Below are 432,957 nucleotides of genomic sequence, written 5' to 3'. Positions count from 1 at the left end.
ACTCACATCCTCCATTTATATATTTTATCATTCCATTCCAATATCCATTTATAATATAATTATCCACTAGCAACTAAGTTGATGAACAGCACGACCAGTTCGTTGAGATACTTCACGATTCACCCGAAGAAACTCTATTCACTCCTATCTCCGTGAGGCCTGTGAGATTGCGCTTGACGAGGGACTCCTCCCGCACGCCAATCCTGGCGATCAGACTCGCGAGCAGATGGCTCAGGTCGCTGACGTCAACGCCAGCATGGGCGTGATGCTGGAGACGATCGCCGATTCGGCGGGCGTCCCCCTATGTGAGCGACTGCCGGTCTACGTTCGATACGTCGACGAGCAGTGGCTCGGAGATCCGGTGCTGGAGGCGACTCGGGCCGAGGACGACGCTGGAGAGAGGTTTCGGTCGGTAATCGGGGACAACGACGTCTGATACGGATTCGTGTCGAGTATTTCCGTATGAGACGGCTTGACCGGGACATACGTTGATACGCATCGGCGCCATTAGCACACGTATGCGCGAGTCACTCCGGAAGCAATTGATCTGGCAGGGGGCTGCGCTCCTGAGTTACTTCGCTGGCATGCTCCTGTTTCTGGTCGTCGTACTGAGAGTCGTCGGTTCGCCTGATCTGTCGTTGGCAGCGTTGACGACTGGCGACATGGTCGCCCTCGTGGTGAGTGTCATCCTCTTCGGTCTCGGTGGCTTGCTCAGCAGGAAAAGCGGCGGGTCTGTTGGGAGCGGCATGGGACCGATTCAGATGGCCCAAAATCAGGGGCCCGAACAGTCGAAACTCGAAGAACTGGGCTATCAGATCCCGCCCGAACAGCCGGACGAGAGCGAGTCGACTGGTGACGGACCCAGTGGCCACGACGAAGTCCGTTGCCCCGTGTGTGGGGCGAGGAACGATCGCTCGTTCACGTACTGTAAGCAGTGTTCGAGCGACCTTCCCGGGTAAGCGAGGCACTCGACGTGTCCTGTCTCCCGTCGATCACTCGATCAGCGGGGTTCCGTCGGCTTGCGGGCCGAGTCGGGGTCCCGGCGGCTCGCCGTGGATCGGTTCGCGCTGTCGGTAGTCCGTCGAGCGCTCGACGGGAACGCGTCCGATCGAGCTGATCAACTCCTCGTAGTCTCCAAACGAGCGGTATTGCCCGAAGTCTCCACCTGCCCGAGCGGTGATTTCCTCAGAGAGGATCGTCCCCATGAAGTCATCGGCCCCACAGGAGAGTAGTTTCAGGCCGAACTCGTCGCCGTATTTGACCCAGGAGGACTGGATGTGCTCGATATTGTCCAGAAACAACCGCGAGACAGCGATCATGAGTTCGTCTTCGGCCCGGGTGGCACCACTCTCGACCATCCCGTTCTCGGCCAGTGGCGTGTTCGGGTGGACGAAAGAGAGCGGGACGAACTCGGCGATCGCACCCGTCCGGTCCTGCAGGTCGCGGATCCGCTTCAGGTGGATCGCCCGGTGGGCCTCGTTCTCGACGTGGCCGTACATGATCGTCGACGTGACGTCAAGCCCGACGGTGGCGGCGGCTTCCATCGCCGCGAGCCAGTCGTCAGTGTCAATCTTCGCGGGACAGATCACATCCCGAACCTCGTCGACGAGGATTTCGGCGGCGGTCCCGGGCACGCTGTCCAGCCCCGCGTCCTGCAGGCGACGGTAGATATTCTGATACGTCCGGTCGGTCCCGCGGCGAGCGTGGGCGGCCTCCTCGGGCGTCATCGAGTGGACGTGGACGCCGCCGACGGACATGGCATCGATCTGGTCGACGTACGTGCCCGGATCGGTCCTGTAGGCTTCGGGTGACCGGTAGTTCAGCTCCTCGGCAGCACTCGATTCGAGGAGTTCGCGATGTGCGTCGTCCAGCGCGAAGGCGGGGTGCAATCCCGAGACGGATGTTACCTCGTAGATCCCGCGTTCAAGGGCGTCTTCGACGATCTGCCGGGACTCAGCTGGGGTCTTCGTGAAGCCGCCGTGATCGTCCGGTCGGTCGGCACGGAACTGCTCGGCGCTATCCTTGAAGTTACAGAACAGACACCCGGTGTCACAGGCGGTCGTGACGTTGTTGTTGAGGTTCGCAACGACCGTGACCTCCTCGCCGACGACTTCGGCACGGCGGCGATCGGCCGCTTCCAGGACGGCTTCCTTGCGCTCGCGGTCGATTCCGTCGCGCCCGGAGCCGGTCGTCAGTAATTCGATCGCGTCCGCGACGGTCAACTGGTCGCCGTCGCGTGCTTTCCGGAGGGCGTTCTCGAAGTGCTGATCGCTCGTGGGGTGACAATCGAAGTCGAACTCCCCGCGTGGAACATTCGTGCCGACCTGCTCAGCAGCCATCGATCAATGACGGGTCGTCAGGCACTTTAACATCGGGGGTCGCGTCGTCAAACGCCGGTGTCGAAGACACCACTGTCGAGGCACTAACACAACGTTAATCCCGCAAACTCTCCTCGATTCAGGCGTGACTGACCCTCCAGCCGACGGTGGCCCATCGAGTTCCGGAAACGGCGCTGGGGACCCACCACCATCGGACGGTCCGCCACCCGAACAACCGGCGGCAGAGTCGCCTGCTGACTCGATCGACGATGCGGACGACGATGCGAGTTCCGCCGATTCGATTACCGAGGGTGGTCTCGTCCGCCCGCTGATCTCTCTCGCCTGGCCGATCGTCGTCATCCAGCTCCTGCAGGTCACCTATAACATCGCTGACACGCTCTGGCTCGGGCGGCTCTCGGCTGACGCCGTCGGTGCGATCAGTCTCGCTTTTCCGCTGATCTTCCTGTTGATTGCCGTCGCCGGCGGTTTCACGACTGCCGGCGCTATTCTCGTCGCTCAGTACACCGGTGCGAAAGGTGACCGCTCAGCCGGTCTTGTGACCGGCCAGACCGTCAGCTTCGTCAGCCTGCTATCGGTCGTCATCGGGGTTGTCGGCTTCTTCTACACCCGTCCAGCACTCGAAATACTCCCCAGTGACGCCCAGACGGCTGCCTCGGTCATCCCGCTTGCGGCCGACTACATGGAAGTCATCTTTATGGGTATCCCGTTGATGTTCGGCTTTTTCGTCTTCTCGGCGCTCATGCGGGGCTACGGCGATACGCGCACCCCGATGTTCGTCATGGTCGTCTCCGTCGGTCTCAACGTCATTCTGGATCCGTTCTTCATCTTCGGATTTGCCAACAACCCGCTGTTCACGTGGCTGGGCCTTGGCGGCCTGGAAGCCTCTTTACAGGCCACAACCGGCTTTACAGGCCTCGGCATCGAGGGGGCGGCGCTGGCGACGATCCTCTCGCGTGGGGTCGGGACCGCGATCGGTCTCTGGCTGCTGTTCGGCACAGGTATCGGGCCAGCGGTCACGTTCGAGCATCTTCGGCCCGATCTGAGCGTCATCGAGGATATCATCCGGCTGGGGACGCCGAGTATGGTGGAACAATCGACCAGTGCGCTGGCGATGATTACGCTGACGGCGATGATCGTCACGTTCACACCGCCCGTGGTTGCCGCCTACGGGCTGGGGAATCGTCTCATCTCGCTGGTCTTCCTGCCGGCGATGGGGCTGGGACGGGCCATCGACACGATGGTCGGACAAAATCTCGGGGCCGATCGCGCCGATCGCGCCTCACGGGCGACCTGGCTGGCCGCTGGGACGGGCGCGGCAGTGATGACAGTTGTCGCCGTGATCGCCGTCCTGTTCACCGAACCCATCGTCGCCGTGTTCATGGGTGACGTGCCCGACGCGGCGGCGACGATCGCCAACGGCGTCGAGTACGTCCGCATCAGATCGGTCGAGTTCGCCTTCATCGGCGTCACGCAAGTAATCCTCGGGGCGTTCCGCGGCGCGGGCAACACCCGGACGGCGATGGTTATCTCGATCCTGACGCTGTGGATCGGGCGCGTCGGGAGCGTCTACGCCCTCGTGTTCGTTCTCGAGTGGGGCGCCACTGGCGTCTGGGTCGGGATGGCGCTTGGGAACATCGTCGGTGCGGTCGTCGGCGTCGCGTGGTTCCTCCGGGGCACCTGGAAAGAACGGTACATCGACGAACCGGCCGTCGAGGCAGACGAATCGGCCGTTTGACGTGGGATCCGGGCGACAGCTCAGGCGTTCGGTAACAGATCGACGACCACGTCGAGTGTCTCGAGGATCACCCAGCCGACGAACAGTGCGTAGATCCCAAGTAGGCCGACGGCCTCGCCGTCGGTCAGCGAGAGTTCGGTTCGCATGACGGTAAACAAGGCGATGGTTGCCGCCGTGAGCACGCCGAACATCGGGACGGCCATCGCAAAGTCGATCGTCGCCTCGCCGACCAGCAGGACGCCGACGGGGATCGCCACCAGGAGATCGAAGGTGTTCGACCCCAGAACGTTCGCTAGTGAGGCGACCGGCCGCTCGGCGCGGGCCGCGCGAACGCTGACCAGCGAGTCCGGCAGACTCGTCGCGGCGGCGACGATCGTCACGCCCAGCAGAAACTCGGGGATGCCGAAGGTCACGCCGAGTGACGAGACGCCTTCGACGAGGAAGTGAACCGCGACGAGGATAGCGAGCAGGCCGGCCCCGAGGCGAAGCCACTGCCGTCGTGGGGCCACGGCCGCCCGATCGGTTTCCTCGGGCACGTGATCAGCCGTGTCCTGGTACTGGATGAAGACGTACAGGCCGTACAGTGCCAGGGGAAGCAACGCGAGCGGTCGAGTGATCGTGCCCTCCAGGCCATCGCCGGCGGGATAGTAGATCACGCCCAGCGCGAAGGTGATCAACAACGCCGAGACGGCGAGCATGTAGAACTGGGCTTCCTTGTAGACGAGCGTTCGGTTAGACTCGATGGGGTCGTCGGTCAACAGGCCCGCGAGTCCGGGGATGACGAGCACGTTGAAGATCGCTGAGCCGACGATCCCGCCGACCCCGATCGCGAGTGAGTTCGCGAGGCTGGCGATCACGACGGTCGCGAGTTCGGGCATGCTCGAGCCGACGGCCGCGATGATGGCTCCCTGGACGACTTCCGGGAGGCCGTAATGGGTGGCTAGCCGGTCGCTTGCGCGTTCGAACCAGCCGCTGCCGAGCCAGATTGTGGCCGACGCGAAGACGATGATCGCCACATCCGCCAGAAGTGTCCCAGCACTCATTCGATTGGACCGTCGACTAGTGGGCTGTTAAATGCTGGCAACCCGGGACTTACGATCCCTGGCAGAACGCCATCCCATTTCGGACCGCTTCGTTCTCACCCAGTAGCGTCACTTTGTCTCCTTTCTCGACGGTGTAATCGGCGCTCGGGACGAACGATTCGCTGTCCTTGCTAACCAAGGCGATCAGACACGTATCGGGCAGCTCCGGGCCGATCTCTCGGATCGTCCGGCCGACCAGGTTGTCACTGGTCACTTCGACCTCCTGGACGTCGCCGACGGGGCCCACGTCAGTCATCCACTCGGCGATGGCCGGCCGCTCGATCTGGTTGTCGATCGCCCACGCGACGGCTAGCGAGGACGATATTGTTCGGACGCCCAAGTCCTCGAACGCTTCGACGTTGTCAGGATTGTTCGCCCGCGCGATGACGTCCTCGATCTCAAAGTTCGTGCTCGCCAACTGTGCGACCAGCAGGTTCGTGTCGTCGTCGCCAGTCGCGGCGACGATCGTCTTGGCGTTGCCCGCACCGGCCTCACGCAACACGTCGGTGTCAGTCCCGTCGCCGATGACGGCAGTGAATCCGTCGTTGCGGATGGCTTCGACCTGTGTTTCGTCGTCTTCGATGATGACGATGTTCTCTCCACGCGCTTCGAGACGGTCGGCGAGCGCGCGGCCGACGCGGCCGCCGCCCACGATGATGACTCGCATTGGTATCACGTCTAAGTATTGTGCGACGTAGCGTGCCAGGCCGCCTTCGACGACGGCCGTGGCGAGGATGACCAGGAAGACGGTCCCGATGAGGACGTTTGCCTCCGCGACCATGCCCTGTGACTGCAGTTCGATCGCGAACAGCGTTGCGACGGAGGCGGGAATGATCCCGCGCGGCCCGACGAAACTCATGAACGCCCGCTCGCCGACGGTGAACCGACCCCCGACAGTCGAGACGTACATCAGCAGGGGGCGGATCACCGCCGCGACCGCCACTGCAACAATCAGCCCAGGCAGCCAGACGTCGAGGAGCACGTCCAACTCGAGGATCGCCGCCAGCGTGATGAATACAAAGGAGAGGACGAGCAGCGTCACGTCGCCCTTGAACGCGGTGATCTCCTCCTCGTAGGGGATGTCCATGTTGCCCAGGACGATCCCCGCCGTCGCGGCGGCGGCGACCCCGGCTTCACCTGAGAGGTAGTTCGCACCGGCATAGGAGACGATCGCCCCCGCAAGCACAAGTAGGCGTGCGTTCCGTGGGGCGTCCCCCGGCGAGAGGTCGACGTACCGCAGCAAGTAGTAGACGACTGCCGCGACGATCAGGCCGACCAGGACGCCCTGGCCGAGTCGTTCGGCGAACGCACTGAGCAACTCGACCGGCGGCGCGCCACTGAGGACGATCACCTCGAAGACGACGACCGCCGTGATCGCCGCCGTCACGTCGTTGACGATCCCTTCGGTCTCCAAAGCGGCCGCGACCCGGTCTCGGACCGGCACGACGTTCAAGATCGGGGCGATCACCGTCGGTCCGGTCGCCACGAGCAGCGCGCCGATAAGGAAGGATAGTCCCCAGGTGGTCTCAGCGAAGGCGAGTTTGACGGCGACGCCCGTCCCGACTAGCGCGATCGCCGCCCCGAGGGTGACTAACCGGAAGGTTGCGGCCGGTGCTTCCCGCAATCGGTCGATATGAAGGTGAAAGGCCCCTTCGAAGACGATAATTGCCACCGAGAGGCCGACGATCGCCGAGAGGGGTGCCGCGCCGAACGTTTCCAGGGAGAACAGCCGCTCCGGGAGCACAAGTCCAGACAGGGGACCGATCGCCAGCCCGGCGGCGATGTAGAAGATGATGCTGGGGAGGCGCCAGCGTGCGGCAAGTAACTGTGCACCGACGCCCAACGCGAAGATCATGGCGACCAGTAACACAATCACGTCCGCACCGCCGGCGCTCACGGAGATCCCTCCATGTTACTGGCCATTCGCCCGACGGCAATAAATCGGCCGATCCCGGTGGGACGCGGCGATTTTACCGGCTGTCGAGGCGAATGCCACGGGGCGTGACCCCGAGGCGACTCACGCCATTCGATCCAGATAGGTAAGCACGCCGCGGACGTTCATCGCCGTCTCGCCCCGCCCCTTCTGCTCGCCCCAGATCTCGGTTGCATCGGTCTCGCCTGCGAAGTGCTCGATCACGCTCTCGTCGTCGCCGAGTTCCGCCCGAGCCGTTGTGACGGTCTGAACCCAGTCGCCCAACCGGCGCGCGTATCCATCGAGCTGGTGTGTGCGCCGTGCCGGACCGAAGTGGGAGTACAAGAGCGTTTCCGGCGCTATCCCCTGGATGGTCTGGATGTCTTTAAGTGCCTGCTCAAGATCGAAATCCGGCGGCGGCGAGGACGGCTCTGCCCGATCGCGCTCGGGGACGTACAATCCAGCCCCATCGCCGGTAAAGACGGCGTCGTTGTCGGGATCCTCGAAAACGACTTGATGGGGGGCGTGACCCGGTGCGTGGTGAGCGATCAGGGTGTGATCGCCGAGATCTATTTCGTCGCCGTCTGTAATCTTGCGGATGCGTTCTCCGGGCACGGGGTCGGGTTCGACGTAATGCGTGATCTGATCGCCGACCGCGCGTTTGGTTCCCGCCCACAGCTGACCCGGATCGACCAGGTGGGGTGCGCCGATCTCGTGGGCACCGATCGTGGCATTTGGACACGCTTCGGCCAGAAAGCCGGCCCCGCCCGCGTGATCCAGATGGACGTGCGTGACGGCGATCATCTCGACGTCTTCTGGGGCGAGACCCACGGTGTCGATCGCCTTCAGGATCCGATCGTGGTGGGTTCCGATCCCAGTCTCGACGATTGTTGGACGTTCGGCGTCCAAGATGTACACCGAGCCGTAGCTGGCCACCTCGTACATGCCGGTGTCGACGTAATAGAGATCACTACAGGACCCAGTTGTTACTTCGGTTACGTCGCCGATAGCCATGCCCGAATCGCGGCGAGCCCAAGAGAAAAGCCTTCCCAAACCCAGCGTGTTCGGAACCCGTGTCGATCGCGTAGTTAGGCGCTACGGGGCTCTTTGGCCTTGGGTCGGAGATTCGCGTAGCCACATTTGCGACACTTCTCGGCGCGCTTGGGGTTGCGGGCGTTACAGCGCATGCAGATCTGTTTCTCGAGGGTGCGTCCCTCTGCTTTCTCGAATCGTGCCATCGTGACGCTGGCTAACCGGCGGGCGCGTTTAAGCGTTTCCGAGTCGCCTCGTCCCGGCCGGACCATTGATGGCTCTCCCGCCCACACACCGTCGCATGGACTACGAGCGCGTCGCGGATCTCTCGGTGACCATCGACGGCTACGAGTTGTCTCAACTCGAACGAAATACGTCGAGCGGATTCGAGCGAGTTACGACGACCGTCACACTCCGCGGTAAGGGGCTTGTCGGTCGTGGCGAAGACGTCACTTACGATGCCGAGGATCATCACGCGTTGGCGGCGAGTGCCCCACCGACGCTCGCCGGCGAGTACACGATCGACTCCTTCTCAGAGACGTTGGCTGAGATGAACCTCTTCCCCAGTGGTCCCCAGCGGCCGCCGTCACGGCGATACCGTCGGTGGGCGTTCGAAAGCGCCGCGCTTGACCTTGCCTTACGACAGGCTGATCGCTCGATCGCCGAGGTCTTCGAGCGCGACCCCGACCCTGTCCAGTTCGTCGTGAGCACGCGACTGGACGAACCACCGTCGATCGATCGCGTCGACCGCCTTCAGGAGGCCTACCCCGACGTCGTACTCAAACTCGATCCGACAGCCGACTGGACGGCTGACCTGATCGACGACCTCGCTAAGACCGATGCGGTGGAAATCCTCGACCTGAAAGGCCAGTATGCACACGCTGATGTCCACCAACCGGCCAACCCCCGGTTGTACGAACAGCTCCTCACAGCGTTTCCCGAGGCCATTATCGAAGATCCCGCACTCAGCGATGGCACCGAGTCCCTGCTCGACGCAAACACTGGTCGCCTCTCCTGGGATGTGCCGATCAAAGACGTCTCGTCCCTCTCGACGCTCCCCTTCGATCCGGCCTGGATCAACGTTAAACCGTCACGGATCGGGACGATCGAAGCCCTCTGTGGCGTTGTCTCTTACTGTATGAATAACGATATTTCGATGTACGGCGGCGGACAGTTCGAACTCGGCGTCGGCCGGCCCCAGATTCAAACGTTGGCCGCGCTGTTCTATCCCGATGGCCCGAACGACGTCGCTCCGGCGGTCTACAACGAACCTGAGGTTCCTGAATCTCCTCCACAGAGTCCGCTCCAGGTCGAGTTGCCCGAGAGCGGCTTCACGCCACCCTGAGAACCATTCTGACGTATCGACGAACGGTCTCCGGAAGTCTCTCGGGATCGTCGACGGCGTTTTCCAGACGACGCGTGATGACGAACGCGGTGATTGCCCCGTGGCCGCTTTTTAAGCAGCAACCAGTTTTCTGAGGTTTCGTTGCCTGAATCGCTCATCGATTGGACAGTGCCGTCCGAATCGACCGCAAGCCCCTCGATGTCGGTGGCCAGCGAGACAGTCTGCTCGCGACCGATGACTCCCCCTCGCGACCGATGACTCCCCCTCGCGATCGATGGCGAATTCGATGAGACGACGATAGTCCAGTGGGGTAGCCATGGCGGATTCGCGTGGTTCGTTCGTCAGGACCATACGACGACCGTCTGATCGTAGCGGCCGTTCAACGCCTCGGACGTCGCGATTTCGTCGGCCGTGTACCAGCCCGAGATCGGGATATTCTCCCCGACGCGATCCCGGATCGCTTCGAGTTCACTCGTGGCGTCTGAGACACCGATGGGACACGTCAGTCTTTGTCAGCCAGATAGTCGTCCTGGACTTCGAGGACCTCGGTCGAGTCCGTACAGTCGGCGTACCGGGCCAGTGGCTCTTCGTTGAGTTCGAGGAACGTGTGCCCCCAGGTAAACTTCGAGAGCAACTCCTCGGCCTGTTCGCGTTCGCCCAGGATCGCCAGCGCGCCCGCGAAGGCCTCAGCCGTGTTCAACTGGAAGGGCGTCCCGTAGTTGACGGGATTGGCCGCCACCAGAAACGGAAGCGATCGCTGGATGCCGGCCAGATCGAAGGCCTCGCGTTCGGCTGTCTCCCAGGAGCAATCCAGTGCGATCAGTCGGTCCTGATCGGCGTCCGCTGGCGACAGTGCTTGCTCGGCGAAGGGGTTTAGCACGATCCCGGGTGGCGTCGCTCGAACGGAGTTGTGTAGCGTCGCCAGGTCGAACTTGGCAAGTTTTCGGGCTGTGCACTTCTCGGGATCGTCGTCGCCTTCGTAGCGGACGTGACACTCCACGCGAGGGCTTTTTCACGCTCAGATAAAAGTCGACCGGAGAGGCACGCTTTTGAGGGCTGACGAACAACCACTTTTGCATGCTTCAGGACGGGGCCAACGCCCTGACCTTCGAGTTGCCGGCGATCGAGGACGACGCTATCCGGCACCTCTCGCTTGCGGACTACGTCGGCGAACAGATCGTCGTGCTCGCGTTCTATCCTGGCGACTTCAACCCAGCCTGTGATGGCGACAGTGACCTCTCTGCACTGGATCTCTTCGCGATGCAACCCGACGTTGCCGTCGTCGCCGTCGGTCCCGACACCGTCTACAGCCATCGGGCGTTCGCCGCCGAATACGACCTCGATATGCCGCTGTGTGCCGATACGCGCGGCGAGGTTGCCGAGGCGTACGAGGTCGGTTTCGAGGATGAACACGGCCAGCGGCGCCCCGAACGAGCCGTCTTCGTCGTCGACCTGGACGGCGTGATCAGGTACGCCTGGTCGACTCGTGATCCGCACGAACGGCCAAACGGTGAGGCGATCCAGCGCGCCGTCGCGGAGATCGGTGGCGACGCAGCGGCCATCTCGCGGTATCGCGTGGGCCACGCCCACTACGTCGAAGGGCGGCGCGCGTTCACGAGTGCGATGAGCGGCTTCGAAGACCACGACTGGATGGTCGCCCGGGGTGACTTCGAGCGTGCCCGCGAGGAGTTCACGACTGCCGCCGAGCAGTTCGCCACGTCTGGGCGGTTCGTCGATGCGGCACAACTGGACGAGCACTTCGAGCGCGCCCGGCTGAAAGCGACTGGCCTCTGGCAGGCAGCCGACTGGCTCGCGGAGGCGGCCGACGCCTTTGCCAGTGGCGACGGCAAAGAGGGCCAGGCCTACCGGCAAGATGCCGAATCACCCCTCGAAACGGCCCGGGACCTCGCCGAACCGCTGGATCCGGACGACATCACCGTCACTGACGAGGGCGTCGAGATCCCTGACGAGGCGATCGAACAGGCCGACGAGTCGGTGATGGATGCCATCCGCGATGACGAGCGTGCGGCTGGCGGTGTCGATCTCGATCTGGGTGAGACGGCCGTCGATCTCGGCGAGGAAGCCGACGACCAGCCGATCGACGAGGGGCCGGACACGGACGCGGCACAGCGACTCCGTGAATACGCGGGCGTCGGCATGGACATCGACGATCCTGACGGTGCCGAAGACGACCAGATCGCGGATGCACTCGAAGAGGCTGACGTCCCGGCCGAGGAGCAACGCGACGAATCCACTGCCAGTGCCGACGACGAACGATCCACCGGATCGCCACTCGACGAACCCCCAGCGACGCCCGAAGACGGTTCGACCGGGGACGACGAGGAACCGATCGTCCGGGGCGAGGACTCGACCCCCACCGACGACGGACAACCAGATACTGCCAGCGAGGACGACGAATCGACCGCTACGTCTACCGAGGACACTGAAGACGACGCGGACATCACGGACGAGGAAATCGAGGAAATCGCCCAGGAGTTGCAGGCTGCCGACGACGAGGCTGATCCGGACGGGGCGTCGTCTGAGGCCGACGCAGGCGATTCCGGGGGCCCGTCACCGACTGATCCGCGCCACGACGCCGAGGATTCGTCGTGAGCCACACCTTCCTTCCGTCGGGACGGCCTGGAGGACAGTATGACTGAGGCCGCCATCGAAGACGTGCGAGCGTACTACCGGGCACTTGACGACCACGACTACGACCGGCTGAGGTCGCTACTCGCCCCGGGGTTCGTTCACTATCGGCCGGACCGAACCCTCGAGGGCCGCGAGCGGTTCGTCCAGTTCATGCGCGAGGAGCGTCCCGACGACCGCACCAGCCACCCGATCGACGCGGTCTATCAGGACGGTGCGGGCGAACTCGCGGCCCGTGGTCGCTTGCTTGATGCGAGCGGCGAGGAGATCACTGGGTTCGTGGACGTCTTCGTCGTCGGCCCCGAAGGGATCGAATCGGTACGGACGTATACGCGGTGATCGGTTTCTGGCAGTGAATCGGTGACGCCTATCGGATGCCGATAGCGAGGCGTCACCGACGAGACTCGCTGGGTTCGTGATCCACTCGCGGGGGCGTCGATACGACTGTGTCGAGGGTATCTCTGATGTGTCGTCCCGTTCCGCGTAGCCCCCACCGGAACGCGATCATCCCACTCATCGCCAGTCCGGCGATCCGGGCCGGCACGAACACCCACTCCATACCCGGGACGAGCAACCACACCATCGTTACCGGCAGGAAGAACAGCGACGCACCCGTAAAGACAAGTGCCGACCAGATGGACGGTCGACGGTCGAGTAGTTCCAGCACGAAGAGTGCAGTCCCCGCCAGGACCATTCCCGGCACTCTGCCAGCGATCCCGAAGTTCAGACAGAACCAGGTCGCCAGCAGCGAGACGTAATCGACGGTTTCCGCCAGAACAGTGCGAACGACTTCAGTCGGATTTGGGACGGGAACGGAGTCCGGGGACACGACTGTCTATATTTTCTATTGACACAAAAGAATTCGGGAGTATCACCTTCTCCGGTACTACACGGTCACGCTCGCCTCCCGTGCGGGAAGTGTGTCTCTGACAGTGTCTCTCGCTGAGAGGATTCAGCGCCGTCCGGTAGCTCGCCGTGCACGGCTGTCTCCTCGAAGAGGCGGACAGCCAAACTGATCGATCAACCATCGATCGCGCCGAATCAAACATTCACAAAGTGTCACGTTCGCAGCACGGGTTGGCGCGAGTCGAGACATTTATGGTGGTATTGCTGTCTCATCTGATCATTCAAATGAGGGGGGCACAGTCACGAGCAATCCGAGTGGTGCCAGTCAATCGAGATTGGGGGCCAGCCTGTGAAGCCGCCCAAAACGCGATCGAGACGACCTTAGACGTATCGGCACCGAAGGGCGCTCCCGTCGACTTTCCGGTCGGAAACGGAGCTGAGATGCTCTCAGCCGCCGACTATCTCGAACAGTTCACAGACTCAGTCGAAACTGTGGATACACTCTGTATCGGCGTCACCGACGATCCGCTGTTCGAAGATCCGAAAACCTCTACGACGAAGTATTTCGGCATCGGGTTCGTCGGGGGAGAGACTGGCTTGGTTTCGACCAAGCAACTGCAGCGATGGACCGACGACGACACGAAAATTCGTACGCGATACCGCAAAGAAACCCTCATCATCGCCGGTAGATTGCACGGCCTGGAGAACCATCGTGAGCCCGACGGGTCGTGGGTCGATTCCGATTCGACGGTGTCCTGTGTAATGACCGGCGGTCGAGGACTACGCTGGATCGACGACGCTCCTGAGGAGTATTGTGAGGAGTGCTGGGAAGACATCCGGGCGGCTCGTCGTTCGGACGACATTCCTGTCCCGGGCGCTGGCCGAATATTCATCGAGTTGTTACGATCGGTGATACCGGCCATCCGTCGACCGGCTCGGGAGTATCCAGCCTGGGTGCACGGACTCGTCCGGACGGTTCGATTCTGGACGAAATTGGCGGGATACGCTCTCAGTATCGGAGTATGGCTCGTCGTTCTCCAGTCGGGTTACGAGAGCAGTTTCGGTTCACAGCCACCCACCGAAGTTCTATGGGTGCTGATTGTCGGCGCCATCCCGCTGGGGATTGTCTCCGTCTGGTTCGCAGTGGCGGTCCTCTCGGGCCTGTCTTTCGGTCTGACTGGTTCGGAAACAGACTGGGACTGATCAGACCCCGAGAAAGAGCTGGGCGATGCCGGACAACCAGAGGAACACCGCAAGCCCGACTCCCCCCTCTAGGACACCGACGGTGACGTCAGTTATGACGGCCCGCCGCCGCTCGTCGAGCAGCGTCTCGACGGACTTGTTCGAAATCAAACTCTTGTCTCGTTCGGCCGTCACGAGAACCCCTTTCTCCCGTGGGTCAGTCGAATCGGTCCGGGGGATTGCGTGTCCGACGACGTGGATTGTCTCACCCGGGGGGAGATATTCGTACTGGAACTGCCGATCCCGATCGAATCCCTGTTCGGGGAGGTCGTGTTCTGCGACGTACGCCTCGAGGTCGGGCGGAATCGGATCGCTGCTCTCGATCGTCTTCGACCAAGTGTGCTCCTGATCGATCTCGAAGGTAAACTCGCTGGGGTCCACGCGGATCTCGTCCTCACCCGACGAAATGATGAATCTCGGGGTGTGTCTGTCCGCCAATAGCTCTGCTTCTAGCTTGTTCGTATCGTCGACAGTGATCCGATAGACGATTGCGTCAGGTTGTTCCCCGATCGGCACGGTTTCACGCGCTCCCTCCGGGAGCGCCGTTCCCTGTAGCGCAACGTCACCCATGGCCACCGAGTCTAACTCCGAGACAGGCCTGTCCGTGATCGCTTTTCGCTCACGGTACTTCCGGAAACCATCGCGGACACTGATGACTCCAGCAACGACGAACAGCCCGGATCCGCCCAGGAGACCGAGATAGATCACCACCGCAAGAAGGGTACCAGCCACCATCGGCTTTTCAGTCCCGCGTCGTTACGTCGAGACGGTCACGGAGTTCGACCTCTTCCTGTGCACGTTCAGAGGCTTCGAAGGGTTCTCTGCGGCTATATCCGAGTTGGTCTGCGAAGTACGATTCGGGAAACGACTGCAACCGTGCGTTGTACGCCGCGACCGCTGCATTGTACTGTTCCCGTCTGTTTTCGAGGCGCTGTTCCAGATCGACAATCGATTCCGAGAGTTCCTCGAACCGGTCTGCCGATGCGAGTTCGGGATATTCCTCAGCCAGGGAATGTATCTCATCACTCGCTTCTCGAAGTGAATTGATGAACTCAGCCGCTGCTTCAGGAGTTTTCGTTTTGATACGCTTTCCGTTCTTTTCGAGAATTGTTTCGAGCAACGCTGTCTCGTGTGAGACGTGCTCGTTGGTGAGATCGCCCAATTGCTGTAACTCCGAATGTTGTCGCTCGATGAGGACTTCGATATCGCTCCAGTTCTTATGACAACGCTCTCGGGCCTCGATCAATCGGAGCCGCGCCTCCCTCACGTATCGGAGCAAGCTATACAGCAGGAGGATCGCAACGAATCCGAGGACGACGAGGAGATACAGATTCATGTCGATTTGGTTAGACTGATTCTGTAATTAACATTGGGGGTTGACGATCTGGTCGATATACCACCCCGGATTTGAACACTCGACTCGTCAATGCCCCTCGTCGTGGGGATTCAGCGTCGTCTCGTAGTGTTCGACGTGCCCGGTGTACTCGATAAACCGCGGGGTACCGGGATCGAATGGCCGCGCTAGCACGTAAGGCCTGTGACGTATGCACACTCGTCACAGCCCTTCAGCTCGGCGTCGTGGACGTGATCGATTCCTCGTCGACGAGCAACTCGCTGTCGTGGTCGTAGACCAGCAGCTTCCCGCCAAGGATGTCTATCGTGCCACCCGTATCGAGGCTGATCCCGCGCTGTTCGACGAGTAGCTCGCCCATCAGGCGCTCGTAGTTGAGGACTTTAGAAAGTGGTCACTCGCCGAGCGTCAACTGGTCGACGACGTTCTCGGGGTCGAACGGGTCGAGGTGCTCATAGCCCTGCCCGATGCCCAGAAAGAGGATGGGTTTGCCCGTCACGTGGGCGATCGAGATCGCTGCACCGCCCTGCGGATCGGCGTCGGCCTTCGTGAGGATCGTCCCGTCGATCTCGGCGGCGTCGTCGAACTCGCTCGCGCGCGTGACGGCGTCCTGGCCGGCGACGGCTTCGTCGACGAACAGCGTCATGTCCGGATCGATCACGCGGTCGATCTTCGAGAGTTGGTCCATCAACCCCTCGCTGGTGTGGAGTCGGCCTGCTGTATCGCCCAGGACGACGTCAACGTCGTTGGCTTCGGCGTACTCGACGGCGTCGTAGATGACCGCGGCCGGATCGCCGCCCTGTTCGTGAGAGATGTAGGGCACGTCCAGATTCTCGGCGTGTTCGCCGAGTTGCTCGTTGGCCCCGGCGCGGTAGGTGTCACCGTTAGCCAGCACCGACGAGTAGCCGTGCTGTTCGAGGTAGCGTGCCAGCTTGGCGATCGTGGTCGTCTTTCCGACGCCGTTGACGCCCGTGAAGACGATTACGACCGGCTTCTCGGCCTCGGCGATCCGCTGCTCGAAATCGAACTGGCCGACGCTGATGACGTCGTACAGCGCCTCCCGGAGTGCGTCCTGGGCCAGATTGCCCGTACTCTGGAGGCGTCGGCGCGTTTCGCCGACCAGATTTGTCTCGACCCCATCGAGGATTTCGCCGGCGACGCTCATCTCGACGTCGCTACTCAACAGCGCGATTTCGAGTTCGTCGAGATGAGCCTGCAGGTCGTCTTCGTCGATGACAGTCTTGCCGGTGGCAAAAAGTTTTGCTCGCTCGCCGATCCCGCGGTCCGACTCGTCCGCTGGTGTGCCATTGTCGGCTTGCCCGTCAGCCGTGTCGGTGGCTGATTCGCTATCAGTGCCGGTCGTTGATTCTGTTTCGGTCTCGGCTTCTGACCCGTTTTCGGGTGCCGTCACGGCGGATTCCGCAGGATCTGTCTCCGATGTAGTGTCGCGTCCCTCCTCGGTGTCTTCGTCGACGTCTTCTTCGACGTCGTCACTGAATCGACCGAGTTTTTCGCGAAGTCCGTCGAACATTGGGCCCTACTCGTCGCCTTCTTCCTGCTGTTGCATCGTCTGCATCTGCTGTTGCATCTGCTGTTGTTGCATCTGTTGGGCGCGCTCTTCGAGTTCGTCACTTTCTGCGTCGAGTTCCGCAACTTCCTCGTTGACTTCCTCGATCCGCTCGTCGATAGTGTCTTTCTTGTTCTCGAGGACATCGACGGCGTCGTTTTGGCCCTGTTCGGCTGCGTAGTCTGCGCCGAAGCCGACGATAATCTCGTCGATATCTTGAATCTCGGCGCGGACGTATGCGTCGCCACCCAGTGGAACCTGGACAGTCGAGCCGGTTTCGAGAGTATCGATTGCTTCGATTGCCTCGTCGATTTCGGTCTGCTCGGTTCGAAGGTTCTCGATTTCGGTCTGCAGGGCTTGTTTCTCGTCTTCGATGGCCTCGATCGCCTGGGCTAGTTCCTGGAGTTGCTGCTGACCGCCGCCGCCGCCACCACCGAGGCTCATGCGTCGACCCCCTCGATCTCGATCTGGGTGCGCTTTAGCCCGTGTTGGGAGCCGAACTCGGCGAAGATCCGCTCTTCAGCGACGTTTTTGTTCTCCGCTTCGATCTCTTTCTCGAATGTCTGCCAGCCGTCGCGGGCCTCAAACTGCCCGTTGACTGTAAACTCACTCATGTGCAAGATTGCGGTGACCGACGGGGAAGTATCTTCCCATCCACCTTTTTTGCTCGGAGCTGCGAGCCGGCGGCGCGCACTCTCGAAAACGGTCGATCAAAATATCCAACCCTCTTTCGGTCAGGTCCGGCGAACCCCGCTCGTGCCTCCGGCGCTCCGCAGCCGCTCCACTCGCCGTCCGCCTTCTATCGGTTCATCTGCCCGAAAACTGACGCCAACTCAGTCGATATAGTCCAATGCACTTTCGATTCGGCCAAGTTCCGGCCCGGTGGTGTCCTGACCGACGACGTATCCGTTCGCGTTGGCAACCAGACCGGACCCGACCAGCGGCCCGCCGTAGTTGATCGTTCCGACATCGGCCGGAACGCTAAGTATCTCTTCGAGCCGGTCGAGTTCTTCGTCTGTCGCCTGGGGGTGAGCGAGCACGCCGCGGTTCGTCGCGACCGCAGCCGTCCCGATCGTTTGGACGCCCGCGATATCGTTGCGTTCGACTGGCACGTCCAGGGCGTCTTTGACGGCCTGGACGGCGTCTCTCGGCAGATCCGGATGGACGATTGCGCCGTTGTCGTTGGCCAGGACGACGTTGCCGGCAGCATTGATCCGACCCGGGAGCTCGACGACCGGCGCGTCGATCGCCTCCGTGATACGGTCGCGTTCGCGGTCAGTGAGCCGACTCGTGACCAGCAGACCGTTTTCGTTCCCGGTTGCCAGCGCGCCGACTGTGCCTGCACCACCGATCGTCGTCTCGACGACCGGGACGGATAGTTCCTCGCCGAAGGCAGTTGTCAGTTCGTCGTCGGCGTCAGGGCGGATCAAGAGACACTTGTCGGTGACCGAAGCGTAGACGCCGACGTACGTCGAACCGGCGAAGGCCGCGCGGAGCAAAGTTACTCTGCGGGTTCGGCTTCGACGATGTTCTCGCCCGCTTCCTCGAAGCGCGCGGCGCGAATCCGAATCTTGCTCGGGGGGTTTGCCCGCCCCTGGTCCCAGACGGCCTCGTTGACCGACGGGTCAAGCCGGATTGTGTCCTCCTCGACCGAGAAGTGCTGGGCGAGGTGCTCACGGACGAGCGACATCGCCTTCCCGGCGCGGTCGCCTTCCGGAACAGCTTGCACGTCGCGAAGCGGGACCGTGACGACCCGCTCCTCGAAGTCTTCGGCACTCATTCGTCTGTATCATTACGTCGCCAGTGACGTCGCTTCGGATTGCGCTGTACGTCCTGGTCGGTTTTCATGATGACCCACGCCGGGACACGGCTATTCTGCCGTTCGAGCTTCGCCAGGCGCTGCTTTTTGCCCTTGGATTTCTTGCCCATGGTATCCGTTCGTTCGCCGTCGCCGTTTAAATGATTGTTCTTTTGGCCGGAGTCATACTAATGCCAGCGGCACCATCAACGCCACACCGGCGACTAGTCCCCCGAGGAGTTCCCGATGACCATCGCCGGGTAGCGGCGCGCCCGTCTCTAATGCCTCCGGGATGAACTCCGTCGCGACGAGGTAGATCATCGCGCCGGCGGCAAAGCCAAAGCCGTAGGGCAGGAAGTCCCGTGCGAGGCGGACGAACGCGAACGCCAGCACAGCCCCGATGGGTTGGGGGAGACTCGAGAAGACGGCCCACCAGGCCATGCGCCACTCGGAGACGCCCATCGAGCGAAGCGGGATCGAAATTGCGACCCCTTCTGGGATATTGTGGATCGAAATCGCGATTGTCATAAAGATCGCCAGAATGGGGACTGTCGTCCCGAACAATAGCACTCCATCGGCACCCTCGAAGCCTAGTTCGGCAAAGGAGACTCCGACGGCGATACCCTCGGGGAAACTGTGGACTGTCAGAATACCCAGGATGAGTACGAGCTTCTTGAAATCGGCTTCAGCGTACTCTTTTGGGTCGACGTCCACATCGTCGAGCACCCAGTGGGCGACGATCACCAGAAGGACGCCCGCGCCCATCCCGACGGCGATCTCGAAGGCTGTCCCCTCGGCCAGCCCCTCGAAGATCAGGCCGAACAGCGACGCCGCGAGCATGATTCCCGAGGCCAGCCCCCACAACCCGACGTACCACCGATCGCTGATATCATCGACCAGGAAAAACGGGATCGCACCCAGTCCTGTTGCTAACGCGGTGATGAATCCCGCGACGAAGACCAGCGTGAGATTAGCCAGCAGTGCCATCGAGAATCCATAGTATCGTGGGCCACTTAACAATTATCACTTTTCGGACTAATTTTGGTGCGACTAAGTCGTTTAGCTCGCCTAAATCGACGTTACGTGATACTTAGCGCCCTGCTATCCTCTCAGATCTCGAATGATTCGACGGTCGAATACTCGGGCCCGTCGTCGGTGAGGACGCTCTCGGTCAGTCGGACTGCCTCGACCTTGAGGGTGCCGACCGTCGGGTCCTCCTCTCGCAGGACGTCTTGGACGAGTTCCTTCCCGCCCGCGTGGTTCATGCGGGCCAGCGTGACGTGCGGGGTGAAGTCGTGGTCCTCGGGGTCGAACCCCATCGCGACCGTGCGCTCCTCGATGGCCTCGTGCAATCGGGTCAGTTGCTCGCTCCCCTCCCGGACGCCGAACCAGACGACGCTGATGTAGTCCGTACTGGGGAACGCACCCAGGCCGCCGAATTCCCCCTCGAAGGGCTCGACGCCGCTCTCGTCGACCGCGGCCGCGAGTTCGTCGGTGATTTCGGGCATCCGGTCCGGATCGGTGTCGCCGAGGAATTTCAGCGTGAGGTGGGCCTGCTCGGGATCGACGAAGTTCAGACCCGATGCACCGTCGAATCGCTCTTGGACAGCGGCGACGTTCTCCCCGAGGCCGTCGAGGTCGACGCTGACGAACAGTCGCTTGCTCATATGCCCCCATCCGGTGACGCAGGCCTTAACCTTCCGCGTTGCCAATCGATAGTAATGACTGACGACTCCGAGGACCATCGCTTTTCAGAGGGTCAGGGCTTCGACGAGCCCTACGAGGGCTTCGATCTCGAACCGCCGGAACTCGCCGTTGATCCGGACGAGGTCGACCCCATCGACTCGCGGGTAGTGGGGGATCTGCTGGACGAACACGCGATTCCTGACGAGGCAGTCGACGCTGAAAGCCTGCTCGACGTCGGCCTGGAGTACATGCGCATCCAGCGCTTCGAGGAAGCTACTGAAGCGCTCCAACGGACTGCCCAATTCGCTGATGACGACGCGATCGAACAGGAGGCCCGGGTGAACAAAGGCGTCGCTCATGCCGAACTCGAGGAGTACGACGCGGCGATCGGGGCCTACCGCGAGGCACTAAACCTCGATGCTGACTCCGAACACGCCGCGACCGCTGAGACAAATCTCGCCTACGCACTCTGGGAGTCCGGGCAATCCGAGCAGGCCTTAGAACACGCCGAGCGGGCCGTCGAGATCGATCCCCGCTTCGCCCAGGCCTGGTACAATCGTGGCTTCTTCCTGCTCGAACGCGGACTGGCCGAGGACGCGATCGATGCCTTCGACAATGCTGTCCGACTCGGGTTCCGGAATGCGGACTTGCTGGAGCAGAAAGCCCGCGCCCACGAACAGGTCGGCGAGGACGAACGCGCCGAGGAACTCGTCGACGAGGCCGACGAGCTGCGCCAGGAAACCGAAGCGGAGATGATCGAGGAGCGCGGGCAGGGGCTTCGCGAATAACATGACTGGGGACGGCGCCGACGAGCTATTGGTCACCGAACGCGAGACTGACGAAGGCCTTCTCGTCGCGGTGTGTGATGCCGACCTCATCGGGGACACCGTCGCCGACGGCGAGATCTCGCTGTCCGTCACCGAGGAGTTCTACGGTGGCGAGCCTGCCGACGCCGAGCGCGTCGCCGAGAGCCTCGCGAAGTGTGACACCGCCAACCTCGTCGGCGAGCGGGCCGTCTCGATCGCCCTCGAACACGGATTCGTCCAAGAGCCCAACGTCTTGGATATCGACGGGACACCCCACGCACAACTCGTCTGGATGTGAGTCAGGGCGAGACGATCATCGCGTCCGTTGTGGACGCTACGGACACTCATCCTCGCCGAATCCTGCCGGCTCGCGTCCCTGATCGACGTTTCTGGTCGCCCCTGTGTCGAGATTGACGGCCATTGCGCGTCCTCCATACCCGTGGGTCTGGTCGTGACCCTTGAGGACCACGCAGGTGACGTCCTCGGGAATGTCGACCGTCGCCGAGCGGGTGAACGGCTGCTGTGCGTGGGCGTGCAGTAGTTCGCGCCGCCCGAGTTGCGTCCCGTCGAGGGCCTCGACCTGCCACCAGTTCGCGTAGCCGTCTTCGCCCTCGTCGTCGTGATTGAGCGCGACACTGAACCGGATCCCGCCGTCGACTGATTCGAACTCGACGCCCACGACGTTGGCTTCCCGCCGATCGAGTGCGTCGGCGGTGTCGGTAGTTGGCTCTCCTGTGGTCGTGGTCGCCGTCGCTCCGGCGTCAGTACCAGTCGGCGAGGATTGTGTTTCGTCGTGTGTCTCCGTCGTGTCTGTGCGTGTGGTTCCTGGAGTGTTTGAAGGGGGTGCGTCCGTTTCAGTTGTCGTCGATTCCCCACAGCCTGCGAGCCCGACGACCCCGATCCCCACCGCAGTGAGAAGTCGCCGTCGAGAGAGTGAAGGGGTTGGTACCATTTGTCAGGGATTGTCGACTTGAACGTATAACGCTTGCTCGGCCCTGTACTGGGATTGTACTGGCGAACGCATGGTTTACCGAGTCGCACGTGCGCTCAGGAATGGGCCGGCGCGTCACCGATCTACCGATCGACCAACGGGTTGTCTCGATGGGTCTGTTGGGGTAATGGTACCCCGGCCACCTACCCCACACTGGCCGGGTCTTGGGCGAGTCCCGGCTACTCTCCTGGCGGGCAAACTCTTAGGTACTACGCCCCGTAGTACTACGTATGAGTACCGAGACCAACGCCGAGGGCGAGACGACCCGCATCACCCGGAAGGGACAGGTCACCATCCCGAAGGAACTTCGTGAGGAGTTTGGCCTCGAGGAGGGCGATGAGCTGCTCTGGCAAAAGACCGAGGACGGTATTCGGATCAGGAAGGCGACCCGATCGACGGGCCGTGGGATGCTCGTCGACGACGACGTCCCCGAGGAAAAGCGCGAGGAGATGGCCGAGGAGATGGAAGCCGAGATTCGGGAGAAACACCGGACAGAGTGGCAGCCGTGACCCGATACACCGTCGACGGCGTGGCGATGGCCCGGTATCTCGTCGATACACTCCCGCCAGCTGCAGACGATGTCTTCGAGCGAGCCGAGCAGGGCGTCGATGTGATCGAGGCACCGACAGTCACGGTGAGCGAGGCTATCTGGACGGCGGTCAACAAGGGGAAGATCGCCGGCGTCAAGGTCGACACGACACCGAACGCAGTGTTGCGCGGGTTGGTGAACGACGGCCCCGTGCAAGTTGCCCCCGCCGACCAGCAAGACCTCGCGGTGTACGGGAGCCTCATCGACCACCACACGCTCCACGATGCTTTGCTCATTGGGAACCACCGAGTGCGTGGTACTGATGCCATCGTCACGAAAGACGAAGCGTTCACCGCTGCAAATACCGTTTGGCAGTAACCACCGATTCGGACACCGCTTCGCTCGATCAGTGAGATTTGTTCGCAGGCAGAAGTGGGCCGGTGCGAATGTCGAACTAAGCAAGACGGTCGCGCTCACTTCGTTCGCGCTGGGACTTGCTGGCTCGAATTCGCTCAGCTGCACGGACTTCCCGCTCACGAGTTTGTTCGCGGGAACGGTAGTGGGCCGGCGCGAATGTCGAACACGGGAAGACTCGCTTCGCTCGACTTCCCTGCTCGAATTCGCTTGGTGTCCATTTCACACCCACGACAGACCGTTCGCTATCGCTCACGATTGCGACGTGGGGTGAAAATGGGCCGGCGCGAATTCGAATCGAGCGAGACTCGCTACGCTCGTCTCGCGTACTCTCGTTCGCTTCGCTCACGAGAACGCGGTTACGGATCGAGCGTTCCAAACGATTTCGCGGGTCCTGCCGGGCATGCGGCCCTCCGGGCCGTTCCGGGCGGGCTTCCACCGTCCAAGGCCGACGGACCTCACCCCGGACTTCACCGGCAGGGTGCGCTCAATCCAATCCCGGCCCGCAAACTCGCCCGTGCCCCAGAACAATGGCACGAAACTCTCCCGACAACAGGCTTGAACCCCTCACACCACGCGACGCAGTGGATCTGTACAAACAAGACCGTGAACGCGAACTCTCAGACGCGACCCTGCAGTCACACGGATACAGACTACAACGCTTCGTGGAATGGTGCGACCAAGAAGAGATTGACAACTTGAACGACATCACCGGCCGCGATGTTCAACGCTTCAAAATATTCCGGAAACAGAAGGTGAGCGATGTCACGCTTAAATCTAACCTGGACACACTCCGTGTCTTCCTCAGATTCGCTGTCAGCATCAACGCGTGTATCGACGGCCTCGATGAAACGGTCAACTCCCCCAGTTTAGCTGACCCGGGCGCGCAAGGCACCGACACGGTCCCCCGACAGAAGGCCGAGCAGATCCTGAAGTACCTCGATAAGTACCAGTACGCGTCCCTACAACACGTCATCTTCCGGATCCTCTGGGAGACCGGGATGCGGATGGGCGCAGCACGAGCAATCGACCTGCAACACTACCACCCGCGAGACGAATACATCGAACTCCGACACAACCCAGACACCGACACCCCACTGAAGAACAAGCGAAAAGGGGAGCGGGCAGTCGCAATCAGCACGCGGACCTGCAGGATCATCGATGACCACATCGAACACCACCGTCACGACGTACAGGACGACCACCGCAGAGACCCGCTTTTAACAACGAAACACGGTAGAATCACGAAGAACACGATCCGACTCAACGTGTACCGAGTCACCCGGCCGTGTACGTTTAACGGCGGTGACTGTCCGCATGACCGCGACACGGACGAGTGCGAAGCAATGGATAACATGGCTGCGAGCAAATGCCCGTCTAGCACTGCTCCGCACTCGATTCGACACGGAGCGATTACTGACTACTTATCGTCAGATGTCGCTGCAGACGTCGTCAGCGACCGGATGAACGTCGGTACGGACATTATTGAGGAGAGATACGATCACCGTGATTCGCGGTCGAAAATGCGGCAGCGGAGAGAACGCATCGACTGGCTGTAACCCGCGGGTGAGAGGGCAGGCACCCCAAACCGCGCTCACTTCCCAGTGTCCTCTTCGAGCACGTACCGATCCAGATTATCCAACGCCCGACCAACAGTCCGCGGAGCGACACCCAATCGCTCCGCACCTTTTCGCTTCGATAACGAATCCGGGTGGTCATCATGAACCATCGATAGTACAGCTCGCACCTCATCGTAGTCATCCCCAGGAACGACTTTCCCCGAGTCGTCGTAGGTGAAGCCGAGCGGAGCCCGCCCGCGGTCACGATCGAGCCCATCACACCACCTTCGAACGTCACGAATCGCAGCCTCACGCTGCAACTCCGGACCACTCTTATCGAGCGATTCCAGCACCCCCAGCACCGCGTCCGCGGAATCACTATCGATCTCTGCAGCGACATCGTTCAGGTGGAGTGTCACACCAGAGTTGATCAGCGTTTCAACGCGGTCACGAATCTCTTCATGACCCTTACCGAGCGTTTCGATACTGTCAACGACGACGTGACGAATGTCGTCAGTCTTCTCGCTCACGCTCACACCATTCACGACGTGCCGCCGTTCGGGATCGATCCCCATCGCAATTCCACCAACGTCGATGGGGAACGCGCGGTCGGGGAGTTCGATCTTCCCGCTCGCAATTTGGTGTCCGTAGTCAGCGCGCGTTGCAGAGTCGATGTCTCCCGTGTCCACAATCTGGTTGGCGTGCGCTAAGCACGACCGTACCGACTGTGCGAGTTCCTTCCGGGTTGGTTGGTGAACGATTACGCAGCACTTGTCAACCTCGCTGTCACCGTCAGTGTCACTGTCACCGAGCGAGTCGATGTCAGTCAACTGTAACTGATCCTCGTCGTCTAACTCTGCCTCTGTCATTACATGTCAAGGTAGTCCCGTCACGACCATAAGTTTTCGCAGGGGGTTTCCGCACCTGTGCGAAAACCATACGCGGAATAGGCGAACCCGTGGCGGAAACCCTACGCGAAAACGAAACAATGGGGTGCGAAAACCATGCGCGAAACCCATTCAGAGCAGCCATCTCAAACTATTGAGGTTTGAAAACACCGCGCGGTAGCTAAGGTGTTTATAGATGCTACAAAGAAATCTGAGGCTGCGGATGGGGTTTGGCCAGGGTGTAATATCGCCTCTCACACCCGGATATGTGTGTTGATGTAGAGGGTGTGGAGGATTTACCCCCCAAGAGTTTGAGACGTTCGCCCACTGGGGTGGCGGGCGCTCATGCGCCACTGGGCTTCGAGACAGTGACCGCGGTCAGGGTGAGTGTAACCCCCTCTGAAAACCACACGAAGAACCCCACGGCAAGGAGACATTATACCAGAACCAGAAAATAACATATGCGCGAGCACCCTCCAGATCCACGTGACCCGCACGACCCGAGACGACAATCCAGTAACAACGCGCCTGCCCCGCTCACCCGAGTTGATACTGGCGGGTTCACCGATCGGCACTTAGAGACATACGGGATCACGAGCGATGAAGCCGCATTCCTGAAGGCTGTCGTGAAAGCGATGAACGGCGAGTTGGCCGGATACAACCTCACAGAGTCGATGTCATCCACAATCAAAACACTGTACGACATTGACGACGACAAACTCCAAGAGCTGGGGTATCTGAAACTCCATACAGGAGTCGCACGAAGACGCTATTACACCGTCACATCGGAAGGACAGAGAGCATGTAGGATGACGAAGAAACACGGGTTCGACATCGGCGATCCCGGTGATGACACCCCGCATCGAGTCGGTGTTGCGCTCACACGGCAGTACTACGCAGCGCGCGAGGACGTCAGACGGGTTGAAGTCTCTCCGAGCGAGGGCGGGAGTAGAACTGACTTAGTCGTGGTTGACACTGAACCGGAGCGCATCGCTACGGTTGAAGTGGAAGGTGGGCGTATCAGCGCTGACCCCGGGGTGCCTGACAATGCGAGCCCCGGGATTAACGACTATTCGAGCCTCCGGCACGATTACCGCGTTCTGGCAGAGGCTGATGGGGAGTCCGTGTGGGTCATGCGGAATCACGAAGTGGCTGCGAATATGCTCAGGGCGTTGACTGCGGGCGAGACGATTCCCGTGAACCTCGATCGGGAGACTATCAGAGGGATTGAGAGCGGGAGGGTGAAGATTGGGGAGTTCAACGACGAACTCGATGCGTTCGATGCACCAGGGATTGATAGGGTACTGACGTTCCAGCAGATCCGTAACCGGCTCTGATTTTCGCGGGAGTAGTTGTTTCCGACGCTTGGCGCTCACGCGCCACTGGGCTTCGAGGACAGTTACCGCAGTGTCACGGTCAGTGTCACGCAACCCGCCCGGGGTGCAGGGGGCGACGACAGTCACAATCGACACGACACCAGCGACACTGTCAACGACAACTCAGCTCACACGCCGCCACTGCTCACCCCCACAGAAACACGAACGACGACGCGCCTCAGAAACCGCTCACACGCCGCGTAACACTACCGCCAGCACACGCCCACAACGCGAACGCACGCGACAGCAAGAGCACCGTGACCATCGATCCAGACGCTGACGCTCACCCGTCCACAACGAGCGCGGCACCCGCCGCGCCCTCCCAGCACAGCAAGAGGATTGTCTCCATCGACACAACCCCCCTTGGACACAAACAGTGGGACCCCGGACACCCCTGGACGAGAAAACCGCAAGACGGCAGTAGGGTTCTATTTTGTGTCCAGGTTGTCCAGGGTGTTTCGAGGGTAATGTGAGAAAAACAGTAAACGGAATGGTGGTAGTGTGGTAGTTTTCTTACTCTATCTGCAGAAAGACCCTAGACGCCTGGACTCCCTGGACAGGGGTCGGGGGTGATTGGTGTGATTCTGTTGCCGTGTGGGGTTTTTCGGCGCTGAGATCTCGTCCAGGGGTGTCCGGGGGTGTCCGAACAGTGATATTCAAAACACCTTGTTATAGATACCGGTGACTACATTCCCGGTCGGGGTAGTCATAGGGTAGAAGGTCTGTGTCGCCTGATTCGTTTACCCACTTGAACCTTAGCGCCAGCGTTTATCCCTTACCCTGTTTTATGACATGACAAGCACGGCGGCGACCCACGATCACTGTGTCGCCACTCACCACAAACTCGCATCTACCAAGTTGACGATGCAAAGGACAACCGCGCGGGCAGTGCCCGCGGGGAACCGCCGTGTGAACACCTCACCACAGGGGTTCACAGAATGACATACGAGAGCCAACCTAATAAGAGTGGGCGCACCGAATCGGAAAAACCAGCGCTAATCCTGTTGAGAGACGGGAAAACCATCGAAGCAGCCCACCAATTCGTCAACACGGACAGGCAACTCTGCGTTGATGATGCCAGCTCCCTGGAGGTGCTCGCCTAATGCCAGGGAAACTCATCGAGTACGACGGCGCGGTGTGGAAGATCGACACGATGAACGCAGAATTCGCGCTTCTGCACTCAGCGGCCGGGAATCCTGGTGCGCCGGTTGTGGTTGCGCGTGACGCGATTGTTCCTGTTACAGGGGGTGAAGAAGAGTGGTAGACGACGAGAACCTGAACCCCCGTCTCGGTGAAGACAACGACCAGGATAGCGACGTGTTGCACGTTAATTTCTCTGTGAAGCAGTCACCCCGCTTCACGCCCGGTGATGCCGCATGACGTTCCACGTCACCGCGTGCAGCACCTGTCAAGCCCACTGGGTCGTCGAGAATTTCCGCCGGAACGACACGGTCACATGCCCGGCGTGCGGCAGCACACGCGACACAGACAAGCACCGGTCGCTCGCCCAAGCAGACGATCGAGACACCGCGTGCGAACTTCGAGCCAAGATTCTCGCCGACCGAGCCGGCGAACGCGAAGCGTACGCGAACACAGGCACATACGCTGAAACTCGGGACGAGATCGATATCACCGAACCCGAAGACCAAGACGCGTTCCCCGACGCGCTCACCGACACGATCACCGAGCATCGAGAAAAATACGGAGACCTCGTCTCCCTCACCCCGGTCCACGCCGACGCATTCGAAGACCAAGTAGACATCGCGCTCACCGAGCACCGCGACAAGTACAGTACCCGGGCCGAGGAAACCGCCGGGACAATCGGACGGAACGAACACACGCCCGACACGCCAACCAGCGCTCGCACTGGGCTCGCCGGAACCGGGCACCACCCCGCCGACCACGCAACCATCGAGAACACCGAGCGAGTGAACACGCTCACCCCGCCACCAGCCGACACGCCCGACAACACCGGCCTCACCGCAACACGGCAACACACCACGGGAACCATCACCGTCACAGGAAGCCAACCCGTCACCGAACTCTGGAACGAAATCACCGCGCACCCAGACACGCAGCACTACTTCCTCAACGCCATCGGAACCGTCACCGGACGAAGCTACAACGAACTCGAAACGCTACTCAACACCGTCGGAATCACCGAAACACCACTCAACGGGCACGGAACACGATCACTCCTCCACGAACACCGTCGCCGTCACACGCAAACCACCGCGTGGAAACTCCTCACCGTTCTCCGCGAGCTCGGCACCGGGCACAGCACCACCGACGACATTCACGCCGCTGCACAGTTATTCCGATTCGCCACCACCACACACGACGACACGCACACTACCGCACCAACGATCGCCGTCGAAATCACGCCCGGTGAATTCGAAGCGCTCGACCGGCAGCAACGCACCAACATTTGCGAGCTCATCGGGATACTCAGCAAAGCATTCGACATCAAACTCGTCACCACGAGAGTCACGGAAGCGTTCATCCGTCACCACCACCGCGATCACCTGCCCGGCGTTAGCGAATGGGCGAACGCACACCGCCCAGAAAGCCGCATCGACGACGCGCTCACCGACCTCAACGCAGACGACACTGAAACGCAAATCCTTCGCGCGCTCGACGACACTCCCGGGCACACACTCTCCTACCACGAAACACACGCAACCCTAGAAACCAGCCGTTCACGCGTCAGGCAATGCATTTCCACGCTCAAAGACTACGGACTCATCGAAACGTACAACCCGGACTCCGCGAAGAAAATCACGCTGCTCAACGCCGGCGAAGAAGTCCTCACGTACTTCAACGAACACGACGGCCGGCAAACCACCCTGCAAAACAGCGTTAGCGGAACCCCAAATTCCTCACGACAGAGACGTGTACCGCGACAGCGCCCCGGCGACCACCCGGCAGGGGACCGCACTGGCACCGACGACCGCACTAACGACAGCCCCGGTTCAACGACCGCACCGTACCGGACTGTGTACCTCAACCGGGCGGATCACGCTGCGATAGCCGCTTGCGGCAGTGATTCGAGTGGTGTGACGGTCGTGGACACCGGTGTTTCCGATGTTGATTCGCGGTCACGGTTCGTGTCGATGGATGACCGGCGTGGTGAGGCGGTCGTGTCCGTTCACGCGACGAACCCGTTAGACTACACGGTGTCTATTGCTGTGGCGTTAGCGTCGCCGCGTCTGGTGGATGCTGCGCTTGGTGAACGGACGCTTGACCGGGTTCTCGATGAGGTGCCGGGTGAAGTGTTGCGTCGAGTCCGTCAAATCGGGTATTTGACTGATGGTGTGTTAGCGGACAGTGAGTCGTTCAGGGATATGCTGGTGCAGTGGGGTGAGGATATCGAGACGATGACGAAGAAACTTCACCACGGTGAGTACGATGATCGGGCGGAGTTCGTTGGTGAGATCGTTAGTGAATCGCACGGGCTGGCCGGGTCTATCGTGCATTTACTCGATGCAGCTGGCGTGGATTTGATTCGAGATGTTCGCGTACCGGCCGGAGTGAATGCCGGGAAGCTCGCTGATCTCGGTAAATCGATCGCGCATTCCGTGTTAGTGCAGTCACGCTACCAGTCGCATGCGGCATTCCGGCAATTGTTCGAGGAGCGTGAGGAGAAGCGAGCATCGGCATTCAGTGTGGAAGTTGATGCGGCTGATCCGCACGGGAGTTTCATCGGGTCGATGGTTGTTCGTGGCGGGTCGGCGTCACGGTTACAGGAAGTGTTAGAGAGTGAGTTGGAGGGCGTGTCTCCGCACGAGGATGCTCCGGAGTTCGTTGTGCCGGTGAACGTGACGAGTGATGTGTCGAGAGAGATGGTTGCGGTGACGGTTGCTCGTGTCCTCGGACCGAAGAACTTGCGTGCGCCTCGACGGATCGTGTCGGTGCTTGATGCGGTTGTTGAGTCGCCGTTCGCGGTCGCTGCGGCGTTACAACAGTTAGGATCGGAGTCATCGGTTCGAGAGATGGATGCGGCGGAACTCCGGTTTGTGTTACGTCAGATCCCGTCACGAGACGTGTTGCCCGGGTTACCACGGAGTGCTGGGGAGATCGTGTCGGTGTTAGTTCACGCGGATCGTGTGTTGTCGCAGACGGAGTTGTGTGACCGGGCTGGTGTGTCGGCGCAGACGGTTCGGAATCACGCGTCGGTGTTGGAGGCGACCGGGCTGGTGAGTCGTGACGGTGCTGGGTGGCGAGTCCAGTTGTCGTTCCGTGTTGAGCGTGGTGAGATGGTGTTGCCAATGACGGACGTCGCGTGTGAAGACGTTGAGGGTGGGGTTCGACGTGTTGTTGCTGCGATTCCCGGGTCATGTGATGAGGATGTTGGGCGTGGGTCGAGCGTGTCGGTTGTTCGCGCGGAGGTTGTGGTTGGCGGGGTGGTGGAGCAAATGTCGGTTCTGGCGGGTGTGGATGAACCGGATGATGATATCGAGCGCAGTCCCGGTGACGGTGTTGGTGCTGGTGCCTGTGACGGTGTCGGTGGTTCGGGTGGTGGTGCGGAGATTGATTTGGATTTCAGTGACGTGTCGATCCCGGGGGCGGTGGCTGGTGATTGATGACGCGTACCACGCAGTCGTAGACGCCCACGCGCCGGACGATCGGAATCCGCACATCGACCCGGGAGCGGTGCTGTTAGCGTGTCTGTATACCGAAGAGGCGGGCGACGTGCCGGAGAATGCACGGCTGCCGGAGATGGCGCTGGCACCGGTCGCGGACGAATTGTTCGACGTTGGGGTTGCAGACCTCACGGAGAGTCAGCGTAGTGTCGTTGAGGATGCGTATGAGTCGCTCACGCCGCAGAGAGCGCGTGAGAGTGTCCTGCAGGAACGAGGTGATTGAAGTTGTCAACACAGAATTCGGCGACAGTGACGTGGCAGTCGAACCGCGCGAGAGACTTCAAGAAGAGAACGGAAGGGAAGCTCGCGGCTCACTGGGAAGAGATCACCCAGCACCTCGCACCCCCTGTTGTCGCGTGGAGCTGGGGTGAATCGGGGTTGTCGCAGGAGATGAAGTGTTACCTGCGAGATAAGGGCCTCATCGAACGGTCGCCGGACGGGTCGAAGTGGCGGACGTCGATGGACCTCTGGTGTTACGCGATCGAGAAGGCCGCGGACGACGAACACGTTGGCGCGGACGCCCAGGGCCAGCAGTTGCTGTTAGAAGACACTGTGACGGCAGAGAGAGCGACGCGATACTTGGGCGAAACAACAACGCGCGGGCGCGCGAATCGGGCGCGTCAGGCGACGCTCACAGGCGACATAGCCGACCGTCAGGTAGTGCGCGCTCAACACGAACCGGATTGGACGGTTGTCAATGCTCGAAAGGGCATGCACGGTGAAGACAACGGTCGTGAGGATGCCGCTCGGCACCCGGGTCAGTCGCGCTTGTCAACCTTCGAGGACTACGACCGATCGAACTGGGATGTGACGACGCCGTGGTTCCGTTCGAGTGCAGTGACGGTTCCGGCCGGTCAGGTGTACTGACCCGAGGCACTGTTTTTCGCGCCGGGTTCATTTACATTGATTGCTGATTCGGGTGTTACGGGGGTTTTACCGCGTGTTTTCCGCAGATACACACTTTCTGCATAACACTACTGCAGAGGGTGTTATGTTATTGCAAGGGCGTTCAGGGACGTGTTTGACCCCCGTGACACTCCGAATCAATGCAATTCCAGTCGTTGCAAGAGACTTCACAGTCCAGATCCCCCTGACCTCGTTTGCATGGATAGGCGATTTACGTGTTACGGGGGCTAATGCACCTGGAATCCGTAAATGCACACTTTCTTCAGACTGTTTCACAGTGTCTTCACTACCGTGTTTGACCCCCGTGACACCGTGAACCACTGCAAATGCAGTCCTGCAAGGAGTTCCACAGTCCAGATCCGCCCCGTCCTGTTACATTGATCCAGGATTTAGGTGTTACGCGGCTTGATGTCGGTTTTTCGGGATAATCACACTTTCTTCAGTGCTGTTTCACAGTGTTCTGGGGGTAACACTGATCCTGACCGCGACCCGCCCGGTGTTGTCAATCGAAGAACTCTCTGACGGTCTCGATGCGACACTCCCGCGTGGCGCGCTAAAGGAGAGTGTTGGTGTATAGTGTGCGCGCGACCGATCGAGCGACCGGGCAGCGGGTGAGATTCCGATCGATGAAGTGGGTATAACACGTAGACTGAATGCCGCCCGGGCGTTTCCGGGTGGCGTGTTCCCGGCAAGAGAGAGTGAGATTCCCGGTCGTGGTGGGCCGGGGCTCATTCGGACCGCCGGAGGTACGGCGGTCCATACATTCGGACGGGCAAACAGACGCACACCCGCCCGTACACGAAGACGGACGTAAGTACGTACACTGCAGTGTACACGACAACGAACACAGACACTCAATGACGGACGTGTCTACGTACCGGCGGGACGATGGGTGTGCTACCACCCGCACACGTTTTCACCGCCACGTATGCCGGTTTTTCATTTGGTATCCGCGCGGAACGGTGTTACCTCTCTTATCCGTGTCCTAGTCCTATTGTGAGACATGATACTACTCACCGTTATCGAACGTGTAGTCTCAGCAATAACAGAGGCTCAGGACACAGACAGGGATCACACCATCATTGAGTACAACGGGAGAGCGATGCTTGAGTCGGACGAGGGACCGCAGATGTACCGCGAAACCCAACGACCATTCCTCCGCGACCTCACCCCTGAGGAGAGCCGTGCGATCATGCAGCAACTCGAAAAGTTCGACGTCCCCGCGGAAATGGAAGAGGCGATCGAACGTCACCGCGAATCGATCCGGGATCAATAGTTCCGGACACCCCCCGTCCCAGTTTCAGTGTTACCTCTCCTAAATGGGTGAATCACCTACGTTCGAGGGTTTGATTACACCCCACTCCGTCACCCGTGCCATGTCGGACGACTCGAATTCTTCTGAATACAACTTCTCATTCCGCCGGTTCATCGTCCTCGTAGCCATACTCTTAGCCCTCACATTGCTCACTGGAGGTGCTGTCGCGGTCAAAACTGAACTGACGGTCTATGAATCAATGTCGGTGATTGGAGTGCTCGCGTCAATCGCCCTCTCAGCGATCTTAGCATACCTGTATTACCGGATGAGCCGGATTCAAGACCTGCAGCACACGGAATCAGTCCGGCAAGCCAATCTCCAAGAAGACCTCGCTGACCACCAAGAGAAACAGAACGAGTTGATGCAGCTACAGCAGGAAATGCGTGAATTGGAGTATCAGCCGAAAATCTTGATTGACGACTACGAACTGAAACCATCCGGTATAGAACTGACACTCCGGAACCTTGGTCGTGGATTAGCGGAGCACATCGCAGTACGCGCGCAACTCCGTGTGAAAGGCATCCGAGTAGAACCGGCGAATAACCCGGACTCAGACAGTGAAGGGAGTCTGTATATCCCCGATGAAGTGTTCTACCGGGATCCGGAAACCAACACTGAGTACGTCCCGTGGATCACCGAAACCATTCGGACAGAAGGGGAAGAAATGTTATCGAAACAACGACGCGGTGGGATGTTGAGCCCGGATGAAGGCGCGGTGGAGTTCGCAGCGAGAGTCCGGTTTGGCCGTGTCGATCCCGTGAGAGACGGTGTTGGCGGGGTGCCACCGGCACGGGTTTTCAGCGAGTTGTATGAAGCCGGTATGGGTGATGTGACGTTCCAATTAGACCTGTTGTATTGTAACGAGTTAGGGGGGGGGTGTCGGTTATCCCGATTATGGGTGCGAGCGGTGAGTTGAGTGCTGATACTGGATTAGATACTATTGAGCAGTTGGGGCATGGTATCTCGGGTACTCGGACGGAAGTCCGTGAGGCGGTTGAGACTCTGGATAATTATCCCCCTCCGACCGGCCAGTAATCGCTGGTGGTTGGTTGAGGAGACCCCGAGGTGTGGTTGATTGTCAACGTGTTACCTCTGTCATCCGGGTGTCACCCCTACCAGAGAGTATGCAAGACCCAGCAGACGGGTTAATCACCCGTCGTCAAATCGTTCGACGGGTGACCGCGGAGGCACGATCTAAGGAAAACTAATACTCTCACCCAACGGTGATTTTGTATCACCACACTGTGACCTCCGCATAATGAGCAGAGGACAAGCATCACCAGTGAACCTCACAATCGGGCTTGTCGTCGGAAACCTCGCATACCTACTCTTCACCGTAATTCCTTCAATGATACTCGGAGTCGCCCCGACAGACATCTTTACGGGGCCGTTCTCGGAAGCCGCGAACAGTCTCGTTTCAACGCGGGTGGCGATCGGTGCGTTACTCGGAGTGACTGATGTGTTGGCGGTTCTTGGATTCGTTTCGTCAGTGTTCGGTGACAGGTAGACCCGGGGCAGGGTTCCTTGTCAACGGGACATGGTGAGGGCGTGGAGTCCCCTGCATCGATACACGCCGGTGACCGTCACGAACTGTTGGGGCTAATGCGAGTTCTGGGTACGCTTTTCAATCAGTAGTCAGACGTGATTATATGGGCGACGACGAAAACGACATCTCGGAGCAAGATCAGAACCAACAGGACGAAGGCGAAGAAGAAGCGCTTGGTCGGTCATTTATTGCGGACACCCCGGACGAAGACCCGCGATTGGAGGCAACCGGGACAAACACATCGGACGGCGATGGGAACGAAGGTGAGGAAGCGACCAGTGAGAGTGACGAGTAACGGATTCACGAGCAGAATTTACGTGATTTACTTCCGGTCCGCGCCGACTCTTTATACCAACGTGCCAACTATCGGTTAATACATGCCCGACGATAACGGAGATTCAGAATCCGATTCAGAATCTAACGACATCGTTTCTGCTGTTGACCGGAAAGCAAGAGTCGCAGACACACCGGATGAAGACCCTCGTGGGTCATCGAACGGTAGTGAATCCTCGGGAGACGAGTAACTATGTCGGACGATAACGGCGGTTCGAGTTCCAGCGGCGACGGAAAGAATCCACGAGCGAACAGGAAAGCGCAAGTCGCAGATACGCCAGATTCCGACCCGAGAGGCGGCAGTAGCGGAAGTGACGGTGGCGGCGACGGAGGGTCAAGTTCCGGAGATGGAGGTGACGAGTGATATGAGCGACGACAACAACACCGACGAATCGAACGATCGTCGAGAGCTGGAGAAGGCGAGACTGGCGGATACGCCGGACGAGGATCCGCGAGGGCAGACTACAGAGGTAGCGGAGGCTGAAGCGGCCGAGAACGATACCGACGAGTAGTTCCGCTGAGGACGTTCAGGCATGGTATTCAGTCTCCCTGTACTCGATCTGCTATTCGCGTTCCTGTTCCTTGTCCCTGGATTCCTCACGTACCGTCTCGCGCGGCACTTCGGGAAAATCACGGTTCAGACAGATTCGTTCAACAAGACTGCGTATGCGTTGATTGCGAGTGGTGCGGCGATATCGATTACGTGGATTGTAGCGACGTTACTGTTCGATACTCCGTTCTCGGCGCTTATACAGGTCGAATTGAGTGTGTTCCAGTTAGCGTGGTTTTACCTCGGAGTGCTCGGGGTTTCGGGTTTCCAGGGTGTTGTCGTCGGCTTAGCGGTGGATCGAGGATTGCGGCGAAATCATCGGGACATGCGAGAGCGTGTGTGGACGTTGGCATTCAATGGAGCCGATCAGCCGATTGAAGCGCGCGTGGTGACGGTGGGAGGTGACGAGATTCACGGGTTTGTGCAGTCGTGGGACAGTGTCGGCCACGGGAAGGATATCCTACTGAAGTATCCGAGACGGCTCGATGAAGAGTATGAGGAGATTGGAGATGACGACGGGCTGTTCATCGGGGAGTACGTGTTGCTGAACGAGGCTGATGTCTCGCAGATCTACTTTGAGGAAGACATCGACATTGACTGAGGAATGATCCGAAGTGGTATTGTCCGAGGCGACAGTACTCATCGGCCTCGGAATCACCGCACTCGGTTCGTTCCATCATTAATGTTGTCACCCTATGTTATTATGATACGTTAGTGTGTATGCGGGCGGTAGACGCATGGATTTGGACGCATTGGAGGCCTTCGAGGGACCAACGACGCTGCGGATTTTCATGTTCCTGTTGATGCTGACTGTGATGCTGGTTTTCGTCGGAGCGGTGCTCTCGGTGACCCACGGCATCGAATTCGTCGAGATAATCGGTCTCAGTCTGGCAGATAACACGATGGTGCTACTGCGGTTTGCCGGCATCATCGCGCTCTTCATTCTACTCGGAAAGGTAGCTCTGTTCGCGTTGCAATTCGCGGAGTAATCGGGATCACTGTGCCGAACCACTACCCCTCACCAATCAAGGGAAACTAATGTTTCCCGTACCGTCAAGGGAACTAACCTCTTTTACAAGGGTGTGCCGGCTAAGGTAGGTATGCAGCAAACAACCCGAAACGTCGCTGGATATGTCCGTGTCAGCACGGACGACCAAGACGACGATCGACAACGCGAATCGATTCTTCGCCACTACGACACTGACGACGTCGCGTGGCACGTAGACATCGAGAGTGGTGCGTCACTCTCACGTGAACAGTACAACCAACTCCGCGAGACCATCGACCAGTACGACGTCGTCGTCACCACAGAAATCGACCGGTTAGGACGATCGTTCAGCGAACTCGCCAGTTTCGTTGAGGAACTCCGCGAGAAGGACATCGACCTGCACTGCACAGAGCAGCCCATCAGCACAGTCGATAACGACGACTGGATGGGAGACCTCCTACTCAACCTCATGATTGTATTCGCGGACGCGGAGCGACGCATGATCGCCGACCGTGTCCAACAGGGCATCGACAAAGCGCGTAGGGACGGAAAGCGCGTTGGACGACCGCCTGCAGGATACGACGTGGATGAAGACGGGTTCCTGTACCAAGATCCAGCTGAGTACGCGAAGGTGCAGAACTTCATCCGCGAGCTCAAGAAAGGCCGTCCGAAGACGACGACAGCAGAGTACTTCGGAATCCCGCAGTCCTCGATCCAGTCGATCCTGAAGCGCGCGGAGAAGAACTACGAGATTGAGTTCGACAACGACTTGTGGACGATCGAACGGGCGAAGGTCGAAGCCGGGGAGAAACTGTTAGAACCCCTCAACTAGGACGACGACTGACGACGACGCGAGCGACGAAGAAGATAACGCTGACGAAGACTGACCGGATCGTCTCCCCGCAAGCCGTGTTACCTCTCTTATCCGTGTCATCAACCTACCCACAAGTATACCAACAGCGTTTATCGCCGGTATCCGGGCAGATCCGAATACTCGTAGCGCCACGGACAGAATCCTGGAATTCGCACGGTCAACGTGTAGGGCGATCGGGGTGTTCTGACAGGCTAGCGACTCAGATCCCGATACCGACGACTCAGGCCTGGATCCACTTCTACGTGGAGACGAAGGGCCCGTGACCGTAGTAACATAACACGAGGCCGTTCCGTCAACAAGCTTACTCTGGCCCATTTCTCTCTAATATGGTCGATGACGTGCCCGTCCGCCCGTCAGTCCGACATCCGTGACTGACACACGCACGTACGTAAGGACGCGCGTACGTGATGATGTACGTGATCGCGTACGTACCCGAGTACGTACGTCGATCCGCCCGGTCGAACCTACCTGTCTCGGTATTTACGAACACAACAGAACAATCGAGTCTGTCCGTAACAGACACTGTACCGCAGCTACCCTACTGAGTACGACGGAGAAAGCATTCCAGCCTGGTGTGCTGAGACACGCCAGTCTCCCAAATCCAAGACTGGCCGTCGTGGTATGTAGTGTGCGCTGCGCCTATCGACCCACCAAGCAACTGAATATGCCACCTTTGAAGGCAGTAGGTGCGCGTCGACAAACTGCCGCCCGTAGGGGCGGCGTTCCCGGAAAGAGAGAGTGAACGGGTCCCGGTCCGTGGTGGGGCCGTGACCCACTCCCGGCCGTAATGGCGTGCGGCCAGTCACTCGTCACTACTCTCGAAGCAATCCGTATGGTTGTGACTGGATCGACCTACCGTGAGGTGGAGGACAAACTGGACATCGCCCCATCAACGATATCCGGTATAATGGACAGGAGAGAGCAATATCTCAGCGTCAGTAAGAACGGTTAGATGAATATTGGTACCTGCGGGCCAATAGGAATCTGCTTGGCTCTTGAACGGGATTTTATATACTCAGGACTACCTGTATCTGGTAATGAGCGATTCGTCGGACGACTATACGCTTGAGGATGCGCAAGACGAAGTCGGAATTCTTCGTCGGGTAACCGACGACGTCGTCGAAGCAATCCAGAATGCAGAGAACGAAGACGTACTGGAGTTTCTGATCGAGGACGAGAAACTCGACGTAATCCACGATGGGGAGCGTGGGTTGGGACAGGTCCGACGTGCTGTGCTTGAGTCCCCGCTGGCCTCAGACCGCCTCAAGCGCGTCGTGAGTCTCCGGGGTGACGAAACACCTGCAGAGATACTCGTTCCAAACGACGTTGAACGGAACGCGAAGGTCGCACTCGAAGCGGGCAAACCAGTCGTCCTGTATGGCCCGACCGGGACGGGGAAGACGACATTTGCGAAGCAGCTCGCTCGTGAAACCGGAATCGGATACACCCTCAACACTGCCACTCCCTCGTGGACACCGTCGGACATCATCGGTGGCATCAGTCCGGACTACACCGGCGACTCACTAAGCTACCGGACGAAACTCGGCTGCGTGTCCGAAGCCGTTCAGCGTGCTCGCCGGTTCGACGTCGAATACGGCGTCATCCTTGATGAGATTACGCGAGCTGACATCTCGAAAATCTTTGGTCCGCTGTATACGGCCATCGAAAATCCCCACCAAACAATCTTTGAGACCGACGAAGGGGAGACTATTGAGCTGGACGAGCGGGTGAACATCATCTGTACGATGAACATGTCTGACCGGACGGTGAACGAACTCGATAACGCCATCACCCGCCGGTTCGCCATGATCGAGTTGGACGAGTACGAGGAGGATAAACGCCGTCAGCTGTTCAAAGACTGGATTACCACGCACGTCACCGATCACACGGACCTCGGAGAAAGCGAGATTCTACGGCTGTTCGAGCGGGACTACCAGGGGATCAATCACGGCCACGAATCGACGTCGCAGGGGTCGATCATGCGGTTCGGTCCGATGCACTACCGTGACGTCGCTGTCTTCCTCGGCGTCGGCTGTCGGGAAGGCGGAGAGTACGAGTACGACCAAACAGATGCGGTCGGACAGGCATTCCGGACGTACATTGTTCCACGACTCCTGAACGCCGCCGCGTTCCCACAGATCGAGCGGATCGCGGAACACTACCGCGCGATGAATGGCGAGTTCGAAGAGTTCGATCTCGCCCCTGCTGCCGAGCTCGCCGAACGGGAACTCGAACAGGAACGACGTCAGATGGGCTCCTACGAGTAATGAGCACCGTTGACGAAGTCTACGAGTACGGGCAGGACACCTTCAACGTCCCCGAACGCGGGGAGATCCGCATAGAAGGCTGTCCGTCGTCCATCGGGGACCAACTTCGTCGCGCGTCCTTCACACAGGAAAGTCCCGGCGTCTTCACGAAGAGCCAAGCAGCACTCGATGGCGAGCAAGAGTACGAGGTCGTAACGGTCACCGTAGACGGCGACCAAAACGAAGTACTCCACGTTGAAGCGACAGACATCATCGGCGTCGTGAGTCTCACGCCGTCGTCGAAGGTACAGGTCGATCCAAAAATCGACTGGGAGCACATCTTCGACATGCTGCTGGCCGTCTACGACCAGAACCGTTCCATCGAGTATCACGGGATTCCGCTTCAGGACTTCCTCTCCGACGACATCCATCTCGACGACGTCTTCGTGGTGCTGGCGATCAACTACCTCGACGGGTTAGAAACGATTCACCGGCAGGGGTACATCCGCGACCTGGTGATCCGTCGGCTCGACAGTCTCGATGGGCGTGGGGAGATCGACGTCGAACAAACGCTGTTGAACCACGGGCGTGGGATGTTGGAGCCACACTGGATCCGAAACGAGACCGAGTACGACAACGCCGCGAACTCGCTGCTCCACTTCGCTGGAAAGACACTCCTTCGACTCTTCCGACAGAACTCCCACGAGAACGACCACCCTGCATACGATCGAATCTTCTCCGAAGTACACCGCGAAGTGGAGCGTCTGGAGAGTATGGGTGTCAGCAGCGGGTTGGATCGGATGGACGAGTATCGACGCCTCTCGCTCAGCGACCTTCCGAAGCAGCGACGGTACTACCAGAAGGCGTTCGATGTCGCCAAGGCGGTGATGTCATCGTCGCTCGGCCAGCAACTCCGTGACGGCCCACGAGAGCTGGTCGTGGACTACGTCCTGAATATGGAGTCGCTGTTCGAGCAATACTCCCAGGTCGTCATCGAGCGCGAACTCTCGTACATCAAGTCCTACGACCACCTCGGCGACCTCGACGACGTGACACCCGTCCGGTCACCATCGGTGAACCCGTTCGAGGGTGAAGGGCAAATATACCACGAACCGGACCACGCGCTACAGGAAGGTGACGAGACACTGGCTGTACTGGATTCGAAATACTACGCAGAGGGTCACGATCCCGTGAAGGAATCTCCGTCCAGATCACGGCTCTTCAGTTACGCGTATCTCCTTCACTCCGATCGACTCGCGTTCCTGTGTCCGCTTCTCGAACCGAAGCGTCGGCGAGTCACACAGACAGATGCCGAGCTGCAGATCGTTTCGCCCGAGCAGGAGTTTACGTTGAGTGGGTACGGCGACGTCGTCCACGACTATCTGCACGACGTACTCGTTCGCAAGTCTGCTGAACTCGAAGCCTTCCGGGCTGTCGCGGAAAACCGACTGTGTCTCGATGGCGTCGAAGAGACGGACCTGAGCGACGCGAAGTCGATGAGCGGCCCGTTCACGTTCAAGGATGCTCGGGATTTCTCCTTGCGTGTTCTCAAGGCTGCCGCCGACGAGCACTCGTGGGAGGTTCGTAATCGGTACGATCTGGAACAGGACGGCGACTGGACACGGGAACAGATCGAGACGCGCTGTGAGCAGCGTTACGAACACACGACGACGTGCCTGCCGGTGTTCTGCCGTGAGCAGGGACAAGAGTGGATCGACCTCTACTTCCTAGGCGGTGGCGGTGAAGTGGAAAAAGAAGGGCCGCTGAAACTACTGTAGTGCCTTAGAACGGTGCGACGAGCCATTTCCCGTCCTCTTTGCGTTCGAGTTGCGGACCGAAGACCTGCTGGAGTGAGTAGAGCTCGTCGTCGTACCGGAGGTCGTAGGTCTTCCCGCTTCGGTGGAACGACCCCTCAACCACAAACTGTACCGTGGGACTCTGGTACTCCAAGTCGTTCGCACGTCGGTCCATCTCACGAGCAAGTTCGTTCGCCAAGTCATCGTCGGCCAGAGCATCTGCGAGTCCGACTACACTCACCGTCTCAGGAACGTCGTCTTCCATGAGCCGCTGGAGGAAATCTTTCACGGGAATCTGGTGCTCGAAGGTCTCGTAGGCACCATCGATAACGAGGTTGTACTGTCCAGGTATCTGTCCGGGGCCTGCCATTACGCAGACAACGTCTCCGAAGGGACAAAAATGGATACGGTACCGCATGCGTGGGAGGCTGAGCTTTATCCGTAACAGCAGGCTAGAACTGTATGTAATGGTAACAGAAAGTACATTCGACCGCATCGACCAGCAAACCCGAGACGACATTGACTCATTCTATACAGAACACCTTCAGGAGATCAGTGAGAAGTACGATGTCGCGTACGAAACTGATGACATCGTCGTGATTACTGGTGCAAACGAGGAAATCAACGCTATCGCTGATTACTACGATGTCACGTACTCGGCAGTATGCAGTTTGATGCGCGAGAGATACCCCGAACACCTCGGGCGCGGTTGGGGCACCCCGACAGAATACGGTACGCCACTCGTCATCCTCAAAATCGCGTAACAGGTGATTTCCTCCCAAGTAGCTTTGATGAGATTCTAGTGAGACGATATCTTCCTGCGGAAACAGTTGCTAGGTAGTTGTGCGTACTTACCGATTCTCTCAGAATCTGGTAGCTAGTGGGGATTTCAACAGAGCCAGATGGACATATAACTCTAAGGAATCGTCCTGTGTTCAGTCATCGCGCAGTAACTCTTCCGGAGGAGCCTACATCCCAAAGTCAGGTACTTCAGCACGTTCCTCAGCGTTGGCTTTTAGCTCCTCGCGCGGTTCCTCCATACTCTGTCCTCGGTTGGGGCGGAATAAATCTTCGACACACGTGATCACCACTCAGCAAATAGGCACCAACGAAAACTCGGAGACAAGGTTTAGCGAGATTACAAAAACCGGATATTAGGCCAGCAACTCCACGTTAAGCGCCTCGTCGGTGGGGGACCAGGTATGTTTGTTTTGCTCAGCGAGACCGACGTTCTGGAGGCGACTTAGGATCGAACCCACCTCATTTCGTTCTGTACCGTTCGAATTTGGTTCTTTGAATGGTGAGTCGGGGAGTTCGCACACGTCTCCGTGGATGACGCGGCGAACCGCGCCGCCGGTGTTCTGGCGGAGTGCCCGGAGGACGAACTGTTCCTCCGTCGTAAGCCGGTTAATGGCGTCTGCGGGTTCTTCAACGCCGCCAAGACGTGTCTCAGGCGTCGCCCATTCTTCGAGAACGAACTCGGTGATTGTCTTCTCCCGGTCCTCGATATTTTCGACGGACCACTCGTCGTAGTTGTCTTGGATGTCCCACTGCACCCAGAGCTTCGACTCTACATACCCGTCGTCGCGCTTTGTCTCGAACGTAGCGTTCCCCCACTTCGAGTTCCAGGATCTGCTCGCCAACGTGAGGTTCCCGAGACGGTGAATATATGCGTCGTACCGAGCTTCGGGACTCGGATAGTCGCCAGCATTCTCGATGGGGAGTCCGTCAGGGCTCTGTGGCCAGATGTGTTCGACTGTGTATTCGTTGCTCATTGCTTCCGAGAGCGTCGGCCCCCCACGCTCACCCTTCTCGTCAGCCCGGTGCTCGTTGTAGAAGTAGAAGAGGTACCGGAGATCCTGTGAGCTTGCTTTCGAGAAGAGGTCAGCAGCGGACAATGACCGTCGGAACTGCGAGTCGTCCTCGTATCGAGTCATCAGGGAGACGACTTTGCTTACCCAGACATCGGCAGGGCTGTCCTTGCTGAGGTTCCGGGTGCGGACGTAGAGGCTGGATTCTCCAGTGTGACTCCGATGATTCCCGATCGAGTAGACGCGGAAGATGTACGTCTCAATCGCGTTCAGAAGTTCCTCTCTCCCGTCCTCATCGAGGTTCGGCCAAGCTTTGAGGAGCAGCGGATAGAACTTCGTCGCATGACGCAGGCGATGTATCCGCTGGATAAGCGTGGAAATGTCGTCGTCGCCAGTACGGTCAAGCACTTTCGCTAATGCGTTGAATCCGCGCTCCAAGCTGTTAGTGTAGTCGCGGATGTATTCCAAGCACGCTTGAGGGTCTTCTCTTCGGAGCGTGCGGACATGTTCTTTCAGTTCGGTGAGGAAGGCCGGATCGCTGTACTCGTCGGAGTTCGACCAATCGAAGTACGAAATGAAGTGGTATCGCTGGACTGCATCGTCGCTGATGTCGGTGACGTACGGTGACTCCAGCATCGTCTGGTGGTCATTGTACATCTCCCCGAAGGACTGCCGGATGCGACGAATAGTCGCTTGGGCCTCACCTTCGTCGGCCGCAGCGAGGTAGGCCATCCGCATCAGGAAAGACTTCGTTTTGTCGAACGTTGAGAGTGACCGGCCGCGGTCGTTGACGCTGTCGAAGATGAGCGTCGCCTTCTCGGGGTTGGCTGCGTCAACGACGTACACCATCAGTTCGAGTTCGAGGATGGTCTCCCAGAGTTGCTTGAGTTTGGTGGCGACGTCTACGGGATTAACATCAGGGGACGCAGTGAGATCATCGAGTTGGTCGTCGAAGTATTCCTTCGCCTCGATCATCTTCCGCTGGGATGGGCGCTCCGGTTCGTGAAGGTCGTGCCCAGTAAGCAGCCATTCGAGATACTTGTTGTCCTCCTCGTCAAGTAATTGGAGCTGGTAGATGTTGTCCTCAATGAGAAGCGTCTCGCGCATCTCTTCGACGTCGCCGAGTATCTCGGCCTCGTGATCCGTCTCCGGTGCGATATCTTCCAGGCACTCCGTCATCGAGCGCACCAACAGCGCAAGCGAGGTGAGACGCTGTTGGCCATCGATGAGGAGGTTGATCGGTTTCTCTCTGGACGAGCCGTATCCACCAGTACTCCCGCCGCTTTCCGTTTCGTCCGTCTTCTGGATGATGATCGTCCCGAAGTAGTGCTGTTTGTCCGGAGGTAGCGTGTAGAGGTCAGTCCACAGGTCGTCCCACTCCGGCTCGGTCCACGAGTAGTACCGCTGATATTCCGGAACGTGGAACACCCCTGCTGTCGTCAGTTCTTCTAACGATTTCTTTCCCGATTCCATACACCGGATTGCTCAGAGAAGGCAGAAAGTTCCTGTGGGAATCACGCTACTGGAGTTGAAACATCCTCAACAGAGTTTTCGGCAGTGCATATGACGGATACATATGGCTCAGGTCGAATGGACGTTCTCGGACGAGGAGATCGGCAACGTTCTTGAGATAATCGCCAACCAAGAAGACGACCCATTTGTGCAGAAACGACGGGAACAGAACGTGTCCAAAGCCGATATCGAAATCACTCCGGATCAGTTCTGGAATGCGCATCTCGCAGCACTACTCACCTCCCAGCAGCGCTCAGGGCCGGACAGTCACGTCTCCAAATTTCTGAAGAACAAAATTCAGACGGTGAGTCTCGATCAGTGTCGAGATGTCGATGACGTCAGCGGATTCGTTTCTGAGACGCTCGAAGAACACGGAGGGATTCGGTACTACAACAACATCGGTGACGCCTGTGAGACGAATCTCGAACGACTGGACTCTGGAGGGTGGGACGAACTGTGGAGTGAACTAGAGCTGTTACGGGAGGTACGAACGCGAGAGCCGAAAGCCGGCGATCCGGGGACGGAGCGTGAAGCAGCGACTTACCTGTCCGAGCGACTCGCTGGTGATGGACTCCACAGAGTGGGCTCGAAGCAAGCGCGGAACGTCCTCCAGATTCTCGGTCTAACGAGGTTCGAGATTCCACTCGACTCTCGTATCACGAAGTGGCTGAACAAGAACTTCGATCTTCCCTACCACGTTTCCGGGTCAGGACTCAGCACCCCGGAGTATTATCACTTCATCATGGACATCGTGCAGGATGGCTGCTCAACAGCCGGAGTGTTACCCTGTGTCTTCGACGCCGCGGTGTTCTCAAGCTACGATACGAACTGGACTAAGAGTGATGCCGACGCGATCTTCTAGGGAGAGTCAGTCAAAGAGCAGGTAATTCACGTCGGTTGGTCGTGAGTTCATTCCTCGTCAGCGGTTAGTCCGAGGAGGTGAATTGTAATAGGGTGGACTGTTGTTCGCTTGTTCCTTGGTGGGTGGATCCATCCTGACAGTCGATTGTCGTCGCAGGAGTGATCGTGGGATCGAGATCCTCTAGAAGATGGTGGCCACCCGGCGAATCAATCGTTGCGAGGCACTCGCTACAGACCAATACGAGATAGTAGTCATGGAAATCGAGCTGCCGGTCGGCAGAATCGCCACACCAGTGACACTCAGGAGTCGCCGCCCGGAATCGATCCAAGAGATCGTCTGAGTCCATCACCTGGGTAAGGAGGGTGGACAGATTCGAGTGGTCCGACATATCAAGCTGAAGTATCGAAACGGGCTTCTCAATCACGGGCCGCAGGTTTTGCAACCACGTCGCTACACTGTCCCTGGTCGGATCTGAACGTTGCTTGTCCATCTCTCTGGTCACATTCCGAAGGAGGGTATCTCGTTCATTCTGAGAGATCGGGAACGTGCAGTACGGTTGGATGGGCTCCACAAATATGACGCGATGATCAGTGTCACTCATCACAACCACCACTCCTTACGCGAGAGAAAACGACTGATCGAGCTCTTCGATTCAGAAGGCGGGCAGAGTCAATTCTTGACCACATTCGCGGACGGCCCGCCGTTGCGAGGTGTTGTTTTGCTACCATTCTGGGAATGGGTCAAATAACCAGGTGCGTAAAAACCTCTGCCCAGAGAACACCGTGGTATCGCCCCAATAGCGCCTATATGGCCAGTATTCGGATTGAGAGACCGGAGAGTAGACTCACAGCACGACCATATCGCCGACTCGCCATAGACAGACCGTAGGGGGATGGGCTACCGCAAGCAACGGAGGCACTCTCAGCGAGAGTCTCGAAATGGATTGTCGAAAATCGCCACCGGGTGTTATCTTCGCTTCCAGCTTCGAGGTTCCTATTCGCCGTAGCTCGTGACGTCCCGATCCCCGAGAACTCGCGTATATCTTTGGTCGCCGGTCACGTCGGCGAGCCGACCGGCGAGTTCGCGCAGGTCGTCATCGACACCCCACTTATCCACGTAGTTCTGAACTGCTTGCCCCTTCTCGTAGCGGTAGCGGAGGAACTGAAGTTTGTCGAGGTCCGAGAGGTGGTCGCCACCGTCGCCGTTGACGTGTTCCTCAATGTACGCCCGACGCTTCTCGTTGTCCCAAGTACCGAGTTCGAAGCCGTCATCTTGGTTGTACAGGTTCGTCTCCTTGAGGTCCTCTGGGCTGGCATTCGTCCCGCGGCAGAGCTTGTTAACGTCGTCGAAGGAGGGGTTCGATGTGTCGAGCAGGTCGATGAACACGTCTTCGACGCCAATGTCGCTGGCTTCCTGGATGATGCCGTATATCTCCTGAACGACTTCCTTCGCGGACATGATCTCGCCGTCGCGCTGCACCTTCCCGTGGTGTTTGGAGTACTCGTGGAAGCACGCGCCCATCTCCATCACGCCGATGTCGCCGCGGGAGAGATCACGGTTTTCTTCGAGTTGCTTGCGGGTGCGACGGGCTGTTCGGTAGATGTCCCGGCGGAGGGAGTTCCACGAGGCAGGTTCGGTGTCGTCAATGGGGCGAGCGACGACGACAATGTCGAAGGAGACGGCTTCACCAGAGATGAATTTGTTAATATCCGCACTGATGGGATACGTTGCTGTCACCTCAAAGCCAACGTCGCAGAGTGACTCTAACAACTCACCCCAGGATTCTGAATCAGAGTGATGATACGTGAATGTGAGTGAACCGTCGTCTTTCAGGGCCCTCTTAATGACCGAGAAGGATTGTTCAAGTTCAGATTCGAAATCCTCGGCAGTTTTGCCCAAGTATGGGTTTGTAACGATTGATTCGGTTCGTGGAGTTTTTTCTTCATCAAACCCAGGGTATTCATCTTCAAGCAGAATTTTCTGCCAGACATAAAAGTAGTCTGCCACCTCGGAATACATGATATTGTCGTAATACGGAGGGTCAGTAATGACCGCATCAAACTCGTCTTCGTAGTCAAGAGTTCGCATGTCTCCTTGATGAAGGGATGATTGTTCCCCGACTGACTTTGAGAATTCAGCTGATTCTACCATTTCACCGCTATCATCGATGTATCGATCTGTCGGAGAATTAGCCCACTTTACGCCATCTCTGACCATATCCCACGAAGCTTTGAATGTCCCACGTCCGAATTCACCACCCCAGACATTGTTCTCTGCAGGGTACATTGGAGGATCGAAAGAATTTGTTCTGAAGATATGATCCATTCCATTCCTTGTCGCATCGTATGATGCCATCGCGGAATTGGTCCGAAGCGCATCAGAGAACGCAAGTAACAGAAATTCCCGTTCGTTCTGGTCAATTTTCTCAAAGGAACGGAGGAGCTTGGCGAGATTTAGAAGCTGCCTCTTATTGAACATATCCGACCACGTCTCGTAGCCGTGATCAAACACAGGGTTGCGCTCAGAGGTCATATGTCCCGGTGGGATTTCCTCTTTAGGGACATACTCGTGGAGGTCGTCGCTTTCTTCCCATTCGCGTACTGCATCTTGGTACAATTCTTCGTCAGCCTCCTCAACACGCTTGTATCCCTTATGTACGGACTTCGGCTCGCCAGCGTCGTCACAATGTTCGCAGTAGTACTCAATAGCGTAAAGCCGCAAATCGTATCCGCCCTGCTCTTGGATCGCGTCCGTAATTCCGTACTTTTGCCCACAGTCGGGACAGTTATACTTCCCACCGCGCGAGACGTTGCCCTCCTTTGGAACGAACCCATGACCGCAGTCGTTACAGACGCTCTCTGACTGCCAATCGTCAACGGTCGTAACCGCACCACAATCTGGGCAGAGAACGTTGTAGCCTGGATCCTCATCCTTCTCCACGTATCGTTCCTTCGCTACCCGGTAGTCCTTAAACAGCGGAACTGTGTGCCCGCAGGAGACACAGTCCAACTCCTTCACCCAGAAATTGTACATCACGTCCGCGTCGTGATCGCCGTTCGGGCATGGTGTCTTGTAGTACTGCGTAATCTCATCGGCGACGTCGTCTTTTACCTGCTCGAAGGCCTCTTCGAGGTCTTTGACGTCGGTCTGCCCGGCTTCGAGTTCCTTCTTCGTGACGAACCAAGCGACAGGATTCAGGTCGTTGCCGACTACCTCTGCGCCAAAGCGAGAGGCCTCTACGAGCGATGTGCCTCCGCCCATGAACGGGTCGAGGATCTTCTTATCTTCAACGCGAACGTCCTTGGGGTACAGTTCCCAGAGACTCTCCGGGTCGGTCATGTCCACGCGTTCGAGGAGCGAGGCAACGTCGAGGTCGGACTCTCCGTCGGCGTCGTCGCCGTAAGACGCGAGCGTGCTTCCCTCGTGACCGGGTTCGAACACCGAGACTTTCTCAGGGTCGTCCAGCAGCGTGTAGAGAGAAATAGCGCGGAAGACACAGCCGAGGCGTCGCGCCCACCACTTGTGCATCGTGTAGATCGGCCGGTAGTACATTTTCGCCCGGCCCTCCTTCTCGGCGATCTCGTTCACGCGCTCGATGGGGAATCCCCGTTCGATGGGGAGTTCGGTCCGTTCCTGCCGATCCTGTGAAGACCCAGATTGTTCAGACATTATTCAGTATGTAGAAGCGATACGCCACGAGCCACATAAGTGTGCGTTCTTCGCAGTAACATCTCAGTGAAGCGAGCTTCGTTGGGTATTTCGAAAGGAGACGGAACGTCGAAGAAGTTGCCTACTCGCCGTCAGAGACGAGCGTTTCGAGGTCAGTCACGTTCTGGATGGCGTCGGATGCCAAGTCATCGTGACCCGTTTCGATGGCGAAGCCGGCTGCCTCAGTCATTGCCTGGACCATCTGTTCTACGAACATTGAGTCACTCATGACGTACTCTCCAGCCACCTGTAGTGCTCGCCGACTCTCTGTCAGCGGTACTCCGACCACTTCTTCGATCTTAGCGATGATCTCTAGCGATTCGTCGATCTTCTTCGCGCGGTTGATCGTTTTTTCTGTCTGCATGGTGGGTTGGACCCGAACAACTACAACCGCCAGTCTGCTTTAAAGGTAAGCCCCAGAGGGGATGGGATTAGTTTGGTACTCGTTTCCCGAATCGCTACGCTCCGAGTGTTTCTCCGGGAATACGTTGTTCTGAGGGGTTAGAGCGACTATGCGTGTCAGAAGAGGTGGGCGAGAGTAGCTAATGAGTCCCGAAATGGCACAGATATCTAACACCGGCGCGAAGTGGTTCGACGCCAGAAACTGATGAGCTCTCAATGAATTGTTTGTGAATACACGACGGAGCGGAGGTTCGGCCCAAAGCCGCACCAACACAGGGGATACCCCAGATTCGCTGGGAAATCTATAGACTCGCTCGCGCGATGGTAACATCTTCCCGCCCTCACCTTTGGATTCGGGTGATGGGTTAGTCTTGGAACCATTTATACAACTCTCCACGGAACATTCGGTCATCGATGAAAGCAGACACCCTCGATCTAAAGGACATCTTTCGGAAGGACACTCGGTACGTCGTTCCACGGTTTCAGCGGCCGTACGTGTGGAAGGAGGAAGAACACTGGAAGCCGCTCTGGGAGGATCTCCAACTCGTCGTGGATGAACTGATGGATCGACAAGCAGGGGCGAGTAACCAAATCGAACGACAGGAAGCGCAACAGGACACCTCCCCGCACTTCCTAGGAGCCATCGTCCTCGATCAGCAATCGACGCCGACGCAGAAGTTGGAGACGCGTGAGATCATTGACGGCCAGCAGCGCTTGATCACACTTCAAGTTCTGCTGTCTGCTGTGCATTCCGTGGCGACTGATCTCGCTCACGAAGAGTCGGCGTCGTTGGTGGAGAAGCTGATGTACAACGACACGGATCTGACCACCACCGATACGGACCGGCTGAAGGTCTGGCCGATCGAAGCCGATCAGGACGCGTTCATCGACGTGCTGACCTTCTCGGACCCGGAGTCAGAGCACTCCAAACTCGATGGCGACGACAACTTGGAGGAGTGCTTCCGGTACTTCAGAGACGAAATTCGGGAGTGGGCAGAATCTGGAGACGAACCCACCGAAGAACATCTCGATGCGCTTGTCACGACGATGTGGCACCTGCTCCGTGTCGTCGTCATCGACCTCGAATCCAACGACGACGCACAGGTGATATTCGAGACGCTGAACGCCCGTGGAACACCGCTACTCGCCGCCGACCTGATCAAGAACTACCTCTTCCGAGAGGCGACGATCCAGCAGGACGACCCCGGCGACCTCCACGACAAGTACTGGAAGCAGTTCGACGAAGACGAATGGCGCGTCGATGTCTCGCAGGGACGGCTCGACCGTCCGAAGATAGACGTATTCATCATGCACTGGCTCACGATGGAGATGAGCCAGCAGGTCCGCGCGAAGAAGCTTTTCCCGGCGTTCCGGAAGTACCTTGATAGGACCGACAACTCGGTCGAAGAGATCGTGAAGGACATCGACTACTACGCGTCAATCTACGAGACCATCTCTGAACCCGACCGTGAGTCTCGGGAAGGGATCTTCTTCCACCGACTGGATATCCTCGATACGACGACGCCGTACCCGGTTCTCCTCTGGATCTTCGGCCATGAGGACATCCCGAAGGAACAGCGGGTGAAAGCCGTCGAAGCAATCGAGAGCTGGCTGATGCGTCGGATGCTCTCCCGCCTGACGTCGAAGAACTACAACAAGATATTCATCGAGTTGCTGGACGAACTCAAGGAGCGAGACAACGAGCACGTCGGCGATGTCGTCGTCGAATTCTTTCGAAGCAAAGAGGGTGAGAGCGACTACTGGCCCGGTGACGACAAGCTGACGGACTCGATGGTGAACATGGAGTACTGGGCCGTCATCAACCAGCGACGTCTCAAAATGGTGTTCGCGGCCATCGAACGCGAGTTGCGTAACACCGGGTACAGCGAGACGGTAGAGTTCACTCAGGATCTGGAGATTGAGCATATTCTCCCGCAGAAGTGGTCCACCCACTGGTCGCTCCCAGGAGACCGGCCCGCTGAGGTAGAACGGATGGAACGTGACGATGCAAAGGACCGAATCGGGAATCTGACCATCCTCACTGATAAGCTAAACCCCTCTATTTCGAATGCAGCGTGGGACGATAAACGAGAGGCGGTTCAGGAGCACACAGTCCTGCGGCTGAACAAGCACCTGGTTACGAATTGGCCTGACGAATGGAACGAAGACACGATTGCTGAGCGTGGCGAGTGGCTCGCAAAGCAAGCGAGTGAGGTCTGGCCCGAACCGGGTTCAGAGTACTGGGACAGATAGAAGCACACTAACACCGTTCCCATCGATTGTTGAGTAAGGCGGCAATCGAACAGGCTATCCAGCGTGCTGAGGATGGTTCGATATGGCCGATTTGCTGGAAGTACGAGAAGGCGGAGACTCCGTGATTTCTGGAACAGTAAGCAGAGATGAGCTTGAAGCGGAACTAACACCGCTGAACCCACGCAGTTTGTTCGATAGACGACTGAAGACCGTTCTGAGGGATATGCTGGATGAGGCGGACGGTGACGAAATCGTCGTCGAAGCCTTAGTCAGAAACGCCGACGCCGACCAGTAAAAGAAGCGGAACTACTTCTGGAAGGTAATCTCGATCTTCAGGCTTGACGCCTCCTCGGGCATCCGCTCGAAGAGGTCCTGGACCTTCGTGTAGTCCTGTCCGGATCGCAGCGTCAGGCTGACTTGCGTCCGCTCGACGTCGGCGGTCCCCTGAAGAGCGCTGGGAACACCCTCGCGGTCGGGCAACATGAACGTGACGTCGCCGTAATCGACACTTCCCGTCTGGTGGTTGTTCCGCCATTTGCTCCGCATCGCGGCGACGTCGTCGCCGTTGTACTCGAAGCGCCACGTGGGAATCTCCGTGTCTGCCTTCCGGAACGGGTACCCAGGGACCCAGTCGGAGGCTTTCTCCGAACCGGTCGTGTTGACGACGTACTCGGGCTCTTCGTCCTTCCCGATGTTCTCCAGCAGGTACGTCCGCACCATGTACTCGGTAACACTGCTGTCGAACCGATCCGTGACCTTGTTCACCGTGAACTGGTCTCCCGGTTCTAAGTCCTCGATGTACTCCAGGATCTGGTCGCCGATCCGTTCGGGTACCGTCGGAACGATCTTTACCGTCGTCGGGTCGCGGTCGCCGAGCGATCCAAGATACCGACCGCCGGCTTCCAGAACGTAGTCGTCTACGAGGAATTCATTGACTGCTTCGCGGGCGACAGACTCGGTCTCGTCCGGCGGGAGGAACACCGACTCCTCGGCACGGACCTCGCCGATAATTGTGTCGAGGTTCGCGTAGCCGTCGTCGTCGATGTGCGTCTCGATGCGGTCTACGAGGGACGATGCACCGACAACCTCCGCGCCGCCGACGTCTCGGACCGTTGCGTCGGATTGTGGTTTATCGAGGATCTCGTTCCCTTTGACAATGACGTACTGCTCCTCACGAGCGAGCCGACCGATGGCCCGCATCACGACGTCGTGGCTGTCGCCGTCGATCCAGATCTCGCCGTCTTCGACGAGTTCCAGTTCGAAGTCACCGATATCGAGCGCGGTCGTTCCGCTCCCGAACCGCTGACGCAGTTCCTGTTCGACGTCATCGACGCCCCATACGTCCACATCGTCTTGCTGGACGAGGACGGTGTCCAGCGAACTGCCGGAGAGGTCGTCGCGGAACCCACCAGTGTCACGGGCGAGCACCGGTTTGTCCGAGAGCGCTTTCACCGTCGCATTTAGCACGTCGTTCGCACTGCCGGGGATCGGAAGCTCCGGGTCGCGGAGGAATTGCTCGTAGATGTCCTCAACCGAGATCTCCCCGCGTCGCTCCAGAAGGTCCTCAGCGATAGCCCAGACGTCCGACTGGAGGTCAAACGGATCGGCAGATGCTGAGTCCGCGATGTTCGACGCACTCAGCTCTGCCTCATCGTGAACGTAGACGTCGAGTTCCATCGGCGTCATCTGTCCCCAGTCGTTGAGCAGGTCGTTCCCGTCAAGCACCTCTCCGTACAGGAGCTGGAGTTCTTCGCGGAGTTCGTTTTCCTCCTGCTCCCGCATACCCTTGATCGACGTCCGGATTTCGTCATCGAGAGATTCGTCGGCGAGGACCTGCCGTGCGCCCTCGATGTACCGCGCCTTATCGATGTACCGTGTCCCAGACTCGATGGCCTTGTCGCCCGAGGGTTGGACGAACACGAGGGTGTTACGCCACTCCCGGCCACGCCCATCGTTCGTGATGACTTTCTCGACCTCCTCGTTCGTCCACTGGTCGTCTTTCACGACGACCTTGACCTCGCGGTCGTCTGGGATGTCCCGCATATCGTTCGTCCGGAATCCGACCGGGTGTGCGTTCGACCCGAAGATATCGGTGATGAAATCCGCGACTTCAGCCTTCGCCGATGTCTCGGAGACGTCTACGGCCGCGTTTCGGATGAGCGCGTTCGGGTTCTGCCGGTCGCGGATCGCGTACTTTCCGTTCAGCTTGTGGAGATGCCACGCGACACCGTGGAGACGTTCGAGGTTGAGGACAACGTCTGAGACGAGATCGCCTGTCTGGTAGGCACCCATGACGATCTCCGAGACCTCCGCGCCCTCGCCCTCGCTCGGCTTCAGCGAGTACAGGAGGATCGTGTTCAGAATACGTCGGCCGTGGGGAACATCGTCTTCATCGATGCGGCTTTTGATGTCGCCCGTCGCCGCGTTCAACCGCTCGTAGTTAATCTTCGCCAGTTCGTCCTCGAACTCGATAGCGTCGATATCACCGTGCGTGATCAGATCCGTCTGATCCTGCATCTCCAAGAGAACCTTCGAGAAGAGGTAGATCATCCCCCGCGTGTTCTGGTTATCCTCGTCAGCGTAGTACCGCGTCTCAAGCGCGTCCAAAAGCACGGGATGGAACGGATACAAATCATGCATCTCCGACAGCAGATCATCGGGAATGGTGACATGATCGGATTGGTCGTACGCGTCGTAGTACCCGTTGACGATTTCGCGGGCAGCATTCTCGTTCACTGAATCGATCAGGCGGTGACGAAGGACCTCGCGTTTGTCCACCTGGTTGTTCATGTTGACCTCGACCGCCTGTTCCCGGTTCAGGATGTCGTGGACCTCGGAGCCCTCGCGCAGAACAGAGACGATAGTGTAGAGTTCGAGATCGGAGAGCGCCGTTGATTCGAGCAGCGACTGGAGGAAGGCTTTGTTCGCACTTTTCCGGTCGCCCTGGAGTGTATCGAACCAGTCCTCCAGTTCGTCTACGAAGAACGCGACCGTGTCGTCGCCGACGGCGTCCTGAATCGTCTGCATATCGGGATACCCGCCCGAACTGAACGTTCCAGGATCGTAATCGAGCGCCTCGAAGAACGGTTCCCAGAGATACTCGTACTGCTCGTTCTGCATAGCGACTGTGACCGGCGTCGCCGAGTCGGGAAGTGCCGTGTCGAAGCCTTCGACCGAGTCGCTTGCCCACGTACCTGCTGCGTCGGGATCGTCGAAGCAGTGGTACAGCGCCACCATCTGGTGGGACTTCCCACTGCCGTACGGACCGTAGAGGATGTGCGTCCCACGCGGGTCATCGCCCGTGAGCGAATCACGGAGAATCGAAAGCGCCTCACGGAGCCCCTGTGTCATCAGGGTTCGTTCGAAGAAGAGTTCCGCATCTGACTCGAACTCGTCATCGTCATCCACGTTGTAGAGCTTCACCTGGCCATCGATCTGCCCCTCTTCCCGAAGCTCACGGCTGAGAGTTACCGTGTCATCGAGGGTGTTCGACAAGGATCCTGTCTGTGCCATCTTAATACTTAAACACACCTCTTGGACACCCAATAAACACTATGGTCCTGCGAACATCCTCGCTTCTCAGGACCAATCAGACGTGCTCGCCTGCTTCGGTCGGTCACAAAACGTATTTCACGCGAACCTGTCTCTACGAGACTATGGGAAGTTACGACCTCGTTGATGTTGAGGTCACACACGAGTCTGCGGACGATCTTCTCGATTCATTGTCTGAGGATGGTGCAGAGGAGGATCATTTACAGAGCATCCAAGCTGTTCGTCTCCAAGCGGGCCAGCCGGACTCCGAACTTCGGTCGCTGAAAGAGTTGGACGAAAACTCCGTCAAGCTACTGGAACATCAGGTGGATGCAGCCTATCGGGCGCTCTTCGAAATGGACGGGAAGGCCCTTCTCGCTGACGAGGTCGGGCTCGGGAAGACCATCGAAGTTGGGATGATTCTCAAGGAGATGCACTTTCGAGAGACGGACGAGTCGGTCCTCATCCTCACGCCTGCGCAGCTGGCGAAACAGTGGCAGGCTGAACTCCAGGAGAAGTTCGGCCTCGAATTCGTCTGCAACTACGACGATGAATTCGAGGACTTCGACACACATGACTACATCATTGCAAGCATCGACACCGCGAAGAGTGAGAGACACCGCCAGACGGTTCTCGACCGTGACTGGGATGTTTTGGTTCTTGACGAGGCGCACTACGTCAAGAACGAAGAGACGGATCGATACGACCTGATCGACCGACTTTCGTATAATTACGCGTTCTTCCTCACGGCGACGCCGATTCAGAACGAACTGACGGACCTGTATAACGTCGTCTCGCTTCTCCGTCCCGGACTGTTCGGCACACGCGACGTCTTCCACCAGTACTTCGTGAACAGCAATCAGGAGACGTTGGTGAACCGGGACGAGCTACAGGACCGGTTGAACAAGGTGATGATTCGGAACCGGCGGGAGGACACGGATATTGACTTCACGGACCGAACCATCGATACACGGACGTTCGATCCGACTCAAAAAGAACGTGAACTCTACCAGGCAGTCTCTGACTACGTCAAGGGTGCCTACAGCCAGGATCAGGGTCAGAAGCTCGTGTTGATGCTCCTCCAGAAGGAAGTCGTTAGCAGTCCCGTAGCGCTCAAGGAAACAATCGAGAAACGACTCCATGAGCAGTCTGAACTCACCCACGCGGACGAACTGGAGTCAATTCTGGATCTGATCGAAGAGATTGATACAGTAACGAAACAGGAGCGGCTTCTGGATATCGTCGAAGAAGCTCGTGACACCGTCGAAATGGGGCGTGTGATCGTCTTCACCCAGTTTCGCGCGACTCAACGCCAAGTGCTTGATCGCCTGGCCTCGGAAGGGTATACCGTCCACGCGTTCCACGGTGGACACTCCAGTAGTGAGAAAGAACAGATCGTGGAGGACTTTGAGGAAGAAGGTGGAATCCTTGTTTCAACTGATGCAATGAGCGAAGGCCGAAACCTTCAGTTTTGTAACCTGTTAGTAAATTTAGACTTGTCATGGAATCCGATGCGTGTTGAACAACGTATTGGACGTGTTCACCGGATCGGACAGAAACGTGACGTCTTCGTCTTCAACATGGCACTAAAGGATACTGTTGAAGAATACGTACTGGAACGCCTCTACCACAAAATCGACCTGTTCCAACAAAGTGTGGGCGAGCTAAGTTCAATCTTGAGTCGGTTAGAAGAGTCAGGGACAAGCTTCGAGGACCAGATTTTCGAGCGACTGGTTAATGCTGGTTCAGAAGTCGATCTGGAGAACGACTTCGATGCCATGGCCGTCGATCTGCAAGAACAACGCGAGCTTGCTGACAAACTGGAGGAGTTCAACAACGGCGTCTTTGAGGGATTCGACTTGGGAGAAAGCGATGACTGACGAAGCACTCGCGGTCACGCAGTCCGTCGTTGAGGACTTCTCCGAACGCTACTTAGAGTCACTCGGCGGCACCATTGAGACACGAGGAGACACCTGGGAAGTTACGATCCAAGACAATGGGGATACAGAATTGCCGGCAGGCAGCCTATCGCTGCTTTGTGGTGCGGGCAGAGACGACGATAGTACTGGAGAGCCCCTCCATCCAGAAAGTGAGGTTTTCCAGCGAATCCTCAGAGAGGCAGCTGAGCGTCGCCCTACCGGGAAAATATCGATAGAAGCCGATCAGGACGACGTAGTGATTCCACAGTGGATTAAACAAGGCGACGTCGAAGTGAGGGAAATACAGTTCACGCCGTACTACGACCGTACCGCGATTGTGGTCCTTTTCGAGGTGAGTATCGAGACAGTCAGTGAATACCAACAAGAACTCCTTCGCGCCATCGCTATCGATCACCGCTCGGAACAGAGACTTCCGGCGTTAGAGGAGACGTTTCTTCAAATGACGTCGATACCTACGAACAGTTCTCCCACTACCACGGAATTCTCATTATCGAGATCAGACGCACGATCGCTTCTCGGCACAGCCCAAGATCAGCTGATGCAGAGCATCCAGAACGAAATTGATGAGGTTCATAATGAGGCATCCAGAGCAGCGGACGCAGAGGTCGAAGAGTACCGGCAGCTGCAACAACAACGGATCCAAGAGTTGGAGGAGGAACGTTCCAAGCTGTCCTCGAAGATTGATGAGCTGAGTGAAGCGATCAATAGCAGTGATCAGAACGATCGCGTGGAGGCACTGAAGAAACGGAAAGAGGCAAAAGCTGAGTATGAAGAGGTTGATTCCGAATTGAGAACTCTGCACGAACGGCGAGACCAGGGGTTTCCCCAAAAGCAGGAAGAAATCCGAAAGCGGCATGCGTTGGATATTCGAGTGACTCCTCTCACGGTAACACAGGTAGAGTACGAACGGGGAGAACTCGATATCGAACTGGTCGAACAAGGAGTTTCCCGAACGGTGACTCTCGGATACGGGAGCGGGATCGGAACTACGGACACCGTCCAGTGTTCTTCATGTGATAGTGTGTTGAGCGTAGATAACCCTCTGAAGAGGGTCAAAGGCTCTCTTCAATGCAGAGCCTGCAGTTCTTCCAACGAATAGAGTACGACACGAATTGCAACTCAGACATCGGGAACCGGGTTTTCGAGGCCGACCCCACGGACTGGGCATTCAGAATTCGGAAAGACGTTCCACCCTGGGTAATGAAACTCATTTTGATCGTCGCCATCCTACTGATTGCCGGTCTTCAGTACTTCAACATCCTCTAATCACCATTATGCGGCCGTTTTGACGGTGATGAATTCGGTGGCTTCTCATCTGTTCCTCCAGGGAAGGTGTCTAACAAAGAGGGTTTCAACAGAGCCCTTGAATCGCAAAAGTTCACAAGTATCAATCTCCAAGAACCAACAGATGAAGGATCGACCCGGAATTGAAGACACCATCGAATGGTTGCGGGGTCGAGGTTATTACGAGGGACAGATCGCTCATCAGCAGATCGTAAAGGGCCAATCTGCGGAGACTGACGATCTCGCTGTTTCTGCCCCGCTCTCGTCTGCACTACAACAGGAAGGGATCACAAGTCTGTACTCACATCAGGTGAACGCTATTGAGGCAGTCCAGTCCGGGTCGAACGTTGTGGTGGCCACACCGACAGCATCTGGCAAAACCCTCACGTACGTCGTACCCGGTATTGAGAGAGCGATCGAAAACGCCGGGAAAACACTCTATATCGCACCGTATCGTGCGCTCATCAACGATCAGGCAGATACATTTGAGGTGTTTGATGATGAGTTGGGGTTCGATACTTCGATTGATATCGGCGTTCAAACAGGGGAAACATCCAAACCAGATCGAAAGGAAATCAGACAGACACAGCCCGATATTCTTCTCACAACGATCGACCAACTCCATCTTAGTCTCCTCCCGTACGCTCATGGGAAGAATCACTGGCGGTGGTTGTTCCAGCAATTGGATACCGTAGTTATTGATGAGGTCCACATGTACCGTGGAGTCTTTGGAAGCCATGCATCGCTGATCTTCCGACGGCTCAACCGGTTGTGTGACTACTACGATTCGTCGCCACAGTACATCTGTTGTTCAGCGACGATCGGAAACCCTGTTGAGCATGCGTCAACCGTTACGGGACAGAAGGAACCTACGTTCGAACTTGTGGATGATGACGGTAGTGCGTCGGGAGATCGACACTGGCTATTCTGGAACCCGCCACTCAAGCAGGACGCTGACCAGGATCAGTCGATTCCGGATCCAGCTGTCAGCCCGGACGGCACTGTCCGTGCTGGCCATGACGAACATCCGCCCGAGAAGAATGCAGCGGCTATCGATACCGAATCGAGTTCGACGACTGATACACAATCTGAAACAAGTGAGTCCTCGGATTCCCCTGACGAGGTTGCGCTCCCCTCTCATCAGGAAGTAGTCGGCGGAGAACGACGCTCACACCACGTTGAATCGGTGCGTTTGTTCTGTGATCTCGTAACCAGAGGATATCAGACGCTGGTCTTCACTGCTGCCAGACAGGGAACAGAGCAGTATGTGGATTGGGCGGACAGAATGCTGCGTAACCGGGGACAAGATGATCTCGCAGACAGCACCCACGCGTATCATGCCGCGCTGAATACCGGTCGTCGCCTCAAACTTGAAGAGGAACTTCGCAGCGGGGATGCTCGTGGTGTCTGGAGTACGAACGCGCTTGAACTTGGAATCGATATCGGGACACTCGATGTTGTTTTGCTTGATGGGTATCCCGGAACGTCAATGAGTACGTTCCAACGGGCAGGCCGAGCTGGGCGTGGCGAAGACACCTGTCTCGTTGTTCTTGTCGGAGCTGATGATCCACTTGACCAGTATACGATCCGGGATCCAGACGAACTGTTTGAGGGAGGTGCTGAACAGGCTGCCGTCAACCCTTCAAATAACTCAATTCGTCCGGACCACGTCGTCTGTGCAGCAAGTGATCACTTCTTATCGCCTCGTGATGAGGACTATTTCGGTGCCGACCTACCGGATATCGTCACAGAAGCAGAAGTGAATGATCGTCTTCGCCGTGTAGAGAGTGGCGACCGGATTCAGTGGCGCGCCACGGACTCTGACGTGCAATGGAATACAAATATTCGAGCGATCGATGACCGCGAGATCGATCTTATCGATCGAAACCGGGACGAGAAGCTCGCATCGCTTGAATTCGGTGCTGCAGTACGGGATGCACATCCGGATGCAATCTATCGCCACCAGAAACAAACATACCAAGTAGTCGAATTAGACCTCGAATCGGACCGAGCACTGCTGGAATCGACACCGACAGCAGCGTACACACGAGCACTCCGAGAAAAGTCCATTACTATCGAAGACACGTATGAGAGTTCGTCCGCTGAAACGCATGAGATGACCGTACAAGCTACACTAGGAGAATTTACAGTGGAGGATACGGTTACAGGGTACTTGCGGTACAGCGACCCCAGCGATGACACCCCTCAGGAGTGTGAGTTTGAGGAGCCGCTGGAGTCACAATCGATCAAGACAACAGGCCTGTTCATCACCGTCCCAGATGATGTTGAAGCTATGATTGTTGATCAGGCGGAGTCACAAGAGGAATATCTGAGTGCTCTCCACGCTATCGAACATGCATTGATATCGCTGTTCCCTATGGAGGTTTTGTGCGACCGAGGCGACATTGGTGGTCTTTCGACGCCAAGCCATGGCCAGACGTCTGGCGGGACGGTTTTCATTCACGATGGTCATCCTGGAGGTGCTGGACTTACACGTCAGGCTTTCGAGCAACTCGATGATCTTCTTGTGAAGACGCTCACGTTGCTTCAGGACTGTGGCTGTCAAGATGGGTGCCCGTCCTGTATTCACTCGCCCCACTGTGGGAATGCGAACCGAAGCCTCAACAAGCAGTTAGCAATACAGCTATTGGAAGAGCTACAATAGAAATTCGATTCTGGTCTGCTTGTATCGCAGATCTGTCTGATGATGTCTCTGGTTTTCAGTCAGCTAGCCATTCGTATTGCCAACAACATTCAAATAGCCAAAATTGGGAATTAAATAGAGATGGATGGCAACTATTGGCTTAGTAAGTTAGTTGGTGTTTGGACTGGATTCGGTGGTTGTATCCGTATTTCTATTCGTCTCCATGCGACTGTCTTCTTTCTCAGCAGCATCTGCGTTTGCTTGAATCACGCCTTGATTCCATAGAACAGCTAACGCCCCACCAAGGTACGTCGTGTTGAGAAACACGAGGGATCCAGCAATCACAGCTAATTCCGATCCCAGCAACTCTGGAAGGGGCAAGACAATGTTCAGAGAGACATTGAAGGCACTGGTGATGAGACCAGCTGACATCGGTGAAAGAAGTGCGATGACATAGAATGGACCACGTGGCGAATGTAGTAATAACTTGAAACTTCGATATGGGAAGTGAAACAGTTCATAGGCACCGTACAGCAACAGAAGTGCTACAACTAGCCCAATTACCATCTCGATCAGACCATTCGGTTCTGGGAAGGCATCATAAGCACCAGTTAGGAACATGATATTAACTGAAGACACAGCCCAGAACGCGTATGGGCCAAATGAGAGGTTGTCTTCAGTTCCGTTAAGGAAGGCGTCTGTCTTCTCAGTAGAATATGGGCTGAGCCAGGTAAACGGCCATCCTAAAAGTGCAACTGCCAGTGGGATGGTAACTGGGGGAAACACCATCAGGATCGGTCGAACGATACCGTAGATAAGGTTCCACACAAAGGAGAAGACTGAGAAAATAGCCCAGATAACACCGATAATTCCGACTATAACAGCGAATATAAGTACGAAGCCAGAGCCGCCACTACCTCCGCCACCACCGCGACCACCGGTCACCCATCGAAACGCTGCGTATTTGCCAAGAAATCCCATGTGTCTATTGTGTTTTTAAATTAGTTTGAAAACACTACGTGAGCTGGATTAGTCTTGTAACCGGTTTTTGAGTGAGTAGAGGCCTCCAGCAGCACTTGTCACAGCCACACCGACTCCAACGCCGGGTAACGTAATTCGTAGATCAGTGATGGTTTGTTGGTCAGCTTGTTTTCCCACAGTAAGTGTTGTCTCTGTTGTAGCTGTCCGTCCGTTATTATCGACTACACTGAGATTGACGCTGTGTTGACCTGGTTCTTCAAACCGGTGTGTTACCGTTTTACCCGCCGAAGTTTCGCCATTTGGGAACTCCCACGTGTACGCGAGGATTTGTCCACGACTGACTTCTGTAGAACTCGCATCAAACTCAATTGGCTCTCCAACCTCAGGTTGCTCAGTCGTATATCCAATTGTTGGTTCAATGCCAAGATCTTGGTTGAAGCTACTCACGTCCTCTCCATTGAGACTCCGCTGATGAAACTCCACGATATCCTCTACTGCTGGGCGAGGACTATGGGCAACCCCTTCGTATATTTTGAACTGTGCGTCAACACCGGCTTGCTCGTATGCAGACTGACAGTATGGGAATCGCTCCGCAACCATCTTTTCTCCATAGACCTCAAGAGCGATTTCCCGCATCTCTTCACTCCATGCATCATCGTACGGGATCGTATCGTTTGAATCCTCACCGCCCATAAAGAGGAACTGATTGACTTCACTGAGCGCATCTAAGTCAACCGGCTCTCCAGTAAGTTCCTCAACGTCTGCGATTCCGATATGGAAATTCAGCGTATGGCCCTTTACTTCCTCAAGCGGAAGCATCGCCATCCCGTTCAATCCGCCAGCAGTGACAGATCGAACACGATCTGGATGAAGAACAGCAAAGCGATCAACAAAGTTTCCTGCAGCAGAAAATCCGTTCAGTAGAATCTGATCGTCAACGGTGTAGGACTGATCGGATAGCATCTCCTGTGCGTGATCCACCATCCGTAAGAGTTGAAGATCAACTCGTTCGAGAGGGCCATCCGAAATTTGCATCGTCTGGCGATCTAACGCATGGACGTAGTGTCGCCAGTCCACCGGATCTGTTTGCGGTCGGGGGAACACAGGAATAAGTAACGGCACAGATAGCCGTTCACTGACCGTTCGTGAGATTCCGTTTTCAATCCGGTTTCGTGCAGACTGCTTATGAGTATCGAAGTTATCAGTTGTTTGACCGCTGTTATTGGGTTGAACGAGGATTGAACCGGGACTGCTATCGGTTGGTCGTGATGGTGCGTAGAGGAAGTATGGATAATTGAAACCCGCAGCAGGGTCTGCTTCAACAAGCGTGGGGCCGATCCCAGAAGCGAACTCTCCCGGATCTCCAACAGTGATTCTCGCGGTATCACGCGCAATATTTGAGCCGCTTGAGTCATAGAGATTCGCCGAAAGCGTTTCTGCTTCTGTGAGTTCCGTTGAGAGGTCTACTTCATATTCTTCAACGGCAGTTCCTGCGTCAAATGTAACCTGGCCGCCAATTCCATTCGAGTCTTGATCACGGATTATAAAACGTGCCTCGACCTCGGTTTCGATTTTCCCGACTGTGACTGAACTACCGTCTGATATCTGGTCATTGAATGTTATGGAAGCCTCCGGGTCCTCTTGCCCAGCAGATGTGCCAGCGGTACCGAGCATTGCCATCCCTACGATTCCTGTGCCAGTACGACGTAGTAGTCCACGTCGGCTCCAAAACGTGTTCATCTTAGCACTCACTCCCCTTCGAGCAGTAACGTAGGGTCCAAACTTCGTCCATTTCGTATGGCGATTGTGATATCTACAGTGTAAATGCATTCACTGGGAAAGTGACCATGTTCTGGATGTTCTCTCAGGTACTGGAAGAGAATAATCAGCCCTAAAAAGGCCAATTTGGTTTAGTACGGTATGACAGGTACGGAGGGAGAACAGTTGCGTGATGTATTTTCGAAGAGATACTGGCTCGTTGAAGCACTTTCTGGGGAGCCCAAAACGAAACCCGAGCTAGTGGAGGAACTGGAGTATTCCAGATCAACGATCAACCGGGCAATGGATGAGCTTCTCGATGTCAGGTGTGTCGAACCAACTCAACCAGCAGGACAGCAGTTCCAATTGACAGTGGCAGGACAGGCAGCTCTTCAATTTCACCGAGATTACCGGACGGACACTAAGCAGGTTCAAAGCAATACTGCATTGTTAAACACCCTGCCCTTAGATTCGCTCGATAAAGCGTTCCTCGCTGATGCAGACGTCTATTCATCAGTCCGTACGCCAGATATAGCTCATCAGCCTGGCACAGAATTACTGGAAGAGGCAAGCAGCATGATTGGAACTGCACCCGTTGTCCAACGCGAATATTTCGACTACCTTCTGGAACGTCTACGAGATGATGACTTCGAATTGGAGCTAATTCTCGAAAGTGACCTTCTGGAAGCGATAGAGCAGAATTATGAAAACGAATTCGAATCCCTCATAGAATCAGACACAATCCAGATATATGTTATCGATGAGCCGTTTCCCTATGCGCTCTGGCTGATTGAACACGGGACATGTGAATACGCAGGGATCACACTGTACGAAAATGGGGGAGTGAACGGTACAATTGTCAACGACACGGCTTCTGCGATTACGTGGGCGAAGGCCCAGTACTCTGAGTACCGCGAATCAGCCTCGGAACTATAACGGTCTATCTGACGGCAGCGGTACTCATTCTCAAATTCCCCGGAATCTTTCTATGACACCTTCTTCCTGCTTACCCTTCCAATCATGAAGGATATATTATACTCGGGGCTCGCGCGCTGAAACGCTGTTTTATGTTGGGTTATCGTTTGGGAAACGCGCACTGTAACGGGGGGTGTCCGGAACTTTTTCGCGGGCATGAGGGTGAGCCTGGTACTCTATCCTTGAGGTATCCATTGGGTGTCCCGTTTTTCTGATGTCGCGCCAGATGTCCAGACCGTGAATCGCGGGCACGCGCCGGCAACCCCAGCGAGGTGAAGCTCCCGGTACAGACTGTTAGCGACACGAGAAGCCGAGTGGTTGAATACTGACGACGCACGCTTTCTTGTCACCGAGAGACGTACGGTTCTACATGGACGACGACAGGCGCGAACCGACCGACGAGGACCTCCGACGACGACACGCCGCCAGTCTCGCCCAGCTCAAACGGATGTTCGACCACGCAGAGGGTGAGTGTCACGCGGAGGGCGAGTGTCACGCTGACCCGATAGATGAGGAAGCCCTTGACGCCGAACTCGATGAACTGGAAGAGGAGCAGTAACACCCAGTAACGATACTATCGATCCTGTCAACGGCAGCGGACAGGAACAGTGTCACCCCAGTAACCTTGATCACCCACTGTTGCCTCTCACAGCGGTCAAGAAGTGTGATTGCTCACAGTGGCCGCGCAGTGTTACCGTACGGTGTTATCGCCCAGAGCCAACACGATAAGTGACCACGAACACAGGGAACCACTGTCCACACGACCATACTACCCGGTAACGCAAAGCAGCAACCCTGTACCCCCAACCACTGCGGTCAGGATCTGTGTTCTCCCCAGCCACCCACGGTGAGCAACCACGGTGACCGGAAAGTGTTATTGCCCACAGTGGCCGCGCAGTGTTACCGCGCAATGTTATCGCCCCGAGTTAACACGATGAATGAGCGCGAACACAGGACACTAACAGAACGAATCACGGACTGCCAGCACGACCATACCGCCATTAACGCAGAGTAGCAGCCCTGCACCCCATGCCCGCGGTCAGGTTCAGTGTTACCCACTTCTCAACAACCACCGAACCCCCACTTTCACTACGCCGACTCTCTGAAAACCGCCAGCAAGCGCCACCCGCAACATGAGTCATGTTCGACTCTCCCAGCCCAAACCGGTGATCGAACACCTGAACCCCAAGCTATACGGGGATTATCCTCGACTCTCAGAAAACACGGGCAGAAGTGGGCCGGCGCGAATTCGAATCGCGGTTACGGCCACCCGAAGGCCGAAGGATACCAAGCTACCCCACCGGCCCGCATCTGAGTGCTTGCCGACGTTCGCCTTTAACTCTTGCGAGACGCGTCCAGTCCGGCGAATTCGTCGCTACTCAGCTTGTCGCCGCTGCAACACTTATCACTGTCCCGCCTCTCTGTCCATCCATGCCAGAAGAAGTGCTCTTCGAGACGGAACGTTCCTTGTCCCGCAGCGAGATCGCATCCTACCTCCGGACCGTTGCCGACAACCTGGACGGCGGCGACCCGATCTCGCTGTCGGCCGGCGACCAGTCAGTCACGATGGACCCGCCCCAACGCCCGACCTTCGAAGTCAAGGCCGAACGCGAAGGACCGACCGACGGCCACGGCGAACTCAGTGTCGAGTTCGAACTGGAATGGGACGAAAACGCCGGTGACGGCGGTGGCGACCTCCAAATCGAGTAACGGATTCCGTGTGTTCAGTAGGTTCTGAATCCGTCCGTGTCGAGATAATTCTGGGCGACGGTGATCGCGTGGTCGGCGTGGATCGCCGTTGGTCCCAGCCGAATTCGCCTCGCATCCAATTCCTCAAGCAGGGTCTGTTCGGCGTCGGTGAAGTCCCGGTGATCCGAGAGCACGAACACCGGATCGGCCGGGAGCGCTCCGTCGACGATCGGATCCCCGTCCTCGTGCAGGGTCAGGAGCTCCCCCTCCGCGGCAGCGTCACGGAGAGCGGCCTCGACGTCGCGGCGCGAGAGATAGATGCCCGGCGACGTCTCGACTGCCTGGTGGCCGATCGCCTCGTCACGACGCTCTAGGGCACTCCGGATCCGGGCCGCAGTGCTTCGCTCGTCCGGATTGAGGCCCTGTAACTCGCTGCCTTCGAACCGGAGCGTGAACGTATCCCCGAGAACCAGGCGAACACGAACGTCCTCCCGGATGCCGTGCGAGCGGAAGAACGCGGCGTTCAGACACCGACAGAGCACGTCGAGGCGGCCAGCCGAGCCCGGCAGGTCCGCCAGGGAAAACTCGGGCGTCGTCGGGGCCTCGTGGCCGAGTACGACGAACTGGCGCATGAACGGTTCTCACACGCGAGTGCGTTTTAGCACGTCGACTCGACTCGAACGGAAAGCGTCGACTCGGGTCGCGCCGAGAACGGTCACTCACGCACTTCGAGGGTCCCGCGAATGAATGGTTTCACCGGGGGAACCCCCATCTCCAGGGTCGTCAGTTCCTGGACTGCGAAGCGATCGTGAGCGCGCAGCGTTGCCTCGGTATCCCGATCGAGGTGACAGCCGGCCGCCGCTCGCTTCCAGACTGGGTTGACGGCCGTCTGAAGGTGTCCGGACCAGCCTTCGGCGGCGACGTGTTCGAGGACGCGAAACTCACCGCCCGGTTCGAGCACGCGGGCGACCTCCCCAAGTGCCGCCTCGACGTCCGGGATCGTACAGAGCACGAGGGACGCAATGACGACCGACATCGAATCGTCCTCGTAGGGGAGCGATTCCGCTGGGTCGGGCCGAATGTCGATCGGTAGATCGAGGTCGTTCGCCCGCGACTGGGCCCGGCGTCGCATGTACGGATCGGGTTCGATCGCGTGGAACGTCGGCGACGGGCTTTCGGACGGCTCGGCCGTCGCGAAGTGTGGGAACATCGCGCCCGTCCCGGATCCGAGATCCAGGACCGACCCCGACAGGTCCGCAGCGAGGTACTCACGGTGCTCACCCAGCAATCGGTCGTCGAAGGGTGCGGTCAGCGGGTCGTAGATGGCCGCGACGATCGGGTGGCCCGTCGACTCCTCGCCGGTCATCGTCGAATCTTCCGCCAGGGCGAGATCATTGTGTTCGGAATACGGTCCGACGCCGGATGTGGGTGACTGTTGCGGGGGATGTTTCCCGTCCGTTCGATTCTCGCTGCTCCTGCCCGCTCATCTCGATCGCTCGAGTTCCATCCGGCGGGCCTCGAACTCCTCGCTGGAGATATCTCCGCGGGCGTAGCGCTCTCTGAGTGTTTCGAGTGCGCGATCCGTCGAGTGTGCGTCCGGCTTGGATCGATCTCCATCGCGTGCGTATGCGACGAGCAGGACGATGCCGAGGCCGAGAAGGAGCCAGAACACGAGGCCGAATCCGGGGCCGCCGAATCCGCTGAATCCACCACCCCCCATCCCGCCGCCCGCGTGCTGGGCGCTCGCGACCCCGGTGGCGGCGACGAGCGCGAGCGCGCTGAGGGCGAATCGTACGGTCGCCGTCCCTGCGTGTCGTCCCAGGCGTTCACTTTCGGACTGGGCTCGGGATCTGGCACGGAGCCGACTCGCGTCACTTACGTCGTCCCTCAGCATCCGTGCCCACCTATGCCGTGACCGCGGTCGTCATCGTGAGTGTGATCGTCGTGGTGGGGATCACGGTCGTGATCGTCGTCGTGCGGTGCGTGATCCCAGTCGTCCGCATGGGATGCCCCGCCGACGGTGTCGTTGTCTCCGTGAAGCCAGTCGCTCGCGTTCGCGTGAACGCCCGGCCAGTCGCTGGCGTTCGTCGACATCCACTCGCTCGCGTTCCCGGCCGCGTGATGCCCATGGCCGTGGCCAGACATCATCGTCCGGTCGTCGGTGGCGTTCGCCATCGTCTGGTTCACTGTCTCTCCATCAGTCCCGTGGGCGCTGATCGCCGGTGTCGCGATCAGGACACCCACAATTGCGATCACCGCGACCACCAGTGCTGTGGTTCTCTCTGTCATCGTGACTTTCCTCACGTGGACAAAAGCGGGTCGGGCGGTTACTGTCGTGGGTGTGAACAGAGTGAGGAGATCGTTCGAGAACGTTTCTGCGTCGATGTAACCGTGTCTCGCTGGCGAGATCGTTCGTGACGACCGAAAACGGGCGATCGCCGAGCTGGCAGGGTCGCCCCGCAGCGATCACTCGTCGAGGTCGAGGTCTTCGCTCGGATAGATCCGGTAGGTCCGACCCTGGCGTTCCCGATAGAGCAGGCCCCGCTCTTCGAGGTCGCTGACTGTCTGGCTGACTTTGCTCTTCGAGAATGCCGACCGATCCCTGAGTTCGATCTGGGTGATGCCCGGCGATTCGATGACCGGTTCGAGAACGCGACGCTCATCGTCGGGCAACAGATCCAGGACGCGCTCGGTCGGGTTCGCCTCCGGGTTCGTCGAGCCGGCTGTCTCGCGTGACTCGGTGTTTCCGTCCGTCGAGGGGGTGGTATTGACGGCCTCGTTATCGCCCTGATCTCGGTCGTCGCCGCGTGACGCCCAAGGGGTGGACTCGGTATCGGTTGTCAGCTCCGGTCGGACGAGCAGGTAGACGCCGACGAGGACGGCGACCAGCAGTAGCGTACTGACCCCGACCCACAGCGGATCGGGTCCGTGCATCGAATCCATCATCCCTCCCATCTGGCCGTCGGCACTGGACCGCTGTCCGAATGCCTGCCGGACGAGGCCGGCGCCGCCGAGAAGTATCGCGCCGATGATCAGTCCCGCGGCGGCGTCTGCTCGTCGTCGATTCACGCGACCACCTCGGATCGGACGGGCCGGTCGTTTCGATCGGACATACTGTTGTTTGGGGCGGCGGGATCAAACCAATTGTGAGATGGCGAGGCGAGCGTGGTTCCTGACGCCATACGCGTAGACATCTGTATCGTCGGCAGTACGGCCCCGTAGCATCCGGCCCCATACTGGAACAGAATACCTTTAGTGGTCTTTGGCTCAGTACAAGGTAATGAATCCGACCGTCGTCGTCGGCCTCGATGGGGCCAACTGGCCACTGATCGAGCCCTGGATCGAGGCGGGCCACTTGCCGACTATCGAGCGCCTCCGCGAGGAGGGGGCCTCGGGCGTCTCCCGCAGCCACCTCCCGCCGGTCACCTGTCCGAACTGGAAGTGCTACGCATCGGGGAAGAACCCGGGCAAACTCGGCGTCTACTGGTGGGAACGCATCGACACCGACGACCGCTCGATGCACCTGCCCGATTCGACGGACTTCCGGAGTCCGGAACTGTGGGACTATCTCAACGACGCCGACCTCCGGACGGGCGTCGTCAATCTCCCGATGTCCTACCCGCCGCGCGCGATCGACGGCCCGATGGTCGCCGGCGGCCCTCGCTCGGGCGAGGACGACTACACCGAACCGCCCGAACTGCAGGCCGACCTGGAAGAACAGTTCGACTATCGTGTCCATCCCGCGAACGTCCTCACCTCGAACGAGGACGCCGACCGCGAGGTCGAGATGGTCCATGATCTCCTGCGGACGCGCCTTCAAACGGCCCGAACGCTACTGGAAGAGGACGAGCTGGACTTCCTCCACGTCACGCTCTTTCACCTGAACGTCCTCCAGCACTATTTCTGGGACGGGCCCGAGACCCGCGAGGCCTGGGAAATCGTTGACGAGGAACTGAGCCACTTCCTCGAGGGTGAGTACAACCTGGTGCTCATGTCCGATCACGGCTGTACGGAGATCGACACGGTGTTTTACGTCAATCGGTGGCTCGAAGAACAGGGCTACCTCACGACGACCTCGAGTCTGGCTTCGCGGCTCCACGACGTGGGGATAACCCAGGAGCGAATCGCCGGGCTCGTCCGCTCGCTGGGGCTGGAACAGTACATTCGCCCGCTGATTCCCCGCCGAATCGTTGAGCGCTTCCCCAGCGACGAGGGCGTCCAGCGCGAGGCGAAACTCGACATGGTCGACTGGGCGGAGACGACCGCGATCGGCAGCGGACAGGGACTCCTTTATGTCACTGCCGACGACGAGGCCGAACGCGAGTCGATCCTGGCCGAGCTAGCGGCAGATCTCGCCGACGTGACGGGCACGACCGGCGAGTCGATCGCCCGCGAGATCTACCGGCCCGAGGAGATCTATTCCGGGCCCTACGTCGATCGGGCACCCGATCTGATCTTCGATCAGCGGCCCGGCGTCCACACCAGCGGGGCGATGGGTGCCGGCGATGCCGTCACCGAACCGGATGGCTGGCGAGCCGAGAACGTCCCCGCCGGGATGGCGCTGTTCCACGGCGAGGACGTAGCGTCGACGGACTTCGGGACGATCCGTATCTCGGACATCGCGCCGACCGTGTTGCACTGGCTGGACCAGGCAGTTCCTGCAGACATGGACGGTCGACCGATTTTGGGGGCGTTCGAGGACGACAGTGACACGGCGACTCGGGAGGTGCGGACGCGTGAGCCACTGCCAGAGCGCGGCCAAGCCAGCGACGCCGAGGAACAGCTAGACGCGGATGTCGAGCAGCGCCTGGAAGATATCGGGTATCTGGAGTGAGTGGAGGGTATCTCTCTACACCGGAGAAATTGGTCGGATACTCTCGCTTTTTGCCTTTCTCTCACTGAACGCACTCGCCTGTTCCACCCGCGAGTATCAGTCGTCGTCAGGCTCTATTCGCTGCTCGCTCAGCCCTTCCCAGATCTCCGCACAGCCACAGCCGTCCTCGATGTCCGTGAGATGGTCGTCGTCGACGTCGGCTCGATCAGTCACGTTACTCAAATCCGTAGTAACTAAGCCAGCTGCCTGCGATAAATAGCTTCTGGATGCGCCGATCGCGAGGCCCGTGACTTAAAGACATTCCGTGTGAACAGATCGACAATGACCGACGATAGCGCTACGGAGCTTTTCGAGCACCTCGAACTGCGCGAGTACGAGGCGACAGCGCTCAGACAACTCCTCGAGATCGGGCGGACGACGGCCCCGAACCTCGCGGAGGCGACCGGCATCCCGCGGGCGCGGATCTATGACGTCCTGGAGACGCTCTCGAACGCGGGGTACGTCAAGGAGATTCCGGGCCGGCCAAAGGAGTACGAGGCCCACCATCCTGAGACGATCCTCGAGCGGGCCATCGAGAATCGCCGCCAGTCCTTCGAGACCTTTCGTGGGGACGTCGAGTCGGTCCGTGACTCGTTCCTCGCGGAGTTCGGCCCGGTCTACGAACGGGCAAGCGAGGACGTCACACCGACGGAAGACCTCTTTCACGTCGTCGACGTCGGCCAGCCCAGCGAAACCGAGACTCGGCGACTCTACCACGAGGCCACGACGGAGATCCGCGTCCTGACCAAGAGTTTCGAGTACTTCGCGGCGGTCGAACCCTCTTTCGCCGACGCCTGCGAACGGGGCCTCTCGATCCGGGTCCTCCTGCTCGAGCCCGCACACCTCACGCCGGACAACCGCGCTATCCAGGCCGAGCGGATCGAACATCTCCAGTCTACGTATCCGGATGTCGCGTTGCGGTTCAGCGACGAGCGCCTCCCCTGGCGTGGGACGATCGCCGATCCGAGCATGGACTACGAGTCAGGGACTGCGGTCGTTCTCGTCGAGGAAGAAGATGTCCCGCTGTCGATGCGTCAGGCCGCGATCACCGAAAACGAATCATTTGTCGCCGGGCTGGGTCGGTACTTCGAGTTGATCTGGGAGCACGAGTCTACTGCCGTGGCGTGATCAGTCAGCATCTAGATCGTGCCCAATCGCCTCACGGACCGTCTCCTCGATCGAGTGTCGGACCTCCCAGCCCAGCGTCTCCTGGGCGGCCGACGTGTCGACGCCGAACTCCTCTACGAGGGTCTCCTCGCCGGCCCGCGGATTCTCGACGAGTTCGACGTCGGGATCGAACCCGTGCTCCCGGGCAATCGCCTGCACTCGCTTTGCGACCGTCCGGACACTCGGATCCTCGTCGCTGGCGAGTTCGTATTTCTCGACGCCGGTCTCGCCCGCCGCCAACTGGTCGGCTAGTCGTTCAGCACCGCGAACGTAGGCCCGGGCAATGTCCTTGACGTGGATGTAATTGCGCGCCTGTGTTCCCGGTTCGTAGACGGTCAGCGCCTCGTCGGCAAGCGCCCGGTCGAGGAAGAAATTGATCACGGTCCCCTTCGAGACGACTTGCTCGCCGACCTCGTGGCTACCATAGAGGTTCGACTTCAAGAATAGGTGGGCCGGAAAGGCCCCTTCAGCGTAAGTCTCGATCGCGCGCTCGTTGAGGAGCTTCGAGCGGCCGTACCAGTTCATGGGGTCGCGGGGGTGCTCGGCCGTGATCGGGAACGACTCGGGGGTGCCCAGCACAGCCATGCTGAACGGGAAGATCAGCGCCGCCCCGTGCTTCCGGCAGAACCAGGCGACGTTCTCGGTTCCGTAGACGTTGGTTTCGTAGGCCAGGTCGGCTTGCTCCCCGCAATCGTCGACGCCGCTGATCGCCGCCAGGTGCATCACGATGTCGCTACCCGAGAGTGTGTCCTCCAGTCGTCGTCGATCGCGGACATCGACGTGTTCGACGGTCACCTCGCCGATCTCCCGGACATCGCCCAGATAGAAGTTGTCGATCGCCGTGAGTTCCCAGTCCGGATGGGCGGCCTGTAACCGATCGACGACCCGCGAGCCGATGAAGCCGGCCGCGCCCGTCACGGCGATCGAAAGCGGTTCCCCAGGGTCGAAATCGGTAGCTTCAGTCATGCGTTGATCTCCTGTCGGTCCCGAAGCACGGCAGCGAGGTTCCGGACGCCGTCCCGGAGCGTCCATTCGGGCTCGAAGCCAGTCTCGGCCAGACGGTCGAAGTTCACGTGATAGGAGGGGCCGGGGTGTTCGTCTTCGAGGTAGGTGACCTCGACGGGAGCCACCTCGTCGCTGACGATCTCGGCAATCTCGCTGATCCGGTAGTTGCCATCGTCACTGCCGACGTTGTAGACCGCTTGCGGCCAGTCGGTGGGGTAGCGGGCGGCGTGACCGAACGCGCGGGCGGCGTCGCTGACGTGGATGAACGGTCGCCAGTTGCTGCCGTCGCCATAGACCGTCAGCGGTCGACCAGTCAGCGCCCGGAAGACGAAGTGGTTGACCACGAGGTTGAAGCGCACGCCCGGTGCGTAGCCGTAGTTGGTACTCATCCGGAGCGCCGTCGCGGTCGCGCTGTTTTCGTGGGCGAACTCGGCGACGACCTCTTCGGCCGCCACCTTCGCCTCGGCGTAGGGATTCAGCGGATCCGGTTCGGTCGTCTCGTCGATATCCGTACTCGCGGCCCGGCCGTAGTTGTTACACGAGGAGGCAAAGACCAGGTTCTCGACGTCGAGTTTCCGGGCAGCGTTGCAGACGTTTTCCGTCCCCTCCAAGTTGACCGCCATCGTCTCTGCCCGGCGGTCGTGGGTGCTCGCCGCGCCGGTGATCGCCGCGAGGTGGATCACGGTATCGACGCCACGCATGGCGCTCTCGACGTCGCCGTACTCCCGGACGTCGCCGCGACGGAAGTCAAAGTTGCCGTCGACCCGCGCTTCCAGCAGGTGGCGCGGCGACCCGCTGGCAAGGGAGTCCAGCACCACAATCCGGCCGACGTCGTCGGCGTCGGCGAGCTGCGGGACCAGCGCACTCCCGATGTATCCCAGCCCGCCGGTCACGAGGACGTCCCGGGGCTCACTCATCGTCGGTCAACACGCCCGGGAGGAACCGGTCCTCGTGGGCTGCGATCCGGTCGTCGTACTCGAGGAGTGTGCCCAGGAGCGACCGGACGCCCTCTTCGAAGGTTTCACTCTGTCCGTCGATCAGGTCGGCGTAACGGTCGTTTTCGATCTCCATCTTGTGGGTCTCGTCCTCGTCGCGCGGATTCTCGAAGTGCTCGACGGCGACGTCTAGATCGTACTCGCCGGCCACGTCGGCGATCGTCTCGGCCACTTCGACGATCGAGATCGCCCGCGTCACCTGGTTGTAGACGACATGCTCGTCGGGCCGATCGTCGGGGTCGGCAAGTGCGAGTTGAGCCAGCCCTTCGACGGCATCTTCCAGGGCGATGAACGGCTTTCGTTGCTCGCCTTTGCCGTAGACGGTCATCGGATAGCCCGAAATGGCCTGGGCGGCGAAGCGATGCGCGACCACGCCGAAGTAGTAATCGAAGTCAAAGCGCGTGGCGAGTCGCGGGTCGGCGGCGGTCTCCTCAGTCTCGGTGCCGTAGGTGATCGCCGTCCGCACGTCCGAGATAGGGATGTCGAACTGCGAGTGGGCCAGGCGCATGTTCGCCGCGTCGTGGGATTTCGTGAGATGATACCAGCTCCCCGCCATCGCCGGGAACGGGACCTCGTCTTCCGCGCTCTGGTTTGTCATCGTCGCACCGCCCTCGGGGATCGGGAACTCGGGTGCCCCATAAACCCCGGTGGTCGTCGTCTCGATGAAGTGGGTATCCGTCAGATCGGCTTCTTCCAGGCCCCACAGCAGGTTCCGGGTGGCCTGCATGTTATTGTGCTGGGTGTAGTTGGCGCGCTCGCCATTGATCTGGCTGTAGGGCGCGGAGGGCTGGGCCGCCGTGTGGACAATCACGGCTGGTTCGTGGACGGCCAGCAACTCCTCGACGAACGATTTCTCGACGAGGTCGCCCTCGACAAAGGAGAGATTCCGGACGCCGTGTACGTCCTCGGCGGCCTCGATGCGTTCGTCGATCGAGGCGATCGGCACGCCACTGACGGAGCCGACCTCCTCGACCCACTCCCGCCGGGCGAAGTTGTCCACCAGAATTACGCGGTCGTCGGTGCGAGTCGCGATGCGCAGGGCGGTCGGCCATCCCAGATAGCCGTCGCCGCCGGTGACGAGGATCGTCATGTGTTACTCATAGCGTGAGTAACTATCTGCATAAGTCTTCCCGTTCGGGGAGGTTTGCTTGAGGTCGTACCACCACGTGACGAACGGACGGAAAATCGACCCGTGTACTTATTGGGTACAAGCACCCATACACAAACAATGAGCAAGAACATCTCCATATCCGACGACGTCTACCGGAAGCTGAAACGAGAGAAGGGAGATCGGAGCTTTAGCGAACTCATCGAAGAGCGTCTCGAACGAGGCGGAAAGCTGGCTGATGTCAGCGGGGAAGGGGTTCTCGATCAGGAAACGTACGCCGCCGTGAAAGACGACGTTCGTGCGCTGAGCGACGGAACGCTGACCCGCCTCGACGATGAAACTCATTGATACGTCCGTTGTGGTCGATATCGACCGTGGTGACGTCGGCCAGCGGGTCGAAAAACTCGATGTGGAAGGCTATCACGCGATCAGCGTCGTGACGGTAACGGAACTTCGGCTTGGGGTCAACAAACGCTACGAGCAGGGAACCGACGCCCACAGGGAAGCGATGAATGCACTCGAGCGACTCTGTGATCGTTTCGAAATCATCGACGTCACGCGATCGGTCGGAACGGCGGCGGCCGATATCATTGCTGACTTTCGGGCACGCGGTGAACCGCTTCACGACCTCCACGATGTCTACATCGCAGCGACGGCGCTTTCCGAACAATTGCCCGTGCTTACGTCGAACGTCGATCACTTCGAACGGATCGACGGCATTGACGTAGTTGACTGGGAGATGTATTGACCACCACCGTTCTCTCTTCACTACTCCACAGTAACGCTCTTGGCTAGATTCCGCGGCTTGTCAATCGGCCGACCCAGTTTCGCGGCGGTGTGGTAGGCTGCAAGCTGGAGCTGGACGTTCGCCAACACGGCGGCGGTCTGGGGTGAACTCTCGGGTATCGAGAGGACGTGATCGGCATAGCGCGAGACGTCGCTCGCTCCGTCAGTCACCGCGACGACTGGAGCGTCCCGCGCCTCAACCTCTTTGACGTTCCCGATGGTCTTTTGGGCCCGCTCGCCGTCGCCAGTCACGATCGCGAAGACGGGTGTCTCACTCGTCACAAGCGCCAGCGGGCCGTGTTTCAACTCGCCGGCGGCGAATCCCTCGGCGTGTTTGTACGTGATTTCTTTCATCTTCAACGCACCCTCCAGAGCGACTGGATACTGGAGGCCGCGCCCGATGAAGAAATAGGCTTCGCTGTCGAGATACTGTTCGGCGACGGCCGCTGCGTTGGATTCATCAAGAACCTGCTGGACGTCTGCCGGAAGGTCACGCAGTGCCGCGATGGCCTCGCGATCGTCCTTGCTCGGGACCATCCCGATCGTCAGGGTGTTCAGTGCCGCCAGCTGGCTGGCGAAGGTCTTGGTCGCGGCGACGCCGATCTCCGGGCCCGCCTTGATGTAGAAGGCGTCGTCACATTCGCGGGCCGCCGTCGACCCGACGACGTTCGTCACCGCGAGCGTGCGCGCCCCGCGGGCACTGGCCTCACGCAACGCCGAAAGCGTGTCGGCCGTTTCGCCGCTCTGAGTAACACCGATCACCAGTTCGTCGCCGATCGGCGGCGTCCCGGTGGCGTATTCGTGGGCCAGATACGCCGTTGCGGGGACGCCTGCCGCCCGGAAGAGCTGGGCACCGTACAGCGCCGCGTGATAGCTCGTCCCCGCTGCGACCAACTGGACACCCCGTGGATTCAGGTAGGCCAAGTCGCCGATGGAAACCTCGCCGTCGAGTTCGTCGACCCGCTCTGAGAGACACTGCCGAAGTGCCCGGGGTTGCTCGTTGATCTCCTTTGCCATGAAGTGGTCGTAACCCGCCTTGCCCGTCTCTTCGGGGTCCCACTCGACGGTGTCGACGGGTTTCTCGACTCGATCGCCGGCCAGAGTCGTGACGGTCCAGTCCTCCGGCGTGAGGCGAGCGAACTCGCCGTCGTCCAGATAGACCACCCGGTCGGTGTATTCTCGGAACGCCGGGACATCGCTCGCCAGGTAATACCGTCGTCTATCGCCGCCGTCATCGATCCCTAACACGAGCGGCGAGTCCCGCCTGGCAGCGAAGATCGCGTCACTGTCGGCCAGTACTGCGGCGACGGCAAAGCTCCCTTCCAATCGCTCGACTGCGCGCCTGACGGCCGTTTCTGGATCGGCCCCATCGTCGCGCTCGGACTCGATCAAGTGAGGGATGACTTCGGTGTCCGTGTCGCTCTCGAATGTGTGGCCGGCTGCCCGGAGACGCTCGCGCAGTGCCTCGTAGTTCTCGATGATTCCGTTGTGCACGACGGCGACCTCGCCGGGACAGTCGACGTGGGGATGGGCGTTCTCGTCGGTCGGCGGGCCGTGAGTGCTCCAGCGTGTGTGGCCGATTCCGACTGGTCCCGTCGGTGGACTCGCCTCGACAGCCGAGACGAGGTCCTCGATCGCCCCCGATCGTTTGACAACGTCGACGGTGCCGTTGGAAAGCGCGACGCCGGCCGAATCGTAGCCCCGATAGTCCAGCGTCGACAGTCCGTCGAGGAGGACGTCGGTCGTTTCGGTGCCATGGCCCACACAGCCGATGATCCCACACATCAGCGACGCACCTCCACGTCGGCGGGGACGTTCTCGCTCACGGTGACGCCCGTCCGGAGGGTGGCGTTCGGTCCGACGAGCGTCCCCGGGTCGACGGTGACGCCACCCTCGGCGTGGACCCGATCGGCCAGCAACGCCCCGAGGGGTCGGTCCTGGAAGATCTCCTCGCCGACTTCGACTGGCCCTGGACCGCCCGGAACGACGCTTCCGGCCCCCACACGCACGTCCTGCCCGGTCACGACGTCGAGCAACGTCGCCCCGGGGCCGACGCGTGTATCGTCGTCGAGGACGGAGCGACCGACTGTGGCGTTCGCGCCGACGGTAACATTGCGGCCCAGCGCGACTGTCGGGCCGATCACTGCACCCGGACCGATCTCGCTGTCCGGGCCGATCACTGCCGGTCCCTGGACGGTCGCTGTGTCGTGCACGCTGGCACTGTCGGCGATCCACACACTCTGTGTTCGCTCTGGGAGGGCAGTCACGCCACTCTGTAGCACTTCCCGGCTCAACTCGAGGAGGTCCCAGGGATAGGTCGCGTCGACCCAGACGCCGTCGGTCTCGGCGGCGGTGACCGGTTGCTCTGCGAGGAGTCGACCAAGCGACTCCGTCAAGGCCAGCTCGCCGCGCGACCGAGGTGTCGAGTCGATCACGTCGAAGATCTCCTGCTCGAAGGCGTAGACGCCGGCGTTGATCAGTCGATAGTCGCCGGCGTCGGGTTTCTCGACGAGGTCGGTGACCGTGGTGCCATCGACGGCCACGGCGCCGTACTCGTGTGGATCGGGCCCGTCCAGCACTGCCAGCGTTGCGGCCGCGTCGCCGTCCTCGAAGGTCTCGCTCACGTCGGCCACGATGGTCGGATCGATCAGCGTGTCGCCGTTGACGACGAGCATCGATCCCGAAACGGTGTCTTCGGCCTTGTGGAGGGCGTGCCCACTCCCGAGTTGTTTGTCCTGTCGGACGTACGTAATCGGTCGGTTCCGGTATGTCGGTCCGAAATGGTTCTGGACGCGATCACGTTTGTACCCGACGACGAGGACGATCTCGTCGACCCCCGTCTCGACGAGCGCGTCCAAAACGTGTTCGAGGATCGGCCGGTTCGCAGCGGGGAGCATCGGCTTGGGCCGATTGTGCGTCAGTGGCCGGAGCCGCGTTCCTTCGCCGGCCGCCAGCACGACTGCCGTCTGCCTGCTCATGCCGGTCGGAGGCCTGGTAGACGCTTGAACGTTCTGGGTCCCGCGAGCACTGCCCCACTCTATTGGTTGCCCATCTCGTCGCTTGCAACCTGTCGCCCTCGGGAGGTCATCTCGACTTCCGTCCGTTCGCGAAGCGTCTCGATCACGTCGAGTTCGATCAAGCGATCGAAAATTGCCTCGATCTCTTCGACGTCCGTTTCGACGAAATCCGGGAGATCGAACGGTGAGACGCCCGAGTGTAGCGCCATAATCACTTGCTGTTCGACTGGTGATAGATCGAGATTCGCCTGGTTGCGTTCCGCACCTTCCTGGAGTACTTCTTCGAGAATTGTGACTTGCTTGGCTTCGCCCGTGAGATGGGTCTCGACACTCGTGCCCTTGTCGTCGGTGTGCTCGACTTCGAACACGCGACGTGTTGTCTCATCGACCTGCTGGTCGTCGATCTCGACGTCGCCGATGTCGTCCCGGTCGATGGTGACGTACTGGCCGTCTTCCATCGCTAACTGGAGCGCATTGTCGGTGAGTTTCACTTTCGCCCGCTGCCACTCAGCCCCCTGGACGACGCCGCCCTTGACCGCCGGATGTTGGACGTACAGGATTGTGTTGTCGATAAAGGCCCGATAGAGGTCGGTCTCGAACTCGTCTTGTTCGGGAGCGCGAAGCAAGAGTACATCGTCGTCCCCGATCTGAAGAGTGACGTAGCTAGCGACCCCCGCCGCGTTTTGGTTGACGTCATAGCGGCCACCGATATCGGTAATCGAATCGAGTGGAATCGTCCGTTTCTCGTCGGCGACGATGGCGATTCGGGCTGTCGTGAGGACGATCCGACACTGGGCCCAGTCGGCGTCTTGAACGTCACGCCCACTCTGGACTGCCTCCAGAAATTGCCCCCGGTCGTCCATCAATTTCTGTTCGCCTTCACTCATGCCCAGATTCGTACCCGACGCTACGCTGGCCAGTGGATTAGGACTTACGGCCACTCTGTGTGGCTGTTCCAACACATCGTCGAGACGCGTCGCTCACGTGGGTCAAAAAATGAAAACCGCACGGCGAATGAGGACCGCTTCCGGCGGTCAGTCGAAGTTATTGCTGATCAGGTGCGTTACTGGTCGCGGCGGACCGCGAGCAGTGCAGCGCCGATCAGTGCCAGCACAGCGAGCACAGCCGTGAAGCCAGGCCCGCTCGTGGTGGTCGTTTCAGTTGCGGTTTCCGTTTCAGTTTCCGTCGCGGTTTCCGTTTCCGTGGCGGTTTCCGTGGCGGTTTCAGTTGCGGTTTCCGTCGCGGTTTCCGTGGCGGTCTCCGTTGCGGTTTCGGTTTCCGTGGCGGTCTCCGTTGCGGTTACCGTCGGGATGGTGACGCTTGCTGCGTCCGTCACTTCAGTCCCGTCGGCCATGTACGCGCCGTCAACACTGGCGTTGAACTGTGCGTTGTTGTCCTCGTCCAGGTGCGGCATGGCGACGAGTTCGGTACTCTCCGAGATCGGTTCGTCGAGGAGGACACGCTTGTTGGTGTACTCCTCACCGGCCTCGAGGTACCCCGTCACGCCGATGATGCCATCAGCGTCGTGGATGGCGACGAAGCCACCACGGGTCATGTTGACCGACGACAGGACGACGACTTCACCGCTGGTCTCCTGATCGTCGAAGACAACTTCGGCGTTCGGTTCGGCAACGACCATACCTTCGCCCGAACCCAGGACGGTGTTGCCCTGGCGGACGCTGATCGTGAATTCAGTATCGACTTCGTTGGCACTGAAGTTGAAGTTGTAACTCCAGGTGTTCGTGTCACCGGATCCGGCCTCGACGGTCACCGTTGCCGGTTTGAGGAACGGATCGGTGCTGGTCTGGCTGTTGACACGGACAGTGAGTTCCGAGCCGACAGCGACCGTGGTGGTGCCGGAGATGGTCTGGGCATCTTCGTTGCGGACGAGGCGCTCGTCCTGACCCATGTAGTCGACCGACGCGGTCGCGCTGTCGATCGAGAATCCGGTGGTGATGACTTCGTCGCTCTGGTAGGCAAGGCCGCCCTCTGTGCCGTTGACGATGAAGCCTGTGTCGAACTTGTCATCGGCTGCGGGGTCGGCTTGGTTCCCAATGTCGTCAGTGACCTCGCCGTCACGATCAGCGTCGCGGTAGGTGTTCAGCGCGTCGCTGTCGACGACGACGTAGTAGGTGTCTGCCTGGCCCTCAGTCTCGTCAGCGACGACGCTAACTTCGTCGTAGTTCATGTTAGCGAGCGTCTGGAGCTTGGGCGCAGCGTTCTGGCCGGGGTTCGTCTGCGTCATGTTCAGACTGAACCAGCCAGCCGAAGCTGCATCCTGGAATTTGACGGTCGTGTTGTCGCCGCCGGCTGCTTCCAGTGCGCCTTCGAGGCCGTTGGCGTCGATCGCAAGGACCATCTGATCGCCGAGGGCGATCGTCCCGTCCTGCGTGATGTTGGTGCCGATCTGGGATTCGATTTCTTCGACGCTGCTCGTGTCGACACTGTCCGGTGCCGTCCACGTCGAGACACCGTTGGTCTCACGGCCGTCCAGCGAGATCGTTGCGACTGCATCGGAGGCGTCGCTTGCGTCCTCACCTGAACGGACGTTGATGTCGTAGTTACCGGCGTCGTAGATGTCCACGTTGTCGTCGCCGTTGATCTCGTGGACCGGGTTCTCGACGACCGAGACATCGTCTTCGTCCTCGCCGTCAGGCGTACTGGCGGTCGAGAGACTGTCCGTGGCCTGTTCCTTGACCGTGTTCCACAGCAGCGTGACTTCGCCGTCGTTGTTGCCGTCGGTGACCTTCACCGTGGCGTTGAATCCGGCGGAGTCGCTGCCGATTTTGACCGTCGCTTTGTCAACGCCGCCCGAGATCGAGACTGGGACCTCGACGACGTCACCGCGGTCCTCTTCGAACACGGAGACGCCACCGAAGTCAGCCGAGCCTGTCGGGACTTTCGTGACGCTCACGTCGTCGGCCGAAGCCGTGGTGCCCGTCTGGACATCGACGGCTTCGACAGTGTAGGTGTCGTCTTCGTCAGGGACATCGAAGCTGAACGTGCCGTCACCGCTGCCGTCCAGCGAGACGGTCGAAGTCTGGGTGTTGTCGTCGCTGTCCGTGATCGTAACCTCGACGTCGCGGTTGCCCGCACGTGCCGAGACCGATCCGGCCAGGTCCTCACCTTGGATGTCCGTGCTGTCGACCGTGGCGGTCAGCTGAAGACTACGGAGCGTGAGCTTCACGTCGTTAGCGGACGTGTTGAAATAGTAGCTGACGCTCGTGTCTTTACCGGAACTGTCCCAGGCGAGCACCTGGCTACCGGAACCGGTGCTACCGTCCAGGAGCAGTTCGTCGCCGGCGAAGATCTCCAGATCCTGATCAAGGTCTGCGGGGATACCCCCACTACTATTCGCCACGTAGGCGATGGTCGTACCAGCGTATTCCGTCTGGTCGTTGGGTGTACCTTGACCGAACGTGGCACCGGTGACGGTCACGGATTCGTTCGTGATCGTGACATTGTTACCGGCCGCGTCCTGGATCGGCGTGGTGAAGTTGACTTCGACGGTGTCGGTCGGATCGAGCGCGGTGCCCGAACTCAGCAAGACCTGACCGTCTGCACCGTTAGTGTCAAAGTCGTAACCTGCCGCTTCACCGTTCACGAAGACTTCGACATCGCCCGATTCCAGGTTGTTGCCCTCGTCGTCGTAGACGGCCTCTGCGAAGCTAACCTCGATATTGCTGGAGTCTGCTTGGTTGACGCCAGTGCCAGTGCCCTCGAACTCGACGGCACCGGTCATCGACGGACCAGCATCGTCAACGTTGAGCGTGCCGAGGACTGCTTCGGAGGCTTGGTAGCTATCGTCATCGCCTTCGTCAACTGATGCGGTGAAGTCGTAGTCCCCTTCGCTGGAGACGGTGACGTTCTGGACAACCTGGAAGTCCAGAGCGGTTCCACTCAGGTCCCCTTTAGCAACTGAGACATTGATGTATTCAGGAGCGGAGTCTCCGCTTGTATTCACCTTGTGAAGGGTTGCAACGTCACTCCCACTAGCGGCCGTTGAGCCATCGGCCACAAGGCCACTAGCATCGTTCAGCGTGACCCCGGAGGGGACTTCAAGTGTCACGTTGTAGTCAGAAGTATCGTCTAAACTACTGATGTTGACTTCTGTTGTTATTTCGTGCGTTCCAGTCTGGACGTCACTGGGGATGAGATCTCCAGAAACGTCTCCAGTTCCGCTAACTGCTCCCGCTGCTGCACCACTCAACGCGACAGTCCCAGCGAAGACGCTGAAGACCATCAGCGCTGTGAGGAACAGCGCACGGATTTTCTCGTTATAGTCTGTCATAGTTTGTGTTGTGTCAGTCCCCGCCAGCCTCTCCCACCGCGATCCGCAGTGCACCGCACGGTGGTCTCCGAGACTGGCGGTTCACGTTGGTATCCAACTCCCAGATGTGGTAAATGCTTTCTGGTTCCTGACGGGTGTGCGAACACACGTCAACCCCATTGCGACGCCCCCTCCGGCCCGGTTTCGGGAGGTTTCACCCGTCTGTGTTTGCCCGCTCCCACAAAGGTTTTAAGGGGAAATTGCGATCGATCGGTTTGACCCCCTCTGCTGGCCGTTCCCGCCGGCGATTAGTGACACCCTTCGACTGTGGACTTGCCCTCGGCCGGCGGCGGGCTCGCACCCAGCCCGTCGGGGCAGTTGCCGTCCGTTCACCTACGCAGGCGACAGCCACGCGTCCATGCGCGCCCCCAATCGATTGATTCGTGCGATCGAGTCCCGGCACAGGATACAGACGAACGCAAAATGGGTAGTCGGCGGCAATTCGGCCCTCACCGGATCGTGTGGCTCGCGTTCGGCGAGCAGTCGTGGTCAGTAATCCTGCCCAGGCGCGTTACTGGTCGCGGCGGACCGCGAGCAGTGCAGCGCCGATCAGCGCCAGCACAGCGAGCACAGCCGTGAAGCCAGGCCCGCTCGTGGTGGTCGTTTCAGTTGCGGTTTCCGTTTCGGTTTCCGTTGCAGTTTCCGTCGCGGTTTCCGTCGCGGTTTCCGTTGCGGTCGCCGTTGCGGTTTCCGTCGCGGTTTCCGTTGCGGTCGCCGTTGCGGTTTCCGTCGCGGTCTCCGTCGCAGTCACCGCCGGGATAGTGATCTGTGCGGAGTCGGTCACTTCAGTGCCGTCGGCCATGTACGCGCCGTCAACACTGGCGTTGAACTGGCCGTTGTTGTCCTCGTCCATGTGGGGCATGGCGACGAGTTCGGCACTCTCCGAGATCGGCTCGTCGAGGAGGACACGCTTGTCGGTGTACTCCTCACCGGCATCGAGGTACTCGGAGACGCCGATGATGCCATCAGCGTCGTGGATGGCGACGAAGCCACCACGGGTCATGTTGACCGACGACAGGATGACGACGTCACCGCTGGTCTCCTGGTCGTCGAAGACAACTTCGGCGGTCGGTTCGGCAACGATCATGCCTTCGCCCGAACCCAGGACGTTGCCGTTGGCGTCCCGGACGCTGATCGTGAATTCAGTGCCGATGTCGTTGGCACTGAAGTCGAAGTCGGACTCCCAGGTGTTCGTGTCACCGGATCCGGCCTCGACGGTCACCGTTGCCGGTTTGAGGAACGGATCGGTGCTGGTCTGACTGTTGACACGGACAGTGAGTTCCGAGCCGACAGCGACCGTGGTGGTGCCGGAGATAGTCTGGTTGGCCTCGTTACGGACGAGGCGCTCGTCCTGACCCATGTAGTCGACCGACGCGGTCGCGCTGTCGATCGAGAAGTCGTCCGTGACTTCTTGGGCGTCGTCGTACGCGAGGCCACCCTGTGTGCCGAGGACGGTGACCGTCGTGTCGAATTCGTCACCGGCCGCGGGGTCGACTTCGTTTTCAGTGTTGTCAACAACGCCGTCACGATCCGCGTCGCGGTAGGTGTCAAGCGCAGCGCTATCGATGACGACGTAGTAGGTGTCGGCCTGGCCCTCGGTCTCGTCAGCGACGACCGAGAACTCGTCGTAGTTCATGTTGTCCAGCGTCTGGAGTTTGGGCGGCGCGTTCTGGCTCGGGTTGCTCTGAGTTACGTTCAGGTTGAACCAGCCGTTGGTGGCCGCCTTCTGGAACTTGGCGCTCGTGTTGTCGTCACTGGCACCGGCCGCTTCCAGTGCGCCTTCGAGGCCGTTGGCGTCGAGCGCGAGGACCATCTGATCGCCAGCGGAGATCGTACCGTCCTGCGTGATGTTGACGCCGATGCCGGCTTCAATGTTCTCGACGCTGCTCGCGTCGACACTAGCGGGTGCCGTCCACGTACTCACGCCGTTGGTGTCACGGCCGTCCAGCGAGACTGTCGCGACGCCTTCAGACGCTTTCGTCTCGTCGTCGCCGGACCGGACGTTGAGGTCGTAGTTCCCGGCGTCGTAGACGTCGGCTCGGATGTTCGGCGTCGTACTGACGTCGGTCGTGTTGTACGTGGCCGAAACGTCGTCGGGGTCCTCACCGTCGGGCGTCGCGGCAGCACTCAGACCCTTTTGTTCGACCGTGTTCCACAGCAGCGTGACTTCGCCGTCGTTGTTGCCGTCGGTGAGCGTCACCGTGGCGTTGAATCCGGCGGAGTCGCTGCCGAAGTTCACCGTCGCGGTGTCGGTCCCACTGATCTGGATCGGGATCTCGACGACGTCACCACGATCCTCCTCGAACACGGAGACGCCACCGAAGTCAGCCTCGCCTTCCGGTTGTTCCTCGATGTCGGTGTCCTGTGGCGAGACGGTCTCGCCGGTCTGGACATCGGTGGCCTCGATCGAGTACGATCCGGCCTCCAGGCCGCTGAAGCTGAACGTGCCGTCACCGCTGCCGTCCAGCGTGGCGGTCGTGGTATCGTAGACATCCTCGTTCTCGTCGTACAGCGTCACCTCGACGTCGCGGTTGCCCGCGTTCGACGAGACCGAGCCGGACAGTTCTTCATCAGTCTGGATTGACGCGTCGTCGACCGTGATTTTGAGATCAAGCGGCCGAAGGTCGACTGTCCCCTCGTAGGTACTCGAATCCTTGTCCGTGTCGAACTGATGTGTAGCTGATGTGTTTTCCCCTTCTGTGTCGAACACGACGACTTGACTGAACAGACCTGACGATCCGGAGAATTGGAATTCGCCGTCGGCATCCCGTTCGTAGTCAGTATCGACCTGGTGATCGGCCGAGAAGTCGACCGCGACGGCCGTTCCCTGATATGTCGAGAGAGTGCTGTCAGCGGTGTCACCGGCTGCGGTCCCATCGGGTTCCGGTTCGATGGTGGCACCAGTCACGGTGGCCGTGAGGTTCCCCGGCGCGTCGTTTGTATTCCCAGCAGCGTCGGTGAGCGACGTGAAGTTCACAACCAGATCTTCATTTGGTTTTATATCTTGGCTGAGTGCGACGGTAACCTTTCCATCGGTACCGTCGATATCGACCGGGGTGTAGCTGAGTTCGTTTCCGTCGGCGTACAGGGTCAGATCGCCACTGACGTCGGTCGCGTCGATCGGTTCTGTAAACGTGATTTCGACTCTGGTTTCGTCGTCGTCCAAGTCGGTGTACTCGATCGCCGATCGGACGTCCGGCGCGGTTGATTCAGCCATTCGCTCGCCCGTCCAAGGGGCGTAATCGATGTCACCGGAGACACCACCGCCGGAACCCGGTCCGTCGATGCTCGGGCCACTGACGTCTCCCCACCAATTGTGTGTCGCATCAACTGTGCTGGTGATCGATCCGCCGTTTTCTCTTGCTGCAACGGTGTAGTAGGGGCCACCCAACTGGCCCGCGTTCTCGAAGTTGTTGTAGTTGATCGAGACTCCGGAGATGTCGTTGGTATTGGCGTTAATATCGACCGCATTACCGACGTTCGAGATGTCGTTGTGTCTGATGTCGTACGCCGTCACCTCTGCCTGTCGGCTCGTGATGAACGCTGCCGAAGCTGGGATACTCGAAAAGGTGTTGTTGGCGACGACGACGCCGCTTGCCCCCCGCGTCTGGAGACCAGTGACGACGTCTTCGACGACGTTGTTCTTGAACTCACTGTCGTCGGAAGCACTCCCCCCTCGCGTCGTGAGACCGTAGGCGAGGGTGTTGTCGTCACCCCGAACGACGCTATTCTCGACAGTTAGGGAGAAGTCCGTGTCTATCGCGTATGGGCTGTTGCCATCATCCGGACTCGTTCCGGTGTTCGTATTGATGGAAAGTGTAGAATACGCCACAGTCAGTGACCCGCCGCTGGTCTTTGAACTGATGACGTCGTAATCGGTATCACCCCTGATTTCGAAGCCAGCGATGGTCACAGAACTCGATTGGACGTCGAACGCTTTGCCGTAACCGTACGTCTCAGCGTCAACGACCGCGTCCCCATCGTCGGAGACGATCGTCACGTCCTTGTCGACGGTTATCGTCCCGCCTTCGTTGCTCGAATCGTACTCCTCCGAGACGACAAGGATTTCGTCACCGGTTCCAACGTTGTTGATCGCAGTGTTGATACTCGTATAATCCTGCTCAGAACCGCCCACAGTTGCCTCGGCAGTTCCGTCTCCGAAGGTTTCAAGCGGATCAGATGGATACACATCTGGAAGAGTCGTGTCGGAACCCGGTTGAACATCGCTTCCATTGCTTGCCGCAACGGCTGTCCCACTCAACGCGACGGTCCCAGCGAAGACGCTGAAGACCATCAGCGCTGTGAGGAACAGTGCACGGAAGTTCTCGGTATAGTCTGACATGGGTTGTATTATGCTATTTACGGCCAGCCCCTTCCACCGCGATCTGCATGACGCCACACGGTGGTACGGGAGTCTGGCGGCTCTCATCCCTGAATAAACAGGGGTTTGGGTATATACTTTCTCACCAACTGTCTCCTCTCTTATATAAAACTATTCTTGGCGTTTTATAGTGGCCTGGAGTGTACTGCTCGATCGTCTACTTGTCGGGTTGTCCCACTCTGTCAGGATCGTTTCTCCGAACAACTCGATACTGAATTGATGCCTGTTATCTCCAGAGGGATCGGGAAGCGTTGGGATGGCTCGACAGGCCGATCTTCAGTGAAGGGGATCCCTCACTGTTCGTTCATCGCCTCGCTGGCCATGTTCCGCCCCTGGGCGTTCAACGACACTTCCGTTCGTGTCCGGACCTCGTCGACAGCCCCGACGTCCAGCAACTTCTGATAGATCTCCTCGACCTCGTCGACGCTGATGCCGACAAAATCTGCCATTTCGAACGGCGAGACGCCCGAATACAGGGCCATCAAGACTTGATTTTCCATCTCCGTCAGTTCGTACTCGCCGTCTCGGGCCTCGACAAGTTGCTCGAACAGCGTCCGGAGGACGGAGGTGTGCCGGTCAGTGCCCGAGAGGTGGGTTTCGAGGCTTGTGCCCTCGCTGTCGGTGTGTTCGACCTCGACGACCCGGCGTTGCTCGCCCATGACCGTCCGCGATCCCGTCTCGACCGTCCCGATGTCGTCCAGGGCACAGGCGATCGATTCGCCGTCGGGAAACTGCAAGCTGAACTCCTCGTCGTCGATCGCAAATCGGGCTTTCGACCACTCGGCATCGTCCTGAATGACGCCGCCCACAACTGCTGGGTGCCTGACGAGCAGTACTTCCCCACCGACGTTCGCCCGGCAGTACGTCTGGACGAATGCCGGATCGTCCGTCGCGGCGGCGACGATCACGTTCGATCCCATCCCCAACGGGAGGGTTTCGCTCACGTCGCTAACGAACTCCTCGGGATCGTCAGGAATCGTTACGCGCCCGTGCGGGAGCGTCTGGTTGGACCCGTTTCCGGCCAGTACCAGTCGCTTGTTGGTCAGCACTAACCGACAGGACTGCCAGTCGGCCCCAGAGACTTGCTGCCCGTCCCGGACCGCGTACCGGTAGTCCCCGGCCGTATCCAGCAGTTTCCGTTCGTCGTCGCTCATCCGCCTATGTGGCCGGACGTTGGCGGGTGACCGGCATATATGTTCTCACCGACGGGACCTGTCTTGTGAGCGCGCTCGTCACCACGACGAGACCGAATCTGACACTCCTCGCCCGAGGGTTTCCTTCCGAGAGGGCGTCGCGTTGTTCTTCGGAGATGTCCTCGCCGTCACTCACAAAGTTGCGTCTCGGGACGGCAGTCCATTCGGGGCCAAAAGCGATTCGATCCGTCCAGTACGGACCGGCGATGACAGCGTTCGCCCGCCACCGGACTCGAAAGGAAATTACGCCCCCCTCGCCACTGATGGCGTATGGACGTACTTTCGTATGCCCGCGAGGCGACGGCGACGGGGCCGCTGTGTGATGCCTGTCTGGGGCGGCCAGTGGCCGACCGGAGCTTCGGCCTCACCAACGCCGAACGAGGGCGATCGTTGCGAACAGTACTCGCACTCGCCGAGGACGAGCCCTTCGAGTCACCCGAGGACTGTTGGGTCTGTGACGGAGTCTGTGAGACGTTCGATGACTGGGCCGACCGGATCGTCGATGCACTCGAACCGTACGAGTTTGACACCTACCAGGTCGGCACCCGCGTCCCGCCACTACTCGAGGAGAACGCCTCGCTGCTTCGCGAGGATGTCGGCCTCGATGATGACGCCGGCGAACCGTTCAAGCGGGAAGTCAACCGCGAGGTCGGCAAGCGCGTCGGCGCTCGCGTCGACGCGGAGGTGGGTTTCGAACGCCCGGACGTCCAGATCCTCGTCGATCTCGAGGCCGACAGCGTCGACGTGCAGGTCAACTCCGCGTTCGTCTACGGTCGCTACCGGAAACTGGAACGCGACATTCCCCAGACGGAGTGGCCCTGCAACGACTGCAACGCCACTGGTACCGTCGACGGCGAGCCCTGTGCGGGCTGTGACGGCACGGGCTATCGCTACGATGAGAGCGTCGAAGAGTTGAGCGCACCCGTGGTCCGCGAGGCGATGGACGGTGCCGAAGGGGTGTTTCACGGGGCCGGCCGCGAGGACGTCGACGCCCTCATGCTTGGGACGGGGCGCCCGTTCGTGATCGAAGTCAAGGAGCCACGAACCCGGGCGGTCGATGTCGAGGCGCTTCAGACCGACATCAACGACTTTGCCGACGGAAAGGTCGAGGTCGAGGGGCTGGAAGCGGTCACCCACGAGATGGTCGAACGCGTCAAAGAACTGGACGCGTCCAAAACCTACCGGATGGACGTCGAATTCGCCGAATCCGTCGATTCGGACGCGCTCGAAGACGCTTTCGACGCGCTCGACGGCGCGACGATCGAGCAACGCACTCCCAACCGCGTCGCCCACCGTCGCGGGGATATCGTACGTACGCGTGAAGTATACACTATCGGCGGTGAACGCGACGACGACACCCACGCCACGATCGAGATCCACGGCGAGGGTGGGCTCTACGTCAAGGAACTCGTCTCCGGCGACGAGGGACGAACCGAGCCAAGCCTCGCCGGCCTGCTGGGCGTCGAGGCGGTCGTCACGGCGTTGGACGTTGTCACCGTCGAGGGTGAAGCCGAACCGTTCATCGAAGATCGATTCCTGCGGGACGCCGAAACGGAATGACGGGAGCCGAGACACCCGACAGCGCTGACCGTAATCTTCGAGCGGGCGTCGACGAGGCCGGGAAGGGGCCAGTCCTGGGGTCGATGTTTTCGGCCTGTGTCGTCGCCGATCCAGCCGACCTTCCCGAAGACGTCGACGATTCGAAGGCACTCTCGGCGGCGCGACGTGAGGAACTTGCGGCGACGATCCACGACCGGGCCCACGCTGTTGCAGTCAGCGAGATCACCGTCGAGCGGATCGACGACCCTGAGACGGACATGAACACCCTCACCGTCGCCGCTCACGCTGAGGCCCTCTCGCCGGTCGCCAGCGACGACCTCGACACGTATCTCGACGCCGGTGATACGAACGCTGTCCGGTTCGAGCGCCGTGTGGCCGACCGAATCGAGGCTGACCTCGATCTCCGGGCCGAACATGGGGCCGACGAGAACCATCCGATCGTCGGCGCAGCGAGCATCATCGCCAAAGTCGAACGCGACGCCCACGTCGCGGACCTGGCCGACGAATACGGCGCTGTCGGGAGCGGCTATCCGGGCGACGAAACGACGCGGGCGTTTCTGGAATCGTACGTCGACACGAACGGACACCTGCCTGATTGTGCCCGCGAGTGCTGGCAGACCTGCCGGGACGTTCTGATCCAGGCCGATCAGGCCGCCCTCGACGATTTCGAGCGCGGGAACGATCAGCCCGCTGCCGGCGAGAGTGACGATCAGGCGGCCCTGGACGACTTTTGAGGCGTCGCGGCCCCAATCTGCCTACTCCTCGCCAACGAAGACTGTTTGTAAGCGATTGCCACACTCGGGACAGCAAAACGTCTGCCATTTGTCTGGGTCCAGGCTCCCCATCGTTTTGGTGCGAATCACCTCGGATTCAGCGACCTCGCGATCACAGGTCTCACAGTAGAATTGATCGCTGTCCTCGACCATCGATGAGCAGTTCACAAGCCGCGCGGAAAAGCATACGGACGCGACTGCCCCGGAAGCGCGAGATCTATTCCTCTAAGATGAGGTTCCGGAGGACGTCGCCGTAGGCCGGCCGCGTGATCAGGACACCGATCAGCACGCCGACGATCGTCACGATGGCGAACCCACTCAGATCACCGAGCGAGAGGACCGTCAACGGACTCATTGCGATGATCGTCGTCGCGGCCGCTGCCCCGATCACCCAGAAGGCCTTCCGGAATCGGTTCTGGAAGACACGGTCGGTCGTGATATCCTCCCGCTGGAGGATCTCGTCGGCGATGATGATCAGGTCGTCGGCCCCAGTCCCGACGACGGCGATGAACCCGGCGATGTGTGAGAGGTTCAGCGGATACTGGACGAGGGCGACGAACCCAAGCAAGATGAACACTTCCGAGAGTGCCGTGACGATCATCGGCAAGGCGACCCGCGGATCACGATAGCGGAGGTAAATCATCCCGCTCACCGACAGCACGGCCATGATCCCGATGATCAGCGAGTCCATGCGGAACTCCTGGCCCATCGATGGTTCGAGACTCTGAACTCTGGCGTTATCGAAGTCAAGTGGGGCGGGCAGTCGGCCGGCCCGGAGGCTGATCTCGAGGTCTTTCGCCTGGGTCATATTTTGGCCGGTCGTCATCCGGAAGTTCGGACCGTTGGCAAACTCACCGTTGGCAAAGGAGGTGGCGAGATTTTGCTGGACCCCGCCTGAGAACACGACCTCGCCGTTCAACGTCGTCACCAGGCAGTAGTCGTCCACGTCCGAGACGTTCGACGCCGAATCCCGATTGACGCCACACCGGCGGGCCTGTCCGAACCCGTACTCGACCATCTCCTGTTGGAACCGTTCGGCGACCGAATTCCTGATCGTCACGGGCACGACTGCTTCGCCCTGATCCTTCCGTGCAAACCCAATGCTCTTGAAGTCGTCCTGTCTGAGCACCTGATCTTGGACGAACGATCCGTTGTCGTTCTGATGTACCGCATAGATACGCACGACACCACGTTCGTCGAGGAGGCTTTGCAGTTCCTCTTGGTCCCGATCCGGTGCCGTAATGGAGATGAACGTCCCCTCGATGCCGTTGATCGTCGAGACGCTCCCGCCACTGAGTGCGGACTCCTGTACCTTGTCCTGGATGACCTGCACCATATCCTCGCGTGTCTGCTGTGTGACGCCGTCTCGGACGCTATCGGGTTGATACCCCTCGGCGATGAGGGCGTCCCGTAGCTGATCCTGGGTGGCGTTGCGCGAGAACACTTCGACAGTCTGTGACCTCGCTGAGACACGCACGTCGATCGGATCGACCGACACCGCAGCCGAAACGTTCTGTGCAAGCGCGGTTTCGTCATCCACACTTACATTCACCCCTTCCGCTGTGATCCCGACTGCCGGTGCCTGCAGGCTGGTCCCACCGTCGAGTTGAATCCCGTACTGGAGGTTGGTCAGTCCCCCGTCGTCAGTGGCTCCACCGGCAACCGGAGCGAATAGGGCAACGCCACTCCCGACTACGAAGACGGCCAGGAGGACGATCCGCCAGTTGTCACGAATATTCATCGCTTCACCCCGCGGAACTTGTACCAGCGAAGCAGACTCAGATTGAGCATGTAGGTATTCATTAGGTCGGCGGCCAGCCCGATGACGAGGACGAATCCGATCTGTGCCATGACCTGGATGTTGAAGAACGTCGCCAGGATCGCCATGACGGCCATTGCCACCAGCGACGTCAACGTCATCGTGACACCTGTTTCCATCGCCTGGTAGGTACTCTCATAGAATTCGCCCCGTCGCCGGAGAATGTGGTTGTTCAACAGGATGTCCGAGTCGACGGAGTACCCGATCAGCATGAGGAGCCCGGCGATCGTGCCCAGAGAAAGCTTCACGCCGAGGAGACTGAGCACGGCAAGCGGGATCATCAGATCCGAGAACGCCGAGACGATGATTGCGACGCTCGGCACGAACGTTCTGAAAAGTGCGAACGCCAGGATACTCATCCCGAGGAAGGCAATTCCGACGCCGATCATCCCGATTCGCATACTGTCAGCACCGAAGGAAGCTGGCGTCGAACCGCTCCCGAGGACAGACAGGCCAGCTGACTCGGCCTGTTCGCGCAGATTACCGATATTCGATTCACTGAACGTCAGCACGTACCTGTCCGTGTATCGCTGGACACCCTGGACGGACACCGGATCAGGCGAAAAGGCAGCTTGCAGTTCCGCCGGCGACATATCGGACTGGACCGTCATCTGGGATCCACCCGTAAAGTCGATACCAAGAGCGACCGGCGACCCGGTGATTGCCCAGGCACTGGCCAGGACGACCAGCGCCACCGTCAGGACGGCAAGCGGGACGGCCGCCAGCTGCCGGTTGGAGTACCGGGTATAATCGATTTCCGGAACCTCGAACTCGATCATGACCGTGGGTGTGGCACGGCCCTGAATAAGCCTTCCTAAAGCGTCCCGGCGACGCCTCTACTCCCGTAACGACGACGTTATTTGTTGCCGTCCCAATAATCGGTCGGAATGAACGACCTCACGACCGGACGTTCCTACGGGGATGTCCTGCTCGTGCCACAGCGTTCCCCCGTCGACAGCCGGGACGATGTGGACCTCTCGACGCAATTGACGCCTGGTATCGAACTCGACCGACCACTGCTCTCGGCGCCGATGGACTCCGTCACGGAACGGGAAGCGGCGATCGCACTCTCTCGTGCGGGCGGATTTGGGACGATCCATCGGTTCCTCGCGATCGACGAACAGGCCGCCGAGATCGAGGCCGTCGTCGATGCGGGTGAACGCGTCGGTGCGGCCGTCGGCATCGCCGAGGGTTATCTCGAACGCACCGAACGGGCACTCGAGGCCGGCGCCGACGCCATCGTCGTCGACGTGGCCCATGCTCACCTGGAGCGATGTCTCGACGCCGTCGAAACCCTCGTCGCCGAGTACGACCCCGACAATCTCGTGGTCGGGAACGTGGCGACCCCCGAGGCAGTCGAGGACCTCTACGCTATCGGTGCCGATACCGTCAAAGTCGGCGTCGGGCCGGGCAGCCACTGTACGACGCGGAAAGTCGCTGGGGCTGGCGTCCCGCAACTCACGGCCGTCGATCGCTGTGCCGATGTCGCCGACTCGCTGGACGTGCCCGTTATCGCCGATGGCGGCATTCGCTCGTCAGGCGATGCCGTCAAGGCGCTGATGGCCGGGGCCGATACCGTGATGATGGGGAGTCTGTTCGCCGGGACCGACGAATCGCCGGGTGAGGTGATCGAGGTCGACGGCGAGCAGTACAAGCGATCCCGCGGGATGGCGACGACCGCCGCCGCCGAGGACCGTACCGACAAAGACGCCGACGGGCCGGACGCTGACGAAGGTGTCGAAGGGCTGACGACCTACAGCGGCTCGATCGCCGGCGTTGCGGATCGCTTCGCCGCCGGCATCCGATCGGGACTCAGCTACTGTGGCGGCCACACGATCCCGGCGGCCCGCGAGAATGCCGCGTTCATGGCCGTCGAGGCCAGCGCCCGTGAACGCGAAGGGGCACACTTCGATCACGACTGGGAGAGCGTCGTCAGCGACAGCAGCGACTAAGGCCGCTTGGTGTCCGGGCTGTTTCAGTCTGGCAGATATCGTACACTGACGACGCCCTCATCGGCACGGATCTCGACGCGATCGACGCCCAGTCGGGCGGCCTGTCGGCGGGTCGCATCGTCTTCGCGAACGTCGGCGACTGCCTGGTCGGTTTGTTCCGGTGGGACAGTCAACACGTGCAGTTCGCCTTCCCCGGCCCGCTCACGTTGGGTCACCGCACCGACGGACTGCTCTGTGGCGAGCTTTCGGGCCTGTTTTGTCGGCGTTTCCGGGTTATGTTCGACGGGAATGGTCCGGCGATCGTGGATTGTGACTAGTTCCCAGGTCACCTCCATCGGTGGCTCGGGTCGGATCGTCGCGTCGAGGATTTCGTTTCGTTCTAGGTCCGGATGCTCGGCGAGGGTGTGCACCTGGGCGTCTTCGACATCAGTTACTACTGCCGAGGCTTCATCGACGTTCGTGACCACAAATGTGCCCGTCTTCTCGCTCATATCTCCCGAAAGGGGCCCAACGCCCTTTTCCTCGTCGGTCCAAGCGGAAATCGCCGGCCTGAATCGCGAGGAACCTCACCGATACAGGCGATGGACGACGACCATGATAGCCGCCGCGGTGGTCGGGACAATCGGCCAGGCTGGCTCGGGGAGGGCGTAGCATGACTCGACGACCGGACCGAGTAGGCCGTCCGCTGGGGGGCGAGAAATTGTCTCGCCGTTCAACTGGAAGGTTGACGGCATCGACGCAACCAGGCCGAAGTAAATCGAGAGGACGAACAGAAATCCTGTCCCGGAAAGTGCCCGATCGTAGCGAGCGTCACCCTCACCGCGACGGTGGGTGCGGGCCACCAGCAGGATCGGTGCCAGTAGCGGGCCGACGAGGAACAGGGCGACGACGACGTAAAACGCCCGTGAACTTGTGAGCATCCCGCCGGCTGTCCTGACAGTCCCACTGACCAGTGAGACGACGGCAAGGGCAAAGACGAAGGCGATAAGGGCTGCAACGAGGCTACCGAGGACGATGTACCAGCGACAGAGCCGCGAGTCCGTCGCGCGGAAGGCATAAGAGACGGCCCCAAACAGGCCGTCGTAGGCGTCATCGTTCGTCACGGCTGTTCGTACCGAGCGTCGCCGAATAAACGCCGTGGTTCTGGACGCCGCTTGATTCCCGGTCGCTTCCGCGGGAAACGTAGCCTCTTTGGCGCTGCCGGCCGTCAACGTGTGCATGGTCGCGATTGACGAGACCGATCGGCAGCGTCTGTTGTTTGTCCTTCGTGCAGGATTCTGGGCCTTGATTGGACTATTTGGCAGTCAGCTGTTGGCAATCGTGCTTGCCTCCCCGCTGTTGCTCGTGATCGATCCAGTGACGCCTACACACGAGTACGCCGCGGTAACGATCGGTAGCGGTATCGGATTTGTCGCGCTGGCCGGGACATACCTGTGGCGCCACGACCTCGATCTGTCATTTATTGACGTTTCTCTCCCGAGCCTGCGCGATCTCGGCTATAGCCTGCTTGGGTTTTTCGTTCTTCTGGGTGGGTTGATGGCTATTAGCCTCGTCATTCAATCGCTCAATATCTCGACGGCCGAACACAGCGTCATTGAGACTGTCAATCAGAACGATACCCCAGAAATATACCTGGCGCTCATCCCACTGTCGTTTCTGGTGATCGCCCCAGGTGAGGAGATATTTTACCGAAATATCGTCCAGAAGTCACTGTACCCCCGTTTCTCCCGGTTGCACGCTGTCCTCATCGCCAGCGTCATCTTCGCGTTGGTCCACGTCCCGGCGTACCTCACCAGCGGGCTTGCTGCGCTGGTGACGACGCTACCGATCCTGTTCGTCCTGGCCCTCGTGTTGGGGGAAAGTTACCGACGGACACGAAACCTCACCGTCCCGATCCTCATCCACGGTGCGTTCAACGCATTCCAGTTTCTGGGCCAATACATCGTCTACACCAACGATATTGCGACGACTGGAATCGTGTCTCTCCCGTAGCCCTGGTGGGTTGGTCCCGTACAACTCACTCGGGCTTTCGTCCAGTTTCCGACCACTGGATTGCCTGGCCGTGTTCTGGACAATCGCTGTCAGACAGAAGTCTGACGAGGATTTATACTATGTGAATAGCTACCACGATGTATGCCGACCCGGTTCTCGGTTGTGTTGGATGAGTCGCGGGCGCGTGAAGTCGAAGCGTTGGCCCGAGAAAACGATCTGACTGAGGAGGCGGTCCTCCGGCAGTTGCTCGACCTCGGGATCGACACCCTCGAGGGTGAGCGGGGGACGGACAGTCCGCGGGCAGCCGAGAGCGACGACACCAGCGTTTAAGCGCTTGAAGGGTTCTTCCGGGAGAGGGGGCTGCCACAGATCGGACAGCGCTCGTGTTGCTCGTCGAACTCCCGGCCACAGCCCTGACACTGGAAGTGCCACTCGCGTTGTTCCTCGATTCCCTCCCGGGCGATCACCTCGACGGCAATCTCTAGCTTTTCGGCGACGTTTTGCATCGCGTAGTCGTCGGTGACCAGGCGACCGTCGAGTTCGAAAGCGGCCGCGACGAGTCTGATGTCTGTTCTGGACAGCTCCTCGAGGTCGCCGGTTTCGCCGGCAGCTCGTTGGATCTGCTCGACAGTCTCCTCGTCGGGGATGTGGAGGTGCATCCCCGATCCTTCGAGGGCATCGAAGCGATAGGCACTCTCGTCTTCGAGTTCCTCGCGGACGAGCGGGATCGTCGCAACTCGCTCGTCGGTGTGATACTCGTTGATAAAGGCAGACGCGTCGAGAACGTTCATTTAACGCTGGATGATCATGTGGTCTTTGACGGCCTGTACACGACCGACGGGGACGTGTAACCGTCCCGCGTCGTCGACGTCGAAGCGTGTGTCGCCGAGACTTTCGTCGGGCTCGATCAGCAGATCGACGAGCCGTCCTGACTCGATGTCCATCGTGATGTTGTACAGCATGCCGAGTTCCGCTCCGTCGGACCCCATGACGGCTTTCCCGGAGAGGTTCTCGGCGAGTATTTCTGCCATACCGCCGTGTACCCGGTCCTGTTACATAAACGCCACGGGGACGTCTGACGCCCGCGATAGGACGATGCACTTAACTGCTGGGCACGGCTCTCAGGAACTAACGAACCGTTTCTGGTGGTACTCATGTCCGATTCAGATCCTGACGCCGAGACGACCCCCGTTGATGATGCTCAATCGCTTCGAACGCCCATCGTCGCCGTACTGGGTCACGTCGACCATGGTAAGACGACGCTCCTTGACACGATTCGCGGTTCGGCCGTCACTGAAGGTGAGGCCGGCGCGATCACCCAGCACATCGGTTCGACTGCCGTCCCGCTCGACGTGATCGGGAAGATGGCCGGCGATCTCGTCGATCCCGACGACTTCGACCTGCCGGGACTGCTCTTTATCGACACGCCGGGCCATCACTCCTTTTCGACGCTCCGGTCCCGTGGCGGCGCGCTGGCCGACATCGCGATCGTCGTCGTCGACGTCACCGACGGCTTCCAGCCACAGACCGAGGAAGCCCTAGACATCCTCAAACGGACCCAGACGCCCTTCGTCGTCGCGGCAAACAAGGTCGACACGATCCCGGGCTGGAACCCCAACGACGAGCAACCGATTCAGGTAAGCAAGGAGCGCCAACCCGACCGCGTCCAGTCTGATTTGGACGAGCGCCTCTATGAACTCATCGGCCAGTTGAGCGACGAAGGCTTCTCGGCGGACTTCTACTGGCGGGTTCAGAACTTCCAGAACAACATCGGCGTCGTCCCGCTGTCGGCCCTGACCGGCGAGGGCGTCCCGGACTTGTTGACCGTGTTGATGGGCCTCTCCCAGCGCTATCTCAAAGAGGAGATGGCGATCGATGTCGGCGGTGCCGGTGCGGGAACTGTCCTCGAAGTCAGCGACGAGCGCGGGTTCGGTGCGACGATCGATGCCGTCGTCTACGACGGGACGATTCGCGCCAACGATCAAATCGTCGTCGGTGGCCTGGAAGGACCGATCGTCACGGAGGTCCGGGCGCTCCTCCAGCCGCGCCCACTCGCCGAGATCCGCACCGAAAAGGAGTTCGAGAAAGTCGACTCTGTGGCTGCTGCAGCGGGCGTGAAGATCGCCGCGCCCGACCTCGACGACGCGATGGCGGGCGCACCTATTCGCGTGGTGCGCGATCGCCCTCTCGAAGAGGTCCTCGCCGAGGTCGAAGCCGAACTCGCCGAGATCGAGGTCGCCACTGAGGAGGAGGGCGTCGTCGTCAAGGCCGACACGCTCGGCAGCCTGGAGGCCATCTCCGGGACGCTGGCCGACGAGGAGATCCCGATCATGCGCGCGGAGGTCGGCGACGTGGCACCCCGGGACATTCGCGTCGCCGAGACCGCAGGCGAGCCCATCAACCGGGCCATTCTGGCGTTCGGCGTCGAGATACTGGACGACGCCCGTGCACTGGCCGAACAGGAAGACGTTCAGATCTTCCAGCACGACGTCATCTACCAGCTGATCGAGGACTACCAGGATCACGTCGAGGCCATCGAGGAGTCCCAGCAGGAGCAGATCTTGGAGAACATTACCCGCCCCGCCCGGTTCCACATCCTCGACGATCACACCTTCCGTCAATCCGATCCCGCGGTCGTCGGCGTCGAGGTCCTCTCGGGAACCATCGTGCGCAACAGCAACGTGGTTCGGTTCGAGGGGAGCGAACCCGAGCGCGTCGGGCAGTTGAAAGGCATCCAGGACGAGGGCGAAGACGTCGACCAGTCACGAGCGGGCGAGCGCGTCGCCGTCTCGATCGACGGGCCCACGGTCGGGCGAGGCATCGAGGAGGGTGACGAACTCTGGATCGAACTGCCCGAAAAACACGCCAAGATCTTAGAACAGGAGTTGACCGAGGAGATCACTGCCGACGAGCGCGAAGCGCTGTCGATGTATCTGGACAAGCGGCGGAACAAGGACCCCTTCTGGGGCAAGTGACGTCAAGATTTCATCGAAGATAGCGCTGTTACTGTTTCCGTATTATACCAAGTTGTGCCGTGCAAGATGGAACGCGCGAGTCTTGCACGTGACTGGTTCTCCAAGTCGGCAGGCACCGATACCACTAAGAGTATGAAAAAAGTATGAACTCGTATGGCAGAACATACCCGGAAAGTCGGTGATCGGGGCCAAGTCACCATCCCGAAAGAGCTCCGCGACCGCCGCGGGATCGAAGGTGGCGACGAGATCAGGTTCATCGAGGTTAACGACGAGATCATCATCAAACCGCCGACGGACGAAGAGCGCTTAGCGGAAGGATACAGGAAACGAGCAGACCGGTCCCGGCAGCTGGCCGCAGAGATGGACGGAACGTCAGCAGAAGCAACCGAGCAACTCGGGGATGCTCCGGAGTGGGGCGAGTGACCTGTGAAGGTGCGCCGTGGAGACATCGTCATTGTCGAATTGAATCCAACGAAAGGAAGTGAACAACAGGGTTCGAAGAGGCCCTGTATCGTTATTCAAAACGACGTTGGCAACCAGTACTCCCCAACGACGATCGTCGCCCCCTTCACGAAGCAGTACGACCCCACTGACATCTACCCGTTTGAAGTGGAAGTCCGTGCCTCGAACACGCCGCTCAATCACGATTCCGTGGCTGATCTCAGTCAGATCCGTGTTGTCGATATTAGCAACCGAGTGACGAAGAATATCGGGTCGGTGCCGGCGACGCGACTGGCAAAGATCGATGCTGCGATAAAAAACAGCCTCGGGCTGTGAATTCCTACTTGTCACGCTACACGATCCGCTGAGCGGACAAGACCCCAGGTGTCGAGTGAAAATTCCTGCAATTATCCCTCGTCTGCTTTTCCCCAACAATGACGATGGAACTACTGCTGACTTCACCCTCTATATCTTGCACGCCAACTGGTGGAATATAAGAAAAACTGCTCATTATTTCATCTGGTTAGCCAAGAGTCGTTAGTCAATCGTCCGAACGACGCGCGTCGAGACGACAGCGGTGTTGGTTACTCCGTCGAACTGTCGTACATCGCGTCGAACGCGCCCTCGCCACGGATCAACGCCTCGACGCCGTCAGTGAGCGTCACCTCGCCGAAGACAGTCGCCCGATAATACGTGTACAGGCCGTCCTGGTCCCGCTCGGTACGCTTTCGTTTCTCGACGAGACCGACGTCGACGAGTTCGTTAAGGTGATAGTGGAGTGTGCTGTCGTCGATGTCCAGCGCGTCTTCGTGTTCGGTGGGACTCATCTCGCCGCCGTAGACGAGTCGGTAAAGGATCTCGAAGCGCGTGCGGTGGCCAACGGCGGCGTGCATGTCGAGATACTCCTCGAGGGTGAGCACACTGTCTTCGGGCAGCAGATCCGACGGATCGTCCGGAGCTTCACTGTCGGCCCGTCTTTGATCTGCCGCCATCGTACCGAATCCCTTGTGTCGAATGCCTCTGTCAGCCTGGCGAGTGATCACCGCAGACGCAGCTGGTAGTTCAGGCAGGTGTCTCGGACGCTTCGCCGCGATCAGTTGATCGCGGGAAACGAATCGAGAAATCGATGCTTTCGGCCCCGCCCCGGAGAATCGGTCGCTTGCGTGAGCCGTCGTCCTCGAACTCGATCACGCCGAGTGATTCGAGGTCCTGCAGGTTCCGGTGGACATCGCGGTAGTCGCGCTCGACGAGGTCGGCGAGGTGACGGATACTTGCTGGCTCGTCGGAGACGATTGTTTCGATGAGCTCGAGATGGGTGCTGCGCATGAGACGGGCAATGTCGTCGAACTCCTCGAAGTTCAGAACGAAGCGTACGTCCTGTTCGATCGCTTCGCCGGTCGCCTCCGATTCAGCCCGTTGCAACCGCTCGCGAGCCGCGTCGCGGTGATCGTCTCCCTGCTGAAACGTGATTTTGAGTGTGTTTTCGGTCATAGTCGATGGTCGATTTCTTCGAGGTACCGATCGCGGAGTTCCATCATCCCTGGGAACTCGATCTCGGTGACCTCGCCGCCTGTGTGGCATTCGTGTCGTCCGGGCGTTTTGTTCTCGTTATCGTAGCGAAGGACGGTGCCTCCTCCGTCCGTAAAGCCGTAGTGGAGTGCGTAGCGATAGCCGCTGGGGTACTGTGGGTCATCAGTCCGGATGATCTTCCGTCGAACGACGCGATCGCCAACCCGGTCCTCCACGTTCTCGATAACCGCATGGCCCATCGATATCATATGGTATGAACCCCATCACCAAAACTCTATGGGGGGACCCCCATACAACTGCATCCGACTTATCGAATCCAGTGGAGTACCCCGATCCCGACGATATGGGGGACTGTTGTCGAGTCCACGAGAATAGTGAGTTCGGAACGACTACTGGGCGGGTGCTGCACTCGCGTCGCCCATCGCTTGCTTGACCTGGAGGGCAGCACTGGCCGCAAGGCCGCGAGCGAGTTCCGAGCACTCCTCGTCGTCGATCCGCAGATCCGTCTCGGACTCAGGCCGATAGCCCGCGCTGACGGGCTGGCCGACGGGCGGCTGGACAGCGATCATCGCTTCCGGGCCCTCGGAACTGGTCGTCAGCTCCGCGCCGACGGCATACTCGCCGGGCAGGAGGTCGCGGGTTTTGGCGGCGACGCGCGTGAGGTCACTCCGGATCGCCCGCCGGTCTTCCGGCGACAACTCGATCACAGTCCCGGACGCACCCGAGAACGACGTATTTCCGTACATGAACTGTTCGAAGGAGTAGGCTACAGGAACGTATAAACCCGCCGGCTGCGGCCAATCCTGTCTTTCGTCTGTCAGGCAGTGTTCGGGCCCGGACAATCAGACGAGGGCATGACTGTCGCCGTAGACCGCGAGGACGATCGCACTCGCATACTCCCCGTCGGTCGCCGCTGTCGTCTCGATGACGAGGTTGTCCTCGACAAACGACCACTCCCGGAGGTCCCGGCCAGCTTCGAGGCCTGCACGGACATCGTTTTGGACTGCCTGCTCGTCGGTCCCCGAGACTTCATAGAAGATCCCCGGCCCCTCGGGCTCGCGTGCCCAGCCGATCGCCGCCGCAGCCTCGCCGCTGTCGGTCGTCGCCTCGGCCTCGACGACGTATAGCCCTTGGCCGGCCGGGCCGAGATCTGGCACGTCGACTCCGACCTCGATCGTCGCGTTCGCCGGAATCACCGACGAGAGCGTGATTAGATTGTAGTTGTGGACGCCGGCCGCGGCCAGGGCGGCGTCGTAAGCGGCCGTCGGCGTCGGGCCGGTGCCTGTACCGCTGACGATCCGAATCGTTCCCATCTGCCCTCAATCCGCCGAGCGAACGCTAAAGTCCTTCGTTCGGGCGTCAGCGACTGGCCAGGAACATACTCCATCGACCATTATAATGATTGATTCTCATTAACTGGGAATACACTGGTACTCTTAGGCTTCCGGTCGGTGCCTGTTCGCTCGAGAGACCGGAAAGACCGGTCGAGCGGAGACGAGGCCATGAAAATAATCGATCGATCGGACTTCACGGCGTTGATTTCGGAGTTGATCGCTGAGGATCCACGTGAGGTGGTCGGGGTACAGGCAGACGGCGACGGGTACGTGTTCGACAGCCTAGAATCGGCGTCGGATCTCGCCTTCGAGTACGATCTGACGCGACTGTCGCCCAAAAAGTACGTGATGCCCCAGCGGGAGACATTACTGACGTATCGACGAGACGCCGGAGCGGCGGACTACGAGATGCGCGCCGAAGCCGATCCGACCGGGCGGATCATTGTCGGCGTCCATCCCTATGATCTGGCGGCGATCAGGCAACTCGACAAGATCTTCATCGACACGTTACACGATGAACCGTATCGACGCAAGCGCGAGAACTCCGTGTTGATCGGCCTGACGATGCAGGACGTGGCCGACACCTGCTTCGCTGCGAGCATGGACACGGCCTCCATCGAGTCGGGGTACGATCTCATGGTGACCGAGCTCGATGATGAATTCGCCGTCGACATCGGCACCTTCGAGGGCGATCAGTTGCTCGAATCGGTCCCGACGCGCAACGCCACCAGTGAGGAGATCGACCGCGTCGAGACGATCGAGACCGACCTCGAGGCGGAGTTCGAGCGCGGTCTCGACTTCCCACCCGCGGAACTGCCCTCGCTGCTCGAAGCCAGCTACGACGATATGGACTTCTGGGAGGCCTACGCCGAGCAGTGTCTCTCCTGTGGCACCTGCAACGTGGTCTGTCCGACGTGTTTCTGTTTCAGCGTGGACATGGTCAGAGAGCTTGACGGCGACAGCGGCCGACAGGAACGCCGCTGGGACGGCTGTCTGCTCGAAGACTTCGCGACGGTCGCCCAGGGCGAGAACTTCCGGGAGGAAGTCGCTCAGCGCCATCGCCACCGGTTCATGCGCAAGGGATGGTACATCTACGAGCGCTACGGCGACATCGCTTGCGTCGGCTGTGGCCGGTGTACTGCCCACTGCGTCGCTGGGGTGGCCGATCCCTGCGAAGTGTACAACGAGCTCCGGGAGGCCCAGCATGCGTAGTCACGCCGACCCGCAGTTCGCCCGGGGGGAACGCGAGTATCAGCCCGTCGAGGGACAGATCGTCTGGGTCGAAACCTACACTGACGACGACAAGCTGTTCGTCATCGATCTCCCGGACGGTATCGACCTGGACCACGAACCGGGGCAGTTCGTCCAGTTGTTCGTCCCCGGTGTCGGGGAAGCCCCGTTCTCGATCGCCTCCTCGCCGACCAAGGACGGCCCCTTCGAACTGTGCATCCGCGCGGTCGGCAACGTGACCAATGCCATCCACGATCTCGAATCCGGTGACACTGTCGGGATTCGGGGCCCCTACGGCACGGGATTCGACGTCGATGCGCTGGCGGGCGAAGATCTGTTGTTCGTCGCCGGCGGGATCGGCCTCGCACCACTCCGATCGATCATCAACTATGCGCTGGATCGACCCGGCGAATTCGGCGAGTTGACGACGCTATATGGCTGTACGGAGCCAGCCGAACAGCTGTTCCCCGACGAACTAGCGGCGTGGGCTGACTCACCCATCATGGACTACCACGAGACCGTCGACGGGGTCCCGGCCGGCCAGGAGTGGGACGGCAATACGGGCGTCATCACGTCGCTGATTCCACCTCTCGACTTCGATCCGGCGACGACGGTCGCACTCGTCTGTGGCCCGCCGGTCATGTACCGGTTCGTCATCAAGAGTCTCCGAGAGAATGGGCTTCCCGACGAGCGCATCTACCTCTCGCTCGAACGGAACATGCACTGCGGGCGCGGCCTCTGTGGGCACTGCCAGCTCAACGAGTTGTACGTCTGTCTGGACGGTCCCGTGTTCAATTACACGACTGTCCGTGACAAGGAGGAGGCTGAAGTATGAGTGACGGAGATTCCGGAAACGGTCGACAGCCAGGCGATGCGGATGAGCGACCCCGCGTTGCCTTCTTTGATTTCACGGGCTGTGAGGGCGATCAGTTGCAGGTACTCAATCTCGAAGACCGCCTGCTCGATCTCGTCGAGGTCGTCGAGATCGTCAGCTTCCGGGAAGCCATGACCGAGCACAGCGAGGACTACGAGATCGCCTTTATCGAGGGCGGCGTCGCGACGGCCCACGACGAGCGCCGGCTGACTCGTATCCGGACGCATGCCGACACCGTCATCGCGCTTGGCTCGTGTGCATCCTTTGCGGGCATCAACGCCCTACGTAACGATCAGGACTTCGAACGGGTCAAAGAGCGCGTCTACGGCGAGGACGCCCATCGGATCTCGTCCTACCCAGTCGCCCGGCCGATCGACGATGTGATCGATGTCGATTACGAGATCCCGGGCTGTCCGATCGATCGCGAGGAGTTCGTCCAGGCTGTGACGGCGCTGGTCAACGGTGCCGAGCCGACGATCCCCAACTATCCTGTCTGTCTGCAGTGCAAGTTCGAGGAAAACCTCTGTGCGTTCGAGCGCGGGGAGACCTGCCTCGGGCCGATCACCCGTGGCGGCTGCGGGGCTACTTGCGTTTCGGAAGGGACGCACTGTTGGGGCTGTCGCGGGATGGTCGAAGACCCCAACGAAGACGCCTACACGGCCGTCCTCGAAGCGCACGGCCTGACGACCGAGGAAATTCTCGACGAATACCAGCTTTACTGGGGCTTCGAACGGGAGCAGCGGGCCGTCGCCGACGGGGGTGAGTCATGAGCAACTCCGTCGACGTTGGGGACGACCTCGTCACGCGCGTCGAGGGTCACGGATCGATCGTCCTCGATATCGCAAATGGCGAACTGCAGCGGTGTGAGTGGCAGGTCGTCGAATCGCCGCGGTACTTCGAGTCGATGCTGGTCGGCCGGGACTACGACGAGGCCCACCACGTCACCTCGCGGATCTGTGCCATCTGCTCGGTCAGCCACACCATCGCATCGCTGAAAGCTACCGAGAGGGCGATGGGGATCGACGTCTCCGTCCAGGACGAGCGACTTCGCAAACTGGCCCTCTACGGCGAAACGATCCAGAGTCACGTCCTCCACCTGGGCTATCTCGCGCTCCCGGATCTGGTCGGCGAGAAGTCGGTCCTCCCGCTGGCCGACACCCACGGTCCCGAACTCGATGCGGTCGTCGATCTTCATCGCCTGGGCAACGAGCTGACCGAGGTCGTCACCGGCCGGTCGGTCCACGCCCAGCGACTCCTCCCGGGCGGGTTCTCGAAGCTCCCGGACGAGTCCGCCCTCCGGGACCTGCTCGATCGACTCCGCAACTGCTGGGACGACGTGGAAACGGTCGTCGATCTTCTCGCGAGCCTCGCCGACGAGCTCCCCGACTTCGAACGCGAAACCGAATACATCTCGCTGACCCACCCCGAGGAGTACGCCTTCTATGAGGGGACGATTCACTCTTCAGACGTGGGCGAGCTCCCGGTCGGCGAGTACCGGGATGTCGCCAACGAGTACGTCGTCGATCACTCGACGGCGAAGTTCGCTCGTCACGAACGCGACGCCTACATGGTCGGTGCGCTTGCCCGGTTCAACAACAACGCAGACCAACTCGCCCCGCGGGCCAGCGATCTGGCCGATCGCTTCGCCCTCGAACCCCCGGTCACCAACCCGTATCTGAACAACGTCGCTCAGCTGGTCGAACTCGCCCACCTGCTGGAAGAAGCTGTCTCCCTGATCGAGCAGCTTCTTGAGGACGGACTGGCCGACCAGCCGGACTACCACGTCCCGACGGTCGAGCCGACCACTGGCCAGGGGATCGGTGCGATCGAAGTGCCCCGTGGCGTGCTCTTCCACGAGTACGCCTACGACGACGCTGGCGAAGTGACCGAGGCAAACTGCGTCATCCCGACCAACCAGAACCACGGGAACATCCAGCGGGACATGGAGGCGTTCGTGCCGTCGATCGTCGACCGGCCCGACGCCGAAATCGAGCACACCCTGGAGATGCTCGTGCGGGCCTATGACCCCTGCATCTCCTGTTCGACCCACTATCTGGACGTCGAATTCGTCGGGAATGATGGCGAGTGACCCGGATGGGCGAAGACGGCGACGCGACGCCAACGCGTGCCGTCGTCGGACTCGGTAACCCCTACCGCCGTGACGACGGTGTCGGTCCCGCGATCGTCGACCGACTGTCCGAGCGGGATCTCCCATCGACGGACCTGCTCGATCTGGGCGACGCGGGGTTCGAACTGGTACACGTCCTCGCGGAGTACGAGGCCGTCGTGATCGTCGATGCGGTCGACTTCGACGGGGATCCCGGCGAGATCGTAATTTTCGCTCCGGACGGTACTGCGGAGCTGCGTCCCGATCGTGGGACCCATCGGACGGCCCCGTTCGAACTCCTCGAACTCGCCGGACGGATCGAAGACGCTCCGGCGACGGTTCGGCTCGTCGGCGTGCAGCCGGACGACGTCAGCTATGGCGAGGGGCTGGGTCAGCCGATCGCGAACGCACTCTCGGATGCAGCGAACACTGTTGTCGACGTCACACGTGATCTCTGAGCGGGCAGATCCGGTTGGGAGTTCCGGAGGTACGCACACCTCGATCGGGTGAGTCCCACCGAGTCCGAACAAGTTTGATAACCCTTGCCATCCAAGTGCAAACGTGACGATGGATATTGCTGATATCGCTACCCGCGATTACATCGAGGTTGACGCGGACGAACGACTGGGCAAGGTTCGATCCATCTTCGAACGCAAGAACCCCAAGGGGGTAATTGTCCTCGATGACGAGGGGTACGCCGGCGTCATCACGCAGAAACAGCTGGTCCAATCACATGTCGAGGACCGTGCGAAGGCCACGGCGCTGATGCAACACGCACCGAAAGTCGATCGAACGGGAGACGTCAGGGAGACTGCCCGCGTCCTCGTCGAGAGCGGGACGAAGATCGCGCCCGTCTTCGAGGCCAACAAGCTCTGGGGTGTCATCACGGACGATGATATTCTCCGGGCCGTCATCGACAATCTGGACGCCCTTACCGTTGAAGACATCTACACGGCCGACGTCGTGACGTCGACCGAGGACACGCAGGTCGGGCAGGCGATCAATCACCTACGGGAACATGGCATCTCCAGACTTCCGGTCCTCGACGACGAGGATGGTAGCCTGTCGGGGATGGTGACCCGTCACGACATCGTCGACGTGGTCGTCCGGGACATGGACAAGGCGACGACCGGCGAGCGCGCGGGTGACGTCGACCGGATTCTCGATCTGCCGATCTACGACGTCATGTCCAGCCCCGTCGCGACGACGACGGTCGATGAGAGCGTCGAATCGGCCGTCCGACGGATGCTCGAAAACGACTACGCTGGCCTCGTCGTTACGCCCGAGCGTGATGAGTCCCTGGTCACCGGGATTGTCACCAAGACGGACGTCTTGCGCGCGCTGACCTTCACCGAGGAAGAACACATGGACGTCCAGATCACCAACATCAAGCTCCTAGATACGATCTCCCGGCAGGACATCCGTGTCGGTATCGAGGAGGTCGCCGATAAATACCAGGCGATGCAGGTCCAGCACGCCCACGTCCGCTTCCAGGAGCACAAAGAGAAACTCCGGGGGACGCCCCTGATCAGTTGCAAGATCCGTCTGCGGACCAACAAGGGACAGGTCGCCGGCACTGGCGAAGGCTACGGCGCGAAGACGGGCTTCAACGTCGCCCTCGATAAACTCCAGCGCAACGTCCTCGAACTCAAAAGCGTCGAGAGTGACGAGGAGTACCGCGGCCAGCTACTCCGGAAACTCGGCGAGCTGTAAGGCTCTCGTCTTGGACTCGACCGAACGGAGTGAGGTCGAAACTTTTTCACCACCGGGGAGAGCAAGCTCTCCCGAGCCCACACTCACTGCGTTCGCGTGGACCATGTTTTTGCGCAAGTGGTGAGCGCACGGCGCTCACCCGAAGCGGAAAAAGATGGAGGTGTACCGCGGTCAGCTCCTTCGGAAACTCGGCGAGCTGTAAGTCCCTCCCGTTTCGTCTCGAGATCGCGTCAGCGACCCACCGAGAAACACACGCAGATATAAACGTCGGCATCGACAGAGCTAGGTATGGTTCGGGGAGAGCGAAACGATATCTCCGTCCTCCACGTTGACGACGAGCCGGCTCTGACTGAGTTAGTCGGTGAGTACCTCGAACGCGAGGACGAGCGGCTCTCCGTGCGGTCCGCGAGGAGTGCAAGCGAGGCGCTGGAGGCACTCGATGACACCGACGTCGACTGTATCGTCTCCGACTACGCGATGCCCGGAGCGGACGGCATCGCGTTTCTCGAGGCGGTCCGAGCGGAGTATCCCGATCTCCCGTTCGTTCTATTCACGGGGAAAGGATCCGAGGAGGTGGCCAGTGAGGCGATCGAAGCAGGCGTGACCACCTACCTCAGGAAGGAGACCGGGACCGAGCAGTACGCTGTACTGGCCACCCACATTACGAACGCCGTCGAGTCGCATCGATCACGGAAGACGCTCGGGAAACGTACCGAGGCGTTGCAACGCTACGAGCACGTCATCGACTCGATGCTGGAGGGTGCGTGTATCTACGACGAGGACGGCCACTTCGACGTCGTCAACGATCGCGTGGCCGAATGGTATGGGACGACGACGGACGAACTCGAAGGGGAGCCGAGCACGCTGGTATCACTTGTCCGTGAGCAACACGACAACGATCCGTATCAGGCGTTGCTCGACGGCGATCGAGAATCGGTACACGGCGAGATCGAGGCCGAGTTTCCGGACCACGGACACGCAGTCTTGGAGTATCGTCTCACTCCCGTGGCGATCGACGAATCCGTCCACGGAATCGTCGGTGTCACACGGGATATCACCGAACGCAGAGAGAACGAACGGCGGATGCAACGCCTCTCGGAACGCCTCGAACTGGCGGTCGAGGGGGCGAACCTGGGGGTGTGGGACTGGAACCTGCGGACGGACGAGGTGGAGTTCAACGAACAGTGGGCTGGGATGCTCGGTCATTCGTTCGACGAGATCGATCAGCACTACGGTGCGTGGAAGCGACGTATCCATCCCGACGACCGCCAGGAAGTCACGGCGGAGTTCGAAACCAAGATCGGAGACGACGCCGGATATCAGGACGTCGAATATCGGTTGCGGACCGCCGACGGGGACTACAAGTGGATGCGAAGTATCGGGCGGGTCGTCGAACGTGACGAGAACGGGACTGCGCTCCGTGCCACCGGTATTCACATCGACATCGACGAGCGCAAACGACGTGAGCGAGCACTCCAAGAGAGTGAACAACGATATCGTTCACTCTTCGAATCGAACCCGGCAGTCATCTGGGTCGAGGACTTCTCCGCCGTCACGGCGCATATCGAATCGCTCCCGGAGGAGGCGACTGACGTCGAGCGGTACCTCAAAGAACACCCGGAGGAGATGCAGACGATCCTGGAGAAGATCGACGTGATCGACGTCTCGAAGGAAGGTCTCGAGCGGTACGGGGCGGCGTCGAAGGCGGAACTGATAGACAACCTCGACGGGATCTTCACAGCGGAAGCCTACGAGGCAAACGCGGAAATCTGGGCCCGGCTCGCCAGCGGTGAGTCTCACTTCCGAGTCCAGACCGTCGCTGAGACGCTCGATGGCGATCGGATCGACGAGATTCTCGACGTAAAAGTGCCCGAGATATACGCGGAGAATCATTCGAGAGTCTATCTGACGGCGATAGACATCACCGCACGCAAGGAGTCCGAGCGACGACTCGAGTCCCAGCGGGACAACCTGAAAGTGCTCAATGAGATCGTCCGCCACGACATCCGCAACGAATTGCAGGTCGTGACCGGCTATGCGGAGTCGTTGCAGGCGAGCGACGAACACGGGCGGGATGCCGACCGGATCCTCGACGCTGCCCGAGACGCCGTCGAGATAACCGACACGGCCAGAGAAGTGACCGAAATCATGCTCCAGTCCGGCACTGATCTCCACCCGGTAGCACTCCGGAGCGTACTCGAAACCGAGATCGCGGATGTCGGATCCAAACACGAACACGCACGGATTAGGTCGGGCGGATCGATACCGGCCGTCGAGGTCTGCGCCGACGACATGCTGGAAGCGGTGTTTCGGAACCTCCTGAGCAACGCGGTCCGCCACAACGACAACGACCGTCCCGAAGTGGTCGTCTCGGCGACCATAGAAGACGGCGACGCCGTGATTCGCGTCGCCGATGACGGCCCCGGTATTCCCGACGAACACAAGTCCAGGATCTTCGAACAGGGAGAGACCAGACTCGACAACGAGGGGACGGGTCTCGGGCTGTACCTCGTCGAAACGCTCCTCGATCGGTATGACGGCCAGATTCACGTCGACGATAACGAGCCCAGGGGCGCGGTCTTTGTCGTCAAGATTCCCGTCACGGAGTGAAACGGCTCGGTGACGGATCGATAGCGTCTGGCGCGTGGAGCGAGTCGCCTCGCGATTTCGATATGGTGAGCGGTGGAACCACGAATCGGTCCGCGACTCTCCGCCGGAGCGGGACTGTGTCCCGCGACGGCGGCTTTTTTGGTCGAGCTTTTTGGAGTGAGTGGTGGACGAACGAAGTGGGTCCACCCGAACTCGAAAAAGGTCGTCTCTATTGGAAGCCGATCCGACCGGAGCCACGGCGCTGCTCAGGTTCCGGACCGCCGCCTTTGAACTCGTCTGCCATCTGCTCGAAGTACTCTCGGATGTCGTCGGTGACCGTCGGGCGGACCTCCTCGAGTGCGGCCCGGAAGTGACTCATGCCGATCTCTTCGGCGTCCTCGTTTTCCCGGAGGGCGCGAATCGCGGCCTCGCGACCGATCGATTCGAGGTCGCTGCCGACGTAGCCCTCGGTGATCTCGGCGAGTTCGCGCAGGGAGACGTCCGGTGAGAGTGGCGAGTCGTCAGTGTGGATCCGCAGGATCTCCTCGCGCCCCTCGACGTCGGGTTCGCCGATGTAGACGAGTCGGTCGAACCGACCCGAGCGGATGAGGGCGGGGTCGATCATGTCTGGGCGGTTGGTCGCGCCGATGATCATCACCTCTTCCATGTCTTCGAGGCCGTCCATCTCGGTCAGCAACTGGTTGACGACGCGTTCGGAAACGTTCGACCCCGACCCCTGGCCGCCACGACCGGGGGCCAGTGAGTCGAGTTCGTCGAAGAACACGACCGTTGGGGCGACCTGTTTGGCCTTCCGGAACGTCTGGCGGATGGCTTTCTCACTCTCGCCGACCCACTTGCTGAGCAACTGCGGGCCGCGCACGGAGATGAAGTTGGCGTCGGTCTCGTTGGCGACGGCCTTGGCCATCAGGGTCTTGCCAGTCCCCGGTGGCCCGTAGAGGAGGACGCCGCTCGGTGGAGAGACGCCCATGCGCGTGAACTTCTCCGGACTGGACATGGGCCACTCGACGGACTCTTGCACCTCGTTTTTGGCCGTTTCGAGGCCGCCAACGTGGTCCCAGGAGACTTTCGGTAATTCGACGAGCACCTCCCGCATCGCCGAGGGCGAGACCTCGTTCAAGGCCCCCTTGAAATCGTCACGCTTGATGATCATCCGATCGATCAGACTCGGTGGGACATCCTCCTCGTCTAAGTCGATCTCGGGAAGGTACCGCCGCAGGGCCTTCATCGCCGCTTCCTTCGTCAGGGATTCGATGTCTGCCCCCACGAATCCGTGCGTGTCCTCGGCCATCCGGCCCAGGTTCACGTCGTCGCTGAGGGGCATCCCGCGGGTGTGAATCTGGAGAATCTCCTCCCGGCCGGTCTCGTCGGGGACGCCGATCTCGATCTCCCGATCGAAACGACCCGGCCGCCGGAGTGCGGGATCGACCGAATCGACGCGATTGGTTGCGGCGATGACGACGACCTGTCCGCGCGATTCCAGACCGTCCATCATCGTCAGCAACTGGGCGACGACCCGGCGCTCGACCTCGCCGGTGACGTCCTCACGTTTGGGTGCGATCGAGTCGAGTTCGTCGATGAAGATGATCGAGGGGGCGTCCTCGGTCGCGTCCTCGAAGATTTCCCGCAACTGCTGTTCGCTTTCCCCGTAGTACTTCGAGATGATTTCCGGGCCGGCAATAGAGAAGAAGTTCGCGGAGGTCTCGTTGGCGACGGCTTTGGCCAGCAGCGTCTTGCCCGTTCCGGGCGGGCCATGCAGGAGGACGCCGCTTGGCGGTTCGATCCCCAGTTTCTTGAAGATCTGTGGGTGTTTCATCGGCAGTTCGACCATCTCGCGGACGCGCTGGATCTCCTTTTCCAGGCCGCCGATGTCCTCGTAGGTAATTCCGCCGCCGGTCTTCTCGTAGCCCGAAATGGGTTCCTCGCGCAACTCGACGTCGGTGTCCTCGGTGATCAGCACGACGCCCTCTGGCTCGGTTTCGACGGCGATCAGCGGGATCGCCTGGCCTGGCGAGCGCATGAACGGGTGGTTCGTCGAGGACATGACGGGCACGATGTCGCGTTCGACGACCGGCCGTTTCAAAATCTGGCGTTTGACCATGCCAGCGGCGTCCGAGCCGAACTGGACGCTGGCTTCTTCGGGCGGGGCCAACACCAGCGAGTCGGCCTTCTCGGCTTCGGCCTTGCGGATTTCGACGCGTTCGCCGATCCCCACGTCGGCGTTCTGGCGCGTGAACCCGTCGATGCGGACCGTGTCGGTGTTCCAGTCCTGGCGGTCGGCACGCCAGACCTTTGCGGCGGTCGTCTCGGCACCTTCGATCTCGATGATGTCGCCGGGGGAGAGCTTCAGGTGGAGCAGGGTATCGGGATCGAGGCGCGCGATTCCTCTTCCCGAGTCATTCGGGTAGGCTTTCGCGACCTCTAGTTGGACTTCGTTCATAGGCGTGGAGTGTGTCACACTCGGGCATCCCGAGAGATATGCTTTTTGCTACCCCCAGGGGGGATTGCCTTTGGGAGGTGCGACACCCGCGGACTTTTCTTCGCCGACAGTCGTTTTCGGGGTATGCACACGCTCGCGTTCGACGGTTCGATGGGGGCCAGCGGCGACATGCTCTTGGCGACACTGATAGATGTCGGCGCAGATCCGTTGACCCTCGCACCTGTCGAGAACGCGCTGGATGTCGAGTACGTCAGCGAACGGGCTTTGACTGGTGGGATCGAGGGAACAGCGGTCGAGGTCCGCTATCGCGGCGGGCACGCAAACGGGTCTCACCCGGACGAAGACCACGAGCACGACACCACCACTGACGCCCAGAGGGGGACTCACGAACACGGAACAGATGCCGACGATCGCCGCGCTGGTCACGAACACGGCCCGCGGACGGAAGGACATGGGCCGACCCGGTCCTACGCTGAGGTTGTCGAGATCGTCGAATCGATGGACCTCCCGGACGCGGTCACGGAAGGCGCACTCGCGATCTTCGAGCGCCTGGGTCGGGCGGAAGCCAGCGTCCATGGCACCGACCTCGCGACGACGCACTTCCACGAGGTCGGTGCCGACGACGCCATCGCGGACGTGGTCGGCGTGACGCTCCTCCTGGACGATCTCGATCCCGACCGCGTGCTCACGACGCCGCTGTCGACTGGGGGCGGCGAGGTGGCGATGAGCCACGGCACGACGGGCGTGCCCGCGCCGGCCGTGGTCGAGATCGCGGCCGACGCCGACTGGGCGATCCAGGGTGGGCCCGTCGAGCGCGAACTTTTGACGCCGACCGGTGCGGCCATCCTCGCCGAGGTTGCCGAAGGTGTCGACACCTTGCCGTCGATGGATGTGACGGCGGTCGGCTATGGAGCTGGCGGATACGCTCTGGACGAACGCGCGAATGCGCTGCGCGTTTTGCGCGGCGAAACCGCCGGCCGGCTCCGGCGGGATGAGATCACCGTCCTGGAGACGAACGTCGATGACGCGAGTCCGGAGGTGCTGGGCGGCCTCCAGGAGACGCTGACCGAGGTGGGTGCCCGCGACGTGTCTATCCTTCCAGCGACCATGAAGAAAGCCCGGCCTGGCCACCTCGTGAAAGTGATCGTCAAGCCGGCGGACGCCGATCGTGTGGCCCGGAAACTCGCTGCGGAGACGGGGACGCTCGGTGTCCGCGAACACGGTGCCGGCCATCGCTGGGTGGCCGAACGGGAGACCCGAGTCGTCGAGATCGAGATCGACAGCGAAGCCTTCGCTATCGACGTCAAGGTCGCCACCGACAGCGAGGGCGACTGGCTGGATGCAAGCGCTGAATACGACGACGCCCTATCGATCGCTCGCGAAACCGGTCGGCCAGTTAGAGAGATTCTCAGACGGGCCGAGCGGGCGGTCGGCGAGTGAGGCTTACAGCAGGTCGGGGTCGGGAACGTACCCATCGAAGCGGGAAAGGGTGTACTTGAAGCCCAACCGGCCCAAGACCCAGGACAGAACGCAACTCGCCAGGGCACCGCCGAGGATGACGCCCTCGCCGGATGCTGTCACCACGGCGAGTAGGACGGGGAGCATCGCGACGCCGATCACGATGGCGAACCCGGCGAACGCGAACGTACTCGGTTCGACCGTCTGTTTGCCGCCGGGGATGGATTGGGTCTCGATGGACGGGAAGACGATCCCGGCGGCCAGCGCGATCCCCGGCGCGCCGAGGGCCAGTCCGCACCCCACGATGACGAGGCCAAAGATCGTCATGACTGGGGTGCCAAGGAGGATGCCGACGACGACGGTGCCGAGCAGGGTCGCCGGAATGCCGACGAGCCAGCCGGCGACGATGAGCCCCGACAGGAACTCACGGGGGTCAACGCCGGCCGTGAGTGTGATCGGGAGCACCCCCTCTTCGTCGCCGATCGGGTTCAGGGTGAACATCGACCCGGTCGCGATGACGCCCGCCGCTGTCATGCCGTGAGTCAGCCACGACGGAATCGCTCCGCCCTGGATGGCGAACTGCACGCCAAACATCGCGAGCACGAAGTACGGGAACAGGCCGTACTGCACGATGAACGGCGATCGCCGGGCACGCAGGACTAACTTGCGGACCACCGCGCGTGTCGTGATTGTCAGGTGCCCATTGGGCAGCCAACCCAGCAAGTCGACGCCGCCGACGGTGGCGTCGGATCGCTCCGGGCGGACCCGCTCGCCGAACCAGACGCGTCGCGCCATCGTGGACCCGGCCACTGTGCCGACCGGAATGCCAACGAGCACGACGCTAATAGCCCCGATGAGGGGGCCGAATCCGGGGCTGACGTTCGGCGTCCCGGCGAGCGCGAGGTCACCCAGCCAGGCCGGGGGGAGCGCAAGGAGGGGGTCGATAATCGCACGCGACAGTGCGTGCCCCTCCAGAAAGAACATGTAGCCACCGAAGGCGACGAACGTCCCCACGACGCCGAGCTTCCCGCGGTGACGCGTGACGAACGCCGATCGCATCGTGATCCGTCTGAACGCCATGCCGAGGGCGAACCCCACGGTCAGAACGACCGCGAGTACACAGAGAGCAGTCACTGCCAGCATCGCTGCCGCGAGCGGACTCCCCGTTCCGAGGCCCCACGCGAGGACGATCACCGCGGCGGGCAGCCCCAGGAAGAGGAGCGCGCGGGCGAACTCCGCGCCGAGCAATCCCACGGCGACGGCAGCGGGTGTCGTCGCCGTCAGCACGGCCCCGGGCGCGTCGAGGTCGCCGGTTTTCTTGACAGCCCGCTGGGCGGCCAGGAACGTGCCGAGCACCAGCACCCCCAGTGCGCCAAGGCGGGGCTGCGTCATCGATCCCAGTCCGTCTTCGACCACGACCGACCCCAGGAAGAACGCCCCGAGGCTGCCGAACAGGCCGTAGACGATCCCGACTGCCACGCCGGCGATCAGGTTGTTCTGGCCCGACGTGCCCAGCCGTCGCCACGTCCGTCTGGTCTCGGTGCGGGCAACCAGGCGGGCGGCCCTCAGCCAGTGTGCTCGATCGCGGGTCATGATTCCGTCGTCGCGACGTTCGCGCGCGACCGGGTCACGTTCAGGAACACGTCCTCAAGATCGGCATCCTCGCCGATCCGATCGCCCAGCTCGTCAGGCGGCCCCTCGGCGACAAGCCGACCGTCCTGCAGCACGCCGACCCGGTCACCCAACTCTTCGACGACGGGGAGGATGTGCGTCGAGAGGAAGACTGTCATGCCCCCGTCGGCCGCCTCGGCGATCGTATCCTTGACCGTCCGGGCCGCCCGGGGATCGAGCCCGGCTGTCGGCTCGTCCAGGAACAGGACCGCAGGTTCGTGGACCAGTGCCCCGATCAGGCCGAGTTTCTGTTTCATCCCCTTGGAGTACCCGGCGACGGCGCGATTGGCATCGTCCGCTAGCCCGAACCGGTCCAGCAGCGTCTCGATTCGCTCGCCAGCGTCGATATCGCGTAGGCCGGCAATATACGTGAGGTTCTCCCGGCCGGTCAACTCGGGATAGACGGGCGGTTCCTCGGGCAGATAACCGATGTGTGGTGTCACGCGCTCACGGCGCTGGATCGACTCCCCGGCGATAGTTGCCGTCCCGGCTGTCGGCTCCTGGAGCGTCGTCAGTATGCGGATCGTCGAGGTCTTGCCGGCACCGTTCGGACCGAGGAAGCCGAACACCTCGCCGCCCGGGACCGTCAGATCGAGATCGCGGACGGCAACTTCCGTGCCGTATTCCTTCCGGAGGGAGTCGGTTTCGATTGCGGGGGCATCACTCATGGTCGTCTGTCTACCCACCGGTCACTAACTGATTTCGGTATCGGCAGGCTCACTCCCGGTCGCGATGCTCGGCCAGTGCTTCCTCGATCGTCAACTCGCCGGCGGCGACCTCTCGGGCAAGCGTCTCGTCGATCGCCCAGTTGTCATCGCCAGCCTCTCGTGAGCGTTCTTTGATCCGTTCGAGTTCGCCGGCCGTCGGTTCGATGTCGATCGAGTCGACGCGCTCGCCCTCGATCCGGGCGATGTTGACCGCCGCGAGCACGTCACCCATTCCGCGCCCACCTGTGCCGAGATACGGCGTCGTGCCAGTTTCGTCGACCACTTCGACGGGGACATTTTCGAGATCATCGACGATCTGTGACCCGACCAGGCGCGCGCCGTCGCCGATCCGAACGAGCGGGTCCGTCGCATCCTCGATTTCCCGGCGAATCACGTCAGCGACCTGCTCGGCGGGCACCTGGAACGCCGCGATCACCACGTCGCCGGTGAGGACGGCGATGCCGGGCTTTTCGCCTGGATCGACGCCGACGATCACCCGACCGCTCGTTCCCCGCGTGATTGCCAGCAGATCCTCGACGGCCCGACGCGGGTCCGCTGGATCGGCTTCGACGAGTGTCACCTCAGCCGGCACGTCGATCGTGTCGTCGGGACCCACGACGACGGCCTCGGTCCGCTCAGGCAGCGCCTCGTCGGGCTCGATCGTCGTGAATGTCACGCCGCGGTCGCGCAGCTCGGTGACCACGCCGTGGTACAGTTCGAAGTCTTCGGTGGCGACGACGATCACAGTCTCTCGTTGTCGGTGGGGCCGCTTAGTAGCTCCGTCAGTCGCCGGGCCACCACCACTACGAGATATCATATCAATTGACGAAATTGATAAAACTGCTCCCGAGAAGTGTCTGTCATGGGACTGTTCGGTCGCTCTGAATCCCCGCGGTCAGGCCCGGGGGCTGCGTCCGGTGGTGAACTCGTGGGGCGCGTCGACGTGACGTACGCCCTCGTCGGGGGACTCTACGTAGCTGCGCTGATAACCCCGGCGGCTCTCGCCTTCGTCGTCCAGTCTGGGATCGAGAGCGCGGCGGCAATGTACGTCGCGTTTCTCGCTATTGTCACCGCGACTACGATCGGGACTGCAATTGTCGTTCGTCGGGTAACGGGACTGCCCGAGCGACTGGGGCGGACCTCTCGCCGGTGGGCGTTCGCCGCGGTGGCTTGTGTCACAGCGGGCGGATATCTCGTCGGTGGCGAGTTGGGCGCATTCCCCTTCGAGACGGCAGTGCTGGCCGCCTACATTGCCGTGCTGTTCGGGGGCTTGCTCGGCCTCCTGCTGGCGGAGATGTCCCGGACGCGGTACGTCAACGCGATTGTCGCTGACGAACCGGTCGACTGCGAGTGGGAGGCTGGGTGGCCCCGACGGTGGCGGATCAGTACCGTGGCGATCGGACTGGCGATGATCGTCTTCGGATCCGGTACCGTCTTTGTCCACTTGATTCCCGGCGGAACCATTGTCACAGTCTCCGGTGGCATTGCGTACGTCCTCGGTCCGGCCGTGGCGGTCCTGGGACAACCCTGGACCTACCGGATCAGGCCGTCGGGACTTGAGCGGACCAGATCCGTGATCCGGCGACTGGACTGCTGGGATCGAATTGTGGCTGTCGAAGAAACCGAGACGATACTCGTTGTCCGGCGACGTGGCTGGTGGCGGCCGCCGATCCACTGTGCCCGGACGGATCTCGATGATTCCGAACACATTCGGGAGCGTTTCGAACGGTACGTTTCCGGTACAAACGGCACTCGTGATGTCGACGAACAGTAACTGGTTGTGTCAGTCCCAGTCCCTGGCTAGTGACCGTCGATCCGCGGGGTTTTTGCACCGACCGCCAGTACGTCCGATCAGTGAGCGACCCGATTTCGACCGGCTGTGACGCTGTCGACGACCTGCTTGGCGGCGGCCTCGAACGCGGTGCCGTCACGCAGATTTACGGCCAGCCGGCAGCCGGGAAGACGAACCTTGCGCTGGGGGCAGCCGTCGAGACGGCGGCGGCAGGGGAGTCGGCGCTGTATCTCGACACCGAGGGCGTCTCGATCGATCGCATGCAGCAATTGGCCGACGCTCGCGGCGACATCGAGGATCTCGCCTCGCGGATCATCCTCACCGACGCCCACACATTCGAAGAACAGCAGGAAGCGGTCCGTGACGCCGAGGAGTTCGGCGAGCAAGTGGATCTGATCGTCCTCGATAGCGCGACGGGCTTTTATCGTTTAGAGCGGACCGAACAGGCCGAAGGCGAAGCGTTGCGTGCCGTTGCCCGCCAGATCACGCACTTGCTCAGCCTGGCCCGAAAACACGATCTCGCTGTCGCGTTTACCAACCAGGTGTTTTCCGATCCCGAGAGTGACCAGATTCGCGCGCTGGGTGGCCACACGCTCAACCACTGGTCGTCCGTAATCCTCAGTCTGGACCGCTTTCGCGGCGGCAAGCGCCGTGCGACACTGGAGAAACACCACGCGAAGGCGACTGGCGATACCGCACGCTTCCAGATCACGGACGGCGGGATGGCGGGCGTCGAAGACGTCTGAGACAGCCAGCCACTACGAGTCCGACGGCAACGACTCGTCCTCGCCCAGCGCAGCCTCCTCGGCCGCGTCGATCTCACGCACGATCCAGTCTCGCTCGAAGTACCCCACCTCGACGACCAGGACGCCGAGTGCGACGGCGACTACGGTCCCGAACGTCCCGGGTTCGCTACGGGCCAGGTGCCACAGCATCAGCGGGAAGAACGCGACCGTGCCGATCAGACCCACCAGCGGCGGGATCGGATGGACTCCTTCGCGGTCGCGTTCGCCCAGTGCGAGATAACACATCGCTCCGAAGACCACGATAAAGGATAGCGACGCGAAGGCGGTGATGGCGTCGAGGCTCCCGACCACGGCGAACGTCGCCGTGATCGCGCCGAGGACGAGTACCGTTCGCGTCGGGACGCCGTCCGCGTCAGCGCGACCGATCGCGTCCGGCAACAGGTCCTCCCGGAGCATCCCCTTCGCGAAGTGGGCCGTCGAGAACAGCGTCGCGTTGATCGCGCTCCCCGTCGAGAACAGCGCCGATAGCGCGAGGACGGTCCCGCCCAGGCCGGCGAGTCCGTAGGGACTTATCGCCCGCTCGGCGGCGTCCTTCAGCGCCACGTGTGGGTGACTATTGATCGCCTCCGGGACGAGGGCGACGGTCACGACGCCCACGAGGACGTAGATCGCCACGGCGACCGGGATCGAGATGTAGACGGCCCTTCGGACGGTCCCGACGGGATCGGCGATGGTATCCTGGTCGTAGAACAGCAGTTGCCACCCCTGGAAGGCGACGAAGGAGATCGCCGCGGCCATGATCGGGCCGAACCCGTCGATCGAGGCCAGCCCCGTCGACAGGGTCGTCCCGGGGGCGGCGCCGAAGACGTAGCCCACGCCGAGTGCGCCAAACGCGAGCAGTATCGCCACCTTCGCCGCGACCAGGACGTTCTCCGCTGTCCCCGTCGTCTTCGCACCCAGGACGTTCAGACCGACGAACCCCGCCACGGCGAGCACGGAGATAGCCGGCCGCGCGCTGATCCCGGCCATGGACTCGGGGACGACGCCGAAGGCCGCGGCGAACTCCCCGAAGGCGAAGGCGTACATCGCCATGGAGCCGACGTAGCCGACCAGCAGCGTCCACCCGATCATCCCCGCGAGCGTACTCGACCCGACGAACGACTGCACGAACGTGACCGAGCCACCCGTTCCGTCGGCGATCCGGTTGAGTGCGTTGTACGCGTAGCCCGCCGACAGCGCGACGACTCCGGCGACGAGGAAGGCCAGCCAGATCGCGGGGCCGGTGATCCCCGCGACGACGCCCAGCACGGCGTAGATCCCGCCGCCGATCATGCCGCCCAGTGCCATCGCGACGCTCTCGGCCAGGCCGAGTCGCTCCCCCGACACGGTTCACTCCGGATTGGCGATTGAGACTGTTGAAAGTGTTGTCGACGGTCGGCTATCCGATCCGCGGCCCTCCCGCCGTCCTTTTGACGTTGCCACCCTGCGCTGGCGTATGGAGCCAGCAGACGACGCCTATGGCCAGGCGATTCGTGACTACCACGAGTCCGGCGACGGCTTCGAGATCGTCGAGCGCGACGACGGGCACGTCGCGCCGTCTGGAGGACCTGCGATCTACTTTGACGAATACGAGGACTGGGGCGAAGACGAGCAGACTGCCGTCGAGTACCTGCGCGGTGCGGTCCTGGACGTTGGCTGTGGTGCCGGCCGACACGCACTGTACGCTCAGGAACAGGGCCACGACGTGACCGGGATCGACGTCTCGCCGGGTGCCGTCGCCGTCAGTCGCGATCGCGGTGTCGAGAACGTCGAACAGTGCGACGTCGCCGCGGTCGCTGAGACGTTCGCCGCCGACGCGTTCGAGACGGTGCTCATGCTCGGCATCAACTTCGGCCTGGTTGGGACCGCCGAGACCGCACCCGACGTTCTCGACGCCCTCGCGACAGTCACGACCGACGACGGACAGATTCTGGCCCAGAGTCGGGACGTGCACGAGACTGACGACCCCGACCACCTGAAGTATCATGCCAAAAACCGCGACCGCGGTCGCTTCCCCGGCGCGATCAGGATGCGCACGCGTTACAAGACCCACGCGACGCCGTGGTTCGACTATTTGCTCGTTTCGCCGACCGAGATGGATACAGTCCTCGAAGAGACGATCTGGACGCGGACCGAAACCTGGGAGGGTGACGCCGGGCGGTACACCGCGATGCTGCAGAAAGAACCGTAACAAGAGAGCATACGCGGCGTACCGCGCCGCGTTTCGCCGCGAGCGCGCTCGAAGAGCGCGACTCGCGGATGTTTTTGGTCCAGCTTTTTGCGAGGCGGGTTCGCTCGCGAACCCGCCGAAGTAAAAAGGTGGTTTAGTAGATAAGGGCGTCGTCGTTGTCAACCATATACAGCGTGCGGGCGGCGATGTTGACGGCGTGGTCGCCGACGCGTTCGAGGTCCCTGACCGTCAGGAGAAGGCGGGAGACGTCACGCATGAGGGATTCGACTTCCGCCTCGCTGGTGTCGGCGTCGATCTCCCGTTCGATGAGGTTCCGCATCACCGTATCGGAGGCGTCCTGACACATCATGTCGACCTCGTCGTCGCGGTCGCCGATCGCGTAGCAGAGGTCGGTGTCTTCCTCGGCGTAGGCGTCCATTGCTTGTTCGTTCATCTCGACGACTTCTTCGCCGATCGTCTGGACGTCGACGTCGGGGTACATGTCCTGTTCGGCTTCGAGGGCGTATTCGCCGAGGTTGACGGCGAGATCGGCGACCCGTTCGAGGTCGGTGATGATCTTGAAGGAGGCAGCGATAAAGCGCAGATCGCCGGCGACCGGTTGCTGGAGCGCGAGCAGGTTGACACACTCCCGCTCGAGATCGAGATAGAGCTGGTTGATTTCCTCATCGCCGTCGATGACCTCGCGGGCGAGATCCTCGTCTTTCGTTTCAAGTGCATCCAGTCCGAGCTGGAGGCGGTCGTGGACGACCTCACTCATGTAGAGGACGTCCTCGCGCAAATCCTCGAGTTGTTCTTGATATCCTTCGCGTGGCATGGTAGGTGGTGGGTGGGTATTCGGTAAGTGTGTTGTCCTTTGGCCAATGCTATCGAGCGTTATCCGAACTTGCCAGTGATGTAATCTTCGACGCGTTGACTCTCGGGATTCTCGAAGATGGTCTCAGTGTCGTCGTACTCGACGAGTTCCCCACCGGTGAGGAAGACGGCCGTCCGATCAGAGATCCGGGCTGCCTGTTGCATGTTGTGGGTAACGATGACGACGGTGTACTCCTCGGCGAGTTCCTCGATGAGATCCTCGATCTTCGAGGTGGCGATGGGGTCAAGGGCTGATGCCGGTTCGTCCATCAGGATCACTTCGGGATCGACCGCGATCGCCCGGGCGATGCACAGGCGCTGTTGTTGCCCGCCCGAGAGGTCCAGTGCGGATTCGTCGAGTTGGTCTTTCACCTCGTCCCACAGTGCGGCGCGCTTCAGTGCTGTTTCGACACGTTCGTCGAGGTTCTCGGTGTCGTCCTGGATACGCAGCCCGTAGGCGACGTTGTCGTAGATCGACTTGGGAAAGGGATTGGGATGCTGAAACACCATGCCGACCTTCCGGCGGAGCGCGACGGGATCGACGTCGTCGTCGTAGACGTTTTTTCCGCGGAACAGCAACTCGCCTTCGATCCGGGCAGCGTCGATCAGGTCGTTCATGCGGTTGATCGACCGAAGGAAGGTCGACTTCCCACAACCCGACGGACCGATCAGTGCCGTGACGCGGTTCTCGGGGATTGCAAGCGAGACGTCGTCGATCGCCTGGACGTCGTCGTAGTAGACGTTGAGGTCCCGCGCTTCGAGGACCGTCTGGGCGGTTCCGACGCGTTCGCCGTCTCGGCCCTCGGCCGCGATCGACCGACTGAGTGAGCTTTCGCCGGACGGATCGGGCGTCTCCGATTCGTTGCCCGCGTCCTCGGGGCTGACGATCGTCGAGCGGTCGGTTCGGTCGTCGGTCACGTTGTCCTGTGTCATGTATTCGTCCGTTCGAATTTGTTTCGCAACACGATCGCGGTCGCGTTCATCACGAGCAAGACCACCAGCAGCGTCACGACGCCGGCGGCGAGCACGCCGTAGCGGAACTCGGCTTGCGGCTCGAACGCCCAGGTGAATATCTGGCGTGGCATCGCACTCCCCAGATCGAAGAAGCTGTTGGGGGCCAGGCGTACCGAAGCGGCGATCCCGACGAGAAGGAGCGGGGCAGTCTCGCCGATTGCCCGGCCCAGCGCCAGGATCGTCCCCGTCAGGATGCCAGGCATCGCCTCCGGCAGGACGATGTTGCGGACCGTTTGCCAGCGGGTCGATCCCATGCCGTATGAAGCCTGCCGAAGCGAGTCGGGGACGGCCTCGATGGCCTCCTGGGCGGCGATGATGACGATCGGCAGGATGAGCAATCCGACCGTCAGGCCGCCGACGATGATCGAGCCGTTGGGTATCTGGGCCCACCGGATGAACACCGCCAGGCCCAGCAGCCCGTAGACGACAGATGGGACGCCCGCCAGGTTCGAGATGTTGATCTCGATCAGCGTGACGAACTTCCCGACCAGGCCGCTTGAGGGCGCGTACTCCTCTAAGTAGATGGCCGCGCCGACGCCGATCGGGAACGTCATCATCACGACGACGATCAACAGCATGATGGAGCCGACTAAGGCCGGGTAGATGCCGGCCAGGGCGGGATCACTGTTGGGTGCGCTCGTCAGGTACCCCCAGTCGAGCCAGACGTCGGGGCCGGCCAGACCGAGTGCTCGCGTGAGAACCGCCCCGGCCAACCCGCCGGCGACGAGGACGACCGGGAACGCCAACCCGGCGAGCTGTCCGCGCCGGTAGACGCCCTCGACGTACACCGCGAGGGGAACGACCGTCGTCGTGTAGACGACGAGCCAGGTCGTCGCCGCAACCCCCGTCGCGGGTTCAAGGGCGAGCGTGGCCGCGCCACCGACGAGAATCAGCCCCGTCGCGAGCAAGCCGTCCTGGCGGCTCTCGTGGCGACGACCGACGAACCAGCCGGCCAGGCCGGCGATCGGGAGCGTCAGGGCCGCCAGGAGCTGGAGCGACGGCAGCGGAAGTACCGGGGATTTGAGCACCAGTTCCGGGAGGCTTACGATCCGATACGGCAGTCCCGGGACGGTGAGTGCAAAGCCACCGAGGTCAAGGTGCCAGCCCAGACCGGGAACGGTCACCGCCGGATCGACGACGAGTTGCCAGTCGTCGGGGCCTATAAACTGGGCGATCGCGGCCGGCGGCGTCCCGAACACGACGACGATCGAAAGGAGCGGTGCGAGTACCACACGTTCGAGGGGTGCCGTCGGTCGAAGTCTGGTATGGGCGAAAAGCAATGCGACGACCGCGGCGACGCCGATAACGAGGGCGAAGTATTCGTCGATCGCGAGCAGTTCGGCGAAGACGACGCCGAGTCCACCCGCGAGCAAAAAGCCCACGATGGGGAGACCCGTGACAGTGTAGGCGACTTCGCCCGCCGGCTCGTCGATGCGGTAGTAGTAGAGCGCCAGCCCCACTGCCGGGAGGACCAGCGTCACGAGGATGACCAGGTGCCAGCCCGGATCAGCCGACAGCGGTTTGAACGCGTCGTTGGCGACGTACAGCAACAGGACGAGTACCGACACCAGCGCGATCGAGGTGGCACTCAGACACAGCGCCTCGAAGACCCGACCGCGGGTCTGGCTGACCTCGCTCTCGGCCCCGTGCCACTCGGCCTCGCCGGTTGGCATCAGGCGCTCACCTCCCGGCTCGTATTTCGACAGTCCATCATTCGTATTCCTCCCGGTAGCGTGCGGCGATCCAGTTGCTCACGAGATTCATCGCGAACGTGACGACGAACAGCGTCAGGCCGATGGCGAACATGCTCTGGTAGATGACGCCGGCGGCGTTCTCGGCCTGGACGAGTGTGATCATCGCGGACGTCATCGGCTGGTTCGATTCGAAGAGGTTCGCGAGCGGTTCGGCGAACTGTAGCAGTTGTGGACTCTGACCCATCGCGACCGCGACGATCATGGTTTCGCCGATGGCACGCGACAGGGCCAGGATGAACGACGAGAAGATGCCCGAGATCGCCGCGGGAATGACGACGCCCGTCGAGACCTCGTATTTCGTCGCGCCCATACCGTACCCCGCCTGCCGCAACGAGTCCGGGACGGCGCTCATCGCGTCCTCGCTCAGGCTCGAGACCATCGGGATGATCATGATCCCGACCATGATCGAGGCGCTGAGGACGTTGAACGTGCCGACCGGCAGGCCGAAGGCCGCCAGGAACGGCGTGACGTACACCAGCGCGAAGTAGCCGTAGACGACCGTCGGGATCCCGGCCAGGATTTCCAGGGCGGGCTTGAGAATCGACCGGGCTCGTGGACTGGCGTACTCCGAGAGGTACGTTGCCGCGGCGAGTCCGATCGGGATGGCCACCATCGCCGACAGCACCGTCACGAGGATCGTCCCGCTGAGTGCCGGCAACACGCCGAGTTTGTGCTGATCGATGTTCCACTCGGTCCCGAGGAAGAAATCGAGCGGGTTGTACTGTCCGAAAAACTCCAGGGCACCGGTCACGAGCACGAACACGATGCCAAGGGTGACGAGGATCGACACCGACGCGCTGGCGAACAGGAGATAGCGGTAGAGTCGCTCGCGCTTGGCCCCGCCGGGCGAGTCGGTGATCGCCGTCGCGGCGTCGGTTCCGGTCGTGTCCGTGCTCATCGGGTCATTCCTCCCTTTCGGCGGCCGATCAGGTCCACATCACGCTCGGCCATCATGGTCGTTCGAGCATGAGTTTCGCGAGGTTGTCGTCCCTGGTCGCCTCGTCGACTGGCACGTAGCCGACTTCACTCACGAGGCCGGTCGCCGCTTCTTCGAGATAAAAGGAGATGAACTCAAAGACCGGATCGCGAGCCAGTGACTGCCGGTTGACGTAGATGAAAAGCGGCCGTGTCATCGGGTAGGAACCGGCCTGAGCGTTCTCCAGGGTCGGTTCGACACAGCCTTTCCCCGAGCCATCGTCGACCGGGACGGCCTTTACACGGTCGCGGTTCTCGCTGTAATAGGCGTAGCCGAAATAGCCCATCGCGTAGGGATCGTTCTCGATGCCCTGGATGATGATGTTGTCCTTCTCGGTCTGTTCGTGCTCGGACGTGTGGTCGTAGTCCTCGCCGATGACGTTGTTGTTGAACCAGTCGTACGTCCCCGAGGTTGGTGCGGGCCCGAACAGCTTGATCGGTTCGTCGGGCCACTCCTCACGGACGTCCGACCATCGCTCGACTCTCTCGTCACGCCAGATCCGGGAGAGTTCCTCGTAGGTCAGGCAGTCGACCCACTCGGCCTCGTTGTTGACGGCGACGGTCAGGGCGTCCCGGCCGACCTGGAACTCGACTGGCTCGACGTTACTTTCGCCACAGGACGTCCGTTCCTCGTCGGTAATCGGCCGCGAGGCACCGTTGACGTCCGAATCGTCCTTACAGAAGAAGTTCTTGAACCCGCCGCCGGTCCCTGTGGAGTCGACGGTCACGTTGATGTTGACGTCGTCTGGAGCCATGAACTCCTGGGCCATCAGGTCCGAGATCAGGTAGACCGTACTCGACCCTTTGACGATGACCTGGCCGCCACCGCTGTCCGGATCTGAGCGGACGTTCTCCACACAGCCCGAGAGTGCAACGGCCCCCCCGGCACCTGCTCCGAGGAGGAATTCCCGTCGAGAAACCGTACACGTGGTTTCACGTGCCATTGTTGAAAGGAGACCATGAGACGGATAAGTATGCTACTATGATCGCTATTACTTCTATATAGTGATATATAGCACGGAGTCACTGACGGGCTAGAGCGCCGAGGAAACCCATCACGAGTGCAGAACTACCATCCGGCGCCTGCAGGCACGGAACCATCTTGAACGGGCCATCAGTTGCTTTCGACTGGCCGTTCGGCTCGATTGACGGGACCAGGACTCGGTCAGCCGGCGAACGGTTTCGATACCCGACCAGGCCATACGATCAGTTTGACGCCGCAACCAGTGCCCGACCACCGCTCTGACACAGGTGTCCGGTCAGTGGTCGGTGACGACGAACATACTGATATATAGTGGTCTGTAGTGGGAAATATATAGGTACAGCATAGTTTATGTACCTCCTTTCCCACCTAGTAGTATATGGAGACCCGCAAGGTCCAGGTTACAGGCGGCTCCACGTATACGGTGTCATTACCGAAGCATTGGGCGACAGACAACGACGTGAGTGCGGGCAGTATCGTCGAGTTTCATCCCGAGGAAGACTTCCTGTTGCTCTCGCCGCGTGACGACGAGGAACGGACGCGTGGCACGCTGGACGTTGGCGGGTTGACGGACGAGGCTGAACTGACTCGGGCAGTGATGACGATGTACGTCAGCGGGTTCGACATCATCGAACTGGACGCCCCGCGGATCACGGCCGCCCAGCGGCGACTTATCCGGGACGCTACGCAGGGGCTCGTCGGGCTGGAAGTCATCGAGGAAACGGGTGAACGGGTCGTCCTCCAGGATCTCCTCGATTCCTCGGAGCTGTCGGTCCACAATGCCATCACCCGGATGCGGCTGGTGTCCCTGACGATGTCCGAGGACGCCATCACAGCCCTCGTCGAAAACGACGCCGACCTCGCCGACGACGTCAGGGAACGCGACGATGATGTCGACCGCCTCTGGTACATGGTCTCCCGGGTGTTTCGGACGGTCCTCCGGGACCCGACGACGGCAAGCGAGATCGGCTTCCCGCGAGAGACTGTTTTCGATTACCAGTCGGCCGCCCGGCAACTGGAACGCATTGCCGACCACGCGACCAAGATCGCCACCATTGCCAGCGAGGTCGGTGATATCCCGGATGAAGAGGCCCAGGCGCTGAGGGAACTGCAGGAGATCGCGGCCTCGGTCCCGGAAACGGCAATGGACGCGCTGCTGGCTAGGGATTCGGATACGGCGACCGAACTCGCTACCGAGGCCCGGGCTCGTATCACCGAGGTCGATCGGAAGGCCCGCGAGGTCGACAACCTCATTCGCGAGTTCGACGATCCCCAGCGCGCCCAGCGCCTCGGTCTGGTCGTCGACTCGCTGTCTCGGACGGCCGACTACGGCAGCAACCTCGCCGAGAGCGCCTTACAGAAGGCCGCGCCACGGCCGTCGTGAGACAGATTGGGTTCACGGCATCTTGCGACGGCCGCCAGTATGCAGGCGGTCGATGCGGAATTGATTGAGAGCGATCAGTCGCATTCGACGGAATTGATTGAGAGCGATCCGCATAGGTCGGTCCAGCCGGCGGCCAGTCACGGCTTCTGTCGTCTCGGAGCCGTTGCAACACGTATTTGCATCACCGATTCCTGGCTGACCCATGGCCGTTCGTGCGGTCTATGAGCTCACCTGTGAGCATCTGCCGTTTGTTACCGTCGCCGATCGGGTGCCAACAGCGACCCTGTCTGTCCGATTGGTCCCCAGCCAGGACGAGTACACGCCCTTCGTTGTCACGGTGGCTGACGGGCCAGTCGTAGCCGTCGAAGCGGCCTTCGATGCAGTTTCGTTCGTCGCCGGGTACACGTCCGTAGACCAGTCCGGCGAAACGCCGCGATACAAGGTTCTGCCGGCCAGGAGCATGGACGACCAGTATCCCGCGGACTTTGACGTCGCTGGACTCAAGGCGCTCGCTGACACGGATTCGATCATCGAACACAACCGCGTGACACCGACCGGCTGGGTTCAGTCAGGCCGGTTTGCCGACCGGGCGACGGTTGCGGAGTTTCGAGCCTTCTGGCGGCATAATGGCGCGTTCGACCTCCGAAAGCTGGAGCCGACACCCGACGAACCCCGCGACGATCCGGTAACCGACTGTCAGCGCGAGGCGTTGCTCACAGCCGCAGAGATGGGTCACTTCGACGTGCCCCGGAATACATCACTGGCAGAGGTAGCCACGGCACTCGATATTAGCGCTTCGTCACTTTCAGAGCGTCTCCGCCGGGGACACTCGGCACTGATCGAAGCGTCCCTTGCCGATCGAAGTCTCCAATCGGGTCGTGATACCCGTCCCCATTTGAAGGGCCGGACGACTGAGGGTCAGCGATAGCCGTCCGGCCCCCCGATGTCGGCATCCACTATGCAGACAGTTACGTCAGCAGACGGGACGCCAATCGCGTACGAACGACACGGAGACGGCCCGCCGATCATCTGCCTGCACGGGTCCAGTGCCGACCGTCACAGCTTCGGCCCGCTGGCGGAGCACCTGGCCGGTGAGTACACACTTGTCGTTCCCGACCGCCGTGGCCGTGGCGATAGCGGCGACGGGCCGAGCTACAGTCTCGCCCGCGAGGTCGAGGACTTGCAGGCCATTCTCACGCAGATCGAGGGGACGCCCACCGTCTTCGGTCACTCCTTTGGCGGACTCCTCGCGCTGGCCGCGATGCCGGATATCGAGGTCCGTGAGCTCGTTCTCTACGAACCAGCTGTCTTGGTCGGTGATCACCGGGACGACAACTTGGCCGACCGGCTGGAAGACCGCCTTGGGGCGGGCGAACACAGGGAGGCGCTCCGGCTGTTCATCGAGGAGGCCGGCGGCGTTCCCGACGCGACCGCGCTTCCGTGGTGGCCCGAGGAGGCACCGGTCGACCGCGTCGACACCGTCGTTCGGGAGAGTCGAGCCGTCGAGGAGTATCGCCTGCCCGCCAAGCCTGCCATCGACGTACCGACAGTGCTCCTGACAGGAGAATATGGCCCGGAACACCTTCGGGACGCACTGTTCACTCTGGAGGATCGACTCTCTGCTGGGCGGGTCAGGGCGTTCGACGGCGTCGGGCACATGGGAATCGAATCGGCCGCAGAACGGGTCGGCAACGCCGTCGATACGTTCCTCAAGTGAGTGACCCTGTCGAACGTGCCTCGTGTGGGTAATGTTGCTCCGACCGATTCTAAAAACGATCTTCGGCACGGACGGCCACCCCGACAGCTGGACTGCAAAAACGAGCGCCGTTATTCGAGCAGTTCGGCGTTGACCTGACCGTCCTGGCCGGGTCGGGAGGTCACGCGGGCTTCGCCCTCACTGGTCTCGATGACCGCGCCCTTCGTGATGATGTTCCGCCGGACGTAGTTGGGGTTAGCAGGATTCTCGACGACGGTCTCGATCTCGGCGCTGATAGTGCCGTCGTCGGTTGCCACGCTGGCGACGTCAGTCGCGACTGTTCGGACCTTCTCGGTGCCGCCGCGGGCCTCGACGATTTTGACTTTCCGGTCGCCGACCTCGGTTTCCGTCGGTTCGTCGCCGAGTTCGTGCTTGCGTTTGTTGCGTGCGTGTCGGCGTCGACCGCCGGTGCGCTTGCGTGTCGAGCGTCCCTGGAATTTCATACCGAAAGCAAGTGCGAGGGCGTACTTCAACCCCTCGAATCGGGGCCGCGATCGTCAGGTTTAGAAGCGTGAGCGGCCCACCTCCGCGTAATGAGCCTTCGGACAGCCGTCGCTGCCCCGTTCGTTCAGGCGGGGACGGACCGTCTCCCCCGTAGTGATTTTGTCGTCGATCTCTCCTTAGACCGGGACTGGTTTTCGCCCGAGCAGGCAAAGCGACTCATCGACGTCGCCGCCAGCGAAGGCCTGCTCACGGTCGAAGAAGAGACCCTCGACCTCGCGTTCGACCACGCTTCGGTGGCGGTTCCGGCGGATTTCGTCCCCGACGAGTCCATTCTCCGGGAGCGCTCGACCTTCGAGCGTGTCCTAGACGCACTCGTCGCCGAGGGTATCGACAAACAGGAAGCGGTCGCGGCCATCAACGGCCTCCAGTCGGACCTCGCGATCACGCTGGAAGCCGCGGCTGTACTCTACGCCCGCCGTCAGGGTATCGATGTCGGTGAGGTTGCCAGGCAAGCGATCGAGGGGCTCTGAGATGGTTAAGGACCACATCACCGACGGCGAGCGGATCGCTGCCGTCCTCCGTGCGGAGATCGACGGTCGCGGAGCGGCCGGTCTCGAACGCCTGTCAATCGGGACCGTGGGGGATGACGCGACGACGATCACCCTCGACGGGGAGTCACTGGCCGAGATAGTCCCCCGTGAAATGGGTGTTGAGATTCGGTTTCGACAGGACGTGGCCGCTGTTCGATCCGCCGCCGAAACTACCGCTCTCGAAGCCCGGAAGACGGACGACGCAGCCGTGGTCGTCGTCGACTCGGCGGCGGCGACGAAGTCAGCAGTCGATCTCCTGGTGGCAGTTGCTGATCGGTTGACGTGAGAATCGCAGGAATTCTCTACAGTGATTCGACAACCTCAAGCAAGTCCTCGCCGAGATTCTCCCGCTCGATATGGGCGTCCGCACGCGGATGTGGGTCAGGGCCGCCCGGATAGAGCACTTGGATAGCTCCCATACCGGCGTCGAGTGCTCCTTCGACGTCGGCGTCCGGCTTGTCACCGACATAGACGGCTTCCTCAGGGTCGACGGACAGGGCCGCAAGCACCGCCTCGAAGGCGACCGGGTCGGGTTTGCGCGTCTCCATGCGCCCGGTCACGACGGTCGCGTCCAGGAGGTCATGCCAGCCAAGTTTGTCGATTTTCGAGCGCTGGGCGCGTTCGGGGCCGTCGGTCAGGACGCCAACGCGGTAACCGGCTCCGTTGGTGAGGCGACCGAGCAACTCTTCGGCTCCCTCGACCGGTTCTAAGTGCTCGTTGACGACGCCCCGGTAGGTTTCGGCGACGGTGTGGGGATCGATCGATTCGTCGTCGATGAGTGTCTCGAAGATTCGTGCGCGAGTGTCGCCCGTCACGGATTCCCGGTGGGCGCGTTCGTACGTGCCGTACTCGATTGGGTCAAGTCCGGCCGCAGTCGCCGTGTCCGCGAGCAACCGCTGGCGGTCGCGGGTCGTCACAGCGAGCGTTTCGTCAAGATCGAACACCACCGCCGCGAGTGTCATCAGGTGGGTCTAATCCGACCTGCGTAATTGAGTCTTCCCGTTCGCTCCGCCCGCGTGGGCGATAGAAATACTTGTGTCGACTGGGCCGGTTTCCCTCCGCATGGACTTCTTCGAGCGACTGGCCGCCCGGATCGACGCGGTCGACAGCGTCGTTTCGGTCGGTCTCGATCCCGATCTCGATCGCCTCCCCGACCATCTCGCCGATCGTGAACTCCCGCGGTGGGCTTTCAACCGCCGGCTCATCGACGCGACGCACGAGCACGCCGCCGCCTACAAGCCCAACGCCGCGTTCTACGAGGATCCCGACGGCTTTCGCGCACTCGAAGAGACGATCGCTTACGCCCACGGGAAAGACGTCCCCGTCCTGCTGGACGCCAAACGCGCCGACATCGGCAACACGGCACGTCAGTACGCCACGGCTCTGGACCCTGACAGACTGGACGCCGACGCGATAACTGTCAACCCCTACCTCGGCCGGGATTCCCTGGAGCCGTTCCTCTCTCGCGAGGATCGGGGCGTGTTCGTCCTCTGTCGAACCTCAAACCAGGGCGGGGCGGATCTCCAGGATCTCGAACTCGACGGCGGCGACGCCCTGTACGAACGGGTCGCCGCACTCGCGGACCTCTGGAATCGAAACGGCAACGTCGGCCTCGTCGTCGGCGCGACGGCCCCCGAGGAACTCGAAGCGATCCGCGAGCAGGTGCCCAACCTGCCGTTTCTCGTGCCCGGCGTCGGTGCCCAGGGTGGGGACGCCGAGGCTGCCGTCGAACACGGCTTGGCCGATCGACCGGGCCTGGCCACCCGCGTCGGGCTGGTCAACTCCTCGCGCGGGATCATCTTCGCCGGCGAAGACGCGGGCGGGCCGGGTGCGGCTGATCCTGCTGCCTACTATCGTGCCGCTGGCGAGGCAGCAAAGCGACTCAAGCAGCGATTGAACGAGTCCCGCTAGAACTGATAGGTGTCCGTTCCGTCCGGCTGGGTGTCCTGGTTGCGACCACCACTCACCTCACCGGCACACTCGACACAGAAGCCGACCGAGGGCTCGTAATGTCGGTCACAGACGAGCGAGCCACACCGATCGCAGGTGTACTCGGCACCCTGGTTTCCACAGACTGTACATAGCCCGGCGACGCTCATACCCGAATGTACGGGTTGGAACGGTTCAATGCTGGGGTGGTTGCTGGTACTGTTGTTGGCCTTGCGTTGCAGTGTTCCCTTGCAGCCGGTCCAGCACACCGGCGACGACCAGTCCGACACCGCCCAGCAGCGTCACGTACAGGCCCATCCCCGGACTCAATGCTTCCTGGGCGGCTTCGGCCATCGGGCCACTTCCTTCGAAGCCGAACGCCGGATCGACGATATACATCACGGCGAACCCGGCTGTTAACACGCCTAACCCGGTGATAGCGATTTTGTTGATTCGGTCCCAGCTCCGGACGAGGACCAGAATGCCAGCGGCGACAGTCATGACCAGTGTAAACACGCCGTCGCCGTCGATGCCCGATACCGTCGCGCTTCGTCCCAGGATTGACACGGTAACCCAGGGGAGGAACGCGCCGAGCGCCGCGACGGTTGCACTCCCGAGCGCGATCTGCTCACTCCGATTGAATCGTCCTGTCTGTGACTGCACTGGTTGTTGTGGTTGTTGTGGTTGTTGCGGTTGTTGTGGTTGTTGTGGTTGTTGTCCTGCCATCGGCGGCACTTCTCCACAGCAACGTTTATAGTTGGGGGCGGTTCGAGCGTTACTCTCGACTCACTGCCGCCCAGAGGCTCCCCAGAACGATCGCGCCGCCACCGACGACCGTGAGGTAGAGCCCGTAGGTGGGTGTCAGTGGTTTGCCGGCCGCCCTGGGGTCGCCGCTCGCCAGAATGGGTGTCGTCGGGTCCGTCAGGAACTTCCAGACGAGTGCGAGTATGAGCAGGCCGATCACAGCGATGGCCGCCTGTTCGATGGCTCTCCAGTCTCGTGTCACCAGCAGGCCGGCGACAGCGGTCGAGAGCATGAGTGTCAGGAAGCCGTCGCCGTCGATGCCAGTCACCGTTCCGATCGACTCGATCTGCGCCCAGGGGAGCCAGGCAGCGACGGCGACGACCCCTGCCCCGGCGAGGACGACTTTCCAGCCCGATAGTTTTTCGACGACTCCCTGGCGATCGAGCCCGTCCTGGCTGGTCATACCACGTCCGGCGGTGCCATCTCCCTTAATCCATTCGGAGGCAGTCACGTGGCACTGAACGATCAGCACTTAAGGGCCGGCGTTCGTATCTCGGGTCAGTATGTCCTGGGTGTCTGTCGTGGTCGTCGCCGTCTGGGCGATGTTGCCGGCCTATGTCCCGAACAACGCCGCGGTCCTCGCCGGTGGCGGCCGGCCCATCGACGGCGGCCGAACCTGGGGTGGGCGGCGTGTCCTCGGTGACGGCAAGACCTGGCGTGGGACAGCCGTCGGAACAATCGCGGGCACCGCACTGGCGCTCGCGCTCGACGCGCTCGAGCCGACCGTGAGCGATGCCCTGGGCGTGACGGTGCCTGGGTTTCCGATGGCGGCCGGGGTCGCGCTCGCACTGGGGGCGATGCTGGGCGACATCGCTGCGTCGTTCATCAAGCGCCGCCTCGACCGCGAACGCGGCGCGCCGGTGCCGGGCCTCGACCAGTTGGACTTCGTCGTCGTCGCGCTCCTCGCGGCGGCGATCGCGGCACCCGACTGGTTCGCCGACACGTTCACGCTTCCCGTGATCGCCGTCGTGATCGTCGTGACGCCGCTGTTGCACCTCTCGACGAACGCGATCGCGTACGTGCTCGGGTTGAAAGACGAACCGTATTGATCCGCTTTTGGGCGCTCTATCCGCGAGGCGTGGATTTGGGCTGCGGTTCCACCGACGGTCGAGCGGTGGGGTTATCCCGCTCGGCCGAAGATGGTCTCGGTAATGAGCGATCGTTCTACGACACTCCAGGTGGCGACACGTGGGTCGGATCTGGCGACCCGGCAGACGAGTTCGGTACGCGAGGCCCTGGCCAGTCGCCGGCAGGATATCGAACTGCTGGAGGTCGAAACCACTGGCGACCGCATTCGCGATGAACTCATCCATCGGCTGGGGAAGACGGGTGCGTTCGTCCACAGCCTCGACGAGCGAGTGCTCGATGGCGAGGCCGATCTCGCCGTCCACTCCTTGAAGGATGTCCCGACAGAGGAACGCGCCGATCTCGTCGTCGCGGCGGTCCCCGAGCGCGCACCCGCCGGTGACGTCTTGGTGACTTCTGACGGGGCCGCTCTCGAGGACCTCGAGTCGGGCGCGACGGTCGGCACATCCAGCCTTCGCCGAGAAGCCCAGTTGCTGGCTGCTCGTCCCGATCTCGATGTCCAGCCACTCCGTGGGAACGTCGATACGCGCGTCGAGAAGCTCCTGGCGCCGTCGCTGCAGGCCGCACATGCCGACCGACTTGCCGCTGAAGAGTCGACCGAGGAGACAGACGAGACGGCGGCCGATGATAGCGAGGACGCCTACGAGCAGTCGGCCGAAGCGTGGTTCAACGGCCTCGCCGAGATCGAACGACAAGCCCTCGAACGCGAGATCGAGACGACCTACGATGCGATTGTCCTCGCGGAGGCGGGGCTCGACCGCCTCGGATTATTGCATCATCTCGAATTCCAGCGACTGCCGCTCCGTGAGTTCGTGCCGGCGCCGGGCCAGGGCGCTCTCGCTGTCGTCGCCAACGAGGCGGACGTCATCGAGCACGTTCGAAGTTCGATCGATCACCCACCGTCACGCGTCGAAACGACCGTCGAGCGGACGATTTTGGAGACGCTTGGCGGCGGCTGTGTCGCACCGATCGGCGTCCGTGCGGTCCTGCAGGGCCGCGTCGTCACGACGACCGTCCGCGTCCTCTCCGGGGACGGTACCGAGGAGGTAGCTGACCGACGGGAACTACCCGCAACGCGACACGCCGAAGCAGCCCGCGAGATGGCGCTGGATCTGGCCGATCGTGGGGCCCAGGAGTTGATCGAGCGCGCACGGGAGGCGACACAGGAGGAGACATGACTGAAGCGACGACAGGAACGGTCTATCTCGTTGGCAGCGGCCCCGGTGATCCGGAACTATTGACAGTCAAAGCCCGCCGGTTGCTCGAGGAAGCCGATCTGGTGATGCACGATCGACTGCCAGGCAAGGAGATCATCGAACTCGTCCCCGCTGATTCCCGCGTCGATGTCGGCAAACGTGCACACGGCGACCGGACGCCCCAGGCAGAGATCAACCGCCGGCTGGTCGAGCAGGCCCAGGAGGGGAAAACGGTTGTCCGACTCAAGGGTGGCGATCCGACGGTCTTCGCCCGTGGGGGTGAGGAGATGACTCATCTCGCTGACCACGATGTCCCCTTCGAGGTCGTTCCGGGCGTCACCTCGGCGACTGGTGGCCCAGCGGTGGCGGGAATCCCCCTCACCCATCGCGAGTTTGCGTCCAGTGTCACGATCGTCACTGGCCACGAAGATCCTACTAAGGGAGAGTCTGCAATTGACTGGGAGTGTCTCGCCGACACCGGCGGGACGATCGTCGTTCTGATGGGCGTGACCAGACTCCCCGAGTACACCGCAACGCTCGTTGAGGCGGGCATGGACCCGGAGACGCCTGTTGCCCTGGTCGAACGGGCGAGTTGGACTGACCAGCAAGTCGCCACTGGGACCCTTGAGACGATCGTTGAAGCCTGCGAGTCCGTCGGTATCGAGCCGCCGGCGGTGACGGTCATCGGCGAGGTGGCCGGCGTTCGTGAGGACGTCCTCGCGTGGCTGGAGGGATACGAGTGACCACTGACGACGGTGGCGATCGGCCGCGAGTGGCCGTCTTCCGGCCCGATGATGATCGAATGCAAGACGCGGTCGAGCATCTCGAATCGCTTGGCGTCGATCCAGTTGCAGATCCGTTGCTTGCTGTCGATCCGACCGGGGAACTCCCCCGGGACGATGCCGACGTCGTCATTTTCACGAGCAAGACTGGGGCGGAATTGATCGCCGGCCAATGGGAGCCCGGCGACACGACAGTAGCGGCGATCGGTGACCCGACGGCGACGGCTCTGGAGGCAGCCGGGATTCCGGTAGATCTCGTCCCGACGGAGTTTTCCTCGGCAGGGCTCGTCGACGCGTTGGCCGACCGCGCTGCCGGCAAGCGGATCGAAGTCGCCCGGAGTGACCACGGCAGCGACGTCCTTCCGGACGGGTTGTGGGAGCGTGGCGCATTCGTCCACGAGACGGTGTTGTACCGACTCGTTCGCCCGGAAGGTGCAGGTGATTCCGCCACGCTGGCGGCACGAGGTGGCCTCGACGGCGCACTGTTCACCTCCTCGCTGACCGTCGAACACTTCTTCGAGAGTGCCGAGGAACGCGATCGGCGCTCGGCTGCACTCGATGGCCTCTCGAACGCCGTCGTGGGTACTATCGGAGAACCGACCCGCGAGACGGCCCGCGATTATGGCCTCGAGAACGTGGTCGTTCCAGACACTGCGGATTTCGAAACACTCGCTCGGACGGTCGCCGATCGTATCGAGCGTCGCTGATCGGCCTGTTGGCCGATTGTGGCTACAGGACTGTCGCGGCCGATACGCTGCCCCGCAATTATTGTCGTTCGGGCAAAATATCCGTCACAGTATGCCCCGGAGTCGCTTTCTCAGCGGACGGTACGTCGCGTCGTTCGTCTTGTCTGTTATCGTGCTCGGTGGATTTTTCGCCGTCTTCGATGCGGGGGCCATCGTCCGTCGACTGCAGACTGTCGATCCAGCTCCGCTCGGGGCCGGCTTCCTCGCGGTCGTGCTGGCGATGGCCCTGGGCCGAGTCGATGCGTCGAATCCTGGTCGGTTCGGGCGGCTATCTCACACAGGCTCGCGCCTTTCTCGCGTATGCGGCCGGCATGTTCGCTAAACAGATTTTCCGATGGGAAACGCCGGTGGCGTTCCGATCATAGCTTACGCGTTCGACCGGCAGGCGAGGACCGGTTTTAACCGGAGTCTAGCGGTCGTCACCATTGGTGACTTTCTGGGATTGGTCTCTACGCTCGTCCTCGTGACGATCGGCGTGGGATATGTGGCGGTGACGGTCCCTGGATCTCGCTTGGTCGGGACTGCGCTCGTCCTCGTCGTCCTCGCCACCGTCGCACTGCTCTCAGTAGGTGTGCTCCTTGTCTATCGCCAGCACGTCCTCAAATTCCTCGTCCTCGGGGTCGCCCACATCTTTCGTGGGACGTTCGGCCGACTCAGTACTGGAGTGGAGCGTCGACTCGCCCCCGAACCGCTTTCGGCGAGTGTCGATCGCTACTTCGAAACGGTCGACACCGTTCGTGGGGATCGGCGGTCACTGCTGATCGCGTTTTTGCTCGCGTTCGTCGGCTGGACGCTGTTCGCGGTCCCGCTGTATACGAGTGCAATCGCCGTCGGTCGACCGATTCCGTTCGGTCTCGTCCTGTTTGTCGTCTCTGTTGGCGGTGTCGCGACACTCGTTCCGCTGCCTGGCGGACTCGGCGGCGTCGAGTTCGCCATCGCCGGCCTGATCGTCGTCACGGCGAACGTCGATCCCGCCGTTGCCGGCGCAACGGTAGTCCTCTACCGACTGAGTGTCTACTGGCTGCCAGTCGCGATCGGGCTCGTTGCTGCCGTCTATTCCGGCATCAGCGTTGGCTCCTTCGACGATAGCGTCACACGCCTCGATGAGATCGAGAGCGACTCCTGATCTCGCTTCCCATTTGGTTCCTCTCGGGTGGCAGGGTATCGTTCCGTATTGATCGACGATAGTTTGCTATAGCATTATGTGGTTTATCCGTTCGACCCTGACGTTTTTATCGCGGCCCGAACCAAGTGCGTCCGATGGGTCCTGTCCCCGAACTGGCCGATCGAGCTCGCTCGTGTGCCGACCGGCTACGCCAGGCTGAGTCTGTCCTGTTGGCTTCTCACATCGATGCCGACGGGCTGACGAGTGCTGCAATCGCCGCAAGCGCCCTCGAACGGGCTAAAATCCCGACCAATGTCGTCTTCAAAAACCAGCTCGACGACGACGAGATCGCCTCGATAGCGCTCCGCGAGGAACAGACGGTGCTGTTCACGGACTTCGGGAGCGGACAGCTCGACACGATCGTCGAACACGAGGCTCGCGGTGACTTTGAGCCAGTAATCGTCGATCACCACCAGCCGGCCGATGCCGAGACGCGCTACCATCTAAACCCGCTCTTGGAGGGGATCGACGGCGCGTCCGAACTCTCCGGGGCTGGGGCGTGTTACCTACTTGCGCGCGCGATGGAGGACGGAACAGATAATCGAGACCTCGCTGGGCTGGCGGTCGTGGGGGCAGTGGGTGACATGCAAGCCAGTGGTGGCGAACTCATCGGGGCAAACCGAGCAATTGTCGAAGACGGAGTGGCTGCGGGCGTTCTCGAAGAACGCACCGACCTGGCGCTGTACGGGATTCAGACACGCCCGCTTCCGAAACTGCTCGAATATGCAGATCGGCCACGCATACCCGGGGTTACAGGCGACCAAGCGGGTGCAATCGAGTTTTTAGAGTCGGTAGGCATCCAATTGAAGGCCGACGACGAGTGGCGACGGTGGGTCGACCTCTCGATGGACGAACGTCAATCAGTCGTCAGCGCGCTACTGAAGCGCGGTGTCGAACGAGGTGTCTCGGCGGATGCGATTGATTCCCTCGTAGGAACAACATATTCGCTCACCGAGGAGGAACCAGGCACGGAGCTCCGTGATGCAAGCGAGTTTTCGACGCTTTTGAACGCGACAGCCCGGTATGAGCGTGCAGACGTTGGACTCGCTGTCTGTCTTGGTGACCGTGGGCAAGCCCTCGCCCGGGCTCGTCGGTTGCTTGCCAACCACCGACGCAATCTCTCAGACGGGCTCGAATGGGTCCGAGAGCAGGGCGTCACGCTGGAATCCAACATACAGTGGTTCGACGCTGGTGACGCGATCCGAGAGACGATCGTGGGGATCGTCGCCGGGATGGCATTCGGTACGCCTGGAGTCCAGCGCGACCGACCGATCGTCGCGTTCGCCGAGAAATCCGATACCGAACGCAAAGTGTCTGCTCGGGGGACTCCTGGGCTCGTCAGGCAGGGACTGGACCTGTCCGATGCCATTGGGGAAGCAAGTCGGGCCGTCGGTGGTGATGGGGGCGGTCACGACGTCGCTGCCGGGGCGACGATTCCCACGGACGAGCGCCAGGCCTTTCTCGACCGGCTAGACGCCGTTATCGCCGAGCAGATCGCGTGACTCCCGAGAGATCTCAGTAAGAGGATGACGTTGAGCTGCCCAATAAATCACATCTCGATATATGGAATTGCGGCGGACTGCATTCCCGGTGCCTTTGACAGGTGGTTATTTGGGTTGAGGGGTCTTACTGCGGGATGATGGCAGACACTACTGGCGGCGTCGGAGACAAGGAGCGGTTGTTACTGGCGGCGGGCTTTGCCTTCGGTGTCATGTTGACGTTGCTCGTCTTAGAGTTGATCTTGTTGGCGAACGGTACCGTTGAGGCCGGTGACCTTCTGACGTCGGCGGACGCCCTCGTTGTAATCGCTGGGGTTGTCTTTACAGGTATCGTTGGTGTGGCCCTGTTCGTGCTCTCGTTTCCGGAAAACCGATCTCGGATTCCGATTGCGGCCGACGATCAGGAGTAACCTGCCGACGACAGTGCCCTTTTGGACACCCATCCGGAAGCATGCTTTATGACTGCCTTCGATCCCGATCGCTTCGAAGACAAGTACGAACACTACTTTACGGAACTCCAGCAGGCCTACAAGCAGGCCTTCGAGGTCATGAGTGGTCGGCACGATTCCGAGTTAATCCACGCGATCGATCAGCAGATCCTCGCCGAGAGCGAGCCGTTCTACGCTGGTGACGGTGAGTTTCGCATCGAACTCCCGGATGACGCTGCCGATCGCCTCGTCGATCAGGACCGAGACCGCCTCGAATCCGTGCTGGTGGCGTACAAATCGGAACTGGATACCCAGCTGCAGTCCGTGTTCGAGCTTGACTCGTGATGCCGGCGTATTGTCGGATACCAAAAGCCTAAACCCGTCTGTTGCCTACTTGGATTCACCAATGAGTACAGATTCCCAGGAAGCAGACACCAACCTCGAACAGCGCATCACCAACTTCCTGCGTCGCAACTTCCCGCAGATCCAAATGCACGGCGGCTCGGCGGCGATCCAGGAGCTCGACAAGGAATCGGGTGAAGTGACAATCGCTCTGGGCGGCGCCTGCAGTGGCTGTGGTATCTCGCCGATGACCATCCAGGCGATCAAGTCCCGTATGACCAAGGAGATCCCGGAAATCGATACGGTCCACGCTGACGCCGGCATGGGTGGCGGTGGCATGGGTGGGATGGATGAGTCGACCAGTCCCGGCGACTCCCGCGGTGGCAGTATCGAGAGCGACAACGACGAAGGCCCCAGCGCTCCCTTCTAACTACGGACGTTTCGCTCGCGTTCCCACGTTCGAATCAGCGCCGCCAGCGTCTCGTTGACTGGTGTTTCGATGTCGCTATCGGCCACGATCCCGTTGATCGCGTCGATTTCTGTTCGGTGTTCGGTCTGTAAGTCGCGGTACATTGAGGACTCGTTATCTGCTGTGGCGTCGATGACCCCTTCCAGCGCGGAGAGTGTGTCCTCGTCGGCCAGAGCGACATCGTTCGCGCGTGCGACGCGAGCGGCCTCACGAGTGGCCCGGCGGGCCACCTCTCTTGCAGCCCCGTCTGCAAGAGCATCGTTTTGGACCCTGGCCAGTGCCGTCGTCGCGTTGATGCCCGCGTTGACAGCGAGCTTCTCCCAGAGCCGGCGTGGCATGTCCGATACGACAGTCGTCTCGATATCAGCCGCCCTGAATGCTGCACCGACTCGGTCGGCGACGTCACTGGGTCTGCCATCCGGGTTACCGAGTACTACTTCACCGACGCCAGTACACGTCACGTGCCCAGGTTCGTCGGCAATTGCGCCGTAGGTCGCCGTCCCTGCGAGAATAGTGGTATCGAGCGTCTCCGCAAGCATTGTTTCGTTTCTGATACCGTTCTGCAGAGACAACACAGCCGCACAATCACAGTCGGCAAGCGCGTCGGCGGCCGTCGCCGTATCGTAAGCTTTGACGGTCACGATCGCCAGTTCCGTGTCGGTTGGGAGCGTGGTTGTGCCATGTGGCCGAACGGTTTGCTCGATTTCACCGCCAATCGTCAGCCCCGATTCCTGGATGGCCTCGAGGTGTGGGTCACGTCCGACAAGTGTCACGTCGTGATCGCGAGCCAGCAGCCCTCCGATCAGGCTGCCCAGGCTTCCGGCACCGAAGACGAGAATTTCCATTGGTCACCATTCTGGCCCCGAATGCAAGACGATACCGGATTTCGACGGATTCATTCACATACATTCCTGGTATCACCAAACGGTGGCCCATTTTCGGGCCTTCAGTCTTCCTTGCGGTCGTAGATGTCTCTCTTCGACCGGAAAGGCATATTACGCCTCGTTCGAATCTTGATTCGAGACTGCAATCAGTCACGATGAGACGAAATCGACGGCATGGCAGGGAGGGAGGACGTTGATCGAGACAGCGGGACAGCCGGTGGTCCCAGTCTCACTACGGGGTGTCCTCGGTCCAGTCGTGCTCGCCACTGGCTTGCTGGTTCTTTTGGGTGCGCTCGCTGGGGTGCTGTACAGTCGATCAGACGGAGTGACGCCGGCGTCGATTCGACGATCCATCTCGATCAGAGTCGCCGCAGCGATCGTGATTGGGACTGTCGGGGCTGCCCTGGTCGTGTTGTTCGTTCTCGAATTCGACTTCTTCGCGTTACCCACCCAGACGACCGGGCTGGCGAGGGGTTTACTCCGGGACTACGGGCTGGTTGCACTGTTCATTTTGTTTGTCATCGAGGGCGGCCAGGTCCTGTACTTCGCGCCCAGCGAGAGTTTGGTCCCGGCGGCGGTCCTCTTGCTTGCCGACTCGCCGCTCGGATACCTGACGATCATTCTCGTCTCGGTGCTCGGGGCGACGATCGGGCAGTGTCTGTTGTTTGGGCTGGCGAAGTACGGCGGCCGGGAATACGTGCTGAACGCCCGCTGGTTCCACATCGGTGAGGATCGCTTGGCCCGCTTCGAAGACTGGTTCGGTCAGTGGGGGCCCCTGGCAGTCCCGATCTCGAATACGCTTCTGTTCGTCCGCGGGCTGGCGACTGTTCCGGCGGGCCTGGCCGGGATGCGCCTCCGGCGGTTCGCGCTGCTCTCGGCGCTCGGGACGTTCACCTTCGAGGTGATTCTCGCGGCTGCGACGTTGGGCGTTATGTCCACAATCTAGCGGTTCCTCACGGCGAGAAGAGGCTCGTGTGGACCGGCGCGAAGTCGCTTTCGGGCACGTCTTCGTCCGTTTCGGCTGTGTCGGTGACGGCCGATCCGTCGACCCCGTCAGTCAGGAAGTCACCCAGCGGCGGGCCGACGTTTTCGGGTTCGACGAGGAAGGCGTCGTGACCGTGATCTGAGTCGATCACGTGGTGGGCAACGGGGGTGTCTGTCTCTCGGAGCGAGTCGGCGAGGGATTCGGATTGAGCGACGGTGAAGTGCCAGTCCGAGGTGAAGGACATGACCAGCGCCTGGCCGTCGAAGGCTGCCAGCGCGTCGGCGTCCGACTCGAATCCAGCGGCGAGGTCGAAATTCTCGGTCGCCCGCGTCATCGCCAGGAACGCGTTCGGATCGAAGCGCCCGACGAACTTCTCGGCCTGGTAATCCAGGTAGGATTCGACGTCCCGGTAGGGGAAAAACGCGGCTGCGGGCTCTTCGGGGAACGTCCGGTGGGCCTCGCGACCGGCCGACCGGCGGCCGAACTTCCGGTCCATTGAGGGCTTCGAGAGGTACATGACGTGGCCGATCTGGCGAGCCAGCGCCATTCCGTCGTTCGGTTCCTGGTGTTCGTCGTCGTAATACTGCCCGCCGTCCCAGGCCGGATCGCTCGTAATCGCCCGGCGCTTGATCCCGTGGAGGGCCAGGCTCTGGGCGTCCAACCGGGCCGACGTGGCAATAGAGACGATCCGGTCGACGTGATCGGGGTGGCGTTTGGCCCACTCGAGGACGTTCATCCCGCCGACACTGCCGCCGACGACGGCGTGGAGATGGGGGATGCCGAGTTCGTCCAAGAGTGCCCGCTGGGCGTCCGTCCAGTCGCCGACAGTCACGGGTGGGAAGTCGGTCCCGTAGGGGTCGCCGGTCTCGGGATTCGTACTCGCCGGTCCGGTCGTGCCATAACAGGACCCGGGGACGTTCGCACAGACGACGTAGTACTCGGTGGTGTCGATGGCCTTGCCTGGGCCGACGATGTCGTCCCACCAGGCGCGGGCCTGCCCGCTGGTTGAGTCGTCTGCGTCAGGGTGGGCGGCGACGTGGGCGGAGCCGGTCAGGGCGTGACAGACCAGCACCGCGTTGTCGCCCTCGAATTCGCCGTACGCCTCGTAGGCGATTTCGAGATCGGGAATAGTCTCTCCGCATTCGAACTCGAACTCACCCACTGAGACCGTCTCGCGTTCGGCGGTGACCGTCATGTCGCTGTCTCTATTCCCGTTTGTAGGTCCGCAATGATGTCTCTGGCGTCTTCGATCCCGACCGACAACCGGACCATGTCCGGCGCGACGCCGCTTGCGCGTTGTTCTTCGGGAGTCAGTTTCGCGTGCGTCGTCGAGGCTGGGTGGATGACCAGTGTCTTGGCGTCGCCGACGTTTGCGAGGAACTGCGCGAGGTCGGTCTCCTCACAGAGTCGCTGGCCCGCCTCGTAGCCACCCGAGAGGCCGAAAGTCACCATGCCGCCGTACCCTCCCTCCAGATACTCACTGGCGTTGGCGTGGGTCTCGTGACTTTCCAGGCCGGGGTAGGAGACCCACTCAACCTTAGGATGGTCGGCCAGGAACTCGGCGACGGTCATGGCATTCTCGCAGTGACGTTCCATCCGGACGGCCAGGGTTTCGGCCCCTTGCAGGGTCGTCCAGGCGTCGAAGGGCTTCTGGCCGTCGCCGACGTTCCGGACGGCGCGCTGGCGGGTTGCGACGGCGAAGGCCCGCTCGCCGAACCGATCGACGTAGCTATCGTCGTCGAGTTCCGCCGCATTGGCACCCAGTGCGGGGTACTGCTCGCCGTACTCGTCCCAGGGGAAGGCGCCGCTATCGACGACGACGCCGCCGACCGTGGTGCCCGACCCGTGGATCCACTTCGTCGTCGATTCCCAGACCACGTCGACGCCGTGCTCGATCGGGTTACAGAGATAGGGCGTCGCGAAGGTGTTGTCGACGACGAGTGGTGCGCCGTGGTCGTGGGCAACCTCGGCGACGCGCTCGATATCCGGCGTGATCAACGATGGGTTCCCGATCGTTTCGAGGTGGACGTAGGCAGTCTCGTCGTTGATCGCCTCGGCGTAGGCGTCGTAATCCAGCGTGTCGACGAAGCGGGCTTCGATACCGCGCTGTCGGGCGGTCGTCGTCAGATAGGAGTGGGTCCCGCCGTAGATCGACGACGCAGAGACGATATTGTCGCCCGCGCTCGCCAGCACGGTCGTCGTCGCGTCCAGGGCGGCCATCCCCGAGGCGGTCGCGACGGCGTCGACGCCGCCTTCCAGAGAGGCGAGGCGGCGTTCGAGCGTCCGGACGGTCGGATTATCGAAGCGGCTGTAGATGTTGCCCTCGGCCTCTAAGGCGTAGAGATCGGCCGCGCGATCGGCGTCCTCGAAGGCATAGGAGGTCGTCTGGTGGATCGGCGGCGCGACCGCGCCGGTCTCGGGGTCGGGTGACTGCCCGGCGTGTAAACACCGCGTCCCGAAGTACGATTGCTCGTGCTCGCTCATGTTTCATACGCATATACCTCTGGACTGGTATAACTCCGAGTTACGGCAAATTTGGGTAGGGTCGGGTATCGGGTGGCACTGGATCATTTGATGTTGAGACAGATCATTCTCGATGGATTTTTGTCTGGATGTTTCAATGAATGATTCACTTGCTGCATATAGATAACCATGTCTCTGGAGAAAACGTACGAAATTTCGGCGTTCAATATCTGGCGAATCGTTGTTACTTCACTAGGATTCCTTCCGCTCCTAGGATTACTATCGTCAATGGTGAGAGGAGTGTATCTCGAACCATTTTCCGCTCCCAGAATGATTATTGCGCTGAATACTGGACTCCCCCTCGTTATTAGTCCTATTTTAGCGTGGTATGTCGTCACATCTGACAGGATACCGTGGATTGGAGATGGGGACGTATAAACTCGCATAGTGGGTGGACGGATACATATATCCTGACTCTGATAATACTCGTCTCTAGGGTAGGGAATCGCTATGAGATATCGCCGGTTCATGTCATACTTGGTGACAGAATACTCAACTCACTTATATTTTGATTATCATGTCGGCCTTGTTCCCGTGAGTAGATCCTCATACCCCCGTCGCCGTTTCGCCGTCGTATCAAAACTCCCATAGCCTCTGACAGAGACTGTCACCATACCAAGGTGAGTTCCGTGACCGAGAAACGCGAATATACGGACGACTACCCCGAGAAGACCCTGTACATCCCCGGCCCCACGGAGGTCCGTGAGGACGTGATCGAGGAGATGGCCCAGCCCATGTTCGGCCACCGGATGGACCGGATGACCGACCTTTACACCACGATCGTCGAGGACACCAAGGAGTTCCTCGACACCGACAACGAGGTCATCATTCTGACGGGGTCTGGCACCGAATTCTGGGAGGCCTCGACGCTGAACCTCGTCGACGAGAAGATCCTCGTGCCGACCTGCGGGAGTTTCAGCGAGCGCCACGCCAACGTCGCCGAGCGCCTGGGCAAGGACGTCGATCGGCTCGAATACGACTGGGGCGAGGCAATCAAACCCGAGGACGTCCGGGAAGCCATCGAGGCGAGTGACAACGAGTACGACGTCGTCGCCAGCGTGATGAACGAGTCCTCGACTGGCGTCCGGAATCCGATCGAGGAGATCGGCGACGTGGTTGCCGAATACGAGGATACGTACTTCGTCGTCGACGCCGTGAGCGCGCTCGGTGGCGATTTCGTCGACATCGACGAGCACAACATCGACGTCATCTTCACGTCCACCCAGAAGGCCTTCGCGATGCCGCCCGGCCTGGCCGTCTGTGTCGTCAGTAGCGAGGCCTACGAGCGCGAGGTCGGTAAGGACTCAGCCTCCTGGTACGGTGGCTTCCAGCGCTGTCTGGACTACTACGACCGGAAAGGCCAGACCCACTCGACACCCTCGATTCCGATCATGCTGGCCTACCGCAAGCAGATGAAACACATGCTCGAGGAAGGTCACCACGAGCGCGACCAGCGCCACCGCGAGATGACCGAGTACGTTCACGACTGGGCGCGCGAGCACTTTGACCTCTTCGCCGAGGAAGGCTATCGCTCCCAGACGGTCTCCTGTATCGAGAACACCCAGGGCATCGACGTCTCCGGGACCATCGAGGAAGTCTCCGAAGAGTACGACATGGTGTTCTCGAACGGCTACGGCTCGCAACTCGGCGAGAAAACCTTCCGGATCGGGCACATGGGCGAACACGATCTCGAGAGTATCAAAGAACTGACCGACGCCATCGAGGACGTGGCCGACTTCTGAGGGAACTAGCCCGCCGGCCGGATCTCGTCGGTATCGTGGATAGGGGCGGTCGCTGTGTTTCGGTTATTTCGGCGTTTGGGACAGTCGTTGGACGATTCTGCGTTCATGTTTGACTCAGATCGCCCCGACGGTTGAGGCGCTGCGGAACTGGGTTTCGGCCCTGATCTGGGATTGTTTTTAAGATGCGACTGGGTTATCGCCGAGTGGGAACTGGTCGACCGATTATCCCTATCTGCGTGTTAGGCTGGCTTGTATGGACGCAGCCAGATATTACGGTCAGGAAGACATCCGTGTCGAAGATATTGAACCGGACTCGGTCGGTCCCGAGCAAGTCCGGATCGACATCGAAGCGTGTGGCATCTGCGGGTCGGACCTCCATGAATATACAGCCGGGCCGATCTTTATTCCGGGAGACGCCCCGCATCCTGTCTCGGGTGTCCAGGCACCGCTCACGATGGGCCACGAGTTCAGTGGGATTGTCTCCGAGGTTGGCGCTGACGTCACTGACTTCTCGAACGGGGACGCCGTTACAGCCAATCCGATCATCTACTGTGGGACCTGTCCCCGTTGTGAGGCCGGTGAGTACCACCGGTGTGAATCGCTCGGATTTTCCGGACTGGCGGCAAACGGCGGGTTCGCCGAGAACGTCGTCGTCGACGCCGAACAGGCAATTCCCCTCGGTGACATCCCGGTCGAATACGGCGCTCTCGTCGAACCGTTGACGGTTGCGCTGCACGCGGCCAGAGTCGCCGACATCTCGGCCGGCGATTCGGTCGCCGTGTTCGGGGCCGGACCGATCGGGCTCTGTCAGATCCAGGCGCTTCGGGCGGCCGGCGCCGGACCGATCATCGTCTCGGAACCCCGTGACGAGCGACGGGCGCGCGCCGAGGCGTGTGGGGCAGACGTGTTGATCGATCCGATGGAGGAAGACGCCCTCGAGGTCGTTCGAGCGGAAACTGGCGAGGGTGTCGACATCGCGTTCGATGTCGGCGGTGTCGAGGCGACGTATAACCAGGCGATCAATAGCACTCGACCGGGCGGGCGCGTGGCGGAAGTGAGTATCTTCGAGGAAGCGCTGGAAACCAATCCGAACGACCTCGTCATACCCGAGCGCTCGATCGTCGGCTCGATCGCGTACCAGGGTGGGCCTCGCTCCGGCGAGGAGTTCGGTATGGTCATCGACATGCTTGAAGACGGTCGTCTCGATCCCGATCCGCTCATCACCGATCGGATCGAACTCGACGAGATTGTCGACGGTGGGTTCGAACAACTGCTCGGCCCCGAGAGCGAGCAGGTGAAGATCCTGGTGAAGCCCTAGTTCTTCGATCGGACACTCGGTTTCAGACGCCCGTTCAGGGCTCGATGGACGCCCATCGAACCTGCAAAGAGGGAGCGGCCGCGAGAGGTGAGCAATGACAGCCGACGCCCCCGCGGACAACCCCTACGTCGCGGACCCGCCGACAGAGTTCGAACCAGTGGCGGATCTCAATCTCGATACCGCCCGCGAACAGGCCGAACAGTTACGCGACGCCATCAGATATCACGACCACCGCTATTACGTCGAGAACGATCCCGTGATCGGCGACCGGACCTACGACACCCTCTTTGCCCGCTTGCAAGACCTCGAAGACACGTTCGATCTGGATCGCGAGAACAGCCCGACCCAGCGCGTCGGCGGCGAACCGCTGGACGAACTCGAATCCGTCGAGCACGTCGCACCCATGCAGTCGATCGACCAGGGCGGCGAGAAGGGAGAGGTCCAGGAGTTCGACGATCGCGTCGCTCGAGGGCTCGCCGACGCGGGCTTCGATCCCGACGAACGGACCTACTTCTGTGAGCCCAAATTCGATGGCCTGTCGGTGGAAGTCGTTTACGAGGATGGCATCTACCAGCGGGCGGCCACCCGCGGCGACGGCGAGGTCGGCGAGGACGTCACCGAGAACGTCCGAACGATCCCGAGCGTCCCGGAACGATTACGCGGCGACTATCCGGACACCCTCGCGGTCCGTGGCGAGGTGTTCATGCCGACCGAAGACTTCCAGGCGTACAACCGCGAGCGCATCGAGCGCGGCGACGACCCGTTCGCCAACCCCCGGAATGCGGCCGCCGGCACGCTCCGGCAACTCGATCCATCGGTCACGGCCGAGCGCCCGCTCGCGATCTTCTTCTTTGGCGTGCTGGATGCGAGTGTGGAGTTCGCGACCAACAGCGAGGTGTACGAACGTCTGCCCGAGTGGGGGCTGCGCGTTACCGACCTTGCCGAGAAAGCCGATTCGATCGACGCCGCGATCGACTACCGCGACCGGCTGCTTGCAGAGCGAGACGACCTCCCCTTCGAGATTGACGGCGTCGTGTTCAAACTCGACGACCGTGCGGCCTGTGAGGCGCTGGGGTCGACCGCCCGCGCGCCGCGGTGGGCCTTCGCCTACAAGTTCCCGGCCCGCAGCGAGCGCACGACCGTCCGGGATGTCGTCGTGCAGGTCGGCCGGACAGGCCGGCTGACCCCAGTCGCACTCATGGATCCCGTCGAAGTCGGCGGCGTGACCGTCTCACGGGCCTCACTACACAACCCCGCCGAGATCGAACGCCTGGGCGTCGGTGTCGGCGACGAAGTGCGCGTAAAGCGAGCCGGTGACGTCATCCCGGAGGTCGCCGAGGTCATCGAGGCGGCGAGCAAGGGCACCGTCGACTTTCCCGAGAGCTGCCCTGTCTGTGACAGTCCCGTCGAGCGGGACGGCCCACTCGCGTTCTGTACCGGCGGGCTGGCCTGTCCAGCCCAACTCGAACGGGCGATCGTCCACTACGCCAGTCGCGACGGCCTGGACATCGAGGGCCTAGGCGAGGAACGCATCCAGCAACTCCTCGACGCTGGGCTCGTCGAGGAACTGGCCGATCTCTACGAACTCGGACAGCTCGACCTCACCTCCCTGGAGGGGTGGGGAATGCAGTCGGTCGCTAATTTGCAAGACGAACTTGCGGCGAGCACCGAGCCACCGGTCGACGATTTCCTCGCCGCGCTGAACATTCCCTCGGTCGGCGGCGCGACGGCGACTGCGCTGGCTCGCAAGTTCGAGACCTTCGAGGCCGTGATGAACGCCGACCGCGAGCACCTACAGGCCGTCGACGATATCGGACCGAACGTTGCCGACGACATCCGGGAGTTTTTCGAGAGCGAGCGCAACTACGAGGCGATCGAACGTCTGCTCGAGCACGTCGATCCTCAGCCCTACGAGGTCGAGGGTGGTGACGAACTCGATGGGCTGACGTTCGTCTTCACGGGCTCGCTCGAAGACTACACCCGCAGTGAGGCCCAGGAAATCGTCGAAACCCACGGCGGATCAGCAACGAGCAGCGTCTCGGGCAATACCGATTACCTCGTCGTCGGCGAAAATCCGGGCCAGCGCAAGCGCGACGACGCCGAAGACAACGACGTTCCGATCATCGACGAGGGTGAGTTCGAGTCGGAGCTCGAAGCGCGCGACGTCCTTGAGTGAGCGGGCACCGCAGGGGATCGTCAACAGCCCCTCTCATCGCCCACACGACGCGTTTTGACGCCTCCCTCGCCCCTATACCCGTCCAGCCCGAATACAGTCTACAATGAGTCTCGAATCGACGAACACCCTCTATAAAGCCACACGTACTGACGTTTCACAGAACCAGGGCAAGTTCCGAACACATTTCAACTTCCCTGGCCGGAACCTGCCGGACCACGACGACCACGGGTACGGCCCCCTGGCGACCGTCGTCGAGTCGTTCATGGACCCGGACACACTCATTCGGATGCACCAGCATCGAAACGAGGAGATCATCTCCTGGGTTCCTACGGGCGTGATGCGCCACGACGACGGCGAGGGTAACAAGCTCGTGACCGACGCCGAGCACATGATGGTGATGAACGCCGGCAGCGGCTTCTGGCACGAGGAGCGTACCCTCGCCGACGACCCGCCGCTGCGGATGCTCCAGATCTTCGTCCGGCCGCACAGCCTCGATCTCGAGCCGGACATCCAGCACGTATCCATCCCCGACCCCGTCGAGGGCGAGTGGCGACACCTTTTCGGTCCCGAGGGATCGGCCGCGCCGCTTTTCGTCCGCAACGAGGTCCACTTCTATGACACGCATCTGGAAGCGGGCGACCGCATCGACGTGCCGACCGAACCCGGGTGGGACACGTATTTTTACGTCTTCGACGGGGCCGTCACTGCTGGGGATATGACCTTCGAGGAAGCCGAGAGCGGCCTGCTCGTCGAGGGTACGACGACAGTCACTGCCCGAGAAGACTCGTTGCTCGTCGCGTTTGAGATTAACCCCGACGCCCCGATTACCAGGCAGGGAACGATCGGTCGGTAATTTTCGATCGCGTCCTCTCAGAGATCAGTCGTCTGGAACCGCCAGTAGCCGATCGCGAGCGGCAGGACGATCCACGCGAGGACGACGAAGCCGGCAAAGACTGGCTCCTGGTACCACGGGACGCTTTCGCCGACGGATCCCAGCGCGAGCGGAAAGTTCCTGAGCAGTTCCGGAGCGATCGGATGGGCCAGGTTTCGAATGCCAGTGAACGGCGACAGCTGGATGAATGCGGCTGCCCACTCCGGTTTCGGGCCGGAGGGCATCGAGAGGCCACCGAGCAGGTATCGGATGCCGGTGGGGATCACCGACCACAGCTGGAAGACGAACAATAGGAAGATACCGAACGAACCGCCAGCGGCGATCGACGTCGAGCGGGTCAGCGTCGAAAGGCCAAGGGCGATCGCCGTGAACACGACTCCTACCGTCCAGATCAGCAGGAAGGTCGTCGCGAGGAGGGCGACGTCCAGTGGTGCACCCATCGCCGTCGACAGCACCGACGCCAGGACGAACGCGGGCACAAGGACAGCTGTCAGGACGGCAATGCGACCGAGAAAACTCCCGAGGACGATCGTGTGCCGCGAGAACGGCAGGCTCAACAGGACCGACAGTTCGCCGGTCGCCCGTTTACCGACGATGTCACTCTGGCTGATCGTCAACGCTACGATCGGCGCGATAAAGCCAAACACGTTGAGCAGGAACAACGGCAGCACCTCCGATGCAGCCATGCTACTGCTGCTGTTGTCACCGACGACGTAGCCGATGCCGAGGCCAACGAGTCCCAGCAGTCCGAGCAGGTAGTACAACTGCCGTTCACGACGCGAATCGTCGAAGTCCTTGCGGGCGATCTGGAGCCAGCGCATCTCAGGCACCCCCCGTGTAGGCGGCAAAGAGATCTTCCAGGCTCGCCTCGCTGGTCTCAATGTTCTCGACGGTCGCGCCTGCCTGCTGTGTGACCCGCACCACTTCGCCCTTGGCGGGGTTCTCACAGCCGGCGATCACGCTGTCTCCATCCGTTCGGGCCGACGAGACTCCATCGATGGCCTCGATATCGGCGATCAGTCCCTCGGGTATCGCGTCCAGTGTCACGGCCATCTCGCCGGTGGTGCCGGCCGCTTCTCGGAGGCCGTCGATAGAGTCGACGGCGACGAGTGTCCCCTGGTCGAGGATGCCGACCCGATCACAGACCGCTTCGACCTGTTCGAGGATATGGCTCGAGAAGAACACCGTTGCCCCGCGATCGGCCTCTTCGTGGACAATCTCGCGCATCTGTCGTGCGCCGTTGGGGTCCAGTCCCGTTGTCGGCTCGTCGAGGATCAACAGGTCGGGGTCGTCGACCAGTGCCATCCCCAGCATCAGCCGCTGGGTCATTCCCTTCGAGTAGCCGCTGGCGGGCCGGTCGGCGGCGTGGGCGATCCCGGTGCGCTCCATGATAGCGTCGGGATCGTCGTTGGCGTCCTTCGCCTCGATCGTAAATTCGACGTGTTGGCGGCCGGTCATCTCGCCGAGTGGCCCGAATCGTTCGGGGAGGACGCCGGTTCGTTCCCGGACGGCGACTGTTTCGCTCTGGGCGTCCATCCCGAGGACACGCGCCTGGCCGGCCGTCGGGCGGGCGTGATCGAGCAGGATGTCGATCGTCGTGGATTTTCCGGCCCCGTTCGGGCCGAGAAAGCCAAACACCTCGCCTGACTCGACGGTCAGGTCGACTCCTTGGAGGGCGGTGACGCCACCATATGTCTTGGTGACGTCGGTAAGGTCAATGGCGACCATGCCCCGCGGTTCCGGGGCGGCCGGCATAATCCTTGTCGTTACGGGCTGTCGAGTCCGTCGATTTGCTCAGATATCTGCCTTCGAGAACCGCCAGTAACCGATCGCCAGGGGGACGACCAGCCAGAACGCCAGGATGACGAGACCGAGCCATGGCGTGGCGTAGAACGCCTGGAAGTCAGGATCGGTGGCCGCTGGGATGTCACCGGGCATGAGCGCGGTGAGCCCGGTCGTGAACGCCGCACTGGGCGGTACTTGATTGACGAGGAAGACCCAGTTCGGCATCTCGCTGGGCAGCGAGAACCCGTTCATGAGCCAGACGACCCCGAAGCTGACGGCACCCCACAGGAACTCGAAGACGAGGAAATATCCGATCGTCAGCATCGAGGCTCGCGATGTCGACCCCGTCAACGCCGAGAGGCCGACGACGATGCTAATGTAGGTCACCACGAACAGCAGCGACATGGCCAGTAACGCCCCGAGAGCGACGACGGCGAACTCGCCCATCAATACGCTTCCGAGGGCTGCTCCGGCGGCAAGGCCGATGAGCGTGGGAACGGCCAAGGTCGCACTACGACCGAGCACCTTGCCGAGCAGGACATCTCGACGCGTGTGCGGTAGCGACAGGAGAATCTTGATCGAGCCACTCTCGCGCTCGCCCGCAATGGCCTTGTAGGCGATGACGATGGCTGTGACCGAGACGAACAGCCCGATCTGGCTGGCGAGGAAGTACGCCAGGCCCTCGGCAGTCTGCTCTTCGATGCCCATCTCCGTCGTGAACTCCGCGAACGCGTAGGCGATGAACAACGAGAGGAGAATGAACAGTACTGACAGCCCCCAAAGCGCCCGCGAGCGCAGCGCATCCTGAAAGTCCTTTTTGGCGACAGCGAGTGTACTCATCGCGAGCCCTCCGTGTAGCTCATGAAAATCTCTTCGAGTGAGGTCTCTTCCGTCCGGAAGTCAGTCACTTCGTGACCGGCATCCTCCAGGGCCGAGAGCACTGCTGTCTTCGATCCGTCGCCAACTGAGACAGTTAGACCGCCGTCACGCTGTGTCACATCTGTGACGCCCGGGACGCCCTCGACGATCTCGATCGCGTTGTCGGTGACTGTAGCGAGTTCGACCCGTAGGGTTGCGCCGTCACCGGCCGCCTCCCGGAGTCCCTCGATGGAGTCGACGGCAACGAGTTCGCCCGCCCGGAGGATTCCCACCCGGTCGCAGACAGCTTCGACCTGTTCGAGGATGTGACTGGAGAAGAAGACGGTCGCACCGCGGTCGGCCTCTTCCGTGACGATTTCGCGGATCTCTCTCGCTCCGGCGGGATCGAGCCCCGTCGACGGTTCGTCGAGGATCAGTAGATCGGGCTGGCCGACTAGGGCCATCGCCAGGGTCAGTCGCTGTTTCATCCCTTTCGAGTAGCCCCCGGCCGTCCGGTCTCCGGCCTCGGGGATGCCGACTCGTTCCAGCAATGCGTCGGGGTCCGCCGTGACGTCTTTCGAGTCGATCACGAACTGGACGTGTTGCCGGCCAGTCAGGCGGTCGTACACCTGATAGCCTTCCGGGAGGACGCCTGTCCGCTGTCGGATCGACTGGGAATCGGCCTGGGCGTCCATGCCCAGCACCGTCGCCGAGCCCTCTGTTGGGCGGACGAAATCAAGCAGGATGTTGATCGTCGTGGACTTGCCCGCGCCGTTTGGCCCGAGAAAGCCGAAGACTTCACCCTCCTCGACGTGGAGGTCGATGCCGTCGAGTGCAAGGATATCTCCACCGTATCGTTTATGTAATCCGTTCGTTTCGATAGCTGCCATAGCGACCGTCCTTACTCCTCCACATATCTTATAAATAGTCGGTCGACTTCACCGGCTGAAGTCCAGTGTGCCCTGACACAGGTTCACCATACTATCGATTTAGGCGCTGGGAATCGAATGGGCGGACGGGGCCATTCCCAGTCACGCTCGGCTGACTCGCCAGGTCGTCGCGTTTGAGTACGCCCAGCGTTCGACGTTCAGGTCGGTGGCGTTCTCGCGAAGATCGGCGAACAGTTGCCCGATCTCCCGCGTCGAGAGGTCCAGATCCTCGGCGACGAATTTACTCTTGAGATAGCACTCCCCGTCGGCCGTCCGCTCGCGGAGGTACTCTCGGAAGCGCCGCCGCTTGCTGTCACTGGCAGTCTCTGTTGTCGCGCTCATTGAAACCTCTCCTCCGGGAACAGCCGCTCCCACGACGGCGACCACACGCCACCGCCGGGATCGTATCGATGGCCGACCACGAGACACGCGACGTTGACGGCGATCACCGCGCCGGCCTGGCTCGCCGAGAGTTCGCCAAGCGCCAGCAACGGCAGGTACCCGATCGGGAGCGCAATCGCACCCCAGAACGCGATGCCAAGCAGCATCTGTCCGGGCGAGATTCCCATCGCCCCGGCAGGCAATCGGACGGACCAATTGGAGGGCATATTCACAGCCTCGATCGGCATCCCCCAAAAACTCACGGACGGTCAAACGAGTCTTTGAGCTACCTGTGAGGCCGCCATCGCTGGCAGCGAACTACACGACTTCGTCGGGATCGTGTGAGCCGGCCATTCGCTCGGCTTCCCGGGCGTATCGTTCGCGTTCGTCCTCGGCGACGGCCGACAGACGATCGGGGTCGACGTCGATCGCGGCGGTGACCGCTTCCTTCATCAGTAGTGCCGTCGAGCGCTGCTGAGTGACGTGACGGTGCCCATCCGGCGTCGCGTACACGAGCGTCACGAGGTCTTCGTCGTAGAAGTCCCGTTCGACCAGCCAGCACCGAACCTCCTCGGTCATGCGCCTCTATTACCGTTCCGCCGGGTTGTATCCTCCGACGCGCGGTCACCCTCGGCCGACGGCGCGTCGGCCCGAGGCTTCTTGAGATCCGGTCGCGTACGTCAACTCGATGGACGCCTGGAGTGATCGAGTCGAGGACCTGCTCTACGAGGGCGAAGACGTCGAGGAACGGGTCGATCTCGGCGACGCGGCCGTGATCGTGACCAGTCACCGCGTGCTGGCGTTTACGCCACAACTGGAGGGCAAGAACTTCCGGGAGGTCAAACGACCGAACGTCTCTGGTGCGGCGATCACGACGACAGCCGAATCGAACTTCCTGGCGATGGGCGTCCGTGCTGGACTCTACGGCGTCCTGTTGCTGGGGATCGGTCTGGTCGTCGACTTCAGTGCGATCATGGGTGGTATCTCACTCACTGGTGGGGGCACCCAGGAACTCGGCATCGGGAACGTCCTGGGCATGGTGGAAGGCATGATCTCGCTGATCGGCCAGCTCGATTACTACATGCGCCTCTTTGGCGCGCTGTTGCTCGTCTTTGCGATCGTGCCCCTCGGCGTGTACGCCTGGACGCGCGAGCGCCACCTCGTCATCGAAGTCGCCGGCGACGACGACATCCACGTGGCCGTCCCCGAGGACGCCGAGGACGCTGTCGAACGTGTCCGGACGGCGATCTTGCCCGACGGCGTGCCAGCTGAGCGATCGTCTGGGTTTCTCGGGGAGTCCTGGAACCCCTTCGAGTGAGCCCATCAGCCGGACCTGTTCGCTTTTGCTGGGTCTGATTATGAGCGTGATCGCGACCGCGGACGCTACGTTCAACACGCTCAAGCGACAACCACCAGTGAATGGACGCTGAGGCAGTCCGTGACCTGGCCGCCGATCTCCCGGCCAAGCCTGGTATCTACCAGTTCGAAGCAGCCGACGAGACTGTCCTCTACGTCGGCAAGGCCGTTTCCGTCCGGGATCGCGTCCGATCGTACGCCGACCCGGGCGACGACGGCTCCAAGGCGTCCGAACCCAGCGCCGCTCCGACCGGGCCCCGGAACCAGCGCATCCGGCAGATGGTCGAGCGCGCTGTCGACATCGACGTCGTCGTCACTGACACGGAGACCCAGGCGCTGCTCTTAGAGGCGAACCTGATCAAGCGCCACCAGCCCAGGTACAACGTCCGCTTGCGCGACGACAAGTCCTACCCCCTGGTGCAACTGACCGACCACCCGGCACCGCGGATCGAGATCACTCGCGATCCTGCCGAGGGCGCAGACGTCTTCGGCCCGTTCACCGACAAAGGGCACCTCGAAACGGTCCTCAAGGCGATCCGCGAGACGTACAGACTGCGGGGCTGTTCGGATCACAAGTACGCCGGGCGGGATCGCCCCTGTCTCGACTACGACATCGGTCTCTGTTCGGCCCCCTGTACGGGCGAGATCGACGGCGAGTCCTATCGCGCCGACGTCGAGGCAATCCGCCGCTTTTTCGGGGGCGAAACGGGCGTCCTGGCCGAGCCGATCCGCGAGGAGATGGACCGGGCCGCCGAGAGCGCGGCCTTCGAACGGGCGGCGAACCTCCGGGATCGCCTCTCGGTCGTCGAATCGTTCCACGAGGGGACCGGCGGTGCGGTCGTACGGGACGAGAGCCTGCGGACGGACGTCCTCGCAGTTGCCCTCGAAGGCGAGTCGGCGACTGTCGCCCGCTTGCACAGCGCTGAGGGCTCGCTGGTCGATCGCGAGCGCCACGAAGTCGAGACGCCTGCCGACAGCCGCGGCGGCGACGTGCTTGCTGCCTTCGTTCCCCAGTACTACGCCGAACGCGAATTGCCAGATCGGATACTCCTCTCGGACCGACTCACCGACGGAGAGGTCCAGACGTGGCTGGCCGACGCTGGCGTCGACGTGACTGTTCCGGGTGCCGGTCGGGAAGCGACTCTGGTCGACCTCGCGCTGAAGAACGCCCGACGAAACGCTGGCACGCGGGACGGGACGGCAGCGCTGGCCGAGGCGCTCGAATTGGATGCGGCCGACAGGATCGAAGGCTTCGACGTCAGCCACACTGGCGGCTCGGGCGTCGTCGGCAGCGACGTCTGCTTTCTCGACGGAGCACCCGAGAAACCCGACTACCGCCGCCGAAACCTCACCGAGGGCAACGACGATTACGCGGCAATGCAGGAACTCCTCGCCTGGCGGGCTGAACGGGCCGTCGACGGTCGCGACGACAGATCGGACCCCGATCTCTTACTGATCGACGGCGGGGAGGGACAACTGGCTGCGGCCCGCAAAGCGTTGGAGAGTGCAGGGTGGGACGTTCCCGCTATTGCGCTGGCGAAGGCCGACGAGCGCGTGATCACACCCGAACGCACCGTCGAGTGGGACGACGATGCACCGCAGTTGCGGCTCCTCCAGCGCGTCCGTGACGAGGCCCATCGGTTTGCCGTCCAGTATCACGAGACCATTCGCGACGAGGTTTCGACGGCACTCGACGGCGTGCCGGGGGTCGGCCCCGAACTGCGGACCCGTCTTCTTAGACGGTTTGGCAGCGTCGAGGGGATTCGCGACGCCTCAGAGAAGGAGCTCCGTGATGTGCCCGGTGTGGGATCGGAGACGGCGGCGACGATCCGCCGGCAATTGTAGCAACTCCCGTGGACATTTACCGACGGAGGCCGTGGTGTAACTATGGACGAATCGACGACAGAATCGAGTGACGTCCCGGCGTCAGACGAGGAGTGGCAGGAGATCCTGACCGAAGAAGAGTACCACATCCTCCGGGAACGCGGCACCGAACCGAAGTTCACTGGCGAGTACCTTGACGTCGACGACGACGGCGTCTTCCGCTGTGCCGGCTGTGGCACGGCACTGTTCGACACCGACTCGCAGTTCGATTCCGGCCACGGCTGGCCGAGTTTCACCGATGTGGTCGAGGAGGGCAACGTCGAAACGGAGGTCGATACTCGTCATGGGATGGAACGAACGGAAGTGCTCTGTGGCGAGTGCGGTGGCCACCTGGGCCACGTCTTCGATGACGGACCGGATCCGACTGGCAAGCGCTACTGTATCAACTCGGCGGCATTGGACTTCGAATCCGGCGAGGAGTGAGGGCCGGAGGTTTTTTGACGGTCTTCGATGAGTGTGTGGGTGTGTCGCGAAACGATTCCACCGACGAGTCCGGCTCGCAGTCGATAGCGGTCGATGACGTTCTGGACGAAGAGCGACTTGCTCCGTTACGATCGTTCTCGTGGGGGAGAGGGATCCTTACTGGGGCGCTGTCGTTCGTGGTTGGCTATCTGCTCATGGCCGCGTTGTTCTTCGTTGGCCCACCGTCGATCGACGCCCAGTCGCTGTCGGGACGGTTCGATCAGATCGCGTACATTTTCTACAACTCTCAGTTCGTCGATGGGCTCATTTCCGCGCCGGCGGACGTCACCATCCCCGGTGGGCGGCGGTTCAATTTCGTTCTGGAAGCGACCGAACCAGCCGTCCCAATCGTAGTGTATCTCTCGATTCCGGTCGTTTCCGTGTTGGTTATCGGCGGTCTCTTCCAGGCGGTTGTCCGTTCAGATGTGGACGAGTACGTCGATGCCGGCCTGACCGGAGCGGCCATGGCGTTGGGCTACGTCGCCGTCGCGCTGGTCGGGACGTTCCTGATCGCACGATCGACCGGCAACGGTATCGCGACGTTCGCCCCGGATCGCATTCAGACGGTCGTCCTCTGCGTTGCTTATCCGTTTGTCCTCGGGACACTCGGTGCGCTGGGTGGACTCATGATTGACCGCGAGTGACGTCCCCGGTCTGATCGGAGTGTGGCCGGAGTGGTATCCACGTGGCCGCTCTTCATTGCTGCTCGATCGGCTCGCTGCTGTCGCGTCTCCCATCGAGCACATCGAAGTTCTCGTCGCGACGGCCTTCGAGCCAGTGTAGCAATCGCTCGGCCCACTCGAGCTTCCGCTCTTTTTCGATCCCGACCGTCCTATCGTCGAAGTCCCACCCCGGAAAGACGAGCCGGTCGGCCCCGAGTGCGTCGGCGAGAAATGCGGCCCGATCGCCGTCAGTAAAGCCGCCGAAATTCCGGACTGGATCGACCGGTTCGGCCTGGGTTGTCGGCAGCACCCACGCCAGGTCGAACGTGGGGACGGACTCTTTGACGGCGGCGATATTGTCGCCGTGGGCGTGGACGGCAACAGGAATCCCAGACCTTGTCAACTCCCGCACTGTCTCGGAGTGTTTGTCAAGGTCCGTCACGACGATATCGGGGGACACGCCCACCTCGAGTAGTTGATCGGCGGCCGTCGAGGCAGCGATGACGGCATCCGCCGATTCGATCGGTTCGAGTTCCGTCGAAAGCGACGGCCCAGCCCCGGCGATAGCCACTGTCTGTCCGGCGAACATGTCGGGTGCTGGGTCGTAGGGGTCGGTCGGCGCGTCCGCAACGAGTGACGCCAGCAGGTCTCGCGCCCGTTCGTCGGCTGGGCGATCGTAGCCAAAGTCCGCGAGGATCGCCTCGTAGACCGGTTCCCAGGTCGAAAAGTCCATTACGCGTACTCCTGGGGGCTGTCGCCCAGTTCGTGGCCGACGAGCGCTGCATCCCGAGTTTCGCTCACGTCGTGGGTGCGGATCACGTCCGCGCCACGCTCGACGGCCAGTGCCGTCGCCGCGAGGCTGACCGGCAACGCCTCCTCGGTCGAGCGGCCCGCAATCTCCCGGAGGAAGTTCTTGCGGTTGATCGAGACGAGCATCGGCCGGTCCAGGCCCCGGAATTCACCGAGTCGCCGGAACGTCTCCCGATCGTCTTCGATGGTCTGGTGCTCGCTCCAGCCGCCAAAGGCCGGATCGACGATCGTTTTCTCGGTGAAGCCGTTCTGCGTGAGCGCTTCGTAGACCTGATCAACGTAGTCGGCGTCGGCTGCCCACTCCTCCTCGCAGCGGTTCGTCCAGTCCGTCTCCCTGACCGCACCCGGCCGTTCGAGGTCGGGCGGGCTGGCCATCTTCACGACGGCGGCGGCGTGTGCTTCAGTAACGTCCGGCATCTCGGGATCGGCAAAGCCACAGATGTCGTTGACCATGTCGAACCCGCGGGCGAGTGCTTCGTCGGCGACCTCGCTGTATCGAGTCTCGATGGAGAAGACGGCCTCGCCATCGACGGATTCGATCGTTTCGATCGCCGTATCGAGACGCTCGCGTTCTTCCTCCGCGGAGAGCACGTCCAGGCGTTTGTTGGCCGATTCGAGGCCGACGTCGATGATATCGGCCCCCTCCTCGATCATGTCCTCGACGTAGGCGGCGGCCTCGCCCGCGTCGTCGAAGACGCTGGGTTTGTACGGCGATTCCTGGCTGACGTTGAGTACACCCATGATCCGGGGTGGGTGGGCGTCGCCGATTCCCAGGCCCGCGGCGTCCACGTTGTGCATGGGGGCGGTGACGGGCGGGGGCGTGAAAAACGGTTGGTCGCCGGCGACGGCGACCGGCCGGCGGTGCGGGTGATCGCCTGGGCGAGGGCTGTTGGCCCGGGGCAGCGCTTTGGAAACAGTCACTGAATCTTTCGTATAGTAAGACATATTTAATTGCCACGTATTGCCGGCAATTATGTCCGATGGTGGGGACGTGACGGGACTGTTCGCGATCGTAGCGGCAATAATGATGGTCATGGCGAGTGTGCCCGCCGGGGCGATTTCGCCCGGGCCGAGTGCTGGGACTGCTGGCAACACCGCGCCAGTCGACGGCCAGGCGCCCGCTGAGGGCCCACCGGTCCTGCTGAAGGGACAGGCGATCCAGGCGATCGAGAACCTCTCGGCAGACAGCGGTCGGCAGGAGTCCGCCAAAGCGCGGGCGATTGACCGTTTGAACGAATCGTTCGCCCATTACATCGGCCCCGTCCGGGTCGACGACCAGCAGGCGTTCATCGCCGACGCCAACGCGGTGCGTGCCCTGGCAGCGTTCGATGACAGCGACGAGAGCGAGCCCGTCCAGCGTATCGCCCGAATGGTCGTCCGGGCAGACAATGCCTCCGCTCGGCAAGTGATCGAAGACGCCGAAGACACTCTCGCTAAGACTGAGGAGCAACTCGGCCACGGGACCCAGCAGAGTGTCCAGAGCCATCTCGACAACGCCCGGCGACAACTCGACCGTGCCGAGCGCTTGCGCGAGCGAGCGGCCAACAGCGAGAGCGAGAAATGTATCCGCACGACCGCCAAGGCCGTCCGGACGTACGGTATCGCCACCAACCAGGCACTCGTGGCCCTCGAGCAACTCGATCGAGAGACCAGCCCAACGGTAACGCTGACCCGGCGGGCGGACCCGATACGCAACGGATCGATGACGGCCCAATACACGCTCGTGGGTCGCGTGGTGGACCCGACCGGCCTCGACGGGGTGAACCTGACGGCGACGATCAACGACGATCAGACGGTCCCCATCCGCCTTCGGGGTGGGTATGCCAACGCCTCCTTCGCGACGACGATCAACCTGACCGAGCGGGTCAATACGATCGACGTGACGGTCGTCGAGCGTAGCGACACGCAGTCAAAACGTGGCAACGGCAAACGGAAGCAGAAGGGCAAGGACAAGCAGAAAAAGAAGAACAAACAGAAAGACAAGCAGAAGAACAAAGACAAGCCAAAGCAGTCAGGCAACGCTGGCGATCAGTCCGGTCAGGGACAGAAGACCCAGACGAGCGCGGTCGTACTCAAGCTGGATGGTGACGGCCTGCCCGACACCTATGAAGAGAACGTGACGAAGACGGATCCGCTCGATCCCGATAGCGATTCGACCCTGGTGAGTGGGGATCAGGGAGGAGATGGCATTATCGATAGTGAACACGATTTTGACGGTGATTCAGTTGACAATCGGATCGAATATTGGTTCGGCACCGATCCGCTATCGCCGGACACCGATGGTGATGGATTAGAAGACGGATTCGAGATCAGGTATTCTGAGACGTCGCCACAGCAGTCGGATTCAGACGACGATGGAGTTATTGATGCTGAAGAAGACCCTGATGGAGATGGCGTGGTCAATCAACGAGAACAAAAACTGGGAACTGACCCCCATCGGGCCGACTCTGATTCAGACCAACTCTCAGATAGTCGTGAGCAAGAGCTCGGAACAAATGCAACGGACCCTGATACCGATGCTGATGGACTAGAAGACGGCGTGGAGCCAGAATTCGGAACCGATCCCCTCGATCCGGACACGGACGATGACGGCGTGTTGGACGGCAACGAAACGTATACCACGAATTCAAACAACGAGAGTCTGGGTGTTTCAGTTCGCGTCACGGCCACCGGGAGTACCGGAAAATCGTTGACAATTAAAGAAAACACCGAAGCACGGTTCAACAACGCGTTTGCTTCGAATCTCACGGCTGCACCGGTAGTCGACCTTGATACTGACGAATCGATCGAGAACGCGACGGTCTCGATTTCGTATGACGAATCAGCACTGTCCGTCAACGAATCGGAACTGGTTGGAGTGCGGTACAACGAGTCAATTCAAGGGTTTGAGCCGCTGCCGACGACGATCGACGAAGCAAACGATACAGTCCATGCACGGACGGATCACTTCTCGACTTTTACCGTATTCAAAGTTCCAAATTGGCAGACAATGCTCAGGGCCCAAGAGCCATCTAATGGCGGACAGGGAGATCCTGATACGGCAGAGATCGACGTAATGTTGGTCATCGACTCCTCAGGATCGATGAGCTGGAACGATCCTCAGGAGTTCAGGAAGGCCGCTGCGAAGGAATTTGTCGGTGCCTTGATCGAGGGAGACCGAGCTGGTGTTGTCGATTTCGATTACGATGCAGCGGTTCCTCAAAAACTCACGACTGACTTTGGGTCAGTGAACGTTACGATCGACAGTCTTGATGCATCCGGCGGAACGAATATCGGAGCGGGATTACAACGCGCGAACGACCATTTCGCCGCCAACAGCAACGACTCTCGATCCCAGTATACGATTCTCCTCACAGACGGACAGGGTAGTGGTGAAATCTCCCAAGCGAACACTGCTGCCGACCGTGGAACGACGATTTACACGATCGGCTTTGGGAATGCGAACGGAGACAAATTACAGCAGATCGCGGATATCACGTCGGGAGGGTATTCGTCGGTCGACGACGCCAGTGACTTACCGGATGTCTTCTCACGGGTTGCCGAAGATATCGAACCGACGCATTCGGGTGACGACGGATTTTCCGACTCGCTGGAGAATAACGGGATTCCCATTTCACCGTTCATGGTGGGTGATTTAGATAATGCGGAGGCGAACCTGTCGGCAAACAATATCGCCGTCGTGCATACCAATCCAGAACAGAATGACACAGATGGCGATACACTACACGACGATGAAGAGATCGGTAGCGAAATCGATCGAACGATCGAATTCTTCGGAAACGAATACGATATCCGATACTATACGGTAAAGAGTGATCCGACAGACCCTAACTCCGACGACACTGGGCTGAACGATAGCGAAGAGGTAGAGAAGGGTAGTGATCCGATGGAAGAAGAAACGCTTGCTGCAGGGTATACGCTTCCCGTCTTGACTCGAACTTCTACCCCGAAGAACCAGCCAACAACGGTGAATACACTCATCCATGAAGAGGAGGACTGGACGAGAAATCCAAACTATAAAGGTATTACCGATGATCATCTCGTTCTTGTCCCGGATGAAGTGGAAACGAAGGCCTCAGGTGATGTTCAGGAGATTAAGTTCCCTGTGATCGTTTCTTATAATCCGAACGATGGGGCCATGGATTATCTTGAAAATACTGATAGTCAAGCTACTTTCCGTCTGTTAGATCGAAAGCCGGCTGGGATAATGAAGACACCAAAAAATGAGATTCTGGAAGGGCCGAAATCAATCACCTTAGAACCTGGAGAAACAAAAGAGTTAGAATACCGAATCGCTGCGAAACATACTGCTGGCTTTGGGCTGAAAAACTTGATAAATCTAAAACGGTTCAAATTCCGGGTAGAGGAACTTGATTCTACACCCTTCTATCGTCCAGCAAAAGACAACTCCAACGGTGTGTTCAACACGGAAACGGGTTACAATTATGCGGGGGCACCAATACTGGAGTCTACTCAAATCATGTTAAATGATGTGAATCAAATCTTATCAACTGGGTTTTCGGTGGCTGGATCTACCAACGCGGGTATGATGGTTGTGTGAACCGCGCAAGGGAGTATTGAAATGGGGATCTATAAAGTAAGCGATGGTGAGTTACAGCCCAATTTCCCGACAACAGGTGGAACACCAGCTACGATTCCGATAACACAGGGAATCAGTGGGTTTAGTAAATACATCGAATATCGGACTGAGATGACCGATGTCGAAGGTACGTTCGGGGGAGCACTCACATACCGTGAAAACTAATGATAGGAAACATCTCACTGGGTGGCAAGGCTACTAGACGTGAGATGCTTACTCTCGTGAATTCGACGACTTTAGTCGCATTAGCCGGTTGTGTGTTTTCGGAACCGACAGAGACAGAAGACGCCCAAAATAGTGTGGCAAAGCTCTTGGCTAAAGATGGGAATACAAACGATAGATTTGGATTTTGGATCGATATGTCAAACGACGGTCAGAACCTGCTCGTCGGTAGCTATCAAGATTCGAATCCGAACGGCGAGAATGCCGGTGGAGTCTACGTCTTCAAACGGGATCAAGACGGGTGGTACCAATCAGCAAAACTCTTGGCAGATGACGGGGATCGCTATGATTTTCTAGGGTCCGCTGTCTCGATATCGGATACTGGCGAAACCGCACTCATCGGAGCAATTGCTGAAGAAGATCCGAATGGACCAGAAGGGGGAGCTGCTTACGTGTATCAAAAAGAGGGTCAAAAGTGGCATCAGCAAAGTAAACTCAGTGCTCCTGATGGTGAGGAATTTGATCAATTCTCGCGATCGCTATTATTGACTCCGAATGGAGACACCGCATACGTTGGAGCGCCGTTCAGAGAAAATTCGAACAGGAACTCTACGGGTGCCGTCTTCGAATATTCGCGTGAGTCTGATGGCTGGAAGTTGGTTAACTCGCTTCCCAAAGACGGAATTTCGATTGAGTCATTCGGGTATGCAATGGATATCTCAAGGGATGGCGAGACCCTTGTTGTCTCCAGAATGGTTGTGTCGGATTCGGAAAAGGGTGCAGCATACGTGTTCAAGCAGTCTAATGACGAGTGGGTCCGACAGGCCACACTCACTGCCAGCGAGGGGGATCCAAACGATTACTTCGGGGAGACAGTCACCGTCTCGGAGGACGGACAAACAGTTCTCGTCGGTGCGTCGAACGATGAGGATCCAAACGGCGAACAAAGTGGTTCGGTATATCTCTTCGAAAACCGAGATAGTGAGTGGCACCAAACCCAGAAGCTCACGCCCGCCGATCCCGGGCAGCGCGAGCGATTCGGCCTGTCGCTTGCCATGACAAGCAATCCTGAAGCGATTCTCATCGGGGCCCCGGGCGAATCGTCCGACACGGGTGAACAGAGCAGGATTTGCGTCTTCAAGCAGGATAACGACCACTGGCAACAAGATCGTGTCATCCCTGCTCCTGAAAATGACCCGACCGATTACTTTGGGACGCGAATCACAGTGTCGAGGGATGCAGGTATCGCTGCCGTAAGTGCACCCGAAGCGGACGGGAACGAAGAATCAACTGGTGCCGTGTACGTGTTTGATTTGGCGGAAACAATCCCGTTAGAGAGCTGAGAGAGTCGGATTCGCTGTATTGTCAACGTCACGATCGAGCGTCTCGACGCCTCCGGCGGCACAAACATCGGTGCGGGTGTCGCGCGGGCCAACCAGCACTTTGCGAGTACGAGCAACGACTCGCGAGCGAATGTGGCGATCCTATTGACGGACGGCCAAGGAGAAGGTGGACGTGCTCAAGCCCGGACAGCGACTGACCGGAACATCACGATCCACACGATCGGATTCGGTGGTGCCGACGGGAACAAGCTCAGCGATATCGCGTCGATCACCGGCGGCTCGTATCACTACGTCTCGGACGCGGCGGAGTTACCAAACGTGTTTTCGCGGGTCGCCGAGGAAGTCGAACCGTAGGATTCAGACGGCGACGGCCTGCCGGACGTCCTCGAGGAGGAGGGACTGCCGATCGGGCACACCGGCGCTGACGTGACTCGACTGCCAACCAATTCCTCGACGAAGTACACGGACGACGATGATCTGACCGACGGCGAAGAGGCCGGTGAGTACCGCGAATATCCAATTTCGTTCAGCGTCGACGATACCCGACATCAGTACATCGCCCAGTATTACGAGTTGACGAGCAATCTGACCCTAGTGGATACCGACGGCGATGGACTTGATGACGACAAGGAACTGGACTTGGCGAACAATTCGGCAGCTAACGGCTGGAATATCTCGGTAATCAACGAGAGCGGACAGCCGTATCGGTGGGCTGGGAGTGTCGAGCAGTCCGCCGACGGGACAATCTCCGTCTCGTCCGATCCCATGGTGGAAGACACGGATGGCGACGGACTGACCGATTACGCAGAAAAGGAGTTCACGCACACTGATCCGAATGCCTCGGTGACGTACAATCTCACCGACGAACACGACGAATTACTCGGTCACTTGGCGGACGAAGGGATGTACGGGCGTCCGGTCTTCCCGTCACATAGTCCGCCAACGGAGGGACTTACCGACAGAACCGACGACTTCGACTTCGTCCTGGCGGAGGACCGGTCGTTCCCGCCATCCGCCGAGGCGTGGAAACAGTCACCCCTGACGTTCAAGGCACTGGACGGAGAGTGGCGAACGGACACGTGGCTGTCGAATGACAACGAATTATCAAACGGAACCGATCCGTGGGATCCGGATACGGACGACGACGGATTGACCGACGGTCAGGAAATCAAGCACGTAACTCACATCAACGGTGGCCAGATGGGAGGGATCAACGCGGATACCCTCGGAACGGAGCCGTTGAACCCCGACTCGGACGGCGACGGCTACTGGGACGGCTGGCTCGGCGTCCACGGTGTCGGCTACAGTGACAACGTGATCCTCTACCGGGAGCACTTGCAGTCGGGCAACGGAGTTGAGGGCGACGAACGCGTCGACGAGCAGGTCGGCGTGCAGAGGTCGACTGAGTCGCGCGGAAACCGACGACCGGACGATTCCCTCGGCGATGACATCCCTCTCAGCATCCACTCGCGAAACGAGCACGTCCCGAAGGAGACCGCACCGACAGCGCGCTCTTTTAGTCCGCCAGGCGAGTACCGGGCGTATGGCCAAAGTCTCGATCGGGTTGCGCGGCTGGCGCTTCGACGAAGACGCAGTGTTCGACGAAGACGGGACACTCAGACGGCTGACCGAGATGCCGGCCGATGACCGCGAACGCATCCTCCGGCTGACGGCGCTCGTCGGCGAACCCTGTGACGCCTGTTACATCGAACACGGCGACGCGGAGATCGAGCAGTGTGACGTCGGCGCCATCGTCTACGGCGAGCCGATGGGCGAAGTCCTTCTCTGTGACGCCCACGAGGGCGACTTCCTGTACTGGTTCCGTGAAGAGGGCGGCGAGGAGTTGGCGGGCACTCGCGAGCTGGCAAACGCCTTTCAGGCGTGGTTCGACGAGGGGAATCGCGCACCGGCGGGCTACGGCGGCCTCGATCACGTCGAGGAGGCACCCGACCAGCTACCGGCCTTCGATCCCCACGAGATCCAGGGCCTCGAAGACGACTTACAGGAGATGGACGACACCGAGCGCGAGGCCCTGGATGTCGACCTGAGCGATCTCGATCTTGATGTCGATCTATGAGTCTCACGGTCGCTGTTGTCGATGCCGAGACGCCCGGGAACGTGGGGACGATCGCCCGCGCGATGAAGAACTTCGGCCTCTCGGAACTGAAACTGGTCGATCCGCCCGAACTCGATCCTGACGGCGAGGCCTATGGCTTCGCCGGCCAGGCCCGCGAGGACATCCTCCCGAACGCCGACGTGGTGACCTTCGAAGCACTCACCGAACAGTATCACACCGTCGCGACGACCGCGATCACCAACGAGGACGCTGCCAAACACGTCCGGTACCCGTTCGTGACACCCGCCGAACTCGCCGACGAGCTTACGGGCGTCGACAGCGACGTCTGCGTCATGTTCGGCCGGGAGCGCGTCGGGTTCACCAACGACGAACTCGCGATGGTCGATCAGATTTGCTCGATCCCCGCCAGCGCCGCCTATCCCGTCTTGAACCTGGGACAGGCTGCGACGATCGTCCTCTACGAACTGCGCAACTTGAGTGTCGAACGGACCCAGCACCCGGACGCGATCGATCGAGCCAACCAGTCTGCAATCGAGGGCCTGCACGGGCAGTTTGGGGACTTTCTCGAAGCGACCGACCACCCCGAAGAGAAACGAGCGAAAGCACAGCGATTGTGGCGGCGACTCCTCGGCCGGGCCCATCCGACTGGCCGCGAGGTGCGGACTCTCCGGGGGCTGTTCCGGCGCGCCGACCAGAAAATTGAGGATTGAGCTGTCACCGCGCACGGAACGCGGGGAGTAAGCCGCTCCGAGAGTACTCCCCGACACTTATTAGGGCGACCGGAGAAACGCCGTCAAATGACGTCCCGTAACGATGTCCACGAGGCGGTGGCCGGATCGGCCTACCACGAGTGGATTCGATTCGACGGTATGGGGGTCTGGACGTACCAGCCCGAGGTGGAGATCAGACTCGAACGAGACGGGCAACTCGGAACGGTCCAACAACCCTGGACGAACGGCTTCCAGGCGACCAGTACCCGCAACGAGTACGTCCTCTATTATGGTGACTCGCCGGTCGAGTATCACACCATCGTCGGCGTCGATGACAATCGCGCGTTCGTTCCCGACCCACAACAGCCCCAGTCGCCAGGTGGGGCGTATTCGATCACTCCCTACCAGGCGACGCTCGGGGAAATCGTCACGGGCGACGTCGAGACGTTCACCGCTTACCTCAACCGAGCCGGCATCGTCGTCCAGGAGTGACCGGCGGTCGAAAGACGTTGTCTGCTGTCTCGCCGTCCGGACAGCTACCGCGGGACTGTCTCGAAAGTCCGCAGGTCTGCGATCAGATCGGCCAGGAGGTGTGCGTACAACACGGCAGCGGAGAGCGTGCCGAGGAAGGGATCGACGACGAGCCAGACCGCGGGTACCACCGCGCCAGCGATGACGACGTGACTGATAAGTCGATGATACGGGCCAAGATCCCCCTCCTCGAAGATCGAGCCGGGGTCCGTTGCGACGACCCACGGTCGGCGAAGGACTCGTTTCAGCGGGCCGACGCTGTCGCCGATCACCCACGATAGCAGGAAGTGATCGAGGTCGATCAACACGCCCAACGCCACGCCATATCCCACGGCGAGCGCCGGATTGACGGTGGGATCGCCGCCGATGACAACCCCGAAAGCGACGAGCAACGAAATCACGGCGTGGGCGAGTGAGTACATCTCAGTCAGCGCGCTTTCCGATCTCTTCCCGAAGCACGTCACTGACCACGTCACCGTCAGCTTTGCCGCGCAATTCACCCATACATTCGCCCATCAGTCCGGAGAACGCTGCCATTCCCTCCTCGCTGATTTGCTCGGCGTTGCGTTCGACGACGCGGACCACAGCCTCACGGACCTCGTCTTCGGCCGCACTGCCGAGGTCCTCTTGCTCGGCCGCCGCCTCGGCGCTCAGTTCGGGGTTTTCGGCGAGGGCGGAAAGCAGGTTCGGGACGCCTTCCTTGGCGAGTTCGTCCTCGGCGAGCAACGCGAAGACGTCACGGAAGTGTTCGTCGGTGAGGTTCTCGACGGGCGCACCGTCCCGGCGGATCTCCGTGATCGTCGACTCGACCGTCTGGGCGGCAAGCGTGGCGTCGACACCACGCTCGACTGCCTCCTCGAACAGCGCCCAGCGTTGGCCGTAGGCGACCTGTTCGGCGAGTCCGGCGTCGAGGTCGAACTCGTCCTGGTAGCGCTCGGTCTTCTCGGTGAGCAACTCGGGCGTCTCGACCGTTTCGGGGTCGGGTTCGACCGGGGGAACGTCCGTCTCGGGGTACATCCGCGCCGCCCCGGGCAGTGGGCGCAGATAGCGAGTTGTCGCCTCTTCTGTGGCGTCGCGCGTCTCTTCTGGCACGCCGTCCATCGCCGTTTCGGCCCGCTTGGCGACCGCGTCGATGGCCTGCTCGGCGGTTTCAGGGTCGTCTGCGACGATCGCGACCGCGTCGGTCGTGTCCTCGCCGACGACGGCTGGATCGAGGTCGACTGCCTCGGCGAGTGCCTCGACCTCGCTCTCGGTGACGCCGTAAGCGGGGAGTTCGTCCGTGTGGAAGATGCCGCCGGCTCCGTGTCGCTTGGCGTGATCGGAGAACTCGGTGCCGAGACGCCGATCCGGCTGGATCTCGCGGCCGACGAGCCCGCCAAAGCCGGGAAGCGGGACCGCCCACACCTTGCCCCCATCTCCGAGCGCGCCTTGGATGACACCGCTGTCGGTCTCCTCGAACACGCTCGTGACGTCTTGGATATCTCCGACCGTGGCATCCCGCTCGTCGAGTTCGCTAGCGATCTCGAGCAGTTCAGCCTGGCGGCCGACTTCGTTGCGAACGATTGCCTCGATGTCTTCGAGACTCTGGACGCCTTTGATCTCGACACGAGCGCCCTCGGCGATCGAGACGTTGACGTCCTGGCGGATGGTGCCCAGCCCGCGTCGGACCTCGCCGGTCGAGCGCAGCAGCATGCCGATCCGCTCGGCGGCCTCCTGGGCTTGCTGGGGTGAGCGAATGTCCGGTTTGGTCCCGATTTCGACTAAGGGGATGCCGAGCCGGTCGAGACTGTAGCGGACACCAGATTCGGTTTCTGTGAGGCGCTGGGCGCTCTCCTCTTCGAGCATGAGGTCCTCGACACCGACTGGCCCCTCGCTGGTCTCGATCTCGCCGTCAGTCGCGACCATCATCGTCCGCTGGAAGCCTGAGGTGTTCGAACCGTCGATGACGAGTTTCCGCATGACGTGAATCTGATCGACGACGCTCATATCGAGCAACTGTGCGATCTCCATCGACACCGCGAGTGCCTCGTCGTCGACGCGATGTGGCGGCTCGTCGTCGGCTTCGACCAGGCAGGTCGAGTCGTACATGAGATACTCGAACTCGCGTTCGACCTGACTCTCTTCGAGTGCAGCCTCGTCGAGTTCCCCCAGTTCACTCGTCGTCGGGTGAAGGTATCGCGAGATGGTTTTCGACGATTCGTCCGGCTCTTGGAGGGCTGTTGGGCAGTTACAGAATAGTTTCGTCGCCGTGTCCAGTTGCTGGTGGATTTCGAGGCCAGCAACCAGCCCTAGATCGTCGTACTCGTACTCTGCAGTCATTACCGGGCAGTGACACGGCTGACGGGAAAAACGCTCCGTTGTTGCCGCCCGAGGCGATCGCGGGTGAGCGCTACACGTTTCTGGTCTCCGCGTGTTTTTGTAGCTGGCTCACCCAGACCGAGGTATGCGATGGCGCGTCTTGTTCGTCGTCGTGCTGGCGACGACAGCGGGGTGTAGCGCCATCGGTGGGGGTGGGAAAGACCCGTCGACGGTCACGCCGGCCCCGGTGCCGACTGATGCCCCGGAGAGCGGTCCTGGGGCAACAGTCGCGCCGGGCGTCTGGGCCGACGGTCGCATTGACGTCGCCGTGCTCGTCGGCGCCCAAGAAGACGTGCTGGCAAACCAATCCTTCCGGTGGCGGGCCGAGCGAAACTGGATCGGGACGGTCGGCAACGTTACATCGAGTTCAAATACGTTCGACGTGATCGTTCTCGAAAACGCGACGCGGTTCTCGCGGGATGCGACGATGTTCCTCAACCATCCGAAGGATGCCTTCTACTCCAGATATAGCCAGTATGCCAACGCCAGCGTCCAGTTTGCTCGTGCACAGGCGTATTCCTGGGGACAAACGAGGTACGATCGGTCAGCTATCATTCCTGGCCACGACAGATTCGTCAGTTCCACGACGGCAGCCGTCGGGCGGTACCTGAACGTCGAAACGGCTCGCGTCGATCGCGTCTCAGTCGACGGACGAACGCTGTATCGGATCGTCGGTCGAAATCCGGCGGGATTGGGCGGTTCGACGATGGAGAACTACTCGGTTCGGGCGTACGTCACCCCGGATGGCCTCGTCTGGAACCTTACGGCGAGCTATACGACTATCCAGGCGGGCTCAGTCGAGCAGGTTCGCTACCACTTCGAATTCGAGCAGGTTGGCGACGTCACCGTTGCCCAACCCGAGTGGGTCGAGACGGCACGGTCACGGTACGCTAACGGGACGACGCGACCGATCGAAGGTAGGTAGTGTCGGTCGAGCCGTCTGCCATGCTCAGTCGTCGCCCAGAATGACTCGCTCGGTCATCCGGGCGGGATCGAGCACTTCCTCTGCCTCTTCGGCGGTAAGATAGCCCTTCTCGACGGCGACCTCGCGGATCGTCTCGCCCGTCTTCATCGCTTCTTTGGCGACCTCGCTGGCCTTGTCGTAGCCGATCGCGGGATTGAGCGCCGTCGCCAGTGCCATGCTCTGCTCGACGCGCTCCTCGCAGTGGTCGCGGTCGGCCTCCAATTTCGCGACAAACTTCTCGGCGAAGGTTCCGCTGACGTTAGTGAGCAATTCTGCGGACGCCAGGAAGTTCTTCGCGATCACGGGCTTGTAGAGGTTCAGGTCGATCTGGCCGTTGGCCGCGCCCGTCGAGACGGTCGCGTCGTTGCCGACCACCTGGGCGTAGACCTGGTTGACTGACTCGGCGACGACCGGATTGATCTTCCCGGGCATGATCGAGGAGCCAGGCTGGTTCTCGGGCTGGTCGATCTCACCCAGGCCGTTGCGTGGCCCGGAGGCCAGCAAACGCAGGTCGTTGGCGATCTTGTGCAGTGAGCCCGCGACGGTTCGCAACGCGCCGTGGGCCTCCCCCATCGCGTCGTGAGCGGCCTGGGCCTCGAAGTGATTGTCGGCCTCTCGGAAGGGTAGGAGGGTTTCCTCGGCGATGTACTCCGCCGCCAGTTCGGGAAACTCGGGATGGGTGTTCAGGCCAGTCCCGACGGCGGTCCCGCCCAGTGCGAGTTCCTCTAGGCGTTCGCTTGAGGATTCGACACGCTCGATGCCCTTCTCTATTTGGGCCCGGTAGCCCGAAAACTCCTGACCGAGTCGGATCGGGGTGGCATCCTGAAGGTGTGTTCGGCCGGTCTTGACCACGTCGTCGAATTCGGCCTCTTTTTCCTGGAGTTCCTCTCGGAGGGTTTCCAGAGCCGGGAGCACGTCACGCTCGACGGCCTCCAGGGCGGCGACGTGCATCGCCGTCGGGATCACGTCGTTGCTCGACTGGCCGTAATTGACGTGATCGTTGGGGTGGATCGCCTTCGAACCAACCTCGCCACCAGAGATCTCTGTCGCGCGGTTGGCGATCACCTCGTTTGCATTCATGTTCGTCGACGTGCCAGAGCCCGTCTGGAAGATGTCGACGGGGAACTGGTCGTCGTGGTCGCCGGCGATGACTTCCTCGGCGGCGGCGATGATCGGCTCGGCGTTCGAATCCGCCAGTAGTCCCAACTCCTGGTTGGTCTGTGCGGACGCTTTTTTGACGATCCCGAGTGCCCGAATGAATCGCCGTCCGAAGCGCTGATCGCTGATCGGGAAGTTCTCGATAGCTCGCTGGGTCTGTGCCCCCCAGTAGGCGTCGGCCGGCACTTCGATCTCCCCCAGACTGTCCGCCTCAATGCGGTACTCGTCACTGTCTGTCATTGCATTCGTGGCCACTCGCGCCAGGGGCTTAACTTCCGGCGTCAGTGTAGGGGGTCCCGGTTGTGACGACTCTCTCAGTGAATTCAGTGATGTGCCGTTTTGAGCCAACAATTATTGTGCCACGTGGTGTATACGAAGCCAGTATGGCTAGTTCGACCGTGGACGGTGACGTTCACGACGAAGAGATCCGACTGTGGCGCGACGGCGACTGGTGGGTTGCAACGGACGTCGAGACCGAGGTCACTACACAGGGACCATCTCGGGAGGCTGCACTGGAAAATCTCGACGAAGCAGTTGCACTTCGCGAGGGCGACCTCGGTCGCGACCCGTCCGAGGAAGAACTCCGCGAAGTGGGGATCGATCCGTCGGACAATACAACTGGCGATAGCGATCTTCCGGACGTTCTTGAGTAGCAATGGGTCGGGGGACGTTTTCTGGAATGGCTGTCCTGAAAGTGCTCGTCAATGTCGGGGGATTCGAATGGCGGCGGACGACCGGCGATCACGCCCAATTGTACTACGAACACCCGACGAACGAAACCGATCGGCGGCAGGTGACTGTCCCGCTACACGATGAACTCAAAACGGGGACGCTCCGCTCGATCGCTGAGGACGCTGGTGCTGAGGATTTCGACGCCTTTTGTGAGTGGATCGCCACCCACGCGTGATTAATCCGTCCGGGGCAACGCGATCGTCCCGATAGCGAACGCGACCGCCCCTAGCACCGCAAGGACGACGAGATTGAACAGCGGCTCCGGTCCCGATGGCCAAGCGGCGACGACGGTCCCTTCGGCCGACGGGCCGGTGTCAGTGACCACGGCCCGGACGCCACGCGAGAAGTACGTCAGTGGCGAGAGGTCCATCAGCGGGCGGAACCACTCCGGCAGCAGGTACGGCGGGACGAACGTCTCCGAGAGGAACAGGAGTGGGATCGCGATGGCGTTGCTCGCCGAGATCACGCCGTCCTGGGAATCGGCGAGTGAGCCGATCAGCGCGCCGATCCCACAGAACAGCGCGACCCCGAGCGCCAGAAAGACCGCAAGCAACGGCGAAAGAACGATTTCGGCCCCAGTCACCGCTACCATCACGGCGAGGACGAGCGCGCCCGCGAGGCCGATGATCGCGACGTTGACCAGTGTCTGGGCGGCGAGCCACTCTCCGCGGGAGAGGGGTGTCGTCGCCAGTTTCTCGAAGCGATTGCCTTCCCGGTGGCGGGCAACCTCGCTGCCGACACGGGACAGTGGCGTAAAGAGGACGACGACGGCAAGATACCCCGGTACGTAGTAGGCCGGCGCTTCGGTGAACAGCCCACCACCGGTGGGCTGGGTCTGGACTAAGGCCCCGAAGATGACGACGATCAACAGCGGGAACAGGAACGTGAAAAACACGGCCGTCCGCCGGCGCAGGAACGATTTCGCCGCTGCGCGCGTCTCGCTGCTGACCCGGCCCGGCAGGCTCACGATGGTCCCTCCGTTGTGAGCGCGTCGAGATCACCGCTTTCGGGCGTTTGTCCTTCGGATCGGCCAATATTGCCTTCGACAGATTCACCTGCGAGTTCCAGATAGACGTCTGCGAGGCTCGGTTCACTCCAGGTCAACGACTCGGCCTCTAGGCCGGCGGCTGCCAGCCGGTCGACGACTGCACCGATCTCGGTCGGTCCGACGTCGTAGACGACGAGTTCGGTCCCCGACACGGCCGTCCGGTACTCGAGATCCAGCGAGACCGCGTTCGGCGCTGGCGTGGTCTCGACAGTCAGTCGCGTCTCGCCGCCATGGGCGTCGATCAGCGCGGCTGGTGTATCGACCGCGACCAATTCGCCGTCTGCCAGCAACCCGACTCGATCGGCCAGCCGCTCGGCCTCGGCCATGTAATGGGTCGTCAGCAGGATCGTCGTTCCCGTCTCTGCCAGTTCCTCTAGCAGCGTCCACAGGTGCCGCCGACCGGCCGGGTCGATCCCGGTCGTCGGTTCGTCCAGAATGAGGAGATCGGGATCATTGACCAGCGCCGTCCCCACGCAGGCGCGTCGTTGCTGGCCGCCCGAGAGATCTTCGTAGGGGACCTCAGCACTGTCGGTGAGGCCGACGTCGGTCAGAATCTGCCCTGGTGGGTGCGTTTGGTCGTACAGCCCGGCGTAGTACGCGATCAGCTCCTGGGCAGTCAATCGCTCGTGGGGCGTGAAGTCCTGTGGGAGCAATCCGAGTCGCGATCGGTCGAACGTTCGCGGGTGGTCGCCGAACAGTGCGATCGATCCCTCGTAGTCCGTCGTCCCCGTGATCGACCGGACGAGCGTGGTCTTGCCGGCGCCGTTCGGGCCGACCAGCGCGAAGACCTCGCCGGCTGGGACAGACAGGGAGACGCCAGATAGCGCCACAGTGTCGCCGTAGGCGCGCCGAACGTCTTCGGCGACGATTGCGTCAGTCACGTCTCGATCACCCCCTTCCTCCGGGAAAGCCGATTCGATTCAGCGACGACATCGAGGGGTGCCAGGCGAGCAATACCACGGCAAGCACGAAGATGGCCGTCGAGAGGTCGTATCCACCGGCGTAGACGAGGCCAGCGATCGCTGAGGTGCCGCCGATGGCCCCAGTCAACGGGATGACGACGGCAGCCCACACGCAAGAGACACACGAGAACAGTCCGAGTATGGCCGGGAGCGTGCCGGCCGCTTCGACGACGGTTGTGTATACGAGGTATGACAACGTAATATATCCGAGCGTCTTGAATGGGAGCAGCGTGACCAGGACGCCGAAAGCGTCGATGGAGATTGCCGGCCCCCAGCCGGGTGGAATCGAGAGGGCAGAGATGGATGCACTGACGCCGCTGGTCCCCGAAAGCGAGGCGAGTCCGCCCAGGTACGCCAGTACGAGGAAGTACCCGGCGGCCAGGCCCCCAGCCAGCAGTCGACGACGGCGGGACGCGGCGGGCGGACGGACGCGAACGAGCGCCCACAGGGAGACGTTGATCCAGACGAACGGATAGACGTACAACCGGAGGGCCGCCAGATTCAGCAATTGGGAGTCGCTGAGCAGAAGGTAACCCAGCAGAAGCAGCGCTTCCGTGTTGATAAGTAGCGCGCCCCAGAGAAGCAATTCCTTCGAGGGTATTAGTCGTGATCGCCGGAACGAGACCGTGCTCATACGGCCAGGGTGTCGATCACGATCGCGACCAGGGCAGCCCCGAGGAAGGCGTTGGAGGCGTGGAAGGCCCGGAAGGCCGCGGCCGTCGTTCGCTCACGGTGCAACCGCAGGACGGCCCACAAGAAGACGGCTCCGACGGCGGCGACCGTTGCGCCGTAGAGCACGCCCAGATTCGCCAGCGCGGCAAGCCCGCTTGCGGCAAGCAGTGTCGCCCCGAGGTACAGCAGGATGTGCTTGCGGGTCACCGTCTCCCCGCGGACGACAGGCATCATCGGGAAGCCGCCGCGTTCGTAGTCCTCCTGGTAGGCAAGCGCCAGGTTGTAGAAGTGTGCCGGCGTCCACAGGAAGACAACCCCTGCCAGTGCGAGGCCGGGGACGCCGATTCGGCCCGTCACTGCGGTCCACCCGATCAGCGCCGGCAGTGCGCCGGCGAAGCCGCCGATGACCGTGTTCTGGACCGTGTTGGGTTTGAGCAGGAGCGTGTAGACGACGCTGTAGAAGAGGATCGCTGAGAGGCCAAGCGCCGCTGCCAGCAGGTTGATCGAGGCGAAAACAGCCAGCGATAGCCCGGCCAGGATCACGCCGAAGGCGATGGCGTTCCGGAGGGGGACGCGATCCATCGCGAGGGGCCGATCGGCGGTCCGCTGCATCCGTCGATCGACGTCGCGTTCGAGGACGTGGTTGAACGTACCGCTCGCGCCGATGGCCAGCACGCCCCCGGAAAGCGTCGCCAGGACTGTCCCGACCGTCAACGCCGGTCCCGCCGCCAGCGCCATGCCGGCTGAGGCGACGAGACAGAGCAACCACATCAGTCGCGGCTTGGTCAGACTGACATACGCTCGAAGGGTCGTGATCGCCTCGTCGATACGGCTGCGATCGGGGCTGACCCCGACTTCTGCGGTCCCGCCGTCGGGAAGCTCTTTGGCTGGTTCCGGGGCCGGCGTCGGAGTGGTCGTCGGGCCGTCCGTCGGATCACCATACGTGACTTCGAGGTGCCAGGCCAGCGCGAGTACGAGCGAGCCGAAGATACTCATCGCCACCCCGAGGTGGACCGCCGGCGAGATCCCGGCCGCGCCGGTGACCGTAACGACGGCCCCCAGAGCGACCTGGACCGGGAAGAGGATGGCAGCGACGACGAGTGCGGCCCGGACACGGCGATCAGAGACGCGTCGGAAGCCGACGATCGAACTCAATAGTACCGCGACGCCGACGGCCGCCGCCAGCAATCGATGGCCCCAGGCGATCAGCAGCGCTGGTGACTCGGCTGAAGGGGCCTGGCAGGCCGGCCAGGTCGAGCAGGTCGCGGCGGCGTCGGCGATGGAGGCGGTCGCCCCCGCGATAACGAGCAGATAGACACCGACGATCGTCCCGGCGAGCAGTGTCGACAGCGGGACGTCGTCGATCCGGTTCCGTAACACTGGTTCTCATTTCACCTCCGTCCCGGGTGATACTTAGGCTTCGCCCCGCTGCAACACTTGTCGGAAGTCGGGCCGGGGGGTCGTGGATTGACTCACAGCACCGGACTGAACCGGGTTCATCTTCACGATCACGCCCACGCGCGGGTCATCACCGACGGTTGCTGGCGTCCAAAGAGTCATCCTTCCAGCCACCCTATAGGAACGAAGAGAGCATCGGCACATCGCACGTTTCGGCGACGCTCGGGAACAGACCAACCAATGACCCATTTTGATCCGATCCACGTCCTCGCGGTCGCGACGGACGGCGCGACCCACCCTCTGGAGACGAACGGTCGGATCGACGTCTCGTCGGTGACGTCCATTGACGCTGCGATCAACGAAATCGATCGGAACGGCGGTGTCGAGTGCGTCGTCTGTGATCACGATCCGCCGATGATCGACGGTGTCGCGTTGCTGGAGGCAATCCGATCCCGGGCACCTGACTTGCCGGTCATGCTGTTCGCCAACGGCGAGGCGGCACGACAGGCAACCGCGGCAGGTGCGACCGATACGTTCACCGGATCGGTGGATCCCGACCGGGTCACGACGTTGGTCGAGCAGGCAGTCGAGTATTATCGGGCGAAACGGGACCGACTCGCTGCCGAGGCCCGAGCGGCAACCCATCTTGATGCGGCCCGGGACGCGATCGCGATCGTTCAGGACGGTCGGTTTGCGTTTGCAAACACCCGGTTGCTCGATCTGTATGGAGCCCAACGCCGCGAGCACGTCGTCGGCGAACCGTTCCTGGCGGCGCTGTCTTTCGAAGGGATCGAGATGGACGAGGACCGACTCGCGGCCATTGGCAACGGCGAGCGAACGGTCGAGGCCGTCGACGCGACCCTCGAAAGCCCAGCCGGGACGTTCCCCGTCGAGGTGTCCGCCCAGCCGACCGAATGGGTCGGCCGATCAGCAGCTGTCCTGATCGTCAGGGACATCAGTGAGGTCCGCCGAGTCGAGGAACGACTCCGCAACTACGAACAGGCCGTCGAGAGCTCGACCGACCTGTTGGCGGCACTCGACGCCGATCAGCGGTTCCTCTTTGCCAATGAGACGTACTGTGCCTATCACGGCGTCGACCAGACGGCTATTGAGGGACAATCGCTTTCGGACGTCGTCAGCGCCGACGCCTACGACCGCCTCGAAGCGCACGTCGACCGCGTCCTGGCCGGCGAAACCATCCAGTACGAGATGGTGCGCAATCATCCTGCTCTGGGGTCCCGATTGCTCGATGTCCGCTACTATCCGCTGTGGGGCGTCGACGGTGAGGTCCGGGGTTACGGGTCGACGATCCGGGACATCACTGAGCGCAACGAGCGCATCAATCAGTTACACAAGATCGACCGGATTCTGCGGCACAATGCCCGCAATAGTCTCAACGTTATCACTGGACACGCCGAGCTGATCGAATCGGAGGGCAGCGTCACCACCCGGAGTCACGCCAGCAAGATCCTCGAGACGAGCGATTCCCTGCTCGACACGTTCGATAAGGAGCGTCGGATCACGCGACTGCTGGCTGATACCCCGAACCGCGAACGAGTCAACGTCGCCACAGTCATCAACGCTGCCGTCGAGACCATCCGCGAGCAGTTTCCGGACGCCCGGATCTCCGTCTCGGCTCCCTCGGGCGCGACTGTCACAGCGTCCACACATCTGTCGGCAGCCATGATCGAACTCCTCGAAAACGCCATCATCCACGGAGAGCAGTCGGCACCAACGGTGACTGTCGACGTCAGTACCGCCGAGGACACTGTCGTCATCGAGATTGCCGATCCTGGCCCGCCGATCCCGGACATGGAAGTCGATGTCGTCAACGCCGATGGTGTAATCGATCCCTTGAATCACGGTCGCGGGCTCGGGTTATGGTTCGTGTCGCTGGTCGTCAGGCGCTCCGGTGGCAGCCTTGCGTTTGCGGAGAACGACCCGTCCGGGAACGTGGTCCGGCTGGTCCTCGACGGATGAAGCCAGTCTCCCGACGGGATTCGCCGGAAACGCTTGCGAGGAATCGCCGAAATTCGCCGGATGAACGCTCTTTATGACTGGCTGTCCCGAAGCAGGCCTATGAGCGAGACGCGAACTGGGCTGGTCGCCGCGTTCACGCTGGCGGGGATTTCGACACTCGTCCCCACCGTGGCGGCCCAATCGGGGACCTCGACGACGGATGGGCTGATCTGGGGGCTCAATACCGAACTGCTGGCGGTGGCGATTCCGATCACGGTGCTCGTCGAGGCGATCCTCATCTATACCGTCTGGCGATACCGCGCCGGGAAGGTCACGGAAGCCCTGCCGACCCAGGAGAATCGCCGTCTGGAGATCACCTGGACAGTGGCGACCGCAGTCGTGTTGCTGTTCGTCGGCGTCGCCTCCATGGGCGTCCTCGCCCAGGATCACGTGGCAACGACTGGCGACTCCATCGGAGCCGACGACGACACGCTCGAAGTGCAGGTCGTCGCTGAGAAGTACGCCTGGACGTTCAACTATCCCGAGCACAACGTCACGACCGGGAGTACGCTCGTGCTGCCGGTCGATCGAGAGGTGCGGCTCAACGTCACCTCGAAAGACTGGCTGCATTCGTTCCACGTGCCGGGGCTGGGACTGAAACAGGACGCCTTCCCCGAGCAAGCGAACTATTTGATCACCGAACCGACCGAGACTGGCGAACACCAACTGTACTGTGCGGAGTACTGTGGTGCCGGCCACTCGGGCATGCTTGGGACCGTCGAGGTCGTCAGTCAGGGCGAGTTCCAGGACTGGCTCGACGAGCAGTCGGACTGAGCCAGGCCGTTTTTCTCCCGTCGTCCCGTCACTCTACGGCATGACTCGGTACTTTGAGGACTTTGCCGTCGGTGACAGCTGGACTGGAGGGCCTCGGTCCGTCACCGCCGAGGCGATCGTCGACTTCTCCGAGCAGTTCGACCCCCTCCCGATGCACGTCGAGCGCGATTCCGAGGACAGCATGTTCGACGACCTCATCGCCAGCGGCTGGCACACCGGCTCACTCACGATGCGTCTCATGGTCGACGGATTACTCGCGGATTCGGCGGTCCGGGCCGGTCTTGGCGTCGACGATCTGCGCTGGCCGACGCCGGTCTTCCCGGGCGACGAACTCACGGCGGAGATGGATGTCGTGGGAGTAGAGGCGTTCGACGAGGAACGTGGCCGGGTCGACCTGGCAGTGACCACAACAAATCAGGACGACGACGTTGTGCTCTCGATGCTCGTCAAGGGGTTGTTCGGGCGGCGTGAGTGCGAGTAATCAGTCGTCGGCCGGGACCGCTTGAGCGGCCGTCGCCTCGACGATTGCCGGGACGAGTCCGTGTACTGAGGCCCCGATGGCGTCCGATTCGAGGTTCCGATAGCGTCGTCGAGCCTCGTCGCCGGCCCGGTTGCGCTCGGCCAATGGCCGTCGCTCGATGAGGATCGACCGCTCGCTCGCTTCGGCGAGATCGAGGACGTGCTCGTCCGGGCCGAGTACGGGATCGGCCAGGACTGTCGCCCGTGCTTCCCGGCAGTGTTCGTGCGCGTCTGTCAGTGCCCCCTCGTCAGGGCCGGAAAGCGGCGGCGTTTCGATCGCTTCAACGTCGAGTTCACGAGCCACCGAGAGCGCGGTGTCACCGCTGGCAAGCGGGCCCACGGTCACGTCGAAGCCGGCCTGCCAGAGTTTCGTCAGGACGCGGGCAGCCGTCGCGCCGCTCCCCAGGACGTGGACGTGGGTGTCCCGATCACGCGCTGGATCGGTGATGGCGGTCACGTTGGGCGCGCCAGTGACGGCGTCCGGCGTCACAGCAGTCCGGGTGTCGAAGGCCGGCTGGAGGTGGTCGTCGGTCAGCACCGTCTCCGGGTCGCCGACGGCCTGGAGCCGACCGTCGGCCAGCAACGCGAGGCGGTCGCAGTACCGCGCAGCCAGATCGAGGTCGTGAATCGCGGCGACGGCGGTCGTCCCGCTCGCGACGAGTTCGGCGATCAGTTCCAGAACGCGAACCTGGTGGTTGATGTCGAGGCTCGCGGTCGGTTCGTCCAGCACGAGCGCCGGGGTATCCTGGGCCAACGCGCGAGCGACGTAGGCGCGCTGTCGCTCCCCACCACTGACCTCGGTGATCGGGCGATCACGCAGGTCGAGCATCTCGGTCCGCGCCAGGGCGTCTTCGACGGCATCACGGTCCGTATCGTCGGCGACGATGTCGGTCCGCGAGCGGTACGGCGTCCGCCCCATCCGAACGACATCCTCGACGGCGAAGTCGAACGCGACCGAGGTATCTTGCGGGACGGTCGCGACCCGGCGGGCGACGGCACGGGAATCGAGGCGGTCGATCCGTTCTCCGTCGAGGCTGACCACCCCTTCGTCTGGTTCGAAGACACCGTTGAGTGTCCGCAACAGGGTCGTCTTGCCAGCGCCGTTCGGGCCGACCAGTCCGAGGAACTCCCCGCGGTCGGCCGACAGTGAGACGCCGTCGAGAACGTCCACAGCACCCAGCGACAGGGAGACGTCCTCGACGACGATCGTTGGCTCGGTCTGTGTTGTCTTCATCATAGCTCGTGGACCTCCCGGCGTCGCAGCAGATACAGGAAGAAGGGTGCGCCCAGGGCAGCGGTGACGATGCCGACCGGTAACTCCGCCGGGCCGGATCGAGCGACGGTATCGGTCGCGACGAGGAAGGTCGCGCCGGCAAGCGCGCTCGTCGGCAGGAGAATCCGATGGTCCGGGCCGACGAGCAGGCGCATCACGTGTGGGACGATCAACCCGACAAAGCCGATGACGCCCGCGACGGCGACCGCCGCGGCGGTCACGATACTGGAAAGCGCGAGCAGGATTCGTTTGGTCCGCTCGACCGGGATACCGACCGTCTGGGCGTCTTCCTCCCCGAGCATGAGGACGTTCAGGTCCTGCGAATAGGTGAGCAGGCCGAGGAAGGTGACCAGCGCGAGCGGGAGCGTCACCTCGACTTCCGCCCACGTGCTGTTGTTGAGGTGGCCCATCAACCAGAAGACGGCCCGGTCGAGACTCTCACCGGATTGCAAGAGCGTATATGAGATTACCGCGCCGAGGAACGTCTGGACGGCCACGCCCGCGAGCAACAGCGTGGCGACGGGCGTCCGACCGTTCTCGGTCGCGATCGTGTAAACGACGAAGGCGGCCACGAGGGCACCGACGAACGCGGCCGTCTGGAGGCCCAACGGCATGGCGACCGGGAACGCGATCGTCGCGACGGCTCCCAGCGCCGCCCCCGAGGAGACACCGATAATCGACGGATCGGCCATGGGATTCCGGAAGAACCCCTGCATGACCGCGCCCGCTGAGGCGAGCGCAAAGCCGACGACCGCCCCCAGCGCGATCCGTGGCAATCGGACCTGCCGGACGATCGTTTCGGCCGTCCCGGGAACATCGAAGGCGAAGGGGTAGGCGTAGCTCACGTCGACCGTCGGCGAGGGAATGGTGACACCGAGGATCGCACTTTCGCCCAGCCCAACGCCCAGTCCTGCCGGGACGCCGATGGCGTTGAGCGTCGCCTTCGCGACGGTGGGGAGATCCAGGGCGACCGGCCCGATTGCGGCGCTCACCACGACGACGGCGAACAACGCCGCGAGGAGGCCGATCATCCAGCTCAGGAGGCGCGTGCCGAACCGCATCTGGGAGCAAGTTGATTTGCATTAGGTAAATATTTATTGAACAAGCTCACAGCCGGGAGTACATGAAGCGAACTGTCGGCAGTGTCTTGCTCGCAGTCGTATTGATCGCCAGCCTGGGCGGTACGGCGCTCGGTCCCGCCGCCGGCCAGGCCACTGGCTCAGAAACGACCGTCAATTGCACGTACCCGATCGAGGTGACTGACGCCACTGGGGCGACAGTATCCGTCGCGCAAGAACCCGAGGATGTGGTTGTGCTTGCGCCGAGTGCCGCACAGGTGATGTGGGAAATCGGTGCCCAGGACAAGGTTGTCGGGATGCCCGTCCGGTACTACACGGAGTACCTGAACGGCTCGACCGAGAAGGAAAACGTCGTCGGTCAGAAGGGCCAACCAGAGACTGAGACGATCGTCGGTCTCGATCCCGATCTCGTCCTCGCGCCCAACATTATTAGCGAAGACGCCGTCGAGAAACTCCGGAACGCGGACATCACCGTCTATCGGTTCGCTCAGGCAGCGTCGGTCGCTGACGTCGTCGAAAAGACCCAATTGACAGGCCGCCTCGTGGGTGAATACGAGACCGCCCGCGAGGTCAGTGCCCGGACGCAGGCGACCCTCGACGCATACCGGAACGCGACAGCCGACGAGGAACAGCCGAAAGTTCTCTACGCGCTGGGCGGCGGGTACACGGCCGGTTCCCAGACCTTCATCGGTGACGTGATTGAGGCCGCAGGTGGGGAGAACGTCGCGAGCGCAGCCAACATCAGCGGTTACGACGTCATCAGCAACGAAGTGATCGTCGACGAGGATCCTGACTGGATCGTCGTTCCCTCGGGCGGATCCGTTCCGTCCGGCCCTGAAATCAACCAAACCACCGCGATTCAGGAGGACCAGGTCCTCCAGGTTAACCGGAACTACATGAACCAGGCGGGGCCACGCGTGACCCAGCCACTCCAGCAGATGGCGACGGCGTTCCACTCGGATGCGACTGCTGACGTCACCGTCGACCCGGCGTCTGTGTCCGCATCGGTCTGTGACGCGAACGCCGTGACCACGACCGCCACCGAAACGACAACTGCGACGGCGACGGACACAGCTACCGACACGACCACCATCGACGGTAACGTCACGTTCCAGTCCAACCAGACGATGGGGACAACGACCGAACCGACGACGACCAGCGGCCCCGGATTCGGTGTCATCGGGGCGATCACCGCGCTCGTCAGTGCCGGCGTCGTTGCACGGCGTCGATAGGTCGATGGCTGAGACGGTGGCCCTCGGCGCGCTGTCGGTCCGCGTCGAGCCGCCGGTCACCGTCCTGATAGCCGTGCTACTTGACGCAGCGATCGGGGAACCACCCGAAGCGATTCATCCGGTCGCGCTCTTCGGCCGGGCGATTTCCGTTCTCGATCGTTGGTGGTCGACCTCGCGACTCGTTGGGGTATTGGTCGCCGTGATCGCCCCCGCAAGTGTGGCCACCGTAGCCTGGCTCGCAGTCGCTTTCCTGCCCTCACTCGCGGCGGTGGTCCTCGCCGGTTTGCTCCTGTTCAGCTCGATAAGCCTCCGTCGCTTGTTGGAGAACGCACGAGCGGTACTCGAGGCGAGCGAGACTGACCCGGAACGAGCCCGTGAGCAACTTCCTGCCCTCGTGGGTCGAAACCCCGAACCCCTCGCTCCGACCCAGATTCGAAGCGGTGCCGTCGAGAGTCTCGCGGAGAACCTCGCCGACGGATTTGTTGCGCCGCTGGGGGCCTTCGTCGTTGGTGCACAGCTGTCGCTCTCAGTTGGGATTGGAGCGGCCGTCTGGGTGAAGGCCGTCAACACGCTGGATTCGATGCTTGGCTATCGCGAGAAGCCGATCGGCTGGGCGAGTGCCCGGCTTGATGACCTCGTGATGTGGGTCCCGGCGCGGGTAACTGCGGTGTTGCTGGCGATAGCCGGGCGCAATCCCGGCGCGTTGTGGCGTGCTCGTGACTTCCGTGACCGGCCATCGTCGCCGAACTCCGGGTGGCCGATGGCCACGCTCGCCGTCATCCTCGACATCCGCCTCGAGAAACCGGGCGCGTACGTCCTGAATCCGGACGCGCCCCTTCCGAACACGGAGGTCGCAACTGCGGCGATCCGTGTCGTTGGAATCGCCGGTGTGATCGCGGGGCTTGTGTCGGTCAGTCTCGTGGCTGTGCCGCTCGCGTCGGACGTTCCCCTGCTCATGGTCGCGGGGGTGGCACAATGCTGAACGCCGTCCGTGGCGCGGTGGGCTTTCTAACGCGCCTCCCGATCGGGCATGACGAGACAGCCTGGCACGCGTTCCGTGCCCGCCCGGCAACGTTCCCGTTGGTCGGCTATCTTATCGGCGGCCTTGCGGCGCTTGCGCTTCTCGCGCCGGTGCCACCCGCCACCGCCGCGTTTGGCTTCGTGGCTTGGCTGTACGTCCTCACCGGGATCAACCACCTCGATGGCGTGGCCGACCTCGGTGACGCGGCGGTCGTCCACGGCGATCGAGAGCGCCGCCGCGAGGTACTTTCGGATACGACTGTCGGCGTCGGCGCGGTCGCAGCGGTCGGGCTGGTCTTCGTCGGACTGGCCACAGCCGGATATGCGCTGGCTCGACTGCCGGGTCGGGCCGTGCTGCTCGTCGTCGCTGCTGACGTCGGGGCGAAGTGCGCCGTCGCGCTGGCGGCCTGTTTCGGGTCAGCTACCCACGACGGCCTGGGCGCGCAGTTTACCGACCGTCTCGGCCCACAGAATGCGCTCGGGCCGGTCGTCGTCGCCCTTCCCGCAGCTGCCCTGACGTGGCCCGAGCCGTCGGCCGCCGTCGCGCTTGTTGCGGCCGTTGCATGTGCCGGACCGATCATTGTGTGGGCTAACCGGGAGCTCGGTGGCGTCGACGGGGACGTCCTGGGCGCGACCGCCGAGATCGCTCGCCTCGTCGCACTGCACGCGGGGGTGATCGTGTGGACGCTCTGCTGATGTGTGGCGGTCGGGGAACTCGACTGGAGCTGGAGCCCGAGAAACCGCTCGTCGAGATCGTCGGACGGCCGCTGGTGGATCGCGTCGCCAACGCACTCGAAACGAGTTCGGTCGACCAGACCTATGCCGTCACGTCACCGAACGCCCCACGCACCCGCGAACACATCGCGCTGCCGACGATCGATACGCCCGGCGACGGCTACGTTGCGGACCTGCAATACGCCCTCAACCGGGTCGAGCGCCCGGTGCTGACTGTCGCCGCCGATCTCCCGTTGCTTTCGGGTGAAACGGTCGATTCCATACTCGATTCTCACGAAGGTAATTCGATGACAGCGTGTGTTCCGGCGGCCCTGAAACGCCGTCTCGGTGCGAGCATCGACACGACGATCGCTGCGGACGCTTCTGACCTCGTCCCGTCGGGCCTCAACGTGATCGCGGCGAGCGATCGTGACCGACGGGTCGTCTTCGAGAAGCCACGCCTCGCGGTGAACGTCAACCACGCGCGGGATGCACAGGTCGCGGCGGCCCTCCTCCGCTCGGAGGTGTTCCTGTGACGTTCGTTCTTGTCGCCGGAACGACCGAGACGGCACGGATTGAGGGAATTAGCGCCGCTGGGGCCGACCCCGAAGCGATGGCGACGACCCCGACGGCCGACGCGGAACTCCTCATCGAAGGTGAGCCCATCGACGCGCCGGCCGTGCCAGTTAGCCCGGCCGGCTGTCCCACGCCGGCGCTGGTGACGCGAGCGGTTCGCGACCTCGACGGGTTCGACGCCAGGGTGATCGACGCCGGACTCGCGACCGACCCCGGGATCGACACGACGACCATAGCTGAACAACCCGGTGGCGACGTGCGGACGGGGGTTCCGGTGCCGGAGGCCGATGCGATCTGGGAGCGCGGGAGAGAAGCCGGGAAAGAACTCGCCGATGCGTCCAGCGATCGGATATACGTCGGCGAGACGATTCCTGGCGGGACCACGACTTCGCTTGGGGTTGCCCGAGCACTCGGCGTCGATCTCTCAGTCTCTTCCTCGTTACCCCAGAATCCAGTCGAGCGAAAGCGCGGCGCTGTTCGAGCGGGATTCGACGCGAGCGAAATCGAGCCGGACGGACTGGTCGGCGAGCCGCGGCGGGCCGTCCGTCTCCAGGGCGATCCCGTCCTGGCAGGCGTCGCGGGCGTGGTCGAGGGCGCACTGTCGGCTGGCGCGTCGGTGACAATGGCGGGCGGGACGCAAATGCTCGCCGCCGCTGCGTTGCTCCGCCACGCCGGGATTGGGGCCCCTCTGGAACTCGCGACGACCGCTTACGTCGCCGCAGACGCCTCGGCGACTGTCCGCGAAACCGTCGACGAACTCGATCTCTCGCTTACGGTGACCGATCCGGAACTGGGGGACTGTGGCCACGCCGGAATCGAGCGGTTCGCCGCCGGCGAGGGCAAGGAGGGCGTCGGGATGGGCGGCGCGCTCGCGCTGGCCCGCCGTCGCGGGATCGAACTGCAAGCGGTCCGGGATCGAACCGAGCGACTGTACGATCGATTGCTGGGGGCGATCTGAGATGGACCGCAAGCACGCACGCGGGGTCGAGCGCGTCGAACACGGCAGCAGCGACGATCCCGACGTGCTGGATCTGAGCGCGAATATCAACCCTCGGACGCCCGACGGCGTCGAGGATGTCTACCGGGATGCACTCGACGACGCACGGCGCTACCCGGCCGAACCACCGACTGCTTATCGAGAGACTGCCGCCGAGTACGTCGATTGCGACGCCAACCAGGTCATCCCGATGCCGGGCGGCCTGGCCGCGATCAGGTTGACTGTCGATCTCGCCGTCGAGTCTGGCGAGTCCGTCCTCGTGCCCGCCCCGAGCTTCAGTTCCTACGCCCGCGAGGTCCGACTGCAGGGTGCCGAACCGACGTTCGTCCCTCACGACGAGATTCTGGCCGCCGATCCAGCCCAACACGAACTGGCGATCATCTGCAATCCAAACAACCCCACGGGGACGCTGTACGCACGAGACGACTTGCTTGCGTTCGCCGGGCGCTGCCGTGAAGTCGATACGCACTTGCTGGTCGACGAGGCCTTCTTGGGGTTCACGGGGCAGACGTCACTCGCCGGGACGCCGGGCGTCACGGTCGCCCGGTCGTTGACGAAACTGTTCGGCTTGCCCGGGATCCGGGCTGGCTTCGCCGTGGCGACCGGTCCACTGGGCGAAGCCATGAGTGCCGCGAGACGGCCCTGGAACGTAAGTGTCCCCGCGCTCGCGACCGGGCGCTACTCCATGCACCAGTCGGCGTTCGTCGCGGAAACGCAGCGCAGGATTTGCGAGGAGCGCGACCGATTGCGAGAGGGTTTGAACGACCAGTTCGACGTTCTCCCATCGGATGCGCCATTCCTGCTTGTCGAGGTGGGTGAGCCGGGCGTCGATACGGTGCTTTCGACCGCTGCCGAACACGATGTCGCGATTCGGGACGCCCGGACATTCCGGGGGCTGGAGAAGCATGTCCGGATCGCGGTGCGGGATCAGATGGCGACCGACCGGGCCCTGGAGGTGTTCGCGGATGTCTGAGTACTTCGATCCGACGCATTCGGAGGATGTCCTGGCACTCGAACGCTCCGACACACGATGGCTCTCGACGGGCTGGGACGGCGGCTTTTGTCGAGATGGGACGGCTTACAACTGCACGGTTCCGAAAAGCTGGGATCCCGAGGACATTTCGGCGGATGTTGCGCGGCGACTCGACCGTGCCGGGTTCGACGCGACTGCCGGGCCGGTCCTCTTGACTGGCGTCGATCAGCGCCACGCCAGGGGCGCACGCCTCGGCCCCGTCACCGTCTTTGCGACTGTCGGGCTCTCGAATCCGACGACGCTGCCCCTCGAACCTGACGAGCGCCGAGCTGCGGGTGGGACGACCGAGGAGACGGATGAGCCGCCCGATCCAGGGACCGTCAACCTCGTCGTCGGTACCACGCGGTCGCTAACCGAGGCCGGGATGGCCAATCTCGTGGCAGTCGCCGCCGAGGCGCGGACGGCCACGCTTCTCGAGTTGGTCGGGTTCACCGGCACGACCAGCGACGCGATCGTCGTTGCCTGCGATCCGACGGGCGAGACAACACAGTTCACGGGCAGTGCCACGCCTGTCGGCCGGGCCACGCGAGCCTGCGTCCGGGACGCGATCACGGCGAGTTACCGGTCACGGTACGACGATAGCGAGCCACCGGCGAGCGTCGCTGACGCCGAACACGGCGCGGCCACGACCGAGGGTGCGGCGGTGTTCGAGCCATGAGGGGCCTCGTCGTCGGCGGGACGGCGTCGAGCGTCGGCAAGACTGTTGCGACGCTGGCGATCATCCGAGCGTTCCAGCACGAGGGCCTGACCGTCCAGCCGGCCAAAGCGGGCCCGGACTTCATCGATCCGAGCCACCACGAAACGGTGGTCGACCGCCCGTCCCGGACGCTTGACACCTGGCTCGAAAGTGAGGACGGACTGCGGCGGAACTACCACCGCGGCGAGGGTGACATCTGCGTGATCGAGGGCGTGATGGGCGTCTACGACGGCCAGCGATGCAGTACCGCCGACGTCGCCGCGGATCTCGACCTTCCGGTTGTCCTCGTCGTCGACGCCAGCGCCGGGGCCGAGAGCGTCGCGGCGACAGCGTTGGGCTTCCTGGCGTACGCCGACCGAACGGACTCGGACATACGGGTCTCGGGGGTGATCGCCCAGCAGGCCCACGGCGGGAGCCACGAACGATCGATCCGGGAGGCATTGCCCGCCGAACTCGAATACTGTGGCCGGATACCGCCGGATGCTGACCTCGACATCCCGGACCGTCATTTGGGACTCCACCTCGGAGACGAAGCGCCGATCTCCGAGGCCGCGCTCGACGACGCAGCGGCACACCTTCGAACGGACCGCCTTCGAGCGATCGCCGATGAGCCGGCCCCGGATCCCGGTCCGTACGAGGAATCCGCGCTCGCTGAGAAACCGCGGGTGGCGATCGCTCGGGATCGGGCCTTCCGGTTCGTCTATCCGGCTGTCCGAGAGCGATTGGACACTAATGGCGACCTCGTGACTTTCTCCCCCGTCGCTGGTGACGACCTCCCGGCGGCAGACGCGGTGTATCTGCCGGGCGGCTACCCGGAGCGGTTCGCCCCGCAACTGGCCGAGAGCCCGACGCTCGAGGCACTTGCCGAACGGGCGGCCGAGGGAGTGCCGGTCTATGGTGAATGTGGCGGATTCATGGCGCTCGCGGAGTCACTACGGACGACCGATGGCGAGCGATACGACATGGCGGGGGTCCTCCCGGCGACGGTCGAGATGTGCGAGCGCTATCAGGCGCTTGGGCACGTCCAGTTGACGGCCGATCGACGGACGCCGACGGCGGACACCGGCGAGGACCTGCGGGGCCACGAGTTCCACTACTCGCGGGCCAACCTCGACAGCGACGCGACGCTCGCGTTCAGCGTCGACGGTGAGGGGATCGCAGACGGGCGCGACGGACTCACCGAGTACGAGACGCTGGGAACCTATGCGCACGTCCACGCGGCGAGTGGTGCCTTCGACACGCTACTGGAGCGATCACGATGACACAGCATACTACTGACGACGACGAGGAACCGACGACCGATGAACCGACAGCGCCGGGCGACGCGAAGGCGGTGCCCGACACTGAACCGATCGAGCCTGCTGCACCCGAGTCCTTCGGCCTCGTCCAGGCCTGGTGGGGCGACGGGAAGGGAAAGACGACGGCCGCCCTGGGGATGGGCCTGCGCGCGGCCGGTCACGGCTATCGCGTCCACGTTCTCCAGTTCATGAAAGGCGGGACTCCCTCGGTCGAGGGTGTCCGCGGGGAATTCAATGCGATCGCGCAGGTTCCCGGCTACACGATCGAGAACACCGGTCACGTGGGCTGGCACGGCTTCATGGACGGCTCGGATGACGATGAACACGCCGCCAGGGCACGGGCCGCCCTCGCTCGCGCCCGGGAGATTGTCGAGGCCACGGCCGAGGGCGATCCGAGGACGCCCTTCGCACTCGACGGCGACCCGACTGCGGGCGTCCACATGCTGATTCTGGATGAAGTAATCTACGCGGCCAACCGGGGACTAATCGACACCGACGACGTGCTGGCGCTGATCGACGACAAACCCGACGGGCTCGAACTCGTCCTGACCGGCGGCCACGAATACCCGACGTATCTCGAAGGTGAGGCCGACTTGCTGAGCCACATCGAGAAGCAAGTCCACCCGCTGGAGGCGGGACAGCCGGCACGGAAAGGCACCGAGTACTGATGACCAGGCGGAACTGCCCATGGCGGTGACGCTGCTCGTCGCCGGCACGGCCAGCCACGTCGGCAAGAGTACGATCGTCGCCGGGCTCTGCCGACGGTTGGCAGATCGAGGGGTCTCCGTCGCGCCGTTCAAGGCCCAGAACATGTCCAATAACGCCCGGGTGGGATTCAAACCGAACGCTGTCGGGGCCGTCGGCGAGGGGGCTGACAACGATCCCGCTCGCGGCGACCCCGACGCATACGGCGAGATCGGCATCTCCCAGTACGTCCAGGCGCAGGCAGCCGGCGTCGTACCGACGACCGATCACAACCCCGTGTTGCTCAAACCGAGAGGGGACGGCGAGAGTCAACTTATCATCGAGGGCGAAGCAGTCGGGCACTTCTCGGCGGGGGCGTACTACGACGAGCACTGGGATCGCGCTCGACGGGCCGCCCGCGAGGCCCACGACCGACTCGCCGCTCGTCACGACGTGATCGTCGCCGAAGGAGCAGGTTCAATCGCCGAGATCAACCTCCAGGATCGCGATCTGGCAAACGTCGAGACCGCCCGCTTCGGAGACGCTGAAATCTTGCTCGTCGGCGACATCGAACGCGGCGGGGTCTTCGCCAGTCTCTATGGCACGCTGGAACTGTTGCCCGACGATCTCCGGGATCGCGTGGTCGGGCTTGCGATCAACAAGTTCCGCGGCGATCGCTCCCTGCTCGAACCCGGGATCCAGGCGATCGAGGAGCGCACGGGCGTCCATGTCGTCGCCGTTTTGCCACACGACGACCCGGGATTGCCCGAGGAAGATAGCCTGTCGCTCCCCGATGAGGGCAAGCGCGGCACCTGGGGGGACGGCGATGGTGTCTCCCCGGACCAGTGGGTCACCGTCGGCGTCCCGCGACTGGGGCACCTCTCGAACGTGGCGGATCTCGCGCCGCTCGCTCGCGAACCGGGCGTCCGCGTCACGTTTCTTCCGCTCGACACTGGCCTCGGAGACGCCGACGCGCTCGTCCTCCCGGGGACGAAGAACACTGTCGATGACCTGCTCGCGTTGGGTGACGCGCGGCTTGGCGATGCCGTCCGTGACTTCGAGGGACCGATCGTCGGGATCTGCGGGGGGTATCAACTGCTCGGTGAGCGGCTCAGTAATATCGGCGTCGAGAGCACGACGGAGACGGGGACGGTTCGTGGTCTCGGTTTGCTCCCGGTCGAGACCGAATTTTCGAGCGAGAAACGCGTGACAGCGGCGACATACGAGGTGACTGGTGTCGGTCCGATCGCGGGTGCAAGCGGCTCGGTCTCGGGCTACGAGATCCACATGGGCGAGACGACGGTTCCGCCGGACGTTCCCCGGCCGATCGGCCCGACGAGTGCCGCGAACGAGGGGGTACTCGGGACGTACCTCCACGGGTGTTTCGAGAACCGGTCGCTCCGGGCAGCGTTTCTTGAGACCGTCTTCGCGGACGCCGGCATCGAACGCCCGGATGGTTCGACCGATCCGGGAGAGCCCTTCGACTCGGCGGCCCGGTTGGTCGAACCGATCGAGGCGGCCGGTGTGGTACCGACAGTCGCCGGAATCGGTAGGCATGACCAGTAAGGCGTTTACCCCTGGACCTTCGACCTCTTGGCATGGTCGAGAACGTCATCTGGCCGGCCGCTCTGGACGCCGAGTTGACGCGTAGCGAGGGCCGGCGCGTCGCTGAGGATCTGGCGGTCGCCGAGCCGACGGTCGACGAGATCGCACAGGCAGTCCAGCAGGTGGGCTACGACGCGGTGATCGAACGCGAGAAGACCTATCCGCGGGAGTACGAGACTCGCGGTCGAGTGCTCGTCAAGGACGCCGACGACGCGACCAAGAGCGACCTCCTGGGGGCCGTGGCGGCCTACGTCGCCGCGCTCCGCGAGTGATGCGCCGGGCCGGCGCGGTTCGGGGGCTGGCCCAGGGCGTGGCCGTCCTCCAGTGTGAGGACGAGACGTATCCCGACATCGGGACCGAAGTCATCGACGAGTCCTTAGAGACGGTCGGTCGCGTCGTGGACGTCTTCGGCCCCGCCGAGCGTCCGTATCTCGCCGTCACGATCGACGATGGTGTCCATCCACCCAGGATCGTCGGCGAGACGCTGTACGCGCGATGACATCCTCCTCGGCGTAAACGCCGAGGTTTCCACGCGCTTGGGGTCAGACGGGCCGACGCCACCGGTGGCAAGATTCCCCTCAGGGGTACTCCGGTTTACACGCAAGCCGTCAGTCCCTCGAAAGGGAGTGGTGTGCTTGGGTATCTGCTTGGCCCGTGCGGACAGTGCCATCCACCTGACTTGGACTCGCGTCCGAGTCTGACTCGGGCAGGCTCGCGTTTTTGATGACGGGTGAACGCCAAACCACACCCACTTTTCCCGAGTTGTTACTTTTAAATTCGACCCCAGCGGGCTTAAACCCGTGGCAAGCGGAGTGGAAGTGGACGCGATTCACGCCCGCCCTAAAAAAACGGCGGGACTCTCTCGCTGAATCAGGTAGCTCACAGCGGAACCGTCAGCCCGAACGGAATCGCTTTTCCCGCCGCCGCGATTGCCCCGTGACATGGATCGGAATCCGGGGTTATGGCTCGCCGTCTCTATCATCGTCGCGATCTTCCTGGCCGTGCAACTCGGCGCGCTGGCGCTGGTCGAACCGCTGAAGGGCGCTGGTCTCCAGCCCGTCGAAGACCCGCAGGATCCGACGAATAGCCTGCTGTACATCCTGGCAATTCTCGTGATGACTGGTGTGATGCTCGCCGCGTTCCGGTACAACGGCGAGTGGGCGATCCGCGGACTGATCATCCTCACCGGGGTGTATATCTCCTGGCTCGTGTTCTCCATCCTGGTCCCGCCGGTGGTGACCCTGCCAGTCGCCGGTGGCGTTCACGTCCTTGCGGGGGCGGGCGCGATCGCCATCGGCGTCGGGTTGCTCGTCTATCCGGAGTGGTGGGTGATCGACATTGCCGGTGCAGTCATGGGGGCGGGTGCAGCTGGCCTGTTTGGCATCACGTTCGGGGTGTTGCCGGCTCTGGTCCTATTGACCGTGCTGGCGGTCTACGACGCGATCAGCGTCTATGGCACCGAACACATGCTGACGCTCGCGGAGGGGGTGATGGACCTCAACGTCCCCGTCGTGCTGGTCGCGCCGACGACGCTGGGATACTCGTTTATCGCGGACGACGGGCCGATGGACGGTGCCGATTCGGCGGAGACTGAGACAGCTGTCGAGAACGGCGAAGACGCTGACACTGACGCGGATGACGGGTCCTTCGAAGATCGGGACGCGCTGTTCATCGGACTGGGCGACGCCGTGGTTCCGACGGTACTGGTCGCCTCGGCGGCCTTCTTCGCGCCCGCGTCGGCCCCGACGATCGGCATCGGTGGATTCACGACCGCACTGCCGGCTGTCACGGCGATGGTCGGAACCTTCGTTGGGCTGGCTGTCCTCCTGCTAATGGTGCTAAAAGGGCGTGCCCACGCCGGACTCCCACTGCTGAACGGGGGCGTGATCGCGGGGTACCTCTTTGGCGCGCTTGCCAGCGGCGTGAGTCTCATCGAGGCACTCGGTCTTGGTCCGTATCTCTGATCTCTAGACCGTCGACTCGACAGCGCCCGACTTCCTTGTGGCATCTGTCGCCTCTCTCAGCACAGACTCGAGACGATCCTTTGTTTGGGGACCGACCCGGTGGCGATGCCTGGGACCGAACTTGCGACTCTCTGCAAAATCGGCCGATAGTTCTCCTACGGGGGCTCGGTGTTATGGGATGAGCAGGCGCAAAACCTCGCGCTTTAGCGCGGGGAGGATATCAACTGTTGTCTGTCTTCGCTCCGATCTGTTATCCCGTGTGATAATTTGGAGCGAGTGTTTATGAAACTCTGGAACCAACTGTCGTGTAGAGGACACATCGTGGCGGCCAGGCCGCCATTGTGACCTACCATGAGTACAAAGCCTACGGACGATACGGCCGACATGCAGCGCCACCAATCCGGCGACCGCTACGCACCGCTCCGTCTCGACACCGACGAGTTCGTCATTTACGACCGCGAGAATCACAAGGCCTGGGTACAGTCGTCCGTGGCTGTCACACTCGAAGAGTATCGCTGACGAACGGCTTCATTTTGCTACGTCGAGGTCAAGTCAGTTCAGTGCCATGTTCCGTCGCTGAACCAGTAGGCTGCGATCCCGCGCCACGGTGTGAGCAACACTAGGCCCGCGGCGATAGAGATCAGCAAAAAGATTCCTGAGAACGAATCCGGGGTTAGTGGCGACCAACGGAGTACCTGTGCGATCAGCGCTGCCGTAATCCAGGCAGGGATGGTCCACGAGACTGCTCGGAGGACTGACCGCCGGGCGTCTTCGGTGTAGAGGCTCCCTAGAAACGCGGCAAGTAGCCACCCGACGAGGAACGGGACAGCCGTCCCAGCCATCTGACTCATATTCGACAACGAGCCTTGATGTGCGCCGACTGAGCCGATCACGACGAACGCAGCGACGGCCACCAGATCGCCCGCTGCGAGGATAGCTGTCGCGGCGGAGACCTCGATTCGGTTCCGGAGTGTGGCGGCGACAGATACCATGTTGCAAGCAAATGTGGCCCACACCTTGGGTGTTCCCGTTTCGATCGGGGGGACAATCATTTTGCCCTCGCGTGCTTCGTGCCGGTGTGGAGTACGCGATCCTGGCCTGGCCGCCGGCCGAGGTGCCACTCGACCTCGATCACGAACGCTTTGCCTACGCGGGGAAGTTTGTCATCTCCAGTACGGGGAAAGCCGTCGTTCGTGACGATGGCGAGATCGTCGCCGCCGCGGCGTTCGACCCGGATCGAACCGACGCAGACTGTCTTCGAATCCGGTACGTGACGGTCCGTGCCGACCGTCGTGGCGAGGGCATCGGCTCGGCACTGCTCCGATTCGTCGTCGATCGAGCACAGGATCGAGGCTACGCCGAGGTGAAAGCCGGCGTCAACAATCCGATCGCCTACGAGGCCTTCTACAAGGCCGGACTCGCGTTTACCGGCGAGCGAACGGGCCTTGCCGAACTCGTCTGTTCGACAGCTGCCGATCGTGACGGTAACACGTATCGCGACGGACTCGATAGCTATCGTGACCGCGACCTGAGTGAGCGCCAGCGAGCGTTCGTCCAGTCCCACGAAGGGGCCGATCTGTCGGCGATCGTCCCTGCTCCCGCGGATGCGGACAGCGAGCCAGCGACGGGGGATTCAAACCACCGTGGCACGTAATCGGCAGCGATGGGAAACGCCGATCTCCGGGATATCGCGGCCATCGAGTCGATCGCCTTCGAGGAATTGGCCGGCTCGGTCGTCGCTGTCGACGCGCACAACTGGCTGTATCGCTATCTCACGACGACGGTCAAGTGGACCAACGACACGGTCTACACGACGGCCGAGGGCGACGAGGTCGCTAACCTCGTTGGCGTCATCCAGGGACTCCCGAAGTTCTTCGAGCACGAAGTCACACCGGTGATGGTGTTCGACGGTGCCGTCACGGACCTCAAGGACGACGAGGTCCAGCGTCGGCGTGAACAACGCGAACGCTACGAGGACGATCTCGAAGACGCCCGTGAGGAAGGCGATGCGGTCAGGGTCGCTCGCCTGGAGTCAAGAACCCAGCGATTGACTGACGTCATTCTGGAGACCACGCGGGACCTGCTTGAGTTGCTCGACGTGCCCGTCATCGACGCCCCGGCCGAGGGTGAGGGCCAAGCCGCCCACATGGCCAGACAGGGAGACGTGGATTACGTCGGCACCGAGGACTACGATGCCCTCCTCTTTGGCGCGCCCCGCACCCTCCGCCAACTCACCAGCAAGGGTGACCCTGAACTGATGGACTTCCAGGCCACCCTTACCGAACACGACCTCTCCTGGGAGCAACTGGTCGACGTGGCGCTGCTCTGTGGAACGGACTTCAACGAGGGCGTCCGGGGCTACGGCCCGAAAACAGCAGTCAAGGCTGTCAAGGAGCACGGCGACCTCTGGGGCGTCAGCGAGGCCGAAGACGTCTACGTCGAGAACGCCGATCGAATCCGCGAGTTGTTCCTCGATCCTGCCGTCACTGACGACTATTCCTTCGAGACGTCGATCGAGCCAGATCTCGACGCTGCTCGCTCGTTCGTCACCGAGGAGTGGGAGGTTGATCCGGACGAGGTCGAGCGTGGGTTCGAGCGTATCGAGTCCTCGGTCGTGCAGACTGGACTAGATGACTGGGCGTGACTGTCGAGGTACCGATTTCAGGCCTCGCCTTCGAGTGCGTCGGCGATTCGCTCGTGTGCCCGGACGAACCGCCAGCAGAGATAGAGGAAGATGATCGGGACGACAAACCACGTCCAGAGCAGTATGGTTCCGTTGACAAACAGACTGTACCCGAACGTTAGGGCCAGACCAATCGCGACGAGCGCGACGGCGAGTAACCGACCGTTCTCATCGACCATGGGTTGTCGTTCGGTCACTGAACTATGAAACTGCCCGCCGACTGCTGAACTTGCGAATCGACCAGTAGCTTCTTGTTAGCGTGCTGTCGTCTGGTCCGTATGGGTTTCCGTCGCAATTTGGGGGTCGCTGCCTGTCTCTTGTTGCTCGTCGTGCTTGTGAGCGGTTCAGTTATCGTTGCCGCACGGCCACCGCCCCAACCGCTCTGTGAGGTCTGTACCGACGACGTCGTGAGCGGGAGCGATGTCGAGTCCTCGATGGTCACGATTAACATCGACAAGGATGGGGTGGGACACTGGACTGTCAAACTTGATACGCGAGCGGATTCGAGCGTCGATCCCTCGGCCGTGCAGTCGGCGGCCGACGACGCACTTCGTGGTCACCGGGGCGAATCCGATCCGCGGAATTTCTCGATGACTGCACGCGGAAATGCTGTCGTCTTGACCTACGACGTTCCGCGGATGGGCCACCGAAGCGCTGGCGGCGTGCTCGTCGTTGATTACTTCCATGCCCAGGGGGAGGACGGTCGCTGGTACGGTGTCAACGCCGACCGGGTCGTCGTCACCGGTCCACAGGGAGACACACTCGCTCGGGCACCTGCGGCGCATCGACTGAACGAGACGGCGATCGCGTTGGATGGAACGTATAGCGATTCTTTCGATCGAACTATCTCGCCGGGGTGGTATCTCACGTTCGCCGAAGACGGAGGTATCCACAGCAGCGTCGCGTCCCAACTCGCAGTCGGTCTCGACATCGCACAGCTGAAAGGCGAAGCTGTCCCGGAGACAGTCGCCGTTCCAACGGTCCTGCTCGCGGCCTGTCTCGCGCTCCGTAATCGATTGCGTGGGGCGTTCGCCGACGCGTCGACGAGGGGGCTCCTGGCGTTCCTCGGCGTGACCGCCGGGCTGGGCGTCGCTTCTGGACTCGCACTCGGACTGGCTGGGGCGACATTCACGCTCGTGTTGAGTGCGTCCATCCTCGCTCCGCTCGTCGCGCTCTCGGTCGGTTTGATCGCAATTCAGTATGCGTTGCTCACTGGCCGACTCGGTGTCGGTATCGACGCCCGGTGGCTCGTCCGGGCAGGGGTTGCCGTCGCGGTGGTAGCGCTGATCGGGGCCCCGCTAGTCGCCGGATCGCTTGGACCGATGGCAAGGGGGTATGGGAGTGCGGTTGCGGTCGTCACGGCGATGCTGTTCGTCCCGCTCGCGCTCGCTCAACAGCGGTCTGTACAGTGGCTACTCACCGGGGTGATTTTACTCTCACCGCTGTTCGTCACCGTGGGGTGGGCTCCGTACGGGAGTTACGCAGACCTGTATGCTCCAGCGATCACCGCACTGTGGGCGCTCATCACTGCGCTGCTCGGATCAGTCGCGTACGCAATCGGCCGTTCCCGACGGCCGATGTCGACCGAAACCGGGTCGGTTCCGTAAAATTCTCGGTCCAGTCGATCGGCGCGTTCGGGCGCGCCATCGGGGATGTCCGCCATGTTGTCGTCGATGCCCTCGCGGTCGCTGAAGGGCACGCTCTCCTCGCTCTCGTAGAGGACGCCGATGTGCTCGGTACTCGGGTAGATGATTTTCTCGCGTGCGGACTGATAGTCTACGCTGGGACACTCGTCACTGGCTGATTCAGCTTTGCGTGAGTTCCATTCGTTCGACGGTCACATTGTATGTTGCTGTATAGTGGTTTCCATCAAGAGAGACTGTCGCGGTGACTTCACTCGGCGTCTTGCTAACGAGTGTCTCAAACCCGAAATCGGGTGTGCTGAGAACATCTCCGTCGGCGTCTTTGCTGACTACGTACGCGACCGTGATGGATCGGTGACCCCCATCATGACTCACGAGTACGTCCACACTTTCCAAGGCATCGGGTAATTGATCGATGAGTTGCTCGCGGACGCTTTCGGCTGCCAGAGATGCGGCTTCGCTGTCCCCCCATGTTTCGAAAGCTACGACGCTGTACTCAGCTTGCTCCCCAGTAGGGCGGCCATCCTCATCCGTTTGCATGATGGCGGAGCGGTAGCGGACTGAATTATTTTCTGGCATATACGTGCTGTCACTGTCTGTAACGGCACTGGAAACGGTTAGTGCTGGCATGTCTCCGCTTGTGGCGGTGTGGGGACTTGCTGGGGTGGCGACCGATAGACAGCCGGAAAACAACATCCCGACGAACACTCCCATCAGTAGTAGTGAAATTCGTCTCATACTGGCGCGGTTAGAGCAGGCGAGTAAATGTTTTGTGGGCTATAATTCAATCCGTATCAGATACTCCCCGAGTACGTTTTCTGGAGAACAAGGACCCGTTCAGTAAAATTCCCGGACCAGTCGATCGGCGCGTTCGGGCGCGCCGTCGGGGATGTCGGCCATGTTGCCCTCGATGCCCTCGCGGTCGCTGAAGGGCACGCTTTCCTCGCTCTCGTAGAGGACGCCGATGTGCTCGGTGCCGGGATCCATGATCTTGTCGCGGGCGGACTGATAGTTACCGGGATCGTGGTCAGTCTCATCCAGATTGACGATGGCGTCCCGGAAATAGTCATACGTGTCGACGTCGTTGAACGTCACACAGGGCGAGAACACGTTGACGAAGCCGAATCCGTCGTGTTCGACCGCACGCTTGACAAGTTCGGTGTGGCGCTGGGAGTCCGAGGAAAAGGACTGGGCGATAAAGGTCCCGCCTGCCGCGAGCGCCAGCGCCAGGGGATTGACCGGGGGTTCCGTGGTGCCGTCGGGGGAGGTCGCCGTCTCGAAGCCCTGCCGCGAGGTAGGCGAGGCCTGCCCTTTCGTCAGGCCGTAGATGCGGTTGTCCATCACGACGTAGGTGATGTCGATATTGCGCCGGACGGCGTGGATGAAGTGCCCGACCCCGATCGAGTAGCCGTCGCCGTCGCCGCCGGCGACCATCACTTCCAGATCGGGATTGGCGAGCTTCACCCCTGTGCCGACCGGGAGGGCGCGGCCGTGGACGCCATGGAGCGCGTAGCTGTGCATGTACGTCCCGATCTTGCCCGAACAGCCGATCCCGGCGACGACGAACGTGTTGTCGGGATCGTTGCCCGTCTCGGCGAGGGCTTTCATCATGCCGTTCATCGTCCCGAAGTCGCCACACCCGGGACACCAGGTCGGTTGCTTGTCGGATTTGAAGTCGGTGAAGTGCGTCTCAGAACTCATCGTTTCACCTCCGGTGGGGCGCGTTGGCCAGCGATCGCCGATTCGATTTCCTCAGCGAGTTCGTCGGCCATGAACCGGACGCCTGTGTATTTCGTGACGCGTTCGACCCGCGTCAGCGTGTCGTGCTCGATAAGGTCGGCGAACTGTCCCGTCGCGTTACACTCGACGACGATGACGGTCTTGGCTGCTTGAACCTCCTCGGTCAGGTCGGGTCGCGGATAGATGTACGGTACCGAGAGGAACCGGACGTCAATCCCCCGCTCGTCGAGGATTTCCAGGGCCTCCCGCATCGCGCCCTCGTTCGAGCCCCAGGAGAGCACGAGCGTCTCGGCGTCGGAATCGCCGAACGCCCGATAATCGAAGTCCTCGCGCTCGCGGGCGGTCTCGACCTTGCGCTGGCGTTTCTGGACTTGCTCGACGCGGACGTCCTCTTCCTCGGTTCGCCGGCCGAGTTCGTCGTGTTCGAGCCCGGTCGTCATGTGTGCCGCCTCGGGGGTCCCTGGGAGGGCTCGCGGGCTGACGCCGTCCTCGGTTGCGGCGTGGGCTCGGAACCGGTCCTTCTCGTCGAGCCATTCATCGACCGCGTCGCCTTCGACAACCTTGCCGCGGTCGATCTCTACCGCGTCCATGTCGAATCGCTCGGGCGGGTAGGTCTGTTCGGTGACTGCCATCGAGAGGTCTGCGGTCAGATAGACAGGGATCTGGTATTTCTCGGCGAGGTTGAACGCCTCGACGGTCCGGTCGAAACACTCTCCGATCGTCGTCGGCGCGAGGACGAACCGCGGGATCTCGCCGTGCCCGCCATAGAGCATCGCGTTCAGGTCACCCTGCTCTTGTTTGGTCGGCATCCCCGTCGAGGGGCCCGAGCGCATGACGTTCGCGATGACCAGCGGCGTCTCGCTTGTGGCAACGAGGCCGAAGGTCTCGCTCATCAGGTCGATCCCCGGCCCGGACGTGCCGGTCATCGCCCGCGCGCCCGCTCTGGCTGCGCCCAGTGCCATGTTGATCGCCGAGAGCTCGTCCTCGGCCTGGACGACCGCGCCGCCAAAGGCCTCGATCCGGCCCGTCAGATACTCCATGATGTCGGTCGCGGGCGTGATCGGATAGCCCGCATAGAAGCGACAGCCGGCGGCGATAGCGGCCATTCCGATTGCTTCGTCGCCGTTGAGTAGGACGTAGTCCTCGTCAGTCGTTTCGAGGCTGAACTGGCTGGTGCAGTCCGTCTCTTCGTGGACGTAATCCCGACCCAACCGCGCAGCCTCGCGGTTATTGGCGACGATGGCCTCACCCTTCTCGCCGAAGCGCTTGACCAGGGCTTCATCGAGGTACTCTACCGGGAAGTCCGCGACCTCACAGGCTGCCCCCAGCGCGACGACGTTGCGCATGATCGCGCCGCCGGCCCCCTCAGCAAGGTCGGTGAGTGGGACTTCCAGGCCGATCATGTCCTCCGGAATTTCGACGTCCTGCATCGTCGTCTGCTCGCCATCGTAGATGATGACACTGCCCGTCCGGAGCTCGTCGAGATTTTCGTCGATGGTCCGTTCAGTCAGTGCGATGAGGATGTCGAGGCGATCGACGACGCTCTCGACCCGATCGACGGCTGTCCGGACCTTGTAGGCCGTATAGCCCCCGCGGATGCGCGAAGCGAAATCCTTGGACGTGAAGACGTGGCGGCCGGCCCGAGAGAGCGCCCGGGCGAAGATCTTGCCCGTCGAGTCGATCCCGTCGCCGGCCTCCCCGCCGATAGCCCAATTGAGATCGTTTTCCATGTAAGTCTGATCTATCCCGCCACCGAGAAAAAGCCTTCTGCAACCTGCAGTGTGCGTGGCGTTTTGCCGCTCTATGGTGGCTGGCTTCGGTGCCGCTACCCCAAATGGCATTGGTTACTCCCCTCTTACCCCCGCGCATGGATCGAACGATCACGACCGTTAGTGCCGTCCGCACAGTCGGCCCCGACGCAGTCACACTCGACGTGGCGACACCAGCTGGTTTCGACGCAGCCCCTGGCCAGTTCGTCAAGTTCTCACTGCCTTCGGTCGCCGATGCGCCGCGCTTCTATACCATCTCCTCGCCGACCGTCACGGAGACCTTCGAGATCACCGTCGAGATCGATGACGACGGCGCACTCGGCCCGCACATTGCCGAGCTCGAACCTGGCGACAAGATCGCCGTTTCGGGCCCGTTCGGCAGCGCCTACTACGAGGGCGAGGACCGCGTCGTCGTCCTCGCGGGGGGCCCCGGCGTTGGGCCTGCTATCGGGATCGCCGAACGAACCCTCGAAGACGGCGGGCAAGCCGCCCTGATTTATCGCGACGACGACCCGATTCACGACGATCGATTGGCTTCCTTGGACGATCGAGGCGTCGATGTCTCCATTTTGTCCGAAGACAGCGCTGTCAGCGCGGCCGCTGTCGAGGCGATCACCGGTGACACCGGCGAGCAGGTGTTCGTCTATGGCTTCGCGGGTTTCTTGGATGTCGCGACTGACGCTATCGAGGCTGCGGGGGGCGACGCTGGCCAAGCCAAAGTCGAGAACTTCGGATAGGTGTCCCCGTCGCCGGTGAGGCCAAGTCGGACAGCATTGGTGACTCCGAACCGGTGAAATTCGGGACGAGTAGCGTCTGACGCCCGTCGGACGCGATGAGAAAGATAATTAGTATTGAACTGCTACGGGACACTTAAATATGGACTCCATTATCGACGACGCTATGGAAGAAGCCGAGGAGGACCGCGAGGACCCCCCCGCAGACAACCCGCCGGGAACAAGTGACACCACGACAGAGGACGTTTCGACCTCGGGGCAGATGACTGACGAAGAACTGTCCGACGTCGTCGAGGACTTAGAGACGAAGATTACCGTCGTCGGTGCGGGCGGTGCTGGCGGCAACACGGTCACGCGGATGATGGAAGAAGGCATCCACGGGGCGAAACTCGTCGCGGCAAACACCGACGCCCAGCACCTCGCCGATGAGGTCAAGGCCGACACGAAAATCCTCATCGGCAAGAAGCGTACCGGCGGCCGCGGTGCCGGGTCGGTGCCCAAGATTGGCGAGGAAGCCGCCCAAGAGAACATGGAGGACATCCAGCAGTCGATCGACGGCTCTGACATGGTGTTCGTCACGGCTGGTCTGGGCGGCGGGACTGGCACGGGTGCGGCGCCCGTCATCGCCCAGGCTGCCCAGGAGGCCGGCGCGCTCACGATCTCGATCGTCACGATTCCCTTTACGGCTGAAGGCGAGCGACGGCGGGCCAACGCGGACGCCGGCCTGGAACGCCTCCGATCCGTTTCGGACACGGTCATCGTCGTGCCGAACGATCGCCTGCTCGATTATGCTCCGTCGATGCCGTTGCAGGACGCCTTCAAGATCTGTGACCGCGTCCTGATGCGTTCGGTCAAAGGCATGACCGAACTGATCACTAAGCCCGGCCTGGTCAACGTCGACTTCGCCGACGTTCGCACGATCATGGAGAACGGTGGCGTCGCGATGATCGGCCTCGGCGAGTCCGATTCAGAGAACAAGGCCCAGGATTCGATCCGTTCGGCGTTGCGCTCGCCGCTGCTCGACGTCGAGTTCGACGGCGCGAACTCCGCGCTGGTCAACGTCGTCGGTGGGCCGGACATGTCCATCGAGGAGGCCGAGGGCGTCGTCGAGGAGATCTACGATCGGATCGACCCCGATGCGCGGATCATCTGGGGCGCGTCCGTCAACCACGACTACGAGGGTGAGATGGAGACCATGATCGTCGTCACGGGTGTCGAGAGTCCACAGATCTACGGCAAAAGCGAGGCCGAACGCGAGAAGGCCGCCCAGCGCATGGGCGACGACATCGACTACGTGGAATAGTCACTGTCTGAACGACGATCGAGTGGCTGTTCGGTCGCTTCGGGATCCCTTATCAAACGAAAACTGTTTTGTTCACTCCTCAGAAATCCTCTCATCGATGATGCACAATCGGGGGCGGGTAACGGCACTGTGGGTAACGCCCGACTCCCCGGTCTCATCCGAGCAGACACTGTCCGACCACGACATCGATCTTCGGTACAGTTCGACGGTGGAGGCGGCGATGTCGTCCGCCCGCGACGCGGGGATCGACGTCGTGGCCGTGTCTGGGACGCTTGAGGAGGCTCTCGGGGCGGTTGAGCGCCTTTCGACGCTCGACGTTCCATGATTTACGTGACTGCGGACGACCACGCATCGACCGTCACGACCGCCCTCGATCGAGGGGCGACTGCGACTGTGGGCGCTGTCCCGGCGGCGATTGCGAATCAGCTCCGGCGGGCGGTCCACTCGGCTGCGGATAGACGTGATGCGCGACTGTTCGAGCAGTTCTTGAGCGGTCTCCATCTGGATACGGGCGATACGGTCTACTTCAAGGACGAGGAGAGCCGCTTCATTCGGATCAGTGAGTCGAAAGCCCGGGAAGTCGACGAGTCACGGTCGGACGTGCGAGGGAAGTCTGACTTCGACTATATGCCGGATGCGGAGGCCAGAGACCGCTACCAGGAAGAACAGCGGATCATGCAGACTGGCGAGTTGATCGTCGGCAAAGAAGAACGCCTCGCCACGCCGGACGGCGTGACCTGGTACCGGGTGACCAAACTGCCACGATACGACGAGAACGGCGATATCGTGGGGACCTTCGGTCTATCGCGCGATATCTCCGAACTCAAGGCACTCGAAGAGACACTCTCGGAACTCGAAGCAGTCGTCGACCGGGTTCCGGTTTGGTTGCTTGCGGTCGATGCGGAGGGCCGGGTGACCTGGGCCAACGAACCCGCCCGTCGCAATCTCGTTGGCTCCGAGGGACGGATTCTCGATCGTCCGTTGATCGACTACCAGACCCAGGGTGACCCACTGTTGGGAAACTTTGCCGAGCAGTTCGACACTGCTGTCAGGACATTCATGGCTGACCGCGGGGATCGGGAGCGAGACGAGACAACTCACCAGCCCAGCGACGTGCGTGACGGCAACGCAGCGGAGGACGGTGAAGCCACGCTACAGAGCGACGATGGGGGCGATGATCAGGCCGAGCACGTATACGAACGCCACGTCAGTGAGGCGGTGCAGATCGATCCCATCGACGGCGATCCACGCATCTGCAATATCCACGTCCGACTGCTACCACTCGCCGACGGCACCTACAATGGGGCTGTGCTGGCATTTCACGACGTGACGACACAGGTCGAAAACGAGCGGGAACTCAGACGCCAGAACGAACGCCTCGAGCGGTTGGTCCACACGATCTCACACGATCTTCGGAATCCACTGCAGGTGGCGAGTGGCTCCATCGAAGCTGCCGCTGTCGAGTTCGACAGTGAGCACATCACCGGGGCGGCAGACGCGTTGGAGCGGATGGACGAACTCGTCGAGGACCTCCTCTCGATGGCTCACGAGGGCCGGGAACTGGCCGACCCCGAACCTGTCTCTCTGGAGACTGTCGCCAGACAGGCGTGGGAGGCATTCGAAAGCGAACCGGCGACGCTCGCCATCGCCGATCCGTTGACCATCGATGGTGATCCAGATCGGTTGGTCCGACTCTTCGAGAACTGTTTTCGAAACAGCATCGAACACGGTACTGCCGGGGCTGAGCGTCGGTCCGGAACGGAGGGTGCCATCACGATCACTGTCGGACCGATCGACAGTGGCGGGTTCTACGTTGCTGATGACGGCCCAGGGATCCCGGCGGACGAGCGGGCGACGATCTTCGACCACGGCTACACGACGAGTGACGACGGGACCGGGTTCGGATTGGCGATCGTCGAAGAGATCGCCCGGGCACACGGATTCGAGGCGGCCGCGACCGAAAGCTCAGACGGTGGTGCGCGCCTGGAATTCACGCCGGTAGCCGATCGCCGAGCGTCGGACAACGCCGGTCGAGACGGCACCCAGAGCTGAGCGGCTACCGGAGAGAGTTCGGCTGCCTCCTGACCGGATCGTTCGGCTTCGGTCAGTGATCGCGCGATATCGGTGTGTGTTCGCTGTCGAGAGGCATCAATACATAGAAAAGCCCCGAGTTGCAACGCTACTGCATGGACGTACCGTACGATCTTACCTCATACGTGCGGGTGCTCAAGCTCGCGAGTACCCCCTCCTGGCAGGAATTCAGCCAGGTCGCGAAGATCGCTGGCGCGGGTATCCTGCTGGTCGGGCTGCTCGGATTCGTCATCTTCGTCGTCATGACGGTCCTCCCGGGTGGTGCCTGATGGGCATCTACGCCGTCAAGACCACCGCTAGCCAGGAACGCACCGTCGCGGATATGATCATCAACCGCGAGGAAGAAGCGGTTCATGCCGCCCTCGCTCCGGACTCGTTGACTTCCTACGTCATGGTTGAGGCCGAGGACGCCTCGGTGTTCGACCGGATCCTCGACGAAATCCCACACGCCAACGGCGTCGTGCAGGGGAAGTCTTCGATCAAGGAGGTCGAACACTTCCTCTCGCCGAAGCCGGACGTCGAAGGGATCGCCGAGAGCGACATCGTCGAACTCGTCGCCGGCCCGTTCAAGGGAGAGAAGGCCCAGGTCCAGCGGATCGACGAAGGCAAGGATCAGGTCACCGTCGAACTCTACGAAGCGACGGTCCCGATTCCGGTGACTGTTCGCGGCGATCAGATTCGCGTGCTGGACTCAGAAGAGCGATAGGATTTCACTCGCCGAGCGTCGTCTCTCTGCCATCCAGGCGATGCACCGCGACCACAACGAGGCGTGCGTCGCCAAGACCAGAAGCTGGCGGGCACCTTTGTTCGGTCACGTGATCGACCCCGTACAGTTTTGCGGAGCGACCTCCATCCCGAACGAAGACGAACAATCTGCATGGCCCACGTCTTTTTCGGGTGTTTCTAACGGGGCTGGCGACACTGGTGGGCAACCGCGATAATTTAGCTCTGGGCCTCTACGATGACGACATCGTCGACAGAAACTGCCACGCCACCGTCCTTCGGGGCCGCTTCGACTGTGTCTCCGGTGACCAACTCCGTGGCTTCGATTCCCGCAGGGAGTCTAACTGTCGCCGTCCCTGGTCCAAAGTGGAGCGCGACGATCACGCGCTGGTCATCAGTCGCGCGTGCGAACGCGACCGCTTGTTCTGTGTCGGCGTCGTACTCGATTTGTTCGAGGGTGCCAGATTCCAGCGCCGGCGTTTCCGAGCGAGTGTCGCTGAGTCGACGGTGGACATTCGTCAGCCCAGTGTCGCCGGACTGCCACTCGATCGGCCCTCGGTATTCGGTCATGCCGCGCTCCTGTCCGGCATAGATCATCGGTACGCCCGGCATGGTGAACGTCGCGGCGACGGCCCCACGCAGCGCATCGCGGCCGTACTCGGCGAGGTAGCGATCCTCGTCGTGATTCTCGACGTATCGCATCTGGGGGGCCTGATCTGGGAACCCCGCGCGTTCGGCGTCCGCGACGGCGTCGAGGAGGGCCCTCGCCGGCGCGTCACCGCTCCCGATGTTTCGGAGGGTATCGTAGACACGGGTCCCGTAGTGAAGATCGAACTCCAGATCGTGATAGTCCGGGTCGTGGACTGGTACTGTCTCGTCCAGCAGGAGGAATTCGGGATCAATATCGCGGACGCGCTCGCGGACTTCTTTCCAAAAGCCGTGGGGAACGCCCCAGGCGACGTCACACCGGAAGCCGTCGACGACCGGTGCCCACTCTTCGACGACATCGAGTAAGAACGATCGGACCGCTGGTTCGTCGTAGTTGAAGTTTGGAATGTGGCTCCAGTTGAAGTACCGTTGGGCGCGCATGTCGCTGGGCCCTGGCCCACGCGAGCGATCCTCGTCCGGTTCAGCGCGCTCGTTCCAGACGAACCAGTCACGGAACGCGGAGACTCCGGCCGCGCTCTGTGTGAACGCCGGGTGTTCGTGATCGGCGTGATTGATCACGAGATCGAACACGACCTTGATATCTCGCTCGTGGCAGGCAGCGACGAACGACTCGAACTCTTCGCGGGTTCCAAGGTCCGTTGCCACTTCGAAGAAGTTCGTGGTGTGATACCCGTGTTCCGTGGGTGAGGCCAGGATTGGCGTGAGCCAGACGGTATTCACACCGAGTGATTCGATGTACGGCAGCCGGCGTTCGAGGGCGGAAAACGTCGTCTGGACGCGTTCTCCAGCGAAAGATCGCACGTAGATCTCGTAGATTGTCGCGGTCTCGACCCAGGCGGGCGGCTCGTTGGGGTGGGAGATATCGTCTCCTCCGTTACCGACGACTACCGTGTCTCTGACGCTGTGGCGTTGGTCGAGCGCCACGGCGTGAACGTGGACCGGATCGTCGATCGCACTGGCCGGTAGCCTGGCTGTCTGGCCGTCAATTTCGAGGGCGCTCTCGTCGAGGTCGGCGCGGTCGTCGAGGCAGAACGTAACGTCGAGATCGCCCGCCTCGGCCGGACTGTCTGCCGGCGGGCGTCCGTCAGCGTCGATGCGGATTACTTCGCCGTCCCGAGTCGCATCGAGTGAAATCCGTGGCCGTCCCGGCCCGGCGACAGTGAATTCCCGATGGACGTGTTCTTCGCCGTCGTTGACGATGAACGTACAGTTGTAGATCCCCGGCTCGAGCTGGGCCTCGAAGACGTAAGTGTCTCCCTCGCGGACCGCCTCGTCACGCCCCCGAAGGTGGTCGTTGAACAAGCCGATGACGCCGACCCGATCGATCTCGTCGGCTGGTGTCTCGAAGTCATCGATCGATATCTCGAAGCAGGCAGGCTGCCGTTCGTCCGGAAACGCCCGGACTGTCAGCTGGTGAGTGTCGTCGGGCGCCTCGAGTTCGATACGGTAGACGCCCGGTACGTCCGGTCGCAAGTACTCGACTGCGCCGTCGTCGACTGTCGTTTCACTCTCGATAGGTGTGTCGATGAGGGTCCAGTCGTATGACCCGTCCGGATCCGGGTCTCGCGGGGCCAGTTCAACAGCGTCGCCGACGGTCGTGAACCGCGGTGGGCCTGGATGGTGCATGTCTGTCCTGTCACCGCTGGACGCCAATAAATATATTCTGAATTATATTTCTGTCCGGTGGCTGACCGCTTTGCGTGAGGCGGGGCGTTCACCGGCTAGTTGGCCGAGTGACCGAGCCATTCGTCCCGCAGGCCCCAAAGCGGTTGGGCTGTCAGCGGACGTTGTGAAGATTCTTTCTGTTCGGAATCGGGAAGGTACATTCAGGGGGCTTCGGATGTTACCCTGGGCATGGTCGACGACGCGGTCTCAATGACTGTCGATCGGGCCGCCGACGCATTTGGCACGCTTGCCGACGAGAACCGTATCGCGATCTTGCTTGCGCTGTGGAACGAGCAGCCACTCTCGTTTGCTGGACTGCAGTCGGCAGCCGATTTCGACGACAGCGGTCGATTCAACTATCACCTCGCTCAACTCCTGGGTCGGTTCGTCAGGAAGGACGACGAGCAGTATCGCCTTCGGCCAGCCGGTGGGCGCGCGATGGATATCCTTTTTGACGAACGCTTTGGCGAACCACCGTCCCCGATCGAACGCGACCTCGAGACGCCGTGCCCGGACTGTGGCGCGTCTCTCCGGGCGAGTTACGAGGACGGACACATCGAGATCAGTTGTCCCGCGTGTTCGGTTGTCGTCCACTACGGATACTTTCCGCCACGTGGGCTGGCATCCCGTGATCCAGAAGAGTTGTTTCTGGCGTATTCACGACAGCTCTGGCGAGATTTCACACTGGCAGCCTCCGGCGTTTGTCCCCATTGCAGTGGCCGGATGAAGACCCACGTGACGCTCGATCCCGACTGGTACCTCGATGTCGCGACGATCAGCGTCTGCCAACATTGTCGGGTCGAAATCGGGACGCCCGTTGGCCTGCGGTTGCTGGACGATCCAGCCGTCGTTGCGTTCCTGGCAGATCACGGGATCGATATCGACCAGGTGCCGTTCTGGACGCTTTCGTTCTGTCTGGGCGACGACAGCGTTTCGGTCGAAGCGACCGAACCGCTCCGGATAATCGTCCACATCGAGCGGGATACCGATCGCCTTGACGTGACGCTTTCTGGGTCAGGCACAGTCATCGAGACGGCGCTCGTCGAACCCCGGCAGTCGACCCCTTGACGCGCGTGGCGACATGGATCGCTGTCCGGTGGGCAACTTGATACCTGTGGGAGGATCGAATGAAGTGGCGATTCTCCAACGAGAGCGCTGGAGCCGCGAACAGTGAGCGCGCTTGGCCGGACGCGGCGGCCGCGTCCGGATTTTTCGCCCGATGGTACCACAGGCCCGCTACGCGGGCCGAGAATACCGGAGGCGAAACAAGGTCCCTCTTACATGTAGCCCAGGTCGCGCAGGCGCTCCATCAGGTCTTCTTTGTCCTGGGCGCGGCCGGCGCGCTCGGTCGTGTTGGCCATGTCCTGCAGCCAGGCGGGCTCCTCGGCGGACTTGTCAGTGCTGACTTCGCTACCCAGCGACCGGAAGCCGGCGAAGTACTTGGGACTGACCGGCACGTCCTCTTTCTCGATGTCCGCTGGCAGGTCATCCTGACCCTGCGGGACGTACCCCTCTTCAGGGAAGTCCTCGACGGTATCCGGGACGACGAAGTTCCAGAACGTCTCCCAGACGTCCGGTTCGCCGAACTGGAGGATCGGCTGGATCCGGTCGTGGGGTGGGTAGATATCGGGGTCGTGTCGCGGTGAGAAGAACGTCTCGTCGGCGCGGGCCTCCTGTTCGTCCCACCGGACACCGCTGAGAATCCCGTCGACGTCGTACTCCTCGATAGCGTCGTTCAGCGCGACGGTTTTCAGCAGGTGGTTGCCGACGTAGGTGTCAAGCAGGAACGGGAAGGTGTCCTCTTCGTATTCGAGGATATTCCGGATGTGGTGCTGGTTGTGCTCGCTGAGGGCGTCAACGGGGATGTCATCGCCCGGTTCGAGACCGTTCTCGTCCACGTAGTCGCCGACGTCCGTGTTCCGCGCCCAGATGACTTCGAGGTCCCATTCATCGGCCCAGTGCTTACAGAAGTCGATGAGTTCATCGAAGTGCTGGTAGTGGTCGATGAACACGACCGGCGGGACCTCCAGGTCGAAGCGGTCGGCGACCTCCTTGACGAAGTAAAGCGTCAGCGTCGAGTCTTTCCCGCCGGTCCACATCACGACGGGGTTGTCGTACTGTTCGAGGCCCTCCTTCGTGACTTCGATGGCCTTTTCGATCTTGTGTTCGGTGCTCGGATAGTCCGAGAGTTCCTCACCGTCGCCGTCGGTATAGTCAACGTCGAGGTACTCGGGGAAGTTGACTTCGCTCACCATGTGTGTAATTAGATATAATTACTCTGCAGTTGAGTCTTTCGAACGCCGCTGGCGAATCGCCCGTTAGGCAATAAAATCGTTGTCCCGCCAGTCGACGCCGTCTTCGCCCCGGTCGTCGGCGGGGTCTTCGGTGACGCCGATCGAGGCCGGTCGGCGCTCGCCGTCGACGATCTGGACGGCCTCCAGATCGCCGTCGATCGCAATGATCGCGGTCAAGGTTCCTTTCTCTGCGATTTCGGCAATGTCACAGAGGACCTTGAACATCGGGAACTGTACACTCGTGTTCTGCAGGACAGTCTCCCGATCGCCTTTGAAACAGGCGTACTCGACGAGTTCGGATTCGATCTCTTCTTCTTCCTCTTCGGTGAGTGCACCCCACTGGCCACCACCACCGCCGCCGTGGGGTGGCTCGGGTTCCTCTTCGTAGACGCGGTTTTCGGTCACGCTGGCCTTCAACTGGGCTGTCGGCGTGTATTTGCTGATGTCGCCATCGGTAGCGACGGCACTCAAGATGAGTGTGTTGTTCCGTCGGGTGATGTCTACGTCTTCGATTTCGGCCGGTAAGTCCGGGTCGTCGAAGTGATCGTAGACATCTTCGAGGGGCAATTCGAGCGTCGAATGGAGTCTGTATACGCGGCTCGTCATAGTTTGGGGCGGTGACGGGGCCATCTCGCGGGCCGAACGAGTGACACCAGTGATCACCCATAAGTACGGACCCGGGGCATATATGGCCTGTCCTTTCGGTCACTGCTACAGGATGTCCAGCGAGTCAGGCGCTGGCAGATTTTTGACGGTCGTGGCGAGTGGTGGTGATTGGCACGGTCCAAACGGTTTTTCTTCGCGCCAGCCCGTGTTCACGTATGACCACACACGTGGCAGTCCTCGGCGCGTACGGCAGCGCCGGCTCTGCCGTGGCCGGCGAACTGGCTGCGGACCCTGACGTCGAACTGACGCTGATCGACGACGGCGACCCGGGTGGCGGGCTCTGTATTCTCCGCGGTTGTATGCCCTCCAAAGAGGTCCTCTCGGCGGCTGAACACCGCTTTGCCGCCCAGGACGACCCGCGCCTGGTCGGGGACGTACCCGACGTCGACCTGGAGGCTGTCGTCGAGCGGAAGAACGAGCACACCTCGAGCTGGGCACAGCACCGCCGGGACTCCATCGCTGAACTCGCTGAACGTGACAACGTCGAGTTCATCCACGACACCGCCCGCTTCGTCGACGATCGCGTCCTCGAGGTCGACGGGCGACGGATCGAACCAGATTACGTCGTGATCGCGACCGGCTCGAACGTGGCGATCCCACCGATCCCGGGTATCGACGACGTGCCCGTCCAGACGAGTGCTGAGGTACTCGACAGCACTGACTTCCCTGATTCAGGGATTGCTCTCGGACTGGGATACATCGGCCTGGAACTGATCCCATATTTGACTGAGGCTGCCGATATGGATCTCACCGTCATCGAAGCGCTCCCGGATGTTCTCCGCGAAGCGGACGAGCCCTTCGGCGAGGAGTTGCTTGCCTACTATCGCGAGCACTTCGACGCCGACCTGCTGGTCGACGCCGACGCTACGGCGGTCGAACAGACGGCCGACGGGGGCATTCGCATGGATGTCGAAACCGACGGCGAGACGCGGACGTTCGAGGCCGACGATCTGTACGTTTTCACTGGCCGGGAACCGGCCATCGACCGGCTTGGCATCGAGCACACTGCACTCGAACCGGACGACGGCTGGGTTCGAGACACGATGCAGGCTGTCGGCGACGATCGCGTCTTCGTCGTCGGGGACGTCAACGGCCGGGAGCCGATCCTCCACGTCGCCAAAGAAGAGGGCTTCACGGCGGCTGAGAACATCCGGCGACACCGTGCAGGCGAGTCCCTGGAGACCTACGAGAACGTCCATCACCACGTCATCTTCTCGGGGCTCGGCGTGCTGCCGTTTGCTCGGGTCGGGCACTCGGTCGAGTCGGCCGACGCCGCCGGTCTGGACTTCGTCACTGCGACGCGGGATGCCTCCAGTGACGGTGTCTTCAAGACCAAAAACGTCGCCGATGGCCTCGCACGCCTCGTCGTCGGGACAGACGGGACGGTCCTCGGATACCAGGGCCTGCACTACCACGCCGACGTGATGGCAAAGACGATGCAACTGGCCGTCGAAATGGAACTGGACGTCAGGGAGATTCCGGATCGGGCGTACCATCCCACGACGCCGGAACTCATCGACGGACTCGTCCGCGACACTGCCGCAAAACTAGAGTGACCGGACCGCGGTGCGGTGGTACCGTCCCGATCAATCGTCGGCTGGTGCTTCCTCGTCTGTGCCTGCCTCGACCGCCGCGTCGTCTTCGATGCTTGGGGGGTATTTTCCGCGATCGAGTTTCAGGTCCGATTTCGGGCGTGCCATGCAAGTCAGTGCGTAGGTTTCTTTCTCTTCGTCGGTCAGGCCACGGGCGGCTGGCTGGGTGACTTCGCCCTCGACGATCTCGGCGGTACAGGCCAGACACATCCCGACCCGACAGGAGTACTCTTGGGCGACCCCTTCATCGAGACAGCGGCTCAAGATCGTGTCCGTGTCTGCGACCTCGATAGTTTCGCCCGTCCCCACGAACTCCACGGTATACTCGGTCATGGCCACTCGTAGGTATGACCTCGACAAAACTCTTTATTCACCGTGATGACGCATCGGGGCAGACAGCATCGGGTTGCAAGCGCAAAGAATTAACCCCGCTCGGTGTTGAGCGGGGTGCATGACCACTGCCGAGTACGACGTCGTCGTCGCCGGGGCCGGGACGGCCGGTTGTTATGCCGCGGCGACAGTTGCCAACAGGGGACTGGACGTGGCGATACTCGAACGGAAGCCCGCCGAGGAAGCCGGGCACATCGCCTGTGGCGACGCCTTGAAAGGCGCGAGTGAGTTCCCCGAGGCGATCCCGCGCGAACAGATCGAACCCGCGTTCACGAACACGGGCGTCGATCACGGCCGATTCGAAATCCCCGAGGAGGATACGGTCCTGGAGATTCCGATTCCAGGCGAACTCGCCGTCATCGATCGCTTTGAGTACGGTCGTCGACTCATCGACGGTGCCCAGGATGCGGGCGTCGATATCCACTTCGATACGGTCGTCAAAGACGTCGTCCAGAACGGCAAAATCGATGGCCTTGAGGCCGTACAGGACGGCGAGTCCAAGACCTACGAGGCCGACGTGGTGATCGACGCCGCCGGGGCGCTGTCGACCCTCCAGGACGAGGCCGATCTGAGCGAGGCGACTTTTGACACGAACGTCACGTATTCGCAGTTCTGTTCGGCCTATCGTGAGGTCGTCGAAGTCGAGGAGCCGGTCGAGTGGGACGATGCCCTGGTGTTCAAACCGACCGAGCGCTCGGCTGGCTATCTCTGGTATTTCCCGCGGACGGACACCGAGATCAACGCCGGCCTGGGCTTTCAGATGAACGAAGATCCGATGGAACTCGTCGACGCGCTCAAACGCGATCTCCGGGAACGCGAGGAATTCGAGGGCGCAACTGTCGAGGACAAACTCGGGGCCGCACTGCCGACCCGCCGGCCCTACGACTCGGCGGTCGCGCCCGGATTTATGGCGGTCGGCGACGCCGCCGGGCACGTCAATCCCACCACGGGCGGTGGCATCGCGGGCGCTGCCTACGCCGGCCAGTATGCCGCCGAACAGGCGGTTGAGGCGATCGAGGACGGCGACGTCAGTGAAGCCGCACTCTGGGAGTACAACGAGCGCGTGATGGACCACTTCGGGGCACGCTACGCGGCCCTTGACGTCTACAACATCTTCACGACAGCCTACGACATCGACGATCTGATGGGCCTGCTCGCCCGGTTGCCCGTCAGTGCGCTCTCCGAAGCCCTGTACTCCGGCTCTGCGGATCTCACACTGTCGCTCAAGCTCAAGACGGCCCTGAAGAGCTTCGGTCACTGGGGGACAATCATCGATCTCTATCGAACGAAGGGACACGCCGACGACCTGCTCGATCACTACGAAGCCTATCCCGACTCGCCCGAGGCGTTCGACGACTGGATGGACCAACGGGATGCCATTCTCGATCGAGTCTACGCGACCACGGGTGCCGATCCGAAGTATTGAGGCGCTCGAGTGGTGCTGTCGGTCGCCCCAATTGTTTTATAATAAACTAACGTAGTAATAGGTAACTGAGTGTCGGGTGGGGGCCCGACTGTCGGGGGCGACGTGATGTTGTTGCAGTCTACCGACCGTGGGGAACCATGTACGGGGAGCCGCTCAGGAAACAGACTGCCGCGATCGCACCGGTCGTCGGGATCCTCTTACTGTTGAGTATCACCGTCTTGCTCGCAGCGACGGTCGGCGTGTTCGTCATGGAGATGGACGCGGCCGATCGCGATCTCGTCCAGGCAGTCGATCTTGAGATCTCACTGGGAGACAGCAACGATACTGTCCTGATCGACCACGATGGCGGGACCGACCTCCCGGTCGAGAATACCGTCGTCGTCATCGAAAACGCGACTCCAGCGGCCGCGAACGGTGAATACGAACTGGCGTCGCTTGATGGATCACTCTCTGCCGACGAGAACCTCACTGCCGCCTCGACCGTTCGCATCGACGGGAGTGACGTCTCCGGGACGCCTGATTTCTCCGGCGCAACGGTCAAAGTTATCCAGCAAGGGAACCACGGCCGAACGGTCGTCGTCAGCACGTGGACTGGGCCCAAGGGATAGCTCCGGCGATCGAACCGGCCGTTCGGCAAGCCGTTTCAGGGTCGCTGGTGGGTGAGTTCCTGGATCGCCCGCGTTAGCACGCCGATGCCGATCCCGATCGACGCCTCGTCGACGTCGAACGTGGCGGTGTGGTGACCATCCGGGTGGTCGGTCCCGATCCCGACGAACGTCGCTTTCCCGCCCTTTTCCTGAACGCGTTGCATGAGATAGGTCGCGTCTTCACTGCCACCGAGATCGTCTGACTGGAGCCTATTTTTGACGGCTGGGATGTCGCCAGCCGCCGAAAACACGATCTCGCGAATCGATTCGTCAGGATCTGCACTGGGTGCTTCGCCAGTCCACTCGATGCTCACGTCACAGTCGTGCATCGACGCGGCCGACTCGAGGACGTCCGTCGCGTGTTCGCGCATGAACTCTTTGCCTTCGGTCGTCTCACCGCGGACTTCCCCGCGGATGTATGCCGCCTCGGGGATCACGTTCGAGGCCGACCCGCCACCCACGTCGCCGGCGTTGATCCGCGTCGCGCTATCGCCGTGTCGCGGGATCGCATAGAGGTTCTGGACGGCGGTGGCCATCGCCTGGACCGCGTTGCGGCCCCGGTCGGGATGGCCCCCAGCGTGGGCTGGTTCGCCGGCAAACTCGGCGTCGAAGTTCGCGACGGCGAGGATATCCTCGACGCCGGCGACGATCTCGCCCGTCGGATGTCCCAGGCCGATGTGGGTGGCGAGTAGATACTCAACGTCGTCGAGGTGGCCACTCTCGGCGATCGCGCGCCCGCCGCCGATGACTTCCTCGGCGGGCTGGAAGATGACTTTCAACGTCCCCTCGAAGTCGCTGTCGGCGATCGCTTCGAGGACGCCGACGCCGATCGTGGCGTGGGCGTCGTGGCCACAGGCGTGCATCGCGTCGTCGTGATCCGGCCGGAACCCCTCGGCGACGGGTTCGTGATCGGGGTCTGTCGATTCGGTTCGGGGAAGAGCATCGATGTCGACCCGGAGGGCGACTGTCGGTCCCTCGCCACGTTCGAGGACGGCGATCGTGCCGGTCGCCCCGCCGTCGAGCTGTTCGAGCGTCGCGTCGTCGACGCCGGCTTCGCGTGCCCGTGCTCGCCAGTGGGCCAGTTCGTCGTCGTCCGGGACGCCGGTCCGTGCATCGAGGTCGAGTGCGTCGCGACCGACGAATACGTCGTCGACGCCGATGCGCTCGATCTCCTCGAGGATGCGAGCGGTCGTGTAGAACTCGCGCCAGGCCGGTTCGGGATGGCGATGCAAATCGCGCCGGAGTTCACTGAGGTGCTCGGGTGTGTCGGACATGTCTCCACGAACGGGCGGGGGGCCTAAACCGCTCGCGGTTCGGCCCCTCGGTCAGCGACCGGTGCCCCGGCGCTGTTCGACACTCGCTCCGACGTGGACGCGGTTGGGAAATTCCCAGCCGGTCACGTCGCGAGCGAACTCTTCGTAGCCGATAATCTCGATCGTCCGGGTGAAAACAGTGTGCCGCCAGGGGTCAAACCGATCGCCGTCCGCGCTGAGGCGTTTCGACTGCGGAACGGTTATGTCCTCGGGGGATTGGGGATGGGGACCCTTGAGCTCGACGCCCTTGCGGGCGGCCGTTTCTTTGATTTCGCTCACCACGTCCTCAAGGGCGTATCGATCCCCGCTTTCGACCGTCAGCTTCGTCACGAACGGCATACCGTCAGGGGGTCGACGGCCGAGCGGCAAAAACCCATGCTTTCGTCGGTCGCGAGTGTCGTCTCCTATCCCCTTGACGATCGCGCGAGGTCAATTGACCAGTGGCGAGTCGTTCCGCGCTCCGATATGCTCTTAAGTTCCGCTGAATTATCGTTCGATAATGATCGAGGCCACGAGCGCGGGAGCCATCCTCTTTCGCGATACGCGTGGCCAGCGTGAGTACCTGCTGCTCAAGAGCCGACCGGGGGACTGGGAGTTCCCCAAGGGCGGGATCGAGGGCGAGGAGGAACTCCAGCAGACGGCCATTCGCGAAGTGAAAGAGGAAGCCGGAATCGCCGATTTCCGGCTCATCGATGGCTTCCGTAAGGACTACGACTACGTCTTCGAGGCGAACGGCGAGACGATTCACAAGACTGTCCACCTGTTCATCGCGAAATCGTTCGAGGCAAGCGCAGAGCTCTCGACCGAGCACCACGACCACCAGTGGCGCGACTACGAACAGGCGAAAAACACCATCACCCAGGACGGCCCCCGGGAAATCTTCGAGGAGGCCCACGACTTCATCGACGAGCAAGACGTCTGAGCCGGTCGGCTGTCGAGAATCGTCGGACCGAAACGCCTTCGAGAGCGAGTGCCATCGATACAACTGTGCCTCCGGGCTACCACGCCGAGTTCGACTTCGAACTCCGGGTCTGCCAGTGGGCCGAGCGCGCGTGGCCACCCGGCAGCGATCGCCAGCGGCCGATACTCGTCGCCCGGCAACTCGGCACGAAGCACCGTCGCTGGGATACGATCGTGTTCGAATGCGATCCAGACGGGCTCCGTCAACGTGCCCGGTTTGGCGAGGATGCGCTTGATTCGGATTTGCTGGATGTAATTCCACACGCGCCCGCTGAGTGGACGTACTACCGCGATGCACTCCCGGAGCCAGGTTATCCCTGGCGGTACGTCCGCGAGGCGATCCATCGGGCGGCCGACCGCGATATTCTGGACACGCGAAAGCGGGATGGCCGTATCGAGATCCGCCAGAAATATCGCTACCCCGACTGGATCGACCGGATCGTCGCCATCGAGAACAAACCGGATCTCGACGCCAGCGCAGCCCGTGCCCTCGCCCCGCAACTCCAGCGGGACGTGGCCATGGGAATCGCCGACGAAGTGTGGGTCGGGACGGCGGCGACCGGCGAGCGAATCGAGCCCGCACTCCTCGAAGATTTCCCAGTCGAGGCCGGCATCCTGGTCGTCGATCTAGCGTCCGGCGACGCTGAGGTGGCCTGGCATCCGCGCTCGCTGAATCCGGACCGTCCGGGGACGCGGATCCTCGAGCGACCCGACGGTGGCGATCACGACGCGTCGGCCGCCCGCTTCGAGTACGCCGACTCGGACTGGAAGCACCAGAAGCGCGTCGAGATCGCCGAACGGGCCTACGAGCGCGGCTGGCGGGCCTATGTCGAGACGATGCGCCCGGATTGCCGGCACTTCGACCTCGGCTGGACACAGACTGGTCCAGTCCCCACCTGCCAAGCGAAAGACCGCTCTCAGACCAGCGCGGAGTGTCGCGGTGCCTGTTCGGCGTTCGAGCCGGAGCCGCCAGTCTGGCGCGCGTCGGACTGGCCCCTTTCGGGTGGTCCAGGCAAGGCGATCCAGCGCGTCCTCGACCGGCAACGACGTCGACACCGGCCCGGGCTGGAGTGACGCTATTCTTCGAGGACTTCGATCACGAGTTCGTCCCGCTCGACGGCGAGCCGGAACGTCGGGACGGTCGTGCGCACCCGTTCGAGGACACCTTTGTCCGTCAGATTCCGGAGAGCCTTCCGAACGTCTTCAACGGCTGGGTCGTGGCCGTCCTCACGGAGGTCTTTGAGGACGCTGACGACGCTTTGTGTCTCTCCGTCAGGTTCGGCGATCACCTCGACGATAGCCGCTTGCAGTTCGGTGACGTGCAGGACCTGGTCGTCGTTCCCACCGTCGATCAGCCCTTCGTCTTCGACGAGTTCGGCAGCCTCTGGCGTCGCACAGATGAGGCTATCCTCGTTGCGGTAGTAGTAGTCGCCGAGTTCGTCTTCGAGCACACGGTGGACCTCGCTCCCACTGTCTAGGTCCCAGCGGTCCTGTAGTTCGGCGTTTTTTGTCGGCTGGAGGGCGACCACGGTGACCAGCCGTTGCAAAGCGTCCTCGGAGAGGGTCATCAGCGACGATTCGGGAAGCCGATACTATTGCCTTCCGCATTCGGCCGGGTCTTTCAGAGGGCCGCGAGGGTCGCTGCCACGTCCGCCCAGTGACTGCCCTTCCAGAAGTGCTGGCCGCAGGATTGACAGCGCCAGACACCCTCTGTGGCCGGGTCCGGGACGTCAGCCGGCGTCTGTTCGTCAGGATCGAGCCGCGCCAGCGGCCCGTTACAACGCCCACAGTGTGACGGTGAGTCGGCTAACGTCAGATCGAATCCGGCCTCGGCGAGTTCCCGAAGTTGCTCCGTGATATCCTTCGATTCCAGTAGCAGGCTTTGAGCCGTCTCGGTTGCCAGGGTCTGATCACGCGTGAGCAACAGGCGATCCTCGCGGCGGGCGATGGTGCGGAGTTGATTGTCGGCCTCCACACCCCGGTCCAGGGCGTAGGCCGCGTCGTACCCACACATCCGGAGGTACCTCGCGAGTTTCCCCAACATTGCATCCAGGAGGAGATCGGGCGGTGCCATTCGTCGATATTCCTACCTGTCTTCACTAAAAGAGTGCTGCTGACTATGGGGTGGGAACGGCGATGACTGTCCAAAGATTGATATGGCATTTTATATATTGGGGAAAATATCAGTAACTACATGTTGTAGACAAATGGTGTAGAATATATTTAATCCACAAATTGGCCCATATTTTCACTTTAATTTCGGGAATATTTTGCTAACTTGGGGAATTATGTCTATAAAACTGCCTTATTTTACTTTTTTTGGCTGAAATCAGAGGTACGCGTCTTACTACAAGGTATTGCCTTTGTGCGGAGGTGATAGAAGTATAGTTCTTATAATACTCGGAAAAATATACTATTATTTTATCTTATACTAGTTCCCCTAGTCGGTTCTGGCCAGTGCTGACTGGTCTGCCCGACTGACTGCCCGAGACGCTCACGGTGTCGCCAGGCTTTTCTCCCTGGTCCGAATCTGCGAGAGTGATAGCGAAATGACTCGCGAGTCAACCTACCGGGTTCGGTCGCCCGGACGAGTGAATTTAATCGGCGAACATACCGATTACACGGGCGGCTACGTAATGCCGTTCGCGACAGATTTGCACACGGAACTGGAGGCAGCGCCGAGTGCGGCCGTCGAAGTCGCCTCGGACGCCGTCGAAACCAGGTACACGTTCGAAACGGACACCCTCGAACCCGACGACGACTGGATCGATTATATCAAAGGCTGCTATGCGATCCTCCAGGACGAGGGGTACGACCCCGGTGGGTTCACCGGGCAACTCAGCGCCACGCTGCCGCTGGGCTCGGGATTGAGTTCCTCGGCGAGTCTCGAACTGGCGGTCATGGCTTTTCTGAACGACGCTTACGACCTTGGGCTGTCTCGGGAACGAATGGCACGCCTGAGTCAGCGCGTCGAGAACGAGTACGTTGGGATGTCCTGTGGTATTATGGATCAGTTCGCCGTCGCGCTGGGCCGGGACGATCACGCGCTCATGATCGACACCGAGACGCTGGAATACGAGTCAGTACCCATTCCGGAAGGCATCCGGGTCGTCGTCTTCCACACCGGCGTCTCCCGGGAGTTGGTCGACTCGGCTTACAATCAGCGTCGCGAAACCGTCGAAAGCGCACTGGAAAAACTGGGTGCCGAATCGTCGAAGGTCGTCAGCGAGGAGGATCTCGAAGACCTTCCGGCACTGGAACGTGAGCGTTTGGGATTCGTCGTCCGGGAGAACGAGCGCGTCGAGCAAGCGAAAGCGGCACTGTCAGACGGGAATCTCGAACGGTTCGGTGGCCTGCTTCTCGAGGCTCACCGGGACATCGCCGAGCACTACGAGGCCAGTTGCGCGGAACTCGATTACGTGGTCGAGACGGCCGTCGAGGAAGGGGCCTACGGCGCACGCCTCACCGGCGCTGGATGGGGCGGGGCGGCGATCGCGGTCGTCGACGAGGACGAGGCGGCGTCGTTCGCCGAGTCGCTGACGGCGGCGTATCGGGAGGAGTTCCCCGATCTGGAACCCGCGACGCATCTCGTCACGCCATCGGCTGGCGTTCGGGTCGAACGGCTCGATTAAATTGTCCGGTCGGGCAATGTCGTGGATGTGGCGATTTCAGGTCGACACGTCTCAGCTCAAATGCGGTTCGTTTTCGGCAGCTTCGAGGATTTCTCGGACGCCTTCTCGGATGGCCTGATCACTGGCAGTCGACGGTTCCCAGCCCAGCGCGGCGAGTTTCTCGATCGAGAGCCGCATTTTGGGCACGTCGCCCTCCCAGCCGCGGTCGCCGCCGGTGTATTCGTAGTCGGGATCGACGCCCATCTCGTCGGCCACGATGTCTGCGATGCGGTTGACTGATGTGGTCGTTCGCGTGCCCAGGTTGTAGGTGTTGACCGGCTTCTCGGCGTGCTCGACGACGTAGCACATCGCGTCGATGCAATCGCCGAGGGTCATGTAGGACTTCTCTTGGCGGCCATTGCCCCGGATAGTGAGCGTCTCGGGATTCTCCGAGAGCTTGTAGATGAAGTCTGGGACAACGCCGGCCCCGTACCGCGGGCCGACGATGTTGGCAAAGCGGAAGTTCCAGACCGTGAAATCGTGGCTGTGGGCGTACACCGAGAGGAGACTCTCCTCGGCCAACTTGGCGGCACCGTATTCGCTGATCGGCTCCAGCGGCGCGTAGTCCTCAGGGGTCGGTCGCGGTGCTTCGCCGTACACCGTCGACGAGGAGGTAAAGGCGACATGCTCGACGCCGACTTCTTCCATACGTTCGAGCAGGTTGTACGTTATTTCGCCGTTCGTCTCGAATTGCTCGCGGGGCTTCTCGGCGTTGACGTATTTATCGGCTGCGAGGTGGAAGACGATGTCTGTCTCTTCATCCATCGCTTCGGCGACGACCGCTTCGTCGGCGAGATCGCCTTCGATGAAAGTTGCGTCGTCCGGGACCGTTTCCCGGAGGCCGTTCGAGAGGTCGTCGACGACGACGACGTCGTTGTCCGTCACGAGTCGTTTGGCCAGCGCTGACCCGATGAGGCCGGCACCGCCAGTTACCAGAATCTGCGCATCTGTCAGCTCCATACCAGTCTATGACACGTTCGCTATCAAAACAGTTCCGGTAAGATCGCCTGGTGTCGAAAGCAGCCGCTCGAATCTGGTCTGTGTCCCCTGGAAACAATTGTCCTGCCTTCGAGCGTTGTTGACTGCCGTGGCGTGCGGTTGTGGGATATGCCGTGAGGCCGTCGTCCGTAGTCACGCGGGTCATGGTGAAATATCGACTGCTGGACCTGCGATCGATCCCAGTGGCTGTCTACATTTTTTGTCTATCTCTGCTTCTTCATGTCGTTCCATGGCCGCCGACGGATCGCCCTGGAGGTCCAAACTGGCTTTCCGGCAGCAGCGTCACGATGTGTTTGTCGGCTCATCCGGTACCATTATAATGGTTCATACAGAGATTGGAGTCGTATCCCAATGCACAGTCACAAGACTACGAATCACAACGAGCGGTACGTTGTATTCTACGAGTTCGACGACGAAGGCGATTCGACGACGGATTCGGCAGTGCCCGGCAACGAACCCCCGGAGGGTGCGTGACGTGACCGAGCGCCGTTGGGATCCGACCTTACAGGAGTGGGTCATCACCGCGACTCACCGTCAGGAACGGACGTTCAAGCCCCCGGAAGATTACTGTCCGTTCTGTCCGACCGCCGAGGACGCCGAGTATCCGACGGCCATTCCAGAACCGGAGTACGACATGGCGGTCGTCGAGAACGGGTTCCCGTCCTTACAGCCCGATCCACCTGAGCCCGCCGTCGAGGGAACCGACCTCGCGCCCGTCGAACCTGCCAACGGGCAGTGTGAGGTCGTCCTATTCACGCAGGACCATGACGGCCAGATGTCCGAGCAGCCAGTCGATCGCTTTGTCAACCTTGTTCAACTCTGGCGGGATCGCTACGAGACCCTCGGGGCCGTCGAGGATCACGAGTACGTCTACATCTTCGAGAACAAGGGCGAGGAAGTCGGCGTCACGCTCAACCATCCACACGGCCAGATCTACGCCTATCCGTTCGTCCCGCCGAAAGTCCGTCGAGAACTGGACAACTCGGCCGATCACCACGACGAGACCGGGCGCTGTCTGTTCTGTGACGTCATCGACGCCGAGCGCGAGGACGGTCGACGCATCGTCGCCCAGAACGACTCATTTACGGCCGTCGTCCCGTTCCACGCCCGCTGGACCTACGAGGTCCACGTCTACGCCAACGACCACGTCCCGTCGATGGCTGACTTTACAGCCCAGCATGAACAGGATCTCGGGGCCGTCTTGCAGGAACTCCAGGTTAGCTACGATGGGCTGTTCGGCTTCGAGATGCCCTACATCATGGCGACCCACCAGCAACCGACGACGGGCAACGGCGAGGACTACGCCCACTTCCACATGGAGTTCTACCCGCCCTACCGGACCGAGGAGAAACTCAAGTACCCCGCCGGCAGCGAGCGTGGCGCGGGCGCGTATATCAACAACAAACTCGCCGAAGAAGCCGCGGCTGACCTCCGGGACGCGAACTGACCGAGCGGAACGCTGACTATTACAGTGTGCTCACTGACTCGACCATCGACGAAATGGTGCGCTTTTTGTATTTTGACTGCCGATTTGGCCAGCGGTTGTTCACTCGATCTGAACGTCGTTCCGGGCACAGTTGACTGATCGTGCTATCGTGTGATTTTCGTTCGGTTATTGTGACCCTACGTCTTTGTACTTTGTCGGCACTCATTGGTGAATTATGGCGACTTCACGTTTTGTGGTCTCCCGACACGTACGGCACCCACCCAGTCACGATGTCCTCTGTGACCTTCTCCTCCAGCGACTCGGATTCGCGCGCCGCGGGTGATGTGGAGCGTTCACTGTCGGTGGCTCATCACCGCGTGTTCTACCGGCAGACACCGACAAAGCGATGCGGCGCGGAACCAGCCCGTCCAGTGTTGCAGGTATTCAGTGGGTCATCGTGTTTTCCAGCGATTTCGAGGCGCTGACGATGAGACTTGCGTCCTCTTCGATGTTGCCGTCCAGCAATTGTTCGGTGCCACTTGTGACGACGATCGACCCACGTGGATACCCATCGGAGTCGACAATCGGTGCTGCGACACACTCGACAGCCGGGTCGTATTCACCCTTCTCACGGGCGAGGCGTTGCTGGCGAACGTTCTCGAGGGCTGCACGAAGGTCGTCTCGATCTGTCAGCGTCGCCTCGGTGTACGCCTCCAGATCGCTCTCTAGTACTGCATCACATTCTGACTCGGGGAGGTACGCGAGGATCGCCTTGCCGCCGGCCGTCGCATGCAACGGGAGCGAGTCACCTTCCCCAAAGGGTCGTACAGACGCCGTGGCAGGGGCCTTCGAATAGACGACTGCTGCGGTCGCACTCTCGTAACTCACGAGCGTCACGACGTGGCCAATCGACGCTGCGAGGTCGTCGATGAGCGACTGGACCTGCTCGGGGACCAGTCGATCCCGGACGTCGGTCCCGAGCGTCCAGAAGCCAAGGCTCAACCGATACGTACCGTTGTCTTCGACCAGATACCCGAGATCGGCGAGCGTGTGGACGTGCTTGTGGATGCCGCCTTTCGAGCGATCGAGATATCGTGATAGTTCACTGATGCCCGCGCCATCGAGTTCGGCAATCGCCTCGACGATCGAGAAACTCGTCCGGGCAGTCTTGACGCCCGCGCTGTCCGCATGGTCCATGTGCTGTCCAACAGCGTGCGGCTATATATACTGTTCGCCTGCGGTGAACAGATGACCTCGCCACTGCTTGCTTCGCCGGTTGAGTGTGGTCTTTGGACACTTTATTGGTCACACATGTCGTGTATTCCAACTTTCGCTTTACAACCATACGCATGTATTGTGTTGGGGCACTAGACGGTCGTTCAGTTCTCATCGTCCATGCAGGCACATCCCTCGGCGTCTAGCAGGTCTCGGACGGAGTACGATCGGCCACAGTCCTCGCAGGTAATTCGGACCGTCACGCTCGTCGCCGGCGCGTCGATTTCGAGAAGACCCGCGTTCTGCAGTCGCTGGATCGTCTCTGCGACCACGTTCTCTGAGCGTGCTCTGGCCCACTCGACTGTATTGATGGCGTCTGACTCGGTTATCGACGGCTCGCGGCTTGTATCGACGGATAAACAGTCGTTCAGGTGGTTTTTGATCGTCGCGTGGGAGATCCAATCGTCGGTGACTGTCTCGATGTCGACGCCGGCCTGTTCCAGCCTCGTTTTGACTCTCACCCGCTCTGTTTCCGTGGTTTCTTCTCCCCCGTTGAGGACGTCAAAGAGGGCGTCGACGCCTTGCTCGCTGGACACGAGCGTCGACGCATCGCCGCCAGCACGTTCGACCGCCGTCCGAAGCATTTGCTTGTTGACGACTGTCGCCAACTCGCGTAAACTCGCTCCTGCGTCGTGGCGGTCTTGTACGTCTGCATCGAGGGCTATCAGGTCGTAGCGTTCGGCGACTCGGCCGACCTTACACGAGCACTGCGACTCACCCATCGGCTGTCACCCCAACTGCCAGTACGCATTCTCTCATTGGTGTTGCATATTGGGTCCGCGGACATGATACTATCGGACCCCGCGTTCGATTGACGCGCACAATCGACCAGTGCAGGCAGTGATACTGACTCACACTACCGATGGGGATTTATACTATGTCTCCCAACTCTTCATTCAATGGTCCGATCAGCTACCGACACAGATATACCGGCTGATTCTATCACTGTCACCGTCGAGAACGTCGGTGGAATCGAGCAGACAGACGTGACGATCGATCCCGGTGTGACGGTTCTTCACGGTCGCAACGCGACGAACCGGACCTCGTTTCTCTCAGCAGTCGACAGTGCCCTCGGCGGTACGGCCGGCTCGCTCAAGACAGATGTCGACGACGGGTCGGTCACCCTCCAAATCGGTGAACAACGGTACACCCGGACTTTCCGCCGAGACGGTGACACGGTCCACGTTGACGGAGATCCGTACATTGCTGAGGGCTCGCTGGTCGAGACGTTCGTCTCGTTGCTGGAGAGTAATCCGGCCCGACGGGCGGTCGAACGGGGTTCGGATCTCCGGGATCTCATCATGCGGCCGATCGATACGGACGAGATCGAGCGTCACATCGAGTCGCTGCAGCGGGACAAACACCAACTCGACGACCGGATCGGTCGGGTCAGCGATCGGAAAGACGAACTGCCTGCCCTCGAAGACCGGCGCCAATCCCTGCACGCGGACGTTGTGTCGATCGACGACGAGATCGCGGCCCTTCGCACGGAGATCGACGAGTACGAGGCTGACCACGAAACGGCAGCCAAAGCCGATTCACTCGTCGAAGAACTCGACGAGGCCCGTCAGGAGTACAACAGCGTCGAAAACGAGATCGAGGTCGTCGAAGCCGAGATCGAGTCCTTGGAAGGAGAACTCTCTGAACTCCCTGGGACTGATGGTGATATCGAGTACACCGATGAGGATCTGGACCGCGTCAAAGAGGAGCTCGCTGCCGCCCGTGAACGCCGTCGGCAGATCGAGGAAACGATCAACGCGCTGTTTACTATCGTCGAGTTCAACCAGGATCTGCTCGATGGGTCACTGGAACTTCCCGGTATCGAACCTGCAGACACTGACCCGACGAGCGAACTGGCACCTGACGACGAACGTGACCTCGTCTGCTGGACGTGTGGGAGTGCTGCCACGCGGAAAGACGTGGATGTGCGGCTCGATTCGTTGCGTGACGTTATCGACGAAAAACGCACCGAGCGTACAGACGTGACAGCACGCGTCGAAGCGCTCGAGGACGAACGCGAGACGATCGAAACCACGCTCGAAGAACGGGCCCGGATCCAAAGCGAGCGTTCGTCGCTACACAAGCGGTTGGACGAGCGGCGTGAGCGGCGCTCGACGCTCTCATCACGGCAATCGGAGCTCGCCGATACTATTGCGGACCTCGAAACCGAGGTCACAGAAACACAGCAACTCCGGGACGACGATCTGCTGGAGATGTACGAACGGCTTAGTGATCTGCAGTACGAACGAGGCCAACTCCAGCAACAACTTGAAGACGTTACCGACGAGATCGAGTCGATCCAAGCGCTGCCGTCCCTCACGGACTTGAACGACCAACTGTCGGATCTTCGAGAGCAGATCGCCGAGCAGCGCGCTCGAATCGATCGGCTCGAACAGCGTGCCGTCGAGACGTTCAACCGCCACATGGACGAACTGCTCGACATCCTGCAGTATGATAATATTACTCGTGTCTGGATCGAAAAGCGTTCGTCCCAGAACAGTCCAGGCCCCGATAGTATCTTCGAGTTACACGTCATCCGGGAGGCGGTCGACGGTGCTGGATACGAGGAGACGATCGACAATCTAAGTGAAAGCGAGCGCGAACTGATTGGACTTGTATTCGCTCTCGCTGGCTATCTCACACACGAGGTCTACGAGGACGTTCCGTTCATCCTTCTCGACTCGCTGGAAGCGATCGACGCCGAGCGGACCGCCAAACTTGTCGATCACTTTTCGGAGTACGCGGACGTGTTGCTCGTCGCATTGCTCCCCGATGACGCCCAGGCAGTAGCCGACCGCCACGACCGGATCCCGGCGGATGCCCTCCAGTAACCTGGCGCGGGGCCGACTTTCGACGATTGTTCAGCTTGGCATCTCGCTCGCTGTTTTGCCCATCGCGAGGATTCTATTACAAACGTATGTTTGTTAAATTGGCTCCCATCCCCGTTCGTTCTCTGTATGTGAACGAACATCTGCGTATGCCGGTTCTCTGCAGTCGGGTACTCCCTCACTCGTTCACGATGTAAGAACGATTCGGAGCGGCCCGTTTCGGATGTCCGATTCCTGGTCTCGTGCCGATCGTCGTCGACGTGATCGCCATTCTGGCTCGGTGTATCGTCTGATTGGGCCACATATCCGGCCGGTCCGCAGGTTTCTTCCCGGCACAGGGAGCGGGGTGGCATTCGGTCTGCTGTGCTAACGGTCCCTGTAATGCGTTGCAGTTATTACCGTTCTCACATGGTGAACGGTTTTCTGCTCTCAGTTCGGCATTTCGCTGGGGTGGCGAACGAATCCGGGATAGCCGGTCTGTTCGTCTGGATTCGGCTGTCACGTTCGATTCTAATTGGTCATAATCGTTCGCCTATTGTAAACGTTTTAATGACCATTATGGTTTTTTCATTATGGTATATAGCTCCGGACTGGGCAAAACTGCTTGGAGAAACATATACGGGGCCATGCCACTTGTATGAAATCACGAGGATAAACGATGGAAGATAACCGGGCGCTCGATTCACCGACTGGGTCTGATGGGGGGACAGTATTCAGTCGAATCGTGCCGAATTTTATCCGCCGGCGCTTCACGCTCAAGTTCGCACTTATTTTGGTGGTCATGGGCCTGACGATCGGCGTTATCGGAGCGACGGCAACCGGGGCCGTCGTCGAACAGGTCGAACAGAACGTCAAAGAAGAGTATCAGAACCTGGCGTCCCAGCAGGCAAACGCGATCGAAACGTGGGTCGAGCGCAACTCCATTTCGGTTAAACTTGCATCGAAAGACACAGTGTTGAGTCGAACAGATCCGGGTTCTCGATTCGACATCCAACAGGAACTGGCAACGACAGCCGGGAACGTCTACGGCGTTCACGCGATTTATCTGCTGAACTCCTCCGAGACCGCCTCACGGGTCGTCGCCAGCCCGCAGATCTCTTTCGAGATGAACCTCTCACAGACGACCCGCGCGTGGATACAGTCTACGCCCTTCGATTCGCTAGACGTGATGGATGTCCACGTCACTGACGTCCATCGGGTTGGCGAGACGCCAGTCGTCGCGTTCGTCAGTCCAGTTGCTGATCATCCAGACCGGTATCTCGTCATGGAGTACTCCGTTGCTGACCTGGCGTCGTCGATCGATACGAACAGCGATGCTCGTTTCACGCAAGTTGTCAACGACGACGGTGTTGTACAGGTGGCTGCCGACAGTGAGCAGGTCCTCGGCCAGTACGGCGACAACGAGGCGATGCAGCCGGTCACACTTGCAGCGACGTTGCGGGGCACCGATCGTGCGGCCGGTGTGATTCCCGACATGGCAGCTGAAACGGCTGTCATCGACGAGGAATACACTGTCGGGTATGCCCCGATCAGCGTCACGAATGTCCCGCTGAACTGGACTGTGCTTGTCCACGAGCCTCGATCGAGCGTCTACGGGTTCGTCTGGGCCATCTCACGATGGGGGCGGCTTGCCACGCTCGGTGGTGTCATCCTCGTCGGTGTCCTGGGGGCCGCTATCGGGTACAACACGACACGAGATCTCAACCGCCTACGGCAGTGGGCAGGCAAGCTTCGCGATGGTGATCTCGAAACGACAGCGAGGACCGCCCGAATCGACGCGATCGGTGAACTGTACGATGGATTCGAGAACATGCGCTCGTCTCTCCAACAGCAGATAAAGGAGGCCGAACGGGCCCGCAAAGAGGCCGAAGTCTCCCGAGCAGAGGCGATGCGGATGAACGAATACCTCCAGCAGAAGGCCGAGAAATACTCAGACACTATGCGGCACTGTGCGGACGGGGATCTGACCCAGCGTCTCGATCCGGATGGTGAGAACGAAGCGATGGATCAGATCGCAACTTCGTTCAACGAGATGGTCGCGGAACTAGAGCGGACCACTGAACAACTGAAACAGTTCGCCGTCCGGGTCGAGGAGACCGGTGAAGTCCTGCAAGCCAGCTCCGACAGTGTTCGAGTCGCAAGCGGCCACGTTGCCGACTCTGTCCAGCGGATCGCCGATGACGCCGACGAACAAAAAGAGCGCCTCCAGGAAGTCTCGGAGGAGATCGACGATCTGGCCGACACCTTCGAGCAGTTTGCCTCCGAAGAAACTGAGCAGGACGTGCACGAACAGGTCAACCGCCTCAACGAGATTGCGGCCCGGATTGGCGAGGTCGCGACCCTCAGTGAGGAAACGCTCGCGGAATCCGGCATCGTCGCCGGCGCGGCTGAAGAACAGGCCTCGGAACTCACTTCCGTGTCCGAACGCGCTGAAGACCTCACCCAATACGCGCGCCCGCTCCACGACGCCCTCGAGGAGTTCGACACCGATAGCGAGGGTGACCTCTACGTCGGGGAACAGTCAGCGGACTGAGTGAGCTACTCCCGGAATATCTTGCCCGTCTCACCGTACTTTCGACTTCGTGTGCGGTCCTGATCGTTCGACAGAGAAAATTATTTATACCAGAATACCGCACAATCGAACATGGCGAACGTAATACTCGACGGAGTGACCAAAAAATTCCAGGATAAGAGCGGCGAGATTATCGCAGTCGACGATCTCGATCTCAATATTCGAGACGGTGAGTTCCTCGTCTTGGTCGGTCCGTCAGGATGTGGCAAGTCGACGACCCTTCGGATGGTCGCCGGACTCGAAATGCCTACTGAGGGCACGATCAGTCTGGATGACAAACTGATCACGAACCTCTCGCCCCAGGAACGGGACGTGGCGATGGTGTTCCAGTCGTACGCTCTTTACCCACACATGACAGTCCGCGGGAACATGTCCTTCGGGCTCGAAGAGGCAACGGAACTCTCGAAAGAAGAGATCCGCGAACGCGTCGAGGACGCGGCGGAGATGCTGGGTATCTACGATCTCCTCGACCGGAAGCCCGGCGAACTCTCCGGTGGGCAACAACAGCGTGTCGCGCTTGGCCGGGCGATCGTCCGCGAACCGGAGGCGTTCCTGCTGGACGAACCGCTGGCGAATCTGGACGCAAAGCTCCGCTCGGAGATGCGGACGGAGTTGCAGCACCTTCAGGAGGATCTCGACACGACGACGATCTACGTGACCCACGACCAGACGGAGGCGATGACCATGTCCGATCGGATTGCCGTCCTCAACGACGGGGAACTCCAGCAGGTCGGGACACCACTGGAGTGCTATCACCGGCCCAACAACCAGTTCGTCGCCGGATTCATCGGGGACCCGTCGATGAACTTCCTGGATGTCACGCTCGAAGATGGGCGGCTCGTCGGCGAATACTTCGAGTATCCGCTCAGCGACGAGGTGCTAGCAAACATTGAGGGTCACGACGAGCTGGTCTTTGGCATTCGACCCGAGGACATCGAAATCCTCGACGCGGCGGAGAGCAGACACGAGTATCCCGCCACTGTCGACGTTGTCGAACCGATGGGCGACGAGAATACAGTCCACCTCGCCTTCGAAGAACAGGAGCGAACTGAATCCGCGTTGACCTCGACAATCAGCGGGATGCGAAACGTCGACGAACTCGAATCGATCGGGATCGGGCTGCCGGAGAGCGCGATTCACCTGTTCGACGCCGAAACGGGCGAATCGTTGCACAACCGGAGTCTCGGGGAGATCGAAGGCGATCGGCCGCTCAAAGGCGCACAACCGGCCTGAATCGGTCGAGTCGCGTGGTCGGGTCAGTTGTTTTGCCGTCTGTGAGTCTCTGGGCTCACGATTCAACATAAAAATTCTACCACAATTACTAAATAGGAGTACATTGAACACAGAAGTGTATGACAGAAGATACCAGTATCGGTAGCGACACCGTTTCCCGTCGGAGAGTTCTCGGAGCATCAGCCGGGCTTGCCATGGTTGGGTTGGCCGGTTGTGGCGGTGGCGACACGACGACCGAGGAGCCGGAAGACACGCCAGGTAACGGATCCGGGGACACTACCGAGGCGGAACCAACACCGAACGGTACCGAACTCGAAGTCCTCCACGCCTGGACTGGCGGGGACGGTGCGGCGGCCGTCGAGAAGTTGACCTCGATGTTCAAAGAGGAGTACCCGGATCTGGCGACCAACTTCCGGCCAATCGGTGGGACGGGGAACGTCAACCTCGACTCCGTCGTCGCGCGACGACTCGCCAACCGAGATCCGCCGGCGTCCTGGCAGGCCTGGCCCGGGCAGAACATCACTCAGTACGGTGGATTGCTGGCCAACATCACCGACGTCTGGGAGGAGAACGGCTACACGGACTCGATGAATTCCAGGGCGGTAACGGAGTCCAAACTCAATGACGAGTTTCGCTCGATGCCGCTGGGTTCCCACCGGATGAACAACCTGTTCTACAACGTCCACGTCTTCGAAGACGCGGGCATCGATCCGGATTCAGTTGACAGCCCGAGTGCGCTGCTCGACGCGTTCGAGACGATCGCCAGCGAGACCGACGCGGTCCCGATGGCTCACGCGATGTCGGGTCCGTGGACGACGCTGCAACTCGTCTTCCAGAACTTCCTGGGGATGCACGGTTACGACGCATACATGGACTACATCGATGGCGACGGCGACAAGGCACTGCTCGTCGAGGCCCTCGAGACCACCCAGGAGATGTTGTCAAATTACATCAATGAAGACGCCGCGACCATTAGCTTCACTGAAGGCAACCAGAAGATGATGGACGGGAATGCCGCAACGATTCAGCAGGGTAACTGGGCGTACGGCATGTACCGCGCCGAGGATAGTGGCGTCGAGTACGAGACCGACTGGGACTGGATGGAGTACCCCGGCACCGAGGAGATGTACATGATCCACATCGACGCGTTCACGTTCGCCCGGGACACGAACACCCCAGTCAAGCAGAAGATGTGGGCGAAGTTCCTGGGCACCAAAGACGCCCAAGTCGAGTTCGGTAACCGGAAGGGAACGGTCCCGCTCCGGACCGACATCGATACCAGTCGCCTGACGCCGTTCCTCGAGATGACCGCCGACCACCTGGCGAACTACGACCAGTTCCCGCCGACGATCGCCCACGGACTGGCTGTTTCGCCCGAGGCGCTGAGTGCCTGCAAGACCGCCATCGGGAACAACTTCAGTGGTCCGTACGACATCGAAGCGGCGGCGACCGGCCTGATGGACGCCGTCTCCCAGTAAAGCGACGAGTCCGATATACTCATTTCAATTATGGCAGGTTCACAAGACACGGTAGCTGGACCCGGTGCTAGCGGTGGCCACGCTACTGGAACCGACAGGCGCGAACGCTTACGGCGGTTTTGGAAGAGTGACTTCGTTCGATCTTCGCCGTTCTGGCTCATTCCGTTCCTACTGATGGGCCTTGCTGTCTATGGCGGGATCATCTGGAACTTCCTCATCTCGTTGACCGACTACGAGGGGTTCCTGCAACCGCCGGACTACAGCAACCTCGACTTCGAGATGTACGCCCAGGCGCTGGCGGACCCGGCCGTGTTTTCGACCGGCAGGAACACGTTCGTCCTGCTGGTCGCCTTTACGACCATCACGCTCATTTTGGGGATTTTCCTTGCGATCCTCATCGATAGCGATATCCGCCAGAAGAACACGGTCCAGACGATCTACCTGTTGCCGTTTGCACTATCGTTCGTCGTGACGGCACAGTTCTGGCTCTGGATGTACAACTTCCAGAACGGCCTCGTTAACACTGTTCTTGGTCTGTTTGGTCTCGGTCCCTACAACTGGATCGGGAACCCGGAACTGGTGTTGGGTGCGATCATATTCGCACTGATCTGGCAGTTCAGCGGCTACTGCATGGTCGTCTTCCTGGCCGGCTTGCAGTCGATTCCCAACGACCAGTTCGAGGCCGCAAAGGTCGACGGCGCGAGTATCATCAAGACCTACTGGCGGGTCATCATCCCGCAGTTGAAATCGGCGTCCGTAAGCGCGGCCGTCGTGTTGATGATCTTCGCGTTGAAGATCTTCACGTTCCTCTATGCGATGTTCGGGACGTATCGGCCTCCCAAGGGGACTGACGTGCTCGCGACGCTGATGGTCCGCGAGGCCTTTAATCTCCAGAACTGGGCGTATGCCGCCGCGATCGCGACCATCCTGCTGGCGATGGGACTGGCCGTGGTCGCGCCGTACCTCTACTACCAGTACAGAGCGAGGGCCCTGTAACAATGAGTCAAGCAACCACATCCGAACCTGACGGCGTCGCTCGCCTGTTGCCGGAGATCAGCTACCGCCGGCTCGGGCTGTACTTCCTGATCCTGGCCTTCGTGGCATTCTTCGTCTCGCCGATCTACACGGGACTGGTCACGTCGCTGAAAGCGGGTGGAGCCGCGACGACGCCGTTCCTCCCGCCGACTCTCGATAACTTCACGCTGGCAAACTGGGGGCAAGCGTTCGATCAGTTGAGTCGTGGGTTCGTCAACAGCTTCGCGATGGCGATCCCCGCGACGCTGCTTGACGTGATCCTCGGGAGTACGGCCGCCTACGGGCTGACCCTGGTCGACTGGCGTCGCCAGATGCCGGTCGTGTTGTTGTTCGTCTTCGGTATCTTCCTACCCTACCAAGCGATCCTTGTCCCGCTGAGCGACTTCTGGACCAACATGCTCCCGCTCACGGAAGGGTTGATCATCGAGGGTATCACGATCCTCCCGGCGAGCGACCGCTGGGGATCGCTGGCAGAGTTGACGATCACCCACGTCGCCTACGGGATCCCGATCTGTTTCCTCCTGTTCCGATCGTATTACAAGACGATCTCGAAGGAACTGGTCGAGGCGGCGAAGGTCGACGGGGCGAGCATCACGAAGATCTACACCCGCATCGTCCTGCCGCTGTCGAAGCCGATGATCGGCGTCGTGTTGATCTACCAGTTCACACAGATCTGGAACGAGTTCCTGTTCTCGCTGACTCTGATCGGGAGCTCTTCCGACCAGGCGGCGACGATCACGTTGATCCTCTCGGGGATCGGTGCAGACCTGAGCGGGGTCAACTTCCCGCTGCGGATGGCAGCCGCATTCCTGGCGGCACTGCCGACGATCGTTATCTACGTCTTGTTCGCCGAACAGTTCGCCGAAGGGATCGCGACCTAAGGTCCCTCAGCGAACCCCGCAGTCCGGTTGTCCACCACTCGTTTTCCATTTTTCACCCCGACAGCCACCGGTCCGGATCCGGCGAACGGCAACGTTTTGAGGTGGCTGGTCCAACGATTAACTCATGAGTGAGGCCTTCAGTCGAGGGAAAGCAGTGATCTGGGCGATCAGCTTGGGTATTCTCACCGCGTTCACTGCCGGCTCGATGATTTCAGTCAGTACTCTCCGCCAGGATATGCTGATCACACTGGTCTTGTTCCTCGTTTCATCGGCCGTCCTCTACGTCCTCGTCGTCAAAAACTGGGACCAGTGGGCGCGCGAACAGCCACTCGTTCGCATCGTCGTCTACTACGTCCCGCTGTTTTTCGGGACCGTTGTCCTCGATGCCACCCTTTCGTTCATTGTGGGCTGGCAGGGCCTCCTCACGACGGTGCTCGATACGCTCGTTGCGGGTCTCGTTTTCGCCGTCGCCGTCTGGCTGTCGTTCTACCGTGGGGCCGATCTTGTCCGCGAGTTCGTCGTCGAGAAACTGGATGCTGAGTGGTGAGCGACCGAAATAGAACTCTCTCGAAGGTACCTAAATTGATACAATTGCCGTCTCATACAGAATTCTATCATTCCGGATTGATTTGTTGAGACTGAACGGACTCGACGATTATTCGTCCAATTCTGTTTCGAATGTGCGTTAAATGGGCGTGAATGCTGGGGTTTCTGCTACCGGGATAGGTTTATGGCCGGGAGACGGTCGGAACCGGTCGATCACTCGATCTGGTACCGGTGGTCCAACTAAAATCGTAGTAGTGGCGCTATTTTCCTAGATTGCAGGGATACTGGTGTGTTTCTCTCGTTACTGGTCGAAAAAATCTCTCACACTTGACCTGGAAAACACTAAGGAATTTTAGATGTATATTGAACTTATGTATTTGCCTGTCAGACACTCTCGCAACCGTCGGTAAACTGCGTTCACTTTCAGGACAGGAACGATTTGACGTCCTCAATCGGCCAGGTATTGAGCACGTCGGCCGCTTCGGCCCAGCCACGGCGTGCCGTGTGAACGCCGAACCGAACGTACTCGTAGCTTGCCGGCCGGTGAGCGTCGGTGTTGACGGCGATGGTCGCCCCGGCGTCGATGGCCTGTTTGACCGCGCTCCCGCCCAGATCGAGCCGCTGCGGGTTGGCGTTGACCTCCAAGGCCGTGTCGTGGCCGGCGGCGACGGTTGCGAGGCGCTCGACGTCGAGATCCAGTCCCGGTCGACGGTTCAGATACCGTCCGGTCGGGTGGCCGATGACATCGACGTGGGGGTGTTCGGCGGCGGTGATCAGTCGGTCTGTCCCGTCGCCATCCAGCCCGGCGTGGGGTGAGGCGACGACGAGGTCCAACTCGGCGAGCAGCTCGTCGGCCACCGACACACTGCCGTCGGTTGTGATGTTTGCTTCCACGCCCGCAAAGACAGTGATGTCCTCGCGACTTTCGTCGAGCGCCCGTACTTCGGTGAGTTGCTCGCGGAGTTGTTCGTCCTCGACGCCAACCCCCCCGACCATCCCCGGCCCGGTCGCGTGGTCGGTGATCGCGACGTACTCGTCGCCTCGCTCGGCGGCCGCCTCGACCATCCCCTCGATCGTCTCGTTGCCGTCCGACAAGTTCGTGTGGACGTGGAGGTCACCACGGACGGCCTCGGTTTCGACGAGGTCCGGAAGGGAGTTCTCGGCTGCCGCGTGGACCTCGCCGCGGTTCTCGCGTAGTTCCGGGGCGATCCAGGGCAGCTCCAGCGCCCCGTACATCGATGGTTCGGTCTCGCCGGCGATCCGGTCGCCCGCCCGCTGGTCGTCGTCCTCGACGCCAGCCACGTCGAAGACGCCGTACTCGTTCATCTTCAGGTCGCGCTCGATCGCCCGGTTGCGGAGTGCAACGTTGTGGTCCTTGCTCCCGGTGAAATACTGTAGTGCTGCGCCGAACTCGGCGGGGGCGACGACCCGGAGGTCGATCCGGACGCCGTCGGTTCTGACGCTGGCTTTCTGGGTGCCGGCTTCGATGATTCGGTCGGCCCCGTCCCAGTCGGTGAAGGCGTCGACGACCGTCTGGGCGTCGTCACTCCCGACGAGTACGTCGACGTCGCCGATGGTGGCTTTCCAGCGCCGCAGTGAGCCGGCGAGTTCACACGCCTCGACGGCGTCGACGCGTTCCAGATATCTCTTTAGGGCTTCTCCGCGCGGTCGCGCCTCGCCCAGCAACTGGCGCTCGTGGGCTTGCCGGGCGAAGTCGATCCCCGCCAGGATGTTCTGTTCGGTTTTCGCGCCAAAGCCCGACACATCCTGAATCTCGCTGGCCTCGGCTGCCGCTTCGAGGTCATCGAGCGTTTCGATTCCAAGTGCTTCATGGAGCGACCCGACGGTCTTGGGACCGACCCCTTCGACGCTCGTCAGGGCGTCCATGTCGACGGGGAGTTCTTCGCGGAGTTCGTCCAGTTCCTCGATTGTCCCGGTTTCGACGTACTCGACGACCTTGCTGGCGATGGCGTCACCGACGCCCTCGATCTCCGTGACGGCATCTGCTCCGTCCTCGGCGAGCGTCGCGATGTCCCCCGGATAGTCTGCTATGTTTTCGGCCGCTCGGCGGTAGGCCCGGGGCTTGTACTCGACGTCTTTGGCGTCAAGGAAATCGGCGAAGGCTTCGAGCAGATCGGCGATCGATTCGTTCCCGCTCACGGGCCGACGCCTCCGTTCTGCGCTCGTCGATCGTTGGTGTCGTCCTGGCCGAGCGCTTGCTGTAGGAACCGCACCCAGCGCTTCCGATCGCCCATTTCGGCGGCCGCCCGTTCCTGTTCGAGATCGGCCGAGTCGAGGTCATCCAGGGCGTGCAATGCTCGGTCGATGCCGATGATCGACTCGACGAGTTGCTCGCCGGTCTCCCGGGATATCTCGGCGGATTCGAGCCGTTCCTTGCGAGCCACCCGCTCGCGTCTGAGTTTCGTCTTGACGTCTTCGACGCGCTCGCGGTGCGTCGAGGGGATCGAGTCCTGCTGTCTCGTCTCGAAGACGAACGCCTGCAAATCCAGGGACACCTCGTCGATTTCGATGGTCTCTGGAATCTCAGCCCCGACCGTGGCCCCCTCGCGTTCGACCCGTTCGAGGAGTTGCTTGCGCTCGTATGCTTGCACACCTATACTGCCGGGTGCAAGTGACAAAAACCTCTCCGTCGGGATGAGACAACTCCGGGCCAGCGGTCCGGCCTGCGCGAGTTCGGTCCCGGCAAGCACAATCTCTTTGCCCGAGGGTCCGTTACGGGTCGGCAATGACGACCTGTGACGTCTGTGGCACACAGACGAACATGCCGTATCACTGCAAACACTGCGGTGGGACTTTTTGTTCGGAACATCGCCTGCCCGAGAATCACGATTGTCCGGGGTTGGACGATTGGGGTGACCCCGATGGCGTCTTCGATAGCGGGTTCGATGAGAGCGTGACGACTGGCAGCGGTTCTACTACCAGCTCATCGACGAGCACGTTGAACCGCCTGAAGCCCGACACCGGGCCGGGTGGCGTCCTCGGGTACTTCCGAGGGAACATGACCTACGTGTTCCTGATCTTGATGGCTGTCACGTTCTTCGCTCAGGAACTGTTCAAGGCGTTTTTCGTCGAGTTTAGGGTTGCGCCCAGCGGTGGGGTCTACACCACGACGCCAGAGATGTTTGACCTCTATCGGAGTATTTTCACGCTCCAGCCTGGGCATCCCGAATACGTCTGGACGTGGGTCACCTCGATCTTTGCCCATGGCGGCGTCAGTCATATCGTCGTCAATGGGATCGTGATCTTCTTCTTCGGCCGACTGGTCGAGCAGTACATCGGATCCAGGGATTTCACGCTGCTCTTCTTGGGAAGTGGCGTCCTGGCTGGTCTCGGTCAGATCGCGATCATGCTCTTCCAGAGCGACGCGAGCGGCGTACTCGGTGCGTCGGGTGCTGCCCTGGCGATCATGGGCGTCCTGACCGTGTTGAACCCTGACCTCCGGGTGTACCTGTACTTCATCTTCCCGGTGCCGATCTGGGTACTGACGATCGGTCTGGTCGCGATCAACGTCCTCGGCATCTTCGGTACCGGCGGTGGCGGCGTCGCCAACGTGGCCCACCTCGTGGGGCTGGCGATCGGCCTGGCCTACGGCCAGCGCGTCCGGAGCCAGATCCGGGTCCCCAACCAGTTGCAGTTCGGCGGCGGCCCGGGCGGCCCCGGCGGGCCTGGTGGCCCAGGCCGTCGTCGCGGCCCGTTCTGAGCGATGGAGCCCGTCCGCTCCGAATTCGTTCCCGATCCGTCGCTGTCCCGCGAGGCGATGGAGTCCCTCCAGCGTGACATTGCCGACGCCGCCGTTTTCGACGATGATTTCGACTTCGATCCGGCGACGATCCGATTCGGTTCCGCTGTCGACCTGACGGACGACACCCAGCAACGACTCACGGGTGACGGACCGATCGTTGCGGGCGTCGATCAGGCGTTTCTCGATGACGGCGATCGTGCGTTGAGTGCCGTCGTCGCCCTGCAGAACGGCGACGTCGTCGAGCGCGCCCACGCCGTCGTCGACACTGAAATCCCGTACATCCCTGGTCTGTTGAGTTTCCGCGAAGGCGGGGCCATCCTCGCAGCGCTCTCGAATCTCGCCATCGAACCCGACTTGCTCGTCGTCGACGGCAGCGGCTGCATTCACTTCCGGGAGGCCGGGCTGGCGACCCATATCGGCGTGGTCGTCGACGTTCCGGCGATCGGTGTCGCGAAGAACCTCCTCTGTGGAACGCCAACCGAACCGATACCCGACCGCATGCCTGAGGGCGAGCGCATCCCTATCGAGGCCGACGACCGCGTCGAGACCGCCGAGACGGGCACCGTCATCGGCCACGCTGTCCAGACGCGCCAGTACGATTCGGGAACAACGTCGATCAATCCGTTGTACGTCAGTCCCGGCCATCGCGTGAGCGCGGTGACGACTGCCAGCATCGTGGCCCAGTGTGCTGCTGGATACAAGCTCCCAGAGCCAATGCGACTCGCCGACCGGGCGGCCGACCGGCACAAGCGCGAGTGCCTCGACGGGTAGCGGTTCGGCAACCGACCGCCAGGGCTTAAATCGGCGGCGGCCGAGCCAGGAGGTATGGACGATCGTATTGTACTCATCACCGGTTGTTCGTCCGGCATCGGCCGGGCTACTGCCGAACGGTTTCTCGACGAAGACTGGACGGTCTACGCAACTGCTCGCGACACTGACGACATCGCCGACCTCGCCGAGGCTGGCGCCGAAACAGCCAGCCTGGACGTGACGAACGCCCGCGCGGTCGAGCGTGTTGTCGACCGAATCATCGACGAGCAGGGACGGATCGACTGCCTGGTCAACAACGCCGGGTACGGACAGTTTGGCCCCGTCGAGGACGTGCCGACAGACGTGGTCGACGAGCAGTTCGATGTGAACGTCTACGGCCCACACCGCTTGACCCGGGCAGTTCTACCCCACATGCGCGAGCAAGGGGAGGGAACGATCGTCAACATCTCCAGCCTGTACGGTCGGATCACGACGCCGGGGATGGGCGTCTATTCGGCCTCGAAATTCGCCCTGGAAGCGATGAGCGACGCGCTGCGCGCCGAGGTCGATCCACACGGGATCGACGTCGTGCTGGTCGAACCGGGTGTCGTGGAGACGGACTTTGCCGACACGACTGATGCCACCCGCGACCGTCTCGAGGAATCCGGTGCCTACGAGGCGGTCTATGCGGGCCAGGACGATCGTCGGGCGATCGAGTACGACGGCCTGTTCGGCATCCCGCCCGAAGATGTCGCGACTGTCATCTTCGACGCCGCAGCGATGACTGACCCGGACCCACGCTACGCGATCGGTCGCGGCGCGAAGTTGATCCTGGCGTTGCGTCATCTTCCCGATCGGTGGCGCGACGCCGCCTTCCGGCTTTCACGGAAGGCGATGAGCCTCCGACGATGATCGGCGATCGCGATCGGCTGGCGGCGACGCCGGCCCACGATGTCGCACTCGATTGCATCGAGGCCGGCATCGAGGCGGCGACACCCCAGTGCGTCCTGCGTGAGTCGCTCTCGGTCGAGGGCGACGTGCTCACCGTCGCCGATACGGACTATGACCTCACGGCCTATGACTCGGTGATCGTGCTGGGCGGCGGCAAAGCCGCCGACCTGGTCGGTCGCGAACTCGAACGAACACTCGAGGGGTATCTCGACCGGGGCCTCATCGTCTCGACGAAGCCAGTCGCGACCGATATCGTCGAGACGACGGCAGGGAGTCATCCGATCCCGGACGAAGACAGTCTGGACGGTGCTCGTCGTGTCTTCCAGCGAGCGCGCGATCTCGGCGAGGGAACGCTCGTCCTCGCGCCGATCACGGGCGGCGGCAGCGCACTGCTCGCGCTCCCTACCGGTGACATCACGCTGGTCGATCTTCAGGAGACTACCGAGGAACTTATCGAGAGCGGTGCCTCGATTCGTGAGATCAATGCCGTTCGCAAGCACTGCTCGGCCATCAAGGGCGGTGGCCTGGCCAGGGCGGCCGCCCCGGCGACTGTCGTGGGCCTCCTCTTCTCGGACGTCATTGGTGGTGACCCCGGGGTGATCGCCAGCGGGCCGACTGCACCCGACGAGACGACCTACGCTGACGCCCTCGACATCCTGGATCGCTACGACGTTTCGGTCCCCGAGACGGTCCGTGACCATCTTGCGGCGGGGGCCGCTGGCCAGCGCGAGGAAACGCCGGCCACTCCAGAGACGCTCGCCCACGTCACCAATCACGTCCTCGCCGACACCTGGACGGCGCTGTCGGCTGCACGGGAGGTCGCCGCGGACGCGGGCTACGATCCGCTCGTGCTCTCCTCTCGTGTCCGCGGGGAGGCGACCGAGGCTGCTCTCTCCCAGCTGGCGATCGCCGAGGAATGTGCGGCGACCGGCACCCCCGTCGAACCGCCCGCGGTCCTCCTCTCGGGTGGCGAGACGACGGTCACTGTCACGGGCAACGGCGACGGCGGCCCGAATCTGGAGTTCGCGCTCCGGGTGGCCGTCGAGCAACCGGAGCGGATCGTCTGTGCCAGCGTCGATACCGACGGCGAGGACGGTGGCACCGAAATCGCCGGCGCGATCGTCGATGGCGAGACGCTTGACAACCCTCAGCGTGGCCGGGCAGCACTGGTGGAGAACGATGCGCTTCCTGTCCTTGAAGACAGCGAAGCAGTGATCGAAACGGGGCCGACGGGAACGAACGTCAACGATCTGCGTGCGTTCGTGATCGAGGAGTAGTGTCTTCAGAAACCTACAGTTGGGCTACTCCTCCAGACACGCAGCGACGATTCGGAGCAACTGCTCGCCCCGGACTTCGTCAGCAAACAGTGGCACCCGGCGCACGTCGTGGCCCCGGAAAACGTCCTGTGATCGTTCGAGTGCCGTCTGCTGGACCGACCAGCGGCGCTGGCAGAACTCACAGTCCTCGTGGTTCGGCGAGACGTACCAGTCGGCATCAATATCGGCCACGTCGGCCAGATCCTCCATAACGCGATTGACGACGACCGTCTCGACGGGGATGTCGAAGGTGGCGAGGCGATCGAGCAATCGCTCGGACTCCATGACGCTCAACTCCTCGGGCACCATGACGACCCGGAAGTCGGTCTTTGCAGGATCCTGAAGGATCGCACGGAGGCGTTCGATCCGCTCTCGAAGCACGCGAAGATCGTCGAGACCCTCCTCGATGTCCTCCTCGTCGGCGTCGCCGAACATGCCGGTGATGGTGCCCATCATCCCGCTCAACCGCTCGCGGAACGACAGGAATTTGCCAACCATCGAGTCCATGACTTCCGGGAGTTCGAGCAGGCGGAGCGTGTGGCCCGTCGGCGCGGTGTCGACCACCACGCGGTCGAAGCGTTCGTCGTCGAGATACCGGATCAGGAGGCGGATCGCCGCGGCTTCGTCGGTGCCGGGCATCGCGTTCGTGAACGGGTCAGTGACGTCTTCGCCCAGCAGCTGTCCGAGGCCGCCGAGTCCGCCGCCTTCGATTCCGAGCGGATCGTCGCCCAGCGCGGCCTCGGGATCGATCTCGGCCGCATAGAGTGGGATATCCTCGCGGATCCGTCCGGGTTCGGCTGGAATGTCCGTTTCCAGGGTGTCCGACAGCGAGTGGGCGGGATCGGTCGAGATGACGAGCGTCGCGGTGTCGTCGCGGGCGCTGGCGAGGGCTGTCGCCGCTGCCATCGTCGTCTTGCCGACCCCACCTTTGCCACCATAGAGGACGTATTCGGGCCCTTCGATCCCTGCCGGCACGGCAGATTCGTCGATTTCCTCGACGGCCTTGACGTCGATGTCGTTCATGCCCGTCTTTTCCAGCCTGGGCTTGAGAACCCGTCGGTACTATCGTGTGATGGGTTCTCTGTGCGTGGTCGAACCGCCGCTTTCGAGGCCGAACGGACTCTTCGATCAGTCTGCAGCAACAGCACTGGCGTCGATCAGGGGACTCGATTCGAGTTCCGCGAGGATGGCTTCGCGGTCGGCCTCGACGGAGTCGATCGGCTTGATGTCGAATTCCTCGACCAGCACGTCGATGACGTTCTCCGAGAGGAAGGCAGGCAGGGTCGGCCCGAGTCGGATCCCCTCGACACCCTGACTGAGCAACGCCAGTAGGACAGTCACGGCTTTCTGCTCGTACCACGCGATGTCGTAGGCGATCGGCAGGTCGTTGACGTCCTCGACATCGAGGGCCTCGGTGAGCTCCATCGCGATCTTCAAAAGCGAGTACGAATCGTTGCACTGGCCGGCGTCGAGGACGCGTGGGATACCGCCGATATCGCCCAGATCTAGCTTGTTGTAGCGGTACTTCGCACACCCGGCCGTCAAGATGATGACGTCCTCGGGCAGCGATTTGGCCATCTCGGTGTAGTAGTCCCGTTCGGGATGGCGACCGTCACAGCCGCCCATGACGACGAACCCGCGCACGTCACCGGCCTCGATGGCCTCGATGACGTCCTCGGCTCGGTCGAGCACGGCGTCGTGAGCGAACCCGTTGGTGACCGTCCCGGACTCGATCTCCTCGGGCGGTTCGGTCTCCTTGGCGTGCTCGAGTAGTGCCGAGAAGTCCTTGGACTCGCCCTCGGAGCGGTCCGCGACGTGTGGCAGGCCGGGATAACGGACGACGCCGGTCGTGTAGGTTCGCTCGGCGTAGGAGTCCTTTGGCGGGGTCAGACAGTTGGTAGTCATCAGAACCGGGCCGTTGAACGCCTCGAACTCCTCGTGTTGTTGCCACCAGGCGTTGCCGTAGTTGCCGACGAAGTGATCGTACTCCTCGAAGGCGGGATAGGCGTGGGCCGGGAGCATTTCGCCGTGGGTGTAGACGTCGACGCCCTCGCCTTCGGTCTGTTCGAGCAGTTCTTCGAGGTCCTTCAGATCGTGACCGCTAACGAGAATCCCCGGCCGGTCACGGGTTCCGATGTCGACCTCGGTCGGCTCGGGGTGACCGTAGGTGCTGGTGTGGGCCTCGTCTAGGGTTTCCATGACCGCGACGCTGATCTCGCCACACTCGACGACGAGTTCGATCAACTCGTCGACGCTCAATTCGTCGTCTAGCGTCGCAGCGAGGCCGCGCTGGACGAACGCGTTGACCTCGTCCTTTTGCTCACCCAAGACGTGGGCGTGATCGGCGTAAGCGGCGATCCCCTTGATGCCGTAGGTCAACAGCTCCCGGAGCGATCGGACGTCCTCGTTGTCGGTCGATCGGACGCCGACTTCGGTCGCTTTCTCGTAGAATGCTGCCGTTTCCTCGGCGTCCCATGTGGCGGCCTCGGGGAGAGCAGCGTCCTCGATAGGGCCGACTTCTGCTTCGAGGCGTTCTCGCAGGTCACGCCGGAGGTCGAGCCCGTTGTTGATTTGTTTCTCGAACCACTCCGGGTCGAAATTGACGTTCGTGATCGTCGAGAAGAGACTCTCGACGATGAATACCTGGACGTCCTCGTCGACGATACCTTTCTCGCGGGCCATTTCGCCGAGGGCGGCCAGTCCCTTGAGCTCCCAGACGAGCAGGTCCTGGAGATTCGCCGTCTCGGCGTCTTTCCCACAGACGCCGACGTCCGTACACGCTTCGTTCTCGACCGTCTCCTGACACTGATAGCAGTACATACTCATGATTGATCACGTTGCAGTTGGGGATTCGCGAGCAGCGTTACCGCCGTCGACCACGTCGGTCGCTCGTCGTCCAGAAGCGATCGTCGTCGCTCGACTCGTCGTTCTGGCACCGAGCGCTCTGCGATGTTCCCGACCGGGCGAGCGGTAACGTATCCCCATCACGACAATATCTTCAATCTATTCGAGGAAACAACTGACTCCGAACACGTTCGGGGCACTCATATAGCCCGGCCTGTGCATCATGTCGAACCTGTCCGAGAATAAACTTGATTTATAATTACAATTATTTTTCAGCCTAGTGGCTGACGCGCTAGCGAGAGGGGTATTTTGAAACGGTGGCACCCCCAATTGAGAACGGTGGCACACGGCTTGAACGACACTTGCGGACAGTGCCGTCTTGGGTCACTGTTGTCTGTGATTGGGTCGACGGGTCAGTCGTTCGTCCAAAACCGCTCGATCTGGTCGGGGAGGAACTCGGGACCCATTGTCACGAACTCCTTGCGCTCGGCGGGCGAGAGATACCCGTAGACCGAGTGACGCGCGTCGGGCGTATATCGTGCGCCGACCAGCGCTCGAACCCCGACCTCGTCAGCGCCGCGAATCACCCGGCCGATCGCCTGCCGGGCGCGTCTGACGGCCGGGATCGTCAGCGCGTATTCGAAGGCGTGGTCCTCGCCGAAGACGTCCCCGTAGGCTCGCTGGACGGCCCGGACGCGCGGGGAGCCGATGTTCACCAGTGGCACCCCGACGACCGCGGCCGCCTGGAGCTTCTCGCCGTCGTAATCGACGCCTTCTGTGAGCGTGCCCCGGGTACTGGTAACCAGAACCGTCCCCTCGCCAGCGAAAAAGTCACGCTTCAGCGACTCTGTCGCCTCGTTACTCGAGGACTCGTCGACGAGGATTGGTTTCTCGACGGCTTCCTCGAGGTACGCGCCGGCCCAGGTCGCCTCCCGGTAGTTGGGCATCGCAATGAGGACGTTCCCAGGATTGCGCGCGATCGCCCGGAGGACGTGAGCGTACTCGTCCCGCGTGGCGTTCCATTCATCCCCCAGCGGTTCCATGCTCGCGGGGTCACCGCGATTGCGCGCCGTGAAGGGCGTCGCGTCGACGATCCAGCTCGCCCGGTTCTCGGGCGGGAACGAGAGGCCATACGAGCGGGTCAGGACGGGTCGCCCCTCGTCGTGTTCCGCCCGGCCGTCTCCGTCGTCGCCGTCGGCCAACGAGTCAAGCCCCGCGACGCGGGTGAACACGTCGAGTGGTTCCAGGGTCGCGCTCATCAACACGCCGCCGCCCACGCCGTCGAACGTCCGGGCCAGTGGCTCGGCCGGCAGGCAGTCGAACAGCGTCAGCCCGGCGGTGTAGGTCCCGCGCCAGCCATCGATTCGCTGGTCGTCCCGTGGCGCGTGTTCGAGTTCGATTTCCCGGAAGGCCCTCGCGTGATCGGCCTCCCACCACCGTCTCGCGATCACGCCGGTTGCCGCGGTGACCGGCGTCCGAGAGAGGCCGAGTTCCTCGGTCGCGTCTTCGACTGCCAGGCCGACCGTATCGAGTTTTCGCCAGAGTCCGCCGTCGTAGCCTGCTCCTTCGGCCCACCGCGTGAGTTCGTCGGGTTCGGGTTCGTCGGGGTCACGGAGTGGGATCTCCAGGCTCTGCTCGGGCAGGACCGCATCCTCAGCCCGCCAATTTCGCCCGACTGTTTCGTCGAGGTACGTCCCAATGCGGTCGTCCAGCCAGCCCAGCAGATCGTCGTAGAAGTCCCGGGCCCGCTCTACCACGTCCAGTGGGACATCGTGATCACCGAGATGGGCTCGCACCTCGCGTTTGTGATCCTGGCTTTGGCGGGCCCAGGTCAGCAACTGATGGCAGTCGTTGCGCGCCTGGACGATGGTTTGGCGGCCGAGTCGATCCGACAGCAGGTCTCGGACGCGCCCTTCCAGCCGATGGGCCTCGTCGACGACCACGAAGGTTCCCTCGTCGAGAATCGACTCGATTAGCGGGCGCGAGCCGGGATCGAAGAGGTGGTTGTAGTTGCCGATCACGACGTCGGCTGCCTCCACCAGGACGCCCATCGCGCGGTGGGGGCAGGTTCCGCGTTCGACCGTCCCCGGGAGATACTCATCGGCCGTGAGGACGTGTCCCTCGCCAGCGTCGAAGCCGATCGGTGAGCCCTTGTTCCGGGCGAACCAGTCGGCCTCGAACGGGCAGTACAGCGGCGGATCCTCGCCGCCAATGTCGTCGGGAGCGGTCGGTTGAGTCCGACGGTACGGCGATTCGCTTCCAGCCGTCGAGAGCGCGCCCGCGACAGCCTGCTGGCCGATCCCGCCCGTTCGGGCCGCCTTCGCCAGATCACTGGCGACCTGTGGATCCCACCAGATGTCCTCGATACGGGGGCTGACGGCTGCGTGGCCAACCGGTCTGTCGTCGCTTTGGCCGTCGCTTTCGACTAATTCAGCCGTGTTCTCACGCAGGTCCTCACACCGCTCTTGGACGCTTGCGTCTTGCGGGAAGACATCCTCGCGACCGTACGGACAGAGGTCGCGCTTGCCGACGAGCGCGAGACCGGCAAGGGGGTCCTCGAGTCCCGCATTCAGTCGCCGGAGGTCCTCGACGAACTGGCGGCGCTGCTGTTTGACTGGCGTGACGACCAGTAGTCGTTCGTAGTCTCCCTCTCGAATCAGGGTCGCACCCGCGGTCAGTGCGGCCATGGTCTTGCCAGTCCCGCAGGGCCCTTCCATCGCCAGAAAGCCCTGCGACCGGCCGGCCTGCAGTGCCGACTCGATCGCGTCGGCCTGATCGTCGTAGGCGTCCGGAAAGCCGAAGTAGTGTGTCCAGTCTGGCTGGCCGGAATCCGCGGCCCGTGGCATCGACGGTACTGTGGCCCAGGCGGATTTGAACCCACGGGTTTGGCTGTCGATGATGCCAATAATACTCCATTATTGATAGAGTCCGACAGGGATATTACGCGATGTGCCGAGTGTTCGGACAACCGTGTCTACGTCTGCCGATGCGATCGAAGCCGTACTCGAGGAATCCGGACCGGAGTATGAGACGTTCTCCTTTCAGGAACTCACCGGCGGGACGCGCGCTGCCGTCTACCGGGTGACGTTGCAGTACGAGGGCACCGAGTACGAGGTCGTCGTCAAATTCGCCCCGGAGACGGGCTCGACGTTTGCCGTCGAGCCGTTCTTACACGAGTTCATCGCCGAGCGGACCGAGGTGCCATTGCCGGGAATTCTCGTCTTCAAGGAGGACCCGGAACGAGACGTGCCGCCGTACTTCGTGACCGAACGGATGCACGGGACGAATCTCGACGAACGCTTCGAACGCCTCGCGCTCGACCAGCGGAGCGACCTCATGAAAGAAGTCGGACAGATTCTTGGCAATCTCCACTCGACGATCGCATTCGAGGGATACGGCCGGCTTGCACTCCGTGATGGTCGGTTGTTCGTGCGTGATCTCTCGAGTGACTGGCGGGAGTACTTTGCCGACTTGACGCGTGGCCACATCGATTGGCTGGCCGGGACAACCTTCGAAGACTTACAGGATACCGCCAGAGAGCGACTGACAGCCCGTCTCTCGACGGTGCCCCGTCAGGACGTGCCTCGACTGGTTCACGACGACTTCCGGCCGGGCAATCTCCTGTTCGAGCCGGGCGAGGATTCGGCAATCTCGGCTGTCCTCGACTGGGAGCAAACACTCGCGGGCGATCCGATGTACAATCTCGCGCAGGTGGAGTTCCTCTTTATCGATTCGGTCTTCCGTGACCGCGAGGAGTGTGAGCAGTTACGCGAGTGCCTGTATGACGGGTATCGATCCGAGCGCGAATTCGATCCCGGCGAGAGGTATGCGGGGACCAAACCCCTCTATCAGTTTTCGACGCTACTCTGGCGAATGGGTGGGTTCGACGATCTCTACGACGGTGAGGGGTCGCTCGCTCGATCGCGCGCAGAGGCATACTACCGCCGGCAGTTCGACGACCTGGCGGCCGCACTCGACGGCGCGTAGATTTCGACCCTCCTCGCTCAGTCCTCGGCCGTCTCGACGAACGACGCCAGACGACGACACGCTTGCTCGATCCGTGGTGTCAACAGCGAGAACCGCAGCCAGTCGGCCTTCGTCTCGCCGAAGGCCGAACCCGGCATCGCCGAGACGCCACCCTCGTCGATGAGTTCGAAGGCAGATTCGATCGAGCCATCGAGGCCGTCGATCCTGGCCATGACGTAGAAAGCACCCTCGGGATCGATGTACTCGGCACCGATCGCGTCGAGCGTGTCGGTGAACCGTTCGATTCGCTCCCGGACGCGCCGGCGGTTATCGGCGTACCACGCTGTCGTCGTGTGCTCGAGGGCGTGTGCCACGGCGTACTGTGCCGGTCGACTCACCGCGACGTTCGTCAGCATGTGACGCGTTTGTGCCCGTTCCCGGAGTTGCTCGTCGGCAATTACGGAATAACCGATCCGCAACCCGGTCACCGAGAGCGTCTTCGAGAAGGAGTTCGTGACGATGCGAGCCGGTGAGTCCACGTCCAGCGCGCTGGCGAACCGGCCCGAGTAATCGAAGTGGTCGTACACCTCGTCGCTGATGAGGATGGCGTCGTTGTCCTCGGCGATCGAGACGAGTTCGGCCATCGTTTCGGCCGAATAGACCGCCCCGGTGGGGTTGTTGGGCGTCGTGACGACGATCGCCGCGGTGTCAGCACTGGCCGCTTCTCGGACCGTGGCCGGGTCGAGGTGGCCGTCCTCGTCGGTCGGCACGAACCGTGGTGTCGCTCCCAGGACGCTCGCTCGGCCGGCGTAGTACGGATAGACCGGGTCGGTCACCAGCACTTCGTCGCCATCGCGTTCGTCCAGGGCCGTTGCCGTCGCAAGGTGATTGGCCTCGCCAGCCCCGTTCGTGACCAGGACGGCTTCTTTGGGCACGTCGCGGCGCTGTGCGATCGCGTCTCGGAGCGGTTCGATGCCGGGGCTGGGCGGGTAGCCGTAGGCCTCGGCGTCGAGGTCGGCGAAGGCGCGAAGTCCGTCACGCAGCGCCGGCGGCGGGCCCCAGTCGGGGCTCCCCGAAACCATGTCGACGACGTCCCGGTCGGCCTTGGCCGCATACTGCATGACGCGATAGAACTGCGGCGTCTCGTAGTCCATGGTCGTGCTGGACGGTCCCGGCAGGTTTGTCTTTCCGTTCGTAGTCGTCACTTTGTCCGGGACCTGGGGCTTTTGGTCTGGGCTGACGCATACTCCCACATGACCGAAGATATCCCTCCGATTGCGGAACGCGTCGGCGACGCACTCCGCGACCGGGAAGCCACAGTCGCCGTCGCCGAATCCTGTACCGGCGGATTGATCGGCTCGTTGCTGACGGACGTTCCCGGCTCTTCGGACTATTTCGATCGCTCGCTGGTGACGTACTCCTACGACGCCAAACGTGAGGAACTCGCCGTCAGTCGCGAATCCCTCGACGAAGCGGGAGCGGTCAGCGACCCGGTCGCCCGCCAGATGGCCCAGGGCGTCCGTGATCGGGCGGGAACGACGTGGGGCGTCTCGACGACGGGCATCGCCGGGCCGTCGGGCGGCTCTGACGAGAAGCCAGTCGGGACAGTTTTCGTTGGCATCGCCTACGCCGCGCCGTGGGGCAGCGGGAACTCCTCGACGCGTGTCCGACGCTACGAGTTCGACGGGTCCCGAACGGCGATCAAGCGACAGATCGCCGAGCAGGCCTTCGAAGACCTCGAAGCGGCCGTCGAACGCGGCGCGCCGTGAGTCGCTGTCCGAGCGGTCGGGAGCGGCCACCGATTCGAGTGGGAAACCCTTTCAGTGGTACCCGTCGTTTGATCGGGCGATGAACAAGCGCGGCCACGTTCTCAATGCCCTGCTGTTGAGCGTCGGAATCGGGTATTTGTTGGAACCGTCCGGTGACGTCGAGACGTTCGTGATGATCGCGGCGGTCTCGGTCCCGATGGTCCTGGGCGCGCTGTTCCCGGATGTCGACACCGCCTTTGGGACCCACCGCAAGACGCTCCATAATCTCCTCGTGCTCGGGATCGTGGGGGCCTATCCGCTGTACTTCGGCAACCTCCAGTACGTCTGGATCGGCGTGCTCTCCCACTACGCACTGGATATGCTTGGGACCCGTCGTGGCCTCGCATTGCTCTATCCGCTGTTCGATCGGGAGTTCGACGTCCCGATCGGCGTGCGAGTCGATAGCAAATACTCGACACCGATGATGCTGGCGGTGACTGGCTTCGAACTCGTCGTGGCTGCCGCGATCATCTACCAGGTCCCACAGCGGGCCTTCGGGCAGGGCCTGCAGGCGATGGGGATCGCCTGAGGCGTCGATCCCGCGGCCGGACGCCCTCAATAGACGCTCGCGTCGTCGAACCGTCCGTCGTAGGCCGGCTGATGTGGATGGGTCGCCTCCCGGCCCGAAAGCAGGATGCGATCGATCTTCTTCCCGGAGTTTTCCCAGCCGAGGTGGGCGAATTCCTGTGCACACCGGCCCTGGTGAACGAATCCCGATCGATGGCGGATCTCACGGGCAGCCCCGTCCCTGAGCGCGTCGATGAGATCTGTCTCGTCGTCGATCTCTCGATCGAATTCGACCCACGCTTCACCGACCGTTCCCTGGAGGTGGGCATACGACGAGGCGAAGGCAGGCAAGTCCTGTTCGCTGGCAATCCGTCGCGCACGGCGGTTGTGATGGGGCCAGTGTTTCGGATTGTACGTCTCAACCGCGTCGATCGTGTCCCGATAGCGGTCGATCTGGGTGGGACTGAGACTGACAGACAGGAACGTCGGATGGGGAACCAGCACGGCGGCGTTCTGGCGGTCGAATTCGTCTATCGCGGCCTCGAGCGTGATGAAATCGGGTACCGGTTCCGCCAGTCCGATCGCGAGGACGTGCCGGCGACTGCGCCACGAGCCGGTAAACACCTCCCGTGCGGGGACGACGAGTAATTCGTCGTCGGAAAATCGCTCGGCGGTCGCTCGTACGTCCGGCAGACGCTGGAAGTGCGGGGCGTAGACGATCGCGTCCAGCCCGCGTCGCTTGGCACGCTCGACGACCGACTCGTCGAGCACCTTCACGTGGAGGTCGACCACCGTCGCTGTCACGCCCGGGCCTATTCCGGTGGCAACAAAAGCCGTTCTGGTTCGCGGTCGGCGATGGGTGGGTTTTTACCCCTGGTGGGGCGTAACCTGGGGTATGCCACGCTGGGAATGTGCGCTCGAAGGCTGTGGCGAGTCCTTCGATCGGGTCGAGGACTTGATCGTCCATCAGTCGACCAGCCACGAGCGCATCGAGTGTGCGGTCTGCGGGACGGTTCTGCCTGACGGGTACTTCGCCATCCGGCACGCCTTCGAGGAACACTCCCGGGCCGAGTACGTCCGGGCCTACAACGCCAGTGCCGCCGAAGTCCGCCGGCGTGAGAAGGTCAAAGAGTCAATCGAGGAGTCAGCAGACATCCGCGAGGTCGTCGACCGGCTGGAGGGCGGCGACGGCAGCGGCTTCTGAGCGAGGCCAGCGATCGGTCGATCGCTCGGCGAGGCCGTCGGCCGCGAGACGTGTCTGCTCGGGATTCCCCCATCTTCGCCAGCAAATACTTTTCCCTGGGGGGTGCTACCTCGAAGTATGTACGTCCGGGACGCGCGCAACCGCGACGAGGTCTGGCTGCTCGACCAAATCGAGGCGATGGCACTCGACGAGACGGCCTTTCGATCGCGGGACTACGTCATCGCGGTCGATGAACGGAGCGACGAACGTGCCGGATTTGGGCGCATCCGCATCCACAAGGACGAGGGCGACGTCTGTGAACTGACGAGCATCGGCGTCCTTGAGGCGTGGCGCGGCCAGGGCGTCGGTGCCCACGTCGTCGAACGACTCCTCCAGGAAGCCACTGATCAGGGCTTCGAGATCGTCTATACGCTCTCAGGCGAACCCAACTATCTCGCCCAGTTCGGCTTCGAAGCCATCGACGAAGCGGACCTCCCCGCTGTCTTACAGGATCGGCTGGACACCAAACGCGGTTCCCTGGAACCTGACGCCGTCCCGATGATCCTCGAGGTCGAGTCGTTCTCGATGCCACAACGCTTCCGGGATGCCTTCAAGGCTGCCGCTGCGGAGGAAGGTGACGACGAACCCGAAGAATCGGCCGAGGACTTCGGCATCGACCCTGACGAGGCGACCTACAAGTACGACACTGGCGACTGACTGCCTGCGACGTTTTCAGTCTCTCTCCGCGACCAGCCCCAGCTCGTGTCGTCTATAATCACCAAGTTATATAATCTAGTGGTACATCGGCTGGAGTGATGACAGCGACGCAACTCCAGCGCGCACGCGACGGAGAGATCACGCCGGCGATGGAACGGGTCGCCAAGCGAGAGAACCGCGATCCGGCAGTCGTCCGCGAGAGGATCGCCGCCGGGGAAGCGGTGATCCCGAACAACCACGAGCACGACTCGATCGACCCGATGATCATCGGGAAGGACTTCTCGACGAAGATCAACGCAAACATCGGCAATAGTGAACCCGAGAGCGATATCGAGACCGAGCGGGAGAAGCTCCACACGGCGATCGAGTACGGCGCGGACACGGTGATGGATCTCTCGACGGGCGGCGACATTCCGGCTCTTCGGGCCGGTCAGATCGAACACTCGCCGGTCCCGCTTGGGACGGTGCCGATCTACGAGGCGCTGAAGCAGGCGGGAACGCCAGAAGAGCTGACGCCCGAACTCCTCCTCAACGTGATCGAATCGCAGGCTGCACAGGGCACGGACTACCAGACCATTCACGCGGGCATTCTCCGGGAGCATCTGCCACTGACCGACGGGCGGATCACGGGCATTGTCTCCCGTGGCGGATCGATCCTCGCCGAATGGATGGAGGCCCACGGCGAGCAGAATCCTCTCTACACGCATTTTGACGAAATTTGTGCGATTCTCGCCGAATACGACGTGACGATCAGCCTCGGAGATGGCCTCCGCCCCGGATCACTCGCGGACGCCAACGACGACGCTCAACTGGCCGAACTGGAGACGCTGGGCGAACTCACCGAGCGCGCCCAAAAGCACGGGGTGCAAGTCATGGTCGAGGGGCCGGGCCACGTCCCGCTGGACGAAATCGGCGACCACGTCGAATACCAGCAGGACGTCTGTGATGGGGCTCCCTTCTATCTGCTCGGGCCGCTGGTGACTGATGTCGCGCCAGGCTATGACCACATCACGAGTGCGATCGGCGCGACCGAGGCCGCTCGTCATGGTGCGGCGATGCTGTGTTATGTCACCCCCAAAGAGCACCTTGGACTGCCAGACGCCGAAGACGTCCGGGATGGCCTCGCAGCGTATCGAATCGCCGCCCACGCAGGTGACGTGGCCGCCGGGAAGCCAGGCGCACGCGATTGGGACGACGCCATCTCGAAAGCCCGCTATGACTTCGACTGGCGCGAGCAATTCCGTCTCGCGCTTGACTCTGATCGGGCAACGGACTACCACGACCAGACCCTGCCGGAGGACAACTACAAGGAGGCCCGGTACTGTTCGATGTGCGGCGCGGAGTTTTGTTCGATGCGGATCGATCAGGATGCCAGAGATAGCGGTGCGATGGACGACCTTTCAGCCGAGATCGACCTCGCCGAGTCCTCGGCTGCCGAGGTGAATCTGCCGCCGACGGGCACTCACGATACCAGCGGCCTACCGACGGTGCCCGAGGCGTTGTGTAATCACGCCGAGGGCGTCCCGAGTGACGACTGACAGAAATCACGGCAAAACCAGTCTTGACACCAACTGTTACCCGCACCTCGCGACAACCCACGGTATGTCACAGAGCGATCCCGACGCCCAGCTGAACGTGCTGGGCGAGCCACTCGAACCGTGCAGTAGCACGCTCTCGACCGGCTACCAGCGCGACGGCCACTGCACGGCGGTCCCCGGCGACCGCGGCCAGCATCATCTCTGTGCGGTGATGACCCAGGACTTTCTGGAATTCTCGCGCAAGCAGGGCAACGACTTGATCACGCCGCGGCCGGAACTGGATTTTCCCGGACTGAACCCGAAAGATCGCTGGTGTCTGTGCGTCGGTCGCTGGCTGGAGGCCCGCGAGGCTGACGTGGCACCGCCGGTCGTACTGGAGGCGACCAACGAAACCGTTCTTGAAGAAATCGAACTGGAAACGCTGAAAGCGCACGCCGTCGACGTTTGAGAGAGTTTCGCCCAGGTTCACTTAGACCGGGAACGTCACTTCTCGCTCCCGGGTAACTGCTTCGGGCTCGACGGTCTCGCCGTCGACTTCGACGGCCTGGCCGTTCGCCAGCGTCCCGAATTTCGGGCCTTCCGGGACGCCCGCGTCCGCGGCGAGTGTGGGATCGAAGGCTTCCTTCCTCGCGACGACGTGGGCAGCCTCGACGATCACCTCGTCGTAGTCCGCGCGGAGTACGTCCGCGAGTCCGTCGATCAACGCTTCGCGGTCATTCCCGTCAGCGACGACAGCCCGCTCGCCGACCAGTGTGGCGCTCTGTTCGGTGGTGAACGCGAGCGCAACGGCCTCGACGGCCTTGCGGGTCGCCTCGCGGTCGATCCCCTGAGCTTCGTCCAGCAGATGGCCCGGAATTTCGACGACTTCGAACTCACCGTCGTATCCCATTGCCTGCGTTCCGAATCGCAAACCATCGTCGACGGTCTCGACGCTGTTTTCGACGCATCGGACGAACGGCAGCGGCACGTCCTCGACGGCCCGGAGCCAGGTCTCGCTGACGACCGTGTAGCCGAGGGCATCGATCGCGCCCTCGACGGCGGGATGTTCGCCGTCGATCAGCGCGTATTCAGCGTTGCTTTCCTCGAAGGCAGCATCGAGCACGTCGTCGGCTTTGGCAGGATCGCCCAACGCTTCCAGACCCCAGTCGGCAGCGATGTGCCCAACTGCCCAGTCGGTCTCGCGGACGACGCGCTCGAACCGTGGGGTGTAGTGGTTGCCCCCGAAGCCGACCAGATGTCGGCGGGCACTCGATTCGCCGTCTTCCCGGGGGGCGTCGGGGGCCGTCCCACGGAGGTCCAGAATTGCTCGCGCGACAGCACCGGCGGCATCGGAATCGTCCCACTGGTCGGGCCCGCTGCCGACCTCGACGAACAGCGAAGGCGCGCCCACGTCGGTCGGGCCGTGGTGGGTACACTCCATCCCCACTTCGTAGTCCTCGGGTGCGTACTCGGCCAGCGCGTCGAGGACGTGGCTTTCTGCGTTGGGTGCGGCGCGAGCGAGGGCGCGATCCTCACCGCCGTACTCCGCACTCCCGAAGTTGCCCGTGTGGTGGGCGGTCAGCAGTGGTCCGGTCTCCCCCGAGTGGCGCGAGGCAAAGACGACAAGATCCGGATCGTCGAAAACGTCTGCGACGCCATCGAGTTCGAGATGCCAATCTTCGAAGGTCCGCATTTCGAACCCGTCAGTCCGGTAGACGTCCCCGCTGCCCTCGGCCGACGTTCGTTCGTCATCACTCATCGTCGTCCAGTCGGTAACGGCGAGCAACTGCTCGTAGATCTGTTCGGATGCGCGATCTTCGGCCGAGACGACGATGGCGACGTGTCCGTCGGATTCGTCCGTGGGTTCGTCTGCACTGATCGTCATTTTGCTCACTCGAGATCGAAGTCGCTTCGGCGACCGAACGCCGTCTGGACCACTTCGGCAGTCATGCCGAGCATTTCCTTGACAGCCTGCCGGCGGCGGACGAACATCGCCAGTCCGAGGATGAGGTAGACGGCGGTGTAGCCCAGCAGGATCTGGTGGCTGACTGCTTCGGGATGGGCCAACGAGAGGACGTTCAACACCATGAACTCAGCGAACACCTGAGAAACGAACAACACGAGCAACGCGACGGCCTCCCGAAGACTGATGTTGAAGTTGACCAGGATCGCCAGCGCGAAGAACGATTGGGCGGCCGTAATCCAGATTTCGAGTTGCTGTTTGTAGTCGAATTCGAGGACGCCGAGCCCGCCCGCCGCGATCGAGTAGACGATCGCGAGCGTCCCGATCAAAAGCGTCCACTGGTTGAGCTTCGAGGAGATCAGGGCGTTGAACCCGGCCGAGGATCGGGCCTTGTTGACCAGGTAGACGACCACGATCAACTCGGGGGACTCGCTGGCCAGGGGCGCGATCCACTGGATCATGAAGAACCGCGGAACCCCGTACTGGAGTCCGAGACTTTCCAGGCCGTGGGCGAACGGCTCGACGGCGATCAAGATCATGATTCCCGAGTAGATGAACAGCCCGAGAACGGTCGCGATCCGCTTCGGTTTCCGGTAGCTCTGTAAGTAGCCGGGGACGCCGATCTGTTCGTCTTCCGTCTCGATTCCCGATCGGATGATGATGAGGATGTAACTCACGTACAGGCCGACGAGGACGACGGTATCGATCAGGTCGATGCCGCCGCCCAGCGGGACGAGAAACGCCCACAACGTCGCCAGCCAGAGGAACGTGATCTCGGTCGTCAGCGCTCTGTCCAGCGTCACGACATCGGCGAGAAAGCCGTCCCGGAACTCGACGGACTCGTCCCGGACCGAGTAGGCGCGATAGACGGTAAACAGCGCGATCCCGGACCAGCCCAGGCCGATGAGGATCCGGTTGGCCCCGGTCATGTTCGCGATCGCGAGGTTGCCGGCGTCGGCGCCCGCGGCCGTCCCGGCGCCCGCCCCTGCCTGCCAGGCGTACAACGCGTCGACGGCGTACTCGGGAGCTACCGCCAGGACCGCCAGGACCGCGAGTGCGAACGCTCGGGGAACGTCCTTCTCGGCGGTTTCGGCCCCCCAGGCGAGCAGGAAGGAGGCACCGACGACCGCCAGACCAGTCACCAGTACTGTGAGGCCCGTCGAGAGTCTGATGGCCGAACTGGCTGGTACCCAACTGGCGCCGGCTGCCAGCCGCGATCCCTCGACGATGACCCACGGCAGCGACAATGCCACCGCCGCGGCGACCGCAGTCAGCGGATGACGTAGACGAGACACACTCGAACTCACTACCCTCGGAAATAATGTCTTGCGGAGTCGGGACAACTGTGGCAATAAGCCACACGATTGAGCCGAGCCACGGCCGAGTACGGTACTACGTCACCGCCAACCGTCGCGGTTTTGCCCGTCCCCGTCGTTGCTCGGCGCATGGACGTCTACGGACTCATCGGCAACCCGGTCGAACACTCCCTGTCGCCGCCCATGCACGAGGCGGCCTATGAGGAACTGGACATCGACGCCCGGTATGTCACGTTCGAACCGGCCGAAGGCGAGGCCAGTGACGCGGTCGAGGCGGCCGAGACACTGGGCGTCGCTGGACTGAACGTGACGATCCCGTTCAAGCAGGCTGTTCTTGACGCCGTCGACCCGGACGACCTGGCCGCCCGCATCGGGGCGGTCAACACGATCGACTTCACCGGCGACCGACCGACCGGCCACAATACCGATGCGATCGGTGCCGTCCGGGCGCTTCGCGAACACGACGTCACTCTCGACGGGTCGGCCGTGGTCGTGGGGGCGGGCGGGGCCGGCCGGGCGATCTCCTTCGGACTCGCAGATGAAGGACTGAACGTCTCGATCGCTAATCGCACCGTTCGGAAGGCCAAAGCCCTCGCTGGGGACGTTCCCGGCGCTGACGGCCATGGGCTGGATGCGCTTGGTGACCTACTGACTGGTGCGGACGTGCTGGTTAACGCCACCAGCGTCGGGATGGACGAGGATCGATCGCCGGTTCCGAGCGACGCCCTCCACGACGATCTGGCTGTTCTCGATGCGGTCTACAGCCCGATCGAGACGCGCTTGCTCCGGGATGGGGCGGCGGCCGGCGCGACGACGGTCGACGGGGCGTGGATGCTCCTCTATCAGGGTGTCGAAGCGTTCGAGCGCTGGACTGGCCGGGATGCACCAGTCGAGACGATGAACGAGGCACTCCGAGGCGAACTGTAGCCCGGGCGTAACGTGGACGGCTTTAAGTCCTGGCAGTCGTATCACCGCACATGGGACTCATCGAACGGATCAAGACTGCCCTGGGATTGAATACGTCTCAGCATCAGGGCGGCCAGTCGATTCCGAGTGACGAATCGACGGCCCAGGATGTCGGTGTCACGGTCGAACGTGAGCCGGACACGACGACCGAGGACGCGGTCAAAGGGACCGACAGCAAGGCTGACGATACAACAACGGAAGCCAACGAGGATACAGCCACGGACGCCGTCGACGACACTACGGCGGAATCGGCTGCCCAATCTGAACCGTCTGCGTCCGAGAGCGAATCGGCCGCTGAGACTGGGGAAACGCCGTCTCAGCCCGACGAAGACGTGACCGAAAACGTCCAGTCGATCAAGGGCATCGGCCCGGCCTACGCCGAACGACTGGCCGATGCCGACATCGAGACGGTCGGTGAGCTGGCGGCGGCAGACGCCGAAACCATCGCCGAACAGACGGGCATCGCCGAGTCACGTGTCGCCACGTGGATCGAGCGGGCCGGCGAATAGTACATCGACCGCAACACGGTAGTCGTTGCTCCTCGTGAATATTCGTGATGACTGAGCCGCGGCTGGTCACTGACCGAGAGACGTTCCGGACACTCGCGTCCGACGCTGGTCCTCAGGAACGCGTGCCGATCGAGGTGCGCACGACGGTCGAAGACCCGTTTGTAGCCTATCGTCGGGCGCGCGACGGGCCGGGCGGATGTTTCCTCGAAACCAGCGGCGGCGCCGAGGGCTGGAGTTACTTCGGCGTCGATCCCGTCAAGTGGCTGACCGTCGGGCCGGACGGCAACGCGATCGAGACACTGGTTGGGCGACTGGCCGAGGAATCACTCGTTCGAGGCGACTGTGCGGTCCCGTATCCCTGTGGGGCGATCGGCTGGCTCTCCTATGACGTCGCCCGTGAAATAGAGGAGCTTCCCACAGACGCCGAGCGCGACCGCAACCTGCCGCGCATACAGGTCGCGGTCTACGACGCGCTGGTCGCCTGGCGCGAACCAGCGGAGTCACCGGTGACATTGCACGTGACGGTCTGTCCACGCGTCGGTGACGATCCCGACGCCGCGTTCGAGCGTGGTCGTGAACGGGCGTTTGCGCTGGCCCGGCGAGCCCGCGATGGCGACCCGACGGTCGAAGAACCGACCGTCGAGGGGCCGGTCCGCTTCGAGAGCGACTGCGGTCGCGACGGGTTTACTGATCGCGTCGATCGCGTCAAAGCGTACGTCAGAGACGGCGATACCTTCCAGGCGAACGTCTCCCACCGATTGACTGCCCCTGCGGCCGTCCACCCAGTGACGACGTTCGGAGCGCTCCGGGAGGTCAATCCGGCACCGTATTCAGGACTCCTGGAGTTCCCTGACGCCGATCTCGTTAGCGCGAGCCCGGAACTTCTCTTACACCGTGAGGGTGAGCGGCTGGTGACCGAACCGATCGCCGGCACCCGACCCCGGGGCGAGACGACGGAACGTGATCAGGAACTGGAAGCCGACCTGGGCACAGACGAGAAAGAACGCGCCGAACACGCCATGCTGGTCGATCTCGAACGCAACGACCTTGGGAAGGTCAGTGAGTACGGGAGCGTCGACGTCGCCGAGTATCGCCGCGTCGACCGCTACTCGGAAGTCATGCACCTGGTCTCGCTGGTCGAGGGCCGCCTCCGGGCGGATCGGGACCTGGCCGACGCGGTCCGGGCCGTGTTCCCCGGCGGGACGATCACTGGCGCACCCAAACCGCGAACGATGGCGATCATCGACGAGGTTGAGGCCACTCGCCGCGGCCCCTACACTGGCAGTATCGGTATCTTCGGGTTCGACGACCGGGCGACGCTGAACATTATCATTCGAACGCTCGTCCGGGACGCCGGGGAGTACCACCTGCGCGTCGGGGCCGGCATCGTCGCCGACTCGGTGCCTGACCGCGAGTACGACGAAACGCTCGATAAGGCCCGCGGGCTGGTGAATGCGGTCGGCGACGCGCTGGACCGCGAGGTCGACGTCGTGGGGGACGAGGAGACGACAACGGACCGGGGGGCTGACCCGTGACCGGGCCGATCCTCGTCATCGACAACTACGATTCGTTCGCCTACAATCTCGTCCAGTACGTCGGCGAGGTGGTGACGACTGACGCGTGGCTGCCAGCCGTCGACGGCCAGGTCGTCGTCCGGCGCAACGACGCGATCGACATCGCGGGTATCCGGGAGCTCGATCCGGCGGCGATCGTCGTCTCGCCCGGACCGGGAACGCCGCAGGCGGCGGGCGTCTCGATGCCTATCTTCGAGTCACTGTCAACCCCGACACTGGGGGTGTGTCTGGGCCACCAGGCGCTGTGTGCTGCCCGCGGCGCGCCGGTCGGCCACGCACCGGCCGTCGTTCACGGGAAAGCCTCGACAGTCACCCACGACGGTGAGGGCATCTTCGCCGACCTTCCGCAAGGCTTCGACGTGGGGCGCTATCACTCCCTGGCTGTCGACCACGACGACGTGCCCGACTGTCTCGTCGAGACCGCCCACACCGACGACGAGCGATCGGTCGTGATGGGCGTCCGGCATCGATCGAAGCCACACGTCGGTGTCCAGTTCCATCCCGAGAGTATTCTGACCGACCACGGCAAGGCCATGATCGCCGCGTTTCTGGACCGATACGTCCGCTGAGGCACTCACGGACCTGGCCGTTCAAAGCGGCGTTTGATCGTGAACCAGGCTTTTGACCACTCCGTCTCATCGCCTGTTATGACGAAGCTATCGGCAGTTTGTTCGGATGCCGGCGGTTCAGCTCGGTTCCTCTCGTCGCTCCGTGGACCTGGGGGTAAGCATGCGTAGGCGTCGGTTCCTCGCGACGGCGGGTGTCGCCGGCGTCACGGCGACCGCGGGTTGTGGCGCACTACGGAGCGAGCAGACGCTCTCGGACCCGACCCGTCGCTCGGACGGCAAGGGTCACGCGAGCATTCACTTCAGCGAGGATGGGACCGAGATCGGCCATTTCGGCGTCGACGGCGCGGTGGCGGACGGTGTCGTTCCGATGTCGACCGAGATCTGGCACCGCGAGGGGACGACCGTCGAGTCGGTCGAACTCCGGGTGTGGATGCCTGAGGCGGAAACGCCCCCACAGGTCGCCGTCGTCTCGCCGGTCGAAGGTGACAGTTCACCACCGCCGGAGCTGACCCTTTCGACACCCGAACGCGTGCCGGGGACGACCATCGCCATCACCGATCTCGACGACCTGGCTGACGAGACGATCAGCACGCTCGAACTGCTCGTACGGCCGCGCTCGGGGGCGGCCACGACCGTCGCGTTCGACGTCACAATGGAACTTTCCGGCGGCGGCGTCCTCAGCACCGACTACACCCTCGACGGCGAGTTACGTCTCGAATATCCGGAACTGCGCCAGTAACGGGAGCCCCCTGCTCGAACGCCAACACACAAGCCACGACCGCCCTAACGACGGCGTGATGCAGTATCACGTCGACGGCCGACTCGTCCCCGCCGACGAAGCGACGGTTTCCGTCCGGGATCGGGGCTTCCAGTACGGCGACGCCGCCTTCGAGACGCTCCGGGCCTACGGCGGCGAGGTCTTCGCCTGGGGGGCCCACGCCGACCGACTCGAAGCGACTGTCGAGACGCTCGGATTTGCCGAGGCGATCCCGCCCCGGTCGGATCTCCGCGAGCGGATCGACGCGACGCTGTCGGCCAACGATCTCGACGACGCCTACGTGAAGCTCTCGATCACGGGGGGCGTCCAGCCCGGCAAACTGACGCCGGATCGGGCGGTCGACCCGACGATCGTGGTGATCGTCGATTCGCTGCCGCGGGGCGGCGTCGACGGGCAACCCGTCTGGGACGAGCCAGCCACTGTCGCCACCGTCGATACCCAGCGCGTCTCGTCGGCAGCGATCCCCGCGAGAGCCAAGACGCACAACTATCTCAACGGGATTCTTGCGCGTCTGGATCTCCAGGATCGAGCGGATGACGGCAGCGCTCTCGACGAAGCCCTTCTTTGTGATAGCGACGGCTATCTCACGGAGGGCGCGACGAGCAATCTCTTTTTTGTCGCTGACGGCGTCCTCTATACGCCCACGACCGAGCAGTCGATTCTCCCCGGTGTAACTCGCTCGCTCGTCCTCGATCTCGCCCGTGCGGAGGGGCTCCCGATCGAGGAGGGCCGGTACGAGCCCGAACTGGTGGCCAATGCCGACGAAGCCTTCCTGACGAACACGACCTGGGAGCTCCGGCCGGTCGATCGCGTCGATGGCCAGTCGATCGGCAGCGGCCCAGTCACCCAGCTCTTATCACGACTCTACGATCGCCGGGTCGAACGCACCTGTTACTGATCTCCGATCCGGAAGGCCGGCGGGTTGACGCTCTCGCTGTGGCAGTCCGGACAGCGACTCGGGACGTTCAGGCGGTCGTCGAAGTCAGTGAACCCGCAGTCGGGGCACTCAGGTGGGGCGACCAGTAGCTGTTCGTCGCTGTCGGATAGCGACGCTGCCACGTGTTCGACGTGATCGACCGCGACACCAGTCGAGAGGTCGAATTCTGCGGCGATGGCCGTTGCCGACAGCGCCTCCGCCCGGAGTCGGTCAGCGATCCGCTCGCGGGTTGTTCGTTCCATGGTGCCCTGACAGTCACGTTCGGGCAAAGCCGTTTGGATCCGTGGGTAGGTTGGCACTGTCGCCTCGACTGTTTTCGACCGGGATATACGGGGTAGCTGCCGACATTCGACCGGAATCGACGGGCGCGCCATTCCGACGGGCTTTTTTAGCGTGCCCGGTTTGGATCGGGTATGGCCGACTTCACCGTCGCGGTGGCCGACCCGGACACCGGCGACACCTATCAGGTTGACGTAGATGGACAGGCTGCCAATCGATTCATGGGACGCGAGATCGGCGACGACGTGGCGGGCAGCGCTATCGGTCTCGACGGGTTTACGCTTTCGTTGACCGGCGGCTCGGACGACGCGGGCCGCCCGCTTCGGGAGGACGTTCGTGGTCCCGAACTCAAATCGGTGCTTATGGAGGGCGGGACGGGCTTTGATCCCGAACGAGACGGCGAGCGCAAGCGCGTCACTGTCCGTGGGCGGGAAGTCAGCGACGCGGTCCGCCAGCTCAACGTCCGGATCGCCGAGCACGGTGATGGCGACGTCGCCGAGCTATTGAGCGACGAGGAGTAAGCCCGAACGTCCTCGGACGTCTCCTCCGTGTCGTTTTTTCGATTGATATTCGCACGAAACCCTCAATACTTGGCCCTTCGTATCCAACGTCATACAACCGCGGGTACACATGTCGGAATCAGTCATCGCGGATTTCGTCGGCAAGTTCAACTCGGAGAAGACCGCACGGGTCGAACCCACAACCGGGCGGGTCCTCCTGAGTCAGAAGCGACTGGTGCTGGCTGCCGACGAATCGAAGACGACGATTCCGCTAGCCGACGTCATCGACGTTGCGGTCGGTCACGTACCTCCCGACCTGGGAGATTTCTTCGACTCGACAGTAACGGTCGCCTTCAAGAAGGAAGACCGTCGTCTTGTCGCGGTTATCGAAGCCGACGACGAGAAAATCGACAAATTTTCGACGGTCCTGTACAAGGCGTTGCTGAACGGGACTGAGGCAACGGTCAAACATCCTGCAGAGATCGGAGGTCGTGTCACTGATCAGACGTACGCGCCGGCGAAACTCGCCTTGCGGCCGAAAGCAGTACAATTCAATCGTGCGGACGACGCCGTCACCGTGTCACTGTCACAGGTTACGGAATTCTCCCGTGAAACGCGTGACGTCGCTGGATCCAAGCGGGCGACCTTGACCGTCAAACACACTCCAAACGGGCAAGCGGTGACGACAGTCGCCGCCCTGCCGTCCTCGCGGAAGCTGTCGCTGCTTGGTCGATACATCCGTCTGGAATACAGCGATCTCATGGCTGACCTCAAGGACGTCGAACTTTCGGATCCGGAGATCGAACTCTTGGTCGCGGTCTACTCCGCCGGCGACATCGAGGGGGTTCCGCTGGCAAACGTTCTCGACCGAGAGGCCAGCGAAGTGACGATGCTCGTCACCGACTTAGAAGAGAAGGAACTGCTCGCTTCGACGGACGTCGGGCCGACGCTCACGTCGAAAGGGCGCGTCGTCGTCAACAAGCACCTGGATGACGTCAACGACTGATACGGATCATTCGTCGATTATTTCCGGATGACGCCGACCCGGGGTCGACGGATACCGCTACATCCCTACAATAATCCGTCTGAGTGTCGGGTCTCCGTAAGCGAAGCACGCTACTGATCGGCGATCACGTCGCCGGCGATCGACCGCCCGCGCGGTTTGAGGCCGACTTCACGGCGAGTACGTACTTCCTCGACGACGCCGCGCTCGGAGAGTGCATCGAAAATGGCTTCGATCTCCTCGACATCCATCCCGACGAAATCCGGGATTTCGAACGGGGAGACGCCCGAATACAGGGCCATCAGGACTTCGCGTTCGTCGTCGCCGAGATCGATATCGGACTCGACGTGTTGGTCACCGGACCGCAAGAGCGATGCGAGGACCGAACAGTCACTGGCTCCTCCCGAGAGGTACGTCTTGACGCTCGTGCCATCGATTGCGTGTTCGGCCTCGAGCACGGACCGCTCGTTGCCCATAACGGTCCGCTCAGTTTCGGCTACCGTCCCGACGTCGTCGAGTTCGATCTCGAGAAATTGCCCGCTCGAAATCGCCAGTTCGACGGCATCTTCGCCGACCTTGATGCGTGCTTTCTCCCAGTCGGTATCCTGGACGACGCCGCCTTTGACAGCCGGATGTTTCGCCATGATGACGTTTTGATCGAGTCGAGCACGGAAGAGTTCGGTGGCGAATTGCTCCTCGTCGGCCGGCGAGAGTAACAACACATCCCGGCCGTGCTGGATCGAAATGTAGCCCGACACCTGTGCGATCGCTTCGTTGACGTTCTGTCGCGTTTTGATACTCTGGATTTTCGGGACCGGAATCGTCTTCTTCCCCTCGTTGCTCGCCATGACCAGTCGCTTATTCGAGAGGAGAATCCGGCCGGTGATCCACTCGACGTCGTTGCGTTTTCGCCCGTCTTCGACGACCTGGACGAACTTGCCACGGGTGTCAGCGATCGTATGTTCGCCGTCACTCATCGGTGTCGGAACTCTCGTCTGGGAGCTTTGGGGTTGGGGGTATTAACTTCTTGGCCCCTTCCCGGCGTTACGTCCGGCCGCCGAGTTTCGAGATGGCCGAGAACGCCCGCTTGCGGATCTCTTCGTTGTCCGTGTCGTCGAGCAGTGTGTCAAGCGTCTGTCTGGATTCCTCGCCGCCGACTTTCCCGAGCGTGAAAATCGCCTGGGCGCGAGCGTCGGTCGGACGGTCCGTGTCAGTCACGACATCGAGCAGTCGCTCGGCGACGCGCTCGTCTGCATCCAGTTCGGCCAGACTGGTCGCGGCGAACTGGCTCGTCATTTGATCATCGTCTTCGAGTGCGGTGACCAGCGCGTCGACTGCTCGCTCATCCGGGTCCGTTATGACTCGCCCGAGCAGCCACGCGGTGTTGCGTCGCTGGGCCGCCTGGGTCCCTTCCTCGATAATCTCGACTAAGGGTACGACGACACTCTCGTCGTCGGTCTCGCTCAATTTGTCGACGATTTCCTCGCGGATCTCGTGGCTCTTCTGGGTCGGGACATTCGCCAGCAACTGGATGAGTGCGTACACCGCAGTCCGGCGGACGATCGCCGACTCGTCACTCAGCGCCGTGACCAGCGGGTCGACCGGGGCGGCGTTGTCGAAGTTGCCAAATGAGCTGACGGCGACCCGGCGGACCCGATCGGACGGATCGTCGTACATATCCAGCAACGCCTGCAACGCCTGGCGGTTCCCGATCTGGCCGAGGGCCTCGGCCGCCTCGCGACGAACCTCTGCGATCTCGTCTTCGAGTAGTGTTTCGAGCGGACTACAGGCCCGTGGATCACCGATCGACCCACAGGCTCGGGCTGCCCGTGCCCGAACGCGTGGATCGTCGTCATCAAACCGCCCGACCAGTGGTTCGATCGCATCGCCATCCCCGAACTTCCCGAGCCCGTTTGCCGCGGCCATTCGCAACTCTGCAATACCAGCATCCAGCGCTTGGACGAAGGCCTTTGCGCGCACCCACTCGGCCTCCTCGCCCCCGAAGTCGACACCGGCCATCGTCTCGATCAGTTGCTCGATTGCCTCTTGACCGAGCTCTTCTAGAGCATCGACTGCTGCTGCAGTCACCGCGCCTGAGTCGTCCTCTTGGGCGGCTCTGACCAGTGCACTGATGATGTCCCGCCGATCTTGATGCTCGTCGAATTCGCCCAGCATTTCGGCAGCTCGCTGACGGACTTCCTCGGTATCACTCTCGCGGAGCAGTCTGATCAGCTCTTGGACGTTGCCTTCCCGGTGCAGATCGAACAGAGACATGTCAGCGTCGTTCGTAGACTCGGTGTTGTTTGTCGACCGCGTCGAAATCCGAGCGCGCGCCGGCCGGAATCGTCTCCGTCATGCCGATCATCAGATAGCCACCGCCCCGGAGTGACCCGCGGATCGTCTCGAAGATCGGGTCCTTGTACGAGCCGTCGATGTAAATGAGGAAATTCCGACACAACAGGAGGTCGAAGTCCCGTTTCGGGTCACCTCTGATGAGGTCGTGTTGCTCGAAGGTGACCATGTTCTTCACACGGTCGTTTACCGAGTAGGTGTCCGCGTCACGGTCGACGTACTGCTGATTGTTCGTCAAGGGGGCTAATTCCTCGCCGATATCCGACGTCTGTGAGGCCTCGTACACCCCGTCCCGGGCTACTTCGAGGATGTCCGGATTGATGTCTGTCGCCAGAATATCCAGGCGACGGGCGTCGATTTCCGGGTCGTCGAGGGCGAGCATCGCCAGGGAATAGGGCTCGCGACCGTCCGCACAGGGCGCACTCCAAGCACGCACCTGGCGATTGTCGGCCGTCAGCGTTCGGAGAACCGACCGCAGACCCTCCCAGGCGTCGGGGTTCCGGAAGAACCCGGTGACGTTGATCGACAGTGAGTCTAACAGTGCTGCTTGCTCGTCCGAATCGCGTTCCAGGAGCCGTTCGTAGGCTCGGTAGTCGTCACTGTCAGTCCGCCGGATGCGGGCGGTAATCCGGCGATCCATGTAGGAGTCGTTGTAAAAGTCCGACTCGAAGGCCAGTTCCGACTCGATGTAAGCGAGCAGGGACTCGAATCCCCGCTGTGATCCCGACCGGCGACTCATCGATTTATCACGTTATGTTTTCTCATGGCTCGTTGGTAATGAGGTCACCGGTCTACAGCGTCACGACGTCGAGGATGTGGACGATGTTCCCGTCGCCCAGGACGGCCGTGCCCGAAAGTCCGGGTGTGCCCGAGAGGATTCCCTCAAGGGGCTTGACGACGACCTCTTCTTGGCTGTTGACCTCGTCACAGCGTAACGCCACTTTGCGTTCTGATTCCCGGACGCGAACCAGCATGCCGTCGCCGTTTTTCGTTTCCCCGGGGACGTCGAAGGCTTCCTCGAGGTGGATGATCGGGTAGATCTCGTCGTTGTGTTTGATCACTTCGCTGCCGTTGATCGTTCGGGCCTCCCTGGCAGCGGTGATCTCGTCGACGTTCTTGATCGGGATGCCGTACTGCTCTTCGCCGACCTGGACGAACAGCACCTTCACGATGGCCATCGTCACCGGCAGGCGCAGTGAGACGGACGTCCCGTCACCAGGTGTCGATTCGACGTTGACTGACCCGTCGAGTTGGGTCACTGTCTCGTGGACAACGTCCATGCCGACTCCCCGGCCCGAGGTGTCGGTTACCTCATCGGCCGTCGAGAACCCTGGGTGAAAGACCAAATCGTAGATCGCCGAGTCGTCCATCCGCTCGATCTCTTCGGCCGAGCGAATCCCCTTTTCGAGGGCTTTCTCGCGGATCGCGTCGACGTCTAGCCCGGCCCCATCGTCCTCGACGGTGATGACGACGTGATCGCGCTCACGGCGGGCGCGAAGTTCGATATGCCCTTCGCGGGGTTTGCCCGCGTGTTCGCGCTCTCCGGGCGGTTCGATCCCGTGATCGACCGCATTCCGGAGAATGTGCATCAGCGGATCGGAGATCTCAGTCAGGATCGTCCGGTCGAGTTCGATGTCTTCGCCTTCGATGGTGAACTCTACTTCCTTGCCGAGATCACGCGAGAGGTCACGGACCAGCCGCGGGAACTTCCCGACGACCTTTCGCAACGGGATCAACCGCATGTCCATGACCGTGTTCTGGAGATTCGCCGTGATCTTGTCGAGTTCGTTTAGCGTCTCGGTCGCCGAATCCACGTTCTCCTGTTCGGTTGCCCGCCGGAGCTTGATCCGGCTGGTGACCAGTTGTTCGACCTGGCCGTGCAAGTCATCGAGTTGGCCGACGTCGACTCGGACAGATTTGATCTCGTCGACGGACGAATCTCCATTTCTGGCCGAGGCGGCCGTCCCAGCATCGTCGTCGTTGGGTCCGGTGTCAGCAGCGGCGACTGCTGCCGTGACGTGGTCGACCGTCGCCCGCTCGACCGAACCTGCGTCGTCGATTGCGGTTCGCACGGTCGCTTCGTCGCCAGCAGCGACGAACACTGAGAACCCATCTTCGAACGCTCCGTTCTCGACGTCATCCCGGTCGGGATCGGTCGCCAGGACGTCCAGGGACTCGACCAGTGATTCGACGGCCAACATGGCGTCGACACCTTGCATGTTCCCGTCACCGACGTCGATGTCGATGTGATAGACGTCACCCTCGTCGGGCTCGGGGACGTCCGTCCGATCGAGAATCGCCATTACGTCGCTGTCGTCGGACTGGTCCGCTGACTGGTCACCCATCTCGGAGCTGTGATTCTCGGCGTCGGAGCTACTGTCGTCGGTCCCGCCTGATCCAGCAGCCCCAGCCCCCTCTTCGATGACTGTCCGGATGTCGTCGACGATCGCGGCCGTGTCGGCTGTCGGCTCGCCGTCCTGCTCTATTTCGTTGACGATGGCTTCGATCTCGTCGACGCCGGCGAACACGAGATCCATTACTTCGGGGGTGACCTCCATCTCGCCCTGGCGCATCTGGTCGAGTAGATCCTCGACAGCGTGGGCCAGATCACTGGCATCGTCAAAGCCCATCGCGCCGAAGTTGCCCTTCAGCGTGTGGGCTGTCCGGAAAATCGACTCCATTGCCTCCTGGTTTTCGGGGTCCGATTCGAGTTCGAGCAACGAGTTGTTCAACTGCGTGATCGCCTCCTCACTCTCGCGGATGAAGGCGTCGAGGTATTGATCGTCCATTGTGATTAGTGCACCTCCGGTTTGACTGCCTCGATGATCCGGGTCGAGATCGAGTCTAGCGAGCAGATGTCGTCTACTTGGCCGGTTTCGACGGCCCGCTTTGGCATGCCATAGACTGCTGAAGACTCCTTGTCCTGTACGAGGGTCGTGCCTCCGGTGTCTTTGATCGCGCGGATGCCGTCAGCACCGTCTTCGCCCATCCCGGTGAGGATAACGCCGACCAGTGGATCGTCAATCGCGGCTGCCGCACTCGCCATGGTCACGTCGACCGACGGCCGGACGCTGTTGACCGGCGCGTCTTCGGTTAGCGAGACGCGGAGTCGACCATGGGTGTAATTCGAGACCTCCATGTGATAGCCGCCCGCTGCGACCAGGGCGTCACCGCCAGTGATTCGGTCGCCGTCGCTGGCCTCACGAACCGTGTACTCACTGCGACCATCCAAACGGTTAGCGAACCGACTCGTGAACTCGTCGGGCATGTGTTGGACGACGAGGATTCGCAGGTTGGCCGCGACGGGCAACTCTGAGAGCACCCGCTCGACGACGGTCGGGCCGCCCGTCGAGGAACCGATAACGAGCGTTGGATTTTCGACATACTGCTCGGCACCAGCGGCCGGCGTTGCCGACCCCATTGATGCCCCGTGACTGTCTCGGGCGGCTCTGGCCATCGGGTCGACGTCCGCGACCGTCCGTACCATGTCGACGAGCTGGTCTTTCAGCCGGGACATTTCCATCGACACTTCGCCGCCGGGTTTCGTGAAGAAGTCCACGGCCCCTTTCTCTAAGGCTTCGAAAGTGACGTCGGCATTCTCGTCGGTATGGGCACTGAGCATCAGGACCGGTGTCGGACACTCGGCCATGATCTGATCGACTGCCTCGATGCCGTTCATTTCCGGCATCTCGACGTCCATCGTCACGACGTCCGGTTCCTGCTCGCACACGATTTCGACTGCCTCGCGGCCGTTCTTCGCGGTCGCGACGACCTCGACCCCTCCCTCCTCGAGGATGTCTGAGATGACACTCCGCATGAAGTGGCTGTCATCCGCGACGACGGCGCGAGGCGATGACCGTGCTGACATGTTCAGTATGGTACCCTACGCGGCAGTTCGGTTAAAGGTGATCACCGCGGCTCGATCTCGTCCGGTCATTGGCGGGTCACTCCTTGGATAGTGTTGCCCAACCCAGCAAATAAAGACTCCGCCGTCGGAATCATCACTGATAACCTGATGAACACACTTATGGTGATTTTCGCGGAACTATTGGTCAGAAACGATCCAGTGGCGTCCCCCACCGCGGATCGGCCGCCACTGGGAGGAGATCACAGATGTCAAATTCGACCGGCCAAGTCCTGGAGTTCAAGCTCGGCGAGGAGCGCTATTGTGTCAGTATCGACTACGTGACCGAGATCGTCGACGTCGGCGAACTTACGGCCGTCCCGAATTCGCCACGCCACGTCGAAGGGGTCATGGACCTCCGTGGTCGCACGACCTCGATCGTCGATCCCAAGGTCGTCTTCGACATTCAGGAGTCCGGAGAGCAACGCCGTATTATCGTGTTCGATCCGGAAATCACCGCCGATCAGGAGGCTGCCGGATGGCTTGTCGACGAAGTTTATCAGGTTCGGGCGGTCGACGAGAAGAACGTCGATCCATCGCCCGCCGGCGCTGGCGCGGCGTCGATCAACGGAGTTGTCAAACGCGACGACGGGTTTGTGATTTGGGTCGATCCTGTCGCGGTTCACTCGGCGTGACCGCCGGGACCGCTCTGTCAGTCCCTGCACGATGCAGAAGCCTTTTTGTTTGCTGGCGTACCATTCCAGAACAACCGGCGACGAGGCTATCTACGATGGTTGAACTCACACAAACTGGCATTGAAGGGCTCGATTCGATCCTCAACGGCGGGATCGTCACCAACTCGACGACGCTCGTCATCGGGACGCCCGGTGCCGGCAAGAGCATTCTGGGCTTGCAGTTCATCTACAATGGTGTCGAGCAGTTCGACGAGCGGGGCATTTTCTTGTCCTTCGAGGAAAATCGCGAGGATTTGGCTGCTGCGGCTGAATCGATCGGTTTTGACCGGTGGGCCGAACACGTCGAAGCAGGCGATATCAAGATCTACGATAAGCGTCGCCTCCTGCAGGAGAACGATTTCTCGGACACACTTGAGGTCCTTCTCGAAGACCTCGGGCAAGACCAGTACGATCGCCTCGTGTTGGACTCACTCGCGATGTTCGAGCTCTTCTTCGACGATGAGGGCGAACACCGGACGTATCTCCTGAAGTTCACCGATATTCTCAAGCAGAACGGACTGACAAGTTTGCTGACGAACGAACAGTCCACGGTATTCCCGGATACTGATATTGGCCTGGAGAACTTCCTTACGGATGGCAATATCTATCTCATCCAGACGCCGACAGAGTCAGGTGTCACCCGGTACGTCTGGGTTGCGAAGATGCGCAAGCAGGATATCGAGACAGACATCTATCCGATGGAGATAACCCAGGGTGGCATCGACGTCCACGACAATGCCAGCGCGTTCTCGATGATGAACGACTCCGAGTCGCCACTGTGACCCAATTCAACGGAGTGAGAACTCGTTCTTATCCGTGAAAACGGGCTTTTGAACCCTTCTCTTCTCGGTCAACGCCAGTCTCTCGATCAAGCACTGGATGCTGGTTTCGCGTCGCTTTCATCGTCGATACTTTTACTTCGCTGTGCTTCATTATCTGATAACAATGGTATCGGTCGATTTACTCCGGACCCTCGGGAACAAGTACAGCGCCGAGATTCTGGACGCGACCGAGGAACCGAAATCGGCCCAGGAACTGAGCGATCAGCTGGACATTCCGATCGCGACGTGCTACCGACGGATCGACGAACTTACCGATCACGATCTGCTCGAACTTCACGACAACGTTCTCTCGGACGACCGTCGACGTATCAAGGTATACCGGCGGAACGTCGACGCTATCGAGGTCTCTTTCGAGGAATCGATGCTGATCGACGTCGAGAAACGGTCAGAGGTCACGAACAAACTCGACGAAGCCTGGCGCACGTTGTCCGAATCGTGACCGTGCGTACGCGTAAGTGGTCTGTTTTTCCGTGGGCTCACAATCATGTGGGTACACGCACCTTCGCCCGCTCTAACTGGGATCGCCTGATTATCAAAGGAGATATTTTCGAGGAATGATTTAATAGGTGACCACGGCAACCCCTAGTCGGTGCCAGTGATAGAACTCCTCTATGCGGTGTTGACGCTCGTCTTCGTCGTTGCAGGCCTGACAATGGTCGGGATGGCGATGCGGGCGTACGTCCAGACGTCGCGTCGTGCCATGCTTCACTTGTCGCTGGGGTTCGCGCTGGCAGTCGCGGGCGCTGCCTCAACGATGATCAGTGCGTTCTTGACTGGATTCAGCGGGACACGAGGCCTGTTGCTCGTCAACAGCGGATTGACCACGTTTGGGTACCTGTTCGTGATGTACAGTCTCGTCACGTACGAGGCGTGATCGAGCGACGTTCACTGACAGCTGGGCCGGTTCTACGAACGTCTGCTATCCCTCCTTTTTCGGGGACCCTTCTGGCATTTTTGATTGTGGAGTCCACGTTCGTTACCCTGGGACCGATGTTTTCATCATCGATAATCGGGGGATGATTCTTAAGTAAGTCCAAGAGGATCGTTCAGGTAGAGTCTGGGAAACAGAGCCCAGGCGGAGATACAATGTTCGAACGCAACGACAAACCGGACGAGCGAGCCCAGGTCGGGATCGGCACACTCATCGTGTTCATCGCGATGGTGCTGGTCGCGGCGATCGCGGCGGGCGTGCTGATCAATACGGCTGGGTTCCTTCAGAGTAGTGCCGAAGAGAGCGGTGAACAGGCAGCAGAGCAGGTCACCAATCGACTGGTGGAAGTCGGGACGACAGGAAATGTGACCGACGGTGGTGAGATCGATTACGTGAACATGACTGTTCGACTGGCCCCCGGATCGAACGACGTGAACCTCAACGACACGACTATTCAGTGGGTTTCCAACGACGGGAGTGCTCAGCTGGTGAGCGCAAGATTACCTGACGCTGAAAACGATACCTACGGTCAATTCAACTGGACGGCCTTGCGCGATGGTCCCGAGGACGATACGTCGATATCGAGTGATGATACGTTGAACGACCCTGTCGATAGAGCGATTCTGCAGTTCAACATGACCGAAACTGACAATCCAGCAAATATTGGAGCTGGAGAAACCGTCGAAGCGCAGATCGATACGCGCTCCGGTGGTCAGACGACGGTGACGCTCGTCGTGCCGGACTCACTCTCGAACAAGGAAAGCGTCGAACTGTAACGCGACGCTGATCTCTTTTTCGTTTTCCGTCGTATCGACGAGTGGCGACACCACCGACGGAATTATTGTCGCTCGTCACTGACACACACGCATGGCGACGGGGGACGACCCTGACGACGAGGACGATGGTCGCGTGCTCGCACCGGAAGAGCTGGATATCTCCGATGACGAGCACGTCGCAGAGATAGAGGACGGCCGCTACGTCGTCTCCCCCAACGATCCGATCGGTGACGTCGACGGGATCGGCACCGCTGGCTCCGCAGCGTCGCCGTCACCTGACCCGGTCGCGGACGCTCCTGACGAAACCGAAGCGTCAGTGCCGGCCCCGTCGACACAAACTGACGCCGATGAAGCAGAATCGGTGCCAACGAGTTCCGGCCAGACCGGCGTCGACGAACTCACGGAAGCGGACGTCGAAGACTGGCTGCGCGATTCTTTCGAATCGGTCGGCTCCCGATATGGCTTTCACGTGACGGCGACGTTCGATGGGCGGGTTTCCCAGCGCCGGATGATGTCAAACGACGTCGTGACGATCTTCGAGAGCCTAATTCTCTGGTACGCCCAGCATATCGACAGCGAGACACCCGTCGAAGAAATCCTCGGCATTTTGCTCACCGAATCGAACGTCCCGATCAGCTATCCGACAGAGCGACTGTCTCACCTCGTAAAATCGCACGACCTCGGACCGAATGATTCGATCGGCGAACTGCTCGAACGCGTCGATGAAGACGGCTTCGAACTGTAATCGACGGTCGCCCCGCCCTCACATCTGGTATCGCTCTGTCTCTCGACGATCCAAAACGCTATCAATCGCGATAATCGTACGGAAGCATTTATTTGCTGAATTCGCCAACCTGCGAGGTAGAAGACATGCCTGAAGTACTCATCGCGGACGACTCAGAGTTCATGCGGAACCTGCTACGTGAGATCTTAGAGGAAGATCATCAGATCATCGATGAGGTCGAGAACGGCGTCGAAGCCGTCGAGGCCTACAAAGAGAACAACCCGGACCTCGTGATGATGGATATCGTCATGCCGATCAGGGATGGCATTGAGGCGACAGACGAGATCAAGTCCACAGACCCTAGTGCCAACGTCATCATGTGCACGAGTGTCGGTCAGGAAGAGAAAATGAAAGAGGCCGTCAAAGCAGGTGCTGACGGGTATATCACCAAACCCTTCCAGAAACCGAGCGTGATGGAAGCGATCGAAGACGTTGTCCCCTCCTGACCGATGAAGGTCGATATCCAGTCGCTCGGGACGTTTAATCAACTCGCCCACGAGGGTGCCCAGCAAGCGACCGCATCGATGGCCCAGATGACGGGCATCGATGCAGCGGTCGACGTGACGAAGATCACGCTGGTCGATCGAGACGACATCGGTGAGCACCTGGACGACCGGAACTTCGTCGGCGTCCAGTTCGACTTCGAGGGAGAGTTGTCCGGCCAGACTGCGCTCGTGATGGACCAGTCATGCAGTGAGACGTTGACTGACGCACTGCTCCCGGGAGACTCGGCAGCCGACATGGCTGAAAGCGGCGTCAAAGAGATCGGCAACATCATGATGAGCGGGTTTATCGACGGCTGGGCAGATTACCTCGAAACGACGATCGATCACTCGCCACCGACGTACATCGAGGGTATCGGCCGGGACGTCATTCCCGATTCGAAGACAGTCGAGGGCGACGACGACAGTGCCGACCAGCTGTTCGTCTTCAAGAGTCAAATCGAGTGGCTCGAAGAGTCAGTCGATTTTTACATCTACATGTTGCCCGACTATGACTCGCTGACCGATCTCATGATGACCCACGCCGACACCGCGGGCGACGCCATTCCGATCGATAAGTTGCAGGTGTTCAATCGGATGACTGAGCGCGGAACTGAGAAGGCAGCCGACAACGTCTCGATGATGACTGGCATCGAGACGGAGGCAGAAGTAAGCCAGATCAGCTTCGCCCGAATCGAAGATGTCCCAAAGCAGATCGGGAACGCCCAGTACGTCGGCACTGTCGTGGAGTTTACCGGCCTCCCAAGTGGCTTCCTTCTGGTGTTGTTCGACGAGCAGTCGGCCAAAAATGTCGCCGAGGCGTTGATGCCGACTGACGTCGATAGCGACGAATTGACGGACCAGCACACCGCTGCGATCGAGGAGCTGGGCAACATCATGACGAGTGGCTTCGTCGATGGCTGGGCGAACGTCCTCGAGACGTCCGTCGACCACACGCCTCCGAGACTTGTCCACGACATGGGGCAGGCGATCCTCGATCCCCTGGCTGCACAGGTGGGCCAGCACCAGGAACACGCCTTCATCATCGACTCCCGGATGCAGACCGACGACATCGAGTTCGAGGCCGAGATTCACGCCTTACCCAACGAGCAAGAGCTGCGAGAGGCACTGGACGAACTCATGGTCGAGCGAGCCGAAGAAACCGAAGCTGACCCAGATGAACTGTTCCAATGAAGGTATATAACGGGTCGGAACAGACGGATGCAAGCACGACCGAACGGATCAAGGTCGGCATCGCTGAGTACGATGTCTCGACGAACGGTGCCGTGTTGACGACCAGCGGCCTGGGGTCGTGTATCGGTGTCGCCGTCCGCGACGAGGCGGTCGGTGCGTCCGGGCTGGTTCACGTCATGTTGCCCGCAGCCGACGAAGTCGACGGCGGCAATCCCGCCAAATTCGCCGATACTGGCGTCGAAACACTTGTCGCGGAGATGGAGCGCGTTGGCGCTGATCGGGCCGATATGATCGCAAAGATCGCCGGCGGCAGCGATATGCTTGACTTCTCGAAAGATGGGTCCGGAATCGGTGCCCGTAACGCAGACGTCGTCAAGGAGACCCTCGAGGAGATGGATATCCCGGTCGTCAACGAGGACGTCGGTGGCGATCACGGCCGCTCGCTCCGGTTCGAGGGTAGTAGTGGCGACCTCGTAGTCAAGAGCGCGAACATGGATTCCCGGCGTCTGTGAGATACCTCTCTGAATCTTTTCACGTCCTCGGACATGACTCATCAATGCAGTGGTTGTTCCGAGAATCGATATTTCGGGGGCCCTGACGCCACCACACAACGTCCCGTTGGGGGCGTCAGACACTAATTTCTTGCCGGTCTCTGAGAATAGAACAGTCAGTTATCAAATATGATACTCTAAACGGTACATTGAAGGGTTTGAGCGGCTATTTTTGTTGTGATGAGTGGTCTCTCGTCCCTGTGGCTCGGATCGGCCGTAACGACGGTGGCCGGTCAGCCCGTGTTGGATGTCGGCGGGTGGTTCCTGGGGCCGACCGGTGCAGTGTCGCCAGAGCCCTTGGTTGTCGCACTGCTCTCGGTGGGGTTTGTCGGCATGAGCATCAGGTCTGTCTTCGATTCGATTCTCTCCGACGACGAAGAGGTACAACCGGACGATTCGGGCGGTGGCGAGGGACTGATGCCGGAGGAAAGCGGTGGCGACGATTTCGGAGATCTGGGCGGTCTCGACGATGGCGGTGACGAGTTTGGAGAGTTCGAAGACGACGAGTTTGGCGACATGGACGGGGGGTCCGATACGGACGAACTGGAACATCGGCTTGACGAACTCGAAACGGAAGTCGGTAGTCTTTCCTCGACGGTCAACACTGTCCGCAACGAGAACGAGCAGATCTCGGAGACAGTCGATGACGTCGAGGAGAATGTCCGAAAATTGCTCGATATTTACGAGATGGTGACTCGCGGTGTCAATCCCTTCGCCGACGACATTGATGCCGGCGGACTGGGCGGCCCGGGCGACGAATCGTTCGGTCTGTTCGACGACGGCGACGATGGCCAGGCTGACGAGGATCTCGAAGAGGACATCGCGAACGCCGATGCAGAGGGGTTCTTCGACGAGGATCTCGTCGAGGACGACGATGAACTCGAGGCTGACACAGATGTCGGCGAAGTTCTCGGGGACGACGACCTCGACGATGGTGGTGACGACGTTGCGTTTGACGACGAGTTCGACGAAGATTTCGACGACGGTGACGACTTTGAGATGGAGGATGACTTTGACACGGACTCGGGCGGCGACGACAGCGATGGTGGCGAGGAAGGCGGGAAGTCATTTGCAGAACTGAAAGACGAGTACGAAGCGGGCGACGCCGAATGGGCCGAGGGAGAGGACCGAGGGGACCCGGACGAGATGGCCGCTGAGGCGGAGGCGACCGAAGCCGAGGACGACGAGCCAGGCGACGCCTTTGAGGAACTCGCGGACGAATCGGCCGACGACGAAGAGCCGGCGGATGCGTTCGACGAACTCGAAGACGAATCGGCTGACGACGCGCTTGCCGACGATGACCTCTTCGATACGGTGATCGACGAGGAGGAAGAACCAACAGCGGACTCCCAGCCGGAGCCGAACACCGCCGAGGAAGCGCCTGAACCAACTGCCGAGACTGCGGAGCCAATGGCCGACGCTGCAGAGTCAGATTCTGACACTGCGGACGGCACAGCTGTCACCGACGAGGCGTCCGAGATGGACGCGACGCTGTCAGACGCCGAATCCGAGACGGATCCTCACTCGGCTGTCGACGAACCGAAGGCGGACGCAGGTTCCCAGGCGAGCGGTCAGGCGGACGAAACGGCCGACCAATCGGCCACGGAGTCGGCCAGCGGCGAGGACGGGAAGCCGTACCTCACGGAGCTCCCCGACGGCTTCCTCGCTGACCTGATCGTCGTCGAGTGGCTGGAGTTCCTCGTCGAGGAGGTCGGGATTCGAGCCACGGCCGAGGCGATCCACTACTACGAGCGCATCGACTGGATCGACGAGGATGTCGCCGATCAGCTCCAGGCGTACCTTCAGGGCTTTGAGGCGGATAGCGAACCGTCGACGCTGACTATCGATCACCACACCAAGAGCCTCCGCTACGTGAGTCAGTTGAACGGCGGCGGTGCCGAATCAGTCGCCCTCGAACAGATGCCAACTATGGCTGGAGGTGGAGCAAATGGGCTTCAGCGTTAGCGCCTCCGTGGCGATCATCTTCGCTGCGACGCTCATTGCCTTCGGGATGTTCCACACTGCAGCGTTCAATACCGTCGAGCGGGTGACGGACGCTCGAAACGCAGCTGAGGATGACTTGCTGACCCAGCAAAACACGGCCATCGCGATCCACAACGCGACGTACGACGACGGCAACAACAGTCTAATCGTCACGGTCAACAACACGGGTGCGTCCGAGTTGACCGTCGAGGGGACGGACCTGATCGTCGACAACGAGTACCAGACGAGTTTCACCGAGCGGTCCGTCGACGGCGACGCCGGAACGGACCTGTGGCTGCCGGGCGAGCAGTTGCGATACAACGTCTCGGCTACTAGCCAGCCCGACCGGGTCAAAGTCGTCTCGGGTCCGGGAGTTTCCAGTACGGAGGTGGTCGTGCGTGGCTAGTGTCTCTGCGTCCCATCTGATCATCTTCATCGCGAGTATTCTGGTCGCGGCGAGCGTCGCGGGGGTGCTGACAAACACGGTCGGCGAACTCAGCGAAGCCGTCGACGAGCTCGGGTTAGACGTCAGTGACGACGTTCGCACTGACATCGAGTTCATCAGCGACAGCGGCGCGACGGTCTACAATCGGTCTGGCAACGAAAACATCACCCTGTACGTCAAGAACACGGGTTCTCAGGATCTCCCGCCCGATCCAGTAGTGATGGACGTCCTCCTCGACGGCCGGTTCCAGACTGACTTCACGGTGACGGTCGTCGATGGGGAGACCTGGCGGATCGGAAACGTCGTCCGGATGGATATTTCCGCGCCGGACCTCTCCAGCGGTGACCACCGCGTCCAGCTCACGATCAATGGAGACGAGGAGGTGTTCGAGTTTCGCACATGAGTATCGCAACAACTGACCTCTACTCGCTTGGCCTCGACGAGCGGGATCGACTCAACAAGGAACTGGGCGGCGGCATCCCCCCCGGAAGCATCGTCCTCGTCGAAGGGGACTACGGGGCCGGGAAGTCTGCGATGAGCCAGCGGTTCAGTTACGGGCTCTGTGAGACCGGCCAGACTGTCACGATGCTCTCGACGGAGCTGACGGTCGGGAGCTATCTCGATCAGATGCACAGCCTGGACTACGAGATGGTCGAACACATTCTCGACGAGAATTTGTTGTTCCTGCACGCTGATATCGGCGATTCGAATACGTTCAGCGACGACGACGAGAGCGACCGGATGGACCTGCTCAAACGCTTGATGGACGCCGAAGTGATGTGGGATACCGACGTAATCATCATCGACACGTTCGACGCCATCCTCCGGAACGATCCCAAGTTCGAGGCACTGGTTCGCCAGAACGAAGAACGCCAGGCCGCCCTCGAGATCATTTCGTTTTTCCGAGACGTCATCGCCGAGGGGAAAGTCATCATGCTGACGGTCGACCCCTCGACGCTGGACGAAGACGCGATCGGTCCGTTCCGGGCCATCGCCGACGTGTTCATCGAACTCGAGATGATCGAGGTCGGCAACGATGTGCGCCGCCAGATCTCGGTCAAGCGCTTTGCCGGCATGGGCGAACAGGTCGGCGACACGATCGGGTACTCCGTCCGCTCGGGGACGGGAATCGTCATCGAATCACGCAGCGTGGCCTGAGGTGAATACACTATGACAGATCACGGCAGACCGAAACCGTCAGACGAACTCCGCCAACACGCAGCCAGACGGCCCCATCTCCGTGATCACCTCCAGAAGTTCAAGCAGATCACCGGCGAGTTCCCAATGTTCATCGAGGAGGCCGACGGCGAGTACGAGACCAACCGTCCGAACGTGATCTATCCCGTCGGTGGCCCGATTTACACCCACGTCTACGGCGACATCGGGCAGGACATCAAGTACTACGCCATCGAACCCGAACTCGAGGACGACGAGTTGACGGTCTTCGAAACGGTCCGTAACCGACTGCTCGAAAAGAGCGTCATGAAGCCGGCACCTAGCGAGGAAGCCGAGTACGACGATCGGATCGAGGAACTCCTCCAGGAGACGACGTCTGTCACGAGTAGCGACGAGGGGGGCGTTCTGAGTCGCGTCAGCGACCTCGCGAACATCGGCAAGGTCGAAGTCTCCGAGGAGACGTACGAGAACATCCGCTACCGGCTCAACCGTGACATTGTCGGTCTTGGGCCCCTGGAACCGGTGATGCGGGACCCGGCCAACGAGGACATTCACGTCATCGGGCCCCACGAGTGTTACGTTGATCACTCCGTCTACAGTCTCATCAAGACGACCGTCGACTTCGGCGAACCCGAGGAGTACGAGCAGTGGCTGCGAAACATGGGCGAACGGATCGGTGATCCCGTCTCCGATAGCGACCCGATCATCGACTCGACGCTCCCGGACGGATCGCGTATCAACATCATCTACTCCGACGACGTCTCGTTGAAGGGTCCCTCGATGACCATCCGGCAAGGCACCGAGGTCCCCCTCTCAATCTTCCAGATTACCAAATGGGGCACCCTTAGCCCGGAACTCTCGGCGTATCTCTGGCTCGCCCTTGAGAACGAACAGACGGTGTTCGTCGTCGGGGAGACGGCGTCGGGGAAGACGACGACGCTGAACTCCATCATGTCGTTCATCCCCCGGGACAACAAGATCTACACCGCCGAGGACACCTCCGAGGTGCTGCCACCGCACGACACCTGGCAGCAACTCCTCACTCGGGAAGGTGACGACGAGGGGACCGACGTCGACATGTTCGACCTCGTCGCCGCCGCACTCCGGTCCCGTCCTGACTACATCATCGTGGGCGAGGTTCGTGGCGAAGAGGGGCGGATGGCGTTCCAGGCGGCCCAGACCGGCCACCCGGTCATGCTGACCTTCCACGCTGCCGACATCGTTTCGATGATCCAGCGGTTCACCGGCGAACCGATCAACGTCCCCGAGACGTTCATGGACGTCGCCGATATCGCACTGTTCCAGAATCGGGTCAAGCAGGGCGATGACGTGCTCCGCCGGGTGACCTCAGTCCAGGAAATCGAGGGCTACTCAAAGGAGATGGACGGGGTCGTCACCCGCCAGAGCTTCTACTGGGACCCCGTCGAAGACGAAATCGTCTTCCAGGGGATGAACAACTCCTTCGTCCTCGAAGAACAGATCGCGACGTTGCTGGGCTACGAGGACACGCGTGACATCTACGATGACCTGAAGTTCCGCGCCAGACTCATCGAGCGGGCGATCCAGGAGAACATCCTCGGCTACCACGAGGTCAACGAGATGATCGAGAACTTCCAACGGGACGGCGTCGAGGGAATTTCTTTCGACATTCACCGCCAAGACTGATGGCCTCCGAAGAAGCTTCACTCGATCTGACGATTTCCGGCACGATAGCCTCGCTGATGGATTCCTATCGTCGGATGGGAATTCCGATTCAGCGATACCTGCTGGCCATCCTGTTGCCGGCCTTTCTGTTTTTCGTGGTTACCCTCGGGATTGCACTTCTGGCACCGCTCCCGCTGGCGATCAGCTTGCCATTCCCGTTGCTTGGACTCCTGTTGTTCGGGGCAGCGATCTTCTATCCGAAAGTCCAACTCTCGCAGCGTCGGCAGGCGCTGAACAATCGGTTCCATCTCCTGGTTACGCACATGACGGTGCTGGCGACGACCAACATCGACCGGATGGAGGTCTTTCGAGCGCTCGCCGAAGAAGACGAGTACGGAGAACTCGCCACGGAGATGGGCCGGGTCGTCGAGTTGGTCGATACGTGGAATTTGAGTTTGGACGACGCGCTCAGGCGGCGGGCCAAAGAGGTCCCGAGCGAGGCCGTCTCGGATTTCTTCGATCGACTGGGGTACACGCTTGGGGCAGGGCAGGGACTGGACGACTACTTGCTCTCCGAGCAGGACATGATCATCGACAATTACAAAACCGTCTACGAAGGCGCGCTCGGCAATCTGGAGGTTATGAAAGACCTCTACCTGTCGATGATTCTCTCGATGACGTTCGCACTGGTGTTTGCGGTCGTCCTTCCGATCCTGACGGGGACCAATCCGATGATGACCGTCAGCGCTGTCATTGTCCTCTTTATTTTCGTCCAGACCGGCTTCTTCGTCGCGATTCGATCCCTCGCGCCGTATGACCCTGTCTGGTATCATCCGGAGGAAATCACGTCGCCGATGGAGCGCCGGCTCAACATTAGTTTTGCCGCCGGCGTCGGACTGACGGTCGTACTTGCACTTATCACGTTCGGTGGGGCAGCAGGCGTCAGCCCGATCACGCTGAACATGCTACTTCCGATCTTCGATCCCGTGCCGCTACCGTTCTACGCTGCTGTGCCGATCACGCCACTGCTCATCCCCGGTATCGTGATCCGTCGTGAAGAACAGAAGGTCAAGGCCCGCGACGAGGAGTATCCCAGCTTTATCCGCGCACTCGGGTCGACGGAGGGCGCAAAGCAGTCGACGACCGGTACGGTCCTCGAATCGTTGCGCACCAAGGACTTCGGGCCACTCACCGAGAACGTCGATAACCTCTATAAGCGGTTGAACATGCGCATCGAGCCTTCGAAGGCCTGGGGGCACTTCACGGCGGAGTGTCGATCCTACCTGATCCAGACCTTCAGCGAGATGTACCTCGTCGGCCGCAAGATGGGTGGCAGTCCGAAGCAACTGGGCGAACTCATCAGCGAGAACATGAACGAGGTCCAGCAACTCCGCCAGCAACGCGATCAGGAAACGACGACGCTCATCGGCGTCCTCTACGGGATCTCCGCGGCATCGACGTTCGCCTTCTTTATCGGATTGCAGGTCGTCAATATCCTCTCTGAAATGAGTTTAAATCTCAACACCGGAAGCCGCTTCGAGGTCAATTCACTCGTCCACACTGCCGTCTACGATATCCCCGTCATCGAGTTCCTGCTGATCATCGTTATCGTATTCAATGCCTTGCTGTCGGCGCTGATGATCCGGACGACTGACGGGGGCCACAAGCTCAACAGCTACATGCACTTCGTCGTGCTGACCTGGGTCGGCGCGGTCATCGCCATCTTCACGAAGTTCGTCGTCTCCAGCGTCATCAACGTCTGACAGCTCCACGGTCCGCGCAGGACGTTCCGGTCATCTCCGTGTCGTTTTTCCCTCCCTGTACCGTCGCCCCCGGTATGACCGATCGTGAGGCGTTCCTGGCCGGCGACCGACCCGATGACGTCGCCGTCTTCCTCCACGAAGCGGCCGTTTCGAACCCTGAAGCACTCGAATCGTATGCAGAGCCCGTTGAGCATGGGGTCGTCCTCGTGTTGCCCGGGGCGGAGGGCCGCAGCGCCTTCCAGTCGGCAACGAGCATCGATCCGATGGCCCTGGCACAGGACGCGATGGACACCCCCAGCGAAATCGACGACGACCTGACCGGCGGGACCTGCCCGGCTGCCACAGACGAACCTGACGCCGACCACACTGTCAGATTTCTCTTCGCGTTCGCCGAGGCCCAAAACGACGAGGTCGGCGGACTCTACGCGGAGGGTGACGTGATCCATGCCTACGCGGCGTGTGCCTGTGGCGAGCGCTACAGCGAGAAGTGGGTCGTCGACGACGGTGTCGGACAGTAACGCTTTTTCGAGCGACGGTGTGAGGGCCAGCCGGAATGGATCGATCGGACACCATCCTCACCGGACTGGTCGGTGTCGTCGGCGCGATCGCCTTTCTCGGCCTGTTCGTCTACCCGATGCAGTACGGGCCCGTCGAGAGCGCTACGGTAGCTGGACTGATCGTCCTCGCCGGGCTCTGGGAGTTCGTCCTGGATAGCGCCGAACTCGGGTGATCGGCCGGCGGTCATAGGCGGAACGGCCGGAGGAGCCGTCTGCCGAGTGCACGGACCAGTCCAGTGACTACGCCGCCGTCGTGGCTGTACTGATGCGGGATCGACTCCCGACCGATCTCGTGCCGGAGGTGCTGGACGCCGTCGACGAGCAGCCACGTACCCAGGGCGGCGAAGGAACTTGCGGCCAGCGAGATTCCGCTCTCGAAAAGGAGCCACCCGGCCAGGCCGAGACCCAGACAGCCCAGGAGGACGTGATCGGCGTAATCGCCGACGAACTGCGCCAGGTAGTCGCCGCTCACCGTCAGGACCACGAACCCGAGGGCGACGCTGGCCACCGTCGCCGGAGACGACCCGAGCACGACGAGCGTCGCCGCGACGATCGCCTGCTTCGCGACTGCACCCCGTGTCGTCCGAGTCCACCTTTTTCCGCTCGGGTGCTTCGCTCGCGGCTTTACCGCTCGCTCCCCACCACTCGCGCAAAAATCTGGACCAAAAACCCGCTCGCTCCCGCCGGTCGCTCACGGCCTTACTCTTCGATGTCCAAGCGCTTGAACGCGTCGACGATCGCCTGCTTCGCGACTGCACCCCGAGTCGTCCAGTGGTGGGCGTAATCGAGCATGTCGTCGTAAATGTCGGGCTTGCAGCCGGCGGCTTTCGGGTGGCCGCCGCCGTTGACCTGGGCAGCGACCTCGTGGGCGCGCTCGAAGTTCTCGGTGCCCCGGATGCTCGCGGAACCGGCCGGCTTGACGATCACGGCGGCGTCGGCTCCCTGCTCGCGGAGGGCTTCGGCCACTTCGTTTTGCGAGCAGCGGCCGTAAGTCACGCCAACGGTCCAGGGGCCAACCTCGCGTAGCTCGGCGCGTTCGACGGCCTTCTCGATGAGGGCGTCTTTCTCGATGCGCCGTTCGGCAAGGAGTTCCGTAGCCTCGGGTGGCAAATCGGCCCCGTGTTCGCGGACGATGTCGACGTATTCGTCGGGTTCGATCCAGTGGGCCAGGTCGGCGAGGTCGTCACTCCGTGGGTCGTCTCGAATCCAGAGATCGTGGTCGCGCGTCACGGCAGCGAGGTCGACGAATCGCTCGTCGAAGTCATCCGCCAGTTCCGCCAGGGCAACGTCGGCCGTACAGACTTCATCGGAGTCCCCGACCGTCAACTCGACGCCGGCAGTCTCGACGGCGTCCGCCAGATCAGGCTCCCACTGGTGGTGGTCGAACCACCGGACTGAATCCGCGCGGTCAACCAGTGTGTGCAGCGCCTCGATGTCTTCGGCTGCGTCCGGACAGAGATCACAGAGGAAGACACGCGTTCCTTGATCGACGTATTCGGCGGCCCAGTCGATCGCCCGGTCGAGGTCGTGCGGGCTGGCCGGGAGTAGCGATACGTCGTCGAACTGTGCTTCGAGCAGGGCGACACAGGCGAGGCCGTCAGCGTCGGTGTCGGCGATGACGACCGTCTCGGCGTCGGCCAGTCGCTCTGCGGCTTCGCGTTCACGCTCGGTTTCTTCGAGCGATTCCGGGTAAAAGAATCCCTCTCCGGGCAGGATCGATTTCCGTTCGATCGACAGCCGTTCGTCGTCGATGAGCCAGTCGTCCATGGTTACTGCGCTCCCTGGGCTGGGCGCTGGGGTTGTTCGTTAGCTTCCAACTGCCGGACGGTCAACACCGGGACAGGTGACTGCCGGACGACGGCTTCGGCGACACTCCCGAGCAAAAAGGCATGCTCGCCGTGCCGGCCGCGCGTGCCGGTTGCGATCACGTCGGCCTCGACCGATTCGGCGTACTCACAGATTTGTTTCGCCGGTCGCCCCTCGCGGATCGACGTGACGACGTCACGATCGGCCCGCTCGGCGATCGTCTCGAGTGCCTCTGTTCCGCGGTCTCGAAGGGCATCGCGTAGATCCGCACGGACGTTCTCTGGCGCGGCGGCGACGTCACTCGAATCGAGGACGTACAGTCCGTGGACGGTGCCGTCGAACCGCCTGACGAGGTCGAGTCCGACCCGTACCGCTCGTTCAGTGCTCGCCGAACCGTCGGTCGCGAGCACGACCGTGTCGTACATGCAGATGAGGTATCTCTCTGCCGGGATAAAGCTGGCGTGGCGTTGTCGTCAACCGACAGTGACAGCGCTCGGTGGGTTTTTGATGGTTCCTGACACAGTACCGTTCAATGAGTGTCGATATCGAGACTGTCTTTGTCCCTGTCGACGGGACCGACACGTCCGAGATGGCAGCCGAAAACGCTCTGGCGGTGGCCGATCGGTATGGGGCCGATGTCCACGTCCTCCACGTCATCGACGAAGGGATCGCGCGTGGCATCGATTCGGGCTCGATCGATCCCGATAGCGTCGCCGACGAACACCGGGCGTTTATGGGTGCTGTCCGGGAGATGGTCCGCGACGAAGGCTATGACGTCACGCTCTCCCAGTCGGCGGCCGCCGGCTACTCGGCGAGTTCATTGAGTCGCCATCCGGTCAGCGTTGTCTTAGACGCCGCCGAGGAACTCGACGCTGATTTCATCGTGGTGCCACGTGAATCAGCGATGGACGAACCAGGGGCGATGCTTGGCCGGGTCGCCGGGTACGTCCTCTCGTATGCCAGCCAGCCAGTCCTCTCCGTCTGACGGACCGTAGCCGGCCGCGTTCGAAAATCGGTCAGGAATCGGCGATCCGAATCGCCATCTCCAGCTCGAAACTCTCGGTGTTGCGGATCTCGAAGCCAACCTTCTCGTAGAGGCCGATCGCCGGGTCGTTCCAGCGCTCGACCGTCAGCCAGACGCGTTCGATCCCTTGCTGTTTACCGTGGCCCAGCAGGGTCTGGAGCAATTCCGTCCCGATTCCGGCCGACTGGTGGGAGCCAAGCACGAAGATCGCCAGTTCGTAGGCGTTTTCGTCGTCCGGGACGAGCATCGAGTGCCCGACGGCGTCCTCGCCGTGCCAGGCGATGACGTTCAGACACTCCTCCTCGAAGACGCGGTCGAGCCATCGTCGGATCGATCCTTCACCGACCGGCGGGATGCCCTGTGCGCGATCTTCGGGATCGAAGGCCTCGTACATCGAGACAAGTGCCTCGCGGTCGTCTGCGACCCGGACGACGATGTTCCGGCCGTCCTCGTCGGTGAACGCGTGGGGTGGCGTTGGGAACGGACCTGACACTTCTGTGGGGTAAGAACGGTCGCCGCTCATCGGATGAGGGTCACCGGGGTTTCAGCGTTCAGTACGACGAACTCGGCGACGCTACCCAGCTGTATCTTTCCGAGCGGGCTTCGGGTCCCGCCGCCGATGACCAGCCGGTCGTAGCCTCCCTGGTCGGCCAGCGTGACCAGTTCGCCACCGGGGTGACCCGAGACGCGCGTTACCTCTGCGTTTACGTCGTGGGTTTCGAGCACTTCGTTGACGTCTGCTTCGATATCTGTAGGCGGTGCCGCAACTGCTTCGGAGCGAAAGACGGCTACGGTCAGCTCGTCACCGGTATCCCGGACGCGCTCAACGGTTTCCTCGAGCGCCCGCCGGGAGTGCTCGCTCCCGCCGACTCCCAGCAGAATCTTCATATGCCTTCCATTACTGTTGTGGATAAAAATTCTCCGTTCCGTGGCCCGGAAACGGCGGCGACATGTTTTTTCGGGCTCGGGCCACACCCCAGGTATGGACGACGATCGAGCCGACGAGCCAGCGAGGGACCCGTCTTCACCCCGTGATGGATTGACGGACCGCGAGCAGGCCGATGTCGAATCAGTAGACGAGTCGAACAGGACACCCCCATCTAGTGAGGGGCGGGGGGAAACCGAAACGGGATCTGGACGCCTCGACGAGGCGGCCGACGACCCCGGGCAATCGGGCGACTCGGCAGCCGACCAGGACGTACCGGCGGACGTGCGCTCCTACGAGCGCTTCCAGAAGATCGACGGCGGGACCTATGAACGCGCAAATGACTTCCTCCGGGAGCGAACGTACATTACCGCCCGGGAGTGGGCCATCGCTCGCCTGTGTGCGGACTTTCGAACCGAGACCGGCGTCGAGATGACTAAGATCGGCGAGAACCTGCCCGAACTGGTTCCATTTATGACCGACACCTACACGCCACAGGCAGTCAATCAGGCTCGGGCGTCGTTCGAAGAAAAAGTCCGCATGGCCGGTTCGACCTTCCTCTATGGGGCGATGAGCGACTTCTTCACCGCCGACGAACTCGACGAGATCATGTACGAGACTACGGAGGTCGCGAAGTTCTTGCTGGAAGTCGAGGGTGTCGAGTTGAGCGTCGACGAGGAACTCGAAGCCGAGGATCAGATATCTGACGTGATGCGGGAGGTCCGGGAACACAGTGCGGCTCTGCGCCACGACGAGGTCGAATGCCCGGAATGTGGTCACGCCGTCCAGCTCGACGATGCCTGATTCGTTGTGTGGCTCTCTCAGGATAATTGATGTGTCCTCCATCGGCATCGAGTCCTCAGGTGTGGGTTCTGCGTCAGTGACCGTTTCCCCACAGTTGTCGCAGGTGTTGGTTCAGGTCGCTCGATCAGTCACCGCCCATCAAGGATCCACTGGTCGATGAGGGTGCGGACCTGGCCGAGACTGTGCTCCGAGCGTAGTTTTGCGAGGAACCGTTCAGCTTGCTCATAGCTACTGCCTTCTTCGCGCATGAGCTCGAGCGTTAGCTGCTCGGTATCGTAGCCGCCGGCTGGCGGTGTCGTCTTGGGGACGTCTGGCGTGTCATCGGCACTATCGTCGCTCTCGTCAGGGATGAATGGCGGCGGGACGTGGTCAGTCATTTGTCGATCGCTCGTTGTCCTCCGCGATGCGTGCAACTGTATTGTCCGCGCCGACTGGTTGCTCTTGATCGGCCGCCTCAGCGTCGACTCCTTCCTTCGGTGGTTCGCTCCTGGGCGCGTCGTCCTCGTCCCCTTCGTTGTTCGGGTCGTTATCGATGTCTTCGCGCTCGCTTTCGTCGTCGGCCTTGCCGTCACTTTCGGTATCGGCCGCGACTGCTCGTGGCCGCCGCACGTTTCGGCCCTGGTGGTCGTCGAACTGCTTTCCGTCGTCGCTACGCTCGTGGACGATCGTGCCCCGAACCATCGTGAACTCGGGGAAGACGGCCTGCCAGCCCTCGAAGGGTGTCCAGTCACAGTTGGTGTGGAGCGCTTCGCCGTGGATCTCCCGAGTGTCATCGGGAGCAACGAGGACGAGATCGGCGTCGAATCCAGGGGCGATCCGGCCCTTGTTGGGTAGATCGAACAGGGCAGCCGGATTCGCGGCTGTGAGATCACGGATTCGTTCGTACGTGAGATGGTCCCGGCGGGCTTCCTCCAGAAGGAGTGGCAGCGCCGTCTCGACGCCTGGAACGCCACTGGGTGCATCCCAGATGCTTGCGTCTTTCTCGGCGCGAGTGTGTGGCGCGTGATCGGTCGCGATGATGTCGACCTGTCCGTTGCGCACGCGATCGTAGACGCGCTCCCGGCGCTTTTCGCGGCGCAACGGTGGATTCATCCGGCCGAAGGTCTCCAGATCGCTGAGATTCGATCGCGAGAGAAAGAGGTGATGCGGCGTGACTTCGCAACTGACACCGGCTTGTCCGGCGGCATCGATCGCTTCCGGGGTCGAGGCGTGGGCGATGTGTAGATCGGCGTCGAACTCCGCTGCAAGCTCACAGACTCGCTCGACGGCTTCGATCTCGGCGCGGGCCGCCCGGTAGGCCGACCAGGCGTCGGCGTCGGTCCGTTCCTGGGCACCTCGGTTGAACCGGCTGGCATCCTCGGCGTGGACGGTCACGGTCACGTTTCGGCGCTCGGCCACAGCCAGTGCGTCCCGGAACACTCGTTCGTCGATCCCCATCTCGCCGGTCGAGTCCGCGAGGAACACCTCACCGAGTGCAAACACTGGTCGGTCGAGAAGCGACTCGGGCCCCCACGCCGGCAAGACGCCGCCATTGAGGCCGAAATCGACCAGGGAGTCTCCGGCGATTGACTCTTTTTCGTCGAACGTTTCGCCGTCGATCGTCGGCGGCGTCGTGTTCGGCTGGTCGACGACCGTAGTTACGCCCCCGGCGGCGGCACTTCGGGACCCACTGGTCCAGGTCTCCTTGTGGCTGTCTCCCGGCTCCCGAAAGTGGACGTGGGCGTCGACCATCCCGGGAAGGAGGCGTTTGCCCGATGCATCGATCGTTTGGCCCTCGTGGTCGGACAGATCTTCGGCGACGGCTGCGATCCGCTCGCCCTCGATACGGACGTCTCGCGTTCGCCCGTCGGGCAGCGTCGCGTTCCGAATGAGCATGCCTCGACTGGGCACCCCGCGACCCTAAGTGTCCCGGAGTCACAGTACTGTCGCCCGCGTTCACCACAAACCCTTAGACAGTACCCGCCATCGACTTTCGGCATGGACGACTGGAACAAGCGACCGCGCATCTCGACGGCCTATCAGTACCAGGGGATCGACGCGTCGATTCTCGAAAACCGTCATCTCCGGATTATGGTGCTCCAGGGCAAAGGCGGTGATATCGTTGAATTCCGGGACAAGCGGACCGACATCGACGTGCTCTGGCATGCCGATCACGACTGGTCGGCCCCACCGAACGAACTGCCGTCGATCGAGGGGTCCTGGAACGAATACTATCCCGGCGGCTGGCAACTCAACCTTCCTGGGGCGGGCGGCCCCTTCGAATTCCCTGGTGGGCGCTACGAGCACCACGGCGAAACAGCACTGCTGCAGTGGGACGCGACGATCCTGCAGGACGACGAGGACGCGGTGACGCTTGAACTTACGACGTCGCTTCGTCGCTACCCGTTTACCGTCACGCGGGAACTCACGCTCCCGGCCGGCGAAGCCGTCCTCGACATCGAGGAGTCGATCACGAACGAGGGTGATGTCCCCGTTGAGTACGCCCACCAGCAACATCTCACGCTCGGGCGACCGCTGATCGGCCCGGATGCCCACCTGGATATACCTGCCGAAGGCGGCTACGTCGAGGAGTACGATCCCGGCAACGAGAACCATCGCTTAGAGAGCGAGGCGTCCTTCGAGTGGCCAGCGGCACCGGGCGTCGACGGCGAGTCGGTCGACCTCTCTCAATTCCCGCCGATCGACGCCGAGATCAACGATATGGCGTACCTGCACGATCTGGACGAGGGGTGGTACGCAGTGACGAATCCCGAGCTAGACCTTGGTTTTGGCCTGCAGTGGCCGGCTGAACACTTCGAGTCGCTGTGGTACTGGCAGCCCTATGGCGGTCTGGAGGCCAGTCCGTTCTGGGGACGCAACTACACGGCTGGGCTAGAACCGACGACGACTCATCCTGCCCACTCGTATCCGGACGCCCAGCGGGAGAACGGCTCGATGCGCTCGCTCGATCCGGGCGAGACCGTCACAGTGTCGCTGGTGGCACAGACGTTCGACGGCGGGGAGCGGGTCAGCCGGATCGGTCCCGACGGGACGGTCGAACGGGACGCCTGAGAACTCACAGTTCTTTTTCGAAGTCGAGTAACTCGTAGCCGTTCGTCTGCCACGTGTCGACTCGCTCGTAGCACCGCGCCGGATAGAATTCGGTCGCTGCTACCTGTCGGCTTGCGGTCGTGAGGACGACCTTCTCACAGCCACGCTGCTCGGCGACACCCTCCAGATGGTCGACGATCGCGGTCCCCAGCCCCTCGTGTTGGTGGCTCGGATCGACGGCAATCCGCATGAGCTCAGCGACCGCCCCGTCGACGAGGAGGCCACCGCAGGCCACGATTTCTCCGTCTCGTTCCGCGACCAGGAATGCCCCGTCGGATCGCAGATACGTCTCCTCGATCCACCGGAGGTCCGCGTTACCCGGTACGTCGTCCGGATCGGTCCCCGCGTCCGCGAGTGCGCGACGGTGGACGTGCCTGACTGCCGGCCTGTCACCCGGCCGGAATCGTCGGACCATCAGGCGAACGTGATCGATTCGCGGTCGGTCAACTCGCCGAACAGCCAGTCGGCGTGATCGAGGGCGTACTCGCGGTGGTCGTCCTCGATGAACCCGACGGCGTCTTCGACGAGGATCGGGCGGTAGTCCCGGAGGCCGGCGCTGGCAGCGGTGTGGAGGACGCAGACGTTCGCCAGCGTTCCACAGATAAGGAGATCGTCGATCCCGCGGGCGGAGAGCCAGCCGTCGAGTTGGGTCTCGTGGAAAGCGTCGTAAGTGTGTTTCTCGATAGCGAGGTCGGGCTCGCGTGACTGCAGTTGCTCGATCAGTTCGGCGTCCCAGCTCCCCTCGAGGACGTGTTCGCCCCAGCGCTCGAACTCGTCGTAGTAGTGAGCGTCCTCGAACTGCTCGTCGGTGTGGACGTCGCGCGTGTAGACGACGGTCGCATCGGCCTCGCGTGCGCGATCGACGAGGTCGACGCACGGCTCGATGGCGTCTTCGCTTGCCGGTGCGTAGAGACTCCCCTCAGGGTGGCAGAAGCCGTTCTGCATGTCGACCACGACGACGGCAGTCCGGTCCGGTTCGAACGTCATTGTTGTCTCCCCGTTCGGGATTGTGGCCATTAGAGGTTCTGGCTTTCAGTCCCAGTTGGGTTGTGTCATCCCTGGGCCGAGGCTGGAACACGCACGCCCGTCGAAGCAAGTAAACGCGACAAGAAGGAAAATACTTATTACTATTGGTAAAGCAGGCTTTACACACGATGCGAGTTAAGCGCGCACAACTCCTGGCTGTCCTCGCCGTTGCAGTCCTCGCCCTCCAACCGGTGACGGCCGCGGCGACGCAGGCAGGCGTTTCGACGGCACAGTTCGACGACCGATCGGTGGCTACGGGAGCTGGTGACGGGGAAGCGACCGTTTTGACGAGCCCGCCCGATCCGGAGACGGATCGGCTCGGGTGGGAGAACGGGGTGTGGTACAACGAATCCATCGACATCGACGCCTCGGACGGGATCGACAGGGCTGAAGCCGCCAGCCTTCTGAACCGGACGATGGCGCGCGTCGAGGTGATTCGGGGCGTCGAATTCGACGAGCCGGTCGACCTCAACTTCATCGATCGAAGTGACTACGTAGAGTACGCCGAATCGGTCGACGTCGATCCGTTGTCGGCGAACGTCCAACTGGAGGCCCTCGGGTTTCGCGGTGAGGATCGGAACGCCACCGCTGCGATCAGAGAGCGCCAGGGTGGCTTTGCGGCCGCGTTCGTGGTTCCCAATGCCGTCCCGGAACTCGATTTGCAGGCAGGTGACGTCACGATCGTCATGGATGAGGGACAGGCGTCGTTTTCGGAACTCACGCTCGGTCACGAGCTCGTTCACGCGCTGCAAGTTCAGGAGCTGAACGTCACGTTCAGGGGCGGTAATCAGGCGACGGATTCGTTCAACGCCCGCCGTGGACTGATCGAAGGTGACGCGAGTCACGTGGGCTATCTGTACGGACAACGCTGTGGGGCCGACTGGAAGTGTGTTACGCCAGCAGCCAGCGGTGGCGGACCTGGCTTCTCTGATGGGGCTGTCGGTCTCGCATTTCTCAATTACGTCCAGTACAGCAACGGGGCCGAGTTTGTCGCCACGTTGCGGGATCGCGGCGGCTGGGACGCCGTCAACGACGCCTACGATAGCTTCCCCAACAGCACCGAGCAAGTCATTCACCCAGAAGCATACCAGTCGGACGAACCTCAGACAGTAACCGTCCCGGACCGGAGCAGTGCCGACTGGCAGCCACTCACCGTTGATGGCCAGACGGCAGCGGACACGATCGGCGAAGCTGGCCTGTACACACTGCTGTGGTTCCCAAGCTACGAGTCCGGTATGTCGGTCGTCATACCTCAATCTGCACCGTTCAATCAGTCACTTCGCGCCCAATCACCGTTCTTCTACGATTATAATTCCGACGCGACGCAGGGGTGGGATGGTGACAAACTGGTACCGTACGTGACTGCGGAGTCTGCCAAGACGAACGAGACCGGCTACGTCTGGTCGACGGTCTGGGACAGTCCGTCCGACGCGGCGGCGTTCGAGGAGGCGTACGTCGATATCCTCGACTATCGCGGTGCTGAGCCGGTTGCTGGCCACGAGAACACCTATCGGGTTCGTGATGAGAATCCCTACGGTGACGCATTTTACGTCAACCAGACGGCCGACCAGCTGCTGGTCGTCAACGCGCCCAGTGTCCCGGCCTTGTCTGACGTGCGAGCAGGAGCTGCTCCGGAGGGTGCGACGCCAACCGAGACGAGTACGGCGACCGGCACAGCGACCACGACCCAGACGACAACGACTACTTCGGCAGCGACGACAACCGACCGCGATGAGCGCACTGGCGCGACGACGACCGGCGGCCCTGGCTTCGGATTCGTGGCGGCGCTTTTGGCCTTCCTCGGGCTCGCTGTCGCTACCCGACGCTGACCCCGGAGCGTTTCCCGGCCGCCGATCGGGACCACCGGGAGATTTGTAAGGCTCTCACTCACAGAGACAGTATGGTCTCCCGAACTGAATTGGTCGTTGTTATCGTCGCGGTCGGATTGGCCGGCGTGCCGGTGGCTGGGGCGATCGGTCCCAGTCCCGCCGTTTCCGGTCCTGTCCACGACACGTTCATCGATTCCCAGCAAGCTGCTGTCACGAATGCTAGTTCCATCGCCGACCAGCACTTCCCCGATCCCGAGACTGACGTTCTGGGCTGGGAGAACGGCTACTGGTACAACGAGACCCTCGACGTGACGCCCGAAGACGGGCTGAACGACTCGGAACTCGAGGCCGTCGTCGCCCGGGGGATGGCCCGGGTCGAGGAGATTCGCCGCCTCGAGTTCGAGACGACGCCGCCGGTCGAGGTCATCAGTCGAGCGGACTACCGCCAGCGCGTCGCAAACGGGACGACGAATACGACCGATGCCCAGCGCCTCCACCAGAACGTCAAGTATGAGGCACTGTTTATGGTCAACGAATCGACCGATGCTGTTGCGGTGCAGGCGGACAATCGCGCGGGTGGCGTCGGTGGATTCTACGATCCCTCGACGGGCGAGATCAAGATCGTCTCCGAGAACACGGAGACGCCACAGATGAACGAAATCACGCTCTCTCAGGAGCTGTTTCACGCCCTGCAGGACCAGCGATTCAACGTCTCTGCGTACAACCAGTCGACGCAGGAACTCCACAACGCGAAAGACGGTATCATCGAAGGGGATGGCAACTACGTCGATCACCTCTATCAGGAACACTGTGACGGGGCCTGGAACGGGACCTGCCTCGAACCGTCGGGACAGAACACGCCCGCGGACTTCGATCCACATCTGGGACTGTACCAGATCCTCCTCCAGCCGTACAGTGACGGCCCGCCGTTTGTCGAAGGGATTCGCGAGGAGGGGGGATGGGACGCGGTCAATGCGATCTACGAGAATCCACCGGCCTCGACGGAACAGACCATCCACCCCGAAAAGTACGGCGAGGACGAACCGACTGACGTGTCAGTTCCAGAGCGGAGTTCGGATCGCTGGCGGCCACTCGAGTCCAACGGGAGTGTCGATCATGCCTCGTTCGGCGAGGCTGGCCTCTACGTGACGCTGTGGTATCCCGCGGTCCAGACCCAGGGAATGACCTCGATCGTTCCATTACAGAACCACATCAATTACGACGATGCCGGCAATGTCGACCAGTTCGACCCGTACAATTACAACCACACCGCTATAGCAGGCTGGGACGGCGACAAGCTGGTACCGTACGTGACCGACGACTCCAGCGAGACCAACGAGACGGGGTACGTCTACGAGATGGTCTGGGACTCGTCTGCGGACGCCGCCGAGTTCCGGGATGCCTACGCGGAACTCCTCCAGTTCAACGGGGCCGAGCCAGTCGAGGGGCGAATTGGCACGTATCGCATTCCAGACGATCAGGGGTTCGGTGACGCGTTCTACGTCACCCAGACTGGGGATCGACTGGTGCTCGTCAACGCGCCCAGTGTCGAGGACCTCTCAGCGGTCCGGGCCGGCGCAGCGCCACAGGGTGACCGGACGACAACCGAGAGTGACGGGACCACGACCACCACTGGTGGTGGATTTACGGTCGCGACAGCACTCCTTGCTGTCGTTGGGCTGCTTGTGATCGTCACTCGTCGTCGCTAACGGGCGTATCCTGTCCGGGCCACGTTCAGTGGGCCGATCCGAGAGATTTGTAAGGCGCTCGCACGGACCGACCGTATGGTCTCTCGTCGCTTCGTTGCCGTCCTGATCGTCGCTGTCCTGGTAGGAACGGTCCTCGCACCTGCAGCCGCGTCGATCGCGTCGTCACCGGGCACCGACAGCGGGCTGGGTGCCGCCCCATCGGACGCGAATGTCTCAGTCATCGAGGCTTCCCAGTCGGACCCACCGGCAGACCGTCTCGGGTGGGAGAACGGCTACTGGTACAACGAGTCGATCGACGTGACGCCCGAAAACGGCCTCAACGATTCGGAACTCGAAGCCGTGGTCGGGCGATCGATGGCCCGCGTCGAGCAGATCCGTCGCCTGGAATTCGAGACGACAGTGAGCGTAGAGGTCGTCTCGCGCCAGGAGTACCGCAACCGGTGGGGAACGAATGCGAGTACGCCGAATACGTCGACGGCCAATCGCCTCCACCAGAACGTCAAGTGGGAAGCGCTGCTCTCGATCGGCGAAGACGAGGACGCACTGGCTGGCTACCGGTCGACTCAATCAGCGACTGTCGGGGGCTTCTACTCGCCCGGGAACGAGCAGATCGTCATCGTCTCGGCAAACGAATCGGTCCCGAAAATGGACGAGATCACGCTCTCACAGGAACTGTTTCACGCTCTTCAGGACCAGCAATTCAATCTTTCGTTCGATCGGCTGACAGAGGAAGGACACAACGCCGGTAACGGGATCGTCGAAGGTGACGCCAACCTCGTCGATCAACTGTACCAGCAACGCTGTGGGGCCGAGTGGAACTGTCTCCAGCCCGGGACTGGCACGGACGGCAGTGACAGTGCCGACGACGAGACGGATAGCGACGCGGGCGACAGTGAGCCAGCTATCAATTACGGGGTCTACTTGACCCAGTACCAGCCCTACAGCGACGGCCCCACCTTCGTCACCGAGATCCGCGCCACGGGCGGGTGGGACGCGGTAAACGACATCTACGAGAACCCACCGGCCTCGACGGAGCAGACGATTCATCCCGAGAAGTACCCGGACGAAGAGCCGCACAATCTCACGGTTATCGACACCAGCGCGGACGCCTGGCGCAGTCCTGATCTCGGGAACGGGAGTGCCGAGTATGCCCGGTTCGGTCAGGCTGGCCTCAGCGCCATGTTCATGCGGCCGGTCTTTGCTTCCAGTGGCATGGCGACACCTGTCGTCGGGCCGGTTGAGTTCTACAATTACACTGATTCGGGTGAGGTGAGCAGCGTCGATCCGCTCAATTACGGTCTCGACGTCACGGACGGCTGGGACAACGACCGGCTGTATCCCTACATCACGAACGATTCTGCGACGACCAACGAGACGGGCTACGTCTGGAAGACCGTCTGGGATAGCGAGGGGGACGCCGCCGAGTTTGCCGCGGGATATACGGATCTGCTCGCCTATTACGGTGCCCAGCCAGTCGATGGCCACCGTGATACCTACCGGATCCCTACTGAGAAGGCGTTCGGTGACGCGTTCTACCTGAATCAGACTGGCGACCAGTTCGTCATCGTCAACGCGCCCACCGTCAGCGCGCTCTCGGCGGTTCGGGCGGGTGCTGCTCCGGCGGTCGAAGAGACGACTACTGCCAGCAACGGGACCAGTGCCAAGACAGCAACTGCCAGCAACGGGCCCATGGCTGAGACAGCGACGACTACCAGCGGACCCGGATTCGCGGTCGTCGGAGCGGTCGTCAGTCTGCTTTCGGTGGCTCTTCTCGCGGTGTGGCGCGTACGTGATGCGGGTTGGGACGGGTAGGTTTTTGCCGCTGGGCGCGAAGCGACCGATACCATGACTGAAGAGTCGCCGTTCGACATTGTGCCCCCGTCGGCGATCGCGTCGGGCCGAGCGACGGACGCCTATTTCGACCGGACGATGGAGACCTTAGAACACGCCGGAAAGGACCCCCAGGTCGTCGCGGAGGTCTCGGCTGATCAGTTTCCGACCGGGAAGTTCGCCGTTCTGGCTGGATTGAAAGACGCTGCCCACCTGCTCGAAGGCCATCCCGTCGATGTCGATGCCCTACCCGAGGGCCAACTGTTCGATCACGGGCCAGTCATGCGGATCGAAGGCCGGTATCGGGAGTTCGCCAGGCTGGAGACTGCATTACTGGGCTTTCTCTCCCATCCGACCGGCGTCGCCACCAACGCTGTGCGCGCCCGGTTGGCTGCGCCGGACTCGACAGTCCTGAGTTTCGGCTCCCGGCACGTCCACCCCTCACTGGGGGCGATGATCGAACGGAGCGCCTTGCTCGGCGGCCTCGATGGCATCTCGAACGTCGCTGCTGGTGACGTGATCGATCGGGAAGCCGGCGGCACGATGCCCCACGCGCTGGTGATTTGCTTCGGGCGCGGCAACCAGGAAGCCGCCTGGCGTGGCTTCGACGAGGCAGTCGGTACCGATGTCCCGCGAGTGGCCCTATGTGACACCTACAGCGACGAAGTCGATGAAGCGATCCGTGCCGTCGAAGCCGTTGCGGGCCTCGATAGTATCCGGCTCGATACGACCAGCTCCCGGCGGGGTGACTTCCGACGGATCGTCCAGGAAGTGCGCTGGGAACTCGACGCCCGCGGGTACGACGACGTCGACATCTTCCTCAGCGGCGGCCTCGATCCCGCGGCGTTGCGGGCGTTGGGTGACGTCGCCGACGGGTTCGGCGTCGGCGGGTACGTCTCCAACGCTGACCCGAAGGACTTCGCCCTGGATATCGTCGCAATCGACGGCGAACCAGTCGCCAAGCGCGGGAAGCTCTCCGGGAAGAAAGCCGTCTACCGGACGCCCGATGGCGGCCACGAGGTCGGTCTCGCGAGTCAGCCGGGGCCGGCCGACGGCGAATCGCTCATGGAACCACTCGTTCGTGATGGGGAGATCGTCAGAGAGTTCGATGTCGAGGCGGCGGCCGATCGGGCACGGGCGGACGCCGAGGCGGTTGGGTTGGGCGAGGCCTAACCGAGCTTCAGCCCTGCGACGGGGACCAGACGTGATCGGTCACCGCCAGCCCCTCGGCGATCACTCGCACCCGGGCACAGTTATCGTCACGGTCGTCCCGCTGTCGTTAGTCTGGACGTCGATCGTGCCGGCAAGCGAGTGGACGATCCAGGAGACGAGCCACAGCCCGACCCCGTCGCCGTGAGCGAGTTGTGTCTCCCCACCGTTCGTGATCGGATTGAGTTCGTGCTGTGGGATGCCGGGGCCGTTGTCAGTGACTGTGATTTTCGCCACGCCGTCGACGACGCTGGTCTCGCATCCGACTTTCGACATCGATCCGTCGTTGTGCTCGATGGCGTTGACGAGCAGTTCCTCGATGGCGATGTAGAGTCGGTCGCGACCGTCGATTTCGAGCGGTGCGTTCGGACCTTCGACTCGCAGATCGGCGTCCGGATTGTTTTCCCGGATCGCCGCTGTGACTGTCTCGATCACGTCACCTACCTCGCCGCGTTCGTACTGTTCGCCCTCCAAACTCTGCAGGACCCGCGTGAGTCGCTCGCGTTTACCCATGACGGTTTCGGCGTGCTCGACGACAGTAGCGAGTCGCTGTTCGATGGTTTCGTCGGTCACTGCGTCTCTGGCGTGCTCGGCGTTGCCCAGAATGACGGTGATCGCGTTGGAGAAGTTGTGCCGGAGCAGTCGGTTGAGGACGTTGATCTGCTGTCGGTTGTGTTCGCGTGCCGTGACGTCCCGGAGTGCGAGCAACTGCCCGACTTCGGCATCGGTCCCCGTCGAGAGGGATGTGACGTTGACGTCGTAATACCGCGTCACGTCATCGACATCTCGGGTGAGCGTGTCGGTGGATTTGTCGCTGTCGAGAAACCGATGTAGCTCCTGGCTTACCGTCTCGATATCCTCCCCGATAGCGTCGCGGCGGTCGATTCCGAAGACGTGAGTCGCGGCCGGATTCACGTCGACGACCCGCTCGTCATCGTTGTGCACGATGATCGGGTCGTCGAGGTTCTCAAGGAGTTCCGAGCGAGCGAGTTCCCGGGCGGCGGGAACCACATCGAGGAGGTTGTGTCGCCGGAAGCTTCCGAGGATAAGCACGGAGCTGAGGACGATGCCAAGCACCGTCGGATCGTACGGCGTCTGGATCACGTCGAAGATGTAGAGGGCATTCACGCCCACGGGTGCCGCTACCGCACCCAGCAATCCGATCGCCTGGGAGCGATAGCGGTGTTCGGAGAAGATCGCGAGTTCGAGTAGCCAGTAGGATCCTAATGTGAGCAGGGCATACGAGTACAGCGCGTGCACCCAGAACAGCGGGCCGTACGTCCCGTCGAAGCTACGGACCGATCCCTCGATGGCCAGTTCGGGCTCAATCCAGAAGAGTGTATGGACGCCGAACGGTTCGTTGGTCGCCACTGCAACCGTCGAGATCACTGGCACGACGACGAGCAAGCCGAGCCGTCGCCGGTCGAACCACTGTCGTCGGCCCGTGTACTCGAGGATGAACAGCACCCAGGCGATCGGCACGACGATGATACCGAGGTATGTCGCCTTCGTCAGAAGTGTGCTTGAGGGCATGTCTGTCCGAAGGAGTTCGAGTCCGGCCCCGAGCGACCACCATGCTGCGGCGAGAACAAAACCGACGAACAGCCGGGAGCCGTGTTGCTCGCGCTGGCGGACGGCAACCACGGCGGCGGCTCCCGCGAGCGCTGCTGCGACGAACAGCGGCACCGCCTGGCTCGTGACCTGCCAACCCATCCGTTCGAAACTCTCACCGTGAGTACGTAATAGATTACTGTCCCATTTCTCAGGTTCAATAATCCATTTCCCGGCCACCGACACGAATACGCTGTGTTCGGCGGCGATCGAGCGTAACCCCTAAGTCCCTGCCAGTCACCCCAACGGATATGATCGGGAACACTCAAAGTCGGTCACCGATACAGTCGGGCGTGGGTGTTCCCGGGCTGTCGATGGAGCTGGCCGTTAGTCCGGTTTCGAAACCGAAACGTGCGTGAGTGGCTCCTGGCGGGGTGGCGTCCCGTCCGGGGCCGGTTTTTTGGTATCGCCCGTCGACTATACCGTATCACGACCTATGACACCACAACCACTGTTTGAGGGCGTCTATCCAGCCATGACGACGCCCTTCAGCGCGGACGGGAGCATCGACTTCGACCAACTGCGGGCGAACGCCCGACGCCTCGAAGCCGCCGGCGTCGACGGCGTCGTCCCCGTGGGTTCGACCGGCGAGAGCGCCACGCTCAGCCACGACGAGCACGTCGAGGTGATCGAGGCCGTCGCCGACGCCGTCGCGGACGTGCCAGTAATCGCCGGAACGGGCTCGAACAACACGCGTGAGGCGCTGTCGCTGTCACGGCGGGCGGCCGACGCCGGTGCCGACGCTCTTTTGCTCATCTCGCCGTATTACAACAAGCCCGAACAGCGTGGGCTGGTCGAACACTATCGGACGATCGCGGACGCGATCGACCTCCCACAGATCGTCTACAACGTTCCTTCTCGAACGGGTCGGAACATCGAACCTGATACCGCGGTCGAACTCGCCGCACACGAGAATATTCAGGCGTTCAAGGCCGCCTCGGGCGATCTCGGTCAGATATCCGAGATTGTCGAACGGACTCGCGAGCTGGATTTCGCAGTCCTGTCGGGCGACGATCCGGTGACGGTTCCGATGGTGTCGATCGGCGCGCGCGGGGCGATCAGCGTCGTCGCGAACGTCGAACCCGTCCGGACCTGCGCGATGGTCGGGGCGGCCCTGGCCGGTGACTTCGAGCGCGCTCGCGAGTTACATCACGAACTCGGCCCGCTCACGCGGGCACTGTTCGTCGAGACCAACCCGATCCCGGTCAAGGAGGCGATGGCGATTCGCGGACACGACTCGCCGGAACTCCGGTCACCGCTGACCCGGCTCTCGGAGCAACATCGCCAGCATCTCCGGGACGCACTTGGAGCTCTCGAACCGATCGACGTTGAGACACCCGTCGAGACAACGGACCGATAGCCATTCCGGGACCGAGCACGGAGCGATGGACATGATACGCATCGGCGTCTCCGGCGCAGCCGGACGCATGGGACGGACAGTTATCGAGACAGCCACCGAGCGAGAGGACGTAGCGGTCGTCCTGGCGATCGACGCCGCCGACGTCGAGACAGTCGCCGACAAACCCGCCCACGACCCGGCGGACGTCCCGGCATTGCTTTCGACCCACGAACCCGACGCGATCGTCGACTTCTCCGTCCCGGACGCGACAGTCTCCCTGGCAGACGCCTGTGCGGACGCAGGCGTCCCCCTGGTCACCGGCACGACGGGGATGACCGACAACCAGGTCGCCGACCTCAAAGCGGCCAGCGAGGACGTTCCGATATTGAAGGCGGCGAACTTCGCACGGGGGATCCAGGCACTCCTGGAGACGGTTCGAGCTGCCGCCTGTGCATTGCCGGGATACGACGTCGAACTGACCGAGACCCATCACAACAGGAAACAGGACGCACCGAGCGGTACCGCTACGACCATTCTCGACGCCCTTGCGGAGGAACGTGACTTCGAGGAAACCTACGGCCGTGAAGGGATGCAACCACGCCAAGAGGGCGAGGTGGGCGTCCACGTCCGACGCGCGGGCGACGTCCGGGGCGAGCACGAGATCATGTTCGCCGGCAACGACGAGGTCCTGACCCTGACCCACCGCGCCGAGGATCGTGGCGTCTTCGCCGCTGGCGCCCTCGACGCAGCCGTTTGGCTCGATGGCCGCGATCAGGGACTCTATACATTCGGGGACGTAATCGAAGGCTAATATGAGTCTCCAAGCCGATATCGAGACGCTCTGGGATCGATCGGACGACCTGACGGCAGCCGACATTTCCGAGGACCAGAAGGCCACTCTCGACCGGTTCCTCGAAGCATTGGAAGCCGGCGACGTGCGGGCCGCCGAGAATCGCGACGGTGCTTGGGAAGCCAACGAGTGGGTCAAGCAAGGCATTCTGCTCAACTTCACTCTCCGAGAAACCCAACCACGAGAATACGGCGACGTGACCTACCACGACGTGCTCCCCCTCCGTGAGACGGCTGATCTCGGCGAGCGCGGAACGCGCAACACGCCCGACGGGACAGTCATTCGACGTGGTGCCTACGTGGGCAGCGACGCGATCCTGATGAGCCCCGCGTTCGTGAACATCGGTGCACACGTCGGCGACGGCACGCTCGTCGACTCCAATGACGTCGTTGGATCCTGTGCACAGATCGGTGACGACGTGAAGCTGGGTGCCAACACCGTCATCGGCGGCGTGCTCGAACCCGTCGAGGACGCACCGGTGATCGTCGAGGACGGGGTCGCGCTCGGGGCGGGGAGTCGGGTCACCTCGGGATTTGTCGTCGGCGAGAACTCGGTCGTCGGCGAAAATACGCTCTTGTCGCCACGGATCCCGGTCTACGATCTCGTCGAAGAGGAGATTCTCTACGGCGAACTGCCACCGGAACGGCGAGCATTCCAGCGATTCGTCGAGTCTTCGATCGGCGAGCACGATCTGTTCGATGGTGGCGCGTACAAGCCAGCCGTGGTGGCGACTCACGTCGAAGAAGAGACCCTAGAGGGGGCCGAGCGCGAGGATGCCTTGCGGGAATAAGAACTGGGTTTGACCGAGACGATCGGAACTCTTGTTAGCCGTGCTGCCTCCCTGCTAGCCAATGATCCACTCGACGCCGGTCGCCCGTCTCGCTGACTGGAATCACGAGCGACTACTCACGCTCGCGGACGGGTACGAAACGCCACTGTACGTCCTCGACCCCGATCGCGCCGCCGCGAACTATCGCCGCTTCGAGGAGGCCTTCGAGGCAGCTTTCCCAAACGTCGAAGTCATGTACGCCGCGAAGGCCCACACCGGCCGAGCGGTTCTTTCCGTACTGCTGGATGCCGGTGCACCCATCGAGTGTGCCGCGCGTGGCGAACTCCAGCGGGCGATCCAGGCGGGTGCTGACCCGAACACGCTGCAGTACACGGCCGTCAATCCGCCGGATGCCGACCTCGATTATGCAGTCGACCTGGCCGAGGACTATCCGGGGCTGACAATCACCGGCGGGGCCGAAGACACGTTCGATCGACTCGAAGCGCGCGGGTACGACGGCCGCGTCGCCATCCGGATCAATCCCGGTATCGGGACCGGCCACCACGAGAAGGTCGCGACTGGTAAGGACGCCAAGTTCGGGATCCCATACGATAGCGTCCCCGAACTCGCCGACGATCTCCGGGACCGCTTCGATCTTGTCGGAATTCATGCCCACGTGGGAAGTGGAGTACTGACGGACGAAGTCGACGACCACGCCCGCGCACTCGGCAAGGTTGCCGATCTGGCTCGGGCGGTCGGCGACGGGGACTTGGAGTTCGTTGACTTCGGCGGCGGGTTCGGTGTCCCCTACCGGGAGGACGAACCGCCACTGGATATCGAGTACGTCGCCGAGACCGTCAGCGAGGCGATCGGCGACCTGGCGGCGACGCCGAAATTCGAGCCGGGCCGGTACGTCGTCGCCGATGCCGAACTGATCCTCACGGAAGTCAACACGGTCAAGGAGACGCCCGACGCGACCGTCGTCGGTGTGGACGCGTCGCTGTCGACGCTCATCCGACCGGCGATGTTCGACGCCTATCATCCGATCCGGAACGTCTCCGCTCCCGATCGTGATGGTGAGCCAGTCTCGATCGGTGGCCCTTGTTGTACCAGTGCGGATGTCTTCGCCACCGATCGACCGATCGCTCGACCCGAATGCGGTGACGTGCTCGCGATCGGGAATGCTGGGGCCTACGGCTACGAACTGGCCAATAACTTCCACTCTCAGCCCCGGCCCGCAGAGGTTGCGATCGAGGGTGACGGTCATCGAGTCGTCCGCCGGCGGGAGACCATGGCCGACGTCACGCGCGTCGAGGACGAAGCGTCCGGCGCACCCGAACCGGAGCGGGAGTGATGGCGTTTGACACGCTGGACTTTCACGAGCGTGCTGTCCTGACACCCTCCCACGAGGACGTGACAGCGATGCGTCGCTTGCTCGTCGAGACACTCGCGGACGCGGGTGTCGAGCCGACCGTCGACGAGGCCGGTGGGACGATGCGGGAGTCACTCGAACGATTTGTCCGGTTCATCAAGATCGTCCGGTTTCACGGCCCGGGAATCACTGTGTTCAACGGCCTCGCACTGCTCGCCATCACGACAGTCTTCGTGCTCTTCCTGGTCCTCACGACGGTTGCAGTGACGCTGGCGTATGGCCTCGTCTACGCGGCCTTTGGTATCCACCGGTGGACATTCCTCCTAGCGGTGCCGGCGACGGTGGCCGACCTGCCACTGTTCGCGTACGCACTGGCCCGCCGGACGTTCCACTGGGGCGGGCGGCGCTACCGCTGGCGAAGCATGTTTGACGTCGAGATCGTCGAGTAGGAGTTCGGTTTGGGTGGAGCTTATGGCTGACAGTTGGAAATTTGTTTCAGTCGTATAGGAGAGTAGTGGGCTCTTGAATGCAATCGCACCTGCGGATTATACCTCTACATTTTGCACTGCTTTCCGAACCCATATCGATCGAAACATTAGACCACTCGGAGTGCACCGCAGGTAATCGGCTGTGAATGTTTCTATGACAGACTAAAACGTATATGCGGGCGGTTGTCCGCGCGAGCGAAGCGAGCGCGGTTCACTGAAGCCGAACGAAGTGAGGCTTCAGACTTTTTCACCCATGTTTTTCGAGGAGAGGTGCCCGAAGCGAACGAAGTGAGCGAGGACACCCGACGAAGAAAAAGATGGTCTAGTAGGTTTTGGCGAAGTAGGCCGTCTCCTCGGCGTCGTCGCCACAAATGGCACACTCGTCGTGGATCGGTTCTTCGTCGCGGTCCTTGGGGACCATCACGATTTCGGCAGCGATGGCGTCTTTGATCGGTTCCTCACAGTCTTCGTCGCCACACCAGCCACATTTGACGTAGCCGCCGTGCTGGCCGATCGTGCCCAGAATCTCCTCGCGGGACTCGGCCTCGCGGATCTCACCTTCCAGTGTCTCTTCCGCGCTGGCGTACAGTTTCGCGAAGACGGTGTCGAGATGTTCCTCGACGGTCTCGATGACACCATCCCGCTCTTCCGTGACCTCCTTGCCGTCGGGGCGGTGGACGAGCGTGACCTCGTCGTCTTCGACCTCGTAGGAGCCGATCTCGATGCGGAGCGGAACGCCATACAGCTCCCACTCGTTGTACTTGAAGCCGGGATTGCGGTGCTCGCGGTCGTCGAGTTCGACCCGGACGCCGGCGTCCTCGAGGTCCTCGGCGACGTCTTCGGCGTATTCGAGCACGTCGTCTTTGCTCTCGTCGTCCCAGATCGGGACGATCGCGACCTGGGGGTCCGCAAGCGCGGGTGGGAGGACGAGCCCCTGGTCGTCGCTGTGGGTCATGAACAGCGCACCCAGTGCCCGCCAGGACAGCCCCCAGGAGGTCGTGTGGGCTGTTCGTTCTTCCTCGTCTTCGTCGATGTACGTGACGTCGTAGGCCTCCGCGAAGGAGGTGCCCAGATAGTGGGAGGTCCCGCCCTGGACTGACTTGCCGTCGGGCATCAGGGCCTCGACCGACATGGTCGTGTGGGCGCCCGGGAACTTGTCGTGTTCGGGCTTGCGGCCCGAAAGCACCGGCATCGCCAGCACGTCCTCATAGAGGCGCTCGTACTGGTCGAGGCGCGTTGCCATCTCCGCCCAGGCGTCTTCGGCATCGTGATGGGCGGTGTGACCCTCCTGCCAGAGGAACTCCTTGGTTCGGAAGAACGGTTTGGTCTCGGTGGCTTCCCATCGGACGACGCTACACCACTGGTTGACGCGAATCGGCAGATCGCGGTGGGATCGCGTCCACTGGGCGAGAAACGGGGTGATGATGCTCTCGCTGGTCGGCCGGACGGCCAGTTGTTCTTCGAGTTCGTCGTAGCCGCCCTTGGTGACCCATGCCACTTCGGGGTCGAACCCCTCGACGATATCTTTCTCCTTTTCGAGATACGACTCCGGGATAAACATCGGGAAGTAGGCGTTCTGGACGCCAGTTTCTTTGAACCAGCCATCGAGGTGGTTCTGGAGGCGCTCCCAGATAGCGTAGCCGCGGGGCCGGGTGACGATGAATCCGCCCATCGGGGCGTAATCCGCGAGTTTTGCCTTCTGGACCAGTTCCGCGTACCACTCGCCCGTCGCGTGTTCCTTGCTCTCGGTGATGCCGAGTTCCTGCTCGCCGCTCATACACGTACGTCCGGGAGAACAGGCTTAAAGTCGCCGTGTTCGGGACGCCAGCTCTCGCGGGCCCGAGATTGTCAACTCAGTCGGCCGTCAGCGTCGATGTTCCGTCTTCAGTGGTCCGGAGCGTTCCCACGAACGCGCCGCGATATCCGAAAATGTGCTCGTAGCCATAGGCCGAAAACAGGATCGGGTCGAACCCGTCCTCGGCTGCGAGCCCCTCGCCGTCAACCGCCGCGTAGGTTTCCCCGGCGTCGACGTGGACGAAGTTCTCCGCGAAGACCTCGTACTCGTCAGCTGTCGGCTTCTCGACCGGCTCCCCTTGCTCGTAGACTTCCAGATCGTGGGCGATCGTGTCGCCGGCTAACGCGCCCGTCGTCGTCAGGAACTCCCGGGCGAGCCGATAGGCGTTCTCGGCGGCTTCCTCGGAGCCCTGGTAGCCGGCTTCGACCTCGATGATGTCGGCTGCTGCGGCGAACAGTCGTCCTTCGACGTTGATGCCGGTTTCGACCAGAGCCCGGACGGAGAGATGGGGAACGATCCGGCGGGCGATTTCGTCGAGCCCGGACGTGATCGCGAATGGTTTGGCGGCCGATCGAGTCGAATGGATCGAGAGGACCGTACAGCCGCGGACGGCGTCGGCGAGTTCGCCGGCCAGTTCCCGCTCGTGGGCGTCCCCTGGCGTTTCCTCGTCGAATGCCCGGTTGAGGTCCGTATCGACGTAGCGCACGTTTTCTTCGAGGGCCGTCTCGTTGGCGACGATCAACCGAACCGGGCGTTCGACGGTCGACTCGTCTGCCAGCAGTCGCTCGACCGCACGGACGCCACAGGGTTCGTCGCCGTGGATCGCCGCGACGATCGCCAGATCCGGCTCCCCCTCCCCGAGTTGCTCGACACGCATGGGAGTTGATAGGCCGGCCAGCGTCAAGAGCCATTGGATCGCGGTCGATCACTCATCGGTCGGATCGACGGTGAACGGACTCTCCGTGGCGCATCACTCCCAGCCAGACAATCGCGTTTGGACGCCGGCTGCCAGCGCGGCGTCGAGGGCATCCCGGCCGGCTGTTGGGTCCTCTTTTCCGTGTGTGACTATCCGCATAGTGAACTGTCACTTTGGCAGGAGGTGACCGTGGCTGCTCGCTAGCGATTGTGGCCGCCAACTCCCGCCCAGAAGTTCGCCGACGAGACAACCCGGGTAGTCGCCTTCGATGTCGAGGTTCCAAAGCAGGCCCGCCAGTGCAGCGACGTTGACCGCTCGATCGCCATCGGCGAATATTTCTGATCGGTCGCCGATACTGCTCGCCCGTTACTGACGCGATCCCAGTCTCGAAGGCGTTACCGAGTTGCTGTCTCACGTTGTTGATCAACGGGACGACGATTTCGACCCGTTCTAGCAGGCGCGCTCGCTCTGCATCCACGATGGCGGGTGTCTGGCCTATGCCCGATTCAGGGTTGGCCGTGTCCTGCATTTTCCGAAGGTTTTTATAATCCGAGACGAATATCTTCAGTCGAGATCGGTTTTCCGGGCTCTCTTGGTTACTCAGATGGGTCCGGACTAGCACGATCGCGAGCGCAGCACTATCGCATCATGACATTATTAATCAGCCGCCGTCCCGCATACCGACGGCAGTTGTCCACCGGATCGCGGGCAACGCTCTGTCGGCCTACCGGCGGGCACGGCAGTGCGGACTTTTTGCAGCTATGAGCAACGTAGATCAGCAACTCGATGACGCCAAGAAGACGATCGAAAGCGAAGTACCGAACAACATCTCGATCACGGACGTCACTTACGAAGGGCCGAAACTGATCGTATACACGCGGGATCCGAAGACGTTCGCGGACAACGGTGATTTGATCCGTCGACTGGCTTCGAAACTCCGCAAACGAATCACTGTTCGGCCCGATCCTGACGTCTTGACTTCCCCACCGGAAGCCAGAGAGGAGATCATGTCTGTGATCCCTGACGAGGCAACGGTCTCCGACTTGGATTTCCACGAAGACACTGGCGAAGTCATCGTGGAAGCCGAGAAGCCAGGAATGGTGATCGGCCGCCACGGCGCGACCCTCCGGGAGATAACCAGAGAGGTCGGCTGGACACCCGATGTCGTCCGAACGCCACCGATCGAGTCCTCGACGGTCTCGAACGTCCGGAGCTTTCTCACCCAGGAACGCGACGAGCGCCGGGACATTCTCGAACGGGTCGGTCGACAGATCCATCGCGAAGAGATGTCCGACGACGAGTGGGTCCGCATCACGACGCTTGGCTGTTGCCGGGAGGTCGGCCGGGCCGCGTTCATCCTTTCGACGCCGGAGACCCGCGTCCTGATCGACTGCGGCGACAAGCCGGGCGCCGAGGATGAAGTTCCATACCTTCAGGTCCCGGAAGCGCTGGGATCAGGGGCGAGTTCGCTCGACGCGGTCGTGCTCACGCACGCTCACCTCGATCACTCCGCGCTCATTCCGCTCCTGTTCAAGTACGGGTACGATGGGCCGATCTACACGACCGAACCGACTCGAGATCTAATGGGCTTGCTGACGCTTGACTATCTCGACGTCGCGGCCAAAGAGGGGCGATCGCCGCCCTATGACTCCGAAATGGTTCGGGAGGCGATCAAACACACCATTCCGATCGAGTACGGCGACGTCACAGACATCTCGCCGGATATCAAACTCACCCTGCACAACGCCGGGCACATTCTTGGGTCGTCGGTTGCACACTTCCATATCGGTGAGGGACTGTACAACGTCGCATTCTCGGGCGACATCCACTACGAGGACACCCGGCTGTTCAACGGGGCCGTAAACGAGTTCCCGCGCGTCGAGACGCTGGTGCTTGAATCGACCTACGGCGGTCGCAACGACTACCAGACCGATCAGGCCGATTCCGAGCAGAAACTCCAACAGGTCATCCAGAACACCTACGACCGGGGTGGGAAAATATTGATTCCGGCATTCGCTGTCGGGCGTTCCCAGGAACTCATGCTCGTCTTAGAAGAGGCGATGCGCGAGGGAGATATTCCAGAGATGCCGGTCCACCTCGACGGGATGATCTGGGAGGCGACGGCCATTCACAGCACGTATCCCGAATATTTGCGTGACGATCTTCGGGATCGGATCTTCCACGAGGACGAGAATCCCTTCCTGGCCGACCAGTTCAATCATATCGACGGCGGGGAAGACGAGCGTCAGGAAGTCGTCGACGAAGGGCCGTCGATCATTCTTTCGACCTCCGGGATGATGGAAGGCGGGCCGATCATGTCCTGGATCGAGCACCTCGGTCCCGATCCGGACTCGACGCTTGCGTTCGTCGGTTACCAGGCCCAGGGGACGCTCGGCCAGCGCATCCAGAACGGGTGGGACGAGATTCCGCTCGGCAACGGGAACGGTCGTGCCAGCACCCTGAAGCTGAAAATGAACGTCGAGACGGTCGACGGGTTCTCCGGTCACGCAGACCGGCAGGGGTTGGAGAACTTCGTGAAGACGATGAACCCTCGCCCCGAGAAGATCCTCTGTGTCCACGGTGACGAATCGTCCGTTCAGGACCTCTCCTCGGCACTCTACCACGAGTACAATATGCGGACGTTCGCGCCGAAGAACCTCGAAACCTTCCGGTTCGTCTGATCGCTTTTGCCGACGTCAGTTCGGCTCCGATGCGTGTGATTTAGGGTTGGGCCAGGAGTCCCCGCTGACATGACCGAACAGACGGCCCAGTCAACGTGGTCGATTCGAGCGTGGATCGACGAACCACCTCGCCCGCTCTTGGCGATTGGGACGCTTGTTGCCGTCGTTGCCACGGCCGGCAGCCTCTATCTTAGTCTCGGCCTTGGACTGATTCCCTGCCGACTCTGCTGGTATCAACGGATTCTGATGTACCCGCTGGTGGTCGTTCTCGGGATGGCTGCCGTCGAGGGTCGCCGCGAGGTCTACCGGACCGCCCTCCCACTGTCGGTGATCGGTGGCGCGATCGCGGCCTATCACTCGCTGTTGCAACTGGCGGCCACAAGCGGGAGTCAGTGTACACTCGGGGGTGGCGGGTGCGGGACCGTATTGTTGCGGGTGTTCGGCCTCTCGATTCCGAACCTTTCGCTGCTTGCGTTCGTCCTCATTACGGTCTCGATGCTCGTCCTCGCCGTTCGACCAGCCCGGTGATCGGTGTCGTGGATGGATCGCCGTCTCCTGGGGGGGATCGAAGATGATACGAACTATCACATCAGAATTAAAAGGGGGGCACCCTAGCCAGTGGATATGGAGTACGTCAGACTCGGCAACACTGGACTCGAAGTATCGCCCATCGCACTGGGGACGTGGCGATTCGGGATGGAACACGAGGAAACGGGTGTCGTCGAGACGGGTCGGGAAGAGGCCCACGAGCTGCTCGACGCCTACGCGGAGATGGGCGGGAACTTCATCGACACCGCCAACGGCTATGGTGGCGGCGACAGCGAGCGCTGGATCGGCGAGTGGCTCGACGAACAGGATCGAGAGGACTTCGTCGTGGCTTCGAAGTGCTACTGGTCGGACGTTTCCCGATTTCAGGAGAACCTCTCGTCGAAGAACGTGCGCGCCGAGGTCGAGGGGTCCCTCGAGAAACTCGACACGGAGTACCTAGATATTCTCTATCTCCACCGCTTCGACGATGAGACGCCCATCGAGAAGACCCTGCGGACGATCGACGACCTGATCAGTGAGGGGAAGGTCCACCACGTCGGCCTATCGACGGCCGATGCCTGGAAACTCACCAAAGGGCTCTGGAAAGCGGACGTCAACAACTACGAGGCATTCACCGTCACGCAGCCACAGTACTCGGCGGTCCACCGCGAGCCAGTCGCGGAGTACCTTGACGTCTGTGCCGACCAGGATCTGGCGGTCTGTCCGTACTCGCCGCTGCACGGCGGCTTCCTGACGGGCAAGTACGAACGCGTCGGCGACGGCGAGGTTCGCGCGCCGGACGGATCACGGGGCGACATCGACGACCACTTCGAAGACTGGTACCTCCGGGAAGAGGCCTGGGACGTCCTCGAGGAGATTCGGGCCGTCGCCGACGAGACCGACGCCTCGCCGGCACAGATCTCACTGGCCTGGCTGTTGGCCCACGAGGACCTGACCATCGTCCCGATCATCGGGGCTCGGACGGTTGACCAACTCGACGAGAACCTCGGCGCTGTCGACGTCGAACTTACCGACGAGCAGTTCGAGCGAATCGACGCGGCCATGGACTGACGGCCGACGCCCCTAGAACTGTTCGGCTTCGGTGCGGCTCATGTACGCCGAGATGACTGGCCGTCGACGCCAGTAGTTCGCCGAGACGGCCCCGGCCAAATTGACGAAAAACACCATCAGACTGTCTTCATCGGTTTTGAGGAATGTCAACCCCGGATTCTGCCCGGTATACGTGGTGAGCATTACGTACTCGCCGGGCACGCAGATCAGGTCCGCGCAACCACTCAGGTCGTTCCGGTTGGCGTAGTGTCTGAGGACGGTCTCCTTGAACACCTCCGGATCGGGACCGTCGTACGCAACAATGGCCGAAAAGTGGTGGTTTCGCCGGTCGAGATCCTCGTCGACGGGCATCCGATCGGTGTCGAGTCGCTTGATCGAGTCTACCTTACTCAGTGCGTGATCGATTTCGCCAAAGAGGTCCGCTTTGACGTCGATATGTGCGTGGACGCCGGCACTCAGGTACCGATCGTTCCCGCCGACGGTCAGGACTGGCAGGTGCTGATCGTAGAGGACGATCTCGGCGCGATTGCTCGTCTCGCCGCTGGCGTCGACAATCTCGCCGCCAACGTTGACGTACGCTGTCGGATAGACCGCTTCGAGAAACGTCTCGACGAAGGTGTCTCGGGCGTCTCGCTGGTGTTCGAAGCCGTCGGCCGCCGCGTACGCGTCGAGCAATTCCGTCGAGACGGTGCGAAAATACTCGTCGAACGGTGCCATGCGCTAGTCTACGATTAATACTGATAAAAAATTAGGGTCGCTGGCCGGTTTGCAGTTACTGGTTTGCGTCTGCAGGGTCGACGACCTCGCCGGCAACTGGATCGAGCCCGACCCTGTCACACAGGTCGTATAGCGGGCAGGCTTCAGGTCCGTCGAGACAGGCTGGCTTCCGCGCTGAGCAGTACTCGCGGCCGAACTGGATGCTCGCCGTGTGGCCGAAGCCACACTTCTCGCTGGGCACATCACGTTCGAGAATCTCCCGCACGTCTTCGTGATCGGCCTCCGGCGGTGCGATCCCCAGCCGACGATAGATCCGGTGGACGTGCGTATCGACCGGAAAGACCCCATCCTGGCCACCCGCGAACAGCAGGACACAGTCTGCGGTCTTCGGGCCAACCCCAGTCATCGCGAGTAGCGTCTCCCGGACAGACTCGGCCGGCTGCTCTCGGACAAACGCGTCGAACTCGGCCTCGCCCCCGTACTCCGACCGAATCCGCTCGGCGATGTCGATGATCCGGGTCGACTTCTGATTGTGGAGTCCGGCCCCGGATATCGTCTCCGCGAGGGTCGCCTGGTCGGCGTCGGCGAGCGCGTCGACGAGATCGACTTCGCTCCCATCGTCTGCGTTGGCATCCCTACCGGAAGCGTACCGCTCCAGCAGGGCGTCGTGGGCCGGTTGGCTCGCCGCGTCACTGGTGTTCTGGCTCAGGATTGTCCGGACGAGCGTTTCGAAGGCGTCCCGCCCGCCGTAGGTCTTCTGCCAGTACAGGTCCCCGAGCCGATTCACGACCGCCGCCGCACGGGTTTCGGCGCTGTCGGCTCCGAATGTCGCCGTCGTCCCGCCGCCATCGGCCCCGCCGCTGATGTTTCGATCCGGTTCCTGACTCATACGGTTCGGTCCGGGCCCCAATTCCAAAAACAGCCGGTATGCGAATTCACTCCACGCTGAGTGTCAGCGTCACCGATGCGCCCGCCGACAGTGCGTCGATGAGGTCACGATCTACGTCGGCAGCGGCCCCCTCGGCCCCGACCATGACCGTCCGATCGTCGACGTAGTCACTCGTTCGGACCACCAGGCTCCGTTCGTTCTCGAAGCTGAGATCCGGGTGACCGCTCCCCGTGATCACGTGTCGATGGGCGTCTGTTTCGATCGTCGCTGTGATCGTCGCGTCGCGATTTTGGCAAGCGGTGACGAACGCCACATCGAAATCGGTGGGGACGCGGTCGGCGTCGATACCGAGAATGCAGTCGCCCGCGGGCGTCAGGTAGTCGTCGCTGGTGAACTCAAGCGTACTCTGGTGGGTCGCCGTGACGTGTTCGTGGCCGCGTGCGCGGATGACCTCGTCCATGCACGTCCGTTCGGGCAGGGTCACTTGAGGACCGCGTTTCAGGGCTGGCCCTCGTTGGCGAGTTCTTCCTCGACGCCCGTTCCGCTGACGTAGGCCGAAAACCGGACGCCGACGAGGCTGACGACGATGCCGGCAAGCAGGAACATCGCGAGGCGGGCGCTCGGTGAGAGTGTGAATCCTTCGACGACGATCGGCCCGAGGTCGAACGACGAGACGGTCACTGATGCAAAGACGGCCGCCCGTTCGAGGAAGTACCCGGTCACGCCCCTGACGACGAGGCCGACAGCGACGACGCCGAAGGGGAGATTCAGGTAGGCACTCCGGATGCCTTCGCGGCGGATCAGTTCGTCGAGTAACCGCCCGGTACTGGCTGCCAGCGCGGCGGCCGTCAGCCACGGCACGCTGTCGAATCCGAACCGCATTGCCAAGATGACTTCGGCATCCGAGGCAGTGGCCGAAACGCCCAGTGCACCGACAAACAGCCCGATCAACGCCAGCCCGGCCGCGACGACGTAGGTCACCAGCGATACCTGTCCCGAATACAGGGCATTGTGTACCTGGCGCGGGAGGGTGGCGACGTACTCGTCGACCCCCAGCCCCTTATAGAGCAACAGGAGGCCGACTGCCGCGGCAATCGCACCGATAGTCATCGTGACGCTGTTGAGGACAACCAGCAAGATCGGTAACGCTAAGAGTGCGGCTCCGATCGGTACGAGAACCGTCTCCCGGAGTTCCTCGTCCGCCAGGAACTGTTTGAGCAGGTAATACGTCGATTCGATGTCCCGGGCCTGGCGGACGACAACCCGGTCGACGGCATCGACTGTGACCCGACTCTCGATGATCGGCACCAACCGTTGATCTTCGGCGCTGTCGGTCACGACGATCGCCGAGTCTGGATCGTACGTGTCCAGGAGTTCGTCCGTCTGTCGGGCGACAGTCCGGTCGAGGCCCATGGCATCGTTCCCGGCGGAGACGACCGCGACGGTTGCCTTCTCGCCGTCGTTTTCCAGGCGACGGGTAACCCGGAGCCCTTCGAGCAGACAGTTCACCCGGCTGTCCTCCGGATCCTCGATACCGAATTCAGTCACGAGCGACTCGACGGCGTCGTACCCGACGACGGGCGGTTCGGTGGCTGTCGCGAGGTCCCCACCGCGGTCCAGACACACCACCAGGGTGCTCACAATCGAGTGGTGGCTGCGATTCCATAAAAATCCTCGTCACTCGCTCTCCCACAGACTCCGGTCGCAGAACTATCGTGTCGGACTCGATCAGAGCAGGCCGGTCTTCTGGAGTTTCATCAGGTCCTCGGTTTCGAGGGTCTCGCCATCCTTGAACTGCTGGTAGATCTCTTCGGCTTCCTCGCGGGCAGCTTCTTTCTCTTCCTCGCGGCGCGACCGCTCCTCTTCTTCCTCTTTCTCGTCGAGTTCGCGCAGGCGCTTCTGGACGCGGACGAAGTCCTCGTGGTGTTGGTCGGCTGCTTCTTGGGCCTCGACGAACTTCTCGTGCATCTCGTCGGCCTCGTCGCGGACCTCGTCAGCTTCGCGATACGCCTCGATCATCTGGTTGTGGTGTTCCTGGGCTTCGTCGGCCAGTTCGGTCACCTTCTGGTGGTGTTGGCTGGCTTCGGAACGGATCTCTTGGGCCTCAGATTTGATCTCATCGACATCGCCAGTCTGATCGAGCTTTTCTTTCCGGTCGGCGAGCTTCTCCCGCTTTTCCTCGATCTTCTCGATTAGCTCGCGCTCGTCCTCGGTACTGAGTACTTCCGTCTGCTGTTTGAACTCGAGGTCCTCGATTTCCTCTTCGAGCTGGTCGACGCTCTTGCCCTCATCGAGTTCGAGGTCCTCCTTTTTCTGCTCGACTTCGTCGAACAGCTCGTTAGCTTTGGCGTTGAGTTCGTTGCGGCTTTCCTTGTGTTCCTGAACCTGCTCGTTGAGGTCGTCGCGCTTCTCGCGATGTTCCTGGGCCTCGTCGACCTTCTCGCGGGTCTTTGCGTTGAGGTCGTCACGCTCGGAGGCCCGCTCGGAGGCCATCTGGTTGAGATCGTTCCGTCGATCTCGCAGCTGTCCGGCGAGCTTGATAAGTTCGCCTTTGGATTTGTTCTCGAGGTCGTCGTCTGTTACTGATACGTTCTTGGATTGGTCTATCGAATCTGTCATAGTTGACTCTCTGTGCCGTTCCCGCCTCGGCGTTTGACAGTCTCGCGACTCCAGGCGTGCTGACTCCTGATAAGTAGGTTCCCTGTCATTCTGGGCGTCGCACGATACTGCCGAACGCTCGAAGCGTTCAGGTAACTGCTACTACAAGAGGACTGGGTTTAAAGATTCCGGTCAATTCGGGGCATGCCGTGGCATATCATAGCCTTGGCCCTCGTACGCATGAATGTGAGTCGGTACCACAAATATTTATAAGCGATACGTATTCGACACGGATCGCTCAGGGGTGGCCAGAGAGACAGCGATCCGCGTTGCGTCCGACGGGACCGTGACCGATTCGATCGTCGTCATTTCGTTTCCTTCGACAGCAAATTCTTCGTCGCCGCTGACGTCACCAGTCTCCCAGGCTACGCGGCCCGAGACACCCTCGGGTAGATCGTTGCGAACGAGCAGCTCTGTTTCGGTGCCAGCCGTCGGTGCGTCCATTATCGCTTGCAGCGGCTCGAATGCCGTTTTGAGGGCGTCGTATCCTGCTTTTGGTTCCCCGTCGTCAGCGATGACCCCCATCCCAGCGCCGGCTACGTCCCGTAACCCGCTGGCGATCAACAGGTCTGCGTCGTGGAGGCGGAGGGATTCAGTGACGGTTTTGAGTACATCGCTCTGATATGCTCGGGAAGCGTCTCGGTCGCCGTCCACCCGTTGATTGTGGCGTTCGTGGTCGAATCCGGGGATGTCTTCGCCGGCCTCGGCACTCCCGAGCGACCCAGCCCCGTAATCGGCGACGACGTCACCGATCGCGGGATACCGATCGAGTAACCAGTCGGCGTCCGTTGCCGCGCCGTATTCCCAACCTGGGAAGAGAGTCGTCGCATCTGCGTCGATACCCGGTTGGCCGATCACGGGGAACGTCACCAGCCAGTCGGGGACTGCGCCGGCGACAGCGTCCGCCCCATCGCGATCGTACTCGCTTCGCCACAGCCGCCAACGGAGCCGGAGTCGATCAATCACGCCAGATCCGAGGCTGTCCTCGGCCAGCGAGGTGGGATCGTCGTGGACACCGACGGCAGCCAGACTCGGATGGTGTTCGTTGGTGGCGACAAGTCGTGTCGCTATATCCCGGCCGCGTTCGACGTCGAACGGTCCTGGGCCGGTCAACGGCAGGTCCTGCCAGACGAGGACGCCGGCCTCGTCGGCTGCTTCGTAGACCTCCGGACTGGGGACGTGTGCCTGTGCCCGAACGACCGTCGCATTGAGATCGACGGCGTGCTGTACATCTGCGGGATCGGCAACGAGCAGGTTGACGCCGCGGGCGGTCACTGGGACGCCGTTGACAGCTAGTCCGTCCTCGTCGTACTCGACCGAACACAGTCCAGTCGTGACTGTCCGCTCGTCGTCGCCGAGCTTTGCCCGGAGGACGTATCTGGACTGGTCGCCGAATTCGTGAGGCCACCACAGCGCCGGATCGCGAATGTCGATCGTGTGCTCGACGGTCGTTCGCTCGCCGGGTGCGGCCTCGACGGCAGTTCGTTGCATCATCCCGCGCCCGCGGCGACTGCCTTCTGGCTTGACCGAGAACGTCACGCTGTCCTCGAGTGCCCGTTCGGCCAGTACCGTCGTCCGGACTTCGAAGCGAGCGCCCTCGTCGTCGATCCGTGGGCGCGCCGACAGATCCAGAATCCGGCTGTCACCGTAGGTTTCGACGTCGGCACCCCACCAGATGCCAGGGACGGACTTCGAATCCGGGACGCGGTCGCTCTCGTAGCTTCCACCAAACCGGTCGTCCGGCCGCCGACACTCGACGATCAGTTCGTTTTCAGCGTGAAGATCCGCATCGAGTCGGAGCCGGCAGGGTTCGAAGTAGGCGTCGTGTTCGCCCAGAAACGAGTCGTTGAGCCATACCCGTGCGTGTGCGTAGACGCCTTCGAGTACCAACAGTGCGTGCTCGTCTTCGTCTCCACGGGGGTCTGGAAACGTCGTCTGATAAGCCACCGCGTCAGCGCCGGTGAATTCGGCAGGCTTGCCCGGGACATCGACGGTGAGCCAGTCGTCAGGCACGGGGCTATCGCCGCCCGGCTCGACTGTCCCCGCACGCCACTCGCGCAACATACTATATACGGGGAACGCCGCGGGCATAGCCTTTACGTACCCAGCGTTTGGGGCAGTTGGCAATCTATCCCAAATCCACTGCCGGCCTGTACTCTCACTTTCGCCACTGGGTTGGCCCGCCTTATTGATGATCGGCACTCGAATTTCTGGTATGATTGAATCACTCACGCCGGCCTGCGGGGCAAACGGGTGCGATCCGCCCCTCGAGGCCGACAACGGGCGGCTGGTCTCTGAATCGCCCGGCGGCACTCGGCACGTTTCGGAGTGTTGGAGTGGCGCGGTGACGATCACAGTCCACCGATAAGCAACCCCGACCGGCAAGTCTATACCCGGCCGCGCGCGACGCTGGTGTATGACTAACGGCGCGTGGCTTAGTCTCTTTTCGGGCGGCAAGGATTCCTCGTGGGCGCTCTATCAGGCACTCACGGAGGATATCCCAGTCGAGCGACTCCTGACGGTCCACCCGCAGGGCGACTCCTACATGTATCACGTTCCGGCGACGGATCTGGCCACTCTGGCTGCGGATAGCGTCGGTATTCCGCTGGTCGACATCTACCCGGATGCCTTCGAAGCCGAGGACGCTACTGATGTCTCCGAGCAAGGTAATGCCGAACTCGAACCACTCGAAGCAGCCGTCCGTGAACTCGATGCCGAACTGCCCGATGGGGTCGCGGGAGTCGTCGCCGGGGCGGTCGAAAGCGAGTTCCAGACCTCTCGCATCGAGGGTCTCTGTGAGCGAGTCGACGCCGATCTTTTTGCCCCCCTCTGGCAGCGTGATCCCGAAACGCTCGCCAGGGAGATGCTCGATGCTGGCTTCGAGATTCGCATCATCCAGGTCGCCGCTGCCGGACTGGACGAGTCGTGGCTCGGTCGACAACTCGACGAGGCTGCACTCGATGAGCTCCTCGCACTCAACGACGAGTATGGCGTCCACGTCCTGGGTGAGGGTGGCGAGTTCGAAACACTGGTGACCGATGGGCCACATCTGGACCGAGCGATCGAACTCGAATATGGGACGGTGTGGGACGGAACGCGCGGGCATCTCCGGATCGACGACGCCAGGTTAGCCTAGCCAGTCGCCGTTGTCTCTTGAACCGTATCGATCTCACGCGGGAGGTTATCAGGCGCCGTTCGTGATCTGGGTATGAGCGCCGATGAGCGCACCAGCCAGGTCGAGGTGCTCGACGTGTGTCCCCTGATCGATAATCGTGTCGTGGATCTCACAGTCTCTGACAGTGGCATCAGAGAAGATGATCGACTTCGAGACCGTCGAGTCTTCGACGGTCGCGCCGGGGAGGACGTGGACGTTCTCGCCGATGGTCGAATCTTCGACGGTCGCGCTGTCGGCTATGACGCTGTCGCCCTCAAGAGTCCATCGTATCGCTTCGAGATAGCTTTCGGGCGTCCCGATGTCGAACCAGGCCCCGTCGAACGTGAACGAGTAGACGTCACCACGGTCGACGAGCCATTCGATGAACCAGCCGGGCTCGTCGGGGTTGTTGCCGCCCTCGAGGTACTCCTCGAATCGGACGTCTTCTGCGGGGAAGGCATAACACGCAATCGAGACGAGCGTACTGTCCGGGTCGTCTGGCTTCTCCTGAAAGTCGACGACACGGTCGCCTTCGACGTTGATCAGCCCGTAGGATTTGGCTCGCTCGCGGGAGCCAACGTCGTAGGCTGCAAGCGTCGGCTGTTCGCGCTGCTCGAAGGTGTCGAGGAACTCACTCAGATCGAAGCTAATCAGGTTGTCTCCGGCGACGACCAGGAGGTCTTCGCCTTCGAGGCCTTCCCGCTCGACCAGCTGGGCGAGCGCGCCAATCACGCCGAATTTCTCGTCCTCTTCGACCGTCTCCTCGACCGAAAGCGTCGGTTTCTGGAGGTCCGTCGCTGCGATGTGATCGAGGAAATCGTCCGCGAAGCGCTCGTTGGTACTAACGAACACGTCGTTGATCCGGTCGTCGGACTCCAACTCTTCGAGAATCCGGTCGATGACGGTTGTCTCCCCGATCGGGAGCAACATTTTCGGTCGATTTCGGGTTACTGGCCACAGTCGCGTCGCATACCCGCCGGCGAGTACCACGGCTTTCATACCCTGGGTTTCGCGGCCCCCGTGGCAAGTTCTTTTCCATTTGTCCGGTCGATCGCCATCTCGAACTCCCGGTCGCGAAGCGGGCCGACACAGACAATCGGTCGATATTGCCTCTTTACGGGCCTCTGACACCGTTTTCAGTCGATGGGAATGACCCGTTCGGTTATGTCCTGTCCGAACAGATCTAGAAGTACTGATGCCGGGAATGCGCGCCGAAGTTGAGGTCCTCTCACCAGAGACCTGTCCGGTCGCTGAATTCTCCGAGCGAGCGGAGGGACCTCTCACGTCGGTTTCACGGGCGGGGCAAGACGGGGACGCAATTACCGAGGAGTTTACCGCGAGCGGCGAGATGGGACTCTCTGACGATCGCCTCTCGCAACTGTTCGAGTACCGATCGGCCAGCGTCTATCGGTTCAGTCACGAGCCACTCGATTGTGTCTGTGAGTTCGTCGAGGAGAGTAACCACCCCATTTCGGAGATCCGTGCCCAGGATGGTTCGCTTATCCTCTCGCTACATCTCACAGAGATCCAGGATCTCCGTGATCTGGTGACTGATCTCCGGGAACGATACGGCTCAGTCCGGATTCGGTATCTTCTGCAGGTCGAAAGCGACGAGGAAGGCAGTGCTGACGTCGTGCCGATCAACCGCAACCGGTTGACTGACCGCCAGCAAGAAGTCCTCGAAACGGCCTACCGGATGGGCTACTTCTCGTATCCCCGCGAGGCAAACGCGACCGACGTCGCTGACGAACTGGGGATCGATTCCTCGACGTTCACCGAGCATCTCGCGGCCGCCCAGTCGAAGTTGATGGACGAACTGGTCGCCGAACTGTAACTCCCGACGCTGGTTCGACGTGTCTCATTGCTTCGCGTGGTACTGTTTTCGCGACGTGGATTCCCGCCTGCTGGGAGTTTCGGCTGACCTTAAATACGGATCTGCAAAACTAACGACTACGATGAACGTCGTAGACGACGTCACTGCATTGATAGGCGAGACGCCGTTGCTTCGCCTCGACGACGGCTCCGGGACCACAGTTCTCGCCAAAGTTGAATCGTTCAATCCGTATTCAGTCAAAGATCGGATCGGTCGGTCGATGATCGAAGCCGCCGAGGACGCGGGCGAGATCACTGACGACACGGTCGTCATCGAACCGACCAGTGGAAACACTGGAATCGGACTCGCCAGTGTCTGTGCGGCCAAAGGATACGATCTCGTACTCGCCATGCCGGAATCGATGAGTGAGGAGCGCCGGCAACTGCTCGCCGGCCTCGGAGCGGAGCTCGAACTCACCGACGCCGACGGTGGGATGAACGGTGCTATCGAGCGGGCCGAGGAACTTGCCGCGGAATACGGGGACACGTTCATCCCTCAGCAGTTCGAGAACCCGGCCAATCCGGGCGCACATCGCGAGACGACGGGTCCGGAACTGTGGGCCGACACAGATGGCAGGCTCGACGCCTTCGTCGCCGGGATCGGCACGGGCGGGACGATCACGGGCGTCGCTGAGTACCTCACCGAGGACGTCGAGGCCGACGTGGACATCGTCGGGATCGAACCGGCCGATTCGGCTGTACTCTCCGGTGGCGAGCCGGGGAGTCACGGAATCCAGGGAATCGGGGCCGGATTCGTCCCCGAAATCCTCCGGACCGAACTCCTCGACGAGGTCGTCACTGTCGAACGCGAGGATTCACTCGCTGAGGCACGTCGACTCGCCAGTGAGGAAGGACTCGCGGTTGGGATCTCTTCCGGCGCGGCCGCCCACGCTGCAAAGCGTGTGGCTGAGGGATACCCCGACGACGCGGTCGTCGCGACGGTCCTCCCGGACACTGGCGAGCGCTATCTCTCGACGGATCTCTTCGAAGACGACTGATTTCGACCGCTGACGTTCTGGGAACGGGTGATGCCGTGATCGGGACTGTCTGATGATCGTACGCCTCAATGGAGTAACTTGTCTATGTAATAGCGCGTTGTCATACATATTGGCAATACTGTCTCTTGGCCGATCTTATGACCGTGGAGTGGATTTTCGAACATATCTGCACCAATCTATAAGTATTGTCTGTCTGTATAAGTGAACGTACATACTATGGCAACTGATTCATCGGCGAACGACTTGCTCGTCACGTGGTACCGCGAGCGGATCGGCGACCCATCCACTGAGGACGAAGTGATGGGATACTGGATATTCGTCCTCGGGACGTTGCTTGGCATCCTGGGCATTCTGTTATTGATCCCGAGCGAACCAGCCAGTGCAATCCGCGGCTGGGCGGTCGTCACTGCCGCGCTGGGGCTGTCGTTGCTGCTCGCCGGATCGATAATCCGGTTGCCACTCCGGGAGTATAGTTCCCTGTTGGTGTTTGTCGGCGTGCTGGCGACCATCGCGGGGATCATTTGGTTTCTCGTCGCGTATCCGGACAACTGGCGACCACAGTCGAGTCCGATTATCGTCGTCTATGCGCTCGGGTTGCTCTTGATGACGTTCGGAGGTGTCTTTGCGCCGCTACTCACCACGCGTGCTGAGGAAGAAGTCTCGAAGCTTCAGGACCAACTCGCCGATACGATCGCCGACGAGACCGATTTGGCATCGGTTATTGGCGACTTGCGGGCGGCCATTGCGGACGCCAAAGCCGACGAGGCGGACCTCGCTCGGGAACTGGACACACTCCGTGCGGAGCTTTCGGACACCACTGCTGACGAAGCGGATCTGGCCGGACAACTCCGAACGCTACGGGAGAGTCAAGCCCGATTCGAACTCTATGCGGATGCGGGCGGCGAGTGGCGCTGGCGGCTACGCCATCGCAACGGGAACATTACAGCAACGTCGGGCGAGGGATATACCCAAAAACACAATGCCCAAAATGGCATCGCTAGCATTCGTCGGGACGCACATGGCGCGGCTGTCACGCTCATTGCCGAGGAAGCGGAACTTCCGCCGGAAGACGAGCCGTTCGAACCCGTCGAAGACCGCGAGAGTCAGGCCACGTTCGAGGCATACGAGGACAACGCTGGCGAGTATCGCTGGCGCCTCCGCCACGACAACGGGCACATTCTCGCCGACGGCGGCGAGGGTTATGACTCACGGTCGAACCTTACCCGGGCGATCGACAGCGTCACGGAGTACGTTGGGCCGGCCCAGTATCTCCGATTCGATCCGACGGCATTCGAGATCTATCAGGACGCCGCCAGCGAATGGCGCTGGCGGCTAGTCCACCGGAATGGAAACATCCTCGCCGACGGTGGCGAGGGGTACTCACGGTACCACGACGCTCGTCGGGCGGTCGATCGCATACAAGATGATCTAGACACCCTCGCGTTCGAGGTCTTCGAGGACAATGCCGGGGAGTATCGTTGGCGCCTCCAGTCGACGAACGATCGCATCGTCGCCGACAGCGGCGAGGGATACACCGACCGAGGTGAGGCGAAGAATGCCGTCGAACGCGTCGAAAACTACGCCCCAGACGCGGATGTCCTCGACGTCACCCCCGCCGCGTTCGAAGTCTACGAAGACGCGGGTGGCGAGTGGCGCTGGCGACTCCGCCACCGTAACGGGAACATCATCGCCGACAGCGGCGAAGGGTATGCGGACCGATCGGGTACCTGGGACGCCATCGAGAGCGTGAAAACCAACGCACCGGGGGCTCCGACCGAGGATATCTGAGGTCGCTGTCGTCTGTTTTCTTCTCGAATTTAGACGTTTTCCAACGGCGTCACAGCGGCGTGCCCAGTGCGCCGGCGTTGAGCAAAAGGAGCAAGGCGACGAGTGACCCAGCGAGGAAGAACGGTCGCGCGTTGGCGGCCGGGGTCCGAACTTTCTGTCGCTGGGTTCCGTCGGTCAACCGTGCCGCCCCCACCTCAGAGAGGCCAGCCAGGACCAGCCACAGCACGACCATTGACACGACCAGGTGCCCCTGTGGCGTGGACAACAGCCCGTCGACGGTGTAGCCTGTCGCCGCCTGGTGGGCACCTGTCAGCAGCGTCACGAGCACACTCGCTCGCGTGATCAGTTTGAATCGACCGGCGATAGCCGCGAGCGGTTCGCTATCGATGCGGCCGTCCAGTGCGGTCGGCACGACGGCGACGGTGACGAACAACACACTCCCTGTCCACAATGCAGCGAAGGTCATGTGTAATCCGGCGATTAGGGCGTCTGTCAGTGCCATAGGCGGGCATCGAGGTCGCGACCTTTCAAAACACTGGATCGGCTTCCGTATCGTCATCGTCTATTTCGCCGACAGAAAGGTGATCGAGCAGGTTGACGAACGCGCCGGGATCGGGAATCAAGAACAGGCGGATCTTGAATTCCTCGTCCTGGTCCGTCACGTCGACGATGCTGTCGAGGACGATCGAAACCGAGTCGACGCGAACGTGTGAGAGCATTTCTTCGGCGATCTCCTCGCCGCAGGCCTCCTTGAGAGTCGGCGTACTCATGTCGATGGTCGTCCCCAGCGTATTGGCGATCCCGTCGACGAATCCCGAGGTAAGGATGTTACAGACTTCCTGGAGGGCACTTTGCTGGAACTGGTTGAACTCGCCCTCAACAGTCGTCCCAGTCAGCAATTCGGCCATCTCGGACGCCGTCTCCTCGTAGAAGGTCATCAGAAAGATTCCGTAAGGCGGTTCTTTGAGTCGAATACTGGCGCTGTAGAGTTCTTCACTACCGATCTGAGCCCCGATATCCGGCGGTTCGACGAACGAGAGGCTCTTGATCTCGACGGTGGCGTCGACTCCTGCCAGCGACCCGAGCGACGTTGCCGCGTTTTCCGCCCCAGCCTTGATCAACTGGTTGATGACCCGCAGTTTCCTGACGTCGATAAGCAGCGGCATCTATTCGTCTCAAGACACTCACAACTGCTACTTAGTGGTTGGGTCCACGACGGCTGCGGAATTTCGTCGTCTCGGTCAGTCGATAATCTCCGCGATACGCTGTGGCTCTCCCGAAAGTGACGGCTCCGGGTCGACGAGCTGTAATACTTCGTGATCGGTCACGTCCGGATAGGACTTGCCGACGGCGTCTTCGATCAACGGCTTCTCTAAGCGAAAGTCAGTCCCCTCGTAGACGACGTCGACGCCGTGCTCGTCGAAGGATAGGGCGGTCATGGTAGGTCCTACGTGTTCCCGAATATAAGTATCGCGGACTACGTATCGACTCTCATCCACGCTGTCCGTCAGACGCCAGTCAGACGCAGGCTTGGGATTTAAGACGTCTGATTTCCCTTTTAGATGTGTGCTTCGATCGACGCCGCTGGACGAACTCGCCATTCCCGACGGGACGACCGTCGAGGAACACGATCTCGTCACCGACGGCGACGTGATCGTCGGTGGCCAGAGTACGGTCGAGTTCGGCGTTCGCGGCGACACAGTTGTCGCGGGCGAGCGCGTCCGGTTTGGGGGTCACATCGAGGCGGCGAGCGACTGTCGACTCGACGTGTGGTGTGACGTCGAGGAAGATGTCCTGGTCGGCGGGGATGCCTATCTCGGCGAGCGGGTCCACATCGGTGGCGAGTTGAAAGTCGCCGGTGATCTGGATATCGGGGACGACGTCGAGATCGAAGACGGATTCGAGGCAAACGGCTGGATCGTCATTCGGAATCCGATGCCGACGATCGTGTTCCTGTTCGTCTATCTGAGCCACCTGCTCCGGATGGGCGAACAGGAAGCCGCCGAAGAAGCCCTCGAATCGGTCGTCGGGTCTGACTCCGAGCACGACCCGCTCATCATTCCCCGAAACGCCCATGTCAGCGACGACGCCTGGCGCGTCTCCGCGCCCGCCCTCATCGGCGACGACTGCCGGTTGCACGGCAATCTCCGGGCCGAATCGCTTACCGTCGGCCGGGATACGACCGTCTTTGGCAGTCTTCGGGCGCGTGAGGACGTGACCGTTGGCCGGGCGACTGAAATCAAAGGCGACGTGACAACCCGCGGCGGGACGGTCCGGATCGGTCCCGGCGTTCACGTCTGGGGAGATATCGCCGCCGAAGATGTCGCCCTCCACGAGAACGCCACTGTCGAAGGGACGATCCGCGCCCGTGGCGAGATGGAGCTGCACGCCACGGACGTACTCGACGACGTCGACCAGACTGCCCAAGCGATGGCCAACGCAGCCGAGCGGTTGGCAACCGAGGGAGATCTCCCGGCGGACGGCCAGTCGATGGGTCCCACTGAGCCAGCCACCGAGACCGATGTCGAGGGCGCCGCTCCCGAATCGTCGCCGACGGAGTAAGACGGCGATGGGTGCCTGTACTTCCGACGCCAGTGAACACAGCACGAATTCTATGGGGAGTGTCCCGGCAATGACCAGGAAACGATAATCATCCGAACAAAAAAGTGCGCGTCCGACTGCCCGGAAGCCGCTCCCGTTGGATCTCGCTCTATTCTGTCGTGTAGCGCTCGAATAGGGCCGAGAGCTGCTGGGCTCGCATCGTCAGCATCTTCGCGTTGACGTACATTTCGCCGAGTGCGAGCGTCTGCTCTTCGGCGATGGCCGCGACGTTTTCGGCTTCCTGCATGTTTTCGCGACTGACTTTGGCCGCGCTGTCAGCGATGCTGGCGACTTCTTCAGAGGACGATGCCTGGTCGTCAGTAGCACTCGAAATCTCTTTGACGCCACTGGAGGTGTCCTGAACGTAGTCGAGGACCGATTCCAGCGCTTCGAGGCCCTCGTCCATCGTGTCCTGGCCCTCACTGACCGTCTCGCGCATCGTCTGGATCTCTTCGACCGTCTGGGTGGTCTGGGCCTGGATGTCGTTGATGAGGGTTTCGATCTCGTTGGTCGCGTCTTTCGTCTCCTCGGCGAGGCTTTTGACCTCGTCGGCGACGACGGTGAATCCGTTGTTGTCGCCGCTGGAGGCATGGGCGGCCTCGATCGAGGCGTTCAGTGCGAGAATGTTCGTCTGTTCGGCGATGTCGTCGATCAGCTCGACGATCTGGCCGACTTCACCCATCTGATCGTCGAGCGTCTCGACGGTGCCGACGACGGATTCAGTCTGGTCGTCGACCTCGTCCATTGCGTCGCTGACGTCCCGGGCGGCCTCGATCCCTTCGACAGTCCGCTGTTCGGTCTGATCTGCTTTTTCGGCGACTTCGTCGGAGGATGCTGCGATTTCCTCGATCGTCGCGGACATCTCGCTCATCTCGTCGGAGATCTGGTTGATCTGTCCGTGTTGCTCGTGGAAGGCGTCGGCGAGTTCCTGGACGCTGTCGGCCATGCTCTCGCTGGCCTCCCGGACGGCTTCTGTCGCCGTTGTGACCTGCTCGCTCGATCCCGAGACGTCACCACTGAAGTCCCCTGCCGTGTCGATCGTCTGTTCGAAGGCGGCCGCCATCTCGTTGAACTCGGCTGCAAGTTCGTTGAGTGCGTCCATGGGCGTCTCGGCGTCGAGTCGGACCGTGAGGTCACCTTCACTAGCCGCATCCAGTGTCGATGCACTCCGAGCGATGTATTCGTTGATCTCCTCGAAAGAGTTGCCAGTGGAGGCGGCGATGCCGCCGTCCGGCGTCAGTGGTACTGGCGCTGACTGGGAACTGGCCTCGCGCTGAGATCGTTGTAATTCGAGTTCGTCACGGGCCTCGGTGAGCTCTTCTTCGAGTGTGGTCCGCTCGGACTCGAGGTCTGTCACTCGCGAGCGCAACGTTTCGCGTGCACTCGAGAGCGCTTCGATCCGTCGCCGCTGTGTGATGTACCCATAGCCGAGCACCCCGGCCGCGAGGACGAACCCACCACCGGCCAGGAACGGGTACAGCGACCCCGGGGCAAGGAAGGGAAGCATGGCTTGCCAAACCACGTGCAGGATCTGTAACGAAAGCACAGCGCGGATCTTTCGCGTGCGCAAATCAACCATATATGAATCTTAAAAGATGAGGCATATATATCCTTCTACCACCGTTTCACTTTCTAATATTGGTGGCCATCCACTTGTGATGTTCAACCGTCACTCAAGCGAAGGTGAGCGCTCGTCATGACTGACAGCACAATTCGCCGGTGGGGCAGTGCTATCCGTGGGGCTGTGGTGGCTGGCGAGATACCACGAGCGAGTCGCGACGCTCACCGGAGACGACGAAAGGGGAAAAATAGACGCGACTGATTGGGGGTCAGCTCAGGCGTCTAGTCCGAGGTCTTCGGCTCGGCCGTCGATCCACTCTTGGAGTGCTTCGATCGTTTCCTCGCCCTCTTCGCCGTCGAAGAGGTGCTTGAAGCGACCCTGCGTTTCGAGCCATTCTCGAACAGGCTTGCGGTCGCTAATCTTGTTGACACTGGTGATCTCGCCGTTCTCCATCTCGAAGACGGGGAACAGACCAGTTTCGACGGCTAACTCGGCGAGTTCGACCGTCTTCGAGGACTCGTAGCTCCAACCGACCGGGCACGGCGAGTAGACGTGCAGGAACTTCGGCCCGTCGATCTCGAGGGCCTTTTCGACTTTCTGCTTGAAGTCGTGGGGGTTCGAAATCGAGGCCGTTGCAACGTACTCGACGCCGTGATCGGCCGCGATCGAAGCCATGTCTTTCTTGTTGGTGTCGTTCCCAATGCTCTCCGTGCCTGCGGGCGACGTCGTCGTCGACGCGCCCAGTGGCGTCTGGCTAGAGCGCTGGACGCCCGTGTTCATGTACGCCTCGTTGTCGTACATCACGTAGGTAACGTCGTGCCCGCGTTCCATCATGCCCGAGAGAGCACGGAAGCCGATGTCGGCCGTGGCCCCGTCACCACCGATCGCGATGATGTTGAGGTCATCCTCGTCGCTGACGTCGAGATGATCGGGATCCCGGCGGTCGAACGACTGGTAGGCGGCCTCGACGCCGGCGGCGACCGAGGCAGCGTTTTCGAAGATGTTGTGGATGTAGCTCGTCCCCCAGGAACTCTCGGGGAAGGGCGTCGAGACGACTTCCATACAACCTGTGGCGTTCGTGACGATCGTGTTCGGCCCGGCTGCCTCGGTGATGTATTTCATCGCCAGGGCGGGACCACATCCGGCACATGCGCGGTGGCCGGGGTTCCACAGTTCCTCGCCGTGTTCAACCTCGTCAGTGAAGTCCTGGTCTTGTCGGTCTGAACTCATTACTGATCGCCTCCGTTGAGGAGCTTCTCACGCAGTTGCGGCCACGATTCCTGCTCTTCGAAGGTCATCGGGGCCGATGCCTCCATGGTCTCCTCGATCATTGTCCCGATCTCCGGGGCGTTGACGTCCCGGCCAGCCATCCCGATGACGAAGCTCTTGATCGGCGGCTGGTTCTCGGCGTGGTACAGCGTGCCCTTGATCTCGCCGGCCAGAGCACTCTCGTAGCCGGGGGACATCTCCTTGGTCAGGACGCCGACGGCCTCGGCGTCACCCAGTGCTTCGCGGAGTTCCTCGGTCGGGAACGGCCGGTGGACGCGCGGTCGGACGAGGCCGACGTCGACGCCCTGCTCGCGGTACTCGTCGATGACGCCACGGATCGTTCCACAGATAGAGCCCAGTGCCACGAGGCGGTAATCAGCATCGCCGTGGTAGGTATCGAGCATCCCGTTGTACTCGGTGTAATCTCGGCCGAAGACCTCCTTGAACTCCTGGACCGTCTGGGCCCAGACGTCCTTCGACTCCATCATCGCTTCCTGGATCGCGTACCGCGTCTCAGTCCAGTGTTCCGGCCGGGCGAAGGCACCCATCGTCTTCGGGTCCGACGGATCGAGGGTGAACTCGGGATCACGCGGCGGGAGGAATTCGTTGACTTCTTCCTCGGTAGGGATGTCTGCGGGTTCTTGAACGTGGGTCAGAATGAAGCCGTCGAAGTTCGAGAGTACGGGCAGGTTGACCTGCTCGGCGACTCGAAAGCCCATCAGGACGTGGTCGATGGCCTCCTGAACGTCCTCGGCGTGAAACTGCAGCATGCCGCCATCCCGTTCGGCGAAGGCGTCAGTGTGGTCGGCCCAGATCGAGAGCGGAGCCGACAACGACCGGTTGGCGACCGCCATTACGATCGGCAGGCGCATGCCCGCCGCCGTGAATAGGGGTTCGCTCATCAGCTTCAACCCCTGACTCGACGTCGCGGAGAATGCTCGTGCGCCAGCGGCTGACGCACCGATACACGTCGAGGCGGCGTTGAATTCGCTGTCGACCTTGATGAACTCACTGTCGAGTTGGCCGTCGGCCACGAGTTCCGAGAGCTTCTCGACAACCCCGGTCTGGGGCGTGATCGGATACGCCGAGACGACGTCGGGATCTGCGGCCATGACACCTTTCGCGACTGCCGATGTCCCCTTCATAACCTCCTGCTCGTCAGAGGGGTTCTGTTCAGCTTTGGCCATGTCACTTCACCTCTCGAATCATCTCAATAGCGTCAGTCGGGCAGACTTCCTCACAGATCCCACAGCCCTTGCAGTAATCTAGATCGAATCCGTAGTAGTCCTCGCCCTCGACCGGCTTTGCCGCCTGGTCGGGACAGTACGTATCACACTGTCCGCAGGCGATACAGGCATCGATGTCGATGACGGGCTTGAACTGCCGCCATGACCCCGTTTTGTTCACTCGGGACGTGTTCGGTTCGACGACGGCACCGGTCGTAATCGTGAGGTTCTCGTATGGGTCGTCTGATTGGCTCATGCTGATACCTCCGTGAAGGCGTCGTTGGTCGCGGCGACGTTCTGCTCGCCGATTTCGCCGCCGAATTTCTGCGTAATGACTGCTTCGAGGCTATCCTGGGATAGCAGGCCGGTCCCACCGGCGAACGCGCCCAGCAACGCGGTGTTCATGATCGGCTTGCCGAGGTGTTCGAGCGCGATTTCCGTCGCGTCGACTGTCGCGACCTCGGCGTCAGTTTCGATGTCGACATCTTCGGGATCCGCGCTGGTGTTGACTAAGACTAAGCCGTCATCTGCGAGGCCTTCGGTGACGTCGACATACTCCAGAAGACTGGTGTCCTGGACGATCACGTAGTCCGGTTCGTCGACTTGACTGCGGTCCGTGATCTTTTCTTCGTCAAAGCGGGCGAACGCCTCGACGGGCGCTCCACGGCGTTCGACACCGAACGCCGGGAACGCCTGTGCCCACGTACCTTCTTCGTGGGCTGCCTGTGCCAGCAGCTGTGCCAGCGTTACTGAACCCTGTCCGCCGCGTCCGTGAATCCGTATTTCATCCATCGTAATCACCTAAGTTAGTCATCAATTCGCGGTGGGCTCCTGGCTGACCCCCTTTGTCGCGTCCAGTTGCGTCATCGGTCATCAGAGAGTCCACCTACTACTATAGTATGTAACAAACAATAACTAAACCCTACCCCCATAATTCGGGGTGTTTAAGGGGGCGAGAACTGGTTTTTCACGATTTTATCGAAACGAATGTAACGAAGTAGGTGGTTTTAAAACGAACAATCATTAATATATTTGCCCGCCATTCGGGCGCAGTACCGGGATTCTGCTATATTTCTTCGACGATTGCTGTATTTACATTTGTCAATCGTCGATCCCGCGATATAGGGGGTCCACCGGACGGTCACCTAGTCGGGCGATCCGTCTCGTGCCCGGCGTCAATCGACACCCGCGACGGCGGCAATATTCACCACTATAAACATATATCTTTTTATATGAGCCTTATAGATCGTGGTAAATTTGGTCGTCAAATCGCAAGAAGGGAGTCTCACAAATTATTAATTAGGGCCTATCGTACGTTCTTCCAATTCCGCTAGTGTTATACCCTTCGGACTATCAGAGGGTGGTATGACTTTACACGCCAGGGAGCTCAACCAGGACGTCCGCGAACTGGGGGAACTCCTGGGAACCGTTATTGAAAGTCAAAGCTCGAGTGAAGCATTCGATGTCGTCGAGACGATCCGGAACAATGCCATCGGCTATCGGCGTGGGAAAGCCGAGTCCCGTGAGCCGATCCACGACGAACTCGACCGGTTGTCTCCGGAGATGCAAGACGTCGTTGCCCGAGCGTTTACGACCTACTTCGAACTGGTCAACTTGGCCGAGGAACGCGAACGCGTCCGCGAGATCAGGGAGGGCGTCCAGAACAGTGAACTCTCGGACACGGTCGGGAAAGCCGTCGAACAACTGGCGGCCGAGGACGTCGATCCCGAAACTGTCGAGGACATTCTCGATGACGTCATCATCGAACCGACGTTTACGGCCCATCCGACCGAAGCGCGGCGCAAGACGACCAAAGCCAAGCTTTGGTCGGTCGGGAAGATAATCCAGGATCTGGATGAGATCAGTTTCACGGATCGGGAAGAGCGACGAATCAAACGGGAACTCAGCGCCGAAGTGACGAGTCTCTGGCAGACGCCCCAAGTCCGTGACCGACGTCCCGACGTCACTGACGAGACGCTGAACATTCAGTGGTACCTTGAGAACAGCCTTTTCGACGTGATCAGTGAGGTCTACGACGAACTCGAGCATGCCATCGAGGAGACCTACGATGGTGATGTCGAGGTGCCGAAACTGTACGAGTTCCGGTCGTGGGCCGGCAGTGACCGTGACGGGAACCCCTTCGTCACGCCTGAGGTCACGAAGGAAACGCTCGACCGCCAGCGGAGTGTTGTGCTTGATCTGTATCGGGACGACCTCAAAAGTCTCTCCGGTGTGCTGAGTCAGGACGTCGATAATCTAGAGATGAGCGAGGCCTTCGAGGAGAGCCTCGAGACCCACAAGGAACACCTTCCGGGCGTTGCCGACGAGATCGATGATCGCTACCCGGACGAACCCTACCGGCAGAAGCTGAAGTTGATGCGTGAGAGCGTGCTCCGGGTTGATGACGTTCGATCGGGCGAGTACGACGCCGACGGGCAGCTCATCCGCGATCTGGAGCTTATCGCCGACAGCCTTCGGGCGAACAACGCCGAGGACATCGTCGAGGCCCACGTCGAACCGCTGATCCGGAAAGTAGAAACCTTCGGGTTTACGCTTGCCAGCCTCGACTTGCGGGATCACCGCGAGAAACACACGAACGCGCTCGTCGAGACCCTCGATCGGGAGGGGATCGACTACGAGTCGATGGCAGAAGACGAGCGCGTCGAGTTCCTGACCGAGGCGATTTTGCAGGACGATCCGGTCATCGATATCGAAGACATCGAGGGGCTCTCCGAGGACTCGGAAAAAGTCCTGACGCTGTTCTCCGAGGCCGCCGACTGGCAGCGCGAATACGGTGTCGACGCGATCGACACCTATGCGATCAGCTGGTTCGAGGAGGCCTCTCACGCGCTAGAAGTCCTCTTCCTGGGCGATCAGGCCGGTATCGTCGACCTGCCGGGCTACTGTGGGTTTGATATCGTCCCGCTGTTCGAAAGCGAGTACGCACTCACGCGTGTTCGGGAGATGCTGAGCACGCTCTTCGAGAACGAGGCCTACAGCCAGGCTCTGGACGCTCGGGATAACATCCAAGAGATCTTGCTTGGCTATTCGGACTCCTCGAAGGAGAACGGCTACCTGGCCGCCAACTGGGAGCTGTACCGGAATCAAAAGCGGATGGCCAGCATCTGTAACGACTTCGACGTCGATCTACGGCTGTTCCACGGCCGCGGTGGCTCGATCTCCCGCGGTGGCGTGCCGATGCACGAAGCGATGCTCGCCTTGCCTAACGAAACAGTCAACGGTCAGATCAAGTTCACCGAGCAGGGCGAGGCCATCGCCGAGAAGTACGGTAATCCGGAGGTCGCAGAACGCAACCTCGAACAGATGCTCAACGCGCAGATCCTGGCGCGACACAACGCCATGGAGAACCCTGTCGAGGACATCCCTGAGGAGTGGATTAACGCCTTCCAGACGGCAGCTGACTACGCCAGTACGGAGTATCGCGACCTCTTAGAGACCGACGGGTTCGTCAAGTACTTCGAGCAGGCGACCCCGATCACGGTCATCGAGAATCTCAACATGGGTTCGCGGCCGGCCTCCCGTAGCGAAGACCGTTCCGTCGAAGACCTGCGAGCCATTCCGTGGGTGTTCTCTTGGACGCAGGCCCGCTGTATCGTCCCCGGCTGGTACTCCGTTGCCACGGGTATCCAGGGATACCTCGACGACGGCGGCGATATGGAGACGCTTCAGGAAATGTACGAGGAGTGGCCGTACTTCGGGACGATCATCGACCACGCCGGGATGGCCTTGGCCAAGTCCGACATGGAAATCGCGACCGAGTACGCTAACCTGGCTGACGACGACGTCCGCGAGCGCATCTTCCCGCGCATCCGTCAGGAGTACGAAGAATCCGTCTCACTCCTCCAAGAGATATCCGGGCAGCAAACGCTGCTCAACCGAGGTTGGCTCCAGGAGAATCTCGAGCGCCGTAATCCCTACGTCGACCCGCTGAATCTCCTCCAGACCCGTTTGCTCGCCCAGTCACACTTAACAGAGACCGAGCGCCGCACCCTCCGCCTGACCGTCCACGGCATCGCCGCCGGGATGAAAAACACCGGCTAGGCCGTCCGGTCTCGATGGCCTTCCTGGCCCGATTGGCGCACAAGAACACGTGGTTTCTTATTATCTGGCTCGTATCTGTAACTATGACGCTCGAAACCGTTCTGCTGGCCGTCGGGCCGAAAGATAGTGATCGTGCCGACGAACTCGCCGAAACCGTCGTCGAAGTCGCCGGGCCAAGCGACGCGACCGTTGACCTCGTACACGTATTCACGCCGAGTGAGTTCGACGACGTGATCGATCGGCTCGACTTCGATGAGCACACGGCGCCTGACCCCTCCGAGGTCGCCCGTCGCCACGGGACGATAAAGGACTTGACGGGGGTTCTTGACTCGGCGGGCATCGAGTACGATATCCGTGGCCGAAAGGGCGATCACGCGACTGAAATTGTCGACCACGCGGCCGAGATCGGGGCCGACCGGATCGTTGTCGGCGGGAGCAAACGCTCGCCGAGCGGGAAAGCAGTGTTCGGTAGCGTCGCCCAGGACATCATGCTGGATGCGTCCTGCCCAGTCACGTTTGTCAAAGGAGACGACTGATCGACCCGATCAGGAACGATCGAAATAGCGATTTCGCCCCGCCCAAGGCGGACAAGCGTCGTCCCACGGCACGCATGTCGGATTGGAGATCACCTGATCGTCATCAGTCGACGAGTACGGCTTCAAGTAACTCCATCGGGTGGGAAATCTCGTAGCCCGTCCCGTGTTCCATCTGCATCGAGCAGGTCGGACACTCGGTCATGCCGGCCTGAGCGTCGGCTTCTTCCATGTGATCGAACATCTCTTCGCCGATCTCCATCGAGGTCTCGTACTTTTCCGATTTCCAGCCGTAGGTCCCCGAGATGCCCGAACAGGAGTCACCGACATCGGTGACGGTGACGCCTTCGACGTCTTCGAAGAGTTCGACGGCCTGGCGGCCCAGGCCCTGATTCCGTGAGTGACACGGCGCGTGATAGGCGACGTCGGGGAACTCCTCGACCTCGGCCCCAGCGAGTTCGGCTTCGAGATCCTCGTGGATCCGGAGGTACTCCATGGCATCGTAGGTGTGGGCGGCGAGTTCGTCGATCCCCTCTAAGTCGAACAGATCGGGGTATTCCTGGCGGAGCGCAAGCGAACACGATGAACAGGTGCAGATCACGTCGTAGCCCTCAGCGATCGCGTTGCCCATGTGTTCGACATTGACTTTCGCGTGTCGCCGGGCGTCATCAACGCGGCCGTTGGCGAACATCGGCGTCCCCGAGCACTTCTGTTTCGGGACCGTGATCTCATAGCCCAGTGATTCATAGACCCGAACCATCGCTTTGGCGACCTCGGTCGTGTTGTAGTTCGAATAGCAGCCGTGGAAGTACGCGACGCGCTTGTCCGCGTCCCGCTCCTCCCCTCGCTCTGTTCGCGCCGCCCGCGCTCGCTCTTTCGAGGCGGCTTCGCCGCCTCGCTTTCCCCACCATTCCCGAAACGTCTGGGTGGCAAACTCCGGAAACTCCCGTTCGCTTGGGATCTTCATCGTCTTCTCCATGGCCCATCGGACGACCCCGTTGTTCATGAAGAAATTCGCCGTCCGGGGGAGCTTCGAGGCCAGCCAGGCCGAAGTCCGGTAGTTGGCGAGGATCCGATTGCGGATCTTCTTGATCGAAAGGGGCTGGTCCTCCATGACGTACTTCGCCCGTGCGGTGTTGTGCATCTCGCTGAAGGGCACCCCGGAGGGACACCCGCTATCACATTGGAGACAGTTCGAGCACTCAGTGATCGAATCGTCGATCTCGACGTCGTCCTTCTCAGAGAGTCGCCACTGTTCGGGTCCCTGGAACTGCGGGCCAGGAAAGTCGTCATTGACTTCGGCGACGGGACACTCGGCGTCACAGGTCCCGACCTTCGTACAGTTGTCGGCCCCGGACCTGAGATCCATCTCGGTCGTCGTGCCAAAGACGTCGAGTGGTTCGTAGCCCTCCGGTGGGTCCGACTCGGTCTCGGCCTCGTCACGATCCGTCCCGGTATCGCCGCGCTGTGTATCACTCATTGGATCAAGCCTCCCTCGCCGCTTGGCGACCGGCAGCGTAGCCGGTCGCGATCGAAACACCGCTCGCCGATTTCTCCGCAGGATAGTCGTAGCCACCGATCACGGCCCCCGCCGCCCGGAGGTTCGAGAACTCGGGGTCACCAGTCTCTGCGACTGGCCGAAGCATCTCGTCGATGACCACACCAAACTCCGCGAAGTCGTGATCGCCAAAGGCCGCTTCGTCGAACCACTCGTAGCGATCCGTTGGGTGGGGAACGTGACAGCCGAAAATCGGCTCGGTGACGCCCTCCCGGTCGGAGTCGATACCGCCACCGGCCACGTCGCCCGTTGCGAGGACGTATTGGTCTGCCGCGTAGGGGATTGGGCTCCCGGAGCGATCCAGATACACTTCCGAGATCGTCCCCTCGGTGGCGTCGAATCCCACGATCGGGCCACCGCCGGCCTCGATCCGTCCGCCCGCATCATCGAGGGCGGCATAGAGCCGATCTTCCAGTCGGAGTCCGGGGACGCTGGGCGGCCCCATCGGCACCTCGAAGATCGCCGCGTCGAGGCGGTCTTGGAGTTCCGCCCGGATCTCCGCCGGATGATCGACCCCCAGCACGGCAGGGAACCCGACCCGTTCGGCATCGCCGACGTGTGGTTCGATGGCGTCGGCGAGAGCGGCCCGGACACGCCGTTCGCGTCCCTCGACTGTGACCGTCGGGTTCTCGTCCAGCAGATGGGCATAGCGAGTTACTTTCGCGTCGTCGCGCACGACAATCGGGAATTCGACGGTCGCGGCGCTCGTGTCGGCGGGAATCCCCGCAGCTGCGAGGTGGTCGGCGGCGACGCCGGCGTCGAAGCCCGTGAGACGTTCGAAGTCAACCAGCACCATTTCGCGGTCGTCGCTGGCGAGGCCCGCCGCGACGCTCGCTGGATACCGTGCTGTGGGCTTGACCGTCCCGCCGTGGGTCGGAACCAGGGCGTTCGCGTCGGTGTAACTCCCCTGATATGCCTCGCCCAGAGCGTCGTCGAGAAGCGCGAGTCCGTCTCGAACCGCGCTCTCGCCCACGATCGCATAGGGATGGCTGTCCGGGAGGTCCGCGATGGCGTCGAACGGGTCGACAACCGGCCCCTCGCCAGCCGCGTTCGGGTGGTATCCAAGCACATCGAGCAGACCGCTTGCGTGATGCAGCGTCGTCTCAGCCTCGCTGACGAGGCGCACGTCGGCCCCTGCTTGCCGAGCCGCCAGCGCCGACGAGATCCCGGCGATTCCACCGCCGATCACCAGGACATCCGAGTCAATCGCCATGGGTGCCCTCCTCGCCACCGTCGGTGGCGATGCCCGCCGACTCATCCGCCGTTGTCCTGGCCTCGGTGCTCGGTCCCGCGTCAAAGGCACCGAAATCCAGCGAGTCCTCGGTCGCTGCCGGATCGCGGTCACGGTTCATCGTCAAGGCGTGCATCGCGTAGGTAATCATCGCCTGTCCGAGTTGTTCACCCCAAAGCGCGTGGCGTTGGCCCTTCCAGCGTTCCTGGTAGAGTTCGTCTAGTGCTGTCCGGGCCTGTCGCTCGTCGTAGTCGGGGTGGAGTTCGTTCGCCATCCGGTGAGAGCAGAACCCGCCCTGACAGTTCCCCATCGAGGCGCGGGTCCGGATTCGGACCGCGTTGAGGTTGCTGCCAGACTCTTCGATGGCGTCCTGTACCTCGGCCCGCGTCACTGCCTCACACCCACAGACGACCGGGTTCGGCTCGTCGGTGTCGAGAACGTCCGCAGTCCGTGAACCGAGGCGTTCGGCGCTGCGCTTGCCGATCGGGGACCGAAGGCCGAACTCGTTCATGGCGGCCTCGATGGCTCCCTCGTCCTCGCTGCCGGGGAGTGGTTCCTCGGCCGTCCGGCAGGCCGCCTCGATCCCGAATTTCTCGGCCAGATGGTCGACGAGTTGCTCGGCCATGAGCCGGTAGGTCGTTAGCTTTCCGCCGACGATGGTCGTCATGCCCGGCCGATCATCGCGTTCGTCGTGATCGAGCAGGAAGAACTGTCGAGTGATGTCTGTCGGGTCGTCGGTCCCAGTGTCGGGCGGTTCGTACAGCGGTCGCACGCCCCAAAAAGAGCGGATCGTCCGGGCGTCCTCGAGGATCGGCACGAGTTTGCCGAGTTCCTCGATCATCAGGTCGACTTCCCACTGTTCTTCGGGGTACTCGGCGGGATCGCTAACCTCCTCGTCGGTCGTCCCGAGGATTGCGGTCGTCTCGTGGGGGACGACGATGTCGGCATCGCCCTTGGGTTTACAGCGGTTGATCACGGTGTCGACCTGCCGGACGTTCATGATCGTCATGACGCCCTTCGAGGGGCGGACTTCGACGTCGATGTCCGCCATCGCAGCGAGTTCGCCCGTCCAGGCCCCGGCCGCGTTGACGACGTGATCGGCGCGAATTTCCTCGACAGCCCCTTCGACGCCATGGACGTGGTTGCCGGAGCCACTCTCGTGGGTGACTTCGACGCCGACGATCTCGCCGTCTTCGACCAGTAGGTCGGTTACTTCCGAGAACGTCTCGACGCGCGCGCCGTGGTTCTGGGCGCTCTTGGCGTTGGCCACACAGAGCCGGAACGGATCGATCGCGCCGTCGGGTACTTCGATGGCTTTGTCGATGTCTTTCGCGAGATACGGCTCGCGCGCCCGTGCTTCCGCCGCGGTGAGTTCGGTCGCCGGAATCGAACACGCCCGTAAGCCCTCAAGTTTCTCTTGATAGTACTCCTCGGTATCTTCGGGCCGTTTGACGAAAAGTCCCCCGGTATCTTCGACGCAGTGGGTCGCGATCTCCCGGAGAATCATGTTCTCCTCGATACACTCGCGTGCGCTCTCCTGATCTGAGACGGCGTATCGGCCGCCGCTGTGCAACAACCCGTGCATCCGTCCGGTCGTGCCGTGGGTGAGATTCCCCTTCTCGACGAGGGTCACCTCGAACCCGCGCATCGCCGCGTCGCGAGCGATGCCGACGCCCGTCGACCCGCCACCGACGACGACCACGTGAGGTGTGTTGTTCATTTAATATCATTAATAACGGTCCACTCCCACTTTATTGTTACTCCAGTCCCGGGCCGATAGTGAACTTTGAATTCGATACTTCGAAATGGGCAATAAAATCCTGTATTATCCGATCCATTCGGCAGATTTATAATTAATGATTCTGTTGTATACTCTCGGATGGAGGCATGCTAATAAAGTATTGTCTCCACTGGACTACACATGACAGACACGTACATCGGCGCCATCGACCAAGGGACGACTGGGACTCGGTTCATGGTCTTCGATCACAGTGGGCAGATCGTTTCAAACGCATACGAGACACACGAACAGATTTACCCGGAGCCCGGGTGGGTCGAACACGATCCGATAGAGATCTGGGAGAACACCCAGGATGTCGTCTTGAAAGGGCTCGAAAAGGCGTCTGTCGAACCTGCCCAACTCGAGGGGATCGGGATCACCAACCAACGCGAGACCACAATCGTCTGGGACGAGCCCTCGGGTCGGCCGATCCACAACGCGATCGTCTGGCAAGACCGCCGGACGACCGATCGGGTCGAGGAGCTCCAGGACGACGAGAAAGTCGAGTGGATCCGTTCGAAGACCGGACTGGAGGCCGACGCGTACTTCTCGGCGACGAAAACGGAGTGGCTCTTAGATAACGCCGAACCGCTCAAGTTACAGAGTACTCGCGCAGAGAACGTCCGGGACCGGGCAGCAGCCGGCGAGCTTCTGATGGGCACCCCCGACTCCTGGCTCATCCACAACCTCACCGGCAATCACATCACGGACGTGACCAACGCCTCCCGGACGATGTTGTACAACATCCACGACCTCGAGTGGGACGACGAACTTCTTGAGGAGTTCGACGTTCCCGAACCGATGCTACCCGAGGTACGTCCCTCTTCGGACGGGAACTACTACGGGCACACGGACCCGGACGGGTTCCTCGGCGAAGCGATCCCGGTCGCGGGGGCGTTGGGTGACCAACAGGCCGCACTGTTCGGTCAGACCTGTTTCGATAAGGGTGATGCCAAAAACACCTACGGGACCGGGTCGTTCTACCTGATGAACACGGGGACTGAAGCCGTCGAGTCCGAACACGGACTATTGACCACGATCGGGTTCCAGATGTCCGGCGAACCCGTCCAGTACGCTCTGGAGGGATCGATCTTCGTGACCGGCGCGGCGATCGAGTGGCTGGAGGATGTCGATCTGATCAACAATGCCGCACAGACGGCTGAACTCGCCAGCTCTGTCGACTCGACCGACGGCGTCTACATGGTCCCTGCCTTCACCGGTCTCGGAGCGCCACACTGGGACGGCCGGGCCCGCGGGACCATTGTAGGAATGACCCGTGGCACTCAAAAGGAACACATCGTGCGTGCGACGCTGGAATCGATCGGCTATCTGACGCGGGATGTCGCCGAGGCCATGGAAGCGGATTCCGGGGTCGAAACAACGTCACTCCGGGTGGACGGTGGCGCGGTCAAGAACAACTTCCTCTGTCAGCTCCAATCGGACATCATCCAGACGGACATCGTCCGGCCTGAGGTCGACGAGACGACCGCACTCGGTGCCGCCTACGCCGCCGGGCTCGCCGTCGGCTACTGGGAAACCCAGGAGGAACTCCGTGACAATTGGGTCGTCGACCGTGAATTCTCCCCCGAGATCGACGCCGGGGAAGCGCACACTCTCTACGATCGCTGGGACGACGCCGTCGAGCGATCACTCGGGTGGGCACAGGACGAGGGAGACGAGTAACCATGCTCGACGTCTTCCTCGCGGTTCCGGTGATCGGCGGCTCCTGGGAGGACTTTGCCCTCTTACTCATCACGGCGCTTGCAGGCGGCGCGTTCGGTGCCGCCCTCGGTGCGCTCCCCGCCTTCATCTTCACCGGCTTCGTGGTCTTTCTCGGTGAAGGGATCGACATCGTCACTCGCGTCTTCGGTCTCGAGGCCGTCCCCGGAACCGCCTTCACGGGCGACGTGACTGGCGTCATCGGGTTCGGGGCGATCACCGGCCCCCACATCGCCTTCGCGGGTGGCGTCGCGGCGACCGCCTACGCAGCCAAGAAATATCCCGAGATGGAACCCAACGGCTGGGATTATCACTTCGGGAAAGACATCTCGTACGCCTTCGGGACGAAACCCGATATTCTCGCTGTGGGCGCAATCTTCGGGGCGATCGGTATGTTGATCACTGAAGTTGGGTATGCGGTCGTCGTCGTCGATGGAACCGCAGTGACCGACTTCATCGCGTTTTCGGTCTTCGCGACCGCGTTTCTCGCGCGCCCGGTCTTTGGCTACCCGATCATCGGGACGTCGAAGGGGAACGGGTATCTCGACATGTCGCCGTTCGAGCAGGAGGAATCACATCCAAAGGCCGACAGTGGGCGCGAGGAACATGCCGGTCGACTGGCGACTGAACCGTGGCTCCCCCACCAGTACCGGTGGTCAGGCGTCACGGCGATCGGGCTCGTCGGCGGTATCCTCGCTGGTTTCATCTACATCAAAACCGGGAGCATCTTCATGGGCTATGGCATCTCGGCGATGAGTCTGCTGTTCCTGAATCTTGGCGTCGAGAAGATCCCGGTGACCCACCACATTACACTTCTGGGATCGGTCGGGGCAGCCGTCTTGCTGCCCGAGTTTAGCCCCGTCATCGCGTTACTCGCCGCGGGCGTCTTCGGTGCAGTCACCGGTCTGTTCGGTGAATTGACCCAGCGGCTGTTCTACGCCCATTCGGGTACCCACGTCGACCCGCCGGCGATGGCCATCGCGATCGTCATGTTCATCGTCGCCGTGTTGTCAATTGTCGGCGTCCTGCCGAACGCTGGTTACCTCTAGATCAGAGTTTACTTTCTATTTGAAGAGAAGACTCGAACGTCTCGGGAAGTGCTCTCACCGGCCGAACGGACGGTTGGAGAGGGTCACCTCGCGGAGAACTCAGCTGTCCGTCGCTGCGTTCGGAGCGACGGGACGATACTGGATGCCCTGGCAGAGATTGCACTTCGATAGTTGCTTTCGGCCATCCCTCAAACCGGAGCGGTTTTGATCGGCGATCAAAAACGATATACAAAACGATACATCGACAATGGACATCGAGGCCCGAATCAGACGACGACGGCAACGCGGGACGGATCAGACGTTGGTCCTCGACTACGACCTGCTCAATCCGGCCGTACACGTCCCAGAGCCTGTCGGTCGGGGTCCGGTCGTCGAACGCCTCCTCGACCACCTCAATCCCGTTTTCGACGGCTCGCTCCCACCAGATGGGTACGTGTGGGGGCCACCGGGCAGCGGCAAGTCAGCTGTTGTCTCCGCGGTGTTTTCCCACCTGGAGACGCCGGCGATGCAGCCACGAACAGCTATCCAAACCACGACGAGAGCCCAGAGCGTCGAATTGCCGCGGTCAGTCTACGTAAACGGTCGTGAAGTCGATAGCGAATTCCAGCTGTATCGTCAGATCCTCTCTGATATGACCGGCGGTGACGGGCCCTCGCGTGGTGTCAGTACGGATACAGTCACCGCTCGACTCCAGTCACTGCTTTCGGACCGGCCTGGGGCGGTGATCGCTGTCGATCACGCTGACGCCCTCGAACAGTCGCCGACTGATATCCATGCTGCACTAGCAACACTCGATGACGCAATCGCGATAGTCTTCATCGGCCAAACGCCGCCGAGTGACGTCGACGGAGCACCAGACCTCGCAGAGATAGAAATACCGGGCTACGGCCAGCAAGTGTTGATCGACGTGTTGATGACGCGTGGTTCCTCCGGTCTCGCGGACGACGTCCTGACGTACGATCAGGCCCGCCAAATCGCTTCCCGGGCGGGCGGGAACGCACACGATGCCCTCGCCGCGCTGTTCGGTGCGACAGTCCTCGCCGAGGATAACGGCCGAGAAACGCTCCGGTCGGCAGACATCGAAGCAGGTATCGAAGCCGTCCCGAAGGGAGGTACATCACTGGGGACCGTCCTGGCACTCGCACCGAATCGACGACGCGTGTTGCGAGCGTTTCTGGAACTTGATGATACATATCTCTCATCAGTCAGCGAGACCACCGAGGCGATCGCAGACTCGACACGGGTTGACCTCTCGACCGGAACCATCAGGCGGTTTCTCTACGAACTCGCAGACGCCGATATCTTCCATCGCGTCACCGCCGAGCGGACAAGCGGGTCCGGTCGTCCACCGAGCCGCCTGGAACCACGGTTTCCGACGATCGCGTTCCGGAAACTGTACGACCTCGGGGCGGACTGATAACTGTTGTTCAGCCGTCTCCAGACACACAGGCAGCGAACGGAACCGCGGGAGTTGGTCGAGACCACACCCTCGTCTGAGAATATCGAGTGGGGTGTCACTGTCGCCACTCTCGAAACGACTTAGCCACGCAGTTTCTCGCGGTCGCCCGTTCCCTCGGTCATCGCGCTCGCGAGGGCTCCCTTGAGGACGACGTCGTCGCCCAGCGTCGTGATCTTGATCTCAGGGATATTCCCGAACACCATGTCGGGTAATTGCTGGCGAATCTTGTCGACGACCAACTCGGGATTGTTCTCGGCGACGCCACCACCGATGTAGATAATCAACGGCGCGTAGGCCTGGACGATATTGGCGACGCCCATCGCGTTAAACCGGGCCAGCCGATCGATGAACGTGTCGGCAAACTCGTCTTCGCCGGCGTACTCAAAGAGGTCCGGGGCGGTGAAATCCGCGTCCATGATGGGCATGTCCGTCTCCCAGTCGCCGGCCTCGTAGTACTCGCGGGCGTACCGGGGGATGTTCTGTCCGGATGCGTAGGCTTCCCAGTGGCCATCCTGACCACAGCCACAATCCATCGTGCCCTCTGTGTCGAGAGTCATGTGACCGACTTCGCCGGCGTTACCGTCCCAGCCACTGAGGATGTGTCCGTCGCAGGCGATCCCAGCGCCGATTCCTGTCGAAATCGTCAGGTAGACCATGTCGTCGGGATTGCGCTCGCTATGGAAGCGCTCGCCGATCACGCCGGCGATCGCGTCGTTGTGCAAGTGGACGTCCTCGGTTTCGGCGAGGTTGCTGATCGGTCCGGTCAGCGGGATTCGGTCGATCGTATCGGGCAGGTTCGCCGGGTTCTCGATCTCACCCTCTGCGAGGTTCAGCGGACCGATCGTCCCCATACCGACCGCTTCCAGGGCCGAGGGTTCGACGCCGGCATCCCCGCAGGCGTCTTTGAGGGTCTCCAGGACTGCGTCTGTGACGGCGATGCCTGTCGGCCCCTGCGGTGTTTCGCGCTTGTACTTCCCGAGTTCGTCGCCAGTTTCGTCGCCGACGACGGCACGGACGTAACTTGCACCGAGGTCGATCCCTGCATACGCGGCCATATGCGCACACAGATGGCACTCCAACACTTAATTGCACATATTTCCGGACGGCGGGGATCGCCCAATTTGTGGCTACCGAACGGACGTGAAAGCGCAGGAAAATCTCGCTTACTCCGGTATCGCGTCAGTTCTCGTCTGCACGTGTCCCCAGCGGACCTTTATACAGGACGCCGCGCTCGGCGTCGAGTGTGACTGTTGTTCCATCTTCGAGGTCCTCCGGGACAGCCATGTGGCTGACCGTCGGGAGGTCGAGTTCTCGCCCGACGACAGCTGCGTGACTGCGCCGGTCGTCACTCCCGTCGATGATGCCGCTGAGTTTGGCAGGATCGCCTGCGAATTCGCCGTCGAAGGAGTCAGACAGGGCCAGAATTGCCCCGTCGGGGACGTCACTGAGATCCCCATCAGTGGATGTGACCACTTTGTTTGTGACGAGTCCGTCGACGATCGACTCGCCGGAGGAGACAGTCTCGGCCGCGACGTGGACCTTCAGCATGTTCGACGTGTCGACACCGTCCAGTTCGGTCATCATCCCCGAGATGACGACGACAGTGTCGCCGTTCTCCGCGATGCCAGTTTCGAGTGCTGACTGGACCGCGTTCTGGATGATCGCGTCAGCCCCTTCGGTGGTGTACGGTGCTGTCGTCGGGTAAACGCCACGCGAGAGCGCGAGTTGTCGCCGGACCCGCTCGCTGGGCGTCGAGGCGATGATCGGGATCGGCGGCCGGAACTTGGCGACGCGAAGGGCCGTATAGCCGGATTCGCTGGCTGCGACGATCGCCTCAGCGTCGATGTCTTCAGAGAGCGTTCGGGCGGCGTGTGCCAGTGCATCGGTCCGCGTCTCGTCGGATGTCGGGACGCGCTGTTCACGGAGTTGGGCGAACTCTCCGCTTTGTTCGACTTCTTTGACAATATTGCCCATCGTCCTGACGACTCGGGGTGGGTGCTCGCCGATCGCCGTCTCGCCGCTGAGCATGACGGCATCGGTGCCGTCGAAGATCGCGTTGGCGACGTCGGAGGCTTCCGCCCGCGTCGGGCGGCGGGACTCTTTCATTGAGTCGAGCATCTCCGTCGCCGTGATGACGGGAACGCCTGCTTCGTTGCACTTCCGGATAATCCGTTTCTGGTAGAGCGGCACTTCTTCTAAGGGGAGCTCGACGCCCAGGTCCCCGCGGGCGACCATCACGCCGTAGGAGGCGTCGATGATACTGTCCAAGTTCTCGACGGCACCTTTCCGTTCGATCTTCGAGATGACCGGGACTTCCGTGCCCTGTTCTTCGAGGTACTCGCTGATCTTGCGAACGTCGTCGCCGTCTCGGACGAAACTCGCTGCCACCAGATCGACTTCCTCCTCGGCGGCAACCTGCAGTTCGGTCCGGTCTTTCTCGGTCGGGAACGGCAGGCCGAGCTCGACGCCGGGGACGTTGACGCCTTTGCGTGCACCGAGTTCGCCGCCGTTCTCGACATGTGCGTAGACGTCGCCGTCCTCGACTTTCTCGACGGTCGTCTCGATGCGACCGTCGTCGAGCAAGACACTGTCGCCCGGTTCGACGACCGAAATGTCGACCGACAGTCCGACGTTCTCGGGTGTGGCGTCGTCGCCCTTGTGGAACCGAACCGTTGTCCCAGCCTCCAGTTCGATCGGCTCCCGAATCGGGGCAGTCCGAACTTCCGGCCCGGGAATATCGTGCATGACTGCGACGGACTTATCGAGTTCCGCGTCAACCTCGCGGATTCGATCGACCATCGTCCGTCGGTGTTCGGGTGATCCGTGGCTGGCGTTGAGCCGGGCGACGGACATGCCGGCCTCGGCCAGGTCTTTGATGTCTTCTTTCGACTCCGATGCTGGTCCGAGCGTACAGACGATTTTGGCGTTTCGCATTTGTTAGTTCCCCCTGAGGGAGGGTGACGGCCGCCGTCCGCTGACGGTGCTCGCCATTCCTAGGGATCTCTGTCCCCCGGGGATATGAAACTTATCAGAGCGATCTGATACGGCAAAATATACCACAAATGGCCGTGGTATGTGTACTCGAACCGCAATTGTCCTCCCACTAGTATCAAGATAGGTATCTGATTTAATTCCTTCGTGAGAATGTTGGGCTGGTACTTTTGGCTGCTCTTTTCCGCTATCTTCAATTGGCTCGGGCAGGTTCGGACTCGTCGTGGGTTCGAGCCACTCATACCGGAATCTGTTGCACACAAGCGGTTCTCAGACAGCGAGCAATGATGTCATCCACCAACAAGTCATGCGTTCGACGACTGAGAGCCGATCCCTGCGGAGTATGGGTAACACGACGGTACCGACGCGCCCTGACTGGCCGAGCGGTAGGATCGCGTGCGCAAGCTACAAACGCCGCCCTCTTGTACAAATTGGTATGTCTGAGCAAGCTGAACACCGCCGGCTGATCATTGCCGGCTCGGGTATCGCCGGCATGACGGCGGCCGTCTATGCCGGCCGCGCGAACAACGATCCCCTGGTCTTGGAGGGTGATGAACCGGGTGGCCAGTTGACACTGACGACGGATGTCGCTAATTACCCCGGCTTTCCCGATGGGATCAACGGCACCGAGTTGGTCAACCGCATGAAAGACCAGGCGACGAACTTCGGGGCCGAGGTCGAAAACGGGATCGTCGAATCGATCGACGACAGCGCACGCCCGTTCCGCGTGGAACTGACGGATGGAACCGTCTACACCTGTGACGCCTTTATCGCCGCCAGTGGCGCGAGCGCACGCACCCTCGCCATTCCCGGCGAGGACGAACTCATGGGCTATGGCGTCTCGACGTGTGCAACCTGCGACGGCGCGTTCTTCCGCGATGAGGACATGCTCGTCGTTGGCGGTGGGGACGCTGCTATGGAGGAGGCTTCCTTCCTGACGAAGTTCGCCGACACGGTCTATCTGGCCCACCGCCGCGAGGAATTCCGCGCCGAGGATTACTGGGTCGATCGCATCATGGAACACGTCGATGCGGGCGACGTCGAGATCATGCGTAACACGGAGGCCGTCGAGATCCACGGCACCCGTGAGGATGGGATCGACGGCGTCTCGCTGGTCCGCCACCCCGACGGGCATCCCACGGAGAAACTCGATTCGGACCGTGCCGATGAGGTCGAACACTTCGAACAGGACGTCGGGGCTGTCTTCCTCGCAATCGGGCACACGCCCAACACCGACTATCTGGAAGACTCCGACGTGAAACTCGACGAAACGGGCTACATCCACACGCAAGGCGGTCGGGACGGCGGCCAGACCAAGACGGCCGTGCCCGGTATTTTCGGCGCCGGCGACGTCGTCGACCACCACTACCAGCAGGCGATCACTGCCGGTGGCATGGGTTCGAAGGCTGCCCTGGATGCCGATGATTTCCTCGAAGACGAGGCCGAAGCGACGGCCGCCGAGGCCGGCGTCGCCGAGACCGACGACTGACTGCGAGCACCGTCCGCTCGGTCTCCGCGGCTTTCGCCGCGCTCGTCACCCTGATACGCGTCGCGACCCTACCGGAGTGTATGACAACGGCCACATTCGGCGGCGGGTGTTTCTGGTGTACCGAGGCCGCCATGAAACCACTGGATGGCATCGAGTCGGTCACGTCGGGCTACGCCGGCGGCCACGTCGAGGATCCGTCTTACCGGCAGGTCTGTTCCGGTAACACTGGTCACGCCGAGGTAGTACAGGTCGAATACGATCCCGACGTGATCACTTACGACGAGTTGCTCGAGGTGTTCTTCGCGACCCACGACCCGACCCAACTCAATCGCCAGGGCCCCGACGTGGGCACGCAGTATCGTTCGATCGTGCTCTATCACGATGACGAGCAACGGGAAACGGCCGCCGCCTATATCGAGGCGCTGGACGCGGAGTACGACGACGAGGTCGTGACGGAACTCACCGAGTTAGCGGAGTTCTACCGTGCCGAGGAGAAACACCAGGACTACTTCGAGAAGAACCCGACTGATGCTTACTGTCAGATGCACGCCGCACCGAAGGTCCAGAAGGTGCGTGAACGGTTCGAGGAACTGTTGGCTGAGCCACGATAGCAGGCGAAACGTCCACGATAGACGACCGCTGCGGACGCGTTCGCAAATTCGGCTGACTGACGAGTACACGTGAAGCGGGAACGGACGTCATCGAACGTCTACCGTGGTTGCTGAACACGCAACTGACGGCGAAACCAATGGCCAAGTGATCGATGTCCAAGAGAGATTGTTCTGGAGTCGAAACCAGCTCTACTCGTTCGGTCCGAGGCCCGCTGCTTGCATGTACTCGTCGAGTTTCTTCGCCATTGCCACCGCGAAATCGTCGTCGTTGATGTCGGTTTCCATCTCGACAAGTTCGATCGATTCGTCGAGGTTCGCCCGGATCGCGTCGAACAACGCCTCGTCGGCTTCCGGGTCGTAGAAATCCTCTCCAGCGACGTCGAGCATCGAGACGCCTTCCAGTGGCAGGTAAAGCGCCGTCGGTCCGCTCGCCATCGAGAGTTTTTCAGCGATGATCTCCCCGATCTCGGCGTTTTCTTCGGGCGTGGTGCGCATCAGTGTGACCTGTGGATTGTGGACGTGGAACTGCCGACCTTCGAACTCCTCGGGCACGGAATCTCGTGGGCCGAAGTTTACCATGTCCAGGGCGCCGGTCGAGACGACCTGTGGCGTTCCCGTTTCGGCGCCAGCGTCCAGCCGTTCCGGGCCGGCGCTGAGTACCCCTCCGACGAGTTCGTCGGCCCATTCCGTGGTCGTCACGTCGAGGACGCCGTCGATGACACCCTGGCGAATCAGGTTTTCCATCGCCTGTCCCCCCGTGCCGGTGGCGTGAAAGACAACTGTCTCGTATCCACGGTCTTCGAGATACTCGCGAGCGGTCTGGACGCACGGCGTCGTGACCCCGAACATCGTGAGCCCGATCGTCGGTCGCTCGTCGACATTGACGTCGGGTTGGTTGCTGACCATCCCGACCATCGCCAGTGCGGCGTTGGCGATCACCTTCCGGGAGAGCTGGTTGAGTCCCTCGATGTCGGCGACGGAGTACATCATCATCACGTCCTTCGAACCGACGTATGGTTCGGTATCGCCGGAAGCCATCGTCGAGACCATCACCTTGGGGACGCCGACCGGCAGCGTCCGCATCGCCGACGTAGCGATCGACGTGTTGCCCGAACCGCCGAGTCCGAGCACGCCGTCCAGTTCCCCGTCCTCGTACATGCGCTGGACGATGCTAGCCGCGCCCTCTCCCATCGCTTCCATCGCCTCGCCACGCGTTGCTTCCCCTCGTAAGTGTGCGAGTTCTGTCCCGGCCGCCTCCGCGACTTCGCTCGCGTCGGTGTCCGGTTCGATCTGCGGGTCGTCTACCACTCCCGTATCGACGAGATGAACGTCAACACCCTCCGCTTCAAGCACGTCCCTGGCGAAGCCGATCTCCTCGCCTTTTGTGTCGAGGGTTCCGACAATGACGACACTCATGCGTTCTTCTCGACGTTCTCCGAAAGCGGGAGTTTCCCCGGTGGAACGATCTCACAGTCAGGATGGTCTCTGAGAACTTCTTCGGGACCGGGCGGCGCGTAGACCGCGAGCAACACGAGCGGTTCCCAGCCCGTATTGACCGTTCCGTGCTCGACTCCTTCCGGGACGAAGACCATCTCACCGGCTTCTATCTCACGGGTCCGGTCGGCGACTTCCTGTTTTCCTTCTCCACGGATGACAAAAAGTATCTCGTCGCTGTCTGGATGAGTATGTCTGTCGTGACCCTTTCCGGGTTCGAGTTTGACTACGCCCGCACTGAATCGTTCACTGCCGGTACTGTCCGGCGTGCTCAACCACTTCAGTACACCCCACTCGAACAACTGACTCTCGACGTCGTCCGGTTCGACGAAGAACTCGTGATCGGACATTTCAGAGATCGATCTCCTTGAACTCCCGGGCCTGGTTCTCGATGGCTTCCTCGGTAGGGAGACGTTCGATGCTGGACGCACCGAAGAACCCGACGACGCCCTCGGTGTTTTCCAGAACGTATCTCGCGTCCTCGGGCCAGGCGATCGGGCCACCGTGGCAGATCACCATGACATCTTCGTCGACCGCCGTGGCAGCGTCGTGATGGGCCTGGACTCGATCCGCTGCAGTCTCGAGGTCGAGAGACGTTTCTGCTCCGATATCTCCCGACGTCGTCAGACCCATATGCGAGACGATCACATCAGCGCCGACTTCGGCCATCTCGCGGGCTTGCTCCTCGGTGAAGACGTACGGACAGGTCAACATGTCCTGCTCGGCTGCTTCCTGGATCATGTCCACCTCTTTGTCGTAACCCATACCTGTCTCCTCCAGGTTCTGGCGGAACCCGCTGTCAGCATCGATAAGCCCCACCGTCGGAAAGTTCTGAACGCCCGAGAACCCGCGATGTTTCAGATCTTCGATGAACACGTCCATCTCCCTGAAGGGGTCCGTCCCGTTGACACCCGCAAGTACTGGCGTGTCCTCGACGACCGGGATGACTTCGTGACCCATCTCGACAACGATCTCGTTGGCATCGCCGTACGGCAACAGGCCTGCCAGCGATCCACGACCGTTCATCCGGTACCGCCCGGAATTATAAATAATCAACAGGTCTACCCCACCACGTTCGGCGAACTTCGCGGAGATGCCAGTGCCCGCGCCCGCACCGATGATCGGCTCGCCGTTCGACACCGTTTCCTGAAGTCGCTCCTGTGATTCCTGACGTGTGAATTTCATACGTCACTCGTTGTCATCACTCACCTATTATATAATATTTTTGATGACTATAGCGAATAAGATAGTACTTATTTATTAATAGCCACTCTTTCATCTGGGAGATAGTTTAACCGCCATTCGAAGTCATCTCGAAAACCACGGTGGCTGTCCATTGGGAGCGCTTCGTACGACAGGAACAGTGGGAACGTTCGGACGTTGCCTGAATTCGTTGATGGAAGTGGCTCCGTGACAGTTCGTCCGTTTCAGTATTTTGTCGGGCCGTACTCGGTCAGTTCACGGATGCGCGAAGTACGCGATCAGTTCGTCGTCCGCACCGATGTCCGTCGGGTCGGTCGCTTCGGGTACGGCGTCTAGCCGTGCGAAGCCGATGCGGACGAACTGGACCATGTCGTCTTCGTCGTAGCCGAGCAATCCAGGTTCGACGTGACCCGTGACGTCACCGTCGGGCGTCCGCAGTCGCGCACGGACACTCGTCGTCGCCGGCACCCAGTGGATGACGTCCACGTCACCCTCGCGAACGACCTCGATGTCGTCGTCGGTGTATTCGAACGCTCGCTCGTCCGTCCGGCGGACACAGCCGTACCCTTTCAGCCAGACGCGTTCGCCCTCGGGCGGCAGGTCCGCCGCCTCGATTAGCACTGCCGAACCGACTGGGATCGTCCGCTTGCCGCGCTCCTCGTGGTTGGGATGGATCGGTGGTTGACCGCGTTCGGGGCCGCCGGAGAGATCCATTTCGACCCCGTCCCGGACGAAAAACGCCCGGTCGGCGTCGTCGTCGATCAATTCGCGGTTGGTCGCGTAGATCGAGGACATCGCCAGGTCGACGTTGCTGGTCGAGGTTCCGAGTTCAGTCATCGCCTCGACGATAGCCTCCCCGCTGATCCCACGTCGGCGGAGGCTGGCGATCGTCGGCGCGCGCGGGTCGTCCCAGCCGTCCAGCTCGCCGCCCTCGATCAGTTCCTTGATCGTTGAGGTGCTCATCGGCACGTCGAAGGCGTCGACCTGGACGTGGCCCCAGTGGATCACCTCGGGATACTCCCAGTTGAAGTAGTCATAGACGAACTGCTGGCGCTTTGCCGAATCCTGGAGGTCGATCCCACGAATGATGTGGGTGACCCCCGTGAGGTGGTCGTCGATGCCACTCTGGAAGTCCAGCATTGGCCAGCAGCGATACTCCGCTGCTTCCTCGCGGGGATGTGGCGTATCGATAAGGCGGAACGCGACCCAATCACGTAGGGCCGGGTTCTTGTGTTCGATGTCGGTCTTGATCCGCAGGACCATCTCTCCAGGCTCGTAGAGCCCATCGATCATGCCCTGGAACTCGTCGCGGACGGTCTCGGGATCCTTCTCACGATGGGGACAGGACTCACCGTTATTTTTCAGATTGGAGAAGTCCTCGGCCGGACACGAACACGTGTAGGCCCCACCGAGATCGATCAGATCCCGCGCGTAAGCGTAGTAGGTCTCCAGGCGGTCGCTGGCCTTGAGAACTCGATTCGGCGTGAACCCGAGGTACTCGATGGCGTCGAGAATCTCGTCGTAGGCGTCGAGATCGGGTCGTTTGGTCTCGGGATCGGTGTCGTCGAACCGGCAGAGGAAGTACCCGTCGTAGCGGTCCTTGTAGGTGCCGACGACGGCGGCCATCCGGGCGTGACCGATGTGCCAGGGGCCGTTCGGATTCGGAGCGACGCGCATCCGGATCTCGTCGTATGCGTCGGCGTTGGGAAGGTCGGGGAGAGCATGGTCCTCGCTCTCGTCTTCCGCATCGAGTTCTTCGAGACGTTCCGGTGCAAGTTCGGCCAGCCGCTCGCGTTTTTCCTCGGTCGAGCGGTCGTTGACGCGCTCGACGACGGGTGCGATGACTCCCGGAATCTCGTCGCCGAATTCCCGAAATTCCGGATTGTCACCCATCAGCGGCCCCATGATCGCCCCCACTTGGGCGTCGCTATCGTGTTTCAACGCGTTGAACAGCGCGCTCTCCTCAGCGGTTGCTGCAACGCGCTCGCGAAGATCGTCGTCCATGCCCGCTCTTAACCGGCCTGGGGGATAAAACTCGGCCGATTGCGGATCCGTTCGGCTGGGCCGTCGACTCAGTATTCCCGTTCGATCAGGAAGTCCGCAATCCCTTCCAGGAGATCACGCGCCTCGTTGTCCGGCAATACGTCGAGGTTGTCTTTCCCGTCTTGGATGAGCCCTTCGGCAGTCTCGCGGGCGAAGTCGATACTTCCCGCGTCTTCGAGGACGGCGACCGCCTCTTCGATTGTCTCCTCTTCGACTGCGTCTACGTCCTCGGCGGGGACCAGCGAATCCACGTCGACGCCTTGCTGGCGGGCGTGGACGGTGATGATCGTCCGCTTTCCCTCGACGAGGTCGCTTCCGCGCTGTTTGCCCAGTTTCTCGGAAGGCGTGGTCAGATCAAGCAGGTCGTCCTGGATCTGGAAGCCACGGCCGATGTTGAGGCCGTACTGATAGAGGGCGTCAATATGATCGTCTTCCCCCATGAGGATCGCCGGGATCGAGGCTGCCGCCGCATAGAGCACGGCAGTCTTGAGTTCGACCATTTCTAAGTAGTTCTCGGTCGTGACCTCGTCGTAGGTCTCGAATTCGATGTCCAGCGATTGGCCCTCACAGATCTGCGTGCAGGTCGTCGCCAGTTCAGAGAGCGCCCGGACGGATCGATCCCCGGTCGCTCCGGTTTCGAGCATGTTCTCGAAGGCCTTCGCATAGAGCGTGTCGCCAGCGAGAATCGCTGTCGAGAGGTCGAACTCCTCGTGAACGGCTGGGACACCCCGCCGCATGGCGTCGTCATCCATGATATCATCGTGGATGAGCGTAAACGACTGGATGATCTCGATGCTCACTGCCGCCGACATCATGTTGATCCGGTCGCCCGTGGCGGGAAAGTCACGGTACGAGGCACTGCGCGGCGGGACATCGGCGAGCGACTCCGCTGCGAGTAACAGGATCGTCGGCCGAAGGCGCTTGCCGCCGGCGTCGAGCAGATACCGCGAGGCCTCGTAGAGTTTCGTCGGCTCGACAACCGGGAGGTTCTCCGGGATGGCCTCGTTGACCTGCCCGCGACGCCACTCGATGGCCTCCATTACCGCGGCCGAGTCGTCGGTATCCGTCATCGCCATCTGATTATTCGACCAGCGTGATCACGTTACCGTTTCGCGTGACGTGCAGGTCCTCACCGAGCTCGTAACCCTCGCTCTCGGCGAGATCGACGTACGGCGCGAACCCTTCCATGTCCTGATGGGCCGGGATGACGTTGTCGGGGTTGAGGGCGTCAAGCATCTCGTAGTGGCCCTCGCGGTTGAGGTGGCCCGAGACGTGGACTTCGTCGTAAATACGGGCGCCCTGCATCTTGAGCAGCGTCTCGCTCTGGTAGCGCTGGCCCTCGTTGGTCGGCTCGGGAATGACGCGGGCCGAGAAGATGACCTTATCGCCCTCTTCGAGTTCGTAGGGCGTGTCGCCACGCCCCATCCGGGTGAGCATCGCGCGTGGCTCGCCCTGGTGGCCGGTGACGATCGGGAGGAAGTTCTCCTTGCCCTCGCTCATAATTCGCTTGAACGTGCGATCGACGGATTTGCGGTGGCCGTACATCCCCAGATCGTCAGGGAATTCGACGAAATCGAGCCGTTCGGCCGTTCCGGAGTACTTCTCCATCGAGCGGCCGAGCAAGACTGGCTTGCGGCCGATGTCTTCGGCGAACTCGACAAGACTCTTTACACGGGCGATGTGGCTGGAGAACGTTGTCGCGACGATCCCACCGTCGTAGTCCTCCATACTGTACATGACGTCTTTGAGGTGCCGTCGCGCGACGGACTCGCTTGGTGTCCGGCCTTTCTTCTGGGCGTTCGTACAGTCCTCGATGTAACAGAGGACGCCTTCGTCGCCGATCTCGCGGAACCGATCCATGTCGATCGGGTCGCCGACGACCGGGTCGTGGTCCATGCGCTTGTCTAGCCCGTAGACGACTGCGCCCTCGGGCGTATGAAGCACGGGGTTGATCGCGTCGATGATCGAGTGGGTGACGTTGACGAACTCGAGTTCGACGCCGTCGTCACCGATCGACGTGGTGGCGCCAGCGTCCATCTTCACGAGGTCGTTTTCGACACTGAACTTCTCCTCGCCCTGGATCTGCTGTTTGACGAGCTCGATCGTAAAGGGTGTCGCCATGATCGGCGCGTCGTAGCGATGGGCCAGCTTCGAAATCGCGCCGATGTGGTCGAGGTGACCGTGCGTGGGCACGATGGCCTTGACGTCGCCTTCAATCTCGCTCATGACGCGATCGTCCGGGATCGCCCCCATGTCGATCAGGTCCAGGCTGTGCATCCGCTCGGTCTCGACGTTGTCGTGGATCAGGACCTTCGAGAGGTTCAGGCCCATGTCGAAGATCACGACATCTTCGCCCGCCCGCACCGCAGTCATCTGTCGTCCCACTGCCTCGTAGCCGCCAATGGTGGCAATCTCGATTTCCATAGTTGCTCCTCCGAGTGGGCCACCCGACGGAGGCTGTGGCGGGCCGACGGTCCGCGGTCGAGTTCAGCGACTGCCGACCGTCGTCCGCGAGGACCGTTGGACCGGCGAGCCAGCGATCGGTCACTGGCCAGCCGACCCGACGCCGGTGGGGCAGTCGTGCCCGACACCGGCGCGACGGTCGATCGACGTGCATCCGCCGGCCGCCACGTCCGCAGTCGGGCGGCCGAACGCTCGGTTACGAGGGTCTATGTGGCGGGGCGATAAAAACCGTGCGGGTTCGACCAGCCGTCGCTACTGTGGCTCGTGGTTGGTTTCCTCGTCATCACTCTCGGCCGACTCATCGGCGTCCGCGAAGGGGTCAGACGGTGTGTCGTCCTGCGGTTCGATGGTGTCCGGGGCGAGTGGATTGTCCGACGATTCGTCGTCCGTCTCGCCTGTTTCTGCCGTGTCAGTTCCAAAGAGGTCGCTGGCGTCTCTGGGCTCTTGTGGCTTGTCAGCGTCCCCGCCCTCTTCGGGGAGCTCCTCGGCTGCCGGCTCGTCACTTGGACCACCCGGTTGCTCGCTGGGCTCGGTGGTTGGCTGCTCTCCCTGGACTTTCTCGGCACTGACCCACTCGTCGGCCTCGTCTGCGCCAGTGTCTTCGCTATCGGCCGGAGTCATCGTCTCCCGCTCGTCTTCGGCTGACTGGTCGGGAAGTTGGTCCTCCGCTGGTGATTCATCGGTGTCGCGGCCAGGTTCCGCCGGGGCGTTTCGGGTGACTGGCTCGCTCGCGCCGGGCCGTTCCTGACCGCCGGACTGGCTCTCCGCTGGCGGACTCTCGTCGTCGGTTGCCGTCTGTTCCGGACGCTGGGCGGCGCGTTCGCCACTCGCTCGCTCGCCTTCTGTCTCGAGTTTCTGCTCGACCTCACGCTTCCAGGCTTCGTCGTCTTCCGCGCTGGCTCGTGCCTGGGCTGACACTACGTGCTGCTGGTCGCCACCGGCTTGTGGTGCTGATGCAGTCTCACCTGGGGCAAATGTCTTTGTCTCAACGTCGTCTGTTGCTGGTTCGTCGGCTGTCTCGGCGTCGCTGGCAACCGTCTCAGTTGGGCCACTTGCCGCCTCGACACCGGCCCGGACGCCGTCGGCGACGACGTTGAGCACAATCGTCAAGAAGCCAGCCAGTACCAGTAGGACGCCGACGGCCGTGAGGACGCCACCGGCTGCCAGTTCTGTACCGACATCTACACCCGGGCCGCCAGGGAATGCTTCGGCCTCGTCGAGCAGATAGATGCCGCCGCCCGTGAAGCCGCCACCGATCACCGCGAGGACCAGGAAGTACCCGAACAGCCGTGCCCAGTAGCGGGCACTCGCTTTCGGATTGATCGCTGTCATACCCTGGCAAACGGAAACCGCAGGGAAGTAAATTACGGGCGTCGCCCTCTCACCTGCCGCCGACGATCAGCGTCCCCGGACGTTCGCCGCCCAGAAACGCCGACACCCCATCGGGGCCAAAGATCGAGGCCGGGATCGACACGTCCAGCAACGCCTGGACTTTCCCGGCCATCCCGCCGGTCACGTCGGTCGCCTCGCTGGCCCCGACGGCGTCGGCCACAGTCGTGAAGTCGTCGATTCGGTCGATTACTGCCCCCGATTCGTCGAGTACGCCCGGCACGCTCGAACAGAGGCCGATCCGGTCTGCCGACAGCGAGCGGGCGAGTATGACCGCGATCTCGTCGCCGCTCAGGATCGTCGCGCCCGCGCCGGACTGGACGACCACGTCACCGAACAGCACCGGGACGAACCCTTCCGCGCGAAGTCCTTCGATGCCGTCCGTCGGGAGTGTCGTTTCGCCGTCCCTGTCCCGGTAGGCGAGCGAGAACGGGTGGACCGGGACCGCCGGGACGCCGGCCGACTGGAGGGCCTCGACGACCGCGCTGTTGAGTTGCCCCATGGCGTCGTGAATCGCGTAGACGCCCGCGGCGTCGTCGGTGCCCTCCGTGGCGCTGGCGCCGTAGCGCTCGGCGTGATGGTGACCGAAGCTGCCGCCGCCGTGGACCACGATCAGATCCTCGACGTTGCTGCCGGCGATGGCATCGGCCGCCGCTGTCAGCGCCGCTTCGTCGATGGTTTCGGGCGACTCTTTCTCCGTGATGACGCTCCCGCCGAGTTTGAGGACGGTCGTCATGCCGTCTTCCCCCGCAGTCTTTGACTCATTGGTCTTCCACCCGGACGCCGTCGGTGTCCAGTTCCGCCCTGAACGCTTCCTCACAGCCGGGCGTGTAGTCGAGTGCCCGTTTCGTCGCCGCTGTCTCGTCGAGTGCGACGATACAGCCGCCCCCACCAGCCCCGGTGAGTTTCGCACCCAGCGCGCCTGCTTCGCGGGCCGCCCAGACCATCGAATCCAGCGAGCGGGCCGAGACGCCAAGCGCCGATAAGAGGCCGTGGTTGACGTTCATGAGCCGACCGAGTTCCGCCAGGTCCGCCTCGGCGATGGCTCCTTCCCCGTGACGGACGAGATCGCCGATCGCCCCGACCGTATCTGCGGCGAAATCATACTCCTCGCGTAGCGCGCGAACGTCCGAAACGAGTGCGCCGGTGTCACCCGACCCGCCGTCGTAGCCGATCACGAACGGGAGGGTCGGCACGTCGGGCAGTCGCCGACAGTCATCACCTTCGACGCGAACGGCCCCGCCCATCGCCGAGCAGAAGGTGTCCGCACGCGACGCCTCGCCGTCCTGGACGGCGCGTTCGACCTGATAGGCGCGATCGGCGACCGCTTTGGCGGGGAGTGGCTCGCCCAGTTCTCGCGTCGCCGCATCGATCGCGGCGACGACGACGGCTGCCGAGGATCCCAATCCGGCACCGAGTGGGATCGCACTGTCGATCGTGACGTCGAAGCCCGCGTTCGGTCGATCAGCGGCGTCCCGTGCCTGTTCGATCGCTTCGTTGACGTAGCCCATTGCCGCGTCCAGCAGCGGTTGTTCGACGTCGACGTCCGGTCGTCCGGTCGTGTCGCCGCTGTATTCGACAGTGAACCCGTCCAGGGTCAGATCGCCCGCGTAGACCCGTAAGGCGTCGTCGTATCGTTCGGTCGCCGTCACTGACGCCCGGCGCTCGATCGCACAGGGGACGGCGGGCTCGCCGTAGACGACGGCGTGTTCGCCGAACAGATACACTTTCCCCGGCGCGCTCGCTGTAACCATGCTCGGGGTTTTCCGGGGGACCGTAATGGGCGTTGTGAACCGGTCGTTCAGATCTCGATATCGGTCTCCCTGGCGACGTACTTGCCGAGGAGGCCACCGAGCGCACTCAGGCCGACCGTGTAGGCGAGCAGCGCGAGGACGGCCAGGAACGCAACGATGCCGACCAGTGCCGAAATCGAGCCGGGGATGCCCAATGCCGGAAGAAACGGAATGATCGAACCCAGCAACGCCAAGACGAACACGAGTGGAATCGCCGCGAACGACCCAGCCAGAGCGCCGACGGTGATCGCGTCGGACTGATCACCACCGTGCAGATAGCCCGCGACGGCACCACCCAGCAGTGGTGACAACGGGACAAACGCCAGGAGTGCCGTCGCGACCGCGCCCAGTACTGCGTTGAGAAGTGTATTCCCTTCAGCCATGAGTGGGCCAACGCTGGCGACCCGCAAGAAGATATCCCCGATCAGTCCTCGCCCATATTCTCGCCGAGTTTTCGGCCGAGCTGGTAGCCGTGTTTCATTGTCACGTACAGCACTACGCTTGCGATGCCGACGACGACCACGATGGCGGCGGCGGTCGGCCCGGTCAGCGAGACGTTCGTGATCGAGGCGATGACGGCGAATCCGAGAAGGATGCCGCTCGTAGCGAGCATCACTTTCCAGGCTTCCATAGTAGCTCGTTTGCCCAAGTGTCGCCTATACCTGTCGCCTTCTTTGCGGTACGTGACTCTTTATTCCTGGCACTCGTAGCTATCGTATGGCTCCGACGCTCGTCTACGACGACGACTGTGGCTTCTGTACCCGGTCGGCCCGCTTCGTCGCGCGTCACGGTCGCGTCGAGATCGTGGGATTCAGCGAGTTGTCGGAAGCACTCCGCGATCGGTTGCCCGAAGACTACCGCGAGTGTGCCCACCTCGTCACCGACGAGACTGTCTACTCCTGTGGCGAAGCCGTCGAGCGTGGGCTGGCCAAGACCGAACTCGTCCCGCCCGGCTTTTTCAGGGCAATCCGGGCCGTTCCGGGGTACGCCTGGGCACGCGAGCGAGGCTACCGCTGGGTGGCAAAGAACCGTGCCACCGTGAGTCGCATACTTCCGTGAGGTGCCCGTGGCTTCTTGACGGTGGCACCCGAAGTCCCCTTGATGGAATACGTCACTGTCTCAGACGCACGTGTCCCGTCGATCGGCGTCGGCACGTGGCAAATGGCCACCGAAACTGCCTACGACGCGGTCAGCAACGCCCTGGAGTTGGGATATCGCCACGTCGACACTGCGCAACTGTACGAAAACGAATCGGGTGTCGGTCGAGCGATCGAGGAAGCAGACGTCGATCGCGAAGATATCTTCCTCACCACCAAGGTCAACCCGACCCATCGTTCGGTCGAATCGATCGTCACCTCGGTCGAGGACAGCCTCGAAGCACTGGGGACCGACTACGTCGATTTGTTGTTGATTCACTGGCCACATCCACTCGCCGACCTCGAAGATGTCATGACTGGGCTGAACGAGGCCGTCGATCGCGGGATGACTCGCCACATCGGCGTCAGCAATTTCGGGAAAGACCGCCTGGAGCGCGCGAGGGAGCTCTCGGATGCACCGATCCTGACCGACCAGGTACTCTTTCACCCGTGGTGGCCCCAGCGCGAACTGCTCTCGTATTGTCAGGACAACGATGTCATGCTGACGGCCTATAGCCCGCTGGCCAACGGCGGACTGCTCGGTGACGAACTGCTTGAGAGCCTCGGTGACCGCTACGAAAAGACCGGACCACAGGTCGCGATCCGCTGGGCGACCCAGCACGAAAACGTCGCGACGATTCCGATGTCGACCTCCCGGGACCACCTCGCGGAGAACCTCGACATCTTCGACTTCAAGCTCACTCGCGAAGAACACGATCGCGTCACCCGGCCATCGTATTACCGGACTGGTCTCGCGCTTGCTCGCGGAATGGTCGGTGTCTGAATTGATGACAACTACAGCGAGAGCGTCACGGAGTGCCGCCCGGTCGATCCGCCCGGGTGTGGATTGGACCGCACGCCTCGCTGTCGATTCCCCTCGCTGTCAGTCGCTCGCACGCGAACGTTCAGTGCTTCCGCGTTTGGTTGCGTGAATTCGTAGCGCCAGCGGTGCCAGGCATATGGTGAGGGGGCCGCCTCGAGGGTGGCATCGGCCCACGTCTTGCCATCGTCGAGACTCACTTCGACGCGTTCGATGCCGCGAATGCCTGCGTAGGCGACCCCACCCACGGCGATCTGTTCGCCCCGACGCTGGATTGCTCTTATGTACGAGAGCGTATTGATAACCGCACGCTCGTCCCACCCTCGTTGCTCCCAGTAGGCCTCGTGATCGGCGGTCGAGACTTCGATATCCGTCACCCACTTGGTCGATTTCATTCCGTACCGACCGGGGATGAGCAACCGGGCCGGGAACCCGTGGCTCCTTGGGAGTGTTTTCCCATCCATGCCAAACGCCAGGAAGATGTCCTCTCGATCGGAGACGACCGACCACGGCAGGGCCTCCGAATAGCCGTCGGCCGCGTGGGTGACGATGTCGATGGCGTCCGTTTGGACGCCAGTCTCTTCGAGGAGTGTCTTGATTGGGATACCGGTCCAGTCAGTCGTACTGATCAGATCGCCACCGACCGTATTCGAGATACAGACCATCGTCAGCGTCAGTTCGCGGGCGGCCGGATGCTCGCGCAACTCGTCGTAACTGAGCGTTCGACGATCCATGACAGCCCCGTCGATGGTCAACTCCCACTGTTGGGTGTTGACGGTCGGAGCCGAGATATTTTTGTCCACGACGTAGTGGTCTTGGGCCGTCCCGACGCGATCGGGCATCCCCTCGAAGTCGAATCCGAACGCGTCGTCGCTATTGGCCCGAGTCACGACAATGCCATCGGTTTCGCTCCGTGATTCGAGTGTTTCCTTGCCGGGCGTGCCCGTCGGTGCTGGTGTCGTCGTTCCGGTCTCCGTCTTTTCGTCCACTGGGTCGAGCTCCGTGTCTGGCTGGACGCCGCCGACGGAGCGAGACTCCCCGAGGACGCGGGCCAGGACACCGCCGGCGAGCACTGTCCCGGCGGCCCCACTCATCCGTCGCATGGCGCGCCGGCGACCGACCGGTCCTCGCGGGCCGACCTGTGCCCACCAGACTGCGCCGGGCGGCACGACCGCGAGGACGGTCGCGAGCAGCCACCGACTCGAAATTCCGTCACCAGCGACGTAGAAGCCACTGGCCGTGATCGCGAACACGCCCAGTGCGATCGCGTATGCCGCCTGCACTCGCCGCCGGATATTGAAGCCACCTCGATCGAGTGCGATGCCGATCGCCCCACCAGCGCCGACGATCCCGAGCGAAACCCCCACGACCAGTAGCCACTGGGCGTATTTGCCGAACGTTTCGATCGCCCACGTCGCGATCGAACCGGGTGCAGCTTCGATCACCGTCTGGGCGACGACCAGCGTCGGATCGCCGCCCACTAACGGCCGCGCGGCGACCATCCCCAGGACCCACGCGAGGGCTCCCGCCCCCCAAAAGAGGGCTGTCGTCCGAGATCGTGCCATACTATCACACAGTTCGGTTCGGTGTAATGCCTTTGGTAACCGGAGAGATCGACGGAGCCAGGTCTGTCCGAACGAACCGAGAGAAAACAAATTCGAAACTGCGTGGTATCGACTTACAGGTCGCTCTCGAAGTCGTCGAGGCTGTAGGCCGGTTTGGCACCGCGTCGATCGAGCGTCTCGTTGGCTAGCAGCCAGTAGACGACCGACAGCGCACGTCGACCCTTGTTGTTGGTCGGGACGACCAGATCGACGTTGCCGGTCGTGTTGTTAGAGTCACACATGGCGATCACGGGAATGCCGACCGTGATGGCCTCTTTGACGGCCTGGGCGTCACCGATCGGGTCGGTCACGACCACGACGTCGGGCTCGATGTAGCCCTCGTAGTCGGGGTTGGTGAGCGTCCCGGGGATGAACCGACCGGTCCGGGCGCGCGCACCGACTGCGTCGGCGAACTTCTCGGCCGGGAAGCGACCGTACTGCCGGGAGGAGGCCACGAGGATCTGCTCTGGCTCGTAGTTAGCCAGGAAGTCCGCGGCCTTCCGGATGCGCGTATCGGTCATCGAGACGTCCAGCACGTACAGCCCGTCGGTCCGGACGCGGTGGATGAACCGATCCATGTCCGTGGTCTTCTGCTGGGTCCCGATGTGGACACCAGCAGAGAGGTAATCGTCGACCGGGATCAGCAGGTCCGCCTCGGCCTGCTCGTCCGGCATGACGTCCTCGTCCTGGCTGGGGACGTCTTCGGCCTCGTCTGCCGCTGCTTGCTCTACTGCCTGTTCCCCGACCTCGTCGTCGCCCGACGGCTCTCCGCTGTCCGCCTCGGGCGTACTTTCCTCGGCGACCGCGCTGGCCTCTCCGGCGGATTCCGAGGCGGCCTCGGGTTCGTCTGCTTCGATGTCTGTCTCGTCGTCGTCGCTCATGCGTTCTCTTCGATCCTGATGAGTTCGTTCAGCTTGGCCGTCCGCTCGCCGGCCACCGTCCCCGTCTTGATGTAGGGGGCGGCCGCGCCGACGGCCAGGTGGGCGATCGTCGTATCCTCGGTCTCACCCGACCGGTGGGAGACGACCGACTCGATGCCGTTCTTCGATCCCAGTTCGATCGCGTCGACCGCGTCGGTCAACGTCCCGATCTGGTTGGGCTTGATGAGGATGGAGTTCGACGAGCCCAGGTCGATACCTTCCTGAAGGCGCTCGACGTTCGTCACGTAGAGGTCGTCGCCACAGATGAGCGTCTGGTCGCCAACGCGTTCGGTCAGCTCGGCGAATGCCTCGAAGTCGTTTTCGTCGAGGGGATCCTCGACGTAGGCGAGGTCGTACTCTTCGACCATCTCGACGACGTAGTCGATCTGCTCCTGGGTCGAGCGGTTGGGCTCGCCTTCATAGACGTACTCCTCTGCCTCAGCGTCGTACATCTCGGCGGCGGCCATGTCCAGCCCGAAGCTGATCTCGAAGCCGCGTTCCTCACTGATTCGGTCGGTCGCCTCTGCAACGACCTCGAAGGCCTCGTCGTCGCCGATCGGCGGCGCCCACGCACCCTCGTCGCCCTTGTTGACGGGCACGCCGCGACCCTCGAGAATCGAACTGATCTCGGCGTGGACCTCCGCGTTGGCGAAGATGGCTTCCGTGACGCTCGGTGCGCCGACAGGTGCCGAGAGGTACTCCTGAATGTTCGTCGCTTCCTCGGCGTGTTCGCCACCGCCGACGACGTTCCCGAGCGGCGTCGGGAACTGATCGCCACGGAAGGTGCCGCCGAGGTGCTGGTACAGCGGCGCACCCAGCACGTCAGCGCCGGCCTTTGCGGCGGCCATCGAGATGGAGACGGCGGAGTTGGCGCCGATCTCCGAGAAGTCGTCGGTCCCGTCGGCGGCGTGCAGTGCGGCGTCGACTTCGCGCTGGTTCCCGGCGTAGACCTCACCTTCCAGTCGCGGGACGGCCAGGTCGCGGGCGTTCGCGATGGCCTCGCTCGGCGGGAGTTCGATCGCTTCGTGTTCGCCCGTGCTCGCACCGCTCGGTGCGGCCGCACGACCGAAGCCACCGCTCTCGGTGGTGACATCGGCTTCAACAGTCGGGTTGCCTCGCGAATCCAGTACGCGTCGGAGTGTTACGTTGGTGATAAGCGTCATTGTTAGTTACCTCGATTGATTGTGAACGGCAGGACCCCAGCGTCGTACTCCTCGGCCGCGATGAGGATCGGCTGGGTCTGGTCGGTGTCGATCAGTACCGGCGCCCCGTATGCTACCTGCAGCGCCCGTGCGCCCAGGACGCGAGCCTTCTCGTAGCGGTTGTAGTCTTGATCGCCAGTCATTGGTAGGGTGCCACGACGTCAACCAGATCCTCGTGGGAGACGAGCATCCGCCGACAGCAGTGCCGTTCGACGCCAAGTTCGTCCAGCACGACCTCGGGATCTTCGTCTCCCTCCCTGGCGCGTTCTTTGAATTCTTCCCAGTGTCCGGCGATTACGGTGCCACAGGTGAAACATCGGACCGGTATCATCATGACGTTCGTTCACCTCAGCGGTAAGATTTTTGGTATCGCGCGCGGGCTCCGGGGCCGCCCCACTTCTTGGACTCGCTCTGGCGAACGTCGTTGACCAGCAGCGACCGGTCAAAGGCCATGTAGGCGTCCCGGAGCTCCGCGTCGTTGGTGTGTTCGACCAGTCCGCGTGCGATCGCCGTTCGTGCGGCGTCGGCCTGTCCCATTACGCCACCGCCCTCGACGGTCACGTCGACGTCGACGGCCGCTCGGAGCTCGTCTTCGGCGATGCGGAACGGCTCCAGCATTTTCAGTTGCGCCAGCTCCGGGTCGAATAGCTCGACGGGCTGGGAGTTGATTCGGACCTTGCCCTCGCCTTCCGAGACGGTTGCGCGGGCAACGGCAGTCTTCTTCTTGCCTGACGTGTTCGTTACCATGTTACCTTGGCTCCCAGTCGTGCCGAGAGGTCGCCCAGTTGGACGAATCTGATGTTCGACAGTCGATCCAGCGACGTCCCGTCCAGTACCGTCGGCTCCTCGTCGTACGGGTTGCCCAGGTACACGCGGACGTTTTCGAAAGCCTCGCGACCACGCTGTTTCTTGTGGGGCACCATCCCACGGATCGCTCGCTTGAACATGCCGTCGGGTCGTTTGGGGTACGCTCTGCCCTGCTCGTTGCCGACGTCCGTCCGTTTTTTGTATGTCTCGTAGACATCCTGGTCGTCGCCGGTAATCACGGCGTGTTCGGCGTTGACCACGGCGACGGTCTCGCCGTCCATGGCGCGCTCGGCGACTTGGCTGGCGACCCGGCCCATGATACAGTCGCGGCCATCGACGACGATGTCTGCGTCGATCGTTGCAATGCTCATCGAATCACCCGGACGTTCGAGCCGTTGGGGAATTGTTCGAGTGCCTGTTCTAGCTGTAGCGTTTCGCCAACCTGGTCGATCTTCCGCTCGGCCGTCGACGAGAAGTCAACGGCAGCGACGGTGACGTCTTTCTGCAAGACGCCGCTGCCGAGCACTTTTCCGGGCACAATCACGGTTTCGTCTTCCTGGGCGTATCGCTCGATGCGGCCCAGGTTGACTTCCGCGTGGGTGCGCCGCGGTTTTTCTAAGCGCTCGGCGACGTCGCTCCAGACGTCTCCGTCGCCCTCGCGGGCGGCCGACTTCAGGTCGGCGATGAGACTACGCAGTCTCGGATTACTTTTACTCATAACGTTCCTCCTGAAAAGTGCAGGGAGCAGGATTTGAACCTGCGGACCCCTACGGGACAGCGCCCTGAACGCTGCGCCGTTGGCCAGACTTGGCTATCCCTGCACGCGTATTTCGGTTTTGCCTGCCCCTTCAAACCGCTTTCGGTCCTGACGGTCGCGCCGCTCGCACCACGGGGGGCAGCGGGCGCCGTCGATGTCGGTTTTTGGGGGCGAATCATCGTTACAGTGCAACCGCGTCTGTCAGTGCTTCGGCCCGGGACCGGAGCGTGGCCGTCGCTTCGGTCACGAGCGTGTCGACGTCGAACGAACCGTCCGTTTCGACGTGGAAGACGAACGCTCCCGGGACGTCTTCAACCTTGACTTCGGTGTCGGGATAGCGGTTCGTCAGATCGTTGCCAAAGTCCTCGGTGGGAATCAGATCACCGTCGTCTTCGATGACACCTCGAATGATGTGGGACTCGTCGTCGGCGAACTCATCGCGTTCGCCAACGTTCTCGACGCCCTGGAGGTGTCGATAGGAGACCGCCACACCGCCCTGATGTTTGGCGTGGTCTCGGCCCGTCTCGAGAACGGCATCGGCTTCGAGTTCGAGCCGCTGATCCTCTTTGAGCTCGATGATCGGGATGTCCGTATCGGCAGCTTCGACCATCTCGTCGTTTGCCACCAGATCGCCGGAGTACGCCGTTCCGGGACCTTCGACGTCCAGGGCTAGGGTCACTTCGTCACCGATGTCGAAGTCACCGAGTGGGGTTGTCAACGGTACTAGCCCGAGCCGAAGGCCGATCTGCTCGTCGAACATCACGCTCGAGTTCTCGATGACGCGGACAGTGTCGATACTGAACGTCGGCACGTCTGCGATCATCGCCCGCCGGATGCCGTTGGCGAACGCGGGGGTGACGCCCCGGATCAGGAACCGGGCCTCGCGTTCCTCGCGTTCGATGAACGTGACGTCGTACTCGGCCATGTTAGAATCCACTCGACTTTGGACTGCGGGTGCCGTCGTGCGGGATCGGGGTCACGTCTTCGATCCGGCCGATCTCCAGACCTGCACGGGCCAGCGCCCGGATGGTCGCCTGGGCGCCCGGCCCGGGGTTCTGCTGTTGATTCCCGCCGGGGCCGCGCACACGAACGTGCACACCGTCGATACCTCGTTGCTGTACTTGTTCGGCGACCGTTTCGGCCATCTGCATCGCCGCGTACGGCGAGGCCTCGTCACGGTTCTGCTTGACGACCGTCCCGCCCGAACTCTTCGCCAGCGTTTCGGCGCCGGTCTGGTCGGTGATCGTAATGATCGTGTTGTTGAACGATGCGTGCACGTGGGCAATGCCCCACTTGCCGTCGTCTTCTGCCATATTATCGTTCCTCCGCGCGTTCTGGGTGGAGATCGTCGGCGAGCGGACTCGCCTCGTCGAACTCGATGCCCGATTCCTCGGCGACGGCCACCATCTTCGAGGGGATCGAGACGCGCCGTCCCTCGACCAGAATGTGGCCGTGCGTGATGAACTGTCGGGCCTGATCGACCGTATTGGCCAACCCTTTCCGGTAGATGACCGTCTGGAGTCGCCGTTCGAGGACATCCGTCACTTCCAGCGATAGAACGTCGTCGAGGCGGTCCTCGTCACCGAGAATGCCGAGTCGCTTGAGGCGACCGAGGAACTCCTCGGCTTCGCGCTCGTCGGCGTCCCGACCGAGCAACCGACGGGCTTCGCGGCGATACCCTCGCAGTTCCGATTGGGCACGCCAGAGCTCTTCTTTGTTCTTGAGGCCGTACTGCCCGGTCAACCCCATTTCGTCGGCGATACGCTCGCCTTGGAAGGGGTGGTTGGGCGTCTCGTAGAACTTGGTGTTTGAGCCGAGTGCCATTATTCTTCATCCTCCGCGGCTTCTTCTTCTGCGCGTTCTTCCTTGATCGCCTCGACGTTGACGCCGATCGTACCTTCGGTCCGGCCAGTGGACTTCGTCCGCTGGCCACGGACCTTCTGCCCTCGCTTGTGGCGAACGCCTTTGTAGGCATTGATCATCTTCATCCGGTTGATATCCTGCCGCCGGATGAGGTTGAGATCGTTCCCGATCTCGTGGGTCGTCTCCCCGTCGAAGAAGTCGTTACGGTGGTTTGCCAGCCAGTCGGGCACCTCGTCGGCAAACCCTTCGACGCAATCGACGATAGCTTCGATCTGATCGTCTTCAAGCCGACCGAAGGTCTCCCGGCGGTCGATGTCGACGTCGTTGGCGATAATGCGGGCCGCGCGCTGGCCGATGCCGTTCAAGTCTGTCAGGGCTCGTTCGACGGACTTCGTCCCGTCGAGGTCTGCCTGTCCGATGCGGACGAAGTACCGGAAGTCTTCGTCGTCCTCCGGCACGTCCGCGTCTGGGTCTTCTGCGCTCATATGTTGGGATCGTGAAACGTCGTGGCGGGGATTCGAACCCCGGAGGCTTTACGCCACATGGTTAGCAACCATGCGCCTTGGGCCGCTTGGCTACCACGACTCGCTGTCACGTACTTGCGCCCTCGCGGACTCGGGGCCGGTGCCCCTGCACGATGCGTACTATTCGGTATCCGTCGTCGGTATATAAACGCAACGAAAGGGTCGCCCTATCGGTGTGAGGGTATATCACGTACGGTTGCGTGACAGCACACCTCGATGAGGTGACGACCGGGGCCACGGGCGCAACGACTTTGCTCCGTGGAGACAATCGTTCCGTCGATGGATACCGTTCTCGTGACAGGCGCTGCCTCCGGGATCGGCCGGGCGACGGCCCAGCAGTTTGGGACTCGCGGCTGGCAGGTCTACGCCACTGACGTCGATGTCGACGGTCTCGCGACGCTGGAGGGCTGTCACACGGCGACGGTAGACGTGACTGACCAGAACGATCTGGATCATATTTTCGAGCGGATTCGCGAGGAGGCTGGCGGACTCAATGCGGTGGTCGCCAACGCCGGCTACTGCCAGCCAGGCCCACTCGAAGACCTCCCACCCGAGCGAATCGACCGACAGTTCGCGGTCAACGTCCACGGCACCCTCCGAACGATCACGACCGCGCTGCCGCTGTTGCGCCAGCGGGACGGGACAGCTATTGCAGTCTCGAGCACGCATGGGCGCGTGACGACCCCCGGAATGGGTGCGTATGCAGCGTCGAAACACGCCGTCGAGGGGATGCTCGACACGCTTCGCGTGGAAGTCGCGACCCAGAATGTGCACGTGACGCTAATCGAACCCGCCTGGGTCGACACCGACCTCGCTGCCGCATCCGACCGTCACCTTGCCGGATTCGAGCGCTCGAACAGATACGCGAACATCTACGACGCCCTCGATGGTACTGGGCTGCTTGGCGGCGGGCCACTCGCTGTTTCGCCCGAGCGGGTCGCAGCGACGATCTACGACGCTTCGACGGCCGAAACGCCGGCCGCTCGCTATCCCGTTGGCCTGCCGGCGAAGCTGATTCTGGCGACCCGATGGCTACCAGAACCGATCCAGGATCTCGGACAGCGTGTGACCATGGGCGCGCTTGGGGCCCTGTGTCGATTCCGGAGGATGATTGCCGAATGAGCGAGTCTATCACGGTCTCGACCGGCCACACGTTCGAACTGCCAGTCTCACTCTCGGCGACGATCGCGGGGGCTGTTTTCCCGGCGGATCGAGACGACCTACTGGGCCTGCTCCCGGTCGGGCTCCAACCCGTCGGCATGCGATCCGATCGGGCTGCGCTGACGGTACTCATCGTCCGGTACGACCGCGTCGGCGACGAGACCATCTCGTCGTACGACGAGGTGGGTGTCCTGATTCCCGCCGTCGAAGCTGGGCGGCGAACCGTCCCGTTTGTCTCGCTGCTACGTCGCCCCGTCAGTGGCTACGTCTACACGCTCCCGGTGACGACCGAACCCGCCCGCGCCTTCGGTGTCGACATCTGGGGCTATCCGAAGCTCGTCGTCAACATTGACGTGACTGACGATGGCCGGACGCGGACGGCGAGAGTCACCGCTGACGGGACGGAATTGCTCACCGCGTCGATCCAGCGACCGCCGACCGTGCCGATCCGGTTCTCGGGCTACAACTTCACCGAATCGGACGGCGAACTCCTCCGGGAGCCCACGGCATTGCGGGGACGGGCAGGGGCCTGGCCGGCGAGTTCCCGGGCGTCGGTCTCGTTTGGGGACCATTCGATCGGCCAACGACTCAGCGATGTCGAACTCGGCGATCGGGCTGTTCTCAGGCTGGCGGCCGACTGTGCGTTCACGATCGGTCCTGGCGAACCGGTGGATCGTTGATCGTCAGTGACCGAGCACGGCCGACCGAGGCGGGGTCACAAGCCTTTTCGCTCGCTCGGGGCCTATCGCGATGCATGGACGAAGCAGAACTGCGGGAGTTGCTGAAATCGGTCGAGGACCCGGAGCTGGGTGACGATATTGTCTCGCTGGGGCTGGTCAACGACGTCGAACTGGATAACGGGGCTGCTCGTATCGATCTCGCCCTCGGGGCGCCCTTCTCGCCGACCGAGACGGCGATCGCTGACCGCGTTCGCGAGGTGATCGGCGATGCAGCACCCGATCTTGCTGTGGATCTGTCAGCGACGGTTGAACGCGAAGCCGAGGGCGATGTCTTGCCCGGCGTGCAGAACGTGATCGCCGTCGCCTCCGGGAAAGGCGGCGTCGGCAAGAGCACGGTCTCGGTCAATCTCGCAGCGGGACTCGCCGATCGGGGCGCCCGAGTCGGGCTGTTCGACGCTGACATCTACGGACCGAACGTCCCGCGGATGCTCGACGCCCACGAGCGCCCCGAAGCCACCGAAGACGAGCGCATCATCCCGCCAGAGAAACACGGGATGAAACTCATGAGCATGGACTTCTTGCTTGGCGAGGACGACCCCGTGATCTGGCGGGGCCCGATGGTCCACCAGACGCTGACGCAGCTGTTTGAGGACGTCGAATGGGGCGACCTGGACTATCTGGTCGTCGACCTCCCGCCGGGGACCGGCGACACGCAACTCACGATGCTGCAGACCGTCCCTGTCACGGGTGCGGTGATCGTCACGACCCCGCAGGGCGTCGCCATCGACGACGCTCGCAAGGGCCTGGAGATGTTCGGCCGCCACGAGACACCCGTGCTGGGAATCGTCGAGAACATGAGCTCCTTCAAGTGCCCGGACTGTGGCAGCGACCACGCCATCTTCGGCGAGGGTGGCGGCGAGGAGTTCGCCGCCGACGTCGACATGCCGTTCCTGGGTTCGATCCCACTTGATCCCGAGATCCGCCAGCGCGGCGACGAAGGGCGGCCTGCCGTCCTGTCCGACCTTGACGTGGGCGATGCGTTCCGCAATTTCGCCGCCAACACAGCGAACAACCAGGGGATCGTCCACCGGCGGCGGGTCTCCGAAAGCGAGGAGTGATCGTCGGTCAGTGGCGATGTCCGAACCGGGAAACGAATCGTTTTAGGGACGGACTCCGGACGAACGCGTATGGACACGGACGAGCGCGTCGAGCTGGCGACCCGCAACACTGCGGAGGTCGTCACCGAGGAGGAACTCAGGGAGTTGTTCGAGGAGCGCGAGGACCCGTCGGTGTACATCGGCTACGCGCCGACGGGCGAGATGCACATCGGACACTTCACGACGATCCGCAAACTGGCAGACTTCCTCCACGCCGGGATGGACGTGACGGTACTGATCGCCGACCTCCACGCCCACCTCGACGATGCAAAGAGCCCGTTTGACCTCCTGGAAGCGCGGTCTGAGTACTACGAGGAAACGATCCGGGCGATGGTCGAGGCGGCCGGGGCCGACCCCGAGCAGATCTCCTTCGTGCGCGGGCGCGAGTTCGAACTCGATCGGGAGTACAGTCTCGAACTGCTGCGGATGACCGCCGAGACGACGATCGCCCGCGCCCAGCGGGCCGCGAGCGAAGTCGTCCGGGAATCTGACTCGCCCAATCTCGGCGGGCTGGTTTATCCCCTGATGCAAACGTTGGACGTTGATGCGCTGGACGCCGACGTGGCCTACGGCGGGATCGACCAGCGGGGCATCTATATGCTCTCCCGGGAGATCTTGCCCGAACACGGCGGCAAGGCCCCGACGTGTGTCTTCGCGCCGCTGCTCTCAGGGCTGACGGGTGGGAAGATGAGTGCCTCGGAGGAATCCTCGAAGGTCGAACTCACGGACGATCCCGAAACAGTCGCCGAGAAGATCGGTGGCGCCTACTGCCCGATGGGCGAGGTGGAGGGCAACGGCGTGCTCGAGTACGTCCGCTATCTCGTCTTCCCGATCCTCGACGAACGCGGTGAGGCCTTCGTCGTCGAGCGGCCCGAGGAATACGGTGGGAACCTCACCTACGAGACCTACGAGGACCTGGAAGCCGACTTCGTCAGCGAGGAACTCCATCCCCAGGATCTGAAGAACGCTGCCGGGGAGTACATCGGCGACATCGTCGACCCGATCCGGGAACGCCTGATGGCTCAGCCCAAACTGCTGGCCAAAGCCTACCCCGAGAAGTACGACTGATCGGCGATGGATCGCTCCCGCGCGGACGTGCGTCAAACATACGATCGCATCGGCGAGCACTTCTCGAAGACCCGCGAGTACGCCTGGCCCGAAGTCGAGGCGTTCGTCGACGACGCTGCCCAGACGAATCTGGCCCTCGACATCGGCTGTGGCAACGGCCGCCACGTCGAAACACTCCAGCAGCGAGCTGATCGAGTCCTCGGGGTGGACGTGAGTCGATCGCTACTCGACGCCGCGACGAAGCGAGTTCCCGATGCCTCGTTGCTGCTCGGTGACGCCGCTCGGCTACCGATCGCAAGCGGGCGTGTCGATCTTGCCGTCTACGTCGCAACGCTGCATCATCTCCCGTCACGAGAGGCGCGGATCGCCAGTCTGGACGAACTTGCGCGCGTCCTCGATTCCGACGGGCGAGCCCTCGTCAGTGCCTGGAGCACGGCTCACGACAGATTCGACGCGGCGGCGGACGCGGAGACTGGTTTCGATACGACTGTCGAGTGGACGCTGCCTGGCAGTGAGACCGTGCCGCGCTTTTATCACATCTATGCGCCTGCAGAGTTCAGATCAGACGTAGCGGCGAGTGATCTTTCGCTGGTCGAGTTGGAAATTTCGAGTGGGAACTGCTACGGGACGGTTCGGCCTGAACCATTCTGAAAGGAAACACCCTTAACGAGGGCTGAGTTACGTTCGGATGCAATCGCGGGCTCGACACAGGTAGCTGTGATCGAGTTCCGTTGCAGTCACGCGCCGGTGGTGAGCAAATCCGACGGATTTGCGATCCTCGGCGCGCGAGTGAACGCAGTGAACGAGCGCCGGTGTTGAGACGGACGCAGTCCGTCGATGCTCGGCGCGAGTGAACGCAGTGAACGAGCGCCGGTGGTCTAGTGGTATGACAAGAGCCTTCCAAGCTCTCGACCCGGGTTCAATTCCCGGCCGGCGCATTTTGCCGCGAACAACCCGTGAGCGGCAAATGTAATATGAGGGAATTGAGCCCTGCCAGTGGCAGCCCGCGCAGGAGCGAAGCGACGAGCAGGACCCTCTGGCTCTGGTTCAATTCCCGGCCGGCGCACTCCCTTCGGTCGTGCGCCGCCCGTAGTTCGCGAAGGCGACGGCTTCGCTCACTCCTGACAGACTTCGTCTGTCAACGTTCACCTCACTCCGTTCGGTGAACTCCCGGCCGGGCGTCCTCGCGAGCGAAGCGAGCGAGGGTTCGAGAGTGCTTGCTCTCTCGGCATCTTGCCGAGCGAAGCGAGGCAGGGTTCGGAAGACGACCGACGAGAGTCTTCAGGCGTCCTCGCGAACGAGTGCAAGCGAGTGAGCGAGGGCACGGAAGAGCTTGCTCTTCCGGCGTCCTGTCGAGCGGAGCGAGGCAGGGCTCGAAAGACGAGCGAAGCGAGTCTTTCGGCGCACTACCTCTTTTTACTCGTTCGGGTGTCCTCACTCACTCCGTTCGCTGCGGGTACCACTCTCTGCTCACGGCGACGAAGTCGCCGTTCGCACCGCCAGAGGGACACCAAGGCGCCCCTCTCGGCGCGCAAAAACGTGGAGAAAAACACGCTCGGCGCTCTCAAGGGTCGCGCCGAGTGAACCGCACTCGCATTGTTCGCGCGGATACAGAAGCGCCGGTGCCGAGTCGCGCGAAGTGAGCGAGGGCTCGGTAGACCAACAGCGAACGGCTACGGCCACTCACCGTTTTACAGCACGCGAGTGAACGTCCGGATCGTCTCTGCAACCGCTTGCATCGTCTCCATATCGACCTGAGCAACACGTTTCGTGATCTCTTGATCGGGAAAGACGTGCATCGACCACGGACTGACGTAACTCGGGTAGGTTTTGAGTTCGCCTGCTGTCAGTGACTGCTCGGCGATCGGGACCGCAGACTCTCGTTCGGTCGACGTGACGACGGCGACGGTATACCGGTCGCCAAAGAACGGTCGATCTGCATTCGAGACGACGAGATATGGCCGTCGGCCGCCTTTGAATGTCGCTGGCGCGATGACCACGCTCCCCTGTGCGTAGGCCATTTACGCGTTCTCGCCGAGATCGCTGGCCGACTCCACCCACTCGTCGTCACCGTACGCGTCATCCCCGTAGGCGTCCTGAATACTCTGCAGGCTCACGACGGATGCAACTTCGGAAGCCGCGATGTCGTCAGCAACTGCCCAATAGGAGTCAACTTTCCGGACGAGTCCCCGGTCTTCCATTCGGGAGAGCGTCTTGTGGACGCTCGAATGGGCTACGTCCGTCAACTCCGCAAGTTCCTTCGGACTGAATCCCATATCCTGGTGTTCCAAGAGGACAACCAGTAGTTCGTGGGCATTCGTCCCCGGTTTGACTGGTGGAGAACCTGCTGTCTCATCGTCCGGATGTAGCTGGATCGGCATCTATCTGCTATGTCAGTGTATGTCTGTAATTGTCATAAAACTTCTCCGGACAGCCAGCGTGAGACGATCCGTGATCTGCACACCTCGGGGAACGAAGCGACAATGCCAGGGCGCGATCACTCACCGCGCAGCTCGTCCATGTGACCGAGTCGCGACTGCACCAGATCGGGCGTGCCGATGTCCCAGCGAACGCGCAGTCCCTCAGTTCCCGCACTCTCCAATGCCTCGGTGGCGATCGCTTCGGCGTCAGTGATCGAATCGGCGACGCCGACGACGGCGAACGAGCGAGAGGTCGTCGTGTAGATGCCGTCCTCTCGCTCCTCGACGCTGGCGTAGTACAGCAGTGCGTCACTCGCACTCTTGGGCGAGAGCTGGACCTTCGCGCCGGCTTCTGGATCAGTCGGATAGCCGTCGGGTACCGCGTATTTGCAGACGGTCGCCTGGGGCTGAAACTGGAGTTGGGGCAGTGACTCGTTCTCGCGGGCTGCCACGAGCACATCAAGCAGGTCCGTCTCCATGACTGGGAGGGTGTTCATCGCCTCGGGATCACCGAAGCGGGCGTTAAATTCGACGACTTTTGGCCCGTCGGCAGTGAGCATGAACTGCCCGTAGAGGACGCCCTTGTAGCCCTCGAGGGCGTCGACGGTCTCCTGAAGAATATCGACGGCTTCGAGATACTCGTCGCGGTCCATGAACGGCAGTTCGAGGCTCGCGTCGCTGTAAGAGCCCATTCCCCCAGTGTTCGGTCCTTCGTCGCCCTCGTAGGCACGTTTGTGATCCTGGACGGCGGGCGTGACCCGAATGTCGCCGTTGGCCACCAGCGCTTGGACGGTAAACTCCTCTCCCACGAGGCGTTCTTCGAGGACAAGTCGATCGTGGTCGGAGTCGCGAATGTATGCCTTGGCTTCCGCGGGTGTCACCTGATCGCCGATGACGCGGACGCCCTTCCCGCCGGTAAGTCCCGCCGGTTTGACGACTAGGTCGCCGTCGTACTCATCGATATACGTACAGGCGGCCTCGCTGTCGGTGAACTCCTCGAAGTCTGGACAGCCAGCGATGTCGTGGCGGTCCATGAACCGGCGCTGGAAGCCCTTGTCTGTCTCGATGCGGGCCTCTGCCTGCTGTGGACCGAAGGCATAGACGCCAGCGTCGCCCAGCGCGTCGGCGACACCTGCCTCGAGGGGTGCTTCCGGACCGACGATGGCCAACGTGGCTTCGACCTTGTTGGCGTAGGTCGTGACGGCTTCTGGATTGGTCGTCTCCAGCGTCTCGAAGCCATCCGCCAGGCTGGCGATCCCGGGGTTGCGGTTGCCAGCGGCGGCATACAGCGCACAGTCCGAGTCAGCGAGTGCGCGGGCAATCGCGTGCTCCCGGCCGCCGCCCCCGATCAGCAGTACCGTTTCTGTCATGGGAGAAGGGCCACACTAGGGGAGTGTAAAGGTTGCTCTTGGCGGTGCGAACCTCGCCGGCGACGCCACGGGTTTACCCGTCGGACTCTGACAGACGGCCATGTCCACACCTACAGATCGAAACCGCCTCGACGACGAGGCGAGTCCGTACCTGACCCAACACGCCGACAACCCGGTCAACTGGCAGCCTTGGGACGACCAGGCTCTCGAGGCGGCCGAGCGCGAGGACCGTCCGATATTCCTCTCGATCGGTTACTCGTCGTGCCACTGGTGTCATGTCATGGAGGAAGAAAGTTTTTCCGACCCTGCGGTCGCGGAGACACTCAACGACCACTTCGTTCCGATCAAGGTCGACCGCGAGGAACGGCCAGATGTCGACCGAATTTACCAGACGCTCGCACAGGTCCTCGGCCAGCAAGGTGGCTGGCCACTGTCAGTTTGGCTCACGCCGGACAGGCGGCCCTTTTATGTGGGGACGTACTTTCCGCCCGATCCGCAAGGCGGACGGCCGGGCTTCGAGCAGTTACTTGCTGACCTCAACGAGACGTGGGTAAATGATCGGGAGAATGTCCAACAGCGAGCCGATCAGTGGGCCGATGCGATCGCCGGACAGTTAGAAGGAACGCCGGACTCCCCGGCCGAGATGGACGACGACGACGCAGGCGGCGAGCTTCTCGAAGCCGCCGCAGCGTCGACCCTCAGGCAGGCCGACCGTGAACACGGCGGCTTCGGGCGAGGTGGACCGAAGTTCCCACAGCCGGCGCGCCTACAACTCTTGGGGCGTGCTGAGGCCCGAATCGAGGACGGCACTCCCACCAAAGACAACGGTGGCCTGGAGGGAATCAACGGCAGTGAACTCGCTGACAGCGACGAGGAGGACACTGGACCCCGAGAATACAGCGCTGTCCTCACAGAAACGCTGGACGCGATGGCGATGGGGGGGCTGTACGATCACGTCGGCGGTGGGTTCCACCGCTATGCGACCGATCGATCCTGGACGGTCCCACACTTCGAAAAGATGCTCTACGACAACGCGGAGATCCCGCGGGCGTTCATCGAGGGCTACCGGGCGACCGGGAAGGAGCGCTACGCCCGTGTGGCTCGCGAGACCTTCGAATTCCTCGATCGAGAGCTCTCTCATCCTGGCGGCGGCTTTTACAGCACCCTCGACGCTCGAAGTGACGGTGAAGAGGGGAGATTCTACGTCTGGACACCCAAGCAAGTCCGGGCGGCGATCGACGACGAGACGGATGCTTCCCTGGCGCTGGAACGATTCGGGATCACCGAGGACGGTAACTTCGAAGACGGACAGACAGTGCTGACGATCAGTGCCGGCCACGAGGAACTGGCGACCCAGTCGGAACTCGATATTGAGGAAGTCACACAGCGCCTCGAACGGGCCCGCGAGCAACTGTTCGAAGCGCGCTCGGAACGGACGCGTCCGTCGAGAGACGAGAAAGTCCTGGCCGGCTGGAACGGCCTGGCAATCTCGGCGCTCGCCGAGGGTGCGCTTGCGCTTGATGGCGACTGGGGAGCTCGAGCGAGCGAGGCACTCGAATTCGTTCGGGAACACCTCTGGGATGGCGACGATGGACTGCTGAAACGCCGCTATGCGGATGGCGACATCCAGATCGATGGCTATCTGGAAGACTACGCGTTTCTCGCCCGTGGGGCATTCGACTGCTATCAGGCGACTGGCGACCCCGACCACCTCGGATTTGCACTCGACCTTGCCCGTGAAATCGAGTCTCGCTTTTGGGACGAAGACCCAGGAACACTGTACTTCACTGAGGCCGGTGGGACTGACCTGCTCGCACGGCCCCAGGAAGTGACCGACCGCTCGACCCCGTCGAGTGCCGGCGTCGCAGTGGACGTGTTACTCTCGCTGTCGGCGTTCGCCCCGCACGATCGCTTCGAGTCGGTCGCCCGGTCGGTGCTATCGACCCACCACGACGCGATCGCAGCCGATCCGCTCCAACATGCCTCGCTGGTGTTGGCGGCCGACCACGCGACCAGTGGGGCAAGCGAGCTGACGGTGGCCGCCGAGACTGTCCCCGAATCGTGGCGCGAGCGTATCGGCGGAACGTATCTGCCGAATCGGATCTTGGCCCGGCGACCGCCGATTGACGACGGGCTAAAGGCGTGGCTCGACCAGTTCGGTCACGAGACGGCTCCGCCGATATTTGCCGAGCGAGCGGCCCAGGACGGCCGGCCGACGATCTACGCTTGCCAGGATTTCACCTGTTCACGCCCGCTTTCCGACGTCGAGTCGGCACTTGCGTGGTTTGACGGTGACGAATAGCGCGATTCCGGGTCAGACCGCCGACTCGACTGATTCGAGTTGGCTCGCCAGATAGCTGGCGATCGGTTGACCCTCGTCCTCGACGAAGCGGGCGAGCTCTTCTCCGTCGCGCTCGACGACGACCGTCGGAATGTATTCGATCCCGTATTCCTCGACACCCTCGCCCTCCTTGTCCTGGTCGACAGGGTGGTGTTCGATGCGTTCTTCGGGGACGCCTGCGGCTTCGAGCGCGGCACCAAAGTCCGGCAGCAGTGATCGACAGTCGCCACACCAGTCACCGCCCCATACGCGGTACGTTACGTCCCCAACCCTCGCCAGGGTTTCGACAATGTCTTCGTGAGCGTCAGCGTTCCAGACCGGATTGGGTTCTAGCGTTTCGAGTGGCATGGCTCACAGTTCGGTGGCGAGCCGTTTAACGGTCGCGAAAGTGGTGAACGTAGCCTGTCTCGACCGTGCAGGGGTTCACCGCTCGCTTTGCTCTGGTCGGGTACTGACTGGAACGCGACGTCACTGATCGACGGACGAATGGGATACGTTCACGTCGGCGAACGTTGCCATCACAGACGCTCAGGATCACCAGTCCGGCAGCCGGGTCCGATGCCTGTTCGTCCAGATGGAGTACGTGCAGTCGGTTCCCCGTCGGGCCCCGCTCATGGTACAGAGTCACGCAACCCGCCCCACAAAGCCTTATCGCTCGCCGGGGCCGGGCTTCGGTTCGCTCACCCGATGATCGTGGGCAAACCGTGAACGCAGTCGCGCTCGAATGGCGACTGTGCCTCTCACACTACACTTATGGGTTCACCCAACCTATCTGCTGACATGTCGGAGGAGGATGTGGTCACTGTACTCTGTGTCGATGACGAGCCGGACTTTCTCGCGTTGAGCGAAACCGTCCTCCAGCGTAGCGCAGAGCGATTCGAAATCATCACGGAGACAGATCCCACCGCGGTCCTCGATCGACTATCGAGCAATCCAGTCGACTGTGTCGTCAGCGACTACGACATGCCTCACATGGACGGCCTCGAATTACTTGACGCGATTCGGGCTGAACATGCCGAGCTCCCGTTCATTCTCTTCACCGGCAAGGGGAGCGAGGAAGTCGCGAGCGAAGCGATCGCTCGCGGCGTCACCGACTATCTACAGAAAGGGGGCGGAACGGAGCGATACGCGTTGCTGGTCAATCGCATCGAAAACGCCGTCTCACAGCAACGGCGCAACCGGGAACTAAAGCGGTACGAGAAGCTGTTCGACGTCGCCCCGGTCGGGATATTTCGAACCGCGTCGGACGGAACGGTCTACGAGGTTAACGAAGCGATGGCCACCCTCGTCGGTTACGAGACACCGTCGGCAGCAGTCGACGCCTATAACGATCTCGCCCAGGAACTGTACAGCTCTCCGGAGCGACGCGAGACGCTCATCGACCGACTGGCTACCGAGGGGACCGTTACAAACTTCGAGTACGAAGCCATCTCGAAGTCGGGCGAAACACGCACCTTTCGCATGAATGCGACGGTGCTGGACGACCCCGACGATCGGCCGTTCGAGATCGTCGGCTACACCTGGCGCGTGCCGGAGTCCGAACTGGAGTGACGCTGGGCAGCCGGTCGTTTGGCCACCCCGCGACACTCCTGGGTCGTCGAGACGTGTCCGAGCTGGGACGTTGATCCGAGCGTCGTCGACGGTAGATCCTGCCGGTGTCCGGGAGAGATTTACGTCCCACAGCGCTAGCCATTCGCAATGGACACGTCGATTCTGGAGACGATCGGCTCGCCACTGGTCGAGCTTACCTCGCCGCCAGGGGCGACCATCGCTGCGAAGGTCGAGTCGTTCAATCCGGGCGGTTCGGCGAAGGATCGTCCCGCGCTGGGTATGATCGAGGCTGCCGAACGGGCGGGTGAACTCGAAGCCGGCGACAGTATCGTCGAGCCCACGAGCGGGAACACGGGCATCGGGATCGCACTGGTGGGGGCCGCGAAGGGATACGACGTGACGCTCGTCATGCCCGAAGACATGTCCGTCGAGCGTCGTCGTCTCATGAAGGCGTATGGTGCCGATCTCGAACTCGTCGCCGGGGATATGACGACTGCCCGCGAGCGGGCGGACGAACTCGAAGCCGAGGCGGGCATGTTCCAGCCCCGCCAGTTCGAGAACCCGGCCAATCCCCAAGCCCATTACGAGACGACAGCCCTCGAAATCCTCGAACAGATCGGCGACCGGACGATCGACGCGTTCGTCGCCGGCGTCGGGACGGGTGGAACGATCAGCGGGAACGCGCGACGACTCAAGGAAGCGTTCCCGGACGTGGACGTCATCGCCGTCGAACCCGAATCCAACGCCGTTCTCTCGACCGGCGAGTCCGGCTCTGATGACTTCCAGGGGATGGGACCGGGTTTCGTCAGCGAGAATCTGGATCGTGAACTACTCGACGAGGTGCGGACGATCGATCTCGAAGGCGCCGAGGCGGAGTGTCGCCGTCTGGCCCATGAGGAGGGCATTCTCGTCGGTCAATCCAGCGGCGCGATGGGCGTCATCGCCAGGGATGTCGCCGAGGAACGCGCAGACCCGGACGCGTCGGAGCCGCCATTGATCGTGACAGTCTTTTGGGACAGCGGCGAGCGGTATCTTTCGACTGGATTGTTCGACTGAGGTATATCTCTTGATCCCGTCTGGGCGGGCAGGTTTCCGGATTATTTTCCACAATTATTATGATGGGGGACTGTGTCGGCCCCGTTTATGGTCGGAGAGGTCGTCACGGTACTCTGTGTCGATGACGAAGCAGACCTGGTCGAGCTGACGGCCTCATACCTCGAGCGCGCTGACGAGGCCATCGAGCCGATCACCGTGACGGAGCCTGCCCAGGCGTTGGATCGTCTCGACGAGTCGACCGTCGACTGCGTGGTCAGTGACTACGACATGCCGGGGATGGACGGCATCGAACTGCTCGAAGCCGTCCGGGAATCGTTTCCCGATCTCCCCTTTATTCTGTTCACCGGCAAAGGGAGCGAGGAGGTTGCCAGTGAGGCGATCGCAAGCGGCGTGACCGACTATCTCCAGAAAGACACCGGCAGCGAGCAGTACGAACTCCTCGCTAACCGGGCACGCAACGCCGTCGAGCAGTATCGAGCCAGCCAGCGGGCGAGCAGCCTCGACCGCATCCGGACCATCCTCAGGGACGTCAATCAGGCACTCGTACGATCACACGACCGGCCGGAAATCGAGCGCCACGTCTGTGATATCGTCGTCGACGCCGATCCGTATCGCCTCGCCTGTATCGTCGAGCCTCACTCTGGTGGAGACTCGCTGACCGTCAGGGCCAGTGCCGGGTGTGAAGACGAAGACCGCGTCGATGACGCGGTACTTTCAGACTGGACTGAGACGGCAGCCTGTCCCGCGTGGGACGCTCTCGACACGGGCGACATCAAAACGGCACGGACCGATGGGACTGACCAGTGGCCCGCGGTCGTCGACGAGCGCGATTACCGATCGGCAGCGGCGCTCCCAATCGTCTACGAGGGGGATCGCTATGGCGTCTTCTGTCTGTACGCAGACGAGGCGGACGCCTTCGACTGGCGCGAACGGGAACTACTGGCTGAGATCGGCGACGACCTCGCTCACGCGATTTACCGGATCGAACTCCACGAACGCCAGCAGCGCTACGAGCGCATCATCTCGAACATTCCGGAAGGCGTCTACCGGAACTCACCCTTGCCCGACGGCACGCTGATCGAGGCCAATCCAGCACTGGCCGATCTCTTCGGTGCTGAGGCCGCGGCTGACCTCCTCGGGGAACCGTTCGAAGCGTTCTATGCAGACCCAGACGACCGCGAGCAGTTCACGACGACATTGCGGGAGGAGGGACTCGTTCAGGACATGGATTTGCGCCTGGAGCGTCGTTCTGGAGAGCCGTTCTGGGCGTCAGTGACCGGTATCATGACCGAAGAGGATGGTGAGCGGTACTTCGATGGCGTCGTGCGAGACGTCACTGACCAGCGAACCCGCGAACGCGAATTGCAACACTACGAGACACTGTTCGAACTGGCACCGTTCGGCATTTTCCGGACTGACGCCGACGGCGAGGTCCACGACGTCAACGAGCGGATGGCCACCATGCTGGGCTATGAATCGCCTGCGGACGCCATCGAGAGCGCCGACGATCTGGCGACGGAACTGTACGCGAACCCGGATCGCCGGGAGACGTTTCTCGATCGCCTCGGGACGGTCGGGTCGATATCCGGCTTCGAAATCGACGCCTACGACAGCGACGGGGAACTGATTGGACTCTCGATTCACGCCACGACGCTGGAGAACGGCCATCCTGCCGACTTCGACATCGTCGGGTTCGTCGAACCGATTCCGCCCTACACGGCGCGGATGAACGTAGAGTCCTGACCCGGGAGTTCCTGTCTTGGTTTCTTCCGTACCGTATCGTTTTCCACGTCGCCCTGTCAAGACGACAAGGATGACGTCGCTACTCGATCTCGTGGTCGGCAGTGGTCCCGGCCAGCGCGTGGTCGTACTCGGGGCGATCGCACTGTACGGCTATCTTTTCGCGACCCGTCCTGGAGACGCAACAGCGGCGGTCCGCAACGGCCTCGTTCTGTTCGGGCGGTTGTTCACGCTCATCATCGCGGCCCTCTTGCTCGCCTCGGCCGTCGAGACCCTTGTCCCGGCCGCAGCGATTCGTGGCGTACTTGGGGAAGCCGCCGGTCCGGGTGGGACTGTACTCTCGGGGCTGCTGGGCGGGACGCTCCCCGGTGGACCCTACGCCGTCTACCCACTGATTAGTGGCGTCGGTGCTGCGGGGGCCGGTGTCGGGGCGGTCCTGGCCATGTTGATCGGGTACGGCGCGATAGGTGTTGGACGCGTCCCCTACGGTCTGGTCTTTTTCGATACGAAGACGGTCGCCCTCCGACTCGCGATCGCCGTGCCCGCTACCGTCGTCGTCTCCGTGGGGGTGTTCCTCCTCGTATGACGGTCCGTGAATGGCTCGCCGGCCGGGCCGCCCAGGGACGCGCCGTCGGTCGCGCCGTTCGCCGGCAACTCGGTCGAGCACTGACTGAAATTGACCGCACCGACGTTTTCAATCTCCTCGTCGGAAGACAGTGGGGCCAGCGCGTCGTGGTCCTCAGTGCTGTTGCCGTGTTCACCTGGCTCGTTCTCACTGATCCGACCGCGGCCCGAGAGAGCGCCGCGTCCGGCATCGGCACGTTCGGACGCATGTTCACGCTCATTCTTGCCTCCCTGCTCATCGCCAGCGCCTTGGAGACAGTCCTCCCCCGGGACGCCCTGGCCGACTGGCTTGGCGAGGCCGCGGGCCCGAAAGGGGTCGTCCTCGCGGGACTGCTCGGTGGTCTCCTGCCAGGTGGTCCCTACGGGACCTATCCGATCATTCGGGGCGTCGCCGATCGCGGGGCGAGTTATCCAGCCATGTTGGCGATGCTGATCGGCTACAGCGTGATCGGCCTCGGCCGGGTCCCGTTCGGCCTCGCCTTCTTCGATGCGTGGATTGTCCTCGCCCGCGTCGTCATCGCTGTTGTGGTGACGATCATTCTGGCACTGCTTCTGTACGCGCTCGCCGGGACTGAACGGGGCGGGCGAGTGCTCGCCTTCGAGGAATAATCAGCCGCTGAACTCCGATTCGGTCACGCGAACGACGACGGTGTCGGTCACGTCACGCAGGTCGTAGGCCGGGATCGAGTCGTCCGTTCGGGTCACGTACATCGGCTCGACGAGTCGTCGAGCGGAGGTCACCGCGCCGGCTGTCTCGTCACCGTCGCTGTCGTCTGGTTCGAGCATGCCGTAGACTTTCAGGTAGCGGTCCGATTCGTCCGGGTCGACGCGGCCGTCGCGGATTTCCGTCGCTAGCTCGCGGGACAGCCACTCCGTCTCGCTCACGCTCGGTTCGCTGACGAGCGTGTCCGCGACGTAGCGGACGAGATACCAGTTGAGATCATTCAGCAGGGTGATTGTGGCCCCGAGACTCATTGTCTCGACTTCGACGGCGTTCCGGTAGGGCTCCGTCAGGTCGTAGGTCCACAACGCGTCGCGGGCGGTCTCGTGGGAGCGTAGCGTCTGCCGGAGGGCAACGTCGTCCGTGCCGAGCAGGCAGACGCGCGTCATCGACTGGTTGTCCGTCTCGGCATTCAAAAACCGTTCCGTCTCGAAGCGGGCAGTCGGCGAGCGCGCCCGTCCATGGTTCCCGCTGTCGCCGGGCGCGACGTCACTCGGCATCCACCGGCGAGTCGACGGCTGTCGGATTCGATCCGGCATTGTCGGCCAGTGCCAGCAGATCCGCTGGCTCGGCACCCTTGACCGCTGCTGGATCGGCGTGGGTTTCGGGCTTGTCGGGCGCGACCCGGTTGCAGCCCGCGGGGACAGTCGCGTCGTCGTACGTGCCCAGTTCCCGGGCCTGAGCGATGATGTCGGTCTTGTCGGTCGTCACGAGCGGGCGATGCATCGGGAGGTCGGTCACGGCGTCTGTGACGGCGATGTTGGCCGCCGTCTGGCTGGACTTCTGGCCGATCGACTCGCCGGTGACGATCCCGACCGCGCCGACGTCGCGGGCGACGCGTTCGGCGGCCCGGTACATGAACCGCCGCAGCGACAGCATCCGCGTGTCCTCAACTTCGGTCATCAACCGCTCGACGGCCTCGCCGCCGTCGATGACGTACAGCTGCAGATCGAAATTCGGCGCGCGCCGAGCGAGCGTCCCGGCGGCCGCTTCTGCTCGGGCGCGGTGGTCGACACCGCCGTAGGCCCCAAGATCGACGTACACTGGGATGACCGGCGCGCCACGGGTCATCGCTTGCCAGGCGGCGACGGGCGAGTCGATCCCGCCGCTGAGCAGCGCGACGAGGGGTTTTTGCGTCCCGAGTGGGAGCCCACCCGGCCCCGATCGTTTTTCGAGAAAGACGAACGCTTCATCGGGACGGGCTTCGACGAAAACGGTGAATTCGGGATCGTCGAGGTCGACTTCGGGCGTCTCGCCAATCGATTCGATGGCGTCCCAGATAGTTGCGCCGCCTTCGTTCTCGATGTCCCGACTCGAAAAGTCGTGGACGTCGTCGCCGCCGGCCCGCCGCGCCCGCACGGCGAAGGGGCCGCCGTCGTAGTTGGCGGTCGTCGTCTCGACGAGCGCGTCCGTGATCGCGTCCATCGTCGGGTCGATAGTCAGTGCGGGACTCGCCGAGACGACGCCCGGTGTCTCGGTGGCTGCCGCAGTCGCGGCCTCGATGGCGTCTTCGGTAGTCCGAACGTAGAGCCGGTTCCGTTCACAGCCGGTATCGCCCGGGAGTCCACGATCGGTAAGCAGTGCGTTGAGGTTCTCCTGGAGCTGAAACTCCATTTTCATCCGCACCTGGTCGCTCTTGATGCCGACCTCGCCGTGACGAACGACGACGGTGTCGGCCCCCGGTGGATGCATGGTCGAGCGTACTCCGTGGGCAAGTAAACAGGCTTCGACAGCGGACCCTCCGCGATCAGTTCCCGACTCGGCTGCTCAGAACGTCGAGAGGTCGCCCTCGATGACGCGTTCGGTGATGTCGGTGATGTCGGCGAGTTCTTCGTCGATGATGGCAGAGACGTCGTCCTCGACGTCGGCGACGTCGACGCCGTCTTCGGTGATGATCGAGGCGTCGGCGACGTGGGGATCGTCGATCGGCGAGCCGATCTGGCTGAGCAGGCGCACCTGCAACTGTCTGATCCCATCGACCTCCGCGACGACCGACTGGGCGATCTCGGTGCTCAGCAGGTTGTAGATCTTCCCGATGTGGTTGACGGGGTTCTTCCCGCTCGTGGCTTCCATACTCATCGGTCGGTTCGTCGTGATGAGACCGTTGGCGCGGTTGCCCCGGCCGACCGAGCCGTCGTCACCCTGTTCGGCGCTCGTGCCGGTCGTCGTCAGGTAGATCGCGCCTTCCTCGTAGTCGTCGGCCGTGTTCACGTCGACGTTGATCGACCGTTCCGTGTACTCGCCGGCGAGGTCGGTCACGTACTCCCGGACGCCCTCGACGGCGTCGCGGTACTCGTGGATATTGTCGACGTGGGCGTCGACCGTCGCGGCGGCCACGGTCACGTCGATGTGGTCGCCTTCGCGTTTACCCATCACCTTGATGTCCTGGCCGATTTCGGGATTCTCGAGGGCGTACTCTGCGTTGAGCTGACGTTCTGTGTTGAGGACGATCTGTTCAGTTTCGGTCAGTGGCGCGTGGCCGACCCCATAGGAGGTGTCGTTAGCCATCGGGATGGCCGCGCCGTCCTCGCCGAACACTTCTTGGAGGTCGCCGCTTCCCTCGCCGAGTCGGACATCGACGATCACGTCCGAGCCGATGTCGAGATGGGGAAAGGCCTCGTCGAGATACTCCCGTGCGGCCTCCAGGGCGATCGTGTCCGTCGGAATCCGCTGGCCCTGGAACTCCTTGGTCGCGCGGCCGACGAGCAACAGGTAGATCGGTTCGATCACTTCGCCGCCGCCAAAGGCCGGGGCGGACGTTCCAGCGACGAGTTGTGTCTCGTCGGTGTTGTAGTGGAGTACCTTTCCGACTCGGTCGAGGTACGTCCGGGCCAGCGCCTGCGAGACGCGCTCGGCGACGCCGTCACAGATCGAATCCGGATGGCCCAGCCCTTTGCGCTCGACGATTTCGACCCGCTGATCCTCGACGGCCAACCCGCTGGCTGGCGTGACGCGAATGTTCCGGTCAGTCATTACTACCAGATTGCCTGCCGTACCGTCTATAACTTACGGAAACCTTCTGCCCGCGTTCAATTACTCTGAGTTATTCAAAAGCAGGCCAAGATAGGATGTCCGGATGCTTTCGTCCGGGTCCAACCCGAGGTCCGCCAGCCTCCCCTGGAGGGATTCCCGGGCGCTTTCGACGGCACTCTCGTCGTCGACGTCGGTTTCGATCTCGACGAATTCCCCGAGGTCGGCGACGTCATCGAGTGTAACGGTGTACTCGCCGAGGGTGTATCGATGTCGTTCTTTCTCGACGGTGGTGGCGGGTTCGAACCCGAGTCCACGGACGATTTCGTCGGCCGTCTCGCCGTTTCCGACTGTCGTTTCGGCTTCTTGGCGGCTCTTTGACTCACTGTCGATCTTCGGGCCCTTATAGGTGAGTTTCGCCGTTGTCTCGCCGTGGCGGTGTTCTCGGCGGACCCGCAATGCCTCGTCAGTCGCCGCGAAGTCCCGGTGGGGCGCGTCGTAGTACGTGTCGACCTGTCGGATCGTCCCGAGTGGGTCAGCCCCAGCGTCGATCAGTGCCTGCCGGACTGTTTCGTGGTCAGCCCGCACCTTTACCTCTACCTCGTACATGGGCAGGGACAGCGGCCTACAGGCCAAAAACTGCACGCATCCGGACTCGCCGTCGATAGCCCCGAAACGTTGTCCTTAAGAGTGCAACGGGACTCTTTTCCGGTATGAGCGACGATTCCACAGCCGAGACGGCCGACGATAATGCGCAAAGCGACGAGGCGGCCGGTCTAGCGGAGGGTGACTTCGTTACACTGGAATACACCGCCCGGACCGTCGAGGACGGCAGCCTCGTCGATACGACCAGTCAGGAGATCGCCGACGAGGAAGGCGTCGGCGAGGACGAGGAGTTCGAACCCCGGACGATCGTGCTCGGCGAAGGCCACCTCTTCGAACCTGTCGAGGAGGCAGTCATCGGGGCGGACGTCGGTGACGAGGGCTCGGCCGTCGTCGACGCCGAGGATGCCTTTGGCGCGTACGACGAGGAAGAAGTCCGGACCGTCAGCGCCAACAAGATCCCAGAGGACGACCGCTACCCCGGTGCGCACGTCGACGTCGACGGCGAGCACGGCCACGTCGAGACGATCATCGGCGGGCGCGCCCGTGTTGACTTCAACCACCCACTTGCGGGTGAAGACGTCGAGTACGAGTACGAAGTCGTCGACACGGTCGATGATCGCGAGGCAAAGGCTGAGAGCCTGCTCGAGACCATGCTCGGCATGGATCTGGATGTCTGGTTCCAGACCGATGTCGAGGAAGAAGAAGAAGTCGTCGACGATCCCGAAGACCTCGAAGAGAGCGAGGAACTCGACGACGAGGATGGGCCGGTCACCGAGACCGTCGAAGTCGAGAAGGACACGCTGTACATCGAGGCCACGCCCCAGCTGTCGATGAACCAGCAGTGGATGATGGGCAAACAGCAGATCGCCCAGCAGTTCATCGACCTGCTCGACATCGACCGCATCATCGTCCAGGAGACCCTCGGTGAGGGTGCCGGCATGATGGGCGGTATGGGCGGCATGATGGGCGGCATGGGCGGTGCCGGCGGCGGCGATCTCGAAGAGGCGCTCGAAGACGCTGACGTCGACGCCGACGAACTCGCCGAGGAACTGGACGTCGACGAAGCCTAAGGACCGGATCCGACCGAATCATCGCCAGGGTAACAATCGATCGAGCAACGGCGCAGTTCGATTTTCCCGGCCCAATCGGCGCGGCATCGATTGCCCGCGAGCTTTCAGCAACGGCGTGTCGGTATCCGATCGTTCATACTCCTCGACAGTAGCAACCAGATTCCCCACGGCTTCGATCCGGACGTCGCCGATGGCTAGACAGCCGCTTTCGCTGTCTTCGGCCACCCAGACGGGATCTTCGACCCGCGCGGTTTCGGGCTCTCTGTACTCGATCCACGCCCGCTGACGGATCGCATCAGCGTCCACGTTCGCGTCCCGATCCATACCGGCCATAGGTGTGCAACTGACAAAACGGTATTCCGGCCGCCTGTCCGGCGAGCGAAGCGAGATCGCGACGATCTCGATCTATGCGAACGGTGCAACCGTGAGCAGCGAGCCGGTTCACCGTCAGAGCAAGCACTGACGAGCTCTCGTTCGCTATCGCTCACGAGAACACTCCGAGCGCCGCCTGCGGCGCTCGGAGATGTTTTTGGTCGAGCTTTTTGCAAAGGGTGGGTTGCGGGCCAGATGGCCCGCAACCGGATGACGTGGCGGCGAACGCCGCCACGCTGTTCGCGAAGCGAACTCACCGCAGTAAAAAGGTCGTGGTTCAGGCGATATCGCGGCTGGTGTCGATGCTGACCTCCTCGACCAGGTCGAGTTTGATGACGCTGGTCGGGGCCCGACCGCCGCGGAACTTGGGGATCGCCAGGCGGTTTTCAACTTCGTCGTTGGCGATCGTGGTGTGGAGGTCGAAGACGACATCGGCGAAGTGCTCGGTCGTATCCCGTAATGGGGGGACGCCCCGACCGTCCAGACAGTGCAGGACGGCGAGGCTGCCGGTGTTGAAGATGTGGTTCTGGAGGTCGTTCATGAAGCTCCGGAACCGGGAGGGTGGTTCCTGTGCTTCGAGGACATCCAGGGGGTCGATGATGAGGTTCGAGGTCTCCGGAAGCGCGCTGACGAGTTTGCCGGCGTTGTCAAGCGGTGCCTCGCCGGAGACGTGCCTGACCGTCGGTTGGCCGGTGGCCGTTGGGGACTGTTCGAGACTGTCCTTGATCGCCTGCTCGGATCGATCCAGTGAGAGATACAGCGTGCCCCGCGTCGCCGTCAGTTCGTAGAGAAACAACTCGGCCTGGCTGGCTGGCGTCGCGTTCAGCACTACAATGGAGCCGGACGGGAGCCCGCCGTCGAGTTTCCGGTCGAGGACATCGATCCCGGTCCGGAGCCGATCGGCCATGTGTCATTTACAACCATGGGGTGCCACGTGATTAAAGATTCCGGATTCAGCGACCGTGGCGACCTCCTGGCGCTATTTTCCCGACCAGGACTGGCGTGTCGGGAGATTCAAGAACCAGGCGAGCGGGGATGTGATCGATGCCTCACGACCACATCATCAGCGCGAAACAACTCTCGCGGGCCGACATCGAGGAGGTGTTGGATCGCGCGGCCGAGATCGACGACAATCCGGCGGCGTTCACCCAGCGCCACCCCGGTGCGCTGCTCGGGCTCCTCTTTTTCGAGCCGAGCACGCGGACGAAGATGAGTTTCACGGCGGCGATCAAGCGCCTCGGCGGAGACGTGGTGGATATGGGCCCCGTTGAGTATTCGAGCGTCGAGAAAGGGGAAAGTCTCGCAGACACTGTCCGGGTCGTCGAAGGCTACGCCGATGCCCTGGTCATGCGCCATCCGAGTGAGGGCTCAGCCAAGATGGCCAGCGAGTTCGTCGACGTGCCGCTCATCAACGCGGGCGATGGGGCTGGCCAGCATCCGACCCAGACGCTCTTAGATCTCTATACGATTCGCGAGAATGCCGGCCTTGATGACCTCACGATCGGTATCATGGGCGATCTGAAGTACGGGCGGACCGTCCACTCCCTGGCCCACGCGCTGACAAACTTCGACGCGACCCAGCACTTCATCAGCCCGGAAAGCCTCAAACTCCCCCGGTCGGTTCGCTACGACCTCCACGAGGAGGGGGCGACGATCCGCGAACACACTGAACTCGAACCAATTCTTTCCAGCCTGGACGTCCTGTACGTCACCCGGATCCAAAAAGAGCGCTTCCCGGACGAAAGCGAATACCGGGCCGTCGCCGGCGAGTACCAGATCGACGCCCAGACCCTGGAGGAGGTCAACGACGACGTGACCGTCCTCCATCCCCTGCCACGCGTCGACGAGATCGATCACGACGTCGATGCGACAGAGCACGCACAGTTCTTCGAACAGGCCCACAACGGGGTGCCGGTCAGAATGGCACTCCTCGATCTCATGTTGGAGGGTGAGTCGGCATGAGCGACGACGAACAACTCCGCGTCAGTAAGATCCCGCGCGGGACCGTCATCGATCACATCACGGGCGGGGAAGCGATGCACGTCCTCTCGATTCTCGGCATCGAGGGTGGGGACGGTGACACCGTGAGTATCGTCATGAACGCACCGAGCGATCGCCTGGGAACGAAAGACATCGTTAAGGTCGAAGACCGGGAGCTGAGCCAGGCCGAGCTCGACGTGCTTTCCTTGATCGCGCCGGCAGCAACGATCAACATCATCAGGGACTTCGAGGTCGTCGAGAAAGACCGCGTTTCCCGGCCCGAGGAGGTCGCCGGGGTCCTTTCGTGCCCCAACCGCAATTGTATCACGACCGGGAACGAACCGGTCGAATCACGCTTCGATGTGCTTGCTGAGGGCGTGCGCTGTGCGTACTGTGGGACGATCGTCCGTGACGACATCGCCGACCTGATCGACTGACTGGTGACCTGTCCGTCGTCGATTGGGTTGTTGGTCGATCCGTTCAGGGCTGGGGTGTTTCACTGCAAGCACGCAGGAGTGGCTGGGTTTCCAGAAACGTTTTTACGTTGCTGGATAGACCGTTTAGGTGATGTCGAAAAAGAAACTACTGGCCGCCCTGATCGTTGTCGCCCTCGTAGTCGCTATGGCGAAGAAATTGAACGGGGACTGAGGTACAATCCCGGGTCGATCAGGCAGGTCCCCCGATGTGGGGCCCGACCTGTGGCTGTCGGATCGACCCCTTTCGGATCAGTGTCACGCCCAGCGTCTGCTTTCCGCCATGTTTGCCGTGGCTGGAGTGACCGTCCGCGTAGCCGAGTTCAGTCCCTAGCGCGCGTTTCGAGCCACCGTGAGAGGACATCCTCGTCGCGGGTATCGTCGGGCAACGTCTCGAACCAGTCGGCGTCGGTGATCTCGGCATCGGGATCTTCGACCGTCAGGCCAGCCGTTTGGGCCTGGGCCTCGTAGATCGGGAGGACGCCCCACGTCTCGTATTCGTCACAGTAGAATTCCACCCGCCCGAGTAGCTCGAGTCCCTCATAGGACCCGTCGACGCCCGCTTCCTCGCGGAGTTCGCGCCTGGCGGCCGCCTGGAACGATTCGTCACCACTTATTTCGCCGCCTGGCAGGACCCACTTGCCAACGGCCTCGTGTCGAACGAGCAACAGCGCGTCGTCGTTGGTCGTGACAGTGTGGGCACCATATGGGAGACCGTTGTCCTGAATCCGGGCTGTGATCGTCTCGAAGCGGGGCCGAGAGACCCGCCGCGTCCGGGTAAATTCCATGACGTCGGTGGCCTCCTCACGGAGCCGGTGATACGTCTGCTCGGCCTGCTGGGCGGCCTCTTGGGCCCGATACCACAGATTGTCGACGACCGTCATCCGCCCGAACGTCCGCAGTCGGCTGTCGTCCGTCCGCGATCCGATCGCCCGCCACCGAACGTTCGAATAATCATGCCCAGAACTTGGACGGTCACTGGCTTAAGTGTTCGACCCCACGAACTGGCGCGTAAGCCGAATCAGTCCCTTTTTGGTCGCCACTCCAGTAGCGAGGCGTATGGCATTCGAAGAAGACGATCACGTCACCTTGCACGACGAACACAGCGATTTCGACGGCGAGACCGGGACCGTCACCCAGATCATGGAGACGATGTTTGGGGACGCGACCTACACCGTCGAGTTCGAGGAGGGCCGCGAGCAGGGCGTCCCGGAAGACGCTTTGGAGGCTGCCCCCGAGGCCGACGCTGACGACGAAGCCGAGGACGAGGAACCAACCGACGAGTCGGACGCCTGATCGCTCGATGTCGACGGTCCCGTTCCACTACGTCGATCTGCGGACGTTCTGCTATGCGACCGAGGACGATGCGCGTATCGAGGGCGCTTTGCGGACGTTCCTGCCCGAGGATGCGCCCATAGAGCGCGCCGAGACCGAAGGCCACCACGGGGATCGCATCCTCATCCTCTCGACGCGGCTGGAACGGGCCGACGAGATCAGACACGTCCTCGCACAAATCGATTCCCTAGGCGAGACTGAACGGACGCGATTTCTCGACCAACTCGAGGATCGAATCGACGAGAACTGTTCGTTCTTCCTGACACTCGACAAGCAAGCGGCCTACAACGGGACCGTCGAGCGTGGGGATGGTATCACACTTCGGGGCAAAGTCGAGGCGTATCCGGCCAAGAAAGACCGGGCTGTCGCGAACGTCCGCGAGACCTTCGAGGGGTCGTGATGTACGAGGCGGTCCACGCCAGGCCGGACGGCGAAAGCACCGTTTCCCGGCTTGCCTCGACCGCTGCCGAATACGGCTTTGCGGGGATTGTCATCCGTAATCACGGCGACGCCCTGCCCGACTACGATCGGGCATCGATCGCCGACACCTATGGTATCGACGTCGTTTCGGGCGTGGAGGTCCGCGCCGAGGATCGCTCCCGTGCCAGCGGGTTTGTCGGCAACCATCGCGAGTCGAAGACGATCGTCGCAGTCCACGGCGGCGACCTCGACATGAATCGCTTCGCCGTCGAACAGCCGGCAGTCGACGTCCTCGCTCATCCGATGGCGGGGGACGGCGACGTCGATCACGTCGTCGTCAAGACGGCTGCCGAAAACAGCGTCCACATAGAGTGGTCGCTACGAGAGGTATTACGGGCCGAGGGCGGTCAACGCGTCAGTGCCCTCCGGGATCTGACCAAACTGCGCGATCTCATCCAGGAGTACGACGCCCCCTACGTCGTCAGTGCCGATCCACGAACCCATCTCCAATTGCGCGCGCCGAGAGACCTGGCTGGCCTGGGTGAAGCCCTCGATTGTTCGGAGTCGTGGATCGAGTCGGGTCTGGCAGCTTGGGGGACTCTCACAACGCGTAACCGCGAGCGCACAAGCGAGCATTTTGTCGAACCGGGCGTCCGTCGCGAGGCGTCAGACGACCGCTGACCGCTGCTGGTGATCAGCGGCTGTCAATTGGGTTCCTGCCATGCTCGGTGTAAATACGGTTGAGCACCATGCTCGCGTGTGAGGCCAGCAGTTCCAGCAATTGCTCGTCCTCGGTCGAGATCGGCTCAGTCGTGGTTCTGGCCGCGATGAGCACGCCGGTCGTCGCGGCCGTGTTTTCGAGCCTGACCGTGAGTACGGAGGCGACGTCCTCGGGCACGTTCCCGTTTTCGTGAACGGCCACGACACGGTCGTCTTCGGCCGCCTCTCGGGCGATCACCCGGAGTTGCGCTTCGGATCCGTTCGAGACTGTACTGGAGGTGATCGGTGCGTCTTCGGGCCCGACTTCGACGAATGCGGTCTCTGAGAGGCCCAGTAGCGAGGAGAGGCCTTCGATGCAGTAGGCGCTGACTTCTTCGACGCTCGTCGCCTGGGCGAGGGCGCGTCCGTAATTGTTGAGGTCGGCCGCCTTGCGGGCGAACTCCTCGGTCCGGTCCCGCTCGGCCTCCAGTTCCCGGAAGTGGCGTTGACTCTGTGCGTCGTAGAGGCCGACAACGGTCCCGGCGACGGCACCGACTGTGATGCTGTCGGTCGTGATGTACGTCGCTCGTTGGAGGGTTCCCGTTGCGACGCGCTGGCTGAACAGCGTCAGTGCAGCGACCGACGCCAACAGGAGCGTTCCGCCGACGGCCCAGGCGGCGATCCGCGGAAGGTCTCCGCCGAATTCTTCGTTACTGGCCAGCCAGTAGCCGGCAAAGGACAGCGAGAGGCCCAGCAAGGCGAACGGGGCGCCGTCGACGACGATCGCGATCGGTACCTCGGTCTGTTCGGTTGCATGTAGCAACTGGACGCCCGCGAGTAACACGCCGACGATTCCGAACGTCGCCCCGTAGAGGTGGCGCTGGTCCATGCAATCGACCACGTAGACTGGCCCATTTAGCCTTCCGGTGGTTCAGACCGTTGGCGCAGACGCCCACCGCAGCCGTGATGGCGGCGGCTGTCCCGTGGCGTTGAAAGCCTTCGATCCGCAACTGACGGTATGAAACGCTCCATCGAGGATCACGCCGCCCGCTTCGACAAGGTCGCAGACACTTACGACCAGGAGGGGAGCCCGGAGTATCGGGCGGCCGCCGATTTAGTGATCGACCACGCCGCGCCCGAACCGGACGACGTCGTGCTCGATCTGGGGACTGGGACGGGAGCGATCGCACTCGCACTGGCTGACTCGGCCAGCGAGGTGATCGGTCGGGACATCAGCGAGGGGATGCTTGAACAGGCCAGCGAGAAAGCCGCCGATGCCGGTATCGACAACGCTTCCTTTGGAACCGGTCGATTCCGTGAGCCGAATGTGTCGGCCGACGCCGCCGTCGACATCGTCGTCTCGAACTTCGCGATGCACCATCTCGACGACGAAGCGAAAGGCGAGGCAATCGAGTCGATCGCGGCGCTTGGCCCGCGGCGGTTCGTCCTCGGCGACGTCATGCTGTTCGGCGAGGCCGATCCGTCGGAGCCGTTTTACTCCCCTGAAGTGGACGACCCGGCGACGGTCGGAACGTTGGCTGACGCGCTCACTTCGGCCGGGTTCGCCCTGTCGGCCGTCGAGCGAGTCCACGACCAGGTTGGCGTGCTGGTCGCTGAACGGGCGGTGGGGGAGGACTCGTGAATCCACTCCCGAAACACGTCCGTCAGCGCTGGCGGTATCTCGCTGTCGAGTTGGAGTCCTGGCCGAACACAGCGATCGATCGACGGGCGTTCCAGCGGGAACTGTGGTTCGCGGCCCAGAATCTACTCGGTGACGTGGGATCGTCCCGGGTCGATCTCACCGTCGAACAGTTCACATTCGAGGACGGGCAAGGCAACGCCATCGTTCGGACACGCCGTGGCGCGACCGCGGACGCCCGCGCCGTCCTGGCCTGTCTGGCGGACGTCGCTGACGAGCCGGTCGGCGTCCGCGTCAGCGGCGTCAGCGGCACGGTGCGTGCGTGTGAGGAAAAGTATTTAGGAAGTCGCCCGGAAGCCACCGAGCACAGCGACGTCGCCTTTGCGGGTGCCGATCGATCTGCCGTCGTCCGGAACGGCCGCGTCGACGTGCGGATCGACGAGGGGTTCGTCGGGGCGACGCAACGCGATCTTGAGTAACTATGCAGGGACAATCCCAACAGCAGGCCTACGACCGCGGAATCACGATCTTCTCGCCGGATGGTCGCCTCTACCAAGTCGAATACGCACGGGAGGCCGTCAAGCGCGGAACGGCGAGTATCGGCGTCAGGACGGCCGATGGTGTCGTCCTCGCGGTGGACAAGCGCATCCGCTCGCCGTTGATGGAGCGTTCGTCCGTCGAGAAAATCCACAAGGCAGACGACCACATCGGTATCGCCTCGGCTGGCCACGTCGCCGACGCTCGCCAGCTTATCGATTTCGCTCGCCGGCAAGCACAGGTCAACCAGCTCCGGTATGGCGAAGCGATCGGCGTCGAAACGCTCACCAAGCAGGTAACCGATCACATCCAGCAGTACACCCAGATCGGAGGGGCCCGGCCGTTCGGCGTCGCACTGATTATCGCTGGCGTCAGCAACGGCGAACCCCGACTGTACGAGACTGATCCCTCGGGAACCCCCTACGAGTGGAAGGCACTCGCGATCGGTGCCGATCGCGGCGACACTCGGGAGTATCTCGAAGCGAACTACGACGAGGAGATGGACCTCGAAGCGGGCGTCGCGCTCGCACTCGAAGCGATGGCCTCGGTCAACGACGACGAACTCACCCCGGAAGGGATCGGCGTCGCAACGATCAGCGTCGACGACGCCCAGTTCGGTGAACTCACTGACGAGCAGAAAGAAGCCCATCTCGACGATCTCGGCTTGCTCCCTGCTGAAGCCGACAAGGAAGCCGAGGGAGCAGATGATCAAGCGGAGGGCGAGGAGACGGACGAGGACGCCGACGAGTCGGACGACGAAACCGAGGACACCGAGTAGTCAGACGCTGCGGAGGACGAGTAACGAACCACCGCTTTTGGTGCCGCCGCCCGTATTTTTACCGTGGTGCCATTTTGTCACGCGGCCGTTCGGAAACACCTTTGTCGGGGGATTGTGTACGTCACGGTATGATATCGCTTGACGAGGCAGTGACGGCCCGGCTCGAGTCACATGGCCAGCGCTTTGAGGTACTCATTGACCCGGATGCGGCCCTGGCGATCAAGCGCGACGAGTTCGATGACGAACTCGAGGACGTCATCGCCGCCGAGGATGTCTTCGAAGACGCTTCGCGGGGCGACCGTCCGCCCGAGGAGTCCCTCGAAGAGGTTTTCGAGACGACGGATTCGATAGAAATTATCCCACAGGTCATCACAGAAGGAGAGATTCAGATCACTGCCGACCAGCGCCGCGAGATGCAAGAGCGCAAGCACCGCGAACTCGTCCAGCGGATCACCCGAAACGCCGTCAACCCGCAGATGGACGACGCGCCACACCCGCCAGATCGTATCAAGTCCGCCCTCGAAGAGGCAGGCTTTCAGGTCGATCCGATGGAACCGGTCGAGAACCAGGTCGACGACGCCTTAGCGGAACTTCGACCGATTATTCCGATCCGTTTCGACGAGGTGACGGTTGCTGTCCAGTTGCCGGCTGATTACGCGGGTAGCGGCCAGGCCAGAATCCGGGAGTTCGGCGATCTCGAAAGCGAGGAGTGGCAGGCTGATGGCTCCTGGGTCGGCGTGTTGACGTTCCCAGCTGGCCTCCAAAACGACTTCTACGATCTGGCCAACGAAGTTTCCAGTGGCAATGCCGAGACACAGATCATCAAAGACGAAGACGACATCAAGACACGATAACGCGACATTCGATCGTCTGTTCTGGCTGCGGTGGGCGCGAAACGATCGAATATTTATTATCGGCCCGCTATCAATTAGCGGCTGATGTCGCGCCACTCATTCGTCGACCGGTACCGGCAGCCGGAGTACACCGGCGACAACCGGTGTCTCCCGTGTACCGTCACGAACACGCTCATCGCTATCTTGGGTGGCCAACTGGTGGCCGTGGGAGTGCTCGCAGTAGGACAGTCGCTGCCGATCGCCACTATCGCCGGGGGACTAGCGACGCTGCTCGGTCTCGTCCAGATCTGGCTCCGGGGCTATCTCGTTCCGGGGACACCGACGGTGACGAAGCGGTACTTTCCACCGTGGCTGCTGGAACTGTTCGGCAAAGAACCGGGCCCGACCGATCAGGCGATGCTCGATGGGGACCAGCAACTGGACATCGAAGGTATCCTCTTGGACGCTGCAGCGCTGCAATTCGACGAGACTGGCGAGGATTTCGAACTGACCGACAGCTTCACCACGGCGTGGAAGGCTGCCATCGACGAGGTCGATGCGACCGCGGATCTTCCGGCGCATATCGAGACGGCCTTCGGCGTTGAGGGCACGATTCAGGTCGAGGAAACCGAGCAAGCGACGATCGTTCGACTCGACGATCGGCTCATGGGTCGGTGGGAGTCACGGGCTGCCATGGTCGCCGACGTGGCTGGATGTACCGTGCTCGCCGATCGGTACGACGCCTGGGCTGATCTCTCGCCGGCCCAGCGAGGCCAACTCGCCGGCGGTCTGCGGCTGTACATCGAGCAGTGTCCGGCCTGTGACGGACCGACGTCCTTTGACACCGAGACGACGACCTCCTGCTGTTCGGAGTACGAAGTCGCCACGGTTTCCTGTGACTCCTGTGGTGCGCGACTGTTCGAGATTCCCGTCGAGTCGGTGGCTGATGGGCCGGAAGCGTGAGAACGCGATTCGCGGATTCCGTATCGTACAGTGTCTCAGAGGAGGGGCCAATCAGTACGTCTCCATGAGACACGTTGAGTGCAATTGAGAAACCGCTGATCGACCAGCCGATTACGCTTTTTTGAAGCCGAGCATGAAGCCGCCGGCGAAACTCGCGCCGATCCCGGCCGTCGAGACGAACGTTTCGATGACCGTCTGGCCGACCTGGGCACCCTGTTCGGAGAGATCCGCAGAGGCGTTGGTGAGGCGATCCCAGTTCACAGTAAGGACACCACGCGATTCGAGGAACTTGAACAACATCAGTTCCAGCCCGATAATAATCGCGATGATTTTGGCGATTTTCTTGGCGGCAAAGCCGATCACGGCCCCGACGATGGCGCTGCCGCCCATTTGGGCCCCTAATTGCGTCGGATCGATATTTTCCAGTACCATGACCGAGAAGTCACTGTCGATCAATAAGTCTCTTGTGCCCGACGACGGCTGGGGGAATCACGATTGTGGTTATCGAAACGTGGCACGGAAGCGCCGCTACGTCGGTGGTGGCGACTACCACCGCCTGCCTTAGATACTGTTGAGTGATTCTTCGCTTTCGAGTAGTTCCTTGTAGCGATTCCGGATCGTGACTTCGGAAATGCTCGCGACGTCCGAGATCTCACTCTGCGTAATCCGCTCGTTACATAGCAATGCCGCCGCATAGATCGATGCTGCGGCCAGTCCGACGGGACTCTTTCCGCTGAGGATCCCTGCTTCCCGCGCCGAAGAGAGCAGATCACGCGCGCGATTGGTGACTTCCTCCGGGAGGTCTAAATCTGAGGTAAAGCGGGGGACGTAGCTCTCGGGATCTGCGGGTTGGATCTCCAGATTCAACTCACGAACGACGTACCGGTAGGTCCGGGTCAGCTCCATGCGCTCGACGCGGGAAACTCGCGTGAACTCGTCGAGACTCCGCGGGACGCCCGCCTGACGCGCGGCAGCGTACAGCGAGGCGGTCGAGACCCCTTCGATGGAACGGCCGGGCAGGAGATCCTCGTCGAGTGCACGGCGATAGATCACCGAAGCGGTCTCACGGACGTTTTCGGGCAGACCCAGTGCCGAAGCCATACGATCGATCTCGCCTAAGGCCTGCTTGAGATTTCGCTCTTTGCTATCTCGCGTGCGGAAGCGCTCGTTCCAGGTCCGGAGGCGCTGCATTTTCTCGCGCTGGCGGCTGGACAGCGAATTGCCGTAGGCGTCTTTGTCCTGCCAGCCGATGTTCGTCGAGAGGCCCTTGTCGTGCATCATATTGGTGGTGGGCGCACCGACCCGGCTCTTTTCGTCTTTCTCCTTGGAGTCGAAGGCCCGCCACTCAGGCCCTGGATCGATTTCGTCTTCCTCGACGACCAGTCCACACTCACTGCAAACCGTCTCTCCGCGTTCGGAGTCCGACCGGAGGCTGCCACCACACTCCGGGCAGTGCTCCTGCTCGCTCTGGGTCTGTTCGTCAGTTTGCTCGCGCTGTTCGTTCGATTGCTCGCTTTGTTTGTCTCGGGTGTACAGGGGTGTCGTGATTTCGCTCATGATGGGGGACGCGGGCAACCGTAGAGGAAAATATTAGTACTCTCGATTGCCTTACGTAACCTATAGTAAGTCCAAAAGACTTATAAATCTTTCCCAAACCCTTATCGCCACACGCCAACTAGGCTCATGGTTACAGGTACGCGGGGGTTCTTCCAGTCGAGTTATACCGTAAAAAGGTGACCCGCTTCGGGGACATCGAACAGGCCGATTCGGGCGCCCGCATCGAGCCATGCGTGACCGTAGGAGAACGCTGCCAACGCGTTGACTGGGTCGTCTTCGGCCCGGAAGTGGCGACCGTCTTCAAGATACGAGCGGGCCATTTCCAGGTAGTCGGTCGCTGCGTCGCCGAGTGGCGTCGTCTCTGGCGGGAGGACTGTCGCTTCTTCGAGTGCCGTCGCCAGCAATCGCTCGTAGCGGTCGGTCTTTTCTGTGAGATCGGCGGGCATAGGCCGACCTATTCAGGGTCGCCCCCTCAATCTGTCGCCCGCTCATCGGTGGGCGACTGGCCTGCCGGGCGCGTATACTCTTCGACGGAGACGGGCCCGTTCGGTGACTCCTCGGTGAAGACCTGCGCCGAAAAGCGCTTGATGGCCGTTTCGTCTTCCTGCCAGTCGTCCCTCGAAAGGCCGGCTTTCCGGGCCGTCTGAGCGAGGAACTGTTCGGCCGACCACCCCTGATCGACCGCGACCTGTGGCAGGAGGAGGCCGGTCCGTCGCCCCGTCGAGACGATCAGTCCGTCCCGTCCGATTTCGATCGCGGCGGGTTCGTTTCCCGAAACCGTCTCCGGCGGGGTCAGAACGCTCACCGAGACGGTGATCCGATCGTGTTCGTCGGGTGAAAGCGGCGGGAAACGTGGATCCTCGGTCGCCGCACCGACGGCTGCCGCTCGCAAGCCCTCCGCCAGGGGCTGGTCCGGACGTGGACGGCCGATACAGCCGCGAAGCTGACCGTCCTTGTTCAGCGTCACGAACACCCCACGTTCCTCGTCGAGAACGTCGATATCCGGGGCTGGCGGCGGTGATTTGTCGGTCGCGGCCGCGGTCACGATCGCCCGAGCGTGTTCGACTAGATGTCGGCCGGTCTCGACGTCGAGGCGCACGGAGCCATCCCCCGTAGTCATCACTCTCGATCAGTACGGCCCCAAGCCCTGTACCGGGCGACCCCCAACACGCGGGGTCTTTAGGCCGACCACTCGGCGTCAGACAGCGTCCGCTGGACGGCCTGCTCACCGACAGCCTCGGCGAGTGTTTGGAACCCGGAGCGTTCGGTCCGATCGTCGGCATCGGCGACGAGCCGCGAGACGATGAACTCCGGCGTCGAGCGGCCGACCGTCTCGAAGCGCGGTTGATAGTCAACTTCCAGTTCGAGGTCGGTCGTCAGTCCTTCGGCAAAGATGCCGTCAGTCCGGGCGGTCGGCGGCAACGGCTCAAGGTCGTCGGCCAGGTGCGTGACGAACACGCCGAGGGCCGCCCGATCGACGGTCAACGTCACCAGACCGTGCAGGAGGTCGGCGGCACTGCCCGGTTCCGTAATCGCTTCGAACTCGTCGACGAGCATCAGCGTCCGGCCCTCGTCGGTCAGCGGGGGCACGACCGATCGGAGCGTCGATTCGAGCACGCCGGCGTTGAAACTCGCGTGCCGGCGGTGGAAGACGATCGCGTCGACGATCCCGACCTCCGCTGTCTCGGCCGGGACGGGCAGGCCCATCTGGGCGAGCAACTGGACCTGACAGAGCGTCTCCAGTAGCGTCGTCTTCCCACCGCTGTTTGCCCCAGTCAGGACGGCCACGCGATCGCCATCCGGCGGCTTTCGGGCCCGATCGACCGAGAGGGTGTGATCGCCGATGGCGTAGGTGATCGGTTGGACTGCTTCCTCGGCTCCCAGCAGCGACAGATTGCGGGCGTTCTCGACGGCGATGACGTCCCGGTCCTCGACGTACGTCGGTGCCGTGAGATCGAATGCGATGGCGAAGCGAGCCAGCGAGACGGCGATTGCGATCTCGTCGACTGTTTCGACGGCCCGGTCGATCGCCTCGCGGGCGGCCGAAAGCGTCGTCTCGAACTGGTCGCTGACCGTCCGTTCCCGTTCGGTCACGGCCTCCCGACGGTCGGCGGCGAGAGTCCGCAGCGCCTCGGCGACGAAGTCAGTGGCGTCGGCGGCTTCCCGGGGCGTCGCGTCGCGGACTGCCTCGACGTCGACGCCGGTCTCCTCGACGACGTGGCGGACGAACGACTCACGGAAGGCGTCGCCGCCGCCGACACCGGTTTCGCGGACGGCCTCGATGACGCGTTCGGGGTTTGCAGCCATGTCTTCGACGGCACCACGCTGGCTCCGGAGGTCGTCTAAGCGCTCGTCGGCCCCCTCGGCGACGCCGCCCGCGGACAGTGCTTCCAGTGTCTCGGCCCCGACGGCCAGGCGCTCGGTGTCGAGGTCGCCGAGCGGCTCGAACGGGCCGGTAGTCACGCCGGCTTCCTTGAGAGTCAGTGCGGCCCGGACGCCTGCCAGGTCACCGCCTTCGACGCTATCGTAGGCCTCGAAGGCCTCGGTGATGCGTTCTCGATCGGCTTCCGAGAGGTCCTGCCAGGCGTCTCTGGCCTCGATGACGGCTTCGAGGTGTGCTTCCATGTCCGCTCGCGTCGATCGCGGGGTCAGCAGGCGGATACTGTCTCCGGCGTGTTGCGTGACGGCGAACTCGGCGACGAGATCGAGTACCGACTTGTACACCTCGCGGGTGTCCCGGGTCGCCAGCACGTCCATTGCGCCGCCGTCGGTCCGCCGGAGGATACGCGTCGCCCGGCCCCGGCTCAGTCCGGCCTCGGTCAACGCCCGGAGGTCACCGCTCTCGATCGCCGTGATGGCGTTCTCGACACCCAGCTGCTCGGCCAGCAGCTCGCGGGTCTTGGGTCCGACGCCCCAGTAGTCCTCCAGGTCCATGTCCCAATGCTCAGCGGGGGCCGACAAGTCGTTTGCCCTCCAGTCAGACGTCGACTCGCTCGCCGCGCTCGTCGGATCGCTCGATCGCGTCGAGCACTCGCTGGACCTGCAAGCCATCCTCGAAATCCGGTTCGTACTTGTTCCCTGACTCGACGGCGTCGAGGAACGCAGCGTTCTCGTGGACGAACGTGTGTTCCCAGCCCAGCACGTGACCGGCCGGCCACCACCGGTCGCCATACGGGTCGTCCTCCTCGGTCACCAGGACCGTCTCGAAGCCGCGGCCGTCCGGACGCTTTACGTCCAGTTCGTTCAGCCGTTCGAGGTCGAACCGGAGGGACCCTTTCGAGCCGTTGACTTCGATCACGTTGCCGTTGTCGTGGCCCGTCGCCATTCGGGAGGCTTCGAACGTCCCCATCGCGCCGCCCTCGAAGGTCGCCTGGGTGCTGAAGGCGTCGTCGACGGTAACCGGCCGCGTCTCGGATCCGCCGCCGTCACCGTCGATTCCGCCCGCCCCGTCAGGGACCGGACGCTCGTCGACGAACGTCCGCAAGTGGCCCGAAACGCGTTCGACGCGATCGGCGAGCAGGAACTGCGCGAGGTCGATCGAGTGGGCACCGAGATCCCCGAGCGCACCCGAGCCGGCGACTGACTCATCGTTACGCCAGCTCCAGGGTGCCTCGGGATCGGCTAGCCAGTCCTGGAGGTATCGGGCGCGAACGTGGTAGATCTCGCCCAGCTCGCCCCGCTCGATCAACTCGCGGGCGAGCTGGATCGCCGGGACGAACCGGTAGTTGAACGCGATCCCCGTCCGCCCGTCGCTCGTTCGGGCGGCCGCCGCCATCTCCTCGGCAGCCTCAAGGGTGTGAGCGAGCGGTTTCTCACAGAAGACATGCACGTCGTCCTCCAGGGCGGCGATCGAGGGCTCGGCGTGGAGGTTGTTCGGTCCGAGATTATACAATATGTCGATGTCGTCGATCGCCGCCGTCCAGTCGGTGACGTACCGATCGAACCCCAGCCGGTCGACCGCTTCCGTCAGTGCCTCCTCGTCCCGACCGATCAGCACGGCGCGCTCGACAGCCGGCGCGTCCGGGAAGAACATCGGCAGGCGAGCCAAGGCGTTCGCGTGCGCTCGACCCATGAACCGATAGCCGAGGAAACCGACACGTAGACTCATCTCTCGTAGACACCCCCGGGAAAGCGACCAAATCCCAGTTCTGCTGTGTCGGTTTCCCGGCTGGCGACCGGCGAGCGTGCGTTCGCGAGCACGACGGTGAGGACCCTATTGTCCATAGGTAGGGCCACGGGTGTTGCGTACAAATAACACACTGTCGATTGCTGGCTGCCCGGTGGTAGCGCGACACGGCGGTGCGGCCAAACGTCAAATACCCGGCCGTCCAACTCCGGCCAATGAGCGACTCAGCGGCGGATCGGTGTCCGTCCTGCGAGGCTGTTTTGGAGGGGGCCCGGATTTGTCCGGACTGTGGCCTCGAAATCCGCACTGACGACGGCGACCTGTCGTCGGCCGCGATGAACGAAATCGTCGATAGCACTCTCTCTACTGCCGATTCGAGCCGTATGGGTCGTCGCCGGACGCTCCCGTACCCACTCCGTCTCGCGACAGCCCTGGCGATCTCGATTCCCTTCGCGCCGCTGTCAGGGTTCGTGCTTTCGAGCGTGCTCCCGCCGAATCCACTCGCGCTGGTACTGGTCGGCATGAGTGCGTGGATGGCTCCCGCCGGATTCTTGGCAAGAACACAGGTGCCGTCGTTGATCGTGGGTCGTGGCCTTACTGTCCTGGGCGGAGTGGTCGCGATTACGCCGCTTTTGGTCGCACTCGGGCGGGGGCTCGCCGGCGACGCTGCCGTGGCGAATCCGACGATCGGCGATTCCCAGGCTGTCATCGGCTCGTTTCTGGTCTTTGGCCTGCTGATTCTGGTGTTTGGGTTGGTGGTCTCCCGGGTCGCCGTCCGAAAGCGCGCCGCCTGGCGCGAGGAGGACGCACAAACACTCCGTGGTGACCGATAGCTGTCCCGGCTCTTGCCTAACCTGGTGAAACAATGGACAGTCTGCTGATATCGCTACTAGCTGGCGTGCAATATATAGAGCGTACACTTACCAGCGTATTCGCCCAGTTCTACGTTGAAACGAAGCCCTTGTGGATCGTTCTATGACACCCTGGATTGTAGCCAGAATTTGGTAGAGAAAATGACCCATGAATTTCTGTATGATCCGAGTGTCCATCCCGTTCTTGAGACTCTGCACGGCGATACTGTGGCGGAGAACGTGGGTACACCACCATGTTCCAATTTGTTAAGTGTCTACGTACCAGTCTCTAACCTATGCCTGAGGGGAAGCTATGGGAATGCACCCAGTGTGGGAACCTGCTGAAATCGAAACACCACCCGACGAACTGCGAGGAGTGTGGGAGCCCGTACAAGCTAGAATCGGATGTCCCATGACGAGGAGAATCACTCGGCGGAAGGCCCTCGTTGCAACGGGGACAATGGTTGCGGTGGGGCTAGCGGGCTGTTCGAAGTCGGTTTCTACCCCCGAACCTGACCCCGAACCTAACCAGCAATCAAATCCTACATCTACCCCGAACGATGCGACCCGCAATTTTGGCGGGCTCGGGAACACGGCGGTGTTTACGTCGGGAGAATCAGGCCGCCTTCGAATTACCCCGACATCCGCGCGGATGCAGGATGCGCTGGTCTGGGCTACGTCGGGACGCTTGTCTTCGACCGTCCCCCAGACCTCCGGTCACACGTACCTCCTCGTGACCGTCAACGTCGAAAACACAGGTGGAGAGGCAGTATACGTTCCAACGACTGCGGCGTTCCTTCTTAACGGGAACCAGTACGACATTACGTATTCATCGGGCTTGAATCAGCAGTCGTATAACGGGTTTCAGGAGGTTCAACCCGGCTCGTCGCGAACGGGTGTCGCGCTGTTCTCGGTCCCGCCGAAGCAAATGGAAGGACAGTTCGTCCTCCAGTCAACGTCCGCGTACGGCGACGATCCGACCGCGATTTGGAATATCAATCTCGGCGAAATCGAACACGAGACCTTCGATTACTCGGACTTGGGTCTTGAGTCAGGGATACAGTTTGGGGCTGGAAACTCGCTCTATAGGCTATCACTCCAAGACTGGACGACAAACAACGGGTACACGTACACGACGGGAGACTTCGAACAGGAGCATACCCCTAGCGACGGGAATAAATTCGTCATCTGCGAGGTCTACGCAGAAAACGTGGGCGAGAACCCGGTGAGGATTCCGGGCACGTATTCGATGAGTTTGATTGCCGGAAACTCACAGGTGGATGCGGGTATCTACAGGGCAGAGAATGAGCGGTATCAAGGAGGTGAGATTGCTCCCGGCATCGTTCGGCAGGGAAAGATCCTGTTCGAGGTGCCCAGTTCAGCGAGCGAGTATACGTTCCGCACCAGCCTAACTGGCAACATCACCGCCTCGTGGTCGTTTCCCAAATAGCGTCCATTCTACACATCGGTACCCCACCCGGCGCGGCATTTTGAAAAGGAAACGCTTCGACGGTGGCACGACGGGACTGTGAGCGGATTCGTAAACGTCGTTCAATTCATTCACACTCTTTATCGAACGATTCTCTTCGCCCGCTATGTGAGCAGATAGTCGTGCAAGATATGCGCTCTATCTTGCACGCCACGTCCTAACAGATTTCAGAAATGGCTGTTTCGCTATCTTCGGTAAGAGCATTGCCCCGCGAGTCGAACCGCTTTGGCACACCCGTCTCGACTCGCCGCTACTCCCAGAACGACCGCGTCCGGGCGTACTCTCGTTCGCGTTCGAGGATGTCGCGGTAGAACTCATCTTCGTTCTCCCGGAGTTTGTTGATAATCCGGGCGGCGTTAGTCGGTCCGACGCCGCGACCTGCCAGGGCGATCACCGCCTGCTTGCCGTGGCTCTGGACCAGATCGGCCGCCTGATGGGCGCGATGGGTCCGTCGCTCTTGCTCGTCGTCCTTCTCCGGTGCCCGCACCGCGGCGACGGTCTCCTCGTCCCAGGGATTCAACGCGGCGATCCGCGTCGAATCACACTCCGGACAGCGAGGCTGGTCGCGGACGCGCTTGACGGGTTTGGTCCGCTTGTACGAGTCACAGTGGACACAGAAGAGGATCACGCGGTCGTCCTGAATGCGGTCTTTGAGCGTCTGAATTACGCTGGCATCGGCGTTCTCGGGTGAGAGCAGTTCAGTGCCACCCGAGCGACCGCCCAGGCCGATCGCCGTCCGGCCGCCGACGGTCTCGACGTCGATCTCGCCGGCCTGGATCGCGGCGAGGATGTCGCTCGTCCGTTTGATCGCGAGTTTCTCGTGGATCAACTCCCGGAGGGCCTCGTCGTACATCGGCGTGTCTTCCAAGGCTTCGAGCAGGCGGTCGCGGCCGAACCGCCGGCTGCCTCGCCCACGCCAGCGCTTGAGCGACCCGAACTTCGCCGCGACCTGTGCGAGCCGGAACTTCAGTGCGTCGGCGTTTTTCAGGCTGAGTTCGATCAATCCCTCGACGTGTGCGGGATCAGTCGTCTCCAGTACCTCGACTGCGTCCCCGGCGGTAACCGTCCGGGGCACCTCCAGGCCGATCCGATAGGGATCGACGTCGAGGCCGACCGACGACCCCGTTCGCTGGCCCAGCAGTGCCGACAGCAATCGCCCCAGTGTCTCGTTGACCTTGTGGCCGAAGGCAGCGTTGACCACGACGTCCCGACCCTCGAACTCGACGACGATTTGCTCGGGGCCCGGGATCGGTCCCTCGTGGTCGTCGACCTGCTGGAGGGCGGCTTCGAGCGTCCCCCTCTCGGCGTCGTATCTCCCTGCAAGGTGGCGCGCCACCGACCCCCGATCCCCGCCGGCCCGGAGTTGTTCGGCCGCCACCGTCCGGATCTCGGCGACCTCCTGGGCGACGTCGTAGGGCACGGGGATCTCCTGGCCGGTCCAGGACGGCACCTCGCCGGCGGGGTCCTCGATGGGCGTGACGTTGACGACTTCTTCTTCCTCGTCGATCTCGGTGATGCGCCACATCTCCCCGCGCTGGACGAATACCTCTCCCGGCGCGGCGAAGTTGACAACGAAGCGCTCGTCGAGGGTCCCGACCTGCGTGCCGCTGGCCCCGTCTTCGACGTCGTAGGTCGCCTCGTCGGGGATCATCGAGAGGTTGTGATAGAAGTACTGCCATGTCCCCCGTCGTTTCGAGAGTTCGTCGTCGTCCTCCTCGAGCCAGACGACGCGATTCTCGGCGAGTTCGCGGACGATCTCACGGAACACAGACTCGGAAATATCGGCGAACGGGTAGGCTCGCGTGACGATCTCGTAGGTGCGTCTGGCCGTGACCTCCCCGAGATCCATGACAATTCCGGCGATCTGGTTGGCCACCGTATCGCGACTCCCGTGGTGGATCTCGGCCGGTTCGACCTCGCCGGCCTGGGCCTGTCTGGCGATCGCCAGCGCCTCGAACGTCTCGTCCGGGCCCGTCGTGACGACCGTCCCCTTCGAGGTTCGATCCCGGCGGTGGCCGGCACGCCCGACCCGCTGGAGGAGGCGGGAGACCTGCCGGGGGCTGTTGTACTGGATGACGTGATCGACCCGGCCCACGTCGATGCCCAGTTCCATCGAAGAGGTACACAGCAGCGCATCCAACTCGCCGGCCTTGAACTGGTCTTCGACTTCGACACGAGCGTCGGTCGCCAGCGAGCCGTGGTGGATGCCCAGGTCGGTGCCATACTCCTTGAGTCGCGATCCCAGTGCTTCTGCTGTCTGGCGCGTGTTGACGAACACCAGCGTCGAGTCGTGGGTTGCGATCAGCTCGTCGATCGTCCTGACGTGACTCGCGACGTCGGGATCGGTGACAAGCTGACCGGCGATCTCATCGTCGCCGTCCTCGACTGTCGGCTGGACGACGTCTATTTCGAGGGCGCTGCCGGCGTCGATCTCGACGATTTCGCAACCGCGATCACCGGTGAGAAACCGGCCGACTTCCTCGGGGTCGCCGACGGTCGCCGAGAGGCCGATCCGCTGGAACGGGCCAGCCAGTTCCCGGAGGCGTTCGAGGCCGATGGCCAACTGCGCCCCGCGTTTTGCGGCCGCGAGTTCGTGGACCTCGTCGATGACGACGTGCTCGATCGATTCCAGCGCGAGCCGGAGTTTCTCGCCCGTGAGGATGGCCTGGAGCGTCTCGGGGGTCGTCACGAGCACGTCAGGCGGATCGTCGGCCTGTTGGGAGCGGCGATAGTCGGAGGTGTCGCCGTGGCGAACGTCGACTTCCAGATCAAGCGTCTCGCCCCACCACTCCAGACGGTCGCGCATGTCCCGATTCAAGGCCCGCAGCGGGGTCACGTACAGCGCGCCGATCCCGTCCGGTGGGTCGTCCGCGAGTGCATCGAAGACGGGTAACATCGCGGTCTCGGTCTTGCCGCTCCCGGTCGGGGCGATCACCAGCGCGTCTTTGCCGGCCGAAAGCGGCGGGATCGCCCGGCGCTGTGGCTCGGTCGGGGTGGCGAATCCGCGTTCCGAGAGCGCGCGGCGGACAGCCTCGCCGAGGTGAGTGAACGCGGCGGCACCGTCGCCTGTTGCCCCGCTCATGCTACCGTTGGTACGGTTCTGAACCGATTAAACGCATTGGAGGGTGTGTTCTCGCGCCCCACAGTCGCCCCTTCTGGGACACGTTCTTGCCGACGGGACTCTGAACGGCACCCATGTACCTCGCCGAGGAAGCCTGGCCCGACCTGGAATCCTATTTTGCGTCGGAATCGATCGCACTGGTGCCGCTGGGTTCGACGGAACAACACGGCCCGCATCTCCCCGAGGGCACGGATCATCTCATCGCCGAAGCCTTCGCCCGCGAAGCCGCCGATCGGACCGGGTATCTCTGTACACCCACGATCAAGATCGGCGTCTCGACCCATCACCGGCAGTTCCCCGGGACGGCCTCGGCCGACCCGTCGGCGTTCCGTGACTACGTCGAGAGCATCACGCGGAGCCTGACCGAGCACGGTATCGACCGCGTCATCTATGTCAACGCCCACGGCGGCAACGTCAGGCACCTCCGAGAGGTTGGTCGCAAGCTTCGCAACGAGGGCGTCGTCTTCGCAGTGGAGTGGATGTGGGACGAGAGTATTCCCGAGCAGATCGACCAGGCCTTCGAACACAACGGCCCCCACGGTGGCCCGAAGGAGACCGCACTCATCCAGCATCTCTATCCCGAACTCGTCCACGAGGATCGCCTGGAGGACGCACGCGACGGCGGCCTCGTCGAGGTCAGCGAGGCCATCGGCCGGGTCCACGGGGCTCGGACGTTCTACGACTCGATCGACAACAGCGAAAACGGTGTCTTCGGCGACCAGACGGACGCCAGCGCCGAGATCGGTGCGGAACTGTTCGACGCCGCCAGTGACGAACTCGTCGCGCTTGCCGAGTGGCTGGCCGAACAGGACGTTTCGGATCTCATGCCCCGGGAACGCGTTTGAGAGGGCCCGACGGACCCCTCACCGGACGACAGTGACCGACACCGGCGACCGACGGACGATTTTCTCGGCGACGCTCCCGAGCAGGATTCGCGAGACGCCGTCCCGGCCGTGACTCCCCATCACGATCCGATCGACGTCGTGGTCCTCGGCGTAGCGGACGATCTCTCTTTCGGGCTTTCCGACCGTCGTCTCGACGTCGTAGTCGCCGTCCGTCGCTTCGAGGATTTCCAACACCTCGTCAGCGACATCTTCGGCCAGTTGCTCGGGGTCGTCATCGAGACTGTCCCGGATGAGACCGAATCCCGCCTGGAAGGTGTCATCGGCGACTTCTATCACGCGCAGAAGGACGATACGGTCGTCGCCATACTCGCCCACGGCCTCCTCGAGAGCGTCCCTGGCCGGCTCCGAACTGTCGTATGGTACCAGTACTGCCATACGTTGACTCGAACCCCGGGGACTATAAATCTCGATTCGAGTGGGTGTCAACCCGGGGGCCAAGTTAACAATCATTCGAGCAGAACAAGTAGACGATGGTCGATCCGGCGACTGCCCCACTGGGCGACGTGCTCGTCCGCCTCGCCCTCGCGCTCGGACTCGGCGCACTCATCGGACTGGAGCGCGAGCAGAGCGAGTCGGGCGGCACGTTTGCCGGGAGTCGAACCTTTCCGCTGATCGCGCTCTATGGCGCGCTCATCGAGGCGTTCTTCCCGACTGTGCTCCCGGTCGCGATCGTCATTCTCGCGCTCCCGCTGACGATCGCGTACGTCGGGAAAGTCCTCATCGAGGGTGACATCGGGCTGACGACGCTGGTGGCCGCGCTGGTGACGGTCCTGCTCGGTGCGATGACGACCCACTCCGCCCGGGGTGGGGTCGTGGCGATCGTCGTCGGCGGGGCCGTGACGGTCCTGCTGTCGGTCAAAGATCCGATCCACGAGTTCGCAGACCGGATCGAGGCGAGCGAACGCCGCGCGTCGGCGAAGTTCATCCTAGTCGTGCTCGTCGTCCTTCCGGCGCTCCCGGATCGGTCGATCGACGCGCTGTACGGCCTTAACCCACGATTCGTCTGGCTGATGGTCGTCTTTGTCACGGGCCTGGGCTTTGTGGCGTACGTCCTGGGTCGGATCCTGGGGCTGGAACGGGGCATCGCGATCACGGGGATCGTCGGCGGCTTCGTTTCCTCGACCGCGACGACCGTCTCGATGGCCGAGAAGGCGGTCCAGAACCAGACGATCACTCGCGTCTGTGCGTTTGCGGTCGTCACGGCGTCGATCGTCATGTTTCCCCGCGCGCTCGTCGAGGTCGCCGTCGTCAATCCCGGCCTCGTTTCGCGCGTGGCGTTGCCCCTCGGTGGGATGACCGTCGTCGGCGCGATTGCGGCTGGTGGACTCTACTGGCAGACGAGAGCGAGCGAGACGGTGGAGCCGGAGCGACTCAAGAACCCGTTTCGTCTCCGACCGGCGCTACTCTTTGGGGCGATCTTCGCGGTTGTGTTGCTTGTCTCGGAGTCAGCAAGCGAGTGGTTCGGTACCTCCGGATTGTACGCTACTGCCTTTTTCTCCGGGCTGGCCGACGTCGATGCGATGACGATCACGGCGAGTCAACTCGCCGCTCAGGACGCGATCACGGCGGCAGCAGCGACGACGGCCATCGTCATCGCCGCCATCGCGAACACTGCCGTCAAGGTCGCGCTGGTCTGGGTGCTTGGCACCTACCGCCTCGGCGTCCTCGTCACAACTGTCCTCGGGGTGGTCGTCGTGAGCGGCGCGGTCGTGCTCGTCGTCTGATTAAACGCGTTCGTACGGGCCCAGCCGCGTCCCGTTGAGGAGATACGCGTCACCGCTGACCAGCCCTCCCGGCAGGAACGGCGAGAGAAAGGACTGCCCGGCGACGTTGATCCACGTGCCACCCGAGAGATCGTTGAACGCCGGGCAGACGACGAGTTCGCCGTCGATCGGCGGGCACTCATCGCCGAAGTGGTCCTCAAACGGAGTCGGATCGAGCCTGCCACGGAGCCACACCCGCTCCTTACGTGCCCCGCCAACGTCGTCTTCCAGTCGGACGACCGGATGCTCGTGGCCGATACAGATCGTTTCGGCCCTCAGCACGTCCGGTGCCGGCCAGGTGTGTCCGTGCGCGAAGCCCACGTCGCCCAGCCGAATGCCGTCCCCGCCGGTGATCGTCACGGCCTCGCGATCACCGAACACCGATTCGATCTCGCCGTCGTGGTTGCCCTTTAGGAGCGTCAGTGGGACCCGATCGGTAACTGTCTCGACGATATCCAGTATCTCAGCCCGTTCCGCCCGCTCGGGGCTCCCGATGGTGTGTCCGAGATCGCCCACAATCACAACCCGATCCGGCGTCGTTCGATCCAGCAGTGCTTCGATGGCTGCTCGTCTATCGTCCGCCTGGGACGGGACTTCGACTCCCTCCCGGCGGAGGCCGGCCTCGATGCCGGCGTGGACATCTGCGAGAACCAATGCGCGCTCGTCGGGCAAATCGACCACTGCGGCGGGCGCGTCGGGGACCGGCTCGACGACCATCAGATGGGCTTCAGCGTGCCCTCACCGGGCTCGTAACACTGACCGTTCATCAGCGCGTCCTGGATGGCATCCTCGACGGCCGACTCGGTGACGCCCTGGGCGTCGACGACGGCCTCGATCACGGCCTCTCGATCGGCTCCGTCGCCGTCATCAAGCTCCGCCATCGCATCCATGACCGCATCTTCGAGGTCAACGTCGGCCGCGTCACTGTCGGCGCTTTCGTCGGCGTCAGATTCTGTCTCCTCGACGGCCGCTTCAGCGGTGACGTCGGCGGGTTCATCGGCCGTGGCAGTCTCGCTTGCTGCCGGTGTTGTCCCTTCGGCACCGTCTCCCGTCTTGGCTGTGTCCTGTTCGGCCACCTCCTCCGGATCCGGCGTTTCGATGTCGGCCTCGCCGGGATCCTCAACTTCCGTCCCCGAGGTAAACTCCGTCCCGAACTCGGATTTGATCTCCTCGCGTTCCTCGTCGTCGATCTCGAACTCGCCGTCGAAGTCACCGAGATCCCCCGACTCGTCGTCCGTCGATGTCGACGGTTCGTCGTCCGTTGTGGCCGCTACCGACTCGTCGACTGCGGCGGTCGTCTCGGTCGATTCGTCCGGTTGGGCGGCCGACTCGACTGTCTCGTCCGGTTCGGTGGACGATTCGACTTTCTCGTCCGGTTGGGCGGCCGACTCGACTGTCTCGTCCGGCGTTGCGGGCGAGTCGGATGCTTCGCCTGTTTCTGTGGACGCGTCGCTCGTCTCTACAGATGGTTCGCTCGTGGTTTCGTTGACTGGCTCACTGTCGCCGTTGGTCGCTGATGCGCCCGCTTCGGGCGTCGTCTCGGCGGCCGTTGTCTCGGCTGTCTCCTCGGCCGACTCTGTGGCCTCGCCACTCGCGGCCGTTCCATTCGACACAGCGTCTTCGAGGGGTGCCGTCTCAGCCAGTGCGTCGAGGTCGGCCTCGCCACCGTCGTCGGGGGCGATCGCCAGGTCCGTGACCTCCTCGCGCTCGCCTGCGACGAGTTCGGCGGCCGAGAGTGCCAGTTCCCGGACGGCAGCGAGGTAGCCCGGCATCGTCTCGTAGTGTTCAAGCGCGAGAGGAATCCCTGCGGCCAGTCCGTCCGGGACGCCACGCTCGCCCAATGCCGCGGCGAGTGCGTCCCCTTCGGCGTCCAGTTGCATCGCCGTCGCCATCATCCCGACGCGTTCGAGGGTCTGGCGGGCAGTCTGGACGATCCAGCGGTCGCGGGTCCCCTCGTCGACTTCGTTGAGACTCTCGGGTCGGATCGAGGTGTAGACAACATCGCTGTCCTCTGGCTGGAACGTCCGGGCTTTCCCGGTGACGGCGACGTACGCCGGCGGCTCGGCGCGTTCCAGGAACGCCTGGGCGTCGGGCTGATACTGGCCGGCATAGACGACGAACGTGCCCGTCTGGCCGGCGATCCGCGCCCGGAGGATGTCTTCGCCGGCCGGCTGGACTTCCGTCAGGACGCCAACGGCGAACAACCGATTGACGCGCCCGCCGGTCGGCGTGATCACGTAGTTCGGCGCGCGCTCCTCGTCGCTCTCGGAGTACTCGTAGTCGGCGTCGTCGAACTCGGCGGCAAAGACCCGGTAGGCGACCTCTCGCCGTCCCGGACTCCCGTCGTCGCCGTCCTCGTCGGCACTCATCGGCCCACCTCCGCGAGCAGTTCGCGGGCACGATCGGCGGGATCGTCCGCGCTGGGCTCGAACGTGGCCGCGTTTAGCGTCGCGCCATAGTCGTCGACACTCAGCGAGCCGCGAACGTGAAACTCCTGGCCGACGATCGCGTCCCGGATCGCGTCCGTGACGACTTCCTTGTCCATGGCATCCCGAGCGTGTTCTCGGGCGTCTGCCAGGTCACCGCCGTAGACCTCGGCAGTCAGCTCTTCGTCCAGGACCGCCGTGACGGTCCCCGTGCCGTCGTCGACGATCGCTTTTGTGCGTAGATCGTCTTCGCCCTCGACTGCGCCGTGACTCCGGCACTGGCCGTTCTGGACGACGCGGCCACACTCCGGACAGCGCTCGATCAGTCCCGAGCCATCACGGACTGCGATGGCGGTGCCGACGACTGCGACATCGAACTGGCCACCGCTGTCGACGGCCTCGCGGATCGACAACCGCGGGGCCTCGTCGGTGACGTCGACCGGCCGGGAGAGTGGCGCGACCGTCGAGAACTCCGAGACGTTCACTGATGGGGCACCGCGGAACTCTCGGACGAAGGCATCCTCGATCCGGACTGTGGCGTCGGTTTCGATCGATTCGTGGGGGTCCCAGTCGGTGAAGGGGAGCCGACCAGACTCATCGCCGAACACGCCGCTGAGGATCTCCGTCTCCCCGTCGCGGCCGTCGATGCGTTTGGATTCGACCTCCAGCACTACAACCTCGACGTTGACGCCACGATCGCCGGGTGCGAGGTCGGCGAGTGCGTGATCGCCACCGATCTCGTAGGGCACGTCGAGCGCGTCGTCGCTGAGCGCGATCGTCGTCCGCTCACCGAGATTGAGTTCCGGTTGGCCCTCCCACTCGCGGATGCCGGCGTTTTCGATCGTGACGATGTCGCCGGGTTCGATCCCGAAGTCCTCCCAGGCCGTGTAGGAGATTTTGCCCGTTTCGTCGGCGAATTCACCTTCGTGGATGACGTGGTTGGAGCCCTGATACCGGATCGAGCGCGTGCCGGCCGTCAGCACGACGCCGGTCACGCTCACGCCGTCGTCGTCAGTCGTGATTTCGGCGATGTCCTTCTCCGGGATGGACTCCGATCCGTCGCTTCCGCCCTCGCCGTACTTGCGTCGCACACTCTGGACCGCCTCCTCTAAGGGAACGCTGTAGGAGACGAGGTTCTCCAGGTCGTCTTTGACCTCCTCTTTTGTGACACCGAGGTCGGAGGCGAGCTCCTCGGCTTTGTCTTCGACATCCATGCGCGTCGGTTCGACCGGCGCGAATAAAAAGACCGCCCTCGGCCTGCTTGTCCGTAACCTCCTCCGAGGGAGCCGAAAGTCGTTTTCGGAGGGCGGGAGAAACACGGACGATGCACGTCGTCGTCAATGCGGCAACGAGTGCGGACGGCAAGCTCTCGACCCGCGAGCGCGAACAGATCGCCATCAGCGGCCCGGCGGACTTCGATCGCGTCGATCAGTTGCGGGCCGACAGCGACGCCGTCATGGTCGGGGTCGGGACCGTCCTCGCCGACGATCCATCCGTGACTGTTGACGACGAGACCCGCGTCGCGGCGCGTCGCGAGCGCGGTGCCCCTCTCCAGCCTGCGCGGGTGGTGGCCGACTCTCGTGGTCGGACCCCGACCGACGCAACGATTCTCGACGATGATGCCGAGACGTTCGTGCTCGTCACCGAGGCCGTATCCCCGGAGTCAATCGACCGCTTCGACGCGGCCGGCGCGACGGTGATCGTGGCCGGCGAAGAGCGCGTTGCGCTCGACGCGGCGCTGGCCGAGTTAGAATCCCACGGGATCGACCAACTCATGGTCGAAGGGGGTGGCGAACTCATCTTCTCGCTGTTCGAGGCTGGCCTCGTCGATGAACTGTCCGTGTTTGTCGGCCCGAAGATTATCGGCGGTCGGGACGCCCCAACGCTGGCTGACGGCGACGGGTTCATCGCAGATTTCCCCGACCTCGAACTCCAGTCAGTCGAGCGGCTCGACGACGGCGTCTTGCTCCAGTGGACCGTCGCGTGATCGCGATCAGAGGGCTTCCGGATCGGTCTCAGGCGGAACGGCTTTAGGCGCTTGCCGACAGCAACCCGATAATGACGCGCTTGGTCTCCGCTGCCGTCGTGCTCGTGGTGGGTGGGCTTCTTGTCGTCGGCGCTGGCGCGGTCGTGGCCGGTCCCGTCGCGGCTGAGGACGGCCCGAACAACGACACCGCACCGCCCGATCCCGAGACAGACGTGATCGGCTGGGAGCACGGCTACTGGTACAACGAATCGATCGACGTCGACCAGTCCGATGGGCTCACGCCGGCCGAACGCGAGCGCGTTCTCGCCCGGACAATGGCCCGCGTCGAGTACCTCCGCGGCCTGGAGTTCACCGCAAACACGTCTATCGAGTTCGTCACGCGGGATGGAGTCGAACACTACGTCGATCGCAACGTGACCCAGCTTCGGGGCGACAACGCAACCTGGGAAGCGCTGTTCATCGTTGGCGAAGACGAGGACGCTCGGACGGCCGTCCATGAGACGATCTTGGCCAGCGTCGGCGGAATGGCGGCCGAGGAGGGTGTCGATCACATCGTGCTCCTCACGCCCGACCCGGACCGGCCGAAGGTCTCGGAGTACGTGCTTGCCCACGAACTCGTTCACGTCCTCCAGGACCAGCACTTCGATCTCTCGGCTCCGCGCTACCAGCGGCAGACGTTAGACGGGGAACTCGCCAAGGACGGACTCATCGAGGGTGAGGCCTCACTCGTCGACGGCCTCTATCGGCGCCAGTGTGCGGGCGGCGAGTGGGACTGTCTCACCGGCGGCTTGGCACCGCCATCCGGGGACGTCACACCTGCGATCGCACGGCTGATGGGCGTGCCCTACCAGGAGGGCGCGACGTACGTGCAGACACTTCGCGATCGCGGTGGGTGGGACGCCGTTACTGGTACCCACCAGTCCCTGCCGCGGACGATGGAGCCAGTGATCCACCCCGAGCGGAACGTCGAGTCCGCCGTGCCAATCGAGCAGGAGGATCGATCAGGCCCGGCCTGGCAGGCGACGGGGACGAACCAGCGGATCGGTGAGGTCGGAATCCGCCTTCTCTTCGAACAGCAAAACCGGACGCGAAACGTGGCGATGCCGGTTTCGAACGGATCGGTCGCGGGCGGCTACGCGAGTGTCCCGGCCGACGGCTGGGGCAACGACACGCTCCGTGGGTACACGAACGGCAGCCACACCGGCTACGTCTGGGAGACCACGTGGGACACGCGGGCCGACGCTCGCGAGTTCGCGACCGCTTACCGCCGTGTGCTCGAGAGTTACGACGCCACGCAAGTCGGTGAAGATAGCTACGTCATCCCGAGAGGCCCGTATGCCGACGCGTTCGCCGTGGTCGCTGCGGGATCGAACGTGACAATCGTCAACGCACCAGGGCCGGCAGGACTGACAGCAATAGATCGGTCGCTGGGTCCGATGGACACCGTCGGCACGCGAACGACACCATCGAACACGGCCACGACGACAACGAGCGGCCCCGGCTTCGATGTGGCGATGGGACTGGCGGCGCTACTCGTGATCGCGGTGATGACTCGAGTACGGCGGCCCGGTCAGTGACTGTGGTCGATCAGTTCATCGAAACTCGTGCCAAAGCGCTCCTTGAAGCGCTCGTCGGTCGCGGCCTCGATGTCTTCGATGTCTGCCTCGATATCTGCGCTCGGATCGCCCTGGCTGTGGTGGACGGCTGTATGCACCCGCTGAGCGAGGCCGAACATCGCGATGTCCGCGACGACGGTCGGGACATCCTCGTCGCCCTCGGTCAACAGTTCGATCAGCGCGAGCGGGACTTCCATGTCGTCACTTGCGTCGTCTGTCGATACCGTCACGGTCGTCGTTTCGAGATCGTCAGCTGCCATACTCGTTTTTCGCCGAGGACCCTTATCCCTCTGTTGGACGACTGTCGAGTTATCGTTGCTGCCAGGGGGGTCGATACCGGGGATCACCGCCCGCTGACGTAGCTTTATACCGCTACACGTTCGAGCCTGGAGTACAGTGCCTATCGATTCCGATTTCGAGTCAACTCGTGAGGTTGTCGACGACCACGAGGGCCACGACGTGTGGGGCCCCGTCGAGGAACCGGAGCCACTGGGGATTCACGGGACCCACGTCGCCGTCGACTTCGACGTCTGTCTGGCCGATGGCGCGTGTTTAGAAGACTGTCCCGTCGACGTCTTTGACTGGGTCGAGACGCCGGGCCACTCCGTCAGCGACCGTAAAGCGGACCCGGCGCGTGAGTCCCAGTGCATCGACTGCATGCTCTGTGTCGACGTCTGTCCGGTCGACGCGATCGATGTTGACCCTACCCGTCGCACTGAGTAACCCCAGGTCGCAGTTCCGATTCCGGAAATCCCGGCGGGTATTCGTCACGGAATAATATGAGGGAATCGTGTATAGCGATAGACAGCTATGACGCCTGGGAATGTGTGGCTGCCGACTGCGACCCCATCCGTCTGGAGAGCCGTCCGCCCGGCCGCGCTGGGACGACCGACACTCACTGCCAGCAGCGACTCCGGGAAGACAGTATCCAGCCGATGGGGACACTCAGAAACTGGGTTCGGAGACCGGTGAGTCGATGTCGTACGCCTATCGCGTCCGCGTGCAGGCACTCGCCGAACGAGCTCGACGAGCGAGGGGGAGCTTTCTGCCCCCTGACGAGCCACCCGACCGGGAACGAGCTCGCGAATATCTCCGGGACGGCGTGGGACCGGCCGTGGCGCTGTATCAGGAGGCTTCGATGGGAGCGGGCGAAATGCCGCTGGCGGCAGACGTCTCTCGTGCACTCGACCGTGCGTTAGTAGAGTGGCTGGAGCTGTATGCAGCGTGTTACGGCGTCCACGTGAACGCCGACGCCTCGATCGCTGCGGCTGCGGAGTTATTCACCGATGGAGGGTCGCTTCGGGACGTCGCTGTTCGACTGACGGGTGTCCCTGACGAGACGGCCGACGCCATGCAGGACCATTCCGGCGCGGTAGTCGGTGTTCACGGACGGTCGGATTTCCGGTGATCGTCACTGGTCGTGACAGCTGTCACTCCTGCAGTGAGAGCGTCATTTCGAGGTCGCTCCCGGTTTCGTTCGACCGCTCGAAGCCGACCGATTCGTACAGCGAGACGGCAATCGTATTGCTCGGCCGGACACACAGCCACACCGTTTCGACGCCTTCCGCGTAGCCGTCGGCCAAGAGTGATCTGATAAGTCGCGAGCCGATCCCCGAAAGTCGATAGTTTTGATGGATGAAGATCATCAACTCGTGATCGTCATCGTTGCCGAGCAAGGCCGAGTGTCCCACCGCGCGGTCGCCGTGCCAGGCGACGACGTTGAGTCCTCCCGCGACGGTATCGAGCCAGTCTTCGATCCGTTCACGACCCACTGGCGGTAGTCCCTGGGCTCGATGGTGTGGGGCGTAGGACTCGTACATCCCAATCAGTGCCGCCCGGTCGTCGATCCCCCGTTCGATACGGATCGACCGGCCGGTAGTGTCGGCGAACGACCGTGGCGGCGGTGTCCAGGGTGAACGATCAGTCATCGAACGAGTTTGACGGTGACCTGAGAGTTAAACAGGACGAATTGGGCGATGCTATCCAATTGAATCTTCCCCATCGGCGTCCGGTTGCCATTCCCCAGCACCAACTGGTCGAACTCGCCACTTTCGGCGACTTCCACCAATTGTGACCCTGGGTCGCCGTCGACATCCCGTATCTCGACCTGTCGGTCCCAATCCTCCAGAAGCGTCCCGACTCGATCGCGTACTTGCCCCCGCGTCAACGTCGCCGACGGATCGTCGAATATCGCCACAGTCACCGCGTCGTCCGCCTGCCTGGCACGCTCGACCGTTCCCTCAAGGGCCGCGAACGAGCGCTCTGTACCGCCAACCCCCACCAAGACCCGCATACTCGATACTTCCTGTCCCTGTCTCAAAATACTTAGCCTCGCGGAGGGTTCCTCGCTTCTGTGCAGGTGTGGTATGGAGAATACTCTGCAATTACGGCGACACAGTCCCTTTACGCGTCGATTCCGTCCACCCACTCGTCGGCCCACCCCTCTAGGTCCGTAAATATCGGACAGAGCGCCTGTCCCTTCTCGGTCAGTGAGTAGTAGGTCGCAATCGGGCGATCTTCGACGCGTCGGTCGACGAGGCCGGCGTCCTCTAAGTCGTCGAGCACACGCGAGAGGGTTCGGGAACTCGCCCCAGTCGATCGCTTGAGTTCGTTGAACCGCTGTTCGCCCTCAGCGAGGTCGTATAATACGATCAATCGCCACTGGGAGCCGATCTGTTCGACTGCCTCGACGATCGGACAGGCCGCGGCGTTTTGCTCCTCGACGGACTGCTCCTGACTTGTGGCCGTGGGTGACATCGGTGTTATCTGATGGTATTATTGTCGCCGAGAACATAAATAGGTTCGCAAACGAACCAACTAACGAAATGATACTGGTAATCGACGAGGCAACTCACGTATCGAAGCGCACGATAACGACGAGTCACAACGCAACAGAGGTGCGTGCCTGATGGCGATTGAAGGCACCGATGGGATCGTCTTGCTGGCCGGCCGGGCGCTGTTCGGGGTCGTGCTGGCGTTCATGGGGTTGAATCACTTCCAGCAGCGCGAGGCGATGACCGGCTATGCCGAACACAAGGGGCTGCCAGCGCCCGGGTTCTCGGTCCTCGCGTCCGGTCTCGTCCTCGTGGCCGGTGGCCTCAGCATCGCGACCGGGGTCTATCCGGTCGTCGGCGCGGTAGTGATCGCTGGGTTCCTGCTCGTTTCGGCGGGTACCATGCACGACTTCTGGGCAGTTCCTGAGGACCAGCAACAGGATGAGATGACGCAATTCCTGAAGAACCTCGTCATGGCTGGCGGGGCACTCGTGCTCGCCGCCGTGGCGAGTCAGTCCTGGGCCTACAGCGTCGGTCTCGGCCTCTTCTGACCACACAACACAGTTCGCTCAGTTGTTCGTCTCGACCGACAGCGGCGGCAATTCCTGTTCGATCTCCTCGCGTCGGTCTTCGAGCCATTCAGGCAGAACGAGCTGTTCACCAAGTGTTTCGAGGTCTTCATCGACAGTGTAACCTGGCCCCTCAGTCGCGTACTCGAAGAGGACGCCGCCGGGCGTCCTGGTGTACACTGAGTCGAACCATTTGCGGTCGATGATCTGGGTCGGCCGCAGCCCGAGGCTCTGTAACTCTTCGCGCCAGTCGGCCTGGTCGTCGCTCGTGACACGGAACGCGACGTGGTGGATCGTTCCTGCACCCGGCCGACTCTGGGGTTGGTCCGGGTCGGCCAGCAATTCGACGACGTACCCCAGGTCGCCGTCACTTTCGTAGCGCACCCGGTTGCCCTCACTGTCCGTCTGCTCGTAACCCATCGTTTCGAGGACGCGTGCGGTGGCGTCGATATCGGACAGTGCGAGTGTCACGCCGTAGAATCCGCGGATCGCGTATTCCTCGGGAACGGGGCTGTCCGGTGGATCGCCAGCGGGAGCGTCTTCGACGGCGACCAACTCCAGCGGGAGGCCGTCGGGGTCTTCGAACGGCAGGACTGTCTCGCCAAAGCGCTCGCGTGGCTCGTCGACATCGACGTCGGCATCGTCGAGACGATCGACCCAGTACTCGACGGCATCTCCGGGGATCAGGAACTGCGTCGTGCTGACCTGGCCGGTACCGACCTGGCCGTCCCGAGCC

At 61.8% G+C, this 432,957-nt stretch carries 434 protein-coding genes, 4 tRNA genes and 5 pseudogenes (1 of these 443 cut by a window edge); 234 read left to right on the top strand and 209 right to left on the bottom strand.

The annotated features are described in order from the left end of the window. Positions 1–130: 130 nt before the first annotated feature. Positions 131–286: pseudogene (locus HZR20_RS14400) on the top strand (7,8-didemethyl-8-hydroxy-5-deazariboflavin synthase subunit CofG); the annotation flags it as partial. 232 nt (positions 287–518) lie between these two features. Next, complete coding sequence (locus HZR20_RS02735; RefSeq protein ID WP_181685049.1) at positions 519–959, top strand: DUF7577 domain-containing protein; 441 nt, start codon at positions 519–521, stop codon at positions 957–959. A gap of 33 nt (positions 960–992) precedes the next feature. On the opposite strand, the gene cofH is transcribed toward HZR20_RS02735, so the two are convergent. Continuing rightward, positions 993–2,339 carry a 7,8-didemethyl-8-hydroxy-5-deazariboflavin synthase subunit CofH gene (gene cofH, locus HZR20_RS02730; RefSeq protein ID WP_181685048.1) on the bottom strand — a complete coding sequence of 449 codons (1,347 nt, stop codon included), beginning with the start codon at positions 2,337–2,339 and terminating at the stop codon, positions 993–995. Between the two features lie 241 nt (positions 2,340–2,580). On the opposite strand from cofH, the gene HZR20_RS02725 reads away from it, so the two are divergent. Then, the gene (locus HZR20_RS02725) at positions 2,581–4,074 is read left to right on the top strand and encodes an MATE family efflux transporter (protein ID WP_374057579.1); all 1,494 of its coding nucleotides are present in this window, start codon (positions 2,581–2,583) and stop codon (positions 4,072–4,074) included. Positions 4,075–4,094: 20 nt separating this feature from the next. Here the strand turns inward: HZR20_RS02725 and HZR20_RS02720 are convergent, their stop codons facing one another. The 4 genes from HZR20_RS02720 to HZR20_RS02705 form a co-directional block, all read right to left on the bottom strand. Further along, positions 4,095–5,117, bottom strand: a complete 1,023-nt coding sequence (locus tag HZR20_RS02720) for a sodium:calcium antiporter (protein WP_181685046.1) — start codon at positions 5,115–5,117, stop codon at positions 4,095–4,097. A gap of 49 nt (positions 5,118–5,166) precedes the next feature. After that, a complete protein-coding gene (locus HZR20_RS02715) occupies positions 5,167–7,011 on the bottom strand; it encodes an NAD-binding protein (RefSeq protein WP_181685068.1) in 1,845 nt (614 codons plus the stop codon). 162 nt (positions 7,012–7,173) lie between these two features. Further along, a complete protein-coding gene (locus tag HZR20_RS02710) occupies positions 7,174–8,082 on the bottom strand; it encodes an MBL fold metallo-hydrolase (RefSeq protein WP_181685045.1) in 909 nt (302 codons plus the stop codon). 74 nt (positions 8,083–8,156) lie between these two features. After that, positions 8,157–8,306, bottom strand: a complete 150-nt coding sequence (locus tag HZR20_RS02705; protein WP_154552430.1) for a 50S ribosomal protein L40e — start codon at positions 8,304–8,306, stop codon at positions 8,157–8,159. Positions 8,307–8,401: 95 nt separating this feature from the next. On the opposite strand from HZR20_RS02705, the gene HZR20_RS02700 reads away from it, so the two are divergent. Continuing rightward, positions 8,402–9,445, top strand: a complete 1,044-nt coding sequence (locus HZR20_RS02700; protein ID WP_181685044.1) for a hypothetical protein — start codon at positions 8,402–8,404, stop codon at positions 9,443–9,445. Between the two features lie 502 nt (positions 9,446–9,947). Here the strand turns inward: HZR20_RS02700 and HZR20_RS02695 are convergent. Beyond that, a complete protein-coding gene (locus HZR20_RS02695; RefSeq protein ID WP_181685043.1) occupies positions 9,948–10,445 on the bottom strand; it encodes a DUF367 family protein in 498 nt (165 codons plus the stop codon). A 77-nt stretch (positions 10,446–10,522) separates the two neighbouring features. Between HZR20_RS02695 and HZR20_RS02690 the strand changes: the two genes are divergently transcribed. Then, positions 10,523–12,058: a redoxin domain-containing protein gene (locus tag HZR20_RS02690; protein ID WP_181685042.1), complete on the top strand. Its 1,536-nt coding sequence runs from the start codon at positions 10,523–10,525 to the stop codon at positions 12,056–12,058. A gap of 39 nt (positions 12,059–12,097) precedes the next feature. Then, a complete protein-coding gene (locus HZR20_RS02685; protein ID WP_181685041.1) occupies positions 12,098–12,433 on the top strand; it encodes a nuclear transport factor 2 family protein in 336 nt (111 codons plus the stop codon). Between the two features lie 52 nt (positions 12,434–12,485). On the opposite strand, the gene HZR20_RS02680 is transcribed toward HZR20_RS02685, so the two are convergent. Continuing rightward, positions 12,486–12,923: a hypothetical protein gene (locus HZR20_RS02680; protein WP_181685040.1), complete on the bottom strand. Its 438-nt coding sequence runs from the start codon at positions 12,921–12,923 to the stop codon at positions 12,486–12,488. Positions 12,924–13,258: 335 nt separating this feature from the next. On the opposite strand from HZR20_RS02680, the gene HZR20_RS02675 reads away from it, so the two are divergent. Next, positions 13,259–14,143, top strand: a complete 885-nt coding sequence (locus HZR20_RS02675) for a hypothetical protein (protein WP_181685039.1) — start codon at positions 13,259–13,261, stop codon at positions 14,141–14,143. On the opposite strand, the gene HZR20_RS02670 is transcribed toward HZR20_RS02675, so the two are convergent. The 11 genes and pseudogenes from HZR20_RS02670 to thpR form a co-directional block, all read right to left on the bottom strand. Further along, positions 14,144–14,917 carry a hypothetical protein gene (locus HZR20_RS02670; RefSeq protein ID WP_181685038.1) on the bottom strand — a complete coding sequence of 258 codons (774 nt, stop codon included), beginning with the start codon at positions 14,915–14,917 and terminating at the stop codon, positions 14,144–14,146. Between the two features lie 7 nt (positions 14,918–14,924). Further along, the gene (locus HZR20_RS02665) at positions 14,925–15,518 is read right to left on the bottom strand and encodes a LemA family protein (RefSeq protein WP_181685037.1); all 594 of its coding nucleotides are present in this window, start codon (positions 15,516–15,518) and stop codon (positions 14,925–14,927) included. Between the two features lie 87 nt (positions 15,519–15,605). Next, positions 15,606–15,921: pseudogene (locus HZR20_RS14750) on the bottom strand (hypothetical protein); the annotation flags it as partial. A 6-nt stretch (positions 15,922–15,927) separates the two neighbouring features. Then, complete coding sequence (ftsY, locus tag HZR20_RS02655) at positions 15,928–17,064, bottom strand: signal recognition particle-docking protein FtsY (RefSeq protein ID WP_181685035.1); 1,137 nt, start codon at positions 17,062–17,064, stop codon at positions 15,928–15,930. A 6-nt stretch (positions 17,065–17,070) separates the two neighbouring features. Further along, on the bottom strand, positions 17,071–17,544 hold the full coding sequence (pfdA, locus tag HZR20_RS02650) for a prefoldin subunit alpha (RefSeq protein ID WP_181685034.1): 474 nt from the start codon (positions 17,542–17,544) through the stop codon (positions 17,071–17,073). Further along, complete coding sequence (rpl18a, locus tag HZR20_RS02645) at positions 17,541–17,714, bottom strand: 50S ribosomal protein L18Ae (protein WP_181685033.1); 174 nt, start codon at positions 17,712–17,714, stop codon at positions 17,541–17,543. The genes pfdA and rpl18a overlap by 4 nt, the downstream gene beginning before the upstream one ends. A 219-nt stretch (positions 17,715–17,933) precedes the next feature. After that, on the bottom strand, positions 17,934–18,599 hold the full coding sequence (locus tag HZR20_RS02640; protein WP_181685032.1) for a translation initiation factor IF-6: 666 nt from the start codon (positions 18,597–18,599) through the stop codon (positions 17,934–17,936). A 2-nt stretch (positions 18,600–18,601) separates the two neighbouring features. Next, positions 18,602–18,880, bottom strand: a complete 279-nt coding sequence (locus HZR20_RS02635; RefSeq protein WP_181685031.1) for a 50S ribosomal protein L31e — start codon at positions 18,878–18,880, stop codon at positions 18,602–18,604. Next, positions 18,877–19,029 carry a 50S ribosomal protein L39e gene (locus tag HZR20_RS02630; protein WP_181685030.1) on the bottom strand — a complete coding sequence of 51 codons (153 nt, stop codon included), beginning with the start codon at positions 19,027–19,029 and terminating at the stop codon, positions 18,877–18,879. The genes HZR20_RS02635 and HZR20_RS02630 overlap by 4 nt, the downstream gene beginning before the upstream one ends. Before the next feature lie 52 nt (positions 19,030–19,081). Next, the gene (locus tag HZR20_RS02625; RefSeq protein ID WP_181685029.1) at positions 19,082–19,885 is read right to left on the bottom strand and encodes a ZIP family metal transporter; all 804 of its coding nucleotides are present in this window, start codon (positions 19,883–19,885) and stop codon (positions 19,082–19,084) included. A gap of 122 nt (positions 19,886–20,007) precedes the next feature. Next, positions 20,008–20,565, bottom strand: coding sequence for an RNA 2',3'-cyclic phosphodiesterase (thpR, locus tag HZR20_RS02620; RefSeq protein WP_181685028.1), 558 nt, complete (start codon positions 20,563–20,565; stop codon positions 20,008–20,010). Positions 20,566–20,619: 54 nt separating this feature from the next. Between thpR and HZR20_RS02615 the strand changes: the two genes are divergently transcribed. Together HZR20_RS02615 and HZR20_RS02610 are read left to right on the top strand one after the other, a co-directional pair. Continuing rightward, on the top strand, positions 20,620–21,372 hold the full coding sequence (locus HZR20_RS02615) for a tetratricopeptide repeat protein (RefSeq protein WP_181685027.1): 753 nt from the start codon (positions 20,620–20,622) through the stop codon (positions 21,370–21,372). A gap of 1 nt (position 21,373) precedes the next feature. Further along, positions 21,374–21,688, top strand: coding sequence for a DUF424 domain-containing protein (locus HZR20_RS02610; RefSeq protein WP_181685026.1), 315 nt, complete (start codon positions 21,374–21,376; stop codon positions 21,686–21,688). Positions 21,689–21,724: 36 nt separating this feature from the next. On the opposite strand, the gene HZR20_RS02605 is transcribed toward HZR20_RS02610, so the two are convergent. Continuing rightward, positions 21,725–22,342, bottom strand: a complete 618-nt coding sequence (locus HZR20_RS02605; protein ID WP_181685025.1) for a hypothetical protein — start codon at positions 22,340–22,342, stop codon at positions 21,725–21,727. Positions 22,343–22,611: 269 nt separating this feature from the next. Between HZR20_RS02605 and HZR20_RS02600 the strand changes: the two genes are divergently transcribed. The 3 genes from HZR20_RS02600 (at position 22,612) to HZR20_RS02590 (ending at position 24,883) form a co-directional block, all read left to right on the top strand. Beyond that, on the top strand, positions 22,612–22,890 hold the full coding sequence (locus HZR20_RS02600; RefSeq protein WP_181685024.1) for an AbrB/MazE/SpoVT family DNA-binding domain-containing protein: 279 nt from the start codon (positions 22,612–22,614) through the stop codon (positions 22,888–22,890). Next, positions 22,887–23,288 (top strand): hypothetical protein, encoded by a 402-nt coding sequence (locus HZR20_RS02595; protein ID WP_181685067.1) that lies wholly within the window; start codon positions 22,887–22,889, stop codon positions 23,286–23,288. Before HZR20_RS02600 ends, HZR20_RS02595 begins: the two co-directional genes overlap by 4 nt. 566 nt (positions 23,289–23,854) lie before the next feature. Next, positions 23,855–24,883, top strand: a complete 1,029-nt coding sequence (locus HZR20_RS02590) for a tyrosine-type recombinase/integrase (protein WP_135806743.1) — start codon at positions 23,855–23,857, stop codon at positions 24,881–24,883. A 35-nt stretch (positions 24,884–24,918) separates the two neighbouring features. Here HZR20_RS02590 and HZR20_RS02585 read toward each other — a convergent pair whose 3' ends face one another. Continuing rightward, positions 24,919–25,752, bottom strand: a complete 834-nt coding sequence (locus HZR20_RS02585; RefSeq protein WP_135806744.1) for a hypothetical protein — start codon at positions 25,750–25,752, stop codon at positions 24,919–24,921. Between the two features lie 653 nt (positions 25,753–26,405). Here HZR20_RS02585 and HZR20_RS02580 point away from each other — a divergent pair. From HZR20_RS02580 to HZR20_RS02510, 15 genes are all read left to right on the top strand, one after another. Beyond that, positions 26,406–27,107 carry a hypothetical protein gene (locus tag HZR20_RS02580; RefSeq protein ID WP_135829407.1) on the top strand — a complete coding sequence of 234 codons (702 nt, stop codon included), beginning with the start codon at positions 26,406–26,408 and terminating at the stop codon, positions 27,105–27,107. A gap of 1,141 nt (positions 27,108–28,248) precedes the next feature. Further along, positions 28,249–28,410, top strand: coding sequence for a hypothetical protein (locus HZR20_RS02575; protein ID WP_168216244.1), 162 nt, complete (start codon positions 28,249–28,251; stop codon positions 28,408–28,410). Between the two features lie 112 nt (positions 28,411–28,522). Continuing rightward, positions 28,523–31,729, top strand: coding sequence for a DUF5817 domain-containing protein (locus HZR20_RS02570; RefSeq protein WP_135829408.1), 3,207 nt, complete (start codon positions 28,523–28,525; stop codon positions 31,727–31,729). Next, positions 31,722–32,012: a hypothetical protein gene (locus HZR20_RS02565; protein WP_135829409.1), complete on the top strand. Its 291-nt coding sequence runs from the start codon at positions 31,722–31,724 to the stop codon at positions 32,010–32,012. The genes HZR20_RS02570 and HZR20_RS02565 overlap by 8 nt, the downstream gene beginning before the upstream one ends. Positions 32,013–32,014: 2 nt before the next feature. Next, positions 32,015–32,656 carry a hypothetical protein gene (locus HZR20_RS02560; protein ID WP_181685023.1) on the top strand — a complete coding sequence of 214 codons (642 nt, stop codon included), beginning with the start codon at positions 32,015–32,017 and terminating at the stop codon, positions 32,654–32,656. 1,042 nt (positions 32,657–33,698) lie between these two features. Beyond that, complete coding sequence (locus tag HZR20_RS02555; RefSeq protein WP_135829411.1) at positions 33,699–33,971, top strand: hypothetical protein; 273 nt, start codon at positions 33,699–33,701, stop codon at positions 33,969–33,971. Positions 33,972–34,071: 100 nt separating this feature from the next. Next, positions 34,072–34,926, top strand: coding sequence for a hypothetical protein (locus tag HZR20_RS02550; RefSeq protein WP_181685022.1), 855 nt, complete (start codon positions 34,072–34,074; stop codon positions 34,924–34,926). A 366-nt stretch (positions 34,927–35,292) separates the two neighbouring features. Then, a complete protein-coding gene (locus tag HZR20_RS02545) occupies positions 35,293–35,517 on the top strand; it encodes a hypothetical protein (protein WP_220132606.1) in 225 nt (74 codons plus the stop codon). Positions 35,518–35,659: 142 nt separating this feature from the next. Beyond that, complete coding sequence (locus HZR20_RS02540) at positions 35,660–35,851, top strand: hypothetical protein (RefSeq protein WP_135829414.1); 192 nt, start codon at positions 35,660–35,662, stop codon at positions 35,849–35,851. Positions 35,852–36,254: 403 nt separating this feature from the next. Next, entirely contained in the window at positions 36,255–36,401 is a 147-nt protein-coding gene (locus HZR20_RS02535) for a hypothetical protein (protein ID WP_168216245.1), read from the top strand. Between the two features lie 21 nt (positions 36,402–36,422). Beyond that, complete coding sequence (locus HZR20_RS02530) at positions 36,423–37,040, top strand: DUF6338 family protein (protein WP_135829415.1); 618 nt, start codon at positions 36,423–36,425, stop codon at positions 37,038–37,040. 136 nt (positions 37,041–37,176) lie between these two features. Next, on the top strand, positions 37,177–37,428 hold the full coding sequence (locus HZR20_RS02525) for a hypothetical protein (RefSeq protein WP_135829416.1): 252 nt from the start codon (positions 37,177–37,179) through the stop codon (positions 37,426–37,428). A gap of 111 nt (positions 37,429–37,539) precedes the next feature. Continuing rightward, positions 37,540–38,259 (top strand): recombinase family protein, encoded by a 720-nt coding sequence (locus tag HZR20_RS02520; protein WP_181685021.1) that lies wholly within the window; start codon positions 37,540–37,542, stop codon positions 38,257–38,259. Positions 38,260–39,338: 1,079 nt separating this feature from the next. Then, positions 39,339–40,568, top strand: coding sequence for an AAA family ATPase (locus tag HZR20_RS02515; RefSeq protein ID WP_181685020.1), 1,230 nt, complete (start codon positions 39,339–39,341; stop codon positions 40,566–40,568). Further along, positions 40,568–42,325 carry a 5-methylcytosine restriction system specificity protein McrC gene (locus tag HZR20_RS02510; RefSeq protein WP_181685019.1) on the top strand — a complete coding sequence of 586 codons (1,758 nt, stop codon included), beginning with the start codon at positions 40,568–40,570 and terminating at the stop codon, positions 42,323–42,325. Before HZR20_RS02515 ends, HZR20_RS02510 begins: the two co-directional genes overlap by 1 nt. A gap of 4 nt (positions 42,326–42,329) precedes the next feature. Here the strand turns inward: HZR20_RS02510 and HZR20_RS02505 are convergent, their stop codons facing one another. After that, positions 42,330–42,713 (bottom strand): hypothetical protein, encoded by a 384-nt coding sequence (locus HZR20_RS02505; protein ID WP_181685018.1) that lies wholly within the window; start codon positions 42,711–42,713, stop codon positions 42,330–42,332. A gap of 97 nt (positions 42,714–42,810) precedes the next feature. On the opposite strand from HZR20_RS02505, the gene HZR20_RS02500 reads away from it, so the two are divergent. Then, a complete protein-coding gene (locus HZR20_RS02500; protein WP_181685017.1) occupies positions 42,811–43,107 on the top strand; it encodes a hypothetical protein in 297 nt (98 codons plus the stop codon). Between the two features lie 390 nt (positions 43,108–43,497). Here the strand turns inward: HZR20_RS02500 and HZR20_RS02495 are convergent, their stop codons facing one another. After that, a complete protein-coding gene (locus HZR20_RS02495; protein WP_220132605.1) occupies positions 43,498–45,627 on the bottom strand; it encodes a DUF262 domain-containing protein in 2,130 nt (709 codons plus the stop codon). 103 nt (positions 45,628–45,730) lie between these two features. On the opposite strand from HZR20_RS02495, the gene HZR20_RS02490 reads away from it, so the two are divergent. Continuing rightward, complete coding sequence (locus tag HZR20_RS02490; protein WP_181685016.1) at positions 45,731–46,528, top strand: hypothetical protein; 798 nt, start codon at positions 45,731–45,733, stop codon at positions 46,526–46,528. Positions 46,529–47,521: 993 nt separating this feature from the next. Here the strand turns inward: HZR20_RS02490 and HZR20_RS02485 are convergent. Continuing rightward, positions 47,522–50,197, bottom strand: a complete 2,676-nt coding sequence (locus tag HZR20_RS02485; protein ID WP_135829420.1) for a DUF1156 domain-containing protein — start codon at positions 50,195–50,197, stop codon at positions 47,522–47,524. A 121-nt stretch (positions 50,198–50,318) separates the two neighbouring features. Beyond that, positions 50,319–50,600, bottom strand: coding sequence for a hypothetical protein (locus HZR20_RS02480; protein ID WP_135829421.1), 282 nt, complete (start codon positions 50,598–50,600; stop codon positions 50,319–50,321). 452 nt (positions 50,601–51,052) lie between these two features. On the opposite strand from HZR20_RS02480, the gene HZR20_RS02475 reads away from it, so the two are divergent. Further along, the gene (locus tag HZR20_RS02475; RefSeq protein ID WP_181685015.1) at positions 51,053–52,891 is read left to right on the top strand and encodes a DUF262 domain-containing protein; all 1,839 of its coding nucleotides are present in this window, start codon (positions 51,053–51,055) and stop codon (positions 52,889–52,891) included. Positions 52,892–52,973: 82 nt separating this feature from the next. Next, positions 52,974–53,186, top strand: a complete 213-nt coding sequence (locus HZR20_RS02470; protein WP_181685014.1) for a hypothetical protein — start codon at positions 52,974–52,976, stop codon at positions 53,184–53,186. An 11-nt stretch (positions 53,187–53,197) separates the two neighbouring features. Here the strand turns inward: HZR20_RS02470 and HZR20_RS02465 are convergent, their stop codons facing one another. Next, complete coding sequence (locus HZR20_RS02465; protein WP_181685013.1) at positions 53,198–56,404, bottom strand: DUF499 domain-containing protein; 3,207 nt, start codon at positions 56,402–56,404, stop codon at positions 53,198–53,200. 143 nt (positions 56,405–56,547) lie between these two features. Here HZR20_RS02465 and HZR20_RS02460 point away from each other — a divergent pair, with 143 nt between their 5' ends. From HZR20_RS02460 to HZR20_RS02450, 3 genes are all read left to right on the top strand, one after another. After that, the gene (locus HZR20_RS02460; protein ID WP_181685012.1) at positions 56,548–58,302 is read left to right on the top strand and encodes a DEAD/DEAH box helicase; all 1,755 of its coding nucleotides are present in this window, start codon (positions 56,548–56,550) and stop codon (positions 58,300–58,302) included. Next, positions 58,295–59,461 carry a hypothetical protein gene (locus HZR20_RS02455; protein ID WP_181685011.1) on the top strand — a complete coding sequence of 389 codons (1,167 nt, stop codon included), beginning with the start codon at positions 58,295–58,297 and terminating at the stop codon, positions 59,459–59,461. The genes HZR20_RS02460 and HZR20_RS02455 overlap by 8 nt, the downstream gene beginning before the upstream one ends. 309 nt (positions 59,462–59,770) lie before the next feature. Then, positions 59,771–62,311: a DEAD/DEAH box helicase gene (locus tag HZR20_RS02450; RefSeq protein ID WP_181685010.1), complete on the top strand. Its 2,541-nt coding sequence runs from the start codon at positions 59,771–59,773 to the stop codon at positions 62,309–62,311. Between the two features lie 147 nt (positions 62,312–62,458). Here HZR20_RS02450 and HZR20_RS02445 read toward each other — a convergent pair whose 3' ends face one another. Both HZR20_RS02445 and HZR20_RS02440 read right to left on the bottom strand, forming a co-directional pair. Further along, a complete protein-coding gene (locus HZR20_RS02445; protein WP_135806765.1) occupies positions 62,459–63,271 on the bottom strand; it encodes a hypothetical protein in 813 nt (270 codons plus the stop codon). Positions 63,272–63,319: 48 nt separating this feature from the next. Continuing rightward, positions 63,320–64,951, bottom strand: a complete 1,632-nt coding sequence (locus HZR20_RS02440; protein WP_181685009.1) for a PKD domain-containing protein — start codon at positions 64,949–64,951, stop codon at positions 63,320–63,322. Between the two features lie 240 nt (positions 64,952–65,191). On the opposite strand from HZR20_RS02440, the gene HZR20_RS02435 reads away from it, so the two are divergent. Continuing rightward, positions 65,192–65,965: a helix-turn-helix transcriptional regulator gene (locus tag HZR20_RS02435; protein WP_135806767.1), complete on the top strand. Its 774-nt coding sequence runs from the start codon at positions 65,192–65,194 to the stop codon at positions 65,963–65,965. A gap of 409 nt (positions 65,966–66,374) precedes the next feature. Further along, a complete protein-coding gene (locus HZR20_RS02430) occupies positions 66,375–66,563 on the top strand; it encodes a hypothetical protein (RefSeq protein WP_181685008.1) in 189 nt (62 codons plus the stop codon). Positions 66,564–67,238: 675 nt separating this feature from the next. Here HZR20_RS02430 and HZR20_RS02425 read toward each other — a convergent pair. After that, a tRNA-Pro gene (locus HZR20_RS02425) sits at positions 67,239–67,311 on the bottom strand. Between the two features lie 124 nt (positions 67,312–67,435). Here HZR20_RS02425 and HZR20_RS02420 point away from each other — a divergent pair. Next, a complete protein-coding gene (locus tag HZR20_RS02420) occupies positions 67,436–67,714 on the top strand; it encodes an amphi-Trp domain-containing protein (RefSeq protein ID WP_181685007.1) in 279 nt (92 codons plus the stop codon). Positions 67,715–67,728: 14 nt separating this feature from the next. Here HZR20_RS02420 and trmY read toward each other — a convergent pair whose 3' ends face one another. From trmY to HZR20_RS02395, 5 genes are all read right to left on the bottom strand, one after another. Beyond that, positions 67,729–68,325, bottom strand: a complete 597-nt coding sequence (gene trmY, locus HZR20_RS02415) for a tRNA (pseudouridine(54)-N(1))-methyltransferase TrmY (RefSeq protein WP_181685006.1) — start codon at positions 68,323–68,325, stop codon at positions 67,729–67,731. Between the two features lie 83 nt (positions 68,326–68,408). Then, positions 68,409–69,059: a class I SAM-dependent methyltransferase gene (locus HZR20_RS02410; protein ID WP_181685005.1), complete on the bottom strand. Its 651-nt coding sequence runs from the start codon at positions 69,057–69,059 to the stop codon at positions 68,409–68,411. Positions 69,060–69,176: 117 nt separating this feature from the next. Beyond that, on the bottom strand, positions 69,177–69,587 hold the full coding sequence (locus HZR20_RS02405; RefSeq protein ID WP_181685004.1) for an SHOCT domain-containing protein: 411 nt from the start codon (positions 69,585–69,587) through the stop codon (positions 69,177–69,179). Then, positions 69,581–69,982: a hypothetical protein gene (locus tag HZR20_RS02400; RefSeq protein ID WP_181685003.1), complete on the bottom strand. Its 402-nt coding sequence runs from the start codon at positions 69,980–69,982 to the stop codon at positions 69,581–69,583. The genes HZR20_RS02405 and HZR20_RS02400 overlap by 7 nt, the downstream gene beginning before the upstream one ends. Before the next feature lie 177 nt (positions 69,983–70,159). After that, positions 70,160–70,762, bottom strand: a complete 603-nt coding sequence (locus HZR20_RS02395; protein ID WP_181685002.1) for a helix-turn-helix transcriptional regulator — start codon at positions 70,760–70,762, stop codon at positions 70,160–70,162. A gap of 211 nt (positions 70,763–70,973) precedes the next feature. On the opposite strand from HZR20_RS02395, the gene HZR20_RS02390 reads away from it, so the two are divergent. After that, positions 70,974–72,527, top strand: a complete 1,554-nt coding sequence (locus HZR20_RS02390; RefSeq protein ID WP_181685001.1) for an alkaline phosphatase family protein — start codon at positions 70,974–70,976, stop codon at positions 72,525–72,527. 96 nt (positions 72,528–72,623) lie between these two features. On the opposite strand, the gene HZR20_RS14395 is transcribed toward HZR20_RS02390, so the two are convergent. Then, positions 72,624–72,749 (bottom strand): hypothetical protein, encoded by a 126-nt coding sequence (locus tag HZR20_RS14395; protein ID WP_258560314.1) that lies wholly within the window; start codon positions 72,747–72,749, stop codon positions 72,624–72,626. Positions 72,750–72,848: 99 nt separating this feature from the next. On the opposite strand from HZR20_RS14395, the gene HZR20_RS02385 reads away from it, so the two are divergent. After that, complete coding sequence (locus HZR20_RS02385; protein ID WP_181685000.1) at positions 72,849–73,694, top strand: TrmB family transcriptional regulator; 846 nt, start codon at positions 72,849–72,851, stop codon at positions 73,692–73,694. On the opposite strand, the gene HZR20_RS02380 is transcribed toward HZR20_RS02385, so the two are convergent. The 3 genes from HZR20_RS02380 to HZR20_RS02370 are packed head-to-tail and all read right to left on the bottom strand — an operon-like array spanning position 73,695 to position 76,823. Then, positions 73,695–74,699: an NAD-dependent epimerase/dehydratase family protein gene (locus tag HZR20_RS02380; RefSeq protein WP_181684999.1), complete on the bottom strand. Its 1,005-nt coding sequence runs from the start codon at positions 74,697–74,699 to the stop codon at positions 73,695–73,697. Then, positions 74,696–75,655 carry an NAD-dependent epimerase/dehydratase family protein gene (locus HZR20_RS02375; protein ID WP_181684998.1) on the bottom strand — a complete coding sequence of 320 codons (960 nt, stop codon included), beginning with the start codon at positions 75,653–75,655 and terminating at the stop codon, positions 74,696–74,698. Before HZR20_RS02375 ends, HZR20_RS02380 begins: the two co-directional genes overlap by 4 nt. Beyond that, positions 75,648–76,823 carry an NAD-dependent epimerase/dehydratase family protein gene (locus tag HZR20_RS02370; protein WP_181684997.1) on the bottom strand — a complete coding sequence of 392 codons (1,176 nt, stop codon included), beginning with the start codon at positions 76,821–76,823 and terminating at the stop codon, positions 75,648–75,650. Before HZR20_RS02370 ends, HZR20_RS02375 begins: the two co-directional genes overlap by 8 nt. A gap of 138 nt (positions 76,824–76,961) precedes the next feature. Between HZR20_RS02370 and HZR20_RS02365 the strand changes: the two genes are divergently transcribed. Beyond that, complete coding sequence (locus HZR20_RS02365; RefSeq protein ID WP_181684996.1) at positions 76,962–77,189, top strand: antitoxin VapB family protein; 228 nt, start codon at positions 76,962–76,964, stop codon at positions 77,187–77,189. After that, positions 77,176–77,589: a type II toxin-antitoxin system VapC family toxin gene (locus tag HZR20_RS02360; RefSeq protein WP_181684995.1), complete on the top strand. Its 414-nt coding sequence runs from the start codon at positions 77,176–77,178 to the stop codon at positions 77,587–77,589. The genes HZR20_RS02365 and HZR20_RS02360 overlap by 14 nt, the downstream gene beginning before the upstream one ends. A gap of 20 nt (positions 77,590–77,609) precedes the next feature. Here HZR20_RS02360 and glmS read toward each other — a convergent pair whose 3' ends face one another. The 6 genes from glmS to HZR20_RS02330 form a co-directional block, all read right to left on the bottom strand. Further along, positions 77,610–79,412: a glutamine--fructose-6-phosphate transaminase (isomerizing) gene (glmS, locus tag HZR20_RS02355; RefSeq protein WP_181684994.1), complete on the bottom strand. Its 1,803-nt coding sequence runs from the start codon at positions 79,410–79,412 to the stop codon at positions 77,610–77,612. Continuing rightward, entirely contained in the window at positions 79,412–80,605 is a 1,194-nt protein-coding gene (locus HZR20_RS02350) for a sugar phosphate nucleotidyltransferase (RefSeq protein WP_181684993.1), read from the bottom strand. The genes glmS and HZR20_RS02350 overlap by 1 nt, the downstream gene beginning before the upstream one ends. 59 nt (positions 80,606–80,664) lie before the next feature. Beyond that, positions 80,665–81,531, bottom strand: coding sequence for a CheF family chemotaxis protein (locus tag HZR20_RS02345; RefSeq protein WP_181684992.1), 867 nt, complete (start codon positions 81,529–81,531; stop codon positions 80,665–80,667). A gap of 176 nt (positions 81,532–81,707) precedes the next feature. Next, positions 81,708–84,935, bottom strand: coding sequence for a DUF7282 domain-containing protein (locus HZR20_RS02340; protein WP_181684991.1), 3,228 nt, complete (start codon positions 84,933–84,935; stop codon positions 81,708–81,710). Positions 84,936–85,485: 550 nt separating this feature from the next. After that, positions 85,486–89,316 (bottom strand): DUF7282 domain-containing protein, encoded by a 3,831-nt coding sequence (locus HZR20_RS02335; protein WP_181684990.1) that lies wholly within the window; start codon positions 89,314–89,316, stop codon positions 85,486–85,488. Positions 89,317–89,648: 332 nt separating this feature from the next. Then, positions 89,649–90,509 (bottom strand): CheF family chemotaxis protein, encoded by an 861-nt coding sequence (locus tag HZR20_RS02330; RefSeq protein WP_181684989.1) that lies wholly within the window; start codon positions 90,507–90,509, stop codon positions 89,649–89,651. 309 nt (positions 90,510–90,818) lie between these two features. On the opposite strand from HZR20_RS02330, the gene HZR20_RS02325 reads away from it, so the two are divergent. Next, on the top strand, positions 90,819–92,108 hold the full coding sequence (locus HZR20_RS02325) for a tRNA pseudouridine(54/55) synthase Pus10 (RefSeq protein ID WP_181684988.1): 1,290 nt from the start codon (positions 90,819–90,821) through the stop codon (positions 92,106–92,108). After that, entirely contained in the window at positions 92,105–92,842 is a 738-nt protein-coding gene (gene rnhB, locus HZR20_RS02320; protein WP_181684987.1) for a ribonuclease HII, read from the top strand. The genes HZR20_RS02325 and rnhB overlap by 4 nt, the downstream gene beginning before the upstream one ends. Positions 92,843–92,863: 21 nt before the next feature. On the opposite strand, the gene HZR20_RS02315 is transcribed toward rnhB, so the two are convergent. The 3 genes from HZR20_RS02315 to secF all read right to left on the bottom strand — a co-directional run bounded on the left by HZR20_RS02315 (position 92,864) and on the right by secF (position 95,479). Beyond that, positions 92,864–93,034, bottom strand: coding sequence for a hypothetical protein (locus HZR20_RS02315; protein WP_181684986.1), 171 nt, complete (start codon positions 93,032–93,034; stop codon positions 92,864–92,866). A gap of 64 nt (positions 93,035–93,098) precedes the next feature. Beyond that, positions 93,099–94,622, bottom strand: coding sequence for a preprotein translocase subunit SecD (locus HZR20_RS02310; protein WP_181684985.1), 1,524 nt, complete (start codon positions 94,620–94,622; stop codon positions 93,099–93,101). After that, on the bottom strand, positions 94,619–95,479 hold the full coding sequence (secF, locus tag HZR20_RS02305) for a protein translocase subunit SecF (protein WP_181684984.1): 861 nt from the start codon (positions 95,477–95,479) through the stop codon (positions 94,619–94,621). The genes HZR20_RS02310 and secF overlap by 4 nt, the downstream gene beginning before the upstream one ends. A 108-nt stretch (positions 95,480–95,587) precedes the next feature. On the opposite strand from secF, the gene HZR20_RS02300 reads away from it, so the two are divergent. Further along, entirely contained in the window at positions 95,588–96,652 is a 1,065-nt protein-coding gene (locus tag HZR20_RS02300; protein WP_181684983.1) for a guanosine monophosphate reductase, read from the top strand. 23 nt (positions 96,653–96,675) lie between these two features. On the opposite strand, the gene HZR20_RS02295 is transcribed toward HZR20_RS02300, so the two are convergent. Continuing rightward, on the bottom strand, positions 96,676–97,143 hold the full coding sequence (locus HZR20_RS02295; RefSeq protein WP_181684982.1) for a DUF5812 family protein: 468 nt from the start codon (positions 97,141–97,143) through the stop codon (positions 96,676–96,678). A gap of 75 nt (positions 97,144–97,218) precedes the next feature. Next, complete coding sequence (locus HZR20_RS02290; protein ID WP_181684981.1) at positions 97,219–97,755, bottom strand: hypothetical protein; 537 nt, start codon at positions 97,753–97,755, stop codon at positions 97,219–97,221. A 115-nt stretch (positions 97,756–97,870) separates the two neighbouring features. On the opposite strand from HZR20_RS02290, the gene HZR20_RS02285 reads away from it, so the two are divergent. Both HZR20_RS02285 and HZR20_RS02280 read left to right on the top strand, forming a co-directional pair. Continuing rightward, on the top strand, positions 97,871–98,644 hold the full coding sequence (locus HZR20_RS02285) for a CPBP family intramembrane glutamic endopeptidase (protein ID WP_181684980.1): 774 nt from the start codon (positions 97,871–97,873) through the stop codon (positions 98,642–98,644). A 141-nt stretch (positions 98,645–98,785) separates the two neighbouring features. After that, positions 98,786–98,974 (top strand): hypothetical protein, encoded by a 189-nt coding sequence (locus HZR20_RS02280; protein WP_181684979.1) that lies wholly within the window; start codon positions 98,786–98,788, stop codon positions 98,972–98,974. Here HZR20_RS02280 and HZR20_RS02275 read toward each other — a convergent pair. Together HZR20_RS02275 and HZR20_RS02270 are read right to left on the bottom strand one after the other, a co-directional pair. After that, the gene (locus HZR20_RS02275) at positions 98,971–99,435 is read right to left on the bottom strand and encodes an NOB1 family endonuclease (RefSeq protein ID WP_181684978.1); all 465 of its coding nucleotides are present in this window, start codon (positions 99,433–99,435) and stop codon (positions 98,971–98,973) included. The two genes, HZR20_RS02280 and HZR20_RS02275, sit on opposite strands and share 4 nt — an antisense overlap. Beyond that, the gene (locus HZR20_RS02270; RefSeq protein WP_181684977.1) at positions 99,436–99,675 is read right to left on the bottom strand and encodes a PRC-barrel domain-containing protein; all 240 of its coding nucleotides are present in this window, start codon (positions 99,673–99,675) and stop codon (positions 99,436–99,438) included. 123 nt (positions 99,676–99,798) lie between these two features. Here HZR20_RS02270 and infB point away from each other — a divergent pair, with 123 nt between their 5' ends. The 3 genes from infB to HZR20_RS02255 all read left to right on the top strand — a co-directional run bounded on the left by infB (position 99,799) and on the right by HZR20_RS02255 (position 102,396). Beyond that, on the top strand, positions 99,799–101,619 hold the full coding sequence (infB, locus tag HZR20_RS02265) for a translation initiation factor IF-2 (RefSeq protein WP_181684976.1): 1,821 nt from the start codon (positions 99,799–99,801) through the stop codon (positions 101,617–101,619). Positions 101,620–101,772: 153 nt separating this feature from the next. Continuing rightward, the gene (locus tag HZR20_RS02260) at positions 101,773–102,042 is read left to right on the top strand and encodes an AbrB/MazE/SpoVT family DNA-binding domain-containing protein (protein WP_181684975.1); all 270 of its coding nucleotides are present in this window, start codon (positions 101,773–101,775) and stop codon (positions 102,040–102,042) included. Positions 102,043–102,045: 3 nt separating this feature from the next. Next, complete coding sequence (locus HZR20_RS02255; protein ID WP_181684974.1) at positions 102,046–102,396, top strand: type II toxin-antitoxin system PemK/MazF family toxin; 351 nt, start codon at positions 102,046–102,048, stop codon at positions 102,394–102,396. Between the two features lie 248 nt (positions 102,397–102,644). Here HZR20_RS02255 and HZR20_RS02250 read toward each other — a convergent pair whose 3' ends face one another. The 5 genes from HZR20_RS02250 to HZR20_RS02230 all read right to left on the bottom strand — a co-directional run bounded on the left by HZR20_RS02250 (position 102,645) and on the right by HZR20_RS02230 (position 104,903). Then, positions 102,645–103,052, bottom strand: coding sequence for an ArsR/SmtB family transcription factor (locus HZR20_RS02250; protein ID WP_181684973.1), 408 nt, complete (start codon positions 103,050–103,052; stop codon positions 102,645–102,647). Between the two features lie 70 nt (positions 103,053–103,122). Continuing rightward, positions 103,123–103,551, bottom strand: coding sequence for an HVO_A0114 family putative DNA-binding protein (locus HZR20_RS02245; protein WP_181684972.1), 429 nt, complete (start codon positions 103,549–103,551; stop codon positions 103,123–103,125). Further along, complete coding sequence (locus tag HZR20_RS02240) at positions 103,548–103,829, bottom strand: toxin-antitoxin system TumE family protein (protein WP_181684971.1); 282 nt, start codon at positions 103,827–103,829, stop codon at positions 103,548–103,550. The genes HZR20_RS02245 and HZR20_RS02240 overlap by 4 nt, the downstream gene beginning before the upstream one ends. 150 nt (positions 103,830–103,979) lie before the next feature. Further along, the gene (locus HZR20_RS02235) at positions 103,980–104,336 is read right to left on the bottom strand and encodes a DUF5811 family protein (RefSeq protein WP_181684970.1); all 357 of its coding nucleotides are present in this window, start codon (positions 104,334–104,336) and stop codon (positions 103,980–103,982) included. Positions 104,337–104,432: 96 nt separating this feature from the next. Next, complete coding sequence (locus tag HZR20_RS02230; protein WP_181684969.1) at positions 104,433–104,903, bottom strand: pyruvoyl-dependent arginine decarboxylase; 471 nt, start codon at positions 104,901–104,903, stop codon at positions 104,433–104,435. Positions 104,904–105,092: 189 nt separating this feature from the next. Here HZR20_RS02230 and HZR20_RS02225 point away from each other — a divergent pair, with 189 nt between their 5' ends. The 7 genes from HZR20_RS02225 to HZR20_RS02195 all read left to right on the top strand — a co-directional run bounded on the left by HZR20_RS02225 (position 105,093) and on the right by HZR20_RS02195 (position 113,458). Then, positions 105,093–106,136, top strand: a complete 1,044-nt coding sequence (locus tag HZR20_RS02225) for a 4Fe-4S dicluster domain-containing protein (protein ID WP_181684968.1) — start codon at positions 105,093–105,095, stop codon at positions 106,134–106,136. Beyond that, the gene (locus HZR20_RS02220) at positions 106,129–106,989 is read left to right on the top strand and encodes an FAD/NAD(P)-binding protein (RefSeq protein ID WP_181684967.1); all 861 of its coding nucleotides are present in this window, start codon (positions 106,129–106,131) and stop codon (positions 106,987–106,989) included. Before HZR20_RS02225 ends, HZR20_RS02220 begins: the two co-directional genes overlap by 8 nt. Further along, positions 106,986–107,798: an NADH-quinone oxidoreductase subunit B family protein gene (locus tag HZR20_RS02215; protein ID WP_181684966.1), complete on the top strand. Its 813-nt coding sequence runs from the start codon at positions 106,986–106,988 to the stop codon at positions 107,796–107,798. The genes HZR20_RS02220 and HZR20_RS02215 overlap by 4 nt, the downstream gene beginning before the upstream one ends. Further along, entirely contained in the window at positions 107,795–109,117 is a 1,323-nt protein-coding gene (locus HZR20_RS02210) for a Ni/Fe hydrogenase subunit alpha (RefSeq protein WP_181684965.1), read from the top strand. Before HZR20_RS02215 ends, HZR20_RS02210 begins: the two co-directional genes overlap by 4 nt. Before the next feature lie 5 nt (positions 109,118–109,122). Continuing rightward, positions 109,123–109,593: a hydrogenase maturation protease gene (locus HZR20_RS02205; protein WP_181684964.1), complete on the top strand. Its 471-nt coding sequence runs from the start codon at positions 109,123–109,125 to the stop codon at positions 109,591–109,593. A 109-nt stretch (positions 109,594–109,702) separates the two neighbouring features. After that, positions 109,703–110,848 carry a CBS domain-containing protein gene (locus HZR20_RS02200; protein ID WP_181684963.1) on the top strand — a complete coding sequence of 382 codons (1,146 nt, stop codon included), beginning with the start codon at positions 109,703–109,705 and terminating at the stop codon, positions 110,846–110,848. A gap of 288 nt (positions 110,849–111,136) precedes the next feature. Continuing rightward, positions 111,137–113,458 (top strand): PAS domain S-box protein, encoded by a 2,322-nt coding sequence (locus tag HZR20_RS02195; RefSeq protein ID WP_181684962.1) that lies wholly within the window; start codon positions 111,137–111,139, stop codon positions 113,456–113,458. A gap of 208 nt (positions 113,459–113,666) precedes the next feature. On the opposite strand, the gene HZR20_RS02190 is transcribed toward HZR20_RS02195, so the two are convergent. Continuing rightward, positions 113,667–115,895: a CDC48 family AAA ATPase gene (locus HZR20_RS02190; RefSeq protein WP_181684961.1), complete on the bottom strand. Its 2,229-nt coding sequence runs from the start codon at positions 115,893–115,895 to the stop codon at positions 113,667–113,669. Positions 115,896–116,018: 123 nt separating this feature from the next. Between HZR20_RS02190 and larC the strand changes: the two genes are divergently transcribed. Then, positions 116,019–117,335: a nickel pincer cofactor biosynthesis protein LarC gene (larC, locus tag HZR20_RS02185; protein ID WP_181684960.1), complete on the top strand. Its 1,317-nt coding sequence runs from the start codon at positions 116,019–116,021 to the stop codon at positions 117,333–117,335. A 3-nt stretch (positions 117,336–117,338) separates the two neighbouring features. Here the strand turns inward: larC and HZR20_RS02180 are convergent, their stop codons facing one another. The 3 genes from HZR20_RS02180 to HZR20_RS02170 are packed head-to-tail and all read right to left on the bottom strand — an operon-like array spanning position 117,339 to position 120,476. Next, the gene (locus HZR20_RS02180) at positions 117,339–118,946 is read right to left on the bottom strand and encodes a hypothetical protein (protein ID WP_181684959.1); all 1,608 of its coding nucleotides are present in this window, start codon (positions 118,944–118,946) and stop codon (positions 117,339–117,341) included. After that, positions 118,943–119,692, bottom strand: a complete 750-nt coding sequence (locus tag HZR20_RS02175) for an ABC transporter ATP-binding protein (RefSeq protein WP_181684958.1) — start codon at positions 119,690–119,692, stop codon at positions 118,943–118,945. The genes HZR20_RS02180 and HZR20_RS02175 overlap by 4 nt, the downstream gene beginning before the upstream one ends. Positions 119,693–119,741: 49 nt before the next feature. Further along, entirely contained in the window at positions 119,742–120,476 is a 735-nt protein-coding gene (locus HZR20_RS02170; protein ID WP_181685065.1) for a hypothetical protein, read from the bottom strand. Positions 120,477–120,593: 117 nt separating this feature from the next. Between HZR20_RS02170 and HZR20_RS02165 the strand changes: the two genes are divergently transcribed. Then, positions 120,594–121,505, top strand: a complete 912-nt coding sequence (locus HZR20_RS02165; RefSeq protein WP_181684957.1) for a hypothetical protein — start codon at positions 120,594–120,596, stop codon at positions 121,503–121,505. Positions 121,506–121,585: 80 nt separating this feature from the next. Further along, positions 121,586–122,269, top strand: coding sequence for a DNA repair and recombination protein RadB (gene radB, locus HZR20_RS02160; protein ID WP_181684956.1), 684 nt, complete (start codon positions 121,586–121,588; stop codon positions 122,267–122,269). A 12-nt stretch (positions 122,270–122,281) separates the two neighbouring features. Here the strand turns inward: radB and HZR20_RS02155 are convergent, their stop codons facing one another. Next, positions 122,282–123,655 carry an APC family permease gene (locus HZR20_RS02155; RefSeq protein ID WP_181684955.1) on the bottom strand — a complete coding sequence of 458 codons (1,374 nt, stop codon included), beginning with the start codon at positions 123,653–123,655 and terminating at the stop codon, positions 122,282–122,284. 109 nt (positions 123,656–123,764) lie between these two features. On the opposite strand from HZR20_RS02155, the gene HZR20_RS02150 reads away from it, so the two are divergent. Then, a complete protein-coding gene (locus HZR20_RS02150) occupies positions 123,765–124,499 on the top strand; it encodes a class I SAM-dependent methyltransferase (RefSeq protein ID WP_181684954.1) in 735 nt (244 codons plus the stop codon). Positions 124,500–124,632: 133 nt separating this feature from the next. Here the strand turns inward: HZR20_RS02150 and phoU are convergent, their stop codons facing one another. Genes phoU through HZR20_RS02125 form a run of 5 tightly spaced genes read right to left on the bottom strand, consistent with a single transcriptional unit; the run spans position 124,633 to position 130,038 of the window. Next, positions 124,633–125,313 (bottom strand): phosphate signaling complex protein PhoU, encoded by a 681-nt coding sequence (gene phoU, locus HZR20_RS02145; RefSeq protein WP_181684953.1) that lies wholly within the window; start codon positions 125,311–125,313, stop codon positions 124,633–124,635. 59 nt (positions 125,314–125,372) lie between these two features. Then, positions 125,373–126,284, bottom strand: a complete 912-nt coding sequence (gene pstB / locus HZR20_RS02140) for a phosphate ABC transporter ATP-binding protein PstB (protein ID WP_181684952.1) — start codon at positions 126,282–126,284, stop codon at positions 125,373–125,375. After that, positions 126,281–128,038, bottom strand: a complete 1,758-nt coding sequence (gene pstA, locus HZR20_RS02135; RefSeq protein ID WP_181684951.1) for a phosphate ABC transporter permease PstA — start codon at positions 128,036–128,038, stop codon at positions 126,281–126,283. Before pstA ends, pstB begins: the two co-directional genes overlap by 4 nt. Before the next feature lie 37 nt (positions 128,039–128,075). Next, entirely contained in the window at positions 128,076–129,017 is a 942-nt protein-coding gene (pstC, locus tag HZR20_RS02130) for a phosphate ABC transporter permease subunit PstC (protein ID WP_181684950.1), read from the bottom strand. 52 nt (positions 129,018–129,069) lie between these two features. Further along, the gene (locus HZR20_RS02125; RefSeq protein ID WP_181684949.1) at positions 129,070–130,038 is read right to left on the bottom strand and encodes a PstS family phosphate ABC transporter substrate-binding protein; all 969 of its coding nucleotides are present in this window, start codon (positions 130,036–130,038) and stop codon (positions 129,070–129,072) included. A gap of 417 nt (positions 130,039–130,455) precedes the next feature. Here HZR20_RS02125 and HZR20_RS02120 point away from each other — a divergent pair, with 417 nt between their 5' ends. From HZR20_RS02120 to HZR20_RS02110, 3 genes are all read left to right on the top strand, one after another. After that, the gene (locus HZR20_RS02120) at positions 130,456–131,460 is read left to right on the top strand and encodes a phosphate signaling complex PhoU family protein (protein ID WP_181684948.1); all 1,005 of its coding nucleotides are present in this window, start codon (positions 130,456–130,458) and stop codon (positions 131,458–131,460) included. 202 nt (positions 131,461–131,662) lie between these two features. Further along, positions 131,663–132,388 carry a helix-turn-helix domain-containing protein gene (locus HZR20_RS02115; RefSeq protein WP_181684947.1) on the top strand — a complete coding sequence of 242 codons (726 nt, stop codon included), beginning with the start codon at positions 131,663–131,665 and terminating at the stop codon, positions 132,386–132,388. Between the two features lie 30 nt (positions 132,389–132,418). Further along, positions 132,419–133,177 carry an alpha/beta fold hydrolase gene (locus HZR20_RS02110; RefSeq protein ID WP_181684946.1) on the top strand — a complete coding sequence of 253 codons (759 nt, stop codon included), beginning with the start codon at positions 132,419–132,421 and terminating at the stop codon, positions 133,175–133,177. Positions 133,178–133,287: 110 nt separating this feature from the next. Here the strand turns inward: HZR20_RS02110 and HZR20_RS02105 are convergent, their stop codons facing one another. Next, a complete protein-coding gene (locus HZR20_RS02105; RefSeq protein ID WP_181684945.1) occupies positions 133,288–133,659 on the bottom strand; it encodes a 30S ribosomal protein S8e in 372 nt (123 codons plus the stop codon). A gap of 90 nt (positions 133,660–133,749) precedes the next feature. On the opposite strand from HZR20_RS02105, the gene HZR20_RS02100 reads away from it, so the two are divergent. Then, complete coding sequence (locus HZR20_RS02100; protein WP_181684944.1) at positions 133,750–134,190, top strand: DUF2240 family protein; 441 nt, start codon at positions 133,750–133,752, stop codon at positions 134,188–134,190. A 1-nt stretch (position 134,191) separates the two neighbouring features. Continuing rightward, on the top strand, positions 134,192–134,536 hold the full coding sequence (locus HZR20_RS02095; protein ID WP_181684943.1) for a hypothetical protein: 345 nt from the start codon (positions 134,192–134,194) through the stop codon (positions 134,534–134,536). 16 nt (positions 134,537–134,552) lie between these two features. Here the strand turns inward: HZR20_RS02095 and HZR20_RS02090 are convergent, their stop codons facing one another. Beyond that, the gene (locus HZR20_RS02090; RefSeq protein WP_181684942.1) at positions 134,553–135,212 is read right to left on the bottom strand and encodes an HAD family hydrolase; all 660 of its coding nucleotides are present in this window, start codon (positions 135,210–135,212) and stop codon (positions 134,553–134,555) included. Positions 135,213–135,312: 100 nt separating this feature from the next. On the opposite strand from HZR20_RS02090, the gene pyrF reads away from it, so the two are divergent. After that, positions 135,313–136,161, top strand: a complete 849-nt coding sequence (pyrF, locus tag HZR20_RS02085) for an orotidine-5'-phosphate decarboxylase (RefSeq protein WP_181684941.1) — start codon at positions 135,313–135,315, stop codon at positions 136,159–136,161. Here pyrF and HZR20_RS02080 read toward each other — a convergent pair. The 3 genes from HZR20_RS02080 to HZR20_RS02070 are packed head-to-tail and all read right to left on the bottom strand — an operon-like array spanning position 136,158 to position 137,386. Continuing rightward, positions 136,158–136,349, bottom strand: coding sequence for a zinc finger HIT domain-containing protein (locus HZR20_RS02080; RefSeq protein WP_181684940.1), 192 nt, complete (start codon positions 136,347–136,349; stop codon positions 136,158–136,160). The genes pyrF and HZR20_RS02080 overlap by 4 nt on opposite strands. A gap of 25 nt (positions 136,350–136,374) precedes the next feature. Next, positions 136,375–136,905, bottom strand: coding sequence for a hypothetical protein (locus tag HZR20_RS02075; protein ID WP_181684939.1), 531 nt, complete (start codon positions 136,903–136,905; stop codon positions 136,375–136,377). Between the two features lie 49 nt (positions 136,906–136,954). Continuing rightward, positions 136,955–137,386: a hypothetical protein gene (locus HZR20_RS02070; RefSeq protein ID WP_181684938.1), complete on the bottom strand. Its 432-nt coding sequence runs from the start codon at positions 137,384–137,386 to the stop codon at positions 136,955–136,957. Between the two features lie 100 nt (positions 137,387–137,486). Here HZR20_RS02070 and HZR20_RS02065 point away from each other — a divergent pair, with 100 nt between their 5' ends. The 9 genes from HZR20_RS02065 (at position 137,487) to HZR20_RS02025 (ending at position 144,657) form a co-directional block, all read left to right on the top strand. Then, positions 137,487–138,032 carry a CDP-2,3-bis-(O-geranylgeranyl)-sn-glycerol synthase gene (locus tag HZR20_RS02065; RefSeq protein WP_181684937.1) on the top strand — a complete coding sequence of 182 codons (546 nt, stop codon included), beginning with the start codon at positions 137,487–137,489 and terminating at the stop codon, positions 138,030–138,032. 102 nt (positions 138,033–138,134) lie between these two features. Then, on the top strand, positions 138,135–139,247 hold the full coding sequence (hemC, locus tag HZR20_RS02060) for a hydroxymethylbilane synthase (RefSeq protein WP_181684936.1): 1,113 nt from the start codon (positions 138,135–138,137) through the stop codon (positions 139,245–139,247). Continuing rightward, positions 139,244–140,008: a uroporphyrinogen-III C-methyltransferase gene (cobA, locus tag HZR20_RS02055; RefSeq protein ID WP_181684935.1), complete on the top strand. Its 765-nt coding sequence runs from the start codon at positions 139,244–139,246 to the stop codon at positions 140,006–140,008. The genes hemC and cobA overlap by 4 nt, the downstream gene beginning before the upstream one ends. Continuing rightward, entirely contained in the window at positions 140,005–140,754 is a 750-nt protein-coding gene (locus tag HZR20_RS02050) for a uroporphyrinogen-III synthase (protein WP_309484877.1), read from the top strand. The genes cobA and HZR20_RS02050 overlap by 4 nt, the downstream gene beginning before the upstream one ends. Positions 140,755–141,127: 373 nt before the next feature. Then, a complete protein-coding gene (locus HZR20_RS02045) occupies positions 141,128–141,919 on the top strand; it encodes a lysylphosphatidylglycerol synthase transmembrane domain-containing protein (protein ID WP_181684934.1) in 792 nt (263 codons plus the stop codon). 134 nt (positions 141,920–142,053) lie between these two features. Next, positions 142,054–143,460, top strand: coding sequence for a single-stranded-DNA-specific exonuclease RecJ (locus HZR20_RS02040; protein ID WP_181684933.1), 1,407 nt, complete (start codon positions 142,054–142,056; stop codon positions 143,458–143,460). Positions 143,461–143,597: 137 nt separating this feature from the next. Further along, complete coding sequence (locus tag HZR20_RS02035) at positions 143,598–143,867, top strand: hypothetical protein (protein WP_258560312.1); 270 nt, start codon at positions 143,598–143,600, stop codon at positions 143,865–143,867. Between the two features lie 48 nt (positions 143,868–143,915). Further along, complete coding sequence (locus HZR20_RS02030; protein ID WP_181684931.1) at positions 143,916–144,230, top strand: DUF5783 family protein; 315 nt, start codon at positions 143,916–143,918, stop codon at positions 144,228–144,230. A 61-nt stretch (positions 144,231–144,291) separates the two neighbouring features. Further along, a complete protein-coding gene (locus HZR20_RS02025) occupies positions 144,292–144,657 on the top strand; it encodes a NifU family protein (RefSeq protein ID WP_181684930.1) in 366 nt (121 codons plus the stop codon). On the opposite strand, the gene HZR20_RS02020 is transcribed toward HZR20_RS02025, so the two are convergent. Then, positions 144,654–145,541 (bottom strand): ketopantoate reductase family protein, encoded by an 888-nt coding sequence (locus tag HZR20_RS02020; protein WP_181684929.1) that lies wholly within the window; start codon positions 145,539–145,541, stop codon positions 144,654–144,656. The genes HZR20_RS02025 and HZR20_RS02020 overlap by 4 nt on opposite strands. A 232-nt stretch (positions 145,542–145,773) precedes the next feature. Between HZR20_RS02020 and HZR20_RS02015 the strand changes: the two genes are divergently transcribed. Continuing rightward, entirely contained in the window at positions 145,774–146,526 is a 753-nt protein-coding gene (locus tag HZR20_RS02015) for a DedA family protein (protein ID WP_258560311.1), read from the top strand. Positions 146,527–146,533: 7 nt separating this feature from the next. On the opposite strand, the gene metX is transcribed toward HZR20_RS02015, so the two are convergent. After that, positions 146,534–147,760 carry a homoserine O-acetyltransferase MetX gene (gene metX / locus HZR20_RS02010; protein ID WP_181684928.1) on the bottom strand — a complete coding sequence of 409 codons (1,227 nt, stop codon included), beginning with the start codon at positions 147,758–147,760 and terminating at the stop codon, positions 146,534–146,536. Further along, positions 147,757–149,049, bottom strand: a complete 1,293-nt coding sequence (locus tag HZR20_RS02005; RefSeq protein ID WP_181684927.1) for an O-acetylhomoserine aminocarboxypropyltransferase/cysteine synthase family protein — start codon at positions 149,047–149,049, stop codon at positions 147,757–147,759. The genes metX and HZR20_RS02005 overlap by 4 nt, the downstream gene beginning before the upstream one ends. Before the next feature lie 668 nt (positions 149,050–149,717). Between HZR20_RS02005 and HZR20_RS02000 the strand changes: the two genes are divergently transcribed. The 4 genes from HZR20_RS02000 to HZR20_RS01985 all read left to right on the top strand — a co-directional run bounded on the left by HZR20_RS02000 (position 149,718) and on the right by HZR20_RS01985 (position 155,177). Beyond that, positions 149,718–150,830, top strand: a complete 1,113-nt coding sequence (locus HZR20_RS02000) for a pyridoxal-phosphate-dependent aminotransferase family protein (protein ID WP_181684926.1) — start codon at positions 149,718–149,720, stop codon at positions 150,828–150,830. 253 nt (positions 150,831–151,083) lie between these two features. Then, entirely contained in the window at positions 151,084–152,148 is a 1,065-nt protein-coding gene (locus tag HZR20_RS01995) for a 2,3-butanediol dehydrogenase (protein ID WP_181684925.1), read from the top strand. Positions 152,149–152,242: 94 nt separating this feature from the next. Continuing rightward, a complete protein-coding gene (ligA, locus tag HZR20_RS01990) occupies positions 152,243–154,324 on the top strand; it encodes an NAD-dependent DNA ligase LigA (RefSeq protein WP_181684924.1) in 2,082 nt (693 codons plus the stop codon). Between the two features lie 103 nt (positions 154,325–154,427). Then, positions 154,428–155,177 (top strand): pirin family protein, encoded by a 750-nt coding sequence (locus tag HZR20_RS01985; protein ID WP_181684923.1) that lies wholly within the window; start codon positions 154,428–154,430, stop codon positions 155,175–155,177. Positions 155,178–155,194: 17 nt separating this feature from the next. On the opposite strand, the gene HZR20_RS01980 is transcribed toward HZR20_RS01985, so the two are convergent. From HZR20_RS01980 to HZR20_RS01950, 7 genes are all read right to left on the bottom strand, one after another. Then, complete coding sequence (locus tag HZR20_RS01980) at positions 155,195–156,037, bottom strand: ABC transporter permease subunit (RefSeq protein ID WP_181684922.1); 843 nt, start codon at positions 156,035–156,037, stop codon at positions 155,195–155,197. Position 156,038: 1 nt separating this feature from the next. Then, entirely contained in the window at positions 156,039–156,944 is a 906-nt protein-coding gene (locus HZR20_RS01975) for an ABC transporter ATP-binding protein (RefSeq protein ID WP_181684921.1), read from the bottom strand. Between the two features lie 66 nt (positions 156,945–157,010). After that, the gene (locus HZR20_RS01970) at positions 157,011–157,841 is read right to left on the bottom strand and encodes an ABC transporter permease (protein ID WP_181684920.1); all 831 of its coding nucleotides are present in this window, start codon (positions 157,839–157,841) and stop codon (positions 157,011–157,013) included. Then, positions 157,838–158,749 (bottom strand): ABC transporter ATP-binding protein, encoded by a 912-nt coding sequence (locus HZR20_RS01965; protein WP_181684919.1) that lies wholly within the window; start codon positions 158,747–158,749, stop codon positions 157,838–157,840. The genes HZR20_RS01970 and HZR20_RS01965 overlap by 4 nt, the downstream gene beginning before the upstream one ends. 141 nt (positions 158,750–158,890) lie before the next feature. Further along, a complete protein-coding gene (locus HZR20_RS01960) occupies positions 158,891–159,130 on the bottom strand; it encodes a DUF7123 family protein (RefSeq protein ID WP_181684918.1) in 240 nt (79 codons plus the stop codon). After that, a complete protein-coding gene (locus tag HZR20_RS01955) occupies positions 159,127–159,417 on the bottom strand; it encodes a hypothetical protein (protein WP_220132604.1) in 291 nt (96 codons plus the stop codon). The genes HZR20_RS01960 and HZR20_RS01955 overlap by 4 nt, the downstream gene beginning before the upstream one ends. Positions 159,418–159,487: 70 nt before the next feature. Further along, on the bottom strand, positions 159,488–159,748 hold the full coding sequence (locus HZR20_RS01950) for a hypothetical protein (RefSeq protein ID WP_181684916.1): 261 nt from the start codon (positions 159,746–159,748) through the stop codon (positions 159,488–159,490). Positions 159,749–159,857: 109 nt separating this feature from the next. Between HZR20_RS01950 and HZR20_RS01945 the strand changes: the two genes are divergently transcribed. From HZR20_RS01945 to HZR20_RS01930, 4 genes are all read left to right on the top strand, one after another. Continuing rightward, positions 159,858–160,487 carry a hypothetical protein gene (locus HZR20_RS01945; RefSeq protein ID WP_181684915.1) on the top strand — a complete coding sequence of 210 codons (630 nt, stop codon included), beginning with the start codon at positions 159,858–159,860 and terminating at the stop codon, positions 160,485–160,487. A gap of 101 nt (positions 160,488–160,588) precedes the next feature. Next, positions 160,589–162,370 carry an excinuclease ABC subunit C gene (locus HZR20_RS01940; protein ID WP_181684914.1) on the top strand — a complete coding sequence of 594 codons (1,782 nt, stop codon included), beginning with the start codon at positions 160,589–160,591 and terminating at the stop codon, positions 162,368–162,370. Positions 162,371–162,412: 42 nt separating this feature from the next. After that, the gene (msrB, locus tag HZR20_RS01935) at positions 162,413–162,832 is read left to right on the top strand and encodes a peptide-methionine (R)-S-oxide reductase MsrB (RefSeq protein ID WP_181684913.1); all 420 of its coding nucleotides are present in this window, start codon (positions 162,413–162,415) and stop codon (positions 162,830–162,832) included. 41 nt (positions 162,833–162,873) lie between these two features. After that, complete coding sequence (locus tag HZR20_RS01930) at positions 162,874–163,515, top strand: hypothetical protein (protein WP_181684912.1); 642 nt, start codon at positions 162,874–162,876, stop codon at positions 163,513–163,515. Between the two features lie 52 nt (positions 163,516–163,567). On the opposite strand, the gene HZR20_RS01925 is transcribed toward HZR20_RS01930, so the two are convergent. Continuing rightward, complete coding sequence (locus tag HZR20_RS01925) at positions 163,568–164,266, bottom strand: 6-hydroxymethylpterin diphosphokinase MptE-like protein (RefSeq protein WP_181684911.1); 699 nt, start codon at positions 164,264–164,266, stop codon at positions 163,568–163,570. Positions 164,267–164,301: 35 nt separating this feature from the next. Beyond that, a pseudogene (folP, locus tag HZR20_RS01920) lies at positions 164,302–165,141 on the bottom strand (dihydropteroate synthase); the annotation flags it as partial. 508 nt (positions 165,142–165,649) lie between these two features. On the opposite strand from folP, the gene HZR20_RS01915 reads away from it, so the two are divergent. The 7 genes from HZR20_RS01915 to HZR20_RS01885 all read left to right on the top strand — a co-directional run bounded on the left by HZR20_RS01915 (position 165,650) and on the right by HZR20_RS01885 (position 173,727). Continuing rightward, entirely contained in the window at positions 165,650–168,904 is a 3,255-nt protein-coding gene (locus tag HZR20_RS01915; protein ID WP_181684909.1) for a vWA domain-containing protein, read from the top strand. Between the two features lie 203 nt (positions 168,905–169,107). Further along, positions 169,108–170,448: an FG-GAP repeat protein gene (locus HZR20_RS01910; protein WP_181684908.1), complete on the top strand. Its 1,341-nt coding sequence runs from the start codon at positions 169,108–169,110 to the stop codon at positions 170,446–170,448. Positions 170,449–170,457: 9 nt separating this feature from the next. Continuing rightward, on the top strand, positions 170,458–170,802 hold the full coding sequence (locus tag HZR20_RS01905) for a VWA domain-containing protein (RefSeq protein WP_181685062.1): 345 nt from the start codon (positions 170,458–170,460) through the stop codon (positions 170,800–170,802). A 72-nt stretch (positions 170,803–170,874) separates the two neighbouring features. Then, positions 170,875–172,095, top strand: coding sequence for a hypothetical protein (locus tag HZR20_RS01900; RefSeq protein ID WP_181684907.1), 1,221 nt, complete (start codon positions 170,875–170,877; stop codon positions 172,093–172,095). Beyond that, positions 171,992–172,525 (top strand): hypothetical protein, encoded by a 534-nt coding sequence (locus tag HZR20_RS01895; protein WP_181684906.1) that lies wholly within the window; start codon positions 171,992–171,994, stop codon positions 172,523–172,525. The genes HZR20_RS01900 and HZR20_RS01895 overlap by 104 nt, the downstream gene beginning before the upstream one ends. After that, a complete protein-coding gene (locus HZR20_RS01890) occupies positions 172,522–173,235 on the top strand; it encodes an RNA methyltransferase (RefSeq protein WP_181684905.1) in 714 nt (237 codons plus the stop codon). Before HZR20_RS01895 ends, HZR20_RS01890 begins: the two co-directional genes overlap by 4 nt. Positions 173,236–173,322: 87 nt before the next feature. Continuing rightward, positions 173,323–173,727 carry a hypothetical protein gene (locus HZR20_RS01885; RefSeq protein WP_181684904.1) on the top strand — a complete coding sequence of 135 codons (405 nt, stop codon included), beginning with the start codon at positions 173,323–173,325 and terminating at the stop codon, positions 173,725–173,727. A 44-nt stretch (positions 173,728–173,771) separates the two neighbouring features. Here the strand turns inward: HZR20_RS01885 and HZR20_RS01880 are convergent, their stop codons facing one another. Together HZR20_RS01880 and gatE are read right to left on the bottom strand one after the other, a co-directional pair. Then, positions 173,772–174,188 (bottom strand): hypothetical protein, encoded by a 417-nt coding sequence (locus HZR20_RS01880; protein WP_181684903.1) that lies wholly within the window; start codon positions 174,186–174,188, stop codon positions 173,772–173,774. Position 174,189: 1 nt separating this feature from the next. After that, on the bottom strand, positions 174,190–176,085 hold the full coding sequence (gene gatE / locus HZR20_RS01875) for a Glu-tRNA(Gln) amidotransferase subunit GatE (protein WP_181684902.1): 1,896 nt from the start codon (positions 176,083–176,085) through the stop codon (positions 174,190–174,192). 124 nt (positions 176,086–176,209) lie between these two features. Between gatE and HZR20_RS01870 the strand changes: the two genes are divergently transcribed. Then, entirely contained in the window at positions 176,210–177,049 is an 840-nt protein-coding gene (locus HZR20_RS01870; protein WP_181684901.1) for a DUF7537 family lipoprotein, read from the top strand. 24 nt (positions 177,050–177,073) lie between these two features. Here HZR20_RS01870 and HZR20_RS01865 read toward each other — a convergent pair whose 3' ends face one another. Beyond that, on the bottom strand, positions 177,074–178,486 hold the full coding sequence (locus tag HZR20_RS01865) for a class II fumarate hydratase (protein WP_181684900.1): 1,413 nt from the start codon (positions 178,484–178,486) through the stop codon (positions 177,074–177,076). Positions 178,487–178,629: 143 nt separating this feature from the next. On the opposite strand from HZR20_RS01865, the gene HZR20_RS01860 reads away from it, so the two are divergent. Next, entirely contained in the window at positions 178,630–178,899 is a 270-nt protein-coding gene (locus HZR20_RS01860; protein ID WP_181684899.1) for a type II toxin-antitoxin system HicB family antitoxin, read from the top strand. Between the two features lie 2 nt (positions 178,900–178,901). Continuing rightward, the gene (locus HZR20_RS01855; RefSeq protein ID WP_181684898.1) at positions 178,902–179,153 is read left to right on the top strand and encodes a type II toxin-antitoxin system HicA family toxin; all 252 of its coding nucleotides are present in this window, start codon (positions 178,902–178,904) and stop codon (positions 179,151–179,153) included. Here the strand turns inward: HZR20_RS01855 and HZR20_RS01850 are convergent, their stop codons facing one another. Genes HZR20_RS01850 through HZR20_RS01835 form a run of 4 tightly spaced genes read right to left on the bottom strand, consistent with a single transcriptional unit; the run spans position 179,154 to position 183,040 of the window. Further along, the gene (locus HZR20_RS01850) at positions 179,154–179,945 is read right to left on the bottom strand and encodes an ABC transporter permease (RefSeq protein ID WP_181684897.1); all 792 of its coding nucleotides are present in this window, start codon (positions 179,943–179,945) and stop codon (positions 179,154–179,156) included. After that, positions 179,942–180,907 carry an ABC transporter ATP-binding protein gene (locus HZR20_RS01845; RefSeq protein WP_181684896.1) on the bottom strand — a complete coding sequence of 322 codons (966 nt, stop codon included), beginning with the start codon at positions 180,905–180,907 and terminating at the stop codon, positions 179,942–179,944. The genes HZR20_RS01850 and HZR20_RS01845 overlap by 4 nt, the downstream gene beginning before the upstream one ends. A gap of 7 nt (positions 180,908–180,914) precedes the next feature. Next, the gene (locus tag HZR20_RS01840; RefSeq protein WP_181684895.1) at positions 180,915–181,622 is read right to left on the bottom strand and encodes a DUF7546 family protein; all 708 of its coding nucleotides are present in this window, start codon (positions 181,620–181,622) and stop codon (positions 180,915–180,917) included. Further along, complete coding sequence (locus HZR20_RS01835; RefSeq protein WP_309484876.1) at positions 181,619–183,040, bottom strand: heme o synthase; 1,422 nt, start codon at positions 183,038–183,040, stop codon at positions 181,619–181,621. Before HZR20_RS01835 ends, HZR20_RS01840 begins: the two co-directional genes overlap by 4 nt. A 258-nt stretch (positions 183,041–183,298) precedes the next feature. Here HZR20_RS01835 and HZR20_RS01830 point away from each other — a divergent pair, with 258 nt between their 5' ends. From HZR20_RS01830 to HZR20_RS01820, 3 genes are all read left to right on the top strand, one after another. Next, positions 183,299–185,038: a PAS domain-containing protein gene (locus HZR20_RS01830; protein ID WP_181684894.1), complete on the top strand. Its 1,740-nt coding sequence runs from the start codon at positions 183,299–183,301 to the stop codon at positions 185,036–185,038. A 99-nt stretch (positions 185,039–185,137) separates the two neighbouring features. Next, on the top strand, positions 185,138–185,851 hold the full coding sequence (gene coxB / locus HZR20_RS01825; protein ID WP_181684893.1) for a cytochrome c oxidase subunit II: 714 nt from the start codon (positions 185,138–185,140) through the stop codon (positions 185,849–185,851). Positions 185,852–185,891: 40 nt separating this feature from the next. Beyond that, positions 185,892–186,332 (top strand): MaoC/PaaZ C-terminal domain-containing protein, encoded by a 441-nt coding sequence (locus tag HZR20_RS01820; RefSeq protein ID WP_181684892.1) that lies wholly within the window; start codon positions 185,892–185,894, stop codon positions 186,330–186,332. Here HZR20_RS01820 and HZR20_RS01815 read toward each other — a convergent pair whose 3' ends face one another. Next, the gene (locus HZR20_RS01815; protein WP_181684891.1) at positions 186,333–187,607 is read right to left on the bottom strand and encodes an ATP-binding cassette domain-containing protein; all 1,275 of its coding nucleotides are present in this window, start codon (positions 187,605–187,607) and stop codon (positions 186,333–186,335) included. After that, positions 187,604–188,704 (bottom strand): vitamin B12 ABC transporter permease BtuC, encoded by a 1,101-nt coding sequence (gene btuC / locus HZR20_RS01810; protein ID WP_181684890.1) that lies wholly within the window; start codon positions 188,702–188,704, stop codon positions 187,604–187,606. The genes HZR20_RS01815 and btuC overlap by 4 nt, the downstream gene beginning before the upstream one ends. Before the next feature lie 62 nt (positions 188,705–188,766). Here btuC and HZR20_RS01805 point away from each other — a divergent pair, with 62 nt between their 5' ends. The 14 genes from HZR20_RS01805 to HZR20_RS01740 all read left to right on the top strand — a co-directional run bounded on the left by HZR20_RS01805 (position 188,767) and on the right by HZR20_RS01740 (position 201,061). After that, positions 188,767–189,954 carry a PGF-CTERM-anchored ABC transporter substrate-binding protein gene (locus tag HZR20_RS01805; protein WP_181684889.1) on the top strand — a complete coding sequence of 396 codons (1,188 nt, stop codon included), beginning with the start codon at positions 188,767–188,769 and terminating at the stop codon, positions 189,952–189,954. A 4-nt stretch (positions 189,955–189,958) separates the two neighbouring features. Further along, complete coding sequence (cbiB, locus tag HZR20_RS01800) at positions 189,959–190,936, top strand: adenosylcobinamide-phosphate synthase CbiB (protein WP_181684888.1); 978 nt, start codon at positions 189,959–189,961, stop codon at positions 190,934–190,936. Next, positions 190,930–191,670, top strand: coding sequence for an adenosylcobinamide-GDP ribazoletransferase (gene cobS / locus HZR20_RS01795; protein WP_181684887.1), 741 nt, complete (start codon positions 190,930–190,932; stop codon positions 191,668–191,670). The genes cbiB and cobS overlap by 7 nt, the downstream gene beginning before the upstream one ends. Continuing rightward, positions 191,670–192,224: an NTP transferase domain-containing protein gene (locus tag HZR20_RS01790; RefSeq protein ID WP_181685060.1), complete on the top strand. Its 555-nt coding sequence runs from the start codon at positions 191,670–191,672 to the stop codon at positions 192,222–192,224. Before cobS ends, HZR20_RS01790 begins: the two co-directional genes overlap by 1 nt. Further along, positions 192,221–193,222 carry a nicotinate mononucleotide-dependent phosphoribosyltransferase CobT gene (gene cobT, locus HZR20_RS01785; protein WP_181684886.1) on the top strand — a complete coding sequence of 334 codons (1,002 nt, stop codon included), beginning with the start codon at positions 192,221–192,223 and terminating at the stop codon, positions 193,220–193,222. Before HZR20_RS01790 ends, cobT begins: the two co-directional genes overlap by 4 nt. A 1-nt stretch (position 193,223) precedes the next feature. Further along, positions 193,224–194,234, top strand: a complete 1,011-nt coding sequence (locus tag HZR20_RS01780) for a threonine-phosphate decarboxylase (protein WP_181684885.1) — start codon at positions 193,224–193,226, stop codon at positions 194,232–194,234. Then, on the top strand, positions 194,227–194,952 hold the full coding sequence (locus HZR20_RS01775; protein ID WP_181684884.1) for an adenosylcobinamide amidohydrolase: 726 nt from the start codon (positions 194,227–194,229) through the stop codon (positions 194,950–194,952). The genes HZR20_RS01780 and HZR20_RS01775 overlap by 8 nt, the downstream gene beginning before the upstream one ends. Beyond that, complete coding sequence (locus tag HZR20_RS01770) at positions 194,949–196,253, top strand: cobyrinic acid a,c-diamide synthase (RefSeq protein ID WP_181684883.1); 1,305 nt, start codon at positions 194,949–194,951, stop codon at positions 196,251–196,253. The genes HZR20_RS01775 and HZR20_RS01770 overlap by 4 nt, the downstream gene beginning before the upstream one ends. Next, positions 196,250–196,957: a cob(I)yrinic acid a,c-diamide adenosyltransferase gene (locus HZR20_RS01765; protein ID WP_181684882.1), complete on the top strand. Its 708-nt coding sequence runs from the start codon at positions 196,250–196,252 to the stop codon at positions 196,955–196,957. Before HZR20_RS01770 ends, HZR20_RS01765 begins: the two co-directional genes overlap by 4 nt. A 19-nt stretch (positions 196,958–196,976) precedes the next feature. Then, positions 196,977–198,539, top strand: a complete 1,563-nt coding sequence (locus HZR20_RS01760) for a cobyric acid synthase (protein WP_181684881.1) — start codon at positions 196,977–196,979, stop codon at positions 198,537–198,539. 32 nt (positions 198,540–198,571) lie between these two features. Then, the gene (gene srp19 / locus HZR20_RS01755) at positions 198,572–198,850 is read left to right on the top strand and encodes a signal recognition particle subunit SRP19 (RefSeq protein WP_181684880.1); all 279 of its coding nucleotides are present in this window, start codon (positions 198,572–198,574) and stop codon (positions 198,848–198,850) included. Beyond that, positions 198,850–199,077, top strand: coding sequence for an H/ACA ribonucleoprotein complex subunit GAR1 (locus tag HZR20_RS01750; RefSeq protein ID WP_181684879.1), 228 nt, complete (start codon positions 198,850–198,852; stop codon positions 199,075–199,077). Before srp19 ends, HZR20_RS01750 begins: the two co-directional genes overlap by 1 nt. Before the next feature lie 442 nt (positions 199,078–199,519). Then, positions 199,520–200,542, top strand: coding sequence for a presenilin family intramembrane aspartyl protease PSH (locus HZR20_RS01745; protein ID WP_181684878.1), 1,023 nt, complete (start codon positions 199,520–199,522; stop codon positions 200,540–200,542). 351 nt (positions 200,543–200,893) lie between these two features. After that, positions 200,894–201,061, top strand: coding sequence for a DUF7331 family protein (locus HZR20_RS01740; protein WP_181684877.1), 168 nt, complete (start codon positions 200,894–200,896; stop codon positions 201,059–201,061). 38 nt (positions 201,062–201,099) lie between these two features. On the opposite strand, the gene HZR20_RS01735 is transcribed toward HZR20_RS01740, so the two are convergent. Then, on the bottom strand, positions 201,100–201,534 hold the full coding sequence (locus tag HZR20_RS01735) for a DUF3054 domain-containing protein (protein ID WP_181684876.1): 435 nt from the start codon (positions 201,532–201,534) through the stop codon (positions 201,100–201,102). Positions 201,535–201,620: 86 nt separating this feature from the next. On the opposite strand from HZR20_RS01735, the gene HZR20_RS01730 reads away from it, so the two are divergent. Beyond that, positions 201,621–202,196 (top strand): GNAT family N-acetyltransferase, encoded by a 576-nt coding sequence (locus HZR20_RS01730; RefSeq protein ID WP_309484875.1) that lies wholly within the window; start codon positions 201,621–201,623, stop codon positions 202,194–202,196. Between the two features lie 9 nt (positions 202,197–202,205). After that, the gene (gene fen / locus HZR20_RS01725; protein ID WP_181684874.1) at positions 202,206–203,186 is read left to right on the top strand and encodes a flap endonuclease-1; all 981 of its coding nucleotides are present in this window, start codon (positions 202,206–202,208) and stop codon (positions 203,184–203,186) included. A 17-nt stretch (positions 203,187–203,203) separates the two neighbouring features. Here the strand turns inward: fen and HZR20_RS01720 are convergent, their stop codons facing one another. Beyond that, positions 203,204–203,404, bottom strand: coding sequence for a hypothetical protein (locus HZR20_RS01720; protein WP_181684873.1), 201 nt, complete (start codon positions 203,402–203,404; stop codon positions 203,204–203,206). A 99-nt stretch (positions 203,405–203,503) separates the two neighbouring features. Here HZR20_RS01720 and HZR20_RS01715 point away from each other — a divergent pair, with 99 nt between their 5' ends. Beyond that, on the top strand, positions 203,504–204,832 hold the full coding sequence (locus HZR20_RS01715; RefSeq protein ID WP_181684872.1) for a hypothetical protein: 1,329 nt from the start codon (positions 203,504–203,506) through the stop codon (positions 204,830–204,832). A 198-nt stretch (positions 204,833–205,030) separates the two neighbouring features. Here the strand turns inward: HZR20_RS01715 and HZR20_RS01710 are convergent, their stop codons facing one another. The 3 genes from HZR20_RS01710 to HZR20_RS01700 form a co-directional block, all read right to left on the bottom strand. Then, a complete protein-coding gene (locus HZR20_RS01710; RefSeq protein ID WP_220132603.1) occupies positions 205,031–205,408 on the bottom strand; it encodes a hypothetical protein in 378 nt (125 codons plus the stop codon). A 297-nt stretch (positions 205,409–205,705) separates the two neighbouring features. After that, positions 205,706–206,569: a 2-oxoacid:ferredoxin oxidoreductase subunit beta gene (locus tag HZR20_RS01705; RefSeq protein WP_181684870.1), complete on the bottom strand. Its 864-nt coding sequence runs from the start codon at positions 206,567–206,569 to the stop codon at positions 205,706–205,708. Next, a complete protein-coding gene (locus HZR20_RS01700) occupies positions 206,566–208,338 on the bottom strand; it encodes a 2-oxoacid:acceptor oxidoreductase subunit alpha (RefSeq protein WP_181684869.1) in 1,773 nt (590 codons plus the stop codon). Before HZR20_RS01700 ends, HZR20_RS01705 begins: the two co-directional genes overlap by 4 nt. A gap of 137 nt (positions 208,339–208,475) precedes the next feature. Here HZR20_RS01700 and HZR20_RS01695 point away from each other — a divergent pair, with 137 nt between their 5' ends. From HZR20_RS01695 to HZR20_RS01670, 6 genes are all read left to right on the top strand, one after another. Continuing rightward, positions 208,476–209,114: an FAD-dependent oxidoreductase gene (locus tag HZR20_RS01695; protein ID WP_181684868.1), complete on the top strand. Its 639-nt coding sequence runs from the start codon at positions 208,476–208,478 to the stop codon at positions 209,112–209,114. Positions 209,115–209,253: 139 nt separating this feature from the next. Beyond that, complete coding sequence (gene ftsZ / locus HZR20_RS01690; RefSeq protein ID WP_181684867.1) at positions 209,254–210,414, top strand: cell division protein FtsZ; 1,161 nt, start codon at positions 209,254–209,256, stop codon at positions 210,412–210,414. Between the two features lie 97 nt (positions 210,415–210,511). After that, positions 210,512–210,739, top strand: coding sequence for a hypothetical protein (locus HZR20_RS01685; RefSeq protein ID WP_220132602.1), 228 nt, complete (start codon positions 210,512–210,514; stop codon positions 210,737–210,739). Positions 210,740–210,744: 5 nt separating this feature from the next. Then, entirely contained in the window at positions 210,745–212,466 is a 1,722-nt protein-coding gene (locus tag HZR20_RS01680) for a sensor histidine kinase (protein ID WP_181684865.1), read from the top strand. A 134-nt stretch (positions 212,467–212,600) separates the two neighbouring features. Further along, a complete protein-coding gene (locus tag HZR20_RS01675) occupies positions 212,601–212,774 on the top strand; it encodes a protein translocase SEC61 complex subunit gamma (RefSeq protein ID WP_181684864.1) in 174 nt (57 codons plus the stop codon). Next, entirely contained in the window at positions 212,774–213,211 is a 438-nt protein-coding gene (locus HZR20_RS01670; RefSeq protein ID WP_181684863.1) for a transcription elongation factor Spt5, read from the top strand. The genes HZR20_RS01675 and HZR20_RS01670 overlap by 1 nt, the downstream gene beginning before the upstream one ends. 236 nt (positions 213,212–213,447) lie before the next feature. Here HZR20_RS01670 and HZR20_RS01665 read toward each other — a convergent pair whose 3' ends face one another. Continuing rightward, positions 213,448–215,523, bottom strand: coding sequence for an alpha-amylase family glycosyl hydrolase (locus tag HZR20_RS01665; RefSeq protein WP_181684862.1), 2,076 nt, complete (start codon positions 215,521–215,523; stop codon positions 213,448–213,450). A gap of 228 nt (positions 215,524–215,751) precedes the next feature. On the opposite strand from HZR20_RS01665, the gene HZR20_RS01660 reads away from it, so the two are divergent. Continuing rightward, the gene (locus HZR20_RS01660; RefSeq protein WP_181684861.1) at positions 215,752–216,630 is read left to right on the top strand and encodes a DUF7351 domain-containing protein; all 879 of its coding nucleotides are present in this window, start codon (positions 215,752–215,754) and stop codon (positions 216,628–216,630) included. Between the two features lie 209 nt (positions 216,631–216,839). On the opposite strand, the gene HZR20_RS01655 is transcribed toward HZR20_RS01660, so the two are convergent. Together HZR20_RS01655 and HZR20_RS01650 are read right to left on the bottom strand one after the other, a co-directional pair. Continuing rightward, the gene (locus tag HZR20_RS01655; protein WP_181684860.1) at positions 216,840–217,817 is read right to left on the bottom strand and encodes a phosphoadenosine phosphosulfate reductase family protein; all 978 of its coding nucleotides are present in this window, start codon (positions 217,815–217,817) and stop codon (positions 216,840–216,842) included. A 63-nt stretch (positions 217,818–217,880) separates the two neighbouring features. Then, positions 217,881–218,462 carry a DUF7110 family protein gene (locus HZR20_RS01650; RefSeq protein WP_181684859.1) on the bottom strand — a complete coding sequence of 194 codons (582 nt, stop codon included), beginning with the start codon at positions 218,460–218,462 and terminating at the stop codon, positions 217,881–217,883. Between the two features lie 215 nt (positions 218,463–218,677). Here HZR20_RS01650 and HZR20_RS01645 point away from each other — a divergent pair, with 215 nt between their 5' ends. Beyond that, positions 218,678–220,078: a dihydrolipoyl dehydrogenase family protein gene (locus HZR20_RS01645; protein WP_181684858.1), complete on the top strand. Its 1,401-nt coding sequence runs from the start codon at positions 218,678–218,680 to the stop codon at positions 220,076–220,078. Positions 220,079–220,108: 30 nt separating this feature from the next. Here HZR20_RS01645 and HZR20_RS01640 read toward each other — a convergent pair whose 3' ends face one another. Then, on the bottom strand, positions 220,109–220,447 hold the full coding sequence (locus HZR20_RS01640) for a 2Fe-2S iron-sulfur cluster-binding protein (RefSeq protein ID WP_181684857.1): 339 nt from the start codon (positions 220,445–220,447) through the stop codon (positions 220,109–220,111). Positions 220,448–220,565: 118 nt separating this feature from the next. Here HZR20_RS01640 and HZR20_RS01635 point away from each other — a divergent pair, with 118 nt between their 5' ends. Further along, complete coding sequence (locus tag HZR20_RS01635) at positions 220,566–221,930, top strand: geranylgeranyl reductase family protein (protein ID WP_181684856.1); 1,365 nt, start codon at positions 220,566–220,568, stop codon at positions 221,928–221,930. 137 nt (positions 221,931–222,067) lie between these two features. After that, positions 222,068–222,538 carry a type IV pilin gene (locus tag HZR20_RS01630; RefSeq protein WP_181684855.1) on the top strand — a complete coding sequence of 157 codons (471 nt, stop codon included), beginning with the start codon at positions 222,068–222,070 and terminating at the stop codon, positions 222,536–222,538. A 35-nt stretch (positions 222,539–222,573) separates the two neighbouring features. Here HZR20_RS01630 and HZR20_RS01625 read toward each other — a convergent pair whose 3' ends face one another. Both HZR20_RS01625 and HZR20_RS01620 read right to left on the bottom strand, forming a co-directional pair. Further along, positions 222,574–223,851 (bottom strand): amidohydrolase, encoded by a 1,278-nt coding sequence (locus tag HZR20_RS01625; RefSeq protein ID WP_181684854.1) that lies wholly within the window; start codon positions 223,849–223,851, stop codon positions 222,574–222,576. Between the two features lie 51 nt (positions 223,852–223,902). After that, the gene (locus HZR20_RS01620) at positions 223,903–224,229 is read right to left on the bottom strand and encodes an uS10/mL48 family ribosomal protein (RefSeq protein WP_181684853.1); all 327 of its coding nucleotides are present in this window, start codon (positions 224,227–224,229) and stop codon (positions 223,903–223,905) included. A gap of 160 nt (positions 224,230–224,389) precedes the next feature. Here HZR20_RS01620 and HZR20_RS01615 point away from each other — a divergent pair, with 160 nt between their 5' ends. Both HZR20_RS01615 and HZR20_RS01610 read left to right on the top strand, forming a co-directional pair. After that, the gene (locus HZR20_RS01615) at positions 224,390–224,812 is read left to right on the top strand and encodes a bis(5'-nucleosyl)-tetraphosphatase (protein WP_181684852.1); all 423 of its coding nucleotides are present in this window, start codon (positions 224,390–224,392) and stop codon (positions 224,810–224,812) included. A gap of 65 nt (positions 224,813–224,877) precedes the next feature. Further along, the gene (locus HZR20_RS01610; RefSeq protein WP_309484874.1) at positions 224,878–225,924 is read left to right on the top strand and encodes a DUF5787 family protein; all 1,047 of its coding nucleotides are present in this window, start codon (positions 224,878–224,880) and stop codon (positions 225,922–225,924) included. A 2-nt stretch (positions 225,925–225,926) separates the two neighbouring features. On the opposite strand, the gene HZR20_RS01605 is transcribed toward HZR20_RS01610, so the two are convergent. Together HZR20_RS01605 and HZR20_RS01600 are read right to left on the bottom strand one after the other, a co-directional pair. After that, positions 225,927–226,418, bottom strand: coding sequence for a DUF5797 family protein (locus tag HZR20_RS01605; RefSeq protein WP_181684851.1), 492 nt, complete (start codon positions 226,416–226,418; stop codon positions 225,927–225,929). A 53-nt stretch (positions 226,419–226,471) separates the two neighbouring features. Further along, complete coding sequence (locus HZR20_RS01600) at positions 226,472–226,924, bottom strand: Mut7-C RNAse domain-containing protein (RefSeq protein ID WP_181684850.1); 453 nt, start codon at positions 226,922–226,924, stop codon at positions 226,472–226,474. 475 nt (positions 226,925–227,399) lie between these two features. Between HZR20_RS01600 and HZR20_RS01595 the strand changes: the two genes are divergently transcribed. After that, positions 227,400–228,482 carry a galactokinase gene (locus HZR20_RS01595; protein WP_181684849.1) on the top strand — a complete coding sequence of 361 codons (1,083 nt, stop codon included), beginning with the start codon at positions 227,400–227,402 and terminating at the stop codon, positions 228,480–228,482. Positions 228,483–228,533: 51 nt separating this feature from the next. Here the strand turns inward: HZR20_RS01595 and HZR20_RS01590 are convergent, their stop codons facing one another. After that, a complete protein-coding gene (locus tag HZR20_RS01590) occupies positions 228,534–229,481 on the bottom strand; it encodes an NAD-dependent epimerase/dehydratase family protein (protein ID WP_181684848.1) in 948 nt (315 codons plus the stop codon). A 390-nt stretch (positions 229,482–229,871) separates the two neighbouring features. Here HZR20_RS01590 and HZR20_RS14390 point away from each other — a divergent pair, with 390 nt between their 5' ends. Together HZR20_RS14390 and galT are read left to right on the top strand one after the other, a co-directional pair. Further along, positions 229,872–229,994, top strand: a complete 123-nt coding sequence (locus HZR20_RS14390) for a hypothetical protein (RefSeq protein WP_258560309.1) — start codon at positions 229,872–229,874, stop codon at positions 229,992–229,994. Between the two features lies 1 nt (position 229,995). Next, positions 229,996–230,967, top strand: a complete 972-nt coding sequence (galT, locus tag HZR20_RS01585; RefSeq protein ID WP_181684847.1) for a galactose-1-phosphate uridylyltransferase — start codon at positions 229,996–229,998, stop codon at positions 230,965–230,967. Between the two features lie 423 nt (positions 230,968–231,390). Here the strand turns inward: galT and HZR20_RS01580 are convergent, their stop codons facing one another. After that, positions 231,391–232,143: an IclR family transcriptional regulator gene (locus tag HZR20_RS01580; RefSeq protein WP_181684846.1), complete on the bottom strand. Its 753-nt coding sequence runs from the start codon at positions 232,141–232,143 to the stop codon at positions 231,391–231,393. Between the two features lie 182 nt (positions 232,144–232,325). Next, the gene (gene rdfA, locus HZR20_RS01575) at positions 232,326–232,943 is read right to left on the bottom strand and encodes a rod-determining factor RdfA (protein WP_181684845.1); all 618 of its coding nucleotides are present in this window, start codon (positions 232,941–232,943) and stop codon (positions 232,326–232,328) included. 177 nt (positions 232,944–233,120) lie between these two features. Here rdfA and HZR20_RS01570 point away from each other — a divergent pair, with 177 nt between their 5' ends. From HZR20_RS01570 to HZR20_RS01540, 7 genes are all read left to right on the top strand, one after another. Next, positions 233,121–235,052, top strand: a complete 1,932-nt coding sequence (locus tag HZR20_RS01570; protein ID WP_181684844.1) for an archaea-specific SMC-related protein — start codon at positions 233,121–233,123, stop codon at positions 235,050–235,052. Positions 235,053–235,707: 655 nt separating this feature from the next. Next, complete coding sequence (locus HZR20_RS01565) at positions 235,708–237,582, top strand: HAMP domain-containing protein (RefSeq protein ID WP_181684843.1); 1,875 nt, start codon at positions 235,708–235,710, stop codon at positions 237,580–237,582. A gap of 111 nt (positions 237,583–237,693) precedes the next feature. Continuing rightward, positions 237,694–238,854 (top strand): ABC transporter ATP-binding protein, encoded by a 1,161-nt coding sequence (locus HZR20_RS01560; protein ID WP_181684842.1) that lies wholly within the window; start codon positions 237,694–237,696, stop codon positions 238,852–238,854. Between the two features lie 119 nt (positions 238,855–238,973). Further along, positions 238,974–240,332, top strand: a complete 1,359-nt coding sequence (locus HZR20_RS01555; protein ID WP_181684841.1) for an ABC transporter substrate-binding protein — start codon at positions 238,974–238,976, stop codon at positions 240,330–240,332. Positions 240,333–240,362: 30 nt separating this feature from the next. Continuing rightward, positions 240,363–241,328, top strand: coding sequence for a carbohydrate ABC transporter permease (locus HZR20_RS01550; protein ID WP_181684840.1), 966 nt, complete (start codon positions 240,363–240,365; stop codon positions 241,326–241,328). A 2-nt stretch (positions 241,329–241,330) separates the two neighbouring features. Continuing rightward, a complete protein-coding gene (locus tag HZR20_RS01545; RefSeq protein ID WP_181684839.1) occupies positions 241,331–242,248 on the top strand; it encodes a carbohydrate ABC transporter permease in 918 nt (305 codons plus the stop codon). A gap of 124 nt (positions 242,249–242,372) precedes the next feature. After that, a complete protein-coding gene (locus tag HZR20_RS01540) occupies positions 242,373–242,795 on the top strand; it encodes a hypothetical protein (protein ID WP_181684838.1) in 423 nt (140 codons plus the stop codon). Between the two features lie 422 nt (positions 242,796–243,217). Here the strand turns inward: HZR20_RS01540 and polX are convergent, their stop codons facing one another. Together polX and HZR20_RS01530 are read right to left on the bottom strand one after the other, a co-directional pair. Continuing rightward, positions 243,218–244,954: a DNA polymerase/3'-5' exonuclease PolX gene (gene polX, locus HZR20_RS01535; RefSeq protein ID WP_181684837.1), complete on the bottom strand. Its 1,737-nt coding sequence runs from the start codon at positions 244,952–244,954 to the stop codon at positions 243,218–243,220. Then, positions 244,951–245,406 (bottom strand): DUF5788 family protein, encoded by a 456-nt coding sequence (locus HZR20_RS01530; RefSeq protein ID WP_181684836.1) that lies wholly within the window; start codon positions 245,404–245,406, stop codon positions 244,951–244,953. The genes polX and HZR20_RS01530 overlap by 4 nt, the downstream gene beginning before the upstream one ends. A 134-nt stretch (positions 245,407–245,540) precedes the next feature. Here HZR20_RS01530 and HZR20_RS01525 point away from each other — a divergent pair, with 134 nt between their 5' ends. The 4 genes from HZR20_RS01525 to HZR20_RS01510 are packed head-to-tail and all read left to right on the top strand — an operon-like array spanning position 245,541 to position 249,535. Then, positions 245,541–246,515, top strand: a complete 975-nt coding sequence (locus HZR20_RS01525) for a rhomboid family intramembrane serine protease (protein WP_181684835.1) — start codon at positions 245,541–245,543, stop codon at positions 246,513–246,515. 3 nt (positions 246,516–246,518) lie between these two features. After that, on the top strand, positions 246,519–247,328 hold the full coding sequence (locus HZR20_RS01520) for an endonuclease V (RefSeq protein ID WP_181684834.1): 810 nt from the start codon (positions 246,519–246,521) through the stop codon (positions 247,326–247,328). Between the two features lie 54 nt (positions 247,329–247,382). Continuing rightward, the gene (locus tag HZR20_RS01515; protein WP_181684833.1) at positions 247,383–248,219 is read left to right on the top strand and encodes an SDR family oxidoreductase; all 837 of its coding nucleotides are present in this window, start codon (positions 247,383–247,385) and stop codon (positions 248,217–248,219) included. Then, a complete protein-coding gene (locus HZR20_RS01510; protein ID WP_181684832.1) occupies positions 248,216–249,535 on the top strand; it encodes a glycerate kinase type-2 family protein in 1,320 nt (439 codons plus the stop codon). Before HZR20_RS01515 ends, HZR20_RS01510 begins: the two co-directional genes overlap by 4 nt. A gap of 24 nt (positions 249,536–249,559) precedes the next feature. On the opposite strand, the gene HZR20_RS01505 is transcribed toward HZR20_RS01510, so the two are convergent. From HZR20_RS01505 to HZR20_RS01495, 3 genes are all read right to left on the bottom strand, one after another. Continuing rightward, on the bottom strand, positions 249,560–250,597 hold the full coding sequence (locus HZR20_RS01505) for an ArsA family ATPase (protein ID WP_181684831.1): 1,038 nt from the start codon (positions 250,595–250,597) through the stop codon (positions 249,560–249,562). A 105-nt stretch (positions 250,598–250,702) separates the two neighbouring features. Then, positions 250,703–252,400, bottom strand: coding sequence for a hydroxylamine reductase (gene hcp, locus HZR20_RS01500; RefSeq protein WP_181684830.1), 1,698 nt, complete (start codon positions 252,398–252,400; stop codon positions 250,703–250,705). A gap of 431 nt (positions 252,401–252,831) precedes the next feature. Continuing rightward, the gene (locus HZR20_RS01495) at positions 252,832–255,264 is read right to left on the bottom strand and encodes an ATP-dependent DNA helicase (protein WP_181684829.1); all 2,433 of its coding nucleotides are present in this window, start codon (positions 255,262–255,264) and stop codon (positions 252,832–252,834) included. A 124-nt stretch (positions 255,265–255,388) separates the two neighbouring features. Here HZR20_RS01495 and HZR20_RS01490 point away from each other — a divergent pair, with 124 nt between their 5' ends. Next, positions 255,389–256,405, top strand: coding sequence for a phosphotransferase family protein (locus HZR20_RS01490; RefSeq protein WP_181684828.1), 1,017 nt, complete (start codon positions 255,389–255,391; stop codon positions 256,403–256,405). A 17-nt stretch (positions 256,406–256,422) separates the two neighbouring features. Here HZR20_RS01490 and HZR20_RS01485 read toward each other — a convergent pair whose 3' ends face one another. Continuing rightward, positions 256,423–257,538: a pyridoxal phosphate-dependent aminotransferase gene (locus HZR20_RS01485; RefSeq protein WP_181684827.1), complete on the bottom strand. Its 1,116-nt coding sequence runs from the start codon at positions 257,536–257,538 to the stop codon at positions 256,423–256,425. A gap of 99 nt (positions 257,539–257,637) precedes the next feature. Between HZR20_RS01485 and HZR20_RS01480 the strand changes: the two genes are divergently transcribed. Beyond that, positions 257,638–258,153 carry a CinA family protein gene (locus HZR20_RS01480; RefSeq protein ID WP_181684826.1) on the top strand — a complete coding sequence of 172 codons (516 nt, stop codon included), beginning with the start codon at positions 257,638–257,640 and terminating at the stop codon, positions 258,151–258,153. Between the two features lie 79 nt (positions 258,154–258,232). Next, a complete protein-coding gene (locus tag HZR20_RS01475) occupies positions 258,233–258,721 on the top strand; it encodes a metal-dependent hydrolase (protein ID WP_181684825.1) in 489 nt (162 codons plus the stop codon). Between the two features lie 26 nt (positions 258,722–258,747). On the opposite strand, the gene HZR20_RS01470 is transcribed toward HZR20_RS01475, so the two are convergent. Beyond that, a complete protein-coding gene (locus HZR20_RS01470) occupies positions 258,748–259,503 on the bottom strand; it encodes a PHP domain-containing protein (RefSeq protein ID WP_181684824.1) in 756 nt (251 codons plus the stop codon). A 91-nt stretch (positions 259,504–259,594) separates the two neighbouring features. Between HZR20_RS01470 and HZR20_RS01465 the strand changes: the two genes are divergently transcribed. The 4 genes from HZR20_RS01465 (at position 259,595) to HZR20_RS01450 (ending at position 262,585) form a co-directional block, all read left to right on the top strand. Further along, the gene (locus tag HZR20_RS01465) at positions 259,595–259,903 is read left to right on the top strand and encodes a DUF7565 family protein (protein WP_181684823.1); all 309 of its coding nucleotides are present in this window, start codon (positions 259,595–259,597) and stop codon (positions 259,901–259,903) included. Between the two features lie 117 nt (positions 259,904–260,020). Continuing rightward, on the top strand, positions 260,021–260,599 hold the full coding sequence (locus HZR20_RS01460) for a GNAT family N-acetyltransferase (protein WP_181684822.1): 579 nt from the start codon (positions 260,021–260,023) through the stop codon (positions 260,597–260,599). Positions 260,600–260,697: 98 nt separating this feature from the next. Then, positions 260,698–262,137, top strand: a complete 1,440-nt coding sequence (thiC, locus tag HZR20_RS01455) for a phosphomethylpyrimidine synthase ThiC (RefSeq protein ID WP_181684821.1) — start codon at positions 260,698–260,700, stop codon at positions 262,135–262,137. 64 nt (positions 262,138–262,201) lie between these two features. Then, positions 262,202–262,585 (top strand): DUF2237 family protein, encoded by a 384-nt coding sequence (locus HZR20_RS01450; RefSeq protein WP_181684820.1) that lies wholly within the window; start codon positions 262,202–262,204, stop codon positions 262,583–262,585. Between the two features lie 21 nt (positions 262,586–262,606). Here HZR20_RS01450 and HZR20_RS01445 read toward each other — a convergent pair whose 3' ends face one another. Together HZR20_RS01445 and HZR20_RS01440 are read right to left on the bottom strand one after the other, a co-directional pair. Further along, positions 262,607–264,001, bottom strand: a complete 1,395-nt coding sequence (locus tag HZR20_RS01445; RefSeq protein ID WP_181684819.1) for a D-aminoacyl-tRNA deacylase — start codon at positions 263,999–264,001, stop codon at positions 262,607–262,609. Positions 264,002–264,006: 5 nt separating this feature from the next. Continuing rightward, on the bottom strand, positions 264,007–265,374 hold the full coding sequence (locus tag HZR20_RS01440; protein WP_181684818.1) for a sodium:calcium antiporter: 1,368 nt from the start codon (positions 265,372–265,374) through the stop codon (positions 264,007–264,009). A gap of 150 nt (positions 265,375–265,524) precedes the next feature. On the opposite strand from HZR20_RS01440, the gene HZR20_RS01435 reads away from it, so the two are divergent. The 6 genes from HZR20_RS01435 to HZR20_RS01410 all read left to right on the top strand — a co-directional run bounded on the left by HZR20_RS01435 (position 265,525) and on the right by HZR20_RS01410 (position 270,689). Continuing rightward, complete coding sequence (locus tag HZR20_RS01435) at positions 265,525–266,322, top strand: shikimate dehydrogenase (protein WP_181684817.1); 798 nt, start codon at positions 265,525–265,527, stop codon at positions 266,320–266,322. 50 nt (positions 266,323–266,372) lie between these two features. Further along, the gene (locus tag HZR20_RS01430; protein WP_181684816.1) at positions 266,373–266,870 is read left to right on the top strand and encodes a helix-hairpin-helix domain-containing protein; all 498 of its coding nucleotides are present in this window, start codon (positions 266,373–266,375) and stop codon (positions 266,868–266,870) included. Positions 266,871–266,917: 47 nt separating this feature from the next. Continuing rightward, positions 266,918–268,405 carry an aminodeoxychorismate synthase, component I gene (gene pabB, locus HZR20_RS01425; protein ID WP_181684815.1) on the top strand — a complete coding sequence of 496 codons (1,488 nt, stop codon included), beginning with the start codon at positions 266,918–266,920 and terminating at the stop codon, positions 268,403–268,405. Then, the gene (locus tag HZR20_RS01420; protein WP_181684814.1) at positions 268,402–269,013 is read left to right on the top strand and encodes an anthranilate synthase component II; all 612 of its coding nucleotides are present in this window, start codon (positions 268,402–268,404) and stop codon (positions 269,011–269,013) included. Before pabB ends, HZR20_RS01420 begins: the two co-directional genes overlap by 4 nt. Before the next feature lie 160 nt (positions 269,014–269,173). Then, a complete protein-coding gene (locus tag HZR20_RS01415) occupies positions 269,174–269,752 on the top strand; it encodes a hypothetical protein (RefSeq protein WP_181684812.1) in 579 nt (192 codons plus the stop codon). A gap of 58 nt (positions 269,753–269,810) precedes the next feature. Continuing rightward, positions 269,811–270,689: an aminotransferase class IV gene (locus tag HZR20_RS01410; protein WP_181684810.1), complete on the top strand. Its 879-nt coding sequence runs from the start codon at positions 269,811–269,813 to the stop codon at positions 270,687–270,689. Here HZR20_RS01410 and HZR20_RS01405 read toward each other — a convergent pair. After that, positions 270,683–270,970 (bottom strand): transcriptional regulator, encoded by a 288-nt coding sequence (locus HZR20_RS01405; RefSeq protein WP_181684809.1) that lies wholly within the window; start codon positions 270,968–270,970, stop codon positions 270,683–270,685. The genes HZR20_RS01410 and HZR20_RS01405 overlap by 7 nt on opposite strands. Positions 270,971–271,141: 171 nt before the next feature. On the opposite strand from HZR20_RS01405, the gene HZR20_RS01400 reads away from it, so the two are divergent. Together HZR20_RS01400 and HZR20_RS01395 are read left to right on the top strand one after the other, a co-directional pair. After that, a complete protein-coding gene (locus HZR20_RS01400) occupies positions 271,142–271,528 on the top strand; it encodes a 30S ribosomal protein S6e (RefSeq protein ID WP_181684808.1) in 387 nt (128 codons plus the stop codon). A gap of 109 nt (positions 271,529–271,637) precedes the next feature. Then, complete coding sequence (locus HZR20_RS01395) at positions 271,638–272,513, top strand: CheF family chemotaxis protein (protein ID WP_181684807.1); 876 nt, start codon at positions 271,638–271,640, stop codon at positions 272,511–272,513. Positions 272,514–272,623: 110 nt separating this feature from the next. Here HZR20_RS01395 and HZR20_RS01390 read toward each other — a convergent pair whose 3' ends face one another. The 5 genes from HZR20_RS01390 to HZR20_RS01370 all read right to left on the bottom strand — a co-directional run bounded on the left by HZR20_RS01390 (position 272,624) and on the right by HZR20_RS01370 (position 278,730). Then, positions 272,624–273,487, bottom strand: a complete 864-nt coding sequence (locus HZR20_RS01390; protein WP_181684806.1) for a CheF family chemotaxis protein — start codon at positions 273,485–273,487, stop codon at positions 272,624–272,626. Positions 273,488–273,554: 67 nt separating this feature from the next. Next, positions 273,555–274,784 (bottom strand): HEAT repeat domain-containing protein, encoded by a 1,230-nt coding sequence (locus tag HZR20_RS01385; protein ID WP_181684805.1) that lies wholly within the window; start codon positions 274,782–274,784, stop codon positions 273,555–273,557. Between the two features lies 1 nt (position 274,785). Further along, positions 274,786–275,601 carry a CheR family methyltransferase gene (locus tag HZR20_RS01380; protein ID WP_181684803.1) on the bottom strand — a complete coding sequence of 272 codons (816 nt, stop codon included), beginning with the start codon at positions 275,599–275,601 and terminating at the stop codon, positions 274,786–274,788. A 52-nt stretch (positions 275,602–275,653) separates the two neighbouring features. Then, positions 275,654–277,651 carry a chemotaxis protein CheA gene (cheA, locus tag HZR20_RS01375; RefSeq protein ID WP_181684802.1) on the bottom strand — a complete coding sequence of 666 codons (1,998 nt, stop codon included), beginning with the start codon at positions 277,649–277,651 and terminating at the stop codon, positions 275,654–275,656. 5 nt (positions 277,652–277,656) lie between these two features. Then, positions 277,657–278,730 (bottom strand): protein-glutamate methylesterase/protein-glutamine glutaminase, encoded by a 1,074-nt coding sequence (locus HZR20_RS01370; protein ID WP_181684801.1) that lies wholly within the window; start codon positions 278,728–278,730, stop codon positions 277,657–277,659. Between the two features lie 245 nt (positions 278,731–278,975). Between HZR20_RS01370 and HZR20_RS01365 the strand changes: the two genes are divergently transcribed. The 17 genes from HZR20_RS01365 to HZR20_RS01285 all read left to right on the top strand — a co-directional run bounded on the left by HZR20_RS01365 (position 278,976) and on the right by HZR20_RS01285 (position 292,741). Next, positions 278,976–279,401 carry a chemotaxis protein CheW gene (locus HZR20_RS01365; RefSeq protein WP_181684800.1) on the top strand — a complete coding sequence of 142 codons (426 nt, stop codon included), beginning with the start codon at positions 278,976–278,978 and terminating at the stop codon, positions 279,399–279,401. Between the two features lie 95 nt (positions 279,402–279,496). Continuing rightward, on the top strand, positions 279,497–280,222 hold the full coding sequence (locus tag HZR20_RS01360) for an RAD55 family ATPase (protein WP_181684799.1): 726 nt from the start codon (positions 279,497–279,499) through the stop codon (positions 280,220–280,222). 163 nt (positions 280,223–280,385) lie between these two features. Next, entirely contained in the window at positions 280,386–280,721 is a 336-nt protein-coding gene (locus HZR20_RS01355) for an ArsR/SmtB family transcription factor (protein ID WP_181684798.1), read from the top strand. 156 nt (positions 280,722–280,877) lie between these two features. After that, a complete protein-coding gene (locus HZR20_RS01350) occupies positions 280,878–281,156 on the top strand; it encodes a DUF7521 family protein (RefSeq protein ID WP_154553218.1) in 279 nt (92 codons plus the stop codon). Between the two features lie 212 nt (positions 281,157–281,368). Next, on the top strand, positions 281,369–281,989 hold the full coding sequence (locus HZR20_RS01345; protein ID WP_181684797.1) for an archaellin/type IV pilin N-terminal domain-containing protein: 621 nt from the start codon (positions 281,369–281,371) through the stop codon (positions 281,987–281,989). Between the two features lie 91 nt (positions 281,990–282,080). Continuing rightward, positions 282,081–282,734, top strand: a complete 654-nt coding sequence (locus HZR20_RS01340) for a DUF7500 family protein (protein WP_181684796.1) — start codon at positions 282,081–282,083, stop codon at positions 282,732–282,734. Between the two features lie 125 nt (positions 282,735–282,859). Continuing rightward, complete coding sequence (gene cheY / locus HZR20_RS01335) at positions 282,860–283,219, top strand: chemotaxis protein CheY (protein ID WP_181684795.1); 360 nt, start codon at positions 282,860–282,862, stop codon at positions 283,217–283,219. Positions 283,220–283,222: 3 nt separating this feature from the next. Further along, a complete protein-coding gene (locus tag HZR20_RS01330; protein ID WP_181684794.1) occupies positions 283,223–284,449 on the top strand; it encodes a chemotaxis protein CheC in 1,227 nt (408 codons plus the stop codon). Next, entirely contained in the window at positions 284,446–284,961 is a 516-nt protein-coding gene (locus HZR20_RS01325) for a chemotaxis protein CheD (protein ID WP_181684793.1), read from the top strand. Before HZR20_RS01330 ends, HZR20_RS01325 begins: the two co-directional genes overlap by 4 nt. A gap of 219 nt (positions 284,962–285,180) precedes the next feature. Further along, on the top strand, positions 285,181–286,965 hold the full coding sequence (locus tag HZR20_RS01320; RefSeq protein ID WP_181684792.1) for a FlaD/FlaE family flagellar protein: 1,785 nt from the start codon (positions 285,181–285,183) through the stop codon (positions 286,963–286,965). Next, entirely contained in the window at positions 286,949–287,389 is a 441-nt protein-coding gene (locus tag HZR20_RS01315; protein ID WP_181684791.1) for a flagellin, read from the top strand. Before HZR20_RS01320 ends, HZR20_RS01315 begins: the two co-directional genes overlap by 17 nt. Then, entirely contained in the window at positions 287,382–287,831 is a 450-nt protein-coding gene (locus HZR20_RS01310) for a flagellar protein G (RefSeq protein ID WP_181684790.1), read from the top strand. The genes HZR20_RS01315 and HZR20_RS01310 overlap by 8 nt, the downstream gene beginning before the upstream one ends. Next, positions 287,828–288,586, top strand: coding sequence for an ATPase domain-containing protein (locus HZR20_RS01305; protein WP_181684789.1), 759 nt, complete (start codon positions 287,828–287,830; stop codon positions 288,584–288,586). The genes HZR20_RS01310 and HZR20_RS01305 overlap by 4 nt, the downstream gene beginning before the upstream one ends. A gap of 12 nt (positions 288,587–288,598) precedes the next feature. After that, the gene (locus HZR20_RS01300) at positions 288,599–290,269 is read left to right on the top strand and encodes a type II/IV secretion system ATPase subunit (protein ID WP_181684788.1); all 1,671 of its coding nucleotides are present in this window, start codon (positions 288,599–288,601) and stop codon (positions 290,267–290,269) included. Then, entirely contained in the window at positions 290,269–292,011 is a 1,743-nt protein-coding gene (gene flaJ, locus HZR20_RS01295; RefSeq protein WP_181684787.1) for an archaellar assembly protein FlaJ, read from the top strand. Before HZR20_RS01300 ends, flaJ begins: the two co-directional genes overlap by 1 nt. Before the next feature lie 74 nt (positions 292,012–292,085). Continuing rightward, complete coding sequence (locus HZR20_RS01290; RefSeq protein ID WP_181684786.1) at positions 292,086–292,529, top strand: DUF5807 family protein; 444 nt, start codon at positions 292,086–292,088, stop codon at positions 292,527–292,529. Between the two features lie 35 nt (positions 292,530–292,564). After that, positions 292,565–292,741, top strand: a complete 177-nt coding sequence (locus HZR20_RS01285) for a hypothetical protein (RefSeq protein WP_181684785.1) — start codon at positions 292,565–292,567, stop codon at positions 292,739–292,741. 11 nt (positions 292,742–292,752) lie between these two features. Here the strand turns inward: HZR20_RS01285 and HZR20_RS01280 are convergent, their stop codons facing one another. The 3 genes from HZR20_RS01280 to HZR20_RS01270 form a co-directional block, all read right to left on the bottom strand. Further along, the gene (locus HZR20_RS01280; RefSeq protein WP_181684784.1) at positions 292,753–293,100 is read right to left on the bottom strand and encodes a hypothetical protein; all 348 of its coding nucleotides are present in this window, start codon (positions 293,098–293,100) and stop codon (positions 292,753–292,755) included. A 167-nt stretch (positions 293,101–293,267) separates the two neighbouring features. After that, positions 293,268–294,335 (bottom strand): DHH family phosphoesterase, encoded by a 1,068-nt coding sequence (locus HZR20_RS01275; protein ID WP_181684783.1) that lies wholly within the window; start codon positions 294,333–294,335, stop codon positions 293,268–293,270. Between the two features lie 2 nt (positions 294,336–294,337). Then, positions 294,338–294,799, bottom strand: coding sequence for a universal stress protein (locus HZR20_RS01270; protein WP_181684782.1), 462 nt, complete (start codon positions 294,797–294,799; stop codon positions 294,338–294,340). 107 nt (positions 294,800–294,906) lie between these two features. Between HZR20_RS01270 and HZR20_RS01265 the strand changes: the two genes are divergently transcribed. Beyond that, on the top strand, positions 294,907–295,359 hold the full coding sequence (locus HZR20_RS01265) for a universal stress protein (protein WP_181684781.1): 453 nt from the start codon (positions 294,907–294,909) through the stop codon (positions 295,357–295,359). 31 nt (positions 295,360–295,390) lie between these two features. On the opposite strand, the gene HZR20_RS01260 is transcribed toward HZR20_RS01265, so the two are convergent. Next, a complete protein-coding gene (locus HZR20_RS01260; protein WP_181684780.1) occupies positions 295,391–295,921 on the bottom strand; it encodes a GNAT family N-acetyltransferase in 531 nt (176 codons plus the stop codon). Beyond that, positions 295,918–296,286: a universal stress protein gene (locus tag HZR20_RS01255; protein ID WP_181684779.1), complete on the bottom strand. Its 369-nt coding sequence runs from the start codon at positions 296,284–296,286 to the stop codon at positions 295,918–295,920. Before HZR20_RS01255 ends, HZR20_RS01260 begins: the two co-directional genes overlap by 4 nt. A 94-nt stretch (positions 296,287–296,380) precedes the next feature. Between HZR20_RS01255 and HZR20_RS01250 the strand changes: the two genes are divergently transcribed. Further along, on the top strand, positions 296,381–297,127 hold the full coding sequence (locus HZR20_RS01250) for a DUF5806 family protein (protein WP_258560308.1): 747 nt from the start codon (positions 296,381–296,383) through the stop codon (positions 297,125–297,127). 128 nt (positions 297,128–297,255) lie between these two features. Here HZR20_RS01250 and HZR20_RS01245 read toward each other — a convergent pair whose 3' ends face one another. Both HZR20_RS01245 and HZR20_RS01240 read right to left on the bottom strand, forming a co-directional pair. Further along, positions 297,256–297,504, bottom strand: a complete 249-nt coding sequence (locus HZR20_RS01245) for a hypothetical protein (protein WP_181684778.1) — start codon at positions 297,502–297,504, stop codon at positions 297,256–297,258. Between the two features lie 226 nt (positions 297,505–297,730). Next, a pseudogene (locus HZR20_RS01240) lies at positions 297,731–299,002 on the bottom strand (dihydroorotase); the annotation flags it as partial. A gap of 102 nt (positions 299,003–299,104) precedes the next feature. On the opposite strand from HZR20_RS01240, the gene HZR20_RS01235 reads away from it, so the two are divergent. Next, positions 299,105–300,178, top strand: coding sequence for an aldose 1-epimerase (locus HZR20_RS01235; protein WP_181684776.1), 1,074 nt, complete (start codon positions 299,105–299,107; stop codon positions 300,176–300,178). A gap of 4 nt (positions 300,179–300,182) precedes the next feature. On the opposite strand, the gene HZR20_RS01230 is transcribed toward HZR20_RS01235, so the two are convergent. Both HZR20_RS01230 and HZR20_RS01225 read right to left on the bottom strand, forming a co-directional pair. Then, a complete protein-coding gene (locus HZR20_RS01230) occupies positions 300,183–300,632 on the bottom strand; it encodes a GNAT family N-acetyltransferase (protein WP_181684775.1) in 450 nt (149 codons plus the stop codon). Then, complete coding sequence (locus HZR20_RS01225) at positions 300,632–301,204, bottom strand: cysteine hydrolase family protein (RefSeq protein ID WP_181684774.1); 573 nt, start codon at positions 301,202–301,204, stop codon at positions 300,632–300,634. Before HZR20_RS01225 ends, HZR20_RS01230 begins: the two co-directional genes overlap by 1 nt. Positions 301,205–301,371: 167 nt before the next feature. Here HZR20_RS01225 and HZR20_RS01220 point away from each other — a divergent pair, with 167 nt between their 5' ends. The 4 genes from HZR20_RS01220 (at position 301,372) to HZR20_RS01205 (ending at position 307,784) form a co-directional block, all read left to right on the top strand. Continuing rightward, positions 301,372–303,072, top strand: a complete 1,701-nt coding sequence (locus tag HZR20_RS01220; RefSeq protein ID WP_181684773.1) for an Hvo_1808 family surface protein — start codon at positions 301,372–301,374, stop codon at positions 303,070–303,072. A gap of 71 nt (positions 303,073–303,143) precedes the next feature. Beyond that, a complete protein-coding gene (locus HZR20_RS01215) occupies positions 303,144–304,781 on the top strand; it encodes an Hvo_1808 family surface protein (protein WP_181684772.1) in 1,638 nt (545 codons plus the stop codon). A 75-nt stretch (positions 304,782–304,856) separates the two neighbouring features. Continuing rightward, positions 304,857–306,593, top strand: a complete 1,737-nt coding sequence (locus HZR20_RS01210) for an Hvo_1808 family surface protein (protein ID WP_181684771.1) — start codon at positions 304,857–304,859, stop codon at positions 306,591–306,593. 33 nt (positions 306,594–306,626) lie between these two features. After that, positions 306,627–307,784 (top strand): nicotinate phosphoribosyltransferase, encoded by a 1,158-nt coding sequence (locus HZR20_RS01205; RefSeq protein ID WP_181684770.1) that lies wholly within the window; start codon positions 306,627–306,629, stop codon positions 307,782–307,784. A 60-nt stretch (positions 307,785–307,844) separates the two neighbouring features. Here HZR20_RS01205 and HZR20_RS01200 read toward each other — a convergent pair whose 3' ends face one another. Beyond that, positions 307,845–309,533, bottom strand: coding sequence for a sensor histidine kinase (locus HZR20_RS01200; RefSeq protein WP_181684769.1), 1,689 nt, complete (start codon positions 309,531–309,533; stop codon positions 307,845–307,847). Positions 309,534–309,867: 334 nt separating this feature from the next. Here HZR20_RS01200 and dapA point away from each other — a divergent pair, with 334 nt between their 5' ends. The 5 genes from dapA (at position 309,868) to HZR20_RS14685 (ending at position 314,210) form a co-directional block, all read left to right on the top strand. Next, positions 309,868–310,791, top strand: a complete 924-nt coding sequence (gene dapA / locus HZR20_RS01195) for a 4-hydroxy-tetrahydrodipicolinate synthase (RefSeq protein WP_181684768.1) — start codon at positions 309,868–309,870, stop codon at positions 310,789–310,791. Between the two features lie 31 nt (positions 310,792–310,822). Then, positions 310,823–311,581 (top strand): 4-hydroxy-tetrahydrodipicolinate reductase, encoded by a 759-nt coding sequence (gene dapB, locus HZR20_RS01190; RefSeq protein ID WP_181684767.1) that lies wholly within the window; start codon positions 310,823–310,825, stop codon positions 311,579–311,581. A gap of 1 nt (position 311,582) precedes the next feature. Further along, positions 311,583–312,410: a 2,3,4,5-tetrahydropyridine-2,6-dicarboxylate N-succinyltransferase gene (locus HZR20_RS01185; RefSeq protein ID WP_181684766.1), complete on the top strand. Its 828-nt coding sequence runs from the start codon at positions 311,583–311,585 to the stop codon at positions 312,408–312,410. Positions 312,411–312,471: 61 nt separating this feature from the next. Next, positions 312,472–313,743, top strand: a complete 1,272-nt coding sequence (lysA, locus tag HZR20_RS01180) for a diaminopimelate decarboxylase (RefSeq protein WP_181684765.1) — start codon at positions 312,472–312,474, stop codon at positions 313,741–313,743. Continuing rightward, entirely contained in the window at positions 313,743–314,210 is a 468-nt protein-coding gene (locus HZR20_RS14685; RefSeq protein WP_309484873.1) for a hypothetical protein, read from the top strand. Before lysA ends, HZR20_RS14685 begins: the two co-directional genes overlap by 1 nt. A 361-nt stretch (positions 314,211–314,571) precedes the next feature. Here the strand turns inward: HZR20_RS14685 and proS are convergent, their stop codons facing one another. The 3 genes and pseudogenes from proS to HZR20_RS14745 form a co-directional block, all read right to left on the bottom strand. Further along, positions 314,572–316,026 (bottom strand): proline--tRNA ligase, encoded by a 1,455-nt coding sequence (proS, locus tag HZR20_RS01170; RefSeq protein WP_181684764.1) that lies wholly within the window; start codon positions 316,024–316,026, stop codon positions 314,572–314,574. A 76-nt stretch (positions 316,027–316,102) separates the two neighbouring features. Then, complete coding sequence (locus HZR20_RS01165; RefSeq protein ID WP_181684763.1) at positions 316,103–316,921, bottom strand: succinylglutamate desuccinylase/aspartoacylase domain-containing protein; 819 nt, start codon at positions 316,919–316,921, stop codon at positions 316,103–316,105. Positions 316,922–317,014: 93 nt separating this feature from the next. After that, positions 317,015–317,459, bottom strand: a pseudogene (locus tag HZR20_RS14745) (hypothetical protein). A gap of 262 nt (positions 317,460–317,721) precedes the next feature. Here HZR20_RS14745 and HZR20_RS01155 point away from each other — a divergent pair. From HZR20_RS01155 to HZR20_RS01145, 3 genes are all read left to right on the top strand, one after another. Then, positions 317,722–319,641, top strand: a complete 1,920-nt coding sequence (locus tag HZR20_RS01155) for a beta-CASP ribonuclease aCPSF1 (RefSeq protein ID WP_181684762.1) — start codon at positions 317,722–317,724, stop codon at positions 319,639–319,641. A gap of 69 nt (positions 319,642–319,710) precedes the next feature. Then, the gene (locus tag HZR20_RS01150) at positions 319,711–320,169 is read left to right on the top strand and encodes a disulfide bond formation protein B (RefSeq protein ID WP_181684761.1); all 459 of its coding nucleotides are present in this window, start codon (positions 319,711–319,713) and stop codon (positions 320,167–320,169) included. A gap of 96 nt (positions 320,170–320,265) precedes the next feature. Further along, positions 320,266–321,240 carry an aldo/keto reductase gene (locus HZR20_RS01145; RefSeq protein WP_181684760.1) on the top strand — a complete coding sequence of 325 codons (975 nt, stop codon included), beginning with the start codon at positions 320,266–320,268 and terminating at the stop codon, positions 321,238–321,240. A 12-nt stretch (positions 321,241–321,252) separates the two neighbouring features. Here HZR20_RS01145 and HZR20_RS01140 read toward each other — a convergent pair whose 3' ends face one another. The 6 genes from HZR20_RS01140 to HZR20_RS01115 all read right to left on the bottom strand — a co-directional run bounded on the left by HZR20_RS01140 (position 321,253) and on the right by HZR20_RS01115 (position 327,568). Then, positions 321,253–321,957 carry a DUF6602 domain-containing protein gene (locus tag HZR20_RS01140; RefSeq protein ID WP_181684759.1) on the bottom strand — a complete coding sequence of 235 codons (705 nt, stop codon included), beginning with the start codon at positions 321,955–321,957 and terminating at the stop codon, positions 321,253–321,255. Positions 321,958–322,012: 55 nt separating this feature from the next. Then, positions 322,013–322,846, bottom strand: coding sequence for an endonuclease III domain-containing protein (locus HZR20_RS01135; RefSeq protein WP_181684758.1), 834 nt, complete (start codon positions 322,844–322,846; stop codon positions 322,013–322,015). Positions 322,847–322,892: 46 nt separating this feature from the next. Continuing rightward, positions 322,893–323,306 (bottom strand): DUF371 domain-containing protein, encoded by a 414-nt coding sequence (locus HZR20_RS01130; RefSeq protein WP_181684757.1) that lies wholly within the window; start codon positions 323,304–323,306, stop codon positions 322,893–322,895. 38 nt (positions 323,307–323,344) lie between these two features. Next, complete coding sequence (locus HZR20_RS01125) at positions 323,345–324,487, bottom strand: DUF373 family protein (protein WP_181684756.1); 1,143 nt, start codon at positions 324,485–324,487, stop codon at positions 323,345–323,347. 87 nt (positions 324,488–324,574) lie between these two features. After that, positions 324,575–325,465 carry a coiled-coil protein gene (locus HZR20_RS01120; RefSeq protein WP_181684755.1) on the bottom strand — a complete coding sequence of 297 codons (891 nt, stop codon included), beginning with the start codon at positions 325,463–325,465 and terminating at the stop codon, positions 324,575–324,577. Positions 325,466–325,711: 246 nt separating this feature from the next. Then, entirely contained in the window at positions 325,712–327,568 is a 1,857-nt protein-coding gene (locus HZR20_RS01115; RefSeq protein WP_258560307.1) for a glycosyl hydrolase 2 galactose-binding domain-containing protein, read from the bottom strand. A 352-nt stretch (positions 327,569–327,920) separates the two neighbouring features. On the opposite strand from HZR20_RS01115, the gene HZR20_RS01110 reads away from it, so the two are divergent. Further along, positions 327,921–328,640: a diphthine--ammonia ligase gene (locus HZR20_RS01110; RefSeq protein ID WP_181684753.1), complete on the top strand. Its 720-nt coding sequence runs from the start codon at positions 327,921–327,923 to the stop codon at positions 328,638–328,640. A 48-nt stretch (positions 328,641–328,688) separates the two neighbouring features. On the opposite strand, the gene HZR20_RS01105 is transcribed toward HZR20_RS01110, so the two are convergent. Then, positions 328,689–329,657, bottom strand: a complete 969-nt coding sequence (locus HZR20_RS01105) for a sugar phosphate nucleotidyltransferase (protein ID WP_181684752.1) — start codon at positions 329,655–329,657, stop codon at positions 328,689–328,691. Positions 329,658–329,853: 196 nt separating this feature from the next. Between HZR20_RS01105 and HZR20_RS01100 the strand changes: the two genes are divergently transcribed. The 3 genes from HZR20_RS01100 to HZR20_RS01090 all read left to right on the top strand — a co-directional run bounded on the left by HZR20_RS01100 (position 329,854) and on the right by HZR20_RS01090 (position 333,316). After that, entirely contained in the window at positions 329,854–330,492 is a 639-nt protein-coding gene (locus HZR20_RS01100) for a helix-turn-helix domain-containing protein (protein WP_181684751.1), read from the top strand. 121 nt (positions 330,493–330,613) lie between these two features. Continuing rightward, positions 330,614–331,528 (top strand): cysteine synthase A, encoded by a 915-nt coding sequence (gene cysK / locus HZR20_RS01095; RefSeq protein WP_181684750.1) that lies wholly within the window; start codon positions 330,614–330,616, stop codon positions 331,526–331,528. Positions 331,529–331,744: 216 nt separating this feature from the next. After that, positions 331,745–333,316 carry a DUF1508 domain-containing protein gene (locus tag HZR20_RS01090; protein ID WP_181684749.1) on the top strand — a complete coding sequence of 524 codons (1,572 nt, stop codon included), beginning with the start codon at positions 331,745–331,747 and terminating at the stop codon, positions 333,314–333,316. Between the two features lie 49 nt (positions 333,317–333,365). Here HZR20_RS01090 and HZR20_RS01085 read toward each other — a convergent pair whose 3' ends face one another. The 3 genes from HZR20_RS01085 to HZR20_RS01075 form a co-directional block, all read right to left on the bottom strand. Further along, the gene (locus HZR20_RS01085; protein WP_181684748.1) at positions 333,366–333,818 is read right to left on the bottom strand and encodes a CopD family protein; all 453 of its coding nucleotides are present in this window, start codon (positions 333,816–333,818) and stop codon (positions 333,366–333,368) included. A 25-nt stretch (positions 333,819–333,843) separates the two neighbouring features. Beyond that, positions 333,844–334,482: a chemotaxis protein CheC gene (locus HZR20_RS01080; RefSeq protein ID WP_181684747.1), complete on the bottom strand. Its 639-nt coding sequence runs from the start codon at positions 334,480–334,482 to the stop codon at positions 333,844–333,846. 75 nt (positions 334,483–334,557) lie between these two features. Next, positions 334,558–334,755 (bottom strand): DUF5800 family protein, encoded by a 198-nt coding sequence (locus HZR20_RS01075; RefSeq protein ID WP_181684746.1) that lies wholly within the window; start codon positions 334,753–334,755, stop codon positions 334,558–334,560. Between the two features lie 127 nt (positions 334,756–334,882). Here HZR20_RS01075 and HZR20_RS01070 point away from each other — a divergent pair, with 127 nt between their 5' ends. Continuing rightward, on the top strand, positions 334,883–335,878 hold the full coding sequence (locus HZR20_RS01070) for a polymer-forming cytoskeletal protein (RefSeq protein WP_181684745.1): 996 nt from the start codon (positions 334,883–334,885) through the stop codon (positions 335,876–335,878). Positions 335,879–336,026: 148 nt separating this feature from the next. Here the strand turns inward: HZR20_RS01070 and HZR20_RS01065 are convergent, their stop codons facing one another. The 5 genes from HZR20_RS01065 to HZR20_RS01045 all read right to left on the bottom strand — a co-directional run bounded on the left by HZR20_RS01065 (position 336,027) and on the right by HZR20_RS01045 (position 340,765). After that, complete coding sequence (locus HZR20_RS01065) at positions 336,027–337,496, bottom strand: methyl-accepting chemotaxis protein (protein ID WP_181684744.1); 1,470 nt, start codon at positions 337,494–337,496, stop codon at positions 336,027–336,029. Between the two features lie 255 nt (positions 337,497–337,751). Further along, a complete protein-coding gene (locus HZR20_RS01060) occupies positions 337,752–338,708 on the bottom strand; it encodes a thiamine pyrophosphate-dependent enzyme (RefSeq protein ID WP_181684743.1) in 957 nt (318 codons plus the stop codon). After that, a complete protein-coding gene (locus HZR20_RS01055; protein WP_181684742.1) occupies positions 338,708–339,934 on the bottom strand; it encodes a pyruvate ferredoxin oxidoreductase in 1,227 nt (408 codons plus the stop codon). The genes HZR20_RS01060 and HZR20_RS01055 overlap by 1 nt, the downstream gene beginning before the upstream one ends. Before the next feature lies 1 nt (position 339,935). Then, positions 339,936–340,229, bottom strand: a complete 294-nt coding sequence (locus HZR20_RS01050) for a 4Fe-4S binding protein (RefSeq protein WP_181684741.1) — start codon at positions 340,227–340,229, stop codon at positions 339,936–339,938. After that, on the bottom strand, positions 340,226–340,765 hold the full coding sequence (locus HZR20_RS01045) for a pyruvate ferredoxin oxidoreductase subunit gamma (protein WP_181684740.1): 540 nt from the start codon (positions 340,763–340,765) through the stop codon (positions 340,226–340,228). Before HZR20_RS01045 ends, HZR20_RS01050 begins: the two co-directional genes overlap by 4 nt. A gap of 573 nt (positions 340,766–341,338) precedes the next feature. Between HZR20_RS01045 and ppc the strand changes: the two genes are divergently transcribed. After that, positions 341,339–344,035 (top strand): phosphoenolpyruvate carboxylase, encoded by a 2,697-nt coding sequence (ppc, locus tag HZR20_RS01040; protein ID WP_181684739.1) that lies wholly within the window; start codon positions 341,339–341,341, stop codon positions 344,033–344,035. An 83-nt stretch (positions 344,036–344,118) separates the two neighbouring features. Continuing rightward, the gene (locus HZR20_RS01035) at positions 344,119–344,571 is read left to right on the top strand and encodes a universal stress protein (protein WP_181684738.1); all 453 of its coding nucleotides are present in this window, start codon (positions 344,119–344,121) and stop codon (positions 344,569–344,571) included. Positions 344,572–344,674: 103 nt separating this feature from the next. Here the strand turns inward: HZR20_RS01035 and HZR20_RS01030 are convergent, their stop codons facing one another. The 3 genes from HZR20_RS01030 to glpA are packed head-to-tail and all read right to left on the bottom strand — an operon-like array spanning position 344,675 to position 349,077. Next, on the bottom strand, positions 344,675–346,048 hold the full coding sequence (locus HZR20_RS01030; protein ID WP_181684737.1) for an anaerobic glycerol-3-phosphate dehydrogenase subunit C: 1,374 nt from the start codon (positions 346,046–346,048) through the stop codon (positions 344,675–344,677). A gap of 4 nt (positions 346,049–346,052) precedes the next feature. Further along, positions 346,053–347,339 (bottom strand): glycerol-3-phosphate dehydrogenase subunit GlpB, encoded by a 1,287-nt coding sequence (glpB, locus tag HZR20_RS01025; protein ID WP_181684736.1) that lies wholly within the window; start codon positions 347,337–347,339, stop codon positions 346,053–346,055. After that, positions 347,329–349,077 (bottom strand): anaerobic glycerol-3-phosphate dehydrogenase subunit GlpA, encoded by a 1,749-nt coding sequence (gene glpA, locus HZR20_RS01020; RefSeq protein WP_181684735.1) that lies wholly within the window; start codon positions 349,075–349,077, stop codon positions 347,329–347,331. The genes glpB and glpA overlap by 11 nt, the downstream gene beginning before the upstream one ends. A gap of 201 nt (positions 349,078–349,278) precedes the next feature. Here glpA and glpK point away from each other — a divergent pair, with 201 nt between their 5' ends. From glpK to HZR20_RS01005, 3 genes are all read left to right on the top strand, one after another. Next, positions 349,279–350,820 carry a glycerol kinase GlpK gene (gene glpK, locus HZR20_RS01015; protein ID WP_181684734.1) on the top strand — a complete coding sequence of 514 codons (1,542 nt, stop codon included), beginning with the start codon at positions 349,279–349,281 and terminating at the stop codon, positions 350,818–350,820. Positions 350,821–350,822: 2 nt separating this feature from the next. Next, positions 350,823–351,905, top strand: coding sequence for a hypothetical protein (locus tag HZR20_RS01010; protein ID WP_181684733.1), 1,083 nt, complete (start codon positions 350,823–350,825; stop codon positions 351,903–351,905). 247 nt (positions 351,906–352,152) lie between these two features. Then, entirely contained in the window at positions 352,153–353,322 is a 1,170-nt protein-coding gene (locus HZR20_RS01005) for a Cdc6/Cdc18 family protein (RefSeq protein WP_181684732.1), read from the top strand. 122 nt (positions 353,323–353,444) lie between these two features. On the opposite strand, the gene HZR20_RS01000 is transcribed toward HZR20_RS01005, so the two are convergent. Both HZR20_RS01000 and pyk read right to left on the bottom strand, forming a co-directional pair. After that, complete coding sequence (locus tag HZR20_RS01000) at positions 353,445–354,419, bottom strand: ROK family protein (RefSeq protein ID WP_181684731.1); 975 nt, start codon at positions 354,417–354,419, stop codon at positions 353,445–353,447. Positions 354,420–354,543: 124 nt separating this feature from the next. Further along, positions 354,544–356,298: a pyruvate kinase gene (gene pyk / locus HZR20_RS00995; RefSeq protein WP_181684730.1), complete on the bottom strand. Its 1,755-nt coding sequence runs from the start codon at positions 356,296–356,298 to the stop codon at positions 354,544–354,546. Between the two features lie 493 nt (positions 356,299–356,791). On the opposite strand from pyk, the gene HZR20_RS00990 reads away from it, so the two are divergent. After that, positions 356,792–357,844 carry an NAD(P)/FAD-dependent oxidoreductase gene (locus tag HZR20_RS00990; RefSeq protein WP_181684729.1) on the top strand — a complete coding sequence of 351 codons (1,053 nt, stop codon included), beginning with the start codon at positions 356,792–356,794 and terminating at the stop codon, positions 357,842–357,844. A gap of 80 nt (positions 357,845–357,924) precedes the next feature. Next, positions 357,925–358,455 carry a peptide-methionine (S)-S-oxide reductase MsrA gene (gene msrA / locus HZR20_RS00985; RefSeq protein WP_181684728.1) on the top strand — a complete coding sequence of 177 codons (531 nt, stop codon included), beginning with the start codon at positions 357,925–357,927 and terminating at the stop codon, positions 358,453–358,455. A 189-nt stretch (positions 358,456–358,644) separates the two neighbouring features. On the opposite strand, the gene HZR20_RS00980 is transcribed toward msrA, so the two are convergent. The 11 genes from HZR20_RS00980 to HZR20_RS00930 all read right to left on the bottom strand — a co-directional run bounded on the left by HZR20_RS00980 (position 358,645) and on the right by HZR20_RS00930 (position 369,471). Then, a complete protein-coding gene (locus tag HZR20_RS00980; protein WP_181684727.1) occupies positions 358,645–359,871 on the bottom strand; it encodes a Tm-1-like ATP-binding domain-containing protein in 1,227 nt (408 codons plus the stop codon). Then, entirely contained in the window at positions 359,868–360,299 is a 432-nt protein-coding gene (locus tag HZR20_RS00975) for a cupin domain-containing protein (RefSeq protein ID WP_181684726.1), read from the bottom strand. Before HZR20_RS00975 ends, HZR20_RS00980 begins: the two co-directional genes overlap by 4 nt. A 1-nt stretch (position 360,300) precedes the next feature. Then, the gene (locus HZR20_RS00970) at positions 360,301–361,134 is read right to left on the bottom strand and encodes a phosphoenolpyruvate hydrolase family protein (RefSeq protein WP_181684725.1); all 834 of its coding nucleotides are present in this window, start codon (positions 361,132–361,134) and stop codon (positions 360,301–360,303) included. A 273-nt stretch (positions 361,135–361,407) separates the two neighbouring features. Further along, positions 361,408–363,156: a glutamate--tRNA ligase gene (locus HZR20_RS00965; RefSeq protein WP_181684724.1), complete on the bottom strand. Its 1,749-nt coding sequence runs from the start codon at positions 363,154–363,156 to the stop codon at positions 361,408–361,410. Between the two features lie 68 nt (positions 363,157–363,224). Beyond that, complete coding sequence (gene idsA3 / locus HZR20_RS00960; protein WP_181685057.1) at positions 363,225–364,265, bottom strand: geranylfarnesyl diphosphate synthase; 1,041 nt, start codon at positions 364,263–364,265, stop codon at positions 363,225–363,227. Positions 364,266–364,275: 10 nt separating this feature from the next. Further along, positions 364,276–365,619, bottom strand: a complete 1,344-nt coding sequence (locus HZR20_RS00955) for a ribonuclease J (RefSeq protein WP_181684723.1) — start codon at positions 365,617–365,619, stop codon at positions 364,276–364,278. A 291-nt stretch (positions 365,620–365,910) separates the two neighbouring features. Beyond that, entirely contained in the window at positions 365,911–366,990 is a 1,080-nt protein-coding gene (locus tag HZR20_RS00950; RefSeq protein WP_181684722.1) for a hypothetical protein, read from the bottom strand. Between the two features lie 49 nt (positions 366,991–367,039). Then, positions 367,040–367,783 (bottom strand): isopentenyl phosphate kinase, encoded by a 744-nt coding sequence (locus tag HZR20_RS00945; RefSeq protein WP_181684721.1) that lies wholly within the window; start codon positions 367,781–367,783, stop codon positions 367,040–367,042. 25 nt (positions 367,784–367,808) lie between these two features. Then, on the bottom strand, positions 367,809–368,801 hold the full coding sequence (gene mvk / locus HZR20_RS00940) for a mevalonate kinase (RefSeq protein WP_181684720.1): 993 nt from the start codon (positions 368,799–368,801) through the stop codon (positions 367,809–367,811). A 47-nt stretch (positions 368,802–368,848) separates the two neighbouring features. After that, positions 368,849–369,223, bottom strand: coding sequence for a DUF5518 domain-containing protein (locus HZR20_RS00935; protein WP_181684719.1), 375 nt, complete (start codon positions 369,221–369,223; stop codon positions 368,849–368,851). A 41-nt stretch (positions 369,224–369,264) separates the two neighbouring features. Then, positions 369,265–369,471: a hypothetical protein gene (locus tag HZR20_RS00930; RefSeq protein WP_181684718.1), complete on the bottom strand. Its 207-nt coding sequence runs from the start codon at positions 369,469–369,471 to the stop codon at positions 369,265–369,267. Positions 369,472–369,557: 86 nt separating this feature from the next. Here HZR20_RS00930 and HZR20_RS00925 point away from each other — a divergent pair, with 86 nt between their 5' ends. Next, entirely contained in the window at positions 369,558–369,899 is a 342-nt protein-coding gene (locus tag HZR20_RS00925) for a thiol-disulfide oxidoreductase DCC family protein (protein WP_181684717.1), read from the top strand. A 42-nt stretch (positions 369,900–369,941) separates the two neighbouring features. Then, positions 369,942–370,760 carry an aldo/keto reductase gene (locus HZR20_RS00920; protein WP_181684716.1) on the top strand — a complete coding sequence of 273 codons (819 nt, stop codon included), beginning with the start codon at positions 369,942–369,944 and terminating at the stop codon, positions 370,758–370,760. An 11-nt stretch (positions 370,761–370,771) separates the two neighbouring features. On the opposite strand, the gene HZR20_RS00915 is transcribed toward HZR20_RS00920, so the two are convergent. The 14 genes from HZR20_RS00915 to HZR20_RS00850 form a co-directional block, all read right to left on the bottom strand. Continuing rightward, positions 370,772–372,361 carry a molybdopterin-dependent oxidoreductase gene (locus tag HZR20_RS00915; protein WP_181684715.1) on the bottom strand — a complete coding sequence of 530 codons (1,590 nt, stop codon included), beginning with the start codon at positions 372,359–372,361 and terminating at the stop codon, positions 370,772–370,774. Positions 372,362–372,474: 113 nt separating this feature from the next. Then, positions 372,475–373,281, bottom strand: coding sequence for a 30S ribosomal protein S2 (gene rpsB, locus HZR20_RS00910; protein ID WP_181684714.1), 807 nt, complete (start codon positions 373,279–373,281; stop codon positions 372,475–372,477). Next, positions 373,278–374,483, bottom strand: a complete 1,206-nt coding sequence (eno, locus tag HZR20_RS00905) for a phosphopyruvate hydratase (RefSeq protein WP_181684713.1) — start codon at positions 374,481–374,483, stop codon at positions 373,278–373,280. The genes rpsB and eno overlap by 4 nt, the downstream gene beginning before the upstream one ends. A 2-nt stretch (positions 374,484–374,485) precedes the next feature. Beyond that, positions 374,486–374,665 (bottom strand): DNA-directed RNA polymerase subunit K, encoded by a 180-nt coding sequence (locus HZR20_RS00900; protein WP_181684712.1) that lies wholly within the window; start codon positions 374,663–374,665, stop codon positions 374,486–374,488. Continuing rightward, positions 374,662–374,856: a DNA-directed RNA polymerase subunit N gene (locus tag HZR20_RS00895; RefSeq protein ID WP_181684711.1), complete on the bottom strand. Its 195-nt coding sequence runs from the start codon at positions 374,854–374,856 to the stop codon at positions 374,662–374,664. The genes HZR20_RS00900 and HZR20_RS00895 overlap by 4 nt, the downstream gene beginning before the upstream one ends. A gap of 14 nt (positions 374,857–374,870) precedes the next feature. Next, positions 374,871–375,269 carry a 30S ribosomal protein S9 gene (locus HZR20_RS00890; RefSeq protein ID WP_181684710.1) on the bottom strand — a complete coding sequence of 133 codons (399 nt, stop codon included), beginning with the start codon at positions 375,267–375,269 and terminating at the stop codon, positions 374,871–374,873. Beyond that, complete coding sequence (locus tag HZR20_RS00885) at positions 375,263–375,700, bottom strand: 50S ribosomal protein L13 (protein WP_181684709.1); 438 nt, start codon at positions 375,698–375,700, stop codon at positions 375,263–375,265. The genes HZR20_RS00890 and HZR20_RS00885 overlap by 7 nt, the downstream gene beginning before the upstream one ends. After that, positions 375,697–376,047 carry a 50S ribosomal protein L18e gene (locus tag HZR20_RS00880; protein ID WP_181684708.1) on the bottom strand — a complete coding sequence of 117 codons (351 nt, stop codon included), beginning with the start codon at positions 376,045–376,047 and terminating at the stop codon, positions 375,697–375,699. The genes HZR20_RS00885 and HZR20_RS00880 overlap by 4 nt, the downstream gene beginning before the upstream one ends. Positions 376,048–376,065: 18 nt before the next feature. Then, a tRNA-Leu gene (locus tag HZR20_RS00875) sits at positions 376,066–376,150 on the bottom strand. Positions 376,151–376,267: 117 nt separating this feature from the next. Further along, the gene (locus HZR20_RS00870; protein WP_181684707.1) at positions 376,268–377,011 is read right to left on the bottom strand and encodes a DNA-directed RNA polymerase subunit D; all 744 of its coding nucleotides are present in this window, start codon (positions 377,009–377,011) and stop codon (positions 376,268–376,270) included. Position 377,012: 1 nt separating this feature from the next. Then, positions 377,013–377,399 carry a 30S ribosomal protein S11 gene (locus tag HZR20_RS00865; protein ID WP_154552116.1) on the bottom strand — a complete coding sequence of 129 codons (387 nt, stop codon included), beginning with the start codon at positions 377,397–377,399 and terminating at the stop codon, positions 377,013–377,015. 1 nt (position 377,400) lies between these two features. Continuing rightward, a complete protein-coding gene (locus tag HZR20_RS00860; protein ID WP_181684706.1) occupies positions 377,401–377,910 on the bottom strand; it encodes a 30S ribosomal protein S4 in 510 nt (169 codons plus the stop codon). Next, positions 377,910–378,434: a 30S ribosomal protein S13 gene (locus HZR20_RS00855; protein ID WP_181684705.1), complete on the bottom strand. Its 525-nt coding sequence runs from the start codon at positions 378,432–378,434 to the stop codon at positions 377,910–377,912. The genes HZR20_RS00860 and HZR20_RS00855 overlap by 1 nt, the downstream gene beginning before the upstream one ends. Positions 378,435–378,451: 17 nt before the next feature. Continuing rightward, positions 378,452–378,534, bottom strand: a tRNA-Ser gene (locus HZR20_RS00850). Between the two features lie 218 nt (positions 378,535–378,752). Between HZR20_RS00850 and HZR20_RS00845 the strand changes: the two genes are divergently transcribed. The 6 genes from HZR20_RS00845 to HZR20_RS00820 all read left to right on the top strand — a co-directional run bounded on the left by HZR20_RS00845 (position 378,753) and on the right by HZR20_RS00820 (position 383,477). Continuing rightward, positions 378,753–379,595 carry an SDR family NAD(P)-dependent oxidoreductase gene (locus tag HZR20_RS00845; protein ID WP_181684704.1) on the top strand — a complete coding sequence of 281 codons (843 nt, stop codon included), beginning with the start codon at positions 378,753–378,755 and terminating at the stop codon, positions 379,593–379,595. Continuing rightward, positions 379,592–380,314 (top strand): acetoacetate decarboxylase family protein, encoded by a 723-nt coding sequence (locus HZR20_RS00840; RefSeq protein ID WP_181684703.1) that lies wholly within the window; start codon positions 379,592–379,594, stop codon positions 380,312–380,314. The genes HZR20_RS00845 and HZR20_RS00840 overlap by 4 nt, the downstream gene beginning before the upstream one ends. 74 nt (positions 380,315–380,388) lie before the next feature. Continuing rightward, positions 380,389–381,432, top strand: a complete 1,044-nt coding sequence (locus HZR20_RS00835) for an Mrp/NBP35 family ATP-binding protein (protein ID WP_181684702.1) — start codon at positions 380,389–380,391, stop codon at positions 381,430–381,432. Positions 381,433–381,501: 69 nt separating this feature from the next. Then, positions 381,502–382,539, top strand: a complete 1,038-nt coding sequence (locus HZR20_RS00830; protein WP_181684701.1) for a tyrosine--tRNA ligase — start codon at positions 381,502–381,504, stop codon at positions 382,537–382,539. A gap of 6 nt (positions 382,540–382,545) precedes the next feature. Then, a complete protein-coding gene (locus HZR20_RS00825) occupies positions 382,546–383,190 on the top strand; it encodes a class I SAM-dependent methyltransferase (protein ID WP_181684700.1) in 645 nt (214 codons plus the stop codon). Positions 383,191–383,406: 216 nt separating this feature from the next. After that, a tRNA-Gly gene (locus tag HZR20_RS00820) sits at positions 383,407–383,477 on the top strand. A 753-nt stretch (positions 383,478–384,230) separates the two neighbouring features. Here the strand turns inward: HZR20_RS00820 and HZR20_RS00815 are convergent. The 3 genes from HZR20_RS00815 to purD all read right to left on the bottom strand — a co-directional run bounded on the left by HZR20_RS00815 (position 384,231) and on the right by purD (position 386,329). Further along, positions 384,231–384,560, bottom strand: a complete 330-nt coding sequence (locus HZR20_RS00815) for a type II toxin-antitoxin system PemK/MazF family toxin (RefSeq protein ID WP_181684699.1) — start codon at positions 384,558–384,560, stop codon at positions 384,231–384,233. Further along, entirely contained in the window at positions 384,561–384,920 is a 360-nt protein-coding gene (locus HZR20_RS00810; RefSeq protein WP_181684698.1) for a MarR family transcriptional regulator, read from the bottom strand. It lies immediately after the preceding gene. Positions 384,921–385,036: 116 nt separating this feature from the next. Beyond that, the gene (gene purD / locus HZR20_RS00805; RefSeq protein ID WP_181684697.1) at positions 385,037–386,329 is read right to left on the bottom strand and encodes a phosphoribosylamine--glycine ligase; all 1,293 of its coding nucleotides are present in this window, start codon (positions 386,327–386,329) and stop codon (positions 385,037–385,039) included. A 100-nt stretch (positions 386,330–386,429) separates the two neighbouring features. Between purD and HZR20_RS00800 the strand changes: the two genes are divergently transcribed. Beyond that, positions 386,430–388,631 (top strand): thioredoxin domain-containing protein, encoded by a 2,202-nt coding sequence (locus HZR20_RS00800; RefSeq protein WP_181684696.1) that lies wholly within the window; start codon positions 386,430–386,432, stop codon positions 388,629–388,631. Positions 388,632–388,643: 12 nt separating this feature from the next. Here the strand turns inward: HZR20_RS00800 and HZR20_RS00795 are convergent, their stop codons facing one another. Then, complete coding sequence (locus tag HZR20_RS00795) at positions 388,644–389,018, bottom strand: thioredoxin family protein (protein WP_181684695.1); 375 nt, start codon at positions 389,016–389,018, stop codon at positions 388,644–388,646. A 432-nt stretch (positions 389,019–389,450) separates the two neighbouring features. On the opposite strand from HZR20_RS00795, the gene HZR20_RS00790 reads away from it, so the two are divergent. The 5 genes from HZR20_RS00790 (at position 389,451) to HZR20_RS00770 (ending at position 394,250) form a co-directional block, all read left to right on the top strand. Then, the gene (locus tag HZR20_RS00790; RefSeq protein ID WP_181684694.1) at positions 389,451–390,221 is read left to right on the top strand and encodes a response regulator; all 771 of its coding nucleotides are present in this window, start codon (positions 389,451–389,453) and stop codon (positions 390,219–390,221) included. A gap of 147 nt (positions 390,222–390,368) precedes the next feature. Next, on the top strand, positions 390,369–391,277 hold the full coding sequence (locus HZR20_RS00785) for a PLP-dependent cysteine synthase family protein (protein ID WP_181684693.1): 909 nt from the start codon (positions 390,369–390,371) through the stop codon (positions 391,275–391,277). Between the two features lie 87 nt (positions 391,278–391,364). Continuing rightward, positions 391,365–393,020, top strand: a complete 1,656-nt coding sequence (locus HZR20_RS00780) for a response regulator (protein ID WP_181684692.1) — start codon at positions 391,365–391,367, stop codon at positions 393,018–393,020. 70 nt (positions 393,021–393,090) lie between these two features. Next, positions 393,091–393,603 (top strand): hypothetical protein, encoded by a 513-nt coding sequence (locus HZR20_RS00775; RefSeq protein ID WP_181684691.1) that lies wholly within the window; start codon positions 393,091–393,093, stop codon positions 393,601–393,603. Next, positions 393,600–394,250, top strand: a complete 651-nt coding sequence (locus HZR20_RS00770) for a permease (RefSeq protein ID WP_181684690.1) — start codon at positions 393,600–393,602, stop codon at positions 394,248–394,250. Before HZR20_RS00775 ends, HZR20_RS00770 begins: the two co-directional genes overlap by 4 nt. On the opposite strand, the gene HZR20_RS00765 is transcribed toward HZR20_RS00770, so the two are convergent. From HZR20_RS00765 to cyaB, 4 genes are all read right to left on the bottom strand, one after another. Beyond that, on the bottom strand, positions 394,251–394,751 hold the full coding sequence (locus tag HZR20_RS00765; RefSeq protein ID WP_181685056.1) for a DUF5804 family protein: 501 nt from the start codon (positions 394,749–394,751) through the stop codon (positions 394,251–394,253). It abuts the gene before it with no gap. A gap of 100 nt (positions 394,752–394,851) precedes the next feature. Next, entirely contained in the window at positions 394,852–396,054 is a 1,203-nt protein-coding gene (locus HZR20_RS00760) for a tRNA sulfurtransferase (RefSeq protein ID WP_181684689.1), read from the bottom strand. Positions 396,055–396,129: 75 nt separating this feature from the next. Beyond that, positions 396,130–397,335: a methionine adenosyltransferase gene (locus tag HZR20_RS00755; RefSeq protein WP_181684688.1), complete on the bottom strand. Its 1,206-nt coding sequence runs from the start codon at positions 397,333–397,335 to the stop codon at positions 396,130–396,132. Positions 397,336–397,395: 60 nt separating this feature from the next. Beyond that, a complete protein-coding gene (gene cyaB, locus HZR20_RS00750) occupies positions 397,396–397,941 on the bottom strand; it encodes a class IV adenylate cyclase (RefSeq protein ID WP_181684687.1) in 546 nt (181 codons plus the stop codon). A 104-nt stretch (positions 397,942–398,045) separates the two neighbouring features. On the opposite strand from cyaB, the gene HZR20_RS00745 reads away from it, so the two are divergent. Next, complete coding sequence (locus HZR20_RS00745; protein WP_181684686.1) at positions 398,046–399,008, top strand: FKBP-type peptidyl-prolyl cis-trans isomerase; 963 nt, start codon at positions 398,046–398,048, stop codon at positions 399,006–399,008. Between the two features lie 18 nt (positions 399,009–399,026). On the opposite strand, the gene HZR20_RS00740 is transcribed toward HZR20_RS00745, so the two are convergent. Beyond that, positions 399,027–399,332, bottom strand: a complete 306-nt coding sequence (locus HZR20_RS00740) for a hypothetical protein (protein ID WP_181684685.1) — start codon at positions 399,330–399,332, stop codon at positions 399,027–399,029. Positions 399,333–399,657: 325 nt separating this feature from the next. Further along, positions 399,658–400,287 carry an RAD55 family ATPase gene (locus HZR20_RS00735; protein WP_181684684.1) on the bottom strand — a complete coding sequence of 210 codons (630 nt, stop codon included), beginning with the start codon at positions 400,285–400,287 and terminating at the stop codon, positions 399,658–399,660. A gap of 137 nt (positions 400,288–400,424) precedes the next feature. Between HZR20_RS00735 and pyrB the strand changes: the two genes are divergently transcribed. Together pyrB and pyrI are read left to right on the top strand one after the other, a co-directional pair. Beyond that, positions 400,425–401,342 carry an aspartate carbamoyltransferase gene (gene pyrB, locus HZR20_RS00730; protein ID WP_181684683.1) on the top strand — a complete coding sequence of 306 codons (918 nt, stop codon included), beginning with the start codon at positions 400,425–400,427 and terminating at the stop codon, positions 401,340–401,342. Beyond that, positions 401,339–401,797, top strand: coding sequence for an aspartate carbamoyltransferase regulatory subunit (pyrI, locus tag HZR20_RS00725; RefSeq protein ID WP_181684682.1), 459 nt, complete (start codon positions 401,339–401,341; stop codon positions 401,795–401,797). The genes pyrB and pyrI overlap by 4 nt, the downstream gene beginning before the upstream one ends. Positions 401,798–402,156: 359 nt before the next feature. Here pyrI and HZR20_RS00720 read toward each other — a convergent pair whose 3' ends face one another. Then, a complete protein-coding gene (locus HZR20_RS00720; protein ID WP_181684681.1) occupies positions 402,157–402,717 on the bottom strand; it encodes an NUDIX hydrolase in 561 nt (186 codons plus the stop codon). A gap of 175 nt (positions 402,718–402,892) precedes the next feature. Here HZR20_RS00720 and HZR20_RS00715 point away from each other — a divergent pair, with 175 nt between their 5' ends. The 3 genes from HZR20_RS00715 to HZR20_RS00705 are packed head-to-tail and all read left to right on the top strand — an operon-like array spanning position 402,893 to position 404,269. Then, positions 402,893–403,129 (top strand): DUF1918 domain-containing protein, encoded by a 237-nt coding sequence (locus HZR20_RS00715; RefSeq protein WP_181684680.1) that lies wholly within the window; start codon positions 402,893–402,895, stop codon positions 403,127–403,129. Between the two features lie 7 nt (positions 403,130–403,136). Next, positions 403,137–403,568 (top strand): RNA-binding protein, encoded by a 432-nt coding sequence (locus HZR20_RS00710; protein WP_181684679.1) that lies wholly within the window; start codon positions 403,137–403,139, stop codon positions 403,566–403,568. Then, complete coding sequence (locus HZR20_RS00705) at positions 403,568–404,269, top strand: RNase P subunit p30 family protein (RefSeq protein ID WP_181684678.1); 702 nt, start codon at positions 403,568–403,570, stop codon at positions 404,267–404,269. Before HZR20_RS00710 ends, HZR20_RS00705 begins: the two co-directional genes overlap by 1 nt. Positions 404,270–404,282: 13 nt before the next feature. On the opposite strand, the gene HZR20_RS00700 is transcribed toward HZR20_RS00705, so the two are convergent. Beyond that, positions 404,283–405,176: a hypothetical protein gene (locus HZR20_RS00700; RefSeq protein ID WP_181684677.1), complete on the bottom strand. Its 894-nt coding sequence runs from the start codon at positions 405,174–405,176 to the stop codon at positions 404,283–404,285. 129 nt (positions 405,177–405,305) lie between these two features. Here HZR20_RS00700 and HZR20_RS00695 point away from each other — a divergent pair, with 129 nt between their 5' ends. The 5 genes from HZR20_RS00695 (at position 405,306) to HZR20_RS00675 (ending at position 409,037) form a co-directional block, all read left to right on the top strand. Then, positions 405,306–405,929 carry a class I SAM-dependent methyltransferase gene (locus HZR20_RS00695; RefSeq protein ID WP_181684676.1) on the top strand — a complete coding sequence of 208 codons (624 nt, stop codon included), beginning with the start codon at positions 405,306–405,308 and terminating at the stop codon, positions 405,927–405,929. Further along, a complete protein-coding gene (locus HZR20_RS00690) occupies positions 405,926–406,405 on the top strand; it encodes an Rpp14/Pop5 family protein (protein WP_181684675.1) in 480 nt (159 codons plus the stop codon). Before HZR20_RS00695 ends, HZR20_RS00690 begins: the two co-directional genes overlap by 4 nt. Positions 406,406–406,407: 2 nt before the next feature. Beyond that, positions 406,408–407,241 carry an archaeal proteasome endopeptidase complex subunit alpha gene (gene psmA / locus HZR20_RS00685; protein ID WP_181684674.1) on the top strand — a complete coding sequence of 278 codons (834 nt, stop codon included), beginning with the start codon at positions 406,408–406,410 and terminating at the stop codon, positions 407,239–407,241. A 128-nt stretch (positions 407,242–407,369) separates the two neighbouring features. After that, positions 407,370–408,095 (top strand): ribosome assembly factor SBDS, encoded by a 726-nt coding sequence (locus HZR20_RS00680; RefSeq protein WP_181684673.1) that lies wholly within the window; start codon positions 407,370–407,372, stop codon positions 408,093–408,095. 84 nt (positions 408,096–408,179) lie between these two features. Further along, positions 408,180–409,037 carry a hypothetical protein gene (locus HZR20_RS00675; RefSeq protein WP_181684672.1) on the top strand — a complete coding sequence of 286 codons (858 nt, stop codon included), beginning with the start codon at positions 408,180–408,182 and terminating at the stop codon, positions 409,035–409,037. A 111-nt stretch (positions 409,038–409,148) separates the two neighbouring features. Here the strand turns inward: HZR20_RS00675 and HZR20_RS00670 are convergent, their stop codons facing one another. The 6 genes from HZR20_RS00670 to HZR20_RS00645 all read right to left on the bottom strand — a co-directional run bounded on the left by HZR20_RS00670 (position 409,149) and on the right by HZR20_RS00645 (position 414,702). After that, positions 409,149–409,469 carry an FUN14 domain-containing protein gene (locus HZR20_RS00670; protein WP_181684671.1) on the bottom strand — a complete coding sequence of 107 codons (321 nt, stop codon included), beginning with the start codon at positions 409,467–409,469 and terminating at the stop codon, positions 409,149–409,151. Positions 409,470–409,598: 129 nt separating this feature from the next. Continuing rightward, a complete protein-coding gene (locus tag HZR20_RS00665; protein WP_181684670.1) occupies positions 409,599–410,594 on the bottom strand; it encodes a transcription initiation factor IIB in 996 nt (331 codons plus the stop codon). 161 nt (positions 410,595–410,755) lie between these two features. Further along, positions 410,756–411,040, bottom strand: a complete 285-nt coding sequence (locus HZR20_RS00660; protein WP_181684669.1) for a DUF357 domain-containing protein — start codon at positions 411,038–411,040, stop codon at positions 410,756–410,758. A 26-nt stretch (positions 411,041–411,066) separates the two neighbouring features. Beyond that, complete coding sequence (amrA, locus tag HZR20_RS00655) at positions 411,067–411,714, bottom strand: AmmeMemoRadiSam system protein A (protein ID WP_181684668.1); 648 nt, start codon at positions 411,712–411,714, stop codon at positions 411,067–411,069. 59 nt (positions 411,715–411,773) lie between these two features. Next, entirely contained in the window at positions 411,774–413,528 is a 1,755-nt protein-coding gene (locus tag HZR20_RS00650) for a MutS-related protein (RefSeq protein ID WP_181684667.1), read from the bottom strand. 43 nt (positions 413,529–413,571) lie between these two features. Beyond that, a complete protein-coding gene (locus HZR20_RS00645; protein ID WP_181684666.1) occupies positions 413,572–414,702 on the bottom strand; it encodes a Gfo/Idh/MocA family protein in 1,131 nt (376 codons plus the stop codon). Between the two features lie 233 nt (positions 414,703–414,935). On the opposite strand from HZR20_RS00645, the gene HZR20_RS00640 reads away from it, so the two are divergent. Further along, positions 414,936–415,553, top strand: a complete 618-nt coding sequence (locus HZR20_RS00640) for a hypothetical protein (RefSeq protein ID WP_181684665.1) — start codon at positions 414,936–414,938, stop codon at positions 415,551–415,553. A gap of 87 nt (positions 415,554–415,640) precedes the next feature. Here the strand turns inward: HZR20_RS00640 and HZR20_RS14740 are convergent, their stop codons facing one another. Further along, positions 415,641–415,835, bottom strand: a complete 195-nt coding sequence (locus tag HZR20_RS14740; protein WP_181685055.1) for a tyrosine-type recombinase/integrase — start codon at positions 415,833–415,835, stop codon at positions 415,641–415,643. A 32-nt stretch (positions 415,836–415,867) separates the two neighbouring features. Between HZR20_RS14740 and HZR20_RS14850 the strand changes: the two genes are divergently transcribed. Further along, a complete protein-coding gene (locus HZR20_RS14850; RefSeq protein WP_449272325.1) occupies positions 415,868–415,987 on the top strand; it encodes a DUF7129 domain-containing putative zinc-binding protein in 120 nt (39 codons plus the stop codon). Between the two features lie 236 nt (positions 415,988–416,223). Beyond that, complete coding sequence (locus HZR20_RS00630; protein WP_181684664.1) at positions 416,224–417,021, top strand: DUF4352 domain-containing protein; 798 nt, start codon at positions 416,224–416,226, stop codon at positions 417,019–417,021. A gap of 289 nt (positions 417,022–417,310) precedes the next feature. Here the strand turns inward: HZR20_RS00630 and HZR20_RS00625 are convergent, their stop codons facing one another. Beyond that, positions 417,311–420,142, bottom strand: coding sequence for a DEAD/DEAH box helicase (locus HZR20_RS00625; RefSeq protein ID WP_181684663.1), 2,832 nt, complete (start codon positions 420,140–420,142; stop codon positions 417,311–417,313). A gap of 113 nt (positions 420,143–420,255) precedes the next feature. Between HZR20_RS00625 and HZR20_RS00620 the strand changes: the two genes are divergently transcribed. After that, positions 420,256–421,026 (top strand): creatininase family protein, encoded by a 771-nt coding sequence (locus HZR20_RS00620; RefSeq protein WP_181684662.1) that lies wholly within the window; start codon positions 420,256–420,258, stop codon positions 421,024–421,026. An 18-nt stretch (positions 421,027–421,044) separates the two neighbouring features. Here HZR20_RS00620 and HZR20_RS00615 read toward each other — a convergent pair whose 3' ends face one another. Continuing rightward, positions 421,045–421,461, bottom strand: coding sequence for a universal stress protein (locus HZR20_RS00615; RefSeq protein WP_181684661.1), 417 nt, complete (start codon positions 421,459–421,461; stop codon positions 421,045–421,047). A gap of 95 nt (positions 421,462–421,556) precedes the next feature. Here HZR20_RS00615 and HZR20_RS00610 point away from each other — a divergent pair, with 95 nt between their 5' ends. Then, entirely contained in the window at positions 421,557–422,810 is a 1,254-nt protein-coding gene (locus HZR20_RS00610) for an MgtC/SapB family protein (RefSeq protein WP_181684660.1), read from the top strand. Here the strand turns inward: HZR20_RS00610 and HZR20_RS00605 are convergent, their stop codons facing one another. From HZR20_RS00605 to HZR20_RS00595, 3 genes are read right to left on the bottom strand one after another with little or no spacing between them, the layout of a single operon-like run. Then, a complete protein-coding gene (locus tag HZR20_RS00605; RefSeq protein WP_181684659.1) occupies positions 422,811–423,566 on the bottom strand; it encodes a metallophosphoesterase in 756 nt (251 codons plus the stop codon). After that, the gene (locus HZR20_RS00600) at positions 423,566–425,218 is read right to left on the bottom strand and encodes a hypothetical protein (RefSeq protein ID WP_181684658.1); all 1,653 of its coding nucleotides are present in this window, start codon (positions 425,216–425,218) and stop codon (positions 423,566–423,568) included. The genes HZR20_RS00605 and HZR20_RS00600 overlap by 1 nt, the downstream gene beginning before the upstream one ends. Then, positions 425,215–426,489 (bottom strand): Single-stranded DNA binding protein, encoded by a 1,275-nt coding sequence (locus HZR20_RS00595; RefSeq protein WP_181684657.1) that lies wholly within the window; start codon positions 426,487–426,489, stop codon positions 425,215–425,217. Before HZR20_RS00595 ends, HZR20_RS00600 begins: the two co-directional genes overlap by 4 nt. 110 nt (positions 426,490–426,599) lie before the next feature. On the opposite strand from HZR20_RS00595, the gene HZR20_RS00590 reads away from it, so the two are divergent. Next, positions 426,600–427,262: a 2,5-diamino-6-(ribosylamino)-4(3H)-pyrimidinone 5'-phosphate reductase gene (locus tag HZR20_RS00590; RefSeq protein WP_181684656.1), complete on the top strand. Its 663-nt coding sequence runs from the start codon at positions 426,600–426,602 to the stop codon at positions 427,260–427,262. 71 nt (positions 427,263–427,333) lie between these two features. Continuing rightward, entirely contained in the window at positions 427,334–428,839 is a 1,506-nt protein-coding gene (locus HZR20_RS00585) for an Hvo_1808 family surface protein (RefSeq protein ID WP_181684655.1), read from the top strand. Here HZR20_RS00585 and HZR20_RS00580 read toward each other — a convergent pair. Then, positions 428,833–429,138, bottom strand: coding sequence for a DUF7545 family protein (locus HZR20_RS00580; protein WP_181684654.1), 306 nt, complete (start codon positions 429,136–429,138; stop codon positions 428,833–428,835). The genes HZR20_RS00585 and HZR20_RS00580 overlap by 7 nt on opposite strands. Positions 429,139–429,274: 136 nt before the next feature. On the opposite strand from HZR20_RS00580, the gene HZR20_RS00575 reads away from it, so the two are divergent. Together HZR20_RS00575 and HZR20_RS00570 are read left to right on the top strand one after the other, a co-directional pair. Beyond that, positions 429,275–429,601 carry a 4Fe-4S dicluster domain-containing protein gene (locus HZR20_RS00575; protein WP_181684653.1) on the top strand — a complete coding sequence of 109 codons (327 nt, stop codon included), beginning with the start codon at positions 429,275–429,277 and terminating at the stop codon, positions 429,599–429,601. Positions 429,602–429,854: 253 nt separating this feature from the next. Continuing rightward, positions 429,855–430,286 (top strand): hypothetical protein, encoded by a 432-nt coding sequence (locus tag HZR20_RS00570; RefSeq protein ID WP_181684652.1) that lies wholly within the window; start codon positions 429,855–429,857, stop codon positions 430,284–430,286. Positions 430,287–430,308: 22 nt separating this feature from the next. Here HZR20_RS00570 and HZR20_RS00565 read toward each other — a convergent pair whose 3' ends face one another. The 3 genes from HZR20_RS00565 to HZR20_RS00555 form a co-directional block, all read right to left on the bottom strand. Beyond that, the gene (locus HZR20_RS00565; RefSeq protein ID WP_181684651.1) at positions 430,309–430,806 is read right to left on the bottom strand and encodes a GNAT family N-acetyltransferase; all 498 of its coding nucleotides are present in this window, start codon (positions 430,804–430,806) and stop codon (positions 430,309–430,311) included. Continuing rightward, complete coding sequence (locus tag HZR20_RS00560) at positions 430,803–431,171, bottom strand: universal stress protein (RefSeq protein WP_181684650.1); 369 nt, start codon at positions 431,169–431,171, stop codon at positions 430,803–430,805. The genes HZR20_RS00565 and HZR20_RS00560 overlap by 4 nt, the downstream gene beginning before the upstream one ends. A gap of 110 nt (positions 431,172–431,281) precedes the next feature. After that, on the bottom strand, positions 431,282–431,635 hold the full coding sequence (locus HZR20_RS00555; protein WP_181684649.1) for a winged helix-turn-helix transcriptional regulator: 354 nt from the start codon (positions 431,633–431,635) through the stop codon (positions 431,282–431,284). Between the two features lie 151 nt (positions 431,636–431,786). Here HZR20_RS00555 and HZR20_RS00550 point away from each other — a divergent pair, with 151 nt between their 5' ends. After that, positions 431,787–432,203: a DoxX family protein gene (locus tag HZR20_RS00550; protein ID WP_181684648.1), complete on the top strand. Its 417-nt coding sequence runs from the start codon at positions 431,787–431,789 to the stop codon at positions 432,201–432,203. An 18-nt stretch (positions 432,204–432,221) separates the two neighbouring features. Here the strand turns inward: HZR20_RS00550 and HZR20_RS00545 are convergent, their stop codons facing one another. After that, positions 432,222–432,957, bottom strand: partial view of a ring-cleaving dioxygenase gene (locus tag HZR20_RS00545; RefSeq protein WP_181684647.1) — the 3' portion only. 200 nt of this gene lie beyond the right edge of the window; only the last 736 of its 936 coding nucleotides appear in the window; the start codon falls outside the window, past its right edge; the stop codon is at positions 432,222–432,224.

It is taken from the genome of Halorhabdus salina, from assembly GCF_013839425.1.
Taxonomy (GTDB): domain Archaea; phylum Halobacteriota; class Halobacteria; order Halobacteriales; family Haloarculaceae; genus Halorhabdus; species Halorhabdus salina.
This window is presented reverse-complemented; position numbering and strand designations above follow the sequence as displayed.

What these genes read in the sequence shown, in the direction of transcription:
- HZR20_RS02735 (WP_181685049.1), top strand. Translation starts at nt 519, where the DNA reads ATGCGCGAGTCACTCCGGAAGCAATTGATCTGGCAGGGGGCTGCGCTC.
- cofH (WP_181685048.1), bottom strand. Translation starts at nt 2,339, where the DNA reads ATGGCTGCTGAGCAGGTCGGCACGAATGTTCCACGCGGGGAGTTCGAC.
- HZR20_RS02720 (WP_181685046.1), bottom strand. Translation starts at nt 5,117, where the DNA reads ATGAGTGCTGGGACACTTCTGGCGGATGTGGCGATCATCGTCTTCGCG.
- HZR20_RS02715 (WP_181685068.1), bottom strand. Translation starts at nt 7,011, where the DNA reads ATGATCTTCGCGTTGGGCGTCGGTGCACAGTTACTTGCCGCACGCTGG.
- HZR20_RS02710 (WP_181685045.1), bottom strand. Translation starts at nt 8,082, where the DNA reads ATGGCTATCGGCGACGTAACCGAAGTAACAACTGGGTCCTGTAGTGAT.
- HZR20_RS02705 (WP_154552430.1), bottom strand. Translation starts at nt 8,306, where the DNA reads ATGGCACGATTCGAGAAAGCAGAGGGACGCACCCTCGAGAAACAGATC.
- HZR20_RS02700 (WP_181685044.1), top strand. Translation starts at nt 8,402, where the DNA reads ATGGACTACGAGCGCGTCGCGGATCTCTCGGTGACCATCGACGGCTAC.
- HZR20_RS02690 (WP_181685042.1), top strand. Translation starts at nt 10,523, where the DNA reads ATGCTTCAGGACGGGGCCAACGCCCTGACCTTCGAGTTGCCGGCGATC.
- HZR20_RS02685 (WP_181685041.1), top strand. Translation starts at nt 12,098, where the DNA reads ATGACTGAGGCCGCCATCGAAGACGTGCGAGCGTACTACCGGGCACTT.
- HZR20_RS02670 (WP_181685038.1), bottom strand. Translation starts at nt 14,917, where the DNA reads ATGGTGGCTGGTACCCTTCTTGCGGTGGTGATCTATCTCGGTCTCCTG.
- HZR20_RS02665 (WP_181685037.1), bottom strand. Translation starts at nt 15,518, where the DNA reads ATGAATCTGTATCTCCTCGTCGTCCTCGGATTCGTTGCGATCCTCCTG.
- ftsY (WP_181685035.1), bottom strand. Translation starts at nt 17,064, where the DNA reads ATGTTCGACGGACTTCGCGAAAAACTCGGTCGATTCAGTGACGACGTC.
- pfdA (WP_181685034.1), bottom strand. Translation starts at nt 17,544, where the DNA reads ATGAGCCTCGGTGGTGGCGGCGGCGGCGGTCAGCAGCAACTCCAGGAA.
- rpl18a (WP_181685033.1), bottom strand. Translation starts at nt 17,714, where the DNA reads ATGAGTGAGTTTACAGTCAACGGGCAGTTTGAGGCCCGCGACGGCTGG.
- HZR20_RS02635 (WP_181685031.1), bottom strand. Translation starts at nt 18,880, where the DNA reads ATGAGTGCCGAAGACTTCGAGGAGCGGGTCGTCACGGTCCCGCTTCGC.
- HZR20_RS02630 (WP_181685030.1), bottom strand. Translation starts at nt 19,029, where the DNA reads ATGGGCAAGAAATCCAAGGGCAAAAAGCAGCGCCTGGCGAAGCTCGAA.
- HZR20_RS02625 (WP_181685029.1), bottom strand. Translation starts at nt 19,885, where the DNA reads ATGGCACTGCTGGCTAATCTCACGCTGGTCTTCGTCGCGGGATTCATC.
- thpR (WP_181685028.1), bottom strand. Translation starts at nt 20,565, where the DNA reads ATGAGCAAGCGACTGTTCGTCAGCGTCGACCTCGACGGCCTCGGGGAG.
- HZR20_RS02615 (WP_181685027.1), top strand. Translation starts at nt 20,620, where the DNA reads ATGACTGACGACTCCGAGGACCATCGCTTTTCAGAGGGTCAGGGCTTC.
- HZR20_RS02610 (WP_181685026.1), top strand. Translation starts at nt 21,374, where the DNA reads ATGACTGGGGACGGCGCCGACGAGCTATTGGTCACCGAACGCGAGACT.
- HZR20_RS02605 (WP_181685025.1), bottom strand. Translation starts at nt 22,342, where the DNA reads ATGGTACCAACCCCTTCACTCTCTCGACGGCGACTTCTCACTGCGGTG.
- HZR20_RS02600 (WP_181685024.1), top strand. Translation starts at nt 22,612, where the DNA reads ATGAGTACCGAGACCAACGCCGAGGGCGAGACGACCCGCATCACCCGG.
- HZR20_RS02590 (WP_135806743.1), top strand. Translation starts at nt 23,855, where the DNA reads ATGGCACGAAACTCTCCCGACAACAGGCTTGAACCCCTCACACCACGC.
- HZR20_RS02585 (WP_135806744.1), bottom strand. Translation starts at nt 25,752, where the DNA reads ATGACAGAGGCAGAGTTAGACGACGAGGATCAGTTACAGTTGACTGAC.
- HZR20_RS02580 (WP_135829407.1), top strand. Translation starts at nt 26,406, where the DNA reads ATGAACGGCGAGTTGGCCGGATACAACCTCACAGAGTCGATGTCATCC.
- HZR20_RS02575 (WP_168216244.1), top strand. Translation starts at nt 28,249, where the DNA reads ATGCCAGGGAAACTCATCGAGTACGACGGCGCGGTGTGGAAGATCGAC.
- HZR20_RS02570 (WP_135829408.1), top strand. Translation starts at nt 28,523, where the DNA reads ATGACGTTCCACGTCACCGCGTGCAGCACCTGTCAAGCCCACTGGGTC.
- HZR20_RS02555 (WP_135829411.1), top strand. Translation starts at nt 33,699, where the DNA reads ATGATACTACTCACCGTTATCGAACGTGTAGTCTCAGCAATAACAGAG.
- HZR20_RS02550 (WP_181685022.1), top strand. Translation starts at nt 34,072, where the DNA reads ATGTCGGACGACTCGAATTCTTCTGAATACAACTTCTCATTCCGCCGG.
- HZR20_RS02540 (WP_135829414.1), top strand. Translation starts at nt 35,660, where the DNA reads ATGGGCGACGACGAAAACGACATCTCGGAGCAAGATCAGAACCAACAG.
- HZR20_RS02535 (WP_168216245.1), top strand. Translation starts at nt 36,255, where the DNA reads ATGAGCGACGACAACAACACCGACGAATCGAACGATCGTCGAGAGCTG.
- HZR20_RS02530 (WP_135829415.1), top strand. Translation starts at nt 36,423, where the DNA reads ATGGTATTCAGTCTCCCTGTACTCGATCTGCTATTCGCGTTCCTGTTC.
- HZR20_RS02525 (WP_135829416.1), top strand. Translation starts at nt 37,177, where the DNA reads ATGGATTTGGACGCATTGGAGGCCTTCGAGGGACCAACGACGCTGCGG.
- HZR20_RS02520 (WP_181685021.1), top strand. Translation starts at nt 37,540, where the DNA reads ATGCAGCAAACAACCCGAAACGTCGCTGGATATGTCCGTGTCAGCACG.
- HZR20_RS02515 (WP_181685020.1), top strand. Translation starts at nt 39,339, where the DNA reads ATGAGCGATTCGTCGGACGACTATACGCTTGAGGATGCGCAAGACGAA.
- HZR20_RS02510 (WP_181685019.1), top strand. Translation starts at nt 40,568, where the DNA reads ATGAGCACCGTTGACGAAGTCTACGAGTACGGGCAGGACACCTTCAAC.
- HZR20_RS02505 (WP_181685018.1), bottom strand. Translation starts at nt 42,713, where the DNA reads ATGGCAGGCCCCGGACAGATACCTGGACAGTACAACCTCGTTATCGAT.
- HZR20_RS02500 (WP_181685017.1), top strand. Translation starts at nt 42,811, where the DNA reads ATGGTAACAGAAAGTACATTCGACCGCATCGACCAGCAAACCCGAGAC.
- HZR20_RS02495 (WP_220132605.1), bottom strand. Translation starts at nt 45,627, where the DNA reads ATGGAATCGGGAAAGAAATCGTTAGAAGAACTGACGACAGCAGGGGTG.
- HZR20_RS02490 (WP_181685016.1), top strand. Translation starts at nt 45,731, where the DNA reads ATGGCTCAGGTCGAATGGACGTTCTCGGACGAGGAGATCGGCAACGTT.
- HZR20_RS02485 (WP_135829420.1), bottom strand. Translation starts at nt 50,197, where the DNA reads ATGTCTGAACAATCTGGGTCTTCACAGGATCGGCAGGAACGGACCGAA.
- HZR20_RS02480 (WP_135829421.1), bottom strand. Translation starts at nt 50,600, where the DNA reads ATGCAGACAGAAAAAACGATCAACCGCGCGAAGAAGATCGACGAATCG.
- HZR20_RS02475 (WP_181685015.1), top strand. Translation starts at nt 51,053, where the DNA reads ATGAAAGCAGACACCCTCGATCTAAAGGACATCTTTCGGAAGGACACT.
- HZR20_RS02470 (WP_181685014.1), top strand. Translation starts at nt 52,974, where the DNA reads ATGGCCGATTTGCTGGAAGTACGAGAAGGCGGAGACTCCGTGATTTCT.
- HZR20_RS02465 (WP_181685013.1), bottom strand. Translation starts at nt 56,404, where the DNA reads ATGGCACAGACAGGATCCTTGTCGAACACCCTCGATGACACGGTAACT.
- HZR20_RS02460 (WP_181685012.1), top strand. Translation starts at nt 56,548, where the DNA reads ATGGGAAGTTACGACCTCGTTGATGTTGAGGTCACACACGAGTCTGCG.
- HZR20_RS02455 (WP_181685011.1), top strand. Translation starts at nt 58,295, where the DNA reads ATGACTGACGAAGCACTCGCGGTCACGCAGTCCGTCGTTGAGGACTTC.
- HZR20_RS02450 (WP_181685010.1), top strand. Translation starts at nt 59,771, where the DNA reads ATGAAGGATCGACCCGGAATTGAAGACACCATCGAATGGTTGCGGGGT.
- HZR20_RS02445 (WP_135806765.1), bottom strand. Translation starts at nt 63,271, where the DNA reads ATGGGATTTCTTGGCAAATACGCAGCGTTTCGATGGGTGACCGGTGGT.
- HZR20_RS02440 (WP_181685009.1), bottom strand. Translation starts at nt 64,951, where the DNA reads ATGGCAATGCTCGGTACCGCTGGCACATCTGCTGGGCAAGAGGACCCG.
- HZR20_RS02435 (WP_135806767.1), top strand. Translation starts at nt 65,192, where the DNA reads ATGACAGGTACGGAGGGAGAACAGTTGCGTGATGTATTTTCGAAGAGA.
- HZR20_RS02430 (WP_181685008.1), top strand. Translation starts at nt 66,375, where the DNA reads ATGGACGACGACAGGCGCGAACCGACCGACGAGGACCTCCGACGACGA.
- HZR20_RS02420 (WP_181685007.1), top strand. Translation starts at nt 67,436, where the DNA reads ATGCCAGAAGAAGTGCTCTTCGAGACGGAACGTTCCTTGTCCCGCAGC.
- trmY (WP_181685006.1), bottom strand. Translation starts at nt 68,325, where the DNA reads ATGCGCCAGTTCGTCGTACTCGGCCACGAGGCCCCGACGACGCCCGAG.
- HZR20_RS02410 (WP_181685005.1), bottom strand. Translation starts at nt 69,059, where the DNA reads ATGACCGGCGAGGAGTCGACGGGCCACCCGATCGTCGCGGCCATCTAC.
- HZR20_RS02405 (WP_181685004.1), bottom strand. Translation starts at nt 69,587, where the DNA reads ATGCTGAGGGACGACGTAAGTGACGCGAGTCGGCTCCGTGCCAGATCC.
- HZR20_RS02400 (WP_181685003.1), bottom strand. Translation starts at nt 69,982, where the DNA reads ATGACAGAGAGAACCACAGCACTGGTGGTCGCGGTGATCGCAATTGTG.
- HZR20_RS02390 (WP_181685001.1), top strand. Translation starts at nt 70,974, where the DNA reads ATGAATCCGACCGTCGTCGTCGGCCTCGATGGGGCCAACTGGCCACTG.
- HZR20_RS02385 (WP_181685000.1), top strand. Translation starts at nt 72,849, where the DNA reads ATGACCGACGATAGCGCTACGGAGCTTTTCGAGCACCTCGAACTGCGC.
- HZR20_RS02380 (WP_181684999.1), bottom strand. Translation starts at nt 74,699, where the DNA reads ATGACTGAAGCTACCGATTTCGACCCTGGGGAACCGCTTTCGATCGCC.
- HZR20_RS02375 (WP_181684998.1), bottom strand. Translation starts at nt 75,655, where the DNA reads ATGAGTGAGCCCCGGGACGTCCTCGTGACCGGCGGGCTGGGATACATC.
- HZR20_RS02370 (WP_181684997.1), bottom strand. Translation starts at nt 76,823, where the DNA reads ATGACGATCCTCGTCACCGGCGGCGACGGCTATCTGGGATGGCCGACC.
- HZR20_RS02365 (WP_181684996.1), top strand. Translation starts at nt 76,962, where the DNA reads ATGAGCAAGAACATCTCCATATCCGACGACGTCTACCGGAAGCTGAAA.
- HZR20_RS02360 (WP_181684995.1), top strand. Translation starts at nt 77,176, where the DNA reads ATGAAACTCATTGATACGTCCGTTGTGGTCGATATCGACCGTGGTGAC.
- glmS (WP_181684994.1), bottom strand. Translation starts at nt 79,412, where the DNA reads ATGTGTGGGATCATCGGCTGTGTGGGCCATGGCACCGAAACGACCGAC.
- HZR20_RS02350 (WP_181684993.1), bottom strand. Translation starts at nt 80,605, where the DNA reads ATGAGCAGGCAGACGGCAGTCGTGCTGGCGGCCGGCGAAGGAACGCGG.
- HZR20_RS02345 (WP_181684992.1), bottom strand. Translation starts at nt 81,531, where the DNA reads ATGAGTGAAGGCGAACAGAAATTGATGGACGACCGGGGGCAATTTCTG.
- HZR20_RS02340 (WP_181684991.1), bottom strand. Translation starts at nt 84,935, where the DNA reads ATGACAGACTATAACGAGAAAATCCGTGCGCTGTTCCTCACAGCGCTG.
- HZR20_RS02335 (WP_181684990.1), bottom strand. Translation starts at nt 89,316, where the DNA reads ATGTCAGACTATACCGAGAACTTCCGTGCACTGTTCCTCACAGCGCTG.
- HZR20_RS02330 (WP_181684989.1), bottom strand. Translation starts at nt 90,509, where the DNA reads ATGAGCGACGACGAACGGAAACTGCTGGATACGGCCGGGGACTACCGG.
- HZR20_RS02325 (WP_181684988.1), top strand. Translation starts at nt 90,819, where the DNA reads ATGGACGTACTTTCGTATGCCCGCGAGGCGACGGCGACGGGGCCGCTG.
- rnhB (WP_181684987.1), top strand. Translation starts at nt 92,105, where the DNA reads ATGACGGGAGCCGAGACACCCGACAGCGCTGACCGTAATCTTCGAGCG.
- HZR20_RS02315 (WP_181684986.1), bottom strand. Translation starts at nt 93,034, where the DNA reads ATGGTCGAGGACAGCGATCAATTCTACTGTGAGACCTGTGATCGCGAG.
- HZR20_RS02310 (WP_181684985.1), bottom strand. Translation starts at nt 94,622, where the DNA reads ATGAATATTCGTGACAACTGGCGGATCGTCCTCCTGGCCGTCTTCGTA.
- secF (WP_181684984.1), bottom strand. Translation starts at nt 95,479, where the DNA reads ATGATCGAGTTCGAGGTTCCGGAAATCGATTATACCCGGTACTCCAAC.
- HZR20_RS02300 (WP_181684983.1), top strand. Translation starts at nt 95,588, where the DNA reads ATGAACGACCTCACGACCGGACGTTCCTACGGGGATGTCCTGCTCGTG.
- HZR20_RS02295 (WP_181684982.1), bottom strand. Translation starts at nt 97,143, where the DNA reads ATGAGCGAGAAGACGGGCACATTTGTGGTCACGAACGTCGATGAAGCC.
- HZR20_RS02285 (WP_181684980.1), top strand. Translation starts at nt 97,871, where the DNA reads ATGGTCGCGATTGACGAGACCGATCGGCAGCGTCTGTTGTTTGTCCTT.
- HZR20_RS02280 (WP_181684979.1), top strand. Translation starts at nt 98,786, where the DNA reads ATGCCGACCCGGTTCTCGGTTGTGTTGGATGAGTCGCGGGCGCGTGAA.
- HZR20_RS02275 (WP_181684978.1), bottom strand. Translation starts at nt 99,435, where the DNA reads ATGAACGTTCTCGACGCGTCTGCCTTTATCAACGAGTATCACACCGAC.
- HZR20_RS02270 (WP_181684977.1), bottom strand. Translation starts at nt 99,675, where the DNA reads ATGGCAGAAATACTCGCCGAGAACCTCTCCGGGAAAGCCGTCATGGGG.
- infB (WP_181684976.1), top strand. Translation starts at nt 99,799, where the DNA reads ATGTCCGATTCAGATCCTGACGCCGAGACGACCCCCGTTGATGATGCT.
- HZR20_RS02260 (WP_181684975.1), top strand. Translation starts at nt 101,773, where the DNA reads ATGGCAGAACATACCCGGAAAGTCGGTGATCGGGGCCAAGTCACCATC.
- HZR20_RS02250 (WP_181684973.1), bottom strand. Translation starts at nt 103,052, where the DNA reads ATGGCGGCAGATCAAAGACGGGCCGACAGTGAAGCTCCGGACGATCCG.
- HZR20_RS02245 (WP_181684972.1), bottom strand. Translation starts at nt 103,551, where the DNA reads ATGACCGAAAACACACTCAAAATCACGTTTCAGCAGGGAGACGATCAC.
- HZR20_RS02240 (WP_181684971.1), bottom strand. Translation starts at nt 103,829, where the DNA reads ATGGGCCATGCGGTTATCGAGAACGTGGAGGACCGGGTTGGCGATCGC.
- HZR20_RS02235 (WP_181684970.1), bottom strand. Translation starts at nt 104,336, where the DNA reads ATGTACGGAAATACGTCGTTCTCGGGTGCGTCCGGGACTGTGATCGAG.
- HZR20_RS02230 (WP_181684969.1), bottom strand. Translation starts at nt 104,903, where the DNA reads ATGGGAACGATTCGGATCGTCAGCGGTACAGGCACCGGCCCGACGCCG.
- HZR20_RS02225 (WP_181684968.1), top strand. Translation starts at nt 105,093, where the DNA reads ATGAAAATAATCGATCGATCGGACTTCACGGCGTTGATTTCGGAGTTG.
- HZR20_RS02220 (WP_181684967.1), top strand. Translation starts at nt 106,129, where the DNA reads ATGCGTAGTCACGCCGACCCGCAGTTCGCCCGGGGGGAACGCGAGTAT.
- HZR20_RS02215 (WP_181684966.1), top strand. Translation starts at nt 106,986, where the DNA reads ATGAGTGACGGAGATTCCGGAAACGGTCGACAGCCAGGCGATGCGGAT.
- HZR20_RS02210 (WP_181684965.1), top strand. Translation starts at nt 107,795, where the DNA reads ATGAGCAACTCCGTCGACGTTGGGGACGACCTCGTCACGCGCGTCGAG.
- HZR20_RS02205 (WP_181684964.1), top strand. Translation starts at nt 109,123, where the DNA reads ATGGGCGAAGACGGCGACGCGACGCCAACGCGTGCCGTCGTCGGACTC.
- HZR20_RS02200 (WP_181684963.1), top strand. Translation starts at nt 109,703, where the DNA reads ATGGATATTGCTGATATCGCTACCCGCGATTACATCGAGGTTGACGCG.
- HZR20_RS02195 (WP_181684962.1), top strand. Translation starts at nt 111,137, where the DNA reads ATGGTTCGGGGAGAGCGAAACGATATCTCCGTCCTCCACGTTGACGAC.
- HZR20_RS02190 (WP_181684961.1), bottom strand. Translation starts at nt 115,895, where the DNA reads ATGAACGAAGTCCAACTAGAGGTCGCGAAAGCCTACCCGAATGACTCG.
- larC (WP_181684960.1), top strand. Translation starts at nt 116,019, where the DNA reads ATGCACACGCTCGCGTTCGACGGTTCGATGGGGGCCAGCGGCGACATG.
- HZR20_RS02180 (WP_181684959.1), bottom strand. Translation starts at nt 118,946, where the DNA reads ATGACCCGCGATCGAGCACACTGGCTGAGGGCCGCCCGCCTGGTTGCC.
- HZR20_RS02175 (WP_181684958.1), bottom strand. Translation starts at nt 119,692, where the DNA reads ATGAGTGATGCCCCCGCAATCGAAACCGACTCCCTCCGGAAGGAATAC.
- HZR20_RS02165 (WP_181684957.1), top strand. Translation starts at nt 120,594, where the DNA reads ATGGGACTGTTCGGTCGCTCTGAATCCCCGCGGTCAGGCCCGGGGGCT.
- HZR20_RS02150 (WP_181684954.1), top strand. Translation starts at nt 123,765, where the DNA reads ATGGAGCCAGCAGACGACGCCTATGGCCAGGCGATTCGTGACTACCAC.
- phoU (WP_181684953.1), bottom strand. Translation starts at nt 125,313, where the DNA reads ATGCCACGCGAAGGATATCAAGAACAACTCGAGGATTTGCGCGAGGAC.
- pstB (WP_181684952.1), bottom strand. Translation starts at nt 126,284, where the DNA reads ATGACACAGGACAACGTGACCGACGACCGAACCGACCGCTCGACGATC.
- pstA (WP_181684951.1), bottom strand. Translation starts at nt 128,038, where the DNA reads ATGCCAACCGGCGAGGCCGAGTGGCACGGGGCCGAGAGCGAGGTCAGC.
- pstC (WP_181684950.1), bottom strand. Translation starts at nt 129,017, where the DNA reads ATGAGCACGGACACGACCGGAACCGACGCCGCGACGGCGATCACCGAC.
- HZR20_RS02125 (WP_181684949.1), bottom strand. Translation starts at nt 130,038, where the DNA reads ATGGCACGTGAAACCACGTGTACGGTTTCTCGACGGGAATTCCTCCTC.
- HZR20_RS02120 (WP_181684948.1), top strand. Translation starts at nt 130,456, where the DNA reads ATGGAGACCCGCAAGGTCCAGGTTACAGGCGGCTCCACGTATACGGTG.
- HZR20_RS02115 (WP_181684947.1), top strand. Translation starts at nt 131,663, where the DNA reads ATGGCCGTTCGTGCGGTCTATGAGCTCACCTGTGAGCATCTGCCGTTT.
- HZR20_RS02110 (WP_181684946.1), top strand. Translation starts at nt 132,419, where the DNA reads ATGCAGACAGTTACGTCAGCAGACGGGACGCCAATCGCGTACGAACGA.
- HZR20_RS02105 (WP_181684945.1), bottom strand. Translation starts at nt 133,659, where the DNA reads ATGAAATTCCAGGGACGCTCGACACGCAAGCGCACCGGCGGTCGACGC.
- HZR20_RS02100 (WP_181684944.1), top strand. Translation starts at nt 133,750, where the DNA reads ATGAGCCTTCGGACAGCCGTCGCTGCCCCGTTCGTTCAGGCGGGGACG.
- HZR20_RS02095 (WP_181684943.1), top strand. Translation starts at nt 134,192, where the DNA reads ATGGTTAAGGACCACATCACCGACGGCGAGCGGATCGCTGCCGTCCTC.
- HZR20_RS02090 (WP_181684942.1), bottom strand. Translation starts at nt 135,212, where the DNA reads ATGACACTCGCGGCGGTGGTGTTCGATCTTGACGAAACGCTCGCTGTG.
- pyrF (WP_181684941.1), top strand. Translation starts at nt 135,313, where the DNA reads ATGGACTTCTTCGAGCGACTGGCCGCCCGGATCGACGCGGTCGACAGC.
- HZR20_RS02080 (WP_181684940.1), bottom strand. Translation starts at nt 136,349, where the DNA reads ATGAGCGTCGCCGGGCTATGTACAGTCTGTGGAAACCAGGGTGCCGAG.
- HZR20_RS02075 (WP_181684939.1), bottom strand. Translation starts at nt 136,905, where the DNA reads ATGGCAGGACAACAACCACAACAACCACAACAACCGCAACAACCACAA.
- HZR20_RS02070 (WP_181684938.1), bottom strand. Translation starts at nt 137,386, where the DNA reads ATGACCAGCCAGGACGGGCTCGATCGCCAGGGAGTCGTCGAAAAACTA.
- HZR20_RS02065 (WP_181684937.1), top strand. Translation starts at nt 137,487, where the DNA reads ATGTCCTGGGTGTCTGTCGTGGTCGTCGCCGTCTGGGCGATGTTGCCG.
- hemC (WP_181684936.1), top strand. Translation starts at nt 138,135, where the DNA reads ATGAGCGATCGTTCTACGACACTCCAGGTGGCGACACGTGGGTCGGAT.
- cobA (WP_181684935.1), top strand. Translation starts at nt 139,244, where the DNA reads ATGACTGAAGCGACGACAGGAACGGTCTATCTCGTTGGCAGCGGCCCC.
- HZR20_RS02045 (WP_181684934.1), top strand. Translation starts at nt 141,128, where the DNA reads ATGGGAAACGCCGGTGGCGTTCCGATCATAGCTTACGCGTTCGACCGG.
- HZR20_RS02040 (WP_181684933.1), top strand. Translation starts at nt 142,054, where the DNA reads ATGGGTCCTGTCCCCGAACTGGCCGATCGAGCTCGCTCGTGTGCCGAC.
- HZR20_RS02035 (WP_258560312.1), top strand. Translation starts at nt 143,598, where the DNA reads ATGGCAGACACTACTGGCGGCGTCGGAGACAAGGAGCGGTTGTTACTG.
- HZR20_RS02030 (WP_181684931.1), top strand. Translation starts at nt 143,916, where the DNA reads ATGACTGCCTTCGATCCCGATCGCTTCGAAGACAAGTACGAACACTAC.
- HZR20_RS02025 (WP_181684930.1), top strand. Translation starts at nt 144,292, where the DNA reads ATGAGTACAGATTCCCAGGAAGCAGACACCAACCTCGAACAGCGCATC.
- HZR20_RS02020 (WP_181684929.1), bottom strand. Translation starts at nt 145,541, where the DNA reads ATGGAAATTCTCGTCTTCGGTGCCGGAAGCCTGGGCAGCCTGATCGGA.
- metX (WP_181684928.1), bottom strand. Translation starts at nt 147,760, where the DNA reads ATGACGGTCACCGCCGAACGCGAGACGGTCTCAGTGGGTGAGTTCGAG.
- HZR20_RS02005 (WP_181684927.1), bottom strand. Translation starts at nt 149,049, where the DNA reads ATGAGCGAGCACGAGCAATCGTACTTCGGGACGCGGTGTTTACACGCC.
- HZR20_RS01995 (WP_181684925.1), top strand. Translation starts at nt 151,084, where the DNA reads ATGGACGCAGCCAGATATTACGGTCAGGAAGACATCCGTGTCGAAGAT.
- ligA (WP_181684924.1), top strand. Translation starts at nt 152,243, where the DNA reads ATGACAGCCGACGCCCCCGCGGACAACCCCTACGTCGCGGACCCGCCG.
- HZR20_RS01985 (WP_181684923.1), top strand. Translation starts at nt 154,428, where the DNA reads ATGAGTCTCGAATCGACGAACACCCTCTATAAAGCCACACGTACTGAC.
- HZR20_RS01980 (WP_181684922.1), bottom strand. Translation starts at nt 156,037, where the DNA reads ATGCGCTGGCTCCAGATCGCCCGCAAGGACTTCGACGATTCGCGTCGT.
- HZR20_RS01975 (WP_181684921.1), bottom strand. Translation starts at nt 156,944, where the DNA reads ATGGTCGCCATTGACCTTACCGACGTCACCAAGACATATGGTGGCGTC.
- HZR20_RS01970 (WP_181684920.1), bottom strand. Translation starts at nt 157,841, where the DNA reads ATGAGTACACTCGCTGTCGCCAAAAAGGACTTTCAGGATGCGCTGCGC.
- HZR20_RS01965 (WP_181684919.1), bottom strand. Translation starts at nt 158,749, where the DNA reads ATGGCAGCTATCGAAACGAACGGATTACATAAACGATACGGTGGAGAT.
- HZR20_RS01960 (WP_181684918.1), bottom strand. Translation starts at nt 159,130, where the DNA reads ATGAGCGCGACAACAGAGACTGCCAGTGACAGCAAGCGGCGGCGCTTC.
- HZR20_RS01955 (WP_220132604.1), bottom strand. Translation starts at nt 159,417, where the DNA reads ATGCCGATCGAGGCTGTGAATATGCCCTCCAATTGGTCCGTCCGATTG.
- HZR20_RS01950 (WP_181684916.1), bottom strand. Translation starts at nt 159,748, where the DNA reads ATGACCGAGGAGGTTCGGTGCTGGCTGGTCGAACGGGACTTCTACGAC.
- HZR20_RS01945 (WP_181684915.1), top strand. Translation starts at nt 159,858, where the DNA reads ATGGACGCCTGGAGTGATCGAGTCGAGGACCTGCTCTACGAGGGCGAA.
- HZR20_RS01940 (WP_181684914.1), top strand. Translation starts at nt 160,589, where the DNA reads ATGGACGCTGAGGCAGTCCGTGACCTGGCCGCCGATCTCCCGGCCAAG.
- msrB (WP_181684913.1), top strand. Translation starts at nt 162,413, where the DNA reads ATGGACGAATCGACGACAGAATCGAGTGACGTCCCGGCGTCAGACGAG.
- HZR20_RS01925 (WP_181684911.1), bottom strand. Translation starts at nt 164,266, where the DNA reads ATGGACTTTTCGACCTGGGAACCGGTCTACGAGGCGATCCTCGCGGAC.
- HZR20_RS01910 (WP_181684908.1), top strand. Translation starts at nt 169,108, where the DNA reads ATGATAGGAAACATCTCACTGGGTGGCAAGGCTACTAGACGTGAGATG.
- HZR20_RS01895 (WP_181684906.1), top strand. Translation starts at nt 171,992, where the DNA reads ATGGCCAAAGTCTCGATCGGGTTGCGCGGCTGGCGCTTCGACGAAGAC.
- HZR20_RS01890 (WP_181684905.1), top strand. Translation starts at nt 172,522, where the DNA reads ATGAGTCTCACGGTCGCTGTTGTCGATGCCGAGACGCCCGGGAACGTG.
- HZR20_RS01885 (WP_181684904.1), top strand. Translation starts at nt 173,323, where the DNA reads ATGACGTCCCGTAACGATGTCCACGAGGCGGTGGCCGGATCGGCCTAC.
- HZR20_RS01880 (WP_181684903.1), bottom strand. Translation starts at nt 174,188, where the DNA reads ATGTACTCACTCGCCCACGCCGTGATTTCGTTGCTCGTCGCTTTCGGG.
- gatE (WP_181684902.1), bottom strand. Translation starts at nt 176,085, where the DNA reads ATGACTGCAGAGTACGAGTACGACGATCTAGGGCTGGTTGCTGGCCTC.
- HZR20_RS01870 (WP_181684901.1), top strand. Translation starts at nt 176,210, where the DNA reads ATGCGATGGCGCGTCTTGTTCGTCGTCGTGCTGGCGACGACAGCGGGG.
- HZR20_RS01865 (WP_181684900.1), bottom strand. Translation starts at nt 178,486, where the DNA reads ATGACAGACAGTGACGAGTACCGCATTGAGGCGGACAGTCTGGGGGAG.
- HZR20_RS01860 (WP_181684899.1), top strand. Translation starts at nt 178,630, where the DNA reads ATGGCTAGTTCGACCGTGGACGGTGACGTTCACGACGAAGAGATCCGA.
- HZR20_RS01855 (WP_181684898.1), top strand. Translation starts at nt 178,902, where the DNA reads ATGGGTCGGGGGACGTTTTCTGGAATGGCTGTCCTGAAAGTGCTCGTC.
- HZR20_RS01840 (WP_181684895.1), bottom strand. Translation starts at nt 181,622, where the DNA reads ATGAGCACGGTCTCGTTCCGGCGATCACGACTAATACCCTCGAAGGAA.
- HZR20_RS01830 (WP_181684894.1), top strand. Translation starts at nt 183,299, where the DNA reads ATGACCCATTTTGATCCGATCCACGTCCTCGCGGTCGCGACGGACGGC.
- coxB (WP_181684893.1), top strand. Translation starts at nt 185,138, where the DNA reads ATGAGCGAGACGCGAACTGGGCTGGTCGCCGCGTTCACGCTGGCGGGG.
- HZR20_RS01820 (WP_181684892.1), top strand. Translation starts at nt 185,892, where the DNA reads ATGACTCGGTACTTTGAGGACTTTGCCGTCGGTGACAGCTGGACTGGA.
- HZR20_RS01815 (WP_181684891.1), bottom strand. Translation starts at nt 187,607, where the DNA reads ATGATGAAGACAACACAGACCGAGCCAACGATCGTCGTCGAGGACGTC.
- btuC (WP_181684890.1), bottom strand. Translation starts at nt 188,704, where the DNA reads ATGCGGTTCGGCACGCGCCTCCTGAGCTGGATGATCGGCCTCCTCGCG.
- HZR20_RS01805 (WP_181684889.1), top strand. Translation starts at nt 188,767, where the DNA reads ATGAAGCGAACTGTCGGCAGTGTCTTGCTCGCAGTCGTATTGATCGCC.
- cbiB (WP_181684888.1), top strand. Translation starts at nt 189,959, where the DNA reads ATGGCTGAGACGGTGGCCCTCGGCGCGCTGTCGGTCCGCGTCGAGCCG.
- cobS (WP_181684887.1), top strand. Translation starts at nt 190,930, where the DNA reads ATGCTGAACGCCGTCCGTGGCGCGGTGGGCTTTCTAACGCGCCTCCCG.
- HZR20_RS01790 (WP_181685060.1), top strand. Translation starts at nt 191,670, where the DNA reads ATGTGTGGCGGTCGGGGAACTCGACTGGAGCTGGAGCCCGAGAAACCG.
- HZR20_RS01780 (WP_181684885.1), top strand. Translation starts at nt 193,224, where the DNA reads ATGGACCGCAAGCACGCACGCGGGGTCGAGCGCGTCGAACACGGCAGC.
- HZR20_RS01775 (WP_181684884.1), top strand. Translation starts at nt 194,227, where the DNA reads ATGTCTGAGTACTTCGATCCGACGCATTCGGAGGATGTCCTGGCACTC.
- HZR20_RS01770 (WP_181684883.1), top strand. Translation starts at nt 194,949, where the DNA reads ATGAGGGGCCTCGTCGTCGGCGGGACGGCGTCGAGCGTCGGCAAGACT.
- HZR20_RS01765 (WP_181684882.1), top strand. Translation starts at nt 196,250, where the DNA reads ATGACACAGCATACTACTGACGACGACGAGGAACCGACGACCGATGAA.
- HZR20_RS01760 (WP_181684881.1), top strand. Translation starts at nt 196,977, where the DNA reads ATGGCGGTGACGCTGCTCGTCGCCGGCACGGCCAGCCACGTCGGCAAG.
- srp19 (WP_181684880.1), top strand. Translation starts at nt 198,572, where the DNA reads ATGGTCGAGAACGTCATCTGGCCGGCCGCTCTGGACGCCGAGTTGACG.
- HZR20_RS01750 (WP_181684879.1), top strand. Translation starts at nt 198,850, where the DNA reads ATGCGCCGGGCCGGCGCGGTTCGGGGGCTGGCCCAGGGCGTGGCCGTC.
- HZR20_RS01745 (WP_181684878.1), top strand. Translation starts at nt 199,520, where the DNA reads ATGGATCGGAATCCGGGGTTATGGCTCGCCGTCTCTATCATCGTCGCG.
- HZR20_RS01740 (WP_181684877.1), top strand. Translation starts at nt 200,894, where the DNA reads ATGAGTACAAAGCCTACGGACGATACGGCCGACATGCAGCGCCACCAA.
- HZR20_RS01735 (WP_181684876.1), bottom strand. Translation starts at nt 201,534, where the DNA reads ATGGTATCTGTCGCCGCCACACTCCGGAACCGAATCGAGGTCTCCGCC.
- fen (WP_181684874.1), top strand. Translation starts at nt 202,206, where the DNA reads ATGGGAAACGCCGATCTCCGGGATATCGCGGCCATCGAGTCGATCGCC.
- HZR20_RS01720 (WP_181684873.1), bottom strand. Translation starts at nt 203,404, where the DNA reads ATGGTCGATGAGAACGGTCGGTTACTCGCCGTCGCGCTCGTCGCGATT.
- HZR20_RS01715 (WP_181684872.1), top strand. Translation starts at nt 203,504, where the DNA reads ATGGGTTTCCGTCGCAATTTGGGGGTCGCTGCCTGTCTCTTGTTGCTC.
- HZR20_RS01710 (WP_220132603.1), bottom strand. Translation starts at nt 205,408, where the DNA reads ATGCAAACGGATGAGGATGGCCGCCCTACTGGGGAGCAAGCTGAGTAC.
- HZR20_RS01705 (WP_181684870.1), bottom strand. Translation starts at nt 206,569, where the DNA reads ATGAGTTCTGAGACGCACTTCACCGACTTCAAATCCGACAAGCAACCG.
- HZR20_RS01700 (WP_181684869.1), bottom strand. Translation starts at nt 208,338, where the DNA reads ATGGAAAACGATCTCAATTGGGCTATCGGCGGGGAGGCCGGCGACGGG.
- HZR20_RS01695 (WP_181684868.1), top strand. Translation starts at nt 208,476, where the DNA reads ATGGATCGAACGATCACGACCGTTAGTGCCGTCCGCACAGTCGGCCCC.
- ftsZ (WP_181684867.1), top strand. Translation starts at nt 209,254, where the DNA reads ATGGACTCCATTATCGACGACGCTATGGAAGAAGCCGAGGAGGACCGC.
- HZR20_RS01685 (WP_220132602.1), top strand. Translation starts at nt 210,512, where the DNA reads ATGATGCACAATCGGGGGCGGGTAACGGCACTGTGGGTAACGCCCGAC.
- HZR20_RS01675 (WP_181684864.1), top strand. Translation starts at nt 212,601, where the DNA reads ATGGACGTACCGTACGATCTTACCTCATACGTGCGGGTGCTCAAGCTC.
- HZR20_RS01670 (WP_181684863.1), top strand. Translation starts at nt 212,774, where the DNA reads ATGGGCATCTACGCCGTCAAGACCACCGCTAGCCAGGAACGCACCGTC.
- HZR20_RS01665 (WP_181684862.1), bottom strand. Translation starts at nt 215,523, where the DNA reads ATGCACCATCCAGGCCCACCGCGGTTCACGACCGTCGGCGACGCTGTT.
- HZR20_RS01660 (WP_181684861.1), top strand. Translation starts at nt 215,752, where the DNA reads ATGGTCGACGACGCGGTCTCAATGACTGTCGATCGGGCCGCCGACGCA.
- HZR20_RS01655 (WP_181684860.1), bottom strand. Translation starts at nt 217,817, where the DNA reads ATGGTGAGCGAAGTCAACTTCCCCGAGTACCTCGACGTTGACTATACC.
- HZR20_RS01650 (WP_181684859.1), bottom strand. Translation starts at nt 218,462, where the DNA reads ATGACGAGCCGCGTATACAGACTCCATTCGACGCTCGAATTGCCCCTC.
- HZR20_RS01645 (WP_181684858.1), top strand. Translation starts at nt 218,678, where the DNA reads ATGACCACACACGTGGCAGTCCTCGGCGCGTACGGCAGCGCCGGCTCT.
- HZR20_RS01640 (WP_181684857.1), bottom strand. Translation starts at nt 220,447, where the DNA reads ATGACCGAGTATACCGTGGAGTTCGTGGGGACGGGCGAAACTATCGAG.
- HZR20_RS01635 (WP_181684856.1), top strand. Translation starts at nt 220,566, where the DNA reads ATGACCACTGCCGAGTACGACGTCGTCGTCGCCGGGGCCGGGACGGCC.
- HZR20_RS01630 (WP_181684855.1), top strand. Translation starts at nt 222,068, where the DNA reads ATGTACGGGGAGCCGCTCAGGAAACAGACTGCCGCGATCGCACCGGTC.
- HZR20_RS01625 (WP_181684854.1), bottom strand. Translation starts at nt 223,851, where the DNA reads ATGTCCGACACACCCGAGCACCTCAGTGAACTCCGGCGCGATTTGCAT.
- HZR20_RS01620 (WP_181684853.1), bottom strand. Translation starts at nt 224,229, where the DNA reads ATGCCGTTCGTGACGAAGCTGACGGTCGAAAGCGGGGATCGATACGCC.
- HZR20_RS01615 (WP_181684852.1), top strand. Translation starts at nt 224,390, where the DNA reads ATGATCGAGGCCACGAGCGCGGGAGCCATCCTCTTTCGCGATACGCGT.
- HZR20_RS01605 (WP_181684851.1), bottom strand. Translation starts at nt 226,418, where the DNA reads ATGACCCTCTCCGAGGACGCTTTGCAACGGCTGGTCACCGTGGTCGCC.
- HZR20_RS01600 (WP_181684850.1), bottom strand. Translation starts at nt 226,924, where the DNA reads ATGGCACCGCCCGATCTCCTCCTGGATGCAATGTTGGGGAAACTCGCG.
- HZR20_RS01595 (WP_181684849.1), top strand. Translation starts at nt 227,400, where the DNA reads ATGACTCGCGAGTCAACCTACCGGGTTCGGTCGCCCGGACGAGTGAAT.
- HZR20_RS01590 (WP_181684848.1), bottom strand. Translation starts at nt 229,481, where the DNA reads ATGGAGCTGACAGATGCGCAGATTCTGGTAACTGGCGGTGCCGGCCTC.
- HZR20_RS14390 (WP_258560309.1), top strand. Translation starts at nt 229,872, where the DNA reads ATGCACAGTCACAAGACTACGAATCACAACGAGCGGTACGTTGTATTC.
- HZR20_RS01580 (WP_181684846.1), bottom strand. Translation starts at nt 232,143, where the DNA reads ATGGACCATGCGGACAGCGCGGGCGTCAAGACTGCCCGGACGAGTTTC.
- rdfA (WP_181684845.1), bottom strand. Translation starts at nt 232,943, where the DNA reads ATGGGTGAGTCGCAGTGCTCGTGTAAGGTCGGCCGAGTCGCCGAACGC.
- HZR20_RS01570 (WP_181684844.1), top strand. Translation starts at nt 233,121, where the DNA reads ATGGTCCGATCAGCTACCGACACAGATATACCGGCTGATTCTATCACT.
- HZR20_RS01565 (WP_181684843.1), top strand. Translation starts at nt 235,708, where the DNA reads ATGGAAGATAACCGGGCGCTCGATTCACCGACTGGGTCTGATGGGGGG.
- HZR20_RS01560 (WP_181684842.1), top strand. Translation starts at nt 237,694, where the DNA reads ATGGCGAACGTAATACTCGACGGAGTGACCAAAAAATTCCAGGATAAG.
- HZR20_RS01555 (WP_181684841.1), top strand. Translation starts at nt 238,974, where the DNA reads ATGACAGAAGATACCAGTATCGGTAGCGACACCGTTTCCCGTCGGAGA.
- HZR20_RS01550 (WP_181684840.1), top strand. Translation starts at nt 240,363, where the DNA reads ATGGCAGGTTCACAAGACACGGTAGCTGGACCCGGTGCTAGCGGTGGC.
- HZR20_RS01545 (WP_181684839.1), top strand. Translation starts at nt 241,331, where the DNA reads ATGAGTCAAGCAACCACATCCGAACCTGACGGCGTCGCTCGCCTGTTG.
- HZR20_RS01540 (WP_181684838.1), top strand. Translation starts at nt 242,373, where the DNA reads ATGAGTGAGGCCTTCAGTCGAGGGAAAGCAGTGATCTGGGCGATCAGC.
- HZR20_RS01525 (WP_181684835.1), top strand. Translation starts at nt 245,541, where the DNA reads ATGACGACCTGTGACGTCTGTGGCACACAGACGAACATGCCGTATCAC.
- HZR20_RS01520 (WP_181684834.1), top strand. Translation starts at nt 246,519, where the DNA reads ATGGAGCCCGTCCGCTCCGAATTCGTTCCCGATCCGTCGCTGTCCCGC.
- HZR20_RS01515 (WP_181684833.1), top strand. Translation starts at nt 247,383, where the DNA reads ATGGACGATCGTATTGTACTCATCACCGGTTGTTCGTCCGGCATCGGC.
- HZR20_RS01510 (WP_181684832.1), top strand. Translation starts at nt 248,216, where the DNA reads ATGATCGGCGATCGCGATCGGCTGGCGGCGACGCCGGCCCACGATGTC.
- HZR20_RS01505 (WP_181684831.1), bottom strand. Translation starts at nt 250,597, where the DNA reads ATGAACGACATCGACGTCAAGGCCGTCGAGGAAATCGACGAATCTGCC.
- hcp (WP_181684830.1), bottom strand. Translation starts at nt 252,400, where the DNA reads ATGAGTATGTACTGCTATCAGTGTCAGGAGACGGTCGAGAACGAAGCG.
- HZR20_RS01495 (WP_181684829.1), bottom strand. Translation starts at nt 255,264, where the DNA reads ATGCCACGGGCCGCGGATTCCGGCCAGCCAGACTGGACACACTACTTC.
- HZR20_RS01485 (WP_181684827.1), bottom strand. Translation starts at nt 257,538, where the DNA reads ATGGACTACGAGACGCCGCAGTTCTATCGCGTCATGCAGTATGCGGCC.
- HZR20_RS01480 (WP_181684826.1), top strand. Translation starts at nt 257,638, where the DNA reads ATGACCGAAGATATCCCTCCGATTGCGGAACGCGTCGGCGACGCACTC.
- HZR20_RS01475 (WP_181684825.1), top strand. Translation starts at nt 258,233, where the DNA reads ATGAACAAGCGCGGCCACGTTCTCAATGCCCTGCTGTTGAGCGTCGGA.
- HZR20_RS01465 (WP_181684823.1), top strand. Translation starts at nt 259,595, where the DNA reads ATGCCACGCTGGGAATGTGCGCTCGAAGGCTGTGGCGAGTCCTTCGAT.
- HZR20_RS01460 (WP_181684822.1), top strand. Translation starts at nt 260,021, where the DNA reads ATGTACGTCCGGGACGCGCGCAACCGCGACGAGGTCTGGCTGCTCGAC.
- thiC (WP_181684821.1), top strand. Translation starts at nt 260,698, where the DNA reads ATGACAGCGACGCAACTCCAGCGCGCACGCGACGGAGAGATCACGCCG.
- HZR20_RS01450 (WP_181684820.1), top strand. Translation starts at nt 262,202, where the DNA reads ATGTCACAGAGCGATCCCGACGCCCAGCTGAACGTGCTGGGCGAGCCA.
- HZR20_RS01445 (WP_181684819.1), bottom strand. Translation starts at nt 264,001, where the DNA reads ATGACGATCAGTGCAGACGAACCCACGGACGAATCCGACGGACACGTC.
- HZR20_RS01435 (WP_181684817.1), top strand. Translation starts at nt 265,525, where the DNA reads ATGGACGTCTACGGACTCATCGGCAACCCGGTCGAACACTCCCTGTCG.
- HZR20_RS01430 (WP_181684816.1), top strand. Translation starts at nt 266,373, where the DNA reads ATGGGACTCATCGAACGGATCAAGACTGCCCTGGGATTGAATACGTCT.
- pabB (WP_181684815.1), top strand. Translation starts at nt 266,918, where the DNA reads ATGACTGAGCCGCGGCTGGTCACTGACCGAGAGACGTTCCGGACACTC.
- HZR20_RS01415 (WP_181684812.1), top strand. Translation starts at nt 269,174, where the DNA reads ATGCGTAGGCGTCGGTTCCTCGCGACGGCGGGTGTCGCCGGCGTCACG.
- HZR20_RS01410 (WP_181684810.1), top strand. Translation starts at nt 269,811, where the DNA reads ATGCAGTATCACGTCGACGGCCGACTCGTCCCCGCCGACGAAGCGACG.
- HZR20_RS01405 (WP_181684809.1), bottom strand. Translation starts at nt 270,970, where the DNA reads ATGGAACGAACAACCCGCGAGCGGATCGCTGACCGACTCCGGGCGGAG.
- HZR20_RS01400 (WP_181684808.1), top strand. Translation starts at nt 271,142, where the DNA reads ATGGCCGACTTCACCGTCGCGGTGGCCGACCCGGACACCGGCGACACC.
- HZR20_RS01395 (WP_181684807.1), top strand. Translation starts at nt 271,638, where the DNA reads ATGTCGGAATCAGTCATCGCGGATTTCGTCGGCAAGTTCAACTCGGAG.
- HZR20_RS01390 (WP_181684806.1), bottom strand. Translation starts at nt 273,487, where the DNA reads ATGAGTGACGGCGAACATACGATCGCTGACACCCGTGGCAAGTTCGTC.
- HZR20_RS01385 (WP_181684805.1), bottom strand. Translation starts at nt 274,784, where the DNA reads ATGTCTCTGTTCGATCTGCACCGGGAAGGCAACGTCCAAGAGCTGATC.
- HZR20_RS01380 (WP_181684803.1), bottom strand. Translation starts at nt 275,601, where the DNA reads ATGAGTCGCCGGTCGGGATCACAGCGGGGATTCGAGTCCCTGCTCGCT.
- cheA (WP_181684802.1), bottom strand. Translation starts at nt 277,651, where the DNA reads ATGGACGATCAATACCTCGACGCCTTCATCCGCGAGAGTGAGGAGGCG.
- HZR20_RS01370 (WP_181684801.1), bottom strand. Translation starts at nt 278,730, where the DNA reads ATGTCAGCACGGTCATCGCCTCGCGCCGTCGTCGCGGATGACAGCCAC.
- HZR20_RS01365 (WP_181684800.1), top strand. Translation starts at nt 278,976, where the DNA reads ATGTCAAATTCGACCGGCCAAGTCCTGGAGTTCAAGCTCGGCGAGGAG.
- HZR20_RS01360 (WP_181684799.1), top strand. Translation starts at nt 279,497, where the DNA reads ATGGTTGAACTCACACAAACTGGCATTGAAGGGCTCGATTCGATCCTC.
- HZR20_RS01355 (WP_181684798.1), top strand. Translation starts at nt 280,386, where the DNA reads ATGGTATCGGTCGATTTACTCCGGACCCTCGGGAACAAGTACAGCGCC.
- HZR20_RS01345 (WP_181684797.1), top strand. Translation starts at nt 281,369, where the DNA reads ATGTTCGAACGCAACGACAAACCGGACGAGCGAGCCCAGGTCGGGATC.
- HZR20_RS01340 (WP_181684796.1), top strand. Translation starts at nt 282,081, where the DNA reads ATGGCGACGGGGGACGACCCTGACGACGAGGACGATGGTCGCGTGCTC.
- cheY (WP_181684795.1), top strand. Translation starts at nt 282,860, where the DNA reads ATGCCTGAAGTACTCATCGCGGACGACTCAGAGTTCATGCGGAACCTG.
- HZR20_RS01330 (WP_181684794.1), top strand. Translation starts at nt 283,223, where the DNA reads ATGAAGGTCGATATCCAGTCGCTCGGGACGTTTAATCAACTCGCCCAC.
- HZR20_RS01325 (WP_181684793.1), top strand. Translation starts at nt 284,446, where the DNA reads ATGAAGGTATATAACGGGTCGGAACAGACGGATGCAAGCACGACCGAA.
- HZR20_RS01320 (WP_181684792.1), top strand. Translation starts at nt 285,181, where the DNA reads ATGAGTGGTCTCTCGTCCCTGTGGCTCGGATCGGCCGTAACGACGGTG.
- HZR20_RS01315 (WP_181684791.1), top strand. Translation starts at nt 286,949, where the DNA reads ATGGGCTTCAGCGTTAGCGCCTCCGTGGCGATCATCTTCGCTGCGACG.
- HZR20_RS01305 (WP_181684789.1), top strand. Translation starts at nt 287,828, where the DNA reads ATGAGTATCGCAACAACTGACCTCTACTCGCTTGGCCTCGACGAGCGG.
- HZR20_RS01300 (WP_181684788.1), top strand. Translation starts at nt 288,599, where the DNA reads ATGACAGATCACGGCAGACCGAAACCGTCAGACGAACTCCGCCAACAC.
- flaJ (WP_181684787.1), top strand. Translation starts at nt 290,269, where the DNA reads ATGGCCTCCGAAGAAGCTTCACTCGATCTGACGATTTCCGGCACGATA.
- HZR20_RS01290 (WP_181684786.1), top strand. Translation starts at nt 292,086, where the DNA reads ATGACCGATCGTGAGGCGTTCCTGGCCGGCGACCGACCCGATGACGTC.
- HZR20_RS01285 (WP_181684785.1), top strand. Translation starts at nt 292,565, where the DNA reads ATGGATCGATCGGACACCATCCTCACCGGACTGGTCGGTGTCGTCGGC.
- HZR20_RS01275 (WP_181684783.1), bottom strand. Translation starts at nt 294,335, where the DNA reads ATGGACGACTGGCTCATCGACGACGAACGGCTGTCGATCGAACGGAAA.
- HZR20_RS01270 (WP_181684782.1), bottom strand. Translation starts at nt 294,799, where the DNA reads ATGTACGACACGGTCGTGCTCGCGACCGACGGTTCGGCGAGCACTGAA.
- HZR20_RS01265 (WP_181684781.1), top strand. Translation starts at nt 294,907, where the DNA reads ATGAGTGTCGATATCGAGACTGTCTTTGTCCCTGTCGACGGGACCGAC.
- HZR20_RS01260 (WP_181684780.1), bottom strand. Translation starts at nt 295,921, where the DNA reads ATGAGCGGCGACCGTTCTTACCCCACAGAAGTGTCAGGTCCGTTCCCA.
- HZR20_RS01255 (WP_181684779.1), bottom strand. Translation starts at nt 296,286, where the DNA reads ATGAAGATTCTGCTGGGAGTCGGCGGGAGCGAGCACTCCCGGCGGGCG.
- HZR20_RS01250 (WP_258560308.1), top strand. Translation starts at nt 296,381, where the DNA reads ATGGACGACGATCGAGCCGACGAGCCAGCGAGGGACCCGTCTTCACCC.
- HZR20_RS01245 (WP_181684778.1), bottom strand. Translation starts at nt 297,504, where the DNA reads ATGACTGACCACGTCCCGCCGCCATTCATCCCTGACGAGAGCGACGAT.
- HZR20_RS01235 (WP_181684776.1), top strand. Translation starts at nt 299,105, where the DNA reads ATGGACGACTGGAACAAGCGACCGCGCATCTCGACGGCCTATCAGTAC.
- HZR20_RS01230 (WP_181684775.1), bottom strand. Translation starts at nt 300,632, where the DNA reads ATGGTCCGACGATTCCGGCCGGGTGACAGGCCGGCAGTCAGGCACGTC.
- HZR20_RS01225 (WP_181684774.1), bottom strand. Translation starts at nt 301,204, where the DNA reads ATGACGTTCGAACCGGACCGGACTGCCGTCGTCGTGGTCGACATGCAG.
- HZR20_RS01220 (WP_181684773.1), top strand. Translation starts at nt 301,372, where the DNA reads ATGCGAGTTAAGCGCGCACAACTCCTGGCTGTCCTCGCCGTTGCAGTC.
- HZR20_RS01215 (WP_181684772.1), top strand. Translation starts at nt 303,144, where the DNA reads ATGGTCTCCCGAACTGAATTGGTCGTTGTTATCGTCGCGGTCGGATTG.
- HZR20_RS01210 (WP_181684771.1), top strand. Translation starts at nt 304,857, where the DNA reads ATGGTCTCTCGTCGCTTCGTTGCCGTCCTGATCGTCGCTGTCCTGGTA.
- HZR20_RS01205 (WP_181684770.1), top strand. Translation starts at nt 306,627, where the DNA reads ATGACTGAAGAGTCGCCGTTCGACATTGTGCCCCCGTCGGCGATCGCG.
- HZR20_RS01200 (WP_181684769.1), bottom strand. Translation starts at nt 309,533, where the DNA reads ATGGGTTGGCAGGTCACGAGCCAGGCGGTGCCGCTGTTCGTCGCAGCA.
- dapA (WP_181684768.1), top strand. Translation starts at nt 309,868, where the DNA reads ATGACACCACAACCACTGTTTGAGGGCGTCTATCCAGCCATGACGACG.
- dapB (WP_181684767.1), top strand. Translation starts at nt 310,823, where the DNA reads ATGATACGCATCGGCGTCTCCGGCGCAGCCGGACGCATGGGACGGACA.
- HZR20_RS01185 (WP_181684766.1), top strand. Translation starts at nt 311,583, where the DNA reads ATGAGTCTCCAAGCCGATATCGAGACGCTCTGGGATCGATCGGACGAC.
- lysA (WP_181684765.1), top strand. Translation starts at nt 312,472, where the DNA reads ATGATCCACTCGACGCCGGTCGCCCGTCTCGCTGACTGGAATCACGAG.
- HZR20_RS14685 (WP_309484873.1), top strand. Translation starts at nt 313,743, where the DNA reads ATGGCGTTTGACACGCTGGACTTTCACGAGCGTGCTGTCCTGACACCC.
- proS (WP_181684764.1), bottom strand. Translation starts at nt 316,026, where the DNA reads ATGAGCGGCGAGCAGGAACTCGGCATCACCGAGAGCAAGGAACACGCG.
- HZR20_RS01165 (WP_181684763.1), bottom strand. Translation starts at nt 316,921, where the DNA reads ATGCGTGTCGAGCAACTCGGGGAGGGGGAGCCGGATCTGGCGATCGTC.
- HZR20_RS01155 (WP_181684762.1), top strand. Translation starts at nt 317,722, where the DNA reads ATGAGCAACGTAGATCAGCAACTCGATGACGCCAAGAAGACGATCGAA.
- HZR20_RS01150 (WP_181684761.1), top strand. Translation starts at nt 319,711, where the DNA reads ATGACCGAACAGACGGCCCAGTCAACGTGGTCGATTCGAGCGTGGATC.
- HZR20_RS01145 (WP_181684760.1), top strand. Translation starts at nt 320,266, where the DNA reads ATGGAGTACGTCAGACTCGGCAACACTGGACTCGAAGTATCGCCCATC.
- HZR20_RS01140 (WP_181684759.1), bottom strand. Translation starts at nt 321,957, where the DNA reads ATGGCACCGTTCGACGAGTATTTTCGCACCGTCTCGACGGAATTGCTC.
- HZR20_RS01135 (WP_181684758.1), bottom strand. Translation starts at nt 322,846, where the DNA reads ATGAGTCAGGAACCGGATCGAAACATCAGCGGCGGGGCCGATGGCGGC.
- HZR20_RS01130 (WP_181684757.1), bottom strand. Translation starts at nt 323,306, where the DNA reads ATGGACGAGGTCATCCGCGCACGCGGCCACGAACACGTCACGGCGACC.
- HZR20_RS01120 (WP_181684755.1), bottom strand. Translation starts at nt 325,465, where the DNA reads ATGACAGATTCGATAGACCAATCCAAGAACGTATCAGTAACAGACGAC.
- HZR20_RS01115 (WP_258560307.1), bottom strand. Translation starts at nt 327,568, where the DNA reads ATGTTGCGCGAGTGGCGTGCGGGGACAGTCGAGCCGGGCGGCGATAGC.
- HZR20_RS01110 (WP_181684753.1), top strand. Translation starts at nt 327,921, where the DNA reads ATGACTAACGGCGCGTGGCTTAGTCTCTTTTCGGGCGGCAAGGATTCC.
- HZR20_RS01105 (WP_181684752.1), bottom strand. Translation starts at nt 329,657, where the DNA reads ATGAAAGCCGTGGTACTCGCCGGCGGGTATGCGACGCGACTGTGGCCA.
- HZR20_RS01100 (WP_181684751.1), top strand. Translation starts at nt 329,854, where the DNA reads ATGCCGGGAATGCGCGCCGAAGTTGAGGTCCTCTCACCAGAGACCTGT.
- cysK (WP_181684750.1), top strand. Translation starts at nt 330,614, where the DNA reads ATGAACGTCGTAGACGACGTCACTGCATTGATAGGCGAGACGCCGTTG.
- HZR20_RS01090 (WP_181684749.1), top strand. Translation starts at nt 331,745, where the DNA reads ATGGCAACTGATTCATCGGCGAACGACTTGCTCGTCACGTGGTACCGC.
- HZR20_RS01085 (WP_181684748.1), bottom strand. Translation starts at nt 333,818, where the DNA reads ATGGCACTGACAGACGCCCTAATCGCCGGATTACACATGACCTTCGCT.
- HZR20_RS01080 (WP_181684747.1), bottom strand. Translation starts at nt 334,482, where the DNA reads ATGCCGCTGCTTATCGACGTCAGGAAACTGCGGGTCATCAACCAGTTG.
- HZR20_RS01075 (WP_181684746.1), bottom strand. Translation starts at nt 334,755, where the DNA reads ATGACCGCCCTATCCTTCGACGAGCACGGCGTCGACGTCGTCTACGAG.
- HZR20_RS01065 (WP_181684744.1), bottom strand. Translation starts at nt 337,496, where the DNA reads ATGGTTGATTTGCGCACGCGAAAGATCCGCGCTGTGCTTTCGTTACAG.
- HZR20_RS01060 (WP_181684743.1), bottom strand. Translation starts at nt 338,708, where the DNA reads ATGAGTTCAGACCGACAAGACCAGGACTTCACTGACGAGGTTGAACAC.
- HZR20_RS01055 (WP_181684742.1), bottom strand. Translation starts at nt 339,934, where the DNA reads ATGGCCAAAGCTGAACAGAACCCCTCTGACGAGCAGGAGGTTATGAAG.
- HZR20_RS01050 (WP_181684741.1), bottom strand. Translation starts at nt 340,229, where the DNA reads ATGAGCCAATCAGACGACCCATACGAGAACCTCACGATTACGACCGGT.
- HZR20_RS01045 (WP_181684740.1), bottom strand. Translation starts at nt 340,765, where the DNA reads ATGGATGAAATACGGATTCACGGACGCGGCGGACAGGGTTCAGTAACG.
- ppc (WP_181684739.1), top strand. Translation starts at nt 341,339, where the DNA reads ATGACTTTACACGCCAGGGAGCTCAACCAGGACGTCCGCGAACTGGGG.
- HZR20_RS01035 (WP_181684738.1), top strand. Translation starts at nt 344,119, where the DNA reads ATGACGCTCGAAACCGTTCTGCTGGCCGTCGGGCCGAAAGATAGTGAT.
- HZR20_RS01030 (WP_181684737.1), bottom strand. Translation starts at nt 346,048, where the DNA reads ATGAGTGATACACAGCGCGGCGATACCGGGACGGATCGTGACGAGGCC.
- glpB (WP_181684736.1), bottom strand. Translation starts at nt 347,339, where the DNA reads ATGGCGATTGACTCGGATGTCCTGGTGATCGGCGGTGGAATCGCCGGG.
- glpA (WP_181684735.1), bottom strand. Translation starts at nt 349,077, where the DNA reads ATGAACAACACACCTCACGTGGTCGTCGTCGGTGGCGGGTCGACGGGC.
- glpK (WP_181684734.1), top strand. Translation starts at nt 349,279, where the DNA reads ATGACAGACACGTACATCGGCGCCATCGACCAAGGGACGACTGGGACT.
- HZR20_RS01010 (WP_181684733.1), top strand. Translation starts at nt 350,823, where the DNA reads ATGCTCGACGTCTTCCTCGCGGTTCCGGTGATCGGCGGCTCCTGGGAG.
- HZR20_RS01005 (WP_181684732.1), top strand. Translation starts at nt 352,153, where the DNA reads ATGGACATCGAGGCCCGAATCAGACGACGACGGCAACGCGGGACGGAT.
- HZR20_RS01000 (WP_181684731.1), bottom strand. Translation starts at nt 354,419, where the DNA reads ATGGCCGCGTATGCAGGGATCGACCTCGGTGCAAGTTACGTCCGTGCC.
- pyk (WP_181684730.1), bottom strand. Translation starts at nt 356,298, where the DNA reads ATGCGAAACGCCAAAATCGTCTGTACGCTCGGACCAGCATCGGAGTCG.
- HZR20_RS00990 (WP_181684729.1), top strand. Translation starts at nt 356,792, where the DNA reads ATGTCTGAGCAAGCTGAACACCGCCGGCTGATCATTGCCGGCTCGGGT.
- msrA (WP_181684728.1), top strand. Translation starts at nt 357,925, where the DNA reads ATGACAACGGCCACATTCGGCGGCGGGTGTTTCTGGTGTACCGAGGCC.
- HZR20_RS00980 (WP_181684727.1), bottom strand. Translation starts at nt 359,871, where the DNA reads ATGAGTGTCGTCATTGTCGGAACCCTCGACACAAAAGGCGAGGAGATC.
- HZR20_RS00975 (WP_181684726.1), bottom strand. Translation starts at nt 360,299, where the DNA reads ATGTCCGATCACGAGTTCTTCGTCGAACCGGACGACGTCGAGAGTCAG.
- HZR20_RS00970 (WP_181684725.1), bottom strand. Translation starts at nt 361,134, where the DNA reads ATGAAATTCACACGTCAGGAATCACAGGAGCGACTTCAGGAAACGGTG.
- HZR20_RS00965 (WP_181684724.1), bottom strand. Translation starts at nt 363,156, where the DNA reads ATGGACGACGATCTTCGCGAGCGCGTTGCAGCAACCGCTGAGGAGAGC.
- idsA3 (WP_181685057.1), bottom strand. Translation starts at nt 364,265, where the DNA reads ATGACGGATACCGACGACTCGGCCGCGGTAATGGAGGCCATCGAGTGG.
- HZR20_RS00955 (WP_181684723.1), bottom strand. Translation starts at nt 365,619, where the DNA reads ATGGAAATCGAGATTGCCACCATTGGCGGCTACGAGGCAGTGGGACGA.
- HZR20_RS00950 (WP_181684722.1), bottom strand. Translation starts at nt 366,990, where the DNA reads ATGACAGCGATCAATCCGAAAGCGAGTGCCCGCTACTGGGCACGGCTG.
- HZR20_RS00945 (WP_181684721.1), bottom strand. Translation starts at nt 367,783, where the DNA reads ATGACGACCGTCCTCAAACTCGGCGGGAGCGTCATCACGGAGAAAGAG.
- mvk (WP_181684720.1), bottom strand. Translation starts at nt 368,801, where the DNA reads ATGGTTACAGCGAGCGCGCCGGGGAAAGTGTATCTGTTCGGCGAACAC.
- HZR20_RS00935 (WP_181684719.1), bottom strand. Translation starts at nt 369,223, where the DNA reads ATGGCTGAAGGGAATACACTTCTCAACGCAGTACTGGGCGCGGTCGCG.
- HZR20_RS00930 (WP_181684718.1), bottom strand. Translation starts at nt 369,471, where the DNA reads ATGGAAGCCTGGAAAGTGATGCTCGCTACGAGCGGCATCCTTCTCGGA.
- HZR20_RS00925 (WP_181684717.1), top strand. Translation starts at nt 369,558, where the DNA reads ATGGCTCCGACGCTCGTCTACGACGACGACTGTGGCTTCTGTACCCGG.
- HZR20_RS00920 (WP_181684716.1), top strand. Translation starts at nt 369,942, where the DNA reads ATGGAATACGTCACTGTCTCAGACGCACGTGTCCCGTCGATCGGCGTC.
- HZR20_RS00915 (WP_181684715.1), bottom strand. Translation starts at nt 372,361, where the DNA reads ATGGCACGATCTCGGACGACAGCCCTCTTTTGGGGGGCGGGAGCCCTC.
- rpsB (WP_181684714.1), bottom strand. Translation starts at nt 373,281, where the DNA reads ATGAGCGACGACGACGAGACAGACATCGAAGCAGACGAACCCGAGGCC.
- eno (WP_181684713.1), bottom strand. Translation starts at nt 374,483, where the DNA reads ATGACGCTTATCACCAACGTAACACTCCGACGCGTACTGGATTCGCGA.
- HZR20_RS00900 (WP_181684712.1), bottom strand. Translation starts at nt 374,665, where the DNA reads ATGACTGGCGATCAAGACTACAACCGCTACGAGAAGGCTCGCGTCCTG.
- HZR20_RS00895 (WP_181684711.1), bottom strand. Translation starts at nt 374,856, where the DNA reads ATGATGATACCGGTCCGATGTTTCACCTGTGGCACCGTAATCGCCGGA.
- HZR20_RS00890 (WP_181684710.1), bottom strand. Translation starts at nt 375,269, where the DNA reads ATGGTAACGAACACGTCAGGCAAGAAGAAGACTGCCGTTGCCCGCGCA.
- HZR20_RS00885 (WP_181684709.1), bottom strand. Translation starts at nt 375,700, where the DNA reads ATGAGCATTGCAACGATCGACGCAGACATCGTCGTCGATGGCCGCGAC.
- HZR20_RS00880 (WP_181684708.1), bottom strand. Translation starts at nt 376,047, where the DNA reads ATGAGTAAAAGTAATCCGAGACTGCGTAGTCTCATCGCCGACCTGAAG.
- HZR20_RS00870 (WP_181684707.1), bottom strand. Translation starts at nt 377,011, where the DNA reads ATGGCCGAGTACGACGTCACGTTCATCGAACGCGAGGAACGCGAGGCC.
- HZR20_RS00865 (WP_154552116.1), bottom strand. Translation starts at nt 377,399, where the DNA reads ATGGCAGAAGACGACGGCAAGTGGGGCATTGCCCACGTGCACGCATCG.
- HZR20_RS00860 (WP_181684706.1), bottom strand. Translation starts at nt 377,910, where the DNA reads ATGGCACTCGGCTCAAACACCAAGTTCTACGAGACGCCCAACCACCCC.
- HZR20_RS00855 (WP_181684705.1), bottom strand. Translation starts at nt 378,434, where the DNA reads ATGAGCGCAGAAGACCCAGACGCGGACGTGCCGGAGGACGACGAAGAC.
- HZR20_RS00845 (WP_181684704.1), top strand. Translation starts at nt 378,753, where the DNA reads ATGGATACCGTTCTCGTGACAGGCGCTGCCTCCGGGATCGGCCGGGCG.
- HZR20_RS00840 (WP_181684703.1), top strand. Translation starts at nt 379,592, where the DNA reads ATGAGCGAGTCTATCACGGTCTCGACCGGCCACACGTTCGAACTGCCA.
- HZR20_RS00835 (WP_181684702.1), top strand. Translation starts at nt 380,389, where the DNA reads ATGGACGAAGCAGAACTGCGGGAGTTGCTGAAATCGGTCGAGGACCCG.
- HZR20_RS00830 (WP_181684701.1), top strand. Translation starts at nt 381,502, where the DNA reads ATGGACACGGACGAGCGCGTCGAGCTGGCGACCCGCAACACTGCGGAG.
- HZR20_RS00825 (WP_181684700.1), top strand. Translation starts at nt 382,546, where the DNA reads ATGGATCGCTCCCGCGCGGACGTGCGTCAAACATACGATCGCATCGGC.
- HZR20_RS00815 (WP_181684699.1), bottom strand. Translation starts at nt 384,560, where the DNA reads ATGGCCTACGCACAGGGGAGCGTGGTCATCGCGCCAGCGACATTCAAA.
- HZR20_RS00810 (WP_181684698.1), bottom strand. Translation starts at nt 384,920, where the DNA reads ATGCCGATCCAGCTACATCCGGACGATGAGACAGCAGGTTCTCCACCA.
- purD (WP_181684697.1), bottom strand. Translation starts at nt 386,329, where the DNA reads ATGACAGAAACGGTACTGCTGATCGGGGGCGGCGGCCGGGAGCACGCG.
- HZR20_RS00800 (WP_181684696.1), top strand. Translation starts at nt 386,430, where the DNA reads ATGTCCACACCTACAGATCGAAACCGCCTCGACGACGAGGCGAGTCCG.
- HZR20_RS00795 (WP_181684695.1), bottom strand. Translation starts at nt 389,018, where the DNA reads ATGCCACTCGAAACGCTAGAACCCAATCCGGTCTGGAACGCTGACGCT.
- HZR20_RS00790 (WP_181684694.1), top strand. Translation starts at nt 389,451, where the DNA reads ATGTCGGAGGAGGATGTGGTCACTGTACTCTGTGTCGATGACGAGCCG.
- HZR20_RS00785 (WP_181684693.1), top strand. Translation starts at nt 390,369, where the DNA reads ATGGACACGTCGATTCTGGAGACGATCGGCTCGCCACTGGTCGAGCTT.
- HZR20_RS00780 (WP_181684692.1), top strand. Translation starts at nt 391,365, where the DNA reads ATGGTCGGAGAGGTCGTCACGGTACTCTGTGTCGATGACGAAGCAGAC.
- HZR20_RS00775 (WP_181684691.1), top strand. Translation starts at nt 393,091, where the DNA reads ATGACGTCGCTACTCGATCTCGTGGTCGGCAGTGGTCCCGGCCAGCGC.
- HZR20_RS00770 (WP_181684690.1), top strand. Translation starts at nt 393,600, where the DNA reads ATGACGGTCCGTGAATGGCTCGCCGGCCGGGCCGCCCAGGGACGCGCC.
- HZR20_RS00765 (WP_181685056.1), bottom strand. Translation starts at nt 394,751, where the DNA reads ATGACGCGCGTCTGCCTGCTCGGCACGGACGACGTTGCCCTCCGGCAG.
- HZR20_RS00760 (WP_181684689.1), bottom strand. Translation starts at nt 396,054, where the DNA reads ATGCATCCACCGGGGGCCGACACCGTCGTCGTTCGTCACGGCGAGGTC.
- HZR20_RS00755 (WP_181684688.1), bottom strand. Translation starts at nt 397,335, where the DNA reads ATGACTGACCGGAACATTCGCGTCACGCCAGCCAGCGGGTTGGCCGTC.
- cyaB (WP_181684687.1), bottom strand. Translation starts at nt 397,941, where the DNA reads ATGTACGAGGTAGAGGTAAAGGTGCGGGCTGACCACGAAACAGTCCGG.
- HZR20_RS00745 (WP_181684686.1), top strand. Translation starts at nt 398,046, where the DNA reads ATGAGCGACGATTCCACAGCCGAGACGGCCGACGATAATGCGCAAAGC.
- HZR20_RS00740 (WP_181684685.1), bottom strand. Translation starts at nt 399,332, where the DNA reads ATGGATCGGGACGCGAACGTGGACGCTGATGCGATCCGTCAGCGGGCG.
- HZR20_RS00735 (WP_181684684.1), bottom strand. Translation starts at nt 400,287, where the DNA reads ATGGCCGATCGGCTCCGGACCGGGATCGATGTCCTCGACCGGAAACTC.
- pyrB (WP_181684683.1), top strand. Translation starts at nt 400,425, where the DNA reads ATGCCTCACGACCACATCATCAGCGCGAAACAACTCTCGCGGGCCGAC.
- pyrI (WP_181684682.1), top strand. Translation starts at nt 401,339, where the DNA reads ATGAGCGACGACGAACAACTCCGCGTCAGTAAGATCCCGCGCGGGACC.
- HZR20_RS00720 (WP_181684681.1), bottom strand. Translation starts at nt 402,717, where the DNA reads ATGACGGTCGTCGACAATCTGTGGTATCGGGCCCAAGAGGCCGCCCAG.
- HZR20_RS00715 (WP_181684680.1), top strand. Translation starts at nt 402,893, where the DNA reads ATGGCATTCGAAGAAGACGATCACGTCACCTTGCACGACGAACACAGC.
- HZR20_RS00710 (WP_181684679.1), top strand. Translation starts at nt 403,137, where the DNA reads ATGTCGACGGTCCCGTTCCACTACGTCGATCTGCGGACGTTCTGCTAT.
- HZR20_RS00705 (WP_181684678.1), top strand. Translation starts at nt 403,568, where the DNA reads ATGTACGAGGCGGTCCACGCCAGGCCGGACGGCGAAAGCACCGTTTCC.
- HZR20_RS00700 (WP_181684677.1), bottom strand. Translation starts at nt 405,176, where the DNA reads ATGGACCAGCGCCACCTCTACGGGGCGACGTTCGGAATCGTCGGCGTG.
- HZR20_RS00695 (WP_181684676.1), top strand. Translation starts at nt 405,306, where the DNA reads ATGAAACGCTCCATCGAGGATCACGCCGCCCGCTTCGACAAGGTCGCA.
- psmA (WP_181684674.1), top strand. Translation starts at nt 406,408, where the DNA reads ATGCAGGGACAATCCCAACAGCAGGCCTACGACCGCGGAATCACGATC.
- HZR20_RS00680 (WP_181684673.1), top strand. Translation starts at nt 407,370, where the DNA reads ATGATATCGCTTGACGAGGCAGTGACGGCCCGGCTCGAGTCACATGGC.
- HZR20_RS00675 (WP_181684672.1), top strand. Translation starts at nt 408,180, where the DNA reads ATGTCGCGCCACTCATTCGTCGACCGGTACCGGCAGCCGGAGTACACC.
- HZR20_RS00670 (WP_181684671.1), bottom strand. Translation starts at nt 409,469, where the DNA reads ATGGTACTGGAAAATATCGATCCGACGCAATTAGGGGCCCAAATGGGC.
- HZR20_RS00665 (WP_181684670.1), bottom strand. Translation starts at nt 410,594, where the DNA reads ATGAGCGAAATCACGACACCCCTGTACACCCGAGACAAACAAAGCGAG.
- HZR20_RS00660 (WP_181684669.1), bottom strand. Translation starts at nt 411,040, where the DNA reads ATGCCCGCCGATCTCACAGAAAAGACCGACCGCTACGAGCGATTGCTG.
- amrA (WP_181684668.1), bottom strand. Translation starts at nt 411,714, where the DNA reads ATGACTACGGGGGATGGCTCCGTGCGCCTCGACGTCGAGACCGGCCGA.
- HZR20_RS00650 (WP_181684667.1), bottom strand. Translation starts at nt 413,528, where the DNA reads ATGGACCTGGAGGACTACTGGGGCGTCGGACCCAAGACCCGCGAGCTG.
- HZR20_RS00645 (WP_181684666.1), bottom strand. Translation starts at nt 414,702, where the DNA reads ATGAGTCTACGTGTCGGTTTCCTCGGCTATCGGTTCATGGGTCGAGCG.
- HZR20_RS00640 (WP_181684665.1), top strand. Translation starts at nt 414,936, where the DNA reads ATGAGCGACTCAGCGGCGGATCGGTGTCCGTCCTGCGAGGCTGTTTTG.
- HZR20_RS14850 (WP_449272325.1), top strand. Translation starts at nt 415,868, where the DNA reads ATGCCTGAGGGGAAGCTATGGGAATGCACCCAGTGTGGGAACCTGCTG.
- HZR20_RS00630 (WP_181684664.1), top strand. Translation starts at nt 416,224, where the DNA reads ATGCAGGATGCGCTGGTCTGGGCTACGTCGGGACGCTTGTCTTCGACC.
- HZR20_RS00625 (WP_181684663.1), bottom strand. Translation starts at nt 420,142, where the DNA reads ATGAGCGGGGCAACAGGCGACGGTGCCGCCGCGTTCACTCACCTCGGC.
- HZR20_RS00620 (WP_181684662.1), top strand. Translation starts at nt 420,256, where the DNA reads ATGTACCTCGCCGAGGAAGCCTGGCCCGACCTGGAATCCTATTTTGCG.
- HZR20_RS00615 (WP_181684661.1), bottom strand. Translation starts at nt 421,461, where the DNA reads ATGGCAGTACTGGTACCATACGACAGTTCGGAGCCGGCCAGGGACGCT.
- HZR20_RS00610 (WP_181684660.1), top strand. Translation starts at nt 421,557, where the DNA reads ATGGTCGATCCGGCGACTGCCCCACTGGGCGACGTGCTCGTCCGCCTC.
- HZR20_RS00605 (WP_181684659.1), bottom strand. Translation starts at nt 423,566, where the DNA reads ATGGTCGTCGAGCCGGTCCCCGACGCGCCCGCCGCAGTGGTCGATTTG.
- HZR20_RS00600 (WP_181684658.1), bottom strand. Translation starts at nt 425,218, where the DNA reads ATGAGTGCCGACGAGGACGGCGACGACGGGAGTCCGGGACGGCGAGAG.
- HZR20_RS00595 (WP_181684657.1), bottom strand. Translation starts at nt 426,489, where the DNA reads ATGGATGTCGAAGACAAAGCCGAGGAGCTCGCCTCCGACCTCGGTGTC.
- HZR20_RS00590 (WP_181684656.1), top strand. Translation starts at nt 426,600, where the DNA reads ATGCACGTCGTCGTCAATGCGGCAACGAGTGCGGACGGCAAGCTCTCG.
- HZR20_RS00585 (WP_181684655.1), top strand. Translation starts at nt 427,334, where the DNA reads ATGACGCGCTTGGTCTCCGCTGCCGTCGTGCTCGTGGTGGGTGGGCTT.
- HZR20_RS00580 (WP_181684654.1), bottom strand. Translation starts at nt 429,138, where the DNA reads ATGGCAGCTGACGATCTCGAAACGACGACCGTGACGGTATCGACAGAC.
- HZR20_RS00570 (WP_181684652.1), top strand. Translation starts at nt 429,855, where the DNA reads ATGTCGTACGCCTATCGCGTCCGCGTGCAGGCACTCGCCGAACGAGCT.
- HZR20_RS00565 (WP_181684651.1), bottom strand. Translation starts at nt 430,806, where the DNA reads ATGACTGATCGTTCACCCTGGACACCGCCGCCACGGTCGTTCGCCGAC.
- HZR20_RS00560 (WP_181684650.1), bottom strand. Translation starts at nt 431,171, where the DNA reads ATGCGGGTCTTGGTGGGGGTTGGCGGTACAGAGCGCTCGTTCGCGGCC.
- HZR20_RS00555 (WP_181684649.1), bottom strand. Translation starts at nt 431,635, where the DNA reads ATGTCACCCACGGCCACAAGTCAGGAGCAGTCCGTCGAGGAGCAAAAC.
- HZR20_RS00550 (WP_181684648.1), top strand. Translation starts at nt 431,787, where the DNA reads ATGGCGATTGAAGGCACCGATGGGATCGTCTTGCTGGCCGGCCGGGCG.